The organism is Kitasatospora sp. Root107, assembly GCF_001424875.1.
GTDB lineage: Bacteria > Actinomycetota > Actinomycetes > Streptomycetales > Streptomycetaceae > Kitasatospora.
The window spans coordinates 286323-747695 of record NZ_LMCT01000001.1 but is presented as its reverse complement, the minus strand read 5'-3'; the positions used below and the strand labels follow the sequence as shown (position 1 = coordinate 747695).

408 protein-coding genes, 5 tRNA genes, 2 pseudogenes and 2 riboswitches (2 of these 417 running past the window's edge) are annotated in these 461373 nt (G+C 71.4%); of the genes and pseudogenes, 258 read left to right on the top strand and 157 right to left on the bottom strand.

Annotation, left to right across the window (positions count from 1 at the left end):
- From ASC99_RS03330 to ASC99_RS03300, 7 genes are all read left to right on the top strand, one after another.
- Window positions 1-267: the 3' portion of a hypothetical protein gene (locus tag ASC99_RS03330; protein WP_057227889.1), read on the top strand. The gene continues 81 nt to the left of window position 1, outside the view; the window shows 267 of its 348 coding nt (coding positions 82-348); the start codon falls outside the window, past its left edge; its stop codon occupies window positions 265-267.
- A 138-nt stretch (window positions 268-405) separates the two neighbouring features.
- Window positions 406-1212: a hypothetical protein gene (locus tag ASC99_RS38235; protein WP_057227886.1), complete on the top strand. Its 807-nt coding sequence runs from the start codon at window positions 406-408 to the stop codon at window positions 1210-1212.
- Entirely contained in the window at window positions 1202-2452 is a 1251-nt protein-coding gene (locus tag ASC99_RS03320) for a hypothetical protein (protein WP_057227885.1), read from the top strand. The genes ASC99_RS38235 and ASC99_RS03320 overlap by 11 nt, the downstream gene beginning before the upstream one ends.
- A 7-nt stretch (window positions 2453-2459) precedes the next feature.
- A complete protein-coding gene (locus ASC99_RS03315) occupies window positions 2460-4028 on the top strand; it encodes an SCO6880 family protein (protein WP_057227883.1) in 1569 nt (522 codons plus the stop codon).
- Window positions 4029-4046: 18 nt separating this feature from the next.
- Window positions 4047-5396 carry an ATP-binding protein gene (locus tag ASC99_RS03310; RefSeq protein WP_057227881.1) on the top strand — a complete coding sequence of 450 codons (1350 nt, stop codon included), beginning with the start codon at window positions 4047-4049 and terminating at the stop codon, window positions 5394-5396.
- Between the two features lie 162 nt (window positions 5397-5558).
- Window positions 5559-7376 (top strand): bifunctional UDP-sugar hydrolase/5'-nucleotidase, encoded by a 1818-nt coding sequence (locus ASC99_RS03305; RefSeq protein WP_057227879.1) that lies wholly within the window; start codon window positions 5559-5561, stop codon window positions 7374-7376.
- A 148-nt stretch (window positions 7377-7524) separates the two neighbouring features.
- Window positions 7525-7929, top strand: coding sequence for a nuclear transport factor 2 family protein (locus ASC99_RS03300; RefSeq protein WP_057227877.1), 405 nt, complete (start codon window positions 7525-7527; stop codon window positions 7927-7929).
- Window positions 7930-7941: 12 nt separating this feature from the next.
- Here ASC99_RS03300 and ASC99_RS03295 read toward each other — a convergent pair whose 3' ends face one another.
- From ASC99_RS03295 to ASC99_RS03275, 5 genes are all read right to left on the bottom strand, one after another.
- Window positions 7942-9405 (bottom strand): cell wall metabolism sensor histidine kinase WalK, encoded by a 1464-nt coding sequence (locus ASC99_RS03295; RefSeq protein ID WP_235502722.1) that lies wholly within the window; start codon window positions 9403-9405, stop codon window positions 7942-7944.
- Window positions 9402-10175, bottom strand: coding sequence for a response regulator transcription factor (locus ASC99_RS03290; RefSeq protein ID WP_057227872.1), 774 nt, complete (start codon window positions 10173-10175; stop codon window positions 9402-9404). The genes ASC99_RS03295 and ASC99_RS03290 overlap by 4 nt, the downstream gene beginning before the upstream one ends.
- A gap of 45 nt (window positions 10176-10220) precedes the next feature.
- Window positions 10221-11309, bottom strand: coding sequence for a S1C family serine protease (locus ASC99_RS03285; RefSeq protein WP_057227871.1), 1089 nt, complete (start codon window positions 11307-11309; stop codon window positions 10221-10223).
- Between the two features lie 88 nt (window positions 11310-11397).
- Complete coding sequence (locus tag ASC99_RS03280; protein WP_057227868.1) at window positions 11398-12441, bottom strand: LacI family DNA-binding transcriptional regulator; 1044 nt, start codon at window positions 12439-12441, stop codon at window positions 11398-11400.
- Between the two features lie 115 nt (window positions 12442-12556).
- Window positions 12557-13288, bottom strand: a complete 732-nt coding sequence (locus ASC99_RS03275) for a response regulator transcription factor (protein WP_057227866.1) — start codon at window positions 13286-13288, stop codon at window positions 12557-12559.
- A gap of 717 nt (window positions 13289-14005) precedes the next feature.
- Between ASC99_RS03275 and ASC99_RS03270 the strand changes: the two genes are divergently transcribed.
- The 6 genes from ASC99_RS03270 (at window position 14006) to ASC99_RS03250 (ending at window position 17115) form a co-directional block, all read left to right on the top strand.
- A complete protein-coding gene (locus ASC99_RS03270) occupies window positions 14006-14251 on the top strand; it encodes a MoaD/ThiS family protein (protein WP_057228086.1) in 246 nt (81 codons plus the stop codon).
- A gap of 153 nt (window positions 14252-14404) precedes the next feature.
- Window positions 14405-15142 (top strand): hypothetical protein, encoded by a 738-nt coding sequence (locus tag ASC99_RS03265; protein ID WP_157531342.1) that lies wholly within the window; start codon window positions 14405-14407, stop codon window positions 15140-15142.
- Between the two features lie 185 nt (window positions 15143-15327).
- On the top strand, window positions 15328-15408 hold the full coding sequence (locus ASC99_RS42010; RefSeq protein WP_369405619.1) for an Ms5788A family Cys-rich leader peptide: 81 nt from the start codon (window positions 15328-15330) through the stop codon (window positions 15406-15408).
- 214 nt (window positions 15409-15622) lie between these two features.
- Window positions 15623-16459 carry a sulfurtransferase gene (locus ASC99_RS03260; protein ID WP_057227862.1) on the top strand — a complete coding sequence of 279 codons (837 nt, stop codon included), beginning with the start codon at window positions 15623-15625 and terminating at the stop codon, window positions 16457-16459.
- A gap of 30 nt (window positions 16460-16489) precedes the next feature.
- Window positions 16490-16780 carry a DUF1416 domain-containing protein gene (locus ASC99_RS03255; RefSeq protein ID WP_057227860.1) on the top strand — a complete coding sequence of 97 codons (291 nt, stop codon included), beginning with the start codon at window positions 16490-16492 and terminating at the stop codon, window positions 16778-16780.
- A gap of 74 nt (window positions 16781-16854) precedes the next feature.
- Window positions 16855-17115, top strand: a complete 261-nt coding sequence (locus ASC99_RS03250; RefSeq protein ID WP_082598033.1) for a DUF3099 domain-containing protein — start codon at window positions 16855-16857, stop codon at window positions 17113-17115.
- A gap of 6 nt (window positions 17116-17121) precedes the next feature.
- On the opposite strand, the gene ASC99_RS03245 is transcribed toward ASC99_RS03250, so the two are convergent.
- Window positions 17122-17484: a DsrE family protein gene (locus tag ASC99_RS03245; RefSeq protein WP_057227858.1), complete on the bottom strand. Its 363-nt coding sequence runs from the start codon at window positions 17482-17484 to the stop codon at window positions 17122-17124.
- Window positions 17485-17752: 268 nt separating this feature from the next.
- On the opposite strand from ASC99_RS03245, the gene ASC99_RS03240 reads away from it, so the two are divergent.
- From ASC99_RS03240 to ASC99_RS03230, 3 genes are all read left to right on the top strand, one after another.
- A complete protein-coding gene (locus ASC99_RS03240) occupies window positions 17753-18337 on the top strand; it encodes an FABP family protein (protein WP_057227856.1) in 585 nt (194 codons plus the stop codon).
- A gap of 80 nt (window positions 18338-18417) precedes the next feature.
- Entirely contained in the window at window positions 18418-18867 is a 450-nt protein-coding gene (locus tag ASC99_RS03235; RefSeq protein WP_057227854.1) for a Fur family transcriptional regulator, read from the top strand.
- Between the two features lie 10 nt (window positions 18868-18877).
- A complete protein-coding gene (locus ASC99_RS03230) occupies window positions 18878-19834 on the top strand; it encodes a folate-binding protein YgfZ (RefSeq protein ID WP_057227853.1) in 957 nt (318 codons plus the stop codon).
- Here ASC99_RS03230 and dtd read toward each other — a convergent pair.
- Window positions 19831-20265 carry a D-aminoacyl-tRNA deacylase gene (gene dtd / locus ASC99_RS03225; RefSeq protein WP_057227850.1) on the bottom strand — a complete coding sequence of 145 codons (435 nt, stop codon included), beginning with the start codon at window positions 20263-20265 and terminating at the stop codon, window positions 19831-19833. The two genes, ASC99_RS03230 and dtd, sit on opposite strands and share 4 nt — an antisense overlap.
- A gap of 396 nt (window positions 20266-20661) precedes the next feature.
- Here dtd and ASC99_RS03220 point away from each other — a divergent pair, with 396 nt between their 5' ends.
- Both ASC99_RS03220 and ASC99_RS03215 read left to right on the top strand, forming a co-directional pair.
- Window positions 20662-21192 carry a hypothetical protein gene (locus ASC99_RS03220; protein WP_057227848.1) on the top strand — a complete coding sequence of 177 codons (531 nt, stop codon included), beginning with the start codon at window positions 20662-20664 and terminating at the stop codon, window positions 21190-21192.
- 61 nt (window positions 21193-21253) lie between these two features.
- Window positions 21254-21472, top strand: a complete 219-nt coding sequence (locus tag ASC99_RS03215) for a dodecin (protein WP_057227846.1) — start codon at window positions 21254-21256, stop codon at window positions 21470-21472.
- Window positions 21473-21525: 53 nt separating this feature from the next.
- Here the strand turns inward: ASC99_RS03215 and ASC99_RS03210 are convergent, their stop codons facing one another.
- The 3 genes from ASC99_RS03210 to ASC99_RS03200 are packed head-to-tail and all read right to left on the bottom strand — an operon-like array spanning window position 21526 to window position 24421.
- A complete protein-coding gene (locus ASC99_RS03210) occupies window positions 21526-22341 on the bottom strand; it encodes a heme ABC transporter ATP-binding protein (protein WP_057228081.1) in 816 nt (271 codons plus the stop codon).
- Window positions 22332-23393, bottom strand: a complete 1062-nt coding sequence (locus tag ASC99_RS03205; RefSeq protein WP_057227844.1) for an iron ABC transporter permease — start codon at window positions 23391-23393, stop codon at window positions 22332-22334. Before ASC99_RS03205 ends, ASC99_RS03210 begins: the two co-directional genes overlap by 10 nt.
- Window positions 23390-24421 (bottom strand): hemin ABC transporter substrate-binding protein, encoded by a 1032-nt coding sequence (locus ASC99_RS03200; RefSeq protein WP_057227842.1) that lies wholly within the window; start codon window positions 24419-24421, stop codon window positions 23390-23392. The genes ASC99_RS03205 and ASC99_RS03200 overlap by 4 nt, the downstream gene beginning before the upstream one ends.
- A 131-nt stretch (window positions 24422-24552) precedes the next feature.
- On the opposite strand from ASC99_RS03200, the gene ASC99_RS03195 reads away from it, so the two are divergent.
- Together ASC99_RS03195 and ASC99_RS03190 are read left to right on the top strand one after the other, a co-directional pair.
- Window positions 24553-26001: an HtaA domain-containing protein gene (locus ASC99_RS03195; protein ID WP_057227840.1), complete on the top strand. Its 1449-nt coding sequence runs from the start codon at window positions 24553-24555 to the stop codon at window positions 25999-26001.
- A gap of 41 nt (window positions 26002-26042) precedes the next feature.
- On the top strand, window positions 26043-27608 hold the full coding sequence (locus ASC99_RS03190; protein WP_057227839.1) for an HtaA domain-containing protein: 1566 nt from the start codon (window positions 26043-26045) through the stop codon (window positions 27606-27608).
- A 58-nt stretch (window positions 27609-27666) separates the two neighbouring features.
- Here ASC99_RS03190 and ASC99_RS03185 read toward each other — a convergent pair whose 3' ends face one another.
- Both ASC99_RS03185 and ASC99_RS03180 read right to left on the bottom strand, forming a co-directional pair.
- Window positions 27667-28335, bottom strand: a complete 669-nt coding sequence (locus ASC99_RS03185; RefSeq protein ID WP_057227836.1) for a heme oxygenase (biliverdin-producing) — start codon at window positions 28333-28335, stop codon at window positions 27667-27669.
- A gap of 169 nt (window positions 28336-28504) precedes the next feature.
- The gene (locus tag ASC99_RS03180; protein WP_057228079.1) at window positions 28505-28993 is read right to left on the bottom strand and encodes an inorganic diphosphatase; all 489 of its coding nucleotides are present in this window, start codon (window positions 28991-28993) and stop codon (window positions 28505-28507) included.
- Between the two features lie 112 nt (window positions 28994-29105).
- Here ASC99_RS03180 and dacB point away from each other — a divergent pair, with 112 nt between their 5' ends.
- From dacB to folE, 6 genes are all read left to right on the top strand, one after another.
- On the top strand, window positions 29106-30527 hold the full coding sequence (gene dacB / locus ASC99_RS03175; protein WP_057227834.1) for a D-alanyl-D-alanine carboxypeptidase/D-alanyl-D-alanine-endopeptidase: 1422 nt from the start codon (window positions 29106-29108) through the stop codon (window positions 30525-30527).
- 200 nt (window positions 30528-30727) lie between these two features.
- Window positions 30728-31882, top strand: coding sequence for a zinc-dependent metalloprotease (locus ASC99_RS03170; protein WP_082598032.1), 1155 nt, complete (start codon window positions 30728-30730; stop codon window positions 31880-31882).
- A gap of 212 nt (window positions 31883-32094) precedes the next feature.
- Window positions 32095-33219, top strand: coding sequence for a tRNA lysidine(34) synthetase TilS (gene tilS, locus ASC99_RS03165; protein ID WP_057227830.1), 1125 nt, complete (start codon window positions 32095-32097; stop codon window positions 33217-33219).
- Between the two features lie 67 nt (window positions 33220-33286).
- Window positions 33287-33841 carry a hypoxanthine phosphoribosyltransferase gene (gene hpt, locus ASC99_RS03160; RefSeq protein ID WP_057227828.1) on the top strand — a complete coding sequence of 185 codons (555 nt, stop codon included), beginning with the start codon at window positions 33287-33289 and terminating at the stop codon, window positions 33839-33841.
- Window positions 33842-34085: 244 nt separating this feature from the next.
- A complete protein-coding gene (gene ftsH / locus ASC99_RS03155; RefSeq protein WP_057227826.1) occupies window positions 34086-36113 on the top strand; it encodes an ATP-dependent zinc metalloprotease FtsH in 2028 nt (675 codons plus the stop codon).
- A 101-nt stretch (window positions 36114-36214) separates the two neighbouring features.
- Window positions 36215-36823 carry a GTP cyclohydrolase I FolE gene (gene folE / locus ASC99_RS03150; protein ID WP_057227824.1) on the top strand — a complete coding sequence of 203 codons (609 nt, stop codon included), beginning with the start codon at window positions 36215-36217 and terminating at the stop codon, window positions 36821-36823.
- A 175-nt stretch (window positions 36824-36998) separates the two neighbouring features.
- Here folE and ASC99_RS03145 read toward each other — a convergent pair whose 3' ends face one another.
- Window positions 36999-37751 carry a ferritin-like domain-containing protein gene (locus tag ASC99_RS03145; RefSeq protein ID WP_057227823.1) on the bottom strand — a complete coding sequence of 251 codons (753 nt, stop codon included), beginning with the start codon at window positions 37749-37751 and terminating at the stop codon, window positions 36999-37001.
- Between the two features lie 384 nt (window positions 37752-38135).
- Here ASC99_RS03145 and ASC99_RS03140 point away from each other — a divergent pair, with 384 nt between their 5' ends.
- The 7 genes from ASC99_RS03140 to ASC99_RS03110 all read left to right on the top strand — a co-directional run bounded on the left by ASC99_RS03140 (window position 38136) and on the right by ASC99_RS03110 (window position 44646).
- The gene (locus tag ASC99_RS03140; protein WP_057227821.1) at window positions 38136-39974 is read left to right on the top strand and encodes a phosphatidylglycerol lysyltransferase domain-containing protein; all 1839 of its coding nucleotides are present in this window, start codon (window positions 38136-38138) and stop codon (window positions 39972-39974) included.
- A 161-nt stretch (window positions 39975-40135) separates the two neighbouring features.
- Window positions 40136-40993: a dihydropteroate synthase gene (gene folP / locus ASC99_RS03135; RefSeq protein ID WP_057227819.1), complete on the top strand. Its 858-nt coding sequence runs from the start codon at window positions 40136-40138 to the stop codon at window positions 40991-40993.
- 44 nt (window positions 40994-41037) lie between these two features.
- A complete protein-coding gene (locus tag ASC99_RS03130) occupies window positions 41038-41532 on the top strand; it encodes a nuclear transport factor 2 family protein (RefSeq protein WP_057227816.1) in 495 nt (164 codons plus the stop codon).
- Window positions 41533-41754: 222 nt separating this feature from the next.
- Entirely contained in the window at window positions 41755-42114 is a 360-nt protein-coding gene (gene folB, locus ASC99_RS03125; protein ID WP_057228077.1) for a dihydroneopterin aldolase, read from the top strand.
- 43 nt (window positions 42115-42157) lie between these two features.
- Complete coding sequence (gene folK, locus ASC99_RS03120) at window positions 42158-42757, top strand: 2-amino-4-hydroxy-6-hydroxymethyldihydropteridine diphosphokinase (protein WP_057227814.1); 600 nt, start codon at window positions 42158-42160, stop codon at window positions 42755-42757.
- Between the two features lie 269 nt (window positions 42758-43026).
- Entirely contained in the window at window positions 43027-43515 is a 489-nt protein-coding gene (locus ASC99_RS03115) for a DUF3180 domain-containing protein (protein WP_057227812.1), read from the top strand.
- A 105-nt stretch (window positions 43516-43620) separates the two neighbouring features.
- A complete protein-coding gene (locus tag ASC99_RS03110; RefSeq protein WP_157531341.1) occupies window positions 43621-44646 on the top strand; it encodes a hypothetical protein in 1026 nt (341 codons plus the stop codon).
- 62 nt (window positions 44647-44708) lie between these two features.
- Here the strand turns inward: ASC99_RS03110 and ASC99_RS03105 are convergent, their stop codons facing one another.
- Both ASC99_RS03105 and ASC99_RS03100 read right to left on the bottom strand, forming a co-directional pair.
- Complete coding sequence (locus ASC99_RS03105; protein ID WP_057227809.1) at window positions 44709-45284, bottom strand: TerD family protein; 576 nt, start codon at window positions 45282-45284, stop codon at window positions 44709-44711.
- 103 nt (window positions 45285-45387) lie between these two features.
- Window positions 45388-45876, bottom strand: coding sequence for a hypothetical protein (locus tag ASC99_RS03100; protein WP_057228075.1), 489 nt, complete (start codon window positions 45874-45876; stop codon window positions 45388-45390).
- A 63-nt stretch (window positions 45877-45939) separates the two neighbouring features.
- Here ASC99_RS03100 and arfB point away from each other — a divergent pair, with 63 nt between their 5' ends.
- Window positions 45940-46371, top strand: a complete 432-nt coding sequence (gene arfB, locus ASC99_RS03095) for an alternative ribosome rescue aminoacyl-tRNA hydrolase ArfB (RefSeq protein WP_057227807.1) — start codon at window positions 45940-45942, stop codon at window positions 46369-46371.
- 172 nt (window positions 46372-46543) lie between these two features.
- Here the strand turns inward: arfB and ASC99_RS03090 are convergent, their stop codons facing one another.
- The gene (locus ASC99_RS03090; RefSeq protein WP_235502726.1) at window positions 46544-47074 is read right to left on the bottom strand and encodes a flavin reductase family protein; all 531 of its coding nucleotides are present in this window, start codon (window positions 47072-47074) and stop codon (window positions 46544-46546) included.
- Window positions 47075-47464: 390 nt separating this feature from the next.
- Between ASC99_RS03090 and ASC99_RS03085 the strand changes: the two genes are divergently transcribed.
- A complete protein-coding gene (locus tag ASC99_RS03085) occupies window positions 47465-49276 on the top strand; it encodes a diguanylate cyclase (protein WP_057227803.1) in 1812 nt (603 codons plus the stop codon).
- A 155-nt stretch (window positions 49277-49431) separates the two neighbouring features.
- Complete coding sequence (locus ASC99_RS38230) at window positions 49432-50340, top strand: hypothetical protein (RefSeq protein WP_057227801.1); 909 nt, start codon at window positions 49432-49434, stop codon at window positions 50338-50340.
- On the opposite strand, the gene ASC99_RS03075 is transcribed toward ASC99_RS38230, so the two are convergent.
- The 4 genes from ASC99_RS03075 to ASC99_RS03060 all read right to left on the bottom strand — a co-directional run bounded on the left by ASC99_RS03075 (window position 50309) and on the right by ASC99_RS03060 (window position 54439).
- Window positions 50309-51181, bottom strand: a complete 873-nt coding sequence (locus tag ASC99_RS03075; RefSeq protein WP_057227799.1) for a class II fructose-bisphosphate aldolase — start codon at window positions 51179-51181, stop codon at window positions 50309-50311. The genes ASC99_RS38230 and ASC99_RS03075 overlap by 32 nt on opposite strands.
- 73 nt (window positions 51182-51254) lie before the next feature.
- Complete coding sequence (gene nagA / locus ASC99_RS03070; protein WP_057227796.1) at window positions 51255-52442, bottom strand: N-acetylglucosamine-6-phosphate deacetylase; 1188 nt, start codon at window positions 52440-52442, stop codon at window positions 51255-51257.
- Window positions 52439-53371, bottom strand: a complete 933-nt coding sequence (locus ASC99_RS03065; protein WP_057227794.1) for an ROK family protein — start codon at window positions 53369-53371, stop codon at window positions 52439-52441. The genes nagA and ASC99_RS03065 overlap by 4 nt, the downstream gene beginning before the upstream one ends.
- A gap of 156 nt (window positions 53372-53527) precedes the next feature.
- A complete protein-coding gene (locus tag ASC99_RS03060; protein ID WP_057227792.1) occupies window positions 53528-54439 on the bottom strand; it encodes an SIS domain-containing protein in 912 nt (303 codons plus the stop codon).
- Window positions 54440-54599: 160 nt separating this feature from the next.
- Between ASC99_RS03060 and ASC99_RS03055 the strand changes: the two genes are divergently transcribed.
- Both ASC99_RS03055 and ASC99_RS03050 read left to right on the top strand, forming a co-directional pair.
- On the top strand, window positions 54600-55379 hold the full coding sequence (locus ASC99_RS03055; protein WP_057227790.1) for a DeoR/GlpR family DNA-binding transcription regulator: 780 nt from the start codon (window positions 54600-54602) through the stop codon (window positions 55377-55379).
- Window positions 55380-55512: 133 nt separating this feature from the next.
- Window positions 55513-56793 (top strand): extracellular solute-binding protein, encoded by a 1281-nt coding sequence (locus ASC99_RS03050; RefSeq protein ID WP_063856956.1) that lies wholly within the window; start codon window positions 55513-55515, stop codon window positions 56791-56793.
- A gap of 1 nt (window position 56794) precedes the next feature.
- Here ASC99_RS03050 and ASC99_RS03045 read toward each other — a convergent pair whose 3' ends face one another.
- Window positions 56795-57151, bottom strand: a complete 357-nt coding sequence (locus ASC99_RS03045) for a cupin domain-containing protein (RefSeq protein WP_057227787.1) — start codon at window positions 57149-57151, stop codon at window positions 56795-56797.
- 99 nt (window positions 57152-57250) lie between these two features.
- Here ASC99_RS03045 and ASC99_RS03040 point away from each other — a divergent pair, with 99 nt between their 5' ends.
- Both ASC99_RS03040 and otsB read left to right on the top strand, forming a co-directional pair.
- Window positions 57251-57478, top strand: a complete 228-nt coding sequence (locus ASC99_RS03040; RefSeq protein ID WP_057227785.1) for a DUF3263 domain-containing protein — start codon at window positions 57251-57253, stop codon at window positions 57476-57478.
- A 211-nt stretch (window positions 57479-57689) separates the two neighbouring features.
- Window positions 57690-58514 (top strand): trehalose-phosphatase, encoded by an 825-nt coding sequence (gene otsB, locus ASC99_RS03035; RefSeq protein ID WP_057227782.1) that lies wholly within the window; start codon window positions 57690-57692, stop codon window positions 58512-58514.
- On the opposite strand, the gene ASC99_RS03030 is transcribed toward otsB, so the two are convergent.
- Genes ASC99_RS03030 through ASC99_RS03010 form a run of 5 tightly spaced genes read right to left on the bottom strand, consistent with a single transcriptional unit; the run spans window position 58511 to window position 64230 of the window.
- Complete coding sequence (locus ASC99_RS03030) at window positions 58511-59506, bottom strand: LacI family DNA-binding transcriptional regulator (RefSeq protein ID WP_057227780.1); 996 nt, start codon at window positions 59504-59506, stop codon at window positions 58511-58513. The two genes, otsB and ASC99_RS03030, sit on opposite strands and share 4 nt — an antisense overlap.
- Window positions 59503-61245: a glycoside hydrolase family 36 protein gene (locus ASC99_RS03025; RefSeq protein ID WP_057227778.1), complete on the bottom strand. Its 1743-nt coding sequence runs from the start codon at window positions 61243-61245 to the stop codon at window positions 59503-59505. The genes ASC99_RS03030 and ASC99_RS03025 overlap by 4 nt, the downstream gene beginning before the upstream one ends.
- On the bottom strand, window positions 61242-62057 hold the full coding sequence (locus ASC99_RS03020) for a carbohydrate ABC transporter permease (RefSeq protein WP_057227776.1): 816 nt from the start codon (window positions 62055-62057) through the stop codon (window positions 61242-61244). The genes ASC99_RS03025 and ASC99_RS03020 overlap by 4 nt, the downstream gene beginning before the upstream one ends.
- Entirely contained in the window at window positions 62054-62896 is an 843-nt protein-coding gene (locus ASC99_RS03015; RefSeq protein WP_057227775.1) for a carbohydrate ABC transporter permease, read from the bottom strand. Before ASC99_RS03015 ends, ASC99_RS03020 begins: the two co-directional genes overlap by 4 nt.
- Window positions 62893-64230, bottom strand: coding sequence for an ABC transporter substrate-binding protein (locus tag ASC99_RS03010; RefSeq protein ID WP_057227773.1), 1338 nt, complete (start codon window positions 64228-64230; stop codon window positions 62893-62895). The genes ASC99_RS03015 and ASC99_RS03010 overlap by 4 nt, the downstream gene beginning before the upstream one ends.
- A 191-nt stretch (window positions 64231-64421) precedes the next feature.
- On the opposite strand from ASC99_RS03010, the gene ASC99_RS03005 reads away from it, so the two are divergent.
- Complete coding sequence (locus ASC99_RS03005; protein WP_057227772.1) at window positions 64422-66386, top strand: hypothetical protein; 1965 nt, start codon at window positions 64422-64424, stop codon at window positions 66384-66386.
- Window positions 66387-66489: 103 nt separating this feature from the next.
- The gene (locus ASC99_RS03000) at window positions 66490-67230 is read left to right on the top strand and encodes an SDR family NAD(P)-dependent oxidoreductase (RefSeq protein ID WP_200948263.1); all 741 of its coding nucleotides are present in this window, start codon (window positions 66490-66492) and stop codon (window positions 67228-67230) included.
- Window positions 67231-67252: 22 nt separating this feature from the next.
- Here the strand turns inward: ASC99_RS03000 and ASC99_RS02995 are convergent, their stop codons facing one another.
- A complete protein-coding gene (locus ASC99_RS02995; RefSeq protein WP_057227769.1) occupies window positions 67253-68743 on the bottom strand; it encodes a trehalose-6-phosphate synthase in 1491 nt (496 codons plus the stop codon).
- 146 nt (window positions 68744-68889) lie between these two features.
- A complete protein-coding gene (locus ASC99_RS02990) occupies window positions 68890-69918 on the bottom strand; it encodes a glucosyl-3-phosphoglycerate synthase (RefSeq protein WP_057228071.1) in 1029 nt (342 codons plus the stop codon).
- Between the two features lie 204 nt (window positions 69919-70122).
- Window positions 70123-70260: riboswitch (SAM riboswitch) on the top strand.
- 17 nt (window positions 70261-70277) lie between these two features.
- Here ASC99_RS02990 and thrC point away from each other — a divergent pair.
- The 6 genes from thrC to ASC99_RS02960 all read left to right on the top strand — a co-directional run bounded on the left by thrC (window position 70278) and on the right by ASC99_RS02960 (window position 75326).
- Window positions 70278-71558, top strand: a complete 1281-nt coding sequence (gene thrC / locus ASC99_RS02985) for a threonine synthase (RefSeq protein ID WP_057227766.1) — start codon at window positions 70278-70280, stop codon at window positions 71556-71558.
- 32 nt (window positions 71559-71590) lie between these two features.
- On the top strand, window positions 71591-71869 hold the full coding sequence (locus tag ASC99_RS02980; protein ID WP_057227764.1) for a ubiquitin-like small modifier protein 1: 279 nt from the start codon (window positions 71591-71593) through the stop codon (window positions 71867-71869).
- 580 nt (window positions 71870-72449) lie between these two features.
- The gene (locus tag ASC99_RS02975; protein ID WP_057227762.1) at window positions 72450-72656 is read left to right on the top strand and encodes a cold-shock protein; all 207 of its coding nucleotides are present in this window, start codon (window positions 72450-72452) and stop codon (window positions 72654-72656) included.
- Between the two features lie 313 nt (window positions 72657-72969).
- Complete coding sequence (gene groL / locus ASC99_RS02970) at window positions 72970-74592, top strand: chaperonin GroEL (RefSeq protein WP_057227760.1); 1623 nt, start codon at window positions 72970-72972, stop codon at window positions 74590-74592.
- Window positions 74593-74703: 111 nt separating this feature from the next.
- Window positions 74704-75060 (top strand): hypothetical protein, encoded by a 357-nt coding sequence (locus tag ASC99_RS02965; RefSeq protein ID WP_057227758.1) that lies wholly within the window; start codon window positions 74704-74706, stop codon window positions 75058-75060.
- Complete coding sequence (locus ASC99_RS02960; RefSeq protein ID WP_235502728.1) at window positions 75057-75326, top strand: DUF4031 domain-containing protein; 270 nt, start codon at window positions 75057-75059, stop codon at window positions 75324-75326. Before ASC99_RS02965 ends, ASC99_RS02960 begins: the two co-directional genes overlap by 4 nt.
- Here ASC99_RS02960 and ASC99_RS02955 read toward each other — a convergent pair.
- A complete protein-coding gene (locus ASC99_RS02955; protein ID WP_082598031.1) occupies window positions 75307-75936 on the bottom strand; it encodes a hypothetical protein in 630 nt (209 codons plus the stop codon). The genes ASC99_RS02960 and ASC99_RS02955 overlap by 20 nt on opposite strands.
- Before the next feature lie 73 nt (window positions 75937-76009).
- Between ASC99_RS02955 and ASC99_RS02950 the strand changes: the two genes are divergently transcribed.
- The 3 genes from ASC99_RS02950 to ASC99_RS02940 all read left to right on the top strand — a co-directional run bounded on the left by ASC99_RS02950 (window position 76010) and on the right by ASC99_RS02940 (window position 78056).
- Entirely contained in the window at window positions 76010-76357 is a 348-nt protein-coding gene (locus ASC99_RS02950) for a PadR family transcriptional regulator (protein WP_057227753.1), read from the top strand.
- Window positions 76354-77238, top strand: coding sequence for a hypothetical protein (locus ASC99_RS02945; RefSeq protein WP_157531339.1), 885 nt, complete (start codon window positions 76354-76356; stop codon window positions 77236-77238). The genes ASC99_RS02950 and ASC99_RS02945 overlap by 4 nt, the downstream gene beginning before the upstream one ends.
- Before the next feature lie 131 nt (window positions 77239-77369).
- The gene (locus tag ASC99_RS02940) at window positions 77370-78056 is read left to right on the top strand and encodes a copper homeostasis protein CutC (protein WP_057227749.1); all 687 of its coding nucleotides are present in this window, start codon (window positions 77370-77372) and stop codon (window positions 78054-78056) included.
- A gap of 278 nt (window positions 78057-78334) precedes the next feature.
- Here ASC99_RS02940 and ASC99_RS02935 read toward each other — a convergent pair whose 3' ends face one another.
- Window positions 78335-80404, bottom strand: a complete 2070-nt coding sequence (locus ASC99_RS02935) for an ATP-binding domain-containing protein (protein WP_057227747.1) — start codon at window positions 80402-80404, stop codon at window positions 78335-78337.
- Between the two features lie 182 nt (window positions 80405-80586).
- On the bottom strand, window positions 80587-82224 hold the full coding sequence (locus ASC99_RS02930) for a DNA repair helicase XPB (protein WP_200948262.1): 1638 nt from the start codon (window positions 82222-82224) through the stop codon (window positions 80587-80589).
- 104 nt (window positions 82225-82328) lie between these two features.
- Between ASC99_RS02930 and ASC99_RS02925 the strand changes: the two genes are divergently transcribed.
- The gene (locus tag ASC99_RS02925) at window positions 82329-82580 is read left to right on the top strand and encodes a hypothetical protein (protein ID WP_157531338.1); all 252 of its coding nucleotides are present in this window, start codon (window positions 82329-82331) and stop codon (window positions 82578-82580) included.
- Window positions 82581-82745: 165 nt separating this feature from the next.
- On the opposite strand, the gene pgeF is transcribed toward ASC99_RS02925, so the two are convergent.
- Both pgeF and ASC99_RS02915 read right to left on the bottom strand, forming a co-directional pair.
- The gene (pgeF, locus tag ASC99_RS02920) at window positions 82746-83462 is read right to left on the bottom strand and encodes a peptidoglycan editing factor PgeF (protein WP_082598030.1); all 717 of its coding nucleotides are present in this window, start codon (window positions 83460-83462) and stop codon (window positions 82746-82748) included.
- A gap of 36 nt (window positions 83463-83498) precedes the next feature.
- Window positions 83499-86033: a helicase-associated domain-containing protein gene (locus tag ASC99_RS02915; protein ID WP_057227735.1), complete on the bottom strand. Its 2535-nt coding sequence runs from the start codon at window positions 86031-86033 to the stop codon at window positions 83499-83501.
- Window positions 86034-86152: 119 nt separating this feature from the next.
- Here ASC99_RS02915 and ASC99_RS02910 point away from each other — a divergent pair, with 119 nt between their 5' ends.
- A complete protein-coding gene (locus ASC99_RS02910; protein ID WP_057227734.1) occupies window positions 86153-86716 on the top strand; it encodes a DUF4291 domain-containing protein in 564 nt (187 codons plus the stop codon).
- 7 nt (window positions 86717-86723) lie between these two features.
- Here ASC99_RS02910 and ASC99_RS02905 read toward each other — a convergent pair whose 3' ends face one another.
- Window positions 86724-87164, bottom strand: coding sequence for a hypothetical protein (locus ASC99_RS02905; protein ID WP_057227731.1), 441 nt, complete (start codon window positions 87162-87164; stop codon window positions 86724-86726).
- 174 nt (window positions 87165-87338) lie between these two features.
- Between ASC99_RS02905 and ASC99_RS02900 the strand changes: the two genes are divergently transcribed.
- Complete coding sequence (locus ASC99_RS02900) at window positions 87339-88034, top strand: hypothetical protein (protein WP_057227729.1); 696 nt, start codon at window positions 87339-87341, stop codon at window positions 88032-88034.
- Between the two features lie 2 nt (window positions 88035-88036).
- Here ASC99_RS02900 and ASC99_RS02895 read toward each other — a convergent pair whose 3' ends face one another.
- The 4 genes from ASC99_RS02895 to ASC99_RS02880 all read right to left on the bottom strand — a co-directional run bounded on the left by ASC99_RS02895 (window position 88037) and on the right by ASC99_RS02880 (window position 91944).
- Window positions 88037-89020 (bottom strand): iron-siderophore ABC transporter substrate-binding protein, encoded by a 984-nt coding sequence (locus tag ASC99_RS02895; protein ID WP_057241131.1) that lies wholly within the window; start codon window positions 89018-89020, stop codon window positions 88037-88039.
- Window positions 89021-89087: 67 nt separating this feature from the next.
- Window positions 89088-89876, bottom strand: a complete 789-nt coding sequence (locus tag ASC99_RS02890) for an ABC transporter ATP-binding protein (protein WP_057227727.1) — start codon at window positions 89874-89876, stop codon at window positions 89088-89090.
- Window positions 89876-90919: an iron chelate uptake ABC transporter family permease subunit gene (locus ASC99_RS02885; RefSeq protein WP_057227726.1), complete on the bottom strand. Its 1044-nt coding sequence runs from the start codon at window positions 90917-90919 to the stop codon at window positions 89876-89878. The genes ASC99_RS02890 and ASC99_RS02885 overlap by 1 nt, the downstream gene beginning before the upstream one ends.
- On the bottom strand, window positions 90916-91944 hold the full coding sequence (locus ASC99_RS02880; protein ID WP_057227725.1) for an iron ABC transporter permease: 1029 nt from the start codon (window positions 91942-91944) through the stop codon (window positions 90916-90918). The genes ASC99_RS02885 and ASC99_RS02880 overlap by 4 nt, the downstream gene beginning before the upstream one ends.
- Window positions 91945-92027: 83 nt before the next feature.
- Between ASC99_RS02880 and ASC99_RS02875 the strand changes: the two genes are divergently transcribed.
- On the top strand, window positions 92028-92633 hold the full coding sequence (locus tag ASC99_RS02875; protein ID WP_057227724.1) for an HAD family hydrolase: 606 nt from the start codon (window positions 92028-92030) through the stop codon (window positions 92631-92633).
- 31 nt (window positions 92634-92664) lie between these two features.
- Here ASC99_RS02875 and ASC99_RS02870 read toward each other — a convergent pair whose 3' ends face one another.
- On the bottom strand, window positions 92665-92889 hold the full coding sequence (locus tag ASC99_RS02870) for a hypothetical protein (protein WP_057227722.1): 225 nt from the start codon (window positions 92887-92889) through the stop codon (window positions 92665-92667).
- Between the two features lie 169 nt (window positions 92890-93058).
- Between ASC99_RS02870 and ASC99_RS02865 the strand changes: the two genes are divergently transcribed.
- Together ASC99_RS02865 and ASC99_RS41865 are read left to right on the top strand one after the other, a co-directional pair.
- A complete protein-coding gene (locus ASC99_RS02865) occupies window positions 93059-94198 on the top strand; it encodes an esterase family protein (RefSeq protein WP_057227720.1) in 1140 nt (379 codons plus the stop codon).
- Between the two features lie 382 nt (window positions 94199-94580).
- Window positions 94581-94964, top strand: a complete 384-nt coding sequence (locus ASC99_RS41865; RefSeq protein ID WP_057227717.1) for a cold-shock protein — start codon at window positions 94581-94583, stop codon at window positions 94962-94964.
- A 16-nt stretch (window positions 94965-94980) separates the two neighbouring features.
- On the opposite strand, the gene ASC99_RS02855 is transcribed toward ASC99_RS41865, so the two are convergent.
- From ASC99_RS02855 to ASC99_RS02840, 4 genes are all read right to left on the bottom strand, one after another.
- Entirely contained in the window at window positions 94981-95823 is an 843-nt protein-coding gene (locus ASC99_RS02855) for a 1,4-dihydroxy-6-naphthoate synthase (RefSeq protein WP_057227714.1), read from the bottom strand.
- Window positions 95820-96560 (bottom strand): futalosine hydrolase, encoded by a 741-nt coding sequence (locus ASC99_RS02850; RefSeq protein WP_057227713.1) that lies wholly within the window; start codon window positions 96558-96560, stop codon window positions 95820-95822. The genes ASC99_RS02855 and ASC99_RS02850 overlap by 4 nt, the downstream gene beginning before the upstream one ends.
- 2 nt (window positions 96561-96562) lie before the next feature.
- A complete protein-coding gene (locus ASC99_RS02845; RefSeq protein WP_057227711.1) occupies window positions 96563-97135 on the bottom strand; it encodes a hypothetical protein in 573 nt (190 codons plus the stop codon).
- 67 nt (window positions 97136-97202) lie between these two features.
- Entirely contained in the window at window positions 97203-98570 is a 1368-nt protein-coding gene (locus tag ASC99_RS02840) for an MFS transporter (RefSeq protein ID WP_369824301.1), read from the bottom strand.
- A 437-nt stretch (window positions 98571-99007) separates the two neighbouring features.
- On the opposite strand from ASC99_RS02840, the gene ASC99_RS02835 reads away from it, so the two are divergent.
- Window positions 99008-99889, top strand: coding sequence for a DUF3027 domain-containing protein (locus ASC99_RS02835; RefSeq protein ID WP_057227709.1), 882 nt, complete (start codon window positions 99008-99010; stop codon window positions 99887-99889).
- A gap of 252 nt (window positions 99890-100141) precedes the next feature.
- Window positions 100142-103435 (top strand): sacsin N-terminal ATP-binding-like domain-containing protein, encoded by a 3294-nt coding sequence (locus tag ASC99_RS02830; protein WP_082598029.1) that lies wholly within the window; start codon window positions 100142-100144, stop codon window positions 103433-103435.
- Between the two features lie 28 nt (window positions 103436-103463).
- Here ASC99_RS02830 and ASC99_RS02825 read toward each other — a convergent pair whose 3' ends face one another.
- Entirely contained in the window at window positions 103464-105971 is a 2508-nt protein-coding gene (locus ASC99_RS02825; RefSeq protein WP_057227707.1) for an HAD-IC family P-type ATPase, read from the bottom strand.
- A 52-nt stretch (window positions 105972-106023) separates the two neighbouring features.
- Window positions 106024-106299, bottom strand: coding sequence for a DUF2530 domain-containing protein (locus ASC99_RS02820; protein ID WP_057227705.1), 276 nt, complete (start codon window positions 106297-106299; stop codon window positions 106024-106026).
- Window positions 106300-106543: 244 nt separating this feature from the next.
- Here ASC99_RS02820 and ASC99_RS02815 point away from each other — a divergent pair, with 244 nt between their 5' ends.
- Both ASC99_RS02815 and ASC99_RS02810 read left to right on the top strand, forming a co-directional pair.
- Window positions 106544-108004 carry an NCS2 family permease gene (locus tag ASC99_RS02815; RefSeq protein WP_057227703.1) on the top strand — a complete coding sequence of 487 codons (1461 nt, stop codon included), beginning with the start codon at window positions 106544-106546 and terminating at the stop codon, window positions 108002-108004.
- A gap of 218 nt (window positions 108005-108222) precedes the next feature.
- A complete protein-coding gene (locus ASC99_RS02810) occupies window positions 108223-109920 on the top strand; it encodes a hydrogenase maturation protein (protein ID WP_057227701.1) in 1698 nt (565 codons plus the stop codon).
- A gap of 67 nt (window positions 109921-109987) precedes the next feature.
- On the opposite strand, the gene ASC99_RS02805 is transcribed toward ASC99_RS02810, so the two are convergent.
- Window positions 109988-110767 carry an MHYT domain-containing protein gene (locus tag ASC99_RS02805; RefSeq protein ID WP_057227700.1) on the bottom strand — a complete coding sequence of 260 codons (780 nt, stop codon included), beginning with the start codon at window positions 110765-110767 and terminating at the stop codon, window positions 109988-109990.
- Window positions 110768-111004: 237 nt separating this feature from the next.
- On the opposite strand from ASC99_RS02805, the gene ASC99_RS02800 reads away from it, so the two are divergent.
- Together ASC99_RS02800 and ASC99_RS02795 are read left to right on the top strand one after the other, a co-directional pair.
- The gene (locus ASC99_RS02800) at window positions 111005-111445 is read left to right on the top strand and encodes a MarR family transcriptional regulator (RefSeq protein WP_157531337.1); all 441 of its coding nucleotides are present in this window, start codon (window positions 111005-111007) and stop codon (window positions 111443-111445) included.
- Window positions 111446-111678: 233 nt separating this feature from the next.
- Window positions 111679-113094, top strand: coding sequence for an MFS transporter (locus tag ASC99_RS02795; RefSeq protein WP_369824302.1), 1416 nt, complete (start codon window positions 111679-111681; stop codon window positions 113092-113094).
- Window positions 113095-113116: 22 nt separating this feature from the next.
- On the opposite strand, the gene ASC99_RS02790 is transcribed toward ASC99_RS02795, so the two are convergent.
- The gene (locus ASC99_RS02790; protein ID WP_057227695.1) at window positions 113117-113425 is read right to left on the bottom strand and encodes a GNAT family N-acetyltransferase; all 309 of its coding nucleotides are present in this window, start codon (window positions 113423-113425) and stop codon (window positions 113117-113119) included.
- 57 nt (window positions 113426-113482) lie between these two features.
- Here ASC99_RS02790 and thpR point away from each other — a divergent pair, with 57 nt between their 5' ends.
- Window positions 113483-114073: an RNA 2',3'-cyclic phosphodiesterase gene (gene thpR, locus ASC99_RS02785; protein ID WP_057227693.1), complete on the top strand. Its 591-nt coding sequence runs from the start codon at window positions 113483-113485 to the stop codon at window positions 114071-114073.
- 122 nt (window positions 114074-114195) lie between these two features.
- Window positions 114196-115134, top strand: a complete 939-nt coding sequence (locus tag ASC99_RS02780; protein WP_057227691.1) for a LysR family transcriptional regulator — start codon at window positions 114196-114198, stop codon at window positions 115132-115134.
- Between the two features lie 42 nt (window positions 115135-115176).
- On the opposite strand, the gene fxsT is transcribed toward ASC99_RS02780, so the two are convergent.
- The 6 genes from fxsT to pdxH all read right to left on the bottom strand — a co-directional run bounded on the left by fxsT (window position 115177) and on the right by pdxH (window position 125063).
- Entirely contained in the window at window positions 115177-119181 is a 4005-nt protein-coding gene (gene fxsT, locus ASC99_RS02775) for an FxSxx-COOH system tetratricopeptide repeat protein (protein WP_082598028.1), read from the bottom strand.
- Window positions 119178-120590 (bottom strand): TIR-like protein FxsC, encoded by a 1413-nt coding sequence (locus ASC99_RS02770; RefSeq protein WP_057227689.1) that lies wholly within the window; start codon window positions 120588-120590, stop codon window positions 119178-119180. Before ASC99_RS02770 ends, fxsT begins: the two co-directional genes overlap by 4 nt.
- Before the next feature lie 117 nt (window positions 120591-120707).
- A complete protein-coding gene (locus ASC99_RS02765) occupies window positions 120708-121496 on the bottom strand; it encodes an aminoglycoside N(3)-acetyltransferase (protein WP_057227687.1) in 789 nt (262 codons plus the stop codon).
- A 90-nt stretch (window positions 121497-121586) separates the two neighbouring features.
- Window positions 121587-123947, bottom strand: a complete 2361-nt coding sequence (locus ASC99_RS02760) for an FxsB family cyclophane-forming radical SAM/SPASM peptide maturase (RefSeq protein WP_057227685.1) — start codon at window positions 123945-123947, stop codon at window positions 121587-121589.
- Window positions 123948-123978: 31 nt separating this feature from the next.
- Window positions 123979-124161 (bottom strand): FxSxx-COOH cyclophane-containing RiPP peptide, encoded by a 183-nt coding sequence (fxsA, locus tag ASC99_RS02755; RefSeq protein ID WP_057227683.1) that lies wholly within the window; start codon window positions 124159-124161, stop codon window positions 123979-123981.
- A 203-nt stretch (window positions 124162-124364) separates the two neighbouring features.
- On the bottom strand, window positions 124365-125063 hold the full coding sequence (pdxH, locus tag ASC99_RS02750; RefSeq protein WP_369824269.1) for a pyridoxamine 5'-phosphate oxidase: 699 nt from the start codon (window positions 125061-125063) through the stop codon (window positions 124365-124367).
- Window positions 125064-125392: 329 nt separating this feature from the next.
- On the opposite strand from pdxH, the gene ASC99_RS02745 reads away from it, so the two are divergent.
- Window positions 125393-126493 (top strand): citrate synthase 2, encoded by a 1101-nt coding sequence (locus ASC99_RS02745; RefSeq protein WP_057227679.1) that lies wholly within the window; start codon window positions 125393-125395, stop codon window positions 126491-126493.
- A gap of 136 nt (window positions 126494-126629) precedes the next feature.
- Entirely contained in the window at window positions 126630-127748 is a 1119-nt protein-coding gene (gene serC / locus ASC99_RS02740) for a phosphoserine transaminase (RefSeq protein WP_082598025.1), read from the top strand.
- Between the two features lie 260 nt (window positions 127749-128008).
- Here the strand turns inward: serC and ASC99_RS02735 are convergent, their stop codons facing one another.
- Window positions 128009-128923: an AraC family transcriptional regulator gene (locus ASC99_RS02735; protein ID WP_369824270.1), complete on the bottom strand. Its 915-nt coding sequence runs from the start codon at window positions 128921-128923 to the stop codon at window positions 128009-128011.
- Window positions 128924-129007: 84 nt separating this feature from the next.
- Here ASC99_RS02735 and ASC99_RS02730 point away from each other — a divergent pair, with 84 nt between their 5' ends.
- Both ASC99_RS02730 and ASC99_RS02725 read left to right on the top strand, forming a co-directional pair.
- Window positions 129008-130765, top strand: a complete 1758-nt coding sequence (locus ASC99_RS02730; RefSeq protein ID WP_057227672.1) for a beta-galactosidase family protein — start codon at window positions 129008-129010, stop codon at window positions 130763-130765.
- Window positions 130766-130779: 14 nt separating this feature from the next.
- Window positions 130780-131733, top strand: a complete 954-nt coding sequence (locus tag ASC99_RS02725; RefSeq protein ID WP_057227670.1) for a D-glycerate dehydrogenase — start codon at window positions 130780-130782, stop codon at window positions 131731-131733.
- On the opposite strand, the gene ASC99_RS02720 is transcribed toward ASC99_RS02725, so the two are convergent.
- From ASC99_RS02720 to ASC99_RS02710, 3 genes are all read right to left on the bottom strand, one after another.
- Window positions 131723-132595: an alpha/beta hydrolase gene (locus ASC99_RS02720; RefSeq protein ID WP_057228061.1), complete on the bottom strand. Its 873-nt coding sequence runs from the start codon at window positions 132593-132595 to the stop codon at window positions 131723-131725. The two genes, ASC99_RS02725 and ASC99_RS02720, sit on opposite strands and share 11 nt — an antisense overlap.
- A 43-nt stretch (window positions 132596-132638) precedes the next feature.
- Complete coding sequence (locus tag ASC99_RS02715) at window positions 132639-133601, bottom strand: DUF4231 domain-containing protein (protein ID WP_057227667.1); 963 nt, start codon at window positions 133599-133601, stop codon at window positions 132639-132641.
- Between the two features lie 175 nt (window positions 133602-133776).
- A complete protein-coding gene (locus ASC99_RS02710; protein ID WP_057227665.1) occupies window positions 133777-134526 on the bottom strand; it encodes a sugar isomerase domain-containing protein in 750 nt (249 codons plus the stop codon).
- Between the two features lie 218 nt (window positions 134527-134744).
- Between ASC99_RS02710 and ASC99_RS02705 the strand changes: the two genes are divergently transcribed.
- The gene (locus ASC99_RS02705; RefSeq protein WP_057227663.1) at window positions 134745-135443 is read left to right on the top strand and encodes a metal-dependent transcriptional regulator; all 699 of its coding nucleotides are present in this window, start codon (window positions 134745-134747) and stop codon (window positions 135441-135443) included.
- A gap of 397 nt (window positions 135444-135840) precedes the next feature.
- On the opposite strand, the gene ASC99_RS02700 is transcribed toward ASC99_RS02705, so the two are convergent.
- Window positions 135841-136536 carry a bifunctional DNA primase/polymerase gene (locus tag ASC99_RS02700; protein ID WP_057227661.1) on the bottom strand — a complete coding sequence of 232 codons (696 nt, stop codon included), beginning with the start codon at window positions 136534-136536 and terminating at the stop codon, window positions 135841-135843.
- 354 nt (window positions 136537-136890) lie between these two features.
- Between ASC99_RS02700 and ASC99_RS02695 the strand changes: the two genes are divergently transcribed.
- Complete coding sequence (locus ASC99_RS02695) at window positions 136891-138267, top strand: hypothetical protein (RefSeq protein WP_057227659.1); 1377 nt, start codon at window positions 136891-136893, stop codon at window positions 138265-138267.
- Window positions 138268-138422: 155 nt separating this feature from the next.
- A complete protein-coding gene (locus ASC99_RS41860) occupies window positions 138423-139496 on the top strand; it encodes a hypothetical protein (protein ID WP_057227658.1) in 1074 nt (357 codons plus the stop codon).
- 77 nt (window positions 139497-139573) lie between these two features.
- On the opposite strand, the gene ASC99_RS02685 is transcribed toward ASC99_RS41860, so the two are convergent.
- The gene (locus tag ASC99_RS02685) at window positions 139574-140857 is read right to left on the bottom strand and encodes an ABC transporter substrate-binding protein (protein ID WP_057227656.1); all 1284 of its coding nucleotides are present in this window, start codon (window positions 140855-140857) and stop codon (window positions 139574-139576) included.
- A 184-nt stretch (window positions 140858-141041) separates the two neighbouring features.
- On the opposite strand from ASC99_RS02685, the gene ASC99_RS02680 reads away from it, so the two are divergent.
- Window positions 141042-141560 (top strand): hypothetical protein, encoded by a 519-nt coding sequence (locus ASC99_RS02680; RefSeq protein ID WP_082598023.1) that lies wholly within the window; start codon window positions 141042-141044, stop codon window positions 141558-141560.
- A gap of 110 nt (window positions 141561-141670) precedes the next feature.
- On the top strand, window positions 141671-142537 hold the full coding sequence (gene purU / locus ASC99_RS02675) for a formyltetrahydrofolate deformylase (protein WP_057227653.1): 867 nt from the start codon (window positions 141671-141673) through the stop codon (window positions 142535-142537).
- A 173-nt stretch (window positions 142538-142710) separates the two neighbouring features.
- Here the strand turns inward: purU and ASC99_RS02670 are convergent, their stop codons facing one another.
- Both ASC99_RS02670 and ASC99_RS02665 read right to left on the bottom strand, forming a co-directional pair.
- Window positions 142711-143847 (bottom strand): zf-HC2 domain-containing protein, encoded by a 1137-nt coding sequence (locus ASC99_RS02670; RefSeq protein WP_057227651.1) that lies wholly within the window; start codon window positions 143845-143847, stop codon window positions 142711-142713.
- On the bottom strand, window positions 143844-144362 hold the full coding sequence (locus ASC99_RS02665) for an RNA polymerase sigma factor (protein ID WP_057227649.1): 519 nt from the start codon (window positions 144360-144362) through the stop codon (window positions 143844-143846). Before ASC99_RS02665 ends, ASC99_RS02670 begins: the two co-directional genes overlap by 4 nt.
- 427 nt (window positions 144363-144789) lie before the next feature.
- Between ASC99_RS02665 and ASC99_RS02660 the strand changes: the two genes are divergently transcribed.
- From ASC99_RS02660 to ASC99_RS02630, 7 genes are all read left to right on the top strand, one after another.
- A complete protein-coding gene (locus ASC99_RS02660) occupies window positions 144790-145260 on the top strand; it encodes an ATP-binding protein (RefSeq protein WP_057227647.1) in 471 nt (156 codons plus the stop codon).
- Window positions 145261-145610: 350 nt separating this feature from the next.
- Complete coding sequence (locus ASC99_RS02655; protein ID WP_235502731.1) at window positions 145611-146873, top strand: MFS transporter; 1263 nt, start codon at window positions 145611-145613, stop codon at window positions 146871-146873.
- Between the two features lie 48 nt (window positions 146874-146921).
- A complete protein-coding gene (locus ASC99_RS02650) occupies window positions 146922-148208 on the top strand; it encodes an MFS transporter (RefSeq protein ID WP_235502732.1) in 1287 nt (428 codons plus the stop codon).
- 11 nt (window positions 148209-148219) lie between these two features.
- The gene (locus ASC99_RS02645) at window positions 148220-148744 is read left to right on the top strand and encodes a GNAT family N-acetyltransferase (RefSeq protein ID WP_057228059.1); all 525 of its coding nucleotides are present in this window, start codon (window positions 148220-148222) and stop codon (window positions 148742-148744) included.
- 237 nt (window positions 148745-148981) lie between these two features.
- Window positions 148982-149305 (top strand): DUF4229 domain-containing protein, encoded by a 324-nt coding sequence (locus ASC99_RS02640; RefSeq protein WP_235502733.1) that lies wholly within the window; start codon window positions 148982-148984, stop codon window positions 149303-149305.
- Window positions 149306-149319: 14 nt separating this feature from the next.
- Window positions 149320-150357, top strand: coding sequence for a LacI family DNA-binding transcriptional regulator (locus ASC99_RS02635; protein ID WP_057227642.1), 1038 nt, complete (start codon window positions 149320-149322; stop codon window positions 150355-150357).
- Between the two features lie 77 nt (window positions 150358-150434).
- Window positions 150435-153650, top strand: coding sequence for an SdrD B-like domain-containing protein (locus ASC99_RS02630; protein WP_082598021.1), 3216 nt, complete (start codon window positions 150435-150437; stop codon window positions 153648-153650).
- A gap of 86 nt (window positions 153651-153736) precedes the next feature.
- Here ASC99_RS02630 and ASC99_RS02625 read toward each other — a convergent pair whose 3' ends face one another.
- Window positions 153737-154948 (bottom strand): MFS transporter, encoded by a 1212-nt coding sequence (locus ASC99_RS02625; protein WP_057227639.1) that lies wholly within the window; start codon window positions 154946-154948, stop codon window positions 153737-153739.
- A 380-nt stretch (window positions 154949-155328) separates the two neighbouring features.
- Here ASC99_RS02625 and ASC99_RS02620 point away from each other — a divergent pair, with 380 nt between their 5' ends.
- From ASC99_RS02620 to ASC99_RS02600, 6 genes are all read left to right on the top strand, one after another.
- The gene (locus ASC99_RS02620; RefSeq protein ID WP_057227637.1) at window positions 155329-156657 is read left to right on the top strand and encodes a dicarboxylate/amino acid:cation symporter; all 1329 of its coding nucleotides are present in this window, start codon (window positions 155329-155331) and stop codon (window positions 156655-156657) included.
- Window positions 156658-157187: 530 nt separating this feature from the next.
- Window positions 157188-158399 carry an ice-binding family protein gene (locus tag ASC99_RS02615; protein ID WP_057227634.1) on the top strand — a complete coding sequence of 404 codons (1212 nt, stop codon included), beginning with the start codon at window positions 157188-157190 and terminating at the stop codon, window positions 158397-158399.
- Between the two features lie 98 nt (window positions 158400-158497).
- On the top strand, window positions 158498-159220 hold the full coding sequence (locus tag ASC99_RS36845) for a DUF5819 family protein (RefSeq protein WP_369824271.1): 723 nt from the start codon (window positions 158498-158500) through the stop codon (window positions 159218-159220).
- A 70-nt stretch (window positions 159221-159290) separates the two neighbouring features.
- Entirely contained in the window at window positions 159291-160346 is a 1056-nt protein-coding gene (locus ASC99_RS02610; RefSeq protein WP_057227632.1) for an HTTM domain-containing protein, read from the top strand.
- 662 nt (window positions 160347-161008) lie between these two features.
- A complete protein-coding gene (locus ASC99_RS02605) occupies window positions 161009-161569 on the top strand; it encodes a Uma2 family endonuclease (RefSeq protein WP_057228057.1) in 561 nt (186 codons plus the stop codon).
- A 49-nt stretch (window positions 161570-161618) separates the two neighbouring features.
- Window positions 161619-162110: a PH domain-containing protein gene (locus ASC99_RS02600; protein WP_057227630.1), complete on the top strand. Its 492-nt coding sequence runs from the start codon at window positions 161619-161621 to the stop codon at window positions 162108-162110.
- Between the two features lie 21 nt (window positions 162111-162131).
- On the opposite strand, the gene ASC99_RS02595 is transcribed toward ASC99_RS02600, so the two are convergent.
- Both ASC99_RS02595 and ASC99_RS02590 read right to left on the bottom strand, forming a co-directional pair.
- Complete coding sequence (locus tag ASC99_RS02595) at window positions 162132-163157, bottom strand: bile acid:sodium symporter family protein (protein ID WP_235583000.1); 1026 nt, start codon at window positions 163155-163157, stop codon at window positions 162132-162134.
- Window positions 163158-163314: 157 nt separating this feature from the next.
- Window positions 163315-163518, bottom strand: a complete 204-nt coding sequence (locus ASC99_RS02590; protein ID WP_057227626.1) for a cold-shock protein — start codon at window positions 163516-163518, stop codon at window positions 163315-163317.
- Between the two features lie 350 nt (window positions 163519-163868).
- Here ASC99_RS02590 and ASC99_RS02585 point away from each other — a divergent pair, with 350 nt between their 5' ends.
- The 11 genes from ASC99_RS02585 (at window position 163869) to ASC99_RS02535 (ending at window position 173334) form a co-directional block, all read left to right on the top strand.
- On the top strand, window positions 163869-164741 hold the full coding sequence (locus ASC99_RS02585) for a menaquinone biosynthetic enzyme MqnA/MqnD family protein (protein WP_057227624.1): 873 nt from the start codon (window positions 163869-163871) through the stop codon (window positions 164739-164741).
- Between the two features lie 82 nt (window positions 164742-164823).
- The gene (gene mqnC, locus ASC99_RS02580; protein ID WP_057227622.1) at window positions 164824-166032 is read left to right on the top strand and encodes a cyclic dehypoxanthinyl futalosine synthase; all 1209 of its coding nucleotides are present in this window, start codon (window positions 164824-164826) and stop codon (window positions 166030-166032) included.
- A complete protein-coding gene (locus ASC99_RS02575) occupies window positions 166032-166631 on the top strand; it encodes a hypothetical protein (RefSeq protein ID WP_057227620.1) in 600 nt (199 codons plus the stop codon). The genes mqnC and ASC99_RS02575 overlap by 1 nt, the downstream gene beginning before the upstream one ends.
- A gap of 190 nt (window positions 166632-166821) precedes the next feature.
- Window positions 166822-167397, top strand: a complete 576-nt coding sequence (locus ASC99_RS02570; protein WP_157531335.1) for a hypothetical protein — start codon at window positions 166822-166824, stop codon at window positions 167395-167397.
- Between the two features lie 227 nt (window positions 167398-167624).
- Window positions 167625-168323, top strand: coding sequence for a demethylmenaquinone methyltransferase (locus ASC99_RS02565; RefSeq protein ID WP_057227616.1), 699 nt, complete (start codon window positions 167625-167627; stop codon window positions 168321-168323).
- Between the two features lie 69 nt (window positions 168324-168392).
- Complete coding sequence (locus ASC99_RS02560; protein ID WP_057228055.1) at window positions 168393-169676, top strand: geranylgeranyl reductase family protein; 1284 nt, start codon at window positions 168393-168395, stop codon at window positions 169674-169676.
- A gap of 218 nt (window positions 169677-169894) precedes the next feature.
- Entirely contained in the window at window positions 169895-170212 is a 318-nt protein-coding gene (locus ASC99_RS02555) for a hypothetical protein (protein WP_157531334.1), read from the top strand.
- 27 nt (window positions 170213-170239) lie between these two features.
- The gene (locus tag ASC99_RS02550) at window positions 170240-170770 is read left to right on the top strand and encodes a hypothetical protein (RefSeq protein ID WP_157531333.1); all 531 of its coding nucleotides are present in this window, start codon (window positions 170240-170242) and stop codon (window positions 170768-170770) included.
- Between the two features lie 8 nt (window positions 170771-170778).
- The gene (locus ASC99_RS02545) at window positions 170779-171615 is read left to right on the top strand and encodes a transporter substrate-binding domain-containing protein (protein ID WP_057227611.1); all 837 of its coding nucleotides are present in this window, start codon (window positions 170779-170781) and stop codon (window positions 171613-171615) included.
- A 122-nt stretch (window positions 171616-171737) separates the two neighbouring features.
- Window positions 171738-172643, top strand: a complete 906-nt coding sequence (gene sigJ, locus ASC99_RS02540) for an RNA polymerase sigma factor SigJ (protein WP_057227610.1) — start codon at window positions 171738-171740, stop codon at window positions 172641-172643.
- 22 nt (window positions 172644-172665) lie between these two features.
- Window positions 172666-173334 (top strand): NAD(P)-dependent oxidoreductase, encoded by a 669-nt coding sequence (locus ASC99_RS02535; RefSeq protein WP_057227609.1) that lies wholly within the window; start codon window positions 172666-172668, stop codon window positions 173332-173334.
- Between the two features lie 44 nt (window positions 173335-173378).
- On the opposite strand, the gene ASC99_RS02530 is transcribed toward ASC99_RS02535, so the two are convergent.
- From ASC99_RS02530 to ASC99_RS02515, 4 genes are read right to left on the bottom strand one after another with little or no spacing between them, the layout of a single operon-like run.
- Complete coding sequence (locus tag ASC99_RS02530) at window positions 173379-173774, bottom strand: hypothetical protein (protein WP_057227608.1); 396 nt, start codon at window positions 173772-173774, stop codon at window positions 173379-173381.
- Between the two features lie 11 nt (window positions 173775-173785).
- Window positions 173786-174079, bottom strand: coding sequence for a hypothetical protein (locus ASC99_RS02525; RefSeq protein ID WP_057227606.1), 294 nt, complete (start codon window positions 174077-174079; stop codon window positions 173786-173788).
- Between the two features lie 22 nt (window positions 174080-174101).
- Window positions 174102-174437 (bottom strand): MazG-like family protein, encoded by a 336-nt coding sequence (locus ASC99_RS02520; protein ID WP_057227604.1) that lies wholly within the window; start codon window positions 174435-174437, stop codon window positions 174102-174104.
- A 60-nt stretch (window positions 174438-174497) separates the two neighbouring features.
- Window positions 174498-175187 carry a peptidylprolyl isomerase gene (locus ASC99_RS02515; RefSeq protein ID WP_200948260.1) on the bottom strand — a complete coding sequence of 230 codons (690 nt, stop codon included), beginning with the start codon at window positions 175185-175187 and terminating at the stop codon, window positions 174498-174500.
- A 175-nt stretch (window positions 175188-175362) separates the two neighbouring features.
- Between ASC99_RS02515 and ASC99_RS02510 the strand changes: the two genes are divergently transcribed.
- Window positions 175363-176304, top strand: coding sequence for a DMT family transporter (locus ASC99_RS02510; protein WP_057227600.1), 942 nt, complete (start codon window positions 175363-175365; stop codon window positions 176302-176304).
- Here the strand turns inward: ASC99_RS02510 and ASC99_RS02505 are convergent.
- The gene (locus ASC99_RS02505) at window positions 176274-176804 is read right to left on the bottom strand and encodes a hypothetical protein (RefSeq protein ID WP_057227598.1); all 531 of its coding nucleotides are present in this window, start codon (window positions 176802-176804) and stop codon (window positions 176274-176276) included. The genes ASC99_RS02510 and ASC99_RS02505 overlap by 31 nt on opposite strands.
- Before the next feature lie 151 nt (window positions 176805-176955).
- Between ASC99_RS02505 and ASC99_RS02500 the strand changes: the two genes are divergently transcribed.
- The 20 genes from ASC99_RS02500 (at window position 176956) to ASC99_RS02405 (ending at window position 199945) form a co-directional block, all read left to right on the top strand.
- Window positions 176956-177996: a sensor histidine kinase gene (locus tag ASC99_RS02500; protein WP_057227597.1), complete on the top strand. Its 1041-nt coding sequence runs from the start codon at window positions 176956-176958 to the stop codon at window positions 177994-177996.
- The gene (locus ASC99_RS02495; RefSeq protein ID WP_057227595.1) at window positions 177993-178634 is read left to right on the top strand and encodes a response regulator transcription factor; all 642 of its coding nucleotides are present in this window, start codon (window positions 177993-177995) and stop codon (window positions 178632-178634) included. Before ASC99_RS02500 ends, ASC99_RS02495 begins: the two co-directional genes overlap by 4 nt.
- A 442-nt stretch (window positions 178635-179076) precedes the next feature.
- The gene (locus ASC99_RS02490) at window positions 179077-179436 is read left to right on the top strand and encodes an NADH-quinone oxidoreductase subunit A (RefSeq protein ID WP_057227592.1); all 360 of its coding nucleotides are present in this window, start codon (window positions 179077-179079) and stop codon (window positions 179434-179436) included.
- Window positions 179437-179496: 60 nt separating this feature from the next.
- Window positions 179497-180051 (top strand): NADH-quinone oxidoreductase subunit B family protein, encoded by a 555-nt coding sequence (locus tag ASC99_RS02485; protein WP_057227590.1) that lies wholly within the window; start codon window positions 179497-179499, stop codon window positions 180049-180051.
- Entirely contained in the window at window positions 180048-180752 is a 705-nt protein-coding gene (locus tag ASC99_RS02480) for an NADH-quinone oxidoreductase subunit C (protein WP_057227588.1), read from the top strand. The genes ASC99_RS02485 and ASC99_RS02480 overlap by 4 nt, the downstream gene beginning before the upstream one ends.
- Window positions 180752-182074, top strand: coding sequence for an NADH-quinone oxidoreductase subunit D (locus tag ASC99_RS02475; RefSeq protein ID WP_057227586.1), 1323 nt, complete (start codon window positions 180752-180754; stop codon window positions 182072-182074). The genes ASC99_RS02480 and ASC99_RS02475 overlap by 1 nt, the downstream gene beginning before the upstream one ends.
- A complete protein-coding gene (gene nuoE / locus ASC99_RS02470) occupies window positions 182071-182811 on the top strand; it encodes an NADH-quinone oxidoreductase subunit NuoE (RefSeq protein ID WP_235502734.1) in 741 nt (246 codons plus the stop codon). Before ASC99_RS02475 ends, nuoE begins: the two co-directional genes overlap by 4 nt.
- Entirely contained in the window at window positions 182811-184166 is a 1356-nt protein-coding gene (gene nuoF / locus ASC99_RS02465; protein ID WP_057227584.1) for an NADH-quinone oxidoreductase subunit NuoF, read from the top strand. Before nuoE ends, nuoF begins: the two co-directional genes overlap by 1 nt.
- A complete protein-coding gene (locus ASC99_RS02460; protein ID WP_057227582.1) occupies window positions 184163-186601 on the top strand; it encodes an NADH-quinone oxidoreductase subunit G in 2439 nt (812 codons plus the stop codon). The genes nuoF and ASC99_RS02460 overlap by 4 nt, the downstream gene beginning before the upstream one ends.
- Entirely contained in the window at window positions 186598-187926 is a 1329-nt protein-coding gene (nuoH, locus tag ASC99_RS02455) for an NADH-quinone oxidoreductase subunit NuoH (protein ID WP_057227579.1), read from the top strand. Before ASC99_RS02460 ends, nuoH begins: the two co-directional genes overlap by 4 nt.
- A gap of 2 nt (window positions 187927-187928) precedes the next feature.
- Window positions 187929-188510: an NADH-quinone oxidoreductase subunit NuoI gene (gene nuoI / locus ASC99_RS02450; protein WP_057227577.1), complete on the top strand. Its 582-nt coding sequence runs from the start codon at window positions 187929-187931 to the stop codon at window positions 188508-188510.
- The gene (locus ASC99_RS02445; protein WP_057227574.1) at window positions 188507-189364 is read left to right on the top strand and encodes an NADH-quinone oxidoreductase subunit J; all 858 of its coding nucleotides are present in this window, start codon (window positions 188507-188509) and stop codon (window positions 189362-189364) included. The genes nuoI and ASC99_RS02445 overlap by 4 nt, the downstream gene beginning before the upstream one ends.
- Window positions 189361-189660 carry an NADH-quinone oxidoreductase subunit NuoK gene (gene nuoK, locus ASC99_RS02440; RefSeq protein ID WP_057227572.1) on the top strand — a complete coding sequence of 100 codons (300 nt, stop codon included), beginning with the start codon at window positions 189361-189363 and terminating at the stop codon, window positions 189658-189660. The genes ASC99_RS02445 and nuoK overlap by 4 nt, the downstream gene beginning before the upstream one ends.
- A gap of 14 nt (window positions 189661-189674) precedes the next feature.
- Window positions 189675-191570, top strand: coding sequence for an NADH-quinone oxidoreductase subunit L (gene nuoL, locus ASC99_RS02435; protein WP_057227570.1), 1896 nt, complete (start codon window positions 189675-189677; stop codon window positions 191568-191570).
- 31 nt (window positions 191571-191601) lie between these two features.
- Complete coding sequence (locus tag ASC99_RS02430) at window positions 191602-193218, top strand: NADH-quinone oxidoreductase subunit M (protein ID WP_057227568.1); 1617 nt, start codon at window positions 191602-191604, stop codon at window positions 193216-193218.
- Window positions 193215-194846: an NADH-quinone oxidoreductase subunit NuoN gene (gene nuoN, locus ASC99_RS02425; RefSeq protein WP_057227566.1), complete on the top strand. Its 1632-nt coding sequence runs from the start codon at window positions 193215-193217 to the stop codon at window positions 194844-194846. The genes ASC99_RS02430 and nuoN overlap by 4 nt, the downstream gene beginning before the upstream one ends.
- 172 nt (window positions 194847-195018) lie before the next feature.
- Window positions 195019-196032 carry a polyprenyl synthetase family protein gene (locus ASC99_RS02420; RefSeq protein WP_057227564.1) on the top strand — a complete coding sequence of 338 codons (1014 nt, stop codon included), beginning with the start codon at window positions 195019-195021 and terminating at the stop codon, window positions 196030-196032.
- A 75-nt stretch (window positions 196033-196107) separates the two neighbouring features.
- A complete protein-coding gene (locus ASC99_RS02415; protein ID WP_057227562.1) occupies window positions 196108-196770 on the top strand; it encodes a response regulator transcription factor in 663 nt (220 codons plus the stop codon).
- A 281-nt stretch (window positions 196771-197051) separates the two neighbouring features.
- The gene (locus ASC99_RS02410) at window positions 197052-198914 is read left to right on the top strand and encodes a 2-oxoacid:acceptor oxidoreductase subunit alpha (RefSeq protein WP_235502765.1); all 1863 of its coding nucleotides are present in this window, start codon (window positions 197052-197054) and stop codon (window positions 198912-198914) included.
- Complete coding sequence (locus ASC99_RS02405) at window positions 198914-199945, top strand: 2-oxoacid:ferredoxin oxidoreductase subunit beta (protein ID WP_057227558.1); 1032 nt, start codon at window positions 198914-198916, stop codon at window positions 199943-199945. The genes ASC99_RS02410 and ASC99_RS02405 overlap by 1 nt, the downstream gene beginning before the upstream one ends.
- Before the next feature lie 7 nt (window positions 199946-199952).
- Here the strand turns inward: ASC99_RS02405 and ASC99_RS02400 are convergent, their stop codons facing one another.
- On the bottom strand, window positions 199953-200333 hold the full coding sequence (locus ASC99_RS02400; protein ID WP_057227556.1) for a helix-turn-helix domain-containing protein: 381 nt from the start codon (window positions 200331-200333) through the stop codon (window positions 199953-199955).
- A 93-nt stretch (window positions 200334-200426) separates the two neighbouring features.
- Between ASC99_RS02400 and ASC99_RS02395 the strand changes: the two genes are divergently transcribed.
- The 3 genes from ASC99_RS02395 (at window position 200427) to ASC99_RS02385 (ending at window position 202895) form a co-directional block, all read left to right on the top strand.
- On the top strand, window positions 200427-201278 hold the full coding sequence (locus tag ASC99_RS02395) for an SDR family oxidoreductase (RefSeq protein ID WP_057228051.1): 852 nt from the start codon (window positions 200427-200429) through the stop codon (window positions 201276-201278).
- Window positions 201279-201394: 116 nt separating this feature from the next.
- On the top strand, window positions 201395-202366 hold the full coding sequence (gene rarD / locus ASC99_RS02390; protein ID WP_057228049.1) for an EamA family transporter RarD: 972 nt from the start codon (window positions 201395-201397) through the stop codon (window positions 202364-202366).
- A 103-nt stretch (window positions 202367-202469) separates the two neighbouring features.
- Complete coding sequence (locus ASC99_RS02385; protein WP_057227554.1) at window positions 202470-202895, top strand: hypothetical protein; 426 nt, start codon at window positions 202470-202472, stop codon at window positions 202893-202895.
- A 106-nt stretch (window positions 202896-203001) separates the two neighbouring features.
- Here the strand turns inward: ASC99_RS02385 and ASC99_RS02380 are convergent, their stop codons facing one another.
- From ASC99_RS02380 to ASC99_RS02370, 3 genes are all read right to left on the bottom strand, one after another.
- On the bottom strand, window positions 203002-203823 hold the full coding sequence (locus ASC99_RS02380; RefSeq protein WP_369824273.1) for an ABC transporter permease: 822 nt from the start codon (window positions 203821-203823) through the stop codon (window positions 203002-203004).
- 25 nt (window positions 203824-203848) lie between these two features.
- Window positions 203849-204775, bottom strand: coding sequence for an ABC transporter ATP-binding protein (locus tag ASC99_RS02375; RefSeq protein WP_057228047.1), 927 nt, complete (start codon window positions 204773-204775; stop codon window positions 203849-203851).
- A 63-nt stretch (window positions 204776-204838) separates the two neighbouring features.
- Window positions 204839-205969 (bottom strand): hypothetical protein, encoded by a 1131-nt coding sequence (locus ASC99_RS02370; protein ID WP_057227550.1) that lies wholly within the window; start codon window positions 205967-205969, stop codon window positions 204839-204841.
- A 178-nt stretch (window positions 205970-206147) separates the two neighbouring features.
- Here ASC99_RS02370 and ASC99_RS02365 point away from each other — a divergent pair, with 178 nt between their 5' ends.
- Together ASC99_RS02365 and ASC99_RS02360 are read left to right on the top strand one after the other, a co-directional pair.
- Window positions 206148-208730 (top strand): bifunctional FO biosynthesis protein CofGH, encoded by a 2583-nt coding sequence (locus ASC99_RS02365; protein WP_082598016.1) that lies wholly within the window; start codon window positions 206148-206150, stop codon window positions 208728-208730.
- Window positions 208731-209258: 528 nt separating this feature from the next.
- Window positions 209259-210353, top strand: a complete 1095-nt coding sequence (locus ASC99_RS02360; protein ID WP_057227547.1) for an ADP-ribosylglycohydrolase family protein — start codon at window positions 209259-209261, stop codon at window positions 210351-210353.
- An 85-nt stretch (window positions 210354-210438) separates the two neighbouring features.
- Here the strand turns inward: ASC99_RS02360 and ASC99_RS02355 are convergent, their stop codons facing one another.
- The 3 genes from ASC99_RS02355 to ASC99_RS02345 all read right to left on the bottom strand — a co-directional run bounded on the left by ASC99_RS02355 (window position 210439) and on the right by ASC99_RS02345 (window position 212584).
- Window positions 210439-210648 (bottom strand): DUF397 domain-containing protein, encoded by a 210-nt coding sequence (locus ASC99_RS02355; RefSeq protein WP_057227545.1) that lies wholly within the window; start codon window positions 210646-210648, stop codon window positions 210439-210441.
- On the bottom strand, window positions 210645-211502 hold the full coding sequence (locus ASC99_RS02350) for a helix-turn-helix transcriptional regulator (protein ID WP_057227544.1): 858 nt from the start codon (window positions 211500-211502) through the stop codon (window positions 210645-210647). The genes ASC99_RS02355 and ASC99_RS02350 overlap by 4 nt, the downstream gene beginning before the upstream one ends.
- A 326-nt stretch (window positions 211503-211828) precedes the next feature.
- Window positions 211829-212584 carry a GPP34 family phosphoprotein gene (locus ASC99_RS02345; RefSeq protein WP_057227543.1) on the bottom strand — a complete coding sequence of 252 codons (756 nt, stop codon included), beginning with the start codon at window positions 212582-212584 and terminating at the stop codon, window positions 211829-211831.
- A 278-nt stretch (window positions 212585-212862) separates the two neighbouring features.
- On the opposite strand from ASC99_RS02345, the gene ASC99_RS02340 reads away from it, so the two are divergent.
- A complete protein-coding gene (locus tag ASC99_RS02340) occupies window positions 212863-214650 on the top strand; it encodes a D-alanyl-D-alanine carboxypeptidase (protein WP_057227540.1) in 1788 nt (595 codons plus the stop codon).
- Window positions 214651-214669: 19 nt separating this feature from the next.
- On the opposite strand, the gene ASC99_RS02335 is transcribed toward ASC99_RS02340, so the two are convergent.
- The 4 genes from ASC99_RS02335 to ASC99_RS02320 all read right to left on the bottom strand — a co-directional run bounded on the left by ASC99_RS02335 (window position 214670) and on the right by ASC99_RS02320 (window position 219444).
- Window positions 214670-215578: a YhjD/YihY/BrkB family envelope integrity protein gene (locus tag ASC99_RS02335; protein WP_082598015.1), complete on the bottom strand. Its 909-nt coding sequence runs from the start codon at window positions 215576-215578 to the stop codon at window positions 214670-214672.
- Between the two features lie 77 nt (window positions 215579-215655).
- Complete coding sequence (locus tag ASC99_RS02330; RefSeq protein ID WP_235502735.1) at window positions 215656-216420, bottom strand: polyprenol monophosphomannose synthase; 765 nt, start codon at window positions 216418-216420, stop codon at window positions 215656-215658.
- A gap of 2 nt (window positions 216421-216422) precedes the next feature.
- Complete coding sequence (locus ASC99_RS02325) at window positions 216423-217913, bottom strand: glycosyltransferase family 39 protein (protein WP_057227538.1); 1491 nt, start codon at window positions 217911-217913, stop codon at window positions 216423-216425.
- Window positions 217914-218007: 94 nt separating this feature from the next.
- Window positions 218008-219444, bottom strand: coding sequence for a carboxyl transferase domain-containing protein (locus ASC99_RS02320; RefSeq protein ID WP_057227536.1), 1437 nt, complete (start codon window positions 219442-219444; stop codon window positions 218008-218010).
- Between the two features lie 72 nt (window positions 219445-219516).
- Between ASC99_RS02320 and ASC99_RS02315 the strand changes: the two genes are divergently transcribed.
- A complete protein-coding gene (locus ASC99_RS02315; protein WP_057227535.1) occupies window positions 219517-220476 on the top strand; it encodes a phosphotransferase family protein in 960 nt (319 codons plus the stop codon).
- Window position 220477: 1 nt separating this feature from the next.
- Here ASC99_RS02315 and ASC99_RS02310 read toward each other — a convergent pair whose 3' ends face one another.
- Both ASC99_RS02310 and ASC99_RS02305 read right to left on the bottom strand, forming a co-directional pair.
- On the bottom strand, window positions 220478-221026 hold the full coding sequence (locus ASC99_RS02310) for a phosphatase PAP2 family protein (RefSeq protein ID WP_057227533.1): 549 nt from the start codon (window positions 221024-221026) through the stop codon (window positions 220478-220480).
- A gap of 56 nt (window positions 221027-221082) precedes the next feature.
- Complete coding sequence (locus tag ASC99_RS02305; RefSeq protein WP_057227531.1) at window positions 221083-222384, bottom strand: diacylglycerol kinase family protein; 1302 nt, start codon at window positions 222382-222384, stop codon at window positions 221083-221085.
- Window positions 222385-222571: 187 nt separating this feature from the next.
- On the opposite strand from ASC99_RS02305, the gene ASC99_RS02300 reads away from it, so the two are divergent.
- Window positions 222572-223060, top strand: coding sequence for a hypothetical protein (locus ASC99_RS02300; RefSeq protein ID WP_057227528.1), 489 nt, complete (start codon window positions 222572-222574; stop codon window positions 223058-223060).
- Window positions 223061-223221: 161 nt separating this feature from the next.
- Here ASC99_RS02300 and ASC99_RS02295 read toward each other — a convergent pair whose 3' ends face one another.
- Window positions 223222-224190, bottom strand: coding sequence for an LPXTG cell wall anchor domain-containing protein (locus ASC99_RS02295; RefSeq protein WP_057227526.1), 969 nt, complete (start codon window positions 224188-224190; stop codon window positions 223222-223224).
- A 245-nt stretch (window positions 224191-224435) separates the two neighbouring features.
- On the opposite strand from ASC99_RS02295, the gene ASC99_RS02290 reads away from it, so the two are divergent.
- The 6 genes from ASC99_RS02290 to ASC99_RS02265 all read left to right on the top strand — a co-directional run bounded on the left by ASC99_RS02290 (window position 224436) and on the right by ASC99_RS02265 (window position 229136).
- Window positions 224436-224858, top strand: coding sequence for a hypothetical protein (locus ASC99_RS02290; protein ID WP_157531332.1), 423 nt, complete (start codon window positions 224436-224438; stop codon window positions 224856-224858).
- Between the two features lie 180 nt (window positions 224859-225038).
- Window positions 225039-226145, top strand: a complete 1107-nt coding sequence (locus ASC99_RS02285) for a PLP-dependent cysteine synthase family protein (protein WP_057228040.1) — start codon at window positions 225039-225041, stop codon at window positions 226143-226145.
- A complete protein-coding gene (locus tag ASC99_RS02280) occupies window positions 226142-227440 on the top strand; it encodes an MFS transporter (protein WP_057227521.1) in 1299 nt (432 codons plus the stop codon). Before ASC99_RS02285 ends, ASC99_RS02280 begins: the two co-directional genes overlap by 4 nt.
- Before the next feature lie 170 nt (window positions 227441-227610).
- Window positions 227611-228429, top strand: a complete 819-nt coding sequence (locus ASC99_RS02275) for an alpha/beta fold hydrolase (RefSeq protein WP_057227519.1) — start codon at window positions 227611-227613, stop codon at window positions 228427-228429.
- A 151-nt stretch (window positions 228430-228580) separates the two neighbouring features.
- A tRNA-Arg gene (locus tag ASC99_RS02270) sits at window positions 228581-228653 on the top strand.
- 120 nt (window positions 228654-228773) lie between these two features.
- Entirely contained in the window at window positions 228774-229136 is a 363-nt protein-coding gene (locus tag ASC99_RS02265; protein ID WP_057227517.1) for a YrdB family protein, read from the top strand.
- A gap of 22 nt (window positions 229137-229158) precedes the next feature.
- On the opposite strand, the gene ASC99_RS02260 is transcribed toward ASC99_RS02265, so the two are convergent.
- The 3 genes from ASC99_RS02260 to ASC99_RS02250 form a co-directional block, all read right to left on the bottom strand.
- On the bottom strand, window positions 229159-231018 hold the full coding sequence (locus ASC99_RS02260) for an N-acetylmuramoyl-L-alanine amidase (protein WP_057228038.1): 1860 nt from the start codon (window positions 231016-231018) through the stop codon (window positions 229159-229161).
- A 162-nt stretch (window positions 231019-231180) separates the two neighbouring features.
- Window positions 231181-233139, bottom strand: coding sequence for a murein biosynthesis integral membrane protein MurJ (murJ, locus tag ASC99_RS02255; RefSeq protein ID WP_235502737.1), 1959 nt, complete (start codon window positions 233137-233139; stop codon window positions 231181-231183).
- Window positions 233140-233443: 304 nt separating this feature from the next.
- Complete coding sequence (locus tag ASC99_RS02250; protein WP_057227515.1) at window positions 233444-234334, bottom strand: phosphatase PAP2 family protein; 891 nt, start codon at window positions 234332-234334, stop codon at window positions 233444-233446.
- A 346-nt stretch (window positions 234335-234680) separates the two neighbouring features.
- On the opposite strand from ASC99_RS02250, the gene ASC99_RS02245 reads away from it, so the two are divergent.
- Both ASC99_RS02245 and ASC99_RS02240 read left to right on the top strand, forming a co-directional pair.
- On the top strand, window positions 234681-235652 hold the full coding sequence (locus tag ASC99_RS02245; RefSeq protein WP_063856954.1) for an RNA polymerase sigma factor RpoD/SigA: 972 nt from the start codon (window positions 234681-234683) through the stop codon (window positions 235650-235652).
- A 110-nt stretch (window positions 235653-235762) separates the two neighbouring features.
- Window positions 235763-235954: a hypothetical protein gene (locus ASC99_RS02240; protein ID WP_235502738.1), complete on the top strand. Its 192-nt coding sequence runs from the start codon at window positions 235763-235765 to the stop codon at window positions 235952-235954.
- 50 nt (window positions 235955-236004) lie between these two features.
- Here ASC99_RS02240 and mscL read toward each other — a convergent pair whose 3' ends face one another.
- The 5 genes from mscL to ASC99_RS02215 form a co-directional block, all read right to left on the bottom strand.
- The gene (gene mscL / locus ASC99_RS02235; RefSeq protein WP_057227509.1) at window positions 236005-236421 is read right to left on the bottom strand and encodes a large conductance mechanosensitive channel protein MscL; all 417 of its coding nucleotides are present in this window, start codon (window positions 236419-236421) and stop codon (window positions 236005-236007) included.
- A gap of 72 nt (window positions 236422-236493) precedes the next feature.
- Window positions 236494-236784 (bottom strand): hypothetical protein, encoded by a 291-nt coding sequence (locus ASC99_RS02230; RefSeq protein WP_057227507.1) that lies wholly within the window; start codon window positions 236782-236784, stop codon window positions 236494-236496.
- 207 nt (window positions 236785-236991) lie between these two features.
- Window positions 236992-237303, bottom strand: a complete 312-nt coding sequence (locus ASC99_RS36840; RefSeq protein WP_082598009.1) for an FmdB family zinc ribbon protein — start codon at window positions 237301-237303, stop codon at window positions 236992-236994.
- An 80-nt stretch (window positions 237304-237383) separates the two neighbouring features.
- Window positions 237384-238682: an MFS transporter gene (locus tag ASC99_RS02220; protein ID WP_057227504.1), complete on the bottom strand. Its 1299-nt coding sequence runs from the start codon at window positions 238680-238682 to the stop codon at window positions 237384-237386.
- Between the two features lie 297 nt (window positions 238683-238979).
- Window positions 238980-240464, bottom strand: a complete 1485-nt coding sequence (locus ASC99_RS02215; RefSeq protein WP_057227502.1) for a potassium/proton antiporter — start codon at window positions 240462-240464, stop codon at window positions 238980-238982.
- Between the two features lie 274 nt (window positions 240465-240738).
- On the opposite strand from ASC99_RS02215, the gene ASC99_RS02210 reads away from it, so the two are divergent.
- Window positions 240739-243474, top strand: a complete 2736-nt coding sequence (locus ASC99_RS02210; protein WP_057227501.1) for a penicillin acylase family protein — start codon at window positions 240739-240741, stop codon at window positions 243472-243474.
- A gap of 9 nt (window positions 243475-243483) precedes the next feature.
- On the opposite strand, the gene ASC99_RS02205 is transcribed toward ASC99_RS02210, so the two are convergent.
- Window positions 243484-244062, bottom strand: a complete 579-nt coding sequence (locus ASC99_RS02205) for a 5-formyltetrahydrofolate cyclo-ligase (RefSeq protein WP_057227498.1) — start codon at window positions 244060-244062, stop codon at window positions 243484-243486.
- Window positions 244063-244165: 103 nt separating this feature from the next.
- On the opposite strand from ASC99_RS02205, the gene ASC99_RS02200 reads away from it, so the two are divergent.
- The 10 genes from ASC99_RS02200 to ASC99_RS02155 all read left to right on the top strand — a co-directional run bounded on the left by ASC99_RS02200 (window position 244166) and on the right by ASC99_RS02155 (window position 255818).
- Window positions 244166-245056 (top strand): GGDEF domain-containing protein, encoded by an 891-nt coding sequence (locus ASC99_RS02200; protein WP_057227495.1) that lies wholly within the window; start codon window positions 244166-244168, stop codon window positions 245054-245056.
- 72 nt (window positions 245057-245128) lie between these two features.
- Window positions 245129-246049: a UTP--glucose-1-phosphate uridylyltransferase GalU gene (gene galU, locus ASC99_RS02195; protein WP_057227494.1), complete on the top strand. Its 921-nt coding sequence runs from the start codon at window positions 245129-245131 to the stop codon at window positions 246047-246049.
- 20 nt (window positions 246050-246069) lie between these two features.
- Complete coding sequence (gene glp / locus ASC99_RS02190) at window positions 246070-247377, top strand: gephyrin-like molybdotransferase Glp (protein ID WP_057227492.1); 1308 nt, start codon at window positions 246070-246072, stop codon at window positions 247375-247377.
- Window positions 247378-247484: 107 nt separating this feature from the next.
- The gene (gene moaC, locus ASC99_RS02185) at window positions 247485-247931 is read left to right on the top strand and encodes a cyclic pyranopterin monophosphate synthase MoaC (RefSeq protein ID WP_235502766.1); all 447 of its coding nucleotides are present in this window, start codon (window positions 247485-247487) and stop codon (window positions 247929-247931) included.
- On the top strand, window positions 247928-248443 hold the full coding sequence (locus ASC99_RS02180; protein ID WP_057227488.1) for a molybdenum cofactor biosynthesis protein B: 516 nt from the start codon (window positions 247928-247930) through the stop codon (window positions 248441-248443). Before moaC ends, ASC99_RS02180 begins: the two co-directional genes overlap by 4 nt.
- A 23-nt stretch (window positions 248444-248466) precedes the next feature.
- Entirely contained in the window at window positions 248467-249066 is a 600-nt protein-coding gene (locus ASC99_RS02175) for a GNAT family N-acetyltransferase (RefSeq protein ID WP_369824303.1), read from the top strand.
- Between the two features lie 150 nt (window positions 249067-249216).
- A complete protein-coding gene (locus ASC99_RS02170) occupies window positions 249217-250254 on the top strand; it encodes a hypothetical protein (protein ID WP_057227484.1) in 1038 nt (345 codons plus the stop codon).
- Between the two features lie 56 nt (window positions 250255-250310).
- A tRNA-Ala gene (locus ASC99_RS02165) sits at window positions 250311-250387 on the top strand.
- Window positions 250388-250953: 566 nt separating this feature from the next.
- Window positions 250954-254688 (top strand): S8 family serine peptidase, encoded by a 3735-nt coding sequence (locus ASC99_RS02160; protein ID WP_057227482.1) that lies wholly within the window; start codon window positions 250954-250956, stop codon window positions 254686-254688.
- Window positions 254689-254825: 137 nt separating this feature from the next.
- The gene (locus ASC99_RS02155; protein ID WP_057227480.1) at window positions 254826-255818 is read left to right on the top strand and encodes a helix-turn-helix domain-containing protein; all 993 of its coding nucleotides are present in this window, start codon (window positions 254826-254828) and stop codon (window positions 255816-255818) included.
- Window positions 255819-256106: 288 nt separating this feature from the next.
- Here ASC99_RS02155 and ASC99_RS02150 read toward each other — a convergent pair whose 3' ends face one another.
- From ASC99_RS02150 to ASC99_RS02130, 5 genes are all read right to left on the bottom strand, one after another.
- A complete protein-coding gene (locus ASC99_RS02150) occupies window positions 256107-256949 on the bottom strand; it encodes an MBL fold metallo-hydrolase (RefSeq protein ID WP_057227478.1) in 843 nt (280 codons plus the stop codon).
- 224 nt (window positions 256950-257173) lie between these two features.
- Window positions 257174-257704, bottom strand: a complete 531-nt coding sequence (locus ASC99_RS02145) for an RICIN domain-containing protein (RefSeq protein WP_057227476.1) — start codon at window positions 257702-257704, stop codon at window positions 257174-257176.
- Window positions 257705-257866: 162 nt separating this feature from the next.
- Window positions 257867-258721, bottom strand: a complete 855-nt coding sequence (locus ASC99_RS02140; RefSeq protein ID WP_057227474.1) for a hypothetical protein — start codon at window positions 258719-258721, stop codon at window positions 257867-257869.
- Window positions 258722-258818: 97 nt separating this feature from the next.
- Window positions 258819-259622 carry an SDR family oxidoreductase gene (locus tag ASC99_RS02135; RefSeq protein ID WP_057227472.1) on the bottom strand — a complete coding sequence of 268 codons (804 nt, stop codon included), beginning with the start codon at window positions 259620-259622 and terminating at the stop codon, window positions 258819-258821.
- 48 nt (window positions 259623-259670) lie between these two features.
- Entirely contained in the window at window positions 259671-260564 is an 894-nt protein-coding gene (locus ASC99_RS02130) for an RNA polymerase sigma-70 factor (RefSeq protein ID WP_057227470.1), read from the bottom strand.
- 65 nt (window positions 260565-260629) lie between these two features.
- Between ASC99_RS02130 and ASC99_RS02125 the strand changes: the two genes are divergently transcribed.
- On the top strand, window positions 260630-261229 hold the full coding sequence (locus tag ASC99_RS02125) for a hypothetical protein (RefSeq protein ID WP_057227468.1): 600 nt from the start codon (window positions 260630-260632) through the stop codon (window positions 261227-261229).
- Here the strand turns inward: ASC99_RS02125 and ASC99_RS02120 are convergent.
- On the bottom strand, window positions 261217-262245 hold the full coding sequence (locus ASC99_RS02120; protein WP_057227465.1) for an LpqB family beta-propeller domain-containing protein: 1029 nt from the start codon (window positions 262243-262245) through the stop codon (window positions 261217-261219). The two genes, ASC99_RS02125 and ASC99_RS02120, sit on opposite strands and share 13 nt — an antisense overlap.
- A gap of 325 nt (window positions 262246-262570) precedes the next feature.
- Here ASC99_RS02120 and ASC99_RS02115 point away from each other — a divergent pair, with 325 nt between their 5' ends.
- Window positions 262571-264112 (top strand): M28 family metallopeptidase, encoded by a 1542-nt coding sequence (locus tag ASC99_RS02115; RefSeq protein ID WP_057227463.1) that lies wholly within the window; start codon window positions 262571-262573, stop codon window positions 264110-264112.
- A 194-nt stretch (window positions 264113-264306) separates the two neighbouring features.
- Window positions 264307-265257 carry a GNAT family N-acetyltransferase gene (locus ASC99_RS02110; RefSeq protein WP_057227461.1) on the top strand — a complete coding sequence of 317 codons (951 nt, stop codon included), beginning with the start codon at window positions 264307-264309 and terminating at the stop codon, window positions 265255-265257.
- A gap of 167 nt (window positions 265258-265424) precedes the next feature.
- Here ASC99_RS02110 and ASC99_RS02105 read toward each other — a convergent pair whose 3' ends face one another.
- The 3 genes from ASC99_RS02105 to ASC99_RS02095 form a co-directional block, all read right to left on the bottom strand.
- Window positions 265425-266315 carry a hypothetical protein gene (locus ASC99_RS02105; protein WP_063856953.1) on the bottom strand — a complete coding sequence of 297 codons (891 nt, stop codon included), beginning with the start codon at window positions 266313-266315 and terminating at the stop codon, window positions 265425-265427.
- A gap of 2 nt (window positions 266316-266317) precedes the next feature.
- A complete protein-coding gene (locus ASC99_RS02100; RefSeq protein ID WP_369824274.1) occupies window positions 266318-267622 on the bottom strand; it encodes a VWA domain-containing protein in 1305 nt (434 codons plus the stop codon).
- 77 nt (window positions 267623-267699) lie between these two features.
- Window positions 267700-268398 carry a TetR/AcrR family transcriptional regulator gene (locus ASC99_RS02095; protein WP_057227456.1) on the bottom strand — a complete coding sequence of 233 codons (699 nt, stop codon included), beginning with the start codon at window positions 268396-268398 and terminating at the stop codon, window positions 267700-267702.
- 92 nt (window positions 268399-268490) lie between these two features.
- On the opposite strand from ASC99_RS02095, the gene ASC99_RS02090 reads away from it, so the two are divergent.
- The 8 genes from ASC99_RS02090 to ASC99_RS02055 all read left to right on the top strand — a co-directional run bounded on the left by ASC99_RS02090 (window position 268491) and on the right by ASC99_RS02055 (window position 279382).
- A complete protein-coding gene (locus ASC99_RS02090; protein ID WP_057227454.1) occupies window positions 268491-269678 on the top strand; it encodes an FAD-dependent monooxygenase in 1188 nt (395 codons plus the stop codon).
- Between the two features lie 113 nt (window positions 269679-269791).
- The gene (locus ASC99_RS02085) at window positions 269792-270301 is read left to right on the top strand and encodes a DUF1269 domain-containing protein (RefSeq protein WP_057227452.1); all 510 of its coding nucleotides are present in this window, start codon (window positions 269792-269794) and stop codon (window positions 270299-270301) included.
- Between the two features lie 107 nt (window positions 270302-270408).
- The gene (locus tag ASC99_RS02080) at window positions 270409-271752 is read left to right on the top strand and encodes an FtsW/RodA/SpoVE family cell cycle protein (protein WP_157531329.1); all 1344 of its coding nucleotides are present in this window, start codon (window positions 270409-270411) and stop codon (window positions 271750-271752) included.
- Window positions 271753-271862: 110 nt separating this feature from the next.
- Complete coding sequence (locus ASC99_RS02075) at window positions 271863-273269, top strand: penicillin-binding transpeptidase domain-containing protein (RefSeq protein ID WP_057228032.1); 1407 nt, start codon at window positions 271863-271865, stop codon at window positions 273267-273269.
- A gap of 160 nt (window positions 273270-273429) precedes the next feature.
- Window positions 273430-274707, top strand: a complete 1278-nt coding sequence (locus ASC99_RS02070) for a glycosyltransferase 87 family protein (RefSeq protein WP_162257847.1) — start codon at window positions 273430-273432, stop codon at window positions 274705-274707.
- A gap of 12 nt (window positions 274708-274719) precedes the next feature.
- Window positions 274720-276351 (top strand): DUF2079 domain-containing protein, encoded by a 1632-nt coding sequence (locus ASC99_RS02065; protein WP_082598006.1) that lies wholly within the window; start codon window positions 274720-274722, stop codon window positions 276349-276351.
- 157 nt (window positions 276352-276508) lie between these two features.
- Window positions 276509-277831 carry a glycosyltransferase 87 family protein gene (locus tag ASC99_RS02060; RefSeq protein WP_057227446.1) on the top strand — a complete coding sequence of 441 codons (1323 nt, stop codon included), beginning with the start codon at window positions 276509-276511 and terminating at the stop codon, window positions 277829-277831.
- Window positions 277832-277849: 18 nt separating this feature from the next.
- Window positions 277850-279382, top strand: a complete 1533-nt coding sequence (locus tag ASC99_RS02055; RefSeq protein ID WP_057227444.1) for a N,N-dimethylformamidase beta subunit family domain-containing protein — start codon at window positions 277850-277852, stop codon at window positions 279380-279382.
- A gap of 7 nt (window positions 279383-279389) precedes the next feature.
- On the opposite strand, the gene ASC99_RS02050 is transcribed toward ASC99_RS02055, so the two are convergent.
- Window positions 279390-281096, bottom strand: coding sequence for a penicillin-binding transpeptidase domain-containing protein (locus ASC99_RS02050; protein ID WP_057227443.1), 1707 nt, complete (start codon window positions 281094-281096; stop codon window positions 279390-279392).
- Window positions 281097-281215: 119 nt separating this feature from the next.
- Window positions 281216-283066 carry a dolichyl-phosphate-mannose--protein mannosyltransferase gene (locus ASC99_RS02045; protein ID WP_082598005.1) on the bottom strand — a complete coding sequence of 617 codons (1851 nt, stop codon included), beginning with the start codon at window positions 283064-283066 and terminating at the stop codon, window positions 281216-281218.
- 283 nt (window positions 283067-283349) lie between these two features.
- Between ASC99_RS02045 and rsmI the strand changes: the two genes are divergently transcribed.
- From rsmI to ASC99_RS02005, 8 genes are all read left to right on the top strand, one after another.
- Window positions 283350-284195 carry a 16S rRNA (cytidine(1402)-2'-O)-methyltransferase gene (gene rsmI / locus ASC99_RS02040; protein WP_057227441.1) on the top strand — a complete coding sequence of 282 codons (846 nt, stop codon included), beginning with the start codon at window positions 283350-283352 and terminating at the stop codon, window positions 284193-284195.
- Window positions 284196-284398: 203 nt separating this feature from the next.
- Complete coding sequence (locus ASC99_RS02035) at window positions 284399-284815, top strand: hypothetical protein (RefSeq protein WP_057227439.1); 417 nt, start codon at window positions 284399-284401, stop codon at window positions 284813-284815.
- A gap of 76 nt (window positions 284816-284891) precedes the next feature.
- Complete coding sequence (gene metG / locus ASC99_RS02030; protein ID WP_057227438.1) at window positions 284892-286511, top strand: methionine--tRNA ligase; 1620 nt, start codon at window positions 284892-284894, stop codon at window positions 286509-286511.
- Complete coding sequence (locus tag ASC99_RS02025; protein ID WP_057227436.1) at window positions 286511-287380, top strand: TatD family hydrolase; 870 nt, start codon at window positions 286511-286513, stop codon at window positions 287378-287380. Before metG ends, ASC99_RS02025 begins: the two co-directional genes overlap by 1 nt.
- 20 nt (window positions 287381-287400) lie before the next feature.
- Window positions 287401-288279, top strand: a complete 879-nt coding sequence (gene rsmA, locus ASC99_RS02020) for a 16S rRNA (adenine(1518)-N(6)/adenine(1519)-N(6))-dimethyltransferase RsmA (protein ID WP_057227434.1) — start codon at window positions 287401-287403, stop codon at window positions 288277-288279.
- 3 nt (window positions 288280-288282) lie between these two features.
- Entirely contained in the window at window positions 288283-289200 is a 918-nt protein-coding gene (locus tag ASC99_RS02015) for a 4-(cytidine 5'-diphospho)-2-C-methyl-D-erythritol kinase (protein ID WP_057227432.1), read from the top strand.
- A gap of 74 nt (window positions 289201-289274) precedes the next feature.
- Window positions 289275-290261 (top strand): aldo/keto reductase, encoded by a 987-nt coding sequence (locus ASC99_RS02010; protein WP_057227430.1) that lies wholly within the window; start codon window positions 289275-289277, stop codon window positions 290259-290261.
- 66 nt (window positions 290262-290327) lie between these two features.
- Window positions 290328-292118, top strand: a complete 1791-nt coding sequence (locus tag ASC99_RS02005; protein ID WP_057227428.1) for an ABC-F family ATP-binding cassette domain-containing protein — start codon at window positions 290328-290330, stop codon at window positions 292116-292118.
- Between the two features lie 8 nt (window positions 292119-292126).
- Here the strand turns inward: ASC99_RS02005 and ASC99_RS02000 are convergent, their stop codons facing one another.
- Window positions 292127-292315: a hypothetical protein gene (locus ASC99_RS02000; RefSeq protein WP_057227426.1), complete on the bottom strand. Its 189-nt coding sequence runs from the start codon at window positions 292313-292315 to the stop codon at window positions 292127-292129.
- A 143-nt stretch (window positions 292316-292458) separates the two neighbouring features.
- Here ASC99_RS02000 and ASC99_RS01995 point away from each other — a divergent pair, with 143 nt between their 5' ends.
- The 8 genes from ASC99_RS01995 (at window position 292459) to ASC99_RS01960 (ending at window position 300768) form a co-directional block, all read left to right on the top strand.
- Window positions 292459-293799, top strand: coding sequence for an MFS transporter (locus ASC99_RS01995; protein ID WP_057227424.1), 1341 nt, complete (start codon window positions 292459-292461; stop codon window positions 293797-293799).
- Window positions 293800-293912: 113 nt separating this feature from the next.
- A tRNA-Thr gene (locus tag ASC99_RS01990) sits at window positions 293913-293988 on the top strand.
- Between the two features lie 176 nt (window positions 293989-294164).
- Entirely contained in the window at window positions 294165-294833 is a 669-nt protein-coding gene (locus tag ASC99_RS01985) for a response regulator transcription factor (protein ID WP_057227422.1), read from the top strand.
- An 87-nt stretch (window positions 294834-294920) separates the two neighbouring features.
- Window positions 294921-296006, top strand: a complete 1086-nt coding sequence (gene galT / locus ASC99_RS01980; RefSeq protein WP_057227419.1) for a galactose-1-phosphate uridylyltransferase — start codon at window positions 294921-294923, stop codon at window positions 296004-296006.
- Window positions 296003-296965 carry a UDP-glucose 4-epimerase GalE gene (gene galE, locus ASC99_RS01975; protein WP_057227417.1) on the top strand — a complete coding sequence of 321 codons (963 nt, stop codon included), beginning with the start codon at window positions 296003-296005 and terminating at the stop codon, window positions 296963-296965. Before galT ends, galE begins: the two co-directional genes overlap by 4 nt.
- Complete coding sequence (gene galK / locus ASC99_RS01970; protein ID WP_057227415.1) at window positions 296962-298092, top strand: galactokinase; 1131 nt, start codon at window positions 296962-296964, stop codon at window positions 298090-298092. Before galE ends, galK begins: the two co-directional genes overlap by 4 nt.
- 221 nt (window positions 298093-298313) lie before the next feature.
- Window positions 298314-299177, top strand: a complete 864-nt coding sequence (locus tag ASC99_RS01965) for a response regulator transcription factor (RefSeq protein WP_057227413.1) — start codon at window positions 298314-298316, stop codon at window positions 299175-299177.
- Window positions 299178-299232: 55 nt separating this feature from the next.
- A complete protein-coding gene (locus tag ASC99_RS01960) occupies window positions 299233-300768 on the top strand; it encodes a nucleoside-diphosphate sugar epimerase/dehydratase (RefSeq protein ID WP_057227410.1) in 1536 nt (511 codons plus the stop codon).
- A gap of 156 nt (window positions 300769-300924) precedes the next feature.
- Here ASC99_RS01960 and ASC99_RS01955 read toward each other — a convergent pair whose 3' ends face one another.
- From ASC99_RS01955 to ASC99_RS01945, 3 genes are all read right to left on the bottom strand, one after another.
- The gene (locus tag ASC99_RS01955; protein WP_057228027.1) at window positions 300925-301419 is read right to left on the bottom strand and encodes a MarR family winged helix-turn-helix transcriptional regulator; all 495 of its coding nucleotides are present in this window, start codon (window positions 301417-301419) and stop codon (window positions 300925-300927) included.
- Window positions 301420-301512: 93 nt separating this feature from the next.
- Window positions 301513-302253, bottom strand: a complete 741-nt coding sequence (locus ASC99_RS01950) for a TetR/AcrR family transcriptional regulator (protein ID WP_057228025.1) — start codon at window positions 302251-302253, stop codon at window positions 301513-301515.
- Window positions 302250-303212, bottom strand: coding sequence for a fatty acid desaturase (locus ASC99_RS01945; protein ID WP_057227408.1), 963 nt, complete (start codon window positions 303210-303212; stop codon window positions 302250-302252). The genes ASC99_RS01950 and ASC99_RS01945 overlap by 4 nt, the downstream gene beginning before the upstream one ends.
- A gap of 181 nt (window positions 303213-303393) precedes the next feature.
- Here ASC99_RS01945 and ASC99_RS01940 point away from each other — a divergent pair.
- The 6 genes from ASC99_RS01940 (at window position 303394) to ASC99_RS01915 (ending at window position 308182) form a co-directional block, all read left to right on the top strand.
- Window positions 303394-303464 (top strand) — tRNA-Gln (locus tag ASC99_RS01940).
- Window positions 303465-303614: 150 nt separating this feature from the next.
- Window positions 303615-305057 (top strand): bifunctional UDP-N-acetylglucosamine diphosphorylase/glucosamine-1-phosphate N-acetyltransferase GlmU, encoded by a 1443-nt coding sequence (glmU, locus tag ASC99_RS01935; RefSeq protein ID WP_057227405.1) that lies wholly within the window; start codon window positions 303615-303617, stop codon window positions 305055-305057.
- Between the two features lie 202 nt (window positions 305058-305259).
- Window positions 305260-306234, top strand: a complete 975-nt coding sequence (locus tag ASC99_RS01930; protein WP_057227403.1) for a ribose-phosphate diphosphokinase — start codon at window positions 305260-305262, stop codon at window positions 306232-306234.
- Between the two features lie 256 nt (window positions 306235-306490).
- Window positions 306491-307075, top strand: coding sequence for a 50S ribosomal protein L25/general stress protein Ctc (locus ASC99_RS01925; RefSeq protein WP_057227401.1), 585 nt, complete (start codon window positions 306491-306493; stop codon window positions 307073-307075).
- Between the two features lie 101 nt (window positions 307076-307176).
- Entirely contained in the window at window positions 307177-307752 is a 576-nt protein-coding gene (pth, locus tag ASC99_RS01920; protein ID WP_057227399.1) for an aminoacyl-tRNA hydrolase, read from the top strand.
- A gap of 208 nt (window positions 307753-307960) precedes the next feature.
- Window positions 307961-308182, top strand: a complete 222-nt coding sequence (locus ASC99_RS01915) for a hypothetical protein (RefSeq protein ID WP_157531328.1) — start codon at window positions 307961-307963, stop codon at window positions 308180-308182.
- Window positions 308183-308249: 67 nt separating this feature from the next.
- Here the strand turns inward: ASC99_RS01915 and ppc are convergent, their stop codons facing one another.
- Entirely contained in the window at window positions 308250-311045 is a 2796-nt protein-coding gene (gene ppc / locus ASC99_RS01910) for a phosphoenolpyruvate carboxylase (protein ID WP_057227394.1), read from the bottom strand.
- A gap of 221 nt (window positions 311046-311266) precedes the next feature.
- Here ppc and ASC99_RS01905 point away from each other — a divergent pair, with 221 nt between their 5' ends.
- Complete coding sequence (locus ASC99_RS01905; protein WP_057227393.1) at window positions 311267-312541, top strand: sensor histidine kinase; 1275 nt, start codon at window positions 311267-311269, stop codon at window positions 312539-312541.
- Here ASC99_RS01905 and ASC99_RS01900 read toward each other — a convergent pair.
- The 3 genes from ASC99_RS01900 to ASC99_RS01890 all read right to left on the bottom strand — a co-directional run bounded on the left by ASC99_RS01900 (window position 312453) and on the right by ASC99_RS01890 (window position 314655).
- Complete coding sequence (locus tag ASC99_RS01900; RefSeq protein WP_057227391.1) at window positions 312453-313547, bottom strand: acyltransferase family protein; 1095 nt, start codon at window positions 313545-313547, stop codon at window positions 312453-312455. The two genes, ASC99_RS01905 and ASC99_RS01900, sit on opposite strands and share 89 nt — an antisense overlap.
- Before the next feature lie 118 nt (window positions 313548-313665).
- Window positions 313666-314166 carry an SUKH-3 domain-containing protein gene (locus ASC99_RS01895; RefSeq protein WP_057227389.1) on the bottom strand — a complete coding sequence of 167 codons (501 nt, stop codon included), beginning with the start codon at window positions 314164-314166 and terminating at the stop codon, window positions 313666-313668.
- A gap of 27 nt (window positions 314167-314193) precedes the next feature.
- Window positions 314194-314655, bottom strand: a complete 462-nt coding sequence (locus ASC99_RS01890) for a YwqJ-related putative deaminase (protein ID WP_057227386.1) — start codon at window positions 314653-314655, stop codon at window positions 314194-314196.
- A 364-nt stretch (window positions 314656-315019) separates the two neighbouring features.
- Here ASC99_RS01890 and ASC99_RS01885 point away from each other — a divergent pair, with 364 nt between their 5' ends.
- From ASC99_RS01885 to ASC99_RS01845, 8 genes are all read left to right on the top strand, one after another.
- The gene (locus ASC99_RS01885; protein WP_235502739.1) at window positions 315020-316180 is read left to right on the top strand and encodes a Gfo/Idh/MocA family protein; all 1161 of its coding nucleotides are present in this window, start codon (window positions 315020-315022) and stop codon (window positions 316178-316180) included.
- On the top strand, window positions 316177-317154 hold the full coding sequence (locus tag ASC99_RS01880; protein ID WP_057227384.1) for an NAD-dependent epimerase/dehydratase family protein: 978 nt from the start codon (window positions 316177-316179) through the stop codon (window positions 317152-317154). Before ASC99_RS01885 ends, ASC99_RS01880 begins: the two co-directional genes overlap by 4 nt.
- A gap of 53 nt (window positions 317155-317207) precedes the next feature.
- Window positions 317208-318320 carry a DegT/DnrJ/EryC1/StrS aminotransferase family protein gene (locus ASC99_RS01875; RefSeq protein WP_057228020.1) on the top strand — a complete coding sequence of 371 codons (1113 nt, stop codon included), beginning with the start codon at window positions 317208-317210 and terminating at the stop codon, window positions 318318-318320.
- Window positions 318317-319798: an MBL fold metallo-hydrolase gene (locus ASC99_RS01870; protein WP_057227381.1), complete on the top strand. Its 1482-nt coding sequence runs from the start codon at window positions 318317-318319 to the stop codon at window positions 319796-319798. The genes ASC99_RS01875 and ASC99_RS01870 overlap by 4 nt, the downstream gene beginning before the upstream one ends.
- Entirely contained in the window at window positions 319795-320895 is a 1101-nt protein-coding gene (locus ASC99_RS01865) for a DegT/DnrJ/EryC1/StrS aminotransferase family protein (protein ID WP_057227379.1), read from the top strand. Before ASC99_RS01870 ends, ASC99_RS01865 begins: the two co-directional genes overlap by 4 nt.
- A 122-nt stretch (window positions 320896-321017) precedes the next feature.
- A complete protein-coding gene (locus ASC99_RS01860) occupies window positions 321018-322046 on the top strand; it encodes an SMI1/KNR4 family protein (RefSeq protein WP_057227377.1) in 1029 nt (342 codons plus the stop codon).
- Window positions 322047-322811: 765 nt separating this feature from the next.
- Window positions 322812-324150: SUKH-4 family immunity protein (locus tag ASC99_RS40030; RefSeq protein ID WP_235582999.1), on the top strand; the 1339-nt coding region annotated here is incomplete at its 5' end.
- A 200-nt stretch (window positions 324151-324350) separates the two neighbouring features.
- Window positions 324351-325550 (top strand): hypothetical protein, encoded by a 1200-nt coding sequence (locus ASC99_RS01845; protein WP_057227374.1) that lies wholly within the window; start codon window positions 324351-324353, stop codon window positions 325548-325550.
- Window positions 325551-325557: 7 nt separating this feature from the next.
- Here the strand turns inward: ASC99_RS01845 and ASC99_RS01840 are convergent, their stop codons facing one another.
- Window positions 325558-326871 carry a nucleotide sugar dehydrogenase gene (locus ASC99_RS01840; RefSeq protein WP_057227372.1) on the bottom strand — a complete coding sequence of 438 codons (1314 nt, stop codon included), beginning with the start codon at window positions 326869-326871 and terminating at the stop codon, window positions 325558-325560.
- Between the two features lie 529 nt (window positions 326872-327400).
- On the opposite strand from ASC99_RS01840, the gene mfd reads away from it, so the two are divergent.
- A complete protein-coding gene (gene mfd / locus ASC99_RS01835; protein WP_057227369.1) occupies window positions 327401-331015 on the top strand; it encodes a transcription-repair coupling factor in 3615 nt (1204 codons plus the stop codon).
- 76 nt (window positions 331016-331091) lie between these two features.
- Here mfd and ASC99_RS01830 read toward each other — a convergent pair whose 3' ends face one another.
- Window positions 331092-331694, bottom strand: a complete 603-nt coding sequence (locus ASC99_RS01830; RefSeq protein ID WP_057227367.1) for a DUF4352 domain-containing protein — start codon at window positions 331692-331694, stop codon at window positions 331092-331094.
- A gap of 181 nt (window positions 331695-331875) precedes the next feature.
- On the opposite strand from ASC99_RS01830, the gene ASC99_RS01825 reads away from it, so the two are divergent.
- From ASC99_RS01825 to ASC99_RS01805, 5 genes are all read left to right on the top strand, one after another.
- Complete coding sequence (locus tag ASC99_RS01825; protein WP_200948259.1) at window positions 331876-333972, top strand: N-6 DNA methylase; 2097 nt, start codon at window positions 331876-331878, stop codon at window positions 333970-333972.
- Window positions 333973-334043: 71 nt separating this feature from the next.
- Window positions 334044-334550, top strand: a complete 507-nt coding sequence (locus ASC99_RS01820; protein WP_057227365.1) for a hypothetical protein — start codon at window positions 334044-334046, stop codon at window positions 334548-334550.
- Window positions 334547-335998 carry a serine/threonine-protein kinase gene (locus ASC99_RS01815; protein WP_063856952.1) on the top strand — a complete coding sequence of 484 codons (1452 nt, stop codon included), beginning with the start codon at window positions 334547-334549 and terminating at the stop codon, window positions 335996-335998. The genes ASC99_RS01820 and ASC99_RS01815 overlap by 4 nt, the downstream gene beginning before the upstream one ends.
- Window positions 335999-336137: 139 nt before the next feature.
- Window positions 336138-336779 (top strand): SurA N-terminal domain-containing protein, encoded by a 642-nt coding sequence (locus tag ASC99_RS01810; RefSeq protein WP_057227363.1) that lies wholly within the window; start codon window positions 336138-336140, stop codon window positions 336777-336779.
- A gap of 28 nt (window positions 336780-336807) precedes the next feature.
- The gene (locus ASC99_RS01805) at window positions 336808-337794 is read left to right on the top strand and encodes a MazG family protein (RefSeq protein ID WP_057227361.1); all 987 of its coding nucleotides are present in this window, start codon (window positions 336808-336810) and stop codon (window positions 337792-337794) included.
- A 159-nt stretch (window positions 337795-337953) separates the two neighbouring features.
- Here the strand turns inward: ASC99_RS01805 and ASC99_RS01800 are convergent, their stop codons facing one another.
- On the bottom strand, window positions 337954-338361 hold the full coding sequence (locus tag ASC99_RS01800; protein WP_057227359.1) for an SDR family NAD(P)-dependent oxidoreductase: 408 nt from the start codon (window positions 338359-338361) through the stop codon (window positions 337954-337956).
- A gap of 160 nt (window positions 338362-338521) precedes the next feature.
- Here ASC99_RS01800 and ASC99_RS01795 point away from each other — a divergent pair, with 160 nt between their 5' ends.
- From ASC99_RS01795 to ASC99_RS01765, 7 genes are all read left to right on the top strand, one after another.
- Window positions 338522-339781: a cytochrome P450 gene (locus ASC99_RS01795; protein WP_057228011.1), complete on the top strand. Its 1260-nt coding sequence runs from the start codon at window positions 338522-338524 to the stop codon at window positions 339779-339781.
- A gap of 211 nt (window positions 339782-339992) precedes the next feature.
- A riboswitch (cyclic di-AMP (ydaO/yuaA leader) is annotated at window positions 339993-340143 on the top strand.
- Between the two features lie 5 nt (window positions 340144-340148).
- Entirely contained in the window at window positions 340149-340862 is a 714-nt protein-coding gene (locus tag ASC99_RS01790) for a transglycosylase family protein (protein WP_057227357.1), read from the top strand.
- A 196-nt stretch (window positions 340863-341058) separates the two neighbouring features.
- A complete protein-coding gene (gene eno, locus ASC99_RS01785) occupies window positions 341059-342348 on the top strand; it encodes a phosphopyruvate hydratase (RefSeq protein ID WP_057227355.1) in 1290 nt (429 codons plus the stop codon).
- 126 nt (window positions 342349-342474) lie between these two features.
- A complete protein-coding gene (locus ASC99_RS01780; RefSeq protein WP_057227352.1) occupies window positions 342475-342897 on the top strand; it encodes a septum formation initiator family protein in 423 nt (140 codons plus the stop codon).
- Window positions 342898-342938: 41 nt separating this feature from the next.
- Entirely contained in the window at window positions 342939-343577 is a 639-nt protein-coding gene (locus ASC99_RS01775) for a DUF501 domain-containing protein (RefSeq protein WP_057227350.1), read from the top strand.
- The gene (locus tag ASC99_RS01770; RefSeq protein ID WP_057227348.1) at window positions 343574-344515 is read left to right on the top strand and encodes a Ppx/GppA phosphatase family protein; all 942 of its coding nucleotides are present in this window, start codon (window positions 343574-343576) and stop codon (window positions 344513-344515) included. Before ASC99_RS01775 ends, ASC99_RS01770 begins: the two co-directional genes overlap by 4 nt.
- 450 nt (window positions 344516-344965) lie before the next feature.
- Window positions 344966-346339: an NAD(P)/FAD-dependent oxidoreductase gene (locus tag ASC99_RS01765; protein WP_057227346.1), complete on the top strand. Its 1374-nt coding sequence runs from the start codon at window positions 344966-344968 to the stop codon at window positions 346337-346339.
- A 195-nt stretch (window positions 346340-346534) separates the two neighbouring features.
- Here the strand turns inward: ASC99_RS01765 and ASC99_RS01760 are convergent, their stop codons facing one another.
- Together ASC99_RS01760 and ASC99_RS01755 are read right to left on the bottom strand one after the other, a co-directional pair.
- Window positions 346535-349096, bottom strand: a complete 2562-nt coding sequence (locus tag ASC99_RS01760) for an ABC transporter permease (protein WP_057227344.1) — start codon at window positions 349094-349096, stop codon at window positions 346535-346537.
- A 47-nt stretch (window positions 349097-349143) separates the two neighbouring features.
- On the bottom strand, window positions 349144-349917 hold the full coding sequence (locus tag ASC99_RS01755; RefSeq protein WP_057227342.1) for an ABC transporter ATP-binding protein: 774 nt from the start codon (window positions 349915-349917) through the stop codon (window positions 349144-349146).
- A 346-nt stretch (window positions 349918-350263) separates the two neighbouring features.
- On the opposite strand from ASC99_RS01755, the gene ASC99_RS01750 reads away from it, so the two are divergent.
- The 3 genes from ASC99_RS01750 (at window position 350264) to ASC99_RS01740 (ending at window position 351791) form a co-directional block, all read left to right on the top strand.
- Window positions 350264-350348: transfer RNA gene (locus tag ASC99_RS01750), tRNA-Leu, on the top strand.
- Window positions 350349-350487: 139 nt separating this feature from the next.
- On the top strand, window positions 350488-351378 hold the full coding sequence (locus ASC99_RS01745) for a Bax inhibitor-1/YccA family protein (protein ID WP_057227340.1): 891 nt from the start codon (window positions 350488-350490) through the stop codon (window positions 351376-351378).
- Between the two features lie 95 nt (window positions 351379-351473).
- On the top strand, window positions 351474-351791 hold the full coding sequence (locus ASC99_RS01740) for a hypothetical protein (protein ID WP_057227338.1): 318 nt from the start codon (window positions 351474-351476) through the stop codon (window positions 351789-351791).
- A gap of 85 nt (window positions 351792-351876) precedes the next feature.
- Here ASC99_RS01740 and ASC99_RS01735 read toward each other — a convergent pair whose 3' ends face one another.
- From ASC99_RS01735 to ASC99_RS01725, 3 genes are all read right to left on the bottom strand, one after another.
- Window positions 351877-352860 (bottom strand): hypothetical protein, encoded by a 984-nt coding sequence (locus ASC99_RS01735; protein WP_057227336.1) that lies wholly within the window; start codon window positions 352858-352860, stop codon window positions 351877-351879.
- A gap of 280 nt (window positions 352861-353140) precedes the next feature.
- Window positions 353141-354361 carry an acetyl-CoA C-acetyltransferase gene (locus tag ASC99_RS01730; RefSeq protein WP_057227334.1) on the bottom strand — a complete coding sequence of 407 codons (1221 nt, stop codon included), beginning with the start codon at window positions 354359-354361 and terminating at the stop codon, window positions 353141-353143.
- Window positions 354362-354453: 92 nt separating this feature from the next.
- On the bottom strand, window positions 354454-355518 hold the full coding sequence (locus ASC99_RS01725) for an SGNH/GDSL hydrolase family protein (RefSeq protein ID WP_057227332.1): 1065 nt from the start codon (window positions 355516-355518) through the stop codon (window positions 354454-354456).
- Between the two features lie 230 nt (window positions 355519-355748).
- Here ASC99_RS01725 and ASC99_RS01720 point away from each other — a divergent pair, with 230 nt between their 5' ends.
- From ASC99_RS01720 to ASC99_RS01705, 4 genes are all read left to right on the top strand, one after another.
- Window positions 355749-357149 (top strand): cystathionine beta-synthase, encoded by a 1401-nt coding sequence (locus ASC99_RS01720; RefSeq protein ID WP_057227330.1) that lies wholly within the window; start codon window positions 355749-355751, stop codon window positions 357147-357149.
- Between the two features lie 435 nt (window positions 357150-357584).
- Window positions 357585-357920: a hypothetical protein gene (locus ASC99_RS01715; protein WP_057227327.1), complete on the top strand. Its 336-nt coding sequence runs from the start codon at window positions 357585-357587 to the stop codon at window positions 357918-357920.
- Window positions 357921-358097: 177 nt separating this feature from the next.
- Window positions 358098-359345, top strand: coding sequence for an Ig-like domain-containing protein (locus ASC99_RS01710; protein WP_057227325.1), 1248 nt, complete (start codon window positions 358098-358100; stop codon window positions 359343-359345).
- 200 nt (window positions 359346-359545) lie between these two features.
- Complete coding sequence (locus tag ASC99_RS01705) at window positions 359546-360811, top strand: hypothetical protein (RefSeq protein WP_057227323.1); 1266 nt, start codon at window positions 359546-359548, stop codon at window positions 360809-360811.
- Window positions 360812-360867: 56 nt separating this feature from the next.
- Here ASC99_RS01705 and msrA read toward each other — a convergent pair whose 3' ends face one another.
- The 3 genes from msrA to ASC99_RS41645 all read right to left on the bottom strand — a co-directional run bounded on the left by msrA (window position 360868) and on the right by ASC99_RS41645 (window position 364330).
- A complete protein-coding gene (gene msrA, locus ASC99_RS01700; protein ID WP_057227321.1) occupies window positions 360868-361533 on the bottom strand; it encodes a peptide-methionine (S)-S-oxide reductase MsrA in 666 nt (221 codons plus the stop codon).
- Window positions 361534-361618: 85 nt separating this feature from the next.
- Window positions 361619-362665 (bottom strand): DUF4034 domain-containing protein, encoded by a 1047-nt coding sequence (locus ASC99_RS01695; protein WP_057227319.1) that lies wholly within the window; start codon window positions 362663-362665, stop codon window positions 361619-361621.
- 18 nt (window positions 362666-362683) lie between these two features.
- Window positions 362684-364330 carry a M48 family metalloprotease gene (locus tag ASC99_RS41645; protein WP_157531326.1) on the bottom strand — a complete coding sequence of 549 codons (1647 nt, stop codon included), beginning with the start codon at window positions 364328-364330 and terminating at the stop codon, window positions 362684-362686.
- Window positions 364331-364480: 150 nt separating this feature from the next.
- Between ASC99_RS41645 and ASC99_RS01685 the strand changes: the two genes are divergently transcribed.
- The 4 genes from ASC99_RS01685 (at window position 364481) to ASC99_RS01670 (ending at window position 369181) form a co-directional block, all read left to right on the top strand.
- Window positions 364481-365635 carry a cystathionine gamma-synthase gene (locus tag ASC99_RS01685; RefSeq protein ID WP_057227315.1) on the top strand — a complete coding sequence of 385 codons (1155 nt, stop codon included), beginning with the start codon at window positions 364481-364483 and terminating at the stop codon, window positions 365633-365635.
- A 209-nt stretch (window positions 365636-365844) separates the two neighbouring features.
- Complete coding sequence (gene ilvA / locus ASC99_RS01680; protein ID WP_082597999.1) at window positions 365845-367056, top strand: threonine ammonia-lyase; 1212 nt, start codon at window positions 365845-365847, stop codon at window positions 367054-367056.
- A gap of 260 nt (window positions 367057-367316) precedes the next feature.
- Entirely contained in the window at window positions 367317-368324 is a 1008-nt protein-coding gene (locus tag ASC99_RS01675; protein ID WP_057227312.1) for an ATP-binding cassette domain-containing protein, read from the top strand.
- The gene (locus ASC99_RS01670) at window positions 368324-369181 is read left to right on the top strand and encodes an ABC transporter permease (protein ID WP_057227311.1); all 858 of its coding nucleotides are present in this window, start codon (window positions 368324-368326) and stop codon (window positions 369179-369181) included. The genes ASC99_RS01675 and ASC99_RS01670 overlap by 1 nt, the downstream gene beginning before the upstream one ends.
- 68 nt (window positions 369182-369249) lie before the next feature.
- Here the strand turns inward: ASC99_RS01670 and greA are convergent, their stop codons facing one another.
- A complete protein-coding gene (gene greA / locus ASC99_RS01665) occupies window positions 369250-369747 on the bottom strand; it encodes a transcription elongation factor GreA (protein WP_057227308.1) in 498 nt (165 codons plus the stop codon).
- 220 nt (window positions 369748-369967) lie between these two features.
- Window positions 369968-370375: a DUF4307 domain-containing protein gene (locus ASC99_RS01660; RefSeq protein WP_057227306.1), complete on the bottom strand. Its 408-nt coding sequence runs from the start codon at window positions 370373-370375 to the stop codon at window positions 369968-369970.
- A 151-nt stretch (window positions 370376-370526) separates the two neighbouring features.
- Between ASC99_RS01660 and mca the strand changes: the two genes are divergently transcribed.
- Complete coding sequence (gene mca, locus ASC99_RS01655) at window positions 370527-371411, top strand: mycothiol conjugate amidase Mca (RefSeq protein ID WP_057227304.1); 885 nt, start codon at window positions 370527-370529, stop codon at window positions 371409-371411.
- Window positions 371412-371473: 62 nt separating this feature from the next.
- On the top strand, window positions 371474-371662 hold the full coding sequence (locus ASC99_RS01650; RefSeq protein WP_369824279.1) for a hypothetical protein: 189 nt from the start codon (window positions 371474-371476) through the stop codon (window positions 371660-371662).
- Between the two features lie 6 nt (window positions 371663-371668).
- On the opposite strand, the gene ASC99_RS01645 is transcribed toward ASC99_RS01650, so the two are convergent.
- Window positions 371669-372235, bottom strand: a complete 567-nt coding sequence (locus ASC99_RS01645; protein WP_057227301.1) for a Uma2 family endonuclease — start codon at window positions 372233-372235, stop codon at window positions 371669-371671.
- Between the two features lie 107 nt (window positions 372236-372342).
- On the opposite strand from ASC99_RS01645, the gene ASC99_RS01640 reads away from it, so the two are divergent.
- From ASC99_RS01640 to ASC99_RS38225, 3 genes are read left to right on the top strand one after another with little or no spacing between them, the layout of a single operon-like run.
- Entirely contained in the window at window positions 372343-374397 is a 2055-nt protein-coding gene (locus ASC99_RS01640) for a thioredoxin domain-containing protein (RefSeq protein ID WP_057227299.1), read from the top strand.
- Window positions 374398-374424: 27 nt separating this feature from the next.
- Window positions 374425-375264, top strand: coding sequence for a GNAT family N-acetyltransferase (locus ASC99_RS01635; protein ID WP_057227296.1), 840 nt, complete (start codon window positions 374425-374427; stop codon window positions 375262-375264).
- 45 nt (window positions 375265-375309) lie between these two features.
- Window positions 375310-376236 carry a hypothetical protein gene (locus ASC99_RS38225; protein ID WP_057227294.1) on the top strand — a complete coding sequence of 309 codons (927 nt, stop codon included), beginning with the start codon at window positions 375310-375312 and terminating at the stop codon, window positions 376234-376236.
- Here the strand turns inward: ASC99_RS38225 and ASC99_RS01625 are convergent.
- Window positions 376233-377162 carry a hypothetical protein gene (locus ASC99_RS01625; RefSeq protein ID WP_057227292.1) on the bottom strand — a complete coding sequence of 310 codons (930 nt, stop codon included), beginning with the start codon at window positions 377160-377162 and terminating at the stop codon, window positions 376233-376235. The genes ASC99_RS38225 and ASC99_RS01625 overlap by 4 nt on opposite strands.
- A 251-nt stretch (window positions 377163-377413) precedes the next feature.
- Here ASC99_RS01625 and ASC99_RS01620 point away from each other — a divergent pair, with 251 nt between their 5' ends.
- The 3 genes from ASC99_RS01620 (at window position 377414) to ASC99_RS01610 (ending at window position 379351) form a co-directional block, all read left to right on the top strand.
- A complete protein-coding gene (locus ASC99_RS01620) occupies window positions 377414-378052 on the top strand; it encodes a papain-like cysteine protease family protein (RefSeq protein WP_057227290.1) in 639 nt (212 codons plus the stop codon).
- A 13-nt stretch (window positions 378053-378065) separates the two neighbouring features.
- Window positions 378066-378896, top strand: a complete 831-nt coding sequence (locus tag ASC99_RS01615) for a hypothetical protein (protein WP_235502740.1) — start codon at window positions 378066-378068, stop codon at window positions 378894-378896.
- Between the two features lie 176 nt (window positions 378897-379072).
- Window positions 379073-379351, top strand: coding sequence for a hypothetical protein (locus ASC99_RS01610; protein WP_057227289.1), 279 nt, complete (start codon window positions 379073-379075; stop codon window positions 379349-379351).
- Here the strand turns inward: ASC99_RS01610 and ASC99_RS01605 are convergent.
- Window positions 379322-379987 (bottom strand): hemolysin III family protein, encoded by a 666-nt coding sequence (locus tag ASC99_RS01605; protein WP_057227287.1) that lies wholly within the window; start codon window positions 379985-379987, stop codon window positions 379322-379324. The two genes, ASC99_RS01610 and ASC99_RS01605, sit on opposite strands and share 30 nt — an antisense overlap.
- A 268-nt stretch (window positions 379988-380255) precedes the next feature.
- Between ASC99_RS01605 and ASC99_RS01600 the strand changes: the two genes are divergently transcribed.
- Window positions 380256-382085: a phosphoenolpyruvate carboxykinase (GTP) gene (locus ASC99_RS01600; RefSeq protein ID WP_057227284.1), complete on the top strand. Its 1830-nt coding sequence runs from the start codon at window positions 380256-380258 to the stop codon at window positions 382083-382085.
- 108 nt (window positions 382086-382193) lie between these two features.
- On the opposite strand, the gene ASC99_RS01595 is transcribed toward ASC99_RS01600, so the two are convergent.
- Window positions 382194-383408: a pyridoxal phosphate-dependent aminotransferase gene (locus ASC99_RS01595; protein ID WP_057227282.1), complete on the bottom strand. Its 1215-nt coding sequence runs from the start codon at window positions 383406-383408 to the stop codon at window positions 382194-382196.
- Between the two features lie 82 nt (window positions 383409-383490).
- On the opposite strand from ASC99_RS01595, the gene ASC99_RS01590 reads away from it, so the two are divergent.
- Window positions 383491-384105 (top strand): prepilin peptidase, encoded by a 615-nt coding sequence (locus tag ASC99_RS01590; RefSeq protein ID WP_235502741.1) that lies wholly within the window; start codon window positions 383491-383493, stop codon window positions 384103-384105.
- On the opposite strand, the gene ASC99_RS01585 is transcribed toward ASC99_RS01590, so the two are convergent.
- The 3 genes from ASC99_RS01585 to ASC99_RS01575 form a co-directional block, all read right to left on the bottom strand.
- A complete protein-coding gene (locus ASC99_RS01585; protein WP_057227280.1) occupies window positions 384091-385029 on the bottom strand; it encodes a hypothetical protein in 939 nt (312 codons plus the stop codon). The genes ASC99_RS01590 and ASC99_RS01585 overlap by 15 nt on opposite strands.
- 82 nt (window positions 385030-385111) lie before the next feature.
- Window positions 385112-385519, bottom strand: coding sequence for a peptidase inhibitor family I36 protein (locus ASC99_RS01580; RefSeq protein WP_057227278.1), 408 nt, complete (start codon window positions 385517-385519; stop codon window positions 385112-385114).
- A 352-nt stretch (window positions 385520-385871) separates the two neighbouring features.
- Complete coding sequence (locus ASC99_RS01575) at window positions 385872-387482, bottom strand: chitinase (protein ID WP_057227276.1); 1611 nt, start codon at window positions 387480-387482, stop codon at window positions 385872-385874.
- Window positions 387483-387875: 393 nt separating this feature from the next.
- Here ASC99_RS01575 and ASC99_RS01570 point away from each other — a divergent pair, with 393 nt between their 5' ends.
- From ASC99_RS01570 to ASC99_RS01555, 4 genes are all read left to right on the top strand, one after another.
- Entirely contained in the window at window positions 387876-388625 is a 750-nt protein-coding gene (locus ASC99_RS01570) for an isoprenyl transferase (RefSeq protein WP_057228005.1), read from the top strand.
- Window positions 388626-388807: 182 nt separating this feature from the next.
- Window positions 388808-390142, top strand: a complete 1335-nt coding sequence (locus tag ASC99_RS01565) for a PhoH family protein (protein ID WP_057227275.1) — start codon at window positions 388808-388810, stop codon at window positions 390140-390142.
- A 419-nt stretch (window positions 390143-390561) separates the two neighbouring features.
- Complete coding sequence (locus tag ASC99_RS01560) at window positions 390562-391242, top strand: transglycosylase SLT domain-containing protein (protein ID WP_057227273.1); 681 nt, start codon at window positions 390562-390564, stop codon at window positions 391240-391242.
- Between the two features lie 385 nt (window positions 391243-391627).
- Window positions 391628-392911 (top strand): AI-2E family transporter, encoded by a 1284-nt coding sequence (locus ASC99_RS01555; protein WP_235502742.1) that lies wholly within the window; start codon window positions 391628-391630, stop codon window positions 392909-392911.
- A gap of 177 nt (window positions 392912-393088) precedes the next feature.
- Here the strand turns inward: ASC99_RS01555 and ASC99_RS01550 are convergent, their stop codons facing one another.
- Together ASC99_RS01550 and ASC99_RS01545 are read right to left on the bottom strand one after the other, a co-directional pair.
- The gene (locus ASC99_RS01550; protein ID WP_057227271.1) at window positions 393089-393631 is read right to left on the bottom strand and encodes an alkyl hydroperoxide reductase; all 543 of its coding nucleotides are present in this window, start codon (window positions 393629-393631) and stop codon (window positions 393089-393091) included.
- A gap of 3 nt (window positions 393632-393634) precedes the next feature.
- The gene (locus tag ASC99_RS01545) at window positions 393635-394186 is read right to left on the bottom strand and encodes a peroxiredoxin (RefSeq protein WP_057227269.1); all 552 of its coding nucleotides are present in this window, start codon (window positions 394184-394186) and stop codon (window positions 393635-393637) included.
- A 130-nt stretch (window positions 394187-394316) separates the two neighbouring features.
- On the opposite strand from ASC99_RS01545, the gene ASC99_RS01540 reads away from it, so the two are divergent.
- From ASC99_RS01540 to ASC99_RS01530, 3 genes are all read left to right on the top strand, one after another.
- Window positions 394317-395255 (top strand): LysR substrate-binding domain-containing protein, encoded by a 939-nt coding sequence (locus tag ASC99_RS01540; RefSeq protein ID WP_057227267.1) that lies wholly within the window; start codon window positions 394317-394319, stop codon window positions 395253-395255.
- Window positions 395256-395369: 114 nt separating this feature from the next.
- Window positions 395370-396461, top strand: coding sequence for an AAA family ATPase (locus ASC99_RS01535; RefSeq protein WP_057227265.1), 1092 nt, complete (start codon window positions 395370-395372; stop codon window positions 396459-396461).
- Window positions 396458-397171, top strand: coding sequence for an HNH endonuclease (locus tag ASC99_RS01530; protein WP_063856950.1), 714 nt, complete (start codon window positions 396458-396460; stop codon window positions 397169-397171). Before ASC99_RS01535 ends, ASC99_RS01530 begins: the two co-directional genes overlap by 4 nt.
- A 64-nt stretch (window positions 397172-397235) precedes the next feature.
- Here the strand turns inward: ASC99_RS01530 and ASC99_RS01525 are convergent, their stop codons facing one another.
- The 3 genes from ASC99_RS01525 to ASC99_RS01515 all read right to left on the bottom strand — a co-directional run bounded on the left by ASC99_RS01525 (window position 397236) and on the right by ASC99_RS01515 (window position 403309).
- A complete protein-coding gene (locus ASC99_RS01525) occupies window positions 397236-399068 on the bottom strand; it encodes an ATP-binding SpoIIE family protein phosphatase (RefSeq protein ID WP_057227263.1) in 1833 nt (610 codons plus the stop codon).
- Window positions 399069-399111: 43 nt separating this feature from the next.
- On the bottom strand, window positions 399112-399762 hold the full coding sequence (locus ASC99_RS01520; RefSeq protein WP_235502768.1) for a trans-aconitate 2-methyltransferase: 651 nt from the start codon (window positions 399760-399762) through the stop codon (window positions 399112-399114).
- A 586-nt stretch (window positions 399763-400348) separates the two neighbouring features.
- Window positions 400349-403309, bottom strand: a complete 2961-nt coding sequence (locus tag ASC99_RS01515; protein ID WP_057227260.1) for an AfsR/SARP family transcriptional regulator — start codon at window positions 403307-403309, stop codon at window positions 400349-400351.
- Between the two features lie 181 nt (window positions 403310-403490).
- Here ASC99_RS01515 and ASC99_RS01510 point away from each other — a divergent pair, with 181 nt between their 5' ends.
- Window positions 403491-403712, top strand: coding sequence for a hypothetical protein (locus ASC99_RS01510; RefSeq protein WP_057227258.1), 222 nt, complete (start codon window positions 403491-403493; stop codon window positions 403710-403712).
- A gap of 57 nt (window positions 403713-403769) precedes the next feature.
- On the opposite strand, the gene ASC99_RS01505 is transcribed toward ASC99_RS01510, so the two are convergent.
- Complete coding sequence (locus ASC99_RS01505; RefSeq protein WP_057227255.1) at window positions 403770-405437, bottom strand: fumarate hydratase; 1668 nt, start codon at window positions 405435-405437, stop codon at window positions 403770-403772.
- 179 nt (window positions 405438-405616) lie between these two features.
- Between ASC99_RS01505 and ASC99_RS01500 the strand changes: the two genes are divergently transcribed.
- Both ASC99_RS01500 and ASC99_RS01495 read left to right on the top strand, forming a co-directional pair.
- Window positions 405617-406336 carry a DUF1707 domain-containing protein gene (locus ASC99_RS01500; RefSeq protein WP_057227999.1) on the top strand — a complete coding sequence of 240 codons (720 nt, stop codon included), beginning with the start codon at window positions 405617-405619 and terminating at the stop codon, window positions 406334-406336.
- A 253-nt stretch (window positions 406337-406589) separates the two neighbouring features.
- A complete protein-coding gene (locus ASC99_RS01495; protein ID WP_082597996.1) occupies window positions 406590-406982 on the top strand; it encodes a WhiB family transcriptional regulator in 393 nt (130 codons plus the stop codon).
- 224 nt (window positions 406983-407206) lie between these two features.
- Here the strand turns inward: ASC99_RS01495 and glpX are convergent, their stop codons facing one another.
- Window positions 407207-408244: a class II fructose-bisphosphatase gene (gene glpX / locus ASC99_RS01490; protein ID WP_057227253.1), complete on the bottom strand. Its 1038-nt coding sequence runs from the start codon at window positions 408242-408244 to the stop codon at window positions 407207-407209.
- A 239-nt stretch (window positions 408245-408483) separates the two neighbouring features.
- Here glpX and ASC99_RS01485 point away from each other — a divergent pair, with 239 nt between their 5' ends.
- On the top strand, window positions 408484-408987 hold the full coding sequence (locus tag ASC99_RS01485; protein ID WP_082597995.1) for a DUF4245 domain-containing protein: 504 nt from the start codon (window positions 408484-408486) through the stop codon (window positions 408985-408987).
- Window positions 408988-409059: 72 nt separating this feature from the next.
- On the opposite strand, the gene ASC99_RS01480 is transcribed toward ASC99_RS01485, so the two are convergent.
- Together ASC99_RS01480 and ASC99_RS01475 are read right to left on the bottom strand one after the other, a co-directional pair.
- Window positions 409060-409653, bottom strand: coding sequence for a malonic semialdehyde reductase (locus tag ASC99_RS01480; RefSeq protein ID WP_057227249.1), 594 nt, complete (start codon window positions 409651-409653; stop codon window positions 409060-409062).
- Window positions 409654-409791: 138 nt separating this feature from the next.
- Entirely contained in the window at window positions 409792-410028 is a 237-nt protein-coding gene (locus ASC99_RS01475) for an exodeoxyribonuclease VII small subunit (protein WP_057227247.1), read from the bottom strand.
- A gap of 71 nt (window positions 410029-410099) precedes the next feature.
- On the opposite strand from ASC99_RS01475, the gene ASC99_RS01470 reads away from it, so the two are divergent.
- Window positions 410100-410588: a GNAT family N-acetyltransferase gene (locus tag ASC99_RS01470; protein ID WP_057227245.1), complete on the top strand. Its 489-nt coding sequence runs from the start codon at window positions 410100-410102 to the stop codon at window positions 410586-410588.
- Here the strand turns inward: ASC99_RS01470 and xseA are convergent.
- Window positions 410579-411790 carry an exodeoxyribonuclease VII large subunit gene (xseA, locus tag ASC99_RS01465; protein ID WP_057227241.1) on the bottom strand — a complete coding sequence of 404 codons (1212 nt, stop codon included), beginning with the start codon at window positions 411788-411790 and terminating at the stop codon, window positions 410579-410581. The two genes, ASC99_RS01470 and xseA, sit on opposite strands and share 10 nt — an antisense overlap.
- 119 nt (window positions 411791-411909) lie before the next feature.
- Between xseA and ASC99_RS01460 the strand changes: the two genes are divergently transcribed.
- Complete coding sequence (locus tag ASC99_RS01460) at window positions 411910-413241, top strand: TerD family protein (protein WP_057227239.1); 1332 nt, start codon at window positions 411910-411912, stop codon at window positions 413239-413241.
- A 41-nt stretch (window positions 413242-413282) separates the two neighbouring features.
- Here the strand turns inward: ASC99_RS01460 and ASC99_RS01455 are convergent, their stop codons facing one another.
- Window positions 413283-414626 (bottom strand): APC family permease, encoded by a 1344-nt coding sequence (locus ASC99_RS01455; protein ID WP_057227237.1) that lies wholly within the window; start codon window positions 414624-414626, stop codon window positions 413283-413285.
- Between the two features lie 85 nt (window positions 414627-414711).
- On the opposite strand from ASC99_RS01455, the gene ASC99_RS01450 reads away from it, so the two are divergent.
- Both ASC99_RS01450 and ppgK read left to right on the top strand, forming a co-directional pair.
- Window positions 414712-415686 carry a 4-hydroxy-3-methylbut-2-enyl diphosphate reductase gene (locus ASC99_RS01450; protein ID WP_369824280.1) on the top strand — a complete coding sequence of 325 codons (975 nt, stop codon included), beginning with the start codon at window positions 414712-414714 and terminating at the stop codon, window positions 415684-415686.
- A gap of 62 nt (window positions 415687-415748) precedes the next feature.
- Complete coding sequence (gene ppgK, locus ASC99_RS01445; RefSeq protein ID WP_057227232.1) at window positions 415749-416489, top strand: polyphosphate--glucose phosphotransferase; 741 nt, start codon at window positions 415749-415751, stop codon at window positions 416487-416489.
- Between the two features lie 42 nt (window positions 416490-416531).
- On the opposite strand, the gene ASC99_RS01440 is transcribed toward ppgK, so the two are convergent.
- Complete coding sequence (locus tag ASC99_RS01440) at window positions 416532-417008, bottom strand: DUF6542 domain-containing protein (protein ID WP_057227229.1); 477 nt, start codon at window positions 417006-417008, stop codon at window positions 416532-416534.
- Between the two features lie 347 nt (window positions 417009-417355).
- Between ASC99_RS01440 and ychF the strand changes: the two genes are divergently transcribed.
- The gene (gene ychF / locus ASC99_RS01435) at window positions 417356-418429 is read left to right on the top strand and encodes a redox-regulated ATPase YchF (RefSeq protein ID WP_057227227.1); all 1074 of its coding nucleotides are present in this window, start codon (window positions 417356-417358) and stop codon (window positions 418427-418429) included.
- Window positions 418430-418504: 75 nt separating this feature from the next.
- Here the strand turns inward: ychF and ASC99_RS01430 are convergent, their stop codons facing one another.
- The 4 genes from ASC99_RS01430 to ASC99_RS01415 form a co-directional block, all read right to left on the bottom strand.
- Window positions 418505-418765, bottom strand: coding sequence for a Txe/YoeB family addiction module toxin (locus ASC99_RS01430; RefSeq protein WP_057227225.1), 261 nt, complete (start codon window positions 418763-418765; stop codon window positions 418505-418507).
- Window positions 418762-419019: a type II toxin-antitoxin system Phd/YefM family antitoxin gene (locus ASC99_RS01425; RefSeq protein ID WP_057227223.1), complete on the bottom strand. Its 258-nt coding sequence runs from the start codon at window positions 419017-419019 to the stop codon at window positions 418762-418764. Before ASC99_RS01425 ends, ASC99_RS01430 begins: the two co-directional genes overlap by 4 nt.
- Window positions 419020-419087: 68 nt before the next feature.
- A complete protein-coding gene (gene lanL, locus ASC99_RS01420) occupies window positions 419088-421607 on the bottom strand; it encodes a class IV lanthionine synthetase LanL (protein ID WP_057227221.1) in 2520 nt (839 codons plus the stop codon).
- A gap of 2 nt (window positions 421608-421609) precedes the next feature.
- On the bottom strand, window positions 421610-421789 hold the full coding sequence (locus tag ASC99_RS01415) for an SflA family class IV lanthipeptide (protein WP_057227219.1): 180 nt from the start codon (window positions 421787-421789) through the stop codon (window positions 421610-421612).
- A gap of 334 nt (window positions 421790-422123) precedes the next feature.
- Here ASC99_RS01415 and ASC99_RS01410 point away from each other — a divergent pair, with 334 nt between their 5' ends.
- Window positions 422124-423245 (top strand): transposase domain-containing protein, encoded by a 1122-nt coding sequence (locus ASC99_RS01410; RefSeq protein ID WP_162257845.1) that lies wholly within the window; start codon window positions 422124-422126, stop codon window positions 423243-423245.
- A 17-nt stretch (window positions 423246-423262) separates the two neighbouring features.
- Here the strand turns inward: ASC99_RS01410 and ASC99_RS01405 are convergent, their stop codons facing one another.
- Complete coding sequence (locus ASC99_RS01405; RefSeq protein WP_057227216.1) at window positions 423263-424162, bottom strand: LysR family transcriptional regulator; 900 nt, start codon at window positions 424160-424162, stop codon at window positions 423263-423265.
- A 119-nt stretch (window positions 424163-424281) separates the two neighbouring features.
- On the opposite strand from ASC99_RS01405, the gene ASC99_RS01400 reads away from it, so the two are divergent.
- The 3 genes and pseudogenes from ASC99_RS01400 (at window position 424282) to ASC99_RS01385 (ending at window position 427203) form a co-directional block, all read left to right on the top strand.
- On the top strand, window positions 424282-425328 hold the full coding sequence (locus ASC99_RS01400) for an SDR family oxidoreductase (RefSeq protein WP_057227214.1): 1047 nt from the start codon (window positions 424282-424284) through the stop codon (window positions 425326-425328).
- A gap of 85 nt (window positions 425329-425413) precedes the next feature.
- Window positions 425414-426504: pseudogene (locus ASC99_RS39615) on the top strand (dihydrofolate reductase family protein).
- Window positions 426505-426549: 45 nt separating this feature from the next.
- Window positions 426550-427203 carry an HAD-IA family hydrolase gene (locus tag ASC99_RS01385; RefSeq protein ID WP_057227208.1) on the top strand — a complete coding sequence of 218 codons (654 nt, stop codon included), beginning with the start codon at window positions 426550-426552 and terminating at the stop codon, window positions 427201-427203.
- Window positions 427204-427239: 36 nt separating this feature from the next.
- Here the strand turns inward: ASC99_RS01385 and ASC99_RS01380 are convergent, their stop codons facing one another.
- Window positions 427240-427821 carry a pyridoxamine 5'-phosphate oxidase family protein gene (locus tag ASC99_RS01380; protein WP_057227206.1) on the bottom strand — a complete coding sequence of 194 codons (582 nt, stop codon included), beginning with the start codon at window positions 427819-427821 and terminating at the stop codon, window positions 427240-427242.
- Window positions 427822-427966: 145 nt separating this feature from the next.
- Here ASC99_RS01380 and ASC99_RS01375 point away from each other — a divergent pair, with 145 nt between their 5' ends.
- The 16 genes and pseudogenes from ASC99_RS01375 to ASC99_RS01300 all read left to right on the top strand — a co-directional run bounded on the left by ASC99_RS01375 (window position 427967) and on the right by ASC99_RS01300 (window position 451256).
- Window positions 427967-428779, top strand: a complete 813-nt coding sequence (locus tag ASC99_RS01375) for a methyltransferase domain-containing protein (protein ID WP_057227202.1) — start codon at window positions 427967-427969, stop codon at window positions 428777-428779.
- A 149-nt stretch (window positions 428780-428928) separates the two neighbouring features.
- The gene (locus ASC99_RS01370; protein WP_369824282.1) at window positions 428929-429459 is read left to right on the top strand and encodes an NUDIX domain-containing protein; all 531 of its coding nucleotides are present in this window, start codon (window positions 428929-428931) and stop codon (window positions 429457-429459) included.
- A gap of 518 nt (window positions 429460-429977) precedes the next feature.
- Window positions 429978-432455: a SpoIIE family protein phosphatase gene (locus tag ASC99_RS01365; RefSeq protein ID WP_063856949.1), complete on the top strand. Its 2478-nt coding sequence runs from the start codon at window positions 429978-429980 to the stop codon at window positions 432453-432455.
- A 129-nt stretch (window positions 432456-432584) separates the two neighbouring features.
- The gene (locus ASC99_RS01360; RefSeq protein ID WP_235502743.1) at window positions 432585-435167 is read left to right on the top strand and encodes a SpoIIE family protein phosphatase; all 2583 of its coding nucleotides are present in this window, start codon (window positions 432585-432587) and stop codon (window positions 435165-435167) included.
- A gap of 243 nt (window positions 435168-435410) precedes the next feature.
- A complete protein-coding gene (locus tag ASC99_RS01355; RefSeq protein WP_057227198.1) occupies window positions 435411-437138 on the top strand; it encodes an ABC transporter family substrate-binding protein in 1728 nt (575 codons plus the stop codon).
- A 231-nt stretch (window positions 437139-437369) separates the two neighbouring features.
- Window positions 437370-439238, top strand: coding sequence for a translational GTPase TypA (gene typA, locus ASC99_RS01350; RefSeq protein ID WP_057227196.1), 1869 nt, complete (start codon window positions 437370-437372; stop codon window positions 439236-439238).
- A gap of 411 nt (window positions 439239-439649) precedes the next feature.
- Window positions 439650-441272, top strand: coding sequence for an ABC transporter substrate-binding protein (locus ASC99_RS01345; protein WP_057227194.1), 1623 nt, complete (start codon window positions 439650-439652; stop codon window positions 441270-441272).
- Between the two features lie 139 nt (window positions 441273-441411).
- A complete protein-coding gene (locus tag ASC99_RS01340; protein WP_057227193.1) occupies window positions 441412-442338 on the top strand; it encodes an ABC transporter permease in 927 nt (308 codons plus the stop codon).
- Entirely contained in the window at window positions 442331-443275 is a 945-nt protein-coding gene (locus ASC99_RS01335) for an ABC transporter permease (protein WP_057227191.1), read from the top strand. The genes ASC99_RS01340 and ASC99_RS01335 overlap by 8 nt, the downstream gene beginning before the upstream one ends.
- A gap of 15 nt (window positions 443276-443290) precedes the next feature.
- Complete coding sequence (locus ASC99_RS01330) at window positions 443291-444340, top strand: ABC transporter ATP-binding protein (RefSeq protein ID WP_057227189.1); 1050 nt, start codon at window positions 443291-443293, stop codon at window positions 444338-444340.
- Window positions 444333-445380: pseudogene (locus tag ASC99_RS01325) on the top strand (ABC transporter ATP-binding protein). Before ASC99_RS01330 ends, ASC99_RS01325 begins: the two are co-directional and overlap by 8 nt.
- A gap of 152 nt (window positions 445381-445532) precedes the next feature.
- Window positions 445533-447152, top strand: a complete 1620-nt coding sequence (locus ASC99_RS01320) for an ABC transporter substrate-binding protein (protein WP_057227187.1) — start codon at window positions 445533-445535, stop codon at window positions 447150-447152.
- Between the two features lie 79 nt (window positions 447153-447231).
- Window positions 447232-448158 (top strand): ABC transporter permease, encoded by a 927-nt coding sequence (locus ASC99_RS01315; RefSeq protein ID WP_057227185.1) that lies wholly within the window; start codon window positions 447232-447234, stop codon window positions 448156-448158.
- Window positions 448151-449149, top strand: coding sequence for an ABC transporter permease (locus tag ASC99_RS01310; protein WP_082597991.1), 999 nt, complete (start codon window positions 448151-448153; stop codon window positions 449147-449149). Before ASC99_RS01315 ends, ASC99_RS01310 begins: the two co-directional genes overlap by 8 nt.
- A 12-nt stretch (window positions 449150-449161) precedes the next feature.
- Window positions 449162-450217, top strand: a complete 1056-nt coding sequence (locus ASC99_RS01305; protein WP_057227183.1) for an ABC transporter ATP-binding protein — start codon at window positions 449162-449164, stop codon at window positions 450215-450217.
- The gene (locus tag ASC99_RS01300) at window positions 450207-451256 is read left to right on the top strand and encodes an ABC transporter ATP-binding protein (RefSeq protein WP_057227180.1); all 1050 of its coding nucleotides are present in this window, start codon (window positions 450207-450209) and stop codon (window positions 451254-451256) included. The genes ASC99_RS01305 and ASC99_RS01300 overlap by 11 nt, the downstream gene beginning before the upstream one ends.
- 37 nt (window positions 451257-451293) lie before the next feature.
- Here ASC99_RS01300 and ASC99_RS01295 read toward each other — a convergent pair whose 3' ends face one another.
- The 8 genes from ASC99_RS01295 to mshB all read right to left on the bottom strand — a co-directional run.
- On the bottom strand, window positions 451294-452364 hold the full coding sequence (locus tag ASC99_RS01295; RefSeq protein ID WP_057227178.1) for an ABC transporter ATP-binding protein: 1071 nt from the start codon (window positions 452362-452364) through the stop codon (window positions 451294-451296).
- Window positions 452365-452382: 18 nt separating this feature from the next.
- Window positions 452383-453459 (bottom strand): ABC transporter ATP-binding protein, encoded by a 1077-nt coding sequence (locus tag ASC99_RS01290; RefSeq protein ID WP_057227175.1) that lies wholly within the window; start codon window positions 453457-453459, stop codon window positions 452383-452385.
- 65 nt (window positions 453460-453524) lie between these two features.
- A complete protein-coding gene (locus ASC99_RS01285) occupies window positions 453525-454502 on the bottom strand; it encodes an ABC transporter permease (protein WP_057227173.1) in 978 nt (325 codons plus the stop codon).
- A 140-nt stretch (window positions 454503-454642) separates the two neighbouring features.
- Window positions 454643-456409: an ABC transporter substrate-binding protein gene (locus tag ASC99_RS01280; RefSeq protein ID WP_063856948.1), complete on the bottom strand. Its 1767-nt coding sequence runs from the start codon at window positions 456407-456409 to the stop codon at window positions 454643-454645.
- Between the two features lie 112 nt (window positions 456410-456521).
- Window positions 456522-457547: an ABC transporter permease gene (locus tag ASC99_RS01275; protein WP_057227169.1), complete on the bottom strand. Its 1026-nt coding sequence runs from the start codon at window positions 457545-457547 to the stop codon at window positions 456522-456524.
- Between the two features lie 550 nt (window positions 457548-458097).
- Entirely contained in the window at window positions 458098-460182 is a 2085-nt protein-coding gene (locus ASC99_RS01270) for a peptidoglycan binding domain-containing protein (RefSeq protein ID WP_057227167.1), read from the bottom strand.
- Between the two features lie 260 nt (window positions 460183-460442).
- On the bottom strand, window positions 460443-460871 hold the full coding sequence (locus tag ASC99_RS01265; RefSeq protein ID WP_235582998.1) for a DUF6113 family protein: 429 nt from the start codon (window positions 460869-460871) through the stop codon (window positions 460443-460445).
- Window positions 460868-461373, bottom strand: the 3' portion of a protein-coding gene (gene mshB, locus ASC99_RS01260; RefSeq protein WP_057227166.1) for an N-acetyl-1-D-myo-inositol-2-amino-2-deoxy-alpha-D-glucopyranoside deacetylase. The gene runs 394 nt beyond the window's last position; 506 of the gene's 900 nt are visible here — the last part of the coding sequence; its start codon lies beyond the right edge, outside the window; the stop codon is at window positions 460868-460870. The genes ASC99_RS01265 and mshB overlap by 4 nt, the downstream gene beginning before the upstream one ends.

Genomic DNA, 461373 nt, shown 5'->3' with positions numbered 1-461373 from the left:
GGCGGCATCGCCCCGGACTGGGGCCCGTTCGCCAGCCTCGGTGCCGAGGCCAGGACGATGGTCCAGGTGGTGATGGCGGTCGCCATCCTGTCCTGCCTGGGCATCGCCGTCTGGGGCGCGGCCAAGCAGCGGATCGGCGCGACCGCGATGCGGGACACCTTCGGGGCCGAACAGGGCAAGGGGCTGATCGTCGCGGGTCTGACCGGCGTGTTCATCATCGGATCACTCGGCACTCTGTTCACCATTGTGTACGGCATGGCCATCTGACGATCAGACAGTCCTACACCCCGGTGGTGCGGCCAGGTGGCCGTGACCACCGGGCTGTCGCGCTTCCCACCCCGTTCGCGCAGCACAGTCAGTCCACGCTTGGGCGCCCGTCGGGCTCCCCGTACCAGGAGGGCCGCCGTGCCGGTGTCCGACGACCAGCCGCACACCCGGACGCGGCTCCCGGTCGGCGAGCAGTCCGTCTACCAGTCGACGGGCCGTCAGCCCCGGCCGCTACGTACCCTGTTGACGGTGCTGCTGGTGGTGACCCTGCTGGTGGTGGCCATCTCCATCGCGAACCGGGACAAGCCGGACCCGGCCGGTGCCGCCTCGGCCGACCAGGTGGCCGCTCCGACGGTGGCTGCCACCGCGCCGTCGGGCCAACTGCCGGTCGCCACCGCCTCGAACGGCATCGGCGTCGGCCACCCGCACACCGACCAGGGCGCGCAGTCCGCTGCCGCCAACTATGCGGTGGCGCTCGGCTCGGCGGAGATGCTCCGGGCCGAAGGACGGCGCACCGTGCTGGCCACCATCGCCGACAGCACCAGCCAGGCCGCCCTGACCGCCCGGCTGGACGCGGCGTTCAGCAAGGAGACGCTCGGCCGGCTCGGCCTGGACGAGAAGGGCAAGGCCCCCAAGGGGCAGACCTTCGTCAGTCGGACGATCCCGGTCGGCACCAGGACCAGCAACACCGCCGACACGGCCACCGTGGTCGAGGTCTGGTGCACCGGTCTGCTGGGGCTGGCGGGGAACACCTCGGTGCTGCCGGTCACCGAGAACTGGTACACCCTCACCGTCACGATGCGCTGGACGGGAGCCGACTGGAAGTTGACCGACTTCGCCCGGCGTACCGGTCCGGCCCCGCTGCCCGGCGACCAACAGGCCGCCACCGCCGAGGAGATCACCGGCGCCGTCCAGGACTTCGGAGGCTTCCGCTATGCCCGTTGACGGTCACCGGCTCCGCCGGGCAGCCGTGCTGCTCGGTTCACTCCCGGTCCTGGCCCTGCTGGCCGCCCAGCAGGCCTGGGCCGATCCGGTGGTGCCCTCGCCGACACCCAGGTGCGACGTGCCGCTGCCGGGCGCGGGCAACGTCTGCAACGCGCCCTCCGGTGCCGCGGTGGTCCCCAGTGGCGGGGTCAGCGGTGTCAGTGGCGTCGGCGGTGGCATCACCGATCCACTCGGCTCGCTGGCCAAGGGCTGCGCCCAGGCCGCCGCGTACGTGGTGCGGGCGCTGTCCGGCGCGATCGACGGCACCACCCAGGTGGACTTCACCAACGCCGCCTTCCTCCAGCAGTACGCGGTGGTGTTCGCCGCCTCCACGGTGATCACCCTGGTGCTCTGGCTGCTCGCGGTGACCAAGCGCGCGGTCCGCGGCGCCTCGCTGGCCGGGGCCATCTCGGAGGCGATCGGCTTCCTCTGGCTGACCGTCATCGCCTCGGCCTTCACCCCGCTGATCCTCTACACCCTGGTCTCCGCCACCGACGGCCTGACCGACGCGATCTCGGCGGGCACCAAGTCCGACACCGGCACCTACCTGGGCGGCTTCGCGGACACCCTGGAGAAGGGGTCGATCGGCGGCGGGCCGCTGATCCTGATCATCATCTCGCTGGTCGCGGTGCTGGCCGCGGCGGTGCTCTGGATCGAGCTGCTGATCCGGGCCGCGATGCTCTACGTCGGGGCGCTGCTCGGCACCGCCGTGTACGCCGGGCTGGTGGACAAGCAGCTCTGGAAGCACGTCCGGCGCTGGGCCGGGGTGATGCTCGCGGTCGACCTGGCCAAGCCGATCATCGTGATCATCCTCGGCCTGGCCGGGGCGGTGGCCACCGGTGCCGGGGTCACCGACGACTTCTCCAAGGTGCTCTCCGGCCTGGCCATCCTGTTCCTGTCGATCTTCGCCAGCGCCTCCGTCTACCGCTTCGTCCCCGGTTTCGGCGACGAGATGATGCAGCTGCGGAACGCCAGGGCGAGCGCCGTCTCGGCCGGCTCCGCGATGATCAACGGCCCGGCCAACCTGGTCAAGCAGGGCATCTCCACGCACGGCTCGCGCGGCGGCCCGCAGACCGCCAACGCGTCCACCGGAGCGGGCGGCGGTTCGGTCGCCCCCGGTATCGCCGCGCACGGCTCCCGCACCCCCGCCCCACCGGCCCAGGCCCCCGCTCCGACCACCAACCCAGTGAAGGGAGCGTGACCGGCCAGTGAGCAGCGAACAGTACGGCGGAGGTTCCTACACCCAGCCGTACGTGCACCAGCGCCGCACCTATCTGATCGGCAAGTCCCGCCCGAACGCGCCGATCGGGCGCAACCGGGAGTCCGGGGAGATCGTGCTGATCATCTTCGGCGCCTTCCTCGGCATGGTGTGGGGCCTGGCGATGCCGGTCCTGCCGCTGCGGATCGCCGGTCTGATCGGTCTGCCGCTGCTCGCCGTGATGGCCGTCTACGTGCCCTACCGGCGCCGGACGTTCTACAAGTGGGTGGAGATCAACCGCACCTACCGCCGCACCGCGCGGGCCGGCCGGGGCCTCTGGCGGTCCGACGTGGTGGACGCCGGGACGCGGCTGGACGGCCGGGAGATCGAGATCGGCCCGCCGCCCGGCGTCGGGCGGCTGCGCTGGCTCTCCGCGCCGTTCGGTCCGGACGAGGTCGGGGTGCTGATGCACCTGGAGCGCCGTACCGTGACGGCCGCGATCGAGATCGAGGGCCCGGGCGTCGGGCTGCGCGACTCGGAGGACCAGGAGACGCTGGTCGACCGGTTCGGCACGCTGCTCAAGCACGTCGCCAACGGGGACGGCTTCGTGACCCGGCTTCAGATCCTGGCCCGGACGCTGCCGGCCGACCCGGACGCGCACGCCAAGGACGTCGAGCGCCGGGGCAATCCGTCCTCCCCCGGCTGGCTGCAGGACAGTTACGACCAGCTCCAGTCGATGGTCTCCACCTCCTCGGAGCAGCACCGGGCCTACCTGGTGGCCTGTATGCACTACACCCGGGACCTGGCGGCCGAGGCGCACGCGATGGGCCGCACCTCCGGTGCCCGGCGGGCCAGGGACGACGAGGGTCTGGCGGCGGTGATGGCCCGTGAGCTGACCGACATCTGCGCCCGGCTGGCCGAGGCCGACATCCGGGTCCGACAGCCGCTCGGCCATGCCAGGCTGTCCTCGCTGCTGCACTCGATGTACGACCCGGACCACCCGATCGACCACATCCAGGCGATGAGCCAGCGGAACGCCTGGCCGGCCGAGCTGGACGCCACCCACCAGCTGTTCCTGCAGGCCAAGACCCGTGAGTCGGCCACCAGGGAGCCGTGGTGCCACGCCACCGCCTGGATCAAGGAGTGGCCGCTCACCCCGGTCGGCGTCAACTTCCTGGCCCCGCTGCTGGTGCACACCCCGGACGTGATCCGCACCGTCGCCGTCACGATGGACCTGGAGCCGACCGACGTCGCGATCGAGCGGATGCTGACCGAGAAGACCAACGACGAGGCGGAGGCCAGCCGGGCCGCCAAGATGAACCGCACGGTGGACCCGCGCGACCTGGCGCACACCGGCCGGGTGGACCAGCGCGGCGACGACCTGGCCTCCGGCGCGGCCGGGGTCAACCTGGTCGGGTACATCACGGTCTCCTCGCGCAGCCCCGAGGCACTGGCCCGCGACAAGCGCACCATCCGCGCCTCGGCGGGCAAGAGCTACCTCAAACTGGAGTGGTGCGACCGCGAGCACCACCGGGCCTTCGTCAACACCCTCCCGTTCGCCACGGGCATCCGCCGCTGATTCCCGGGAGGACCACTGATGGCCATCGGAAGCCTGACCGACGCTTTCACCAGCCTGATGTTCGGCAAGGTGGAGACCACCCGGCTGCCCGTACGCACCTCCACCGGCCAGGCCCAGGCGGTGTACCTGCCCACCGCCGCCCCGGGGTTGGGCGACTCCGGGGTGATCATCGGCCGCGAGGTGTACAGCGGCAAGGGCTATGTCTACGACCCGTTCCAGCTGTACGGGCAGCAGCTGCCCGCCCCGCACTGGCTGGTGCTCGGCGAGTCCGGCAACGGCAAGTCGGCGCTGGAGAAGACCTACGTGCTGCGCCAACTGCGCTTCAAGGACCGCCAGGTGGTGGTACTGGACGCGCAGGGCGAGGACGGCGTCGGCGAGTGGAACCTGATCGCCAACGCGCTGGGGATAAAGTCCATCCGGCTCGACCCGATGGCCGCCCGGGACGGCGGCGTCAAGCTCAACCCGCTCGACCCGGCGATCACCACCACGGGCCAGCTGTCGCTGCTGCGCACCATCATCGAGGTGGCGATGGGGCGCGGCCTGGAGGAGCGGGCGGGCTTCGCGCTGAAGGCCGCGCACGCCCATGTACTGGCCACCGTGACGGACCGTCAGCCGGTGCTGGACGACATCATCACCACCCTGCGCAGCCCCGAGCTGGGCTCGACCGACTCGCTCGGGGTCGAGGTCAAGGACGTCCAGTCCTGGGGTCTGGACGTGGCGCTGGTGCTGGACCGGCTGGTCGACGGCGACCTGCGCGGCATGTTCGACGGCTCCACCACCGACGGCATCGACCTGGACGCGCCGCTGATCGTCTTCGACCTCTCGCACATCGACCGGAACTCGATCGCGATGCCGATCCTGATGGCGATCGTCGGGGTCTGGCTGGAGCACACCTGGATCCGTCCCGACCGGAAGAAGCGGATCTTCCTGGTCGAGGAGGCCTGGCACATCATCAACAGCCCGTTCGTGGCCCAGCTGTTCCAGCGGCTGCTGAAGTTCGGCCGCCGGCTCGGGCTGTCCTTCGTCGCGGTGGTCCACCACCTCTCCGACGTGGTGGACGGGGCGGCGGCCAAGGAGGCCTCGGCGATCCTCAAGATGGCCTCCACCCGGACGATCTACATGCAGAAGGCCGACGAGGCGAGAGCCACCGGCCGGGTGCTGGGCCTGCCGCGCTGGGCGGTGGAGATCATCCCGACCCTCTCCCCCGGCATCGCGGTCTGGGACGTGAACGGCAACGTCCAAGTGGTCAAGCACATCATCACCGAGGCCGAGCGCCCTCTGGTGTACACCGACCGCGCGATGACCGAGGACGCGGTGGCGGAGCGGGACCGGGCCGAGCGGCATCTGGAGGCCGAGCCGCGTAGGTGACGGGTGCTCAGTCTTCGACCGCCGAGTCGGATTCGTCTCCAGGAAACGCTCTCGTTACCTCCTGGGTCCTGACAGCTACGCGCGTTGACTCTAGGCTGCATCGGGTCACACCACCCTCGGCTCCCCCCACAGCGGAGCCCCAAACGGTGCAGGGGAATCCTCATGCCCAATGTCGGCCAGCTCGGCCGCTTCCGTCGGCCCGCGTACGCCGCGGCCGCCGCCGTCGGTCTTTTCGGGACACTGCTCGCGCCGGGCGCCGCCCAGGCGAACGGCTGGGACTGGGACTGGCACAAGCCGAAGACCGAGGACCTCCAGATCCTCGCGATCAACGACCTGCACGGGAACCTGGAGCCGCCGGCCGGCTCCTCCGGCAACATCAAGGAGATCGACCCGGCGACCGGCAAGGTGGTGGACACCCCGGCCGGCGGCATGGAGTACCTGGCCACCGCGCTGCGCCAGGCCCGCGAGGGCCACTCCAACACGGTCACCGTCGCGGCCGGCGACCTGGTCGGCGCCAGCCCGCTGGTCTCCGCGCTGTTCCACGACGAGCCCACCGTCGAGGCACTCAACAAGATCGGCCTGGACGTCACCAGCGTCGGCAACCACGAGTTCGACGAGGGCTCCAAGGAGCTGCTCCGGCTGCAGAACGGCGGCTGCCACCCGACCGACGGCTGCTACGAGGAAGGCCGCGAGTTCGACGGCGCGGAATTCCAGTACCTGGCCGCCAACGTCACCAACGAGAAGACCGGCCGCCCGATACTCAAGCCGTACTGGGTGAAGAACGTCCACGGCGTCAAGGTCGGCTTCATCGGCGCGACCCTGGAGGGCACGCCGAACATCGTCACCGCCGCCGGTATCCAGGGCCTCAAGTTCGGCGACGAGATCGAGACCATCAACAAGTACGCCAAGGAGCTCAAGCACCGTGGCGTGGACTCGATCGTGGCGCTGATCCACGAGGGCGGCTACCCCGCCTCCACCACCTACAACTACGACTGCGGCGCGGCCGGCCAGGGCATCTCGGGCCCGATCGTGGACATCGCCAAGGGCCTGGACCCGGCGATCGGCGCGATCGTCACCGGTCACACCCACAACGCGTACGCCTGCGCCATCCCGGACCCGAACGGCGAGCTGCGCTCGGTCACCAGCGCTGCCTCCTTCGGCCGCCTGTACACCGAGATCAACCTCAAGCTGGACAAGCGCTCCGGCGCCATCGTCCGCCCCTCGGTCACCGCCGCCAACCACGTGGTGCGCCGCACCGTCGAGAAGGCGCCGGACATCACCTCGCTGATCAGCCAGTACAGCAAGCTGGCGGCCCCGATCGCCAACCGCTCGCTCGGCTGGATCGGTGCCGACATCAACGGCCGTGGCTCCAGCGCCTTCGAGAAGCCGCTCGGTGACGTGATCGCCGACGCCCAGCTGGCCGGGCTCGCTGCGGCCGACAAGGGCGGCGCGCAGATCGCCTTCATGAACCCCGGTGGCATCCGGTCCGACCTGGTCTACAAGGCCAGCGGCGCCGAGGGCGACGGCGTGGTGACCTACGGCGAGGCGTTCACCGTCCAGCCGTTCACCAACATGATGCAGGTCAAGACCCTGACGGGTGCCCAGGTCATCCAGCTGCTCAAGGAGCAGGTCAGCGGCGGCAACACCGTCGCCCCGAAGATCCTGCAGATCTCCAAGGGCCTGACCTACACCCTGAACCTGAACAAGACCGGTGCCGACCGGGTGCCGGCCGACTCGGTCAAGCTGAACGGCGCCCCGATCAACCTGACGGCCAACTACCGGGTCGCGGCCAACGAGTTCCTGGCCGGTGGCGGCGACGGCTTCCCGACCTTCGCGGCGGGCACCGACAAGCTGGTCGGCGTCTCCGACCTGGACCTGTTTGCGGCCTACCTCGGTGCGAACTCCACCGCCACCGCCCCGCTGGCGGTCCCGGCGCAGGACCGGATCAAGATCATCGGCGTCGGCGAGGACCTCGACTGACGTCTGCTGACGGTCTGATGCAGTGAGAGGAGCACCCCTGCGGGGGTGCTCCTTTCGTGTGGGTGGGATGACGGTGATCTGTGAGTGGCGGCTGCGACCTTGGAGGGGTGACGGGCCGTACCGAGGCCCCGGGGGTTGGGAGTTGACCATGGATCAGTCGCTGGTGGACCGGATGTGGGAGTACCTGAACGCCGGTCTTGCGATGGACGTGGAGGCGCTGGACGCGCTCTACGACCCGGAGTTCGAGAACGTCCGGTTCGACGGGGCGGGGCAGGTGGTGACCCTGGTGAAGGAGCAGTTCATGGCCCGCTTCCGGGCGGTGCGTGCCCAGGGGCAGCGGGTCGGCGAGACGCTCGACGACGTCAGCTTCCTGACCACCAGCGAGTACGGCGGCCAGGGGACGATCGTCATGCGCCGGGCCGAAGAGGGTGTGCCGGTGCTCTACACCTTCGTGTGGCGACGGGAGCAGGGACGATGGACCACCCTGGTCCGGGAGTTCACCTTCGAACAAGACCTCAGCGGCCTGCTGGCGATGGTGCGGGCAGCCGGCTGACGGCCTGTCCGTTCACTCGGGTCGGGCCGGCTGGCCGGGGAGACGGACGGTGGCCAGGGTGCCCGGGCCGTCCGGGGGTGCACCGAGAGCGACCTCGCCGCCGGAGTCGCGGACGGTCTGGGCGACGATCGAGAGCCCGAGGCCGGAGCCGGGGAGCTGGCGGGAGGACGGGGAGCGCCAGAACCGGTCGAAGACGTACTGGAGTTCGTCCTGGGGGATGCCGGGGCCGTGGTCGCGGACGGTCAACCGGCCATGGTCCAGGGTGACTTCGACGGTGCCGCCGGGCGGGGAGTACTTGACCGCGTTGTCCAGCAGGTTGATCACCGCGCGCTCCAGTGCGGCGGCGTCGCCGTGGACGTACCAGGGGTCGATGGCGAGGTCGAAGTGCAGGCCGGGGCCGCGCAGCCGGGCCCGTTCGACGGCCCGTTCGGCGATCTCGTGCAGAGCAACCACGGTGGGGTTCTGCTCGGGCCTGGGGGAGTCGGGGCGGGACAGCTGGAGCAGGTCGCCGATCAGCAGGGTGAGCTCCTGCATCTGCGCCTTCATGTTGCCGAGCAGCTTGGTCCTGGTCGCCTCGGGGAGCGGGCGACCGGTGTCGTTGGAGCGGATCAGCAGGTCGACGTTGGTCCGGAGGGAGGTGAGCGGCGTACGGAGCTCGTGCCCGGCGTCGGCGATCAGCCGGGTCTGCCGGTCACGGGAGTTGGCGAGCGCGGTGGACATCGAGTTGAAGGAGGAGGAGAGCCGGGCGATCTCGTCGTCCCCGTGCACGGGGATGGTGGAGCCGACCTCCTCGGTACGGGCGATGTGCTCCACCACGTCGGTCAGTTGGTCAACGGGCTTGAGCGCTGAGCGCGCGACCAAGCGCCCGGTAACACCCGCACCCACCACACCGAGGGCGGCGACGCCGAGCAGGATGAAGGCGAGCTGCTGGAGCGAGTTCTCCACCGAGGCAAGCGGCTCGGCGGCCAGCATGACGTAGGTCTGCCCCTCGTTGGTGAAGGTCGACGCGCGCACCATGACCGATTCCCCGTTGGTGTACGCGCTCTCGTGGAAGACGTACGTCCCGGGCGCGGTGGTGGAGTTCAGCAGTGCCAGATCGGCCGAAGTGACCTTGATCGCGTGGCTGGAGCCGATCTGGAGGCAGATCTGCTGGTCCGGGGTGATCGCCTGGAGCGGCCAGCGGGGGCCGAGGGGCTGCCCGGCCGGCAGCTTGCCGACTGCGGCGGTGGCATTGGCCAGAGCCGAGTCCGGGGTGGCACCACAGGGCCAGTAGGTGGCCCCGGGTCGAGTACCGGCGTTCGGTGAGTTCGGTGCAGCCTTGAGGTTGCTCTGCACTTGGTCGTACAGCTGCCCCCTGACGATGAACCAGCAGGCCAGTGCCGAGAGCGCGATGGCGACCGCCACCGCGGCGGCGGTGAGCATGGCGAGCCGGCTCCGGAGGGAGCGGCTGCGGAACCAGCCCGTGAGTCGCTTCACGCCGCTGTGCCGGTTGCAGACCGGAGGGCGTAGCCGACGCCGCGGACGGTCTGGATCAGGCGGGGGAGGCCGCCCTGTTCGGTCTTGCGGCGCAGGTACATCACGTAGACGTCCAGCGAGTTGGAGGAGGGCTCGAAGTCGAAGCCCCAGACGGCCTTGAGGATCTGCTCCCTGGTCAGCACCTGGCGCGGGTGCGAGAGGAACATCTCCAGCAGCATGAACTCGGTCCGGGTCAGCTCGATCGGCTTGCCCTCGCGGGTGACCTCGCGGGTGGCGGTGTTCATCCGCAGGTCGCCGAAGGCCATCACCTCGGTGTCCTCGGCCTCCACCGCCGCGCGGGCGGCGGCCTCCGAGGCGAGGGCGCTGCGGCGGAGCAACGCCCGGACCCGGGCCAGCAGTTCGTCGAGTTCGAACGGCTTGGCCAGGTAGTCGTCGGCGCCGACGTCGAGGCCGGTGACCCGGTCGCCGACCGCGTCGCGGGCGGTGAGCATCAGGACGGGGGCGGTGTCGCCCCTGGCCCGCATCCGGCGGACGGCGGTGAGGCCGTCCATCCGGGGCATCATGATGTCGAGCAGCACCAGGTCGGGGTGGTCGCGTTCGACGGCGTCCAGTGCCTCGAAGCCGTCGGTGGCGGTGGTGACCTCGTAGCCCTCGAAGGCGAGGCTGCTCTCCAGGGCGTCCCGCAGGGCGGGCTCGTCGTCGACCACGAGGAGACGGGCGGTGCCGCCCGGGGTCTCGGCAGGGGTGCGGTCGTCGGCGGGGGGTGTCATCGGGGCGGGACCTTTCCTAGTCCGGTCGTCCTGTCATTGTCCGGCTCAGAGCTGCTGGCCGGCCTGCAACTTCGGCAGCACGTTCTTGATGTCGTTGATCGGGATGGCGAAGCCGAGGCCGACGCTGCCCGCCGTGCCGGAGTCGGCGGTGGAGCTGGAGCCGCCGGCGGAGTACATCGCGGAGTTGAGGCCGATCACCTGGCCGGCGGCGTTGATCAGCGGACCGCCGGAGTTGCCGGGGTTGAGCGCGGCGTCGGTCTGCAGCGCCTTGTAGTTGGCGGTCTCACCGCCCGACGAGCCGGTGCTGCGCTGGCCGGGGAGGTTGGGGAAGCCGAAGCCGCCGTTGCCGCTGGTGGTGGACTCGTCGACCTGGACGGTGACCGGGCGGTCCTTGGCGCTGATGATGCCGGAGGTGACGGTGCCGGTCAGGCCCTCGGGGTTGCCGATGGCGACCACCGAGTCGCCGACCTGGACTGCGTCCGAGTCGCCGAGGGTGGCGGTGCGCAGGCCGCTGACGCCACTGGCGGTGATCACGGCGACGTCCAGGGCGGCGTCGGTGCCGGTCACGGTGGCGCTCTTGGTGGAGCCGTCCTTGAAGGTGACGGTGAGCTGGCCGCCGCCACTGACGGCGCCGGAGATGACGTGATAGTTCGTCAGGATCTGGCCGTTGGCGGTGAGCACCACGCCGGTGCCGGTCGCGGTGCCCGAGCCGGACTTCACGGTGATCTGGACGACGCTCGGCGAGACCGCCGAGTTGATCGCGGTGACGTCGGCGCTGCCGTCGGACTTCGAGGAGACCGGGCTGACCAGCGTGCTGGAGCTGCCGCCGCCGGAACCGTCACCGGCGGCGATCACCCCGCCGGTGACGCCGCCGAGCAGCGCGGCCACCGTGGCCACGGCGGCGACCAGGGCGAGCCGGCCCTTGAGGAAGCCCTTACGGGCGTGGCCCGGCGGGGGCGTGGGCGGGGCCGGGGGAGCGGCGAAGTCCTCGGCGTACGGGCCGTGCGGGAGCACGGTGCCCTCGATCACGTGGGCGGTCGGCGGCTCGGTCGGCGGCAGAGACGGCTGCGGCGGGGTCCAGCCCGGGTAGCCGTACGGACCCTGGTCTTCGGTGTTGCGGTGCTGGTCGCTCATGCATCCAACGTCCGCCCGATTGATGAGAGCCGGATGAGAGCGCGGTCAGAGCCACCCGAGAAGCCCGTTGACTTCTCATAAAGCCTGGTCAGGCCTCGGTGGGGGCTCCGCAGCCGCAGGAACGGCGGATGACCAGCCGGGACGGGAACTTCCGGACCCGCTCGGTGTCCGAACCCGGCACCATCAGCGAGTCGTCCAGCACCAGGTCGACGGCGGCCCGGGCCATCGCGTCCCGGTCCGAGGCGACGGTGGTCAGCGGCGGGTCGGCCAGCGCGGCCTCCGGGATGTCGTCGAAGCCGGCCACCGCCAGGTCCTCCGGCACCCGCAGGCCGACCTCGCGGGCGGCCCGGAGCACGCCGATCGCCTGGTCGTCGGTGGAGCAGAAGATCGCGGGCGGACGCTCCGGGGAGCGCAGCAGCTTCACCGCGACCTCGTACGCGCCGTAGCGGTGGAACGGGGCGTCCACCAGGTTGGGCTCGACCGGCAGACCGTGCGCGTCCATCGCCCGCTGCCAGCCCTCCACGTGGTCGATCACCGGGTCGCCGGGGGCGGGCTGCTCGACCGGGCCGCCGAAGCAGACCACGTACGGGTGCCCGTGCACCTCCAGCAGGTGGCGGACGGCGGTCTCGGCACCGCCCACGTCGTCGGTGACCACCGCGACGTCGTCGATCGCCTCGGGGCGGCGGTGCAGCAGCACCACCTTCGCCCCCTCCATCGCGGCGAACTCCTCGGCGGCCCGCTGCGAGGGGCCCTGGCTGACCAGGATCAGGCCGGAGACCCGCATGCCGAGGAAGGCGCGGACGTAGTGCACCTCGCGGTCGTCCACGTAGTCGGAGTTGCCGATCAGCACCAGCTTGCCGCGCTCGGAGGCGGCGCGTTCGACCGCGTGCGCCATCTCGGCGAAGAACGGCTGCCGGGCGTCGGGGACGACCATGCCGACCAGGTTGGTCCGCCGGGAGGCCATCGCCTGGGCGACGCTGTTCGGCCGGTAGCCGAGCTGGTCGATCGCCGCGAGCACTTTCTCCTTGGTCGCGGGCGCGACCGGGCGCGGCCCATTGTTGATGACGTAGCTGACGACCGCGGTCGAGGTCCCAGCCAGTCGGGCTACATCGTCACGCGTCACCTTGGCCACGTGGGGAGTCTACGCGGGTGGCGCAAGGGGGGTGCGGGGGATGCCCGACCCGCCCCGGACAAGCCGGGGCGTAGTCGGACAAGCCCGGTCACGACGGATCGGCCGTGACGGACCGTCAGTACTCGCGGGCGGCCGGGGAGCGCTGCTCCAGGCCGGGCCGCTCGCCCTTGTCCGGCTTCTCCGGGATCACGAAGCGGTAGCCGACGTTGCGGACGGTGCCGATCAGCTGCTCGTTCTCGACGCCGAGCTTCGCCCGCAGCCGCCGGACGTGCACGTCCACCGTCCGGGTGCCGCCGAAGTAGTCGTAGCCCCAGACCTCCTGGAGCAGCTGGGCCCGGGTGAAGACCCGGCCCGGGTGCTGGGCCAGGTACTTCAGCAGCTCGAACTCCTTGAAGGTCAGGTCGAGCACCCGCCCCTTGAGCTTGGCCGAGTAGGTGGCCTCGTCGACGACGAGGTCGCCGTTGCGGATCTCCAGCGGGCTGTCGTCGGAGATCACCTGGAGCCGGCCCATCGCCAGCCGCAGCCGGGCCTCGACCTCGGCCGGGCCCGCGGTGTCCAGCAGGACGTCGTCGATGCCCCACTCGGCGGTGACGGCGGCCAGACCGCCCTCGGTGACCACCAGGATCAGCGGGCAGCCGATCCCGGTGGAGCGGAGCAGCTGGCAGAGGCTGCGGATCTGCGGCAGGTCCCGCCGGCCGTCCACCAGGATGACGTCGGCGCTCGGGGTGTCGACCAGGGCGGAGCCCTCGGCCGGGGCCACCCTGACGGTGTGCAGCAGCAGGCCGAGGGCCGGCAGTACCTCGGCGGAAGGCTGCAGCGCGTTGGTGAGGAGGAGGAGAGAACTCATACCCGGTAGTCCCCTTTCCGGGTCGTCGCGGTCGCAGCCGGCCGGCCGGGGGGCCGGTGGACGGCTGCGGTGAAGGTGGGGGAGCGGACGTCCGAGGGGTGAGATCCGACCGGTTCGTGAGCGCGCAGCACGGGCCGGGGCGTGCACCAGGAATCCCGCAACCCCTGACGCGCCGTCTCAGTCCTGCTCATCCGCGAACCTTCCGGTCTGCTCCCGCTGTACTCCCGCCCGGCCGGGCTCCCGCACACCGTTGTGCGGCTCCGGCCGACCGGTCCTCGCCGACGGCGGTGCGGGTGGGGCACCGTCCCGGGAGGCCATTCGTACGTGGCGTCCTGAAAACACAAAAGGACCCGGGGGCGACTCTGCCCAGGTCCCTCACGCCACGAGAATAGCCGACCACTCCCCGCACGGGGAGGGGCGCGCAACCGGTGGTTGGCCACATCGGGCCACTCCGGCCGTGACTCCCACCACGTCCGCGCCGTTCACCGGGGGCCGGAACGCGCCACGCGCGACCAGGGTCGTTACGGCATCCGGGGCCGGCCGGTCCATCATGGGAGCCGCACCGGCCGCACCGTACGTGTACACCTTTGGCGTGGGTGCCCCGGCAGCAGAGCCGGCGCACCGCACCGGGCGAGGACGACGAGGAGGGCTGCCATGGCAGCGAACACTTCCACCGCACGAGCGACGGCAGCCGGGGGCGCCAGGGTGACCGGCACCATCCGGTACTGGGCCGCGGCCAAGGCCGCCGCCGGGATCCCCGAGGAGCCGTACGAGGCCGCCACCCTCGGCGAGGCGCTCGCCACAGTGCGGCAGCGCCACGCGGACAACCCCAAGCTGCTCCAGGTCCTGGCCCACTGCAGCTACCTGGTCGACGGCCACCAGGTCGGCTCCCGCGACCACACCACCGTCCCCCTCACCGCCGACGGCACCATCGAGGCCCTGCCCCCTTTCGCAGGCGGCTGATCCTCGGCACACGGTGCTCGTGGCACACGCCAGGGGCTCGGGGAACTGCGACGCCGACCTCGGAAAAGGTGACCCGTGCGTAGGTGGCCAGGCACTTTTGCCTGTGACCCGGCGCCAGATCTCCTCGCAGTTCCCCGAGCCCCTGGACCGTAAATGGCTGATCCAGATTGGAACGAGATGGTCCTGACCGCCGCCCCCGCGAAGAGCGCCACGCCGATCGTGGAGCCGGGCCTGCGGCCCGCGCTGCTCACCGCAGGTCTGTGCGCCCTGCTCGCGGCGGCCACCCTGGGCGGCCGGTACGGCCTGACGGCCGGGCTGATGGTGGCTCAGGGGCTGACCGCGGTGGGGTGGTTCAGGCTGCACGGCATGTGGCCGGCCCGGCAGGGGATCGCCGGAGTGGCGCTGGCGGGCTTCGCCGCCGACGCAGCGGTGCTGGCGGGCGGGGCCGCCGGGCTTGCGGCGGCGCTGGGTGTCGGACTGGTGGTGGTGCTGGTCTGGCAGACGTTCCGGCCGGCCGATCCGGCGGAGCGGTTCTATGCGCTGACGGTGCTCGGTTCGGGCGTGCTGCTGACCGGGCTGATGGCGTCGCTGCTGCTCGCGGCACACGTCCCGGCCGCGCTGCTGGTGGTGGCGGTCGGCACGCTGCTGGCTACGGCCCCGGTCAGCGGGGCGCTCGGCCCGGTCGCTGCGGCGCTGCTGGGCGCGACCGCCGGGGTGCTGGCGGGTGGTCCGCCGGCCCTGGCGGGGCTGGCGGTGGTCGGTGCACTGGTCGGCCGCCGGGTGGCCTCGTACGACTTCCCGTCCCGGTTCGTGCACTTCACGGCGGGTGTGGCGCTGCCGCTCGCGGTGGCCGCGCCGCTGGCCTGGCTCGGGTCGCGACTGATCGGCTGACGTCCGCACTGCGAGACGCGTTGTCCAGGATCACCGTCGCCGGGTCCGCCGGCCCGGGTGCGGGAACGGGTCGGACCCGGTGCCGCCAGGGTGGGAAACCCTCAAATCTCACTATGCGAAGCAGATCGTCTCAGCATTCGACACGCTGATGACAGCGACCCGTCCGAGTCCCTAGCATCGTCTGCATGAAGCGACAGGCGGACCTCACGAAGCGGCGGGCGGTAGACCTGTGCCGCGTGGCTGCCTGCCTCTGTCGAATGCGCTGAACGGGCGGTTCTGACCGGTACGTCCGGCCCTGCCCACTCCCTGCCGATGGCTCTGACCAGGCAGCTTTATGCCTTGGACCGCCTCGGCGCCCCTGACTCCAGCTCGACCCTGGCACCCCTGTGCCGTCTCGGTATTCGGACAGAATTCCGGACGGCCGGTGCCGGGCACCTTGCCACCCCTTCCGCAGTACCGCCCCCGGATGGAGACACCACCATGAGCCGCAGTGACGTCCTGGTCGACGCAGACTGGGTCCAGGAGAACCTGGACAACCCGAAGGTCGTCGTCGTCGAGGTGGACGAGGACACCGCCGCGTACGAGCTGAACCACATCCGCAACGCCGTCCGGATCGACTGGAAGCAGGACCTCCAGGACCCGGTCCGCCGTGACTTCGTCGACCAGGCCGGCTTCGAGGCGCTGCTCTCGAAGAAGGGCATCGGCAACGACGACATCGTGGTGCTGTACGGCGGCAACAACAACTGGTTCGCCTCGTACGCCTACTGGTACTTCAAGCTCTACGGCCACGGTGACGTCCGCCTGCTCGACGGTGGCCGCAAGAAGTGGGAGCTGGACGCCCGCGAGCTGGTCGTCGAGGTGCCCGAGCGCGCCGCGACCGACTACAAGGCGCAGGAGCAGAACACCGCGATCCGCGCCTACCGCGACGACGTGGTGAACGCGATCGGCACCCTCAACCTGGTCGACGTCCGGTCGCCCGACGAGTTCGCCGGCCGCCTGCTCGCCCCGGCCCACCTCCCGCAGGAGCAGTCGCAGCGTCCGGGCCACGTCCCGTCCGCCCGCAACATCCCGTGGGCGAAGAACGCCAACGACGACGGCACCTTCAAGTCGGACGAGGCGCTCAAGGAGCTCTACTCCGCCGAGGGCGTCGACCTGGCGAAGGACACCATCGCGTACTGCCGCATCGGCGAGCGCTCCGCGCTCACCTGGTTCGTGCTGCACGAGCTGCTCGGCCAGGAGAACGTCAAGAACTACGACGGTTCCTGGACCGAGTACGGCAGCCTGGTCGGCGTGCCGATCGCCCTCGGCGACAACTGAGCCATCGAACCGTAGGAAAGGGAAGACGACATGTGCGGTGCGAAGGCCGGTGGGCCCGATCTGGCAGGAGTTGACGTGGCCAAGGAGACGATCATCCAGGGTTCGGTGACCCGCGACGGCGAGCCCGTCAACGGTTACGTCCGACTGCTGGACGAGGGCGGCGAGTTCACGGCCGAGGTGCCCACCTCGGCGACCGGGCAGTTCCGCTTCTTCGCCCGTCCGGGCAAGTGGACGCTGCGCGCGCTGGTCCCGGGCGCGACCGTGGACCGGGTCGTGGTCGCCTCCCAGGGCGCCCAGACCGAGGTCGCGATCGCGGTCTGACGACCCGACAGCTCCTTGACATACGACCGAGGGCCCTCTGCCGCGCAGAGGGCCCTCGGTCGTACCGTGGAAGGGTGCAGCAGCGCCGGAGGCACCTCTACTACTTCGTCATGATGGGCGTCTGCCTGACGATGTTCGTCCTGGCCTGGGGAGTGGTGCGGTTCTTCTCGGTGCCCGCCGCGATCGGGATGTGCGTGGTCGCGATGGTGATCCCGCCGGCCGCCGCGATCTTCGCCAACAAGCGCGACCCCGAGGACGACTGGTGGCAGGACCCGCGCTGGGACGACCCGGAGTGGGACGAGCCGGGCCACGACAAGGACCGTCCGGATCAGTAGCCCGGATCAGTAGACGAGTGCCTGCACGTCCTCGGCCATGATCTCCTGCACGAAGAGCTGGGCCCCGGCGATCCTGGCGCCCTCGATCAGGTCCTGCTCGACGATGCCCCGGCGCACCGCGCACTGGGTGCAGACGGTGACCTGCCCGGCCGCCAGCACCGCCTCCAGCAGGTCGGGCAGCGGTGCGGCGTGCGGCAGCTCGAACTCGGCGGCCCGGCCCGGCAGCGCGAACCAGGTCGACTCGCCGGTCAGCCAGAGCGAGACCTCGACGCCGCTGGCGACCGCGACGGCGGCCACCGTGAAGGCCTGCGAACAGCGCTCCGGCGCGTCGGCTCCGGCGGTGACCTTGATGACCAGCTTCTTCGGCATAGTGACACCCTAGCCACGACGTGGCGGGGCTCACCGAGACCGGCCCATACCGGGCCGATAGACTCACCCCGTCCTGCTCTGTACCGCAACGCCGCAATGGGAGCGCCCCGTGTCCGGTCTGGAATACTTCTTCGACGGTCTGCTCATCCTGATGGCCGTGCTGATCACCTGGTTCGCCATCTTCGCCGTCATGAAGCTGTACCAGGGCCAGCGCTGATCCCTGCCGTACGGTTGAGCCAGTCCCCTACCGACGACAGCGACCAGGAACATGATCGAGATCCCTTCTGACCTCCACAAGGACGTCGTCCCGCTGGCCTTCCTCCTCGGCACCTGGGAGGGCGCGGGCGTCTTCGACTTCCCCGGCGCCGAGAAGTGCAACTTCGGCCAGGAGATCGTGTTCCGGCACGACAGCCGTCCGTTCCTGGAGTTCCGCTCCCGCAGCTGGGTGCTGAACAACGAGGGTGAGAAGGTCCGTCCGCTGGAGACCGAGCACGCGTTCTGGCGGGTCACCAGCAACCAGCACGGCACCAGCGGCGAGCGCGAGATCGAGGTCTCCTCGGTCCGCGACGACGGCACCGTGGAGATCTGGTACGGCAAGCTGCACGACGGCAAGCCGCAGATCGACCTGGCCACCGACGCGGTCGCCCGGATCGAGGGCGCAGCCCCGTACAGCGGTGGCAAGCGGCTGTACGGCATGGTCGCCGAGGAGCTGCTCTGGGTCGGCGAGAAGGCCGCCCCCGAGGTGTCGCTGCGGCCGTACATGTCGGCGCAGCTGAAGAAGGTGCTGAACCCGGCGAGGCTGATCCAGGACATCGCGGACCTGCCGGACGACGGCATCGCCTTCTTCCGCTGAGCCAGTGGTGCACCGTAGGGGCCGGCCGGGTGGCCGGTCCCTACACTTGTCGCACGACCTAGAGCTAGGGCAGGCGCACCGTGGCTGAGACCGAGACCCCCTCCGACTGGAAGGCCGACCTGCGCCAGCGTGGGTACCGGCTCACCCCGCAGCGCCAGCTGGTGCTGGAGGCCGTGGACACCTTGGACCACGCCACGCCGGACGAGCTGCTGCACGAGGTCAGGAAGACCGCCAGCGGGGTCAACATCTCCACCGTGTACCGGACCCTGGAGCTGCTGGAGGAGCTCGGGCTGGTCTCGCACGCGCACCTGGGCCACGGCGCCCCGACCTACCACCTGGCCGGGCGGCACACCCATCTGCACCTGGTCTGCCGGGACTGCGAGAGCGTCACCGAGACCGACACCGCGATCGCCGCGCCGCTGATCGACAGCCTGCGCGCGGAGCACGGCTTCGACACCGACCTCAAGCACTTCGCCATCTTCGGCCGCTGTGCGGAGTGCACCGCCAAGCTCACCGGGGCACAGTCGTAAGCTTGCGGTCATGAAGAGTCCGCTGCTTGCCCTGCCCGGTGCCGTCCCCGCCGAAGGAGCCGACGAAGGGGTGGCCGCGCACTACGGCGGTCTCTTCCCCGAGCAGCGCGAACTGGCCGCCGGGCGTGGCTTCGTGGACCTCTCGCACCGGGGTGTGCTGAAGGTCACCGGCTCGGACCGGCTGACCTGGCTGCACCTGCTGATCACCCAGCATGTCAGCGCGCTGCCGCCGCAGCAGGCCACCGACGCGCTGGTGCTCTCGCCGAACGGGCACGTCGAGCACGCGCTCTACCTGGTGGACGACGGCGAGACCACCTGGGCGCACGTCGAGCCCGGCACCCAGCAGGCGCTGATCGCCTACCTGGAGAGCATGAAGTTCTTCTACCGGGTGGAGGTCGCCGACGCGACCGCGGACTACGCCGTGGTGTACCTGCCTGCCGGGTCCGAGGTCTCCGCCGAGGGTGCCGCGGCGGTGCGTGAACTCCCGTACGGGCGGGACCTGTTCGTGCCGCGCGCGGAGCTGGCCACGCTGACTGCGGGCTACGGCCCGGCGGCCGGGGTGTGGGCGTACGAGGCGCTGCGGATCGAGGGGCACCGGCCCCGGCTGGGCTTCGAGACCGACCACCGGACCATCCCGCACGAGGTGGACTGGCTGTCCACCGCCGTGCACCTGCAGAAGGGCTGCTACCGGGGCCAGGAGACGGTGGCCCGGGTGCACAACCTGGGGAAGCCGCCGCGTCGGCTGGTGCTGCTCAACCTGGACGGCACCGAGGAGAAGCTCCCGGTGCACGGCGCCGAGGTGCTCCGTCCTGGCCAGGACCGCCCGGTGGGCTTCGTGACCTCCTCGGCCCGGCACCACGAGCTGGGGCCGATCGCACTGGCCCTGGTGAAGCGGAACGTGCCGGTGGACGAGGTGCTGCTGGCGGACGGCGTGCCGGGCAGCCAGGACGTGATCGTCCCCGCCTAGATCTCCAGCAGGATGGTGAACGGGCCGTCGTTCACCATCGACACCTTCATGTCGGCGCCGAACCGGCCGGTCTCCACCGTGGCGCCGAGCGCCCGGAGTTCGGCCACCACGGCGTCCACCAGCGGCTCGGCCAGCGGGCCGGGGGCGGCCGCGTTCCAGGTGGGACGGCGGCCCTTGCGGGCGTCGCCGTAGAGGGTGAACTGACTGATCACCAGCAGCGGGGCGTTCAGGTCGGAGCAGGACAGCTCCGTCTCCCCGTTGTCGAACAGCCGCACCGACCAGAGCTTGCGGGCGAGTTGGGCCGCCTTCTCCGGGGTGTCGTCGTGGGTCACCCCGACCAGTACGCAGAGCCCGGGCCCCTCGATCGCGCCGACCGTCTCGCCGTCCACCGTCACGGCCGCCTCGGCGACCCGCTGTACCACTGCTCGCATGGGCCTCATTGTGCCGGAGCGGTACGGCCGTTCCGCAGGTGCGTGGCGGGCAGGTGGCGGGCGTGCAGCAGGGGCGCGCACGCCGGGGGCGCATTCCGCGCGCCGTCGGACGGGTGGTGCGGCCTGCGGATTGTTCCGGTCGTATCAGCCACCCCCCTTCGCCAGGGGGCCGTTCGGGTGCACGGGCGGTGCACCGGCCGGTCCCGGATGGCACGCTGTGGGCGACGCGTGGACGAGCACCCATGCGGGGGTTTGGATTTCGGGGTCGCTCGCACGGGTGCAGTCGCTGCCCTGCGGGAACTCCGGGCGTCGGACGGGCGTCACCGGACACGGGGCGTGCGGCGGCGGACATCAGTGGGGGATTCAGTGACCGGTACAGCGGCAGGTGGTTGGTTGATGGACGCGAGCAGCACGGCCCACGAGCAGGAGTACGGCCTCACCGGGCTCGGTCTGGATCAGCTCCGGCTGCTCCGCCGGGACGCACAGGACCAGGAGGCCGACCTCTCGTACCTGCGCCGGCTGCTGCACGGGCGGCTGGACATCCTGCGGGCCGAGCTGGCGCGCCGGCGGTCCACCGGGTCCGAGCCGGGGGCCGACGGGCTGTCGGACGCCCTGCTCGACCAGCTCCCGGCGATCCTGGCCGACACACCGTCACCGGTCCGCCGCCCGGCCCGCCACCTGCGGCTGGGCCCGCCGCGCGGGGAGCGCTACCAGCGGGAGGCGGACGCCCTGATGGGCGACGTCCAACTGGCCGATCTGGAGGCCCACCAGGCCGTCGAACTGGTGGCTGCAGTCGAGCGCCTGACGGTGCACGAGCGGGAGGTCTCCGGGCGCCGGCAGGCGCTGGCGGACGACTGCAGCGCGGAGATCACCCGCCGCTACCGCGAGGGCGAGGCCAGGGTGGACGACCTGCTCACGGGCGGGTGAGCGTGCGGGAGCCGCCCGGCTGGGGCACGGTGGACCGGGGACGCATTGATGGGAGAGAGCCATGAGCGAACACGTGTACCGGGTCACCGAGATCGTCGGTTCCTCGACCGAGGGGGTGGACGCGGCGATCCGGAACGGGGTCGGGCGGGCCTCGCGGACGCTGCGCAACCTGGACTGGTTCGAGGTGACGCAGATCCGCGGGCACATCGAGGAGGGCGGGATCGCGCACTTCCAGGTGGGGCTGAAGGTCGGCTTCCGGCTGGACGACGACGAGGACTGAGAGAAGCCCGAGCCCTGAGCCCCGAGCCCCCGTAGCCGGGGCTCGGGGCTTTCTCAGCGGGTGGGCAGCACCAGCGGCGTGCCCGTGACGGGGTGCGGGAAGACCTCGACCGGGTGGGCGTAGACCTCGGTCAGCAGCGCGGCCTCGAGCACCTCGGCGACCGGTCCGTCGGCCACCGCGCGGCCGCCCGCGAGCAGCACCACACGGTCGGCGTAGGCGGCGGCCAGCGAGAGGTCGTGCAGGACCACCACGACGGCGTCGCCCGCCTGGGCGCGGTCCCTGGCCACCCGCAGGACGAGCTCCTGGTGGCGCAGGTCGAGGGCGGCGGTGGGCTCGTCGAGCAGTAGCAGGGCGGTCCGCTGGGCGAGCACCCGGGCCAGCGCGACCCTGGCCCGTTCGCCGCCGGAGAGCGCGGTGAACGGGCGGTCCACGAAGGCGGCCGACTCGGTGGCGGACAGTGCGGCGGCCACCGCCGCGTCGTCCTCGGCCTCGGCCGCCGTACCGGCCCAGGGCGCGCGGCCCATCCGGACCACCTCCCCGGCGGGGAACGGGAAGGAGAGCGCGGCGGCCTGCGGCAACAGGGCCCGGTGCAGAGCGAGTTCGGCCGGCCGGTAGCCGTCCAGCGGGCGGCCGTTCAGGGTGACCGTCCCCGAGGTCGGCGGGACGTCCCCGGCGAGCACCGAGAGCAGGGTGGACTTGCCGGCCCCGTTCGGCCCGAGCAGGGCGAGCACCTCCCCGGCCCGGACCACCAGGTCCACGCCGCCGAGCAGTTCGCGGCCGTCGACCACCAGCCGGAGGCCGGCGGCGGTGAGCAGATCGGTGCCCGGGAGCGGACGCCCGGGCACCTGGCGGCGTCGTTTCACGCCCAGCCTCCTTGCTTGGTACGGGTCCGGCGGAGCAGCCAGAAGAAGAACGGGCTGCCGATCAGGGCGGTGAGCACCCCGAGCGGCAGTTCGGCGGGCTGGGCCAGGGTGCGGGCGGCCAGGTCGCCGAGCACCAGCACCAGCGCACCGGCCAGGGCGCTGCCGGGCAGCAGGAAGCGGTGGCCCGGGCCCGCCAGCATCCGCAGCAGGTGCGGGACGACCAGGCCGACGAAGCCGATGATGCCGCTGACCGAGACGGCGGCGGCGGTCAGCAGCGCGACCACGGTGATCAGCACCAGCCGCAGCCGCTCGACGTCCACCCCGAGGTGCCCGGCCGGTCGCTCGCCGAGTGCCAGCAGGTCCAACTTCCGGGCGTGGAACGGGGCGACGGCCAGACCGAGCAGGGCGAACGGCAGGATCGCGAGCACCTTGCCCCAGGTGGCCTGGGAGAGCGAGCCGAGCTGCCAGAAGGTCACCTGGTTGATCGCGGCGCTGTCGGCGGTGAACAGGAAGATGCCGATCAGCGCGCCGCAGAAGGCGTTCACCGCGACGCCGGTGAGCACCAGGGTGACCACCTCGGTCCGGCCGCCCGAGCGGGACATCGCGTAGACCGCGAAGACCGTCAACAGGCCGGTGGCGAAGGCGAAGACGGTGACCGTCCAGCTGCCGAACGAGTCCAGGCCGAGCACGATGCAGGCGACCGCGCCGACCGCACCGCCGGAGGACACCCCGATCACGCCGGGCTCGGCCAGCGGATTGCCGAAGATGCCCTGCATCAGGGCACCGGCGCAGCCGAGCGAGCCGCCGACCAGCAGGGCCAGCACCACCCGGGGGAAGCGGACGTTCCACAGCACCGACTCGGGGACCCGGTCGAGGGCGTGGCCGCCGAGGCCGAGCCGGTGGGTGACCGAGGCGAGCAGGTCGTCGAGCGGGATGCGGTACGCGCCGACACCGGCTGCCAGCAGGGCGGCGACCAGCAGGGCGAGTGCGAGGCCGGTGGTGAGCAGGGTGGTGCGGTTGAGCCGGGGACGGGTCAACGGGAGGGTCGTGGCGGTCACTTGGCGGCCCCGTAGAGCTGTTCGGAGATCGATCTGAGCACCTCGGGGGTGCGCGGGCCGTAGCTGAGCAGGACGCCGTCCGGCACCGAGATCACCCGCCGGTCGAGGCCGGCCGGGGTCTGTGCGACGCCGGGGAGCTTGAGCATCCCGTCGATGCCGCCGACCGAATCCAGACCCTTGCTCATCACCAGCAGGGCATCGGGGGCGGCCCTGACCAGGGCCTCGCTGGTGAGCGGGGTGAATTCGCCGGTGAGCCCGGAGGCGGTGCCCGCGTCGACGCCGCCGACCGCGTCGATCAGCGAGCCGGCGCCGGAGCCGGCGCCGCCGAGCAGGAAGACCGAGGCGCTGCCGCGCAGGTAGAGGAAGGCGACCTTGGGCTTGCCGCCGGTGGGCCTGATGGCGGCCCGTACCTCCTTGGTGCGGGCGGTGGTCCGTTCGGCCAACTGCCGTCCGGCGTCCGGGACTCCGAGGGCGGCAGCCACCTTGGCGATCCGGCCGTCGAGGTCGGAGAGCTGCTTGGCGTCGTCCAGTACGACCAGCGGTACTCCGGCGGCGCGGATCTGGTCGATCGCCTCGGCCGGTCCGGTGGACCGGTCGGCCAGCACGACGGTCGGGTGCAGCGAGAGCACGCCCTCGGCGGAGACGTCGTGGGCTTGGGTGATCACGGGCAGCGCGGCGGCCTGCTCGAAGGTGGTGGAGACGTCCCGGGCCACCACCTTGTCGCCGAGGCCGAGGCTGAACACCAGCTCGGAGAGGCTTCCGCTGAGCGGGATGATCCGCTCGGCGGCGGCCACCGTGACCTGGCGGCCGTCGGCCGAGGCGACGGTGGTCGGCAGCACCGGGGTGGCCGCCGCGAGCGGTTCGACCCGGTCAGGTGCGGCCGGGGCCTTCGCCGGTGCGGCGCCGGTGCCGGCGACGTTCCCGCCGCAGGCGGCGACGGTGGCCAGCAGCAGGGCGAGGCCCAGCGCACGGGCACGGTTTCGGATGGTCCCCGTCAACTGCTGCTCCTTGGCTGGGTGCTGGCACATCCGGACCGTGAAGCAGGGGTGGACCCGGGGGTGACTCTTGACGCATATATTAGGTTAGCCTTACCTGAGTTTCGCAAGGGGGGGTTCTTTCGAGCCCGCCCTCACCCCACGCTGCCGAGGAGCGCTTCGCCATGCCCGTATCGCGACGTCTGCGCCGCCTTGTCGCCACCCTGGTCGCGGCGATCGCGGCACTGCTGCTGGTCGCGCTGCCCAGCGTCCCGGCACTGGCCGCACCCGGCACGGTCTCCGGCGGACGGCTCGACTGGGGGCTCAAGCAGTCCTTCCTCACGTACGTCACCGGGCCGATCGCCAAGGGCAGTTGGGGTCTGACCGGCGGGGCCGCCACGGTCGGCGGCAACACCTTCCGGTTCCACTCCGCGACCGGCACGTACGACCCGGCGAGCGGTGCGCTGACGGCTGCCTTCTCCGGTGGGGTGACCTTCAAGGGGCATGAGGCCAACGGCAGTTACGGCCTCGACCTGAAGCTCAGCCGGTTCGCCCTGAAGGCCGGTGGCAGTGGTGCGGGGCTGTACGCGGACGTCAGCAGCAAGGCCAAGGACACCGGGGTGGTGACCAGTGCCACCCAGGCCAAGCTGGTCGACCTCGGGCTGGACGGGATCGACCTGCGCAGTCGGTCCGGGACCCTGACGCTCTCCAACGTGCCCACCACGATGACCGCTTCGGGCGCGGTGGCGTTCGGCAACTTCTACCCCGCAGGTACGCCGCTGGATCCGCTGACCGTCTCGGTCGACGTCAAGGCGGCCGCTGCTCCGAGCCCGTCGGCTCCGCCCACCACCGTGCAGGCGACGACGCCGCCTCCGGCCGCCACCGACACGCCGTCAGCCTCGCCCGCCGCGACCCGGACCGAGTTCGCGAAGGGCGCGCTCGACTGGGGCGTCCGCCGGACCTTCCGGGACTACGTCACCGGCACCATCGCCAAGGGCGACTGGCAGCTCACTGACGGTGCCGCCGACGGTGGCGCGTTCTTCCGCTGGACCCCGGCCAAGGGCAGCTACGACCCGGCCACCGGCGAACTGACCGCCGCCTTCACCGGCGCCGTCCGGTTCCGCGGCATGAAGACCGGTGACGCGTACGGTCTCGACCTCAGCCTGACCAATCCGGTGGTGAAGGTGACCGGCGGCAAGGGCACGCTGCTGGCCGACGTCGCGGGGAAGGCCGCCGACGGTGCCGCCCAGCAGCTCCCGGCCGTCCCGCTCGGCACCTTCGATGCCGCCGCGCTCAAGCCCGAGGGCGGGCTGCTCAAGGCGGCCGAACTGCCGCTGCTGCTCACCGAGGACGGCGCCAGGGCCTTCGGCGGTCTCTACCCGGCGGGCACCGCGATGGACCCGCTGAGCTTCGCCGTCGCCCTCGACCCGGCCGCCGCCCTCCCTCCGCTGCCGGACCTCGGCAGCGCCCCGACCGCCACCCCCGCTGCCGCCCCGGTGTCCCCCGTACCGGTCGCGGTGGTCACCGGCCAGGGCTCCTCGCCCTGGCCGTGGATCGCCGGCGGCGGCGGGGTGCTGGCAGCCGGTACGGCCGTGGCCGTCACCCTGCTGGTCCGGCGCCGCCGGACCGTCTGAACTCTCTCCCCCGCCGCCGTTCCTGAAGGAGTACCAGCACCATGCCCGTCACCGCCAAGAGCGCCCGCCGCAACCGCACCCCCCTTCCGGCTCTGGCCGCCGTCGCGGTCGGGCTCGGCCTGACCGCCGTCGGCATGCCCGGGGTGGCCTTCGGTGCCGGGCCCGCCACGGTGGTCTACGACCAGGGTTCGCTGGACTGGGGCGTCAAGGAGTCCTTCCGCAAGTACCTGGAGGGCCCCGCCTCCCAGGGCGGCAAGATCGAGCTGACCGGCGGCACCATCCGCAACGCCGACGGCAGCTTCCACCTGGACGGCACCGGCGCGTACGACGGCACGGCCCACACGGTCAGCGGCGCCTTCACCGGCGGACTGCACTTCACCGGCGGACTGCACTTCACCGGCCACCAGGGCCAGTTGGACATCGCGCTGACCGACTTCAAGCTGACCACCTCGGGCAGCACCGGCACCATCACGGTGGACGCGGTGACGGCCGAGACCACCGAGGACCCGACCACCAAGGCGAAGACCACCAAGCTGGTCGAGCGCGCGGACGTCCCGCTGGTGACCTTCGCGGTCGGCCGCGACACCACCACCGGGGTGGCCACCCCGACGGTGCTGACCGAGGACGGTGCGAAGGCGTTCGGCGGGTTCTACCAGGCCGGTGCGGCGATGGACCCGGTCAAGCTGGTGCTGACCAGGTCGACGCCGAGCGCCTCGCCTTCGGCGACCGCTTCGGCGTCTGCGTCCGCGAGTGCTTCGGCCAGCGCTTCGGCTTCCGCCTCGCCCTCCGCGAGTGCCAGCGCCAGTGCTTCGGCTTCGGCTTCGGCGAGCGCCTCGGCCGGCCCCTCCACCCCGGCGCCCACCGAACTGCCCATCCTGGACGGTGCGTTGAACTGGGGCGTGAAGGAGTCCTTCCGCAAGTACCTGGCCACCCCGGCGGCGTCCGGCAAGGTGGAGTTCGGCGGCGGCGCGGCCGACTACCGGTTCGGCGGCGGCAGTGGTGCGTACAACCTGAAGACCCACGCCGTCGCGGCCGGGTTCGACGGCTCGGTCCGCTTCCTGGCGCACCCGAAGGACGGCGGCTACGAGCTCGACCTGACCTTCGCCGACCTGGGCATCCAGGTGGAGCGGGCCGGGGCGTTCCTGACCGCCGACGTGAGGTCGAAGGCGCTGGACGGCAAGGTCACCGAACTGACGGGTGCGAAGATAGCCTCGCTCGACGTCTCGAAGGCGAGCTTCGCCCCGGTCAACGGCGTGGTGACGCTCGATCAGCTCCCGGCCACCCTGGCCGAGCAGGGCGCCACCGCGTTCGGCGGCTTCTACCAGGCCGGTGCCGCGCTCGACCCGGTCAGCGCCACGCTGGCCTTCGAGAAGGGCGCCACGCTGCCCACCCTGACCCCGGCCCCGGCCCCGGCCCCGGCCACCGCCGGTACCCCGGCCCCCAGTGGCGGTGCGGTGCTGACCAGTGACAGTTCCCCCGTCGTCGCAGGCGAGTTGGCCTCCACCGGGATGGACACCCCGATCGTCCCGCTGCTGGCCACCGCGGCCGGTCTGCTGCTGCTCGGCGGCGGCACCACGGTGCTGCTACGCCGCCGCTCCGTCAAGTAGTCCGCGAACGCCGTTGCCCTCTGGTGCAGTTCACCAGAGGGCAACGGGGTTACCGCGATCAGGCGCTGAGCGGGTACCGCAGGTCCAGGTCGGTGAAGATCGCGCCGTTCAGGGTGAACGCCTTCTTGGTCTCCTCGGTCACCCGGCGGCGCTCCACCTCGTCCAGCGCCTCGCCGGCCACGTCCAGCTTGGCCCGGTAGTCGCGCTTGAAGGAGGCGGGGTTCCCGACCTGCTCGAAGACGTAGAAGTGCACCCCGGGGCCCTTCTTCTCGAAGCCCCAGGTCTTCTCGGCTATCCCACGGATGATCTGACCGCCCGACAGGTCGCCCAGGTAGCGGGTGTAGTGGTGGGCCAGGTACCCGGCCGGCCAGCTGTCGATCAGCTGCTCCAGCCGGGCCACGTACGCGGCCGTGGCGGGCGAGGCGGCCAGCCCGCTCTGCCAGTCGGCGCCGCGCAGGTGCAGCAGGTCGGCCTCCAGAGCGGCGGTGCGGAACAGCGCCGGGTCGATGAAGGGACCGATCACCGGGTGCTCGGCGAGCTCGGCGGCCCGCCCCTCCAGGGCCCGGTAGACGAACCAGAGCTGGCCCGAGAGCTCCGCGTACGCCTCCACGCCCAGCCGCCCGTTGAGCAGGTGCCCCATGAACGAGGAGGATTCGGCGGCCTCGTGCTCCGCGGCACTGGCGGTGCGCAGCACGGTGGAGAACGGGGTGGGCTCAGGGTTGGTCATGCGGACCTCCGGTCGGCGCGGACTCTGGCCCCAATTCTTATGGTTAGCCTTACCTAAGTCAACGCCATGCCGACACCGTGTCGGTAAAAGCAGACAGAAAAACGGCCGGGGCGAGCATCTCTGCTCGCCCCGGCCGGGGTGGCCCGCAGGGCCGTTCGCGGTGCCGGGCTCAGTGGCCGGAGTCCGCGAGGCGCTTGATCGAGGCCGTGATCTCGGCCTCGGCCTCGGCGCGGCCGACCCAGTCGGCGCCCTCGACGGACTTGCCGGGCTCCAGGTCCTTGTAGACCTCGAAGAAGTGCTGGATCTCCAGGCGGTCGAACTCCGACACGTGCTGGATGTCCTGCAGGTGCTCCCAGCGCGGGTCCGTCGCCGGGACGCAGAGCAGCTTGTCGTCGCCGCCGGCCTCGTCCGTCATCTTGAACATACCGATGGCACGGCACTTGATCAGGCAGCCGGGGAAGGTCGGCTCCTCCAGGATGACCAGCGCGTCCAGCGGGTCGCCGTCGTCCGCGAGGGTGCCCTCGACGTAGCCGTAGTCGGCCGGGTAGCGGGTCGAGGTGAAGAGCATCCGGTCCAGACGAAGGCGACCGGTCTCATGGTCGACCTCGTACTTGTTCCGCGAGCCCTTCGGAATCTCGATCAGGACGTCGAACTCCAACGGTTCCTCCAAGGTAGGGACTGACAGAATCCAAGTGTCTCCTACGGCAGGGTGTGCTCAGGAAAGGGGCTGGTCGGTGCAGCGAGGTGCAGGGGCGGGGCGTGGCCGGAGAATGGCGGTCGCCGGGATGCTCGGGGTGGCGCTGACAGCGGGTGCGCTGAGCCCGGCGTGGGCCGAGCCCAGCCCGGGAGCCAGCCTGGGCAAGACCGGCAGCAGTGCGCCACAGCCGCCAACCGCCGCCGGGCGCAAGGCGGTTGCCACCGGCGGGGCCGTGCTGGCCGCCAGTACGACCGGGGCGGAGGGGATGCCGACCACCGCCGGGCTCCAGCGCGACCTGGCCGCCCTGCTCCAGGACAAGGCACTCGGCACCCTCAGTCTCGCCGTCACCGACGGCGCCACCGGGCAGCTGCTGTACGGCGCGGGCGAGAACAACCCCGCCACCCCGGCCTCCACCACCAAGCTGCTCACCGCACTGGCCGCGCTCGAACTGATCCCCGGCGACACCCGGCTGGCCACCAAGGTGGTCAAGGGCGCAGCTCCGGACGAGATCGTCCTGGTCGGCGGCGGCGACCCGACCCTGTCCACCCTCCCCGCCGACCAGGTCAGGGTCGGCGGCCTGCCGGTGGACCCCGACACCGCTCCCGCGACCGTCGCCGAACTGGCGAAGCGCACCGCGGCCGCTCTCAAGGCCGCCGGGGTGAGCTCGGTCAAGCTCGGTTTCGACACCACGATGTACACCGGCCCGCTGAACCACCCGCAGCACGACGCGATGAACATCGCCTCCGTCACCGCGCTGATGGTCAACGAGGCCCGGATCGACCCGAAGTCCACTGACGAGGGCCCGGCCCGGGTCTACGACCCCGCAGGTCAGGCCGCCGAGGCCTTCGCCGCGGCGCTCGCCGCCGAGGGCGTGGCCGTCCAGGGCAAGCCCAAGGCCGGTACGGCCGCCGCCGGGGCCGAGCGGCTCGCCGCCGTCGAGTCGCCCACCGTCGCCCGGCTGATCGAACGCCTGCTCACCACGTCGGACAACACCCTCAGCGAGGCGATGGCCCGTCAGGTCGCGATCGCCGCCCAGCAGCCCGCGAGCTTCGACGGCGCCTCCGCCGCCACCCGGCAGACCCTGGAGAAGCTCGGCGTCCCGACGGCGGGCGTGGTCCTGCACGACGGCAGCGGCCTGCACACCGGCAACCAGATCTCTCCGCTGGTGCTCTCCAAGGTGCTGGCGCTCGCCGCTGCGCCCGAACATCCCCGGCTGCGGCCGGTGCTCACCGGCCTGCCGATCGCCGGGTTCACCGGGACGCTGCTCAACCGGTTCGGCACCGCGACCCGGGCGCAGAACGGGATCGGCATCGTCCGGGCCAAGACCGGCACACTGGGCGGCAGCGGCATCTACACGCTGGCGGGCACCGTGCTGGACGCGGACGGCCGGGCGCTCGCCTTCGCCCTGATGACCCGCACCACCGCTGCACCCGACGCCGCTCGGGCGGCGGTCGACCGGGTCGTGGGGCAACTGGCCAACTGCGGGTGCCACTAGCTGGGGGCACCCGCTCTCCGGGCATCAGCCATCAGGGGCTCGGGGAACTGCGACGCCGACCTCGTGCAAGGTGATCCGTACGTAAGTGGTCAGGCACTTTCGCAGTGACCCGAGCGCCAGATCTCCTCGCAGTTCCCCGAGCCCCTGGGTAGTGCAACTTAGGCGTGTGCCTCAGGGGCACGGTCCCGTACGGTGAGGGCATGACGAGCGCGCGTGGCGGGGCTGGGATGGTCGACTGGGATCTCGCGGTCGCGACGGCGATCCGGCTGGCCCGGCCGGGCCCGGTGGTGAGCCGGGGTGAGGCGCGGGCGGTGGTCTCGGAGCTGCGTCGGCACGCGCTGGAGGCGGAGGAGCACGTCCGGGCGTTCACCCGGATGGGATCGAGCAGCCTGCTGACGATGGATGCCACCCCGGTGCTGGTGGTGGACCGGCCGGGCTGGATCAGGGCCAACGTGGCGGGCTTCCGGACCGTCGTCCGGCCGCTGGTGGAGAAGCTGCAGGCCCGGCGTTCGGACTCGCCCGGTTCGGCGGCGCTGGGTTCGCTCGGCGAGAAGGCCACCGGGGTCGAGGTCGGTGCGGTGCTGGCGTTCCTGTCGGGGAAGGTGCTGGGCCAGTACGAGACCTTCGCCCCGGCCGAGTTCCCCGGTGCGCTGCCGGAGGCTCCGGACAGTCCGGCGGGCATCCTGGACACGCCGCGTCGGGCGCTCCGGCCGCTGACCCCGGGTCGGCTGTTGCTGGTGGCGCCGAACATCGTCCAGGTCGAGCGCGAACTGGACGTGCACCCGCACGACTTCCGGCTCTGGGTCTGTCTGCACGAGGAGACCCACCGGACCCAGTTCACCGCCGTGCCGTGGCTGCGCGACCACATCCAGTCCGAGGTGCAGTCCTTCCTGGCCCAGACCGACGTCGATCCGGCGGCGATGCTGGACCGGGCCAGGGAGATGCTGGCCGGGCGGGGCGAGGAGCGCCGGGGCACCCTGCTGGAGGCGGTCCAGTCCCCGCAGCAGCGGGAGACGCTGAACCGGCTGACCGCGGTGATGTCCCTGCTGGAGGGGCATGCCGACGTGGTGATGGACGGGGTCGGCCCGGCCGTGGTGCCGAGCGTGGCGGAGATCCGGGAGAAGTTCCAGCTGCGCCGGGCCGGTGGTGCGGGCCGGCTGGATCTGGTGATCCGTCGGCTGCTCGGGATGGACGCCAAGCTGCGGCAGTACCAGGACGGTGCGGTCTTCGTCCGCGGCGTGGTGAACCGGGTCGGGATGGACGGTTTCAACCGGGTCTGGACCTCGCCGAACACGCTGCCGACCCGCGAGGAGATCCACAACCCGGCCGCCTGGGTGGCCCGGGTGACTCCCTGAGCGACCCGGATCGTCCGCATGTTCGCGCCGGTTGACCCGTTGGCTGCGGATGAACGTTTCTTCATTCACTCGTACGTGGGACGGTGGTCGTACCGGTGGCGCGGGTGGCGTAGCCGGTGCCCGGATTCTGCGACCATCTGTGAGCACCCGGTGACTGTGAGCTGACGCCGCGTCACCATCCGCTCCGCCTCTCCGCCAAGGAGTGCTTACCCGTGGGACCACACCCCGCTGTCGCGGCGATACGCCTCGCCGTCCGCCGTACGCTCGCCGAGCTCGCCGCCGACCTGGGCGAGACCACCCCCGCCGCCCGGGCGCCCCGCAGCCGCCCGTCCGAGCTCGCCCTGAGTGGCGCCGCCGGTGCCACCACCCTGATCGGCAACGCCCGCCGACACCCCTCCGGCCTGCCCCGTACGCCCGCCGCGCCCGGCTCCCCGCTGGTGCTGGTCGCGGTCAGCGGTGGCGCCGACTCGATGGCGCTCGCCATCGCCACCGCCTTCGAGGCGCCCAAGCTCGGCCTGCGGGTCGGCGCGGTGACGGTGGATCACGGACTCCAGGCCGGTTCGGCCGAGCGGGCCCAGCAGGTGGCCGAGCGGCTGCGCGAGCTGGGCCTGGACCCGGTGGAGGCGGTCCCGGTGCTGGTGGGCCGTCAGGGCGGCCCGGAGAACGCCGCCCGGGAGGCCAGGTACGCCGCGCTGGACGAGGCCGCCGACCGGCTCGGCGCGGAGGCCGTACTGCTCGGCCACACCAGGGACGACCAGGCGGAGACGGTGCTGCTCGGCCTGGCCCGCGGCTCCGGCTCCCGCTCGCTGGCCGGGATGCCCGCGCAGAAGGGCCGCTACCGCCGCCCGCTGCTGGAGCTCGACCGGGCCGCCACCCGACAGGCCTGCTCCGCCCAGTCCATCCCGGTCTGGGACGACCCGCACAACAGCGACCCGGCCTACACCCGCTCCCGGGTCAGGCACGAGGTGCTGCCGGTGCTGGAGAAGCACCTCGGCGCCGGAGTGGTCGAGGCGCTGGCCAGGACCGCCCGGCTGTTCCGGGACGACGCCGACGCGCTGGACCAGTGGGCCGCGCTGGCCGAGCGCGACCTCCGGACGGCCGAAGGGGCGTTGGACGTCTCGAAGCTGGCCGAACTGCCCTGCGCCGTCCGCCGCCGGCTGCTCCGCCGGGCCGCGCTCCGGGCGGGCTGCCCGGCCGGGGATCTGTTCGCCCGTCACCTGGAAACCGTGGACCTGCTGGTGACCGGCTGGCGCGGCCAGGGGCCGTTGCACCTACCCGGTGGCGTGGAGGTCACCCGTAGGTGTGGCACGCTGGTGTTTCGGCGACAGAGCGACTGACAAGTGAACACCTGGTCGCAGGGCCGCCGCCGACACAGGACCCCGAACGTTTGAGGACGTATCCCCGGTGGATCACAACGACATGGGCGCCGACCTGGCGAAGGTGCTCATCAGCAAGGACGAGATCGACGCCAAGCTGCTGGAGCTGGCGGCGCGGATCGACCAGGACTACGCCGGACGGGATCTGCTGATCGTCGGCGTGCTCAAGGGCGCCGTGATGGTGATGGCCGACCTGGCTCGCGCGCTGCACTCGCAGGTGACGATGGACTGGATGGCGGTCTCCTCCTACGGGATGGGCACCAAGTCCTCCGGCGTGGTCCGGATCCTGAAGGACCTCGACACCGACATCGCCGGCCGTGACGTCCTGATCGTCGAGGACATCATCGACTCCGGTCTGACGCTGTCCTGGCTGCTGGGCAACCTGGGCTCGCGCGGCCCGGCCTCGCTGGAGGTCTGCACCCTGCTCCGCAAGCCCGACGCGGCCAAGGTCGAGATCGACGTCAAGTACGTCGGGTTCGACATCCCGAACGAGTTCGTGGTCGGCTACGGCCTGGACTACGCCGAGAAGCTCCGCAACCTGCCGTTCATCGGCACGCTGGCCCCGCACGTCTACGGGGGCTGACGGACCGTCGGACAACAGCTGCCCCAATCGGGCGACGGGCGGGAACAGTGCGATGTTCCCGCCCGTTGTGCGGGGGTAGGAAAATACGTCGTAGTCGTCGTGCTCCCGCCTTGGGCGGAGAGGACTGCGGTACGGTCCCATTAACCGCTCTTCTGATGAGCACATACCCGGAATGCGCCGACGGCCCACAGCCGTGCAGCGCCGTTGAGTGGCAGGAGGGACGGGGCGGCAACGCCCCGCATGGATGGACGTCAAGCGATACTTCCGTGCGCCGATCATGTGGATCGTGCTGGCCGTCCTAGCCGTCATTGTGCTGATGCAGGTCGTCTCCGACTCGAGCGGCTCCAAGACGGTGGACACCAGCCAGATCGTGGCTGCGATCAACAACAATCAGGCGAAGTCGGTGCAGATCACCACCGGCGACTCGAATCTGATCAAGGTCGAGCTGAGGGACGGTCAGAAGCTGCCGGTTGGCAGCAATGGCAAGGTTCCCTCCGGCTCCAAGTTCCAGGCCTCGTACATCGGAGACCAGGGCGCCGCTGTCGCGGCCGACCTGAGCAAGAACCCCGGCCTGGTTCCCAACGGTTACACCGTCGTCCCCGAGAAGCAGTCCACCTTCGTCAGCGTGCTGCTGTCGATGTTGCCGATCGTCATCATCGTGCTGGTGTTCCTCTTCCTGATGAACCAGATGCAGGGCGGCGGCTCGCGGGTCATGCAGTTCGGCAAGTCCAAGGCCAAGCTGCTGACCAAGGACACCCCGAAGACCACCTTCTCCGACGTCGCAGGCGCGGACGAGGCGGTCGAGGAGCTCCACGAGATCAAGGAGTTCCTGCAGGAGCCGGCCAAGTTCCAGGCGGTCGGCGCCAAGATCCCCAAGGGCGTGCTGCTGTACGGCCCGCCCGGGACGGGCAAGACCCTGCTGGCGCGTGCCGTGGCCGGCGAGGCGGGCGTCCCGTTCTACTCCATCTCCGGCTCCGACTTCGTCGAGATGTTCGTCGGTGTCGGTGCCTCCCGGGTCCGTGACCTGTTCGAGCAGGCCAAGGCGAACGCCCCGGCGATCGTCTTCGTCGACGAGATCGACGCGGTCGGCCGCCACCGCGGCGCCGGCCTCGGCGGCGGTCACGACGAGCGCGAGCAGACTCTCAACCAGCTGCTGGTCGAGATGGACGGCTTCGACGTGAAGGGCGGCGTCATCCTGATCGCCGCCACCAACCGCCCGGACATCCTGGACCCGGCGCTGCTGCGCCCCGGCCGATTCGACCGCCAGATCGCGGTCGACCGCCCGGACCTGCTGGGCCGCCTGGAGATCCTCAAGGTGCACCAGAAGGGCAAGCCGGTCGCGCCGGACGTCGACCTCAAGGCCGTCGCCAAGCGCACCCCCGGCTTCACCGGTGCCGATCTCTCCAACGTCCTGAACGAAGCCGCCCTGCTGACGGCCCGTTCGGACAAGAAGCTGATCGACAACAACATCCTGGACGAGGCCATCGACCGGGTCGTTGCCGGACCGCAGAAGCGCACTCGGATCATGTCCGAGAAGGAGAAGAAGATCACCGCGTACCACGAGGGCGGTCACGCCCTGGTCGCGGCGGCTTCCCCCAACGCGGACCCGGTGCACAAGATCACCATCCTGTCCCGCGGCCGGGCCCTGGGTTACACCATGGTGCTCCCGGACGAGGACAAGTACTCGACCACTCGTAACGAGATGCTCGACCAGCTGGCGTACATGCTGGGCGGGCGCGCGGCGGAGGAGCTGGTCTTCCACGACCCGACCACCGGCGCCTCGAACGACATCGAGAAGGCCACCGCCACCGCCCGCGCCATGGTCACCCAGTACGGGATGACCGAGCGGCTCGGGGCGATCAAGTTCGGCACGAGTGACTCCGAGCCGTTCCTGGGCCGCGAGATGGGCCACCAGCGCGACTACTCGGAAGAGGTCGCCGGGCTGGTGGACGAGGAGGTCAAGAAGCTCATCGAGAACGCGCACAACGAGGCCTGGGAGATCCTGGTCGAGAACCGCGACGTGCTCGACAACCTGGTGCTTGAGCTCCTCGAGAAGGAGACCCTGAACAAGGAGCAGATCGCCGAGATCTTCCGCTCCATCGTCAGGCGCCCGGCCCGGCCGGCCTGGACGGGCTCGTCCCGTCGTACGCCGTCCACCCGTCCGCCGGTGCAGTCCCCGAAGGAGCTGGCGCTCACCAACGCCGCTCAGCCGGAGATCGCGGCCCCGGTGGTCGACACGGTCAAGCACCCGGAGACTCCGGCCGAAAGCTGACCGACCGGTACGGAATGGATGCCGCGTCACCAGGGTTTGTACCCTGGAGGCGCGGCATTCGTGCTGCTCGGCCCTTCACCCTTGAACCAAGCGAGGCACGCATGATCGACCCGGTGACCCTGGAGCAGGACGCCGCCGCCATCGGGACGTTCGACCAGAAGCGTGCCGAGAACGCCGTCCGCGAGCTGCTCATCGCCGTCGGCGAGGACCCGGACCGCGAGGGACTGCTCGAGACCCCGGCCCGGGTGGCCCGGGCGTACCAGGAGATATTCGCCGGGCTCTGGCAGGAGCCGGAGGACGTCCTCACCACCACCTTCGACCTCGGCCACGACGAGATGGTGCTGGTCAAGGACATCGAGGTGTTCTCCACCTGCGAGCACCACCTGGTGCCGTTCCGCGGCGTCGCGCACGTCGGGTACATCCCGTCCCCCAGCGGCAAGATCACCGGCCTCTCCAAGCTGGCCAGGCTGGTCGACGTCTACGCCCGCCGCCCCCAGGTCCAGGAGCGGCTGACCAGCCAGGTCGCGGATTCGCTGATGCGGATCCTGGAGCCGCGCGGGGCCATCGTGGTGATCGAGTGCGAGCACATGTGCATGTCGATGCGCGGCATCCGCAAGGCGGGCGCCAAGACCATCACCTCGGCGGTCCGCGGCCAGCTCCGCGACCCGGCGACCCGGGCCGAAGCGATGAGCTTGATCATCGGGCGCTAGCTGTCGGCACACGCTTGCGGCAGACAGGGGCTCGGGGAACTGCGAGGAGATCTGGCGTGCGGGTCACTGCGAAAGTGCCTGACCACCTACGTACGGATCACCTTGCAAGGGTCGGCGTCGCAGTTCCCCGAGCCCCTGGGGAGTGCCTGGCTGATGTCCGGAGGGCAGAGCGGCCTCAGCCGAGGGCGTTGCGTTTGGTGGGCATGGTGAGGGAGACCATCCGGCGCCAGCCGATGGCGCGTTCGTAGAGGTAGAGCCCGTGCAGCCCGGCGGCCAGCAGGAGGCGCTGGTAGCGCGGCCAGCCGAGGATGCGCCCCATCGCGGCCATCACGGCCAGCCCGACGTCGCGGTGGGTGCGGATCTCGCCCCGGGCGATGGACTCCAGGGTGTGCCGGATGTACGGCTCGTGGCCCGCCGCCGCGAGCCGGAGGAGCTCCTCGTGGCAGTAGGCGAGGTGGTTGTCCTCGTCGGCGGAGATCATCCGCAGGGCCTTGTCGAGCTCGGGGTTGGACTCGTACGCCTTCACCAGCTGCCGCATCTGCTCCGAGGCGCGCTGTTCGGTGACCCGGCTGTGCGCCAGGTAGGTGATGATCTCCCGGTCGTCGAGCGGGGCGGTGGACTTGAGCCGGTCGTGCGAGAGGCCGATGCCCTGGCGTTCGAGCAGCATGCAGTAGTCGGTGTCGCCGGGGATCGAGACCTTGCTCAGGCCGCGCTTGTTGAGCAGCTGGGTGAAGATCCGGCCGTGCTTGCGCTCGTCCGCGCCGTGCCGGGCGATCTTGGGGGCGAGCACCGGGTCGTTGGTGAGTTCGGTGATCCGCTCGTTCTCCCAGCCGCCCTGGTCCTCGCCACCGGCGGCGACGCTGCAGAACAGCTGGTACGCCTCGTCGTCGGCATAGATCTGCTGGAAGAGTGCACGGGTACTGAGCATGGTTCTCCTACTGAACGTCCGTCAGCACGGCGGGGGTCACGGACCATCGTGCTGCGGGCGGTCGGGCCCGGGCCAGTGGGGCTGCGCCGGACGGGTAGTCACGAGGGTGCTCCGGGGCCGCAACCGAGGGCCTAGAATGCGGCGTCCACCGTGTGCGGCGCCGAGGTGCGCCCCGCGAGCTCCACCAAGCCCCACCCCGCCGTTCGGCGGGTGGGGCACACCCGTCCCCAGGGCTCTGCCGTCGTCGGGGGCTCCAGCAATTACCGTACTGGGGTTCCAACTTGACGGTCCGATTGCCAGATCAAGGATTTGTCATGAAGGTTCATCACAACTCCGCCTTCGGAGTGACAGAACGGACCGCAACAGCCTCTACGCTGACTCTCCATGAGCGTTCCAGTGCCCGTTGAGCCGTCCGCCGAGGCGCCGCAGGAACAGCCGCGCCGCCGGTTCCAGAACCTGCGTACCCAGGCTGCCGCGGTGCCCCGTGCCTGGCTGCCCGGTGCGGTCGGGTACGCCGCTCTGCTGATCGGCCTGGTCGACATCGCCTGTGCGGTGTTCCCCAAGCTGCGCAACACCAGGATGCACTGGCTGGCCGGGCAGCTCCCGGGCGGCACCACCACGCTGGCCGCGGCCGGCACCCTGATGGTCGGCCTGCTGCTGGTGATACTGGCGCACGCGCTGCGCCGCCGGAAGCGCCGGGCCTGGCGCGCGGTCTGCGTGCTGCTCCCGATCGGGGCCGGCCTGCACCTGCTGCGCTGGCACCAGGTCGGCCCGGCGGTGATCTCGATGGTGCTGTTCGCGGTGCTGCTGGTGCACCACCGCGAGTTCTACGCCAAGGCCGACCCGCGCACCCGCTGGCGGGCGGTGGTCGCGTTCGTCCTGCTGACCCTGGTCAGCGTCGGGCTCGGACTGGTGATCGTCGGGGTCAGGCACGGCTCGGAGCTCGGTGACCCGAGCCTGTTCGAGCGGCTGGAGCACGTGGCGTACGGCCTGTTCGGCTTCGAGGGCCCGATCCACTACCGCTCCGACCGGGTCGCCTGGTACGTGGGGTACTCGCTCGGCGCGCTCGGTCTGCTGACCGCGGGCACCACCGCGTACCTGGCGCTGCGGCCGGAGAAGCCCCAGCCGGAGCTGACCGCCGAGGACGAGGTCAAGGTCCGGGCGCTGCTCGACAGGCACGGCGAGCGGGACTCGCTGGGCTACTTCGCGCTGCGCCGGGACAAGAGCGTGCTGTTCTCGCCGACCGGCAAGGCGGCGATCTCGTACCGGGTGGTCTCCGGCGTGATGCTCGCCTCCGGTGACCCGGTGGGCGACTACGAGGCCTGGCCCGGTGCGATCAAGGTGTTCATGACCGAGGCCCGCGAGCGGGCCTGGGTGCCGGCCGTGATGGGCTGCAGCGAGCTGGGCGGCGAGATCTGGACCCGGGAGGCGGGCCTGGACGCGATCGAGCTCGGCGACGAGGCGATCGTCGACGCCACCACCTTCTCGCTCTCCGGGCGGGCGATGCGCAACGTCCGGCAGATGGTGAAGCGGATCGAGCGCAACGGCTACTCCTGCCAGGTCCGCCGGGTCGGCGACCTGGCCCTGGAGGAGAAGCACCGGATCGCCGACGCCGCCGCCCGCTGGCGCGGCACCGACACCGAGCGCGGCTTCTCGATGGCGCTCGGCCGGTTCGGCGACCCGGGCGACGACGACTGCGTGGTGGTCACCGCCCACAAGGCGCCCGAGGAGGGCGAGGCCGGCGACGACCTCAAGGCGGTACTGCACTTCGTGCCGTGGGGGTCTGACGGCATCTCACTGGAGCTGATGCGGCGTGACCGGGCGGCCGACCCGGGGCTGAACGAGCTGCTGATCGTGGCGGCCCTGCAGGCCGTGCCGGCGCTCGGGGTGCGGCGGGTCTCGCTCAACTTCGCGATGTTCCGCTCGGCGCTGGCGCGGGGTGAGCGGATCGGGGCCGGGCCGGTGCTGCGGGCCTGGCGGGGGCTGCTGGTGTTCTCCTCGCGGTGGTTCCAGATCGAGTCGCTGTACAAGTTCAACGCGAAGTTCCAGCCGGAGTGGGAGCCGCGGTTCCTGGTGTATCCGCAGACCAGGGACTTGCCGAGGATCGGCTTCGCCGCGATGCAGGCGGAGGCGTTCATCACCCTGGGGATGCCGCGGTTCGGGCGCAAGCGGCAGCGGCAGGGGCTGATGCCGGAGACCCCTCCGCTCACGCAGGCCGCCTAGGGAAGTTGCACCATCCAGGGGCTCGGGGAACGGCGACGGTTCGTGGCCGGCGGGCAACAGGCGAAAGTGCCTGACCCGCTACGCACGGATCACCTTTTACGAGGTCGGCGTCGCAGTTCCCCGAGCCCCTGGCTTCCGTAGCGTGTGCCGATAATGGCGGCATGAACAACCTGCCCGGGCTCTCGCGTCTTGACCGCTGCGCTGTGATGGGGGTGGTCAACGTGACCCCCGACTCGTTCTCGGACGGGGGGCTGTGGCTGGACCCGGCGGCAGCCGTGGCGCACGGGCTCGCGCTGACCGCGCGGGGGGCCGATCTGGTCGATGTCGGGGGGGAGTCGACCCGGCCCGGGGCGCAGCGGGTGACGGAGCAGGAGGAGCTGCGGCGGGTGATCCCGGTGGTCCGGGAGCTTGCGGCGGCGGGGGTGGTGGTGTCGGTGGACACCATGCGGGCGGCGGTTGCCGAGCAGGCGGTGGCGGCCGGGGCCCGGCTGGTGAACGACGTCTCGGGCGGGCTGGCCGATCCGGAGATGGCGGGGGTGGTGGCGGCCACCGGGGCGCCGTTCGTGGTGATGCACTGGCGGGGGCAGTCCGCGGACATGGACGAGCTGGCGGTCTATCAGGACGTGGTGGCCGACGTGGTGGCCGAACTGACCGGCCGGATGGCCGCGTTGACCGCGGCGGGGGTGAAGGAGGAGCAGTTGGTGCTGGACCCGGGGCTCGGCTTCGCCAAAACCTCCGAGCACAACTGGGCGCTGCTCGGCCGGCTGGGCGAGCTGACCGCGCTCGGGCGCCCCGTACTGGTGGCCGCTTCGCGCAAGCGGTTCCTGGGTACGCTGCTCGCCGACCCGGAAACCGGGGAGCCGCGCCCGGCCAGGCAGCGGGACGACGCCACCGCGGCCGTCTCGGTGCTGTCGGCCCAGGCAGGTGCGTGGGCGGTCCGGGTGCACGACGTGGCCGGCACCGCCGACGCCGTACGAGTGGTCGCGGCCTGGGAACGGGCTGCACGAAGGGGGCGGTGACGTGGGCCCCGGAGGGGACGCTGGCTTGGCACTGCGGAGGAAGCATGGCGGGTGACGGTAGGTCGATCGGTGACCGGGCGACGGCGGCGGAGTTGGACCGCGAGGCCGTCCTGGCAGCCAACCAGGCGCTCTACGAGGCGCTGGAGAACGGGAACCTGGAGGGCGTCGAGGCCGCCTGGCTGGGCCCCGGTGAGGCGGACGACAAGACCGGGGCGGTCTGTGTGCACCCCGGCTGGCCGGTGCTGCGCGGCCGGGCCCAGGTGACCCGTTCGTACATGTTGATCATGATGAACACGGAGTACATCCAGTTCTTCCTGACCGACGTGGAGTGCGAGGTGCAGGGCGATGTGGCCCTGGTCACGTGCACCGAGAACATTCTCTCCGGCGGGGAGGCCGAGGAGGAGGGCGAACTCGGTCCGCTGGTCGGTGGGAAGGTGGTCTCGACCAACCTGTTCCGCCGGACCCCGGCCGGCTGGAAGCTCTGGTCGCACCACGGTTCACCCGTGCTGACCAGCGGCGACGACGAGGACGAGGACTGATCGAGGGGCGCTGAGGCCGGGAATCCGGCCGACGGCGGGAGTGTTGCGCCAACATGCACCGGATGTTCACGTCAATGGCCGTTCCGGCGCGCGTGGCGCCGCGCGGTGCCGGGTAGGACGGTCGGGGTTCGTCCTTGCCGGCAGGTAGATTCGAAGGTCGCGGGCGACGAGGCCCGGTGCCCCGCCCTGTGCGGGGCCTGTCCACATGGGAGAAGTGAGTTGCTGGACCGCGTCACTCTGCGGGGCCTCCGCGCCCGGGGCCACCACGGCGTCTTCGAACGTGAGCGGATCGAGGGCCAGACCTTCGTGGTCGACCTGGTGCTCTATCTGGACACCCGCCCGGCGGCCTCCGGCGACGACCTGACCCGCACCGCGCACTACGGCGTGGTGGCCGAGGAGGTCACCGCGATCATCTCCGGCGAGCCGGTCGACCTGATCGAGACGCTGGCCCAGCGGATCGCCGACCAGTGCCTCGCGCACGACGCCGTCGAGGAGGTCGAGGTCACCGTGCACAAGCCGGACGCCCCGATCACCGTGCCGTTCGACGACGTCACGATCACCATCCACCGGGGCCGCGCGTGACGTCCGTGGCCCGTCCCGCCCCCGAAGCCGCAGAGGGATCTTGATGAGCACCAGCGACCCGACCGCCTCGCCGACCACGTTCGACCTGGAACGCCGGGTCGACACCGCCGACTCGACCCTGCACAACCCGCGCCGCGCCGTGGTCGCCCTCGGCAGCAACCTGGGCAACCGCCTGGAGACCCTGCAGGGCGCGGTGGACGCACTGGAGGACACCCCCGGGGTGCGGATCACCGCCGTCTCCGCGGTCTTCGAGACCGAGGCGCTGGGCGGTCCGGACGAGCAGCCCAGCTACTTCAACGCCGTGGTGGTGCTGCGCACCACGCTGCCGCCGCACTCGCTGCTGGAGCGGGCCAACGCGGTCGAGGACGCCTTCGGCCGGGTCCGCACCGTCCGCTGGGGCCCGCGCACCCTGGACGTCGACATCCTGGCGTACGAGGGCGTCACCAGCGACGAGCCCGAGCTGCTGCTGCCGCACCCCCGGGCGCACGAGCGGGCTTTCGTGCTCGCCCCCTGGCAGGACGCCGACCCGGACGGCGAGCTGCCGGGCCTGGGCCGGGTGGCCGACCTGCTCAAGGAGATCGCCGACCAGCCCGGCCAGGGCGTCAAGCGGCGCGACGACATCCAACTCCGACTGCCCGAGTGAGACCCTCCGGCAATTGGTGGGCGGCGTCGCGTCGCCGGGGCACGCACCTCGCCGGCTTCTCGTCGGTCGCCGATGCTCCGCATGGACTCCCTCCTCGGCACCGCCGAGGCACGCACCCCAACGCCGCTCCTTCCTCCGCCCCCCAATTGCCGGAGGGTCCAGGAACTTCCCGATCCTGTCGGCCGTCCGACCGGGTGAGCGCCGGTACGGTGGGCTGACCAGCCGTCAGGATCTCGCACCGCCCGTTCACCCGCCCGGGAAGGACTTCCGTGAAGCCGCTCCGCCTCCGCCTGCTGCTCGCCATCGCCGCCGTGGCGACGGCGCTCGCCTGGGCCGGCGCCCGGCTGTGGGACTCGCTGGGTCACTTGCCCGGCGTGCCCACCGCCGCCCCGATCGTGCTCGCGGCCGTCGCGGTCGTCCTGCTGGCCACCGCGATCTCGCTCCGCTCCCGGCTCAAGGCGGTCCGCGAGCGGCAGCCCGGCGCCAAGGGCGTGGACCCGCTGGGCGCCGCCAGGGCGGTGGTGCTGGCTCAGGCCAGCGCCCTGGTGTCGGCCGTGGTGACCGGCGTGTACGCGGGCACCGGTATCCACCTGCTGAGCCAGCTGGACAACCCGGCCCGCTCCTCGCAGGCGATCACGGCGGGCTTCGCCGTGCTGGCCGGGGTCGCGGTGGTCGCCGCCGCGCTCTGGCTGCAGCACGTCTGTCGGCTCCCGGAGGACCACGAAGGGCCGACCGGGTCGGCTCCCTCGCCGCGCTGACGGGGTGTCGGGCCGCCGTCACCGGCGGTGGCCGTGACGAACTGTCAAGAGCGGAAACGGGTCCCAGGCTGACAGCGCCCCAATTCGCACGCTAGTTTCTTTGGCATGTCTCGCGGACGCCACCGGCACTCCTCCGTCCTCGGCCGCTCTGTGCCGCCGATCGCCATCGGCGTACTCGTCGTCGCTTCCCTCGGTGCACTCGCGGCCAGTCCGGACACCCTCGTGGTGCGTTCGGTCGGGATCGCGGCGGTGCTCGCCGCGGTCGGTGTCGGCGTCGTGCTGCGCCAGCGCGACCGCACCTCCCGGCTGGCCGCCGAACTCGCCGCCACCCGCCGCAAGCGGTCCGAGGAGCGCTTCGAGGAGCAGCTCGCCGAGGCCGAGTACGCCGCCGAGGTGGCCGAGGAGCGGGCCACCCGGTTCGGCCGCCGGCTGACCGCCGAGAAGTCCCGGTTGGCCAAGGCCGAGACCGAGATCGCCCGGCTGCTCCGGGAGCGGGCCGTGAGCGTCGCCGAGCAGGCCCTCAAGGAGGCCGAGGCGCACCAGCGGGCCCTGGCCGCCACCCGCCCCAAGTACCCCGCCTCTCCGGCCGCGTACGTCCGCGCGGCGTCCGTGCTGCGGCAGCTGGAGCAGGCGGCCGAGCGGGCCGAGGCACGGCGGGAGAGCGATCAGCGGGCCGCCGTCGCGCTGCGCTCCGCGGCGCTGCCCGAGACCGTCCCGACGGTCCGTCAGCTCGGCGCCGCGCCGGAGCGCCCGGTGCTGGCCGCGGCGGGTGCGGCGGCCGAGTCGGTGGTGGTGGTCCGGCAGCGGGCCAGGCCCGCCTCGCGGGTGCCGAACTTCAGCTTCTTCGGCCGCAACAGTGCGGCCGGTGCCGCCGCCGTCCGGGCCGCCGCCCCGGCGCCCGCCGTGGGCAGCGTGACCGAGCTCGGCGCCCAGGGCGACCTGGCCGACGTGCTCGGCGACGAGGCACTGGCCGAGAGCGCCCGGTACGCCGCCCGGCAGCAGCCGGTCGAGCAGCCCGTGGCGGCCCCGGAGCCCGACGAGCAGCACGCCAGGCCCGAGGTGGTCGACCTGACCGCGCACGACGACACCGAGATCATCCAGGTCGCCCAGCTCCGGGCGGAGCTGAGCTGACGTCAGGCACGACTGAGGGGCGCGGGGATCACTCCCCGCGCCCCTCAGTCATGGTCGGACCGTCAGAGGCTGACGCCGAAGTCCTGCGCGATGCCCGCCAGGCCGGAGGCGTAGCCCTGGCCGATGGCGCGGAACTTCCACTCGGCGCCGTTGCGGTAGAGCTCGCCGAAGATCATGGCGGTCTCGGTGGCGGCGTCCTCGGAGAGGTCGTAGCGGGCGATCTCGGCCTCGCCCGCCTGGTTCAGCACCCGGATGTAGGCGTTCCGGACCTGGCCGAAGCTCTGGCCCCGGGTGGTGGCGTCGTAGATCGACACCGGGAAGGTGATCCGGGCCGCCTCGGCCGGCAGGCCGGCCAGGTTGACCTTGATGACCTCGTCGTCGCCGGCGCCCTCGCCGGAGCGGTTGTCGCCGGTGTGCACGACGGTGCTGTCGGGGGTGCTGGTGTTGTTGAAGAACACGAAGTGCCCGTTGGACAGCACCTTGCCCTCAGCGTTGAGCACGATGGCACTGGCATCCAGGTCGAACTCGGCACCCGTGGTGGTGCGTACGTCCCACCCGAGGCCCACGTTGACCGCGGTGAGGCCGGGGGCCTCCTTGGTCAGCGAGACGTTGCCGCCCTTGGAGAGGCTCACTGGCATGGTGTGGTGTCCCTTCGTCGCTTTTGTCGGAAGAACGCGGGCGGCGGGGCCGGTGGTTCCTGCCGCGGCCGCCAATTTCTCATGCCGGGACCCTGATGGGGACTCAGACCCGGGGAAACTTCCCCTGAACCGTCCAGATGTTCGGGTTGTCGGCCAGTCCCTCGTGCAGGTCGAACAGGTCGGCCAGGACGTCCTGCAGGAAATCCCGGGCCTCCCGCCGCAGATCGGCGTGGCGGACCACCGCGATCGGTTCGTCCGGCAGCCAGGTGGCGCTGATCTCGACCAGGCCGAAGCGGCGGGCGAACCGGAGCAGCTCGGTGTTCTGGGTGAAGTCCAGGTCGTAGGTCTGCACGGCGGCGGAACGGCTGCCGCGTGGGTCCTGGTCGAGCTGTTCGACGCTGTCGCAGAGTGCCCAGGCGAAGTCCAGCACCGGCACCCATCCCCAGCCTGTGGACAACTCCGCGCCGTCCGCATCCAGGTAGACGTCGCCGCAGAACAGGTCGTGCCGCAGGCTGCGGACCGGCGCGGTCCGGTAGTCCGTCTGCGGAGGGTCGGGGAAGCGGTTGGAGAGGGCGTAGCCGAGCTCTATCACACCGCCCATTCTCCCAGGCGTAAACCTGGTGACCTCGCCGCACCGGCGCGAGATGATGGGCCCATGCCCGAGCCCATCCGCGTCCGGGGATCGGTCGTCGTCCCCGACGCCGAGCTCGTCTGGCGCTTCTCCCGTTCCTCCGGCCCCGGTGGCCAGCACGTCAACACCTCCGACACCCAGGTCGAGCTCCGCTACGACCTGGCAGCCTCGGACGCCCTGCCCCAGGTCTGGAAGGACCGCGCCCTCGAACGGCTCGCCTCCCGCTTGGTGGACGGCCGCATCCTGGTGGTCCGCGCCTCCGAGCACCGCTCCCAGTGGCGCAACCGCGAGGTGGCCGCCGCCCGGATGGCCGCTCTGCTCGGCGAAGCCACCGCCCCGCCGCCCAAGACCCGCCGCAAGACCAAGCCCACCCGCGGCATGATCGAACGTCGGCTCTCCAACAAGCGCCACCGCTCCGACCTCAAGGCCGGCCGTGGCCGGCCCGCCGCAGACTAGGCACACGGTGCACCACCAGGGGCTCGGGGAACTGCGACGCCGACCCTTGCAAGGTGATCCGTACGTAAACGGTCAGGCACTTTCGCATGTGACCCCGGCGCCAGATCTCCTCGCCCACGCGGCGGAGCCGCAAGTCAGCAGAGCCCCGAGCCCCTGGTGGTGCAACCGTGCGTCAGGCGAGGTGGCGGTAGCTGCCGCGGTGGTAGAGCAGCGGCCGCGCCCCCGGCGAGGTGACCTCGGCGGCGAGGACGTGGCCGAGGAGCAGAACGTGGTCGCCGGCCGGGATGCGTTGGACGGTGCGGCACTCGACCGTGGCCAGCGCCCCGTCGATCAGCGGTGCCCCGGTGTGTGCCCCCCGGTGGTGCGCGGTGTCGGCGAACAGCAGCCGGTCGCTCAGCCGCCCCTTCATGGCGAAGCGTGAGGCGACCGCCCGGTGGGCCTCGCCGAGCAGCGAGACGGCCCAGAGTTCGGTACGGGTCAGCAGCTCGTCCATCCGGGAGTCCTCGCGGACCGAGACCAGCACCAGCGGCGGCTCCAGCGAGACCGAGAGGAACGAGGTCGCCGTCATGCCGGCGTCCTCCTCGTCCTCGGGGTCGTGGGCGGTGACCAGCGCGACGCCGGAGGCGAGCTGGCCGAGGGCCGCGCGGAACTCCTCGGGAGTTGCGGCCGGGCTGGTGGTGGAGGACTGCGGGGACGTCTGCACGTACCGCACGGTAGTCGGCCGACCGGTCGGGCGGCATCGGGCCGTGGTCGTAGGTCCTGCTGGGCCGAAGGGCTGAACCGGCCCACCCGGCCGGGCGCCCCTCTCACTCGCAGGGGTGACGGTGCGCGCCCTCCCGGCCCTCAGCGGCCCTCGGAGGGCTTCAGCCCGGGCCGTGGACGACCGAACAGCGAATAGTCGTGATTGTCCGGAGATGTCATCTCCAGGGCGGGTGAGCTGCGGTTTCGGTCATGTGCATTGTGTGATTTGGGTCACAAGTGGTGACCTATTGTTGACCGAGCGTGCCGAACGTTGTGCTCCCTGTGATTCAGTTCTTCTGGCAATCGGACGATAACCATCAAGAACTATCCGAAGCAGCCGGGGAGCCCCCGCATGGAAGCCGAGTCGGAGCCCTACGTCCGCCTCGCGACCCTCCGCACCTTGCACCGGGTCGTGGCGGACCTCAACGCTGCCCGCAGCCTGGCCGGGACCTTGCAGGCCGTGGTCGAGGGTGCCGTGCACGGGCTCGGCTTCGACGCTGCGGCGGTCAGTCTGGTGCGCCCGGACGGCGACCTGGTGGTGGCGGCGGTCTGGGAGCTCGAGGAGAGCGCCCTGGGCGGCCCCGCGGTGCTGCTCGGACAGGTCGGCTCGCGGGAGTCCTGGGAGCGGATGCTGAGCGTCAGCGACCACTGGGGAACGCTGCGCTTCCTGCCGTACGACCGGGGCTGGGCGATCGGCACCGACATCCCGAGCTGGACCGGGGACGGCCCGCTGCCGGTCTACACCAACGACTGGCACCCGCAGGACGTGCTGCTGGCCCCGATGTACAGCGCCGGGGGAGACCTGCTCGGCGTGCTGTCGGTGGACCGCCCGCGCAGCGGCAAGCGGCCCGGCGCGTGGACCAGGGAGGCGCTGGAGATGTTCTCGCTCCAGGCGTCGATCGCGATCGGCAACGCCCGGTTGCGCGCCGAGATGCAGCGGGCGCTGGCCCGGCTGGAGAAGGAGCAGCAGGCGCTGCGGGCCAGCGAGGAGAGCTTCCGGCAGGCGTTCGAGTACGCCCCGAGCGGGATGGCGATCACCGAGCTGCACGGGGTCGGCACCGGTCAGCTGACCCGGGTCAACGACGCCCTCTGCCGGTTGCTCGGCCGCCCCCGGGCGACCCTGCGGCAGCAGCGGTTCGCCGACCTGGTGCACCCCGACGACCTGGAGCTGCTGAACCGGACCAGCGCCGAGGGCGGCCGGGCCGAGCTGCGGCTGTCCCGGCGGGACGGCGGTTACCAGTGGGTCTGTCTGCGCAACTCGGTGGTGGCCGACGCGGCCGAGGGCCCGAGCTTCTTGCTCACCCACGTCGAGGACATCGAGGAGCGCAAGCGGCACGAGTTCCAGCTCGCCCACCGGGCCAGCCACGACGCCCTCACCGGCCTGCCGAACAGCGCCGAGCTGCGCACCCGGCTCGGCCGCCGGCTGTGCACCCAGGCGCCGGGCGCTCCCGCCGCGCACCCGGAGCAGGACCGGCACGACACAGAGCCCGCGTACGCCGGTCAGGCGGCCTCGTACGGCGCGCACGGCGCATTCGACGGCCAGGGGGGTCAGATCGCGCTGCCGCACGGCTACGGGACGCCTGACGGCTTCGATCGGCCGCCCTATCCCGACCGGGAGCAGTTCGGCCGTCCCCGGGAGTGCACCGAGGTGCCGGCCGACCACGTGCACGCGGTGATCCCGGCCGAGCTGCCCGGCGGGAGCGAGCTGTGGGGCGGCTCGGGCAGGCCCGGTGCCGCCGAGAAGGGGCTCGCGGTGCTCTTCTGCGACCTGGACGGTTTCAAGACGGTCAACGACCGGTTCGGCCACAAGGCCGGTGACGGGGTGCTGATCGAGGTGGCCAGACGGCTCCAGCAGGTGGTCCGTGAGGGTGACACGGTGGCCCGGCTCGGCGGTGACGAGTTCGTGGTGCTGGCCGACGGGATCGGCCGCGAGGAGGCCAAGGACCTGGCCGGACGGCTGCGCAACGCGATCATCCCGCCGATGCGGATCGACAACCGGACCACCCGGGTCGGGGTCAGCCTCGGCATCGGCTGGGCGGGCTGCGGGATGAGCATCGAGGAGGTGCTGCACGTGGCCGACGAGCGGATGTACGACGAGAAGCGGGCGCGCGGCGGCCCCGCCCGGGGCGCCCGGGGCGAGCGCTCGCACCGGCGCGCGGGGTGAACCGGCCGGTACGACTGCGCCATCGGTCCCGCTGACCGTCCGGGCTCCGAACCGTCTTTCCGTCGCGTCGTGCTCGGCAGGTAGGGTTCGCCTGGTACGAGCGTTCATCTGCCCGTACGGCGTTCGGCCGCCGTACGGAGTGCGGCGATGGGGAGTTGACCACCGTGACGACGGCCGGCACTAACGGAGCGCCCGAGGACGCGGCGAAGGACGACCCGTTCGCATACCTCTACCGTCCGGCGGAGGGCGAGCAGGCGGCCAGCCAGCCCCGCGACTCGTACTCCCGCCCGTTCGAGGTCGGCCGCGCGCAGTACGGCCAGCAGCCCGCACTGCCGCCGCAGCCGCCGGGCCCGGCCCGGCCGGTCACCACCCAGATGCCGCTCCCGCAGCAGCCCCGGTACGCCGAGCACTCCCGCCCGCAGCCGGGCGAGCAGCCGCCGGCCGGGCGCAGCAAGGCCGTGGTGATCGGCGCCGTCGCGGTGGTCGCCGCGATCGCGATCGGCGCGGGCGTGGCCCTCTCGAAGGGCGACGCGAACAAGTCCCCCGACAAGGCCGCCGGCAGCACCAGCGCCTCGGCCAAGCCCTCGGGGTCGGCGTCCGCCGTGCCCTCGCCGTCGGCCACCTCCTCGGTGCTCACCAATGGGACGGCGGTCGCGGACGCGGCGGCCATGACACTGGACGGCGGCCTGGTCACGGCGAAGACCGTGACCGGCGCGAAGGCCAAGGACGGCGCGTACGTGTCCGGCTTCAAGCCGGGGGCCACGCTGTCCTGGAAGATCGACGCCACCCAGGCCGCGGTCTACCGGGTGCACGTGCGATTCAACAACTCGACCGCCGACGCCCAGGCGGTGGTGAAGGTGGACGGCAAGCCCACCTACACCCCGGTCAAGCTGCGGAACTACAAGCCGGGCCTGGCCCCGGAGCAGTCCTGGTACTCCTCCTGGATAAACGCGGAGATCTCGCAGGGAGCGCACACGATAACGCTGGAGTGCGCCACCGGCCCGTGCGACTTCCTGGTCGACCAGATCGCGGTCACCCCCGACGGGGCCGACCCGGGCTGGTGACCACCGCGGCCAGCCGGGCCACGGTCGCGGTCATCGCGTCCCGGGCCGGGGCGAGGTACTTGCGTGGGTCGGTGATGGCCGGGTCCTCGGCCAGGCGCTGACGGACCACCGGGGTGAACGCGGTGTTCAGCGCCGTACCGATGTTGACCTTGACCAGGCCGGCCGCGAGGCCGGCTGACAGTTCGTCATCGGCCACCCCGGAGCTGCCGTGCAGCACCAGTGGGACGGGCACCGCCTCGGCCAGACGGCGGATCAGATCGTGGTCGAGCAGGGCCGTCCGGGTGGTCATCGCGTGCGAACTGCCGACCGCCACCGCGAGCGCGTCCACCCCGGTCTCGGCGACGTACCGGGCCGCCTCGGCCGGGTCGGTCCGGGCGCCGGGGGCGTGCGGGGAGAGCGGCGGTTCGCCGTCCTTGCCGCCGACCCGGCCGAGTTCGGCCTCCAGGTGCAGGCCGTGCCGGTGCGCCCAGTCGGCGGCCTCGGCGGTGCGCTTGACGTTCTCGGCGTGCGGCAGGGCGGAGGCGTCGTACATCGCGGAGCTGAACCCGGCGGCGGCACTGGCCCGCAGCAGGTCGAAGTCCTCGACGTGGTCGAGGTGGAGCGAGACCGGAACCTTGGCGGCGGCGGCGATCTCGGCGCAGGCCCGGGCCAGCGGGAGCAGCCGCCCCCCGTGGTAGGCGACCGCGTTCTGACTGATCTGCAGCACGACCGGGCTGCCGGCGAGTTCGGCCCCGGCGGCGATCGCCTCGGCGTGCTCCAACGTGATCACGTTGAAGGCGGGCAGGCCGCGGCCGTCGGCGACGGCGGAGGCGAGCAGGTCGGCGGTACGGGCAACGGGCATGGGTGTCCCCCAGGGAGAGGTGGTCAGCGGGGACGCAGAACCGCTGCTCACCTCTCCGGTGGGTGACCGGGGGTCAGGCCGCGTGGGCCTTGGCGAGACGGTCCGCGCCGACGATCCACTCGCCGCGGCGCATCACCGCGACGAGATCGAAGGTTTCGGAGTCGAGCACGACGAGGTCGGCGTTCTTGCCGGCCTCCAGGGAGCCGATCGAGTCGGCCAGGCCGAGCAGCCGGGCCGGGACGGTGGACAGGGAGGTGACGGCCTGGTTGAGCGAGAGGCCGTTGATGGTGACGGAGCGCTTGAAGGCGACGTCCAGGGTCAGCGTGGAGCCCGCGATCGAGCCGCCCTCGACCAGCCGCGCGACGCCGTTCTCGACCCGGACCTGGAGCGGGCCGAGCGGGTAGAGCCCGTCGCCCATGCCGGCCGCGCCCATCGCGTCGGTGATCAGCGCGACCCGCTCGGCACCGGCGGTGCCGTAGGCGAGGTCGAGCACCGAGGGGTGCAGGTGCACGCCGTCGTTGATCAGCTCGACGGTGACCCGCTCGTCCTCCAGCAGGGCGACGATCGGGCCGGGCGCGCGGTGCTGGATGCCCGGCATCGCGTTGAACAGGTGGGTGGCCACGGTGGCCCCCGCCTCGACGGCCTCCAGGGTCTTGGCGTAGTCGGAGTCGGTGTGCCCGACGGCCGCGATCACCCCGAGGTCGGCGAGCATCCGGACCGACTCCAGACCACCCGTCAGTTCCGGTGCCAGGGTGAACATCTTCGCGGTGCCGCGGGCGGCGTCCACCAGCTTGCGCACCAGCACCGGGTCCGGGTCGCGGAGCAGGTCGGGGCGGTGCGCGCCGCACCGGTTGTGCGAGATGAACGGGCCCTCGAAGTGGACGCCCGCCAGCACGCCGTCCTCGACCAGCTCGGAGAGCACGGCCGCCTGGTGGCAGAGCTCGTCGATCTCCCCGGTGACGGTGGAGGCGATCGTGGTGGTGGTGCCGTGCGCCAGGTGGGTCCGGGCGACGGTGAGGGCTTCCTCGGCGATGCCGGACGCGTAACTGGCGCCGCCGCCACCGTGTACATGGAGGTCCACGAAGCCGGGGACGACGGTGTAACCGGTCAGGTCGACGTCGCCGGGCGACCCCTCGGGAGTCGACGCAGCGGCGCCGAGGCCCGCGATCCGCGAACCCTCGATGGCCAGCCGGCCGTTCTCGACGACGCCACCCGGCAGGACCAGTCGGGCGCCGGACAGTGCAGATCGGTCCGCGGTCACGCGGTCACCTCCATGGAGAGCAGATCCCAGGCGAGCAGGCCCGCGCCCAGGGATGCGGCGGTGTCTCTGAGCATGGCCGGTACGACCTTCGGGGGCATCTGGAAGGTCAGCCGCTCGGAAACCGCTGCGCGCAATGGTGTGAAGAGCGTGTCACCGGCTTCGGCCAGCCCGCCGCCGACGATCACCGTCGAGGGGTCGAGCAGGCTCTGGGCCAGCACGATCCCGTCGGCGAGTGCCTCGACCGCGTTCTGCCAGACCGTCAGGGCGCGTTCGTCCCCGGCGTCGACGGCGGTGGCGCAGGCCGCCGCGTCGGCGTCCGGATCACCGCTCGCCTCGGCCCAGGCCCGGGAGACCGCGGAGGCCGAGGCCAGCGTCTCCAGGCAGCCGCGGGCGCCGCAGCCGCACTGCGGTCCGCCGGGGCGGACCACCACGTGGCCGATCTCGCCGCCGTAGCCGTGCGCGCCCGCCTCGATCGCCCCACCGATGCCGATGGCCCCGGCGATGCCGGTGCCGAGCGCGATGAAGAGGAAGCGGTCCACGCCCTGCCCGGCGCCGATCCGTCCCTCGGCCAGCCCGCCGGAGCGGACGTCGTGGCCGAGGGCGACCGGGATGCCGCCGAGGCGCTCGCCGAGCAGCTTGCGCATCGGGAGGTCGCGCCAGCCGAGGTTGGCGGAGAAGACCGCGATCCCGTTCTTCTCGTCGATCGTCCCCGGCACGGCGACGCCGGCGGCGAGGGGTGCGCTGCCGAAGCGGGCGCGACCCTCGTCCGCCAGTTCGGCGGCGAAGTCGAGGATGGTGGCGACGACGGCATCGGTGCCGTTCTCCCGCCCGGTCGGTCGGCGTGCCTCGAACAGCACGGAGCCGTCCTGGGCGAGCAACGCGGCCTTCATGCCGGTTCCGCCTACATCGAGTGCGATGACGTGCTTCACGGGGGACAGTTTCCCTTGACCATGTCGGAGAGGTCTAGTCCAGTTGCGTGATTGGTCTGGTCCAGCGAGGTGAGATTTGTCGCCTTAAGGGTGGCTTAAGGGTCGTTTGGGAGCGTTAGGCAATCTGGTTTCCTAATGCTGCGGAGAGGTTCGGGGCTAGTTCAGGATGACCGAACGGGTCAGCGCGCGGGGCCGGTCCGGGTCGAGACCACGGGCCTCGGCGGTGGCGACGGCGAGCTTCTGCGCCCGGATCAGGTCGGCCAGCGGATCGCTGCCGGGCTCGTGCACCAGCAGTGCGCCGGTCGTCGCGACCTGCTCGGACAGCCCGTCCGGCAGCTCGCCGAAGACCCAGACCGCCCGGCCGGGGGCGGCGATCGCGATCGGCCCGTGCCGGTACTCCATCGCCGGGTAGGACTCGGTCCAGGCGCCGGCCGCCTCGCGCATCTTCAGCCCGGCCTCCTGGGCCAGCCCGTACGTCCAGCCCCGGCCGAGGAAGGTGACCTGCTCGGCCGCGACCAGCTCGGCCGGGACCGGCCAGGCGACCGCCGCCTCGGCGTCCTCGGCCGCCTCGGCGATCCGCTTGGTGCCGGGCGGCAGGGCGCCCTCCAGCTCCAGGTGGGCCCGCAGCAGGGCGAGGGCAGTGGTGGCGAACCGGGTCTGCACCACCGAGCGCTCGTCGGCGAAGTCCAGCAGCACGGTCTGCTCGGCGGCCGCGAAGACCGGGCTGCCGGGGGTGCCGGTGAGCACGGTGCACGGCGTCTTGAGTCGCTCCAGCAGTTCGAGCACCTCAGTGGTGGTGCCCGAGCGGCTGATCGCCAGCACCCGGTCGTAGCGGCGGCCGGCCGGGAACTCGGAGGCGGCCATCGCGTCCGTCTCGCCGTGCCCGCCGCTCTCGCGCAGTACGGCGTAGGCCTGGGCCATGAACCAGGAGGTGCCGCAGCCGATCACCGCGACCCGCTCGCCGCGCTGCGGCAGGGCGGGGGCTGCGGCGGCCGCGAGGGTGGCGGCCTGCCGCCAGTTCTCGGGCTGGGTGGCGAGTTCCTCGGCGGTCAGTGAGGAGAAGGGCATGCGGGCTCCTTCGGAAGGGCTCCGGAGTAGAATGCGTGAAGCTGTTTGATTTATAGAGGTTTCGAGCATGATTGCGCAAGACCGGCTCGCTTGATGGAACTGTGGGAAGCTGGCCCCGCCGTCGTACGGCGGCTCCGGGACTGGAAGGGACGGCATCTGCGTGTCCAGGTACGAGCGGTGGAACGCGCTGCTGGAACTGCTCGCCGAACACGGCAAGTTGGAGGTCGAGGAGGCCGCCGAGGCGCTGCAGGTGTCGGCTGCGACCATCCGTCGCGACCTGGACCAGTTGGCGCGTCAGCAGATGGTCACCCGGACCAGGGGTGGGGCGGTGGCCCACAACGTGTCATACGACCTGCCGCTGCGCTACAAGACCGCGCGCAACGCCGACGCCAAACAGCGGATCGGTGCGGCGGTGGCCGAACTGGTCGCCCCCGGCGAGGTGGTCGGCCTGAACGGTGGCACCACCACCACCGAGGTGGCCCGCGCGCTGGCGGTCCGGCCGGAGCCGGAGGGGGCCGGGCAGGGCATCACCATCGTCACCAACGCGGTCAACATCGCCAACGAGTTGACGGTCCGTCCGCAGGTGAAGATCGTGCTCACCGGCGGGGTGGCCCGGCCGCAGTCGTACGAGCTGATCGGCCCGCTGGCCTCGCTGGTGCTGAACGAACTCGCCCTGGACATCACGGTGTTGGGGGTGGACGCGCTCGACGCCGAGCACGGCGCCACCGCGCACAACGAGGGCGAGGCGAGCGTCAACCGGCTGCTCGCCGACCGGGCCCGCCGGGTGGTGGTGGCGGCCGACTCGTCCAAGCTCGGACACCGCGCCTTCGCCCGGATCTGCGGGCTCGACCAGGTCTCGGTGCTGGTCACCGACACCGGCATCGGGCCCGAGCTGACCGCCGCCTTCACGGAGGCCGGCGTCCGGGTGGTCGCGGTCTGAACGGCACCCGCCGTTGCACGGGGCGCAACGGCGGCGGAGATTGGGTAACTACTCCGGGTATAGGTCTGGACCACTGGTGGTCCGCGCTGAGAGGGTGGCCGACGCTCCTCCTCCCCCCGAAGGTGGTCCCCCGTTGTTCAGCGCTACCCGGAAGCCCGTCCTTCCCCTGACGGCGCTCGCCGTCTCCACCGCGCTGTTGCTCAGCGGCTGTTCGAGCGTGCTCGGCTCCGGCGGTGACGTCACCCTGCGGCTGGTGGTGGCCGACTACGGCGACAGCCCGGCGAACAGCTCCAGCCTGTACTGGAAAGACCTGGTCAAGCGCTTCGAGGCGGCCAACCCGGACATCAAGGTCGAGCTCGAAGTGGTGATCTGGGACGACATCGACAAGCGGGTGGCCGAGCTGCTGAAGAGCGGCAAGACGCCGGACATGCTGCAGACCGGCGGCTACGCCGACCACGCCTCGGCGGGTCGGCTCTACCCGGTGAGCGAGGTGCTCACCATCGACGCCCAGGTCAACACGATCGACGCCTTCGCCAAGGCCGGTCAGGTGCTGGGCAGTCAGTACGGCATCCCGTTCATCGCCTCCTCGCGCGCCTTCTTCTACAACAAGGCCATCTTCGAGAAGGCGGGCATCGCCCAACCCCCCACCAGCTGGGACGAGTTGCGCAAGGACGCGAAGCTGATCAAGCAGAAGGTGCCCGGTGTGGTGCCGTACGGGCTGCCGCTCGGGCCCGAGGAGGCGCAGGCCGAGTCGCTGATGTGGACGATGAGCGGTGGCGGCGGTCTGGCCGACGACGCGGGCAACTACAGCATCGACAGCACGCCCAACCGGGCCACCTTCGAGTGGCTGCGGACCAACCTGGTCAAGGACGGCCTGACCTACGGCGACCCCGGCGCGGTGAACCGCAAGGCCGTCTTCGCCGACTTCGCGGCGGGCAAGGTCGCGATGCTCAACGGCCACCCATCGCTGGTCCAGAAGGCGGTCGCCGCGAAGATCGACTACGGCCTCGCGCCGATCCCGCGCAAGGACCCGCAGAGCAAGGCGGCCAGCTTCGCGGTGGCCGACTGGATGATGGCCTTCAAGGCCAACGGGCACCGCGCCGAGATCAAGAAGTTCCTCTCCTTCAGCTACCAGAAGGAGAACACCCTGAAGTTCTACGAGATGTACAACATGCTGCCGGTCACTCAGGACGCCCGCGTCCAGATGACCGGCGACACCGCCCACGCCGACCTCAAGCCGTTCCTGGACGCCCTGCCGGACGCCCGCTTCTACCCGTACGCGGAGCCGTCCTGGGGGAAGGTCAGCGACCAGCTGAAGAAGGAGATCGGCGGCGCGGTGAAGGACGGCGGCGGCGAGACGCTGGAGCGGCTCCAGAGCATGGCCGCCGAGGCGGCCGCGGAGGCCCGCAAGTAGCTCAGCCGGTCGGGCCGAGGTCGATCGCGTACGCCTTGCGGAGGGTCTCGTGGACCGTCCAGGTGGTGCGGTCGCCCTCGGCCAGCACGGCCAGGTCGCCGGGGCCGACCTCCAGTACGGTGCCGTTCTCGAACGCGATGGTGGCCCGGCCGCTGATCACCACGAAGATCTCGTCGGCCTCGGTGTCGGTCACCACGCCCGGGGTGATCTGCCAGACACCACGGATCCGGCGGCCGTCCGGCGACTCCCAGACCACCTTGCCGGAGACCTCCGGGGAGCCTTCGACGATCTGCGCCGGGTCCAGCGGGTCGGGTTCGAGGTCGGCGTCGGGGATGTGCAGAGCGAAACTGTTGGTCATGGCACCCGACGCTAACGCCCCCGCCGCGACGGCGGGGGCGGCACACTGTGTCGGCCTGACCGGGCAGAATGACACCCCGTAAGTGGAGGTGATCCGACCATGTCCGAGCTGACCGAACGCGAGCTGGCCGTGCTCGCCCTGGAGGGCCGCAGCTGGCGCACCACCGGGGCCAAGGAACGCGCCGTCCGGGAGGAGCTCGACCTCTCGGCGACCCGCTACTACCAGATCCTGAACCGCCTGCTGGACCGTCAGGAGGCGCTCGCCCACGCCCCGGTCCTGATCAACCGGCTGCGGCGGATCCGCGAGGCGAAGCGCGCCGAGCGCTGATCTTGGTCAGATGATGCACCACCAGGGGCTCGGGGAACTGCGACGCCGGCCCCTGCAAGGTGATCCGTGCGTAGGTGGTCAGGCACTTTCGCAGTGACCCGAACGCCAGATCTCCTCGCCCACGCGGCGGAGCCGCAAGTCAGCAGAGTCCCGAGCCCCTGGATAGTGCAACCGGGCGCTCTGCACATGCTCGGAGCCGTATGGTCGATGCATGGGTATTCCTGAGCCGCGTACGCCCGCCGGCCGGGCCGGGCTGGCCGCATTGCTGGCCGAGCCGCGGTCTGCGGTGGTGGCGCTGGACTTCGACGGGACGTTGGCCCCGATCGTGGCGGATCCGGACCAGGCCCGGGCCCACCCCGCCGCGGTGGCCGCGCTGGAGGCGCTGGAGCCGCTGGTCGGTGCGGTGGTCGTGGTGACGGGCCGTCCGGCGGCGGCGGCCGTGGAGTACGGCGGGTTCGCCGGGCTGGAGCGGTTCACCGTGCTCGGGCAGTACGGCGCCGAGCGCTGGGAGGCCGGCGTGCTGACCTCGCCGCCACCGCCGCCCGGGGTGGCCGCCGCCCGTGAGCGGCTCCCGTCCGTGCTGGCCGAGTCGGGTGCCCCGGCGGGGACCTGGGTCGAGGACAAGGGCCGGGCGCTGGCCGTGCACACCCGCCGTACCGCCGACCCCCAGGGTGCACTGGAGCAACTCCGCGCCCCACTGGAGCAGTTGGCGGCCGCACACGGGCTGATGGTGGAGCCAGGACGGTACGTGCTGGAGCTTCGGCCGCCGGGCGTCGACAAGGGCGGCGCCTTGACCGCCTTCCTCGCCGAACGCCCGCCAGGCCCGGTGCTCTACGCCGGCGACGACCTCGGCGACATCCCGGCCTACGCCGCACTGGAGCAGCGCAGGGCCGACGGGAACCCGGCTCTGCTGGTGTGCAGCTCGGCCACCACCGGCGAGGCCCAGGTCACCGAACTGGCCGACCGGGCCGACCTGTTGGTGCCGGGCCCGGCAGGCGTGGCCGAGCTGCTCGCGGCCGTGGCCGCCCGACTCTAGGCCGGCGGCGGCGCCGTGGTGGAGCGGATCACCAGCTCGGGGTCGAACAGCAACTCGCCCACCGGCACGGGCCGGTTGGCCACCAGCGCCAGCACGCTGCGCCCGACCTCCAGGGCCAGCCGGTCGGCCGGCTGCCGGACGGTGGTCAGCGGCGGGTCGGTGAACTCGGTGATCATCGTGCCGTCGTAGCCGACCACCGAGACGTCCTCGGGTACCGAGCGGCCCTGCCGCCGGACCCCGCGGATCGCGCCGAGCGCCATGAAGTCGCTGGCCGCGACGATCGCGGTGGCGCCACGCTGGACCAGCGCCGCCGCTGCCGCCTGGCCGCCCTCGACGGTGTAGGACTGCCGGATCACCCACTGCTCGGCGTCGGCAAGGCCGCGCCGGGTCATCGCGGTCATGAAGCCCGCCACCCGCCGGTCCGCCGGGTGGTTCCCGGCCGGTCCCGAGGCCATCCCGATCCGCCGGTGGCCGAGCCGGTAGAGGTGGTCCACTGCCAGCTCGGCGGCGAGCGCGTCGTCGGTGGAGAAGACCGGGGCCGGGTGACCGTCCTCGAACTGGCCGTTGATGCCGACGTACGGGATGCGGCGGTCCCGCAGCAGCTCGTACGTCTCGGTGTCGGCGCCCTCCAGGGTGTTGCTGGCGGAGAGGAAGACCACCGCCGCGACGCCCCGGTCGACCAGTGCGGTGACGAAGTCGCGCTCCTGGACGCCGCCGGGGAAGGCCGGGCAGAGCACCATCTTGAGCCCGTGCGGGGCGAGCGCGGACTCGATCCGCTCGGCCACGTCCGCGAAGAACGGGTTGGAGATGTGCTCGGTCACCACGGCCACCAACTGGCCGGGTGTGGAGCGTTCGTAGCCGAGTTCGGCCATCGCCTGCTCGACCGCGTCCCGGGTCTTCTTGGCGACCCCCTGCCGTCGGTTGATCACCCGGCTGACGGTCGCCTCGCTGACTCCCGCTCGAGCCGCGAGTTCGGTGATCCCGACCTTCATGCCGTCCCTTCCAAGCTGGTGAGAATGGCCAGGCCCGAGCGCGGCACCGGCAGGCTGTGCAGGCCGGGCGGCAGCGTGAGCCGACTCCGCTCGATGATACGGCCGGTGGGGCCGTGGACCGTGAGCGCGGCCGAACAGCCCGGCGCGGCCACCTCCAGAACCAGCCGGTCCGCCGCCGATCCGTTCACCAGGACCAGCTCCTGAAACCGGGTCAGCGCGACCGGTACCACCTGCTCGCCGTGCACGCTGACCAGCAGGATCCCGTCGCCGGAGGCCCGCACCACGGGGTACAGCTCGTCCGGGCGGCCCGGCTCGACCTCGCCGTCCAGCAGGGTGCCGCGCAGCCGTCGCCACTGCCCGAGCCAGAAGGCCACTGCCGCGAGGTGCTCCTCGGGCAGCCGGGACAGCCGGACGGAGACCTGCGGTACGGCGTGCAGGGCCCCGATCAACTGCCGGGCGGCGCTGTGCGCCGGGGCCTCCGGGGGCCAGAGCAGCATGTCGGAGTGGACCGCGCCGCCGACCGCCAGGAACGCGGTGTCGAGGGTGCGGACCCGGTTGGCGGTGGAGTCGGCCGGGCAGTCGAAGGAGCGCAGCAGGTTCCCGTAGGGCGCCATACCGGGCCCGACGTACGGCTGGCGCAGCTCCAGCAGCAGTCCGGGGCGGATCAGTTCCAGCTCGGCCCGCAGCTCGGCGAGCAGCACGGTCATCGCCCGGCCGACGTCCGGGCCGCCGTCCCCGGCGTGCACCATGGCCTCGTCGAGGAAGTCCAGCTTGAGCCCGTCCACCCCGAACTCCCGTACCAGGGAGGCGCAGAGCCCGATCACGTGCTGCCGGACCTCGGGCCGGCGCGGGTCCAGCACGTACGCCCCCGGCACGGTGGCCGGGACGCTCGGGGCCCACCGGCGGTACGCCTCGGAGTGCGGACCGACCAGCAGTGGGGCGGTCCAGAGCAGGTAGTGCAGACCGCCGTCGCGGACCCGGCCGACGTGCGCGGCGAGGTCGGGGAACTTGGCGGGATCGGGGCGCCAGTCGCCGCAGCCGGCGTAGCCCCGGCCGTGGCCGCCGAGCTGCCAGCCGTCGTCCAGGATCAGGGTGCCGAAGCCGAGCTGGGCGGCCAGCGCGGCCTCCTGCTCGACCGATTCGGCGTCCACCCGCTGGTTGAAGGCGTACCAGGTCGAGTAGACCGGGGTGCGGGCGCCTTCGGGGACGGGCATCGCGTCGACACCGGCGGCGTACCAGGCGCGCAGTGCCCGCATGGCGGTGGCCACGGTGGGCGAGCTGGGCACGAAGAGCAGCCGGTGCGGGTCGGTGGACGGTGGCAGCCGGAGCTGGACGACGTAGCTGTCGGTCTCCTCCGAGACGCCGAACCGGAGTTCGGCCTCGGGCACCGGGTCGGCCGCCGCGAAGGTCAGCAGGGTGGCGCCCGCGTGGTCGAACAGGCAGCCGGTGGCCAGCGCGTCCACCAGCGAGACCCGGGCCCGGCCCTCCCAGTCGGCCGGCAGCGTGCGCCGCCAGCCGCCCTGCGGGTGCCAGTACCCGGCGGCGTCGCCGAGCGGGACGGTCAGCCGGATCTCGACCGGCCCGTCACCCGCCTCGACGGCCACCAGGCGGATGCCGGACGGGAGTTCGGTGCTGGACCAGTGGCCGCCCGGTACGGCGATCGAGACCTGGTCGAGCAGCGGTTCGTACGTGGCGGGCGCCAACTCGGCCGTGGTGACGGCATCGTGATGGGAGGTCATTCCTTCACCGCCCCGGCGAGCAGCCCGGACACGAAGTGTCGCTGGAGGGCGAGGAAGAGCGCGGCCATCGGCAGCGCGGCGATCGCGGTACCGGCCAGGATCGCGCCGTAGTCGGTGTCGTCGACGCCCTGCAGTGAGGCGAGCGCGACCGGGATGGTCAGGGAGGATTCGGAACGGAGCACGATCAGCGGCCAGATGAATTCGTTCCACTGGAACAGGAAGAGGAAGATGGCGAGCGCGGCCAGCGCGGGCCGCATCGGCGGCAGCGCGACCCGGAGGAACAGCCGCAGTTCGCCGCAGCCGTCCACCCGGCCCGAGTCGAGCAGTTCGTCCGGCACTGCGGCCATCGACTGCCGCATCAGGAAGATCCCGAACGGGAGCGCCAGGTTGGGCAGCAGCACCGCCTGGTAGGTGTCCAGCCACTGGAGCTCGGCCATCAGCCGGAACAGCGGGACCAGGGTGACCTGGGCCGGGATCACCAGCCCGAGCATCAGCAGCCCGAACAGCGGCTCCCGGCCCCGGAAGCGGAACTTGGCGAAGCCGTACCCGGCCAGCGTGCAGATCGTCCCGGCGAGCAGGGTGTAGACGGTGGCGATGCCGAGCGAGTTGAGCACCACCCGGCCGAAACCCGCGTTCTCCTGAAGGCTGTTCAGGTTGTCCAGCAGATGCCCGCCGGGGAGCAGCGGCGGCGGGGTGCGGAAGATCTCCTGCGAGCTGTGGGTGGCGGCGATCACCAGCCAGTAGAACGGGACCAGGACGGCGGCCAGCGTGATGGCCAGCGACCAGGTCAGGGTGAGGCTGCGGAGCTTCACGACTTCCCTCCGAGCACCTTGAACTGGAGCAGGCCGAGCGCCCCGATCAGCAGGGCCAGCGCGTAGGCGATGGCCGAGGCGTAGCCGAAGTCGAAGTACTTGAAGGCGTTCTGGTAGAGGTACATGCCGATCGTCAGGGTCGCGTTGTCGGGCCCGCCGCCGGTCAGCACGTAGGGCTCGTCGAAGAGTTGCAGGGTGCCGATGGTGGAGAGCACGGTGGTCAGCAGCAGCGCGGGCCGCAGCCCCGGCAGCGTGACGTGCCGGAAGGCGCGCCAGGCCCCGGCGCCGTCCACCGCCGCCGCGTCGTACAGCTCGGTGGGGATGGTCTGCAGCCGGGCCAGCAGGATCACCGCGTTGTAGCCGGTGTAGTGCCAGGTGAGCGCCAGGCCGAGGGAGACCTTGGCCAGCAGCGGGTCGGTCAGCCACGGGATGTCGCTGCCGACCAGCCAGTTGACCAGCCCGTACTGCTGGTTGAGCAGCACCGAGAAGATGATCCCGTACGCCACCAGGCCGGTGATCATCGGCAGGAAGAAGCCCAGCCGGAAGAGCGAACGTCCCTTCAGCAGAGTGGAGTTGAAGGCGACCGCGAGGCCGGTGGCGAGCGCCAGCATCAGCGGGACCTGGACGACCAGGATCACCGCGCTGTTGCCGAGCGCGGTCCAGAACAGCGAGTCGTCCAGCAGCCGGGCGTAGTTGTCGAGGCCGGCGAAGGTCTCCACTCCGCCCGACTGCTTGTAGAGGCTGAGCCGGAACGAGGCGAGGATCGGGTAGAGCTTGAAGGCGGCGAACAGCAGCACCGCCGGGAGCACGAACAGGTAAGGAATGGAGCGACGGGTCATCGCACGACCTTGCGCCCGGTCTGCTGGGCCAGTTGGTCGGCAGCCTGCTTCAGCACCTCGGCCGGGTCGGCGCCCTTGAGCAGCACCTTGGTCTGGGCGTCGGTGACCACCTTGAGCGCGCGGGCGTAGTCGGCGGAGTAGTTGAAGGCGGGGGAGGGGGCCTTCAGCGCGGCGAGGAAGATCTCGCCCTTCTTCTGGCCGCTGAAGAAGGCCGACGGCTCGTGGAAGACCGAGTCCTCGTACGCGGCCATCAGCGCCGGGGCGATGCCCTTGCCCCGGTAGATCGCCACCTGCGAGGACGGCTTGGTGAGCACGTACTCGATGAAGGTCCAGGCGGCGGCCTGCTGCTTGCTGGACCCGGCGACCGCCAGGTGGGTGGAGTTGACGGTGGCGGCGGTGGCACCGCCGCGGCGGACGGCCGGGGGCAGCCGGACCTTCCACTTGCCGGCCTCCTGCGGGACCAGGCTCTCGATGATGCCGCCGAACCAGGTCGGCCAGGGCAGCACGGCGGCGGTGCCCTGCTTGATCGAGTTCTCCAGCGCGCTCCAGCCGCCGGACAGGTCGCTGACCAGGCCGGCGTCGTTCATCTTCTTGATCAGGGTGAGTGCGGTGACCGCCTCGGGGGAGTCGAGGGTGATCGCGCCGTCCAGGTCGAAGTAGAACTTGCCCTGGAGCTGGAGCAGCAGCTGGAAGAAGTTGGCGGCGTCGGGCTGTGAGGCAGGCTTGTCGATGCCGAGCAGGTGGGCGCCGGTGGCGGCCTTGAGCTTCTTGCCCGCCTCGATCACCTCGTCCCAGGTCTGCAGCGACTCGACGTCCACCCCGGCCTGCTCGAAGAGGTCGGCCCGGTAGTAGAAGCCACCCGAGTTCGCCTCCCAGGGCAGGGCGTTGACGCGGCCCTTGGGGGCGACGGTCTGCCACAGGCCCTGCGCGAAGGCGTCCTTGTGCTTGGTCGCGCCGAGCGGGCCGAGGTCGGCCAGGCCGGTCGGGAACTTCTCCACGTAGCCCGGCAGGTAGTCCACCCCGATGTGCAGCACGTCGGCCAGGCCGCTGCCGCCGGCCGCCATGCCGGTGGTGATCTTGTCCCAGATCGCCGGGTTGCCGATGTCCTGCACGGTGACCTTGATGTCCGGATACGCCTTGTTGAACTCCGGGAGCAGCGCCTTGAGTTGAGCGGCCGGGCCCTGCCAGCTCCAGACCGTGATCTCGCCCTTGCGGGAGTCGCCGGCGCCTCCGCCGTCGGTGCTGTTTCCGGTGCCCGAACAGGCGGCGAGCCCGGCACCCACGGTCAGGGCGCCGCCGAGTCTGAGGAGTCCACGTCGGTCGAGGGAGGTCATCGTGGTGCCTTTCGAGGGTGGGGTGTGACGGCTGGACGCTAGCAACGAGTGGAGCCGACTTGCAATGGATCGCTGAAAACTTTCTTCGGGATCGTGCAGGAAGGTGAGAATCCTTGCTCCGGCTCATTGAAAGGCGGCCCCGTGCGCTGTTAGCGTCGCTGCTCCCTCAACGGAGAGACCTGGAGACCCTGATGCGACGCGCCAGACTGCCGCTGCTCACCGCTCTCGCACTGCTGATACCGCTCGTCCCGCAGACCCTGGCGGTGGCCGGTGCCGCCCCCGCCGCCGCCAAGGTGCCGACGGTGCTCAACCCCGGGTTCGAACTGGGCACCAGCGGTTGGGAGTTCAGCTCCGGCGCGGGGATCGCCTCCAACCACCCGCACGGCGGCGCCAAGGCGGCCTACCTGGACGGCGGCTCCGGCTTCCGGGTCGGCCAGACCCTGACCGCCCCGACCGCCGGCCGGTACGACATCTCGGCCTGGATCGCCACCGGCGGTCCGAACGGCCGGTTCGTGGTCCGGGTGAACGGCGTCGAGGCCGGTGCGGTCACCGTGCCGAAGCGGTTCGAGTACTCCCGGCACACCGTCAGCCGGGTCGCGGTGGCCAGGGGCGACAGGCTGGAGATCGCGTTCGAGTCCGGCGACGGCTGGCTCAACGTGGACGACGTGATGATCTCCCCGGCGGCGCCGGCCGACCCCCGGATCAGCTCCTCCGACCCGGCGATCGTCGAGATGTTCGACTGGGCCAAGCGGAAGGCCAACAGCTGGGTGCTGCTGGCGGGTTCGACCGGCCCGCTGAACGTCGACGAGAACAACCGCTCCGGCACCGGCACCGCCACCTACGGCCCGTCCTACTGGGCCGGATACGCCAACCGCAGCGGCTACTACTCCCGGGACATGGCGCACCAGGTGGTCGGCGCCCAGGTGCTCGGCCTGACCGCCGAGAACCGCAGCATGCTGCACTCCTTCGCGGCCTCCGCGACCGAGGCGCACAAGTACTACCCGGTCTGGGCCCAGAACTTCGACACCGGCACCTACCTGAGCATCGACTACCGCAACCCCGACCTCTTCGTCCGCGAGGTGCCGGCCCCGTTCGAGCTGGTGGAGAAGGCGGCCCAGGCGTACCGCTGGAGCGGTGACCCGGCGTACGTCGACGACCAGGTGTTCTGGGACTTCTACCGGCACACCACCAAGGAGTTCGTCGCCCTGCACAACGCGGCCAAGGGCAACGGCGCGGTGCAGGTCGCCGAGGGCACCGGCAGGGGCATCTTCTCCGGCACCGCCAGCTACAACGAGCAGGGCGACGAGAAGCTCGCCGAGGCCGGCGACGGCATCGCGGCCCAGTACCAGGCCTACCTGGCGGTGGCCTCGCTGGCCGAGGCGAAGGGCGACACCGCGCTGGCCGCCCAGGCGGAGCAGCAGGCGGCGGCGCTCAAGCAGTACTTCAACTCGGAGTGGAGCGGCACCGGTTCGGGCGCCGACATGGTCCGGGCGTACTCGCGCGACGGCACCGCGTTCAAGGGCTGGGGCCTGGAGAACAGCTGGTTCATGCCGATGAAGCAGATCATCGAGGCCGGGCCGCGCAACGAGGCCTACCTGGACTTCATCGACCACCAGGCCTCCGGCGGCCACGGCCCGTCCAACATCGAGGCGTTCACCTACCTGCCGGACACCTTCTTCGCCAACAACCGCAACGACACCGCCTGGAAGTGGATGCAGTACGTCTACGACCAGCGCGACGTCCAGCACGTGAACGCCTCGCAGGGCCCGAACGGCGACTACCCCGAGGTCTCCTTCACCCTGGTCGGCCAGACCGTCTCCGGCCTGCTCGGCCTCGCCCCGGACGCCCCCAACCGGCGGCTGACCACCCAGTCCCGGCTGCCCGCCGGGATGGACTGGCTCCAGGTCGACGACATCCCGGTCGGCAAGGACACCGTCAGCCTGCGGCAGGACGGCGCCACCGGCTCCACCCTGACCAACCACTCGACGGCCCGCAGCTACACCTGGGAGGCGCGCTTCGTCGGCAGCCACCCGACCCTGACGGTGAACGGGGTCGCCAAGCCCGCGCTGACCAAGGTCGAGCACGGCGTCACCTACAGCTACCTCGACCTCAAGGTGACGCCGGGTCAGACCGTCCGGGTCGGCGTGGCCGGCTGAGCCGGCCGTTCCGGGGTGCGGAGGTTGTGGTGACACCGCACCCCGGAACGCGAGGTCCGAATCCCGCCGGACCGGACCGCCCGGTTCGACAATGCTCTTGCACATGAACCGACTTGAAGGACATGTGGCCCTGGTGACCGGCGGCAGCAGGGGGATCGGCGCGGCCGTGGTGCTCCGGCTGGCCGAGGAGGGCGCCGACGTGGCGCTGACGTACGAGCAGAACACCGAGCGGGCCGAGGACGTCGTGCGGCAGGTCAAGGAGCTCGGCCGCCGAGCGCTCGCGATCCGGGCCGACAGTGCGGACCCGGCGGCCGTCCGGGCCGCCGTGGACGAGACGGCCGCCACCTTCGGGCGGCTGGACATCCTGGTCAACAACGCGGCGGTGTTCCCGATGGGCCCGCTGGAGGAGCTCGAACTCGACCTGCTGGACCGCACCTTGGCGGTGAACGTGCGGGCGCCCCTGGTGGCCGCACAGGCGGCGCTGCCGCACATGACCGGCGGCGGCCGGATCATCGGCATCGGCAGCAACGTGGCCGAGCGGGTGGTGTTCCCCGGCCTCGTCCTGTACGCGGCCAGCAAGACCGCCCAGGTCGGCATGGTCAAGGGGCTGGCCAGGGAGCTCGGCCCCCGGGGCATCACCGTCAACCTGGTCCACCCCGGGCCGACGGACACCGAGGCCAACCCGGCCGAGGGCCCGTTCGCGGAGACGGTGAACGGCTTCACGGCGCTGGGCCGTTACGCCGAGCCGAACGAGATCGCGGCCACCGTGGCGTACCTGGCCGGGCCTGACGGCCGGTACGTCACCGGGGCCGCGATCAGCGTGGACGGCGGGTTCGCCGCCTGAGCCGAGGGTGGTGGTTCCCGGGCTACTCGCGGAGCGCCGTGAGCTGGTCCAGGAACCACTGCTGCGGCGGCAGCGCGGTCGAGGCGGCGGCCAACCGCTTGGTGCGGTCGGTCCGTTCGGCCGTCGGCATGGTGAGCGCCCGGTGCAGCGCCTCGGCGGTCTCGATCACGTCGTACGGGTTCACCGTGATGGCGTCCTCGCCGAGTTCGTCGTAGGCGCCCGCCTCCCGGGAGAGCACCAGGGCGCACCCGGCGTCGGAGACCACCGGCACCTCCTTGGCGACCAGGTTCATCCCGTCCCGGATCGGGTTGACCAGCGCCACGTCGGCCAGCCGGTACGCGGCCAGCGAGCGTGGGAAGTCGTCGTTCACGTGCAGGATCAGCGGCTGCCAGGCCGGGGTGCCGAACTCGTCGTTGATCTCCTGGGCGATCCGCTGCACGGCGGCGGTGTACTCCCGGTACTCCGGCAGGTCGTGCCGGGACGGGTAGGCGAACGCGATGTGCACCACCCGGTCCAGCCACTCCGGGCGGGACCGCAGCAGGTGCCGGTAGGCCAGCAGGCCGCGGACGATGTTCTTGCTCAGCTCGGTCCGGTCCACCCGGACGATCGTCCGGCGCGGTGCCTGGTCGCCGGAGCGGCCGACCGCCTCCCGCAGGGTCGCCAACCGGGCGTCCACGTCCGGCTGGTGGGACCGCTCACGGAGGAAGTCGGCGTCCGCACCGAGACCGTGCACGCCCAGCCGGGTGGTCCGGCCGGCGTGCGTGACGGTGAGTGCGGCCCGGTCCACGGTGGCGCGGAGCACCGCCTCGCAGCAGTCCGCGAAGGCCAGCGCCCAGCGGCGGGTCAGGAACGCGGCGCGGTCCGCGCCGAGGATGCCGGTCAGCACGTCGGCGGCCACGTCGTCCGGCAGCATCCGGTAGTAGTCGGGCGGGGCCCACGGGGTGTGCGAGAAGTGACCGATCTTCAAGTCCGGTCGCAGCTGCCGGAGTTGGTCCGGGGCGAGGGAGAGGTGGTAGTCCTGGATCAGCACCGCCGCACCCGGTGCGGCCTCGGCGGCCAGCGCCTCGGCGAAGGCGGTGTTGTACGTCCGGTAGGAGTCCCACTCGCGCCGGAACCGGTCGTCGAAGACCGGTGCCACCGGGGTCTCGTACAGCAGGTGGTGGACGAACCAGAGGGTGGAGTTGGCCACGCCGTTGTAGGCGCGGGCGAAGGTGCCGGGGTCGATGTCCAGCATCCGGACGGCCTGGCCGCCGACCTCGAAGCCGCCGAGGTCCAGCCGGCCGTCGGGGGAGCGGCGGGCCGCGGTCCGGTCGGCCTCCGAGAGGGCGGCGCACACCCAGACGGCGGACGGGTCGTCGATCGCGGAGAGGCCCGAGACCAGGCCGCCACCGCCTCTGCGCAGGGTCAGCGAGCCGTCGTCCTCGGCGGTGAAGGACACCGGCCCCCGGTTGGAGGCCACCAGGATGGGGGCGGCCCCGGTCAGATTCGAACGTTCGGTCGCGAGATCGGCCATGACACCAACCTTGCCTTGCACCGGGGGACCCAAACCACTCGAGCTGTGTCACAGGGGCTCGGCATCTACGGTCCAGGGGCTGGGGGAACTGCGAGGAGATCTGGCGTTCGGGTCACTGCGAAAGTGCCTGACCACCTACGTGCGGATCATCTTGCACGAGGTCGGCGTCGCAGTTCCCCGAGCCCCTGGCTCCGTAGCGGGTCGAGGTACTCCGGGACGGTGATCATCGGGGGGCGTTCGAGTGCGCCGACCGGGTGGGTGTGGGCGGTGAACTCGCGGGTGGCGGGGTCGCGGGTGAACTGGGTGAGCAGGGGGTGGACCAGGTCGGGGGTGGTCTTGAGGCGGTGGGTGCGGTCCAGGCGCTCCAGGGCGGTGCGGTAGATGGTGGCCGCCATCCGGCCGAGCGCCTGGCCGTCCTGGTGCCGGTGGTGCCTGACCCCGACGTCGACCTGGGCCAGGGCGTCAAGGCCGACCCGGTCGAGCGCGTCCACCAGCAGGCCCAGCTCGACGCCGTACCCGGTCGGAAACGGCAGCTGCTCAAGCAGTGACCGCCGGGCGGCATACTCGCCGCCCAACGGCTGGACGAATCCGGCCAGTTGGGGCCAGTGCAGGTTCAGCAGCGGCCGCGCCACCAGCTCGGTCACCCGCCCGCCCCCGGCCGGGACCACCGCGCCGTCGGTCTCCAGCGGGCGGTCGTACATCGCCTTCACCAGCTGGATCGCCGGATCGGTCAGCAGCGGCCCGACGATGCCGGAGACGAAGGCCGGGTCGAACTCCCGCAGGTCCGCGTCGATGAAGCAGACGATCTCGCCGGAGGTGACCAGCAGCGAGCGCCAGAGCACCTCGCCCTTGCCCGGGGCGGCGGGCAGCCGGGCCAGTACGTCGTCCCGGTGCACCACCCGGGCGCCGGCCGCCGCCGCGGCCGAGGCGGTGCCGTCCACCGAGCCGGAGTCGACCACCACGATCTCGTCCACCAGCGGCAACCGCTCCATCAGCTCCCGCCGGATCACCCGGACGATCTCGCCGACCGTGGACTCCTCGTCGAGCGCGGGCAGCACCACGCTGACCGTCCCGGCCGCTCCGGCGGCGCGCTTGGCGGCGAGCAGGTCGGCCGGGGGCCGGTCGGCCGTCGTCCAGGAGCGCCGGTGCAGCCAGTCGGCCACCTCCGGCAGCAGCTCCTCGGGCGGATCGGCCGGGGTCGGCTGGTCGGGCACGTCTGGTCTCCTCGGTTCGGACTCTGGGGTCGGGCTTCTCAGGACGGCGCATCTCGCGACTCGGACGGGCGGTTCTCCGCCCGGCGCCTTCGGATACAGTCTTCGTACTGCGGTCAGACCTTCGCACGTCGGGGTCGGCCGGAGAGCAGGACCACAACTTCACAGAGCTCATCCAGAGGGACTGAGGGAACGGCCCGTCGAAGTCCCGGCAACCTTCTCGTACGGCCGACCAGCAGTGGTCTTCCGGCGGGACAGGTGCCAATTCCGTCCTGTGGCGCGCCCGCGTCACGGGGAAGATGAGGAGAGAGGCCTCCGCCATCATGGCTACCGCTGTTTCTGCCGCCCCGACCGTCGACCTCGGCCCCGCTGCCGCCCTGTCCTGTCGCGAGTGTGGCACCCGATTCCCGCTCGGTCCGAGCTTCGCCTGCGTCGAGTGCTTCGGCCCGCTGGAGATCGCGTACGACTTCGGCTCCGAGTCCGCCGAGGAGCTGCGCAAGCGGATCGAGGCCGGTCCCGCCTCGATCTGGCGCTATGCGCCGCTGCTGCCGGTCCCGGCCGATGTGGCGGGCAAGCCGAACCTGAACCCGGGCTGGACCCCGCTGGTGAAGGCCGACAACCTGGGTCGCGAGCTCGGCTTCACCGCCCAGCTGCACGTCAAGGACGACTCGGGCAACCCGACCCACTCCTTCAAGGACCGGGTGGTCGCCTGCGCCATCGAGGCGGCGCGCGCCTTCAACTTCACCACCCTGTCGTGCTCTTCCACCGGCAACCTGGCCGGCGCGGTCGGTGCCGCCGCGGCCCGGGCCGGTTTCAAGTCCTGCGTCTTCATCCCGCACGACCTGGAGCAGGGCAAGGTCGTGATGGCCGGTGTCTACGGCGGCGAGCTGGTCGGCATCGAGGGCAACTACGACGACGTGAACCGGTTCTGCTCCGAGCTGATCGGCGACCCGGCCGGCGAGGGCTGGGGCTTCGTCAACGTCAACCTCCGTCCGTACTACGGCGAGGGCTCGAAGACCCTGGCGTACGAGATCTGCGAGCAGCTCGGCTGGCGGCTGCCGGAGCAGCTGGTGATCCCGATCGCCTCGGGCTCCCAGCTCACCAAGATCGACAAGGGTCTGCAGGAGCTGATCAAGCTCGGCCTGGTCGAGGACCGCCCGTACCGGATCTTCGGTGCCCAGGCCGAGGGCTGCTCCCCGGTCTCCGCCGCCTTCAAGGCGGGCCACGACGTGATCCGCCCGGTCAAGCCGAACACCATCGCCAAGTCGCTGGCGATCGGCAACCCGGCCGACGGCCCGTACGTGCTGGACATCGCCCGCCGCACCGGCGGTGCGGTCGAGGACGTGACGGACGCTCAGGTGGTCGACGCGATCAAGCTGCTGGCCAGGACCGAGGGCATCTTCGCCGAGACCGCCGGCGGGGTGACCATCGGCGTGCTGAAGAAGCTGGTCGAGACCGGTCAGCTGGACCCGTCCAAGGAGACCGTCGCGATCAACACCGGTGACGGCCTGAAGACCCTGGACGCCGTCGCCGAGGCGGGCCTGACCGCCACCATCCGGCCGACCCTGGACTCGTTCCGGGCCGCCGGTCTCGCCTCCGCCTGATCCCCCCTCACCTCCCCGCTAGGAGCCCGCGCATGAGCGCCACCGTCCGCATCCCGACCATCCTGCGCACCTACACCGGCGGCAAGGCCGAGGTCGCCGCCGAGGGCGCCACCCTGGGCGCCGTCATCGCCGACCTGGACGCCAACCACCCCGGCATCGCCGCCCGGGTGCTGGACGACGCGGGCAAGCTGCGCCGCTTCGTCAACGTGTACGTGAACGACGACGACGTGCGCTTCGCCGAGGGTCTGGAGACCGAGATCAAGGACGGCGCGGGCATCTCGATCATTCCCGCGGTGGCCGGCGGCTGCTGAGTCTCCGCACTTCACCGAATACGGCCGCGCCGCCGTCGGAACCGGAATCCCTATTTCCGGTACCGACGGCGGCGTGTCGTGTGCCGGGTGGAAATCCGGGTGTCGGGGAGAGAGTAGAGTGCGAGAAAAGTCGGTGGATCCCCGCTCTTCCCGCCGCTCTCCCCACGCACCGTCAGCCGATCGCGTACGCAAGGCCCGTCCGGCCGTTGAGACATCCGCCGGACCGCGTGAGACAGAAGATGTCAGGCAAGCGTCAGAAATCTGGCCGCATTTTGCGGTGATGAGTCCGCTATGCCCGGAGTGAATTGCCGCATTCTGCCGCCTTCCTCCCGCGATATCCCATTCGACTGCCGGTGAATTCGGCAAGGTTGGCCCTGTTGCAGAGGGCGTCTGTCCGGATACATTCAGCCGCGATCGACGCATTCACCCGTCGGCCGGGTCACCTCGCGGTGGACCGGTGGGGCGCTTGCGGCGTGCACGGCTGCGCCCAGGGGGGGTTCCCTCGGGCGTGCCTGTTCAGACCTGGGCCCGCATCCCTGCGGGCCCGCGAAGGGCCAGCACAGCACAAGGGGAGTTCGGAATGGCTCAGGGCACCGTCAAGTGGTTCAACGCGGAGAAGGGGTACGGCTTCATCGCGGTCGACGGTGGTGCGGACGTGTTCGTCCACTACAGCGCGATCCAGATGGACGGCTACCGCACCCTCGAGGAGGGCCAGCGGGTCGAGTTCGAGATCTCCCAGGGACAGAAGGGCCCGCAGGCGGACATGGTCCGTACGCCGGCGGCCTGACCTTTCCGAACCTCGGAGTCTCGGCTCGGTCACGAGCTGGCGTCACCTGCTTCGTCCACGGGTCCGTACGACATCGTCGTACGGACCCGTCGGCGTTCCCGCTGTTCGCGTGTCTCTATCACGATTGGGCTTGCACTCGATACCCGAGAGTGCTAATCATTGGCGTTAGCACTCGCAGCATGAGAGTGACAACGGACCGGGTCGGTGAGGCCCCCGGGAGCGGTAGGGGACAAGACCCCCGCACACCAGGGCCGTCCGTCGCGGGCGCCCCTCGGTCCGGTGCAGTCGACCGTGTCCTGGAGGACCACTTCCGATGGCCAAGATCATCGCGTTTGACGAGGAAGCTCGCCGCGGCCTTGAGCGTGGCATGAACCAGCTTGCCGACGCCGTCAAGGTGACGCTCGGCCCCAAGGGCCGCAACGTCGTCCTGGAGAAGAAGTGGGGCGCCCCCACGATCACGAACGACGGCGTCTCCATTGCCAAGGAGATCGAGCTCGAGGACCCGTACGAGAAGATCGGTGCCGAGCTCGTCAAGGAGGTCGCCAAGAAGACCGACGACGTCGCGGGCGACGGCACCACCACCGCCACCGTGCTGGCCCAGGCGCTCGTGCGCGAGGGTCTGCGCAACGTTGCGGCCGGCGCCAACCCGATGGCCCTGAAGCGCGGCATCGAGAAGGCCGTCAAGGCCGTCTCGGACCAGCTGCTGGCCCAGGCCAAGGATGTCGAGACCAAGGAGCAGATCGCTTCGACCGCCTCCATCTCGGCCGCCGACACCCAGATCGGCGAGCTCATCGCCGAGGCCATGGACAAGGTCGGCAAGGAAGGTGTCATCACCGTCGAGGAGAGCAACACCTTCGGTCTCGAGCTCGAGCTCACCGAGGGCATGCGCTTCGACAAGGGCTACATCTCGGCCTACTTCGCCACCGACCTGGAGCGGATGGAGGCGTCCTTCGAGGACCCGTACATCCTGATCGCCAACTCCAAGATCGGCTCGGTCAAGGACCTGCTCCCGCTGCTGGAGAAGGTCATGCAGAGCGGCAAGCCGCTCGTCATCATCGCCGAGGACGTCGAGGGCGAGGCCCTGTCGACCCTGGTCGTGAACAAGATCCGTGGCACCTTCAAGTCCGTCGCCGTCAAGGCCCCGGGCTTCGGTGACCGCCGCAAGGCCATGCTCGGCGACATCGCCATCCTCACCGGTGGCACCGTGATCTCCGAGGAGGTCGGCCTCAAGCTCGAGAACGCCGGCGTCGACCTGCTGGGCACCGCCCGCAAGGTGGTCATCACCAAGGACGAGACCACCATCGTCGACGGTGGCGGCGACAGCGACCAGGTCGCCGGCCGGGTCAACCAGATCCGCGCCGAGATCGAGAACAGCGACTCGGACTACGACCGCGAGAAGCTCCAGGAGCGCCTGGCCAAGCTCGCCGGTGGTGTCGCGGTCATCAAGGCCGGCGCCGCGACCGAGGTCGAGCTCAAGGAGCGCAAGCACCGCATCGAGGACGCCGTTCGCAACGCGAAGGCGGCCGTCGAGGAGGGCATCGTCGCCGGTGGCGGCGTTGCGCTGCTGCAGGCCGCGGTCGCGTTCGACAAGCTGGAGCTCGAGGGCGACGAGGCCACCGGTGCCAACATCGTGCGCGTCGCGCTCGAGGCCCCGATCAAGCAGATCGCGATCAACGCCGGCCTCGAGGGCGGCGTCGTCGTGGAGAAGGTCCGCAACCTGGCGCCCGGTTGGGGCCTGAACGCCGCGACCAACGAGTACGTCGACCTCATCGCCGCGGGCATCATCGACCCGGCCAAGGTCACCCGCTCCGCGCTGCAGAACGCCGCCTCCATCGCGGCGCTCTTCCTCACCACCGAGGCCGTCATCGCCGACAAGCCCGAGAAGGCCGGTGCCCCCGCGGGCGGCGGCATGCCGGGCGGCGACATGGACTTCTGATCCTCCTGAGGATCAGACGGTTCTGACCGACTCGCGAAGGCGGTCTCCCCGACGGGGGAGGCCGCCTTCGCGGCATTTCCGGCTCCCGGCGGACTGCGGGAGAATGGGCGGATGAGTTCTGCTGACATCGAAGCCGCGCTGCACGCCGCGCGGGCGCTGATCCTCGCCGACCTGACCGCCCGGGACGTGGCCGACCCGCAGGTGGTGTCGCTGGTGGAGGACGCCGTGACGCACCGGCGGTGGTGGCTGGACCAGTGGCCGGACGGGACGGACTACGTGCTCGGGCTGGTGGCGCAGGACGTGCAGGACAAGCTGCTGGAGGCGTACGGGCGCTGGCCGCTGTGTGAGATCTGCGCGGCCGAGGGGGACCCGCACGCGCTGAGCGTGGAGCCGGAGCTGGGGCCCGAGCCGCACTGGGTGTGCGGCAAGGAGGCGGCCGTGGTGGCACCGGTGGGTGCGCTGTCGTGATCCTGATCGACCCGCCGGTCTGGCCGGGGCACGGGAAGCACTGGTCGCACCTGGTGAGCGACGTCTCGTACGAGGAGCTGCACGCCTTCGCCGAGCGCCTGGGTGCCCCCGCGCGCGGGTTCGAGCGCGATCACTACGACATACCCGCCGCCTGGTACGACCAGGCGGTCGGGCTCGGCGCGCAGCCGGTCGGCAGCAAGGAGCTGGTGGCCCGGCTGACCGCGGCCGGGCTGCGGCGGCGGAAGGTCAGCGCTCCAGGAGCGTGAGCTCGGTCGCCAGGTTGCGGCGGGCGGCGGCGTCGAAGCGGTTCCGGGCGGTGTCCGTCCGGTAGAGCGCGGGCAGCGCGAGGAGCTGACGCAGGATCTCGGCCCGCCCTTCGCGGAAGGCGTCCTCGGGGACGAAGCCGTACTCCTCGCGGACGGCGGCGGCGTAGGCGGCGTACTGCCCGGGGGTGCCGCCGAGCACGGCGAGGTCGGCGTCGCAGAGCACCTCGCCGTTGCGGTCGCCGGGGGCGGGGTGGTGGCTGACGGTGAGTCGGACCAGCCGGGCGACCTCCTCGACCAGGGCCTCGGCCAGTCCGGCCTCGCGCAGGGCGCGGACGGCCAGCTGGGCGCTGCGCTCCTCGTTCTCGGAGCGGTCCGGCTTGTAGACGGCGTCGTGGAACCAGGCGGCCAGCCGGACGGCGTCCGGGTCCTCGGCGTGTGCGGCGAGCGTGTCGACGTGGTCCAGTACGGCGGCCAGGTGGGCGGTGGAGTGGTAGCGCCGCTGCGGTTCGGCCCAGCGGGTGAGCAGGTCATTCCCGTACGGGCCGGGGTCGACGGTGGCTCCGGCGCGGAGCAGCAGGGCGGTCCAACGGTCCAGCAGCGCGGTGGTCATGACGGTCATTCTTCCCGACGGAGCATCAGGAATCCCTTGCCCCCATATGCCGGTGAACGGTATATGTAGTCGTATGACAGAACGCTCCATGCAGGAGCCCACGCTGCTACTGCTCACCGCGCTGGCCGACGCGCCACGCCACGGCTACGCCCTGATCCAGGAGATCGCCGAGATCTCCGACGGCCGGGTGAAGATGCGCACCGGCACGCTCTACGGTGCGCTGGACCGCCTGCTCGGCCAGGGCCTGATCGCAGTCGAGCGCGAGGAGATCGTGGACGGCCGGGCCCGCCGGACGTACGCGCTCACCGAGCCAGGCCGGGCCGCGCTGACCGCCGAGACCGTACGCCTGCGGGCGGTGCTGGCCGAGGCCGACCGCCGGCTGACCGTTGTCCGCCCGAGGGTCAGGGGGGCCTTCGCATGATGACCACTCTGTTCCGCTTCGCTCTTGCGCTCTACCCCGCCGCCTACCGCCGCGAGCGCGGTGCCGAGATGACCGCCGTCTTCGAGCAGACCACCGCCGGAGCCGGCCGCCCGGCCGCCGCCCGGGAGGTGCTCGACCTGGCGGCCTACGGGCTGCGGCTGCGCACCGGCCTGACGTTCGGTGGGCTGCCGGGTCGGGTGCTCGGTGCGGCGGCGCCGCTGGTGCTCGGCCTGCTGGCCGGGGTCACGTTGCTGAACCTGCTGGTGGACGTGGACTACTCCGTGCTGTCCCGGCCCCTCGGGTACGCGGTGACGGGCTGCTCGGTGCTGCTGCTGGTGGCCGGGCTGGCCGGCCGGTGGACGGTGACCCGGCTGGCGGCCGGCCTGACGGCGGCCGGTGTGGTGCTGCTCTTCGGGCTCCACGCATCGGCCCTGATGCTCGGCCTGCGCTGGGCGTTGGTGAGCCTGGTCTGGCTCACGCTCGCGCCGGTGCTCTCGGCGATGCTCCTCTGGCTGGTGCCGGCGGATCTGCGGCCCCGGGCCTCCTGGCGCCAGGCCGGCCTGGTCGCCGCCGGTCTGGCGCTGTCGGTGGCGCTGCACCTGTCTCGGTACCTCTACTCCTTCGGTCACACGGGCCGGGGCACGCTGCTCGTCCTCCTGCTGCTGTCGGTGCTGCTGGTCGCGGCCGGCCGCGGGGCGGTACGGACGGCGGCGGTCGCGCTGGCCGTCCTGCCGTACGTGCTGCAGGAAGCGACCTTCGACATCGTCAAGGTGGCCACTGGCGCCAACGGGCCGGCGGCTGCGGTGGGGCTGATGTGTGCGGTGTCGGGGCTCGCCTACGCCCTGCTGACGCGCAGGGGGAAGCGGGCCGTCACTGGGTGAGCCGGTGCCGGATGCGGCCCTGCCGGGTGGTGGCCATGCTGGGAGGCGTGGGTCCACCGCCCGGTGGGGCTGATCTTTTTCCCGTGCAGGGGGCTCGCCGACGGGCATCCGGATATGGCAGGGTTAGCAATATGTCTAGACCAATGTTCGAAGTGATCGCGCTGACGGCGGAGGACGCCCGGGCTGCTCAGGCGGGTGGTGCCGACCGGCTCGAACTGGTCGCGGACATGGCCGCCGACGGACTCACCCCCTCCGTCGAGGACTTCGCCGCCATCCGGGACGCGGTGAGCATCCCGCTCCGGGTGATGCTCCGGATCCGGGACGGCTTCACCCCCGGCAGCCTGGACGAGCTGCGCGCGCGGGCCGCCGCACTGCGCGCCGAGGGCGCCGAGGAGTTCGTCCTCGGCTTCCTGGACGCCGACGGCGCGGTGGACCTGGCGGCGACCGAGGCCGTCGCCGAGGCCGTCGCGGGCTGCCGCTGGACCTTCCACCGGGCGATCGACCACAGCGTCGACCGGGCTGCCGTCCGCGCCGCCGTCGGCGACCTGCCCGGCCTCGACACCTTCCTCACCTCCGGCTCCGCCGCCGGCGTGAGCGCGGGCCGGGAAGTCCTGGCCGGCGAACTCGCCAAGGCGGGCGACCCCGGCTACCGCCAGCAGATCCTGATCGGCGGCGGCCTCCGGGCCGAACACGTCCCCGGCCTCCGAGCCGCCGGCTTCGACGGCTTCCACGTCGGCGGCCCCGTTCGCACCAACGGCTGGGACACTCCGGTCTCCGCAGCCAAGGTCGCCGAGTGGCGGGCCCTGATCGACGGCTGACCTGCGCTCCGGGCTCAGCCAGGCACCACCAGGGGCTTCGGGCACTGTGCTCAGCCAGGCACCACCAGGGGCTCGGGGAACTGCGACGCTGACCTCGAAAAACGGTGATTCGTGTGTAAAGGGTCAGGCACTTTCGCAGTGACCCGAACGCCAGATCTCCTCGCCCACGCGGCGGAGCCGCAAGTCAGCAGAGCCCCGAGCCCCTGGGCCGTAGATGCCCGAGCGCCTGCCAAAAGCGCAGCCCCGAGCCCCTGGACCGTAGGCGGCTGAGCCCCTGCCTAGCGCAGTTGCTCCGGCAGGGGCTCCGCGTGCACGACCGTCAGCCCGGAGACGGCCCGGGTGAGGGCGACGTAGAGGCGGCGCAGGCCGGTCCGTTCGTCGGGCTCGCCGGCCACCACGGCGGCCGGTTCGTCGAGGACCACGTAGTCGTACTCGAGGCCCTTGGCGAGCGAGGCGGGGACCAGGGTGAGACGGGCGTCGGCGCTGGTCTCGGTGCCGGGTTCGAGGAAGGGCAGCCCGGCTGTGGTGAGCGCCGCGCCCAGCGCGGGGATCCGGGCGTCCGCGGCGATCAGACCGGTGGAACCCTCGCGCTCCAGGGCGCTGCGGCAGGCCGCGACCAGGGCCGCCTCCCGTGCCTGGTCCTCGACCTGACGGAGGCTCAGCGAACCCGGGGTGTCACGGACCGAGCTGGCCGGCGCCAGCCCGGGGGCGATCGCGGGCAGCAGCCGGGAGGCGTACGCGATCACCTCCTCGGGGACCCGGAAGCCCTTGGTCAGCTCCTCGACGTGGGCGGCGGGCTTGCCGAGGTGGTGCAGGGCCTCGGCCCAACTGCCGGTCGCCCAGGGGGTGGTGCCCTGCGCGAGGTCGCCCAGCACGGTGGCGGAGCCGGTGCTGCAGCGCCGCCCGACGGCCCGGTACTGCATCGGCGAGAGGTCCTGCGCCTCGTCCAGCACGACGTGGCCGAGCGAGGCGGTGCGCTGCACCAGGTCGGCGGTCTCGTCGACCAGGACGGCGTCTGCGGCGGTCCACGGCGCGGTCTTCGCCGAACGGCCTGGCCTGGCCCAGCGGATGGTGGCCTGCTCGTCCTCGGTCAGGATGCCGTCCGCGCAACTCGCCAGGAACTCGGCGTCGGTGAGCAGCCGGTGCACCAGCTTGGCCGGGTCGACCGGCGGCCAGCACTGCTTCACCAGGGCCTTGACCTGCGGGTTGCGGGCCATCGCGTCCTGCACCCGGTCGTCGGGGGCCTCGCCGCCCTGCTCCATCTTCAGCAGGAGCGCGTGCGACAGCCGCTGCGGCAGTGCCGCGCCCGCCGCGCCGTAGCGGATCTCCCGACCGCGCATCTCCTCGAAGATCTCGACGAGTTCGTACACCGGGAGGCGCCAGCGCCGGGAGCCGCGGACCGCCACCAGCGGCTCGGTCGGCAGACTGATGCCGGACCGGACGGCGCGCCGCAGCACCTCGGCCATCCGGGCGTCGCCCTTCAGCCTGGCTGCCTCGGACGGGTCCTCGGCGCGGATCTCGACGTGCTTGACCAGCTCCTGCACGGTCGCCTGGGCGACGTCCAACTCGCCGAGAGCGGGCAGGACTTGTTCGATGTAGTGCAGGAAGGAGCGGTTCGGTCCGACCACCAGGGTGCCGGACTTGGCGAGCCGGTCGCGGTGGGCGTAGAGCAGGTACGCGACCCGGTGCAGGCCGACGGCGGTCTTGCCGGTGCCGGGGGCGCCCTGGACGCAGATGGTGCCGCCGATCTCGGCCCGGACGATCTCGTCCTGCTCGGGCTGGATGGTGGCCACGATGTCCCGCATCGGGCCGACGCGGGGCTTCTCGATCTCGGCCGCGAGCAGGGCGGAGGCGCCTTCAACCTCCGCCGGGTCGCTCAGGTGCTCGTCCTCGTACGCGGTCAACTCGCCGCCGGTGTAGCCGAAACGGCGCCGTCGGTCGACGTCCAGCGGTTCGGTCCGGCTGGCCCGGTAGAACGGCTGCGAGACCGGTGCCCGCCAGTCGATCACCATCGGGTCGCCGGTGGCGTCGTGCACGTGCCGTCGCCCGATGTAGAACTGCTCGCCGCCACCGCCTTCGGCCTGCTCCTCGCTGATCGCGTGCTGGTAGTCCAGCCGGCCGAAGAACAGCGGGGTGTGCGCCAGGTCGGCGAGGGCGGCGATCCGGTTGGTGATCTGGTTCTGCAGCACGGCGGCGGAGACCCAGGTGCCGGTCACGTCGCGCAGGTCGAGCGACTCGACGTCCGCCCGCATCGCGCGCAGCGCGTCCCGGGAGGCGGCGAGGTGGTCGCGCTCGCGCTGGAGCAGCGGGTCGACAGGCAGCGGGTCAACAGGAGCGGGGGAGTGCACAGCGAACCTTCCCGGCCGCCCGGCGTGGGGCGGCGGTCTCGTCGTTAGCTCACGGTGAAGAAACCGCCCGGTTACCGACCGGACGGGCTCCCACGGCTGCCAGGACGGCACCACGCTTCGGGAGGGGGCAAGACCGGAAATCCTAGACCTGCCCCCACCCGCGGCGCGAATCATTTACCCCGTTACAGCACGTCGTCCGCGTCGATGATCCGGTACGCGTAGCCCTGCTCGGCCAGGAAGCGCTGCCGGTGGGCGGCGAAGTCCTGGTCCACGGTGTCCCGGGCCACCACCGAGTAGAAGTGCGCGGAGTGCCCGTCCGCCTTGGGCCGGAGCACCCGGCCCAGCCGCTGGGCCTCCTCCTGCCGGGAGCCGAAGGTGCCGGAGACCTGGATGGCCACCGTCGCCTCCGGCAGGTCGATGGAGAAGTTGGCCACCTTGGAGACCACCAGCACGCTGATCTCCTTGTTCCGGAACGCCTCGAACAGCTTCTCCCGCTGCGCGTTGCTGGTCTCGCCCTTGATCACCGGCGCGTTCAGCACCTCGCCCAGCTCGTCCAGCTGGTCGATGTACTGACCGATGATCAGGGTCTGGTCCTTCTCGTGCTTCTTGACCAGCGCCTCCACCACCCGCCGCTTGGTCGCGGTGGTGGCGCAGTACCGGTAGCGCTCCTCCGGCTCGGCGGTGGCGTAGGTGAGCCGCTCCGAGTCGGTCAGCGTGACCCGGACCTCGCAGCAGTCGGCCGGCGCGATGTAGCCCTGCGCCTCGATCTCCTTCCACGGTGCGTCGAACCGCTTGGGCCCGATCAGCGAGAAGACGTCGCCCTCCCGGCCGTCCTCGCGGACCAGCGTCGCGGTCAGCCCGAGCCGCCGCCTGGCCTGCAGGTCGGCGGTGAACTTGAACACCGGCGCGGGCAGCAGGTGCACCTCGTCGTAGACCACCAGGCCCCAGTTCCGCGCGTCGAACAGCTCCAGGTGCGCGTAGCTGCCCTTCCGCTTGGTCGTCATCACCTGGTAGGTGGCGATGGTGACCGGGCGGATCTCCTTCCTGGTCCCGCTGTACTCGCCGATCTCGTCCTCGGTCAGCGAGGTCCGCTTCACCAGCTCGTGCTTCCACTGCCGGGCCGAGACGGTGTTGGTCACCAGGATCAGCGTGGTCGACTTGGCCTCCGCCATCGCGGCCGCGCCGACCAGCGTCTTGCCTGCTCCACAGGGCAGCACCACGACACCGCTGCCGCCGTGCCAGAAGCCCTCCACGGCCTGCTGCTGGTACGGCCGGAGCGTCCAGCCGTCCTGCTCCAGCTCGATCGGGTGCGCCTCGCCGTCCACGTACCCGGCGTAGTCCTCGGCCGGCCAGCCGAGCTTGAGCAGCACCTGCTTGATCTGGCCGCGCTCCGAGGGGTGCACGATCACGGTGTCCGGGTCGAGCCGGGCGCCCACCAGCGGGGCGACCTTCCTCGACTTCAGCACCTCCTCCAGCACCGGCCGGTCGGTGGTGCTCAGCACCAGCCCGTGCACCGGGTGCTTGGACAGCTGCAGCCGCCCGTACCGGCCCATGGTGTCGGCGATGTCCACCAGCAGCGCATGCGGCACCGGGTAGCGCGAGTACGTCACCAGAGCGTCCACCACCTGCTCGGCGTCGTGCCCGGCCGCCCGGGCGTTCCACAGCCCGAGCGGGGTCACCCGATAGGTGTGGACGTGCTCGGGCGCCCGCTCCAGCTCCGCGAACGGCGCGATCGCACGGCGGCAGTCGGCTGCCTTGGGGTGGTCGATCTCCAGCAGCAGGGTCTTGTCGCTCTGGACGATCAGCGGTCCGTCGTTCACGCGGGGAGTCCTCCGGTTGTCAGGTCGCAGACTTTCCAGTGTCCCGCACTCGGGTGGTTATGGGTGACCTGCCCGGGAAGTGCTCGTTAGAGCAGGGCATGAAGATGCCGAATCGTCTGCTCGCCGCGGTCGCGCTGTCCGGTGCCGCGCTGGCCGCCGCCGCTGTGCCCGCCCATGCGGCCAAGACCGCCGGGATGCCCGACCTGAAGAACGCCGGCGGGGTGTTCGGGCTGGTCGCGTTCACCGGCACCGAACTGCTCACCGGGGTCGACCCGACGCCGCCGGACCCGGAGGTGCTGATGGAGCAGGCCAAGCAGCAGCAGGCCGAGCAGGCTGCCAAGGAGAAGAAGCAGTAGCGCTTAGACCGACCGGCGATTGGGGGGCGGCGTCGCGGCGCCGGGGCACGCACCTCGACGGCTTCTCGTCAGTCGCCGCAGCTCCGCTGCTACTCCCTCCTCGGCACCGCCGAGCCACGCACCCCACCACCGCTCCTTCACCCACCCCCCAATCGCCGGTCGGTCTTAGACCAGCCAGACGTAGGCGGCGAACCGGCCGGTGACCTGCTCCCGGCGGTGCGAGAAGAAGTTCTCGTCCTCCATGGTGCAGCGGTCGTCGTGCCGGATCTCGCCGACCCCGGCCCTGGTCAGCTGGGCGGTGATGCCGGCCCGGACGTCCAGGGCCGGGGTGCCCTGCCGGGTGGTGGCCCAGAGCTCGGGGAGCCGTTCGCAGGCTTCGGCCCGCATCTGCTCGGGCACCTCGTAGCAGCGGCCACAGGCCAGTGGGCCGACCAGGGCGACCAGGTCGGCCGGGTCGCTGCCGCGCGCGGTCAGCGCCGCGACCAGGGCGGGCGCCATCCCGGCGACCGTACCGGCCCGGCCGGAGTGCGCGGCGCCGACCAGCCGCCGGACCGGGTCGCCGATCAGGACCGGGGCGCAGTCGGCGGCCAGCGCCACCAGGCCGAGGCCGGGGCGGTCGGTGACGATGCCGTCCAGCGGCGGCGCGGTGCCCGGGTCGTACGGCTCGGTCACGTACGCGACCTCGGTGCCGTGCACCTGACGCATCATCACCACCCGGGCCGGGTCCAGGCCCAGCTCCAGCGCGGTGAGTTCGCGGTTGCGGCGGACGTTCGCCGGGTCGTCGTCCGTCCGCCCGCCGAGGTTGCGCGAGTCGAACGGGGCCTGGCTGACCCCGCCGTGGCGGTCCATGACGGCGTACCGGATACCGGCTGCGAGCTCCATACCGCCGACCATAGACCCCCCAACCGACGGGGGGTCCTACTGCGCGCTGTCCGCCAGTTCGGCGACTCCGGTGATCCGGTGCAGGGCGAAGGTGCGGACCTCGTCGCTGAGGTGGTCGTAGGCCGTGACGTAGCCGCCCTCGACCTTCACCGGGTCGATCACCCGTTGCGAGGAGAGGCCCTCGGCGTTCACGTAGCCGATCCACATCCGCTCGCCGAGCAGCACCGCGGTCTGCAGGGCGGCCAGGGTGTCCGCGGCGGCGGTGCGCGGGAGTTGGCGCAGGTCGCTGCGGGCCGGGCCGCTCTGCGGCCGGTGGGCGGCGGGGCCGGTGACGGTCTCCCGGCGGACGGCGGTGGCGGCCCGGTCGCCCGCCCGGACGGCCTTCACGGCGGCGGTCAGCAGCACCCGGTCGGGCTCCGGCGGCCCGTCGGGGACGGGCGTGGGGGCGGTCCGCGGCGGCGTGCGGCGGCTGTCGGGGTGGGTCAGCAGCACGTCCCCCTCGGCGGATTCGGCGGCCGGGGCGTACCCCATCGACCTGAGCACCGAGAGCAGCGTCTCGGGCCCGGCCTGGGAGGCCAGCACGGTCGGGGCGAGCATCCGCAGCCTCAGCTCGACCGCGCGCCGGTCGGCCAGCACCTCGGCCAGCAGCCCGGGGTCGTCGCAGCGCAGGTACGAGGAGGCCGCGCCGACCCGGAGCACCCCGTGCCGCCGTGCCACGTCGTCGATCAGGTAGCTGAGCGGCTGCGGGACGGGGGTGCGGGAGTGCTGGGCCAGGAAGGAGTGCAGGTCGGCGGCGGACCGCCCGGCGTCCAGCGCGCGGCGGATCGAGCCGGTGGTGAACCGGTAGACCGTCGCGCCGCCCTTGGACTCGATGTCCGCGCAGAGCGCCAGCGCCTGGGACAGCGGGGTGAGCAGTGGGCCCGGGGCGATCGCGGTCAGGTCCGGCTGGAGGATCACGTGGTCCAGCGGCTGCGGGAGCAGCGGGTCCAGCACGGTGGCCGGATCGGCGTGGTCGAGCAGCGCGCGGGCCGGTGCGCCGAGGGCGCCCCGGCCGGTGATGCCGAGCAGTTCGGCCTCGTGCAGGGTCCAGTCGACCAGGTGGTCGCGGAAGTCCCGGCCGTCCGCCCCCACCGGGCCGCCCCGGAGCGGGCGTTGCCAGCGGAGCAGCGGCAGCAGTGTCGCGGCATCCGCCACCCCGCCGGCCGGCAGGCCTGCCAGGGCCTCAAGTGTCGCGCGGCGTACGGACGGTGCGAGGGTGCGGTCCAGCTCGGGGCCGAGCGGGGCGCGGGTCTTGCCCTTGCCGTCCGGGGTGCCGGTCAGCCCGGCCACCCGGGTGGCGGCCAGCCAGCTGCGGGCCAGCAGCGACCAGCGGTCGGCGGTCGCCTGCTGGAGCCAGTGGTCGTACGCGGGGGTGGGCGCCCACCGTTCGTCGGTCTCCCCGTCCGGCGCCAACAGCCCTGAGGTGTAGGCGAGTTCGAGCCAGAAGGAGGCGGTCGGCTCGGTGCACTCCAGGATCAGTGCGGCTCGCTTGAGGTCCCGTACGCCCAGGCCGCCGGCCCGCAGGGTGGGCGGGGGCTGCAGGCCCCAGGCCTCCAGCAGTTCCTCGACGGTGCGGACGGCGGTGTACGCCTGTCCGGCCGCCGCGTTGTCCACAGCCTGTGGATCGCGCTCGAGGGTCGGCGTGATCGCCGGCGGGGTCGGCTCGACCGTACGGTGGCTCCGCTCGCCACGCAGGTGCAGCGCCAACTCCCTTGGAATCACTACCGATCCGGCGCTGGAGGGGAGCAGCAGTCCGCGCGCGAGCAGCCACTCGACCGGGCTGCGGGCCTCGTCCACAGTGACCGGCCTGGCCGCGTCCGGGACGGTGCCGGTCGGCGGTCCCCAGACCAGCTTCTCCAGCAGGGCGAGCGCCGGGGCGGGCGCCTCGGCCAACAGCGCGGCACAGCGCTTGCGGTCCTGCAGCAGCTTGCCGAGCGCGGCCACGGCGGTCACCGGGTCGGCGGTGGGGGGCAGCCCGGCGCCGGCGATCAGCTGCTGGATCCTGGCGGGTGACATCCCGAGGGTCGCCTCGGCCAGGGTCGGGCCGAGCCCGGTCCGACCGGGGTTGGCGGCGGTCGGGGCGAGCGCCTCGCGGACCGCGATCACCAGCCGGAGCGCCGAGTCGGGGCCCCAGAGCAGCACCTGGGAACGGAGCGTGGCGATCGCGGCGGGCAGCGCGGACGCGACGGCGGCCCGGTCGGCCGGGGTCGCGGCGGGGTGCGGCTTCACCCGGGCGGGGCCGCCCAGCAGGTTGCGCACCACGGTGTCGGCACAGCCGTCGGGCGCGGCGGCCAGCGCCTCGGCGGTCTGCAGGGTGAAGCGGTCCAGTCGCTCCAGCGCCCGGAGGGTGGACGCGCGGCTGGAGAGCCGGGCGGCCAGCTGGGTGAGATCGCTCGGCACCGGGTTGAGCAGGTCGGGGCGGGCATGCAGCAGGTCGGCCAGCGAGTGGTCGTCGCGGGCTCGGAGCTCCTCGGCGAGCGTCCGGGGTACGGCGGCGTTCGCCGGGCGGGGCTCGCTCTGCTGACTGGTCATCCGACCCAGATTACGGCACCCACGCAAACAAGCCATGGTCCCGGCAGGAGCTTCGGCGTCCACGGTCCGGGAGGGAAACCGTTGGCGACTCCGGCACGGCGGCTGACAGGGTGCGGTGCATGACGCCGCAGTATCAGATCCGCGCCGACCACGACGCCCGTACCGTCGTGGTCTACCAGGCGTACTCGTCCGCGATCGCCGACGCCGCACTGCGGGCGGGGCGCTTCGTCGCACCGTTCTCGTTCCGGCGGATGACCTGGATCAAGCCCTCGTTCCGGTGGCTGATGCACCGCAGCAACTGGGCCCGCAAGCCGGGGCAGGAGCGCGTCCTCGCCGTGCGGATGACCCGGGAAGGCTGGGAGCAGGCGCTGTCCCAGGCCGTACTGACGACCGCGAGCCCGGAGGCGGTGGCTCAGGCTGCCGTGCACCTTCAGTGGGACCCCGAGCGCTCGGTGCGTGGAGCGGCGCTGAACCACTACAGCATCCAGGTCGGCATCGGCCGCCACCTGATCCGCACGTTCGCCGAGGACTGGGTCGTCAGCCTCACCGACCTCACCCCGCAGGTCCACAAGGCCGCGACGCTGGTCCGCAACGGACGCGCCGCCGAGGCTCGGCGACTTCTGCCCGCAGAGCGCGTCTACCCGGTGAGCCGGAGCCTGGAAGAGCACCTGTCGCCGAGGTAGGTCACGGTCAGCGGCGGCCGGTGGACAGGATGACGAGGAACTGGCCGCCGCCCGCCTCGATGTCGGCGGTCACCGGCAGCCCCGGTACCAGGCGGGAGAACCGGTCCACCAGCCAGTCGGCCGCCTCCTGGGCGTCCTTCCTGGTCGGACAGCGGCCCACCATCTCGCGGCCCCCCTTGCGCTCCAGCCTCCCGGCCACGGTGATCAGCGGCGCGGGTTCGACCACGTACAGGCGGTCCGGCCAGGGGATGACCACCTTGACGGCGCCCTTGCGGGTGTTGCACCCGCGGTGCGCGAGCCGCTCGGCGATCTTGGCCTTCCGGTCGGCGGTCCGGCTGTCGACGCTGGGCCCCCGCGGGTCGTTCACCGACTCGTCGGGGTCTACCGGTTCGTCGCACACCCAGCAGCGCCAGCCATCGCGCTCGGCCACATCATCAAGGAGACTCACCCGAGCAAACTAGCCTGCCCGGCCGCCATCCCGTGCATCAGGACCTCGGCAGTGTCCTGACACCGGCCGACAGCCCTGCCTGGGCGGGGCGTGCAGCGGGGGCGTGGGGGCGTGAAGGGGGTCGTGCCGGGGGGTGGAAGTGGGTAGCGTCCGTGGTGAGGCGAGGGGTGGCGCATGGCGGACGGCGAGTGGTGGCGGGTGGACGGGCCGTGGCGGGTGCTGGGGCGGAAGTCCGAGGAGACGTCGGCCGAGGTGACGGAGTCGGTGTACGCACCGGAGACGCCGGTCGAGCGGGCCGAGGTCCCGCCGGAGGGGGCGTGGCTGATCGCCCGGGCGGCACCGAGCCGGCCGCTGACGGCCGCCGACTTCCCGGGGTGGGACAGCGTCACCTTCGACTTCCCGGTGGCCGAGTCGGAGCCCGCCGCCGGGCAGCTGCCGGAGCAGCGCACGGAGGAGGCGGTGGCGGAGCAGGCGGAGCCGCCTCCGGCCGAGCAGGACCGGTCGTTCCTGACGGGTCGTCGCCCCTCGCCGCTGGTACTGCTGGCGGTCGTGGTCCTGCTGGCGGGTGCGGGCACCGGCCAGCTGCTCGCGCTGCTGGCGGGCTGGGCGCTGGCGTACGTGTCCCGGCTGGGCGACCTGACCAGGAAGTTCGCCGTGCTGGTGGTGCCGTTGGGCACGCTGACCGGTACGGCGATCTGGCAGTGGGGCCGGGTGCAGGGCAAGTGGGGCTCCCCGGCTGGGCCGGCCGACCAGCTGGGGCGGCAGGTCTGGGACGGTGCGCCCGGTGCGCTGCGGCTGGCTGCGGTGCTCTCGGCGCTGTTCCTGCTGGCGGTGACACTGCGTCGGCGCAAGGCGGTCGCGGAGGGCTGAGGTCAGGCGCCCAGGAAGTGCTGCAGCTCGGCCAGGATCTGGTTGGCCCCGGTGTAGCCGATGCCCTCGAACCAGAGCTGGTCGTCCACCGGGAAGGCCCGGTGGGCCTGGACGGCGCCGAGCGCCTGCCAGCCGGGGCCGGCCAGCACCGCGTCGGTGCCGGCCTTGGCGGGGTCGCCGTATGTCGAGTAGAAGAGGAAGTCCCCGTCGGCCTCGGCGATCCGGTCGGGCGGCACCTCGACGGCGAACCGGTCGACGTTCTGCGGGTCGGGCCGTCCGAGCTGGAGGTCGGCCAGCAGGGTGCCGACGAAGTTCTGCTTCCCGTACAGCCGGACGGTCGGGGACCCTTCGACGAACCGGACCACGCTGATCCGCCTGCCGCCCGAACCGGCGTTGCCGATCGCCTGGGTGGCCCTGCCCACGTGCCGGTCGTACTCGGCGGCGGTGACGGCGCCCTGCGCCCGGCGGCCGAGGGCCTGGGCGTGCAGCTGGAAGTTGACCTTCCAGGGGAAGCCGGTGGTCCGGGTCAGCACGGTGGGGGCGATCGCCCGCAGGGCGTCGTAGTACGCGCCGTCCCGGGTCTGGTTGCCGAGGATCAGTTCCGGGGCGAGAGCGGCGATCCGGGCCGTGTCCGGGCTGCCGATGTCGCCGACCTGGGTGATCCGGTCCCGCCAGGCGAGCGGCCAGTAGTCCGGAAGCCCCTGGTCGGCGGGGGCCCGGGCGGCGCCGACCGGGGGGATGCCCAGGGTGATGGCGGAGTCCAGCTCGGCGGTGTCCAGCACCACCACCCGGACCGGCGCGCCGGGCACCTCGACCTCGCCCGTCGCGGCGGTCACCGTGACGCTCGGCACCGGCGCGGGGCTGGGCGTCTCGGTGCCGGTCGGCAGGTCGGGGACGGCCGGGGGAGCGGGTGCGCCGGTGCAGCCGGCCAGCAGGGCCGCCCCCAGCCCGGCCAGGGCGGTACGGCGGGAGAGTTGACGTGGCATCGGCACCCCGGACGGCTCGACAGTACGAGAGATGTCGATTATGTCCGAGTTGTCTGCTGACGTACGGTCAGCCCGCCCAGGGCGCGCCCGGGATCACCAGCGGTGTCCCGGTCACCGGGTCCGGCACGATCACCGCATCGAGGCCGAACACCTCCCGGACCAGCTCGGCCGTCACCACCTCGGCCGGCGGCCCCTGCGCCACGATCCGGCCGTCCCGCATCGCCACCAGGTGGTCGGCGTACCTGGCGGCCTGGTTGAGGTCGTGCAGCACGGCCACCACCGTCCGGCCGCGCTCCCGGTTGAGGCGGCGGACCAGGTCCAGCACCTCCACCTGGTGGGCGATGTCCAGGAAGGTGGTCGGCTCGTCCAGCAGCAGGATGTCGGTGTCCTGGGCGAGCGCCATCGCGATCCAGGCCCGCTGCCGCTGACCCCCCGACAGCTCGTCCACGCTGCGCCCGGCCAGCTCGGTGGTGGAGGTCCGCGCCATCGCCTCGGTGACCGCCTGCTCGTCCGCCGCCGACCACTGCTGCCACCAGCTCTGGTGCGGCTGGCGGCCCCGGGCCACCAGGTCGCCGACCGAGATGCCCTCCGGCGCGACCGGTGACTGCGGCAGCAGACCGATCCGCTGGGCGATCTTCCGGGTCGGGGTACCGGCCAGCTCGGCGCCGTCCAGCAGCACCTCCCCGCGCACCGGCCTCAGCAGCCGGCCGAGCGCCCGCAGCAGGGTGGACTTGCCGCAGGCGTTCGGGCCGACGATCACCGTCACGGCGCCGTCCGGCACGGTCAGGTCGAGCTCCTCGACCACCGTCCTGGACTCGTACGCGAGGGTCAGCCCGCGGGCCTCGAGACGGTGCATCAGGAACCTCCACGACGGGAACGGATCAACAGCCACATCAGGTACGGCGCACCCACCAGCGCCGTCACCACCCCCACCGGCAGCTCCACCGGCGCCAGCAGCCGCCGGGCCAGCAGGTCGGCCAGCACCACCACCACGGCGCCGGTCAGCGCCGAGCAGCACAGCGGCAGCTGCGCGCCCCGGGTCAGCCGGACCGCGATCTGCGGCGCCATCAGTGCCACGAAGTCCACCGGTCCGGCCGCACCGGTCGCGCAGGAGGCCAGCACGATGCCGAGCAGGGCCGTGCCGAGCCTGATCCGGTTCAGCCGCAGCCCGAGGCCGACCGCCGTGGAGTCGTCGAAGGAGATGCTGCGCTGCGCCCGGGCGGCCCAGAGCACGGCCGGTACGGACGCCAGCAGCACCCAGGCCAGATAGCCGGACTGGTCGAAGCCGGCGCCGTTCAGACTGCCCGTCATCCAGACCTTGGCCTGCTGCGCCTGGAGTCCGTCGCCCTTGGTCAGGAACAGCGAGGTGAGCGAGGAGAGCGCGATCGAGATGCCGATCCCGATCAGTACGAAGCGCTGCGCGTGCATCCCGCGCCGCCAGGCCAGCAGATAGACCAGCAGCCCGGCCGCCAGGCCGCCGGCCACCGCCACCCACGGCACCTGACGGGCCGTCTGCACGTACCCGAAGGCCATCAGGCCGACCACCACCGCGCTCGCGCCGTGGCTCACCCCGATCACGTCCGGGCTGGCCAGCGGGTTGCGGGCGACGGTCTGGATCAGTGCCCCGGCCAGGCCGAGCGCCAGGCCGACCAGCAGACCCACCGTCACCCGGGGCAGCCGCAGCTCGCCGACCACCAGCTGGTCCGGGCTCGGCCGCCCGAGCAGCACGTCCAGTACGGAGGCGGGCGAGACGCTCGACTCGCCGAGGCAGAGCGAGGCCACCACCGCGCCGAACAGCAGCACCAGCAGCGCCGCCGCGACCGCGACCGACCGCCGGTGCACCAGGAACGAGGCCGGGCCGAACCGGGCCACCGAGTGACCGCTCAGCGGGAGGCTCATGCCGCCACCACCTTCTTCCGGCGCACCAGCGCGACCAACACCGGTACGCCGACCAGCGCGGTCATCACGCCTGCGGGTACTTCCGAGGGCGGGAACAGCACCCGGCCCAGGGTGTCGGCGAGCAGCAGCAGCGCGGGCCCGAGCAGCGCGGACAGGGTCAGCACCCAGCGGTGGTCGGTGCCCACCAGCGCCCGGGCGGCGTGCGGCACGGCCAGGCCGACGAAGGCGATCGGCCCGGCCGCCGCCACTGCCGAACCGGTCAGCACGGTCGCGCCGAGCGCCCCCACCGCCCGGGTGGTGCCGGTCCGCGCGCCCAGGCCCTTGGCGGTGTCGTCGCCGAGTGCCAGCGCGTCCAGGCCCCGGGCCACCGCGAACACCAGGGCGGTGCCGACCAGCAGAAAGGGCATCAGCTGCCAGGCCACGTCGGCGGTCCGCCCGGCCAGCGAGCCGACGTGCCAGAACCGGAAGCGGTCCATCGTCGCGGCGTCGGTGGTCAGCACGGTGGTGATCAGCGAGGCGATGAAGGCGGTCATGGCGGAGCCGGCCAGCGCCAGCTTGACCGGCGTCGCCCCGCCCCGGCCGGTGCCCGCCAGCGCGTACACCAGCACGGCGGCGACCGCGGCCCCGGCGAAGCCGAACCAGACGTACCCGGCCAGTGAGCCGACGCCCAGCACCGAGATGGCGAACACCACGCCCGCCGCCGCACCCTGGCTGACGCCGAGGATGCCCGGTTCGGCGATCGGGTTGCGGGTGACGCCCTGCATCACCGCCCCGGCCAGGCCGAGCGCGGCACCGACGGCCAGCCCGACCACGGTGCGCGGCAGTCGCAGCTCGCGGACCACCACGGCGTTGGCGGTGTCGCCGCCGTGCAGCAGCGCCGAGACGGCCTCGCCGAACGGGACGCCACGGCTGCCGACCGTCAGGCTCAGCAGGACCGCGGCCAGCAGGACGGCCACGGCGGCGGTCAGCCAGAGTATTCGGCGGCGCAGCAGCGCGCGGCGGCCCGGCTCGGTGGTGTCAGCCATATGTCCCATTTCGCAGTCAACTGAGGCAAACCTAAGTTGGGGGCTGCGGACGGGGCAAATTCCGCCCTTCTAGGGTGGGGGTCATGTCTCTCACCGTGGGCTTCGACCTCGACATGACCCTGCTCGACACCCGGCCCGGCATCCAGGCCACCTATGACGCGCTGTCAGCTGCCACCGGTGTGCGGATCGACAGCGCGCTGGCCGTCACCCGGATCGGGCCGCCGCTCGCCCAGGAGATCGCGCAGTGGTTCCCGGCCGAGGCGGTGGCGGAGATGGCGGACCTGTATCGAACGCTCTACCGCGAGCACGCGCTGCCCGGCACGCTGGTCCTGCCGGGCGCGGTCGAGTCGCTGGCCGCCGTCCGGGCCCACGGCGGCCGGGTCGCGGTGATCACCGGCAAGTACGAGTCCAACGCCCGCCTCCAGCTCGACCACGTCGGCCTGGCCACCGACATCCTGGTCGGGGACACCTGGGCCGAATCGAAGGGCGACGCCCTGCGGCTGCACGACGCCACGGTCTACGTCGGGGACCACCTCGGCGACATCGTCGGGGCCCGGGCCGCAGCCGCGGTCGCGGTGGGCGTGACCACGGGGCCGTACGGCGCCGCCGCACTGTACGAGGCCGGTGCCGATGTGGTCCTTCCGGACCTCACGACGTTCCCCGCCTGGCTGGCCGCCCACCTCGGGTAGCTGCGCTCCGGGTATCAGCCGTCAGGGCCACCTATGCCTGGTTGGTCTTGCGGGCCGAGAGGAACAGCCCGCTCAGGGCGAGCAGGAAGCCGGCCGGCATCAGCATCGAGATCCAGTAGGCGACCGACGGCAGCGGAGTGAGGTCGAAGAAGAGCGGGACGAAGGTCACGATCGCGCCCACCGCCCCGACCAGGAAGACGATGCCACCGGCTCGGACGAGGCCGTCGCCGCGGTCGGTGGTGGTGCTGCTGCTCACGGGGACTCCTCGACGACGTGGCCCGGGACGGGTCAAGTGTGGCAGCCCGCCGCCCCCGTCGATCGGCGGGGGCGATATCGGCCCAGACGCTCAGGTCTCACAGCCGGCTCTCAGGCAACCTGGAGGGAGGCGGGTGGACCGCGCGGGCCGAGCAGGGGCGAACGAACACATGGGTCTGACGAGTCACAAGGTGCTCGCGCTGTCGGCGCTGGTCTCGGTGCTGATGGTGGCCGCGACGGTCTGGCTCTGGCCCAGGCTGGCGAAGCGGAGCTGGGCGACGGTGTTCGGCCGGCTCGGCACCATCCTCGCCACCCAGCTCGCCGTGATGTGCACCGTCGGGCTGGTCGCCAACAACTACTTCGCCTTCTACAGCAGCTGGGCCGACCTGATCGGGAGCAACGAGGACGGCCCGGTGGTGATCCAGAGTCAGCTCGCGGACGGCCGCAAGGGCGCCGTGGTCCAGACGATCTCGAACGAGAACGTCCGGGGCGCCAACACGGTCGGCCGGGAGCCCGCCGTGGTCGGCAAGCTGGAGAAGATCCGGATTCCCGGCGCGGCCACCGGTCTGGCCACCGAGGGGTACGTCTACCTGCCGCCGCAGTACTTCCAGCCGGAGTTCAAGGACCGGAAGTTCCCGGCCGCGATCGCCATCACCGGCTTTCCCGGTGACGCGAAGAACCTGATCACCAAGCTGAACTACCCCTCCACCGAGCTGTCGCTGATCAACGAGGGCAAGACCAAGCCGTACGTCCTGGTGCTGATGCGGCCGTCGCCGGCCATGCCCCGGGACACCGAGTGCGAGGACATCCCGGGCGGCCCGCAGTCCGAGACGTACTTCGCCCAGGACGTGCCGCAGACCATCAGGGACTCCTACCGGGTCGCCTCGGGCCCGGGCAGCTGGGGCGTCATCGGCAACTCCACCGGCGGGTACTGCGCGCTCAAGCTGGCCATGAAGCATCCGGACGTGTTCGCCGCCGGGGTCTCGCTGTCCGGCTACTACCGGGCCGCCGAGGACCCGACCACCGGCGACCTGTTCGGCGGCAGCCAGGACCGCCGCAACCAGGCCGACCTGGACTGGCGGCTGGCCAACCTGCCGAAGCCGGACGTCTCGCTGCTGGTCGGCGGCAGCAGGGAGGGTGACGGGGACTACTACGCGGCCACCCGGAAGTTCGCCGCGGCCGCCAAGGGCAGCGACACCAAGATCTCCTCGATCACCCTGGAGACCGGCGGCCACAACTTCAACACCTGGAGCCGGATGCTCCCGGCCTCGCTCGGCTGGCTCGGCGACAAGCTGAACACCCCCGCCTGAGCCGCACTCTCCCGACCTGCGCCGATCCGGGGGTTCGTCACAGCGCGCAGTTCCTCGGGGACGGAAAGTTTCGGCCCGCAGGTGGTCAGGGTATGCAGCCTTCGCACGGGGCCGTCCGGTTGCCCCGCCGTCCTGATCGGGGGTGTCGTCAGTGCCGAGCGCTCAGCCGCTGCCTGGCCGCGCCAGGCCCTGGTCGGGCAGTGCCAGGTGCGTCAGAACGCCGTACGAGAAACCGGCTGCGTGCCGGTGAGGCACTGACGGATCATTAGGCTGCTGACCCCGAGCCCGACCTGACGCCCCAGCGCGGTCGGCTCGTCATCCACCCCGGTGATCCCCGGCCCACGGCCGGGGTCTCCCCGCACCCACACGAGGACTTTTCGAGATGCCCACCGGCCAGGTCAAGTGGTTCAACGAGACGAAGGGCTTCGGCTTCCTGTCGCGCGACGACGGCGGCGACGTCTTCGTGCACACCAAGGCACTGCCCGCCGGGGTGACCGCGCTCCGGCCGGGGCAGCGGGTCGAGTTCGGCGTGGTGGCCGGGCACCGGGGCGACCAGGCGATGTCGGTCACGCTGCTGGAGGCGCTGCCCTCGGTGGCCGCCGCCCAGCGCAAGAGCGCGGACGACATGGCACCGATCGTGCAGGACCTGATCACCACGCTGGACGCGGTGCTCGCCGGCCTCCAGCACAACCGCTACCCGGCCAAGCCGACCGGTGAGAAGCTCGCCGCCCTGCTGCGCGGGGTGGCGGACCAGTTCGACGTCTGAGGCGGTTGACCCACCCTCAGAACTCCAGCGCACCCGGGCCGATGGCGGGCACCAGCCCCTCGGCGGCGGCCCGGGTGAGCAGGCCGCGGACGGCGGCGTAGCCGGCCTCGCCCAGGTCGGCGGTGAACTCGTTGACGTACAGGCCGATGTGCTGGTCCGCCACCGCCGGGTCCATCTCCTGCGCGTGCGCCAGCACGTACTTCCGGGATGCCTCGGGGTCGTCCCAGGCCATCCTGACCGAGCTGCGGATGGTGGCCGCCAGCTCGTCCAGCCGCTCGCGGCCGAGCGACCTGCGGGCCACGATGGCGCCGAGCGGGATCGGCAGGCCGGTCTCCTGCTCCCAGGCCTCGCCCATGTCGGCGAGCCGGTGCAGGCCGTACTGCTGGTAGGTGAAGCGGGCCTCGTGGATCACCAGCCCGGCATCCACCCGGCCGTCCCGGACGGCGGGCATGATCTCGTGGAACGGCAGCACCACGATCTTGCCGAAGCCGCCGGGCACCGCGTTCGCCGCCCAGAGCCGGAACAGCAGGTAGGCGGTGGAGCGCTCGCTCGGCACCGCGACCGTACGACCGGTCAGACCGGCGGCCTCGCCCGTCTCCCGGGTCAGCACCAGCGGGCCGCAGCCCCGGCCCAGGGCGCCGCCGCAGGGCAGCAGCGCGTACTCGTCCAGCACCCAGGGCAGCTGGCCGTAGCTGATCTTCAGCAGGTCCAGTTCCCCGCGTTCGGCGAGGCCGTTGGTGATGTCGATGTCCGCGAAGGTCACCTCGGGCGCCTCGGCGCCCGGCACCAGACCGTGTGCCCAGGCATGGAAGACGAAGGTGTCGTTCGGGCAGGGGGAGTAGGCGACCTGCAGGGTCATCGGGCGACCTCCTGGATCAGCTCCCGGTAGGGGAGTAGAACGAACGCTCGCTCCAGCGCGCCCAGCGCCTCGCCGATCCGCCAGGCCGCCCGGTCCCGGGGCCCCACCGGGTTGGAGACGGTGCGCAGCTCCAGCATCGGTACGCCGTACCGCTCCGCCGCCTGCGACACTCCGTAACCCTCCATCGCCTCCGCGACCGCGTGCGGGTGGCGGGCCGTCAGCTCGGCCGCCCGCTCGGCGCTGCCGGTCACGGTGGAGACCGTCAGTACGGTGCCGGTGGCGGCGTCCAGCGCGTCGGCGGCCAGCCGGACGGCGCCGGACGGCGGGGTGTACCTGATCCGGCCGAAGCCGAGCTCGGTCACGTCCCGGAAGCCCTCGGGGGTCTGCGCGCCCAGGTCGGCGACCACGATCTCCTCGGCCAGCACGATCGCCGCGATCGGCGCCCGGGGGACGAAGCCACCGGCGATCCCGGCCGAGATCACCAGGTCGTACGGGTGCGCCGCCAGCACGGCGGCCACCGAGACGGCGGCCGCCGTCGGGCCGACCCCGGCCACCAGGACGTCCACCTCGGTGCCCGAGGCGTGCTCACTGCGGCGCAGCTCACCGACGTCCAGCGGCACCGGCCGGGCGCCGTCCCGCAGCCCGCGCAGCACCGCTTCGGCCTCCGCCTGAACGGCAACGGCGACGAGCAGCCGGGGGGTACCCGGCCGCGCGTCGCCGCCTGGGGGCCGCGTCACCCCTACTGCTCCTGCTGCTGCTGCTGCGCGGCGGGCTGCTCGCCGACGGCGTCCTTGTTCTTGAGCTGGAAGTACCAGACGCCGATGATGTCGCCGGTCTTCTCGTTCGCCTCGACCACGGTCACCTTGGTCTTCTCGGTGGCGGCCAGCAGGCCCGAGGCCGGAAGCAGACCGGAGAAGGTCGAATCGGTACGGGTCGCGGCCAGCGTGGCGCGCTGCTGCTGCCCACCGTCGGTGAAGGCGAACCAGCCCTTCTCCGCCACCTTCGGGTCGACGCCGACGCCGACCTTGTCGGCGGTGGTCACGTCGAGGCTGGGCAGGGTGCCCTTCTCGAACGCCTCGGCGGCGCTCTTCTGGCAGGCCCCCTGGGATTCCTCACTCAGCGGCTTGCCGTCGTTGTAGCAGAACTTGCCGAACGGCTCGGAGTGGATGGAGGAGGTGCCGACCACCAGGGTGGCGAGCTTTCCCCTTGGTGCGTCCTCGCCACGGGCGATCGCAACGGAGGCGCCGACCGTGCCGGCGGCGATCACGACAACGGCGCCGACGGCGGCGATGACACGGGTGCTGAGGCTCATGGGCTAGAGGCTACCGGCCTGACCCGATCAGCAAACTCCGGGGTCGCCCGAATGCCCTACGGCCGGTCTAGGCAGTCCGGGGTGCCTGGTGCGGGCCGAGCCGGACCAGCGACCAGAGCGTCCAGACCAGCGGGATCAGGAGCAGCCCGGTCGCCGTCCACAGCCCGAGCGAGCCGTTCAGCGGCAGGGTGATCCCCAGCGCTCCGCCAGCCACCCAGCAGAGCTGGAGCAGCGTCTCGGACCGGGCGAAGGCGGAGGTCCTGACCGCCTCCGGTACGTCCCGCTGGATCAGCGCGTCCAGTGCCAGCTTCCCCAGCGAGGCCGCGGCCCCGGCCGCCGCCGCGACCAGACCCACCGTCAGCAGCCCGTACCAGAGCGCAGCCGCCCCGGCCGCGACCGTGGCGACCAGCAGGCTGGCGGTGACGATCAGCTCGGAGCTCCGGGTCCGCAGCCAGGAACCGAGGATCGAACCGAGCGCGTTGCCGCCGCCCGCGCAGGCCGCCACCACCCCGATCGTCACGGTCGGCTGCAGCCCGCCGACCGGGTCGTCCCGGAGCAGGAAGGCCAGGAACATCACCAGGAAGCCGACCAGCGCCCGCAGCGAGGCCACCGCCCGGAGGGCGAGGATCACCGAGGGGCCGACCGTCCGCAGCCGGGCCTTGTCCGGCCTGCGGCGGTGCTCCTCGCCGGTCAGGTGCTCCTCGGAGTGCAGCACGGCCCGCTGCTCGCCCTTCGCGGAGTCCACCTTGTGCGGCAGGTGAAAAGCCATCAGGGTGCCCACCACGAAGACCAGGAAGGCCCCTCGCAGCGGCCAGGCGGGCCCGATCAGATGGAGCAGGCCACCTACCCCTGCGGCCACCATTCCGGCCAGCAGACCGGCCAGCGTGACCCGGGAGTTGGCCTTCACCAGGGAGAGCCGGGGTGGCAGCAGCCGGGGCACCACGACGCTGCGCACCACCCCGTACGCCTTGGAGGCGACCAGTACCCCGAGCGCGGCGGGATAGAGCGTCAGCCCGCCGTTGATCACCGGACCGGCCATGGTCCACGCCAGGACCGCGCGGGCCAGCATCGAGATCGCTATCGCGGACCGGCGGCCCTGCGGCATCCGGTCGAGCAGCGGGCCGATCACCGGGGCGAGCAGCGCGAACGGCGCCATGGTGACCAGCAGGTAGAGCGCGACCCGTCCCCGGGCCTCGCCGGTGGGGACCGAGAAGAAGACGGTGGAGGCCAGCGCGATCGTGATCAGCATGTCGCCGAAGGAGTTCAGCGCGTGCAGTTCGATCAACTTGGCGAGGCCGGATTCACCGGCGCCCTCGGCCGCGGTGGCGCGTCGGATCCGGCGGCCGGTGCCGTGCACCACCCGGCCGGTGCGCAGACCGGCCGAGGAGGCACCGCGTACCAACAGGTTCCGGCGGGGCGGCGTCGGTCCACCCACCGGCGGCGGCCCGCTGTCGCTCGCCGAGGGGACGGGGTTGGGCTGTCGTGACACCGGTGCCGACGGGCCGGGTTGCTCCGGTCCCGCGCCTTCGGGCCGCGACGGGATCTCGTCCGCCACGTAGCCAATCCTGCCCGAGATTCGCCCATACAACGCGGGGGATCTCCATGATCACCACGACTTGACCTGACCCGCCTCCAAGCCGGACTGTCCCGGGTGGCCGACCGGCGGGTAGCCTGCACTACGCGCGTGCACTGCCCAGCGGGCGGCGCGGCCGGTCAGCGGACAGGCGCAGGTACCGCAGAATGATAAGAGAGACGGTGCCCACCGGACCGGAGCTCCTGGCAGGACCGCGCGGGTCCAGCAGCTGACGGACCGTGGGCAAATGGGCCGCAGGCTACAGAACTTGGGAGAGAATCGACGCCGTGAGTGCTGCGATGCGAAGCCGTACCCCCGACCGGCTCTGTGCCGAGGCCGTCGAGATCGCCCGTCAGGCCGCCGCCGAGGCGGTCGGCCCGGAGGCCGTAGGGGCGCACCTCGGTGTCCGCGCCGACGGCGAGCGGGTCGTCACCCATACGTTCGAGTGCCTGGACGCGGCCTACCGCGGCTGGCACTGGGCCGTGACGGTGGCCCGCGCGCCCCGGGCGAAGAACGTCACGCTGGACGAGACGGTGCTGCTGCCCGGCCCCGACGCGGTGCTCGCACCGCAGTGGGTGCCGTGGAGCCAGCGCCTGCGTCCCGGTGACATGGGCCCCGGCGACCTGCTGCCGACCGACGCGGACGACCTCCGGCTGGAGCCGGGCTGGTCCGGCGAGGACGAGCCCGCCCCGAACTCGGTGGCCGCCCTGGACGAGACCGAGGACCTGGTCGTCACCGACCCCGGCCTCCAGCCCAGCCCGGCCCGGGCCCAGATCAGCGCCGTCGCCGGGGAGCTCGGCCTCGGCCGCCCCCGGGTGCTGTCCCGGATCGGCCTGCACCTGGCCGCCGACCGCTGGGAGACCGCACACGGTCCGCAGACGCCGATGGCCCAGGCGGCCCCGGCCAACTGCGACACCTGCGGCTTCCTGATCCCGATCGGCGGCTCGCTCGGGCAGGCCTTCGGCATCTGCGGCAACGAGTTCGGCCCGGCCGACGGCCAGGTCGTCTCCTTCGCCTACGGCTGCGGCGGCCACTCCGAGGCGGCGGTCATCCCGGCCCCGCCGGCCCCGTCCGAGCTGATCCTCGACGAGCTGGAGATCGAGCCGATGCAGCTCCACCCCGACCGCACCAGCGGCTCCGTCGAACCCGACGCCCCGGCCGAGGAGCTCGGCCACTCCTAGGCACAGCTGCCCTCCGGGCATCAGCCACCAGGGGCTCGGGGAACTGCGACGCCGACCCTTGCAAGGTGATCCGTACGTAGGCGGTCAGGCACTTTTGCAGGTGACCCCGGCGCCAGATCTCCTCGCAGTTCCCCGAGCCCCTGGATAGTGCAACCGAGCGTCCTGCGAAGCCCCTGCGCGGAGTCGCGGTCCGGGCAGGGGAGAATGCCCCCGTACGGCAGGGCCAGGGTGGCGGCGGAAGGCGGCAGTGCAGTGGAGCCTCGGATCATCGGTGGCAGCAGTGACGAGCAGGTGGCCGACCCCTTCGACACGGCCGGTCTGCGCCGTCGGGTCCTGGACGCCTGGACGGCCGCCCCGGCCCGCTTCCGGGAGGACGCCAACGCCGAGGAGGAGCTCGCCCTCGGCGGCTACCGCGACCGCCTGATCGTCGAGTTGGCGCAGAACGCCGCCGACGCGGCGGCCCGCACCGGCACCGGCCCCGGCCGCCTGCGGCTGACCCTGCGGGACGGCGTGCTGGCCGCCGCCAACACCGGCGCCGCGCTGGACGAGGCGGCCGTCGAGTCGCTGGCCACGCTGCGGGCCTCCTCCAAGCGCACCGACGAGGCCCGCACCGTCGGCCGCTTCGGCGTCGGCTTCGCCGCCGTGCTCGCGGTCACCGACGAACCGGCCGTGCTCTCGGCCCACGGCGGGGTCCGCTGGTCGCTGACCGAGGCTCAGGCGCTCACCGAGGAGCGGCCCCAGCTGGCCGAGGAGCTGCGCCGCCGGGAGGGCCATGTGCCGCTGCTGCGGCTGCCGTTCCCGGCCGAGGGCGCCGCGCCGACCGGCTACGACACCGTGGTGGTGCTCCCGCTCAGGGACGCCGCCGCCGAGGACCTGACCCGCCGTCTGCTGACCGGGATCGACGACGCGCTGCTGCTCACCCTGCCGGGCCTGGCCGAGGTCACGGTCGAGACGCCCGACGGCGTCCGGACCCTGACCCGTTCGGCGGATCCGGCGCCCACCGAGGGGATCACCACGGTCACCCTCACCGACGGCGACCGCAGCACCAGTTGGCAGACCGTCACCCGGAGCGGCAGCACCGCGCCCGAGCTGCTGGCCGACCGGCCGACCGAGGAACGCGCCCGCCCGTACTGGTCGGTGACCTGGGCGGTGCCGGTCTCCGAGGACGGCACCCCGCAGCCGCTGCGCACCGACCCGGTGGTGCACGCCCCGACCCCGAGCGACGAACCGCTGGGCGTACCGGCCCTGTTGATCGCCGGGTACCCGCTGGATTCGACCCGCCGTCATGTCGCGCCGGGCCCGCTCGCCGACTTCCTGACCGAGCGCGCGGCGGACGCGTACGCCGACCTGCTGCGGGCCAGGGGCGGCGACCTCGGGTCGCTCGGCCTGGTGCCGGGGCCGCTCGGTGACGGCGCGCTGGACAACGCGCTGCGCTCGGCGATCCTGCACCGGCTGCCCGGCACGCCGTTCCTACCGCACCCGGCGCCGGTGGAGGAGGGCACCCCCGCACTCCGGCCCCGGGACGCCACGCTGCTCGAAGGCGCCGACCGGGACGTGGTGGCGGCGCTGGCGCCGATCTTCCCCGGCCTGCTGCCGGCCGGCCTGGAGCGCCGTACCGAGCTGCGGGTCCTCGCGGTCCGCCGGGTGCCGCTGGCCGAGGTGGTCGACCAACTCGGCGGCCTGGAGCGGGAGCCGGCCTGGTGGCGCAACCTGTACGCGGCGCTCATGGGCGCCGACCCGGAGTCGCTCGGCGCGCTGCCGGTGCCGCTCGCGGACGGCCGTACGGTGACCGGCCCGCGCCGGGTGCTGCTGCCCTCCGATGCGGCCGACTGGGCCGGCTTCGAGGGCTACCCCGAGTCGCTGGCCGACGCGCTCGGCCTGCTCGACCTGCGGCTGGCCCACCCGGAGGCGGCGCACCCGCTGCTGGCGAAGCTCGGCGCCGGGACCGCCACCCCCGCCGGGGTGCTGGACACCCCGGAGGTGCGGGCTGCGGTGGCCCGTTCGCTGGAGCTCGGCGAGGACGACTTCGACGCCGCCGTCGACCTGGCCGACGCGGTGCTGGGGCTGGTCAAGGCCGCCGGGGCGACCCCCGGCGAGCACCGCTGGCTGGCCCGGCTGGCACTGCCGGACGACGAGGGCGAGCTGTCCAGGGCCGGTGAGCTGATCCTGCCCGACTCCCCGCTGTCCGCGCTGGCCAGGGACGACGACGCCGGGTACGTGGACGAGGACCTGCTGGAGCGCTGGGGCCCCGAAGTCCTGGCGGCGGCCGGGGCGTTGAGCAGTTTCGTGCTGGTCCGCGCCGAGGACGTGGTGCTCGACCCGGACGACCTGGAGCGGCTCGACCCGACCGCTCCCGCCGACCGGGCGGCCGGCGGCCGCCCGACCGGTCTGCTGGACGAGGCCCCGGACGGCCTGGCCGACTGGTGCGAGGACGCGCTGGAGGCCCTGCACGCCGACGACAACGGCGAGTTGGGCGTCCCGCCGGTGGCCGCGGAGCTGCTCGCGGTGCGTGACCTGGACCTGGTGGACGAGGACGCCTGGCCCGAAGCGCTGGCCCTGCTGTCCCGGCCGCCGTACCGGGAGGCGGTGGTCAACCCGGTCCGTACCCTGCTGCCGAACGGCAGTTACGTCGACCTGCCGCCGTACACCGCCTGGTGGCTGCGCGACCACCCCGTGCTGGACGGCAAGGAGCCCGCCGGCCTGCGCGCCGCCGGGGCCGACCCGCTGCTGCGCGGCCTCTACGACGAGGCCCGCACCACCCTGGACGAGACCTTCCTGCACGCCCTCGGGGTGCGGACCACGCTGGCCGCGCTGCTCGCCGAACCGCACGGCCCGGACGAGCTGCTGGACCGGCTGACCGATCCGGCCTCGACCGTGTCGCACCGTCAGCTGCACGGCATCCACAGCGCGTTGGCGACCGTCCCGGCCGACCGGGTGGAGGCCTTGGACGTGGTCAGGGCGGTGCCGCCGATGGACCCGGAGACCGGTCGCCGCCCCGACACCACGGTGCTGGTGGACGCCGCCGACGCGGTGGTCGCGGACGCCCCCGACCTGGTCGAGCTGCTGCACCCGTACCCGCTGCTGCCGGTCGCCCCCGAGCTGGCCCCGGAGCTGGCCGAGCGACTGCACGTCTCGCTGGCCAGCGAGGTGGCCGGCGGCCGGGTGCTCTCCGAGGGCACCCTGCACCGGACCCCCTCGGTGGTACGGGAGTTGCTGCCCGGCTGCCCCGCCGTCTACGAGGAGCACGACGAGCTGCTGGTGGTCGGCCCGGACGGCGACGAGGCGGCGATCGGCTGGCGTTGGGACCGCGCCGCTGCCGCCCCGGAGTTGCCCTACGACCCGGACGGTGCCGAAGCCGCGGACGAGGACGACGAGTTCGAGATCCCGCCGGTCCACGGCCTGTTGCACGCGGCCACCCCCGAGGGCCTGGCCGCCGGGCTGGCCTGGTCGGTCGGCCAGTGGCACCGCCGGTTCGAGATCCTGGCCGCCCTGGCCGAGCCGGACCGTGCCTACGAGCTGCTGGCGGCCCGGGACTTCGAGCGCTGAAACGCATCGGACACCGGCTGAGTACGTGTCAGCCGGTGTCCCCGTTGCGGCGGACGATCACCGCCCAGACCACCTCGAGCAGCAGCCCGGCCACCAGCGCGATGGCCACCCCGGTCAACGGGTCCCGCAGGCCCTTGAGCGAGAGCTGGAAGAAGTCCGACAGCCACGGCACCGCCAGCACCAGCGTGAACGCCCCGCCCATGGTGGCGATCAGCGCGACCCGCAGCCAGTTGTACGGCCGGGCCACGATCGCCAGCACCCACATCGCCACCAGGAACAGCGTCAGCGTCGCCACACTGGTGTCCGCCTCCAGGTCGGTCGAGTGGTTCGCCCGCGCCAGCATGTACGAGGTGAAGGTGGCCGCACCCGCGATCACCCCGCCGGGGACGGCGAGCCGCAGCACCCGCCGGACGAAACCCGTCCTGGCCCGCTCGTTGTTCGGGGCCAGGGCGAGGAAGAAGGCCGGGATGCCGATGGTCAGTGAGCTGAGCACGGTCGAGTGCCGGGGCAGGAACGGGTACGGCACATGGGTGATCACCACCAGCATGGCCAGCAGCACCGAGTAGACCGTCTTCACCAGGAAGAGGTTGGCCACCCGCTCGATGTTGCCGATCACCCGGCGGCCCTCGGCCACCACCGAGGGCAGGGTGGCGAAGCTGTCGTCCAGCAGCACGATCTGGGCCACCGCCCGGGTCGCCTCGCTGCCGGAGCCCATCGCCACGCCGATGTCCGCGTCCTTGAGCGCGAGCACGTCGTTGACGCCGTCGCCGGTCATCGCCACGGTGTGCCCGCGGGACTGCATCGCGCCGACCAGGTCGCGTTTCTGCTGGGGCGACACCCGGCCGAAGACGGTGGTCCGGTCGGTGACCTCGGCCAGTTCCTCGGGGTCGGTCGGCATGGTCCGGGCGTCCAACGGCAGCTCCGCGCCCGGCAGCCCGAGGTGCGTGGCGACCGCGCCGACCGCCACCGCGCTGTCACCGGAGATCACCTTCGCCTCGACCTGCTGGCTCTCGAAGTACCGCAGGGTGTCGGCGGCGTCCTCGCGCAGCCGCTGCTGGAGCACCACCAGGGCGAGCGGTTGGAGCTCGGCCGCCGGGTCGGGGGAGTCGAGCGGCTGCGGGGTCCGGCCGAGCAGCAGGACCCGCAGGCCGCGCGAGCCGAGCTCGTCCACCTCGGCCAGCGCCGGATGACCGGTCGGCAGCAGGACGTCCGGGGCGCCGAGCAGCCAGCTGGCCTCGGTGCCCTCCGGCTCCAGCAACTGCACCCCGCTCCACTTCCGGGCGGAGGAGAACGGCATCGCCTCCAGCACCCGCCAGCGCTCGCCGTCGCCTTGCCCGTTGCCGTGGCCGTCGCCGTACGCGTCGATCACCGCCTGCATGCTCGGGTTCGGCCGGGAGTCGGCGCCGCCCATCGCGCCGAGCGCCTGCCGCAGCATCTGCTGGTCGGCGAGCACGTGGTTGGCCAACGGGGCGTCCGGCCGCAGCCGGCCGTTGGTGCCCTGGCCGTCCGACGCGGCCAGCGGGCGCAGCTCGACCAGGTCCATGCCGCCCTCGGTGAGGGTGCCGGTCTTGTCCAGGCAGACGGTGTCCACCCGGGCCAGCCCCTCGATCGCGGGCAGCTCCTGCACCAGGCACTGCTTGCGGCCGAGCCGGACCACCCCGATCGCGAAGGCCACCGAGGTGAGCAGCACCAGGCCCTCGGGCACCATCGGCACGATGCCGGCCACCATCCGGCGGACCGCCTCGCGCCAGTCGTTCCTCTCCACCGCGAGCTGACTGATGATCAGGCCGATCGCGGTCGGGATCAGCAGCCAGGTGATGAACTTCAGGATCGCGTCGATGCCGCTCCGCAGCTCCGACCTGACCAGGGTGAACCGGCTGGCCTCCTCGGCCAGCTGCGCGGCGTAGGCCGCCCGGCCGACCTTGGTGGCGGTGAACGCGCCGGCTCCGGCGACCACGAAGCTGCCGGACATCACCTGGTCACCGGGCTGCTTGAGGACCGGGTCCGGTTCGCCGGTGAGCAGCGACTCGTCGATCTCCAGACCGTCCGCATCGGTGACCCGGCCGTCCACGATCACCTTGTCGCCGATGCCGAGCAGCACGGTGTCGTCGAGCACGATGCCGGCCACCGCGACCTGCTGCGCGGTGCCGTCCCGGCGGACCTGCGGCTTGGCCTCGCCGATCAGCGCCAGACCGTCCAGGGTCTTCTTGGCGCGCAGCTCCTGGACGATGCCGATCGCCGTGTTGGCGACGATGACCAGGCCGAACAGTCCGTCCTGGAGCGGCCCGACCACCAGGATGATGCCGAACATGACGCCGATGATCGCGTTGAACCGGGTGAACACGTTGGCCCGGACGATCTCGCGAGTCGACCGGCTGGAGCGGACGGGTACGTCGTTCACCTCGCCGCGCGCCACCCGCTCGGCGACCTCGGCGGCGGTCAGCCCGCCCGGGCGTTCGCGGTCCTCCTGAGGGGAACGGCGGGCGGGCGCATCGTCGCCGGGCTCGGTCGCCGTGTTCTCCGCAGGGTGAGTCATGGGACCGACTCTAGGTGGGCGATTTGTACAGTGCGCCCTACCTTGGTCCGATTCAGTCCAGCTGAGTGGCGGGGCTCTCGGCCGCCGCCTCCTTGCTGCGGCGGATCGCGTCCCGGCGGGCCCGGCAGTACCAGAGGCCGATCAGTCCGAGTCCGGCCCCGGCCAGGCAGATCCACGGCCAGCTGCCGTGGCCGTGCTGCTCCAGGCTGCCCTTGAAGGGGAGCAGCACCAGGAAGCCGACGAACCAGAGCACCGTGCCGCCGCCGACGATCGCAACGTCGTTCGCTTCCAGCGGCGGGGGAGAGGGGCGCAGTGCGGTCTTGGCCATGGGCCCCAGCCTACGGGGCGGGGTGCTCGGGGCCGTAGTGGTGGGCCGGGTCGGATGATCGAATCTGACCGTAATGGGCTCCTTCTACGCGCGAAGATAGCGCGTGCACGATGGAGGAACTCATACTGAGAATCCGCTACGGCCCTGGTGCGATCCCCCGACTGCCCGGCCGTCGCCCGGCAGCCCCGGCCAGTGACGCTCGGGTCTCCGCCCTCCTCACCTCCCCCACATGACGAGGACGCGAATGTCTCCGCTGGCCCAGCCGACCGCAAAGTCGCCCGAGCCCTCCCCGGCCACCCTGCCGCCGTCCAGCCCGCTGGACCGGTTCTTCAAGATCTCCGAGCGCGGCTCCACGCTCGCCCGTGAGGTCCGCGGCGGTGTCGCCACCTTCTTCACGATGGCGTACATCCTGGTGCTCAACCCGATCATCCTGGCCAATGCGGTCGACATGACCGGCGCCCACCTGAGCAGCGCCCAGCTGGTCACCGCGACCGCCCTGACGGCCGGTCTGACCACGCTGCTGATGGGTGTGATCGGCAACGTGCCGATCGGTCTGGCGGCGGGCCTCGGGGTCAACACCATCGTCGCGCTCCAGCTCGCCCCCCGGATGACCTGGGCGGACGCGATGGGCATGGTGGTGCTGGCCGGTTTCGCGATCATGATCCTGGTGGCCACCGGGCTCCGCGAGCGGGTGATGAACGCGGTGCCGCTCGGCCTGCGGAAGGCCATCGCGATCGGCATCGGCCTCTTCATCGCCCTGGTCGGCCTGGTCGACGCCGGCTTCGTCAGCCGCATCCCGGACGCCGCGCACACCACCGTCCCGCTCCAGCTCGGCACCGACGGCCACCTGAACGGCTGGCCGGTGCTGGTCTTCATCCTGGGCCTGCTGCTCACCCTGGTCCTGATGATCCGTAAGGTCCCCGGCGCGATCCTGATCAGCATCGCGGCGATGACCGCCGTCGCGGTCCTGCTCGACCAGGCCGCGACCATCCCGGCGAGCTCCTGGGGCCTGACCGTGCCGGAGTGGCCGGGCAACCCGGTCTCCGCCCCCGACTTCGGTCTGGTCGGTCAGGTCAGCCTGTTCGGCGGTTTCGGCAAGGTCGGCATCCTGACCGGCTGCCTGTTCGTCTTCACCGTGCTGATGTCCTGCTTCTTCGACGCGATGGGCACCATCCTCGGCGTCGCCGACGAGGCCCACCTGCTGGACGAGAAGGGCGACCTGCCCGGCATCAACAAGATCCTGATGGTGGACGGCATCGCCACCGCCGCCGGCGGCGCGACCTCCTCCTCCGCCAACACCTGCTTCGTCGAGTCCACCGCCGGCGTCGGCGAGGGCGCTCGTACCGGCTTCGCCTCGATCGTCACCGGCGGGCTCTTCCTGGTCGCGCTCTTCCTCACCCCGCTCGCCACCATGGTCCCGGCCCAGGCCGCCACCCCGGCCCTGGTCACGGTCGGCTTCCTGATCCTGGCCAACTCGATCCGGGACATCGACTGGTCCGACTACACGATCGCCGTCCCGGCCTTCCTCACCATGGTCCTGATGCCGTTCAGCTACAGCATCACCAACGGCATCGGCTTCGGCTTCATCACCTTCTGCATCCTGCGCCTCGCCGCCGGCCGCGGCCGCACCGTCCCGGTCGCCCTCTACGCGGTCGCCGCGGTCTTCGCCTTCTACTACCTGATGCCGGCCCTCGGCCTCGGCTGACCCGACGCGTCACCGGCGAGCCCTCCCGTGCACCGCATGGGAGGGCTCGGTGCGTTCTCGGAGGGCGTTTGGGAGGGGTGTTGTAGAGGTCCCTGGGGCAGCCGTTCGAGTCGGCATGGACATGCTTGGATGAGGCTCGCGCGGGGCTCGGGGGCGGGGCTGAGCAGGGCGTGAACGGGGGGTGTTCGCGGTACTGCTGACCTGCCGTCGGAGGGCAAATGCGCATTCTGCTGATCGCCAGTGCTTTCAACAGCCTGACCCAGCGCGTCCATGTGGAGCTGCGGGAGCGCGGCCACACGCTCGGGGTCGAACTCGCGCTGGGGGACGAGGCGGTACGGGCCGGGGTGGCCCGGTTCCAGCCCGACCTGATCCTGGCGCCGATGCTGACCCGGGCGATACCCGAGGACATCTGGCAGCGGCACCCGGTGCTGATCGTGCACCCGGGGCCGAAGGGTGACCGGGGGCCGTCCTCGCTGGACTGGGCGATCCACCAGGGTGCGGCGGAGTGGGGTGTGACGGTGCTTCAGGCGGTGGCGGAGATGGATGCGGGGCCGATCTGGGCCTCGGTGCCGTTCACCGTCCGGGCCGGCGGGAAGAGCGAGTTGTACCGGAACGAGGTCGCGGACGCGGCGGTCGAGGCGGTGCTGCTGGCGGTCGAGCGGTTCGCGGGCGGCTGGTACGGGCCCGAGCCGCTGGACTACTCCCAGTGGGACGTCACCGGGCAGCTCCGCCCGTACCACGCGCAGGAGTTCCGGCGGATCGACTGGGCCGCGGACGACACCGCGACGGTGCTGCGCAAGCTGCGGGCGGCGGACAGTCAGCCGGGGGTGCTGGACACCCTGATGGGCCGGGAGTACTTCCTGCACGGCGGCTGTGCGGAGGACGAACTGCGCGGCAGGCCGGGCGACTTGATCGCCAGCCGGGACGGTGCGGTGTGCCGGGCCACGGTGGACGGGGCGGTCTGGATCCCGCAGCTGCGGCCGCGCCGGGAGGCGGGCGGTCCGCCCACCTTCAAGCTGCCCGCCGCGCGGGTGCTCGGGCCCGCGCTGGTACTGGCGGGCGTACCGGAGGTGCCGGTCACGCCCGAGCGGGCGGCCGGGCGGCAGACCTGGTCGGAGATCCGCTACCGGGAGGCGGGGGAGGTCGGGTACCTGGAGTTCGGGTTCCCCGGTGGTGCGATGAGTACGGCGCAGTGCCGTCGGCTGCTGGCGGCGTACCGGGCGGCGGTGGCGCGGCCGACGTCGGTGCTGGTGCTGGGGCCGTCGCGGGACTTCTTCTCCAACGGCATCCATCTGAACGTGATCGAGGCGGCCGGCGATCCGGCGGCGGAGTCCTGGGCGAACATCAACGCGATGGACGACCTGGTCGAGGCGATCCTGACCAGTACCGACAAGTACGTGGTGGCGGCGCCGGCCGGGAACGCGGCGGCCGGCGGCCTGATGCTGGCGCTGGCGGCCGACGAGGTGTGGTGCCGGGCCTCGGCGGTGCTCAATCCGCACTACCGGCTGATGGGGCTGTACGGCTCCGAGTACTGGACCTACACGCTGCCGCGGCGGGTCGGCGCCGAGCAGGCGGAGCGGCTGACCGCGGCCGCGTTGCCGGTCGGGCCCCGGGAGGCGCTGGCGCTCGGGTTGGTGGACCGGGTGGGTGGTGGTGACTCGACGGCGTTCCGGGGCTGGGTGCAGGAGCAGGCCGACCTGCTGGCCAGGTCGGGCGAGTTGGCGGCCCGGCTGCTGGCGAAGAAGCAGCGGCGGGTCGACGACGAGGCGGTCAAGCCGCTGGCGGCGTACCGCGCCGAGGAGTTGGCCAGGATGCGGCACAACTTCCTCGACCCGGGCGAGAGTTACCACCAGCTGCGGCGGGCCTTCGTGCACAAGAGCTGCCCGGCCGAGACCCCGGCGCACCTGCGCGGCTGACACCCGAGAGCGCTGACACGAAAGCAGGGCCCCCGCCGGGCAGCGGCGGGGGCCCTGCTGGTCCGGGTTACCGAGCCCGGACGGTGAGGGGCGCGGCCGGGCCGAGGAAGACCGAGGGACGTCCGGTCTGCTTGCTCGGGGCGACGGCGAACGCCAGTGCACTGGAGAACACGTAGGTGCCGAGGCCGACGGCGAGCGGGAAGACGAACTGCAGCCCGATCACCCCGGGCGGCGTGGTGCGGACCGCCGAGAGCTGGACGCTGATCGCGGTCATGCCGGTGTAGTGCATCGCGCAGACCGCGACCCCCATCACCGGTGCGGCGGCCAGCACGGCCGCGGTGCCCTGGATGTTCAGCGCGGCCCAGAGCGCGGCGGTCGCCGCGAAGATCGCGATGCCGACCGAGACCGCCACCGTGGTGGTGTCGTACGCGATGGTGCCGGAGACCCGCATCGCGGCCATCCCGAGGTAGTGCATGGCGGCCACCCCGAGCCCGGTGGCCACACCGCCGGCCAGCAGCGAGCCGACCGGCCGGCTGCTGTAGCCGACGGTGAAGATGCCGGCGCCGACCACCAGGATGGCGACCACCAGGCTGAGCACGGTGAGCGGGACGTTGTAGCGGATCTCGGCGCCGCGGACCGCGAAGCCGAGCATCGCGATGAAGTGCATGCTCCAGATGCCGAGGCCGAGCGATATCGAGGCGAAGGTGAGCCAGTTCCGTCTGGTCCGGCCCTCGGTGAGCAGCGCCCACCGGGTGCTGCGGAGGGCGAGCAGGGCCCCGAGGCAGGCAGCCAAGTAGGAGATCGCCGGGGTGACCCAGCCGTGGACAGCGTGGTCGATGTGACCCAAGAAGACTCCCTGGACGGGGGTGGGGTGCACTGTGCCGGCGTGCTGTGTTCCTGACAACCTGGAGGCTAACGGTGGGTCAGAATCAGGGCAACCTTGGGGGATTTGGTGAACTCCCAGGTCAGGGTGGGTCCTTCACGAGTACGCCAAGAGCTGGGCACGAAGTCCTGACGGGATGTCCAGCCTTCCTGGCGACCCGCGGATATGAGTTTTTATTAGCGAGAGTAATGAGATAGGCTAATGACTATGCCCGAGATGTCCGAGGAGGACCTCGCAGCGGTCAGCCAGCTGCGTTCGTCCGCCATGCGCCTTTCCCGCCGGTTGCGACACCAGCGGGTCGAGGAGTCGTTGAGCCCCACCGAGATCGGGGTGCTCGGCACCCTCGGCAGGTGCGGCAAGGCCACCCCTGGTGAGCTCGCCAGGAAGGAACACGTCCAGCCGCCGTCGATGACCCGGATCATCGCGATGCTGGAGGAGAAGGGCCTGGTCCGGCGCGAGCCGCACCCGGAGGACCGCCGGCAGGTGGTGGTCAGTGCCACCGAGCAGGCGGAGGCGATCCTCGCGGAGAGCCGCCGCAGGCGGAACGCCTGGCTGGCCGAACTGGCCCAGGGGCTGACCGAGGAGGAGTGGGCGGTACTCAAGGAGGCCGCACCCGTCCTCTACAAGCTGGCCCACTTCTAGGACCTTGTAGGACTCGCAGGACTCGTCGGGACCGGAAGAAGGAGTACCGCATCACCGCATCACACAACCGAGCAAGCAGCAGCGTGACCCTGGCCACCGCCGTGGTCGCGCTTCGAGGGGAGAGCACCGTGACACCGCCGGCCGCCATCAGCGCCGCCATCCGTACCGACGACTCGACGACCGATTCGGCAGCGACCACCGCTGCCCCAGCCGAGAGCCTGGCGCCGACCCCCGTGGGTCTGCCGGGCAGCGGCGACGACGACCCCGACGAACGCACCGCGGCGGCACCGACCGCCGCGTCCGCCCCGCTCCGGAAGGCACCGGAAGGGGACGGCCCCACAGGGGCCCGCTTCACCCGGCCCGGTGGGATGTTCTCCTCCCTGCGGGTCCGCAACTACCGCTACTACTTCGCCGGTCAGGTGGTCTCAAACACCGGCACCTGGATGCAGCGGATCGCCCAGGACTGGCTGGTGCTCAGCCTGACCGGCAGCCCGCTCGCGGTCGGCATCACGACGGCGATGCAGTTCCTCCCGATGCTGCTGCTCGGCCTCTGGGGCGGCGTACTGGCCGACCGGCTGCCCAAGCGGCGGCTGCTGATCGCCACCCAGGGCGCGATGGGCCTGCTGGCCGTCGGCCTCGCGGTGCTCACCATCTCCGGCGCGGTCACCGCCGGGTACGTCTACGTCTTCGCGCTGCTGCTCGGCCTGGTCACGGTGGTGGACAACCCCACCCGGCAGGCCTTCGTCAGCGAGATGGTGCCCGCCAAGGACCTGGCCAACGCGGTCAGCCTGAACGCCGCCAACTTCCAGACCGCCCGGCTGATCGGTCCGGCGGTGGCCGGTCTGCTGATCGCCGCGGTCGGCAGCGGCTGGGCCTTCGCGGTCAACGCGCTGTCGTTCGCCGCCGTGATCGGCGGCCTGCTGGCGATGCGTACGAGTGAACTGCGTCCGACCGAGCCGGTGGCCCGGCAGAGCGGTCAACTCCGGGAGGGGCTCCGGTATGTGAAGGAGCGTCCGGAGTTGCTCTGGCCGATGGTGCTGGCCGGTTTCATCGGGACCTTCGGGTTCAACTTCCCGACCCTGCTGTCGGGGTTCGCCTACGGCACCTTCCACGTGGGTGCCGGGCAGTACGGCCTGCTGAACACCGCGATGGCGGTCGGTTCGCTGGCCGGTGCGCTGCTCGCCGCCCGGCGCGGGGTGCCCCGGCTGCGCCGGCTGGTCGGCGCCGCGCTGGTCTTCGGTGCGCTGGAGGTGCTGGCCGCCTTCGCCCCCGGGTACTGGTCGTTCGCGCTGCTGCTGACCGTGATCGGGGTCTTCGGCCTGACCTTCAACACCTCGGTCAACTCGATGATCCAGCTGTCCACCGACCCCGAGATGCGCGGCCGGGTGAGCGGGCTGCTGGTGCTGGTCTTCACCGGCGGCACGCCCATCGGCGCCCCGGTGGTCGGCTGGGTGACCGACGTCTACGGGCCCCGGCTCGGCCTGCTGGCCTGCGGCGCGGTCTCCGCGCTGGCCGCCCTGGTGGTCGGCCTGGTGCTGGCCCGGGCCGCCGACCTCAAGGTCCGGGTCGACCTGCACCGGGGCTCCCGGGTGGTGGCCTTCGTGCCGCGCACCCCGGTCCGGGTCCGGGAGCTGGCCACCGCCTGCTGACGGTCGGTCGGGTGACCCGGTCTCAGAGCCTGATCTCCAGGACCTGACCGGGCCACCGGCGGCCGTCGTCCAGGGTGACCTCGAACGCCTCGGCCGGGGTGAAGCCGAGCCGCTGGTACTGCGCCACCAGCCGTCGGTCGTCGCCCGCGTAGCAGTCCACCCGCACGGCCGAAAGCCCGCGGCGGCGGGCCTCGGCCAGCGCGTCCGCGACCAGCGCCGCGCCCACGCCGGTGCCGCGGGCGGCCCGGTCGGTGACCAGCCAGACCACGGCGCCGTCGAGCAGGGCCAGGATCGCGGGGGCGTCGGCGGGGCCGCCGGTGTGGATCTGCATGTAAGCCCGACCGGCAAATGTTTCTACCAGGCGGTACCCGTGGCCGATCATGGAGGTATGAGGCTCTTCGTGGCGGTGAATCCGCCGGTGGTCGCGGTACAGGAACTGGCCGATGCGGTGGCGCCGCTGCGCGAGCTGCCGGGGGCGGAGCGGCTGCGCTGGAGCGGGGTCGACGGGTGGCACCTGACGCTGGCCTTCCTGGGCGAGCTGCCGGTGACCGAACTGCCCGGGCTGACCGGGCTGCTGGCCCGGGTGGCCGAGGAGCACGGTGCACACCGGCTGCGGCTGGCCGGGGGCGGCTGCTTCGGCGACCGGGTGCTCTGGGCCGGGGTGGACGGGGAGGTCTGGGCGCTCCGCCGACTGGCCGAGGCGGTCCGCGAGGGGGTCGGTGAACTCGGCATCGAGACCGACCAGTTCGGCTTCCATCCGCATCTGACGCTGGCCCGGGCGGGCTCCTCGCAGGGCCGTCGGCGGGCCTCCCGGCGGTCCGACGCGGGCGATCTGCAGGCGCTGGCCGGTGCGCTGGACGGCTTCCGGGGCAGTGAGTGGCGGGCCGGTGAGGTCTGTCTGATGCGTAGCGAGACGGGCATTGGCCCGTCCCGCTACACGGTGCTGGAGCGCCTGCCGCTGGCGGACTGGACCGCCTGACCCGGTGCCGGAGCGAGTCCGCCGCAGTGGCCGGGTTTCGCCCGGGTGGCCGGATGGTGCCAGCAGCGATCGCGGGCGACGGCTCCCTTGTCGGCGGGAGTCGTCGCCCGTACGTTCGTCGGATGGAGCTGGAGCTGCGCCACCTGCGGACCATCCGGGCGATCGCCGAGGCGGGCAGCCTGACCAAGGCCTCGGTCTCGCTGGGTCTGGCCCAGCCCGCGCTGAGTACCCAACTCAAGCGGATTGAGCGGCTGTTGGGCGGCACCCTGTTCGAGCGCAGTCGGGAGGGGGTGTCGCCGACCCCGCTCGGCGAGCTGGTGCTGGACCGGGCCAAGGTGCTGCTGCCCGCCGCGCGGGAGCTCCAGGAGGAGGCCGTCCGGTTCGCCAACGCGCTCGGTGGACCGCCCCGGTTCCGGCTCGGCGCCACCCACGGACCGCTGCTCGGCGCCCTGGTGGACCGGCTGATGGCCGAGTACCCGGGCGCCGCCGTGACCACCGCCACCTCCTGGTCCATCCAGCAGCTCACCGGACAAGTGGCGGGCGGGCGGCTGGACTTCGCGCTGGTCGGGGTCTGCGGGGAGAGCAAGCCGCAGGGTGACGACCGGCTGGCCTGGCGGGAGATCGGTACCGATCCGGTGTTCGCGATGCTGGCCGACGACCATCCGCTGGCCGGAGAGCCGGAACTGACCCTGTGCCAACTGGCCGACGAGCAGTGGACGATGGCGCCGGGGGAGGGCTGCTTCGGGGACTGCTTCTCGGCGGCCTGCAGCCGGGCCGGGTTCACCCCGCTGCCGATGTACGAGACCGACACCGCCTCCTGCGTGCACCTGGTGCAGGTGGGGCGGGCGGTCGGCCTCTGCCGCGCCACCTTCCCGCCCACCGCCGGGCTGGTCACCGTCCCGTTGGCGGGTTCCCCGCTGACCTGGCGCCACCTGCTCGGCTGGCACCCCGCCGCCGGCGCGGCCGGGACCGCCGACGAGGTCACCGGCTACGCCCGCACCGCGCACGCCGAGGCCGCCGGGCGCAGCCCCTCGTACGCCAGTTGGCTGGCCGCCCGGTAGACACCTGGGGGGTGCCGGCCGGGCGGTGAGCCTGACGCGAACTCAGACCGGTTGCGGCTCCAGATCGCGGTTGATCCGGCGCCAGCCCCGGGCCGAGACGGTGTTGGGGTGTTCCTCGCCGAACAGGCGGAGCAGCTCGGACAGCGCGTGCTCGCGGAGTTCGGCGGCCTGGGCGGGGCTGGACTTGCGCAGGGTGACCGCGAGGTTGGACTCGCAGGCGATCGCGTCCGGGTGGGCGGGGCCGTACCGGTTGCACAGGCCGGTGTAGGCGGCCCGCTCCAACTCCTCGGCCTTGGCGGGCAGTCCGCCGTCGCCGTACGCGTTGGCCAGGTTGATCATCGCGTTCATGGTGAACGGGTGGTCGGGGCCGAGCACCGCCCGGAGGTTCTGCACGGTGTGCGTGCCGCGCCGGATCGCCGCGTCGACGTCGCCGCTGCCGCGCAGGTAGATGCCGAGGTTGTTCTCGCAGGCCAGGGTGAACGGGTGCTCGTCACCGAACAGCCGCTGGTGCCCCTCGTAGACGGTGGTGGCCAGGTCCCGGGCGGCCTCCTTGTCGCCGGAGGCGCTGTGGTCGGCGGCCAGGTTGAGCGCGCAGGCCAGGGTGTCCGCCGCCTCCGCGCCGAACCGGTCCAGGTAGCGCTCGTAGGTCTGCATGGTGAGCTGCCTGGCCTCCCGCAGGTGGCCGTCCCGACGGAGCGACACCGCAAGGGACTTGGCGTTGCGCAGGTTCTCCGGCAGGTCGGCCTGGAGCACGTCGGCGAGCTCCTCGGTGACCTCCCGCAGCAGCTCGATCGACCCCTTGTAGTCGCCGATCTCGCGCAGGTCGCGGGCCAGGTTGGACTTGCTGGAGAGGGTGTACGGGTGCCTCGGGCCGAGCACCGCGGCCCGCCGGTCGTAGGTGTCCTGGTCCAGGTCGCGGGCGGCCTCGCTGTCGCCGACCAGGCGGTAGTCGATGGCCAGGTTGTTGGCGATCGACAGGGTGCGGGCGTTCTCCTCGCCGAACAGCTCGCGGAACTGGCCGTACGTCTCCAGGTCGAGGTCGAGCGCCTCCTGGAACCGGCCGAGTGCGCGCAGGTCGGCGCCGAGCGATCCCGCGGTCATCAGGGTGTACGGGTTGTGCTCGCCGAGCAGGGCCTTCTGCCCGGCCAGGGTGCGCTCGTCGAGGGAGCGGGCGTCGGCGAAGTTGCCCTGCGAGCGGACCACGTTGGCGAGTTGGAAGTTGAGGCTGAGCACCTGGCGCCGCAGGTGCCGGGCCTCGCCCTCGTCCTGCTCGCCGCCGAGCCGGCTGGTCCAGGTGGCGTCGAGCTGTTCGGCGAGGGTGCGGGCCTTGTCGAGGTCGGTGCGCTTCCAGAGGTAGCGGACCCGGTCGATCAGCAGTTCGCGGGTCTCGCGCTCGTCGCAGTCCTGGGCCCTGGAGGGGGCCAGGTGCGGCCAGATCTTCTCGAACCGGGGCCAGTTGGCGGGGTTGTCGGTGTCGCCGAGCGCCGGACGGGCGCCGACCAGGATGCGGTGCACCTCGTGCATCGCCGCTTCGCGGGCGTTGTCGTCCATCTCGGAGCGGACCACGGCCTGCACCAGCCGGTGCACCTGGAAGCTGTTGCTGCCGGCGTCGACCTTGGCGAGCGCGTACCGGCCGACCGCCTGGATCACCTTGCCGAGCATGAAGACGTCGCTGAGGTCCTCGTCGTACCTCACCAGCGACCTGATCATCTGGTCGCTGTAGAACAGGTCCATCGAGATCGGCTCGGGGGCGAAGAACGCGCAGAGCTGCAACAGCCGCACGGCCGCCGGGGACTGCTCGCGCAGGCGGGCGATCGAGACGTTCCAGGTGGCCCCGACCGGGGTCGGGTAGTCGGCCGGGCGGCCGACCGCGAGCGCCCGGGTGGCCTCCTGCTGGAGCTGGCGGACGTAGGTGTCGACGGGGGTGCGGGTGGTGTCCAGCCAGGCGGCCGCCACCTCGACCGCCAGCGGTAGGTCGCCGACCGCCTCGGCCACCCGGTCGGCGTCGGCCCGGGACAGGCCCCGGGTGCGCCGGGTGAGGTGCTCGACGCTCTCACCACGGGTGAAGACGTCCACCCCGAGCACCCCGGCCTGGCCGGACCAGGCCTGGTTCCGCGAGGTGACCAGGATGTGCCCGGAGCCGCCGGGGAAGAACCGGCGGATCTCGCCCGGCTCGTCGGCGTTGTCGAAGATCAGCAGCCAGCGCGAGGTCGGGTTGCCCCGGCGCAGCGCCTCCCTGGCCGCCTCGGCCGCCTCGTTGACACTGTCGCCGACCCGCAGCCCGAGCCGCGCCGCCAGGTCGGACAGCGCGGTCGGGATCAGGTCGGTCTGCTCGGCGTCGATCCACCAGACCAGGTCGTAGTGCGACATGTACCGGTGCGCGTACTCCAGTGCCAGCTGGGACTTGCCGACACCGCCGAGCCCGTACAGCGTCTGCGGGGTCGGCAGCACCACCATCGGCCCGCCGACCAGCTGTTCGCGCAGCTCCTCCAGCACCTTGGCCCGGCCGGTGAAGGAGGGGTTGCGCTGCGGCACCGACCAGTACGAGGGCCGGGTGCCGGGGAAGCGCGGGATCGGCACCTCGGCGTCGATGTCGGCGTCCGCCCGGCCGAGCGCGCGGAGCAGGATCGCGGCGGCCTGGCTCTCGTCCCGGCCGACCAGGTCGACCGGGTTGCGGCTGACGAACGGTGCGTTCAGCCGGACGTCGCTGACCCGGACCGGGACGATCTGGCGACGGCTGCCCGAGGGGTCGAAACCGCCCATCGAGTCCCACAGCGCCCGGGCCTGAGGGGCCCTCAGATAGGCGGCGGAGAGCACCGCGACGGTCCGGTTGGCGGCGTCGATGCCGCGCTCGGTCTCCTGCCGGGTGTCCGCCCCCGCCCCGATGTCCCGGGGCACCACCCGGAATCCGGCGCTCTCCAGCACGGCGGCGATCCAGTCCGCCCAGATCCGGTCCTCGGGGACGAAGGACAGGTAGAGGTCGGCGGGCACGGTCGGCCGCCGCCGGGTGTACGCCTCCACCCAGTGCAGTCGGACGTCCTCGTCCAGCGGCGGCAGCGCGGTCACCCGGCCCTTGGTCAGCACCGAGGTGAGCCGCTCGCAGGCGGCCAGCATCGAGGTCGGGGTGCCGGTCTGGTCGCCGAAGGTGGCCAGGATCTCCTCGTAGGCGTAGAACGGCCGGTACGGGATCTCCACCGAGCCCCAGTAGTGCGCGAGTTCCTCCTCGACCAGCCCCTCGGGCAGCCCGGAGAACCGCAGCCGGGCCAGCGCCCGGCCGGCGTCCGCCTTCTCCTTCTCGCCCTCGTCGATCCGCATCGGCACCGGCAGGATGCGGATCGCCCGCTCCCGGTAGCGGTCGTTGATGTGCTGGGCGATCTTCGAGGCGCCCTCGATGCTCTGGTCGCTCAGGGTGAAGCAGACCACCAGGTCGTCCGGCATCTGCACGGTGCAGATCTCGGCGATGTCGGACAGGCCGGTCCGGCTGTCGATCAGGATGTAGTCGTAGCGGCGGCTCATGTCCCGCTTCAGGGCGTCGAAGAACTGCCCGCCGTCGAACCGGTCGTAGAACAGGTCCCAGTCGAGCCGGCCGACCACCTCGGAGTAGTCCCGGTTCAGCTGCCCGGCGGAGAGGAAGTCCAGGCTGCCGCCGGGCGGGAACCCGGGCCAGGAGAGCGAGAGCGCGTGCGGGTGGACCCGGGCGAAGTCCTGGTGCCAGCCCGGCGGGTGCTCGACCTCGCGGAGCGCCTCCTCCCGGTAGTCGGTGATCAGGTCCATCATCCCGGTGGTGCCCGCCAGCGCGCCCTGGTCGAGGAAAGGCCGGAAGAACTTGGCCAGGCCCGGCGCCTCCAGGTCCCAGTCCACGGTGAGCACCCGGAAGCCGTTGGCGGCCAGGATCCAGGCGGTGTTGGCCAGCGCCATGGTGCGGCCGGTGCCGCCCTTGTAGGAGTAGAAGGTCACCACCCGGCCCTGGCGGTCCTCGTTGGCCTGTGGCTCGGCGTCCTCCACCGGGTCGGCCATCCGGAGCTTCCTGGTCGGCTTGTCGGTCATAGCTCTCCTCCCCCGAAGGCGATCCCCGGGGGAGAATCGTCCTCCTCGTGATAGCGCGGCTGGTCGCTGTCCCGGTCGTCCCGGCTCCAGGGCCGACGCGGTGGCGGCTCGTCCCCGGCACTCGGCGGCAGCTCGAAGGCCCGGCGCAGGCTCGGCCTGCTGGTGCCCGAACTACCGTTCCCTTCGGGCTGGTTGCTCTGTCCGTTCGGTGGTCTCGAACTCTCCTCGAAGGCGTACTTGGCCCGCATCACCGCCCGCGGCAGCGCGGCCTCGAACTCCTCCAGGGTGCCCAGCTCGGTCGGGGTGCCGTGGAAACTCGGCCGGCTGTCCCGGTGCTGGGAGCGCAGCGTGCGGGCGCTCAGCTCGGTCAGCGTCTCACCGTCCGCGACACAGTCCGGGTCGGTGCTGTTCCACGGCTCCAGCACGCTCACCCAGGACGGGTTGCGCCGGTCGAAGTCCACCACCGCCTCCCGCCGGGTCTCGTCCCGCAGTGCCCAGCGGTCCAGCAGCAGCAGCCCGGGAGCGGTCGGCGGGCCCTCGGCGAGGATCGCGGCCGCCTCGTCCTCGTACGCGTGCACGCTCGGCTCGAACCCCAACTGCCGTGCCACCCTGGCCGCGTGGTCGGCCAGCGGGCGGGACGAGGCGGGCTGGTACGGGCGCCAGTCGGTCGGGTGCGGGCCGTAGTAGTCCGGGTTTCGGTCCTCCGGCAGCTCGGCCTGCGGGTAGGAGAGCACCGAGATCCGGAGCTGCCGGGTGCGCGGGGTCGGGAAGGCGCTCGGCTGGGCCTGGAAGTCCAGCGGCCGGCCCGGCGGGATCACCGTGCTGGCCGCCACGTCCACGATCCGCTCGGCCAGCCGGTGCACGGCCAGCTCGTAGGCCCGGCGGAAGTAGCCGAGCCGCATCAGCGCGTACAGGCCCTCGGCCTCGTAGTCGGGGCCGAACCCCCGGTGGTTGAACTGGAGTTGCCGGGCCACCTCGGGCAGCTGGTGGTCGCTCATCGGAATCCACAGCACCGGCACGATGCCGGTCGGCCGCTCGGTGCTCTGCCGCTCCGGGAAGACCGGCCGCTGGACGAACGAGTGCCACTCCTGGCCGCAGGCCACGCTGGTGAAGTAGCGCGGCGAGTAGAGCGGCACGAAGACCCGGCAGCTGGCCAGCTCCTGGGACAGCCGCTCGGCCCACAACTGGCCCTGGTGCATGGACTGGTCCATGAAACCGACCGGTGACCCGCCGCGCAGGTCGGTCAGGTGCAGCACCTCGTCGCAGAGATCGTTGAAGAGGCGGTTCACCCACTGGTTGGGATCCCCTGCCCCGCCGGTGCGGGATCTGGGCACGTGCGCGTAGCTGAGAAAGAAGTACGGACGCTCCGTGTTCTCGTCCCACCCGCCAGGGTCGTCGTCGCCGTACACACGCGCCTCCCCCGAGACCATCCGGTGTGTTGGTGGTGCACCGTCTCAGACGTAGCCGGGGTGTGCTCAGTTCCCAGCCGCGTCTTTCCCCCACAGAGGGCCTTCAGTGTAGGAAGGTCAGGTTCTGGAATGGAATAGGGCGTTGTCCCGGAGGAACTTGTCGGCCACGTCGACCCCGTCCGCGATGTCCATCACGAAGCAGTCCGCAGCGCCCAGCCGGCCCCGGTGCAGGCTGGGCATCTCGCTCAGTACACCGGTCATCGGTTCGAAGTGCTCGTCCCGCAGGTGCACCGCGTCGAAGGACTGCCAGCGGCCGTTCGGCAGCACGCAGCTGTAGGTCTGGATCGGCGGATCGGGCTGCCGGTACTCCGCCAGATGCAGCGCCGTGCAGCACCAGACCGGTACACCGATCAGCAGGGCGCGGGCCCGGGCGGCGTACAGGCGGCCGATCGGGGAGGACTCGCCGAGGTGCGACTCGAGCGGGTGAGCGTCCGTCAGTTCGGCTGCCCGGCGGCCGATGGCGGCGAAGGAGGTCTGCGGGTGGTGGCTGCGGCGGGCGCCCGGGGTCTGCCGCAGGACTTCGGAGAAGTGGCCGAGAATGCGTGAGGTCGGGGTGGTGTCCGGGTCGAAGGGGGGGCGTGAATCCCAGTACGCCTGCTTCTGTTGGTCCGTCATCCCGTCGGTGGGGGCCAGCGAGAGGCGGGAGGTGTTCGAGTTCTCCGGGGTCGCGGTGTAGGCGACGACGGTGCCTTCGGGGCCGAGGACGTGTCGTAGTGCCGCCAGGAGGGTGGCCGGGCCGCCTTCGATCGGGCCGACGGCGCGGAGCGAGGACTGCACCAGCAGGGTTTCGCCCGGCGTGATGCCGAGGGACCGGAGGTCGCGCTCCAGTTCGTCGATGCCGGTCACGGGCGCTCTCTCCTTCAGTGGCACTACCTAGGGGCTCGGGGAACTGCGAGGAGGTCTGGCGCCGGGGTCACTGCGAAAGTGCCTGACCATTTACGCACGGATCACCTGTTCCGAGGTCGGCGTCGCAGTTCCCCGAGCCCCTGACCGTAGATGCCTGAGCGCCGTGCTCGACTGCATGCCTTCCACGAAGCGGGCGCCCAGGGGCGTCAGGGAGCCCGAGGCGGCCAGGGTTTCGACGGCGGCGGCGGTGTGGGTGTGCCAGGTGGTGTGCTGGGTGCGGGCGTGGGTGGCGGCGGGGCTGTCGAGGCCGACGTAGGCGTGGACCCGGGTGGCCCAGAACTCGGTGACGGCGAGGTGGGCGTAGGTGCCCTGGAGGAGGCCCTCCAGGGGGCGTGGGTCGGGGCGCCAGGGGGCGTGGAAGAGGCGCTCGTCGGCCGGGTCGTAGAGGTCGTGGAAGTCCAGCACGGCGCCGAGTTTGACGTGGTTGAACTCGTGCGCCAGCAGCAGCGCCAGGATCGGTGCGGTGCCTGGGCGGGCGATGCCGACCGCGCCGAAGGCCTGCCGGGCCGCCGCGCTGACGTCCCGTCCGGCGGGGCCCGGTCGGAGCGGGGTGAGGGTGCTGAGCCCGGCTCGCAGGCCGGCCGCGTGCTCGGGCAGGTCGCGGCCGAGCAGCTCCCAGGCCTCTCGCAGGCTGCCCGTCCAGGCCAGCAGCTCGCCGTCGGTCAGCCGGTCGGTGACCGGCCACTGGTGGCTGTCGCGCTGCGGGTCGGTGTCCTCCAGGGCGAGCGTCCAGCCGCCGGGCAGCGCGACCCGGCGGACGGGCTGCCAGGGGCCGGCGGCCGGGTCGTCCCAGCCCACCGTGACGTCCCGGACGGTGAACCCGTCCTTGGCGCCGCGCAGCACCGCCTCGCCCGCCCCGCCGACCTCGACCCGGCCCAGCGTCGGCAGGTGCACCGCACCGCCCCGGACCGGGACCGGCAGCTCGAACTCCCACCCGGCCCGGAGCGCGGCGGCGGCAGCCAGCTCGGCGAAGCCGCCGAGGTCGGCCCCGGGGTCACGGTCCAGGCAGCGCACCGCCCAGGCCCGGACGTACGGATGGCCGAGGGTGGCGTCCAGCGCGTCCGGCGCGGTGCTGTCCAACTCGGCCAGCAGCGCCCAGGGTTCCGGGGCGGAAGCCGAGAGGGCGGCCAGCAGCTTTCTGGTCAGCCCGAGTTGGGCCGAGGCCAGGGCTTGGACGGTGGACGCGCTGCCGTGCCCGGTGGCCAGCTCGGCCAACTGGGCCTCGGTGAGGGCCCCTTCGGACGGGCCCGGCTGGGCGGGGACGATGGCCGGGGGGGCGACCCGGTCCCGGATGGTGGTGATCAGCTTCATCAGATCCCCGCAGAAGACGGAGGGGTTGTCGAATCCATGGTCGCTCCGGTACCGGTGCGCGTACAGACCGCCGCCGCAGGAGCGGACCACGGGGCAGGCCCGGCAGTCCGCGCTCAGCCCGGCCAGACCGGACTGACGTTCCATCATGCCCGGGTGCCCGGCCACCTCGTCCAGGGTGTGCGCGAAGACGTCGAAGCCGGTCTCGGGCGCGCCGTCGTACGCCGTCTTGAGGCTGTCCGCCTGCTCCAGTGTGCCGTCGGTCTCGATCACCACCAGGTCGGCGGGGTCGAGGCCGAGCGACTCGGTGAGGCTGGAGCGGCCGCGCAGGGTGCGGTGCACCGAGTCGAAGATCCGGACCGGTACCGGGCGGCCCTGCGCCGTCCAGCGCCGGTGGATCGTCAGCAGCCAGTCGGCGTACGGGGCGGGCCCCGCACCGGAGGGACGTTTCGGCGGGTCGTCCCAGGTCGCGTGCGGGAGTAGGAAGTCGATCCGGGGCGGGGCGAGTTCGACCAGCGCGTCGTAGACGGCGACCGGGTCGTTCTCGACGTCGATGGTGCAGAGCAGCCCGGCGTACAGGTGGCGGTAAGCGGGGCGGCGGAGCAGCTCGACGGCGGCCAGCACCTTGCGGTGGCTGCTGCGGCCGTCGGCGTACCTGCGGTGCCGGTCGTTGGCGGCGCGGTCGCCGTCCAGCGAGATGCCGACCTTGATGTCCAGCTCGGCGAACAGGTCGCAGAACCGCTCGGACAGCTGGACGCCGTTGGTGTGGATGCGCAGGTCGAGCGCGCAGCCCGGGGGGAGGGCGGCGCGCAGCAGCTCGGCGGCCCGGCGCAGCACGGCGGGGCCCGCGAGCAGCGGCTCCCCGCCGTGCAGCACCACGTGGACGGCCGTCAGCCGGTGGGCCAGGGCATGCTCCGCGATGCGGTCGGCGGTCGCCGCGAGGACGCGCTCCGAGACGGTGCGCGGCTTGCCACGCCAACTGGTGTCGGCGTGCTCGTACACGTAGCAGTGATCACAGGACAGGTCACAGCGGCTGTGCACCTTGAGGACGAACTGCGAGAACGCCACGGGGGGACGGGACATGACGTGGTGTCGGCCGGCTGCGCGGGAGGCGTCAGATGGAGGAGTTGAAGGCCGCCACGGCGACCTGGCCGCTCTCCTGGCCGGGCAGGGCCCGGTGCAGCTCGGCGGTGAGGTGATCGGTGCCCAGAGCGGCGAGGGCGGCGAGCGAGGCCCGAGGTGCGGGCTGCTCGACGGAGTCGCGGTCAGCAGGCCGGATGGCGAGTGCGGTGACCATTGCAGTCTCGTTTCTGCGGTTGAAGCGCGGGGAAACGGGGTAACCCGGAGTCACTTGCACCGGCTCCGAGCCCGCCCGACTACCGCCGAGTGTCCCGGACGCGCCTACGTACCGCCCGCCAAATGGCCATAAATCCATCAGTTCGTGCGAGCGGGTACTACTGCGATTGACGTAGGGTCAGTCGCGCGCGCCCGAAACGATCTTCACGGGCAGAGCCGCTCGACCCGCCAGCCGCCGCCCTCGGCGAGGTAGCGGAGCCGGTCGTGCAGCCGGTTCTCCCGGCCCTGCCAGAACTCCACGGTCTCCGGGACCACCCGGTAGCCGCCCCAGAACGGCGGCACCGGCACGCCCTCGCCCTCCGGGTAGCGCCGCTCCAGCTCCGCGTACCGCTGCTCCAGCACCTCCCGGCTGCTCACCGGGCTGGACTGCTCACTGGCCCAGGCGCCGAGCTGGGAGCCGTGCGGGCGGGTCCGGAAGTAGGCGGCGGTCTCGTCCCGGCCGACCTTCTCGACCCGGCCGCCGACCACCACCTGCCGGGAGATCGAGATCCACGGAAAGAGCAGCGAGGCCCAGGGATTGACGGCCAGTTCGCTGCCCTTGCGGGAGCCGTAGTTGGTGAAGAACACGAAGCCGCGCCGGTCGTAGCCCTTCAGCAGCACGGTCCGCGAACTCGGCCGGCCCTGCGCGTCGGCGGTGCTCAGCACCATCGCGTTGGGCTCGGTCACCCCGGCGTCCACCGCCTGGTGGAACCACTCGGTGAACTGGGCGACCGGCTCGGCCATGAGCTGCTTCTCGGCCAGGCCCTCGTGCTGGTAATGCTTGCGCATCACGCTCGGGTCCGGGGTGGGCCGGGCCTCGGTGGGCGTGGCCGGAGGGGTCGGGTGACGATCCGCGGTAGGCACGGCAACATCATCCCGTACGACAAGCGTCGGATACCGCTACGTCCAGGCAAACCCGGGTGGGAGATAAGGTGTCTCGCCACCGCTCCACCCACCGCCAGGCAGGGGATTGCCCGGGTTCGTCCGGAACATCCCACCGGGTCCGCCAACGCCGCCGGACCGCGGACTGACCAGGCCGGGGCGGCCACCGGGAAACATCACCGTGGTGGTGTCTGGCGCAATGCACTCCGTGCCTGTCAGGCTGACACCGAGTGCCAACACACCATCGGTCACCGGCGTCGCCCGCCCCACCAGCGGCGGCCCGCCGGAATCGGAACACTGAAGGAGCCGTCATGTCCGACTTCGTACCCGGGCTCGAGGGAGTCGTCGCGTTCGAGAGCGAGATCGCCGAACCGGACCGTGAGGGCGGCGCACTGCGCTACCGCGGTGTGGACATCGACGACCTGGTCGGACACGTCTCGTTCGGGCACGTCTGGGGCCTGCTCGTGGACGGCAAGTTCAACCCGGGCCTGCCCGCCGCCGAGCCGTTCCCGATCCCGGTGCACTCCGGTGACATCCGGGTCGACGTGCAGTCCGCGCTGGCCATGCTCGCCCCGGTCTGGGGTCTCAAGCCGCTGCTCGACATCTCCGCCGAGGAGGCCCGCGACAACCTCGCCAGGGCCGCCGTCATGGCGCTCTCGTACGTTGCGCAGTCCGCCCGTGGCCAGGGCCGCCCGATGGTCCCGCAGAGCGAGATCGACAAGGCCGAGACCGTGGTCGAGCGGTTCATGATCCGCTGGCGCGGCGAGCCGGACCCGAAGCACGTCAAGGCGATCGACGCGTACTGGACCTCGGCCGCCGAGCACGGCATGAACGCCTCCACCTTCACCGCCCGGGTGATCGCCTCCACCGGCGCCGACGTGGCGGCCGCGCTCTCCGGCGCGGTCGGGGCGATGTCGGGCCCGCTGCACGGCGGCGCCCCGTCCCGGGTGCTCGGCATGATCGAGGAGATCGAGCGGACCGGCGACGCCGCCGCGTACGTCCGCAAGGCCCTCGACAACGGTGAGCGCCTGATGGGCTTCGGCCACCGGGTCTACCGCGCCGAGGACCCGCGCGCCCGCGTGCTGCGCCGCACCGCCAAGGAGCTCGGCGCCCCGCGCTTCGAGATCGCCGAGGCGCTGGAGAAGGCCGCGCTGGAGGAGCTGCACAACCGCCGCCCCGACCGCGTGCTGGCCACCAACGTGGAGTTCTGGGCCGCCATCATGCTGGACTTCGCCGAGGTCCCGGCGCACATGTTCACCTCGATGTTCACCTGCGCCCGGACGGCCGGCTGGTCCGCCCACATCCTGGAGCAGAAGCGCACCGGCCGGCTGGTCCGTCCGGCCGCCCGCTACATCGGCCCGGCCGCGCGTCGGCCGGAGGACATCGAGGGCTACGAGTCGATCGCGCACTGACGCGGCGTCACCCTTTCGGGCGGGTCCGGGGCAGCTGTCCCGGACCCGCTGCACACCTGCTCTGAGCGGGCAAGATCACATCTCAGCGGGCGGACGGGCGTTCCGAGTTCGCAATCCCGGGCAGTAGGCTGCCGCCGTGGCTAAGATCCAGATCCCCGCTGATATCAAGCCCGCAGACGGCCGTTTCGGCTGCGGCCCGTCCAAGGTGCGCCCCGAGGCACTGAGTGCCCTTGCCGCCACCGGCACCTCGCTGCTGGGCACTTCGCACCGGCAGGCCCCGGTCAAGAACGTGGTCAAGCGCGTCCGTGAGGGCGTCGCCGACCTGTTCTCGCTGCCCGAGGGCTACCAGGTGGTGCTCGGCAACGGTGGCTCCACCGCGTTCTGGGACATCGCGGCCTTCGGGCTGGTGCGCGAGAAGTCCCAGCACCTCAACTTCGGTGAGTTCTCCTCCAAGTTCGCGTCGTCGGTCAAGGCCGCGCCGTGGCTGGGCGAGCCCTCGGTGATCAAGTCGGAGCCGGGCACCCACCCGCTCCCGGTCGCCGAGGCGGGCGTGGACGTCTACGCCCTCACCCACAACGAGACCTCCACCGGTGTCGCGATGCCGATCCGCCGCCCGGCGGGCGGTGACGCCGGCTCGCTGGTGCTGGTCGACGCCACCTCGGGCGCCGGCGGCCTGCCGGTCGACATCACCGAGACGGACGTCTACTACTTCGCGCCGCAGAAGTCCTTCGCCTCGGAGGGCGGCCTCTGGCTCGCGACCTTCTCGCCCGCCGCGCTGGAGCGCGCCGCCGAGATCGCCGCCTCCGGCCGGTACATCCCGCCGTTCTTCGACCTGCCGACCGCGATCGACAACTCCTCGAAGGACCAGACCTACAACACCCCGGCGATCTCCACCCTCTTCCTGCTCGCCGAGCAGCTGGAGTGGCTGAACGGCCAGGGCGGCCTGGACTGGGCGGTCGCGCGGACCGCCGACTCCGCGTCCCGGCTGTACGGCTGGGCCGAGAAGTCCTCCTACGCCCGGCCGTTCGTGGCCAAGGCCGAGGAGCGCTCGCAGGTGGTCGGCACGATCGACTTCGACGACTCGATCGACGCCGCCGAGATCGCCAAGGCGCTGCGCGCCAACGGCATCGTGGACACCGAGCCGTACCGCAAGCTCGGCCGCAACCAGCTCCGGGTCGCGATGTTCCCGGCCGTCGAGCCGTCCGATGTCGAGGCGCTCACGGCCTGCATCGACTACGTGGTCGAGGCGCTCTAGGCACGTGCTCAGCCAGAGCTGACCAGGGGCTCGGGGAACGGCGACGAGATCTGGCGTGCGGGACACAGGCGAAAGTGCCTGACCACGCACGGACGGATCACCTTGTACGAGGTCGGCGTCGCAGTTCCCCGAGCCCCTGATGGCTGATGCCCGGAGGGCCTAGCGGCGGACCAGGGCGCTGATGATCACTACGGCCAGCAGCAGCGCCAGTGCGCCGCTCACGATTCGCATTCGGGTCTTGGGGTCCACGGTCAACGAGGTTACCCGCTGGCCCGGCCGGCTTCGGTGGTGGCCCGTTCGGGGCCGTAGAGGCCGGTGAGCTCCTCGGCCAGCTCTTCCTGGGGGACCGCGCGGAGTTGGCCGTCGCCGCGGTACTGCTGGGCGCGGAAGGCGGACGGGGCGAGGCCGACCCGGCGGGTGAAGATCCGGGTGAAGTAGGCCGGATCGTCGTAGCCGACCCGGCGGGCCACGGCGGCGACCGGGAGTTCGCTGGCGGCGAGCAGGGCCTTGGCCTCGTTCAGCCGTACGGTCAGCAGGTACTCCTTGGGGCCGACCGCCCCGACCGAGCGGACGGCGCGGCGCAGTTCGGCCACGGTCAGCCCGGCCCGGCGGGCGTGCTGGGCCACCGAGAGCGGCAGGCAGGCATCGCGGCGGAGCACTTCGAGCACCGGCTCGCCGGCGCGGTCGAGGTCGGCCCGGTGGCGGCGCAGCTCGACCAGCAGCTCGTGCACCCAGGCCGAGGACTCCAGATCCACCAACGGGCCGCCCCGGCGGCAGGCGCCGGCGATCCGGGCCACCACCCGCTGGGCCGAGTCGGCGGTGGCGAGCGGTGTCACGTCCACGTCGGGCAGTAGGCCGAGCTCGAGGTACCCGGCGATGCCGGGGCCGGTGAAGTCGACGAAGGACTCGGCCCAGCCGCTGTCGTCCGGCGCGTAGTGGTGCGGTTCGCCGGGGCGCAGCCAGAGCACGGCGGGGGCGGTCACCGGCTGGCGCACGCCGCTCGTCCCGGTGAACCAGCCGCGCCCGTTGGTCACCACCACGGCGACCCAGTGATCCAGGGTGCGCGGCCCGACGGTGGGCAGCCGGCCGCGCTGCATCCCGACGCCGAGGCAGGCCAGACCGGTGGCCAGCTGCGCCGGACCAGGCGTCAGGTAGTGCCACCACCGCTCCATCACCCACCTCCTTCCTGCCCGACAATCCAACACCCGCCGGGGCTTTGTCCATGGCACCGGCCTGCCGGGTTACCGCAGGCTGGGGGCATGCTCACCTATGACTCCACCGGCTTCCGGCTCGACGGTGGCCCGCTGCGGATCCTCTCCGGAGCCATGCACTACTTCCGCACCCGCCCCGAGCAGTGGCCCGCCCGGCTGGCCGCACTGCGCGCGATGGGCCTGAACACCGTCGAGACGTACGTCCCGTGGAATCTGCACGAACCCCGGCCCGGTGAGTTCCGGCGGCTGGACGAGCTGCCCGCCTTCCTGGACGAGGCCGCCCGGCAGGGCCTGTGGGCGATTGTCCGCCCGGGCCCGTACATCTGCGCCGAGTGGGACAACGGCGGGCTGCCCGGCTGGCTGACCGCGCGGGTGGGCCGCCGGGCCAGGACCTCGGACCCGGAGTACCTGGCCGCGGTGGACGGGTTCTTCGACCGGCTGCTGCCCTCGGTGGTGGAGCGTCAGACCACCCAGGGCGGCAACGTGCTGATGGTCCAGGTGGAGAACGAGTACGGCTCCTACGGCAGCGACCGGGCGTACCTGCGGCAGCTGGCGGACGGGCTGCTCCGCCGGGGCGTGGACGTCCCGCTGTTCACCTCGGACGGCCCGGAGGACCACATGCTGACCGGCGGCACCCTGCCCGGGGTGCTGGCCACGGTGAACTTCGGCTCGGAGCCGGAGGCCGCGTTCGAGACGCTGCGGCGGCACCGGCCGCAGGACCCGCCGTTCTGCATGGAGTACTGGAACGGCTGGTTCGACCACTGGGGCCGGCCGCACCACACCAGGGACGCGGCCGACGCCGCCGACACGCTGCGCCGGATGCTGGCGGCGGGTGGCTCGGTCAACCTGTACATGGCGCACGGGGGCAGCAACTTCGGCACCGGCGCGGGGGCCAACCACGCCGACCCGCCGTTCAACTCGACCGACTGGACCGAGTCCCCGTACCAGCCGGTGACCACGTCGTACGACTACGACGCCCCGCTGGACGAGCGCGGCGCGGTGACCGAGAAGTACGAGCTGTTCCGGGCGGTGCTGGCCGAGTTCGCGGCCGAGCATCCCGAGCAGGCCCGCTACCTGGACGACCGGACTCCCGCGCTGCCGGAGCTGCCGCCGGTGCTGGCCGCGCGCTCGGTGGCGCTGACCGGTTCGGCGCCGATCCCGTTCGGCCCGGAGTCGGAGCACCCGGTGCCGCCCACCTTCGAGGAGCTGGGGATCGAGCACGGGGTGGTCAGGTACGTCTTCCAGGTGCCGCAGGACCGGCCCGAACTCCCGCTGACCGTCGAGGGGTTGAACGACCGGGCGGTGCTGCTGGTGGACGGCGAGCGGGTGGCCGAGCTGGCCAGGGGAGTGGCCGGCGACGCCGTCACGGTGCCCGGCGGGGTGACGCTGGAGCTGCTGGTGGACTCGCTCGGCCGGGTCAACTACGGCCCCGGCACCGGGGATCGGAAGGGCATCACGGGCGGGGTCAGGCACGAGCGGCAGTATCTGCACGGCTGCCGGACGTCCGTCCTCGACCTGGGTACGGACCTGCCGCCGCTCGACTTCGCCGCCGAAGGGCCGGTGCTGCGGGGGGAGTTCACCCTGGACGCGACGGGCGACACCTTCCTGGCGGTGCCCGGCGGCCGACGTGGCCGGCTCTGGGTGAACGGCTTCCTGCTCGGCAGCTACGACGAGCGCGGTCCGCAGGTCACGCTGTTCTGCCCGCAGCCGCTGCTCCGGGCCGGGGTGAACGAGCTGGTGGTGCTCGAACTCGGCGAGGCGAACCCGCGCTCGGTGGAGCTGCGGGAGGCGGCCGACCTGGGTTGAGTAGGGTTCGGGACATGGAATCGGTACTGGTGACCCGGCGGCTGGCGCCCGGTGTGGTGGAACGGCTGGCCCCGTACGTCGAGGTGACCTCGCACGACGAGGAGCGGCCGATGACGCGGGCCGCACTGCTCGCGGCGGTGCGCGGCAAGGCCGGGGTGATCACCACACTGGACGACGTGGTGGACGCCGAGTTCCTGGCGGCGGCCGGTCCGGGGCTGCGGATCGTGGCCAACCACGCGGTCGGCACCCACAACGTCGACCGCGCGGCCTGCGCGGCCCGGGGCGTGCTGGTCAGCAACACCCCGGGCGTGCTGACCGCCGCCACCGCGGACTTCACCTGGGCGCTGCTGCTCGCCGCCACCCGCCGGCTGGGGGAGGGCGAGCGGCTGTTGCGCTCCGGCGAACCCTGGGCCTGGGCACCGACCATGCTGCTCGGCATGGAGCTGACCGGTACTCAGCTGGGCATCCTCGGCATGGGCCGGATCGGCCAGGCGGTGGCCCGGCGGGCCGTCGGTTTCGAGATGCCGGTGGCCTACCACAACCGCAACCGCCTCCCGGCGGCGGACGAGGCCGGGGCCGAATGGCTGCCGCTGGACGAACTCTTCGCCCGCTCCCAGGTGTTGGTGGTGACCTGCCCGCTCAGCGCCGCCACCCGCCACCTGGTGGACCGGCACCGGTTCGCCCAACTGCCCGCCGGGGCCGTGCTGGTGAGCGTGGTGGCCGGAGTGGTGAACGAAGAAGATCTGGCCGAATCCCTCGCCTCCGGGCACCTCGCGGCGGCCGCCGTGGACAACTTCGAGCGCGAACCGGCCGTCCCGGCGGCGCTGCTGGCCCAGCCGAACGCCGTGCTCGCCCCACACCTGGGCAGCGCCACCGTGCAGACCCGGCAGGCGATGGGCAACCTGGCGGTGGACAACCTGCTCGCGGTCCTGACGGGTGGTCAGCCACCCACTCTCGTCAGTCCGTAGCGGCCGCGGCCCAGCGCATCGCCTCGGCCATCACCTGCAGCGCGCCGAAGTGGGCGGCGCCGGGCTCCAGGTAGAGCTCGGCGCCGGGGATGTGGTCGGCCAGCCAGCGGGAGTGGTCGACCGGGGAGAACTGGTCGTCCGCGCCGTGCCAGAACCGGGTCGGCACGGCGATGTCCTCGACCTTGAAGCCCCAGTCGGTGGTGAAGGCCAGCACGTCGTCGATCCAGCCGTCGGCGCTGTTCCGGAACGCCTGCCGGTAGGTGGAGATCAGCCGTTGCCGGATGCCCGAGTCGGTCACCAGGGCCCGGTCGGTGGGCGGTAACTCGGGGACCAGGCCCTCGATCACACTGGCCGGGTCGGCCCTGATCCGGCGGGACCTGGCCTGGAACGAGGCGGCGAACCGGTGCTGCCCGCGCTCCACCTCCTGGTAGGCGTGCACGTTGGACGCGGTCATCCCGGCGTACCAGTCCAGGCCCTCGGCGTTCCGTGGCGCGAGGCTGACCAGCGCGGCCACCCGGCTGACCCGGTGCGGCAGCAGGGCGGCGCAGGCCAGCGCGTGCGGCCCGCCGCCGGAGCGGCCGAGGATGGCGATCTCGTCCAGCCCCAGCGCGTCCGAGATGGCCTCCACGTCGGCCGCCGCCGAGGCCACCCGGCGGCCGGGCAGCCGGGTGGAGTCCCCGTAGCCGGGCCGGTCGAAGGCGATCAGATGGACCCCGAGGCGGTAGAGCACGGAGGTCCGGGGGTACGGGCCGACCCGGCTGCCCGGGGTGCCGTGCAGGACGAACACCGGCCGCCCGTGCGGATCGCCGAAGGTCTCGACCGCGAGTGAGCGGGAGTCGCCCGCCTCGACCAGTTGCAACACCACGTGGCTACCTCCTGAGAAGTGGTCCGGAAGACGCGCGGCACTAGAGCGGTGCGTCGGTGGTGCGCACCTCGCGTCGGGCCTGCCAGGTGGTGTGCTCACGGGAGATCGCGTCCTCGGAGTCCCGGGCGAGCCGGGCCCAGTTCTCCTCGGCGTCCGGTGCGTCCACCGCGAGCTGGGTCAACTGGGTCTCGATCACCGCGAGTTCGGAGGCGGCGATGGAGTACGCGGCGGCCTGCGGCCGGTACTGCCGCAGCTGCGCCCAGGCGGAGACCGAGGCGGCCACCGCGGAGACTGCGCCGAGCGCGTCGAAGGTGAACTCGCCGAGGGCCCGCAGGACCGCCAGCACCAGCCCGGTGAGCGGCAGCACCACGCCCAGCAGGTCGGCCCACCGGGTCGCGTTGGTGCAGTACCTGGCCTTGTTCCGGTACCACTCCCGCTGGGTCCTGACCCGCTCGCGCAGGTAGACTTCGCGCCGGACGGTCAGTGGCTGGTCGCGCAACTGCCGCATGGTGTCGGTGATCTGGGGGTGGGTCGGCGGCCGCCCGGCCAGTGGGCCGCGCCAGGACTGCAGCTCGGCCTGCACCCGGCCGAGCTGCGGGATCGCCCGGCTGGTACCGAACTGGTTGATCACACCGCCGAGTTGGACGTCGTAGAGCCGCTCGGCGTCCGGCAGGGTCTTCGGTGGCGGCTGGTAGGCGTCGGCCCGGACCGCGTACTTCCAGGACAGCGTCTTGACCGACTCGGCGGCGGCCCGGCCCTCGTACCAGAGGCCCTGCGGGTTTTGCCGGCCGGTCACGGTGGCCAGGCCGACCGTGAGCAGGTAGGCGAGGGCCGCCGCCCAGGCCCACCAGCTGCCGTCGGCCGAACCGGCGAAGGCCGCCAGCACCAGCAGCACCAACTCCCAGCGGGACAGTGCGACCGCGCGCCGCTGGCCCTGGAGCGAGGAGGAGTCCGCCGTCCAGAACAGCTCGGGCAGCAGCTCGTCCTCGCGGACCCATCCCATCGAACGCCCGGCACCAGCCGCCACCATCTGGACCCCCGCCCCTCGCCTCTGCGTCAGCAGGTACCTACTGCCCCCGACGGAGCGGCGGTACGCTCGGTGTCCGGTCAGTATGCGTGTCAACTGGCCATGATCACAGGGGAACTGACGAGCGGTTGGGTGCCGAGCAGGCGATGGCTCAGAAGGTGTAGTAGATCCGCTCGGCGTTGTCCGCCATCACCTTGACGTTCCACTCGGTGCCGCCGTCCACGTTGCCGGAGCGGAACAGCGGGGGAGTGATGCCCCGGTCGGCCAGCCGGCCGACCGCCGAGGCGACCACCGCCTGCATCAGCGCGCTGGTGACGATGGTGGAGACCGAACCGAAGGTGGTCCCGGCGGCGGGGTGGCTCAGCTCGCCGTCACCGACCGCGATCTTGCTGTCCAGCACCACGTCGCAGTGGTCCTTGAGGTACGTCCCCGAGGAGTGCTGGGAGCTGACCTCGCCCGGGTACGCCAGCGAGGTCACGCCGATCACGGTCAGGCCGCGGGCCCTGGCGTGCTGGGCCAGCTCGACCGGCATGGTCTGGCGGCCGGAGAGCGAGATCACGAAGAGCAGGTCGCCCGCCCGGGCCGGGGTGAGGTCCAGGGTGGTGGTGGCCAGCCCGGAGACCCGCTCCAGCGCGCTGCCGAGCGGTGCGGGCATCACGTTCACCCCGGTCATGCCGGGCACGTTCAACAGGTTGATCACCACCAGGCCGCCGGCCCGGTAGACCACGTCCTGGGCGGCCAGCGAGGAGTGCCCGGCGCCGAAGGTGAAGATTCGGCTGCCGTTTGCCACCGCCTCGGCCAGCAGCTCGGCCGCCCGGTCGATCGAGCCGGCCTCTTCGGTCCTGATCCGGTGCAGGTGCTCCACCGCGGCGTCGAAGTACTGCCCGACCAGGTCGTTCATCAGATCTCCGTACCCTGAGGCGGCCCGGTGGTCCAGACCGCAGCTGTGGGAGAAAGCTACGGCCAGCACCGTGCGGCCTCGGGGTGGCCGCTGTCAACAGTGACGAAAAGCTCCCGAGCTGACGGAAAGCCCGGGGAAGAAGGGGTCGCGGGCCCACGGTTGCTTCCCCCGTACGTCAGAATTGGCGGTGAGGATACCGAGGAACGGAGCCAGCGGCGATGTCTGGGCTGATCGACACCACAGAGATGTACCTTCGCACCATCCTGGAGCTGGAGGAGGAAGGCATCGTCCCGATGCGTGCCCGGATCGCGGAGCGGCTCGAGCAGAGCGGCCCGACGGTCAGCCAGACGGTCGGTCGGATGGAGCGGGACGGCCTGCTCCAGGTGGCCGGCGACCGGCACCTGGAACTGACCGAGGAGGGCCGGCGGCTCGCCGTCCGGGTGATGCGCAAGCACCGGATCGCGGAGTGCCTGCTGGTGGACGTGATCGGCCTGGAGTGGGAGCAGGTGCACGAGGAGGCCTGTCGCTGGGAGCACGTGATGAGCGAGACGGTCGAGCGCAAGGTGCTCGCCATGCTCGGCCACCCCACCCAGTCCCCGTACGGCAACCCGATCCCCGGCCTGGAGGAGCTCGGTGACACCCGGGCCGAGGGCGAGGGTTTCGACGCCGCGCTGGCCACCCTGGACTCGGTGAAGCCGGGCGAGTCCGGGGTCAACGTGGTGGTGCGCCGGATCGGTGAGCCGATCCAGACCGACGAGGGCCTGATGCTCACGCTGCGCCGGGCCGGCATCCGCCCGGGCCACACGGTCAGGGTCAGTGCCGGCGCGGACGGTGGCGTGCTGGTCGGCTCCGGCGAGAGTGCGGCCGAGCTTCCCAAGGACATCGCCGTGCACCTGTTCGTCGCCGAGGTGCAGTAGCCCGGACCTGGTGTGGCCGAGCCCGGTGCCTCCCCTGGCACCGGGCTCCGCCGTCCCCCACCGATCCCCCTCCGGTCCCCCACCGTCCCCCGAGAGCCCCCCCGATCCGCTTCCCTCGGCTTCCCCGTCCGAGCGCCCCTCCTGCGGTCCCTCTCGGAGCAATTCCTCCCCTCGGCAGATCTTGGCAATCCTTGAGCTCTGTCACTCGTACGAGCGGCTTCCACCCCGGCCGACCGGGTACATCGGTGTCTTATCCGGGCAAACGTGTGACGGGCCCCGACTCCGGTGGGAGACAAGGCCCGTCAGTCGCGCGCGTGGTCCCGCGCGGTGCGCACCCTCACCCGATAGGTGTAGAGCGGCAGTTCGAAGGGGCGGCTGAGCCGCCGTCAACAGTGGTTCAGTGCACCGCCGCCGGCTGGTTGGCCGTCGGCCGCAGCGGCGGCGCCTCCCGGCCGCAGGCGTACGCCAGCGGGCTGATCAGGTCCTCGGCGTCCGGCAGCCAGCGGTTCAGCTCGGACGGCGGCCTGGCCCACCTGGTCGGGCCGAACTGGCCGACCCGGGAGGGCGGCGCGACGATCCAGTCGCCCTCGCCGCGGGCCACCAGGTCCAGCCGGCCGGAACCCCAGCCGAGCCGGCGGAGCATCTCGGGCAGCTTGGCCACCACCCCCGGCAGTACCAGGAAGAGCAGCCGACGCCCGGACTGACCGGACGAGGCGGGTGCGGCCACCACCGGGCCGAGCTGGAGGTTCAGCCGCTCCATCCGGGCCAGCGCCAGACAGCCCGCCACCTCCGGTACGTCCAGTACGTCGAAGAACCGGCCGGTGGGCAGCAGGATCGACGCCCCCGGGTGCTCCGACCACCAGCGGCGGACCACGCCGGGCCCGGCGCTGGCCTTGTTCCGCCACTCCGCGTGCGTGGGGTGTGCGCCGGGCAGTACACAGCGCAGGTCGCCGCACGAGCAGCGGGCCGGGCCGTCGTCGTCGAGCAGCCACGTCCCGGGCGCGACCTCCCAGTGACGGTCCTCGACGTAGCTGAGGGCCGCGCTGAGCGGCTTGGGCAGGCCCGACTCGGGGGCTTCCGGGGTGTCTTCCACGTGCTGCTCAACTACCGTCCGTGAGTGGGGTTACGGCCCGTGGCCTGGTCGGTTCCGGCCGGGCGGCATTGTCACCCGTACCGGTGACGGCGGTCGGCGCTGACGGGCAACTGCCGGACGGGTTCCGGGGTGTCGGGGGCGGGTAGGAGACGAAGGGGCCCAGACGGCGTAACAGGGGGCGCACAGGGGCATTTGGCAGGGCGCGTGGGGGGTGGGCCCGTCACCGTGGGTATCCCGCTGGTGTTGCTGATCGCTAACCTGAAGTCAGATGTCCCAACCGGTCGGCACGTCGGCAGTTCGAGCAGCAAATCGTCGCCCGCCGGTCAGGGCCGGGGGCGTGGGGAGGCGAAGCCCATGGCCGCAAGAGCACTCGTCGCACGGCAGCCCAACGAGCGTCTGCAGCAGCTGATCCAGGAGGCGAGCTGCTCCAACGCGGGGCTCGCCCGCCGGGTGAATCTCTGCGGCGCCGAGCACGGCCTCGACCTGCGCTACGACAAGACCTCGGTGGCCCGCTGGCTACGCGGCCAACAGCCGCGCGGCCAGGCCCCGGCGGTGATCGCCGAGGCGCTCGGCCGCAAACTCGGCCGTGGCGTCACGGTCGACGAGATCGGCATGGCGGACGGCAAGAATCTGAGCTCGGGCGTCGGCCTCCAGTTCGCCGCCACCCTCAGTGGTGCGCTGGACCAGGTCTGCGAGTTGTGGCGAAGCGACGTCGGCCGCCGGGAGTTCCTCTCCGGCGCCACGGTGGCGGCCTCCGCCCTGGTCGAGCCCAGCCGGGACTGGCTGATCACCCCGCCGGACCCGGTGGTGGCCCGCTCCGGCGGCCCCCGGGTCGGGCCGGCCGACGTGGCGGCGATCCGGGCCACCACCCAGATGCTGGTCGACCTGGACCACCGGTTCGGCAGCGGTCACGTCCGCCCCGTGGTGGTGCACTACCTGAACAGCGTGGTCTCCGGCCTGCTCAGCGGCGCGTACCGGGAGGAGACAGGCCGTCAACTCTTCGGTGCGGTCGCCCGGCTGACCGAGCTGGCCGGGTACATGGCGGTGGACACCGGCCAGCCCGGGCTGGCCCAGCGCTACTACATCCAGGCTCTCCGGCTGGCCCAGGCCGCCGACGACCGGGGCTACGGCGGCTATGTGCTGGCCGCCTCGATGAGCCACCTGGCGGCCGCGCTGGGCAATCCGCGCGAGATCGCCCAACTCGCCCGCGCCGCCCAGGAGGGCGCCCGCTCGGTGGCCACCCCGACGGCGATGGCGATGTTCTACGCCGCCGAGGCCCGGGGCCACGCCCTGCTCGGCGACGTCCGGTCCTGCGAGGCGGTGGCCGCCAAGGCGCTGGCCGCGATGGAGCAGCGCAACCCCGAGGACGACCCGGACTGGATCGTGCACTTCGACGAGGCCTACCTGGCCGACGAGTTGGCGCACTGCCACCGCGACCTGGAGCAGGCGGTGCAGGCCGAGAAGTACGCCCGCACCGCCCTCGAACTCCACCCGCCGACCAGGGTTCGCCGCCGCGCGGTGGACTTGGTGCTGCTGGCCACCGCCCAGCTCCAGCAGCGCGACCTGGAGCGGGCCTGCGAGACCGGCACCCAGGCGGTCCGGCTGCTGAGCGGGCTGCGGTCCAACCGGGGGGTGGAGTACCTGGACGAGTTCCGCCGCCGGCTGGAGCCGTACCGGAGCCACCGCGCGGTCCGGGAGTTCCAGGCCAGGATGGAGCTGGAGGCTGCGTAATGGACTTCCAGGGCGCGTAGTCACCTCCAGGAACGAAGGGGTAGGTTGGCCCCGATAGTCGGCGTCCCCTGCGTGGTAGAGGCAGCGAGCGCGCGGAAGAACCGAGGAAGGCCCCCGCGGTGCGGTCGTGGGCCGTGCACAGGTGAGGAACCGCTTTGAGCCAGCGCCGCTCGTACTCCAACTCAGGTGACTTCAACCTGGACGACCTCTTCAGACCTGAGCCGGACGCCAACGCGCAGCCGCCGGTCCAGCAGGGGGTGCCGACCGAGCAGTTCCAGGGCGGCGGCCCGGAGTACTTGGGAGGCCAGGGCGGCGGTTACCCCGGGGGGCCCGGCGTGCCGCAGCAGCAGCAGCCGGCGGCCGCCGAGCCCGCGCCGGCCACCCAGTTCCTGCCGCCCTACCCGACCGGTGATCCGACGGGTGGTCAGCAGCAGCCCGGTTACGGTCCGCCGCAGCCGATGGGTGGTCAGCAGTCCTTCGGCGGACAGTCGTTCGGCGGCCAGAACTTCGGCGGTCAGCAGCCTTCGTACGGGGGGCAGCAGCAGTTCCCGCCCGCGCCCCCGGCGTACCCCGCCCCGATGCCCGGGCCGGAGCCCCGGCGGGCGAACAACAACCGGCTGATCATCGGCGGTGTGGTGGCGGGCTGCGCGGCGGCGGGCATCCTGGTCGCGGTGCTGCTCAGCGGCGGCGACGACAAGCCCGAGAAGGGCGCCACCCCGGCCACCAAGACCACGGCGGCCGGGTCCGCCTCCGCCGGTGCCGGTGGCACCGCGGTCAGCCCGGAGACCAAGGCCCAGGCGCAGGCGCTCTCCACCGTGCTCGGCAACGCGAACGCCAGCCGGCAGAACGTGGTGAACGCGGTCGGCTCGGTGGGCAAGTGCGAGAAGCTCCCCGAGTCGCAGCAGGCCCTCAACGACGCGGCAGGCCAGCGCGACCAGCTGCTGGCCGGCCTGGCCGCGCTGAAGACCGACCAGCTGGCCGGCGGTGCCCAGCTCGCCGAGCAGCTCAAGAAGGCGTGGGAGGCCTCGGCCAAGGCCGACCGGGAGTACGCGCTGTGGGCCGCCGACTCGGTCGCCGCCTGCGACCCGACGAAGAAGGACAACCCGCACTACAAGCTCGGCAACACGGCCAGCGGCGAGGCCACCACGGCCAAGAAGCAGGCCAGCACCCTGTGGAACACGATCGCCGCCCAGACCGGCCTGCCGACCAAGGCCGACACCGACCTCTGACCTCCGGCCTCCGGCTTCTGAGCAGCAGTCAGGCCCGGCTCCCCCTCGGGGAAGCCGGGCCGCCGTCGTACGGGGGCTCAGCCCGCCAGGATCTTGCGGACGTCGACGAAGCCCGCCCGCTGTGCGACCAGGCGGCCGCCCTGCACCCGCTGGAAGGTCACCGAGGTGTTCACCAGCCGGGGCGAGTCCGCGCTGGGCAGCATGCTGGTGAGGCCCCAGTTGAGCGGCGGAGTGGCACCGGCGGTCTCGATCGGCTCGCCGCCGTCGAGCACCCCGCGGATCGCCTTGCTGGTGATCTGCTTGCCGTTGCCGGCCCGCTCCACCGCCTGCCGGAACACCTCGTACGCCACCCAGGTGGTCTGCACCCCGGGGTCCGAGATGTCGATCGGCGCACCGCTGCCGCCGTGCAGGCGCGCGGTGGAGCGGAGCGCGTCCCAGACCTGGGAGCCCTCCGGCGGGTACCAGCCGGTGGCCAGTGCGCCGCCGAGCGGCCCGCCGTCGCCGCCGGTGGAGTCGACCACCGACTGCTGGAAGCTGCCGATCACCGAGGCGAGCTGGGTCCGCCGGGGCTCCAGCCGCCGGTACGGGTCCAGCAGGTTGGCGGTCGGCTCGGAGCCGAGCGCGGCGGTGACGCAGTTGCCGGCCTTGTCGTCGCCGATCGCCTTCCTGGCGATCGCGGTGTAGTCGTTCGAGCGCTCGGGGGCCTTGACGTCCTTGAGCGTGATCCCGGCGGGCTTCAGCGCCCCGGCCAGGAAGCCGAGCAGGGTGTCGCCGGCCCGGGTGTCCGGGCGGATCACCGCGACGCTCTTGCAGCCGGCCTCGACCAGCTGCTGCCCGCTGCCCGCGATCAGGGCGGGGGTGCCGCCGGAGACGGGGTAGGAGAACGGGCTGCTGAACTCGGGGGTGGAGAGGCCGTACCCGCCGATGTAGGGGATACCGGCCGCCTCCAGGGCTGGCATGAAGGTCTCGCCGTACTGGCTGTACGAGCCGACCACGGCGACGGCGTGGGCCGCCACCGCCTGCTGGGCGCACTCGGAGACACCCTCGGTGGTGTTGTGCTCGTTGCAGGTGAGCACCTTGACCCGGTGGCCGGCCAGCCCGCCGCCGGCGTTCAGTTCGTGGCCGACCGCCTCGGCCAGCGCGGTCATCCCGGGCCGGTCGGTGGAGCCGGTGCCGGACGGGGCCCAGGTCATCACGGTGATCTCGTCCGGCGGGGCCGCGTCGGCGGGGCCCCCGCAGGCGGACAGCAGGGCGGGCAGCAGCAGCGCGGCGGCGACTGCTCCGGCGGTGCGGCGGCATCGGCCGGTCCGGCTCAGGTTGCCGGTCGGCTCTGCGTGCTCAGGCGATCCGCTCCGCCTCATTTTTGGTGCCCCTCTGGGTTCGGACGACTTCCGGCCTGGTCGGCCGTATTCAGCCTTGACCGGTCGGAGTGCGCCGAGAGGGACGAAAAGCGAACGACGGGCCAACGAGGGCGGAACTCCGAGTGGGGATGCCCGAGTGACGCGAGTAGAACGTGTGAAGTCGGGCCACGTAGCATCGCTCTCCATGTCCGCGAGTACAGATTCTTCGTATCGGTCTGCCCGAACCTCTTCTCGTAGCGGGCACCGCTCAAGCACGATGGGCGGCATGCCGCTCAACGACCTGCCCTGGTGGCGCTGGCGAGCCCGACTCCGCTCGGCGCTGCACATGTTGTCCGACCCCGCGTTCCAGCAGCAGACCTGGCTGACCGGCCAGGACGGCTTCGGCGACGTCACGGACGCCGTCTACCGGCTGGTCGAGGACACCTGGCTGGACCGCTGGCCGGCCGAGAAGTACGTCGGCACGATCCTGCGCGACGCCGAGGAGGCGGCCCTGGTGGATGCCACGGTGCTCCGGGTGCTCCGGGTGCTGCACGAGATCGGCGCGGACGCCCCCGCCGCCGCCTACCTGGGCCACCCCGGCTGGCCCGAGGCGGTCGACGCGGCCCGCGCCGCCCATGTCCGGCTCACCCTGGCCGACGGCGAGGACCCGGCGGTGCCGCCGCGCTCGCTGGAGACGCTGCGGATGCTGACCCGGGTCGGCTGAGGCCGGCCGTACTGCGGGCCGTCCGTACTACGGGCGGTCCGGCGGCGGGCGTCCGGTATGTGACACCCTGGGCGGTCCGCCACCAGCGCCCGCAGAACGGAACGACACCCGTGGACCAGCCGACGGCCAGCGCCCAGTACGTCCTCACGCTGTCCTGCCCGGACAAGCAGGGCATCGTGCACGCGGTCTCCAGCTACCTCTTCATGACCGGCTGCAACATCATCGACAGCCAGCAGTTCGGGGACGGCGACAGCGGACTGTTCTTCATGCGGGTGCACTTCTCGGCCGAACAGTCCGTCAGCACCGAGAAGCTCCGGGCCAGCTTCGCCGCGATCGGCGCCTCGTTCCGGATGGACTGGCGGATCACCCCGAGCGCGGAGCGGATGCGGGTCATCCTGATGGTCAGCAAGTTCGGGCACTGCCTGAACGACCTGCTGTTCCGCACCCGGATCGGAGCCCTCCCGGTGGAGATCGCGGCCGTGGTCTCCAACCACACCGACTTCCGGGAACTGACCGAGTCCTACGGCATCCCGTTCCAGCACCTCCCGGTGAACCGGGACAACAAGGCCGAGGCCGAACAGCAACTGCTCGACCTGGTCGCGGCCGAGCACGTCGACCTGGTGGTGCTGGCCCGCTACATGCAGGTGCTCTCGGACGACCTGTGCAAGGCGCTGACCGGACGCATCATCAACATCCACCACTCCTTCCTGCCGAGCTTCAAGGGCGCGAAGCCGTACCACCAGGCGCACGCCCGGGGCGTGAAGCTGATCGGCGCCACCGCCCACTACGTCACCGCCGACCTGGACGAGGGCCCGATCATCGAACAGGAAGTGGCCCGGGTGACCCACGACGTGACGCCCGACCAGCTGGTCGCGGTCGGCCGCGACGTCGAATGCCAGGCGCTGGCCCGCGCGGTCAAGTGGCACAGCGAGCACCGCGTCCTCCTCAACGGCACCCGCACGGTCGTCTTCGCCTGACCGGCCATCCGGGCATCAACCACCAGGGGCTCGGGGCCCTGCTGATGGGCGGCTCCGCCGCGGGGCGACGCCGACCTCGTACAAGGTGATCCGTGCGTAAAGGGTCAGGCACTTTCGCAGTGACCCGCACGCCAGATCTCCTCGCAGTTCCCCGAGCCCCTGGTGGTGCCCGGCTAGGGGCGTGACAGCAAAGGTGCCGCTCGGAGGACTTCGCGGATGGCGGCGCGGTCGCCGTGTTCCCCCGCCGGGATGCGGTCGGGGTCGCGGTGGGCGGCCACCAGGTTGCAGAACTCCAGTCCGTCCAGCACCAGTTCGGCCACCTGCGGGCCCCCGGTGTCGAAGCCGTCCAGGGGGATCAGCCATTCGCCGGCCGCCGGGCCCTCGATGACCAGCCGCAGGACCCGGCCGGGCCCGGCCACCGGTGGGCGGGTGGCGGCCAGCGCGACCGGGAGCATCCGGACCGCCAGGTCGACCATCAGTCGCAGGTGGCGGGGGAGCGGCGGCGGGTAGGGGTAGTCGACCGCGCGGGCGATGTCGTCGCCGTGCACCCAGCACTCGAAGGCGCGGTCCACGAAGGCGTCCCTGAGCGGCAGCCGGGCGAAGCCGAAGTCCACCGTCGCGCCGCCCTGCGGACGGAGCGCGGCGCTGCGGACCAGCGCGTGGCCCTGCCGCCGCCACTGGGCCCGGACGGTGCCCGGGGCCAGACCGGCCTGGACCGCCAGCAGCCGGGAGGTGCGCTCCAGTACGCCGGCAGCCGGACTGCCCTGGACCGGGGGCCGGGACGTGGGGCCGTGCTGCGCGGGCACCCGGGCCGGTGCGGTGACGGCGGTGCCGGGAACCGGGTCGGGCAGGCCGAGCCCGGGCGCCAGGTAGCCGTCCACGGCGGTCAGATGGCCCAGCACCTCGGCCGGACGCCACCGCTGCACCCCGCCGTACCAGGGGAGTTCGGCCACCTCCTGCCACTCCTCGGGGCCGAGGTCGCGGAGCAGCGCGTCCAGCTTGGCGGTCTCGGTCGCGTACGGTGCGGCCCAGGCGGGGACGGGCAGTTGGGGTGGGCGGCGGGCCAGGCACCAGTCCAGCACCTGCTGGCGGAGCGAGCCCGCCGGGTCCAGCGGTTCGTCGGGGGAGAGGCGGCCGGCCGCGTTCCGCAGCCGGGTGGCCTCCTCGGCGCAGTCCGGGCAGAGCGCCAGGTGCTGGGCCAGCTCGGCCGCCTCGCGGCGCGGGCAGGCGTCCAGTGCCCAGGCGCCGAGCAGGGAGCGGTACGCCTCGTGCCGGAGTTCGGCCGCCCGGTCGTCGTCCTGACGCGTCACGACTCGTCCTCCTCGTCGGCCAGTTCGGTGGCGAGCAGTTGGAGGGCGAGCCGGAGCCGCTGCTTGGCGGCCTGGTCGGTGATGCCCAGCTGACGGGCGGTCTCCTGGTAGCTGCGGCCGTCGAACCAGGCCAGCGCGATGGTCTCGCGCAGCGGGTCGGGCAGCGAGTCGACCACGTACTGGGCCCGGGCGGCACCGGCACGTCGGCGCAGCTCCCGGTCGTCGGTGTGGTCCAGCCGGAGCCGGTCCAGGGCGCGCCGCCGGGTCAGCGAGCCGAGCCAGGCGCGGAGCGAACCCTGCCGGGGGTCGAAGGACTCGGGGTGCTCCCAGAGTTGGCCGAAAACCTCACGGGTGAGCTGTTCGGCGGCGGTCTGGTCGGTCAGTATCCGGCCGGCCAGGCCGTGCACCAGGGGAGCCAGCCGGTCGTAGAGCTCGGCGAGTGCGGTCTCCTCGCCCTGGGCCAGCCGCCAGTGGATCTGCTCGTCCCAGCTCGGGACCGGTCCGGCGGTCTCCATCGCCCCTCCCCCTGCTCAACTCCACGGTAACTGGCTGGGAATCGTCGGCGCGGGGAATCGTATGAAGAAGTTTCGAATCGTCAGTTGGTGGTAGCTGTACGGACTTTCGTCGTTCGATCTGCGGTGGACAGATGTAGCAAGGGTGGTTCGCTCGTGGCGGCGGTCGGATCGGCGCTGCCGCGCGGTACGTTTCGTTACGCTCGCGCCGTCCCCTCGGAAAGCCAGGTCGGAGCGGGTGGCCGGACGATCGCCGGTGCGACGCTCGCCAGAGTGAGCGGGACAGTATGCACTGCGCTGTCCCCCGATCGCTGGAATATGCCCGAAGCGCTTGCTGTGACCGTCCTGCCGGATCATTCTGAGGCGTATTCGTGACGGAGCCATGGCCGGTCCGACCGGGCCTCGAACTGCGAGTGCGGGTGGTGGAGCGGTGCAGGTACTTCAGGTCCAGTTGGCGGTCCAGGCGGACCCGGCCGAGGTCGGCCGGGCACGCCGGTGGGTGCGCTCGCGGCTGCAGGGCCACGGGTTCGACCCGGACGCGCCGCTCGCCGAGACCCTGGTGCTGGTGGTCTCCGAACTGGTCACCAACGCGGTGGTGCACACCGGTTCGCCCGCCGTGCTCCGGCTCTCGGTGCCGCTGCCCGAGGGTGAAGGACCGTCGGCCCCGACCGTGGTCCGGGTCGAGGTGGCGGACGGCAGCTGTATCGCGCCCGCCCCCCGGTGCGCGGCCGGTGACGCGACCAACGGGCGGGGTCTGGAGCTGGTGGAGCTGCTGTGCGAGCGTTGGGGCTGGTACCCGGACGGCTCCGGCAAGCGGGTCTGGTGCGAGATCGGCGAGGGCGCGATGGTGGCCCCGGCCATGGAGCGGACCAGCGGCGCAGGGGGCGCACTGATCGCGTAGGCCCCCGCCGTACGCTCCCGTGAGTCGGTAAATGCGCCGCAACCATTCCGAATTTCCGACAACCCATTGACGTGACGTATCCAACTGATCACTCTTGGGTGCAGTTCTCCGTTGTGAGGGGACGTCGAGGGAGCACCGGTGCGGTCAGCATGGGGGTTCGCAGGCTGCCGAGCGCGTGGGTGGTTCCTTCCTCGACGAGTACGGAGCACTCGGTGCGCGGGTCAGGGGCCCCGGGCATCCCGATCGGACGGCGGCCGTCGTGCCGTGCTCGGGGCGCGCATGCCGCGCCGCCGTCCGATCGTGACCATAAACCACTGGAAATCCGAGTGGTCTACACCAAAACTGCTGGGGTGACGCTCCCCCAACTCCAGGACCAGTCCGTCGAGATCCGGTCGGCCGCAGACCGCTCGGCCGAGGCGCCGGCGATCTGGTCCCGTAACTTCCGGTACTACTTCACCGCCCGCAGCGCAGGGCTGCTCGGTGACGCGATGCTCCCGGTCGCGGTGACCGCCGGCCTGGTCAGCGCCCACCACGGCGCCAGCACCGTCGGCTTCGCCCTGGCCTTCCTGTTCGGCCCGTTCGCCGGTCTGGTCCTGTTCGGCGGTGTCCTCGCCGACCGGTTCACCGCCCGCCGGATGATGATCGGCGCCGACCTGCTCAACCTGACCACCCGGGTGCTGCTCGCGGTGCTCTTCTTCCGGGGCATCGACCAGCTCTGGCAGCTCTACCTCCTGCTCGCCCTGGCCGGGACGGCCGCCGCGATGTTCCAGCCCGGCGCGGCCTCCACCGTCCCGCTGGTGGCCCGCGACGTGCAGGGCGCCAACGGCGTGCTGCGCACTTCCGAGGCCTTCGCCGCGCTGCTCGGGCCGGCCCTGGCCGGTGCCCTGGCCGCCGTCGCCACCGGCTGGGTGATGGTGATCGCGGCTGTCACCTTCGGGATCAGCGCGATCTGCCTGTTCGCACTCCGGCTCGGCGCAGTCCCGGCCCCGCCGCCGGGCGACAGCCTCTGGCGCAACCTGGTGGTCGGCTGGCACGAGTTCCGGTCCCGCAGCTGGCTCTGGAGCGTGATCCTGATCTGGCTCTTCTTCACCGTGCTCGGCTGGGGCCCGCTGCTGCCGGTCACCTCCGGGCTGGTCATCCCCGAGTACGGCGACTCCGCCTACTTCCTGCTCAACTGCGCGTTCGGCGCGGGCACCGTGGTCGGCGGCCTGCTCGCGGTCCGCTTCAAGCCCCAACGCCCGCTCGCCGTCGGAGCGGTGGCCATGCTCGCCTTCCCGCTCTACCCCCTCGGCATCGTGCTGGGCTGGCCGGTCTGGCTGCTCGGCATCGCCCAGGTGGTGGTCGGCGCCGGCCTCACCTTCTGGAGCGTCATGTGGGCCACCAGTGTGCAGACCCAGGTCCCGGGCGAGGTGCTCAACCGGATCCACGCTTACGAGGTGGCCGGCTCGGTCTGCATGTTCCCGATCGGCAGCGCCCTCTCCGGCCCCGCCACCAATGCCTTCGGTGCCCACCGGGTGCTCGAAGTCGGCATCGTGGTCTCCTTCCTGGTGGTCGCCGCTCTCCTCCTCACCCGTCCCGTCCGCACCCTCCGCCGGGTCCCCGACCGGGGCTGAGGCAGCCCCCGCACCGAAGGACCGAGCGCCCTGCGCAAGGATCAGCACGTGAACGAGACCCTCGCCCCACCCGTCGTCAAGTCCCGCCGCCTGCACTACGCCTGGGTGGTGGCCGGGGTGACCCTGCTGGTACTGCTCGGTTCGGCCGGCTTCCGGTCGACGCCCGGGCTGATGATGGACGCGCTGCACACCGAGTTCGGCTGGTCGCACGGCACCATCTCCGGTGCCGTCTCGGTCAATCTCGCCCTCTACGGCCTGACCGCACCCTTCGCCGCCGCCCTGATGGACCGTTTCGGCGTCCGCCTGGTCGTGGTCAGCGCCCTGCTGACGATATCCACCGGCGCCGGTCTCACCATGCTGATGACCCAGAGCTGGCAACTGGTGCTCTGCTGGGGCGTCCTGGTCGGCCTCGGCTCGGGCTCGATGGCGGGGGCGTTCGCCACCACCGTCTCCGGCCGCTGGTTCGCCGCCCGGCAGGGCCTGGTCACCGGCGTGCTCACCGCCGCCGGGGCCGCCGGCAACCTGGTCTTCATGCCGCTGCTCGCCTGGCTGGTCGACGAGCACGGCTGGCGTACCGCCGTGATCGTGGTCTCGGTCTCCGCCACCGTGGTCGCCCTCCCGGTCCTGCTGCTGATGCGCGAACGCCCGGCCGACCTCGGCCTGCTCCCGTACGGGGCCACCGAGCAGCCGCCCGCGCCGAGCACCGACGGCAGCGCGATCCTGCGCAGCCTGCGGATCCTCCGCGAGGTGAGCCGCAACCGCGCCTTCTGGCTGCTGGCGGGTTCGTTCGCGATCTGCGGTGCCACCACGGCGGGTCTGGTCGGCACCCACTTCATCCCGGCCGCCCACGACCACGGCATGCCGGTCACCACGGCCGCGAGCCTGCTCGCCCTGGTCGGCGTCTTCGACGTGGTGGGCACGATCGCCAGCGGCTGGTTCACCGACCGCTTCGACTCCCGCTCCCTGCTGGTCGCCTACTACGCGCTGCGCGGCCTCTCGCTGCTCTTCCTGCCGCAGTTGTTCGCCGGTTCGCTGGAGCCGCCGATCCTGGCCTTCGTGATCTTCTACGGCCTGGACTGGGTGGCCACCGTGCCGCCGACCATCGCGCTCTGCCGCCGCCACTTCGGCGCCGACGCACCCGTGGTGTTCGGCTGGGTGCTGGCCTGTCACCAGCTCGGCGCCGCCGCCGTGGCCGGCCTGGCGGGCCTGAGCCGGGACCGGTTCGGCGACTACGACCTCGCTTGGTACGGCGCCGGCGCGCTCTGCGCGGTGGCCGTGCTGCTCTGCCTGGCGCTCGGTCGCACCGCCCCCCGGCCTGTCGTCGCCGCCGATTAGGCTTGGTGCTCATGACGCTCACCTTCGCCCTGGCCCCCGAACTGACCCCTGAGCTGCGGGCCGGGATCATCACCCTCTGGACGGCCGCGACCAACGCGGGCGGCGCCGTCGGGTTCGTCCCGCCGGTGACGGAGGATCAGGTCTGGGTGACGGCGGAGAAGCAGTTCGCAGGCCTCGGCCCCGGGCAGCCGGACATGCTGCTGGTCGGCTTCGAGCCGGGCGGACGGCTGGTGGCGGCACTGTTCTTCGAGGACATGCGGTTCGACCTGATGGACCACTGGCGGCTGCTCAAGCGGGTCATGGTGCACCCCGACGTCCAGGGCAGCGGCTACGGCGTGCAGCTGATGGCCGAGGCCGCCCGGGTCGCCCGCGAGGCCGGCTGGGCCGGCCTCCGGCTCACCCTCCGGGGCGGGCTCGGCCTGGAGCAGTTCTACGCCCGCTGCGGCTACACCGAGGTCGGCCGCGTCCCCGGCGCCATCCGGGTCGCCCCGGGCGACGACCGCGACGACGTCACCATGTGGCTCGACCTCCGCTGACCGCTCCGCTCCGGGCAGCAACCACCAGGGGCTCGGGGAACTGCGACGCCGACCCGTGCAAGGTGATCCGTCCGTAAATGGTCAGGCACTTTCGCAGTGACCCCGGCGCCAGACCTCCTCGCAGTTCCTCGAGCCCCTGGTGGTGCGTGCCTGAGCTCCTGCCGATGGTGTGGCTGTGAGGTCATGCTTCACTGGATAGCCGCGCCAGCCGTACCCCCCGCAGTGAAGGACGTCCCCGTGAGCAGCAAGAAGCACGCCACGCTCCGTTACACCTCGATGCGCCTGAGCATCTTCCTGTCGTGCCTGCTGCTCGCCATGCTGCTCGGACACTTCGGGGTCATCCCGGTCACCGGCAGCACCGGTGTGATCTTCCTGGTGCTGATCGCGGGTCTGGTCTCCGCCCCGCTCAGCTACATCCTGCTCAGCAAGCAGCGCGACGAGATGTCCGCGCAGCTGGCCGACAAGGTCGCCAACCGCCGGTCCCGTTCGGCCGAGGTCGCCGCCGAGGAGGACGCCGCCGACGATGCCGCCCGTGCGGCGGCCGCCGGGTCCCAGGGCTGAGTCGTCCCCGCGCGATGACCGAGCCCTCCGCACCGACCCCGTCCCGGCGTCCGACCGGCCGGGACGTGGCACGGCTGGCCGGGGTCTCGCAGGCGACCGTCTCGTTGGTGTTCTCCGGTACGGAGGCGGGGCAGCGGGTCTCGGAAGCGACCCGGGAGCGGGTCCGCGAGGTGGCCAGGACGCTCGGCTACCGTCCGCAGGCGGCTGGCCGCCAACTGCGGCTGGGCCGGAGCGGGATGATCCTGCTCGCGGTGCCGAACATCCTCGGTCCGTTCTTCGGCCGGGTACTGGTCGGGGTGCACGAGGAGGCGGGCAAGCACGGCCTGGCCGTGGTGGTCAGCTCGGGCTGGGGGAGTGCGACGCTCGCCGAGGCGGCGACCACCAGCCGGTTCGACGGCCTGCTGGTCTGCTCGCCGGACGACAGCCAGCTCGGCGCGCTGCCCGCCGACACCCCGGTGGTCTTCCTGGACGCCGACCCGGCGCTGGCCGATCCGGGCACCGGCCGGGCCCGCCCCACGGTGGAGCTGGACGTCGCGGGCGGCATGCGGGCCGCCGTCGAGCACCTGACCGCGCTGGGCCACCGGCGGATCGGGCATCTGCGCTCGACCCACTCCGCGTACACCTTCCGGACCCGGCAGGCCGCCTTCGAGGCGGCCACCGCCGGGCTCGAAGTGGTCGAACTGGGCGTCACCCTGAACGAGGGTCAGCGCGCCGCGCGGTCCGCCGCCCATGAGCTGCTCAGCCGCCCGGACCGCCCGCACGCGGTGGTCTGCGACGACGACGTGGTCGCCTCGGGCCTGTACCAGGCCGCCGCCGAGCTCGGGCTGCGGATTCCGGCCGACGTCTCGGTGGTCGGCATCGACAACATCCCGGTGGCCGACCTGCTGGCCCCGCCGCTGACCACCGTCGACCTGCCGGGTGAGCAGCTCGGCCGTACGGGCGTCGCGGCGCTGGCGGCGCTGCTGCGCGGTGAGCCGGTGCCGCCGGTCGCCCCACTGGCCACCGGACTGGTGCTGCGCAGCTCCACCAGGGCGGCGCCGTCGGAGATCTGACGAACCGTTGGTCCTATCGGATGACAGTTCGGTCGTGGCGGAATCGTTCGATCCGGTCATGACAGTCAAATGGGGGAATGTGGAACAAATCCCGGGTCCCCCGGCTGTTGACAGCCCTAGGGCTGCTCTCCGCCAGTTTGCTGGCCGGTACCGTCGCCGGTACCCCGTCCGCGCTGGCGGCGATCACCTTCACCAAGACGGTGGACAAGGCAAATCCGGCGCCCGGGGAGAACGTCACCTACACCCTCAGCTACACCTGCTCGCAGGACGACTGCGCGAACGGGAAGATCACCGACACCCTCCCGGCCGGCATGCAGTTCGTCGGCTGGACCCCGGACGCCACCACCGTGGACGTCGACAGCTCGACGGTGCCGGCCGCCGGGTCCTCGGGCGGCACGATGGAGATCGCGCTCAACCCGCTCACCCCGGGCACCACGGCCACCGTCAAGGTCACCCTCAAGTACCCCAACTTCAGCACCGCCAACGGCACTCAGGCGGTCAACACGGCGGTCTTCACCGCCGACGGCGAGACCCCGCAGACCGGTGCCGCCACCACCACGGCGGTGGTGGAGCCGAAGTACAAGGTGTCCAAGGGCGTCCAGACGAGCAGCCAGGACGGCCGCACGGTGACGTACCAGTTCGGCACCTGCTCCACCGACGGGGTGCCGAACGTCGACCTGGACCTCACCAAGCTGGTGGACACCCTGCCGGCCGGCGCCGTGGTGGACACCTCGCGCTCGCCGGGCTGGGCGGACGACGGGACCGGGACCAACACCTGGAAGTACGACGCGGGCCCGTTCGTCTCCGGCAACGGGCAGGCGGGCTGCCGCAACCCCGGGGTGCTGGTGGTCAACTACCCGGCCCCGACCTTCCCGACCGCCACCAACGTCACCAACTCGGTCACCCTGAACGGCGACCCGCTCGGCCCGGACGCCGCCCGGGACCTGGACACCGCGACCACCACCAGTCCGACCTTCCAGGACCCCAGCACTGGCGTGCAGGTGGCCTCCTCCAAGACCTGGGGCGGCAGTTACGTCTCCGGTGACATCGGCTCGTTCAGCCTGCACCCGGGCAACGTCTCCATCCCGATCACCAGCCTGGTGATGACCGACCCGGGCACCGGCACCACCGCCGACCTCTACAACTGGCTCGGCCCGCAGAGCATCCAGCTGGAGGCGTGGAACCCGACCGGCATCGGGATGACCCTCGAGTACCGGCTGAACGGTGACCCGCTCTGGCACACGTTCACCCCCGGCACCGCCTTCAACGGCGCGGCCGCCCGCCGAGTGACCTTCGCGGTCGGTGCCGGCGACCCGGCCAACGACGTGCTCGGCATCCCGGACGGCCGCTGGCTGCACGGCCTGCGGTTCAGCTGGGCCGGTCCGATCCCGACCGGCTGGAGCCCGGGCAACGCGGTGCAGGTGCTGGCCCAGGTGCTGTACACCGGCCACGACGGCCGCACCGCGCCCAACCCGCTGCACAACTGCGTCGACGTGGTCGGCACCGACGGCACCACCACCGACACCGCCACCGCCTGCGCGGACGCCACCGTCAGCGCCGCCACCAACCTCGGCGCCGCCAAGACCACCGTCGCCGGTGCGGTGCTCGCCCCGGGCGCGGAGGCCACCTTCCAGGTGGTCCCGTACAACCGGACCGGCTACACCCTCGACAAGCCGCTGGTGCTCTACGACCTGCTGCCGCCCGGCATGGTCTACGTGGACGGCTCGGTCCGGCCCGACCCGGTCTGGACGGACGCCAAGGGGCCGTCGGAGGTGACCGTGCTGCCGGGCAAGAACGGGCGCCAGCTGATCCGGATGACCTGGCCCGCAGGCAGCCCCGACATGATGTACCTGCACGACAACCTGGCCTACCGGGTGCTGTTCGAGGCCGAGGCGGCCGGCAGCGCCCAGCCCGGCACGCTCACCAACGACGTCTACGTCACGGCTGACGGCGCGTCACCGCCGGTCACCTGCATGTTCTACGGCACCGACAGCTCGGTGCCGGACACCGACGACTTCAACGAGAACGGCGACACCACCGAGAAGCTCTGCCACGCCTCCTCGCAGGTGGAGATCCAGGTGCCCGCCGTGCTGCGGGCCTTCAAGGAGGTCAAGGGCGACGAGGACGCCGACTACGGCAGCTCCGCCACCACCTCGCCCGGCGGCGAGATCTCGTACCGGATGACCGTCCGCAACGACTCGCCCGACGCCGTCACCGACTTCATCGCCTACGACCGGCTGCCCACCCCGGGCGACGGCTACGTGCTGCGGCCCGACACCCCGCGCGGCAGCGCCTGGACGCCCTCGCTGACCGAACCCATCGTCAGCAGCGACCCGACCGTGGTGATCGAGTACGCCACCGTTGCGAACCCGTGCCGCCCGGTCTCGCTCGGCGGGCCGGCGGGGTGTGCGCTCGCCGCCGAGTGGAGCACCACGTTCCCCGGCCCGGGGCTGGCCACCTGGTTCCGGATCTCCCGGCCCGGCACCATGCCCTCCGGTGCGGTGTTCACCCTGACCTGGCCGATGGTCGCCTCGTACGACGCCCCCGAGTCCGCCTTCGCCTGGAACAGCTTCGCCTACACCGCCACCGACAACACCGGGCAGCAGCTGCTCCCGGCCGAGCCCGCCAAGGTCGGCGTCGGTGTGCACCAGCCGGTCAAGCCGGACAACTCGATCGGCAACTTCGTCTGGAGCGACCTCGACAAGAACGGCCTCCAGGACCAGGGCGAGCCCGGCGTCGCCGGGGTCACCGCGTACCTGCTGGACGGGAAGGGCCGCACGGTCCGCGACCTCAACGGCAAGCCGGTCGGCTCCACCAGCAACGACCGGGGCCACTACCTGTTCCGGCAGCTGCCGGACGGGACCTACGCGGTCCAGTTCGACCTGTCGACCCTCCCGACCGGGGCCACCGTCACGATCAAGGACGCGGTCCGCCGGACGGCAGCCAGCGCGGAGGACTCCGACGGCGACCCGACCACCGGCATCACCGAGAACGTCGCGGTGGCCGGCGGCCAGGCCCAGCTCAACCTGGACCTCGGCCTGATCCTCCCGCCCGAGCCCACCCCGCCGCCGACCCCGACGCCCGACCCCACGCCGACCCCGACCCCGACCCCGCCGACCCCGACCGACACCCCGGTCCCGCCGAGCCCGCAGCCGACCGCCTCACCGACCGGCGGCCTGCCGGACACCGGCTCGGACTTCCCGGCGGCGTTCTTCGCGGTGCTGGCTCTGGCGCTGGCCGCAGCGGGTGCGGTGATCGGCCTGACGACTCGTCACCGGGGGCGCCACCACTAGTGAGACCTTGAGTTGCACTACCCAGGGGCTCGGGGAACAGCGATGAGATCCGGCGTGCGGGGCAAAAAGCGAAGGTGCCTGGCCATCTACGCAGGTGCAACGCTCCCGAGGCGGGCGTCGCAGTTCCCCGAGCCCCTGATGGCTGAACGTGTGCCGAACAGCAGGAGGCCGCCCAGGCCGATGCCGCCGACGGAGCAGAGCGCGACCGTGGTCAGCGACTGCGAGACCAGCGCTCCCGACACGGCGTATCCCGCTGCGTTGCCCGTCGCGAACAGCGTGATCAGCCAGGCGAAGGCCTCGGTGACCGTGCCGGTCGGCGCCAGCTCGGCGATCAGCACGAAGGCGGCGGCCAGCAGCGGCGCGAGCCCGATCCCGGAGAGCAGCGCCAGTACGGCCATCGGCAGCGGGGCCGGGACCAGCAGCAGCGGCAGGTAGGAGGCCGCCATCGCCAGCGCGATCACCCAGGTCCGGGTGGCGGTGGTGCTGCGCCACTTCACCGCGCCGTAGCCGAGGGCGCCGACCAGCCCGCCGAGTGCGGCCAGGGCGAGCAGCAGTCCGGCGCCGCCGGGCAGGTCGTCCTGGTGCTGCTCGGCGTAGGCGATGAAGAGCACGTTCTGGGCGCCGACGGTCCAGCCCGCGCCGGCCAGGCCGACCAGCAGCAGGACCAGTCCGGGCGAGCGCAGCGGGCCGAGCAGTCCGGAGGAGGCGTGCCGGGCGGGTGCTCGCCAGGCCCGGGCGGGGGCGGCGGTGGCGACCACCAGGGTGCCGGCCAGGCCGAGCCCGGCGGCCGTCCACAGCGCGGTCACCGGCGAGAACGCTGCGGCGATCCCGGCCACCGCCAACGGCCCTGCCACGTACAGGAGTTGCTGGGCTGCGGAGTCGAAGGCGTACGCGGTGTCCAGCTGCTCCTCGTCGACCACGGCGGGCCAGAGTGCGCGCAGGCAGGGCTCCAGCGGCGGCATCGCGAGCCCGGCGATCGCCGCGCCGAGCGGGGCGGCCCAGACCGAACCGGGCGCCAGCGCGAGCAGGGCGTACCCGACCCCGGCGACCACGGCGGAGGCCAGCAGTACGCGCGGCTGTCCGGTCCGGTCGACGATCCGGCCGAGCACCGGGCCGCCGATCGCGGCGGCGATCGCGTACGCGGCGGTGGCAAGACCGATCCTGCTGTACGGGGTGCCGGCCTCGCGCAGGGCGAGGGCGATCACCAGGGCGGTCATCCCGGCGGGGAGGCGGCCGAGCAGGGTGCCGAGCAGGAGACGGGTGACGTGCGGGGCGCGGAGCAGGGCGAGGTAGCCCATGGGGTTCGGTCTCCTGAGGGCAGGGGAGGGCGGCGGTAAGTCATCAAGTTATACGTATAACCGGATCGGGGTCAATCGGCCCCGGTTCGACGGTTCGTGGCCGTAGTTCAAACACGTACTTTGAACATCTCAAAGGTTTGTTGTTAGTCTGTCGCCCATGACCACCTCAGGCACGCCTCGGCAGTACGACATGGGCCCAGCGCTCATGCGCTGCGCGTGCCTGCCCGGCGCCGTGGACAGCGGCTGTCGCACCGTCAGCTGTATCCAGGCGGCACGTCGCCCCTGAGGCCCCTCGGCTGCTCCCCGCCGTGGTCGGCCCGGCCGTGTCGCCGCCCCTTGCTCCATCTCTCCCCCTCCTCCTGCCTCGGAGCTGCACCACCATGTCCACAGCGCCCGCGCCCACCTTCCTCGCGAAGGTCCGCAAGACCCCCTTCTGGGCCCAGATCGTCGGCGGCCTGGTCCTCGGCCTGGCCCTCGGCTACCTGGCCCGGGTCCAGGACATCGCCTGGCTCACCACCACCCTGGACACCATCGGCAAGACCTTCGTCCAGCTGCTCAAGCTGGCCGTCCCGCCGCTGGTCTTCACCGCGATCGTGCTCTCGGTCGCCAACCTGCGGAACGTCACCAACGCCGCCCGGCTGGCCGGCCGTACGCTGCTCTGGTTCCTGATCACCTCGCTGATCGCGGTCGGTGTCGGCCTCGGCCTCGGGTTGCTGACCAACCCGGGCGAGGGCGCCAACCTCTCCACCCAGGGCCTCAAGGCCCCGGAGAAGCCCGGCACCTGGATCGACTTCCTGACCGGCATCATCCCGACCAACATCGCGGACGCCTTCCTGAAGGTGAACGTCCTCCAGATCGTCTTCCTCGGCATCGTGGTCGGCGCCGCCGTCCTCAAGCTGGGCGAGAAGGCCGAGCCGGTCCGCAAGCTCAACGAGGCGATCCTCGACCTCACCCAGACCGCCCTGTGGTGGGTCATCCGGCTCGCCCCGCTCGGCACCCTCGGCCTGATCGGCAAGTCCGTCGCGGTCTACGGCTGGGACCTGCTCAAGCCCTTCGCCACCCTGACCATCGACGTGTACGTCGGCTGCGCGATCGTGCTGTTCGGCGTCTACTCGCTGCTGCTGCGCTTCGTCGGCGGGCTCAACCCGCTGAACTTCTTCAAGGGCGCCTGGCCCGCGATCCAGCTCGCCTTCGTCTCCCGCTCCTCGGTCGGCACCCTGCCGGTCACCCGCCGCGTCACCGAGCGCCTCGGCGTCCCGAGCGAGTACGCCTCGTTCGCCGTCCCGTTCGGCGCCACCACCAAGATGGACGGCTGCGCCGCGATCTACCCCTCGCTGGCCGCGATCTTCGTCGCCCAGGTCTACGGCATCGACCTCGGCGTCGGTGACTACCTGCTGATCGCCTTCGTCTCGGTGATCGGCTCCGCCGCCACCGCCGGTCTGACCGGCGCGATCGTGATGCTGACCCTGACCCTCTCCACCCTCGGCCTCCCGCTGGAGGGCGTCGGCCTCCTCCTCGCCATCGACCCGATCCTCGACATGATCCGCACCGCCACCAACGTGGCCGGTCAGGTGGTGACTCCGCTGATCGTGGCTGCTCGTGAGGGCATCCTCGACCGCGATGCCTACAACAACCCGACGGGTGACCTGCTGGACAACCCGGCGGTCACCATCCCGGTGCAGGCCACCGAGGTGCCTGTCCCGGCCTGACGCACAGACAGTTCGAGCCCTCCCCCGATCACCGGGCGAGGGCTCGAGCTGTTGTGGTGGCACTACCTACCTGACCGCCGGGCCCGCCCACTTCGGGACCACGATCCGGGGCATCGCTTTCACGCACCGGCCCGTGAGAGCTGGGAGGCGGTCTCAGGAGCACCTGAGACTCGCTGTAAAGGCCGCTGAAAAGAACGATCGTGTCTGTCGGTGACGATGGCGCGACGGCGTGCCACGCTGTTCTGGGTCGCAGGGTTTCGTAACCCAGGCGATCAACAACAGTCTGCGTCTCGTCAGCTCCTGTCATTCGGAGGGAATGCCGACCGATCCCGCACGGCCGCGTGCCGACTCACTCACCTGGATCGCATTCATATTTTTAATGCCGGCTGATCTGCAAGATACAACTCTTTTCCAGAGAACTGCGGGCGGGCCAAAGTCCCGCAGCTTTCAGAAAAGGGGCGTCGACGGTTGGTTTCATAGCGACGAGAGTCACAGACGTGCCCTATTTCCCCACAGGAACAGGCCTCTAGATGACACTGAACAGCTCTGGTGCGCCCCACTGGCGCACGGTTTCCACCTGGCTTGCGGCGGTCGTGTTCGTCGCCGCCGCCGCAATGACGATGTCGCTGCGGCCGGCCCATGCCGCCACGGCCGTTCCCCTCGGCGCGGCGGAAAGCTTCGCGGTGCTGGGCGGCCAGTCGGTCACCAACACGGGTCCCACCACGATCACCGGAGACGTCGGAGTGAGTCCGGGGTCGTCGATCACCGGACTCCTGCCCATCCAGGTGAACGGGGAGATCCACCGTGGGGACGATGTTGCCGCGAACGCCCAGGGCAGCCTGGTCACCGCGTACAACAACGCTGCCGGCCAGCCCACGGAATTCACCCTTGCTTCGTCCGAGCTCGGTGGTCTGACGCTCATTCCGGGCGTCTACAGTGCCGATAACGCCCCCCTGCAGCTCACGGGCCAGCTCACGCTGGATGCCCAGGGAAACCCCAATGCCGTGTGGGTGTTCAAGACCGCTTCGACTCTGATCACGGCGTCTGACAGCAGCGTGCTCCTGATCAACGGTGCGGCGCCGTGCAACGTCTACTGGCAGGTCGGAAGCTCTGCCACCCTTGGCACCGGCACCGACTTCGTGGGCAACATCCTGGCCCTGACCTCGATCGGCCTGAACACCGGCGCGACGCTCGAGGGCCGAGCACTGGCACGGAACGGCTCCGTCACGCTGGACAACAACGTAATCACGCGATCCACGTGCGCGGCCGGCGGCACCACAGGCGGGGTGATCGCCGGAGCCACCGTGGGCGGCGTGATTGCCGGCACTACCGGCGGCACCACGACCGGTGGCACCGCTACGGGTGGTACCACCGGCGGCGTGATCGCTGGGACGACCACGGGTGGCGCGACCAGTGGGGCCCTGGGTGGCCTGCTGGGCGGGGTCCTCACGACGGGTGGCGCCACGGGCGGACTCCTGGGTGGCCTGATCGCCGGTTCCACCGGCGGCACCACTACGGGCGGAACCGCTGGCGCCACCACGGGTGGCGGCAACGGCGGTGGTGAGCACGGCGGTGGTGATCACGGTGGTGAGCACGGTGATCACGGCGACCACGGCGGTGGTGATCACGGTGGTGAGCACGGTGATCACGGCGACCACGGCGGTGGTGAGCACGGTGACCACGGCGACGGTTGCGAGCACGGCGACGGTGGCGAGCACGGCGAGCACGACGCGACCGCGTAGCTGATCCGCAGAGCCAGAAGTCGGATTACGGCGCGCGGCAGACCTTCACGAATGCTGTCGCGCGCCGCCAGAAAGGCTCAGAGAAGCAGAGCCAAGGAGTGGTCAAGTTGGGACGGACCGGCCCAAGCCGTGCGTTGGATGGAACCCCCTCAGGGGATGCAAAGGGGCCGATCCGCAAACTGGCCGACGGCGCCGTCATCGCCGCAGGGCCGCCGGGTCCTCTGGTGGCAGCCCTGACCGTTGCCGTGGCTCTGTGCCTGGCGGCATCCCTCGTCCATGTGCTTCTGGTATTCATGTACGTGGCACCACCGAACCAGCTTTCCCAGGCTTACAGCAGGCAGATCAATGCGTGGATCAACCCGCTGTTCGAGCAGAACTGGCGACTCTTCGCTCCGGACCCGGAGTCCGCCACTCGACAGATTTCCGTGAGAACCGCACGAACCTCTCGAGACGGAACCCGCCAGGTCGGCGACTGGTTCGACCTGAGCGCCGTTGACGATTCCGATGTCAAACACAATGTCTTCCCCAGCCATACGACGCAGAACATGCTGCGCCGGGCCTGGGCCGCTTATCTGGAATCACACGGCAGTGACGACAAACCGCATTCGGAGCGGGCTCGGATGCTGCAAGAATACCTGCGCAATATTGCGGTTGAGCGAGTCATTGCCCACCAGGACAGTACGTTTGATGCTGTCCAAGTGCGGGTGATCACCCAGCCAATCGCTGCGCCCACCACGGCGGGCGGTCCCCGCCCGGTTTCCTCAACCTCGGTCGACACCAGGTACCTGCCTTGGTGGAAGGTGGCACCCGATGGAAACTGAGCGGACTTCCTTCCCGACACCCTCGCCGCGCCACACTGCCCGCTTGACCGCAGACGCAGGCGAACAGCGAATGCTCACCCGCATCGGCGCGCTGGGCAGCACCGTGACCGATCGGCCGGTGTACCTCCACGCGGCGGCGGTACTGCGGATCGGGTACGGCCTGCTCTACCTCGCCTTCCTGCTGAGGGAGTTCCCCCACCGCGACGAGATCTGGGGCCCCGGTTCAGCCTGGACACCGGCCCTGGCGAGCCAACTGTTCGACCAGACCGGCTGGTTCAGCATCCTCACCCTGTCCGACAGTCAGGTGTACTTCGAACTCTGCTACTCGGCGGCCCTCGTCACGTCCGCACTGTTCATGCTCGGCTGGCGAACCAGGGTGGTGTCCGTCCTGTTCGCGGTCGTGGTGGCCTCGTTCCACGCGAGGGCCATCTACATGACGGACGGGGGAGACAATCTCATTCTTCTCATGGCCGTCTACCTCCCGTTCACCGCCTGTGGCCGACGCTGGTCCCTCGACGCGCGCAGGACGCGTCTGCGCGTTCCCCGAGCCGAGGCCGGAGTTCTGGCGGCCAGCCCGGGAACGCCCACTCTCCGGCACCACCTCCGCGCCGCGTGTCGCCTCTTGATCACGGTGCTGCACAACTGCGCCATGTTCGTCATCGCGGCTCAGGTCTGCATCGTCTACGGCTCCGCAGGGCTGTACAAGGTGCAGGGCGGCTCCTGGGCCAACGGGACTGCCCTCCACTACGTCATGAACCTTGAACTGTTCAGGCCGTGGCCCGCGCTGTCTTTCATGGTGGACAGTCATCCGATGCTGGTCACGGTCGCCTGCTACCTGACTGTGCTGCTGCAAGTCGCGTTTCCGTTCGTCCTGTTCGGCAGGCTCAAGTACCCCGTCCTGACCTTGCTGCTCGGCATGCACACAGGCATCGCGGTCCTCATGGGGCTCCCCCTCTTCTCCGGGGCGATGATCATTGCTGATGCGGTATTCATTCCAGAGCGCTTCTACACGTCTGTGGGACACCTGTGGCAGCGCACCTTCAACAGGAAAGGTGCGGCGGGGACAGGAGCCTCCTCCCCGGCAGACTCCTCCTTCGTACCTCCCCAGCCCGGATCCGTCGGCTGAGGCCGACGCGACGGTGTCCGGCTCGGGATGTCGCCCTCCGCCTACGGGCCATGTAACCGTATGGTCACGAACGGTCCGTGGCGGCGGGTCCCCGCTTCATCACGGGACCGTTTGGGAGAGGGTGACGGTTGTCGGGAAGGTCAGGCGCCCACACGTCTGGCCACCTGGCGTGGCCGCCGCTTACAGTGCCGCGCACCTCTGCACGCGCGCCTGGGTGGTTGGTCGGCGGGAACTCGAGAGGCGGCCCCGGGTTTTCGGGGCCTGGCCTACTCGGCCCGTATCCGGTTGGGGGCAGCAGGCCAATGCTGCCCCCAACCGCTTCGGCCGTCGACTGACCGGCGCCGGTCAGGGCCCGATGCCCACGATGACGACGGGCGGCGGGCACTTGAGCGGATCACTGCCCCACAGCAGCCCCTCCCGACCACACGGCGCAGGGACATTCAGCCGTAGAACACGGGCGGACTCCACGGGACACGCCGAGGAACGATCTTGGTTGGCATAGTCCAGAACCCCGTCACGCGACAAGATCGCCGTCGCCGCCTGACCCCTCGTCACCCGATGGCCCGCTCCCCATCGGGGGGCGGGCCATCACCCGTTGGAGTGCACCTCGCCCACCCGGTCGGGCCACGGCGGTAGCGTGGACGAGGATGAAGGAGGAGCTGATGAGTGCCGCCCCGCAGGAGTACTCGTACCAGCAGGTCGATCCGGAGCTGGCGCTGAAGTACGCCATTCACCACATGAAGGACGACCGCGCCGAGATCATCGAAGGGGTCATCGGGCAGGTGGTACCGACCTGGGGGCACGAGCGCGCGATCACCAGCATCCGCCGCCAGCTCGACCCGCGACTGATCGAGATGGACTGCGAGCCGGGCTCCGGAAACCTCGACCTCCCGGGGTCGGCGAACTGGTACATCCCCGACCTGGCAGTGGTGCCGAGCCACCTGGTCGATGCGGACGGCGTCTTGGTGCCGGACCAGACCCTGTTGGTGGTCGAGGTGACCTCCGACTCCAACGGTGACACCGACCGGGTCGTCAAGCGCCGTCGGTACGCCGAGTACGGCGCCCCGCTCTACCTCCTGGTCGACCGTCAGGAGCGCGCCTGCACCCTCTTCTCCACCCCCGGCCCGCTGGGCTACACCCTGGTCGACGGACCACACCCGTTCGGGACGCCGGTCCGGCTCCCGGAACCCTTCGGCGTCGAGCTGGCGACCGACCGGTTCTAGGGCCTGCCGCCACCACGCAGGTGGCCGAGGCACCGCTACCATCCCGCGCATGGAAGCGATACGGATCGGGTTCGGCCCGGTGGGCATGCGCAGAACGAAGCTGCGGATGGCGGGGATGGTGTTGCTCTTCGGCGGGGTCGCCGCCCTGGTGGTCGTGGGCAACGCCGGTGGGAACGGGGCGCTGCTGGGTGGCGCCGTCGGCGTGCTGCTCCTGGTCGCTCTCACGTCGCTGGTCAACCACGGCTGGAGCAGCACCACGCTCACGTCGGTCGGGCTGGTGCTGGCCGGCCCCACGCGTCGCACGACCGTGCCCTGGGATCGGATCACCCGGATCGAGGTCCGGCGCAGGAGCGGGCGGTACGGCGTCACCTGGATGGAGGCCCGCATCCTGCTCGCGGACGCGCCCCCGGTGCGGCTGCCGGGACTGCAGGAGGCCTGGGGCGGTCACTCCAAGAAGGAGTTCCAGGACTATGTCGGCGTCCTGCTGCGGCACTGGCAGCAGGCGACCGGCCACACGGAGGCGGTGCTCGTCCGGCTGTGATGCCCGACTGTGATCCCCGGCTCACTCCTGGCCGTGGTCGGCCGCCGGATCGGGCTGGCGGCCCCAGTGTCGGGCCAGCACGGTGCAGACCATCAGCTGGAGTTGGTGGAAGAGCATCAGGGGGAGCACCGCCATCCCGACCGCTGCGGCGGGGAACAGGATGGTGGCCAGCGGGAGGCCGTTGGCGAGGCTCTTCTTGGAGCCGCAGAACTGGGCGGTGATCCGGTCGGCCCGGGAGAAGCCGAGGCGGCGGGAGACGGTGCCGGTGAAGAGCAGGACCAGGGTGAGCATGGCCAGGCAGATCGCGGCCAGCCAGAGCAGCTGACCGATCGTCACCCGGCTCCAGATGCCCTCGGTGACGCCCTCGCTGAAGGCGGTGTAGACGATCAGCAGGATGGAACCGCGGTCGACCAGGATGGTCAGCCACCGGTGCCGCCGCAGCCAGGGCGCGACCCAGCGGCGGAGCAACTGCCCGAGGGCGAACGGGACCAGCAGTTGCAGCACGATGTCCAGGATCTGCTGCCCGCTGATCTGCACCCCGGCGGCGTCGGCCAGCAGCCAGGCGGCGAGCAGCGGGGTGAGCACGATGCCGACCAGGCTGGAGAAGGTGGCGGCGCAGATCGCGGCGGCCACGTTGCCCCTGGCCATCGAGGTGAAGGCGATCGAGGACTGGACGGTGGAGGAGAGCAGGGTCAGGAACAGCACCCCGGTCGCCAACTGCGGGGCGAGCACCGCGGACGGGAGCAGCCGGGTGGCCTCGCCGAGCAGCGGGAAGAGCACGAAGGTGCTGCCCAGGATGAGCAGGTGCAGCCGCCAGTGCCGGGCGCCGGCCAGTGCCTCCCGGGGGGAGAGCCGGGCGCCGTACAGGAAGAACAGAAGCCCGACCGCGACGCTCACCGAGTCGCTCGCCACGGACGCGGCGGTGCCCCGGGCCGGGAGCAGGGTGGCCAGGCCGACGGTGCCGAGCAGCAGGAGCAGGTAGCCGTCGATCCCGATCCGGTGCAGTTGGCGGTCGAAGGCCCGTAGCAGGTGCATGGCCTCGATCATGCCTGGCGGGGGCCGGGACAGAGGCAGGGGGCCCGCCGCGTCCGAAGACGTGGCGGGCCCCCTTGGTGGTACTCGTCATGCTCGTACCGGCGGCCGCGCGGGCCGCCGCCGGACCCGAAATGGGGTCCAGAGCGATCAGATCATCAGAGGAGATGAATCAGATAGCGGTGACGTTCTCCGCCTGCGGGCCCTTCGGGCCCTGGGTGACGTCGAACGAGACCGCCTGGTTCTCCTCCAGCGAGCGGAAACCGTTCGCGTTGATGGCGGAGTAGTGGACGAAGACGTCGGGGCCGCCGCCCTCCTGGGCGATGAAGCCGAAGCCCTTCTCAGCGTTGAACCACTTGACGGTTCCCTGAGCCATGCCGTTCTCCTTGCGAGGGACGTTTCGGTAACCACACCGTGTGGAACCGGTCCGCTGCGCTGATCGCCCCGCCTCCGGAAGGGTCCGGAGTTTTTCGATATCGCTGAAAAACTACAAAAAGCCCGCGGTTACATGCTCCGCAGGCTTCAAGTACTGCAAGGGGAATCAAACTGCAACTGGATGGAACGGTAGCACGCAGCGGCAGCCCCGACCAGGGGTGACCAAGGCCACGCTGCTCGTGTCCCGCGCGCGCGTGGCACAGATCGTCAGGGGCCCCTGACCACCCCCTCGGTGTCAACGGGCATACGCTGCGGAGAGCACACGAAACGGGCAGGTAGGAAGGACGCACGGTGACCGGTCAGGACACGAGTGGCTCGGCGGCGGTAAGGCCGAGGGTCGGACACATCCAGTTCCTCAACTGTCTTCCCTTGTACTGGGGACTGGCCAGGACCGGCAACCTGCTCGACCTCGACCTCACCAAGGACACCCCCGAGAAGCTCAGCGACCAACTGGTGCGCGGCGCCCTCGACATCGGCCCGATCACCTGTGTGGAGTACCTGCGCAACGCGGACAAGCTGGTGGTGCTCCCCGACATCGCGGTCGGCAGCGACGGCCCGGTGATGTCCTGTGTGATCGTCAGCAAGCTGCCGCTGGCCGAGCTGGACGGCCGCCGGGTCGCCCTCGGCTCCACCTCGCGCACCTCCGTCCGGCTGGCCCGGCTGCTGCTGGAGCAGCGGGAGGGCGTCCGGCCCGAGTACTTCACCGCCCCGCCGGACCTGGACGCGATGCTGGCCGAGGCCGACGCCGCCGTCCTGATCGGCGACCCGGCGCTGCGCGCCTCGCTGGAGCAGGCCCCGCAACAGGGCCTGGCGGTGCACGACCTGGGCGCGATGTGGAAGGACTGGACCGGCCTCCCGTTCGTCTTCGCGGTCTGGGCGGCCCGCCGCGACTACGCCGAGCGCAGCCCGGAGACGGTGGCTGCCGTGCACCGGGCCTTCCTGGAGTCCCGCGACCTCTCGCTGGCCGAGGCCGGCCAGGTGGCCGCGCAGGCCGCCCGCTGGGAGTCCTTCGACGCGCCCGTACTGGAGCGGTACTTCAGCCAGGCGCTGGACTTCTCGCTCGGCGAGCGGCAGCTCGCCGGGATCGCCGAGTTCGCCCGCCGGATCGGTCACGACAGCGGCTTCGCCCCGGACGTGACGGTCACTCTGCTCCAGCCGGCCTAGGCCCCGACACGCCCGAAGACGCGTGACGGGGCTGGCGTAGGCTGGTTCGGTCCGACGTCGGAAGAGAAAGAAGGCCAGCAAGGTGTCCGAGCAGACCCTTTCCGCCCACGACCTGCAGGCCGTCCTCGACCGCGCGGCCGCCGGCGGCCGGATCACCCCGGAGGAGGCGCTGGAGCTCTACCGCTCCGCGCCGCTGCACGCGCTCGGCTCCGCCGCCGACGCCGTACGCCGCCGCCGCTACGCGGGCACCGAGCACATCGCGACGTACATCATCGAACGGAACATCAACTACACCAACGTCTGTGTGACGGCCTGCAAGTTCTGCGCCTTCTACGTGGCGCCGAAGAGCGACAAGGGCTGGTCCCGCGACCTGGACGAGATCCTCCGCCGCTGCGCCGAGACGGTCGAACTGGGCGGCACCCAGGTGATGTTCCAGGGTGGCCACCACCCGGACTACGGGGTCGAGTACTACGAGACCGCGTTCGCCGCGATCAAGGGCTCGTTCCCCCAGCTGGTGATCCACTCGCTCGGCGCCTCCGAGGTCGACCACATGGCCCGGCTCTCCAAGGTCTCGGTCGAGGAGGCCATCACCCGGATCCACAAGGCGGGCCTGGACTCCTTCGCGGGCGCCGGCGCCGAGCTGCTGCCGGAGCGGCCGCGCAAGGCGATCGCGCCGCTCAAGGAGTCCGGCGAGCGCTGGCTGGAGATCATGGAGGCCGCGCACGGCCTGGGTGTCGAGTCCACCTCCACCATGCTGATGGGCACCGGCGAGACCAACGCCGAGCGGATCGAGCACCTGCGGATGATCCGCGACGTGCAGGACCGTACGGGCGGCTTCCGGGCCTTCATCCCGTACACCTACCAGCCGCAGAACAACCACCTCAAGGGCAGCACCCAGGCGACCGTGTTCGAGTACCTGCGGATGATCGCGATCGCCCGGCTGTTCCTCGACAACGTCGCGCACATCCAGGGCTCCTGGCTCACCACCGGCAAGGAGGCGGGCCAGCTCTCGCTGCACTACGGTGCGGACGACCTCGGCTCGGTGATGCTGGAGGAGAACGTGGTCTCGATGGCCGGTGCCAAGCACCGCTCCAACCTGACCGAGCTGATCCACCTGATCCGCGCGGCCGACCGCACCCCGGCCCAGCGCTCCACCACCTACCAGCACCTGCGCGTGCTGGACGACCCGGCCAACGACCCGGTCGACCCCCGGGTGGCCTCGCACATCGCCTCCACCGCGCTCGAAGGCGGCACCGCGCACCCCGAGCTGAAGATCCTCTCCACCACCTGATGCTCACTCTGCACCGGGCCACCGTCCTGGTCGCCGACCCCGCCGCCCCGTCGATTCCCGACGGGGCGGTGCTGGTCGACGGCGCGGTGGTGGCGGCGGTCGGCCCGTACGCCTCGCTGGCCGACCGTGGGGCCAGGGTGCGGGAGTGGGACGGGCTGCTGACGCCGGGTCTGCTCAACCCGTACGGGCAGTGGCTGCTGGAGACGGCGTACCACCCGGACCCCCGGGAGGAGCTCGGCACCGAGCCGTTGGAGCTTGAGGTCCCCGAGGAGCGCCGCGGCGGCAGCGCCCGGCTCGGACTGCAACGCCTGCTCGGCCACGGCGTGACCGCGCTGGCCGGCCCCTTCACGCTGCCCGCCGTACGGACCGCGGTGACCCGCTCGGGGCTCACCGCCCTGCCCGGGACCGGTGCACCGGGCGGGCTCGACCCGCTCGCGGGCGCCACGCTGGGCTCGGTCGTGCACCGACCGCTGACCGTCGGCGGCCGGGCCGACTTCGCGGTCTTCGCTGCCTCGTCGGTGGCCGAGCTCGAACGGACCGGCGCCGGCTGCTGCCTGGCCACCGTGCTGGGCGGACGGCTGCTGTACCGCCGCCGCTGAACCGGTCCGCCTGGCGGGCCGTCAGGAAGAGGTGGGTGCACTAACACCCGCTTTGTTCACACAAACTGATTGATGCTCGCCGTGACCTGAGGGGTCGCCAGCGGTTACGATCCCGGTCAGCCCTCCGTACTGCGGACGGGTGCTCTTCACCGGGTCCTCCCCAGCCCGGTCCGGCAAGCCGACAGGAACCATGCGATCCGCGACCGCTCCCCGCCCGCGCAACGCGCGCCTCGGTCGAGGTTGGTACCTCGCGGCCGTGCTCAGCGCGGTGCTCGCGCTCGGCATGTGCCTGCTCGGCTGGCGCCAGGCCGACCAGGCCGACCGGATCGGCGCCGACCCGGTCCGGGTCCAGGGCACCATCACCCAACTCCCGGCGGGCAGCGCGACCTACAGCTCCATCAGCTACCGTGCCGACGGCCGCCCGCTGACCGCCACCGACCTCTGGCTGCCCGAGTACGCCAAGGCCGGTGACCCGATCTGCCTGGAGTACGCCGCCGCCGACCCCGGCGCGGTCCGGGTCTGCGGCAACCGCTACCCGCAGCCCGCCGGCGTCGGCCTGGCCCGCACCAGCGTCCCGATCGCCCTGGTCCTGTTCGCCCTCTGCGCAGCCCGGATCTGGCGCCACCACCGCGCCCGCACCCCCGTCACCCGGGCCCGCACCACGGTCGCCTTCGCCACCGAGGCCTTCGGCAACGACATGCCCGCCCTCACCCACGGCAAGCGCTCCCGCCGCCGCAAGCCCGGCCGCCGCCGGGCGCTCCGCTGAGGCAACTGCGCAATGTGGCACACGCCAGGGGCTCGGGGCTCTGCTGATGTGCGGCTCCGCCGCGTGGGCGACGCCGACCTCGAAAAAGGTGATCCGTGCGTAGGCGGTCAGGCACTTTGCACTTTGACCCGCCAGCCACGAACCGTCGCAGTTCCCCGAGCCCCTGGGTAGTAGACGGCTGAGCACCTGCTGAGAGTTACAGCGGCACAGTGGTGAACAATGGGCACGTGACCCGAGCCTCCCTGGACAAGCAGCCGCACGAAGTCGCCGCGATGTTCGACGACGTCGCCGCCAAGTACGACCGTACGAACGACGTGCTCTCCCTCGGTCAGGCCCGCGCCTGGCGCCGTGCGGTGGCCGAGGCGGTGGCCGCCCAGCCGGGCCAGACCGTGCTCGACCTGGGCGCCGGCACCGGCACGTCCTCGCTGCCGTTCGCGGAGGCGGGCGCGGACGTCGTCCCGTGCGACTTCTCGCTCGGCATGCTGACCGAGGGCAAGAGCCGGCACCCCGAACTCGCCCTGACCGCAGGCGACGCGACCAAGCTCCCGTTCGCGGACGACAGCTTCGACGCCGTCACCATCTCCTTCGCGCTGCGCAACGTGCAGGACACCGACGCCGCGCTGCGCGAGCTGTACCGGGTCACCAAGCCCGGTGGCCGGGTGGTCATCTGCGAGTTCTCCACCCCGACCTGGACGCCGTTCCGCACGGTCTACACCGAGTACCTGATGCGCGCGCTGCCGCCGGTCGCCACCGCCGTCAGCAGCAACCCGGACGCCTACGTCTACCTCGCCGAGTCGATCCGCTCCTGGCCCGACCAGCCCGCACTGGCCGCCCGGCTGCAGCAGGCCGCCTGGTCCAAGGTCGCCTGGCGCAATCTCACCGGCGGCATCGTGGCTCTGCACCGCGGCTTCAAGCCTGCACCGTAGCTAGACTCGTCCAAGCCAGCCGACCGCATCGCAGGAGTGTGCCAAGCCGTGTCCGAGACCGCAGTTGACCTGAGCAGCGAGACCGTGGAGAGCACCGCCGACGTCATCGTGGTCGGCGCCGGACCGGCGGGGGCCACCACCGCGTACTACCTCGCCCAGGCCGGTCTGGACGTGCTCCTGCTGGAGAAGACCGAGTTCCCGCGCGAGAAGGTCTGCGGCGACGGCCTGACCCCGCGTGCCACCAAGCAGTTGGTGGACATGGGGATCGATGTCTCGACCTCGAACGGCTGGCTGCACAACAAGGGTCTGCGGATCATCGGCGGCGGCGTCCGGCTGGAGCTGGACTGGCCCGAGCTGTCGTCCTTCCCGGACTACGGACTGGTCCGCAAGCGCGCCGACTTCGACGAACTGCTGGCCCGTCAGGCCCAGAAGGCCGGCGCCCGGCTGTACGAGCGCTGCAACGTCACCGGCCCGGTGCTGGACGACCGGACCGGCCGGATCGTCGGCGTGACGGCCAAGTTGGGCGAGGAGAAGCGTCCGGTCACCTTCCGCGCCCCGCTGGTGGTCGCCGCCGACGGCAACTCCACCCGGCTCTCGCTGGCGATGGGGCTGCACCGCCGCGAGGACCGTCCGATGGGCGTCGCGTACCGGACGTACTTCACCTCGCCGCGCCACGACGACGACTACCTCGAGTCCTGGCTGGAGCTCTGGGACACCCGCGGCGGCGACCGCAAGCTACTGCCCGGCTACGGCTGGATCTTCGGGATGGGCGACGGCACCTCCAACGTCGGCCTCGGCATCCTCAACTCCTCGCCCGCGTTCGGGGAGTTGGACTGGCGCGAGGTGCTCAAGGCGTGGTGCGCCTCGATGCCCGCCGAGTGGGGCTACACCCCCGAGAACATGACCGACCCGATCCGGGGCGCCGCGCTGCCGATGGCCTTCAACCGGCAGCCGCACTACACCCGGGGCCTGCTGCTGGTCGGCGACGCGGCCGGCATGGTCAACCCGTTCAACGGTGAGGGCATCGCCTACGCGATGGAGTCAGGACAGCTGGCCGCGGGCGTCATCGTCCAGGCCCACGCCCGGATCACCGACACGGGCCGCGAGCGCGCCCTGCACGCCTACCCGGCGGTGCTCAAGGACGTCTACGGCGGTTACTACACGCTCGGCCGCGGCTTCGTGAAGCTGATCGGCAACCCCAAGGTCATGCAGCTCGCCACCCAGCGCGGCCTGACCCACCCGATCCTGATGAAGTTCGTCCTGAAGATGCTGGCCAACCTCACCGACCCGCAGGGCGGCGACGCGATGGACCGCATCATCAACGGGCTCGCCAAGGTGGCGCCCAACGCCTGACGTTGTGACGACGGAGCCCCGACCGCCTTTTCCGGCGGGGGGCTCCGTTCTGTTTTTGCTGTGCCAGTTGCCCCCACCGCAGAAGTTTGAGATCAACTTACCGGCAGCATAAGTGAGTTGGCGTAATATTTTATTACTGCGCATGGGCTGTGGATCGTGACCTAGGGGGGCACACGATGGATGTGGCACAGACGGTGGAAGCGGCAATTCCGGCGCTGATGGCGATTGCGGGACCGGTGGTGACCGGGGCCGAGGGGGCGGCCACCCAGGCCGGGGCGAGCCTGGGCAGGGCCCTCATCGAGCGGCTGTTCAGGGTGCGGTCGGGGGAGGCGGGGCAGGCTCCGGCGGAGCCGCTGTCGCCGGAGTACCAGGACCGGGTCAGGGAGGCCGTCCGGCAGGCCGTCCAGGAGGACCCGGCGTTGCTGGAGAAGCTCAGGTCGGTGGTGCCGGGCGGGAACGTGCTGAACGTCGAGCAGGGCGTGGCGATCGTCCACAACGAGGGCCCCGTCACGCTGAACTTCGGCCAGGGCAGCTGAGTGGACGAGGAGAAGACCCGTCCGAACGTGAGCACCGGGACGGGCGCTGCGATCGGGACCAGCACCGGCACGGTCCAGGTCCACTTCGGTCCCGTCACCTACCGGTCCGGCCAGTGGTTCGTGGAGTGGGGCAAGCTCCTGCTCGTGGTCTCCGTGCTCGCGGCCGTGATCGGTGGCGGCTGGGGAGGTTGGGCCTGGTGGGAGGCCAACCGGGATCTCGACGTCACCTCCCGGGCCCGGTTGGAGGGTGAGCGGCCGACACCGGACGGCGGAGCGCTCACGCTCCGGTTCGACGCCCCGGAGACTCGCAGCCGGCTGAAGCTGACCTTGACGCTGGCCGAAGGCCGGCCGAAGAGTCAACTCTGCCTGCCGCACACCTCGGTGGAGATCCGTTCGGCCACCGGGACGGGTCCGACGGTCACCGCGCTGAACGGGGTGCCGGCGATGTTCCCGCTGCCCGACGACGGGAGCGTGGCCCGGTTGCAGTTGACCGTGCGGACCGAGCGGGGATGCGTCATGGACGTCGCCGTCGCAGAGATGATCCTCACCAACGACTAGGAGATGCGGTGCAGGGGAGAGGCAAGCTGCTCCTTGCCGGTGTGCTGACCGTGCTCGTGCCACTGAGCGGGTGCTCCACCGAGCAGTCGATGTTCGATCAGAAGGTCATCCAGGTAGGGACCAAGAACAATCAGCCGGGCACCAGCGTGCAGACCCTCAACCACACCTGGGAGGGTTTCGACGTCCAAGTGGCCAACCAGGCCACCAAGGCCCTCGGGTCGACGACCCACTTCAGTGACGTGTCCTCGGACCAGCGGGAGCGGGTACTCCAGGAGCACGCCGCCGACCTGGTGGTCGCCACCTACTCGATCACCCAGGCGAGGACGGATCTGGTCGACTTCGCCGGTCCGTACGCGGTCACCTACCAGGGCTTCATGATCCGGGCGGAGAGCACCCTCAACGGGCTGGAGGACCTCAGGGGCAAGGTGGTCTGCAGTTGGGGAGGGACCACCTCGATGGACGAACTCAACGGCCAGTCGAAGAACCTGGGCCTGATTCCGGTGGAGAAGGCGGATGTGGAGGAGTGCCGCAAGGAGCTGATGGAGAATCGGGTGTTCGCCGTCTCGACGGACCAACTCCTGCTCTACGGGCTGGCCCAGGTCCACCCCGGAGTCAAGGTCGTCCCGGAGGTCACCATCGGCTCCAAGAACTACTACGGGGTGGGGATCCGCAAGGACCGACGTGAGGACTGCGGGCGGATCCGGGACTTCCTGAAGCACTACGTGGTCAGCAGCGACTGGGTGCGGGACCTGCAGACCGCGATGCCCGGAATCGCCCGGCCGGAGGACTTCCGTCCGGATCCGATGGACATCGGGCGCTTCTCCTGCGTCGACAAGATCAAATGAGCCCGACGGACCGATGACTCGGCGAGACCCGCCCGGTGTGAGCTGTGCCACGCCGGGCGGGTCGGCTGTCACACTTCCCGGCTCGTTGCACTCTCAGGGGTGTGACGCGAAGGAGGCTGCTGATGTCCGATCCCGATCCCGTTCCCGCTGAGGATGCCGCCACCGAGGTGTTCGTGGCCCACCGGGAGCTGCTGTTCTCGATGGTCTACAGCATGCTCGGGCTGGTCGCCGACACCGAGGACGTGCTGCAGGAGACCTGGCTGGCCTGGGTGGCCCGGGCCGGGGCGGGTGCCGGCGAACCGATCGAGAGCCCCCGGGCGTACCTGGTGCGGATCGCGGTGAACAAGGCGCTGGCCCGGCAGGACGCGGTCCGGCGGCGGCGGGAGACGTACGTCGGGCCCTGGCTGCCCGAGCCGCTGCTCACCACGGATGCCGAACCGGTCGATGCCGAGCGGGGCGAGGCGGTGTCGATGGCCCTGCTGGTCGTGCTGGAGACGCTCACGCCGGTGGAGCGGGCGGTCTTCGTGCTGCACGAGGTGTTCGGCTACCAGCACACCGAGACCGCCGCGATCCTCGGCCGCAGCCCGGCCGCCGTCCGTCAACTCGCCCACCGCGCGCGGGAACACGTCCAGGCCAGGCGTCCGCGCTTCCAGGCCGATCCGATGGTGCGCCGCCGGGTGACCGAGCGGTTCGCGGCGGCGGTGGGCGGTGGCGACCTCGGCGACCTGCTGCAGGTGCTCGCCCCGGACGTGGTGATGTGGGCGGACGGCGGCGGCAAGGCGACGGCTGCCGGGCGCCTGCCGGTGCACGGCCGGGACCGAGTCGCGACCGTGCTGCTGCGGGGCGGCTCGCGCAATGCCGCGCAGCTCCGGGTCGAGTTCGGCCAGGTCAACGGGGACCCCTCCGCACTGCTGTACGCCGGGGACCGTCCGTTCGCCGTGCTGGTCCTCGAACTCGCCCCCGACAGCGACCTGGTGACCGGGATCTACTTCGTCACCAACCCCGAGAAGCTCGCCCACCTCAGCTGACACTCATTCAAGGGAGCCCACGATGAAGCTCACCATCCTGGCCGCGACCGGCGCCACTGGCCGCCACCTGCTCACCCAGGCCCTGGCGGCCGGCCACCAGGTCACCGCCGTGGTCCGCAACCCCGCCAAGCTGACGGAGCCGTCGGTGCGGACGGTCACCGCCGACCTCTCGCACCCCGACCCCGAGGCGCTCGCCGCCGCCGTCGAGGGGGCCGACGCGGTGCTCTCCGCCCTTGGCGCCACGTCCAGTTCGGAGCCAGGGGTGGCCTGGCGCGGCACCGAGGCGGTCGTCGCCGCGATGCGCGCGACGGCCGTCCGACGGATCGTCACCCTCAGCGCGGCCCCGATCGGCACCGTCGCCTCACCGGCCCGCCCCAACCCGCCGAAGCACGACCCGGGCGACACCTTCCTGATGCGCCACGTCGGCGCCCCGCTCACCCGGATCTTCCTCCGCGAGCACTACGCCGACCTGGCCCGGATGGAGGACGTCCTGCGGGCCGCCCCCCTCGACTGGACCTCGGTCCGCCCGCCCCGCCTCACCAACGGCCCGCTGACCGCCGGCTACCGCACCGCCCTCGACCGCAACCTCCCCGGCGGCAGCACCGCCTCCCGCGCGGACGTGGCCCACTGCATGCTCGCCACCCTTACCCGCCCGGACACCATCGGCCACACCCTGGGCGTGGCCAAGTAGCGGACGGATCAAGGAGCTTGGCAGAGGCTCGGAGCGGCCGGGGCTCACACCCGGATGACGTCGATCACCGCCTTGGGCAGTGTGGCGGCATAGGCGGAGATGTCGTTTCCGTCGGAGGTCACGATGGCTGCACGCCCGCGCCCAGCAGCCGTGAGGACGACGAGGGCATCCACCACATCGGGTCGCTTTTTCGGCGGGAGCGTCACCGTTCCGAGCATGATGCCGATGCGCTTGTAGTCCAGGAGGCTGTACTCGGTGATTACCTGACAGTCCTGCAGGTGTCGGTTCAAGCCGAACTGGACCGCCGCACCGGCACGCCAGACCTGAGCGACCACCGGGCCCGGAACCAAGGGGATCACCCCCCGGAGAATCCGGGCGTGGTGCTGGAGAGCCAGCGGATCACGGTTGGCCAGGCCGATCAGCATGCCGGTGTCGTACACGACAGCTGGAATCACGCGGCGCCCTGCCCGGGCGTCCGGAAGAAGTCGTCCCAGACGGCGTCCACCTGCGGATCCGTTGCGATGCCTGCCATTGCCTCGTCGGTGCCGGCTGTGCCGGCCTCGACGGCTGCGATCTGACTGTCTATCTCGCGGAACACCTCGAGTTTGCGCTGCTCGCGCCGGACCGCCTCCAGAGCAGCCTTGGTCATGAAAGCGGACACGTCCTCGCCCAGCAGGGCTGCGGTGGTCCGGATCTCGGCGGCGTGCTCTTCGTCGAGGGAGATCGAGAAACGCTGCTTAGCCATGGCAGAAGCGTAACACGCCGTATTACGGCTGTCCTGAGCCGGCGTGCTGCTGGGAGCGCTGGTCGACGTAGGCCATCCGCTCCGCGAAGACCGTGCGGGCGTCCGGGGTGAGGGTGCGGAGGGCGACCATGGCGGCGAAGACCACGTCGCAGAGTTCGTGCTGGACGTCGGTCCAGGTGTGGGTGGTGCCCTTGCGGGGGTTCTGGCCGGTGGCGCCGAGGACGGCCTGGGCGACCTCGCCCGCTTCTTCGGTGACCTTGAGGATGCGGAGCAACCTCTCGTCGCTCTCGGAGAGTTGGCTCTCGCTGTCGAGCCAGGCGACCAGGCGGTCGAGGGTGTCCCAGGTGGTGGCGTCCATGGCGGTGCTCCCGTGCGGTGGTGGGGGCGGTCGGCGGGCACCACCGTACGGGAGCGGCGGTCAGCGCTTGCTGATCTTGACGCTCTTGAAGGTGGGGACGAGGTTCGGGTAGCCGTCACCGGGGTTGTTCTGGGAGTCCGAGCCTGCCGCGGCGATCTTCTGGAGCACGTCCAGACCGGCGGTGACCTGGCCGAACGGGGTGTAGGCGGGGGAGAGCTTGGTGTCCTTCCAGACGAAGAAGAACTGGCTGCCGTTGGTGTTCGGCCCAGCGTTGGCCATCGCCACGGTGCCGGCCGGGTAGGTGGCGCCGGTGAGGTTCTCGTCCGGGAAGGAGTAGCCGGGGCCGCCGCTGCCGGTGCCGGTCGGGTCGCCGCACTGGAGGACGAAGATCCGCTCGGTGGTGAGGCGGTGACAGTGGCTCTTGTCGAAGTAGTCGTGCTCGGCCAGGAAGCGGAACGAGAAGGTGGTGCACGGCGCCTGGCCGGTCAACGCCTTGAAGGTGATGGCCCCCTGGGTGGTCCTCAAGGTCGCGCTGTACGGCTGGGCGGCCTTCTTCGCGTCGAAGACCGGGATGCCCTTGAAGTTGTCGGCGGGCACGGCCGGCGTGTAGGCGCAGGTCACCGTCGCCACGGGGGCGGCGTCGGCGACGCCGATCGAGGTGGTCAGCAGAAGCGGCACAGTGGTGGCGGCGGTCAGTAACGCCCAGTGTTTGCGCAGCACTTGGGGTGCCTCCGAAGGATAGATTGACATGGACCAATCATCCATGCCCAGCCGCCCGGTCAATATGCACCGTGTCAGGTCGCCGGAAAGGTGTTGATCACAGGGGCCCGGGTGAGCGACGATGGCCCGCCGCCACCCACCGGTGGTTGTTCTCCGTCCGACGGCGTACGGGTCCGGCCTGCCCTGCCTTCGGAGGAGCACCCTCATGCGTACGTCCGCTGCTCAGACCGTCCGCGACCTGCCGGTGCTCGGGGTCGCCGTGGTCTGGGGATCCAGCTTCCTGGCGGTCAAGAACGTGGCCACGCCGGACAGTGTGGTGGCCATGCTGGTGCTCCGGTTCGGTCTGGTGCTCCCGCTGCTGGCGCTCTTCACCTGGCGGGCGCTGGTGAAGCTGACGGTCCGGGAGTGGCTCGGCGGTGCGGTGCTCGGGCTGGTGCTCGGGGCGATCTTCCTGCTGGAGACGTACGGGGCGGTGCACACCTCGGCCACCAACGCCGGGTTGATCATCAGCCTCACCATGGTGTTCACCCCGCTCGCGGAGAGTGCGCTGAGCCGGACCGCGCTGCCCCGGGTGTTCGTCGCGGCGGCCGGGCTCTCGGTGCTCGGCGTCGCGCTGCTGACCGGTGGCGGCGGCTTCCGGGTGCCCGGCCTCGGTGACCTGCTGGTGCTGGGCGCGGCCGTGGTCCGTACCGTCAACGTGCTCACCATGTCCCGGCTCCGCAGTATCAGGGGCACCGACTCCAGCGCCCTGACCTGGGTCCAACTGGCCACCGCCACCCTGGTGTTCGCCCTGGTTGCGCCGTTCGTCGGCCCCTCCCCGGTCAGCCTGGCCGCCTCCTACGGCGCCGCCGACTGGGCACTGCTGCTGCACCTCTCGCTGCTCTGCACCCTGTTCGCCTTCCTGGTGCAGACCTGGGCTGTCCGGGCCACCTCCCCGTCCCGGGTCTCCCTGCTGCTGGGCACCGAACCGCTCTGGGCCGCCGTCTTCGGCATCACCCTGGCCGGTGACCACCTCGGTCCGCTCGCCCTGTTCGGTGCACTCCTGGTGCTGCTCGGCACCGAGTGGGGCCGCCGCACCGCGGCCCCGGCTCCCGAGCCGGTCCCGGTGACGACGGGTCAGCGCGAACCGGCCCTGGAACGGCGGTAGTAGTCCACCGTGACGACCGCCAGCAGCGGGCCCCAGAGCAGCAGGGGCGCGTAGCAGAGGGTCATCACCAGGCCGGCCAGGCCGTGCGGTGCCTCCGGGTCGCCCATCGCTTCGGGGCTGTACCAGCCGCCGAGGCCGGCTGTGAGGGTGAGTGCGGTGACCGCGATCGCGCCCACGGCGGCCGGGAGGACTGCGGCGAGCGGGGGGATCCGGCGACCGCCGATCAGGGGGAGCCAACGGGGGGCCAGCCGGCCCCAGGGGCGGACCAGGCCGAGGGTGAGGAAGGCGAGGGCCTCGGCGAGGGCGCTCAGGGCGATCACGTAGACGGTTCCCCAGCCCGGCATGTGGGCGGTCATCTGCTGTTCCATCGCGCCGGAGAAGCCGACCGGGATGCCGACGCCCAGGGCGATCCGCCAGAGGCCGGACGGGACGGTGCTCAGGGCCGCAAGCTTGGCGGTGCGGACTGCCCAGGGAGCGGCAAGGGTGGTGACGGTGGTCATCGGAGGTTCCTCTCGTTCGGTGTGCCTCCAGCCTCGCGGCGGGGCCGGTACCGGCGGCAGATGCCGATCGGGAGGTCTGTGGCCGCTCCGACGCCCCGTCATGTGCCGTTCGGCACAGGCGGCATCGGGCGTCGGTGCCTAGGCTGAACGGATGATCGAGGAGTGGGGGAGCGCCGTTCCGGTGCTCGCGGTCGCGGCCGCGCTGTGGACGAGGCGGCCACGGCCGACGGTGGTGGCGGGGGCGGTGTCGCTCGGGCTGACGGCCTTCGGGGCGGCGCGGGGCGGTTTCGGTGAGGGCGGTCCGGCCGGAGCGATCGGAGTGGTCGAACTGGTCGGGCTGCTGGCCCTGGTGACGGTGACGGTGCGTACCGGCCGGGGCCGGGTGGCCACTGCGGGGCTGGCGGTGGCGCTGCTCTGCTGGCCGCTCCGGTACGCGGCCCCGGTCGAGGGCTGGCAGCAGGTCGGGCTGCTCGGGTTCGGTGCGGTCGGGGCGCTGGGAGCGGCGCTGGTCGGCGGCTACCTCTGGTCGCTGGACGGGCTCCGGCACCGTGAGGTGGCGGCCGCCCGCCGGGCCGAGCAGCTCGAACTCGCGCACGACCTGCACGACTTCGTGGCCCACGACGTGAGCGGGATGGTGGCGCTGGCCCAGGCGGGTGGCTTCCTGGCAGCCGGGCACCCGGAGCAGGCCGAGGTGTTCCGGCGGATCGAGCAGTCCGGTCAGCAGGCGCTCGCCTCGCTGGACCGGACCGTCCAGCTGCTCCGCACCGAGGAGGCGGCCCGCCGGGCCCCGCAGCCGGGGCTGGCCGAACTCCCGGCGCTGGCCGAGCGGTTCACCGCCACCGGGGCGGCAGAGGTCCGGCTCGACCTGCCGGAGCGACCGGTCGGCCGGGAGGTCGGGGCCACCGTGCACCGGATCGTGGTCGAGGCGCTGACCAACGTCCGGCGGCACGCCCCTGGGGCTCGGGTCATTCTGGTGACACTGCGTCACATCGAGGGAAATCAGCTGGTGTTGACGGTCGCCGACGACGGCGGCGCGGTCGAGCACCAGGCACGTCGGCGGGGCGGCCACGGGCTGACCGCACTGGCGGCCAGGGTCGAGGCACTGGACGGCACGCTGCACGCGGGCCGCACCGAGCAGGGCTGGCAGGTCACCGTGACGCTGCCGGCGGACGAAGCCGAGGGGCAGTCATGAGCGTCAGGATCCTGCTGGCCGACGACCACGACGACATCCGCAGCGCGTACCGGATCATCCTGGACGCCCAGCCCGATCTGACCGTGGTGGCGGAGACGGCCGACGGGGCGTCGGCGCTCGAACAGGCCCGGCTGCTCCGGCCGGACGTGGTGCTGGCGGACATCCGGATGCCGAAGCTGGACGGTCTGGAGCTGACCAGGCGGCTGGCCGGCCCCGAGGTGGCCGACCCCTTGAAGGTGGTCGTGGTGACCACCTTCGACCTGGACGAGTACGTGCACACTGCTCTCCGGAACGGGGCCACCGGCTTCCTGCTCAAGCGGTCCAGCCCGGCGCTGCTGGTGGAGGCGGTCCGGGCGGCGATGGCGGGGGACACCCTGATCAGCCCGCAGCTGACGGTCCGCCTGCTGCGCGCGCTGCCCACTCCCGAACCGGTGCCCGGCTCGGGGGAGGTGCCCCTCACCGCGCGGGAGCGCGAGCTCGCCGAGCTGGTGGCGGACGGGTCGACCAACGCCGAGATCGCCGAGCGGCTGTTCATCTCGGCGGGCACGGTCAAGAACCACCTGGCCAACATCCAGCGCAAGCTCGGCGTCCGGAACCGGGTCGGCATCGCGGCCCGGGTCTGGGGCGAACGGCGGTAGTCGGACCGGGCACTCGTGCGCTTGTGAACGAAAGGTCAAGCGCGCGTTCGGGGAGCGCCACCCGGTCGAGTGAGGCGCACTATCACGTCAACCTCGCTCCTTGAAATTTGCTCGGCATGCGCTCTGATTGATATAGGCGAAGCGCTCTGACCAGTCACTTCACAGGCGATTGCGACGGTTTGTGAGCACTTGCCTGCACTGTGTTGATTGAAGGCGACTCAGGTGCCTTGGTGGCGCTTTGCGAGGTGGCGTAGATCACAAAGATCATCCAGAACTGCGTGTCGCACGTCACAAGCCGACGGGCATAGGATGCGCTCGTTCCAGCCCTTGTGAACTGCCTCACATGAGGTGATCTCACGAGTTGGATCACGGGTCGACCACAGCGTGACCCGGCAGTTCCGATCTGCAGTCAAGGACGACCGGACGGAGGGAGCGGGGGCCCATGAATGCCTACGCGCCGATCCTCGTACTCGGTGCCATCGCGGCGGCGTTCGCGGTCGGCTCCGTCGTGATGGCCTCACTGACCGGCCCGAAGCGGTACAACCGGGCCAAGTTGGAGGCGTACGAGTGCGGTATCGAACCGACCCCGCAGCCCATGGGCGGCGGCCGGTTCCCGATCAAGTACTACCTCACGGCGATGCTCTTCATCGTCTTCGACATCGAGATCGTCTTCCTCTACCCCTGGGCGGTCAGCTTCGACTCCCTGGGGATCTTCGGGTTGGTCGAGATGCTCCTGTTCATCGCCACCGTCTTCGTCGCCTACGCCTACGTCTGGCGTCGCGGCGGTCTGGAGTGGGACTGAGCAGCCCCTTGTGAACACAAGGGCAAACCACCGGACTTGGAGAAGGCAGAGAGGGATCTGATGGGAATCGAGGAGAAGCTGCCGAGCGGCTTTCTGCTCACCAGCGTCGAGACGGCGGCGGGGTGGGTGCGCAAATCGTCGCTGTTCCCCGCCACCTTCGGGCTGGCCTGCTGCGCGATCGAGATGATGACCACCGGGGCGGGCCGCTACGACCTGGCCCGGTTCGGCATGGAGGTCTTCCGGGGTTCGCCCCGGCAGGCCGATCTGATGATCGTGGCAGGCCGGGTGAGTCAGAAGATGGCACCGGTGCTGCGCCAGGTGTACGACCAGATGGCCAACCCGAAGTGGGTCATCTCGATGGGCGTCTGCGCCTCCTCGGGCGGGATGTTCAACAACTACGCGATCGTGCAGGGCGTGGACCACATCGTCCCGGTCGACATCTACCTGCCCGGCTGTCCGCCGCGGCCGGAGATGCTGATGGACGCGATCCTCAAGCTGCACGAGAAGATCCGGAACGAGCCGCTGGGCGCGAACCGGCTCCGGGCCGAGGAGTTGGCCGAGGAGCTGGCCCTGGGCGCCACCCCGACCAGCGAGATGGGGGGGCTGCTGCGATGACCGAGCAGACACCCGTCCCCGCGACCCGGAGAGAAATCCCCGTCGAGGTGGTCGGCAAGCGCCAGGGCATGTTCGGTGCCCAGGGCAGTGGCGACACCTCCGGCTTCGGCGGCCTGGCCGCCCCGATCGCGCTGCCGCCCGCCAGCAGCCGACCGTACGGCCACGGCTTCGACGAGGTCGCGGACGAGTTCGAGGGTGCGCTGGAGGAGCAGGGGCTCGACCCGGCCGAGGTGATCGAGAAGACCGTGGTGGACCGCGGCGAGCTCACCTTCCAGATCGCCCGCGAGCACCTGCTCAGGGCGGCCCGGATCCTGCGCGACGACCCGGCGCTCCGGTACGAACTCTGCCTGGGCGTCAACGGGGTGCACTACCCGAGCGAGCCCGGGCGCGAGCTGCACGCGGTCTACCCGCTGCGCTCGATCACCCACGGCCGGCTGCTCCGGGTGGAGGTCACCGCACCGGACGCCGACCCGCGGATCCCGTCGCTGGTCAGCGTCTACCCGACCAACGACTGGCACGAGCGCGAGACCTACGACTTCTTCGGCCTGGTCTTCGAGGGACACCCGGCGCTCACCCGGATCATGATGCCGGACGACTGGACCGGCCACCCGCAGCGCAAGGACTACCCGCTCGGTGGCATCCCCGTCGAGTACAAGGGTGCCCAGATCCCGGCGCCCGACCAGCGGAGGTCGTACAGCTGATGACCACTCAATACGAAGAGGCGAGGGACACCACCGAGGGCCGCGTCTTCACCGTCACCGGTGGCGACTGGGGCGAGGTGGTGGAGGCCGTCGGCCGGGCCGACGACGAGCGGATCATCGTCAACATGGGTCCGCAACACCCCTCCACCCACGGGGTGTTGCGCCTGATCCTGGAGATCGACGGCGAGACCGTGACCGAGGCCAGGTGCGGGATCGGCTACCTGCACACCGGCATCGAGAAGAACATGGAGTACCGCAACTGGGTCCAGGGCACCACGTTCGTCACGCGGATGGACTACCTGACCCCGATGTTCAACGAGACCGCGTACTGCCTCGCGGTCGAGAAGCTGCTCGGGATCACCGACCAGATCCCGGACCGGGCCAGCGTGATCCGGGTGCTGATGATGGAGCTCAACCGGATCTCCTCGCACCTGGTCTGCCTGGCCACCGGCGGGATGGAGATCGGCTCCACGACGCTGATGATCTACGGCTTCCGGGACCGCGAACTCATCCTGGACGTCTTCGAGTTGGTCACCGGCCTGCGGATGAACCACGCCTACGTCCGCCCCGGCGGACTGGCCCAGGACCTGCCGCCCGGTGCGGTCGACCAGGTCCGGGAGGCGGTCAAGCTGCTCCGCTCCCGGATGCACGAGTACGACAAGCTGGCCACCGGCAACCCGATCTTCAAGGCCCGGCTGGTCGACGTCGGCTTCCTGGACCTGGCCGGCTGTCTGGCGCTCGGTGCCACCGGTCCGATCCTGCGGGCCACCGGCCTGCCGCACGACCTGCGCAAGACCGACCCGTACTGCGGGTACGAGGACTACGAGTTCGACGTGGCGACCGCCGACAGCGCGGACTCCTACGGGCGGTTCCTGATCCGCCTGGAGGAGATGCACCAGTCGCTGCGGATCGTCGAGCAGTGCCTGGACCGGCTGAAGCCGGGGCCGGTGATGGTGGCGGACAAGAAGATCGCCTGGCCCGCCCAACTCTCCGTCGGCCCCGACGGCATGGGCAACTCGCTGGACCACATCCGGAAGATCATGGGCACCTCGATGGAGGCCCTGATCCACCACTTCAAGCTGGTCACCGAGGGCTTCCGGGTCCCGGTCGGCCAGGCGTACACGGCGGTCGAGTCGCCCAAGGGCGAGCTCGGGGTGCACGTGGTGAGCGACGGCGGTACCCGGCCCTACCGGGTGCACTTCCGCGATCCCTCGTTCACCAACCTGCAGTCGATGGCGGCGATGTGCGAGGGCGGCCAGATCGCCGACGTGATCGTCGCGGTGGCCGGGATCGACCCGGTGATGGGAGGCGTGGACCGGTGAGTGACGTCCAACTGGGGATGCCGGCACTTCCGGCGAAGCCGTACCCGGCCGAGGTGCACGCCCGACTGGTGGCGGACGCCAAGGAGTTGATCGGCCGCTACCCCGTGGCCCGGTCCGCCCTGCTGCCGCTGCTGCACCTGGTGCAGGCCGAGGAGGGCTGCGTCACGCCGACCGGTATCCGGTTCTGCGCCGAGCAGCTGGAGCTGACCACGGCCGAGGTGACCGCGGTGGCCACCTTCTACACCATGTACCGGCGGCGCCCGGCCGGGAAGTACCACGTCGGCGTCTGCACCAACACGCTCTGCGCGGTGCTCGGCGGTGACCAGATCTTCGACGAGCTCAAGCAGCACCTGGGTGTCGAGAACAACGAGACCACCGCCGACGGCGAGATCTCGATCGAGCACATCGAGTGCAACGCGGCCTGCGACTACGCCCCCGTGGTGATGGTCAACTGGGAGTTCTTCGACAACCAGACCCCGGACAGCGCACGGCAGTTGGTCGACGACCTGCGGGCCGGGCACGACCCGCGGCCGACCCGGGGCGCCCGGCTCTGCTCGTTCAAGGAGACCTCGCGGATCCTGGCCGGCTTCCCGGACGAGCGCCCCGGCGCGGTGGACGCCTCCGGCGCGGGCGGCGCGCCCTCGCTGGCCGGGCTCCGGCTGGCCAAGGGCGAGGCACTGCCCGGCACCCCGGGCGCCAAGGTCGTGGCCCCCCGGCACGAAGGGACGGAAGCGTGATGACCTCCGTAGAGCCGGCCGAGAAGTTGCTCTCGCCCGTGCTGTCCGCCTCCTGGGACGACACCCGCCCCTGGACGCTCGACACCTACCTCCGCCACGACGGCTACCGGGGCCTGCGCAACGCGCTGGCGATGGCGCCGGACGACCTGATCGCGCTGGTCAAGGACTCCGGCCTGCGCGGCCGTGGCGGGGCCGGCTTCCCGACCGGCATGAAGTGGCAGTTCATCCCGCAGAACGACGGCAAGCCGCACTACCTGGTGGTGAACGCCGACGAGTCCGAGCCGGGCACCTGCAAGGACATCCCGCTGCTGTTCGCCAACCCGCACTCGCTGATCGAGGGCATGATCATCGCCTCGTACGCGATCCGCTGCGACCACGCCTTCATCTACCTGCGCGGTGAAGTCGTCCCGGTGCTGCGGCGGTTGCACGCGGCGGTGGCCGAGGCGTACGAGGCCGGGTACCTCGGCAAGAACATCCTCGGCTCCGGTATCGACCTGGACATCACCGTGCACGCGGGCGCCGGGGCGTACATCTGCGGCGAGGAGACCGCGCTGCTGGACTCGCTGGAGGGCCGTCGCGGCCAGCCGCGACTTCGGCCGCCGTTCCCCGCGATCGCCGGTCTGTACGCCTGCCCGACGGTGGTCAACAACGTCGAGTCGATCGCCTCGGTGCCGCCGATCCTGGCCCGGGGCAACGAGTGGTTCAAGTCGCTGGGCACCGAGAAGTCGCCCGGCTTCACGCTCTACTCGCTCTCCGGCCACGTCACCAACCCCGGCCAGTACGAGGCCCCGCTCGGCATCACGCTCCGTCAGCTGCTGGACATCAGCGGCGGCGTCCGGGCCGGGCACCGGCTCAAGTTCTGGACCCCGGGCGGCAGTTCCACCCCGATGTTCACCGACCAGCACCTCGACGTCCCGCTGGACTACGAGGGCGTCGGCGCGGCCGGCTCGATGCTCGGCACCAAGGCGCTGCAGATCTTCGACGAGACCACCTGCGTGGTCCGCGCGGTCACCCGGTGGACCGAGTTCTACGCCCACGAGTCCTGCGGCAAGTGCACCCCGTGCCGCGAAGGCACGTACTGGCTGGTGCAGTTGCTGAAGCGGATCGAGTCCGGCCAGGGCCTCGCGGGCGACCTGGAGAAGCTGCTCGACATCGCCGACAACATCAACGGCAAGTCGTTCTGCGCGCTCGGCGACGGTGCGGCCAGCCCGATCGTCTCCTCGCTCGAGCACTTCAGGGCCGAGTACGAGCAGCACCTGAGCGAGCGGCGCTGCCCGTTCGACCCGGCGGCCTCCACCGTCTGGGCCGACCGCCGCGCCCACGAGTCCACCACCGAGAGGGAGGTGCACGCATGACCGTGACCGAGCCGCAGACCAGCACCGACCTGGTCACGCTCACCATCGACGGGGTCGAGGTCAGTGTGCCCAAGGGCACCCTGGTGATCCGCGCCGCCGAGCAGATCGGCACCCAGATCCCCCGGTTCTGCGACCACCCGCTGCTCGCCCCGGCCGGGGCCTGCCGGCAGTGCATCGTGGAGGTGGAGGGCCAGCGCAAGCCGGTCGCCTCCTGCACCATCCCGGTCACCGAGGGCATGGTGGTCCGCACCCAGCTCAGCTCGCCGGTGGCCGAGAAGGCCCAGCGCGGCGTGATGGAGCTGCTGTTGATCAACCACCCGCTGGACTGCCCGGTCTGCGACAAGGGCGGCGAGTGCCCGCTGCAGAACCAGGCGATGTCCACCGGGGACACCGACTCCCGCTTCGACGGTATGAAGCGGACCTACGCCAAGCCGGTCCCGGTCAGCAGTCAGGTACTGCTCGACCGGGAGCGCTGCGTGCTCTGTGCCCGCTGCACCCGCTTCTCCCAGGAGATCGCCGGCGACCCGTTCATCGAGCTGCTGGAGCGCGGCGCGCTGCAGCAGGTCGGCATCGGCGAGGGGGACGACTTCGAGTCGTACTTCTCCGGCAACACCATCCAGATCTGCCCGGTCGGCGCGCTCACCTCGGCCGCCTACCGGTTCCGCTCCCGCCCGTTCGACCTGGTCTCCTCGCCGAGCGTGTGCGAGCACTGCTCCTCCGGTTGCGCCCAGCGCACCGACCACCGGCGCGGCAAGGTGCTCCGCCGGCTGGCGGGCGAGGACCCGGCGGTGAACGAGGAGTGGAACTGCGACAAGGGCCGGTTCGCCTTCCGTTACGGCCAGCAGCGTGACCGCCTGTCGACTCCCTTGGTCCGCAAGGACGGTGAGCTGGTCGCCACCTCCTGGCCGGAGGCGCTGGCGGCCGCCGCCGCAGGTCTGGCCGGAGCCAGGGCCGCGGTGCTGGCCGGTGGCCGGGTGACGGTCGAGGACGCGTACGGCTACGGCAAGTTCGCCCGGGTCGCGCTCGGCACCAACGACGTGGACTTCCGGGCCCGCCCGCTGAGCGGCGAGGAGGCCGAATTCCTGGCCGCCGCGGTCGCCGGTCGCGGCGTCGACCTGGACGGAACGGGCGTCTCCTACCAGGCCCTCGAGGCCGCACCCGCCGCGCTGCTGGTCGGCTTCGAGCCCGAGGAGGAGTCGCCGATCGTCTTCCTGCGGCTGCGCAAGGCCAACCGGGCCACCGGCCTCCAGGTCTTCGCGGTGGCGAGCCACCGCAGCCGGGGCCTGACCAAGCTGCACGGTGCGCTGCTGCCCGCCGCGCCCGGCACCGAGGCCGAGTGGCTGACCGCCCTGGCCGACGACACCGCGCTCGGCGACGACGCCGGGCGGGCGGGCCAACTGCTGCGCCAGGCAGGCGCGGTGATCCTGGTCGGCGAACGGCTGGCCACCGTGCCCGGCGGGCTGACCGCCGCGCTGCGGCTGGCCGCCGCGACCGGGGCCGAGCTGGCCTGGGTGCCGCGCCGGGCCGGTGAGCGCGGCGCCGTCGAGGCGGGTGCGCTGCCCGGCCTGCTGCCCGGCGGCCGTCCGGTCGCCGCCGCCGAGGCGCGGGGCGAGGCCGCCGCGATCTGGGGCGGTGCCGAACTCCCGTCCAGGAGTGGCCGGGACACCGACCAGATCCTGGCCGCCGCCGCCCACGGCGACCTGGACGCGCTGGTGATCGGCGGCCTGGGGCTGGACGACCTGGCCGACCCGGCGCTGGCCGACGAGGCGCTGGCCCGGGTCCGGTTCGTGGTCTCGCTGGAGATCCGGCCTTCCGCGGTGACCGAACGCGCCGACGTGGTGCTGCCGGTGGCCGCCGTGGCGGAGAAGGCCGGCACCTTCCTGGACTGGGAGGGCCGGGTCCGGATGTTCGAGACCGCGATCAAGCCCGACCAGCTGATGGGTCGTCACCTGCACTCGGACGTCCGGGTGCTGAGCATGCTCAGCGACGCGCTGGACCGGCCGATCGGCCTGCCCGACGTCCGCGCCGCCCGGCTGGAGCTGGACCGGTTCGCCCCCTGGACGGGTGACCGCCCGGTGGCGCCGAGCACCGGCACCGTCCCGCTGCCCCGCCCGGCCGCCGGCCAGGCGGTGCTCGGCGGCCACCGGCTGCTGCTCGACCAGGGCACGCTGCAGATCGGCGACGAGCACCTGGCCGGCACCCGGCACCCGGCGGTGGCCAGGCTCTCGCCCACCACCGCCGCCGAGATCGGCGCCACCACCGCGCTCCGGATCACCGGACCGGCCGGTTCGCTCACCCTGCCGCTGGAGCTGAACCCCGAGCAGCCCGACCGCACGGTCTGGCTGCCGCTCAACTCCACGCCGGGCGGCGCCTACCGCACCCTCGGCACCACCACCGGCCACCTGGTGACCATCGCCCCGGCGGAGGAGTCATGACACTCGCTGCTTCCGACACCCTGAGCTTCTTCGGGCACGACCCGTGGTGGCTGGTGCTGATCAAGGCGGTCTTCGTCTTCGCCTTCCTGGTCGGCACGGTGCTGATCGCGATCGTCTGGGAGCGCAAGGTCGTCGCCTGGATGCAGCTGCGGATCGGCCCGAACCGGCACGGCCCCTGGGGCATGCTGCAGTCGCTGGCCGACGGCATCAAGCTGGCGCTGAAGGAAGACCTGGTGGTCACCAACGCCGACAAGGTGGTCTACGTACTGGCCCCGATCGTCGCCGCGATCCCGGCCTTCATGGCTTTCGCGGTGATCCCGCTCGGCCCGGCCGGCAACGAGATCTCGATCTTCGGCACCCGCACCCCGATGCAGCTCACCGACCTGCCGATCGCCCTGCTCTACATCCTGGCGGTGGCCTCGGTCGGCATCTACGGGATCGTGCTGGCCGGTTGGTCCTCCGGCTCGACCTACCCGCTGCTCGGCGGGCTGCGCTCGGCGGCCCAGATGATCAGCTACGAGATCGCGATGGGCCTGTCCTTCGCGGCGGTCTTCATCTACTCGGGCTCGATGTCCACCTCGGAGATCGTCGCCTCCCAGCAGCCGACCTGGTTCGCGGTGCTACTGCCGGTCTCCTTCATCATCTACGTCATCGCGATGGTGGGCGAGACCAACCGGGCACCGTTCGACCTCCCGGAGGCCGAGGGCGAGCTGGTCGGCGGCTTCAACACCGAGTACTCCTCGCTGAAGTTCGCGATGTTCATGCTGGCCGAGTACGTCAACATGGTCACCGTCTCGGCGCTGGCGGCCACCCTGTTCCTGGGCGGCTGGCGGGCCCCGTACCCGATCTCCACCTTCTGGGAGGGCGCCAACCACGGTTGGTGGCCGCTGCTCTGGATCACCATCAAGATCCAGCTGCTGCTGTTCTTCTTCATCTGGCTGCGCGGCACGCTGCCCCGGCTCAGGTACGACCAGTTCATGAAGCTGGGCTGGAAGGTGCTGCTGCCGGTCTCGCTGGTCTGGCTGGTGATGGTGGCCAGCGTCCGCGCCCTGCGGAACGAGGGCTACGCGTTCGGTCAGCTGGTGCTGTACGTCGGGGCGCCGATCGTGGTGATCCTGCTGGCCTTCCTGATCCGGGATCTGGTCAAGCCGAAGGAGACGGACGCAGCCGGCGAGCAGGCCGAGTTCGACCCGATGGCGGACGGTTACCCGGTGCCGCCGCTGCCCGGCCAGACCCTGCCGCCGGTACCGCGCCGGCCCAGCCGGGCCCCGAAACTCCAGGACGCCCTCAACGGCGCCAACCACTCCTCGTCGGAAGGGAGCTGACCATGTCTGACGAGACCGACAAGGCGTCGTTCCTCGGCCCGGCCGCAGGCTTCGGCGTGACCTTCAAGGCCATGTTCAAGAAGCGGCTGACCGAGCAGTACCCGGAGCAGAAGAAGCCCACCGCTCCGCGCTTCCACGGCCGCCACCAGCTGAACCGGCACCCGGACGGCCTGGAGAAGTGCGTCGGCTGCGAGCTCTGCGCCTGGGCCTGCCCGGCCGACGCGATCTACGTCGAGGGCGCGGACAACACCGACGAGGAGCGCTACTCGCCCGGTGAGCGGTACGGCGCGGTCTACCAGATCAACTACGCCCGCTGCATCCTGTGCGGGCTGTGCATCGAGGCCTGCCCGACCCGGGCGCTCACCATGACCAACGAGTACGAGCTGGCGGACTCCACCCGGGCCGACCTGATCTTCACCAAGGAGCAGCTGCTGGTGGGGCTCACCGAGGGCATGGTGGACACCCCGCACGCCTACTACCCGGGTGCCGACGAGGGCGCGTACTACCGCCTCGAGATCACCCAGGCGGCACCGGGCACCGTCCAGCAGGAGCGGACCGACCGGGAGCGGGAGGTGCAGGGATGACCTCCACCGGAGAGGCGGTCCAGTTCTGGATCATCGCCGTGCTCGCGGTCGGCGGCGCGCTCGGCATGCTGCTGACGAAGAAGGCGGTGCACAGCGCACTCTGCCTGGCCGCCACCATGATGGCGCTGGCGGTCTGTTACTTCGCCCAGGGTGCGGTCTTCCTGGGCGTGGTGCAGATCGTGGTCTACACCGGCGCGATCATGATGCTGTTCCTGTTCGTGCTGATGCTGGTCGGTGTGACCAGCGCCGACTCGCTCAAGGAGCAGCTGAAGGGCCAGCGGATCGCCGCCGTGCTCTGCGGCCTCGGCTTCGGCGTACTGCTGATCGCCGGGATCGCCAACGCCAAGCTCTCCACCTTCGCCGGCCTGGCCGAGGCGAACGCCGAGGGCAACGTGCAGGGCCTGGCCCGGCTGCTGTTCACCGACTACGTCTGGGCCTTCGAGCTGACCGGTGCGCTGCTGATCACCGCGGCGATCGGCGCGATGGTGCTGACCCACCGTGAGCACGTCCGGGCCCCGCTGACCCAGCGTCAGCTGGCCGCCCAGCGGGTCAAGGACAACATCCAGCTGCCGCCGCTGCCCGCCCCCGGCGTGTACGCCCGGCACAACGCGGTGGACATCCCGGCGCTGCTGCCGGACGGCACCATCAGCGAGGACTCGGTGATGAACACGCTGCGCGAGCGCGGCCAGATCCGCGACGTCAGCCGCGACATGCTGGACCGGATGGCCGAGCTGGAGGCGAGCACCGCCGACTGGCTGGGCCGCGCGCCGTCGGCCCGTCCGCCGGTGACCGGCCCGCGCAAGGCGCTGGAGACCACGCCGAAGACCAAGCCGGAGCAGGAGGAGCAGGCGTGAATCCCGTCAACTACCTCTACCTGTCGGCCCTGTTGTTCACCATCGGTGCCTCCGGCGTGCTGATCCGGCGGAACGCGATCGTGCTCTTCATGTGCGTCGAGCTGATGCTCAACGCCTCGAACCTCGCGCTGGTCACCTTCTCCCGGCTGCACGGCAACCTGGACGGCCAGATCATCGCGTTCTTCACCATGGTGGTCGCCGCGGCCGAGGTCGTGGTCGGCCTCGCCATCATCGTGTCCATCTTCCGGTCCAGGCACTCGGCTTCGGTCGATGACAGCAACCTGATGAAGCTGTAGGCGGAGGGCCCACGGTGAACTCACTCATTCCGCTGCTCGTGGCGGCCCCGTTGCTCGGTGCCACCCTGCTGCTGCTCGGTGGTCGGCTGTTCGACCGCTACGGGCACTGGCTCGGCACCGCGCTGGCCGCCACCTCGTTCGGGCTCGGCCTGGCACTGTTCTCGGACATGCTGGGCCGGGACGCCGAGCACCGCTCGGTCTCCCAGTACCTCTACACCTGGATCGAGGTCGGCGACTTCAAGGCCGACGTCGCCTTCCAGCTGGACCAACTGTCCGTCACCTTCGTGCTGTTGATCACGGGTGTCGGCACGCTGATCCACATCTACTCGATGGGCTACATGGCGCACGACCCGCGCCGCCGTCGCTTCTTCGCCTACCTGAACCTCTTCCTGGCCGCCATGCTGCTGCTCGTGCTGGCGGACAACTACCTGCTGCTGTACGCGGGTTGGGAGGGTGTGGGGCTGGCCTCGTACCTGCTGATCGGCTTCTGGCAGCACAAGCCGAGCGCGGCGGTGGCCGCGAAGAAGGCCTTCCTGGTCAACCGGGTCGGCGACCTCGGGCTCTCGATCGCCATCATGCTGATGTTCGTCGAGTTCGGCGACTTCACCTTTAGTGGGGTCTTCGGCGCCGCCGACCAGGCGAGCGAGGGCAAGCTGACCGCGATCGCGCTGATGCTGCTGCTGGCCGCCTGCGGCAAGTCCGCCCAGGTGCCGTTGCAGTCCTGGCTCGGGGACGCGATGGAGGGCCCGACCCCGGTCTCGGCCCTGATCCACGCGGCCACCATGGTGACCGCCGGGGTCTACCTGATCACCCGGTCCAGCGTGATCTTCAACCTGGCCCCCGACGCCCAGACCGTGGTCGTGGTGGTCGGTGCGGTGACGCTGCTGTTCGGTGCCATCGTCGGTTGTGCCAAGGACGACATCAAGAAGGCGCTGGCCGGCTCGACCATGTCGCAGATCGGCTACATGGTGCTGGCGGCGGGCCTCGGCCCGATCGGCTACGCCTTCGCCATCATGCACCTGGTGACGCACGGCTTCTTCAAGGCCGGGCTGTTCCTCGGCGCCGGGTCGGTCATGCACGGCATGAACGACGAGGTGAACATGCGGCACTACGGCGGCCTGCGCAAGTACATGCCGGTCACCTTCGTCACCTTCGGCCTCGGCTACCTGGCGATCATCGGCTTCCCCGGTCTGTCCGGCTTCTTCTCCAAGGACCAGATCATCGAGGCGGCGTTCGCCAAGGGCGGCACCGAGGGCTGGATCCTCGGCGTCTGCACCCTGGTCGGTGCCGCGGTCACCGCGTTCTACATGACCCGGGTGATGCTCCTGACCTTCTTCGGCGAGAAGCGCTGGCAGACCGACGATGAAGGCCACGAGCCGCACCCGCACGAGTCCCCGGCCGTCATGACGCTGCCGATGGTCGTACTGGCCTTCGGCTCGGTCTTCGCCGGTGGGCTGTTCGCCTGGAACGAGTCCTTCGTCGACTGGCTGGAGCCGGTCACCGGACTGGCCCACGGCGACTCGCCGCTGAACGCCACCACGGTCACCCTGCTCACCTCGGTCTGCGTGCTCGCCGGTGTGCTGCTGTCCTGGCTGATGTACGGCCGCTCGTCCGTGCCGGTCGTCCCGCCGGTGGGCTCACTGCTCACCCGGGCGGCCCGCCGCGACCTGCTCCAGGACGACTTCAACCACGCCGTGCTGGTCCGCCCCGGCTCCGCCCTGGCCGCCTCGCTGGTCTACCTGGACAGCAAGGCCGTGGACGGCTTCGTGAACGGTCTGGCCGCCGCGATCGGCGGCATCTCCGGCCGGCTGCGCCGGATCCAGACCGGTTACGTCCGCACCTACGCGCTCTCGATGTTCGGCGGCACCCTGGTGCTGGTCGCCACCACTCTCCTGATGAGGTCGGTCTGATGTCTCGTCACTTCGCAAGGGAGGTACGGCGATGAGCTACCTGCTGACCGCCACCTGTGCCGTCCCCGCCGCCGGGGCGGTGCTCACCGCGGCGCTGCCGGGCGGCACCACCGAGGCCCGCCGTCGGACGGCGAAGCTCACCGCGATGGCCGTCTCGACGGCCGCCCTGGTGCTGGCCGTGCTGGTCGCCGTCCGGTACGAACCCGGCGGTGACCGCTACCAGTTGACCGAGTCGTACAGCTGGATCAGGTCCTTCGGGATCAGCTTCTCGCTCGGCGTGGACGGGATCGGCGCGGTCCTCGTGCTGCTCACCGCCGTGCTGGTGCCGATCGTGCTGCTGGCCTCCTGGCACGACGCGGAGCCGATCCAGAACCCGGACGGCACCTTCGAGAACCTGCGCCGGACCCAGGGCTTCTTCGCCCTGGTGCTGGCGGTCGAGGCGATGGTGATCGTCTCCTTCCTGGCCACCGACGTCTTCGTGTTCTACGTCTTCTTCGAAGCCATGCTGATCCCGATGTACTTCCTGATCGGCGGCTTCGGCGACCGGGCCGGCGGTCCGGACGCGAGCGCCCAGCGCTCGTACGCCGCCGTCAAGTTCCTGCTCTACAACCTGCTCGGCGGGCTGGTCATGCTGGCCGCCGTGATCGGGCTGTACGTGATCGCCGCCGGACAGGGCCTGGCCACCTTCGACCTGCCGACCCTGACGAACGCGATCGCCGACGGCAGGCTGGTGATCGACCCGACCGCCGAGAAGGCGCTCTTCCTGGGCTTCTTCTTCGCCTTCGCGGTGAAGGCCCCGCTCTGGCCGCTGCACACCTGGCTGCCGAACGCGATGGGCGAGGCCACCGCCGGAACGGCCGTCCTCATCACGGCGGTCGTCGACAAGGTCGGCACCTTCGCGATGCTGCGGTTCTGCCTCGGGCTCTTCCCGGAGGCGTCCACCACCTTCGGTCCGGTGATCCTGGTGCTGGCCCTGATCGGGATCGTCTACGGCGCGCTGCTGGCGGTCGGTCAGAAGGACATCAAGCGGCTGGTCGCGTACGCCTCGATCTCGCACTTCGGCTTCATCATCATGGGGATCTTCGCCTTCACCACCCAGGCGCAGAGCGGTGCCACCCTCTACATGGTGAACCACGGCATCTCCACCGCCGCCTGGATGCTGGTCGCGGGCTTCCTGATCTCCCGTCGGGGCTCGCGCCTGATCAGCGACTTCGGCGGCGTGCAGAAGGTCGCCCCGGTGCTCGCCGGGACCTTCCTGATCGGCGGCCTGGCCACCCTCTCGCTGCCCGGGCTCGCCCCGTTCGTCAGCGAGTTCCTGGTCCTGGTCGGCACCTTCTCCAAGTACCCGGTGATCGGGATCATCGCCACCCTTGGCATCGTGCTGGCCGCGCTGTACGCGCTGCTGCTCTACCAACGCACCATGACCGGACCGGTCAAGGAGGGCGTGGCGGGTATGGCGGACCTGAAGGTCCGTGAACTCGCCGTGGTGGCCCCGCTGGTGGCCCTGACCATCCTGCTGGGCGTCTACCCCAAGCCGCTCACCGACCTGGTCAACCCGACCGTGGACGCCACCCAGTCCCAGGTCCAGCAGACCGACCCGGCACCGGCCCACCCGGTCGCCGCCACCACCGGAGGTGAGCACAAGTGAGCGGTTGGCTCGCCGCCGCGGGCGGCAACAGCCCCAGCATCCCGGCGCCGCACATCGAGTACGGCCAGCTCTCGCCGATGCTGATCGTCTTCGGCGCCGCCCTGCTGGGCGTCCTGGCCGAGGCCTTCCTGCCGCGCCGGGCCCGGTACGGCGCCCAGCTCACCATCGCGCTGCTCGGTCTGGCCGCCTCGTTCGGCGCCGTGGTGGTGCTGGCCGCCCAGGGTCACGCCACCACCGAGGCCGGGCTGCTGGCGATGGGCGCGGTGGCCATCGACGGCCCCGCGCTGTTCCTCCAGGGCCTGATCGTGCTCTCCGCCGCGGTGGCCGTGCTCACCTACGCCGAGCGCCGGCTGGAGCCGAGGCTGAACGGCAACGCGGTGGACGCCTTCGCCCCGCAGGGCGCGGCCGTCCCCGGCAGCGAGCAGGAGCGGGAGGCCACCAGGGCCGGGTTCGCCTCCACCGAGGTCTTCCCGCTCACCCTGTTCGCGGTCGGCGGCATGCTGCTCTTCCCGGCCGCCAACGACCTGCTGACCATGTTCGTCGCGCTGGAGGTCTTCTCCCTCCCGCTCTACCTGCTGTGCGCCCTGGCCCGGCGCCGCCGGCTGCTCTCCCAGGAGGCGGCGGTCAAGTACTTCCTGCTCGGCGCCTTCGCCTCGGCCTTCTTCCTGTTCGGCACCGCGCTGCTGTACGGCTACGCGGGCACCGTCAGCCTCGGCGGGATCGCCGACGTGGTGTCCGGGGTCGCCCAGGTCACCCCCGCGCTGGCGGGCTCAACCCAGAACGACGCGCTGCTGCTGATCGGCCTGGCGATGATCTCGGTCGGCCTGCTCTTCAAGGTCGGCGCGGTGCCGTTCCACTCCTGGACCCCGGACGTCTACCAGGGCGCGCCGACCCCGGTCACCGGCTTCATGGCCGCGGCCACCAAGACGGCCGCGTTCGGCGCCTTCCTCCGGCTGTTCTACGTGGCCTTCCCCGGCCTGCGCTGGGACTGGCGGCCCGTCATGTGGGGCGTGGCGATCCTGACCATGGTGGTCGGCGCGGTGCTGGCCGTCACCCAGCAGGACGTCAAGCGGCTGCTGGCTTACTCCTCGATCGCGCACGCCGGGTTCATCCTGACCGGGGTGATCGCCTCCAACAAGCAGGGCATCGGTGCGGTGCTCTTCTACCTGGCTGCGTACTCCTTCGTCACCCTCGGCGCGTTCGCGGTGGTGACCCTGGTGCGCGACTCCAAGGGCGAGGCCACCCATCTCTCCAGCTGGGCCGGTCTGGGCCGGCGGTCGCCGCTGCTGGCAGCGGTCTTCGCGCTCTTCCTGCTGGCCTTCGCCGGTATCCCGCTGACCTCCGGCTTCACCGGCAAGTTCGCGGTGTTCCAGGCGGCGGCGGCCGGCGGCGCCACGCCGCTGGTGATCGTCGGTGTGCTCAGCTCGGCCGTCGCGGCCTTCTTCTACATCCGCGTGATCGTGCTGATGTTCTTCTCCGACCCGCGCCCGGGCGGGCCCGCCGTGGCCGTGCCCAGCGTGCTCACCCGCACCGCCATCGCGATCGGCGTGCTGGTCACCCTGGTGCTCGGGCTGGCCCCGCAGTACTTCCTCGACCTGGCCACCTCGGCCTCGGTCTTCACGCGTTGAGTCGTCGCGGCAGGGCCCGTAGCCGCAGGCTGCGGGCCCTGTTTCGTGCACACCCGTGTGCACACCCGCACGCCCGTGCAGTGATCCACTCACAACCGGATACCCTCCTTGTAGGCCAGCGGCGGCACTCAGGGACCAGGCCGCGAATCGACCAGGGACAGGAGTGGTCTGCGTGACCGTCGTGGGGCCCTTCGGACTGAGCGTGCAGGACCGCGATCTGACCAGCGACGTGCAGGCCGGCATGGATGCCGTCGAGGCGTCCCTGACCGAGACGGTCAAGAGCGACGTCCCCTTCATCACCGTCACCGCGAGCCACCTGATCGAGGCCGGCGGCAAGCGCTTCCGCCCGCTGCTGGTCATGCTGGCCGCCCAGTTCGGCGACCCGTACGCGCCCGGTGTGGTCCCCGCCGCAGTGGTGGTCGAGCTGACCCACCTGGCCACGCTGTACCACGACGACGTGATGGACGAGGCCCCCGTCCGGCGGGGCGCGCCGAGCGCCAACTCCCGCTGGGACAACTCGGTCGCGATCCTGACCGGCGACTTCCTGTTCTCCCGCGCCTCCCAGGTGCTGGCGGACCTCGGCCCGGCGGCGGTCCGCCTGCAGGCCGACGCCTTCGAGCGGCTGGTGACCGGTCAGATCCTGGAGACCGCGGGCCCGCGCCCCGAGGACGACCCGCTCCAGCACTACCTGGACGTGATCGCGGGCAAGACCGGCTCGCTGGTCGCGGTCGCCTGCCACCTCGGCGCGCTGATGGCCGGGGCCACGCCGGAGGCGGTCGAGATCCTCCGCCAGTACGGCGAGCGGATGGGCACCGCGTTCCAGCTCGCCGACGACGTGCTCGACATCGCCAGCGACGGCCACGAGTCCGGCAAGACCCCCGGCACCGACCTGCGCGAGGGCGTGCCGACGCTGCCGATCCTGCTGCTCCAGCAGATGCCGGTGGACGAGAGCGACCCCGAGGACGTCCGGCTGCGCGAGCTGCTCACCCTCGACCTGGCGGGCGACGACGAGCTGCACGCCGAGGCGCTCAAGCTGCTGCGCCGGCACCCCGCGCTGGAGCGCGCCCGCCGGGACACCCTGCGCTACGCCGAGGAGGCCCGCGCGCTGCTGGCCCCGCTGCCGGACTGCCCGGCCAAGGCGGCCCTGCAGGGTCTGTGCGACGCGGTGGCCATCCGCACGATGTGACGGGGCCCGCCGTGTGACGCGCCGTCACATGCGGGAGACTGGACGCCGTCCGGTCTCCCTGCCCGAAAGGCCGTCATGCTCCGTGTCGTCATCGCCGAGGACTCCGTACTGCTGCGTGAGGGTCTGACCAGGCTGCTCACCGACCGGGGCCTGGAGGTGGTCGCGGGCGTCGGGGACGGCGAGGCACTGGTCCGCACCGTGCAGGAGCTGGCCGCCGTCGACGCGCTGCCCGACGTGGTGGTGGCCGACGTCCGGATGCCGCCGACCCACACCGACGAGGGCATCAGGGCCTGCGTCACGCTGCGTGGCCTGTACCCGGCGGTGGGGGTGCTGGTGCTCTCCCAGTACGTCGAGGAGAAGTACGCGAGCGAGCTGCTGGCCGGCTCCACCCGGGGCGTCGGCTACCTGCTCAAGGACCGGGTCGCCGAGGTCAGGGAGTTCGTCGACGCCGTGGTCCGGGTCGCCGACGGTGGCACCGCGCTGGACCCGGAGGTGGTGCAGCAGCTGCTCAGCCGCAGCCGAAAGGGTGACGTGCTGGCCGGGCTGACCCCGCGCGAGCGGGAGGTGCTCGGGCTGATGGCCGAGGGGCGGACCAACGCCGCGGTGGCCCGGCAGCTGGTGGTCTCGGACGGTGCGGTGGAGAAGCACGTCAGCAACATCTTCCTCAAGCTGGGCCTGGGCCAGAGCCCCGAGGACCACCGGCGGGTGCTGGCCGTGCTCACCTACCTGCAGTCCTAGGGGGGCTTGATCCGGCCACCCCTGCGCAGGGCATGAAGACCCCTGACGTCAACGTTGTGTACCAGTGGAGGCCCCGCCGTTGACCCGAAGTTCCGGCCCACGCGGGGTCCGGACACCTAGGATGCGAAGCAGTGCACCACGCGGACGGGGCACACGGCTCACGCCCGCGGCTGGCGCCCACGAGGAGGTCCGCGGCAGTGACCAGTCAGGTGGATCAGGTAGAGGCAGTGGACGGTTCGGACGACGGCGAAGGCCGCTCGGGGCCGGTCCCGCCGCCGGGTGTGCGGCAGCGGCCCGCGAAGCCGATCCGGCGAGTGGACCGGGTGATCATCCGGTTCGCCGGGGACTCCGGCGACGGCATGCAGCTCACCGGCGACCGCTTCACCTCGGAGACGGCCTCGTTCGGCAACGACCTCTCGACGCTGCCGAACTTCCCGGCCGAGATCCGGGCGCCCGCCGGGACGCTGCCGGGCGTGTCGTCGTTCCAGCTGCACTTCGCCGACCACGACATCCTCACCCCGGGCGACGCGCCGAACGTACTGGTCGCGATGAACCCGGCGGCGCTCAAGGCCAATCTGGCCGACCTGCCGCGCGGTGCCGAGATCATCGCCAACACCGACGAGTTCACCAAGCGCGCGCTGGCGAAGGTCGGCTACGCCGCCGACCCGCTGGGCGACGGCTCGCTGGAGGCGTACCACGTGCACCGGGTGCCGCTGACGGCGCTCACCCTGGAGGCGCTCAAGGACTCCGGCCTGGCCCGCAAGGACGCCGAGCGGGCGAAGAACATGTTCGCGCTCGGGCTGCTGTCCTGGATGTACCACCGGCCCACGCACGGGACGGAGGCGTTCCTGCGGCAGAAGTTCGCCAAGAAGCCGGAGATCGCCGAGGCCAACATCGTGGCGTTCCGGGCGGGTTGGAACTTCGGCGAGACCACCGAGGACTTCGCGGTCTCCTACGAGGTGGCCCCGGCCAGGCTGCCGCTCGGCACCTACCGGAACATCTCCGGCAACCTCGCGCTGTCGTACGGGCTGATCGCGGCCGGGCAGCGCTCAGGCCTGCCGGTCTTCCTGGGCTCCTACCCGATCACCCCGGCCTCGGACATTCTGCACGAGCTGTCCCGGCACAAGAACTTCGGCATCCGGACCTTCCAGGCCGAGGACGAGATCGCCGGGATCGGGGCCGCGCTCGGCGCCGCCTTCGGCGGGGCGCTGGGCGTCACCACCACCTCGGGGCCCGGCGTGGCGCTGAAGTCGGAGACCATCGGGCTGGCAGTCTCGCTCGAACTCCCGCTGCTGGTGGTGGACATCCAGCGCGGTGGCCCGTCCACCGGCCTGCCGACCAAGACCGAGCAGGCCGACCTGCTGCAGGCGATGTTCGGCCGCAACGGCGAGGCGCCGGTGCCGATCGTGGCCCCCGCCACCCCGGCCGACTGCTTCGACGCCGCGCTGGAGGCCGCCCGGATCGCGGTCACCTACCGCACCCCGGTCTTCCTGCTGAGCGATGGCTACCTGGCCAACGGCTCGGAGCCCTGGCGGATCCCGCAGGTGGACGAACTCCCGCTGATCGACCCGGACTTCGCCACCGGACCGAACCACGACGGCGAGTTCTGGCCGTACCAGCGCGACCCGGCCACGCTGGCCCGCCCGTGGGCGGTGCCCGGCACGGCCGGCCTGGAGCACCGGATCGGCGGGATCGAGAAGCAGGACGGCACCGGGAACATCTCCTACGACCCGGCCAACCACGACTTCATGGTCCGCACCCGGCAGGCCAAGATCGACGGAATCGACGTACCGGACCTGGAGGTTGACGACCCGTCGGGTAGCGCCCGGGTGCTGGTGCTCGGCTGGGGCTCCACCTACGGCCCGATCACCGCGGCCGTCCGACGGGTGCGTGCGGACGGCGGCGAGGTGGCGCAGACCCACCTGCGGCACCTCAACCCCTTCCCGGCGAACCTGGGTTCGATCCTCAAGGCGTACGACAAGGTGATCGTGCCGGAGATGAACCTCGGCCAGCTCGCGCTGCTGCTGCGCGCCAAGTACCTGGTGGACGCCGAGTCCTACAACCAGGTGCGCGGCCTGCCCTTCAAGGCGGCCCAGCTGGCCGACGTGCTGTCCGCCGCCATCGGCACTCTGGAGGAGAAGTGATGGAGAGCCTTCGACTGGTCCCCAAGGCCGAGGCGCTGCAGACCGCCAAGGAGTTCAAGACCGACCAGGAGGTGCGCTGGTGCCCCGGCTGCGGGGACTACGCGATCCTGGCCGCCGTCCAGGCCTTCATGCCCGAGCTGGGCATCCGGCGGGAGAACACCGTCTTCGTCTCCGGCATCGGCTGCTCCTCCCGGTTCCCCTACTACATGAACACCTACGGGATGCACTCGATCCACGGCCGCGCCCCGGCGATCGCCACCGGCCTGGCCGCCTCCCGGCGGGACCTGTCGGTCTGGGTGGTGACGGGTGACGGCGACGCGCTGTCGATCGGCGGCAACCACCTGATCCACGCGCTGCGACGGAACGTCAACCTGAAGATCCTGCTGTTCAACAACCGGATCTACGGGCTGACCAAGGGTCAGTACTCGCCCACCAGCGAGGTCGGGAAGATCACCAAGTCCACCCCGATGGGCTCGCTGGACCACCCGTTCAACCCGATCTCGCTGGCGATCGGCGCCGAGGCCACCTTCGTCGCCCGCACCATCGACTCGGACCGCCAGCACCTTCAGTCGGTGCTCCGGGCGGCCGCCGAGCACCAGGGCACCGCGCTGGTGGAGATCTACCAGAACTGCAACATCTTCAACGACAACGCCTTCGAGGTGCTCAAGGACCCGGGGACCCGGGACGAGGCGCTGATCCGGCTCGAGCACGGGCAGCCGATCACCTTCGCCGGCCGGGGCGTCTTCCGGGACGCGCTCGGCGAGCTGCACGTCGCCCCGCTGACCGAGGACAACCAGGCGGACGTGCTGGTGCACGACGCCCACCACCCGAACCCGGCGCTGGCGTTCGCGCTGTCCCGGATCGCCGACGCGGACACCCTGCACCACACCCCGATCGGGGTGCTGCGCTCGGTCGAACGGCCGGTCTACGACGACCTGATGGGCGATCAGCTCGACCTGGCGGTCGAGCAGCAGGGCCCGGGAGACCTGGGCGCCCTGCTGACCGGCAAGGACACCTGGACGGTGGCCTGACCCGAGCTCAGCGGGTGTCGTACTCCTGGCGGGACGTCAGCACCGTGGGAGTGTGCCGCTCGACCCAGTGCGCGAGGCCGCCGACCACGTCGGCGGCCTCCGTGCCGAGCGGGGTCAGCCGGTAGTCGACCCGGGGCGGGATCACCGGGTGCGCCTCGCGGTGCACGAAGCCGTCCCGCTCCAGGGTCTGCAGGGTCTGGGCGAGCATCTTCTCGCTGACCCCGGCGACCCGGCGGCGCAGCTCGCTGAACCGGTACTCGCGCTCGGCCAGCGCGATCAGCACCAGGACGCCCCAGCGGCTGGTGACGTGCTCCAGCACGCCCCGGGACGGGCACATCCGGTCGTTGACGTCCGGCGGGTGCTGCAGCTGCTCGACACTTACCTTCATGTCAGTACCCTACTTCAAGGTGCGTACTTCCGATTGGTAAGTCCAGTACATACGGTGAGTGCTGTCAGCACAAGAGCTCACCGCAGGGAGAACATCATGATCGTCGTCGCCGGAGCCACCGGACAGCTCGGCCGCCTGGTCGTCGAGGGCCTGCTGGCCAAGGTCCCCGCCACCGAGATCGCGGTCGCCGTCCGCTCGGCCGAGAAGGCCGCCGACTGGGCCGCCCAGGGCATCGACGTCCGGGTGGTCGACTACGACCGGCCCGAGACGCTGGCGGCGGCCTTCGGGGCCGGCGACAAGGTGCTGCTGATCTCGGGCAACGCGGTCGGAGTGCGGATCCCGCAGCACACCGCCGTGGTCGAGGCGGCGAAGGCGGCCGGGGTCGCGCTGCTCGCGTACACCGGCATCCTGGGCGGCGACGACGCCAACTTCGCCCTCGCCGACGACCACAAGGGCACCGAAGCGGCCATCCTCGCCTCCGGTCTGCCCTACGTCTTCCTGCGCAACGGCTGGTACACCGAGAACTACACCGCCAACGCCGCCGTCGCCCTGGAGCACGGCGCGGTGGTCGGCAGCAACGGCGACGCCCGGATCGCCACCGCCGCCCGCCGCGACTACGCCGACGCGGCCGTCGAGGTGCTGACCGGCGAGGGGCACGCGAACCGGGTGTACGAGCTCAGCGGCGACGTGGCCTGGAGCTTCTCGGAGTACGCGGCCGTGCTGGCCGCCGCCTCGGGCAAGCCGGTGGCCTACCGCGACCTGCCGGCCGAGCAGCACAAGGGCGTCCTGCTCGGCGCGGGCCTGCCGGAGGGCTTCGCCTCGATCCTGGTCGAGGTCGACGCGGCCATCGCCCGGGGTGAGCTGGCCCGGCACCAGGGTGAGCTGAGCAAGCTGATCGGCCGTCCGACCACGCCGCTGGCGGAGACGGTCGCCGCGGCCGTCTGAGCTGTCATGGCCGGTCAGGGCCTGTCATGAGTCAAACCCTGATACGGAGATGACAGCCCGCCCTCCCTGCCGCTACCTTCGACCGGAGAGCAGCGTGCGTGGAGGGCGGCCGGTCGATGGCGGGGAAGCAAGAGGCCGGTAGCGGCAACGCGATCGGCGGCAGCGGGATCGGCTACGGCGTGGCCGCGTACGGCATCTGGGGGCTCTTCCCGCTGTTCTGGCCGCTGTTGGAGCCCAGCAGCGCGGTCGACATCCTGGCCAACCGGATGACCTGGTCGCTGGTGGCCGTCGCCCTGCTGCTGCTGGTCCAGCGGAAGTGGGCCTGGATCCGTCCGCTGCTCGCCCAGCCCCGCAGGCTCGCGCTCTCGGTGCTCGCCGCGATGACGATCTCGGTCAACTGGGGCGTCTACATCTGGGGAGTGAACTCCGGCCACGTGGTGGAGACCAGCCTCGGATACTTCATCAACCCGCTGGTCACCATCGCCTTCGGCGTCCTGCTGCTGCGCGAACGGCTGCGCACCGCCCAGTGGGTGGCGGTCGGCGTCGGGGTGGCCGCGGTCGTCGTGCTCACCGTCGGGTACGGGCGGCCGCCCTGGATCGCGCTCACCCTGGCGTTCTCCTTCGGCACGTACGGCCTGCTCAAGAAGAAGGTCGCGCTCGGCGGCCAGGAGAGCTTCGCGCTGGAGAGCGCGGTGATGTTCCCGTTCGCGGTCGGTTTCCTGATCTGGCAGGCGGTCCGGGGCGAGGGCAGCTTCGGGGTCGCCGGCTGGGGCCACTCGGGCCTGTTGATGGTCAGCGGGGTGATCACCGCGATCCCGCTGCTCTGCTTCGGCGCGGCGGCTCTGCGGGTCCCGCTCAGCACGCTCGGGCTGCTCCAGTACCTGGCGCCGGTGCTCCAGTTCCTGCTCGGGATCACCGTCTTCCACGAGCAGATGCCGCCCGCCCGCTGGGCCGGCTTCGCGCTGGTCTGGGTCGCGCTGGTGATGCTCAGCTGGGACGCACTGCGGCGGCTCCGGCAGAACCGGGCCGCCGTGCTCACGCCCCGGCCGGCCGTGGCCGACGCGCCGCAGCAAGCCCTCTCGGGCTGACGTCCCGTGATGTGAAGAACTCGTTTCCGGATCTCCTCAACCGGGCCGCACTCCTGCTAACCTCCGGTGCCACAGCTCCGTGCTGCCCCCGGGAGGAGTCGCGATGGTCCAGCTCGCCACCAAGTTGGCCCGGCCGTTCCGACGTGTGGGGGCCGTGGACGGGGCCGTCGTGCTGGCCTCCGGCGGGGCGCTGCGGGTACCTGCCGTCCGCCGTGAGACGGACGCCGCCGAGACCGGCGAACTCCTGCTCAGCTCGGCCCGTCCCGGTGGCCCCGTGACCATCCGGTGGCAGCGGCCCGGCCACCCGGCGATCACCCTGGAGTCCCCGTACCGACTGGACCGGGTCGAGCTCAAGGGGTCGCACCGGGCCCGCCTGCACGGCCTCACGGCCGGCGTCCGCCTGGTCTGCCCGGACTGGTCACCGCTCTTCCTGGTCTCCCCGACCCAACTCGCCGTCCTCGCCTGCGCAGCGGCGCTCAGCCAGGTGAGACCAGGGGCTCGGGGAACTGCGACGCCGACCTCGGAATAGGTGATCCGCACGTAGGTGGTCAGGCACTTTCGCAGTGACCCGCACGCCAGATCTCCTCGCAGTTCCCCGAGCCCCTGGTCAGCTCTGGATGAGCGCCTGCGGAAGTTCAGGCCGTGATGTCGCGAGACGTGAAGCGGGCCCAGGCGGCGGAGCCGAAGACGGCTACGTAGACCGCCTGGAGGCCGAGGTTCTGCAGGACGTTGTCCCAGTAGATCGGCTGCCGGAGCAGGTCGCCGAAGCTCAGCCAGTGGTGGGTGAAGAGGTAGGGCTGGATGGCGTGCAGCTGGGGGAAGGTGTCCAGGATCTGCACGGTGATCACCAGCACCACCGTGGTGGCCATGGCGGCGATCCCACTGCCCGTCAGGGTGGATACGAACAGGCCGATCGCGACCAGCCCGCCCAGCGAGGCGGCGACCACCAGGGCGATCAGCACCGCCCGGAACAGCGCCGTACCGGGGCCGACGGTGTCACCGGAGAGCAGGGTGACCTGGCCGAGCGGGAACAGGGCTGCGCCGGTGGCCAGGGCGGAGAGTGCCACGGCCAGGGTGGCGGCCAGGCAGAAGGTCATCCCCGCCGCGAACTTGACGGCCAGCAGCCTGGTCCGCCCGGCCGGGGCGACCAGCAGGTAGCGCAGGGTGCCGGAGGCGGCTTCACCGGCGATCGAGTCACCGGCCACCACGCCCACCGTCATCGGTAGGAAGATCGGCAGGGTGACGGCCAGCGAGGTGAAGACCAGAAACAGGCCGTTCTGGGTCACCTGGGCGATGAAGGCGGGGCCGCCACCGCCCCCGGAGCCGTCCGTCTGCGACTTGATCACCACCCCGATCAGCACCGGCAGGGCGGCCAGGATGCCGAGCAGGGTGATCGTCCTGGCCCGGCGGAAGGTCAGCCCCAGCTCGCTGCGGAACAGCGAGAGCGAAGCTCCCACGGTCACCACGGCAGCAGGCCGCGTCTCAACCAGCGACATCGAAACCCTCCCCGGTCAGTGCCACGAAGGCGTCCTCAAGTGTGCCGCGCTCGACGCCGAAGCCGTGCACCCGGACCCCGGCCTCGACCAGGGCGGCGCAGAGCTTGGGCAGCTCCTGCTCGCCCAGCGGGGTGCCGGAGACCCGGTCCTCGTCGCTGGTCAGGTCGGTGACCTGACGGTCGGTCAGCACCTCGGTGGCCAGGGCGACGTCGGGCGTACGGACCACCAGGCGGCCCGAGGCGCGGGCGGCCAGCTCGGCCACGGTGCCTTGCACCAGCAGGCGGCCCTTGGCCATCACGGCGGCGTGGGTGCAGACGTGCTCGATCTCGTCGAGCAGGTGGGAGGAGAGGAAGACGGTGGTGCCGTCGGCCGCGACCTCCCGGATCAGTGCGCGGATCTCCCGCATGCCCTGCGGGTCCAGGCCGTTGGTGGGCTCGTCCAGCACCAGCAGTTCGCGCGGGCGGAGCAGGGCCGAGGCCAGCCCGAGGCGTTGCTTCATGCCGAGTGAGTAGGCCCGGGCCTTCTTGCCCGCCGCGGCGGTCAGCCCGACCCGGTCCAGCGCCTCGTCGACCCGGCGGGAGCGGGTACGCGGGTCGGTGGTCGGGTCGGCGGCGTCGATCCGGGCCAGGTTGTCCCGGCCGGACAGGAAGCCGTACAGGGCCGGGCCCTCGATCAGGGCGCCGACCCGGGGCAGGACGGAGGACACCGCGCCGGGCATCGGCTCACCGAGCACGGTGGCCACCCCGGCGGTCGGGGCGATCAGGCCCATCAGCATCCGGATGGTGGTGGTCTTGCCGGAGCCGTTCGGGCCGAGGAAGCCGAAGACCGACCCTCGGGGCACCGTCAGATCCAGGTTGTCCACCGCGAGCTGACCGCCCCGGAAGCGCTTGGTCAGACCGCTGGTACGGATCACGTCCGCCGAAGCGGCCGGGCGGCTGGTGGCCGCCCGGCCGTCCGACTGCTCGAGAAGAGCCACTCACTTCACCCCGGCCGCGCTCTGCAGCACCTGCGGGGTGACCGCGCCGGCGAAGACCCGGCCGTCGTCGGTGATCAGGACGTTCAGCACCTTGGTGCCGAGCAGGGTGCCGCCGCCGACCGGCTTGCCGAGTGCCTTGGCGAAGGAGCTGCCCTCGCCCGCGGGCAGCTTGGCGGTGAGCACGGTGGCCCAGCCCTGGCCGACCAGGTCGAGGCCGCTCGCGTTCTGCCCCAGGGCTTCGGGCACGGTGCGCCCGGCAGCGGGAGCCTGGTCGGCCCGACGCTCCGTCACCTTCGCGCCCTTGGGGGCGGTGAAGGCGAAGGTCGAGGCGCTCGGCTTGGCGAACGAGACCTGGCTGAAGTGCACGTCCAGCACCTTGGAGCCGTCGGTCGAGCGGACCAGCACCGCCAGCGGCACGCCGTTGTCGGCGGCCACCGCGATCCGTACCTCGGCGATCGTCGAGCCGCTCTGCTTCGGCTTCACGCTCAGCTGGTACGCCTTCTGCCCGGCCACCTCGGCGGTGCCGTCGACCACCACCGAGGTGGACTCCGCACTCAGCGAGAGGAAGCGGCGGGCCGCGTCCTGCGGGGTCACCGGCAGCGGCGTCTTCGGCTGCTGGGCGGCGGCCGCCGCCGGGCCGGTCAGGTGGACCGCGTCGTTGCTCCGGCTGTCCCAGGCCCACAGCTCGCTGCCGTTGTGCACCAGCTCGTAGCCGGTCAGACCGCCGATCAGCCCGATCCGCTGGCGGTCCGGACCGTCCACCGCGACCTGCAGGGTGTGCTCCCCGCCGAGCAGCTCGAGCAGCTTGCTCTCGGGGGCGGCCTGCGAACCGCCCTGGTCGCCGCCGTGGCGGCCACCGGCACCGCCGGGCAGCGCCCCGCCGAGCAGCTGGGCCGACACCCCCAGGTCGGCCTTCACCTTCACGGTGCCGGACAGCGACTCGACGTCGGAGCCGAGCGCCTTGGCCACCACCTGCTCCGCCGTCAGGGCGGGCAGCGAGGGGCCCGAGTCACCCGCCATTGCTGGCACCAGGCCGATCCCGGCCGCGGTCAGCGCCACCACACCGACCGGGACCAGGACCCGGGCGGTGGTGCGCCGTCCGGATCGGTACGGCCGCACTTGGTCCACCATGACTTCTACCCCTGTCGTCGTCAGATGTCCTGCTCTGCACAACCATTAGAGCCCGCAGCGGGTTCCCCGGCATCGCCCCAGAGGGCCGGATGCCCGTACAACCAGGGGTGCAGCCGACCCTGAGACCGCATCAGGGTTGTGTCATCCCGATGGACCAACCCCTGGGTATCGTCGCCCTATGAACGCTACGGAGGACCAGCCGCCCGCCCCGACCGCCAACTCGATGCGGCGCGCGCTCCGCCGGGCCAGGGACGGCGTGGCGCTGGACGTCGCCGAGGCCGCGGTGCTGCTCCGGGCCAGAGGTGACGACCTGGCGGATCTCTGTGCCACCGCATCCCGGATCCGGGACGCCGGGCTGGCCGAGGCCGGGCGGCCGGGGGTCATCACGTACTCGAAGAAGGTCTTCATCCCGCTCACCCGGCTCTGCCGGGACCGCTGCCACTACTGCACCTTCGTCACCGTGCCGGGCAAGCTCCGCAAGGACGGCCACGGCCTCTACCTGTCGCCCGACGAGGTGCTGGAGATCGCCCGGCAGGGCGCGGCGCTGGGCTGCAAGGAGGCGCTGTTCACGCTCGGCGACCGCCCCGAGGACCGCTGGCCGGAGGCCCGCGAGTGGCTGGACGCGCACGGCTACGACGACACCCTCTCCTACGTCCGGGCGATGTCGATCCGGGTGCTGGAGGAGACCGGGCTGCTGCCGCACCTCAACCCCGGGGTGCTGAGCTGGACCGACTTCCAGCGGCTCAAGCCGGTCGCCCCGTCGATGGGCATGATGCTGGAGACCACCGCGACCCGGCTCTGGTCCGAGCCCGGCGGCCCGCACTTCGGATCGCCGGACAAGGAGCCGGCCGTCCGGCTGCGGGTGCTGGAGGATGCGGGCCGCAGTGCGGTGCCGTTCACCACCGGGGTGCTGATCGGCATCGGGGAGACCTACGAGGAGCGCGCCGACGCGCTGTTCGCGATCCGCCGCACCTCGCGCCGCTACCACGGCGTACAGGAGGTGATCGTGCAGAACTTCCGGGCCAAGCCGGACACCGCGATGCGGGCCATGCCCGACGCCGAACTGGAGGAGCTGGCCGCCGCGATCGCGGTCACCCGGCTGGTGCTCGGCCCGTCCGCCCGGATCCAGGCGCCGCCGAACCTGGTCGACGAGCAGTACCCGCTGATCATCGGCGCGGGCATCGACGACTGGGGCGGCGTCTCCCCGCTGACGCCCGATCACGTCAACCCCGAGCGCCCCTGGCCGCAGATCGAGGAGCTGGCGGCCCGGACGGCCGCCCAGGGCTTCGAGCTGCGCGAGCGGCTGACGGTCTATCCGGAGTACCTGCTGCGCGGCGAACCGTGGCTGGACCCGCGCATCATGCCGCACGTCCGGGCGCTGGCCGACCCCTCCAGCGGGCTGGCCCGGGAGGACGCGATGCCGGTCGGCCTGCCCTGGCAGGAGCCGGAGGACCTGCCGGTCTCCTTCGGCCGGACCGAGCTGCACGTGGAGATCGACACCGAGGGCCGGACCGGCGACCGCCGGGCCGACTTCGAGGAGGTCTACGGCGACTGGGAGGAGGTGCGGGCCCAGGCCGGCAGTTCGGCGCCCGAGCGGCTCGGCGGCGACCTGCGGGAGGCCCTGTCGGTGGCCGCAGCGGACCCGACCCGGCTGACGGATGCTCAGGCGCTGGCCCTGTTCCAGGCCGACGGCGCCGCGCTGGACGCGCTCTGCGGCATCGCCGACGCGGTCCGGCGGGACACCGTGGGCGAGGTGGTCACGTACTGCGTCACCCGGAACATCAACTTCACCAACGTCTGCTACACCGGCTGCCGGTTCTGCGCCTTCGCCCAGCGCCGGACCGACGCCGACGCGTACACCCTCTCACTGGACCAGGTCGCCGACCGGGCCGAGCAGGCCTGGGAGGTCGGGGCCACCGAGGTCTGCATGCAGGGCGGCATCCACCCGGATCTGCCGGGCGCCGCGTACTTCGACATCGCCCGCGCGGTGAAGGCCCGGGTACCCGGTATGCACGTGCACGCCTTCTCGCCGATGGAGGTGGTCAACGGGGCCACCAGGACGGGTCTTTCGATCCGGGACTGGCTCACCGAGGCCAAGGCCTCCGGGCTGGACACCATTCCCGGTACGGCGGCGGAGATCCTCGACGACGAGGTCCGCTGGGTGCTCACCAAGGGCAAGCTGCCCGCCGCCACCTGGGTCGAAGTGGTCAGCACCGCCCACGAGTTGGGCATCCGCTCGTCCTCCACCATGATGTACGGCCACGTGGACAACCCGACGCACTGGCTGGGCCACCTGCGGCTGCTCGCCGAGATCCAGCAACGGACCGGCGGCTTCACCGAGTTCGTCACGCTGCCGTTCATCCACACCAACGCCCCGGTCTACCTGGCCGGGATCGCCCGGCCAGGACCGACCATGCGGGACAACCGCGCGGTGATGGCGATGGCCCGGCTGCTGCTGCACCCGCACATCCCCAACATCCAGACCAGCTGGGTGAAGCTGGGCGCCGACGGCGCGGCCGAGATGCTCCGCTCCGGCGCCAACGACCTGGGCGGCACCCTGATGGAGGAGACCATCTCCCGGATGGCCGGCTCCGCCTACGGCAGCTACAAGTCCGTCCGCGACCTCGAAGCCATCGCCGAAGCCGCCGGCCGCCCTCACCGCCAACGCACCACCACCTACGGCGAGGTCACCCCGGAACGCAGGGCCGCCGCCCTGGCCTCGGACGGGCACCTGCCGCAGTTGCTTCCCGTCCTCGACTGACAGTTTGGGCAGACGCTGTCGGAAGACAGGGGCTCGGGGCCCTGCTGATGGGCGGCTCCGCCGCGGGGCGACGCCGACCTCGTGCAAGGTGATCCGTGCGTAGCTGGTCAGGCACTTTCGCAGTGACCCGAACGCCAGATCTCCTCGCCCGCGCGGCGGAGCCGCAAGTCAGCAGAGCCCCGAGCCCCTGGGTAGTGCAACTGAACGTCAGCCCGCGAGGAGACGGCTCCGCAGCTTGTGCACGTCCACCCCGAGGCCGTTCCTGAGGTAGCCGTCGAAGGAGCCGAACTTGGCCTGGACCTCACGGTGGCGGCGGTGAACGGGATGCGGTGGGCGGACTGCTGCGCGGACCAGGCGGGAGGGGGAGGTGGCCTCCGGATGGCGTGGTGGCAACAATGTGTTGACGAGCTGGTGTTCGCAGCCGGAGGTCCAAATCGGAGCGGTATTCGAATACAGTGCGGATGCGCTCCAGCCAGGACCACCCCGAGTGGTGCGCCCCGTACTCGAGGAAAGAGGTGCCGTCCGTTGATGCCACTGTGGTCACGCGCGCAGCAGCAGGACTTCCGCAGCAGGGTGCGGGGCTGTCTGCTCGGCGGGGCGATCGGTGACGCGCTCGGCGCCGGGATCGAGTTCGAGTCGCTGGAGAGCATCCGCGCCGCCCACGGTCCGGCCGGGGTGACGGGCTACGTCCCCGCGTACGGCAGGGCGGGCAGCGTCACCGACGACACCCAGATGACGCTCTTCACGGTGGACGGTCTGATCCGGGCTCATGTCCAACGGGACGGCGGGAGTTGGCACCCGCCGACCGACGTGCACCAGGCCTACCTCCGCTGGGCGGCGACGCAGTACGACTGGGGCCCGGACGAGCGCAGATCCGGCCTCGGCTGGCTCGGGCGGCAGGAGTGGCTGTACGCGCAGCGGGCCCCCGGGCAGGCCTGCCTCGCCGGGCTGACCGGCCCGGACGCGGAGCGCGCCGGGACGCTGGAAGCGCCGCGCAACCCGGAGTCGAAGGGGTGCGGGACGGTGATGCGGGCCGCACCGTTCGGGCTGCTGACCGCCTGGGAGCCCGGACTGGTCTTCCAACTGGCCGTCGAGTGCTCGGTGTTGACCCACGGCCACCCGACCGGCTATCTCTCCGCCGGGGCCTTCGCGGTGATCGTGCACACGGTGGCCAGGGGCGGCACGCTGGAGGAGGGCGTCCACCTGGCGCTGGCCACCCTGTCGGACCACCCGGGCCACGAGGAGACCACGGCGGCCCTGCGCAAGGCCCTGGACGCGGTACGGGCGGGGGAGCCGTCGGCCGACCGGGTCGAGGAGCTGGGCCAGGGCTGGGTCGCCGAGGAGGCGCTGGCGATCGGGGTCTACTGCGCGCTGGTCGCCCAGGACGTGAAGTCCGGCCTGCTGCTGGCGGTCAACCACTCCGGCGACAGCGACTCGACCGGGCTGGTCTGCGGGAGCCTGCTCGGCGCGCTGCACGGCGAGACGGCGCTGCCGCCCGAGCTGCTGGCCGAGCTGGAGGGCCGGGGGACGATGCTGGAGCTGGCCGACGACTTCGTGCTGGAACTGCTGCACGGGCCCGAACTGCGCGGCCCCGCCTGGTCGGAGCGCTACCCGCTGAAATAGGGCCCCGCCGGAGGGCCTGAGCCGGAAACAGCGGAGCGGGCCGCCGGCTGGTCGCCTGCGGCCCGCTCCCCGGAGCGGCAGAGTCTCAGATCTCGCCGAAGGCGCCGGTGGCGGTGGCGGTGGCGAACGCGGCCCACGCCTCCCTGGTGAAGTGCAGCTGGGGGCCCTCGGGGTCCTTGGAGTCACGGACGGCGATGGTGGCGCTGCTCGGGACGGCGATCTCGACACAGGCGCCGTTGCCACCGCTGTGGCTGCTCTTGCGCCAGGTCAGGTTGCTGGTCGACTTCGTGCTCATCTCTTGAACCCCTCTGCATAGGTGTGAATCAATGACCGGCTCTCCGCGACGCTGAGCGCTGCGGCCCGCAGGTGGTCGTACAGATTGGTATAGCGGCGGACGTCGGCCTCCTTCTCCAGGTAGAGGTCGCTCGTCACTCCTTCGAAGTAGACGACGGTCGAATCCGCCGACTCCGGAAACTCCATCAGGGAGAATGTCCCGGTCATGCCGGGATGCGCGCCGTGCTTGAACGGGATCACCTGCAGGTTGATGTTCGGCCGCTCGCTCAACTCCAGCAGCTGGAGCAGCTGATCGGCCATCACCCGCGGGCCGCCGACCACCCGGATCAGCACGGCCTCGTCTATCACCACCCAGAGACTGCCGAGCTGGTCCTCGCCGTATATCCGGCTCTGGCGCTTCAGCCGGACGTCCACCCGCCGCTTGATGGCGCTCACGTCGGTGTCCGGCTGGGTGCCCTCGACCACTGCCTCGGCGTACTCCCTGGTCTGCAGCAGGCCGGGCACGAAGGAGGACTCGTAGGCCCGGATCGAGCTGGCCTCGGCCTCCAGGCCGATGTAGACGCTGTACGGGATGTCGCCGAACTCGTGCCACCAGCCGCGCTGACGGGACTCCCTGGCCATCTCCATCAGGCCGGCCCGGATCCGCTCGTCGCTGACGTCGTAGACGTCGCAGAGATCCCGGACGTCCCGCTGGCTGATCGAGCGGCGGCCGTTCTCCAGCCGGCTGATCTTCGACTGGGAGACCATCAGGCGGCCGGCCACCTCTTCGGCGGTCATCCCCTTCAGCTCACGCAGACGCCGCAGTTCGGCGCCGAGCCTGCGCCGCCGAACTGTCGGATTGATGTTGGCGGACACGTCGACCTCCGGCCGGACTTCTGGCGCGCCGGAGGGCGGCGCGCCTCGGAAGACTGTGGAAATTGGTACCAACCCCCCTGACTTGGAGCAGCATGCCATCTTGGCTCAGTACGGCGCGGGGGAATCGCAGGAGCGCACTAGAACAGACCATCGGAAAACCACTCAATCGGGATTGCCGCCCTTGCGCCCCGGCGCCGGAACCGATAAAGGGGGACGGTACCCGGAAATGCCAACGGGGCGGTCGGGGCAAGCAGTTGACTGCCTGGCCCGACCGCCCCGAAGGGTCCTTCCGATCACCGGCGCGCACGGTCCGCCGCGCGCTCCGTTCAGCGGGCTACCGCCCGGCCGGCCATCCCGTGGCCGTTGCCGCCCGCAGTCGGCCGACTCGGCGCCGGCCGACCGGCCGGAGCAGCCGGCCTGGTCGGCCCGGCAACCGTCGCCGGACCACGGGCCTGGTTGGGCAGCCCGTTCTGAACGTCCATCACCGCGTGCGCCACCATGCCGCCCAGCGGGTCGTACCTGATCAGGTCGCGCAGTCGTGACCGCGAGGACCTGCCCTCGTTGCCCGGGTAGAGGTGCTTCCCCAGGCCGACGGCATGCGCCAGCGCGGCCAGTGCGGCCGTTCTGGGGTCCGGCGGGACGCCCGTACGGATCGCAGTGTCCAGCCGCTGCTTGATCGCGGCATTGGTGCAGTCGTCCGACGCCTGGTACCGCGTCGTCGGCAGCACACCGCACATCTGGCCCGGCACGGCGGTCACCATGCCGCACCTCTCCAGGTGCGCCAGGTAGGTCTGCCGGAGCCCCAGGCGGGGCCCGCCGATCCAGTGCGCGGCCCGCACCGGGCTGCCACGACGGCGCAGCAGTTCCAGTGCGTGGTCCAGTGTCGGGTCACCGGTCGGCCGTGGCATCACCACGGCGATCCGGTCCCCGTCCGGGACGATCCTTCCGGCCAAGGACAGCTCGACGAGCTGTGCCCCGGCGAGTCCGAGGTCGAGGGTCTGCGGCTGCGCCGTGGTGCCCGTGGTCGGGTCCAAGGCGAGCAACAGGAGTTCCTCGGGAATAGTTCTGCGGCTCTTGCCCATCCAAGCCTCCCCGCGTGGATGAATGACAGAGTGACGCCTCTCACAGCGGCTTGTCGAGTACGCCTCCGAATCGTGACCTAGCGGTGGGGCCTGGAACCGCCCCCCACGGGCCTCGCGTCCCTGGCTGCGAGTGCCTCGACGGAGGCCGGTTCGGCCGAATAGTGGCCGGTCGGGCGGGGTGTGACGGCCGTTACGGCCGTCGGTGCCGGAGACTGGACAGCTAACCGGCGAATGGAAATCGGGTTCGGCCGGTACGGCGGACGAGGAGGTTGGATCACGTGGGCGAGTCCCCCGACAAGGTGCGGCGCGACGGGGAAGGCGAGGAGGAGGTGTCGGTCGACCCGGCCGAGACCGGGGCGAGCGGCTCCACCGTCCAGCTGAGGGTCCGTGATGTGGACAGTCGGACCACCATGCTGAGGCTGCCGGTGGACAACGTGACCACCATGCTCCGGGTGCCCGAGGAGACCGTTTCCGAGGCTGTGACCAGTCCGGACAGGTCCGACGAGGAGACGGCGGAGCCGGTCGAGGAGCCCGAGGCGGTCGATCCCCGTCTCGCGGTTCGGGACGCCAAGGACGAGGCGGACGTGGCCCGGGCCGAGGCCGAACCCGAGGCCGTTGCCGAGGCCGTTCCCGAGGCGGAGGTTGAGGCGGAGGCCGAGGTTGAGGCCGAAGCGGAGGTCGTGGCCGAGGCCGAGGCGGCGGTCAGGCTCGCGAAGCCGCCGGTGCAGGTCTGGACCCTCCCCGAGCCCGCTGCCCTGCCGGTCGAGGAGCCGCCCGCGCCGCTGCCGATGCCCGAGACCACCAACGAGGCGATGGAGGTGCTGGCCGCCCTCTCCGCCCGTCCGGTCTCGCCGTTCCGGCGGGGCGCCAAGCGGGTCACCGTCTGGAGCCTGTTCCTCGCCGTGGTGGTCGGCGTGGTCGTGGTCGCCCAGCTGCTCCGCCCGCTGCCCGACCCCAAGGTGAAGCTCTCGCTGGCCGGCTCGTACACCTTCACCGGCAACCCGCTCGCCATGCCCTGGCCGGCCAAGGGCCAGGCCGCCGCCGAGGTGGTCGGGGTCGGCAGCCTCGGCAGCTCGGGCCCGGAGACCCCCGCTCCGATCGCCAGCGTCACCAAGGTGATGAACGCTCACCTGATCCTCCGGGGCCACCCGTTGAAGAAGGGCGAGCCGGGACCGGTCATCACGGTGGACAAGCAGGCCGCCGCCGAGTCCGTCAACACGGACGAGTCCAGGGCCCAGCTCACCGAGGGCCAGAAGATCTCCGAGTACGAGGCGCTCGAGCTGCTGATGCTGCCCTCGGCCAACAACGTGGCCCGGCTGCTGGCCCGCTGGGACTCCGGCTCCGAGGCGGAGTTCGTCAAGAAGATGAACGACGAGGCCAAGGCGCTCGGCATGACCAACACCACGTACGCCGACCCGGCCGGGTACAACGCCGACACCAAGAGCACCGCCAAGGACCAGCTCAAGCTGGCCGGACAGGTGATGAAGGACGACGTGTTCCGCCAGGTGGTCGCCACCCCGGACATGACCTTCAACAACCAGCGGATCTACAACACCAACGCCCTGCTCTCCGCCAGGAACGGCGTGATCGGCATCAAGACCGGCTCCAGCAGCCCCGCCGGGTCCTGCCTGATGTGGGCGGCGGTCAAGGAGGTCGGCGGCACCAAGCGGATGATCCTCGGCGTCACGATGGGGCAGCCGGCGACCACTGCCGACAGCCTGCTGAAGGCGGCCCAGACGGTCAGTCAGAAGATCATCACCGCCGCGCAGGACGGGCTGGCCGGCCAGACCCTGGCCAAGCAGGGCCAGGTCGTCGGGTACGTGGACGACGGGCTCGGCGGGCAGGTGCCGGTGGTCGCCGCCAAGGACCTGACGGTGGCGGGCTGGCCCGGGATCACCGCGCAGCTCACCATGAAGTCCGAGCAGCTCGGACACTCCGTCAAGGCCGGCACCCCGGTCGGGACCATCGCGGCCGGCGAGGGCGAGGGCAAGGTCGAGGTGCCGGTGACCCTGCAGTCGGACCTGGCGCCGCCGTCGATCCTGTCGCGGCTGCTCCGGATCACGTAGGCAGGGCACGGAGCCCCGGTCAGTCCTTGCTGCCCCAGGTGCCCGGTTCGGTGCGGGTGCCGAGGTGGCGGGCGACCGGGGGCTCCTCGGCCACCACGCGGCCCAGGGCGATCGCCAGGGTGATGGCGGTGAACATGACGATCAGCCAGGACAGCGAGGTGAACACCACCCCGTACGGGCCGAACTTGGTGATGCTGCGGGAGACCGCGCCGGGCAGGTAGATCTGGGCGGCGACGCCGAGGCCGGTCATGGCGGCGCCGGCCAGCACGGCGCCGGGGAGCAGCGGGTACCAGCGGACCCGGCTGCCGAGCAGCAGGTGCTGGGTCCACCACCAGAGGGCGGTGGCGAGCAGCAGGAAGAGCGGCAGCCCCAGCCAGGCCCCGGCGCCGAAGCCGTCGCGGACCGGGGCCTGGAAGATCAGCACGACCAGCCAGACCACCAGCCAGGCGAGCCAGCGCCAGGCGGCCACCCGGGTACCGGACTTGGGCATCTCCCAGCAGCGTTCGCAGACCCGCTGCATGGCCCGGCTGAGCGCGGTCGCGGAGAGCAGGGTGACCAGGGCGCCGATCAGCCCGAAGCTCTGCGCCACATCGTCGTGGCCGGCCGACATCAGCTGCTGGACCTGCTGCTGGGCGTCGCCCTTGATGCCCAGCTGGTCCCGGAGCGAGCCGACCACGTTCTCCCGGACGCTGCTGGGGGCGAACACGGCGACCACGAAGAGGGCGGGCAGGGCACTGAGGAAGGCCTGCGCGGCCAACCGGGTCGCGCTGTCCAGCAGGTTGACCCGGACGAGTTGCCCGACCGCCCGGCCGACGATCGGCACCCGGTCGGGCAGGCCCCGCGCCGTCGCGGCCAGGGCGGCGATCCTGCTCCTGATCCGGGCCCACCGGCCGGGCTCCTGCTGAGTCCGAGTCAGCGACTCTGTCACGCGAACCTCCGAGGTGGCCCTTGGGCCTCCATCCTCACCCGGAAGCAGCGGCCCCGCACGCGGGGTCTGACGCGCCGTTACTTCCGGCCGCGCAGCTTGTCGAGCCGGGCGCCGACGCCCCAGGCGGTGACCCGCCAGAGGGCCTCCAGCACGATGCTGCGGCTCATCTTGGAGGCACCCAGCTCGCGCTCCACGAAGGTGATCGGCACCTCCGCCACCTTGTAACCGGCCTTGACGGTCCGCCAGGCCAGGTCCACCTGGAAGCAGTAGCCGGCCGAGGCGACGTGCTCCATCCCGAGCCCCTCCAGCGTCTCCCGCCGGAACGCCCGGTACCCACCCGTCACGTCCCGGATCGGGACGTCCAGCATCAGGCGCGAGTACAGCGAACCGCCACGGGAGAGCAGCAGCCGCGAACGCGGCCAGTTCACCACCGCGCCACCGGGCACCCAGCGCGAACCCAGCACCAGGTCCGCACTCCGCAGGGCGGTCAGCAGCCGGGGGAGTTCCTCCGGCCGGTGCGAACCGTCCGCGTCCATCTCGACCAGGACCTGGTACCCGCGCTCGATCCCCCACCGGAACCCCGCCAGGTAGGCCGCCCCCAGCCCCTCCTTGCCCTTGCGGTGCAGCACGTGCACCTGGCTGTCGGCGCCCGCCAGCTTGTCGGCGATGTCCCCGGTGCCGTCCGGGCTGTTGTCGTCCGCCACCAGGACGTGGACCTCGGGCACCGCCGCCCGGACCCGGGAGATGATCCGCTCGACGTTCTCCGCCTCGTTGTAGGTCGGAATGATCACGAGCACCTCACCGAGATCGGCGAAGGGACTCTCCTGGTCGGCCGTGGTCACGTCTATGCCTTTCTCACCAGCAGTGACACCGTCAGACCCGGCAGGCGCTGGATCCGCGGCGGAACGAACGTGTGCTGCAGGGCCTCGATCTGGTCGCCCGGCAGGCCCTCGTACGGGTTCTCGCCCGTGCCGATGGTAACGACCCAGGTCCGGGGCGCGGGACCGACGCAGCGGTCGGCCACCGGGCAGGGGACGGCGTGGAGGTCGTCGGCCCGGACGGCGTCGCGCTCGACGAACATCGGGACCGGGCGGACCGAACCCGGCAGGTAGAAGGAGATCCCGGGGCCGACCATCGCCCAGGCCTGGTCGCCACCGGGCGCCACGATCCCGTCGCCCGGCCGGTAGCCCGCCGCGATCACGGCGGCCGCGCCCGCGAAGTCCCGGTGGCCGTGGGCGAGGAGGGTGCGCTGCTGGAGCTGTCGCGGCGCGCCGAGCACCAGCGGGACGGCGATCAGGGCCAGCGCGGCGGTGACGGCCGGTGGACGGGTCGTCAGGCGGCCCAGCAGAGCGGCCGCGGCGGCGACGCCGCCACCGGCCAGCCCGGCCAGCGCGGGCACCGTGAAGAGCAGGTAGCGCTCGGTGAAGTACGAGGTGGTGCCCTGCGAGGCCACCCAGACCACCAGCACCGGCAGTACGGCCAGCAGCAGCGCCTGCACCGCGCCGCGGGCGAACCGGGGGTGCAGCAGCGCGAGCAGGGCGAGTACGGCGAAGACGTACATCTCCCGGTCCGGGGAGAGCAGGGTGTGCCAGAAGTAGCGCAGGTCGTGCGCCGTGGGGGTGGGCAGCCAGCCGAGCTGACGGGCCGACTGCCGCTCGCCGTAGACGGCCACCGGCACGGCCGGGACCAGTGCGGCCAACACGGCCAGGGCGAACTGCCCGGGCAACCGGCCGGCGCCGGGCTCCCGGCGGCCGCCCCACCACCGGGCGAGTACCAGGGGCAGCTGGCCGGCCAGGCTGCTCAGCGAGACCAGGTGGAAGCAGCCGGCCACCGCCATCGCCAGCGCGTAGAGGGCCCAGCGGCCCACCCCGGGCCGGTCCAGCGCCCGGAGCAGCAGCCAGCAGGCCGCCGCCACCGCGCAGGTCACCACGGCGTAGCTGCGGGCCTCCTGGGCGAACCGGGAGACCAGTGGGACGGTGGCCGCCAGCAGTCCGGCGGCCAGCCCGGCCGCCCGGCTGTCGAAGAGCCGCTGCGCGGTGAGCGCGGTGAAGGCGGCCGCCCCGGCCATGGCCAGCACGGAGGGCATCCGGAGACTGAGCACCGAGTCGCCGAACACCTCGGTCCAGAAGTGCAGCAGGACGTAGTAGGCGCCGTTGCTGGCGTCGACGTTCGCCAGCATCCCGAGCAGCCGGCCGAGGTCGCGGTCGGCGGCGCTCCAGCTGGCGATCTCGTCCCGCCACAGCTCCGGACGGGCGATCCGGAGCAGGCCGATCAGCAGCATGGCCAGGGCAGGCCACAGCCAGACGCTGCGCAGGAGTGCTCGGACGTGACTCAAAGTCTGATAATCCATCAAAATAGGGACAAATCAGAATTCAGCCTAGCGCCCGGACGAGTCGGTCGAAGAATTCTCCGGCCCGCGGCCGGCCTGTTCAGCCGCCTCCCAGCCGTCGGTTGCGCAGCCGTCGGTCGGCGTGTCGCTGTTCGGCCGGACGGACCGTCAACTCACCCAGTGCGGCGCCGATTTCCCGGGCCACCCGGTCGGCGAAGGCCGACGGCTCCTGGGCGGCGTCCGGTCGCTCGGGCAGGACCCGGTCCACCAGGCCGGCCGTCACCAGGTCGGCGGCACCGATGCCCTGCGACCGGGCCAGCTCGGGCGCGTGCGCGCCGTCCCGGTGCATGATCGCCGAGGCGCCCTCGGGGGGCAGCGGGGCGAGCCAGCCGTGTTCGGCCGCGAGCACCAGGTCGGCGGGCAGCAGGGCCAGCGCACCGCCGCCCGAGCCCTGGCCGAGCAGCACCGAGAGCACGGGGGTACGGAGCGCCACCAGGGTGCTCAGGCAGCGGGCGATCTCCACGGCCAGACCGTCGAGTTCGGCCTGCGCGGAGAGTTCGGCCCCGGTGGTGTCCACCAGGGTGACCATCGGCAGCCCGAGCTGCTCGGCGATCCGCGCCGTCCGCCGGACCGCTCGCAGGTCGGCAGCGGTGAACGGCCGCTCCGCGCCCGGGCGTTGACCGACCAGTACGGCCGGCTGCCCGTCGAACCGGACCAGCGCCCGCACCAACGCCCGGTCCGGGGTGGCCAGTTCCAGCCGTCCCGGGTCCGCTGCCGCCAGCACCGCGTCCGTCCCCGGCCGCCCCGGCAGGCGGCTGCGACCGACCGACTCCCAGGCGTCGGCCGGTGCCGGGGAGTGGGCGGGCGCCGCCTCGGGGGCCGGTCCGGCCGGATCGGACAGCACCGCGAGTGCCCGGCCGACCGTCTCGGCCAGCCGATCGGGCGCCACCACCGCGTCGACCAGGCCGCGCTCGGCCAGCGTCTCTGCGAGCTGCACCTCGGCGGGCAACTCGACGCCGCGCAGCTCCTGGTGGGCCCGGGGCCCGAGGAAGCCGAGCCGGGCCCCCGGCTCCGCCAGCACCAGGTGGCCGAGGGTGCCCCAGGAGGCGAACACCCCGCCCATGGTCGGGTTCCGCAGGTAGGTCAGATAGGGCAGCCCGGCCTCCTGATGGGCCAGTACGGCGGCGGAGATCCGCACCATGCAGAGGAAGGCCGCCGTGCCCTCCTGCATCCGGGTGCCGCCGGAGACCGGCAGTGCCAGCAGCGGCAGCCGCTCGGCGGTGGCCCGCTCCACCGCCCTGGTGATCCGCTCGGCCGTGGCCACCCCGATCGAGCCGCCCAGGAAGCCGAACTCCGAGACCACCACCGCCACCGCACGCCCCGCCAGCAGGCCCTGACCGGTGGTCACCGCCTCGTCCAGGCCGGTCCGTGCGCTGGCCCGCTCCAGCGCCGCTCCGTACGCCGGGTCGGCCCCGTCGTAGTGGACCGGCTGGTCCCAGCAGCTGAAACTCCCCTGGTCCAGCAGGAGTTCGATCATCCGATCCGCCGTCAACTCACCCTCCCGGAAAGATCCGTCATCGGGCTAACCCTGCCCGATAGGGTCGCCGCCATGGCTGCGGAAGAGCGTGTTGACGATCACTATTGGGCCGCCACCCGGGCCTGGGTCGCATCGACCCTGGGGGCGGGGGAGCGGATCGGCGCGGCGGAGCGGCTGCGCGGGGGCTGGACCTCCGAGATGCGGCGGCTGCGGATCGACCGGCCGGAGGGCGGGCCCACCCATCTGGTGCTGCGCTCCTTCGTCCAGCCGTTCTTCCTGGAGCATGCCGAGGCGCTGCTCGGGCGGGAGGCCGAGGTGCTGACCCTGCTCGGCCCCACCGAGGTGCCCGCCGCCGCGCTGCACGCCGTGGACCCGGCGGGCCTGCACTGCGACCACCCCTCCCTGCTGATGACCCTGCTGCCGGGCCAGGTGCGGCTGGACGACGACGAGGCCGGCCCCCGGGCGGAGCTGATGGCCCGCCAGCTGGTGGCGATCCACCGCACCGCCGTCACCACCCGCCCTCGCGCCTACCAGGCCTGGACCGGTCCCGAGCGGGTCCGGGTCCCCCAGGGCACCGGCCGCCCCGAGCTGTGGGAGCAGGCGGTGCGGCTGATCGACCGTGACCCGCCGCCGTATCGGGGCACCTTCCTGCACCGGGACTTCCACCCCGGCAACGTGCTGTTCAGCGGCACCGGTGAGGACCTGCGGATCAGCGGGGTGGTCGACTGGGTGGAGACCTCCTGGGGCCCGGCCGATCTGGACGTGGCGCACTGCTCCACCGCACTGGCGCTGCTGCACGGCCCGGCCGAGGGCCTGCGGTTCGCCGCTCGCTACACGGCCGCCGGCGGCACCCTCGACCGGGACCGGGAGGCCCAGCGGTACTGGCGGCTGCTGGACGCCCTCGCCTACGCCCCCGACGCGGAGAAGGTCGCCACGCCCTGGCGTGAGCTGGGCCGCACCGACCTCACCCCGGCCCTGCTGACCGACCGCCTGGAGCACTACCTGGAGGGCCTGCTGCTCGGTCCGCAGTGAGTCAGGCCAGGGTGATCCGGACCGCCGTGGCGGAGGCCACGCCGAGGAGTGCGCCGGCCATCACGTCGCCCGGGTAGTGGACGCCGGTGTGCACCCGGGAGTACGCCACGGTCGCCGCCAGCAGGCACAACGGCACTGCGGTCCGGGGCAGTTCGGCCCCCACCGCGACGGCGAAGGCGAAGGCCGAGGCCGAGTGCCCGGACGGGAACGAGGCCGAGGTGGGCATCGGCACGTGTCGGGCTTCGGGCACCAGCGCGCCGAGCCGGTCCGGCCGCTCCCGCCGCACCAGGTTCTTGCCCAGCAGGTTGGCGGCGGCCGAGGCGACCCCGATCGCGGCCACCCCGAGCAGGGCCGCCCGCCGGGTGGGCCCGCTGCGCAGCGCCAGCAGCCCGGCCAGCGCGAAAGAGATCTTCGAGTGGTTCGCGGTGTACGAGAGCCGCCGCATCGCACCGTCCAGCGAGGGCGTCGGGGTGATCGCGATGACGCCGTACACCGCCCGGTCCAGGGCCGCCAGGTCCAGCACGATCGGTCCGATCGTCGGGCTACGCATCGATCGCCACTCCCTCTTCCGCTCCGGTTCCGTCATCCTGTCGCACCGCCGCCGGGTCAGTGGCCCAGGGCCAGCCTGCCGACCTGTCGCCAGTCCCGCAGCGGTGCGACGGCCGTGGCCCCGGGGCGGTCGCGCGGCACCAGCACCCGCAGTGCCCCCGGCCGGATCGCACACCGGACCGGCGTCGGCAGCGTGAGCGCCTCGCCGTCCACCGCCACCGGGACGGTGTCGCTGTCGGCGGTCACGGTCACCTGCCGGGCCGTCAGTACGGTCAGCCCCTGGGCCTGTTCGCCGCGCAGGGCCAGTTCGGCGGCCTGCGCCGGGCCGTCCACCCGCAGGCTCACCACCCCCAGCCTGCCCCGGTCCAGCCGGGGGCGGCTGCCCGCGCCGAGGAGGTCGCCGGTCTCGTACGGGTTGTTGCTGATCAGCAGTGCCTGAGGGTCTGTCAGCCGGGTGTCGTCCGCCTGCACGGTCAGCCGGGCGCCGGCCCGGTTGGCCAGCAGGTCGGGCAGGACACCGAGTGCGGTGGCCGCCTTGGCGTTCCGGTACTCCGGGCTCTGCACGATCTCCGCGTACGCGCCGAAGGAGACCGTGTTGACGAACGGGCGGCCGGCCACCGACCCGAGGTCGACGCTCAGCTCGACGCCGTCGGTGAGGGCGTCCAGGCAGCGGGCCGGGTCGGTCCGGTCCAGGCCGAGGTCCATCGCGAAGTGGTTCCTGGTACCGGCCGAGATCACCAGGAACGGCAGCCGGTGCTCGGCGGCGACCGCCGCCACCAGGGCCTGGGTGCCGTCGCCGCCCGCGACGCCGAGCAGGTCGGCGCCGTCCCTGACGGCCTGTCGGGCCAGCTCGGTCACGTCCTGGTCGGTCAGCAGCAGGACCCGGGCGCCGAGCGCCTCGGCCTTCGCCACCAGGCCGAACTTCTCGACCTTGCCGCCGCCGGACCTCGGATTCATGATCAGCACCGGCCGGTTGGGCCGCTCGGCCGGGGTCTCCCGGACCGTCCGCTCCTTGCGGTCCTGCCGCAGCGCCCCCGCGGCGGTCGTCATCGCGCCGGTCCAGAGCGCCACCGCCAGCAGGGAGGCCACGCCCATCCCGCTGTTCACCAGGAAGCCCAGCACCCAGACCGGCGCCGCCACCGCGAGCACCATCCCGAACACCCGGGTCGGCCCCCGGTGGGCCAGCGCCCACCAGACCCCGGCGGCCGCCACGCCCAGCCCGATCAGCCCGACGATCATCACCCCGATCCCGCGCAGCCCGACCAGGGTCACCAGCACCAGCACCGCCGCGCCGGCGCACCCGACCGCGACCCGCGCCAACCGCTGTGCCCGCATCGCGCCCTCCACCGATCGACCCATTCCCGGCTCCCTCCCGATCCTGCCCCAACCCCATCAGCCCCACCTGTCCGCCACGACGCCGGGGTGACACCTCGTCGGTTCCCGCCGCACCCTGAATGGGCCTGGCCTGTGGCATCGCCCGGACCGCTGTGTCCAGGATGGCGGGACACCTCTGCCTGAGACACCGTCACCGACCGATCGGACCGCGATGACCGACCAGCACAACGTCGTCCTGCTCGCCTTCGCCGACCCCGAGGCCTGCCGCGCCGCGCTGGAGCAGGCCAAGCACCTGCCGGGCCTGCGGCAGGCGGCGGTGCTGGAGCGCTCGGCGGACGGCCTGTTGGAGATGGGCGACAGCTTCGTCCGGGGCGCGGGTGTGCCGACGGTCGGTTCCGGCGTGGTCGGCGGGCTGATCGGGATGCTCGGCGGCCCGGTCGGCGCCTTCCTCGGCTTCGCGGCCGGGGCCGCACTCGGCAACGCCGCCGAGGAGGGGCGGGGCGCGACCGGCGGCGCCGGTCTGATCGTGCTCGGGCCGAGGGTCGAGGACGGCACCGGGCTGCTGGTCCTGGACGTCAAGGAGGAGTCCGCCGAGCCCGTCGACGGGTTCGCAGCCGAACACGGCGCGGCCGTGGAACGCATCCCGGCCGACGACTTCGCCGAGCAGGTCAAGGCGGCCGAGGAAGCCGCCGACTCCTGACGGTCCGTCGGGCCACTGGGGTGGGTGCCGTCCGGTGGCCTGGCCGCCGCCGAGGCCGTCCGGAGCAGCCGGTGTGCGAACGCCCGGCCCCAGGGTGTCCTGGGGCCGGGCGGTGGCTCGGTCGGCGGGCGAGCGTCGGCCCGCTCGCCGGAGGTGCGGTGTCAGCTGCCGTCGGCGGTCTTACGGCGGCGCAGGACGATCAGGGTGGTGGCACCGAGGGCGAGGGCCGCGGCGCCGCCGATTGCGATGGCGGTGGAGTTGTCTCCTCCGCCGGTGCTGGCCAGGCGGTCGGCGGCCTGGTCCTTGGCCTTGGTGACCGTGTCGGTGGAGGGCTTCTTGGTCGGCAGGACCGTGGGCACCGCCGTGGGCTTGGCCGAAGCGGTGGCCGAGGCCGTCGCGGAGGCACTGGCCTTTGCCGACGCCGAGCCGCTCGGCTTGACGGACGCCGAGGCGCTCGGCTTGGTGGACGCCGAAGCAGAAGCGGACGGCGAAGCGGAGGCCGAGGCGGAAGCGGACGCCGAGGGCGAGGTGGCGGGGGCGGTGATGGTGAACGCCTTCGCGGGGCCGTCGAGCAGGGCGGACTCGCTCTCCTCGTCGAGGGGGGAGACCAGGCCGAGCGGCTGCGCGGAGGCCGTTGCGGCCGTGGCGCCGACGCTCAGGCTCAGGCGCACCTGGATGCTCAGGCTGCCGTTGGCCTCGAGGAAGTAGAAGGAGTCCTCTTCGGGCCCGTCCTCGCCGAACTTGGTGAGGACGACCACGACACCGGGCCCGTCGGGGTCGTTGCTCTCGACGGAGGCGTTGTGCCAGACGCCGGTGTCGGGGTTCTTGTACTGCGCCTTGACCTGGCCGGTGGCCAGACCCGCGTCAGAGCTGAGAAGGAGCGCGGGGATCAGGAGGGCGTCGCCACCGGTGTTGGCGATCTCCTGGGTGAACGTCACCTCGGCGCCGCCGGCCGCGATCTGCGCGGGGAAGTTCTTCAGCGACAGGGTGGCGCCCGCCTGTACCGGGGCGGCCGGAGCAACTGCCGGAACCAGCGCGGGAGCGGCCAGGGCCGAGGGGGCAGCCGCGAGGGTGACCCCCGCGACGAGCGTCGTGGCAGCGGATATCGCCAGGGTGTGGCGCAGCTTCATGGAAACCTCAAAGATCTGCCGTCACACCGGGGGATGTGACGGTAAGGGGAAGGGATCCGCAGGGCCCGGGACGACCGGACCTCGGCTGACCTGTGGCGATGCACGTAGGTCGGGGCGGATCCTATCCGGATCAATAAGTTCCGGTTAAAGGCGGGTATCACCCGGGAGCGTGTGGGAATTCTGCGTGCGCATGACATCTCTGAAAGCTCCCCTGAGCCGAAACGCCCCTGCTACCGTCTCGATACATGACGGGGATTCAGGGGCGGTTGGTGGCACCGGCGTTCGCCGTTCTCGCCCTGCTCGGCCTCTGGTCCTCCATCGGGAACAACCACAGCCTCGTGCAGGCCGTCCAGGTCAGCGCCGCCGCCTATGACCACGGCGAGGCCGCGGCCGCCGGCCCCGTACACAGCATCCTGCTGCCGAACTGCCTGGCGCCTGCCGACCGGTGCCCGGAAGGGACCCACGAGTCCGATCACCACCTGGCTCACCCGGTCTCCGGCGGTGCGGGCGTGCCGGTGCCCGGTGAGCTGCTGATGCTGGGCTGTGCGCTGGTCCTCTGCGGGATCGTCAGGTCCGCGGCGCCGCCGACCGGCCGCGCTGACTCCAGCAGACCTCTCCACCCGTCCGGTCGCCTCGTCCTGTCCTTGGTCTGCGTCAGCCGGACCTGAGCCCCACCGGTGTGCCTCGCGTGTGAACGCGGTGGCACCGTGCGTCCCCATTTCCGCCCCAGGCCCCTGAGCTCCGCTGCTCCGGCATGACCTGTGGCGTGCCGTGGGGCGCACGAGATGAGCCGTTCGCCATGACAGCCATCTTCCGAGAGCGAGATCATGTACTCCCTTTCCGACCCCATGCTGCCGTCCGGTCACCAGTCCTCCCCTGTCGCGGGCCAACCCGGCGGTGACGTCTCCCAGCTGGTCGGCCGTACCCCGACCCTGTGGATTCCCGATTTGATCGCCCGGGCCGGGCGCGGGTTCTGGGCGAAGCTGGAGGGCTTCAACCCCGGCGGCATCAAGGACCGGCCCGCCCTGCACATGGTCTCCCGGGCCCGGGAGCGGGGGGATCTCGCCCCGGGCGGCACCATCATCGAGTCGACCAGCGGAACGCTCGGCCTGGGGCTGGCGCTGGCCGGCCTGGCCTTCGGCCACCGGGTGGTCCTGGTTACCGACCCCGGTCTCGAACCCTCGATGCAGCGGCTGCTGAGCGCCTACGGCGCCGAGGTCGACACGGTGAACGAACCGCACCCGCAGGGTGGTTGGCAGCAGGCACGCCGTGACCGGGTGGCCGAGCTGCTGGCGAAGTACCCCGACTCCTGGTGCCCCGACCAGTACAACAACCCGGACAACGTCGCCGCCTACACCCCGCTCGCCCTCGAGCTGGCCTCCCAACTCGGCCACGTGGACGTCCTGGTGGCCAGTGTCGGCACCGGCGGCCACTCCGCCGGCGTCTCCCGGGTGCTGCGCGGGATCTTCCCCGAACTGCGCCTGGTCGGCGTCGACACCGTGGGCTCCACCATCTTCGGCCAGCCCGCCCGCGCGCGGCTCATGCGCGGTCTGGGCAGCAGCATCTACCCCCGCAACGTCGACTACCGGTCCTTCGCCGAGGTGCACTGGGTCGCACCCCACGAAGCAGTCTGGGCGTGCCGCCAGTTGGCGTCCGCGCACTACGCCACCGGCGGCTGGAGTGTGGGCGCGGTCGCCCTGGTCGCGGACTGGCTGGCCCGTACTCTGCCCGAAGGAACCCGGATCGCGGCGATCTTCCCCGACGGCCCGCAGCGCTACCTGGAAACCGTCTACGACGACGAGTACTGCACCACGAACAACCTGCTCGAACGCCCGCCCGCCGGCCACCCGCAGACCATCGCGCGGCTGGACGAGCGGGAGGTCACCGGCTGGACCCGCTGCGCCGACGTCGTCGACCCGCTCACCCTGCGCGGTAGCCACGGGGACGCCCGGTGAAGTCGACCCTTGCGCAGGTGCGCTCCTTCGATCGGAGCGTCCGACTCCTGCTGACCAATCAGTTCACCATCAACCTCGGCTTCTACATGCTGATGCCGTACCTGGCGCAGCACCTGGCCGGCACCGTGGGTCTGGCCGGCTGGCTGGTCGGCCTCGTACTGGGCGTCCGCAACTTCAGCCAGCAGGGCATGTTTCTGCTCGGCGGCACCCTGGCGGACCGCTGGGGCTACAAGCCGCTGATCGTCGCAGGCTGCGTGCTGCGCACCCTCGGCTTCGCCGCGCTCGGCCTGGTCGACTCGCTGCCCGCGCTGCTGCTCGCCTCGGCGGCAGCCGGCCTGGCCGGCGCCCTGTTCAACCCGGCGGTACGCGCGTACCTGGCCCAGGACGCCGGTGAGCGGCGGGTGGAGGCCTTCGCGCTGTTCAACATCTTCTACCAGGCGGGCATCCTGCTCGGCCCGCTGGTGGGGATGGTGCTCACCGGCATCGACTTCCGGATCACCTGCCTCACGGCCGCAGGCATCTTCGCGGTGCTGAGCGTCATTCAGATCCGGTCACTGCCGGCCCGAACAGCCGTGGACAGCAAGGCGGCCGACCGCGAGAGCGTCCTGTCGCAATGGCGGTCGATCCTCGCCAACCGGCCGTTCCTGCTCTTCTCCGGGGCGATGATCGGCTCGTACGTCCTCGCCTTCCAGGTCTACCTCGCGCTACCCCTGGAGGTACGTCGGATCGGAGGAGAGGGCACAGTCGGCACCGCCGGAGTCGCGGCGCTCTTCGCCGTCTCCGGAATCGCCACGATCCTCGGTCAGACCCGGGTCACCCGCTGGTGCAGGCAGCGGCTCCCGTCCGGTCACGCACTCGCCGTCGGGCTGCTCGCGATGGCGGCGGCGTTCCTGCCCCTGCTCTTCGCGGCGGCAGTTCCGGTTCCCGAAGCCGGACCAGGGCGGTGGGTGCTGGCGGTCGTCCCCCCGGCGGCCTGCGCGCTGCTCCTCGCCATCGGGACCATGATCGCCTACCCGTTCGAGATGGACACCATCGTCACCCTCGCCCGCGGTCGTCTGGTCGCCACGCACTACGGCCTCTACAACACCATCTGCGGCGTCGGCATCACCGCAGGGAACCTGCTCACCGGAGCCGCACTCGACGCGTCCCGCGCGGCCGGCCTGTCGGCGATCCCCTGGATCGCACTCCTGCTCCTGGGCCTGGCGTGCGCTGCCGCACTGAACGCCCTGCGCCGCAGCGGCAGACTGACCCCGTCCCCGACCGAACCCCAGCCCGTCCCGGAGCGTTCACGTTGATCTCATTGCAACGTCAGGGGCGGCTGCCGTTGCATTTGATTCGAGGCTGCCGCAACGATTTCTTGGCTTTGGCCTGCAGTGATGCGATTTTGGCGCGGTGAACTTGTTGCCAGATCATGGAATGCAACGTAGCTTTTCACTCATTCGAAACAACGAGCCAGGAGAGCATGATGCAGAAGTTCACCGCCCCCGCCCCGACAGCCGCCTGGACCGGCATGGTGTCGATCGACGACACCGCACTGGCCGTGACCGACACCGGCGGCTCCGGCCGTCCCGTGGTCTACCTCAACGGCTCCTACGCCGACCAGTCGCACTGGCGGCGCGTCATCACCGAACTCGGCAGCGACTACCGGCACATCACCTACGACGAGCGCGCCCGCGGCAAGTCGAAGCGCGCCACGGACTACTCGTTCCAGGCGTGCCTGCGCGACCTCGACGCCGTCCTCACCGCCAGGGGAGCGGAACGGCCGATCCTGGTGGGTTGGTCCTACGGCGCCATGCTCGCCGTGCACTGGGCCGCCCAGAACCCGGACCGCGCCCTCGGCGCGGTGTCCGTGGACGGCGCCCTGCCGCACGAGTGGCTCGACGATGCCGCCCGGGAACAGATCCGCAAGCTGTTCCGCAAGATGAGCCCGCTGTTCCCGATCGCCCGCCCGCTCGGCCTGGCCGCACGGATGAGCGCCGCGCAGCACGCCGAGATCAACATCGAGGCCAACGAGCTCTGCGCGCCCACCGCCCTCAACCCGGTCTTCGACCGTCTGACCGTCCCAGCCCGGTACGTGCTCGCCACCGGCGGAAACCTGGGCGGTGACGCCAAGTTGATGGAACAGATCCGCGCCAACCTCGACCCGGTGCTCGCCCGCAACCCGAACATCCGGGTCAGCGCGAAGGTCGCGAGCAACCACTCCAAGATCCTGCGCAAGGACTTCCGAGCCGTCGCCGACGCGGTACGCGAGCTCGCCGCCACCGGCGCCCACACGGGCGTCTGATGCGAACTGAGGAGATCCCCGACAGCACGATCCGCTAGTCTGTCATCGGTCAGACGGTCATCCCGCAGTGGGAACGGTCGGCGGCGGCCTCACGGCAACCGTCCGAGTTCTCACACACCGTCTGACCTGGTGCTTGTCTCCACAGGCCCCCGCCTCATTAGCTCAGGGGATAGAGCACGGCTCTCCTAAAGCCGGTGTCGCAGGTTCGAATCCTGCATGGGGCACACCTGGCCAAGGGCCCCGAACCACTGCGGTTCGGGGCCCTTCCCCGTGCGTGGGGCGGACGCCGCAGTCGGTCCGGGCCTGTGCTCGTGCTCGTTCTTGCGACGAAGGATGGCAGCCGGATGAAGCTCCCGACCTCCCTGCACGTGGCCAACGAGGGCCTGGCCTTCGTCCTGGAAGTGGCGGCGCTTGCCGTGCTCGCCTGGTGGGGGTGGCAGTTCCCCGACTCCACGGTGCTGCGGCTGCTCCTGGCGGTGGCCGCTCCTGTGGCGGCGGCCGTGTTGTGGGGGTTGTTCGCCGCGCCGAAGGCCCGGATACCGGTGCCGCTGCCGGGAGTTCTGGCCGTGAAGGCGCTGGTGTTCGGTGCTGCGGTGGCCGCCCTGTACGGCGTGGGCCGACCCGGGTGGGCCGTTGTCTTCGCCGGCGTGGCGGTGGTGAACACCACCCTGGCGACCCTGGACCGGCGGGCCTGGATGCACCGGTGAAGCGAGCGATGACGGCAGCCGGTCAGTCCGCAGGGTAAGGGGCAGTGGCGGCGGCGGTCAGCTCGACATCGGTGGACTTCAGGAAGCCCAGCCGGTGGCCGTAGCGGACCGGGTAGTAGGTGTCCTCCCCGGTCACCACGGCCCGCACGCCGTCGACGTCGTAGAAGTTGTCGCCCCTGACCGGGGTGTCGCTGAGCAGGGTGTACTTCTGCCCGGCCGGGACGCTCATGTTCAGCGGGACTGGGCTGTGCACGGCGGCGTCGTACGTCACGCCGGGGTACCTGGCGTAGGCCGCCGGCTCCGGGAACGCCCGGCCGTACAGCGGGATGCTTGCGACACCGGCGCGCGGGGTGGCCACGTGCCGGCCGGGCCGGTTGTCGGCGGCGGCGCTCCGGCCGTCCGGGTTGGGGAACCAGCCCTGCACGCCGTCGTACCAGATCGCGGTCCAGTCGCCCTGTTGGTCGGCCACCACGTAGCTGCTCCCGGCGACGGCCTTGGCGCGGACGTCCGAGGCCGCGGTGGTGCCGCCGCTGATCAGCGGGGCCGCGTCGTCGGGGGAGGTGCGCAGGGGGACGAAGTTCTGTGGGCGCGGCCGCACTTCGGCCACCGGCGGCCGGTTGGTGGCGTCGAACGGCGGGGCGATGGTGACCACTCCACCGACCGTCGGCGAACCACCGGTGGTGGCGCGGATCGGCGCGCCGACCAGGTCCATGTAGTGCGACCAGTCCCAGAACGTGCCCGGGTCCCAGTGCATCGGCGGCACCGAGTCGACCGGCTTGGGGATCTCGTCGTGGCCGATGATGTGCTGCCGGTCCAGCGGGATGCCGTACTTCCCGGCCAGGTATTTGGTCAGCTCGGCCGAGGAGCGGTAGAGCTGCTCGGAGTACCAGGTCGGCCGCCTGTCATGGTTCCGGCCGAGTGCGTAACCCTCGTGCTCCAGGCCGATGCTGTGCATGTTGAAGGTCCGGTTGCCGGTGTGCCAGGCGGTGTTCCCGGTGCTGACCAACTGGGCGACCCGGCCGTCGCCGGCGCCGATCAGGTAGTGCGCGCTGGCCTCGGTGGCCGGGGCCTGGAAGGTCGAGACGGTGTCGTCGTACGACGCCTCGGTGTCGTGAATGACGATGTACTCGATCTTCTGACCGTCGGCCGGGCGGTCGGTGACCGCGTAGTTGGCGTCGTCGGCCCAGGCGCCCCGGCAGCTCAGGGTCGCCGGGCACTCCAGGTCGCCCGGCGTGGCGGAGCGGGCCGGCACCGGACGGTCCACGGTCAGCGCGGGGTCGGCGGGCGTGCTGACGGTCTGACCGTCCGTCGTGGTCCTGGCCACGCCCTCGCGGACGGTCTCGAAGACCTGGTCGGCGAAGACGTTGCCACCTGCAGCGGGTGCGGTCCGGCTGAACCGGACCACCGCGTTGTACCAGGTCTCCGGACCGGTACCGAGTGAACCGCCGCTCTCCTTCTGGTACTTGGCGAGCAGTGCGGCGCCACCCCGGATGCTCTGCTGCGGGTCGGTACGCAGCTGTTCGGCCGGGCGGCCGAGCAGTGCGGCCGCTTCGTCCAAGGTGTGCAGGGCCGGGCTGTCCTGACCGGGCAGGTCGACCTGGGTCAGGCCCATCACGTTGTAGTCGCCGGTGGTGCTCGGCTCGCCGTTGTGCGACTCCCAGCGGGTCTGCCGGTAGGCGAGTGCCAGCAGCACGCTCTGCGGCACCTCGAACTCGGCGGCTGCGGCGGCGAACTGGCGCTGCCGGGCGTCCGAACCGGTCACCGGGGCGGCCGAGGCGGCGATCGAGAACAGCGCGAGCCCGGTGCTCGCCGTGACCACGGCGGCGGCGAAGCGGGCCGGGCGGCCGGCGGGGCCTTGGCGCCTTCGGAGTACGACAGTCAACGGTGTCAGCAGACCCACCCCGCGTCCGATCCGGCCGCTGGACCGGTCTCGGCCGACGCTAACAGCCGGTCGGCCGTCCGCGACCGAACGAGGGGCGTGGAGGTGTCACGGGTCTGTCACAAGCCCTGCCGGCGCAGGGTTCTGACGGTGCGTCGGCTGTGGTCAGCGACGGTGCTTGCCGCCGCCGACCGCCGGCTCCGGGTAGGGGATCCGCAGTTTGCGGGCCAGCGGGGCGACCGCCGCACCCGCACCGAGCGGGCGGGCCAGCAGCAGCACCGAGACCAGCACCGCGAGCGGACCGGCCGCCAGCGCCGCCAGCGCGGCCGGCATCCCGCCGCCCAGCGCCGAGTCGAGCTTGCCGGTCAGCCAGTACGCGGCGAGCGCGCCCGGGGCGCAGGCGAGCGCCAGCGTCAGGTGCAGGGCGACCAGCCGGCCGCCGTCCAGACCGCTGCGGACCCGGGGACGATGGCCGGTGCCGAGCTCCAGGGTGGCGTCGGCGGGCAGCGGGGCCGCGGTGGCGGCGCCCTCTTTGCGCAGCCGGCGGCCGAGTGCGCGCCCGGTGATGGCCGCGCTGATCAGCACCGCGACGGTGTGTGCGCCCGCCATCCCGACGATGATCCAGCGGCTTGGCAGCACCAGGTACGCGGCCCAGGAGAGCAGCACGTTGCTGCCGGAGGTGATCGTGGTGAGCCAGAACGGGGTTTTGGCGTCGCTCATCGCGTAGAAGCCGCGGGCCAGCGCGTACTGGGCGCAGAATGCGGGCAGGCCGAGCGCGAAGGCCATCAGGATCTGGGTGACCACGTCGATGTCCGCGTCCGTCACGCCGGGCCCGTGCTGGTAGGCAAGGGCGGCGATCGGGCCGGCCAGCGACAGGAAGATCGCCGAGGCCGGGACGATCATCCCGGCCGAGCTCCGCAGGGTGTGCGCCAGCTCGCGGCCGACGTCCTCGAACCGGCCGGCGGTGACCGAGCGGGACATGCTCGGCAGGATCGCGGTGACCAGGGAGACCGTGATGATGCCCTGCGGGACGATGAAGAGCAGATAGGCGTTGTTGTACGGGGTGTAGCCCAGGCCCTGGGTCAGGCCGTCGTGCTTGGCCAGTGACGCCGCGCCGGTGGCCAGGTTGGTGATCGCCATGAAGGCCAGCTGGGTGACCACCACCAGCAGCAGCGCCCAGCCGGCCGCCCGCAGCGGGGTGGTCAGGCCGGAGCCGCGCCAGTCGAAGCGCGGGCGGTAGCGGAAGCCGGAGGCCCGCAGCGAGGGCACCAGGGCCAGCGCCTGGACCAGGATGCCGAAGGCACTGCCGAGCCCGAGCAGCATGGTCGCCCCGTCGGAGACGTCCCCGGCGTCCTTGGCGTGCACGAAGATCGCCAGGTAGAGGCTGAAGACGGCGATCACCACGACGTTGTTGAGCACCGGCGCCCACATCATCGCGCCGAACCTGTCGCGCGAGTTGAGCACCTGGCCGAGCAACCCGAAGAAGCCGTAGAACAGGATGGCCGGCAGGCAGTACCTGGCCAGCGCGATGGTCAGGTCGCGCTGGACGGTGTCGCCGGGGCCGTAGGGGGTGTAGCTGTCGACGATCAGCGGGGCGCAGAAGAAGGCCACCGCGGTGATCGTGACCAGCACGACCCCACAGACCGTCAGCAGGCGGTTGGTGTAGGCGACACCCTTGTCCGCGTGCTGCTGTGCGGCGCGCACCAGCTCGGGGACGAAGACGGAGTTGAGCACGCCGCCGATCAGCATGATGAAGATCGTGTTCGGCAGCATGGTGGCCACCGCGTAGCCGTCGGCTATGAAACCGGTGCCGAGCGCGGCGGTGATCACGCCGGCCCGGACGAAGCCGAGCGCCCGTGAGGTCAGCGAGCCGAGCGCCATGATCATGCCGTTGCGGGCGGTGGAGGCCGGCTTGGCCGCCTCGGCGGGCGGCGCCACGGCCGGGGGGACCGGGGGCGGCGGGACCGGGGCGTACGGAAGGCGGGGGCTGGGCACCTGCTGGCCGAGCTGGACGGTCGGCTGGCCCGTGCCGGGCATCACCTGGTCGTCGGATATCTGACGCAGCGGCATGGTGGGCGGGTCGTCGTACGGGCCGGAGGGCCCGTCCGTCGTGTGCATGGTCATTCGCCCCCCGTCGCTCGGTGCCTGGGCAGTGGACGTGCGGTTGCTGTGCTGCGACTGCCCGGCCCGGCCGGGTGCAGGCACACCCGGCGGCAGCAGTCTGCCTCACTGCGGCACTTGATGGGGAGATCCGTGCCGTGTGCCGGACATCTCCCGACCTGCGGGGAGGCGGGTGGCCACCCGCCCCGAACTGCCGTGCACGGGGTAGTTGGTCCCGATTTTTCCGGTACCGACCGGGACTGATTCGGTTGGTGGGCCCCTGTCCCTTCCCTCCCGGTGCGATCCTCGAACGAGGATGTGACGCTTCTCACGGACCGTCAGCTCGGCGGGCGGGCCTCCGAAGCGGCTCGGGGGCGAGGCCCGGGCCAGGGTTCGGGGCGGGGGTGAAGGCCTGGTCGAAACCGAGGTCGGGATCGAGGTCCGGGCCCGGGGCGCCGGTGGCCAGTACGCGTTGGATCCGTGGCCTGGTCCGCCAGTCGACCCGGCGGACGTCCCGGGACAGGGCGCCGGGCTGCCACAACTCGACGGCGAGCGTGACGGCGCCGACCACCAGGGCGGCGGTCAGCCAGCCGGCCAGCACGTCGCTCGGCCAGTGCACGCCGAGCGCGATCCTGGTCCAGCCGATCGCGAGCACGGCGAGCGTGGCGGCGGTGCAGGCCACCGCCCGGCCGGCCCGGTTCGCCCGGGGCCAGATCAGGATCACCAGCGCGGCGCAGGTGATGGCGGAGGCGAGGGCATGGCCGGACGGGAACGAGTACCCGCTGGCCTGGGCGACCGGGGCGGCGAAGCGCGGCCGTTCCCGGCCTACGACGTTCTTGCCGAGCCAGCTGGCCAGCCAGCCGGTCAGTATCAGGGTGGCGGCCCAGCCGCCGAGGGTGCGGGCGCCGATCGCCCAGAGCCAGACCGCCGCCAGGCCGAGCAGCACCCGCATGGTGATGGTGCTGCCGATGTCGGCGAGGGTCTGCATGGCCGCCGTCCAGATGTTGTGCTGGAGCGCGTAGCCGTGCAGTGAGTTCACCCAGCCCCGGTCGAGCCGGGCCAGCGGGCCCCAGTGGGCCGTCACCAGGGCCAGCAGGACACCGAGCAGTGCGGCGGAGCCGAACGCCAGGGCCGAGCAGATCAGCAGACGCTGCCGTCGGCGGACGGCGGGGGCGGCCGACCCGGTATCGGCGCGGGTGCCGTCGATGGGCGGGTACATGGCTGACACCTTCCCAGGGCGAGTGGTGGATCCGGCCCCGGAGCGATAGCGATTTGGCATCTTTTGCGCGGAGAAGCTGCGGATGGGTGCCGTCGTTCGTTGACGGAGTGCCGAAAGTCCGCCCAGCACTCCCGGTCGTCGCGATGTCACCAAGCGTTCATGATCGCGGGTGAAAAGTCGCAGGATACTGCATCGGAAGAAGAAACTGGGTGAGTTGGGAATGTTGTCCGAATTCTGTGCGTTGGATCGTTACGTGTGAGCCTCTCCGAGGCCCGCATCTCTTTGCCCCGGCTCACACCTGGCGGGGCGAGATCCGAAGACCGGCACCAGCAGCAAGGGAGCAAGCATGGCCACTCGTGCCGTCGTTCGCGACAGGGCCGACCGGACTCGCGCGGCCCGCCCGAACAACCTTGAGGCCGACCGCGACCTTGTCGGTATGTATCTCGACGAGATCGCCAGGACGCCGCTGCTCGACGCCGCCGAGGAGGTCGAGCTGTCGCTGCGGATCGAGGCCGGTGTCTACGCCCAGCACCTGTTGGACCAGCCGCCGCTGCCCAAAGGCACGAAGCGGGCGGAGCTGGAGGCGATAGCCGAGGACGCCGAGCGCGCCAAGGACGTCTTCATCAGGTCAAACCTCCGACTGGTGGTGGCGGTGGCCAGGCGTTACCCGCGCAGCGGTCTCCCGCTGCTCGACCTGATCCAGGAAGGGAACGCCGGCCTGGTCCGGGCGGTCGAGAAGTTCGACTACGCGAAGGGGTTCAAGTTCTCCACCTACGCGACCTGGTGGATTCGGCAGGCGATCACCCGGTCGATCGCCGACCAGTCCCGCACCATCCGGCTCCCCGTCCACCTGGTGGAGGAGCTCGGCCGGATCCGGCGGGTGCAGCGCGAGAAGGCGAAGGAGTTGGGCCGCGAGCCCGACCCGGCGGAGGTCGCCGCCGAGCTGGACACCACGGAGCAGCGCGTCAAGGACGTGCTGGACTGGGCCCGTGACCCGGTCAGTCTGAACATGGCGGTGGACGACGAGGGCGAAACCCAGTTCGGTGACCTGGTGGAGGACACCGGCGCGGTCTCGCCGGAGGACGCCGTGATGGTGATGCTCCGTCGGGAGGAGCTGGACGATCTGATCGGCCGGCTGGACGACCGGACGGCTTCGATCATCCGGTCCCGGTACGGGATGGAGGACGGCCGTGAGCGGACGCTCACCGAGGTGGGCAAGCAGCACGGGCTGACCAGGGAGCGGATCCGCCAGATCGAGAAGCACGCGCTGGCGGAGCTCAAGAAGATCGCCGACCACGCGGGCTTCGAAGCCGCCTGAGCCGGTGCGGCAGTACACGGACCCTGTCCGGGCTTCGGCCCCGGCGGGGTCCGTTGCCGTTGCGGCCTAGGCTTGGGGGAGCAGTCGGGCGAGTGAGAGGGAGTGGCGTGGTGCCGGAGCAGCAGCCCGAGCAGCAGAAGCCGGAGCAGGAACCGAAGCCGAAGCCGAAGCTGGTCTTCGAGGACCCCTTCGACCGGCAGACCAGCGACGACACCGACCAGGGCTGGGGCGGTGCCCGGGAGAGTACGGGGCGCGGGATCGACTGGTACCGGAGTCAGCGGCCGCCGCACCACGGGGGATAGCAGGACGGCGGCCGGGCGCGAGCGGAGCGGGTGGGCGGACTGCGGGTGGGTCAGCGCTGGCGGACCAGGGCGTCGCGGATCTCGGTGAGCAGCTGAACCTCCTTGGCCTCCGCCTCGGCGGCCTCCTCGAGTGGGGTCTTGCGCTTGGCCATCAGGTGCTTCATCGGGACGATGAGCACGAAGTAGACCACCGCCGCGGTGATCAGGAAGGTGAGCACGGCGCTGAGCACCGAGCCCCACAGGATGAAGATGCCGGAGGTGACCTTCCCGTCGGCGTCCACCTCGCAGGGGCCCTTCAGGCAGGACGAGTAGGACGCCAGGTCCTTGGCGCCGAACGCCCCGACCAGCGGGTTGATGACGCCGTCGACGAAAGCGTTGATGACCTTGGTGAAAGCCGCGCCGATGACGAAGGCGACGGCGAGGTCGATGACATTGCCGCGGAGCAGGAATTCCTTGAAGCCCTTCATGCCGCGCTGAACGAGGCCTGGCCGGATCGGTTACGGGTGATCTTCGCGGCGCGGAGTTGACGCTCCGTCGGTTTATGAGGGCGGAGCCGTGCCGGGGCAGCGGGGTGCGCTGACGGCCTCGGCCGCCACGGCTGGGGACGAGGCCGGGGGTGGTGAGCCGGGGCGCAGCGGGCCGGCGGCTAGGGCGGTGGCTGCGGCCAGCAGGCTGGTGGCGAGCAGGCCCGGGCGGTGGCGGACGGCCCGCTGGAGCCGGTGCCGGCCGCCGGAGCCGCGGCGGATCGGTGCGAAGACCGGGACCACCTGGCGGGGCGGGACCGATGAGATCGTGCTGGGCACCGTGGCGCGGGCGTGCAGGGTGGTCATGGGGCACCGCCTCCGATCGGGACGCGTCGTCGAGGGAACGTCGCGGGATCAGCGTGCGGCCGGGCCGGAGGCGGTGGCAGAACGAGGCGCAACCCTGTGGACAACCCGGGGCTGTGGACAGCGCAGGTCACCCGTCCGGCTGTGGAAAAGCCGGACGGCCCGGCCCCGCACCGAAGTGCGGGACCGGGCCGTCCGGAAAGACGCGGGTCAGCTGGTCGAAGCCGAGGCCGAGCTCGATGCCGAGGACGACGACGAGGAGCCGGCCGAGGCCGCCGGAGCGGGCGTCGAGGCGGCCGGGGCCGAGGACGCCGACGTCGAGGAGCTCACCGAGCTGCTGGACGAGGAGCGGCTGTCGGTGCGGTAGAAGCCCGAACCCTTGAAGACCACACCCACGGCGGAGAAGACCTTGCGGAGCCGCCCCTGGCACTCGGGGCACGTGGTCAGCGCGTCGTCGGTGAACTTCTGCACCGCCTCCATGCCGGTCCCGCACTCGGTGCACTGGTACTGGTACGTGGGCACTTGGCTTCCTCCTGCAGTTCCCCCTGGCACTCTCGCCTGATGAGTGCTAACGATCCTCAATGATGCGGCATTCCGTGGGATCAGTCCAGCGCCGCAGGTGTGAGAACGGACGCCTGCCCACCGCCGACGGTTCCGCCCCGGGCCACGGTGCGGCTCGGAGCGCTCGGCGCGACCAGCAGTCGACGCAGTGTCAGCAGGGCGACCAGGCCGAGCCCGGAGCCCACCACCGGCACCACGAATCCGCCCGAGGCGCCGTAGCTGTCGATCAGCATCCCGGCCACCGTGGAGCCCGCCGCCAGGCCAAGGCCGATGGCGCCGGTGAGCCAGGTGAAGGCCTCGGTCTTGGCGCCGTCCGCGACCAGGGTCTCGACCAGCGTGTAGCCGGTGATCAGGGTGGGAGCGATGGCCAGGCCGCAGAACAGCCCGGCGATCGCCAGCGAGGTCAGGTTGGGCATCGCCCACAGGGTGGAGCAGCCGAGCACCAGCAGGGCGTAGCAGCCGAGCATCCGCTGCCGGGCCGAGTGCCGCCAGTTGACCAGCCCGTACAGCACACCGGCCAGCATCGAGCCGCCGGCGAAGACGCCGTAGACGATGCCGCTCAGGTCCTCCTGGCCGCCGGCCTTGGCGAAGGCGGTGATCGAGACCTGCATGGCGCCGAAGATGGTGCCCACGCCCAGGAAGGAGCCCGCCAGCAGCCGGACGCCCGGGGAGGCGAGGGCCGAGGCGCGCTTGACCCCGGCGGTGCGGGGGTGCCGGGCCGGTGCGGTGGAGCGCTGGGCGGCGAAGGCCAGGCCGCCGGCCACGGTGAGGGCGGCCTCGGCGATCAGTCCGGCCGAGGGGTTGATCCCGGTCGCGATCAGGCCGGCCAGCACCGGGCCGATCACGAAGGTGAACTCGTCGGTGACCGACTCGAAGGCGAAGGCCGTGTTCAACGTGGCCGGGGAGTCGGAGAGCCGGGAGACCCAGCGGGCCCGGACCATCGCGCCGATCTGCGGGACGCTGGCCCCGGCGGGCGCGGCGGCCAGGAAGAGCGTCCAGACCGGTGCGTGGCCCACAGCCAGCGCGATCAGCGCGCCGACCGAGAGGGCGTGCACCAGGACGCTCGGCAGCAGTACGGCGGACTGCCCGTACCGGTCGGCCAGCCGGCCGGTCTGCGGGCCGATCAGGGCCTGGGCGACCGCGGCGACCGCCGCGACCAGCCCGGCGGTGCCGTAGGAGCCGTGAGTGTCCAGCACCAGCAGCACGATGCCCAGACTGAGCATGGCGTACGGGAGCCGGGCCGCGAATGCGGGTGCCAGGAACGTCCAGGCACCGGGGGTGCGGAGCAGCGCTCCGTACCCGACGCGGGTGGGGTTGTCGACCGTTCGGCGGGCCGTCACGGTTGGTTTCCTTCTGCTGCCTGGTAGCGCGGAAGGGGTTGGGAGACCCCGACGGCGCCGAGAGTCGTCCTCTCGCGCGTCGACCGGGGTGATACCGGGTCCGGCTGGCCGTCGTGGAAGCGGGGGCCAGAGGGCAGGAACTGCTGCGGACCGCGGCCGCCGAGCGGTCGCGCCAACTCTGCTTCAGGCAGATGTTGCGGATGTGTCAGTTGATACCAAAGCTTTATCCGTCATCTTACGGGTTGGACGGCGACTCGCCCAGCGAACCGAAGGTGAACGTCGCGCAAAACACATGAACTACCGCCCGCGCAGCCACCCCGCCAGCTTTCCGCCCTGGTCGACCGCGCGCAGTCGGCGCTCGGCGGCCTCGCTGACCTCCTCGGTGGTGACCACCAGCAGTTCGTCGAGCGGGCGGAGCACGGTGGTGCGGTCGGGGACGAAGCTGCTGCCGTCGCGGACCACCAGGGTGACGGCGGCCCCGGCGGGCAGCCGGAGTTCGCTGATCTCCACCCCGGCCATCCGGGAGCCGGCCGAGAGCGAGACCGAGAGCAGCTGGCCGTGCAGGCGCTCCAGCGGGGCGGACTCGATCCCGAGGTCCTGGCCGAGCGCGCCCTCCGAGATCCGCAGCCACTTGGCGACCAGCGGCAGGGTGGGGCCCTGGAGCAGGGTGAAGACCACCACCAGGATGAAGACGATGTTGAACACCTCGCGGGCCAGCGGGGCCTGCGCGACCAGCGGGATGGTGGCCAGCACGATGGGCACCGCGCCGCGCAGCCCGGCCCAGCTGAGCAGTGCCTGCTCGCGCCAGGGCAGCCGGAACGGCGTCATGGTCATCAGCACCGAGGCGGGCCGGGCCAGGAAGACCAGCACGGTGCCCAGCACCAGCGCGGGGATGATCGCACTGCCCATGCTGGCGGGCGTGCAGAGCAGGCCGAGCACCACGAACATGCCGATCTGCCCGATCCAGGCCAGCCCGTCCGCGAAGCCGCGCACCGCCGGGCCGTGCGGGAGCTTGGAGTTCCCGAGCACCAGCGAGGCGACGTAGACCGCGAGGAAGCCGGAGCCGTGCAGCAGCGCGCCGCCCGCGTACGCGCCGACCGCCAGCGACATCACGGCGATCGGGTAGAGGCCGGAGGACGGCAGCGCCATGTGCCGGACGGCGTACGCGCCGAGCTTGCCGATCGCCAGGCCGACCGCGGCACCGATCGCCAGCTCGGCGATGATCGTGCCGACCAGCACGTACCAGGAGTCCAGCGGGCCGCTGGTGGCGAAGGCCAGCACCAGGATCACCACGGGGGCGTCGTTGAAGCCGGACTCGGCCTCCAGCAGTCCGTTCAGCCGGGACGGCAGCGGGACGGTGCGCAGCACCGAGAAGACCGCGGCGGCGTCGGTGGAGGAGACGATCGCGCCGAGCAGCAGTGAGGTGCGCCAGTCGAAGTCGGCCAGGTAGTGCGCGCCGGCCGCGGTGACCGCGACGCTGACCGCGACGCCCGCGGTGGCCAGCACGGTGGCGGCCGGCATCACGGGTTTGATGGACCGCCAGCTGGTCTTCAGGCCGCCCTCGGCGAGGATCACGACCAGCGCCGTGTAGCCGAGCACCTGGGTCAGCTCGGCGTTGTTGAACTCGATGCCCAGGCCGTTCTGGCCGAGCGCCACTCCGATCCCGAGGTAGATCAGCAGGCTGGGGAGGCCGGAGCGGGTCGAGATGCGCACCGCGACCACCGCGACCAGCAGGACCACGGCGGCTTCGAGCAGAAAGCGGTTCAGGTCGTCGACAGTCACGCAGTGGCACCTCGGCGCAGTGAGGGGGCGGGCTGATGGGGCGTCTGAAGGCAGCGTCCGGCAGGGGACCTGACGGTCCGTCGGCTGCAAGTCGTTACCGAGTCTAACATTTTACCTGTTCTTTTACATCCGGCCGACCAGCTCCCGTCCAGCTTGGCCCGGTAGGGTCCACCTGATCCGGCCTGGACGCCCCCGGGTGCGGCTCCCTCGGCCGGTGCGCCCTAATGTGGTGGTCTGTCACGGCCGCCCGTCTCCCAGCCAAGGACTCAACCAGATGCCCCGCTCGAAGAGGTTCCGGCGCGCTCGTCTGTTCGTGCTCGTGCTGGTCGTGCTGTTGATCGCGGGCACCGCGGGCGCCGGGTTCTTCGCCGTGCAGACCGTCCGGTCGTCGTTCCCGGTGGTCGAGGGCAGCGTCAAGGTGGCCGGGATGACCGCGCCGGTGGACGTCAAGCGCGACGGCAACGGGATTCCGCAGCTCTACGCCGACAGCTCCGAGGACCTGTTCCGGGCCCAGGGCTACGTGCAGGCCCAGGACCGGTTCTGGGAGATGGACGTCCGACGGCACATCACCGCCGGGCGGCTGTCCGAGATGTTCGGCTCCGGCCAGGTCGAGACCGACTCCTTCCTGCGCACCATGGGCTGGCGCCGGGTGGCCCAGCAGGAGTACGACCAGCTGCTCGCCCCGGACACCAAGAAGTACCTGCAGGCGTACAGCGAGGGCGTGAACGCCTGGCTGCGCGAGCACCCCGGCGGCAGCTCGGCCTCGCTCGAGTACTCGCTGCTCGGCGCGGTGAACGGCGACTACAAGCCCGAGGCCTGGGACCCGGTGGACTCGGTCTCCTGGCTCAAGGCGATGGCCTGGAACCTCTCCGGCAACATGCAGGAGGAGATCGACCGCTCGCTGCTGGCCCAGGACTTCAGCCCGGAGAAGATCGACCAGCTCTACCCCGCCTACCCGTACGACCGCAACGGCACCATCGTGAAGACCGGCAAGGTCGTCGACGGCGTCTACCAGCCGGCCGACGGTACGGCCCCTGCGGCGCCCGCGACGGCCACCACCCAGGGCCGGGCCGGCAGCGAGGCGCTGCTCAAGGACGTGGCCGACCGGATGGCCACGCTGCCGCAGCTGCTGGGGCGGCCCGGCCAGGGCATCGGCTCCAACTCCTGGGTGGTCCGCGGCCAGTTCACCACCACCGGCAAGCCGTTGATGGCCAACGACCCGCACCTCGGCCCGGCCATGCCGTCGGTCTGGTACCAGATGGGCCTGCACTGCCGCAGCGTCGGTCCGGCCTGCGGGTTCGACGCCGCGGGTTACACCTTCGCCGGGATGCCGGGCGTGGTGATCGGCCACAACCAGAACATCTCCTGGGGCTTCACCAACCTGGGCGCCGACGTGACCGACCTCTACCTGCAGAAGGTCACCAGCCCGGAGACCTACCTGGTGGACGGCAAGCAGAAGTCCTTCGAGACCCGCAAGGAGACCATCAAGGTGGCCGGCGGTGAGGACCGCACCATCGTGGTGCGCAGCACCGACCGCGGCCCGCTGATCTCCGACAAGAGCACCGAGCAGCAGAACGTCGGCAAGTACGCCCCCGCCGACAACGCCCCCGACCGGGCCGCCGGTTACGGCGTCGCCCTGCAGTGGACGGCGCTGGTCCCGGGGAAGACCATGGACGCGGTCTTCAAGCTGGACCTGGCGGGCAACTGGGACACGTTCCGCACCGCCGCGGCCGACTTCTCGGTCCCCGCGCAGAACCTGATCTACGCCGACACCAAGAACAACATCGGCTACCAGGCACCCGGCCTGATCCCGCAGCGCACCAAGGGCGACGGCCGCTACCCCGCGCCGGGCTGGGACTCCTCGTACGGCTGGAAGACCGACTCCGCCGGGAAGGTCGAGCCGATCCCGTTCAGGTCGCTGCCCTACAGCTTCAACCCGACGGCCGGCTACATCGTCACCGCAAACCAGGCCGTGGTGGACCAGAAGTACAGCTACCTGCTGACCAAGGACTGGGAGTACGGCACTCGGGCCAAGGAGATCACCGATCAGATCGCCGACCGGCTGAAGAACGACGGCAAGATCTCCCCGGACGACATGCGGCTCATGCAGCTGGACAACACCAGCGTGATGGCCAAGACCCTGGTGCCGCTGCTGCTCAAGGTCCGGATCGACGACCCGTACGTGCGCGAGGCCCAGGACCTGCTGAAGGACTGGAACTTCCACCAGGACGCCGACTCGGCCGCCGCCGCCTACTACAACGCGGTCTGGCGTCAGCTGCTCACGCTCGCCTTCGGCCAGAAGTTCCCGGCCGGGCTGCGGGTCGAGGGCGACTGCCTGCTGGTCCGTCAGAAGCGCGACTCCACGCTGCCGGACGACGACCTCAACCCGGCACCGCCGGTCACCGTCTGCGGCACCCGTGACCCGGGCCAGGCCCAGCCGGACGGCGGGGACCGCTGGACCGAGGTGGTGCGCACCCTGCTCGACCAGCCGGACAGCCCGTGGTGGGAGTACAAGGACGTCAACCACCAGTCCCAGCAGGGCCTCGGCAAGCTGCTCGCCGAGTCGCTCAAGAACGCCAGGCAGGAGCTGACCGCCAAGCTCACCAAGGACATCTCCACCTGGAGCTGGGGCCGGCTGCACACCCTGACGCTCACCGAGCAGACCCTCGGCAAGGACGACTCCTCGGCCGCCTCCGGGCTCGTGCACAAGCTGCTGAACCGGGGCCCGTACCAGCTCTCCGGCGGCACCGCGGCGGTCAACGCGGCGGGCTGGAACGCGGCGGCGGGCTACCAGGTGGACTGGGTGCCCTCGATGCGGATGGTGGTCGACCTGAGCAACTTCGACGCCTCGCACTGGATCAACGTCGGCGGCGCCTCCGGGCACGCCTTCCACGACAACTACAACGACCAGACCGAGCTCTGGATCAAGGGCGAACTGCTGCCCTGGGCCTGGTCCCCGGAGCAGGTCGAGCAGGCCACCAAGCACAAGCTGGTGCTCACCAGCGGCTGAGCCGGCCGCTCAGCCGGCCAGCCGGTGCACGCCGGACGGGGTGACCACGGCGTGCACCGGCAGGTCGTGCGGCTCGGCCGGGACGGTGTCCAGCAGCTCGGTGTCGTACAGCAGGGTGGCCAGCACCGGGTCGGCCTGACGGCGGGTCAGCCGGGCCAGCACCCGGTCGTAGGAGCCGCCGCCGCGGCCCAGCCGGATGCCGCGGCGGTCCACCGCGAGGCCGGGCAGCAGGACCAGCTCGGCCGCGCAGACCGCGTCCGGGCCGAGCCGTGGACCGGTCGGCTCCAGCAGGCCGCGACCGGCCGGGGCGAGTGACTCCGGGCCCTGGTACTCGGCCCAGTCCAGGTCGTTGTCGGGCAGCAGGACGGGCAGCAGCACCCGGACCCCGTCCGCCCGCAGCGCGTCCAGCAGCGGCCGGGTGCCGGGCTCGCCACCGACCGAGACGTACGCCGCGACGGTCTGGCCCGCCCGCGCGAGCGACCCGGCGTGCGCGGCCAGCCGTGCGGCGGCGTGCTCCCGCCGTTCGGGGGACAGTTCACGCCGTTCTGCGAGCAGGCGTGACCTCAGACCGGCTTTGTCGTTGTGCACTGGATACTCCTTGGTCCCGCTCCGGCCGGGTGGCCCGCCCGCACTCCCTCTCGGCGAGCGGCGGCTTCCCGGTGCACAGAGCCTGACATGCGGAAGGCACCGGATGTCCACCCCGTTCCTGGTCCAGGCGCTGGCCGTGCTCAGCGCCCCGGCGCTGGGCGCCGTCGCCCTGACGGGCCTTCGGCTGCGCCGACGGGCCGCCGACGCCGAGAGTCGGGAGGCCGCGCTCCGGCTCCTGGTCGACGAGCTGACCGCCGAGCGGGACGTGCTCCAGCGCACCGCGTCCTGCGACCCGCTCACCGGGGTGTGGAACTACCGGCACCTCCAGCTCACCCTGGACCGTGAGGTGGAGCGCGCCCGCCGAGTCGACCCGGGTGCCGTGCCACGGCCGTTGGCCCTGCTGATGGTGGAGATCGCGGGCTTCGAGGCGGTGGTCGCCGAGCACGGCCGGGCCCGGGGCAACGCGATACTGCGCGACCTCGCGCAGCGGCTGAGCGTGGAGATCCGCCGCTCGGACACCCTCGGTCGGTACGGCGGCGAGGAGTTCCTGGTGGTGCTGCCGGACACCGGCCTGGACGGCGCGGTGCAGGTGGCCGAGCGGCTCTGCTGGACGGTCCGCAGGCACCAGTTGCTCGACTGGTCCCCGGCCGGTGCGGAGCCGGGCCGGGTGTCGGGGCGGAACGGTCTGACCGCGGCGGTCGGGATCGCGGTGCTCCCGGAGGACGGGGCGCACGCCGCGCTGCTGCTGCGCGCCGCCGACCGCGCGCTCGGGGTGGCGCGCGCCGGGGGCGGCGACTGCTGGCGCGGGGCGGCCGAGCTGGCCGGGCTGGGCGGGGTGGCGGAGGCTGCCGAGCTGATCGGGGTGGACGGCGTGGCGGAGGCGGCCGAAATCACCGGTAATCTGTCGCCCGGTACGGAGAAGGCCTCCCTCACCTCCGCCGGCACCGCCCACTCGACGGCCGCTGTGGCTGCTGGACACGACACGGGCCCCTGACCAGCCGTTGGTTCATCGCTGGTTAACCCTGCTCTCAGCCCGGTGGAACCCCGCCTTAGTAAGGTCTGACGCATGACGACGACGAACACCCGCCTCCCTGTCACCAAGGCCGTGGTGCCTGCCGCCGGGCTGGGGACCCGGTTCCTCCCCGCGACCAAGGCCACCCCGAAGGAGATGCTGCCGGTCGTCGACAAGCCCGCGATCCAGTACGTCGTCGAGGAGGCCGCCGCAGCCGGCCTCTCCGACATACTGATGGTCACGGGCCGCAACAAGCGCGCTCTCGAGGACCACTTCGACCGGGCCTACGAGCTCGAGGAGCTGCTCGCTCGTAAGGGTGACAAGGACAAGCTCCGCCGGGTCCAGGAGTCGGTGCAGCTGGCCAACATGCACTACGTCCGTCAGGGCGACCCGAAGGGCCTCGGCCACGCGGTCTCGGTTGCCGAGCAGCACGTGGCGGGCCAGCCGTTCGCGGTCCTGCTCGGTGACGACCTGATCGACCCGCGCGACCCGCTGCTGTCCCGGATGATCGAGGTCCAGCAGGAGCTCGGCGGCTCGGTGGTGGCGCTGATGGAGGTCGAGCCGGAGCAGATCCACCTGTACGGCTGCGCCGCGGTCAAGCCCAACGGCTTCGGCGAGGACGTCTTCCGGATCACGGACCTGGTGGAGAAGCCCGACACGGCCGACGCCCCGTCGAACTACGCGGTGATCGGCCGCTACGTCCTCGACCCGGCCGTCTTCGACGTGCTGCGCGAGACCGAGCCCGGCCGGGGCGGCGAGATCCAGCTGACCGACGCGCTGCGCGAGTTGGCGACCCGCGACGAGACCGGCGGCGGCCCGGTGCACGGGGTGCTCTTCAAGGGCCGCCGGTACGACACCGGCGACCGCGCGGACTACCTTCGCGCTATCGTCCGTCTGGCGTGCGAACGTGATGACCTCGGCCCGGAGTTCCGGTCCTGGCTCAAGGAGTTCGTCGCCACGGAGATGCAGGGCTGACCAGAAGGCGAGTGTGAGCGATGACCGGGACGACTTCGGATTCCTGCTGCGAAGAGACCCCGGCGCCGCCGCGCATGTGGAGCGTGGACGAGCATCTGGCGGACGTACTGTCAGATGTCGTCCCGCTCCCGCCGATCGAGCTCCAGCTGCTCGACGCCCAGGGCTGCCGGCTGGCCGAGGACGTCTCCTCGGAGGTCGACCTGCCGCCCTTCGACAACAGCTCGATGGACGGCTACGCGGTCCGCACCACCGACACCGCAGGGGCCACCGAGCAGTACCCCTCGGTGCTCACCGTGGTCGGCGAGATTGCGGCCGGTGCGGGTGAACTCCCCAAGGTCGGCCCCGGCCAGACCGCCCGGATCATGACCGGCGCGCCCGTGCCGCCCGGCGCGGAGGCGGTCGCCCCGGTCGAGTGGACCGACGGCGGCAGCGGCACCGGCCGGGCCGCCGACGCGATGACCGCCGCGCCCGCGGACCGTTCGGACGAGGTCCGGGTGCTCCGCCCGGTCACCGAGGGCGCGCACATCCGCCGCCGGGGCAGCGACCTGTCGGCAGGGGAGCGGGTGCTGGAGGCGGGCGCCCTGCTCGGCCCCACCCAGCTCGGCCTGCTGGCCGCGATCGGCCGCGGCACCGTCCGGGTCCGCCCCCGCCCGCGCGTGGTGGTGCTCTCCACCGGCAGCGAACTCGTCCAGCCCGGTGACCCGGTGGGCCCCGGCCAGATCTCCGACTCCAACAGCTTCACGCTGACCGCCGCCGCCCAGGACGCCGGGGCGATCGCGTACCGGGTCGGCGGCGTTCCTGACGACGCGTCCGTTCTCCGGGCCGTCCTGGAGGACCAGCTCGGCCGGGCCGACCTGATCGTCACCAGCGGCGGGGTGAGCGTCGGCGCGTACGACGTGGTCAAGGAGGTCTTCGCCGAGTACGGCGAGATGGACTTCCGGCGGCTGCGGATGCAGCCCGGCAAGCCGCAGGGCTTCGGCCGGATCCAGGGCACCCCGCTGCTCGCCCTGCCGGGCAACCCGGTCAGCTCGTACATCTCCTTCGAGCTGTTCGTCCGCCCGGTGATCCGCACCATGATGGGCGCGCCCGACATCCACCGGCCGGTGGTCCGCGCGGTCTGCACCGCCGACCTGCGCTCCCCGGCCGGTCGGCGGCAGTTCCTGCGCGGCTGGTACTCGCCCGAGGACGGCGAGGTGGCGCCGGTCGGCGGCGAGGGTTCGCACCTGGTCGGCGCGCTGGCCCGGGCCAACTGTCTGATCGCCGTGCCCGAGGACGAGACCTCGGTGGCGGCGGGACGCACCGTTGATGTGGTCCTTCTCACGGGCTGACCGGGGCGGGGTTGTACGGTAGCGCGGTACTTGACCCGTGCCACCGTGGAGTCCCCTTGTCCGAAACACCGCGCCTCACCCACGTCGACGAGACCGGCGCCGCCCGGATGGTCGACGTCTCCGAGAAGGCCACCACCGTCCGGACGGCCGTCGCCGCCGGACGGGTCCGGGTGGCCGCCCGGGTGATCGAGCTGCTGCGTGGCGAGGGCGTCCCCAAGGGCGACGCCCTCGCGGTGGCCCGGATCGCCGGGATCATGGGTGCCAAGAAGACCCCTGAGCTGATCCCGCTCTGCCACCCGATCGCGATCTCCGGCGTCACCGTCGAGCTCACCGTGGCCGACGACGCCGTCGAGATCACCGCCACCGTGCGGACCGCCGACCGGACCGGCGTCGAGATGGAGGCCCTGACCGCCGTCGCGGTGGCCGGGCTGACCGTGATCGACATGGTCAAGGCGGTCGACAAGGGCGCCACCATCGAGCACGTCCGGGTGCTCAGCAAGACCGGCGGCAAGAGCGGCGACTGGACGGCCTCCGGCTCGGCGGTGTCGGAGTGAGGGCGCTCGCCGTCACCGTCTCCAACCGGGCCTCGGCCGGGGTGTACGAGGACAGGGGCGGCCCGCTGGTCGCCGAGGGCCTGCGGGCGATGGGCTTCGCCGTGGACGGGCCGCAGGTGGTCCCGGACGGCGAGCCGGTGGAGGCCGCACTGCGGGCCGCCGTGGCCGCCGGGTACGACGCGGTGGTGACCACCGGCGGTACCGGCATCTCGCCGATGGACCTCACCCCGGAGATGACCGCCCGGGTGATCGACCGTCAGATCCCCGGCATCGCCGAGGCGATCCGGGCCTACGGCCGGGAGAAGGTGCCCACCTCGGCACTGTCCAGGGGCCTGGCCGGCCTGGCCGGACGCACCCTGATCGTCAACCTGCCGGGCTCCACCGGAGGCGTGAAGGACGGCCTGGCCGTGCTGGCACCGCTGCTCCCGCACGCCGTGGACCAGCTCGGTGGTGGCGACCACCCCCGTCCTGTTGCCACCGGCTCCGGCTCCGATGAGGGGAGCGCGCCCTGAACGCCTCCTGGCAGGTCGAACTCCTGGAGGGGGACGTCGCGCTGCGTCCGATCCGGGTCCGCGACCAGCGGTCCTGGCAGGAGGTCAGCCAGCGCAACCGGGACTGGCTGCGCCGCTGGGAGGCCACCGTCCCGCCCGCCGGTCCCGGCCGGGCCGGGGTGCCCCGGCCGACCTTCCGGCAGATGGCCCGCTACCTGCGGCACGAGGCGGCGGCGGGCCGGATGGTGCCCTTCGTGGTGCTGCACCGCGGCCGACTGGTCGGGCAGCTGACGGTCGGTGGGATGACCTGGGGCTCGATGTGTTCGGCCAACATCGGCTACTGGGTGGACGAGTCGGTGGCCGGTCGCGGCATCATGCCGACCGCCGTCGCGCTGGCCGTCGACCACTGCTTCGGCACTCTCGGCCTGCACCGGATCGAGGTCTGCATTCGGCCGGAGAACTGGCCGAGCCGCCGGGTGGCCGAAAAGCTCGGCTTCCGCGAGGAGGGAATGCGGCCACGCTATCTGCACATCGACGGCGACTGGCGGGACCACCTGGTGTACGCGCTGACCACCGAGGAGGTGCCGGAGGGCATGCTGAACCGCTGGCGGTCGATCAGAAGCCAGGACCGGCGCGATAATTGAATAAGTGTTCGAAATAGATATCGATATGGCATCGTCGCCCGGCCGAGTGGTCACAAATACCGGCAAAATAGTCGGAGAATCAGCTTGATCACACGACACGCCGCGCCAAATTGCTGCCGGGCCTTCCCCCGCGCCCGTACCGTGTGAAACATGCGCAGTAGCGGCCTTATCTACGCGGTCATCGTAGGGGCCTGGGCTGCCTATCTGGTGCCGATGTGGCTCCGCAGGCAGGACGAGCTCAACGAGGCGCGTCCGACGGAACGCTTCAGTACCGCGATCCGCCTGCTGGCCGGACGGTCGGCCATGGAGCGGCGGGCGACCCGGGTACTTGGCGACGACGAGACCAGTCCTGAATCGGACCCCGCCCCGGTGGCGGACGCCGATCCCCGAGCCGTGGCTCCGGCCACCTCGCCCTCCGAGCCGGCTGCTCCGGCTGCGGCTTCCGAGGCGGCTGCTTCGGCTTTGGCCGCGGCTTCGCGTGGCTCGGTCGAGCGCCGGGCCCGGCTGCTGGCCCGGCGGCGCCGGATGGTCACCACGCTCTTCCTGGCCTTCGCCGCCGGTGCGGTGGTCGCGGCCGTGTTCGGCGTCGCCTTCCTCTGGGTACCCGCCGTGCCCGGCCTGCTGCTCACCCTCTACATCGGCCACCTGCGCCGACTGGAGCGGCAGCGGTACGAGGTCAAGATCGACCGCACCCGGGCCGCCCGGGACGCCGAGAGGCTGCGCGACCGCGAACGCACCCGGGCCGCCGCAGCCCGCCCGGCCGACCGACCCCGGCAGGCCGAGCGGTCCCGTCCGACGGAGCGTCAGCAGCCCGCCCGGACGCCTGCCGCCGCCCCGGCCCCGGCCTCGGCCCCGGCACCCGCCCCCGCCGACGGGCGGCCGCATCTGCGGCTGGCCACCACCGACTCCGCCCTGGTCGAGGCGACCGACCACGAGGAGTGGGTCGACGGCATGCGCGAACGCGCCGCCGCCGGCCCCGACTCCTGGGAGCCCGTCCCGGTTCCCCTCCCCACCTACGTCACCGCCCCGGTGGCCCCCCGCTCCACCCGCGGCCTCGACCCCCGGTCCACCTGGGACGCCGGCCGCACCACCGAGGCACGCAACACCCCGCTCTTCGACCAGTACGCCGAACCCACCCCCGGCACCGACGCGGACTGCCCCTCCCGACCCCGCGCCGCCAACGAGTAGCCAGGTGAGGGCTGGTCACGAGCTCCCGCGAAGAGGTGCTAGAGTTTCTTCTCGTTGGGGCTGTGGCGCAGTCCGGTAGCGCACCTCGTTCGCATCGAGGGGGTCAGGGGTTCGAATCCCCTCAGCTCCACCAACCCGACCACTCACGAGTCTGACTCGTGAGTGGTCACGAAATCCCGTCCGATCCTTGTGATCGGGCGGGATTTCTGCTTTCCAAGGGCTTGTGCGAGGTGCTGTGCGATCTCGGCGGGCCTTCGCGAGTGTGCTCCAGGGTTCTGCGGCGGTGGTTCGGGGGTGGTCCGGGGTTGGGCTCTTCGGGGTGCGAGCGAACCGTTCGTCAGTCGACGGGCGGGGGAAGCCCGTTGGCAGTGAGCGACATCGCGGTGAGGCCCTCGTTGTGCGCCCGAATCGGTCTGTGGACGTCGCGCCACTCCGGCGTTCGATCAGCCCGGAGGCCACACCTGCCCCGAACCGACAGCATTGATCACGCTCCAGACGGGGCCTGGTGGAGTCAAGTCCGTCACTGGGCGGCGAGCGGTTGCCAAGGGCTTCTCGCTGCAACCGCTGACTCATATACCCACGTACGAAAGCGTGACTTGCCCGGATTTGCGAGGTTCAAGGCTGACAAGTCCGTGCCATGGCAAGGACTTGCCTTCATCAGGCATTCACGTCGGCGTTACTGGCCGATAGACCCATCGCATGTTCTCCCCTTCACTATCTTCCGCCTTCCGCCGCAGGCGCTGGCAGCTGATCTCGGCCGCCACCGTGGTGCCGCTGCTGGCGTCGGGACTCGCAGTTCCGCAAACGCCCGCACAAGCCGCTCCGAGCAAGCCCACCGCTCCCGCCAAGCCCTCGGCGACCCACAAGGTCACCCTGGTCACCGGCGACGTCGTCACGGTCACCACGATGGCCGACGGCAAGCAGAGCGCCGACGTCGACCGGCCGGACAGCGCCGTCGGCGGCGTAAAGATCCAGGAGGTCAAGGGTGACCTGTTCGTCATCCCGGACGAGGTGGTGCCGCTGCTGGGCACGGACAAGCTGGACCGGCGGCTGTTCAACGTCACCGACCTGATCGAGATGGGCTACGACGACGCGAAGTCGGCCGAGGTGCCGCTGATCGCGACGTACGCCCAGCCGCAGTCCCGCTCGGCTGCCCCGCCGACGGCCCTCCCTGGCAGCAAACTGACCCGCGACCTCAAGAGCATCCGCGGTGCCGCGCTCAGCACCGAGAAGCGGCAGGCCCGCACCTTCTGGACCAACGTCGCGCCGCAGGGCAGCGCGACGTTGGGCGCGGGGGTCGCGAAGCTGTGGCTCGACGGTCGGGTGAAGGCCGACCTGAAGGAGAGTGTGCCGCTGATCGGCGCGCCCGAGGCCTGGGCGGCCGGGTACACCGGCAAGGGCGTCAAGGTCGCGCTGCTCGACACCGGCATCGACGTCAATCACCCGGATTTCGCCGGGCTGATAGACGGCACGGTCAGCTTCGTGCCGGGTGAGGCCGTCACCGACGTCAACGGGCACGGCACACATGTGGCCAGCACGATCGTCGGCTCGGGCGCCGCATCCGGAGGCGACAACAAGGGCGTCGCCCCCGGCGCCGACCTGTTCGTCGGCAAGGTGCTCGGCGGCGCGGAGGGCTACGGCCAGGACTCCTGGGTCATGGCCGGCATGCAGTGGGCCGCCGAGTCCGGTGCGGACGTCGTCAACATGAGCCTCGGCGACTCCTACCCGACGGACGGCAGCGACCCGATGTCGCAGACGGTCGACGCGCTGTCCGCGCAGTACGGCACGCTGTTCGTCATCGCCGCCGGCAACGCCGGCCCGGAGAGCATCTCCGCCCCGGGCGCGGCCGCCTCGGCGCTGACCGTGGCCGCCACGGACAAGCAGGACCAGCTCGCGTCCTTCTCCAGCACCGGCCCGCTGGCCTACTCCGGCGGCATGAAGCCGGACATCGCGGCCCCCGGCGTGGACATCACCGCGGCCCGCTCGCAGGAGATGACCGACGGCGGCCAGGGCCTCTACCGCACCATCAGCGGCACCTCGATGGCCACCCCGCACGTGGTCGGCGCGGCGGCGATCCTGGCCCAGCAGCACCCGGACTGGACCGGCGCGCTGCTCAAGGAACACCTGATGAGCACCGCGAAGGGCCTGGACGGCGGGTACTCGCCGTACGAGGTCGGCACCGGCCGTCTCGACGTGGCCGCCGCCGTGCGCACCACGGTCCGCGGCACCGGATCGCTCTTCTTCGGCGACTACACATGGCCGCACGAGCCGGGCGACGTCGCCGTCACCAAGGACCTGACCTTCACCAACTCCGGTTCCAGCGACATCACGCTGAACCTGACCCTGACCAACGACGACGGCTCGTTCACGCTGGGAGCCACCACCGTGACCGTCCCGGCGGGCACCGCCGCCGCCGTCCCGGTGACCGGTGACCCGCGAAACGCCTCGGCAGGCCGGCACGTCGGCTACGTCATAGCCGCCGACGCAGCCACGGGGAAGCCGGTGACCCGCACCTCCGTGGCGCTGCTCAAGGAGGAGGAGCGCTACGACCTGAACATCAAGCTGGTCGGCCGGGACGGCAAGCCCGCAGCCGGGCAGGTCACGATCAACCTGGCCGGCGACTTCTGGCCGTGGTCGGTCTACGTCGACGGCTCGACCACCATGCGGATGGCACCCGGCCTGTACACCGTCGCGGCGTACCTCGACGTGGCAGGCGAGCAGGCGGACCACTCGGGTCTGGCCGTGCTGGTCGACCCGGAGACCGTGATCAAGGACGGCACCGCGGACGTGGTGCTCGACGCGAGCAAGGCACGCCTGCTGCAGACCGAGGCGCCGCAGCGCACCGAGGACCGCCAGCGCAAGGTCGACTTCAACGTCCACTACAAGGGCCTCGACCCGTTCATGGACTACCGCAGCGCGTACGTGCTGCCGCCGTCGTACGACGACATCTACGTCGCGCCGACGGAGCCGATGACGCAGGGCGAGTTCATGCTGATCACCCGCTGGCGCAAGGGCGAGCCGCCGCTCAGTCTGAGCACGCCGGGCGACCGGCGCCGCTTCGAGACGCTGGTGCAGGCGGGCAGCGCCCTGGGCACCGCCACGGACACGCTGAACGCCGTCTACGCGGGCAACGGCGCGGCGGCCGAGTACGAGAAGGCCAAGGCCAAGGGCAAGGTCGTCGTCATCGAGCGCAGCGACGAGGTCTCGCCGCAGGAGCGCACCGAGGCCGCGGTCGCGGCCGGTGCGAAAGCGCTGATCGTGGTCAACGACGCTGTCGGTGCCCTGATGGAGTACGTCGGCGAGTCGACCATCCCGGTCGCCACCGTGCACCGCGACGCGGGCAAGAGCCTCATCGCGATGGCCAAGGCCGGCAACCTCATGCTGAACGCGAAGCAGACCGAGTACACGCCCTTCGTCTACGACCTGACCCGGGACTACCCCGGCCGGGTGCCGGACCGGGCCCTGGTCTACAAGCCGACCGAGGGTGACCTCGCCCGGATCGATGCCCGCTACTACTCGGCCACCCACGGCGGGTTGGCGGAAGGTTACCGGTCCGACTTCACCCTCAGCCCGTCGTTCAACTTCCCCGAGCTCGAGTGGCACCCGGGCACCCGTACCGAATGGGTGACCCCGGGCCAGGTCTGGCGGGAGTTCCACGCGCAGGGCGTCGATGGGAACTCGCCGTGGGTGATGGTGTCGGGCGACAACACGTATGCCAAGGGCAGCGCCACCCGTCTGGACTGGTTCGCTCCGGCGATCCGGCCCGGCCAGGGCGAGTCCTTCGGCGTGTACAACTCCCGCTGGCAGAACTACATGACCTGGAACGTGCAGGCATGGGCCTCCGCCAGCGACAACATGCGGCTGGGCGGCTTCCTGCAATGGGGTGAGACGCCGACCCACCTGCAGGTCTTCCAGGGCGACACGCTGATCCACGACAACCCGAACAGCACGGACATGCAGTGGATCGAGGTGCCGGCGGGCAACCTGCCCTACCGAGCCGTCCTCGACGCGGAACGGCCCGGTGAAGTCTTCCGGTTGTCGACGCGCACGCACACCGAATGGACGTTCATGTCCGACACCGTCGACTCGGACTTCTTCGAGCGGTTCTCGGTGCTGAACCTGGACTACAAGCTGGAGTCGGACCTGCACGGCGACGTCAAGGCCAACACGACCCAGGAGATCGCGCTCAAGCCGGTGTCGATGGACTCCGGCACCGTGCCGGGCAACGTCACCACGGTGAAGCTGGACGTCTCCTACGACGACGGCGCCACCTGGCAGGAGGTCACCCTGGCCAAGGGTGCCGACGGCTACTGGACGGGTTCGTTCAGGACGGCGAAGAAGCCCGGCGGATTCATCTCGCTCCGCGCGAGCGCCGGGACGGACAGCGGCTTCAGCGTCAAGAACCAGATCATCCGGGCGTACGGCCTGCGATGAACCACACTGTCGGGCTCCGGGGAGGCGACTCCCCGGGGCCCTTCCCGTCACGCCTGCTCCCAGCAGGGACTATTCAGGGTCTGCCGCCATGGCGCATACTCTCCCCGCTGCGGCAAGCGGAAGAGAGTCGGTCGCCGATGCTGGATGTTCTGGGCCTCGAACCCGATGACGAGCGCGTCTACCGGGCGCTGCTCGGACGGCCGAACTCCACCGCGATGCCGCTGTCGGATCTGCTCGTTCTCTCACAAGCCCACGTCGACAAGGCACTGACCCGACTGGTCGGATGGGGACTGGTGACCAGGTCGGCGGAAGAGCGGTTCACCGCCGCGCCGCCGGCGATGGCGCTCGGCGCTCTCATCGGCCAGCGCCGAGACGGACTGCGCATGGCCGAGCATGCACTGGTGACCTTCGCCGAGGAACACCGGGCGGCGATGACCGGGAGCAGCATCAGCGATCTGATCGAGGTGGTCACGGGCGTCGACGCCATCCGCCATCGCTTCCTCCAGGTCCAGCAGGCAGCCCGCACGCAGGTCCGCAGCTTCATCACCGCACCGTTCGTCGCCCTGCCGCCTGACGAGAACACGGCCGAGCCCATGGCCATCGGCCGCGGCGTGCACTTCCGGGCGGTACTGGACCGGGCCGTGCTGGCGGAGCCGGGCATCATCGACGATGCGATCGATTCACTGCGCAACGGCGTGCAGTTGCGTGTCGCCGACCAGCTGCCGATGAAGCTCGTACTGGCCGACGCCGACCTCGGCCTGGTCCCGCTCGCGGTCACACCAGACGGAGAGCCCGGCGCCGTGCTGCTGCACCGCAGCGGCCTGTTGGACGCGTTGGACGCGCTGTTCGAGACGGTATGGCACACCGCCCACCCGCTGGAGCTGTCGGGCACCGGCGCAGAAGCCGAAACCACCGTCGAGCTCGGTGCGGAAGGCCCGACCGACCTCGACCGAAAGATCCTCGCGCTCCTGCTGGCCGGCCTGACCGACCCGACGGCCGCGACACAGCTCGGTCTTTCACCGCGCACGCTGCACCGACGCCTGCGCTACCTCATGGACATAGCCGGAGTTCGGACCCGGATGCAGCTTGGCGGATACGCCATCCGACACGGCTGGGTGAAGCCAGACTGAGCACAGGCTCCGGCAGGAAGCCTCGCGTGGGAAACGATCTTGATCCTCCCGGGAAGAGATCTTCAGTGACCTTCGCCGCTTCTGGTCAGACCCACTCGTGAACAGCCCACCAACCCGACTGTTCACGAGTCCGACTCGTGAATGGTCACGAAATCCCGTCCGATCCATGTGATCGGGCGGGATTTCTGCGTTGTGCAGGCCAGTTCGAGGTGCGGTGGGCATGCAGGGATCACCGCTGGAGTGGGGACCAACGGGGGTCGTGGGCTGGTGAGTGCCCGTCAGCCGGTGTCAGGACGCCACCGGCCTCGCCGTCGCCGCGATGACTCCCTCCAGGAAGTCCTGTCCCGGCTCCTCCCAGTAGGGCATCTCCGGGATCTTGCGAAGGATGTCGAACGCCTCGTCCATCATCGCGCGGTGGATCGCCGGGCCGTGGCAGGACGCGGCGGTGTCGATGTCGAGCTGCTGGACACGGTCCACGTGGCTGTTGAACTTGTCCTGGTCCAGCCACACGTGCCAGGGGCTGATCAGCCGGTTGCCCAGCAGCATGCCCTCGCGCCAGGTGTCGCGGTCCACGTCGGCGGCATCCTCCGCCGGATGAGGAAGAGCCGTGGCGAAGGTGTCGGCGGCCCAGTAGACCCCCGTCGTGGTGTCGAGCAGTCCACGCGTCACCGGGTTGTCGAAGAACGGCGGCCTGACCGCGAGGAGCGTCCGGTCCCCGGCCGTGAAGCTCTCGCCGTCCCGCACCCAGCGGGAGCGGTTGAACGGCATCCAGAACTCCTCGGTGTCGATGGCATAGCGCGCCATCGAGAACCAGGTCGTGACCAGCGTGGCATTGGGACAGGCAGCCATCACCTCCCGGACGTTGCCCGCGTGGTCGTGGTCGTCGTGGCTCAGGAAGACCCAGCGCACGTCGGCCGGGTCGACGAGGCTCCACGCGTGGTTCAGCCACTGCTGGCGGTTGGACGGTGCACCGGTGTCCACGAGCACGGGCTCGCTGCCGGTGATGACCATGGAGTTGACGTAGAACATGCCGACCGGCGGTGCCTCCAGCAGTTGCGGGATGACGTACGTCTCGGGCGCGACCTTGTACGGCTCGACCTTCGGCTCGAAGATCCCTTCAGCGGTGGTCATGGGGCGCCTCCTCGAGGATGGATGCGGCGGATCAGTACCGTCCGAGCTCGCTCGGCGGTGACGATGCTCCCTCTCCATCGTGGGCACGCCCCACAGGCGCTGACTACCGTCTGACGGCCGTAATCATCTGTTCGGGAGGCGTCACCCAACGCGTTCGCGGGCGCGACTCGCGACGTACGCGGCGGTGGGAAGCCGACGGCACGTGGGGCCGCCGGCTTCCGGGGTCAGTGGTTCGGTGAGAGGGGGTACCAGATTTGGTTGATCCCGTTCCAGCAGTCCCACTGCTGACCGAGAGCGCCGTTGCCGTAAACCCGCCCGTCGATCTCCAGACACTTGCCACTGTGAGTGTTGCGCAGGACGTATCCGGTGCCGGGGACATGCGTCCAGGACCACTGCTGGCTGGCGCCACCGGTGCAGCCCCACTGACGGGCGGGAGCGCCGTTGTCGGTGCGCCAGTCTGCGATCTCCAGGCACTTGCCGCTGTGGACGTTTACCAGCGACCCGGCAGGGCCAGCCGTCAGGCTCCACTGCTGGCTGGCCCCGTAGAAACAGTCCCACTGGCGCGCCGGGGCGCCGTTGTCGGTACGCCAGTCTGCGATCTCCAGGCAGTGTGGGCTGCCGGCGTTCCCCAGAACGACGACCTTCGGCACACCGGCCGGTACGGACTGGGTAGCGGCGCCGGCGGTAGGTACGCCAACGCCGATGGTGAGGCCGACGCCCAGCAGGGCGGCGGCTATCCGGTTCTTGAGGGCCATGATTGATACCCCGTCAGGAAGAAGTGCGAATGGACTGGGCGGATGCCCGCGGCATGATCACCGGGCAGTCCGAGGCCACACCCTAGTGGTCGTCACGCGGGCGGACGACGACGTTTAATGGCCACAGCAGGGACAAGGCCGACGAGCTTCACCAGGCCCTGGTCAGCGCTGGTTTTCGTAGTCCGCGACCTTGCCGGAGACGCTCTTGAGGAGTGGTTCGAGGCGGTCGACCAGCTTCTGGAAGTCGGCTGTCCGTCCGTCGGACCACTGGCCGAGGCCGACCACCATCGCTCGGCCCTGGCCGGTGAAGGCCTGGACCATGCCGCTGTCCGGCGGGAGGGTGGCCAGCCCTGAGCCGGGCGGCGGGGCCTGGGCGCCGACTTCGTAGGAGTCGAAGGCGATGGTCAGTTCGGTGACCAGGTGGACTGTGTCGAGCGGGTCCTTCATGGTGAAGACCGCCAGGTTGAACTGGTTGTTCTGAGCGTCCTTGTAGAGCGCCACCAGCTCGCCGACGCAGCCCTTGCTTTCGTTGATCATGGATATCAGCCGGGGGCCGACCGAGTCGGGCTCCGTGCAGTTCGTCAGTGTGGCGGCCCCGACCTTGGTGTACACCGCGCCGGAGGCGTCCTTGACCTCGGCGGGGAATGCCTCGGTGAGCGCGATCATCGGGCGGGCGGACAGCGGTACGGCGGAGCCGGAGGGCACGCTGGTCGTCCTGCTCGCGGCCGGAGTGCTCGTCAGGGCGGCCGGTGACGAGGATGCCGGAGCAGCGGCCCTGTCCTCCTGACGGTCCGACGGCCCGAGGGCCTTGAGCGCGAGGAAGGCCAGGGCGGCGGCGGCCAGAGCGGCAGCGGCGTTGCGGGGCCACACCGGCCTGGGTCGCTTCGGGGCGGGCGGCGTGAGGCTGTGGCCCTCCTTGAAGGTCGCCGCTCGGATGAAGTCCTCGTCGAGCGGCACGTTCCACGCCTCATCGCCCGGCCGGTCGGAGCCGGGCGGGGTCTTGTCACTGTTCGGCACCCGCCAACCCTAGTGATCACCGCTGCCCGGCAGGTCACGTCCTGATCACTGTTCGCCGTGCCGGTGCGGGCCTGGTGCTCTGAGCACTGACCGTCCGTCAGCGGGCGACGTTCTCGGCCAGGTACTCCTCCCAGGTCCGCTTGCCCACCGCCCGGTCGGGTGCGGTCAGGGCGCCGGAACGGAAGCCGGCCCCGATCTTCCCCGGGATGAAGACCGGCAGGACCCGACGGCGCTTCCCGGCCGCTCGCAGCCAGTCCTCGGCCAGCCGTTCGGCGGGGTACACGGTGGGCCCGGCCAGGTCCGGCACCCGCCCCCAGCCGCCGGCCGGGGGTGCCCCCTGGCCCGGTTCGCCCACGGCCAACTCGACCAGCCGGTCGGCCACATCGCCCTGGCTCACCGGCTGGCAGTCGGTGCCGGCCGGCACGATGACCACCGGCAGCTTCGACAGGACCCCGAAGGCCATGTTCAGCAGCTCGGGGAACTGGGTGGCGCGCAGATTGGTCCACCCGATCCCCGAGGCCGCCAGCAGCCGCTCGCCCTCCAGCTTGATCCGGTAGTAGGGGTACGGGATCCGGTCGATGCCGACGATCGAGATGTTGACGATGTGTTCGACCCCGGAGCGCCTGGCCGCCTCCAGCAGGTGCTCGAAGGCCGGGATGTCGTTCTTGAAGTGCCGGATGTCGGTCGCGCAGTGGATGATCGTGCCGACCCCGGCGAACGCCTCGTCCAACCCGGCACCGGTGACCAGGTCACCGGTGAACCAGGTCACCCCGGGGTCGTCCGGCAGCGCGGTCCTGCGGGTGAGGGCCCGTACGGGCAACCCGGTGCGGCGCGCCCGGTCCAGCACCTCGCGGCCGAGCACACCCGTCGCACCGGTCACCATGATCGCGTCGTTCTTCATCAGCCACAGCCCTTCTCGTGTTGCCGTCACCGAGGAAGAACCGACGACTCACGAGTTATGTGACAACCCAGGCAGCTGATTCGCCAGAAAGGCCAGTTTGTCCGGGTTCCGGACCAGCCGGATGCCGGTGACCCCGGCCTCGCCGATCTCCAGCGCACCGAACGAGGTCAGCTCGCCGTCCTCCCAACCGAGCACCACCGGACCGCCGTTCGCCTCGACGATCTCGATCCGCACCCCGTTCACCCACCGGGCGAACAGGCCCGCCAGGAAGCGGGCCACCATCTCCCGGCCGACCACCGGCCGCAGGGCCGCACCCACCTTGCCGCCGCCGTCCGACCACGCCACCACATGGTCGGCGAGCAGTGCTTCCAACTGCTGCATCGCCCCCTGCGCCGCCGCCTCCAGGAACCGGGCCAGCAGTTCGCTGCTCAACCCCTGCGAGGAGACGAACCTCGGCCGGTCGTCGGCCAGATGCTGCTTGGCCCTGCGGTACAGCTGACGGGCGTTCGCCTCCGAGCAGTCGAGCACACCCGCGATGTCCCGATGGCTGTAGTCGAAGGCGTCGCGAAGCACCACGGTCGCCCGCTCGGGCGGCGTCAACCGCTCCATCATCACCAGCACCGCCAGCGACACCGCGTCCCGCTGCTCCGCCGTCTCCATCGGCCCGAGCGCCCCGCCGTCGGTCCGCACCGGCTCCGGCAGCCACGGCCCGACGTACTCCTCGCGCTGGGCCCGCGCCGAGGTCAGCCGGTTCAGACACAGATTGGTGAGCACCTTGGCCAACCACGGCGCAGGCGCCACGACCTGGCCCGGCTCGGTCCCGTGCCACCGCAGGTAGGCGTCCTGGACGGCGTCCTCCGCCTCGGTCGCCGACCCGAGCATCCGGTACGCCAGCGAGAACAGCCGAGGCCGGTGTGCCTCGAACTCCCGTGCCTTGTCCATGGGGCCACACGCTAGACGAGTCGTGACGATCTCGAACCCGGCCGGTGGGATGGTATGGATGGGGGATGCGCTTCGATGCCGTCCCGATGCCGTCCTCCGTCGCGGCCAGGCCCCAGGACAGTCGCGGGTACCCGGTGCCCGCCATCACGCCGTGGGAGGGGGAGGAACCGCAGTTCGCGCTGACCGACCACGGGTTCAGTGCGGCGTGCGCGCGGGAGCGGCTCTGCTCGGTGTGTGGCCGGGTGATGCCGGCCGGCACGGTCTGGCGGGTGGTCGGGGCGACCGAGAGTGCGGCGATCGGCGAGGCGCTGGCGGCCGGCCGCCCCTATCGCAACCTGGCCCCGACCCTGGAAGGGCCGGGGCACCGTGCGTGCATGTTGTACGCCTCGATGGTCTGCCCGTACCTGGCCCGGCCGAACGCCCGGCGCGGGCTGTCGGCCCAGCAGCCCGACGAACTGACGGGGCATCTGGTCCGCGGGACGGTCCGGGGCGGTACGGGTGCGGTCGTGGGTTTCGCCGACTACGAGTACGCGATCACCCCGAGCCAGGTGCTGTTCCGTTTCCTCGCGCCGGTCGAGTTCCTGCCGCACACGCAGTCGGAGGAGCACCTGGGGCTGCTGCGGGCCGAACTCGACCGGGCGGCGGGGCCGGTTCAGCCGCGGTAGGCGGGCAGGCCGGCCACCGAGGAGACCAGCTCGGGTGCGGCGGATCCGTCGGCGGGCAGGGTGGCGACGCCGTTGGGGGTGCGCACCGCGATGGTCTTGCCGTCGCGGGACCAGGCGGGCTCGGTGTAGTCGGTGGTGGCGTTGGGGGTGAGGTCCTTGGGCGCCTGGCCCTGCCGAGCTTGGGTGCCCTGGGTGAAGATGTGGTCGTGGCCGTCGACCGAGCGGACGAAGACCACGGACTCGCCGTCGGTGGAGAGGGCCGGCTGGGAGCCCTTGGTCAGGACCTTGCCCTGCTGGCGCAGGTAGTCGTCGCGGATGTAGACGTCGCCCTCGGCGGTGTTGGCGTAGACGGTGGTGCCCTGCCGGTCCGAACCGTTGATCCAGGTGTTGCCGGCGGTGGGCAGCACGGGGGCGTCATTGTCGGAGTAGGAGCCCAGGCGCAGGTCGGTGGGGACGCTGCCGGCGGTGTCGGCGGGCACGGTCGCCAGGTGGGTGGTGCCGCTCGCGGCGATGGTGAAGAAGATGTTGTTGTTCGCCGGGAGCCCGTCGTGCGGGCCGACGACCTGCCAGGTGGGGTGGGACCAGGTCTGGCCACCGGGGTTCTTCGCGACCACGGAGCTCGCGCTGCCGTCGGGACGGCTGACGACCAGGTTGCCGCTGCCGTCCACGAACGCGGCGCGGGAACCGTCAGGGGACCAGGCGAGGTCGCGCACGACGGTGTGGAAGTCGACGGTGTCGCCGTTCACCACCACCAGGTTGGTGCCGTTGCTGATGGTCAGTCCGGTGTTCGCGGTCTTGTTCACCGGCGAGACCGACGCGGAGACGGCCGGGGCGCTCGGCGCGGCCGAAGGCGTGGTGGCCGCCGTGCTCGGAGCGGCCGAGGACGGGGCGGGCGAGGACGGGGCGGGCGCGGCGGTGGTGCCGGCCGTGTCGCAGGCGGTGAGCAGCAGGGCGCTGCCGGCGGTGAGCGCGCAGACCAGCGAGATGGCGGCGTGGCGGCGGGTGCGAACGGACATGGTGACTTCCCCCGGGAACGACAAGCGTGGATGTGAGTTCCTGCCGTGAGACGCTCATCGGTCGTTCGGCCCGTTGTCACCAGGCGACCGGCTGCTGCTCCGTGCGATGAGGGAACTGTGTCAGCCACACGTCCGCGAACTGTTGAGCGAGTGTCACCGCAGGGCAACAGCCGCCGAGTCGGTCGAACCGGCCGGCCGTCCCGCTGGAGCCAGCTGCCGGACGGAGGGCCACCGGTTCCGGGTTTTCGATGTGCATGGGGCGAAGTCCGGCTACGGTCTCTCCACGCTCCTCATTGGTTATTGACGGATTGTCGGAGGAATCGCCTTGAACTCTCGTACCCGTCGTTCCCTCGGTTCCGCGCTCGCGGTGGCCGCGCTGACCACGCCGGTGCTGTTCGCCGGTGCCGCCGGTGCGGCTGCGAACGGCCACGGACCCGAGCCGGCCAGGAAGGCCGCCCAGCTGGCGGCCAAGCTGGTCGAGCAGAGCAGCGGCAAGGACGCCTGGACCACGCTTGAGCGGCTGCAGAGCATCGCCGACCGCAACGGCGGTACCCGGGTGGCGGGTTCCGCCGGGCACGCCGAGTCGGCCGACTACGTGGCGGCCAAGGCCAGGGAGGCCGGGTTGAAGGTCTCCCGGCAGGAGTTCGACTACGTCTTCAACGAGACCCTGGCCGAACGGCTCGCGGTGGTGTCGCCGCAGGCCGAGCAGCTCGCGGTGCTCGCGATGACCTACTCGGCGAGCGGCCCCGACGGCGGGCTGGTGGCCCCGCTCGCGGTGGTGCCGGTGGATGCCACCTCCGGCTGCGAGCCGACGGATTACCAGGCCGGAGCGGTGACCGGGAGGATCGCGCTGATCCAGCGCGGCGGCTGCTCGTTCGGGGTCAAGCAGACCGTCGCGGCGGCGGCCGGGGCGGCCGGCGTGCTGATCTACAACAACGTGGACGGGCCACTGGCCGGGACGCTCGGCGACCCGGCGGTGGCCAAGGTGCCGACCGGCGGCCTGAGCCGGGCGGACGGTGAGGCGCTGGCGGCCAAGGCGGCGGCCGGTCCGGTCACGCTGAACCTGGACATCAGGACCTTTGTGGAGACCCGGAAGACCTGGAACGTGCTGGCCGAGACCCAGGGCGGGGACGAGAACAACACCGTGATGGTCGGCGCCCACCTGGACTCGGTACTGGCCGGCCCCGGCATCAACGACAACGGCTCGGGTTCGGCGGGCATCCTGGAGGTGGCCCGCAGCCTGGCGGACCGTCAGGTGAAGAACAAGGTCAGGTTCGCCTGGTGGTCGGCCGAGGAGTTCGGCCTGGTCGGCTCGAAGGCGTACGTCGCCGCGTTGCCGGCGGCCGAGCAGCAGAAGATCAAGCTGTACCTGAACTTCGACATGATCGCCTCGCCCAACTCGGTCCAGTTCGTCTACGACGGCGACAACTCCGACCAGGTCGGATCCGGCCCGGGGCCGGAGGGTTCGGCGCAGATCGAGCGGCTGCTCAACGGCTACCTGGACGGCAACCGGAAGCCGCACGAGGGCGCCGACTTCACCGGACGCTCGGACTACGGCCCGTTCATCGCGGCGGGCATTCCGGCCGGCGGCACCGCGACCGGGGCCGAGGGCATCAAGTCCGAGGCCCAGGCGGCGAAGTACGGCGGCACGGCGGGCGTGGCCTTCGACAAGTGCTACCACCAGGCCTGCGACACGCTGGCCAACTTCGACCACCGGGCCTTCGACCTGAACATCGACGTGATCGCCAACGCGGTCGGCACCTACGCCTGGGACCTCTCCTCGCTCGCCGTCCCGGTCGCGCCGGAACAGACCACCGGCGGCTCGGCGGACGGTGGTCTGCACGAGGACCACGTGGTCGCCGAATAGCCGAAAAAACTGCTGGACCGTCAGACCTGGTGCCGGGTATCGTCCCGGTCGATGGCGCATCCGGCGCCAGGTCCGCCTCGGGCGGAGGAAGGAGGCCCTGCGATGTACACCCACATCCTCTCGGCGCTTCCTTCCCGCACGGCCCGCAAGAGCTGACTGCACGGAAGCGCCTGCCGACTGTCTTCGGAGGCAGCGTGTTCTTCCGTCCCACCTTCCGTCCCAGCGTCGAGGCCGACCTGGACCTGGTGCTCTCCTGCACCACCGACGAGCCCGTCAGCTGGGCCGACCCCGACCGCTACCGCCGCATGCTCGGCAACGGCGGCTACCGTCCCGCCCACACCTGGATCGCCCAGGACGACGACGGCCGGCTGCTCGCCCGCGCCGTCTGGTGGGCCTTCCCGGAGAGCGACCGGCCGCTGGCGCTGGACTGCGTCTGGGTGGCCCCCGAAGTTCCCGACCGGGTCGGGTTCGCGGCCCGGCTGCTCGGCGCGGCCCACGACGCCTTCCGGGCGGCCGGCTGGGCCGAACTGCCCGAGTGGCACCTCTTCCTGGACCCCGGTTGGCGGGACGACCCGGCGGTCGCCGCCGCTCTTGAGTGGCGGCTCGCGGCCGCCGAACGCAGCGGTCTGACCGGCCGGTTGGAGCGGCTGCGGTACGAGTGGACCCCCGAGCTGCCGGTGCCCGAGGCCAGTGGCCGGCTGGTCTTCCGGGCCGAACCGGACGACGAGATCTTCGTGGAGCTGTTCCGGCAGACCGCCGAGGGCAGCCTGGACGACGACACCCGGCGGAACCTGGAACGGCTCGGCGCGGACGGGCAGGCCAGGGAGACGCTGGACTCCTGCCTGCAGATGCCGGGCGAGCGGTCCTGGTGGCTGCTGGCGTACACACCCGAGGGCGAGTTGGTCGGCTTCACACTGCCGTCCGCCAACCAGGGCGGTCCGGTGGTCGGGTACCTCGGGGTGGTGCCGAAGATGCGCGGCCGGGGGTACGCGGACGAGCTGCTCGGTGAGATCACCCGGTTCCACGCGGCCCGGGGTGCGGAGCGGATCGGCGCCGACACCGACCGGGACAACCGGCCGATGGCGGCCTGCTTCGACCGGGCGGGGTACCGCAACTTCGGGGTGCGGCTGGTGCTGACGCAGTAACAGGAGGCTTCGCTCCGGGCATCAGCCATCAGGGGCTCGGGGAACTGCGACGCCGACCTCGGAACAGGTGATCCGTGCGTACATGGTCAGGCACTTTCGCAGTGACCCGCACGCCAGGCCTCCTCGCAGTTCCCCGAGCCCCTTGGTAGTGCAACCTCAGCGCCTGCCTACAGCGCAGCGTTGGGCCCGGGCCCGGGCCCGGGGTTGGCCGGGCCGCGGCGCGGGGCGCCGCCGCGGGGGTGGCGGGTCAGGCGGTAGCCGAGCACACCGGCCAGGGCGGCCAGGATGCCGCCGCCGACGGTCCAGAACCAGCGGGTGTTGCGGCCCTGGAAGGGGGCGGAGTACCAGTGCGTCTCCTCCTCCTCGGGGGCCACCGCGCGGTCGGCCGGAGCCGTCGAGGTCGCCGAGGCGGTCGGGGCGGCCGCCGCGGCGGGGGAGCCGGCGTTGACCGGCGGGACCAGCGGCGCCCGCAGCTCACCGCCCTCGGGCTGGGCGTTGCCCGCCCCGCCCTTGCTGGTCAGCCGCAGCTTCACCTGGGCCGCCAGGCCGAGGTCGTTCTGCGGTACCTGACCCGCGGTCAGCCGGACGTAGTAGGTGCCCGGCAGCGGGTCGCCCGACCAGGGCTCGGCCCAGGAGCGGATCTGCCGCAGGGTGCAGCGCAGCGCCAGGGTGCCGGCCGCGGTCTCGGCGGTGGCGTCCTGCGGCCCTGAGGTGCAGGACTGACGGCGCCGCAGGCCGTCGAAGAGCTCGACCGACCAGCTCTGCGGGCCGTGCCGCTCGGCGCTCGGCGGCAGCGTGACGGTCACGTCGACGGTGGTGGTCTGGCCCTCGGCGGCGCCGAACGCCCAGTACAGGTAGTCACCGGTGGAGGCGGCCACGTCGGCGCCCTGACCGGTGCCGAGCGCGATCGCGGTGAGGAAGCTGGTGCCCGCGTCGGTCACCGGCTTGGCGGTGCCCGAGACGGACGGGCTGGGGGACGGGGACGGGGAAGGGGAGGCCGCGATCAGCAGCGGCAGCCCGGCGGCGAGCAGTGCGGCCCGCAGTGCAGTGGTACGCATCGTCAGTTCTCCCGCCAGACAGCGATTCGCCAGCGTGCCAGCCAGCCGAAGACCAGCCCGGTCAGCAGTCCGGCCAGGGTGAGCACCAGCAGCAGCACCCAGCCCCGGCCGAGTCCGGCGGACCAGCCGTCGGGGGCGGGGGAGGCGGCTGCCACGTCGAGGGTCAGCTCCAGGGGCAGGCCGGGTTCGGCGCCGACGCCGGGGGCCGGGGCGAAGGAGTTGCTGACCACCAGACAGACCATGTCCTCCGCCTTCGCGGTGGAGGAGCTGGGTGAGGCGGAGGCCTGGCCGGCCGAGGACCAGCGCACGCCGGTGGAGGCCACGTCGGTCCGCCCGCTGCCCGCGTCGGTGCCGCGGACCAGTTCCTGGCCGCGCGGGTCGGTGGCCTTCAACAGGACGCCGTAGTCCCGGGCGAGGGCCCGGTCGAGCGAGATGCTGACCGAGGCCCGCAGCTCCTGGCCGGGCCGGACGTTCACCCGGTAGACCCGGTGCTCGGCGAACTTCTCCCGGTCGCTGTAGACCCCGGGGGTCAGCATCGGTGCGGTGTCGCACTGTTCGGTGCCGGTCGCCTTGGTCGGCGCGACCCGGTTGGTGGTGCCCGCGCGGTTGACCAACTGCTTGACCTTCTCGGTCAGTTGCTGCTGGCTCTGGACGTCGGTGAAGGTGCCGCCGGTGGCGTTGGCGATGCACAGCAGCTGCTGCCGGGTCTTGTCGTCGTGCGCCAGCCCGAGCGTGTCGACCACCAGATGGGTGCCGAGCGCGGCCAGTTCACGGGCCACCTCGCACGGGTCCGGCGGGGCGCAGGAGTCCTCCCCGTCGGTGATCAGCACGATCCGCCGGGTGGTCGACCCGGTGCCCAGGTCCTGGGCGGCGCCGCGCAGCGCCAGACCGATCGGGGTCCAGCCGGTCGGCCGCAGGGTGGCAACGGCGGTCTTCGCCTCGGTCTTGTCGGTCTTCCCGACCGGATAGAGCTGCTTGGTGTCCTTGCAGCCCTCGGTCTTGTCGTTGCCGGGGTAGGTGGCGCCGAGTGTCCTGATGCCGAAGTGGGTCTCGGCCGGCAGCGCGTCGATCACCTCGGTCAGCGACTGCTGGGCCACCGCCATCCGGCTCTTGCCCTGGATGTCGGTGGCGCGCATCGAGCCGCTCACGTCCAGGACCAGGTCGACCCGGGGCGGCTCGGTGGCCGCCGCCCCGGCGGTGGTCTCGTCGGCGTACGCGGGTATCCCGTGCAGGATGGCCCCGGCGGATATCGCCAGGGCGGCCAGTAGCCCGAGTGGGCGGGCCGGCAGTCGTCGTCGTGTGGTCACGGCCCGCATCCTATGGATCATCAGTTGGGATGACCAAAGCCGACCGAGGCGTCCTAACTCGCCTGCCGGACAAGGAGCTAGGCGATCCGCACCCCGAGTCCGTCCAGGAAGCAGCGCAGCCCGAACTCCAGCGCCTGGTCCTGGCCGTCCGACTGGGCGGCCTCGGCCATCGCGGCGGCGGTGGCCGGGTAGCTGTCCTGATGAGTGGCGATCAGGGTGCCGAGGGTGGCGAGTAGTTGCTGCTCAGGGCTGCCCTCCGGGCCGGCCGCGCGGGACTGCTGGGAGATCGCGCGGACGTGGCCGGCCAGCACGGCGACCACGTCGAGGCGTTCCGCGCCGGTCAGCGGGGTGTCGGCCAGGGCGGCCACGGCCCGTTCCATCCAGCTGAGTTCGGCCGGGCCGACCAGTCGGGGGCCGACGGTGGCGTCCAGTAGCCAGGGGTGCAGCCGGAAGACGGCGGCCAGCTGCCGGGACCAGTCGGCGAGCGGGTCGCGCCAGCCGGTGCCGGTGACCGGCGGGGCAGCGCCGACCGCCGCGTCGACCATCAGGGCGACCAGCTCGGCCTTGCCGGGCACGTACCGGTAGAGCGCCATCTTGGTGACGTCGAGCAGCCCGGCGACCCGCTGCATGGAGAGCGCGCCCAGCCCCTCCGCGTCGGCGATGTCGATGCCCGCGCGGGCGATCCGGTCCAGGGTCAGTGAGGCCTTCGGGCCCCGGCCGGCCTTCGGTGGCGGGCCCCAGAGCAGCCGTGCGGCCGGGGCCAGTTCCTCGTTCATTCCAGCTCCCCTTGCGTCGGCATCGAAACTGCGTCTACTGTACACAGTATCGAAAGTGTCCGACGGACACAGTTTCTGACGGGGGTCTCATCATGGGTAAGAACGTGCTGATCTCGGGTGCGAGCATTGCCGGTCCTGCGCTGGCCTACTGGCTCGGCCGGTACGGCTTCAACCCGACCGTGGTCGAGCTGGCCCCGGCCCTGCGGGAGGGCGGCCAGGCGGTCGACTTCCGCGGTGAGACCCACCTGACGGTGCTGGAGCGGATGGGCGTGCTGGAGCAGCTGCGCCGACTGGAGACCGGCGGCCGGACCACCTCCTTCGTCGACCCGAAGGGGCGTCAGCGGCTGCAGCTGCCCGCCGAGTTCACCGGCGGTGACATCGAGGTGCTGCGCGGCGACCTGTCCCGGGTGCTGTACGAGGCGAGCCTGCCGTACACCGAGTACGTCTTCGGCGACTCGGTCACCGGCCTGACCGAGACCGCCGACGGGGTGCAGGTCACCTTCCGGCACGGCGCCCCGCGCGAGTTCGACCTGGTGATCGGCGCCGACGGACTGCACTCGAACGTCCGCCGGCTCGCCTTCGGCCCGGAGCAGGACTACGTCACCCACCTCGGCTACTACGCCGCGACCTGGAAGCTGCCCAACCACCTCGGCCTCGGCCGGGAGACGATCGGTTGCAACACCCCCGGCCGGCTGGCCCAGCTCGGCGGCGGCCACCACGACCCCGAGGTGGCGGACGCCTTCGTGGTCTTCGCCTCCCCCGAACTGAGCTACGACCGGCACGACCTGACGGCGCAGAAGACGCTGATCGCCGAGCACTTCGCCGGGATCGGCTGGCACGTGCCCGGGATGCTGGAGTCGCTCCGGGCCGCCCCCGAGCTGTACTTCGACTCGATCAGCCGGGCCGACGTGCCGGTCTGGTCCCAGGGTCGGATCGCGCTGGTCGGTGACGCCGCCTGCGGCGCGACCATCGGCGGAATGGGCACCGGTACCGGCGTGGTCGCCGCGTACGTGCTGGCCGGCGAGCTGGCCAGGGCAGCCGGGGACCACCGCGCCGGGTTCACCGCGTACGAGGGGCGGCTGCGGGAGTACGCCCAGGGCTGCCAGAAGGGCGGCGACCGGACCGGGAAGTTCCTCGCCCCCGGCCGGATCGGCGGCCGGCTGCGGGATGCGATGCTGAACCGGCCCGCACTGATGACCTGGATGCTCAACGAAGGCAGGAAGGTCAGCACCGTCGAACTGCCGGACTACCCCGCGGAGCTCGGGGCAATGACCAGGTGAGCCGCGATGGCCGGGTGAATATCGGACACACCGGCATCAACAGTCATAAATATGGCTAATCCTCGTTAGGGTGCCGCTGAAGCCGTGCCCGTCGAGTTGGAAGGACCCATCCCGTGAGCAACCTGTTCGCGATCGCCTACCCCGACCTCGCCACCGCCGAGCAGGTCCGGAGCACCGTGGTCGGACTGCAGAAGCAGAAGCTGATCGACCTCGAGGACGCCGTCGTCGTCGAGCGCAGGCAGGACGGCAAGATCAAGCTGCACCAGGCCATCTCGACCACCGGGGCCGGTGCCGCCTCCGGTGCGCTCTGGGGCGGCGTGATCGGCCTGCTGTTCTTCATGCCGTTCCTCGGCGCGGCCGTCGGCGGTGCGACCGGTGCCGCCGTCGGCGCCTCGACCGACGTGGGTGTGGACGACAACTTCATGCGCCAGGTCGGCGAGCACCTGACCCCGGGCAGCGCCGCCGTCTTCCTGCTGGTCCGCAAGGCGACCGCCGACAAGGTGATCCCGGCGGTCGCCCAGTACGGCGGCCAGATCATCCAGACCTCGCTGAGCGCGGAGGCCGAGGCCGAGCTGCGGGCCACTGTGGCGGCCGCCCGGGGCGAGGCACCCGCCACCGTCTGACACCACTTCAGGAGGGGGTGGGCGGAGCCTGACGGCCCGTCCGCCCCTGCCGTGCTACCTCCGACAGGACGCCCGTGGCCTCTCCCTCCGCCGTAGCCAGGGCCGGCGTGCCAGGCCGACGCCTGGTCAAGAGCCGTCGCAACACCGAACTGGTGCTGGTGCTCGCGGCGGTGCTGATCGCCGTCTTCGGGTACGTCGAGGTCGGCGTCAACATCGACGGCGAGGTCCCGTCCGGCGCCGCCGGGTACGGCGCGGCGCTCGGCGTGCTGGCCCTGTTGGCGCACGGGGTGATCCGCTGGAAGGCCCCGTACGCCGACCCGCTGCTGCTGCCGATCGCGGTCCTGCTGAACGGGATCGGACTGGTCGTCATCTACCGGCTGGACCGGGCCACCCCCGGCAGCGAGGCGGCACCCACCCAGCTGCTCTGGTCCACCCTCGGGGTGGCGCTTTTCATCGGCGTGCTGGTGCTGGTGCGCGACCATCGGGTCCTCCAGCGGTACGCCTACATCGGCGCGTTGGTGGCGCTGGTGCTGCTGATCCTGCCGATCTTCTTCCCGCCGGTCTACGGCTCCCGGATCTGGATCGTGATCGGCCCGATGTCCTTCCAGCCGGGCGAGTTCGCCAAGATCCTGCTGGCGATCTTCTTCGCCGCCTACCTGGCCGTGCACCGGGACGCGCTGGCGCTGACCGGCAAGAAGGTGTGGAAGTTCCAGTTCCCGCGCGGCCGCGACCTCGGCCCGGTGCTGCTGATCTGGGCCGCCTTCGTCGGGGTGCTGGTGCTGGAGACCGACCTCGGCACCTCGCTGCTGTTCTTCGGCCTGTTCGTGGTGATGCTGTACGTGGCCACCGCGCGCAGCGGCTGGATCGCCATCGGCCTGTTCCTGGCGGCGGTCGGCGCGGTCGCGGTCGGCTGGCTCTCCCCGCACGTGCACAGCCGGGTCACCGACTGGCTGGACCCGCTGGGCTCGATCGCGGCGGGCCAGGGCGCCAACCAGATCGCCCAGTCGCTGTTCGCCTTCGCCTGGGGCGCGGTGCTCGGCACCGGCCTGGGACTCGGCCACTCGATCCTGATCGGCTTCGCCGCGAAGTCCGACTTCATCCTGGCCACCATCGGCGAGGAGCTCGGCCTGACCGGCCTGTTCGCGATCTTCCTGCTCTACGCGCTGCTGATCTCACGGGGTTTCAGGACCGGGATCGCCCTCCGGGACCCGTTCGGCCGGCTGCTGGCGATCGGCCTGGCCGCGATCGTCGGCATCCAGCTGTTCGTGGTCGCGGGCGGGGTGCTCGACCTGATCCCGCTGACCGGGATGACGCTGCCGTTCATCGCCCAGGGCGGCTCCTCGGTGGTGACCAACTGGATCATCGTGGCGCTGCTGGTCCGGATGAGCGACCAGGCCCGCCGACCCGCCCCCGCCCCCGAGCCCGTAGCCGACCCGCTGGAGCACCCGTGAAGTCGCGAGGACCCGAGGCCCGCTCCACCGGCGGCCCGCAGGGACTGCCCGGCATCTCCACCACCGGTCGCCGGGCCGGCACCTTCTGCCTGGTCCTGGTGCTCGCGCTGATGGGCCAGGCCACCTACGTCCAGGTGTTCCGGGCCGATTCGCTGGACGACAACCCGGCCAACCAGCGGGAGACCATCCAGCGCTACGCCCAGCCGCGCGGCAACATCCTGGTCGGCGCCGACCCGGTGACCGGCTCGGCCCCGACCGGCGGGCGGTACGCCTACAAGCGCACCTACACCGACGGCCCGATGTGGGCTGCGGTCACCGGCTACTCCTCGCAGACGTACGGGAACACCCAGATCGAGGGCGTCGAGGACGACCTGCTCTCCGGCACCGACTCCCGGCTGGCCAGTTGGGCCCTGTGGGACGAGATCACCCGCAAGCAGAATCCGGGCGGCGACGTGTACACCACGCTGAACAACGCCGCCCAGCAGGCCGCGATGAAGGGCCTCGGCAACCAGACCGGGGCGGTCGCCGCGATCGAGCCCGCCACCGGCCGGATCCTCGCGCTGGCCTCCACCCCGAGTTACGACCCGGGCAGCTTCGCCGGCTCCTCGACCGCCGACCAGGACGCCTGGAACAAGCTGCAGGCCGACAAGAACCAGCCGATGCTGAACCGGGCGCTCCGTCAGATCTACCCGCCCGGCTCCACCTTCAAGGTGGTCACCGCCGCCGCCGCGCTGGCCAACGGCGTGGTCACCGACATCGACGCGCCGACCAGCGCGCCGTACCCCTTCGTGATGCCGGGCACCACCACCGCGCTGGTCAACGACACCAGCGCCTGCGACACCCCCGGCCAGTCGCTGGACCAGGCGATGGTCAACTCCTGCAACAGCGTGATGGGGTACCTCGGCACCCAGGTCGGACTGGACAAGATGGTCGCGATGGCACAGAACTTCGGCTTCAACGACGCCAAGCTGGACACCCCGGTCCGGGCCGCGCGGTCCAACTTCGACACCGCGATGAACGCCTCGCAGGTCGCGCTCTCCTCGATCGGCCAGTACGACACCGCCGCCACCCCGCTGGTGATGGCGATGGTCGCGGCGGGCGTCGCCAACAACGGCACCGTGATGTATCCACAGCTTGTGGACAAGCTGACCAAGAGCGACGGCAGTTCGGTCCAGGTCATGCAGCCCGCCGGGTACCGCCAGGCGATGAGCCCCACCGTGGCCGGCCAGGTGCAGCAGCTGATGACCGACGTGGTGGAGACCGGCACCGGCCGCAGCGCCCGGATCAGCGGCGCCACCGTCGGCGGCAAGACCGGTACCGCCCAGCAGGGCATCGACAACTCCGGCATCCCGTACGCCTGGTTCATCTCCTGGGCCAAGCCCAGCGGCTCGAACCAGGTCCCGCCGGTGGCCGTCGCCGTGGTGATCGCGGACAGCAACGCCACCGACGTCACCGGCGGCGGGCTGGCGGCCCCGATCGCCAGGTCGGTCATGCAGGCCGTCCTGAAAGGAAACTGACGGACTTGCAGCCGCACTGTGACAAGGGATGTGGCGGGAGTCACGGCCCGCTTCGCCGGGCTCGGCTAGCGTGGACGGCTTCGAGCCGCGCCGTAGGGGGAAACCGTCATGCCTTCACACCGTCGAAGTCAGCCTGCCCGCTCGACGGTGGCGAGCCGTCATGCCTGACCGGCTCAGAGCGTTGATGCGGACCAGGGCGCTGATGCGGACCAGCACGGCCAGCACGGCGCTGGTCGCGCTCGCGCTGCTCTCGGTCTTCGCGGTGGTGCGGCACTTCCACGGCTTCAACATGGTCGACATGCTGGTCTACCGGGCCGAGGGCGCGGCCGTCGCCAACAGCCAGGACCTGTACGCGATGCGGCTCCCCGGCTGGGACCTGGCCGCCACCTACCCGCCGTTCGCCGCAGTGCTCTTCGTGCCGGGCACCTGGTTCGACGTCTCGCTGCTGCGGGTGCTGGTGACGCTGGGGAACGTCGCCCTGCTGGCGCTGCTGGCGCACCTCTCGTTCCGCCTGGTCGGCTGGCCCAAGCGCGGGAACACCGGTCCGGCGATCCTGCTCGCCGTCGGCCTCGGGGTCTTCCTGGAGCCCGTCTACACCACCTTCCAGTACGGCCAGATCAACCTGCTGATCGCCTGTCTGGTGCTCTGGGACCTCACCCGGTCGGACGCCAACCGCCTCAAGGGCGTGGGCATCGGCCTGGCCATCGGCATCAAGCTCACCCCCGGGGTGTTCACCGTCTACCTGCTGCTGACCGGCCGGATCCGGGCCGCCGGGGTGTCGGTGGTGGTCTTCGTGACCACCGTGCTGCTCGGCGCCGTGGTGGTGCCGGGCGACAGTTACGGCTTCTGGACCGAGCACCTCTGGGACTCCCGCCGGGTCGGCGTCATCGAGCTGGTCGACAACCAGTCCGTCCGGGGGATGGTGGCCCGACTGCTCTCCACCAACGACCCCGGCCTGTTCGCCAGTGCGCTGACGGGCCTGGTCGGCCTGCTCGGCTTCGCGGTCGCGGCGCTCGCCGCCCGGTCCCGGCTGCGCCGGGCCGAGGCCTGGGCCGTGGTCACCGTGGCGCTGACCGGCGTGCTGGTCTCGCCGATCAGCTGGAGTCACCACTGGGTCTGGTGCGTGCCGCTGCTGATCCTGCTCTGCGCCGAGGCCGCCCAGGAGATCCGGGTCCGGGGCCGGTACGGCCGCTCCTGGCAGGACCGTCGCTGGCGTGTCCTGCTGGCGATGACCGTCCTGGTCTTCGGTACCCATCTACTCTGGACCGTGCCCAAACGGGCCGGCCTCGGTATCGAGCCGTACTGGCAGCCCGTCAGTTCGCTCTACCCCCTGGTCGGCCTTGCGGTGCTCGGACTGACCGCAGTCCGGCTGCGGCGCAGCGCCCGCCGGGTGATCCCGGTACGGACGGTGTCCACCGAATCCGTACTGGCCAAGTAGATATGACGTGATGTGACGCTCCAGCCTGTCGACCGGCCGCGCCTTCGGGCTGCCCGGCTGCTGCCCGTGCCCGGCCGGGGGACCGGTCTCTCCGCCACCCACCGGACCCTGCTGTCGACGGCGGTCTGCCTGCTGGTCTGCCTGGCGATCGGGTTCCAGCAGTGGTCGGCCCTCCAGCTGGGCGGCTTCGACGTGGGGATCTTCGACCAGGGGGTGCGCGGGTACGCGCACCTCGGGCTGCCGGTCTCCTCGCTGAAGTCCTTCCACCACGAGTTCCCGCCGGGCTTCTCGCTGCTGGGGGACCACTTCTCGCCGGTGCTGGCGCTGCTCGCCCCGCTGTACTGGGTCTGGGACGACCCGCGCTCGCTGATCGTCGGTCAGGCCCTGCTGTTCGCCGCCGGTGTGCCGCTGGCCCGGCGGATCGCCGCCCGGTGCTTCGCGACGGCGGACCGCCGCACCGCCCGCTGGGCGGTCGACCTGGCCGGGCTCGCGTACGGCCTCGGCTGGCCGCTGCTGGTCGCCTCGCGCGGGGGTTTCCACGAGGTGGCGTTCGCCGCACCCCTGACACTGCTGATGTTCGAGCGCGGTCAGGTCCGCCGGTACGGGGGAGTGGTGCTGGCGGCGGTGCTGCTCTGCGGCACCAAGGAGGACCTCGGCCTGCTGGTCGGCGCCTACGGGCTGGTGCTGATCCTGCGGGCCCGCCCGGCCCGCCCGGCCGCTGCGAGCTGGGACCGTCGGCAGTTCGGCTACGGCCTCGGTCTGCTGGTCGGGGGACCGCTGGCGGCAGCCGTGGCGATCACCTGGCTGATCCCGGCGATGGGCGGCCAGCCCGGCTATTACTGGAACTACGCGGCGCTCGGCGCCGACGGCGGCGACGCCCTGCGCAACGTGCTGGCCGACCCGCTGCTGCTGGTGCGGGCCGCCTTCGACGCCCCGCTCAAGCCGCTGCTGCTGCTCTGGCTGCTCGGCACCACGCTCGCGCTGCCGCTGCGCTCGGCCACCGTGCTCTGTGCGCTCCCGCTGCTGGCCGAGCGGATCCTCTCCAGCAATCCCAACCACTGGTCGATCGCCCGGCACTACGACGTCTTCCTCTGGCCGGTGCTGCTGACCGCCACCCTGGAGGTGCTCGGACGGCTCTGCGCGGACGGCCGCCCCCGGGCGGTCCTGGCGCGCCGGGCCGGTCTGGCGGCGGCGGGCGTGACGCTGGTGGCCGCCGTCCCGTTCGGTCTGGCCGGGCTGGCGATCCCGTCCCACTGGGCGCCGAACACCAGCCTGGCCGCCCTGCTCCGGGGCGCCACGCTGATCCCTGACGGTGCGTCGGTGGAGGCGGACAACCAGGTGGCGGTGCGACTCACCGCCCGCACCGACGTGGTGCTGGTGGACGGCACGCCGCGCGGCCGCGACTACGTACTGATCAGGTCGGACAAGCGCTCCTTCCCGTTCGCCACCGACACCGAGCAGGCCGAGCGGATCAGCCTGCTGCTCGCGCACGGCTACACCCGGATCTGGTCGGAGGGCGGTGCGGTGCTGCTGAAGCGGACCTCCGACCAGCCGATTCCGGGCGAGGCCGTCCCGGGCCCGGACAGTGCACCGGTGCAGGACGTGGTCCCGTCCGACGTCGGCCGGAACCTGTTCCGGGGCTGATCCGTCGGCCACCGCCTGACGATCCGTACAGCGCCGGCTCCGGGGTGCTCCGTTTGCGTGACTTGTGGCTCGCGGCGAAGCGCTGCGCCTAAGAGCTCCACATAACAGTTGCCGCTCCTTCCTCGGAACAGCACAACTCAGCCCCTACCCTTCCAGCATGGCGACCACCCGAACCCCCGGAGCACCCGAGCAGGCGGTCTGCACCCTGCACGAGGCACCCCGGTCGGGGGTGGCCGTCGCCCGGATACCGGATCAGCGCACGGCCGTCAGGTCCGCGCACCCGGCCCGGCTCAGGCTGACCCAGCGTCGGGTCGTCCAGGTGCTGGGCTGTTTGGTCGCGGCCGGCTGGGCGGTCGCGTTCCCGCTGGTCTCCGACCTGCCGAACCAGATCTTCTGGGGCTCCGTGGCGGCTCCCGCCTACGGTCTGGCCGGCCTGCTCTGCCTTACCCTGCCGCGCCGGTACTCCGCGCGGGCGGCGGCCGGGGCCGCCGTGCTCGGCGCGGTGCTGCTGCCGCTGGTCCTGCTGGTACTTCAGGGCCGGCACCAGTCCGAGGTGATGGTGGTCGAACGCTCGGCCGCCCTGTTGCTGCACACCGGGAGCCCGTACCTGCCGGACCCGGCCCGGGTCACCGACTACGACCCCTACCTGCCGGCCATGGCGGTGTTCGGGCTGCCCCGGGCGCTGCTCGGCAGCGGCAACCCGGTGACCACGGTGCTCGGGGACGCCCGGATCTGGTTCGCCGTCACCTTCCTGGCCTGCCTGCTGGCCTGCTGGCGGCTGCTCAGGCCGCAGCACTCCGCCTCCCCGCTGCTGCCGCTGGCCACCCTGACCGCCTCCCCGCTGATCGCCCTCGCGCTCGTCGTCGGCGGGGTCGACCTGCCGCTGATCGGGGTCTGCTGTCTGGCGATGGCGCTGGCCGCCAAGGGCCGGGCGATCCCCGCCGGGCTGGTGCTGGTCCTCGCCTGCACCCTCAAGTGGACCGCCTGGCCCGCGCTCCCGGTGGCGGCGCTGCTGCTCTGGCGGCTGTACGGCCGTCGCCCGGCCGCCCGCGCCACCGTGACCGCGGTGGTCGGCAGCAGCGCGTTGGTGCTGCCGTACCTGCTGACCCAGGGTCAGGTGCTGCGCGAACAGGTGGTGAGCTTCCCGCTCGGGCTGACGGCCGTGCACACCCCGGCGGGCAGTCCGCTGCCGGGCAAGGTGCTGGCGGGCTTCGGGCCGACCGGGCACACCATCTCGCTCACCCTGCTCTGCCTTGGCGCACTCGGGGTGGCGATCTGGCTGCTGGCCTACCCGCCGACCTCCGCCGTGGCCGCCTGTGACCTGCTGGCGGTCGGCCTGACCGTCGCCTTCACGCTCGCCCCGGCGGGCCGGTTCGGCTATCTGGCACTCCCGGCGGTGCTGGTGATCTGGCCCCGGCTGGCGGCCAACCCCCGCCCCCGGGACCGGCTCACCACGATTCTCACGGGTGTTCAGCTCTGATCATGGGACGATGCGGACATGGCGCAACATAACGGGCGGCGGCACTTCCTCGGACTGGCCGCGGCGGCAGCCGGTCTGACGGCCTGTGGGAGCGCCGTGGCCCCGGCGGAGCAGCCGCCCGCCGTCGCCCCACCGACCCCGAGCCCCACCCAGGCCCAGGCCCAGGCCGAGAACGACCGGCCGGGCAACGCCGACTGGAAGGTCACCGCGCCGGGCCCGCCGGACGCGATCGAGGGCTTCACCGACCGGGTCAGCGTGCTCCCCGGCGAGCCGCTCGGGCTGCACGTGTCGACCACCGCCCCCGGCTTCACCGTCTCCGCCTACCGGATGGGCTGGTACGGCGGGGCCAGGGCCCGGTTGGTCTGGAAGTCGGACCGGCTGCCCGGCGTGGCCCGGCCCGGTCCCACCGTGGCCGCCGGGACCAGGACCGTGCGGGCCGACTGGCCGAGGAGCACCACGATCGACACCACCGGCTGGCCGGAAGGCAGTTACCTGCTCCGGCTGGACGCGCTCGACGCGCCGGGCCAGCGCTTCGCGCCGGTCACCGTCCGATCCCGGGAGACCGCCGGGCGGACCGTCCTGGTGAACGCCGTGGCCACCTGGCAGGCGTACAACGAGTGGGGCGGCTACAGCCTCTACAACGGCCCGGCCGGCGGCTACGGCACCCGCGCGACGGAGGTCAGCTTCGACCGGCCGTACCGCTACGACGACGGTGCCGGGCTGTTCCTGGTCTACGAGGCCCCGCTGATCGCGCTGGCCGAACGGCTCGGGCTGCCGCTCGGCTACGCCACCGGGATCGACCTGGCCCACGAGCCCGAACTCCTGCGCGGCGCAACGGCGGTGGTCTCGCCCGGCCACGACGAGTACTGGTCGAACGAGCAGCGGCAGCACGTCGCCGCCGCCCGCGACGCCGGCACCAACCTGGCCTTCCTGGGCGCCAACTGCTGCTACCGCAGGGTCCGTTACGAACCTTCGGGGCTCGGCCGGGACCGGACCGTGGTGTGCTGGAAGTCCGACTACCGCGACGACCCCGGCTTCCGGGCGGGGAAACCCGCCACCACCGACTTCCGGTCCGGACCGGGCGCCGACCCGGAGAGCAGCCTGCTCGGAGTGAGCTACGACGGCTACCCGGTGGACGCGCCGTACGTGGTCAGCAACCCCGGCCACTGGCTGCTCGCCGGTACGGGGGCCAAGGAGGGCGACAGCTTCCCGCACCTGGTCGGGGTCGAGTACGACCTGGTGCCCACCGATGGAGCGGCTGCGGGCCCGATCGAGATCGTCTCCCGCTCACCGGTGGTCTGCGACGGCCGCCGCAGCCGGGCCGAGTCGGCGTACGGCACGGTGGCCAGTGGGGCCGGGGTGTTCGCCACCGGGACCATGCGCTGGGTGGAGGCGCTGGACGCCGACGGCCCCGGCGGCAGCCGGGCCGACCACGGGATGGGCCACCGGGCCGGGGCGTTCACCCGGCAGGTCACCGAGAACCTGCTGCGGGCCTTCGCCACCGGCCCGGCGGGCCGTCAGTACCCCGTGCGGCACCCGATGGGCGCCTGAGCCTCCGTCAGCCGTTGCCGACCTTGAGCACCAGCGCCGCCGCCGGCCCGGCGGCCGCGCTGCCGTGCCCGCCGCCGCCGACCTCGGCGGCCACCGCGAGGTTGCCCCGGTAGGCGGTGAACCAACTGTTGTCGTCGGCCTGGCCGTTGACCTGGGCGGTACCGGTCTTGGCGCCCGCCCCGGCGGTGATACCGCTCATCGGCACGGCGGCGGTGCCGCTGGTGGCGGTCAGGTTCATCATCGCGCGCAGGCCCTGCAGGGTGGCCGGGGAGAGCGTCCGGTCGGCCTTCTGCTGTTCGGCACCGGGCACCAGGATCGGCTGCCGGAAGGTGCCGCTCTGCACGGTCGCGGAGATCGAGGCCATGGTGAGGGCGTTCATGGTGATGCTGCCCTGGCCGATCAGCTGGGCGGCGCGCTGGTTCTCCCCGGACGGTGCGGGGGCCTTGGCGGGGGCCAGCAGCATGCCGGTCTTCCAGGTCGGGCCGATGCCGAAGGCGTCCTTGGCGAGGGCTTCCATGTCGCCGCTCTTGAGCACCTCCAGACCCTTCTTGATCATGGCGGTGTTGCAGGACTGGGCGAGATCCTGGGAGAACTTCCAGTCCTCGTGCGGTTCGGGGAAGTCGTTCTTGAAGGGCTGTCCCGCCACGTTCAGGGTGGCCGGGCAGGGCATGACGTCGTCCGGCTTGACCCCGGCCTCCAGCAGCGCGGCCGCCGTGATCACCTTCATGGTGGAGCCCGGTGCGATCGCGGCCAGGAAGGCCCGGTTCTGCCCGCCGGCCGGGGCGTTGGCGAAGGCCAGCACGTTCCCGGTGCTGGGCTCGATCGCGACCAGCGAGGCCGGGAGGGTGCCGCCCTTGGACGCGGCCGCCACCGCCTTCTCGGCCTCCGCCTGGAGCTTGCCGTCCAGGGTCAGCTTCAGCGAGGGCGCGGGCTTCGGGTCGGTGATCGTGAACAGCTTGTCCGCCGTGCCGCTGCCGTCGTCCTTGGTGATCACCACACCGGTCCCGGCGTCCTCCGGGGCACCGGAGGCGTTCTGCTTGAACCTGGCCATCAGGGCGGGGGTCAGCGAGGCGTAGTTCAGCGGCTTCCCGTTGCGGTCCAGCACCATCGCGGGCTCGGCGAAGACCGGCTTCACCGCGATGCTCTCGCCGCTGTCCAGCTTGGGGTTGATCACGCCCGGGGTCCAGTGCACGGCGGCCTTGCCGTCGCTCATCTTGACCAGGCCGAGCCGCCCGTCGTAGTTCCACACGTTGGTGGTCCCGGCGAACTCCACCCGGGCCTTGAAGCTCAGCGGCACCTCGGTGCCGGTCTGGGCGGTTGCGCTCGCACTGGCACTCGCACTCGTCGAGGGGCTGGCCTTCGCGGAGGCGGACGGGCTGGCGGAGGCGGCCGGCGCACCACCGGGGGTGAGGGTGACGGCGCTCGGCTTCACGTTGTCCTGGAAGGCCCGCAGGGTGGCGATCGCGGTGTCCGGCTTGTCGGTCAGCGCCCCGGCCGCCTCCAGGTCACCCTTGGCCCAGGCCTCCAGGAACGCCTTCGCCCCGGCCGCGGCGAGGTCGGCGCTGGGCGCCTCGGCCACCACGGTCCTGACCTTCGGGTTCTTGGCGGAGTCGTCCCCGGCCAGTGAGTCGTAGACGTTGTACGCACCGAATCCGGCACCGCCGACCAGCGCGGTGCAGACGATGGCGATGCCTATCTTGGCGCCCTTGTTCATGGTGCGGAATTCCCCCGATGGTCAGGTCAGATCCAACCCACAGTACGGGGGGGAACTCCGTGTACCCGCCATCGCCGGGTCTCTTGTGACGCATCTGGTACAGAGGGGCGAACGGTGCGTCAGATCCAGCTGTTGAACCACATCCGGGCCCGCCAGTCGTCCATCGGGATGGTCTGCCCGGTGTAGATCGGCAGGAAGTAGAGGAAGTTCCACATCACCAGCAGGACCAGCAGTCCGGCCGCCGTGCCGCCGATCATCCGCCGGTCCCGGGAGGCCGTCACCGGACCGATCAGCGCCCCGAGCATCATGGTCACCGCGAGCACCAGGAACGGCACGAAGATCACCGCGTAGAACAGGAAGATCGTGCGCTGCTGGTACATGAACCAGGGCAGGTACCCGGCGGCGAGCCCGCACAGGATCGCGCCCGCCCGCCAGTCCCGCCGCAGCACCCAGCGGTACAGGCAGTACAGCAGCGCGACCAGGCCCGTCCACCAGAGCAGCGGCGTACCGATCCCGAGCACCTCGGCCGCGCACTCGTTCACCTTGCAGCCGGACTGGCCCATCTTGGGCGACTCGTAGAAGAACGAGACCGGGCGGCCGACCAGCAGCCAGCTCCACGGGTTGGACTGGTAGGTGTGCGCGCTGGTCAGGCCGACGTGGAAGTCCCACATCGTCGCGTGGTAGTGCCAGAGGCTGCGCAGCGCGTCCGGCACCCAGGTCAGGTCGACCTGGAACGGCATCCTGATGCCGCTGACGTACTCGGGCGAGAGCCCCTCCCGGTGCAGGGCCCAGTCGCGACCGTATCCGCCCTTGCCGGGCTCGGTGCTGGACATGAACCAGCCGGTCCAGGAGGCCACGTAGACCACGATCGCGACCGGCACCAGCAGGAACCCCGCCAACAGGCAGTCCGAGATCGCGTACAGCAGCGGGAACCTGATCCCGGCCAGCCGTCGCGTCCCGAAGTCCCAGCAGACGCTGAGCAGGATGAACGCGCCCAGGATGTACGCCCCGCTCCACTTGGTCGCCAGGGTCAGCCCGATGCACACCACCGCCGCCAGCCGGTACGGACGCCAGCCCAGGACCAGCCACCAGCCGCCGTTCGGTTCCCCCTGCTCCAGCCGACGGGCGACCAGCCCCCTGGTCCGGTCCCGGTCGAGCAGCAGGAAGCCGAACGCCGCCAGGCACCAGAACATCACCACCAGGTCGAGCAGCGCCGACCGGCTCATCACGAAGTGCAGCCCGTCCACCGCCAGCAGCAGCCCGGCCACCGAGCCCAGCAGGGTGGAGCGGAACAGCCGGCGGCCGATCCGGGCGATCATCAGCACCGAGAGGGTGCCGAGCACCGCGACCGCGAACCGCCAGCCGAACGGGTTCATCCCGAACCACTGCTCGCCCAGGCCGATCATCCACTTCCCGACCGGCGGATGGACGATGTACGACGGGTCGGGCCGGAACGGGATGGACTGCTCGGGGGAGAGGATCCTGCCGTTGGAGTCGTCCGGCCAGTTGGTCTCGTAGCCGACCTGCCAGAGCGAGTAGGCGTCCTTGGCGTAGTACGTCTCGTCGAAGATCATCGAGTGCGGGCCGCCCAGACCGCTGAACCGCAGCGCTCCGGCGAACAGCGCCACCGCGAGCGGGCCGAGCCAGCCGGCCCAGCGGCACAGCCAGGACCACAGCGCGTCCGGCAGCCGCAGGCCGAGACGGAGCAGCACCGGCGACGGCGGCACCCGACGGGGCGTCACACCGGGGCCGTCCGGCATCGGCGGCACCAGCCGCTCCGCCGTCCCGGCCCGCTCGGGCATCCGGTAGCCGAACCGTTCCAGCCCACCCCGCCGGCTCGGCCGCTCGGGCTCTGCGGGACGGGGCCCCGGCACGGGGGCAGCCTCGTCCGGCAGGACGGCTCCGCCCCGCTCCGAGTGGTCTACGCCAACCGGCCCCTCAAGGCCCTTTTCGCCGCTCACCCGCCACATCGTAGGGGTGGCTTCTGAGCAGGCAATGGATCGCTGTGATCCTGCCCCTTTCGTCACCAATTCTGCTGTGCCTTCTGCAGCTGCCCAGCCGTTTACGGTCAGGGGCTCGGGGCCCTGCTGATGGGCGGCTCCGCCGTGGGGCGACGCCGACCTCGGAACAGGTGATCCGTACGTAGGTGGTCAGGCACTTTCGCAGTGACCCGAACGCCAGATCTCCTCGCAGTTCCCCGAGCCCCTGACTGTAGATGGCCGAGTAGTTGCCAAGAGCTGGGAGGATGGTCGGGTGACAGGCGTACTCGTGCTCGCAGGAACTCCCATCGGTGACGTCTCGGACGCGCCGCCCCGACTGCTCACCGAGCTGGCCACGGCGGACGTGATCGCGGCGGAGGACACCCGCCGCCTCCGCCGGCTGACCCAGGCGCTCGGGGTGACCCCGACCGGCCGGGTGCTGTCGTACTTCGAGGGCAACGAGGTCGGCCGGACCCCGGAGCTGGTCGAGGCGCTGCTGAACGGCTCCCGGGTGCTGCTGGTCACCGACGCCGGGATGCCGTCGGTCTCCGACCCGGGCTACCGGCTGGTGGACGCCGCCGTGGCCGTCGGGATCAAGGTCACCGCCGTGCCGGGGCCGTCCGCCGTGCTCACCGCGCTGGCGCTGTCCGGCCTGCCGGTGGACCGGTTCACCTTCGAGGGCTTCCTGCCCCGGAAGAGCGGCGACCGGGCCCGGACGCTGGGCGAGCTCAAGGCCGAACCGCGCACGATGGTGTTCTTCGAGGCCCCGCACCGGATCGCCGAGTCGCTGGCCGCGATGGCGGACGCCTTCGGGGCCGACCGCCCCGCCGCCGTCTGCCGCGAGCTGACGAAGACCTACGAGGAGATCAAGCGCGGCGGTCTGGCCGACCTGGCCGCCTGGGCCGCCGACGGTGTCCGGGGCGAGATCACCGTGGTGGTGGCGGGCGCCCCGCCGGCCGTCCCGCAGGAGCACACCCCGGCCGAGCTGGCCCGGCTGGTCACTCTGCGGGAGCAGGAGGCGGGCGAGCGTCGCAAGGAGGCGATCGCCTCGGTCGCCGCCGAGCTGGGCCTGCCCAAGCGGGAGGTTTTCGACGCCCTGGTGGCCGCAAAACACGGCTAGTGGCTGCTCCGGCACGCGCGTACCTTGGAGGAAGCACTCCGTAAAGCCATGGCTTGTTGAAGCTTTGGCCCGGTTGTCGTACAGGCCTTCCCAATTCGGAGCCAAGCTTCGGAAAGCCGGTTGGCGGAGAGCGAGCCCCGGGCATTCCCTGGGATGGAAAGACCCGAGCCGGGCGAACGCCCGGCGGGCGCTGGGAGACGGTCATGAGCGACACGATCGGCAGTCCGACGACCTCGAGCAACACGCCGAGCACGACCAGCCCGCACACGCCGGTGGAGAGCGTCCGTGAGGCGTACTCGTTCGCCTGCCTGAGCTGCGGCTACGGGTGGGAGCAGGGCTACCGGATCGAGCACCACGTGGCCCGGGACGGGCACACCGTGATCGAGTACTACGCCAACGGCGTCCGGGTGCCCTCGCCGCTGCTCAAGCCGACCTGCCCGGGCTGCGGCGGGCACACCGTACGGATCATGCGGGAGGGCCGGGTCGCCTCGGCCGAGCACTCCTGGCACCACGCGCCGGGCTACGCCGGCCGCGCCGAGCCGGAGCACCCGCTGCCCACCCGGCTGCCGCACCGCTCCTTCGGCACCTGGCTGCGCTCGCTGATCGGCCGCGCGGCCTGACCTTCTCCCCCGGAGGAGCCACCCCCGAACTAATCGAGTCGAGGGTGGTTCCTTCGCGCCGCTAAGATTTCCGACCATGGCGGCCACTGCAGACCACAGCACCACCGAGGCATCGAACTCGGCCTACTACGTCTCCACCCCGATCTACTACGTGAACGATCGCCCGCACCTGGGCCACGCGTACACCACCGTTGCCGGGGACGTCCTCACGCGTTGGCACCGCCAGCGCGGGGAGAAGGTGTGGTACCTGACCGGTACCGACGAGCACGGCCAGAAGATCATGCGGACGGCGGACACTCACGGGGTCACCCCGCAGCAGTGGTGCGACAAGCTGGTCGAGGAGGAGTGGAAGCCGCTCTGGCAGCACCTCAACGTGGCCAACGACGACTTCATCCGGACCACCCAGCAGCGGCACACCGACCGCGTGCAGGAGTTCGTCCAGGGGCTCTTCGACAAGGGCGAGATCTACAAGGGCGGTTACGAGGGCCCGTACTGCGTCGGCTGTGAGGAGTACAAGATCCCGGGCGAGCTGCTGCCCGGCGCCACCGCGGACGAGAAGCTCTGCCCGGTACACAAGAAGCCGGTCGAGTGGCTGGAGGAGGAGAACTACTTCTTCCGGCTCTCCGCGTACGGCCCGAAGCTGCTGGAGTTCTACGCCCAGAACCCCGACTTCATCGCGCCCGCGTCGGCCCGCAACGAGGTGCTGCGCTTCGTCGAGCAGGACCTCAAGGACCTCTCGATCTCTCGCTCCACCTTCAACTGGGGCATTCCGCTGCCCTGGGACGAGAAGCACGTCCTCTACGTCTGGGTGGACGCGCTGCTGAACTACATCACCGCCGCCGGGTACGGCGCCGACCCGGAGCGGTTCGCCGAGCTGTGGCCGGCCTCGGTGCACCTGGTCGGCAAGGACATCCTGCGGTTCCACGCGGTGATCTGGCCGGCCATGCTGATGGCCGCCGGGCTGCCGCTGCCCAAGCGGGTGGTCGCCAACGGCTGGCTGATGGTCGGCGGCGAGAAGATGAGCAAGTCCAACCTGACCGGCATCTCGCCGCAGCAGCTCACCTCGCACTTCGGGGTGGACGCGTACCGCTACTACTTCCTGCGGGCGATCCCGTTCGGCACCGACGGCTCGTTCTCCTGGGAGGACTTCTCCGCCCGGTACACCTCCGAGCTGGCCAACGACTTCGGCAACCTGGCCTCCCGGGTGGCGGCCATGGTCGGCAAGTACTACGAGGGTTCGCTGCCCGCTGCCACGGCGTCCGGTGTGGCCGAACAGGCCATCGCCGACGGGCTGGTGACGGCCGCTCAGGTCGCCGACCGGAAGATCGGCGAGGAGCTGGACTTCGCGGGTGGCATCGCGGCGGTCTTCGAGTTCATCAAGCAGGTCAACGGCTACCTCACCGAGCAGGAGCCGTGGAAGGTCGCGAAGGACGAGTCGGCCGAGGGGCAGGCGCGCCTCGCCACCATCCTGTACACCGCCGCCGAGGCGCTGCGGGCGACCGCCGTGCTGCTCAACCCGCTGATGCCGGCCACCGCCGAGAAGCTCTGGGAGTCGCTCGGTGCGGAGCCGGAGCTCGGCCCGCTGGCCGCGCAGACCATCGCCACCGTCGCCGACTGGGGCCGCCTGCCGGTGGGCGCCACGGTGACCAAGGGCGAGATCCTGTTCCCCCGCCTGGAAGAGAAGCCCGCCGCCTGATGGCCGACGACCGCTCGACCCCGCCGCCGCTGCCCGTGCCCCTCGGGGTGCCGGTCGCCGACTCGCACACCCATCTGGACATGCAGTCCGGCACCCCCGCCGAGAGCCTGGCCAAGGCCGCCTCGGTGGGGGTGACCACCGTGGTCCAGGTGGGCTGCGACGTGGCCGGCTCCCGCTGGGCGGCCGAGCTGGCGGCGGAGTTCGAGCAGGTCCACGCGGCCGTCGCGCTGCACCCCAACGAGGCGCCCCGGCTGGTGCTCGGCGACCCCGACGGCTGGTCGGGGCAGCGCAGGGAGCCCGGTGGCTCGCCCGCGCTGGAGGCGGCCCTGGCCGAGATAGACCGCCTCGCCGCGCTGCCCCAGGTGCTCGCGGTCGGCGAGACCGGTCTGGACTACTTCAGGACCGGGCCCGAGGGCGTGGACATCCAGAAGGAGTCGTTCCGCCGGCACATCGAGATCGCCAAGCGGCACGGCAAGGCGCTGGTGATCCACGACCGGGAGGCGCACCAGGACGTGATCGACGTCCTGCTGGCCGAGGGCGCCCCCGAGCGCACGGTCTTCCACTGCTACTCCGGCGACGCCGAGATGGCCAAGGTCTGCGCCGAGCACGGCTGGTACCTGTCCTTCGCCGGGCCGGTCACCTTCAAGGCCAACCAGCCGCTCCGGGACGCGCTGCTGGCCACCCCGCTGGACCGGGTGCTGATCGAGACCGACGCGCCGTTCCTCACCCCGCACCCGTACCGCGGCCGCCCCAACGCGCCGTACCTGATCCCGATCACCCTGCGCTCGATGGCGGCCACACTGGGCCTCTCCGACGACGGCCTGGCCACCGCGATCGCCGCCAACACGGCCCGCGCCTTCGGGTACTGAGCGGCTCGTATCCTTGGGGGGTGAACAGCGACCCCACCCCCACGGCCGACAGCTTCCTGCTCGGCGCCTCCGACATCCGTGAGCTGGCCGCCACGCTCGGGGTGAAGCCCACCAAGCAGCGCGGGCAGAACTTCGTCATCGACGGCAACACCGTGCGCCGGATCGTCCGCGCGGGCGGGGTGACGGCCGAGGACGTGGTGGTCGAGGTCGGGCCCGGGCTCGGGTCGCTGACGCTGGCGCTGCTGGACGTGGCGAAGCACGTCACGGCGGTGGAGATCGACCCGCTGCTGGCGCGGCACCTGCCGACCACGGTCGCCGCCCGGCTGCCCGCGCGGGTCAAGGACTTCGACCTGGTGCTCCGTGACGCGATGGAGGTCACCGAGCTGCCAGGACCGCCGCCCACCGCGCTGGTCGCCAACCTGCCGTACAACGTGGCCGTACCGGTGCTGCTGCACATGCTGGCCACCTTCCCGACCATCGAGCGCACGCTGGTGATGGTGCAGAGCGAGGTTGCCGACCGGCTCGCCGCCAAGCCGGGCAACAAGGTGTACGGGGTGCCCTCGGTCAAGGCCAACTGGTACGCCGAGGTGAAGCGGGCCGGGGCGATCGGCCGGAACGTCTTCTGGCCCGCACCGAACGTGGACTCCGGCCTGGTCTCGCTGATCCGCCGTCAGCCGCCGCAGACCACCGCCACCCGCAAGGAGGTGTTCGCGGTGGTGGACGCCGCCTTCGCGCAGCGCCGGAAGACCCTGCGGGCCGCACTGTCCGGCTGGGCCGGCTCCCCGGCCGCCGCCGAGCAGGCGCTGGCCGCCGCCGGGATCGACCACAAGCTGCGCGGTGAGATGCTCACGGTCGAGCAGTTCGCCGCGATCGCCGAGCACAAGCCGAAGCCGGAGTAAGACGTGATCACCGTACGGGTGCCCGCCAAGGTCAATGCGCAGCTCGGGGTCGGCGGCCTGCGGGTCGACGGCTTCCACGACCTGGCCAACGTGTTCTTCGCGGTCGCGCTCGGCGACGAGGTGACGGCCCGTCACGGCGAGGGTGTCACCCTCACCTGCACCGGGCCCGACGCCGCCTCGGTCCCGCTGGACGACACCAACCTGGCCGTCCGCGCGGCCCGGCTGCTCGCCGCCCACCACGGCATCGAGCCGCACGTCGCCCTGCACATCGACAAGTCGATCCCGGTCGCCGGCGGGATGGCGGGCGGCAGCGCCGACGGGGCGGCCGCGCTGGTCGCCTGCGACGCGCTGTGGGGCCTGGACACCCCGGCCGGGGTGCTGCACGAGCTGGCCGCCGAGCTGGGCTCGGACGTGCCGTTCGCGCTGCTCGGCGGGGTCGCGCTGGGCCGGGGGCGGGGCGAGATCCTGGAGCCGCTGCCGGTCACCGGTACGTTCCACTGGGTCTTCGCGGTGGCCGACGGCGGGCTCTCCACCCCGGCGGTGTTCCGCGAGTGCGACCGCCTGCGGGTCGAGGCGGGCACCGGCTGCACCGAGGCCGAGGTGACCACCCCGGACGCCGACCCGGCGCTGCTGGCCGCACTGGCCGTCGGTGACCCGGTGATGCTGGCCAAGGCGCTGACCAACGACCTGCAGGCCGCCGCCGTCTCGCTCCGCCCCTCGCTCGCCGACACCCTGCGGGCGGGCACCGAGGCGGGCGCGCTGGCCGCGCTGGTCTCCGGCTCGGGGCCGACCACCGCCTTCCTGGTCAAGGACGCCGAGTCGGCCGAGACGGTCGCCCGGGCGCTGCTGGCCTCCGGCACCTGCCGGGCGGCGCACGCCACGTACGGCCCGGTTCGCGGGGCGGCGGTCCAGACCGGTTGACCTGGAGTGCACTCCAGAATCCAGACTCCTGGTCAGCGCCCGAAGTTGACGGGCCGTGAGACGGGGAGACTGGCATGCAGTACCGCACGATCGGCACCGACCCGAAGACCCGCCGCGAGGTCAGCGTGCTCAGCCTGGGCGCGATGCTGATGGGCACGCTGACCGACGAGGCCACCTCGTTCGCCGTGCTGGACCGCTACGTCGAGGCGGGCGGCACCTTCATCGACACCTCCAACAACTACGCCTACTGGATCGACGGCAGCCAGGGCGACGCCAGCGAGCTGCTGGTCGGCCGCTGGCGGCGCAGCCGGGGTGTCACCGACGAGGTGGTGATCGCCACCAAGCTCGGCGCCCGCCCGCTGGCCCCTGGCACCGGCTACGTGGAGAACGGCGCGGGCCTGTCCGCCCGGGCGATCCGGGAGCAGGCCGAGCAGAGCCGCGAGCGGCTCGGGGTCGACAAGCTGGACCTGCTGTACGCGCACGTCGAGGACACCAAGGTGCCGCTGGCGGAGACCGTCGAGGTGTTCGGTGCGCTGGTGGGCGAGGGCACGGTGGGCCTGCTGGGCGTCAGCAACCACTGGTCCTGGCGGGTCGAGCGGGCGCGCAACCTGGCGGCGCGGGCCGGGCTGCCGGGGTACGAGGTGCTCCAGTACAGCCACAGCTACTTCCGCCGCCGGGCCGACCTGCCGGGCGCGCTCACGGTCGACGGTGACCAGGGCGTGGTCAACGGTGACCTGCTCAGCTACGTGCGGGAGGACCCGGCGCTCACCCTGGTGGCGTACTCGCCGCTGCTCGGCGGCGGCTACACCCGGCCGGACAAGCCCCTCGGCCCGGTCTTCGACCACGCGGGCACCCGGGCCCGCCGGACCGTCCTGGACCAGGTCGCGGCCGAGACCGGAGCCACCGTCAACCAGGTGGTGCTGGCCTGGCTGATCGGCGGCGAGGTCCAGGTGGTCCCACTGGTCGGCGCCTCCTCGGTCGCCCAGCTGGACGAGAGCCTGGCCGCGCTCGACCTGGAGCTGTCGGCCGAGCAGCGCGACCGGCTGGACAGCGCCGGCTGAGCACCCCACTAGGCTGGAGGCCCCGGGACGTCTCCCGGCCTCTCTAGTTCCAGGAGCGCAGCTGCAGTGGCCGTCAATCTCGCCACCATCGAGTCCGTCAGCAAGGTCTACGGCACCCGGGCCCTGCTCGACGGGGTCACCCTGGGCGTCAGCGAGGGGGACCGGATCGGCGTGGTCGGGCGGAACGGCGACGGCAAGACCACGCTGATCCGGATGCTGGCCAAGCTGGAGGAGCCGGACAGCGGCCGGATCACCCACTCCGGCGGCCTCCAGCTCGCGGTGCTCACGCAGCACGACTCGCTGGACCCGAAGGCGACCATCCGGCAGGAGGTCATCGGCGGGCGGGCCGACCACGAGTGGCTCGGCGACTCCCGGATCCGCGACATCATCCAGGGCCTGTTCGGCGGCCTCGACCTGCCCGGCTTCCCCCAGGGCCTGGACACCGTGATCGGCCCGCTCTCCGGTGGCGAGCGCCGCCGGATCGCGCTGGCCCAGCTGCTGCTCGGCGAGCACGACCTGGTCGTGCTGGACGAGCCCACCAACCACCTCGACGTCGAGGGCATCGCCTGGCTGGCCAAGCACCTGCAGAACCGCCGCTCCGGCCTGGTCTGCGTGACCCACGACCGGTGGTTCCTGGACCAGGTCTGCACCCGGATGTGGGACGTCCAGCGCGGCGAGGTCCGCGAGTACGAGGGCGGCTACTCCGACTACGTCTTCGCCCGCGCCGAGCGGACCAGGGCCGAGGCCACCGAGGAGCAGAAGCGGCAGAACCTGGCCCGCAAGGAGCTGGCCTGGCTGCGCCGCGGTGCCCCCGCCCGGACCGCGAAGCCGCGCTACCGGATCGAGGCCGCCAACGCCCTGATCGCCGACGTGCCGGAGCCCCGGGACAAGAGCGAGCTGATGAAGTTCGCCAACGCCCGGCTCGGCCGTACGGTCTTCGAGCTGGAGGACGTCACCGTCAAGGCCGGCCCCAAGCTGCTGCTGGAGAACCTGACCTGGAACCTCGGCCCCGGCGACCGGATCGGCCTGCTCGGCGTCAACGGCGCGGGCAAGACCTCGCTGCTGCGCGCCATGCAGGCCGCCCACGCGACCCAGGGCGACGTGCAGCCCGCGTCCGGTGTGATCAAGGTCGGCAAGACCGTCCGGCTGGCCTACCTCTCCCAGGAGATCGCCGAGCTCGACCCGGCGACCCGGGTGCTCCAGGCCGTCGAGCAGATCCGCGGCCGGGTCGACCTCGGCAAGGGCCGGGAGATGAGTGCCGGTCAGCTCTGCGAGCAGTTCGGCTTCACCAAGGACAAGCAGTGGACGCCGGTCGGCGACCTCTCGGGTGGTGAGCGGCGTCGGCTCCAGCTGCTCCGGCTGCTGATGGACGAGCCCAACGTGCTCTTCCTCGACGAGCCCACCAACGACCTGGACATCGAGACGCTCAACCAGCTGGAGGACCTGCTCGACGGCTGGCCGGGCTCGATGGTGGTCATCAGCCACGACCGGTTCTTCATCGAGCGGACCACCGACACCGTGCACGCGCTGCTCGGTGACAAGCGGCTGCGGATGCTCCCGAAGGGCGTCGACGAGTACCTGGAGCGGCGGGCCAAGATGGTCGAGCAGGCCGTCCCGGCGTCGCTCGCCGCCCCGGCCAGGCCGGTCGGCGACAGTCGGGCGGTGAAGAAGGAGATGCAGAAGCTGGAGCGCCAGATCGTCAAGCTGGACGCCCAGGAGGTCAAGCTGCACGCCCAACTCGCCGAGCACGCAGCCGACTTCGCGAAGATCTCCGAGCTGGACGCCCAGCTTCGCAAGGTCCGCGAGGACAAGGAGGAGCTGGAGCTCGCCTGGATGGAACTCGCCGAGCAGGAGTAGGCGTCGGCTCAGCGGAAGCTGCGCACCGTCAGTCCGAGCGAACACGCGGCGACGACCGCGCCGGGTATCGGCCAGCCGATCGAGCCGCCGTCGTGACAGAGGGTCAGGCCCCGGTCCAGCAGGAAGAATCCGAGTGCCAGGCCGAGTACCGGGAGGACTCGGAAGAGGACGCCACGATTGCTGAACAGCTCCTGCATGTCCGGTCCTTTCCTGCCAGGAGCGCACACCATACCGCCAGGTACCGGGACATGCACCACCCCGGCGGGCACTCGGGACCGCGCTCCGGGATCACCCGGCTGACCGCTGTCCCGGCAGGTGGGGCCGCCGCCAGGGTGGGGTCATGACTTCCTCCCCTCCGGCGGCCCCGGCCGCCCGGTCCGACGGGCCGGCCCCGGCGCTCCGCCGGGTGGCGGCGGCCGCACTGGTCGGCACCACGATCGAGTTCTACGACTTCTTCATCTACGGGACGGCGGCCGCGCTGGTCTTCGGCAAGGTGTTCTTCCCCGGCCTCGGCGCGGCCGGCGGGCTGCTGGCCGCCTTCTCGGTGTACGCGGTGGCGTTCCTGGCCCGGCCGGTCGGCGCGGTGCTGTTCGGTCACTACGGCGACCGGCTCGGCCGGAAGACCACCCTGGTCGGCTCGTTGCTGCTGATGGGGGTCTCCACCGCGCTGGTCGGGCTGCTGCCCGGGTACGGGGCCTGGGGGATCTGGGCGCCGGTGCTGCTGGTGTTCCTGAGGTTCTGTCAGGGCATCGGCCTGGGTGGCGAGTGGGGCGGTGCGGCGCTGCTGCTGGCCGAGCACGCCCCGCCGGAGCGGCGCGGGCGGTACGGCGGGTACCTCCAGCTCGGTCCGTGTGCCGGCTTCTTCCTGGCCAACGCGGTCTTCCTGGCGCTCTCCGAGGGGCTGAGCCGGTCGGCGTTCCTCAGCTGGGGCTGGCGGGTGCCGTTCCTGGCCTCGGCCGCGCTGGTGGCGTTCGGGCTGTTCGTCCGGCTGCGGGTCGCCGAGTCGCCGATGTTCCGGGAGCAGCCGGAGCGGGCCCGGGTGCCGGTGGTCGAGCTGCTCCGGGAGCACGGGCGGACGGTGCTGCTCGGCGGCCTCTCGATCACCGTCGGGTACACGCTGTTCTACCTGACCACCACCTACGCACTGGCGTACGCGACCGGCGAACTGGGCCTGGCCAGCGGTCTGGTGCTCGGTCTGCTGCTGACCGGGGCGCTGGTCATGGCGGGCACGGTCTGGTTCAGCGCGGGGCAGGGCGACCGCTGGGGCCGTCGGCGGACGCTGGTCGCCACGACCTCGCTGGCCACCGGCTGGGCGCTGGTGCTCTTCCCACTGCTGGAGACGGCCAGGCCGGTCCTGGTCGGGGTGGCGCTGATCGGCGCGATGGCCGTGCTCGGGCTGCACTTCGGACCGGTCGCCGGGTATCTGCCGGAGCTGTTCCCGACCCGGCTGCGGTACACCGGCGTGGCGCTCGGCTACAACCTCGGCGGGGTGGTCGGCGGGGCCACCGCACCGCTGGTCGCCACCCGGCTGAACAGCGCCTACGGCACCGCCGTCCCGATCGGCTGGTACGCGGCCGGGGTGGGCGTGGTCTCGCTGCTCAGCCTGCTGGCGCTGCCCGAGACCCGGGGGCGCGACCTGGCCGCCGTACGCCGTCCGGGGCTGGTGGCCGAACCCGGCTGACGGGCCGCTGACGGGCCGTCGGGCGGGGAGTGGGCGGGTGGCGGAGGCGGAGCGGGGACGGATTTCCCGTACCGGCCGATCACCGTGTAATGTCTTCCTCGTTCGACCGGTTCGCCCCTATAGCTCAGTCGGTAGAGCGTCTCCATGGTAAGGAGAAGGTCTGCGGTTCGATTCCGCATGGGGGCTCCAGTCACAGAAGGCTCCCGCCACTTCGGCGGGGGCCTTCGGTGTTTCCTGAGGGCGTGGCTCGACCTGCCCGCGCTCTGGCGGGCAGGGGCCGAATGCGCTCTGATGGTGCGTCACGGCGGCCCGCCGGGTACGGACGGGGTGCGGAGGGCGCGGCCGGACGGGGAGTGGAGGGCGCCATGGGCGTTCGGCTCGTGGTGGTGGACGACCACAGACTGCTCGCGGAGACGCTGGCCGCCGCGTTGGTGCTGCGCGGGCACCGGGTGCTCGCGATCGGCTCGCCGGCCCGGGCGGTGGCCGAGTCGGTGGCCGGACGGCGGCCCGAGGTCTGCCTGTTGGGGGTGTCGGGGCCGGGGGCGCCGGACGCCTTCGAGCCGCTGCGGCGGCTGCGCCGGGAGCGCCCGGAGATCGCCGTGGTGGTGCTCGGCCCGGTCGGCGAGCCGGGCCGGGTGGCGGCGGCGTTCGCGGCCGGTGCGGCGGGGTACGTCCGCAGCGACGAGCGGATCGAGGTGGTCGAGCGGGCGATCGCGCGGGTCAGGGCGGGGGAGGCGGCGGTCGCGGTCGAGGTGCTGCAGGGAGCCTTCGAGCGGGTGCTCCGCCCGATGGCCGAGCCGGACGACGACGCGGTCCGGCTGCTCCGGGCGCTGACCCGGCGGGAGGTCCAGGTGCTGATCCGGATCACCGAGGGTCAGGACACCACCGCCATCGCGGCCGGAATGGGCATCGCCCCGAGCACCGCCCGCACCCACGTCCAGCGCGTCCTGATGAAGCTCGGCGCCCGTACCCGCCTGGAAGCGACCGCCCTCGCGGTCCGCACCGGCCTCCTGGAGCGCATCACGCGGAACTGAGGACGGCGGCCCCTCACCCGTGGACTGTTGACTGATGTGTGTTTCTGTTTGATTATGTGAGCGCAGAGCACATCGGAAGGCGGAGCCGTGCAGAAGACCACGACCAAGCTCGCGGACGGTCGCGAGCTCATCTACTTCGACGCGGAGGAGACCGCCGACCGGGCCTTCACCGACCTGCGTCCGCTGGAGGCCACCGCCGCCCTGTCGGAGGTCCGCCGCGACCCGGTCACCGGCGACCACGTCACGGTCGCGGCGCACCGCCAGGGCCGGATCTACCACCCCCCGGCCGACGAGTGCCCGCTCTGCCCGTCCAGGGACGGCCGCCTCAGCGAGATCCCGGCGCCGGACTACGAGGTGGTGGTCTTCGAGAACCGATTCCCCTCGCTCGCCCTCGGTGCCGCCGTCGAGGTGGAGCCGGACGCCACACCGCTGCGCGAGCTGACGCCGGGCGTCGGCCGCTGCGAGGTGGTCTGCTTCACCGCCGACCACCAGGCCTCGTTCGCCGACCTCAGCGAGCCCCAGGCCCGCCTGGTGCTGGACGCCTGGACGGACAGGACGGCCGAACTCTCCGCGCTGCCGGGCGTCGAACAGGTCTACTGCTTCGAGAACCGGGGCGCCGAGATCGGCGTGACACTGGCCCACTCGCACGGCCAGATCTACGCCTTCCCGTTCGTCACCCCACGCACCGTCAGGATGCTCGCCCGGGCCGACGAGCACCGCGCCGCCACCGGCCGCAACCTGTCCGAGGACCTGCTCGCGGCCGAACTGGCCGATCCCGTACGAGTGGTGCTCCGGGGCGAGTACTGGACGGCGTTCGTCCCGTTCGCCGCCCGCTGGCCGTACGAGGTGCACCTGTACCCGAACCGCCGGGTGGCCGACCTGACCGGGCTGACCGAGCCGGAGCGGGCCGAGTTCCCGGGGATCTACCTCGAACTGCTGCGCCGCTTCGACCGGTTGTTCGACGGTAGTGCGCCGACCCCGTACATCGCGGCCTGGCACCAGGCGCCCGCCCGGCACCGCACCGAGCTGGCACTGCATCTGGAGCTGTTCACGATCCGTCGTACGGTAGGCAAGCTCAAGTTCCTGGCCGGCGTCGAATCCGGCATGGACGCATTCATCAACGATGTGTCGCCGGAGTCGGCGGCCCATCGCCTGCGGGAGGTCGCAACATGAGTAAGTACCTGGTCACCGGTGGCGCCGGCTACGTCGGCAGTGTGGTCACCGCGCACCTGCTGGAGGCGGGCCACCAGGTCACCGTGCTCGACGACCTCTCCACCGGTTTCCGCGAGGGTGTGCCGGCCGGGGCCGAGTTCGTCCGGGGCCGGATCCAGGACGCGGCCGAGGTGCTCGACTCCTCCTTCGACGGTGTGCTGCACTTCGCCGCCTGCTCGCAGGTCGGCGAGTCGGTCGCCGACCCGGAGAAGTACTGGCGCAACAACGTGGCCGGCTCGCTGGAGCTGATCAGCGCGATGCGCAAGGCCGGCGTCGGCAGGCTGGTCTTCTCCTCCACCGCCGCCGTCTACGGCGAGCCGGAGGAGGTCCCGATCGCCGAGACCGCCCGCACCTCGCCGACCAACACCTACGGCGCCACCAAGCTCGCGGTGGACCACCTGATCACCAGTGAGGCGGTCGCGCACGGCCTGGCCGCGGTCTCGCTGCGCTACTTCAACGTGGCCGGGGCGTACGGCGCCTATGGCGAGCGGCACGACCCGGAGTCGCACCTGATCCCGCTGGTCTTCCAGGCCGCCCTGGGCGAGCGCCCGCACATCGCGGTCTACGGCGAGGACTACCCGACCCCGGACGGCACCTGCATCCGCGACTACATCCACGTCGCCGACCTGGCCGACGCCCACCTGCTGGCGCTGGACGCCGCCAAGCCCGGTGAGCACCTGATCTGCAACCTCGGCAACGGCAGCGGCTTCTCGGTCCGCGAGGTGATCGAGTCGGTGAAGCGGGTGACGGGCCGGGAGATCCCGGTCGTGGTCGCGGACCGCCGCCCCGGCGACCCGGCCGTCCTGGTCGCCTCCGCCGCCCGCGCCCACCAGGCGCTGGGCTGGACCCCCCGTCGTGCCGACCTGGACGAGATCGTCAAGGACGCCTGGCAGTTCACCCTGGAGAAGAAGAACGCATGACCGACTTCCAGTCCGTCCACGGCGCCGCCCCGACCGGGGTCTGGGCGGCGCCCGGCCGAGTCAACCTGATCGGCGAGCACACCGACTACAACGACGGGTTCGTGCTCCCGATCGCCCTGCCGCACACCACCAGGGCGGCCGTCCGGCTGCGCACCGACGGCCTGCTGAGGCTGTGGAGCGAGCAGGGCGACGGCAGGGTGACCGAGCTGGACGTCGCCGGGCTGACCCCCGGTTCCGTGGACGGCTGGGCCAAGTACCCCGCCGCAGTGGTCTGGGCGCTCCGCGAGGCCGGGCACCAGGTCGGCGGCGCGGACTTCTGGTTCGACAGCGACGTGCCGACCGGCGCGGGCCTGTCCTCCTCCGCCTCGCTGGAGTGCGTGGTCGCCACCGCCTACCGCGACCTGTACGAACTGGACCTCGACGCGGCCGCGTTGGCGCTCCTCGCGCAGCGGGCCGAGAACGCCTTCGTCGGCGTCCCGTGCGGTGTGATGGACCAGATGGCCTCGATGTGCTGCGCCGAGGGCGGCGCGCTCTTCCTGGACACCCGGGACCTGGCGCAGCGTCAGGTCCCGCTCGACCTGGCGGGCCGGGGCCTGCGCCTGCTGGTGATCGACACCCGGGTCAAGCACGACCTGGCCGACGGTGCGTACGCCGCCCTGCGGGCCGGCTGCGAGCGGGCCGCCGGGCTGCTCGGGCTGCCCGCCCTGCGCGACCTCGACCAGGCCGGACTGCCCGCCGCACTGGCCGTGCTGCCCGCTGAACTCCGGCCGCTGGTCCGGCACGTGGTGACCGAGGACGCCCGGGTCGAGCAGGCGATCGCGCTGCTGGACGCGGGCGACCTGACCGGGCTCGGCCCGGTGCTGACCGCCGGGCACGCCTCGCTCCGGGACGACTACGGGGTCTCCTGCCCGGAGACCGACCTCGCGGTCGCGGCGGCGGTCGAGGCCGGTGCGCTCGGCGCCCGGATGACCGGCGGCGGCTTCGGCGGCTCGGTGATCGCCCTGGTCGACGCCGAACGGCTGGACGGCATCGCGGCCGCCGTGACCGGCGCCTTCAAGGCCGCCGGGTACGCCGACCCGCGCACCTTCACCGCCACCCCGGCCGCCGGAGCGCGTCGGCTGAGCTGACTCCCAGTACCTCGCCCCGGACCGACCTTGCGTCGGCCCGGGGCGCTGTCATGTCCGGACAACTACGGGGTGAATGACGAAACTTCACCAAATCCCCACCGATTCACTGCCCGCTTCCGTACGCTGAGTCCCGCAGGGAACCGGGGGGCAGAAGTGGGCGAGCCCGCCGCAGTGCGCCCGGCAGCCGGTGGGGGCCGGCACCCGAGCAGGGGGGAACGACGATGGGACGGGTTCGCGTCCTGGTGGTCGACGACCACCGGATCTTTGCCGAGGCGCTGGCGGCCACCCTGGCCGCCGAGGCGGACGTCGAGGTCGGCGTGGCCGGGAGCGCGGCCGGAGCCGAGCACGCCCTGGAGCGGGCCGCCGCCGAAGGGCGGGCCTTCGACGTGATCCTGATCGACGCCGACCTGGGCCCCGCGGGCACCGCCGTCCTCCGTCGGCCCCGTCAACCAGCCGAGCCGGAAGGGCAGTTCGGCCGCGCACCGGCACCCAGGAGGCCGCCCGTACTACTGCCCGCAGGTCCGCTCAGGCCACCGGCGGGGCCGGTCGCCGACGGCCTGCCACTGCTGGCCAGGGCCTGCCGGACCTATCCAGAACTGCGCGCCGTGGTGCTGGCCCGCGAGGACGACCCGCGCCGGGCCGTCCGGGCCCTGCAGGCCGGCGCCTGCGGCTGGGTCGCCAAGGACAGCTCGCTGCCGCGCCTGATGGCCGTGATCCGCGGCGTCCTGCGCGACGAGACCCACCTGCCACCCGCCCTGCTCACCGGAGTGGTACGAGAGTTGACCGCCGCCCGGCGCGACCGGACGGAGAGCGAACGGCTGGTGGAGAGCCTCACCCCCCGGGAGGAGGAGGTGCTCCGCTGCATGGTCGCCGGGCTCGGCCGGCAGGCCGTGGCAGAGCGGCTCTACCTCTCCCCGCACACCGTCCGCACCCATATGCAGAACGTGCTCGGCAAGTTGGGGGTGCACTCCACCCTCGCCGCCGTCGCGGTGGCCCGGCGGGCGGGCGTCAGCCCCTCCGAACAGGCCGCCCCACCCACCCCGCGCACCACCCCAACCGTCGCCACGGGCCCCGGCGCCGGCTGACCAGCCCCCCAAGCCCAGGTACCGACATCGTCAGGTCAGGGAATTCGGAGGACACATGTCGCCGTACAACAATGCCGCACGCCTGAATCCGGCCAACCATCCACTCCAGGAGGGCGGTTCGGGTCTGCGGACGATCGTGGTCGGAGCCGGTTCGGCCGGCACCGCACTGGTCCGCGACCTCGATCGGACGCCCGACTTCGGGCTGCTCCCGGTCGGACTGCTGGACGACGATCCGCTGAAGGCCGGTCAGCTGGTCAGCGGCGCACCGGTGCTCGGCACGCTCGCCGAACTGACCGAACTCGCCGTCCGGCACCGGGCCCAGGTGGTGGTGCTGGCCATCCCCGGACTGGCCCACCAGCGGGTCCGCCAGCTCGCCACCGCCGCGGCGGCGGCCGGTGCCTCGGTCCGCTACCTGCCGTCCTTCCTGTCCGCGCTCCGCCGCGAGGTGGTCGGCTCCGACCTGCGCAGCCTGGACGTCAACCGACTGATCGGCCGGCACGAGGTGCATGTGGTCTCCTCGGACGTCCGGGCCGTGATCGAGGGCCGCCGGGTGCTGGTCACCGGCGCGGGCGGTTCGATCGGCAGCGAGCTCTGCCGCCAGCTGCACGCCTTCGGCCCGGCCGAGCTGTACATGCTCGACCACGACGAGTCCAACCTGCACCGGCTCCAACTGGACATCTGGGGCGAGGCGTTGCTCACCGACGACTCGCTGGTGATCGCCGACATCCGGGACCGGCCGAGAATCCAGCAGATCTTCCGCGACCTCAAGCCCGAGGTGGTCTTCCACGCCGCCGCCCACAAGCACCTCCCGCTGCTGGAGCGCCACCCCTCCGAGGCGGTGAAGTCCAACGTGCTTGGCACCGACAACCTGGTCGAGGCGGCGCTGGCCACCGGCGTCGAGCGGTTCGTGCTGATCTCCACCGACAAGGCGGCCGACCCGACCTCGGTGCTCGGTGCCAGCAAGCGGCTGGCCGAGCTGATCGTGCAGGCCAACGCCCGGGACGCCCGCAACCTCGGCACCGGGGTCTTCTCGGCGGTCCGGTTCGGCAACGTGCTCGGCTCGCGGGGCTCGCTGCTGTCCGTACTGGCCGAACAGCTGCGCAGCGGAAGCCCGGTGACGGTCACTCACCCCGATGTGACCCGGTTCTTCATGACCATCGAGGAGGCGGTCGGCCTGGTGCTGGAGGCCGGGCGGATGGCGCACGGCGGGGAGGTCTTCGTGCTGGACATGGGCGAGCCGGTGCGGATCGTCGACCTGGTGCACAACTTCGCCCGGCAGGTGCAGCTGGAGGCGGAGGAGGTGGAGATCCGGTACACCGGCCTGCGCGCGGGGGAGAAGCTCAACGAGGCCCTGTTCTCCGAGGGCGAGGTACGTCTCCCCACCGCACACGCCCGGATCTACGCCACCGTCGCCGACCACTCGGCCGGCCCCGAGGACCTGGCCGGCGGCCTGACCGGCCTCTACCAGGCCGCAGCGGGCAACTCCGACGCCGAAGTCCGCCGCCGCCTCGCCGAACTCCTCCCGGGCTACCGCACCCCCGAAGCCCAACCCGTCCCGGCCCTCAGCAGCCCCTACCCGGACGGCTTCTAGGCAACCGGCATCAGCCATCAGGGGCTCGGGGAACTGCGACGGTTCGTGGCTGGTGGGGCACAGTGCGAAAGTGCCTGACCCGGTACGTACGTTGAACGCTCCTGAGGTCGGCGTCGCAGTTCCCCGAGCCCCTGATGGCTGATGCCCGGCGCTGAGCTAACCGGCGCGGTCGAACGGTGTGACCAACTGGCGGAGCAGACTCGCGAGTTCGGTCTGCTGGTGGCCCGTCAGCTCGGCGAGCAGGGCCCGTTCGTGGGCCAGCAGGCCGGCCAGTGCCTCGTCGGCGCGGTCGCGGCCGTCCTCGGTCAGCCGGACCAGGACCCCGCGCCGGTCGTCGGGGTCGGGCAGCCGCTTGACCAGGCCCTTGCCGGTGAGCCGGTCGATCCGGTTGGTCATGGTGCCCGAGGTGACCAGGGTCTGGGTGAGGAGCTGGCCGGGGGAGAGCTGGTACGGGGAGCCGGCCCGCCGCAGGGCGGTCAGCACGTCGAACTCCCACGGCTCCAGGCCGTGCTCGGCGAAGGCGGTGCGGCGGGCCCGGTCCAGGTGCCGGGCGAGCCGGCTGACCCGGCTGAGCACCTCGAGCGGGGACACGTCGAGGTCGGGGCGCTCACGGCGCCATGCAGCGACCAGCCGGTCGACCTCGTCCTCCATGTGGATCAGTGTAGCCACGGGTGTGTCGATATGAAGCCTCTTGACGTCAAGACTTCCTCGGTGAACACCGCGGGCACAGCCGCCACTACGGAATCAGAGCTGCCGGTCGCCGACCAGCTTGGGGTGCCGCTCCATCCCCTCCAGGCCGTGCCAGGCCAGGTTCACCAGGTGGGCGGCCACCTCGGCCTTGCCGGGCCGGCGGACCTCCAGCCACCACTGGCCGGTGAGCGCGACCATGCCGACCAGCATCTGCGAGTACATCGGCGCCAGCCGGGCGTCGAAGCCGCGGGACTTGAACTCCAGGCCGAGGATGTCCTCGACCTGAGTGGCGATGTCGCTGATCAGCGAGGCGAAGCTGCCGGTGGACTGGGCCACCGGGGAGTCCCGGACCAGGATCTTGAAGCCGTCGGTCGAGGTGTCGATGTAGTCCATCAGCGCGAAGGCGGCCTGCTCCAGCAGCTCGCGGGAGTGCCCGCCGGTGAGCGCGCCGGTGACCATGTCGAGGAGGAGCTGCATCTCCCGGTCGACCACGACCGCGTACAGCCCCTCCTTGCCCCCGAAGTGCTCGTAGACCACCGGCTTGGAGACGCCCGCCCGTTCGGCGATCTCCTCCACCGAGGTGCCGTCGTAACCACGCTCGGCGAACACCGTCCGGCCGATGTCCAGCAGCTGCTCGCGACGCTGCTTGCCGGTCATCCTGACCCGGCCGGGCTTGGTGGGGCGGGCGGGAGCAGCGGACCGGGTACGGGCGGTCTCCGCTCGTGTGGTCCGGCCGTCCGTGGTGTCTCCGTTGCTCCCGTTCACCCTTACATCATGCTGCAGGCGTCGGGTCATGCGGTGCGGCGGGCGGCGATCCGCTCCGCGTCCGGCCACCGCACATCCTTCGCCCAGCCCGCCTGTTCGAACCAGCGGATCAGCCGGGCCGAGGAGTCGATCTGGCCGCGCAGCACGCCGTGCCGGGCCGAGGTGGGGTCGGCGTGGTGCAGGTTGTGCCAGGACTCGCCGCAGGAAAGCACCGCCAGCCACCAGACGTTGCCGGACTTGTCACGGGACTTGAACGGCCGGGAGCCGATCGCGTGGCAGATCGAGTTGATCGACCAGGTGACGTGGTGCAGCAGCGCGACGCGGACCAGTGAGCCCCAGAAGAAGGCGGTCAGCGCGCCCTGCCAGGACATCGAGACCAGACCGCCGACCAGCGGCGGGATCAGCATCGAGACCAGGGTCCAGAGCCAGAACAGCCGGGAGACCATCCTTATGGTCGGGTCGTTCACCAGGTCGGGCGCGTACTTGAGCTGCGGGGTCTGCTCCTCGTCGAAGAGCCAGCCGAGGTGGGCCCACCAGAGGCCCTTCAGCAGTGCGGGCACCGACTCGCCGTAGCGCCACGGCGAGTGCGGGTCGCCGTCCTTGTCGCTGAACTGGTGGTGCTTGCGGTGGTCGGCCACCCAGCGCACCACCGGGCCCTCGATCGCCAGGCTGCCGGCGATCGCCATCGCGATCACCAGCGGGCGCTTGGCCTTGAACGAGCCGTGCGTGAAGTAGCGGTGGAAGCCGACGGTGATGCCGTGACAGGCGACGAAGTACATCACCGTGGCGATCGCCAGGTCGGTCCAGCCGAGGCCCCAGCCCCAGACCACCGGCACGACGGCCAGCAGGGCCAGGAAGGGCACCCCGATGAAGAGGCCGAGCGTGATCCGCTCGGCGAGGCCCTGCTTCTCGCCACCTCGGGTGGCGGAGAGCTGGGTGGCGGCGATGGCATCGGCCTCGGGAGGCGCTTCGCTGGCCTGGATCGTCATGGGGGTCCTTGAGGGAAGGGGCTACCTACGTAGCCGTAACTTACGGCATCGTAAGTTCTGCCGCCCCGGTTGGGAAGACGTGTCGTGAGCCGCTAGGGGCCCCTCAAGGTGGTGGATGTACGGGCCCTTACCCCGTAGGCTGTGGACCGCATTGCCGGGCGACCGGCATACGGCAGCTCCTTCCCGGATCGTCTAAGGGCAGGACAGCTGGTTTTGGTCCAGCTTATGGGGGTTCGAATCCTCCTCCGGGAGCATCCACGACAGCCCCCGGACCGCAGTAGCGGTCCGGGGGCTGCTCGCTGTCCGGGCTAAGCTCTGGGCAGCCCGGGAGGACGGCCGTGCGGAGTGCCGACGACCTCGGGCACACCCCTCTTCCTGCGCCGAACCCGAGGAGCCTCCCGCGTGAGTGCCAACAACCCTGCTGCCGTGATCGTGCTCGCCGCCGGCGGCGGGACTCGGATGAAGTCCAAGAGCCTGCCCAAGGTGCTGCACCCGATCTGCGGTCGCACCCTGGTGGGCCACGCGGTGGCCGCCGCCCAGGAGTTGACGCCGGATCGGCTGCTGGTGGTGGTCGGCCACCAGCGTGAGCTGGTGCAGGCCCATCTGGCGGAGTACTACCCCGGCGTGCGGACGGCCGTGCAGCTGGAGCAGAAGGGCACCGGCCACGCGGTGCGCACCGCGCTGGCGGCGCTGGCCGCCGAGGGCGAGGAGCCGAACGGCACCGTGGTGATCACCACCGGCGACGCCCCGCTGCTGACCGGCGGCACGCTGGCCGCGCTGGTCGCCTCGCACGCCGGGCAGGGCAACGGCGTCACCGTGCTGACCGCCGTGGTGCCGGACTCCACCGGCTACGGCCGGATCCTGCGGGACGGCGCGGACGCGGTCGCGGCGATCGTCGAGGAGAAGGACGCCACCGCCGAGCAGCGCGCGATCACCGAGATCAACTCCGGGGTCTTCGCCTTCGACGCCAAGCTGCTGGCCGAGGCGCTGGCAAAGGTCACCACCGACAACTCGCAGGGCGAGGAGTACCTGACCGACACCCTCGGCATCCTCCGGACCGCGGGCCACCGGGTGGGCGCCGTGGTGGCCGCCGACTACCGGGACATCCTGGGCATCAACGACCGGGTCCAGCTGGCCGAGGCCCGCCGGATCCTGAACTCCCGGCTGACCGAGCGGGCCATGCGCGAGGGCGTCACCGTGGTCGACCCCGCCACCACCTGGATCGACGTCCAGGTCACCTACGAGCCGGACGCGGTGCTGCTGCCGAACACCCAGCTGCACGGCGCCACCCACTTGGGCGAGGGCTGCCAGGTCGGTCCGAACTCGACCCTGACCGACACCCTGGTCGGCGCGGGCGCCACTGTGAGCAACACCACGGCGATCGGCGCCGAGATCGGCGAGCAGGCCGGTGTCGGCCCGTACGCCTACCTGCGGCCGGGCGCCAAGCTGGCCCGCAAGGCCAAGGTCGGCACGTACGTGGAGATCAAGAACTCCGAGCTCGGCGAGGGCGCCAAGGTGCCGCACCTCTCGTACATCGGGGACGCCACCATCGGTGAGCACACCAACATCGGCGCGGCCTCCGTGACGGTCAACTACGACGGTGTGAACAAGTACCGGACCACCATCGGGGCCCACTGCCGCACGGGTTCGGACAACATGTTCATCGCCCCGGTGACGGTCGGGGACGGCGCCTACACGGCGGCCGGTTCGGTGATCATCAGCGATGTGCCGGCCGGTGCGCTCGGGGTCGCCCGGGCCCAGCAGCGCAACATCCAGGGCTGGGTGGAGCGCAAGCGCCCCGGCACCGACTCGGCGCGTGCGGCGGCCGAGGCGAACGAGGTCTGAGTGGCCCCGTGGGGATCTTGGGGAGTGGGCCCGGGGCGGACGCTTCACGGCCCAGCGCGTAACCTGGAGTACATACGTGCGCCACTGGGCTCCCTGGCCCGTGTCTGGGCGTACCCCCCATCCCCGTTGACCACCGATCCCGGCCGAGCCGGGGTGCGGCGCGGCGGGTTCATGTACGTCAGGAACATGAGGAGACGGTGCAGTGAGCATCACGACGTCGGGTGAGAAGAAGCTCAAACTCTTCTCCGGCCGGGCCCACCCCGAGCTGGCGACCGAGGTGGCCGCGGCGCTCGGGACGGAGCTGGTGCCCACCAAGGCGCTGGACTTCGCCAACGGTGAGATCTACGTCCGGTTCCTGGACTCCGCCCGTGGCGCGGACTGCTTCGTGATGCAGAGCCACACGGCTCCGATCAACCAGTGGATCATGGAACAGCTCATCATGATCGACGCGTTGAAGCGGGCCTCGGCTCGCAGCATCACGGCGATCCTGCCGTTCTACGGCTACGCCCGCCAGGACAAGAAGCACCTGGGTCGCGAGCCCATCTCGGCCCGGCTGGTGGCCGACCTGCTGGCCGCGGCCGGCGCCGACCGGATCATGGCGGTGGATCTGCACACCGCGCAGATCCAGGGCTTCTTCTCCGGCCCGGTGGACCACCTGTTCGCGCTGCCGCTGCTGGCGGACTACGTGGGCCGCAAGGTCGACCGGTCGAAGCTGACCATCGTCTCGCCGGACGCCGGCCGGGTGAAGGTCGCCGACCAGTGGTCGGACCGCCTCGGTGCGCCGCTGGCGATCATCCACAAGCGCCGGGACATGACCCAGGCGAACACCATCCTGTCCGCCGAGGTGGTCGGTGACGTCAAGGGCCGGGTCTGCGTCCTGGTCGACGACATGATCGACACGGCCGGCACCATCTGCGCCGCCGCCGACGCGCTGTTCGACAACGGTGCCGCCGACGTCATCGTGGCCGCCACCCACGGTGTGCTGTCCGGCCCGGCCGCCGACCGGCTGAAGAACTCCCGGGTCAGCGAGTTCGTGTTCACCAACACCCTGCCGACCCCGCAGGAGCTCCAGCTGGACAAGGTGACCACGCTCTCGATCGCCCCGTCGATCGCCGCCGCGATCCGCGAGGTCTTCGAGGACGGCTCGGTCACCAGCCTCTTCGAGGGTGTGCACTGACCCCGCGTCAGTCTTGAACCGGCCCCGGTGCTCTGCTGAGCACCGGGGCCGATTTCGTGGTTGACGAGGCGTGCGGTTAGACTCGTGAGACTGCTCGGCGAGGGATGCTGTGCGCCCATTCGGTGCCGTCTCCGTGATCGACGCGCTGCTGAGATTCATTCAGCCGTCGTCTGCCGTCGAGCGAACCCCCAGGTATTTGAGGGTGTGGCTTCGGCGGTTTTCGCTTGTCTGCACCCGTTCTCTCAGAGGAGCAGACGTGTCCGAGATCCGCCTTGCCGCCGAGTCCCGCACCGAGTTCGGCAAGGGTGCCGCCCGTCGCGCCCGCCGCGCCGGCCTTGTTCCCGGCGTCGTCTACGGCCACGGCCTCGCCCCGGTTCACCTGAACCTGCCGAGCCACGCGCTGATGATGGCGCTCAAGACCCCGAACGCCCTGCTGGTCGTTCCGATCGAGGGCAAGGACGAGTACGTCCTGCCGAAGGCCATCCAGCGTGAGGCCATCAAGCGCACCATCGAGCACGTCGACCTGCTGCTGGTGAAGCGCGGCGAGAAGGTCACCGTCGAGATCCCGATCCTCACCGAGGGCGAGCTCGCCGCCGGCGGCAACCTGCTCGAGCACGTGCTGAACTCCCTCCCGGTCGAGGCCGAGGCCACCCACCTGCCCGAGTCGGTCACCGTCTCGGTCCAGGGCCTGGAGGCCGGTGCCTCCGTCCTCGCCGGCGACATCACCCTGCCGGCCGGCACCACGCTGGCCGTCGACGCCGACACCGTCGTGCTCCAGGTCATCGGCGCCCAGGCCTCGCAGGCCGACGCCGACGCCGAGGCCGCCGCCGCCGAGGCCTGAGCCTCACCCGCTGCCTGACCGCTGCCCCGGCCGCTCCGTTCGGAGTGACCGGGGCAGCGGTGTGTCCGGGATGATGGCTGTATCCGAAGAAGGAGCGGTACATGAACGACTACGACGGTCCGTGGCTGGTCGTCGGCCTCGGCAACCCGGGCGACGAGTACGCCCGGAACCGGCACAACATCGGCTTCATGGTGGTGGACCTGCTGGCCCAGCGGATCGGTGCCAGGTTCAAGACCCACAAGAGCCGGTCCCAGATCGCCGAGGGCCGGATCGGCGGGCAGCGGGTCGTGCTGGCCAAGCCGATGACCTTCATGAACCTCTCCGGCGGCCCGACCACCGCGCTGCGCGACTTCTACAAGGCGCCCACCTCGGCGATCGTCGCCGTGCACGACGAGCTGGACATCGACTACGCGGCCCTGCGGCTCAAGCTCGGCGGCGGCGACAACGGCCACAACGGCCTGAAGTCGATCACCAAGTCGCTCGGCCCGGACTACCACCGGCTGCGCTGCGGGATCGGCCGCCCGCCCGGCCGGATGGACGTCGCGGACTTCGTGCTCAAGGACTTCTCCTCGACCGAGCGCAAGGAGCTCGACTGGTTCGTGGACCGCTCGGCCGACGCGGTGGAGGCGCTGCTCGCGGAAGGTCTGGAGCGGGCCCAGGGCACGTACAACTCCTGACGGTCCGTCAAGATGCCGCGCTGGGTTTGCACAACGGTCGTACAACGCTTGCTTGATCGTTCCTCAATCCGTGTGGGAACGACCGGTCGGATCGGATACCGTCAGCCCGTAACGCAGGGTTGAGGGGTTGGATCTGGGGGTAGGGACCGTGATTCGGTCACAGCGCGTCCGTGTCGGACGTGTGCTGGGTGGTACGACGCTGATGCTCATGGTCTCGGCGTTCGGGGTGACGGCCGCGCAGGCGGCCGACCCGACGGTGCGGCCCGCCGTGACGCCGGAGCCGGCGGCCGCGCAGTTCCCCGCCCCGGTGGCCGGTGAGCTGGGCACCTCGTCCGGGCTGTACGCCGTGGGCGGCGGCCTGGTGGTGGTCGCGGGCGGGGCGGCGATGTGGCTGCGCCGCCGGAAGTCCGGCCGGGTGACGGTGCACTGAGCAGGCGTCAGCAGATGTGCAGGAGGGGCGGTCCGTGACGGACCGCCCCTCCTGACGTTTTCGCGGGTCAGCCGGTGTTGCGCAGGCCGGCCGCGATGCCGTTGACGGTCAGCAGCAGGGCCCGGGCCCGCAGCGGGTCCTCGGCGCCGCCCTGGGCGAGCTGCTCGCGCTGGCGGCGGAGCAGGGCGACCTGGAGGTAGGAGATCGGGTCGAGGTAGGCGTCGCGGACCGTGAAGGTCTGCTTCAACACCTCGTTGTGCTCCAGGAGTTCGCTCTCGCCGGTGAGCCGGAGCACCTCCTTCAGGGTCAGGTCGTGCTCGGCCACGATCTGGTCGAAGACGTGGTGCAGCTCGGCCGGGACCAGCTGCTCGACGTAGTGCCGGGCGATCCGCAGGTCGGTCTTGGCCAGCGTCATCGCGACGTTGGAGAGGAAGTTCTGGAAGAAGTGCCACTGGCCGTGCATCTCGGCCAGCACGTCACCCAGACCGGCCTCGCGGGCCGCCGCCAGGCCGGAGCCGACGCCGTACCAGCCGGGCACGATCTGCCGGGACTGGGTCCAGCCGAAGACCCACGGGATGGCCCGCAGGCCGTCCAGGCCGGCGCCGGAGTCCGGGCGGCGGGACGGGCGGGAGCCCAGGTGCAGCGAGGCCAGCTGGTCGACCGGGGTGGCCGCGAAGAAGTACTTCGGCAGGTCCTCCTGCTCGACCAGTGCGCGGTAGGAGGTGTGCGCGGCCTCGGAGACCTGGTCCATCACCTGGTCCCAGCGGGCCAGCTCCTCGGGCGCCTGGCGCGGGGCGGTGTGCAGGGCGGAGGCGGCCAGCGTGGCCGACAGGGTCAGCTCCAGGTTCTCCCGGGCCAGCGAGGGGAGCAGGTACTTGTCCGAGATCACCTCGCCCTGCTCGGTGACCTTGATCTCGCCCTCCAGGGTGCCCCAGGGCTGGGCCAGGATCGCCTCGTGCGAGGGGCCGCCGCCGCGGCCGACGGTGCCGCCGCGGCCGTGGAACAGCCGCAGCCGGATGCCGTACCGGTGGGCCACGTCGCGCAGTCGGCGCTGGGCCCGGTGGATCTCCCACTGCGAGGTGGTGATGCCGCCGAACTTGGACGAGTCCGAGTAGCCGAGCATCACCTCCTGGATGTCGCCGCGGAGCGAGACCAGCAGGCGGTAGGACGGGTCGGAGAGCATCTCGTCCAGGATGCGGTCCGCTTCCTGGAGTTCGTCGGTGGTCTCCAGGAGGGGGACGATGCCGATGGTGGCGATCCCGGCGTGCAGGTCGATCAGACCGGCCTCGCGGGCCAGCACGGTGGCCGCGAAGACGTCGTCCGCGCCCTGGCACATCGAGATGATGTAGCTCTCGACGATCTCGTCGCCGAACCGGTCGAAGCCCTCCCGGATGGTGTTGAAGACACCGAGCGTCTTGGTGCCCGCCGCGTCCAGCGGGGCCGGGGTGGGCGCCAGCGGGCGGCGCGAGCGCAGCTCCTTGGCGAGCAGCTTCTGCCGGTACTCGCGCGGCATGTCCGCGTAGCGCCAGGCCTCCTCGCCGAGCCGGTCGAAGAGCTGGCCGAGCGCGTGGTGGTGCGCCTCGGCGTGCTCGCGGACGTCCATGGTGGCGAGCTGGAGGCCGAACGCCTCCACGGTGCGGATCGCCCGGGCCAGCCGGCCGTCGGCGATCAGCTCGCCCCGGTGGGCGCGCAGCGAGTCCTGAATGAGCTTCAGATCGGCGACCAGCTCGCGGGTGCCCAGGTAGTCCCGGCCGGGGACGTGCGGGGTGCCGGCGGCGAGCCGCTCGCGGGTGTTCTCCAGCTTGAGCCGGACGCAGGTGGCCTTGAGCCGGTACGGCTCCTCGGCGTTCATCCGCTTGTAGCGCGGGCTCAGCTCGGGCAGCAGCCGGAGATCGGCGTCCAGCGAGGCGAGCAGCTCCTCCGAGGCACCGGCCAGGCGGACCGAGGTGGAGAGCGAGTTGCGCAGGTCGTCGACGGCGGCCAGGGCGTCCTTGATGCCGTACTCGTGCTGCAGGTTGAGCACGTCCCAGGTGACCTGCGGGGTGACGTTCGGGTTGCCGTCCCGGTCGCCGCCGATCCAGGTGCCGAAGGTCAGCGGGCGGACGCCCTCGGGCAGGCTCAGCCCGACCCGGGCCAGCTCCTCGTGCAGCTCCTCCAGCACCTCCGGGACGGCCTCGCGGTACAGCTCGTCCAGGTAGTAGACGGCGTTGCGGGCCTCGTCGGTGGGCTCCGGACGGGCGATCCGCAGCTCGTCGGTCTGCCAGAGCAGGTCGATCACCTCGGCGAGGCGGCGGTCGGCCTGACGCTTCGCCGAGGAGTGCCGGACCGGGTCGGTGGTGGAGAGGCCGGAGGCGGCGTGCTCGCGGTGGATGCGTTCGAGCAGCTCGCCGATCCGGCGCAGCTTGTTGAGGACGCTGCGGCGGGCGGCCTCGGTCGGGTGCGCGGTGAAGACCGGACGGACCGCCAGATGCGCCAGCGTGTCGGCCAGGTGCTTCGGGTCGGCGTCGGCCAGCTGGTCGGCGGTCTGCGCCAGCAGCGAGCCCTCCTTGGCCCGGCGGGTGGCGAACTCGCGGCCGCGGTGCACCTGCTCGGTGACGTTCGCCAGGTGGAAGTAGGTGGAGAAGGCCCGGACCAGCTTGGCCGCCGTCTCCAGGTCGATCCCGGAGAGCAGCTCGGCGGTCGCCTCGCCGTCGGTGCGGCTCAGCAGACGGACCTGCTCGACCAGGCCGAGCAGCTCGGCGCCCTCCTGGCGGACCAGGGTCTCGCCGAGCAGGTCGCCGAGACGGCGGATGTCCGCGCGGAGCGCGGCGTTGTCGGCGATCGGCGTGGGGCTCTCCGCCGGAGTGGGGACCGGAGCGGTCACGGCTGGCTCCCTGTGGTGGTGGGGTTCGGCAACGGCTCTCGCCGCCTGGGTGAAGGCGGTGTGTGCGGACCGCGCTGTCCGTCGCGAACAGCATAGGTGGCACCCGGTGCCGTCTCGGCGAGGTAACCGCATGGCGGACACACTTGGCACCCCTGTCTTCTGACGCGGCTGCCGACAGCGGAGCGGGTTATCCGGTTGCCCGCTCGCATAGGCTGGCCGACATGAGCAACTCGCCGGAGGGGGGCGGGCCGGGCCGATCACTGTGGTGGTGGGGGCGGCGCCGCAGCGTGGTGCTGGATGTCGGACTGGCCGGGCTGGCCGGGCTGGAGTGTGCCCTGGGGGCGTTCTCGACGGCCCGGGTGCAGTTGGACTGGTCGCTGCCGGTCGCCGTGACGGCTGCGGTGCTGGGGGCGCTCTCGGGCGCGAGCCTGGTGGTGCGTCGCAGGTGGCCCGCCGTACCGGTGGTGGTGGCGCTGGTCTTCGTACCGGGGTCGTTCGGCGTGGTGCTGCTGATGGTGTCGCTGTACACCCTGGCGGCGACCTGGGAGTGGCCGACCAGACGGTGGCGGGTGGTGGCGCTCTCGGCGCTGGCGTTCGTCGAGACCTTGGCGGTGGTGCTGCTCTACATGTTCCTGCCGGACGGCGGGACGGTCGAGCAGCAGCAGCCGCCGGCCTGGGTGTTCGTGGTGATGGCGGTGCTGATCTCGATCGGGCTGACGGTCCCGCCGGTGGTGACCGGGCTGTATCTGGGGGCCCGCCGTCGGCTGGTGGAGAGCTTGAAGGACCGGGCGCACGGCCTGGAGACCGAGCTCGACCTGCTGGCCGAGCAGGCCCAGGAGCGGGCCCGCCGGGCCCGGCTGGAGGAGCGCACCCGGATCGCCCGGGAGATGCACGACGTGGTGGCGCACCGGGTGAGCCTGATGGTGGTGCACGCGGGGGCGCTGGAGCGGGTGATCCCGAAGGACCCGGCGAAGGCGCAGGAGAGCGCCAAGCTGATGGGCGAGGTGGGCCGGCAGGCGCTGAACGAGCTGCGCGAGATCCTCGGGGTGCTGCGGATGTCCGAGGAGGCGATGGCGCCCCCGGCCGGGCTGGCCGAGCTGACCCGCCTGGTGCAGCAGTCGGAGGCGGCCGGGATGCTGGTCACCCTGACGGTCAGCGGTGCCCGGCAGCAGTACGTGCCGGAGGCGGAGCAGACCGCGTACCGGGTGGTGCAGGAGGGGCTGACGAATGCTCACAAGCACGCCGGCGGGGCCCGGGTCTCGGTGCTGCTGGCCTTTGTGCCGAACGGGGTCCGGGTCGCGGTGCTGAACGACTGCCCGGGCGGTGGCGAGCGTGAGGTGGGTCTGCCCAGCGGGGGCAACGGGCTGCTCGGGATGCGCGAGCGGGTGCTTGCGCTGGGCGGCAGCTTCAGTGCCGGGCCGGAGCCGGACGGGGGGTTCCGGGTGGTGGCGGTACTGCCGTCCCGGCTCGCGGTGCGGGACAGTCGGCTGGCGTAGGCACCGGCGGCTTGCGGAGCAGCTTGCCGACCGGTGGCTGCACCAGCGGGCCGAACAGCCGGACGCTGACCGGCAGGCTGAGCAGCACCGCCAGGGCGAGCGCGAACCCGCCGTAGACCGGCAGCGCCGTCCAGGCGTGCTGCAGCGAGCGGGCGTGGTAGACGCCGCCGGCCTGCAGCACCTTGAGCGGCAGGCCGTGCAGCAGGTAGACGTACAGCGAGGCGGCGCCGAGCGAGGTCCAGCGCAGCCGACGGGCCGGGAGCAGGGCGAGGAACGAGGCGGCGGCGACCAGCGAGAGCAGGCCGAGGGCGGCCTTGACGGCCAGCCAGACCGGGTAGCCGACGCCGAGCTGGGTGGCGGTCTCGGTGTACTCGAGCCAGGCGGAGTTCAGCAGCTTGGGGTAGGCCAGCCAGGTGGCGGCGAACGCGGCGAGCAGGCCGAGCGGGGCCAGTGCGCGGACCGTCCGGTGGTGCAGCAGTTCGAAGTGCTGCGGCCGGAGCACCAGGCCGAGCACGAACCAGGGCAGGAAGCCGAAGGTCCGGTCGAGCGCGAGTTCGGGCGGGTAGGCGTGCAGCGCGCCGGAGCCGGCCGCGACCAGCACGGCGACCGGCAGCGGGTGCCGCAGTGCGGTCCAGAGCGGCACGCTGAGGCGCCAGATCAGCAGCGACAGCAGGAACCAGGTGAGCCAGCGCGGCTCCAGCAGGCGGATCGGCTGGAGCTCCTGCTCCAGGGCCATCCCGACCAGGTTGTACAGGAGTTGGAAGACCAGGTAGGGCACCACGAGCTGGCCGATCAGCCGGCCGCCGTCGACCTGGGGACGTCCTGGCCTGGGGCGGGCGAAGTAGCCGCAGAGCACGATGAAGACCGGCATCGAGAAGGCCGCGATGGTCAGCACCACCACGCCGACCGTGCGGTTCTTCTCCAGCAGCGGCATCCAGGTGTGGGCGCAGACCACCAGTGCGACCGCGGCGAACTTGGCGTTGTCGAAGAGCGGTTGGCGTTCCAACGCGAATCCTCCTGCTGTTCCCCGCGAAAGCTCCACAATCGGGCTGGGGGTCAGTGTGGACTCAACGGGCGTTCAGCGGCGGTGAATCGGCGAAAGTGTCACGTGCCGCAGGGTCCTGTCATACCGTCAGCGCGCTCAGCCGTTCGGGCTGCAGGCCGAGCACCAGGGCGGCCACCGCCTGGTCGACCGAACGGCCCAGGTACCACTCGCCGGTGTGGTCCAGGCTGTACACCCGGCCTTCCTCGTCGACGGCCAGCAGTGCCTGGCCGTACGCCTCCTCGCCGAGCGGCGCGACCCGGCTGCCCAGCGCCCGGCCCAGGTCGGCCAGGGTGCGCGGCTGGTGCAGCCCGCAGAGCGGGTCGAGCAGGAACGGCGTCCGGGCGATCTCCCGGCCGGCTCCGGCCAGTTCGACGGCCAGCCCGCCGAACTCGGCCCAGGCCTCGATCGCGGCCGGGAAGACGGCGTGCTGGACCCCGTCCGGGGAGCCGTGCGCGACCAGCGCGTCGGCCCACTCCTCGGCCTGCCGGATCTGCCAGCGGCCCGGGTGCCAGCCGGCCTGCTTGAGCGCGGCGGCGACGTCGGCGGGGAAGCGCGGCTGGGTGCGGAGAGCGGAGTTCAGTGCGGGCTCCAGTCGTACGGGGCGGGGTCAGGACGCGGTGGGGCCGACTGCGACGCTGGCCACCTGGAGGTGGCCGAGCAGCGGCTCGCAGGAGCGGCAGGGCGGCGCGTGGGTGCCGTGCGCCGGGTCGCCCTCCTCGCGGATCCGGACGGTGGTCAGCCGCGAGCCCTTCAGCGCCTTGCGGGCGTCGTGCAGGGTGAGCGGCTTGCGGGCGGACCGCTTGGACCGGGTGGTGTCCACCTCGGCCAGGAACCGGGACAGCAGCTCCGCCTCAGGGCAGCGGCCGACGAACCGCTCGCGCTGCTCGGTCGGCAGCCCGGTCAGGAACTCGGCGACCAGCGGGTGCAGCTCGGGCAGCAGATCGGGCTTGTGCCCGGCCAGCGTGTGCACGGTGCCGTTCTTCAGCGAGAGTGCGGCCGCCACGGCAGGGAGCAGGCTGTCCCGGAGGTGGCGCAGCGCCGGGGCGTGCGACGGCTCGGTCTGCTCCATGGGCGGCTGCTCCTCACCGGGGTCTTGACGGTCCGGACCGGGGATTCGACGGTCCGGCGGACGGGTGGTGTCCGACAGTAGGGGTCAAGCCTGCCAAACGCCGCCGACATTGCCGACGTCGGGGGCCGATCGGGTGACTGACCCGCCGTCCGTTGACCGGGCTTCACCATTCCCCCACGTTTTCCCGATTCGGCCCCCGCACGCTGACGGCAGCAGATAGCGTTCCGGCAGCAGGGCCGGGTCGACCGTGGGGGAAACGGACGGCGCCGGCCGACTGCGGGGGCAGCCGACGGCGAAGGGGCCGCCGGTACCGAGCAAGGGGGGTCTTGCGATGACGTCGTCCGGAGCAGTGTCATCCGGAGCAGTGTCGGCCGACGCGGTGGCGCACGAGGCGCCCGGCGAGCACGTGCCCACGCCCGGGGTGCCCGAGCCCGTGGTCGCCGAGCGGATCGGCATGGCCGTGGTCGGCGCCGGGTACTGGGGGCCGAATCTGGTCCGGAACGCACAGCAGACGGCCGCCCTGCGGCTGCACTGGCTCTGCGACCTGGACGAGGCCAAGTCCCGCCGGGTGCTGGGGGAGTACAGCACCGTCAGGTCCACCACCTCGTTCGAGGAGGTGCTCGCGGACCCGCGGGTGCGGGCGGTCGCGATCGCCACCCCGGCGGCCGCGCACTACAAGCTGGTGCGGGCCGCGCTGGAGGCCGGCAAGCACGTGCTGGTGGAGAAGCCGATCACCACCTCCGCCGAGGAGGCCGCCGAGCTCTGCGAGCTGGCCGAGGCCCGCGGGCTGGTGCTGATGTGCGATCACACCTTCTGCTACACCCCGGTGGTGCGCCGGATCAGGGAGCTGGTGCACGGCGGCGAGCTGGGCGACATCCAGTTCTTCGACTCGGTGCGGATCAACCTCGGGCTGGTCCAGCCCGACGTGGACGTGCTCTGGGACCTCGCCCCGCACGACCTGTCGATCCTGGACTTCGTGCTGCCGCCGGGCGTCGAGCCGGTCGGCGTGAGCGCCCAGGGCGCCGATCCGATCGGTGCCGGGCGGGCCTGCGTGGCGTACCTGACGGTGCGGCTGAGCAACGGCGCGCTGGCGCACTGCCACGTCAACTGGCTCTCGCCCACCAAGGTCCGCACCACCATGATCGGCGGCTCCCGCCGGACCCTGGTCTGGGACGACCTCAACCCGCAGGCCCGGCTGGCCGTGCACGACCGGGGGGTGGACCTCACCCCGCCGGACGAGCTGACCGACGCGATCCGGCACCAGGCGCTGATCTCCTACCGGGTCGGCGAGATGGTCGCCCCCGCGCTGGTCGAGCAGGAGGCGCTGCGCAACGTGATGGCGGAGTTCGCCGCCGCCATCACCGAGGGCCGGGCCCCGCTCACCGACGGCCGGTCCGGACTGCGGGTGCTGCGGCTGCTGCACGCCGCCTCGCGCAGCCTCGAACTCGGCGGTGCCACCGTGCCGGTGGAGCCGACCGGCGACGTAGAACTGATCACTGCTCAGGAGAGGGCCACCGCCCGATGAACGCTGTCCCGATCGAGGGATCCCGCTGTCTGGTCACCGGTGGGGCCGGGACCATCGGCTCCACCGTGGTCGACCAACTGCTCGTGGGCGGTGCCCGCGAGGTGGTCGTGCTCGACAACTTCGTCCGGGGCCGGATGGCCAACCTGGCGCACGCCGAGTCGATCGCCGCCCCGGGGCAACTCCGGGTGGTGGACGGCGACATCAGGGACCGGGCACTGCTGCGCGAGCTGCTCGGCGAGGACACCGACCTGCTGTTCCACCTGGCCGCGATCCGGATCACCCAGTGCGCCGCCGAACCCCGGCTGGCGCTGGAGATCATGGTGGACGGCACCTTCGACGTGGTCGAGGCCGCCGCCGAGTGCGGGGTGAAGAAGGTGATCGCCTCCTCCACCGCCTCGGTCTACGGCCTGGCCGACACCTTCCCGACGCCGGAGACCCAGCACCCGTACAACAACGACACGCTGTACGGCGCGGCCAAGGTCTTCAACGAGGGCCTGCTGCGCAGCTTCCACGCGATGTTTGGTCTCGACTACGTGGCGCTGCGCTACTTCAACGTCTACGGCCCCCGGATGGACGTGCACGGCCGCTACACCGAGGTGTTCATCCGCTGGATGGAGCGGATCAACGGCGGGGAGCCGCCGCTGATCTTCGGCGACGGTGCGCAGACCATGGACTTCGTGCACACCGAGGACATCGCGCGGGCCAACCTGCTGGCCGCCGCCGCCCCGGTCACCGACCGGGTCTACAACATCGCCAGCTCCACCGAGGTCTCGCTGCGCGGTCTGGCCGACGCGCTGCTGCGCGCGATGGACTCCGAGCTGGACGTCGAGCACGGCCCGGCCCGGGGCACCGCCGGTGGCGTGGTCCGCCGGCTGGCCGACATCTCGGCCGCCGAGCGCGAGCTCGGCTGGAAGCCGGAGCTGGGCCTGGACGAGGGCCTGCGCCAGCTGGTCGCCTGGTGGCGCGAGCAGTAACTGTCCGTCCCTGCAAGGTAGTTCGGAGCAGCCCTGTGTCCACCATTCCCGTCATGATTCCTTGGCTCGGCGAGCAGGAGGCCCTGGCCGCCGCCGAGGCCGTCCGCTCCGGCTGGGTGGCCCAGGGCCCCCGGGTCGCCGAGTTCGAGCGGGCCTTCGCCGACCACCTCGGCGTGCCGCACGCCGTCGCGGTCTCCTCCTGCACCACCGCGCTGCACCTGGCGCTGATCGGCGCGGGGGTCGGCCCCGGGGACGAGGTGGTGGTGCCCTCGCTCTCCTTCGTCGCCACCGCCAACGCGGTCACCTACGTCGGCGCCGTCCCGGTCTTCGCGGACGTGGAGCTCGCCACCGGCAACCTGACCGCCGAGACCGTCGCGCCGCTGCTCACCGAGCGCACCAGAGCGGTGATCGCGGTGGACCAGGGCGGCGTACCGGTCGACCTGACCGCGCTCGAGGCGCTGGCCGGGCCGCGTGGCATCACCGTGATCGAGGACGCCGCCTGCGGGGCCGGGTCGCTGCTGCGCGGGCGCCCGGTGGGCAGCGGGGCCGCGATCGCCGCGTACTCGTTCCACCCGCGCAAGCTGCTGACCACCGGCGAGGGCGGCATGGTGACCTGTCAGGACGGCGAACTCGCCGCCCGGCTGCGGCGGTTGCGCGAGCACGGGATGAGTGTCTCGGCCGCCGACCGGCACGCCGCGAGCGGCGGGGCCGGGGTGGTCGAGACCTACGACGAGATCGGCTACAACTACCGGATGACCGACATCCAGGCCGCGATCGGCCTGGTGCAGCTCGGCAAGCTGCCCGCGATGGTCGCCCGGAGGCGCGAACTGGCCGCCCGCTACCGGTCGTTGCTCGGCCCGCTGGGCGAGCGGCTGGTGGCCGACCCGGCGCACGGCACCGGCAACTTCCAGGCCTGCTGGCTGCTGCTGCCCGAGGACGCGCCGGACCGCACCGAGGTGCTGACCCGGCTGGCCGGGGCCGGGGTGTCCGCCCGCCGCGGCATCATGGCGGCCCACCTGGAGGCCCCGTACAAGGACGCTGCCCGAGAGCCGCTGCCCAACACCGAGCTGCTGACCGGGCGTTCGCTGATCCTGCCGCTCTTCCACACGCTCACCGAGCAGCAGCAGGACACCGTGGTCGGCGCGCTCCGGGCGATCCTCGGTTGACCGAGATCAGGCACCTCGGCCACGCGGGATTCGTGGTCGGGCACGCCGGTCTGCGCATCCTGATCGACCCCTGGTTCCACCCCGCCTTCCTGGACGCCTGGTTCCCCTACCCCGACAACCGGGCGCTGCTGCCCGAGGTGGTCGAAGGACGCTACGACTTCCTGTACGTCTCGCACACCCACGAGGACCACTTCGACGAGCGGCTGCTCGGGCAGCTCTCCCGGGACGTCACGGTGCTGGTGCCCAGGTTCCGTTCGCACGGGCTGCGCAAGCGCCTGAACCGGCTCGGCTTCGGCCGGCAGGTGCTGCTCGGCCACCGGGAGACGTACCGGCTCGGGCCCGACGCGACCGCCACCATGCTGCTGGACACCAGCCACAAGGAGGACAGCGGGCTGCTGCTCGACCTGGGCGGCTACCGCTTCCTGGACCTGAACGACTGCAACACCCCGATGTCCGAACTCCCGGACGGCATCGACCTACTGGCCGCGCAGTACTCCGGCGCGATGTGGTACCCGAACGCCTACGACTACCCGCCCGAGGCGATGGCCGCCAAGACCGCCGCGGTCCGGGCCGACCTGCTGGACACCTTGGTCCGCAAGGTGAAGCTGACCGGCGCGCGGGCCTACCTGCCCTCGGCCGGTCCCGCCTGCTTCCTCGACCCGGAGCTGGACCGCTTCAACGACCGGGCGGCCACCATCTTCCCGCAGTGGGAGGACGTCGCCGCGACCTTCGCGGACGCCTGCCCCGGCACCGAGGTGCTCCGCACCGGCCCCGGCGACCTGGTCGACTCCCCGTCCGAGCCCGGCAGTTGGGCCACCGACCCGGCGGGCTACCTGGCGGCGTACCGGGAGCGCCGCCGGGACGAGTGGGAGGGCTACCACCGGGGCCAGGACCCGACCGTGGACCCCGCCGAGGTGGCCGAGCACTTCGCCCGGCTCCAGCGGCTGAACCGGCCGCTGCTCGCCGACTACCGGCGCGACCTGCGGCTGGAGACCGACGGCACGGTCTGCGCCCTGCCGCTCGGCGAGCTGGCGCTGCGGGTCGAGCTCGAGGACGAACCGGTGGACCCCGCCTACACCATCCGGGTCCCGGCCCGGGCGCTGCGCGCGGTGCTGGACGGCCGGGCCGGCTGGGAGGAGGCGCTGCTCTCGATGCGGCTCAGCCTGCACCGCGACCCGGACGTCTTCGACCTCACCCTGCTCAGCCTGCTCCGGTACGGCCACCAGCCCGCCCAGACCCGCCAGTTGGTCCGGGAGCGGACCGCCGCCGCCGGACAGCTGGTTGAGCGGGAGGGCCTCCGGTTCCAGCGCTACTGCCCGCACGCGGGCGAGGACCTGGGCCATGCCGTGATCGCGGACGGCGTGATCGAGTGCCCCCGGCACCACTGGAAGTGGGATGCCAGGACCGGCCGCTGTCTCTCCGGCGGCTCCCTGCCCCTGCTCGTCGAACACCTCTCCCTGGAAGGGCCCGTCGGATGAACCCGATCCCGCTCGTCGACCTGCAAGCCGCCCACGCCGAGGTCGCCGAGGAGGTCAGGGCCGGTTTCGACCGGGTGCTCACCTCCGGCGCCTACATCAAGGGCCCGGACGTGACCGCCTTCGAGGCCGAGTACGCGGCCTTCTCCGGCGTCTCCCACGCGGTCGGCACCGCCAACGGCACCGACGCGATCGAGATGGCCCTGCGCGCCCTCGAACTCCCCGCCGGGGCCCGGGTGGTGCTGCCCGCCAACACCTTCGTCGCCACCGCCGAGGCGGTGGTCAGGGCCGGTCTCTACCCCGTGCTGGTGGACGTCGACCCCTACGCGCTGCTGATCGACCCGGCGCGGGCCGCCGAGGCCGCCGCCGACGCGTACCTGCCGGTGCACCTGAACGGCCAGCTCGCGCCGATGGAGCAGATCCTGGAGCTCGCCGAAGGCCGTCCGGTGATCGAGGACGGCGCCCAGTCGCAGGGTGCCACCCGGCACGGCCGCCCCTCCGGCTCCTGGGGCCTGCTCGCCGCGACCAGCTTCTACCCGGGCAAGAACCTCGGCGCCTACGGCGACGCGGGTGCCGTGGTCACCGACTCCGCCGAACTCGCCGCCCTGGTAAGGGAGATCGGCGACCACGGGTCCAGCGAGAAGTACATCCACGAGCGTTTCGGCTTCAACTCCCGGCTGGACACCCTGCAGGCCGTGGTGCTGCGCGCCAAGCTCCGCCACCTGCCCGGCTGGAACGTCGCCCGCCGGGCCGCCGCCGTCCGCTACCACCAGCTGCTGGCCGGCCTGCCCGGCCTCACCCTCCCGGTCACCCTGCCCGGCAACGAACACGTCTGGCACCTGTACGCGGTCCGGGTGCCCCGCGGCCGCGACGAGGTGCTCGCCGCCCTGCACGCGGCCGGCATCGGCGCGGGCATCCACTACCCCGTCCCGGTCCACCTCCAGCCCGCCTTCCAGTACCTGGGCCACCCCGAGGGCAGCTTCCCGGTCACCGAACGCGCCGCCCGGGAGATCCTGACCCTCCCGCTGCACCCGCACCTGACCGCGGACCAGCAGATCTTCATTGCTGAGACCCTGGCGAAGGCGCTGGCCAGGATCTGACGGAGCGGCAGTGGCGCGCAGGTGGTCCGCGTCCGGACAACCCGGGCCACTGCCGCTCGGGCCTCGCCGCACCCCCTAGGCTGTCTGCAGCAATCGTCGCAGCAGCCAGTGGGGGCACCCAGATGACGACAGGTCGGCCCGGTACTGCCGCCGCGCCCAACGGGGCGTACGCGGGGCAGGTGGTGCAGTTTCCCGATCCGGTCCGGGCGGGGAGGTACCCGGCCGGGGTGCGGGTGGACGAGGCGGGGCTGCCGGACTTCGGTCCTTACGCCGTGGCGGTGGCCGAGGTGGCCGATCCGCCGGACGGCTTCGGGGTGGACGAGCTGCGGCTGACCGACTACGTGTCGGCGAACGCCGCGCTCTACACCGAGGGGCACGAGCTCTGGGCCGACCAGGGCACCGCCGTGGCCACGCCGCCCGGCTGGACCTGGCACCACGTCAGCGGCCGGGCCGCGCCCGGCTGGCGGCGGATGGAGCTGGTCCCGGTCGAGGTCAAGGCGCTGCTGCGGCACCACGGCGGGCTGGCCCACTCCGGGGCCGACCACGGCCGCCGGGGGACCAGGCCGCTGCAGGAGCACCGCCCCGCGCACTTCCCGCTGGCGCTGGACGGCGGCGACCCGCTGGCCGTCACCGAGGACCTGGTCCAGCGCGCGGAGCAGCGACTCGGCCACCCGCTGCCGCCCGCCTACCGGGACTTCCTCAAGCTCGCGGGCGGCCGGGCCCCGGTCGGCGTCGCGCTGGACACCGAGCTCGGGCTGCTCATCGACCAGCCGTTCCTGACGCTCAGTGAGGAGTACGGCGTCCACGACCTGGTGTACGCCAACAAGTGCCTGCGCGACCACCTCACCAAGGACTACCTGGGCATCGCGTACGTCCAGGGCGGCCTGCTGGCGCTGAAGGTGCGCGGTGCGGACACCGGTTCGGTCTGGCTCAGCCTGTACGACGACGCCCGGGACGCGGGCGACCCGGCGGAGACCCCGGAGCAGCGGGTGGCCAGGCTGCTGCTGCCGTGCGGGGCGGACTTCGACCAGTTCCTGCTCCGACTGGCGGGCAGTCCGCAGGAGTTGGAGACGGTGGCGGCGATGATGGTGGACGGCGGCTTCGTCCGCGCCGTCCCGGTGAACGGGGACGGGGTGCAGCGGGCGTGGTGACGTACGCGCAGGCGCAGGAGCTGGCCGAGGACTGGATCAACGCCGGGGTGCCGCGCTCGCAGCAACGCGAGGTCCGGGTAAGGGAGTTCGACCTGGGCTTCGTCTGCTGGGCGGAGCGGCGGACGGACGCGCCGTCGGCCGATCCCGGTTCGGCGCCGGGCCCCCGGCTGGTGATCGCCCGGGACAGCGGGGCCAGCACGCTCTGGCCGGCCCTGCCGGTCAACGAGGTGGTCAGCCGCTACGAGGCGGTCTACGGCAGCCCGACCGAACCCAACCCGGCCGGGGCGGCCAAGCCCGTGCAGGGCGCGGTGGAGGCGACCTCCTTCCTGCTCAGTCCGCCGCAGTGGCTCAAGGACGCGGGCGAGGCGGCGATCGCGGCCGAGCACGCCAGGCTCGGCGAGCCCGGCTCCGCCGACGGCCCGACCCTGACGAAGCAGCCCCGGCCGGAGCCCGTGGCCCCGACCCCGCCGCTGCCCGAGCCGGCCCCGCCGCTGCCCGAGCCGGCCGGGGCGACGCCGGTCGCGCCGATGGCGTACCTGCCGGAGCCGGGAGCGGCTGACGGTCCGTCGACTCCGCCGCCGACGCCTGCGGTGTTCACCGCGCCCGCGGCCTCCGGCCGTCCGGCCGGTGACGCCCCGACCATGCTCGCCCCGCCGCCGCCCGGGATGCAGGCCCCGTACGGTGGCGCGCCGGTGCCACCGGCCGGCCCCCCGCCCGGTGCCCCGTACGCGCCGACCCTGCTGGCGGCCGACGGTGTGCCGGGGNGGGGCTGCACGGCCTGCCCGGCGCGCCGCCGGTCGGCCCGCCCACCGTGCCCGTTCCGCCGCCGGGTCACCCCGTCGCGCCGCCGCCCCCGCCGCCGGTGGAGCTGCGCGGCCCGGCGACCCCGCCGCCCGCCTCGCCCCCGCCCGGTGCGGGCCGGGGCCCGAGCGCGCCGCCGCCGCCCCCGCCCGCCGAGCTGCGCTCCCCGCTCGCCCAGCCCGCCCCCGGCTCCGTACCGGTCCCCGGTGCGCCGCCGGTCGGCTACGGCTACCCGGACGCCGCCTCGCTGGGTGCCCCGGCCCCGGCCGCCCCCCCGGCGCCGATGCCCGTACCGCCTCCGCCGCCGGTGAACACGGGCCTGCCGTCGATCGGCCCCGGCAGCAGCGCGGTGGTCCGCTACCGGGGTCCGGACGGCTCCGAGCAGACCCTGATCCAGCGCAGCGAGCCCGGCACCCCGCACCCGGAGTGGAAGGCGCTCCAGGAGCTGCGCCGTCTCAACGTCCCGCCGGACCAGGTGCTCGAACTGCACACCGACCTGGAGTGCTGTGACCTGCCCGGCGGCTACTGCCTGCGGATGGTCCGGGCGGCCTGGCCGAACGTCCGGCTCAGCCACACCGCCCCGTACGGCCGCGACCAGCAGGCCAGGCAGGCCGGGATGGCGGTGCTGTTGGACCACGTGGACCAGCTGCACCAGCTCGCGGCCGCACCGCAGCGCCCCCGTCCGGTCCGCGCGCCGCTGCCGCAGCCCGGTGCGCTCTCCGGTGCGCCGGTACCGCTGCCGCCGGCCGGACCGCAGCAGCTGGCGGCCGAGCTCGGTCAGGTGTTCGGTCCCGGCGTGTTCCGGTTCGAGCAGCGCGCGGTCTCCCGGCAGGGCGTGCCCGAGCCGGTCGCGCAGACCCTGATGTGGGCCGGGCTGCCGCGCGACTTCGCGCCGTTCTTCTGGGCCCAGGCCCAGGAGGGCCGCCCGATCCCGACGCTGGCCGAGCTGGCTGCCGAGCGCGGCCTGCCCGCCGGGCCGGACTTCGGTGGCTACCTGGTGCTGGGCAACGACTACGGCCGTCAGCTCTGTGTCCAGTACGGCACCGCGGCCGTGGTGGCGGTGGACCTGGAGAACGGCGGCGAGGTCCCGCGCTTCGTCAACACCGGCGTCCCGGAGTTCGTCCGCTCGCTGGCCCTGCTGGGCCGGATGTGGCGGCTGCGCTACGGGCTGACGCCCGATCAGGCGGGCCGCTGGACCACCGATTTCCAGGCCCAGCTGCTGGCCGTCGACCCGGCCGCCCTGCAGTCGCCGGAGACCTGGTGGGCGGTCCTGCTCGAGCAGTTCTGGGACGGGCTGTTCTGATCCGAACCGAGTCACGGCCGAGGTGAGCTGAGTCACCCGGAGCCGGGGTAGGGCCATGTCGGATGGCCTTACCCCGGCTCTGCCTTGTTTGGGTTTCGATCCCATCTGCGCAAAATAGGTCAAGAGGAACGTCGTACCGGCGCTCCTCCATCACGTCCGCCACCGGGGCTCCGTAGCCCGCGAGCACGAGGGGAAGAGCCATGAGCGACGCAGTCTCCCAGCACGGCTTCACCGCTGCCCGACGGGGCTATGCGCCCGAGCAGGTCGACGCGGCGCTGGCCGCGTTCACGGTCGATCGGGACCGAGCGTGGGAGCAGCTCAGCGTGCTCGGCGCGGGTGCCCGCGAGATGGAGAAGCGGCTCGCCGAGGTCGTCAAGGCCGCCGAGGACGCACCCGACCCGGACTACGCGGCGCTCAGCGAGCAGGCCGTCAAGCTGATGGCCATCGCCCAGGCCGAGGCGCTGGCCGTCCGGGAGCTCGCCGAGCGCGCCGCCGAGGATGCCAGGGACGACGCGTACGAGGCCGGGCAGGCGGCCGCCACCGCCGCCAAGGAGTTCGCCGCCACCACCCGGAGCGACGCCGACCAGGCCGCCCGCCGCACCGAGGAGCGGACCAGGGCCGAGGCGGAGAAGCTCCGCGCGGCCGCCGACGCGGAGGCCAGGGCGATCCGGGACGGCGCGACCGCTGCCGCCGCCAAGGTCCGGGTCGCCGCGGCCGAGGCCGAGGAACTGTCCGAGGACAAGCTGGCCGAGCGGCGCCGCCGGGCCGACGAGACCTTCGCCGCCGCCGAGGCCAAGGCCGACGCCGAGGAGGCCGAGATCTCGGCGACCGCCGAGAGCCGCCTCAAGGAGGCCGAGCAGCACCGCGAGTCGGTGCTCGCCCAGATCAAGCAGGCCGACGCCCAGGCGAACGCCAAGGCCGAGGGGCTGATCGCGAAGGCCCGGCGCGAGGCGGAGAAGATCCAGTCCGCGAGCGAGCGCGAGCAGCGTGAGTTCGCCGCCGAGCTGGAGCAGGTGCAGCAGCACCTCGACCACATCAAGCAGACCCTGGCCGCCCTCACCGGCGCGGTGGTCGGCCAGATCGAGAAGCCGCCGCAGGCCGAGGCCGAGCCTCAGGACGCACCGACGGACGTACTGACGGACACGCCTCAGGACACGCCTCAGGACACGCCTCAGGACACGCCTCAGGACACGCCGAAGGGCGCGCCGAAGGACCGGCCCGTCGACGCACCCACCGCCGTCATCCCGGTGATCCCGGCCGTCCCGGCGAAGCCCCCGGCCCCGCCGGCGCCGCCCGCCCCCGCGCCGAAGGCCGGCGATGCGGAGACCCGGGTCATCCCCAGGATCGTGATCGTGGACGACGGCCACGAGTACCCCAGCGAGGTGATCCGCCGAGGCTGACGACCCGTCAGAGCACCTCGACTGCCGCCCCGGTGAGCCGGCGGCGGCAGTCCAGGATGTAGCGGGCGTGCGTGGTGACGGCCTCGTAGTCGAAGTCGTCGTGGTCGGCGAGCAGGACGACGGCGTCGGCGGCGGCCAGCTCCTCGGGGGTGGCCTCGACCCGGCGGACGGCGGCGAACGGGTCGCCGTGGCTGTCCGGTTCGGCGGCCCGCTGGCCGGGGATCACCGGGTCGGGCATGTGGACGCCGACCACCACGTGCGGGTCGGCGGCGTGCACCTCGGCCCCCATCCGGACCAGCAGCTCGGCCACCCGGGCGGCCGGGGTCTCCCTGGCGTCGCCGGTGTTCTTCTTGTACGCCAGGCCGAGCAGCAGCACCCGGGAGCCCTTGACCGACCGCTGACGGTCGTTCAGCGCCTCGGTCAGCCGGCGCACCACGTAGTCGGGCATGTGGCTGTTCACGTCGTTGGCCAGCTCGACGAACCGGAACGACTGGCCGAGCGCCCGCTCCACCCGCCAGGACAGGTAGGACGGGTCGATCGGCAGGCAGTGCCCGCCGACGCCCGGGCCCGGGGTGAAGCGCAGATAGCCGAACGGCTTGGTGGAGGCGGCGTCGATCGCCTCCCAGACGTCGATGCCGAGGTCGTGCGCGAACATCGCCAGCTCGTTCACCAGCGCGATGTTGACGTGCCGGAAGGTGTTCTCCAGCAGCTTGGTCAGCTCGGCCTCCTTGGTGGAGGAGACCGGTACGGTGCGCTCGACCAGCTGGGCGTAGAAGCCGTCCACCGCCGCCAGCCCGGCCGGCGAGGTGCCGGAGACCACCTTGGGGGTGTTCTCCAGCTTCCAGGTCGGGTTGCCCGGGTCGATCCGCTCCGGGCTGTAGCCGAGGTGGAAGTCCTGACCGGCCGTCAGCCCCGAGCCCTGCTCCAGGATCGGGGCGAGCAGCTCCTCGGTGGTACCCGGGTAGGTGGTGGACTCCAGCACCACGGTGGCCCCCGGGCGCAGGTGCTGCGCCAGCAGCCGGGCCGAGGACTCGATGTACGAGAGGTCCGGCACCCCGTCCCGGAGCGGCGTCGGCACGGTGATCACGGCGATGTCGAAGCCCGCCACCTCGGCCGGGTCGGCGGTCGGCTGGTACGCCCCGCTCTCCAGCAGCGGCCGCAGCCGCGCCGCCGGGATGTCCTCGACGTACGACTCGCCGAGGGCCAGCCGCTTGATCCGCCGCTCGTCCACGTCGTACCCGACCACCTGGTGCCCGACCTCGGCGGCCCGGACCGCCAGTGGCAGCCCCACATACCCCTGGCCTGCGATGACGACGCGCATGACGAAGTACCCCCTCCATCGCGATTCACGGTGTCCCCACACCGTCTTCACACGAGAGAGTACGGAGCCCGGCCGGGCCGCGTGGGCCTTCGGGCAAAGTGGCGGGAACGGTGTTGTCCCGGAAAAAGCAGGTGCCGTGGTGCCCTTCAGGAAAGGGCACCACGGCTCCCGCGAATGGGCGCGGGCGCCCCCACCCAGGGCCGCCCGGCCACGCACTCCGACCCCCATCGGGGTGCGTCCGCGCCGCCGCAGCCATCCCCCACGGTTGGGTGCGGCGGGCACGAACACCATCCTGCGCGATCACCATGGACGGGCAGTGACAGCAATATGTCGAGTTCGTGATCTGTGGGGTGCCGGGTCTTCGGGGAAACGCCCCGGCTTGCCCTGATCTCCGCTGCGGTTGCTCACGGCGGCGGGTGCCCCGTCGGCGTAGGCTGGAGACCCCCGGGGCGCTCCGCGTTTCGGGCTGTTCGCGTTGCCCGGCCGGTCGCTCCGGCGCCTGGGCATTCCAGCCGTGGAGCCGAGAAGTATGAGCCTGTCCGGACTGCTCGATGTCGTCGTACGGGACGCCGCCCTCGCCGAGGCGATCGAGGCGGCGGCTGCCGGGCAGCGGCAGCACCTCGACCTGGTGGGACCGCCCGCCGCCCGCCCGTTCGCGATCGCCGCGCTGGCCCGGTCGCTGGCCGGGAAGGCGGGGGAGCGCGGCCGCCCGGTGCTGGCGGTGACCGCCACCGGCCGGGAGGCGGAGGACCTGGCGGCCAGCCTGCGTTCGCTGCTGCCGCCGGACGCGGTCGCGGAGTTCCCCGCGTGGGAGACGCTGCCGCACGAGCGGCTGTCACCGCGCTCGGACACCGTCGGCCGCCGCCTCGCGGTGCTGCGCCGGATCGTTCACCCGCGCGCCGACGACCCGGCGGCCGGGCCGGTGCAGGTGATCGTGGCCCCCGTCCGCTCGGTGCTGCAGCCGCAGGTGAAGGGGCTGGCCGAGCTGGAGCCGGTGGCGCTGCTGCGAGGTGAGCAGCACGACCTGGAGCAGGTGGCCAGGAAGCTCGCGGCCGCTGCCTACTCCCGGGTCGAACTGGTCGAGAAGCGCGGCGAGTTCGCCGTCCGCGGCGGCATCCTGGACGTCTTCCCGCCGACCGAGGAGCACCCGCTCCGGGTGGAGTTCTGGGGCGACGACGTCGAGGAGATCCGGTTCTTCAAGATCGCCGACCAGCGCTCGCTGGAGATCGCCGAACACGGCCTCTGGGCGCCGCCCTGCCGTGAGCTGCTGCTCACCGACGAGGTGCGGGCCAAGGCCGCCGAGCTGGCGGCGCGTCACCCGGAGCTGGCCGAGATCCTGGACAAGATCGCCCAGGGGATCGCGGTCGAGGGCATGGAGTCGCTGGCGCCGGTCCTGGTGGACGAGATGGAGCTGCTGCTCGACGTGCTGCCGAGCGGCTCGGTCGCGGTGGTCTGCGACCCGGAGCGGGTCCGGACCCGGGCGGCCGACCTGGTGGCGACCAGTCAGGAGTTCCTGCACGCCTCCTGGGTGGCGGCCGCGAGTGGCGGTGACCGGCCGATCGACATCGAGATGATCGACGTGTCGGCGGCCTCGCTCTGGTCGCTCGCGGACGTCCGGGAGCACGCGGCCGAGGTCGGGCTGCCCTGGTGGTCCGTCAGTCCCTTTGCCACCAGCGACTCGAGCGTGACGGAGATCCTGGAGTTCGACGCGAACACCCTCACCCTCGGCATGCACGCCGTCGAGGCGTACCGGGGCGACACCGCCCGCGCCATCGCGGACGCCAAGGAGCGGCTGAACGCCGACTGGCGGGTCGTCATGGTGACCGAGGGCCACGGACCGGCCTCCCGGCTGGCCGAGGTGCTGGCCGGCGAGGGCATCGCGGCCCGGCTGGTCGCCGACCTGGCCGAGGCCCCGACCCGGGACGTCGTGTACGTCTCCTGCGGCTCGATCGAGCACGGTTTCGTGGACGAGCAGCTCAAGCTGACCGTGATCACCGAGACCGACCTGTCCGGCCAGAAGTCCTCCACCAAGGACATGCGCCGGATGCCCTCCCGGCGCCGGAACGCGATCGACCCGCTCGCCCTGGCGGCCGGCGACTACGTGGTGCACGAGGCGCACGGCGTCGGCCGGTACGTGGAGATGGTGCAGCGCACCGTGCAGGGCGCCACCCGCGAGTACCTGGTGCTGGAGTACGCGCCCGCGAAGCGCGGCCACCCCGGCGACCGGCTGTTCGTGCCGACCGACCAGCTGGACCAGGTGACCAAGTACGTCGGCGGCGAGGCCCCGACCCTGCACCGGCTCGGCGGGGCGGACTGGGCGAAGACCAAGCAGCGGGCCAAGAAGGCCGTGCGCGAGATCGCCGGGGACCTGATCAAGCTGTACTCGGCCCGGATGGCGGCGCCAGGTCACACCTTCGGCCCGGACACCCCCTGGCAGCGCGAGCTGGAGGACGCGTTCCCGTACGCGGAGACGCCCGACCAGCTGACCACCATCGCCGAGGTCAAGTCGGACATGGAGAAGTCGGTCCCGATGGACCGGCTGATCTGCGGCGACGTCGGCTACGGCAAGACCGAGATCGCGGTCCGGGCGGCGTTCAAGGCGGTGCAGGACGGCAAGCAGGTGGCCGTGCTGGTGCCGACCACGCTGCTGGTGCAGCAGCACTTCTCCACCTTCGCCGAGCGGTACGCCAACTTCCCGGTGGTGGTGAAGGCACTCTCCCGGTTCCAGAGCGACAGCGAGGCGAAGGCCGTCCTTGAGGGCCTGTTCGAGGGCTCGGTGGACGTGGTGATCGGCACCCACCGGCTGTTCTCCTCCGAGACGAAGTTCAAGGACCTCGGCCTGGTCATCGTCGACGAGGAGCAGCGCTTCGGCGTCGAGCACAAGGAGCAGCTGAAGAAGCTGCGGGCCAACGTGGACGTGCTGACCATGTCGGCCACCCCGATCCCGCGCACCCTGGAGATGGCGGTCACCGGCATCCGGGAGATGTCCACCATCACCACGCCGCCGGAGGAGCGGCACCCGGTGCTGACCTTCGTCGGCCCGTACGACGAGAAGCAGATCTCGGCCGCGATCCGGCGTGAACTCCTGCGCGAGGGCCAGGTGTTCTACATCCACAACCGGGTCGAGTCGATCGACAAGGCGGCCGCCCGGCTGAAGGAGCTGGTGCCCGAGGCGCGGGTCGCCACCGCGCACGGGCAGATGGGGGAGAACCTGCTGGAGAAGGTGGTGGTCGACTTCTGGGAGAAGGAGTTCGACGTGCTGGTCTCCACCACCATCGTGGAGTCGGGCATCGACATCTCGAACGCCAACACCCTGATCGTGGAGCGCGGTGACACCTTCGGCCTGTCCCAGCTGCACCAGCTGCGGGGCCGGGTGGGCCGTGGCCGCGAGCGCGGCTACGCCTACATGCTGTACCCGCCGGAGAAGCCGCTCACCGAGACCGCGCACGAGCGCCTGGCCACCATCGCCCAGCACACCGAGATGGGTGCGGGTATGTACGTGGCGATGAAGGACCTGGAGATCCGCGGGGCGGGCAACCTGCTCGGCGGCGAGCAGTCCGGGCACATCGCGGGCGTCGGCTTCGACCTCTACATGCGGATGGTCGGCGAGGCGGTCGCGGAGTTCCGTGACTCGCTGGCCAGTGGCGGTGCGGAGCCGGAGGAGGAGCCGCTGGAGGTGAAGATCGAGCTGCCGGTGGACGCCCACGTGCCGCACGACTACGCCCCCGGCGAGCGGCTGCGCCTGCAGGCGTACCGCTCGATCGCGGCGGTCAACTCCGAGGAGGACATCGTCCAGGTCCGCGAGGAGCTGACGGACCGTTACGGCAAGCTGCCGGAAGCGGTGGAGAACCTGCTGCTGGTCGCGGCCCTGCGGCTGTACGCCCGGCGCTGCGGGATCGGTGACATCACGCTGGCCGGGCCGAACGTCCGGTTCGGGCCGGTGGAGCTGCGCGAGTCGCAGCAGCTGCGGCTGAACCGGATCTACCCGCGCAGCCAGGTCAAGGCCACCGCCCGGCAGCTGCTGGTGCCCCGGCCGGCCACCGGCCGGATCGGCGGCAAGCCGCTGGTCGGGCGTGAACTGCTGGACTGGTGCCGGGAGTTCCTGACCACGATGTTCGACGACCTGGCGGGCGCGAAGAAGTAGCTGTCTGCAGTGGTGCGCCGCGTCGGCGGTCTCGGGCCGGGTGCCCGAGGCCGCCGTGGTGTTTCCGGGCGGGCTGTCAGCCGAGCTTCCACTGACCGGTCTGCGGGGCGAAGCCGCTGTCCAGGGTGAACTGGACCTTGTCGAGCTTGGCGTCGGCGGGCACCTCGAAGGTGAGGAAGCCGAGGCCGCTCTCGCCTGCGGCGATGGTGGTGCCGGCCGCGAAGGACGGGCCCGCCTTGGTGTCGTCCAGGCTGGTGTTGAAGGCCTGGCCCTGGGCGTCGATCAGCTTGGCGCTGTTGGACGGCGAGTCGTTGTAGCCCTTGCCGGTGGCCTTGATCCGGAACTGGATGGCGACGAAGCGCTTGCCGTCGGCCGGCTTGCTGAACTCGTCGACGCCCTCGGCGTTGTCGACCAGCTTCACCGCGGTGACGTCGGCGGTGGTGTCCGCGAGGTTGCCCTTGAGGGCGATGGTGTCGCCGAGCTTGGCGGCAGCCTTCGCGCCCTCCGCGCTCTTGCCCGGGTCGGCGGCCTTGCTGCCGTCGGCCGAGGCGGTGGCGGCCGGCTTCGCCTCGGTGGAGACCGAGGGCTTGGTGTCGGTGCAGGCGGTGGCGCCGAGGACGACCAGACCGGCGGTGAGCAGCAGGGCGGCGCGGCGGCGGGTGGTGGTGGCGATGGCCATGTCGAACTCCCAGGGTCTCGGGCTGCTTCGCGGCGACTGCCGCTTGCGATGGGTAGATCACATCATCTGCTGTGAACGATGTCAACACTGATTCACGAAAGCTCTCTGTTCACGCGTGAACGCGACGTCAGGGGGTCGATCGCTATGCTGTGTGGTCACACCCCGCCCCGAAGGAGCCCAGATGCCGGACCGCCCCGAGGTGACCGCCGTCGAGATCGCCAGGCTGGCGGGGGTCGGCCGAGCCGCCGTCAGCAACTGGCGCCGCCGCCACCCCGACTTCCCGCGCCCGGTCGGTGGCAGCGACAGCAGCCCCACCTTCCGGCTCGACCAGGTCGAACGGTGGCTGCAGGGGCAGGGCAAGATCGCCGAGCTGCCGCTGATCGAGCAGACCTGGCGTCAGCTGGAGACCCTGCGCGATCCGGCCGGTCACCCGGCCGGCGCCGTCCCGGCCGCCGGGGCCTTCCTGCTGCTGCTGCACCGCGCCCCGGCCGCCTGGCCCGCGCTGGCCGGCGAACCCGACACCGCGCTGGCCACCGCGCTGCCCCGGGAGCTGCGCCGACTGACCGTCAGCACCCTCGGCCCGGACGCCCCCGGCCTGCTCGACCTGCCCACCCTGGCCGGGGCCACCTACCTCGACCTGGCCAGGATGCTGGCCCGGCTGGCCGGACAGCACGGCCCGGTGGCCGCGTACGAGCAACTGCTGGCCCGGCACGCCGAGGCGAACAGCCGTCAGCTCAGCCCCACCCCGCCGGAGGCCGCAGCGCTGCTCGGCGCGCTGGCCGGGCAGCCCGCCTCGGTGCTCGATCCGGCCTGCGGCCTCGGTGCCCTGCTGCTCGCGGTGCCCGGCGCGGCCCACCGGTCGGGCCAGGAGGCCGACCCGGTGCTCGGGGCGCTGGCCCTGCTCCGGCTGGCGCTGCACACCCCCGCCGACACCCCAAGCCCGCTCGGCCTGGACCTGCGCCCGGGCAGCGCCCTGCGGGCCGACGCCCACCCCGGCGGGCTCGCCGACGCGGTGCTCTGCCAGCCCCCGTACAACGAGCGCGACTGGGGTCACGACGAGCTCCAGTACGACAGCCGCTGGCTGGCCGGGGTGGTCCCGCCGCGCGGTGAGTCCGAACTCGCCTGGGTGCTGCACTGCCTGGCGCACACCGCACCGGGCGGCCTGGCCGCCCTGCTGCTGCCGCCGACCGTGGCCTCCCGCCGGGCGGGCCGCCGGGTCCGGGCCGAACTGCTGCGCAGCGGCGCACTGCGCGCGGTGGTCGCGCTGCCCGCCGGAGCCGCCCCGCCGTACGGCGTGCCGCTGCACCTGTGGGTGCTGCGCAGGCCCGCGCCCGGCGACGACTTCCGCCAGGTGCTGCTGCTGGACGCCGTCCAGGCCGCCCCGGGCGAGGGTGGCCGGGACCGGATCGACTGGCCGCAGCTGCACCGCACCGTGCTGGACGCCTGGCGCGGCTTCGACGCGGCCGCCACGGCCGGTACCGTACTGCCCGCCGACCGGCCCGGCGTGCACCGGGCGGTGCCCGCGATCGACCTGCTCGACGACGAGACCGACCTGTCCCCGGCCCGCCACCTCCCGCCGGCCGCGCCGGCCGGGGACGCCGACGGGCTGACCCACCTTCAACTCCGGCTGGCCGAACGGTTCGCCGCGCTGGCCGAGCCGGACGCCCTGCTGCCCCGGGTCAGCCCGGTGACCGGGGCCGGGACGGTCCCGACCGTCACGGTCGGCGAACTCGCCAGGTCCGGCGCCCTGGAGGTGTACCCGGCGGGCCAGGGCGCTCCGGCCCGCACGCCGCTCGGCTCAGGGGAGACCGCGCTGCTCACCGACCACGACCTGATCAACGGCCACCCGCCGACCGCCGCCTCGGCCGCCGAAGGGCCGGTGCCGACCGCTCGCCCCGGGGACGTCCTGGTGCCCGCGCTGGCCACCGCCGCCGCCCGGGTGGTCCGGCCGGGCGACCCGTACGACGGCGCCGCGCTCGGCGCCCGGGTGCACCTGCTGCGCCCCGACCCGGCGCAGCTCGACCCCGACCACCTGGCCGGTCTGCTGCGGGCCACCGACGCCACCCGGCGGGCCAGCAGCTACGCGTCCGGCACCACCCGGCTGGACATCCGCCGGTTCGAGCTGCCCCGGCTCCCGGTCGAGCGACAGCGCGAACTCGGCGCCGCCTTCCGCCGGATCGCCGACTTCGAGGCCGCCCTCCAGCAGGCCACCGGGCTGGCCAGGACGCTCACCCAGGGCCTGACCGACGGGCTGGCGGCGGGCACCCTGGAACCCTGAGACCGTCCGGCAGTTGGGGGTGGCGGAGGGTACCGTGTGCGGGAACGTTCAGTCCTCGTACGGGAGTCCGCATGGCAGGTCAGCAGTTCGGCGCGCCGGGTCCGTTCCGGGTCGGGCCGAAGATCCTGTTCTGTCTCGTTCCGCTGCTCAGCCTCGGGCTGCTCGGCCTGGTGCCCTCGCTGGTGCTGGCGCTGCGCCGCAGGCGGGCGGTGGACGTGCTCGGCGCGGTCGTGTTCGTGCTGCTCCAACTCACCCTGTACGTCAGCGTCGGACTCTCGAAGCCGGACGGCCAGGACGTCTTCAGCCTGATCGGCGGCCTCGCCCTGCTGGCGCTCTGGCTCGGCGCGCCGGTGCACTTCCTGGTGCTCGACTCCCGGTCCGGCTGGGGCACGCCGAAGACCGTCCCGCCGGTGCAGACCGCCGCCTGGTACCCGGCGCCGCAGTACCCGGCCGCCCCGCCGGCCCCGCCGCTACCAGCACCGGCGCAGCCCGCACCGCAGGCGTCCGCGCCGACCCAGGACGACCTGCAGCAGCTCGGTGAACTGTTGCGCCGTCAGGCCCAGGACGGCAGCCGGTGACCGTCTCCCGGTTGATCGCCGACCGCTACCGGCTGGCGGAGAAGATCGGCCACGGTGGCATGGGCCAGGTCTGGGCCGGGCACGACGAGCGGCTCGGCCGCCGGGTCGCGGTCAAGCTGCTCCGCACCGACCTGCTCAACTCCACCGACGGCACCGGGGCCGACGCCACCGCCAGCCGCAGCGACGAGCTGCGCCGCCGGTTCCTGCGCGAGTGCCGGGTCACCGCCGCGCTCGACCACCCCGGCCTGGTCACGGTCTTCGACGCGGGGGAGGACGGCGGCGAGCTCTACCTGGTCATGCAGCGCGTGCCCGGCCTCAGCCTGGCCGATCTGATCGCCGAGCAGGAGCCGTTCCCGATTGTCTGGGCGGTCGCCGTGGCCGCCCAACTGTGCACTGCGCTGGCCGCCGTGCACGCCGTCCCCGTGGTGCACCGCGACCTCAAGCCGAGCAATGTGATGGTCCGTGAGGACGGCCGGGTGGTGCTGCTCGACCTCGGCATCGCCACCGCCCTGGACACCGACGCGACCCGGCTGACCCTGACCGGCGTACCGATCGGCAGCCCCGCCTACATGGCCCCCGAGCAGGCGCTGGCCGGCACCGCCGACCCGCGCAGCGACCTCTACGCGCTCGGCTGCCTGCTGCACGAGATGCTCGCGGGGGAGGCCCCGTTCCGGGCCCCGACCGCCCTCGGGGTGCTCCGGCGGCACGTGGACGAGCCGCCCGCCGCCCTTCGCACCCTCCGCCCCGAGGTGCCCGCCGTGCTGGAGACGCTGGTCCTCGACCTGCTCGCCAAGCGCCCCGAGGACCGCCCGGCCGACGCCGGCCAGGTGTACGCCCGGCTGCTGCCGCTGCTCCCGGCCGCCGGGGCCGAACTCCAGCCCCCAGTCGGCCCGTTGCCTGACCCGACCCGGCCGTACCGGTACCCGCACCAGCCCCATCAGTCCCACCGGCCGCAGTCCGCCGCAGTCCCGGCACCCGCCGCTCCGGTGGACGATCTCACCGGTGCCTTCGCCGAACTCTCCGACCTGGTCGCCGCCCGGCGGTACGCCGAGGTGACCGAACTGGCCGGCCGGCTGCTGCCCCGGGCCCGGGTCCAACTCGGCGACGCCGCACCGCTGGTGCAGACCGTCCGGACCATCTACGCCCGCACCCTGCGCGAGCAGCGGCGCTACCGGGAGGCGCTGGCGGAGTACCGGCAGCTGCTCGCCGACGCCGGGGCCGACCCCGAGCGCAGCTTCGAACTCCGGGAGCAGATCGGCCTGTTGCGCGTCCAGCTGGGTGACCGCGAGGGCGCCTGGCAGTGGCTGCTGGAACTGCTGCTGGAGCGCGAACGGAGCCATGGCCCGCACCACCCGGACGTCCTCCGGCTGCGCACCCATCTGAACGGTCTCGGCTCGGCCACCCCGCCGCCCACCCCGGTCCGGGGCAACCCGTACGCCAACAGCTGAGCGCGGCCACCTTGGTCCGGAATCGACCGAAGTAAAGCCGTTTGGCCCGTGCCGATGCTCTTGGCCAAACGTCCCGGAGCTTGGAGACTGTGCACCGTCAGGAGAACCACGCGCACCCCACAACTCCCGGGAGCCCCACGTGATCCGCACCCGCACCGCGCTCCGCCACGGCCGAACCGCCGTCGGCGTCCTGCTCGCCGGGGCCGCCCTGGCCGCCTGTGGCAGTGGGGCACCCCACCAGGGGTCGGCAGCCGTGGTCGGCGGCGAACAGATCTCCATCGCGGCGGTCGAGTCCCGGGTGACTGGGGTGCGGGATGCCATGGCGGCCGAGTCGGGCGGTGGGCGGACCACCGAGCGGTCCCAGTTGGTGCGGCGTACGGTTGCCGACCTGGTGCTCAACGAGGTGGTGGCCAAGGCCCTGGCGGACCGTCAACTCACGGTGACCGACGGGGAGATCGACGAGGCCAGGGAGAGCGAGGCCAAGATGCTCGGCGGCATGGCCGAGCTCCAGCGCGACCTGCTGTTCAAGCAGAGCGTCCGGGCTGGTGACGTCACCGCCTTCTACCGCCAGCAGGTGGGCATCAAGAAGCTCGCCGCCGCTCAGGGCAAGGACGCCCGCAGCGCCGAGGGTGACGCGGCCATCCGGGCCGCCCTCACCGACGCCGGGGCCAAGCTGAAGATCGAGGTCAACCCGCGCTACGGCCAGTGGGACGTCCGGCAGATCGGCCTCACCAACACCGTCTCCGACTGGCTCCGGCAGCCCGCGGCCACCGCTGCCTGACCCCGGCCGGGCCAGGTAGGTTCGGAGGGTGGACACTCCGAAGCTGATCCTGCTCACCACCACCCACCGGGTCGCCCCCGGCCTGCTCTCCTGGCCCGCCTGGCAGGCACTGCACGGGGCGGCCCGGGTCCTCGCCGCGGACCCGGACCACCCGCAACTGCCCGCCGTACGCCAGGCCGGCGTCGAGGTGGAACTCGTCGAGCGCGGCACCGCCCCGGCGCTGGCCCGGCTGCTCACCGGCACCGAGGGCACCGTGGTCTGGCTCGGCAGCATCGACGGCGACCCCGGGCTGACCGACGCCCTCGCCCGGATCGCGGTCGAGGAGGCCGGCCAGGTCCCCGAGATCGAGGTGCTGCCCGGCTCCTACGACCTGCCCGGTGCCCGACTGCTCGACCTGGCCTCGGTGATGGACCGGCTCCGCTCGCCCGGCGGCTGCCCCTGGGACGCCGAGCAGACCCACGAGTCGTTGGTGAAGTACCTGGTCGAGGAGACCTTCGAACTGGTCGAGGCGATCGAGGAGGGCGACCGCGAGACCTTCCGCGAGGAGCTCGGCGACGTCCTGCTGCAGGTCTTCTTCCACTCCCGGATCGCCGAGGAGGACACCGAGGAGCCGTTCTCCATCGACGACGTCGCGGGCGACATCGTGGAGAAGCTGATGTACCGCCACCCGCACGTCTTCGGTGACGTCGAGGCCACCGGGTCCGCCCAGGTCGAGGCCAACTGGGAGCAGCTCAAGGCCGCGGAGAAGCAGCGCGACTCCATCCTGGACGGCGTCCCCGCCGGGCTGCCCGCACTCGCCTATGCGGCCAAGCTGGTCTCCCGAGTCCGCCGCGCACGCTTCACCGCCGTCCCCGACGCCCCGTACACCCTCCCGGCCGAGCTCACCCCGGAGTCGGCGGGCCGCCTGCTCCTCGCGGTCGCCCAACGCGCCTACGACGCCGACGTGGACATCGACGCAGCCCTCCGCACGGCGGCTCGCGCCTACCGCGACGACGTCCGCTCAGCCGAGAAGTAGGCACCACCAGGGGCTCGGGGAACTGCGACGCCGACCTCGTGCAAGGTGATCCGTGCGTGAATGGTCAGGCACTTTCGCATTTTGACCCGCACGCCAGATCTCCTCGCAGTTCCCCGAGCCCCTGGATAGTGCAACCTCGGGAGCTGCAAGAAGTCGAGCTCAGTGGGAGACCTGGACGCCCCGCTGGCGGGGGATGACCTCGCTGATGGCGTCGCCGATCTGGGCCAGGAGTTCGGCCAGCGGGTCGAGGTGGTCGGGGAGTTCGGCCAGCGCGAGGATGCGTTCGCCGTCGGGGCCGGCCACGCAGAACAGGTCGATCGGGCCGAGGTGCTTCGCGGCGGTGGCCACCAGCGCGGCCACGTCGCTGGGCTGCCGGGCGTCGCCGCTGACGCCGACCACGGGGCAGCCGGGCCGGTCGAGTTCGGTGGCGAGGTCCTCGGCGACCCCGGGGCGTTGGTCGGCGATCAGCATGCCGGCGGCGCCGGCCGCCGCGAACCGACGGGCCAGGCCGATGCCTGAACCGCCTTCGAGCACCGCGATGACCACCACTGCCCCGGCTACCCGCATGGCCTGCTCCTCCCTGAGAGCTACGCCCGGTGGAGCACGCCGCACCGGCGTCCACCGAGACCGTATCGGAGGATCGTAAGCACGCCACGATCCTCCGCAAGAGCAATTACCCGCCAGGTGACCCAGCTCACTCCTCCTCTGGCAGGTTACGGTGCACGACATGCCGGAAACGTACCGAAACCCCCAGCCGGAACTCTTCACCTGGGAGTTCGCCGCCGACCCCTACCCCGCGTACGCGTGGCTGCGCGAGCACGCGCCGGTGCACCGCACCACGCTGCCCAGCGGAGTGGAGGCGTGGCTGGTCACCCGGTACGCGGACGCCCGGCAGGCGTTGGCGGACGGGAGGTTGTCGAAGAACCCGGCGCACCACAGCGGGCAGGCGCACAAGACCGGCCGGGTCGGCATCCCGGGCGAGCGGCAGGCGGATCTGATGACGCATCTGCTGAACATCGACCCGCCGGACCACACCCGGCTGCGGCGGCTGGTGTCGAAGGCGTTCACGCCGCGCAGGGTCGCGGAGTTCGAGCCCAGGGTGCAGCAGTTGACGGACCGGCTGATCGACGACTTCGCGGCCCGTGGCTCGGCCGACCTGATCCACGAGTTCGCCTTCCCGCTCCCCATCTACGCGATCTGCGACCTGCTCGGCGTGCCGCCGGAGGACCAGGACGACCTGCGGGACTGGGCGGGCGCGATGATCCGTCACCACGGCGGACAGCGCGGCGGGGTGGGGCGGGCGGTGAAGAAGATCCGGACCTATCTGCTGGAGCTGATCCACCGCAAGCGGGCCGACCTGGGCGACGATCTGATCTCCGGTCTGATCAGGGCGAGTGACCACGGTGAGCACCTGACCGAGAACGAGGCCGCGGCGATGGCCTTCATCCTCCTGTTCGCCGGCTTCGAGACCACCATCAACCTGATCGGCAACGGCACCTACGCGTTGCTCCGCAACCCGGCCCAACGTGCGTTGCTGCAGGAGTCGGTGCAGCGCGGCGAGACGGCGCTGCTGGCCACGGCGGTGGAGGAACTGCTGCGCTACGACGGCCCGGTGGAGCTTGCCACCTGGCGGTTCGCCACCGAGCCGCTGACCGTCGGCGGCGTGGACATCCCGGTCGGCGACCCGGTGTTGGTGGTGCTGGCGGCAGCCGACCGGGATCCGGCCAGGTTCGCCGGCGAGAACACCCTGGACCTCGCCCGCAAGGACAATCCGCACCTCGGGTTCGGCCACGGCATCCACTACTGCATCGGCGCCCCGCTGGCCCGGCTTGAGGGTCAATTCGCCCTGGCCGCACTGCTGACCAGGCTGCCCGACCTCCAACTGGCCGCCGACCCCGAGGAGCTGCGCTGGCGGGGCGGTCTGATCATGCGCGGGCTGCGGGAGTTGCCGGTGTCGTTCACGCCGGAGAGCGCCGACGCGCGCTGACGGCGTGTCGGTCAGATCTGATCGGGTGTGATCTGAGTACGCATCAATCCGGACATACCAGTACGGTTTGTGGACGATCGACAGTCTGGCGTGATTTCCGTGTGATGTGTTCGACATAAGCTTGTGATCCATCGGGTCATCTGCTTACTCTCCCTGGTGTTCGCAGCTGCGAACCCCGTGCGCGGAACGCCGAATCCTGCCCGCCGCGCTGCCGGGACACCGACCAGACCCTTGGGCAGGGGCGGGGGACCCAGGTAAGTCGCCGTCCCCCACGGCTTGGGGTGAAGCCGCCAGCAGTGGCGGCCGGGCCACCTCCCGGTCCGAACCCGACAGCTCACCTCGCAGGCGTGCGGAGAGGGACTTCTTCATGCTCTTCATCGGTTCGGGCCGTCATCGTCGTCGTACGCAGGCCGAGAAGGTCATCGCCGTCGCGGGTATCGCGGGCGTCGGCATCGCACTCCCGCTGTTGACCGCCACCGGCGCGCACGCCGCCCCGGTCGACATCTGGGACAAGGTCGCCCAGTGCGAGAGCGGCGGCAACTGGAGCATCAACACCGGGAACGGCTTCTACGGCGGACTCCAGTTCACCCCGAGCACCTGGAAGGCGTTCGGCGGTCAGCAGTACGCCGGGCAGGCCAACCAGGCCAGCAAGGGCCAGCAGATCGCCGTCGCCGAGAAGGTGCTCGCCTCCCAGGGCCCGGGCGCCTGGCCGGTCTGCTCGGTCAAGGCCGGTCTGTCCAAGGGTGGTTCGGCCGCCGCGGTGGACACCTCAGGCGGTAAGGCCTCCCGCTCGGAGACCCGCGCCCCGGCGCCGCAAGCCTCGAAGCAGACCACGCCGAAGGTGGCGGCCGCTCCGAAGCCCGCGACCCCGAAGTCGGCCGCGCCGACGGTGACCGCGCCGAAGCACGCCGCGCCGACGGCGCCGGCCGCCGGCGGATACACCGTCAAGTCGGGTGACACCCTCTCCGGCATCGCTGCCGCCAACGGTCTGAACTGGCACCAGGTGTATCAGGCCAACCAGTCCGTCATCGGCGGTGACCCGGACCTGATCCTGCCGGGTCAGGTCCTCAAGCTGGGCTGACGCCGACACACCGTCAGCGCGGGGTCGTACCAACTTGTTCCGGTACGACCCCGTTTACGGTCATTCAGGTGAACTACCGATGAGTAGCCGGGCCACACGGTGAGACGGGACCGAGGTCAGCGTGGCCCCGGGCTCCGGTGCGGTTAGGCTCTGGTCGTAACGACAACAGATCCCGCTTCCGTCAAGGAGATGCCTCGTGCCGTCCATTGATGTCGTCGTAGCCCGTGAGATTCTCGACTCCCGTGGCAACCCCACGGTCGAGGTCGAGGTCGGTCTGGACGACGGCAGCACCGGCCGTGCCGCCGTCCCGTCGGGTGCTTCCACCGGTGCCTTCGAGGCTCTTGAGCTGCGCGACGGCGACAAGAACCGCTACTTCGGCAAGGGTGTCGAGAAGGCCGTGCTGGCCGTCATCGAGCAGATCGGCCCGGAGCTGGTCGGCTACGACGCCACCGAGCAGCGGCTGATCGACCAGGCCATGCTCGACCTGGACGCCACCCCGGACAAGTCCTCGCTCGGCGCCAACGCGATCCTCGGCGTCTCGCTCGCCGTGGCGCACGCCGCCTCCGAGGCCAGCGACCTGCCGCTGTTCCGCTACCTCGGTGGCCCGAACGCGCACGTGCTGCCCGTCCCGATGATGAACATCCTCAACGGTGGGTCGCACGCCGACTCCAACGTCGACATCCAGGAGTTCATGATCGCGCCGATCGGCGCGGAGTCCTTCTCCGAGGCCGTCCGCTGGGGCGTCGAGGTCTACCACACGCTCAAGGGCGTGCTGAAGGAGCGCGGCCTCTCCACCGGTCTGGGCGACGAGGGCGGCTTCGCGCCGAACCTCGACTCCAACCGCGAGGCCCTCGACCTCATCGTCGAGGCCATCAAGAAGGCCGGCTACACCCCGGGCAAGGACGTCGCGCTCGCCCTGGACGTCGCCGCCTCCGAGTTCTTCAAGGACGGCGCCTACCAGTTCGAGGGCAAGGCGCTCTCCTCCGCCGAGCTGATCGCGTACTACGCCGAGCTGGTCGCCGCGTACCCGCTGGTCTCGATCGAGGACCCGCTGGACGAGCAGGACTGGGACGGCTGGAAGGCCATGACGGACGAGCTGGGCGACAAGGTCCAGCTGGTCGGTGACGACCTGTTCGTCACCAACCCGGTCCGCCTGGCCCGTGGCATCGAGACCGGCACCGCCAACGCGATGCTGGTGAAGGTCAACCAGATCGGTTCGCTGACCGAGACCCTGGACGCCGTCGAGCTGGCCCAGCGCAACGGCTACCGCTGCATGATGTCGCACCGCTCCGGCGAGACCGAGGACGTCACCATCGCCGACCTCGCCGTCGCCACCAACTGCGGCCAGATCAAGACCGGCGCCCCGGCCCGCTCCGAGCGCGTCGCCAAGTACAACCAGCTGCTGCGCATCGAGGAGATCCTCGACGACGCCGCGGAGTACGCCGGCCGTGGCGCGTTCCCGCGGTTCCGCTCTGCGGACAAGTAGGCACAGCAAGTACGAGGCCTGAGACACCGGGGGCTGACACCCCAGGCGTCTGCACCGGTGCCCCGGCTCCCACCCCGTAGGGTGGAGGGCCGGGGCACCGGCATGTGATCAGGAGGGGTACCAGCGATGTGGAAGATTCCGGGCTTGGCGGCGCGACCGCGCTTCACCAGCCGGGCCACCGTCCTGGTACTGGTGCTCTGTTCGCTGGTGGCGATCCTCGCCTACCCGACCCGGCAGTTCATCTCGCAGCGCTCGGAGATCTCCGACCAGCGGGCCAAGGCCGAGCACGCCAGGCAACAGGTCGAGCAGCTCCGCCGGGAGCGCGCCCGCTGGCAGGACCCGGAGTTCGTCAAGGCGCAGGGCCGGGAGCGGCTGCACTACGCGATGCCCGGCGAGACCCCCTTCATCTCGGTGGACCCGAACCCGCCGAGCCCCAAGTCCTCCTCGGCCGACGCGGGGGCAGCCCCGCAGGCCAAGGCCGCCCAGCCCTGGTATGCCAGTGTCTGGGACTCGGTCGACCAGGCCGACTCCACCCCCGCACCCCGCTAGATCCCGCACCCCGCCAGATACCGCCAGAGGCAGCACACCCCATGACTGAGAACCCGACCGTCCCGGACCAGGACGTCGCCGCGATCGCGGCCCAGCTCGGCCGCGTCCCGCGCGGCCTGCGCGGGGTGGCGCACCGCTGCCCGTGCGGCAACCCCGACGTGGTGGAGACCGCGCCCCGGCTGCCGGACGGCACGCCGTTCCCCACCCTGTACTACCTGACCTGCCCCAAGGCCGCCTCGCTGATCGGCACCCTGGAGGCGGACGGGGTGATGAAGGATCAGACCGCCCGGCTGGCCGAGGATCCGGAGCTGGCGGCGGCGTACCAGAAGGCGCACGAGGACTACATCGCGCGCCGGGACGCCATCGAGGTGCTGGAGGGCTTCCCGAGCGCGGGCGGCATGCCGGACCGGGTGAAGTGCCTGCACGTCCTGGTCGGCCACTCGCTGGCGGCGGGCCCGGGGGTCAACCCGCTCGGCGACGAGGCGATCGGGATGCTGGAGGACTGGTGGGCCAAGGGCCCCTGCGTCTCGCCGGAGGAGGTCGAGGCGGCCGGTGGCCGGGTGGCCAGGAACCGGGCCAAGAACCAGGACCACGCGGCCGTGATCGCCGCCAAGGAGCAGCTGGCCGCCGAGCGCGCGGCCAAGCGCGCCGAGGCCGAGCAGGACGAGGAGTCCGAGTGAGCACCAGCAGGGTCGGCGCGATCGACTGCGGCACCAACTCGATCCGGCTGTTGGTCGCCGACCTCGACCCCGAGACCGGCGAGATCACCGACCTGGACCGCCGGATGGTGATCAACCGGCTCGGCCAGGACGTGGACCGGACCGGCCGGCTGGCGCCCGAGGCGCTGGAGCGCACCTTCGCGGCCTGCCGTGAGTACGCCGCCGTGCTGGCCGAGTACGGGGTCGGCCCCGACCGGCTGCGGTTCGTCGCCACCAGTGCCTCCCGGGACGCGGAGAACAGCGCCGAGTACGTCGCCGGGGTGCGCGAGATCCTCGGTGTCGAGCCGACCGTGGTGAGCGGTGACGAGGAGGCCCGGCTGTCCTTCACCGGCGCCACCAAGGAGCTGACCGGTGGTCAGTTCCCGGCCCCGTACCTGGTGTTCGACCTGGGCGGCGGCTCGACCGAGTTCGTGCTCGGCGGGCAGGACGTCGAGGCGGCCCGCTCGGTGGACATCGGCTGCGTCCGGCTGACCGAGCGGCACTTCGCCGGTTCGGAGCTGCCCGAGCTGGGTCAGATCTCCCGCGCCAAGGCCGATGTCCGGGCCGCGCTGGACGTGGCGGCCGAGGTGGTCCCGCTGACCGCCGCCGCCACTCTGGTCGGCCTGGCGGGCACCGTCACCACGGTGGCGGGCATCGCGCTGGAGCTGCCCGCGTACGACTCCGAGGCCATCCACCACGCCCGCCTGACGGTGGACCAGGTCCGCGAGGTGGCCGGCCGGCTGCTGACCATGACGCACGAGCAGCGTGCCGCGATCCCGGTGATGCACCCCGGCCGGGTGGACGTGATCGGTGCGGGCGCCCTGGTGCTGCTGGAGATCATGGAGCGGACCGGTGCCGCCGAGCTGGTGGTGAGCGAGCACGACATCCTCGACGGGATCGCCTGGAGCCTGGTCTCCTGACCCCGCGCAGACCCCGCGAAGACCTCTGCCGGACCCCGTCCGGACGGCCCCGGGACGCCGCTTCGGCACCCGGGGCCGGGTGCTGTCCGGCGTGCCGCGAGAAACTTCGTGAATTTCTTCACATGGCGATCCAGTCATTCGTCGCACTCCGATGCCCCCTCCGTCCGGAATGCGGGACCGAAGGTCGACTCCGGCGGGTGTCCATCGGATCGCAGGCAGGTACCGGGGCCGGTGATGGAATCGAAACACCAGTGCGGGAACCCGCTCACGGTGGGGATCGTTGCTGCTCAGAGCCGCCCCGTCGGCCGGGCGCCGCACAGGGACCGCCCCGGCGGTGTGAGGTGACACCCTCGCCGGGAAAGTGTGGCCGGGCAGTGTAGCAGGTGCTGTCCAGGGGCTTGTGACGGGCCTCACGAAGGTGCCCCCAACCGGGGGTGGATACTTTCGGATATGAGCACCACGGAGCGTCCTCGCATCCTCGTAGTCGGCGGTGGTTACGTCGGCCTGTATGCCGCGATGCGCATCCTCAAGAAGATGCGCTACGGCGAAGCGACCGTCACGGTCGTCGACCCGCGGTCGTACATGACGTACCTGCCCTTCCTCCCCGAGGCGGCCGGCGGCAACGTCGCGCCTCGCAACCTCGTTGCCCCGCTGCGCAGCGCCCTCAAGAAGGCGGAGGTGCTCACCGGTCACGTGACCGATGTGGACCACGCCCGCAAGGTCGCCACCATCCACCCCGCCGCGGGCGACTCGTACGAGCTGTCCTTCGACTACCTCGTCGTGGCCACCGGCTCGGTCTCCCGCACCTTCCCGATTCCCGGCCTGGCCGAGCACGGCATCGGCATGAAGACGGTCGAGGAGGCGATCAGCCTCCGCAACCACGTCATGGCGCAGCTGGACAAGGCCGAGTCCACCACGGACGAGGCGATCCGCCGCAAGGCCCTGACCTTCGTGGTGATCGGCGGCGGCTTCGCCGGCGTCGAGACCATCGCCGAGGTCGAGGACATGGCGCGGGACGCGGCGAAGATCTACAAGACCGTCAGCCGCGACGACATGCGCTTCATCCTGGTGGAGGCGGCCAACCGCATCCTCCCGGAGATGGGCCCGGACCTCGGTCTGTGGACCAAGGAGAAGCTCGAAGAGCGCAACATCGAGATCTACATCGAGACCTCGATGGACTCCTGCGTCGACCAGCACGTGGTGCTGAAGAACGGTGTCGAGGCCGATGCCTCCACCATCGTGTGGACGGCGGGCGTCAAGCCCAACCCGATCCTCAACCGCTTCGGTCTGCCGCTCGGCCCGCGCGGTCACGTGGACACCGCCCCGACCCTCCAGGTCCAGGGCTTCGACTACGTCTGGGCGGCCGGCGACAACGCCCAGGTCCCCGACCTCGCCGTCGGCGACGGCGCCTGGTGCCCGCCGAACGCGCAGCACGCGGTCCGGCAGGCCATCGTGCTCGCCGACAACGTGATCTCGGGCATGCGGGGCTTCCCGCAGGCCGAGTACAAGCACAAGAACCTCGGTGCGGTGGCCGGTCTCGGTCTGCACAAGGGCGTGGCGATCCTCTTCGGCAAGTACAAGCTGAAGGGCCGTCCGGCCTGGTGGTTCCACCGCCTGTACCACGGCAGCCGGGTGCCGACCATGAACCGCAAGGTCCGGGTCTTCACCGACTGGACGCTGGCGATGTTCCTCAAGCGCGAGACCGTGGGTCTGGCCGAGATGGAGAACCCGTTCGTGGCGTTCCAGGAGGCTGCGGCCCCCGCGCCGAAGCCGGTGGCTGCCGTTGCCGCCGAGCCGGTGAAGGAGCTCGCGAGCAGCAAGTAGGACGACTGGCCCCGGGACGACCCGGGGTACGAGTCGGAGGCTCTCCGCCCGGCAGCGTCGCCGGACCACGACCTCCGTGGTGCTCAGCCGGCCGTGCGACCGGGCGGAGTACAGCAGTTCAGAGCCAAGCAGGCAGCAGAAGGCCCCCGCCGGAACCCTCCCCGGCAGGGGCCTTCTGCGTGTTCGGACGGACCGTCAGTCGGTCTTGATGCTCTCCAGGATGTCCAGCTTGGACGCCCGGCGGGCGGGCCAGAGCGCGGCCACCAGGCCGACCAGCCCGGCCATCAGCAGGAAGAGCAGCAGCTGACCGTACGGCAGCTCGGTGACCAGGCCCGGGATGCTGGAGCCCAGGGTGCCGTTCACCGCCCAGGCTAGGAAGACGCCGAGCAGCACGCCGATGGTCGCGCCGAACAGTGAGATCACCACCGACTCGAGCCGGACCATCCGCTTGATGCCGCTCCGGTCCAGACCGATCGCGCGCAGCATTCCGATCTCCCTCTTCCGCTCGAAGACCGACATGGCCAGGGTGTTGATCACGCCGAGCACGGCGACCAGGACCGACATGGCCAGCAGGCCGTACATCATGTTCAGGGCGAAGGAGATGATCTTGCTGAACTCCTCCTTCATGTCCTCCTGGCTCTTCACCTCGATCACCGGGTTCTTGCCGGTGGCGTCCTTGATGGACTGCTGAAGGGCCGCGGTGGCACCGTCGGTGCCGCGCACCAGGACGTCCCGGATGTCGACGTCGTCCTTGGCGTGCTTGGCGATCTCGGCGTTGGACATCACCGTGTTGGAGAGCAGGTCGATCGACTGGAAGACGCCGCCGACGGTGACCGTGCCGGTGGTGCCGTCGCCGTAGCCGATCTGCACGGCGCTGCCGACCGCGAGGTTGTCGCGCTTCGCCCGCTCGCTGCTGACCAGCACCTGACCCTGGCTCAGGGAGTTGGCCGAGCCGCTGTCCATGGTGAGGTCGAGCAGCTTGTCCAGGCTCTTGGCGTCGACCCCGCTGATCGCGGAGATCCGGCCGTTCAGCTCCCAGTAGACGTTGGTCAGCGGGCTGGAGGCGGCCACGCCGGGGGCCTTGGCCACGTCGGCGGCCAGCTCGGGCGACATGCTCATCCGGTTGGCGGTGGTCACGTTGTAGTCCGCGACCATGCCCTTGGTGACGATCCGGTCCACCGCGCCGCCGACCGAGGCGCCGAGCACGGTCATGGCGGAGACCAGGGTCAGGCCGATGGTCAGCGCGGCGGCGGTGGTGGCCGTCCGGCGCGGGTTGCGGACCGCGTTGCGGCGGGCCAGCTTGCCGGGCGTGCCGAACAGCCGGGCCAGCAGCGGGCCGACCAGGGCGATCATCGGGCGGGACAGCAGCGGCAGCAGGATGAAGATGCCGATCAGTGCGAACGGGGCGCCGCCGGCGATCAGGTACCGGCCGTTCTCCCCGCCGGCCGAGGCGCCGCCGAAGATCAGCGCGAAGCCGCCGGCGGTGATCACCGAACCGATGATGTTCCGGATCAGCAGGCTCTTCTGGGTGCTGGGCTGGTCACCGCTGCTCATCGCGGCCACCGGGGCGACCCGGGAGGCCCGGATCGCGGGCAGCACGGCGGACAGCACGGTCACCAGCACGCCGACCACCAAGGCCACCGCGATGGTCACCGGGGCGACCACCAGCGGTCCGGTGGGCATGCCGGCCGAGAACACCTTCATCAGCGACTGCATCCCGGCGCCGATCCCGATACCGGCCAGCAGCCCGGCCACCGAGGCGGTCAGGCCGATCACCAGCGCCTCGACCAGCACTGACTTGGTGACCTGCCAGCGCCCGGCACCGACCGCTCGGAGCAGGGCCAGCTCCTTGGTGCGCTGGGCGACCAGCATGGTGAAGGTGTTGGCGATGATGAAGATGCCGACGAACAGCGAGATCCCGGCGAAGGCGAGCAGCATGGTCTTCATGCCGGACATGCCGGCGGAGATCTGCTTGGTCTCGTCGGCCGTCAGCTGCTCACCGGTCTGGACGATGAACTGGGTGCCCTGCGGCAGCGCGGTCTGCACCTCGGTCTGCAGCGCGCTCTGCGTCACGCCGGGCTTGGCCTGCACGGTGATGGTGCTGAACTGACCCGGGGTCAGCAGGAACTGCTGCGCGCTCGCGGTGTCCATCAGGGTGAGCGAGCCGCCGGAGCTGACCTGCGGGTCGTCGGTGGTGAAGATGCCGGTCAGCTTGGCGTCCACGGCCGGGCCGTTGCCGGCGATCCGGACGGTGTCGCCGACGTGGTAGCCACCGCTGCTCGCGGCCTCCCGGTCCAGTGCGATCTCGCCGGACTTCTGCGGGCCGCGGCCCTGGGCCATCGGGTAGCGGCTGTCCTGACCGGTGGCGTCCGGGTTGAAGTTCGCGCCGCGGGCCTGCCAGGCCTGGCCGATCAGGACGCCCTTCCGGTCGGCCACGCCGGTGAAGCCGCCCACCACGCCCTGGGCCTTGGCGGTGCCGGGCAGCGCGGCGATCTTGTCGACCGTCGCCTTGGTCAGCTCGGCCCCGGTGGCGTCGCTCCGGTCGCGGGCGGTGGCGCCCGAACCTGCGGAGTTGTCGGTGACCAGGACGGAGATGTCCGAGTAGCTCTTGGAGTAGCTGTTCTTCATGGCCTGGCCGAGCGTGTCGGAGAAGACCATGGTGCCGGCCACGAAGGCCGTGCCGAGCATGACGGCCAGCGCCGTCATGAGGAGTCGGCCCTTGTGGGCCAGCACATTGCGCAGTGCGGTGCGGAACATGGGGTGTCCTGGGGGGAGTTGGGTTCGGGCCGGTGGGTGGCGGAGCGTCAGCTCGTGCGGCCCTTGGCGTCGAAGCGGCGCATCCGGTCCAGGACGCTGTCGGCGGTGGGGTTGGTCAACTCGTCGACGACGCGGCCGTCGGCGAGGAAGATCACGCGGTCCGCGTAGGAGGCGGCGACCGGGTCGTGGGTGACCATCACGACGGTCTGGCCGAGCTCGCGGACCGAGTTGCGCAGGAAGGAGAGGATCTCCGCGCCGGAGCGGGAGTCCAGGTTGCCGGTGGGCTCGTCGGCGAAGACGATGTCCGGCCTGGAGGCCAGCGCGCGGGCGCAGGCGACGCGCTGCTGCTGGCCGCCGGAGAGCTGCGAGGGACGGTGTGAGAGCCGGCCGGAGAGGCCGACCGTGTCGACCACCCGGTCGAGCCAGACCTTGTCGACCTTGCGGCCGGCGATGTCCATCGGCAGCGTGATGTTCTCCAGCGCGGTCAGTGTGGGCAGCAGGTTGAAGGCCTGGAAGACGAAGCCGATGTGGTCGCGGCGGAGCTTGGTGAGCTGCTTGTCGCGCAGCCCGACCAGCTCGGTGTCGCCGATCATCGAGGAGCCGGAGGAGACCGTGTCGAGGCCCGCCATGCAGTGCATGAGGGTCGACTTGCCCGAACCGGACGGGCCCATGATCGCGGTGAACTGCCCCTGCGGGAACGCCACGCTGACGTTGTCCAGCGCGACCACCTTGGTCTCGCCCTCTCCGTAGACCTTGTTCAGGCCGGTGGCTCGGGCGGCCGCCTGGCCGGTCTGGACGGCGGATGCGGTCGTGGTGGTCACGGGGGACTCCTTGCGGACGGGGCGTGCGGAAGTGGTGAGGACGGTTGGTGCGCAGGGCACCGACCGCTACTCCATACTCCGCTGGACGATCATGGAATCCGTCGCTCCCGGGGACGGTTGGCAGCACCGCCGCTGGGCGTACGCGGGGTCCGGCTTTCTCCTCCTGCGGTATGACACAACCCCTGAGAGTGGCGCCGTGGCCGATTCCGGATCGGGGTTGGCCGAATCACCGACGATTCGTCAGATGGCAAGGAAACATGACAAATTAGCTGGCGGAGAGTGTGCGAAAGGGCGCACCGGGCGACTAGTCTCGGGGGTAGCCCGCACAGGGGCGGATGGGGTTCCCGCCCGGGTGGTGGAACGCAGACACGGGCAGCTTAAAACTGCTTGGCCGCGAGGCCGTGCCGGTTCGAGTCCGGCCCCGGGCACCACTCCGCGCCAGGTCGTCCGACCGCGAAATCCGCGCAATGACGGTCCGAGAGATCATCCTCGCGGCGTAGACTGCTTCCTTTGCCAAGGCATTACCCTGGAGCGGTGCGGGCGGCACGATGCCGCCCCGGAGGGAATGACATGAGAAGCAGCAACCCGGTCTTCTCGCGGGAGGGCTCCTTCACCCGCGAGAACGGCAACGGCTACGCGGGGTTCAACACGGGCCAGCCGCAGGCCGGGGCCCCGAATGCGGGCAACCCGTACGGCAACAACCCGTACGGCAACAACCCCTACGCACAGCCGCAGGGCGGCGGGCTGACGGACGACCAGCTGGTCGAGATGTACCAGGCGCCGTCGGCCGGCCCGCTGCAGACCGGCCGGATGACCATGGACGACGTGGTCGCCCGGACCGCGCTCACCCTGCTCACGCTGGTGGCGTCGGGCGCGGTCGCCTGGTTCGCGCTGCCGGCCGCCAACTTCGGCCCGGCCATGGTCGCCGCCTTCGCGGCCTTCGTGGTCGCCATGGTGATCACCTTCAAGCAGAGCGTCAGCGCCCCGCTGATCGTCACCTACGCGGCGCTGGAGGGCTTCTTCCTCGGCGCGATCAGCCACGCCTTCAACGAGATCTGGCCGGGTATCGCGATCCAGGCGGTGCTGGGTACGGCGGCGGTCTTCGCGGCGATGCTGATCGCCTACAAGTCCGGCCGGATCCGGGTCACCCCGCGCTACACCAGGATCGGCATCGCGATCGCGATGGGCTTCGTGCTGCTGATGCTGATCAACCTGGTGGCCTCGATGTTCGGCGCCGACATGGGCCTGCGCTCGGGCCCGCTCGGCATCCTGGTCGGCATCGTCGGCATCGCGCTCGGCGCCTTCTTCCTCTCGCTGGACTTCGCCGAGATCGAGGCGGGCATCCAGGGCGGCGCCCCGCAGCAGGAGTCCTGGCGGGCGGCCTTCGGGCTGACCCTCTCGCTGGTCTGGATCTACATGGAGATGCTCCGGCTGATCGCGATCCTGCGCGGCGACGACTAATCACCACCAGCACTCCCGGAGGCGCGGCGGACCACTCGGTCCGGCCGCGCCTCCGGCGTTTCCGGGGCCGGTCCGGCAGGCCCTAGGCTCGCGGCATGGCAGATGCGCAGACCTTGCTGGCCGCCGTGGACCGGCTGGCCGACCGCTTCCGTTCGATGCCGCAGAGCCGGCTGCTCGGGCCGGTGCCCGGGTACCCGAGCCGGGCCGCCGCCGTGCACGCGCTGGCTTCCCGGCTGGCCGGGCGGGCGCTGGCGGCGGCGGGGCAGCCGGACCGGACCTTTCCGGACGCAGGGGCCTTCGCGGCCGGAGACCAACTCGCGGTCGCCGGGCGGGAGCTGGCGGCCGTGGCGGACGCCCCGGCGCTGGCCGAAGCGATGGCCGAGGTCCGGGGCGTCGACGAACTGACCGCGTGAAGATCTGAGAAACGCCGAAGGCCGGTCGAGTCGGTAACCCCAGGGACTCGACCGGCCTTCGGCGCGGTGGATCGGACGCGGTGGATCAGATGCTGGCGACCACCCGGTCGGCCAGGACGTAGACGGTCTCCTCGTCGGTGGAGAAGGTCAGCGAGTACGAGCCGGAGAACCGCGAGCCGCCGAGCAGCCGGACGTCCTCACCGGCCCGGACGGCGTCGATCAGCCGGTAGGCCGCCTCCCGGTCGCCGGGGGCGACGCAGAGCGTGGTGCCGTCGGCGAAGGCGTACACGTCCAGGGTGCCGAGCGGGCCGGGACGGACGTCGGTGAGCGTGACGGCCTCCTCGGCCAGCGAGGCCAGCCGGGTGTCGGTCCACTCGCGGGACGGGGCCTGGCTCGGGACGAAGTCGGGGTGCGAGGGGTGGCGGCGCGGGTCGGGTGCGGCCACCGGCTCGGCGTCCAGGGCCGGCTCGGTGTCGAGCAGTCCGGCCTCGAGGCCGGTGGCCAGCAGGTCGGCCTCGCGACGGGCCCTGGCCTCACCGGCGGTCTCGCCGCCGACTCCGGCGCCGGTCCCGGCGGGGTGGCCGGCGGCGGGGTGGCTGCCGGCGGGGTGGCCGCCGGTGGCCGGGCGGGCCGAGGTGCCGCCGTCCTCGTTGATCAGGTCCTCCAGCGCGGAGCGCAGCGCCTCGCCGAACTCCGGGTCCATCGTGCCGGAGTGGTCGGCCGCGTCCTGCGGTCCTGTCGGCCGCGGGAAGAACAGCGGCCACTCCTCACCGGGGTTGAGCCCGGCGCTGGTGAAGGGGGAGTCGAAGAGCGGGGCGTCGTCCTCGGCCGCCCTGGCCTCCTGCTCGGCCCAGAACGCCCGGGCCTCGGCTATCTCCCGCTCACGGTCGGCGGCCAGCGCCTCGTTGACCGCGCGGCGGATCACGGCTTCGTCAACCGGCGCCGGGGCGGCGGCACTTGAAGGTTCGGACGGGACGGCGAGCCGACGGGCCAGGCTGCGCAGCTGCATCAGGACAGCGGTGCAGAGGGCGATCAGGACCAGCAGCAGGGAGATGTACACGGCGCTCACGGAACGTACTCCTAGCGAGGAGTGGAACGGGGTTACGTCTCCACACTGCCGCATGGGGAGGAGTTGCTGCAGTGGCAGATGTCCGATTTGTCCGGGACTTTCGGCCTTGTCCTCAAATTGTTAGGTAGTGCCGTTCTACGCAGCGGAGTTGACCGACTTCGGGGTGTCGACAAAACGGGCTTGGAAGGGCATGCCGAGGGCCGGATCACGATCGCGATGTGATCCGGCCCTCAATCACACAGGGTCACTCCGAACGGGTGGTGCGGACCGGCCCGGTGACTCAGCTGAGTCGCTCGATCACCATCGCCATACCCTGGCCGCCGCCGACGCACATGGTCTCCAGGCCGAACTGCTTGTCGTGCCACTGGAGCGAGTTGATCAGGGTGGTGGTGAGCCGGGCGCCGGTCATGCCGAACGGGTGGCCGACCGCGATCGCGCCGCCGTTCACGTTCAGCTTCTCCAGCGGGATGCCCAAGTCCCGGTAGGACGGGATGACCTGGGCCGCAAAGGCCTCGTTGATCTCCACCAGGTCGATGTCGTCGATGGTCAGGCCGGCCCGCTTGAGCGCCTGGCGGCTGGCCTCGACCGGGCCGTAGCCCATGATCTCGGGGGAGAGGCCGCTGACCCCGGTGGAGACCACCCGGGCGAGCGGGGTCAGGCCGAGCTCGCGGGCCTTGGTGTCGGACATGATCACCAGGGCGGCGGCGCCGTCGTTGAGCGGGCAGCAGTTACCAGCGGTAACCGTGCCGTCCGGGCGGAACACCGGCTTCAGGCCGGAGACCGCGTCCAGGGTGACCCCCGCGCGCGGGCCGTCGTCGGTGCTCACCACGGTGCCGTCGGGCAGCGTGACGGGGGTGATCTCGCGGGCCCAGAAGCCGGACTTGATGGCCGCCTCGGCCAGGTTCTGCGAGCGGACTCCGAACTCGTCCTGCTCGGCCCGGGTGATGCCCTTGAGCGCGGCCAGGTTCTCGGCGGTCTGGCCCATCGCGATGTACGCGTCCGGCAGCAGGCCGTCCTCGCGCGGGTCGTGCCACTCGCCGCCGCCCTCGGCCGCACGGCGGGCGGTGCGCGCCACGGCGTCCTCGAACAGCGGGTTCTGGGTGCCGGGCATGCCGTCCGAGGTGCCGTTGATGCTGCGCGAGACGGTCTCGACGCCGGCCGAGAGGAAGATGTCGCCCTCGCCCGCCTTGATCGCGTGCAGTGCCATCCGGGTGGTCTGCAGTGAGGAGGAGCAGTACCGGGTGATGGTGGCGCCGGGCAGGTAGTCCATGCCCATCTGGACCGCGATGGTGCGGGCCAGGTTGTGGCCCTGCTCGCCGCCGGGCAGGCCGCAGCCGAGCATCAGGTCCTCGATCAGGCGCGGGTCCAGCTCGGGCACCTTGGCCAGCGCGGCGCCGATGATCTGCGCGGTCAGGTCGTCCGGCCGGATGTCCTTCAGGGAGCCCTTGAAGGCCCGGCCGATCGGCGAACGGGCGGCGCTGACGATGACGGCTTCGGGCATGACGGGCTCCTCGCTGAGTGTCTCCGGACTGCGGGGCGTACACGTCCGACCGTACTCCGGCCCAAGCGGTCAGCCCGGGAGGAAAGTTACCGCTAAGTAGCTCGGACGTCACCCGTTCCCGGGTGTGAGTTGGCCGACCCCGACCCCGCCTCCGGAATGCTCTCCGAGCTGTCCGGCAGGCCCAGTCGCAGCCGCAGTTTGACCTGCGCCCAGCGCCGGCCCAGGTCGCCGAGCCGCTCGGCGGCGGCCACCTCGGTGCCGGAGCGCCCGGCCGCGGCGGCCGCGGCCACCGCCATCGGCAGCACCTGCTCGGCCTCGATCCTGGGGCCGGACTCCTCCGGCCAGAGGTCCAGGGCGGCGCAGAGCGAGGGCAGCAGTGCCATCGCGGCGGTCGCGTAGCCCTGCGCGGAGGGGTGGTAGCGGTCGGCCGCGAACATCTCCGGCCGGGCCGCGAACTCCGGGCCGAGCAGCGAGCCGAGCGACACCGTACGGCCGCCCTGCTCCACCACCGCGATGGTCTGGGCGGCCGCCAGCTGCCGGCTGAGCCGCCGGGCCACCCAGCGCAGCGGCGGCTGCACCGGCTTGATGGTGCCCAGATCCGGGCAGGTGCCGACCACCACCTGGCAGCCGGACGCGCGCAGCGCCCGTACCGTCTCGCCGAGTTGACGGACCGCCAGGGCGGCAGGGGTGTGCTTGGTCACGTCGTTGGCGCCGATGATGATCACCGCCAGCTCCGGCCGGTGCGGCAGAGCCAGCTCCACCTGGCCGGCCAGCTCGACGGACTGGGCGCCGGACCGGGCCACGTTCACCAGCCGGACCCGGCGCTCGGCCACCGAGGCCAGTCCGGTCGCGAGCAGCGCGCCGGGGGTCTCCTCCCCTGCGGTCACGCCGAGCCCGGCCGCCGTCGAGTCACCCAGAAAGGCGAGCACCAGCGGCGGCTGGTCACTCTCCGGGTCGGCGAAGGCCGCCCCGTACACCCCGTCCGCGGGCGGAGGGTCGCCCTCCAGCAGCCCGACCGCGCGGACCGCCAGCCTGCTCTCGGTCACCAGCAGGCCGATCAGCCCGACCCCGAGCAGACCGAGACCGCCGCCCCCGTACGCGGCCGCCGTGGCGATACGCCGGGCCACCCGGGCCCGTGACACCTGTGCCGCTGCCACCCCGGCCCCCCTTCACCTGGCCCCTCCCGGGGCGCCACCTCTTGCTCTGTCCCTCTTAGGTACCCAGGGATCCGGGGGCCTATCGGGGCGGATCGCCCATCCGGTGGGTGAACGTACGGGAAGTGAAGAGGCCGAATCGGACGTCGCGGGTGTGCGCGTCCGTCCCTTGAGACGCCCTAGGCTTTGAAGTACCCATAGCTTTCGTAGCGTCCCAGACCGGGAGGACCCCCGTGCGGTACCACAATTCGATCATCGACCTGGTCGGCAACACACCCCTGGTGAAGCTCAACAAGGTCACCGAGGGGATCAGCGCCACCGTGCTGGCGAAGGTCGAGTACTTCAACCCCGGGGGGTCGATCAAGGACCGCATCGCGATGCGCATGATCGAGGCCGCCGAGGCCTCCGGCGCCCTCAAGCCGGGCGGCACGATCGTCGAGCCCACCTCGGGCAACACCGGTGTGGGCCTGGCGATCGTGGCCCAGCAGAAGGGCTACCACTGCATCTTCGTCTGTCCGGACAAGGTGTCCACCGACAAGATCAACACGCTGCGGGCCTACGGTGCCGAGGTGGTGGTCTGCCCGACCGCCGTCGCCCCCGAGCACCCGGACTCCTACTACAACGTCTCCGACCGCCTGGTCCGGGAGACCCCGAACGCCTGGAAGCCGGACCAGTACTCCAACCCGGAGAACCCGGCCTCGCACTACCACTCGACCGGTCCCGAGCTCTGGGAGCAGACCGAGGGGAAGATCACCCACCTGGTGGCGGGCGTCGGCACCGGCGGCACCATCTCCGGCACCGGCGGCTACCTCAAGGAGGCCTCCGGCGGTGCGGTCAAGGTGATCGGCGCCGACCCGGAGGGCTCGGTCTACTCCGGCGGCACCGGCCGGCCGTACCTGGTCGAGGGTGTCGGCGAGGACTTCTGGCCGACCGCCTACGACCGGAACGTGGCGGACGAGATCGTCGCGGTCTCGGACAAGGACTCGTTCCAGATGACCCGCCGCCTCGCCAAGGAGGAGGGTCTGCTGGTCGGCGGCTCCTGCGGGATGGCCGTGGTGGCCGCGCTCGAGGTGGCCAAGCGGCTCGGCCCGGACGACGTGGTCGTGGTGATCCTGCCCGACGGCGGCCGGGGCTACCTCTCGAAGATCTTCAACGACGACTGGATGGCCGACTACGGCTTCCTGCCGTCGGGCACCGACGAGGCGCACATCGGCGAGGTGCTGGCCCGCAAGGACGCGATCGAGCACGAGGGCATCCCGCAGTTCGTCCACATGCACCCGAGCGAGACGGTCGCCGAGGCCGTCCGGGTGCTGCGGGACTTCGGCGTCTCGCAGATGCCGGTGGTCTCCCCGGGCGCCGGGCACCCCGACATCATGGCGGGCGAGGTGATCGGCTCGGTGGTCGAGCGCGAGGTGCTGGAGGGCCTGTTCACCCAGCGGATCGCGCTCACCGACACGCTGGAGAGCGTGATGTCCAAGCCGCTGCCGGTGGTCGGCTCCGGCGAGACGGTGACCAGTCTGATGACCGTGCTGGAGAAGGCCGACGCCGCCGTGGTGCTGGTCGAGGGCAAGCCGCAGGGCATCGTGACCAGCCAGGACCTGCTGGCCTTCCTGGCCACCCGGGCCGGTCACTGACCTGTCGTCAGCCCGCCCGGGCCGCCGGAAGGGTGAGGATTCGTCTTCTCACGAAGTGGTACACCGGTGTCACCTCCGCGCATCACGCGGTTAACACGGCTCGGGCAATGTATGAGTCACGGCAAGACGCCGAGCATGGTGACAGCAACAGTCGGGAGCGGCTCCCCGGCACCGCCGTCACCACGGACACGTCGGTCGGCCCTGACCCGGCCTTCCGTGTCCGCCCGTAGGGGTTGCCGTCGTCCCGCCCCTGGCAGCGGTCTCGACCGAGGTCAGGGTGCGGCGGCTCCTGCGGCACCTACCGCGCCGCAAGGCGCGTCTCCGTGGCTCCCGGGTGGGGGAGTTCGACGGAGACGGAAGGGTCGGCCCCCGGTTTCCGGGGGCCGGCCCTTCCTGTTTTCCCGGGAGCGGCGCGACTCGCTTACGCTCGCACACATGACCAGCACTGACCTGCCCGAGCAGGACGCCCCGCGTTACGTACGCCTCAGCATCGAAATCATCGCCGAGATCACCGACGAGCAGGCCCTGAAGGCCGCCGCACTCGCCCAGGTCCAGAGCGACGAGTACCTGGACGACGAGGAGCGCACCCAGTCGGTGGAGGCGATCGAGGTGGACCCGTCCGGTTCGCTCGCGCACTTCATCGACCCGGTGGCGCTGCTCGGCGAGGTGCCGGGCATCGAGCTGACCTCGGCCACCTGGGAGTCCGCCCAGACCGAGTTCGACCCGACCGACGAGAACTGGGACGAGTACGCCGTCGAGGCGGCCGAGTAGTCCCCTCCCGCATCACCGATCGCCCGTCCGGACTGCTCCGGGCGGGCGATTCGTCCGTTATGGCGGCATCTTCAGTAGTCTCATACGATCTCAACCGTTTGGTGATGGAACCGCTTCGTCCTGGATTGCGTTGTTTGTATCCGTAACGCCCGCAGGTGAAGAGCAGGGAGACCGACCGTGACGTCAGCCGATGAGCAGCGCCCCACCTCCGGCAGCAGCTGGACCCGACGCGGGGTGCTGGGCGGCCTGCTGGGCGCCCCGGTCCTCCTGCTGGCGGCCTGCAGCGGCGACTCCGACAAGGGCGGCGGCGGTGGCAGCACCGGGGGTGGCGCGAGCAGCTCGCCGAAGACCTCGGTCGCCAAGATCACGGTGGTTCCGGCCGACGGTGTGACGGATGCCCCCTTCACCGAGCCGGTCAAGGTCACCGTCACCGACGGCAAGCTCAGCTCGGTCAAGCTCACCGGTGAGGACGGCAAGGAGATACCCGGGCAGCTCGCCTCGGATGGGGCGAGCTGGGCCTCCACCGGGCCGCTCATCAGCGGCACCAAGTACCGCGTGGCGGCCGTCGCGCTGGACTCGGACAAGCTGGAGGCGGACGCCAACACCAAGTTCGGCACCGCCTCGCCGGCCAACACCTTCATCGGCTACTTCACCCCGGAGAACGGCTCGACCGTCGGGGTGGGCATGCCGGTCTCGATCAACTTCAACAAGCCGGTCACCAACCGGAAGGCCGTCCAGCAGGCGATCACGGTGACCGCGCAGCCGGGCGTCGAGATCGTCGGCCACTGGTTCTCCAGCACCCGGCTGGACTTCCGGCCGCAGCAGTACTGGGCGAAGGGCACCAGGGTCACCCTGAAGCTCCGGCTGAAGGACGTGGAGGGCGCCAAGGGCGTCTACGGCACCCAGTCCAAGGACGTGAACTTCACCGTCGGCCGCAGCCAGACCAGCGTGGCCGACCTCTCCGCCGACACCCTCACGGTGACCACCGACGGTCAGGTCACCGCGACCTACCCGATCATCGGCGGCGCCCCGGAGCACAAGACCTGGGCCGGCAAGCTGGTCATCTCCGAGCAGTACCAGCAGACCAAGATGGACTCCGCCACGGTCGGCCTCGGCGACGAGTACAACATCCCGGACGTGCCGCACGCGCAGCGGCTGACCACCTCGGGCACCTTCATCCACGGCAACTACTGGTCGCCCGCCTCGCAGTTCGGCAGCGCCAACACCAGTCACGGCTGCATCGCCCTCAAGGACGCCAAGGGTGCTTCGGACCCGAACACCAACGGGGCCAAGTTCTACGCGAGTTCGATGGTGGGTGACGTGGTCGAGGTGATCAACTCCGGTGACCGGACGGTCGATCCGTCGAACGGCCTGAACGGCTGGAACATGGACTGGGCGACCTGGCAGGCGGGCAGCGCAGTCTGACCCCCGCGGTCGGACTGTCGTAAGAACCGGATAAGTTATGGGGCACGTCCCGATTCCGCCACGACCGGCGAAATCGGGGTGCCCCGGCGGGTGAAAGCTGCTTGTCTGGGCACCGTATCCAGCAGCAGTCAAACCTTTCCGCCCGGCTGTCCACACCGCCTGGGCGCAGCCTTACGGGGGAGAGTTCCATCAACACCACCATGCGCCGCACGGTCCGGGGGGCCGTCGCCGCGACCGCCTGCACCGTTGTCCTTGCCACCGGCCTGGCCGCCTGTGGCACCGTCAAGCAGCTGACCGCCGCCGAGAAGGTCTCCGACGCCTTCGGCAACATCACGGACAGCAAGACCTTCAAGGCCGAGCTCTCCTTCGGGGCGACGGCCGACGAGATCCTCGCGTTCGACAAGCTCGCCAGCGACAAGGGCGAGCAGATGGACCGCAAGACCGCCGAGCTGATGGCCGAGCTGAAGATCTCGCTCGCGGTCAGCGCGGACAAGCCGCTCAAGGACCTCGACTCCTTCAAGAACGCCCAGTCCGGCGCCGACCCGCTCAACTCGCTCGGCCAGGACCCCGGCTACGACGTCGCGTACGCGCTGTCCGGCAAGAGCGGCAAGAGCTACGCCGAGCTGCGCCTGGTCGACGGCAACATCTACGTGAAGGCCGATGTCGACGGCATCGCCCAGCTGGCCGGCGAGGACGCCGGTGAGCTCAAGGACGCGGGCGCGATGTTCCCGAAGGTGATCCAGGACGCCCTCGCCGGCAAGTGGATCTCCATCGAGGGCAAGACCCTCAAGGAGTTCGCCGAGCAGGCGACCAAGGCGGCCGGCAGCAAGTCCGGCGGCGCCTCGGCCGCTCCCTCGGTCGACCCGAAGGTCGCCTCCGGCCTGGTGAACACCGTCAAGGACGTCCTCTCCCGCAACGTCACCTTCGAGGACAAGGGCAAGCAGGACGGCGCCGAGCACATCTACGTCGCCGCTCCGGCCAAGGCCCTCGCGGACGACCTGCTGAAGAGCATCAAGCCGGTGCTCAAGGACATCCCGGGGATGGAGAAGCTGCCCGGCGCCGCCCCGACCGACATCCCGGACAAGAAGATCGGCCTGGACGTCTTCATCAAGGACGGCTCGGTCTCCGCGATCTCCTTCGACCTGGCCCAGATCGACCCCAAGCTGCCGGCCGAGGCGCACCTGCCGGTCAAGGTGACCTTCAGCAAGGACGCCGGGGAGGCCCCGAAGGCGCCGGACGGCGCCACCAAGTTCGCGATGTCCGACTTCGAGGAGATCGTCACCTCGATGATGGGCTCGGCCGGCAGCAAGGCCAAGGCCGGCGGCAAGACCGCCGCGGCCCCGCTGACGGCGGCTCAGATCAAGGAGCTGACGGCCACGGGCATCACCGAGGCGCAGGTCAAGCTGATGAACCAGAGCGGCATGACCTTCGAGCAGATCAAGAAGCTGCTCGGCGCCACCAGCTGACACCCCGTACGTGACGAAGGCCCCGCCGGTTCTCCGGCGGGGCCTTCGTCATGTGCTCAGCCCTCGGTGCGGGCCACGCCGATCGGGCAGCTGGCGCCGGTGCCGCCGAGGCCGCAGTAGCCGTTCGGGTTCTTGGCGTCGGACAGGTACTGCTGGTGGTAGGGCTCGGCCGGGTAGAACGGGCCGGCCGGGCCGGTCTCGGTGGTGATCGGGCCGAGGCCGATCGCGGTCAGCGCGGGCTGGAAGGCCTCCCGCGAGGCGGCCAGGGTGGCCGCCTGCTCCGGGGTGTGGGTGTACGCGGCGGAGCGGTACTGGGTGCCCTGGTCGTTGCCCTGGCGGAAGCCCTGGGTCGGGTCGTGCGCCTCCCAGAAGGTCTTCAGCAGCGTCTCGTACGAGACCAGCGCCGGGTCGTAGACCACCCGGACCGCCTCGGTGTGCCCGGTCAGACCGCTGCACACCTCCTCGTACGTCGGGTTCGGGGTGTGCCCGCCCTGGTAGCCGACCAGGGTGGTCCACACGCCGTCCAGCTCCCAGAACTTCCGCTCCGCGCCCCAGAAGCAGCCCATCGCGAAGTCGGCCCTCTCAAGACCGGCGGGGTAGGGGCCGGTCAGCGGGGTGCCGAGCACGGTGTGCGGCTCGGTCAGTGCGAACTGCGGGGCCGCCCGGCCGGGCAGGGCCTGCTCGGCGGTGACCAGCTCGCTCTTGTGACGGTTGAACAGCACGGCTGCTCCCAGTGATCGGGGGACGGTGCCCTGTTCAACACCCGGCGGCCGCCCCGGATTCCGCCGGGCGGCCGCCGGGCGGCGGTCAGCGGGAGAGGGCGACCACGGTCCTGGCCCGGAGCTCGACGAACTCGTCCGGGTCGCCCAGGAACGGGGCGGGGATCACCGGGCCGAGCGCCTGGAACTGGGTCAGCGCCTCGGCGTGCCGGCCCTGGCCGGCCAGGAAGCGGACGGCCCGGCCGCGGGCGGCGGGCAGCTCGGGGTGGTCCGGCCGGGCGGCCGCGATGTCGGCCAGCACGGCGTCCACGGCGGCCCGCAGCGCGGGGGACGTCCGGGTCTCGGCGTCGTCGAACTGCTCGCCGTAGGCGTCCAGCTTGAGGGTGCTGAACAGGCTGCCGGCCGGGGCGGCGGCGATCGCCTCGTCCACGAAGGCGTGCATCAGCTCGTTGCTGCCGTGCCACTTGCGGCACCAGTACTGCATCGCCTGCCAGTGCGCGTCCCGGTTCAGCGGGGCCCGCTTGACCGCCTTGGCCCAGAACATCTCGAAGTGGTCGTTCGACCAGTTGTCACCCCGGGCCAGCGCGAGCTGGGCCAGGTACGGGCTCGGGTCGGCGGCCGGGGCCAGCCGGACCGCCTCGGCGGCGGCCTCGGTGGCCTGCTGGAGCTTCTGCCGGAACCCGGCCCACATCTCGTCGGTGACGGTGTTGGAGTAGCCGGAGCCCCGGATCGCCCAGCCCGCGTGCACCAGGGCCACCACGTGCAGCGAAGCGGCGTCGGAGTTGTCCGGCTGCTCCATCCGCCAGGTGTTCAGCCAACTGTCGTCGTTGCAGGCCGGGTTGACGAAGAGTTCGGTCCGCTCCCAGCGCTCGTCCCAGTCGGTGCCCGCCGCGTCGATGTACGCGGCGGCCTCCCGCCAGCTGCCGTCCCGGACGGCGGACAGTGCGATCCGGGCGTCGTCGTCGACCGTGGTGCGGCCGAGCACCAGCCCCTGGTTGGGCACCAGCCCGAACTGGGAGGCGCGGGCCGGGTCGGACAGCACCTCGGCGTGGCTCACGGCGGCGGCCCGCTTGGCCTTCAGCGATTTGAACAGCGTGAACAGCAGCGCGCCGACGGCGATGGTGAGGAACAGCATGAAGGTGACTCCGGTGGTTCAGTGAGCGGCCGGGGTGAGCCCGGCGTTGGTGAGCAGGGTGCGCAGCGGGGTGGTGTCCGGGGCGTCCGCGACGGCGGCGTCCAGGGCGGCGGTGAAGGTGTCGTCCCAGCCGTCCGGCAGGTGTAGGACGGCGGTGGTGGACCAGGAGAACTCCCAGTGCGCCAGGCCCGATTCGGCCAGCGCCAGCACGGTGAGCCCGGCCAGGCTGGCCCGGAAGACCGGGCGGGCGATCTCGCGGGCGGACCGGCCGGTCGCGGCCGTGGCCTGCTCGCTGCGGGGCAGCCGGCCGGCCAGCTCCCAGGTGCGGCCGGCGTCGATCGCGTCCAGCAGCGCCTCGACCGTGCCGGGCAGCCTGGCGGAGATGAGCGCGGTCAGGATCGGCTGGCTGTCCTCGCGGCAGTCGGCCAGGCAGACGGTCTGCACCAGCTCCGGCCACTCGACCCGGCGCTTGGTCGCCGCCTCGGGCACCAGCGAGACCGACTCCAGCTCGGCCAGCGTCCGTTCGGCCTCGCGCAGCAGCCCGAGCGCGGAGCCGGAACCCTCGGCGGCCCGGCCGTCGTCGGGCAGCGCCTCGATCGCGGCGACCCGCTGGGAGATCGGCGGGTGCGAGTCGTACGGGTCGGCCTCGTCCTGGTCCGCCTCCAGCGCCAGCTCGGCCAGCTCCTGCCGGCGCTTCGGGTCGGCGAGCAGCTCGGCCAGACCGCCGTACACCTGACCCGGCATCGGCAGCAGTCCGGCGGACCAGCCGATGGTGGCGTACCGGTTGAGGTAGAAGTCCTCGGCGGCGGCCAGCAGCGGCAGCCGGCGCAGCGCGGCGGCGGTGGCGTCCCGTCCGGCGATCGCGGCGGCGGACCGGTCGGCGGCGTACTCCTGACGGCGGCTCACCGACTCGGAGACCCGGAAGTACAGCTTGGCGTACTGGGTGAAGAGCTTGGCCAGTGCCCGGTCGACGCCGCCGCCGGCCTTCTGGTCGGAGACCTTCTTGCCCTTGGCCAGCCGCTTCGCGGCCTTCGCCCTGAGCTCGGCCTCCTGCTGGGCCTGGTGGCCGTCGGCGCGGGCGTGCAGGCCGTGGATGGTGTGCAGGATCGCGGTCCGCCCGGCCACCGTGACCCCGGCCAGCCGGACGTCGCGGTTGCTGTAGTGGCCGAACTCGTGGGCCAGCACCGAGTCCAGCTCGGCCTCGGTCAGGCCGATCAGCAGCGGCGCGCCGATCACCAGGTGCCGCTTGCCGGGGATCAGCCCGAGCAGCTTGGTCTCCTCCCGGACACCCGCGTTCACCTCGGGGACCAACCGGATCTCGGCCGGGCCGCGGACGCCGGTCCGCTCGGCGATCCGGTCCACCCTGGCCCACAGCTCCGGCTGCTGATCCCGGGTCACCGGCAGACCGTACGCCTCGCCCTGCTCGCGCGGCCTGCGGGTCAGGAAGACCACCCGGAGTACGGGGTAGGCGACGGCCAGGCTGAGCAGGATCAGCTTGCCGATCGCCGGGTTCAGCCGCCCGGTCTCCACCACCAGGGCGACATCGGCGCCCAGTACGCCGAGGACCAGGCCGGCCGCGAGCAGGTAGAAACCGACCAGCATGGCGACCGCGAGTGCGGCCCGCCCCGCGGTGCTCATTCCGGTGGGTCGCGCGGGCGTGCCCATGCGGTCCTCCCTCTGACGTTCCGTCCGCAGCCTGAACATGTGTGCGGAAAGTGCAGATCGTAGCCGCCCGGCAGGTCGCACTTGACGGGTGGTCGGCAACGCGGGCGCTCTGCCCGCCCTCGGCCCGGTTCGCCCACTAGGCTCGGGACCATGACCGAGCACCAGCTTCCCCAGGGCTTCGAGACTCTCGCCATCCACGCGGGTCAGGAAGCAGACCCCCAGACCGGGGCCGTCGTCACGCCGATCTACCAGGTGTCCACCTACAAGCAGGACGGCGTCGGCGGCCTCCGGAACGGCTACGAGTACAGCCGTTCCGCCAACCCCACCCGGACCGCCCTCGAGGAGTGCCTCGCCGCGATCGAGGGCGGCGCCCGCGGCCTCGCCTTCGCCTCCGGCCTGGCCGCCGAGGACACCCTGCTGCGCACCGTGCTGAAGCCGGGCGACCACATCGTCATCCCGAACGACGCCTACGGCGGCACCTTCCGGCTGTTCGCCAAGGTGCTCACCCGCTGGGGCGTCGAGTTCTCCGTCGCGGACACCCAGAACCTGGCCGCCGTCCGGGACGCGCTGCGCCCCAGCACGCGTGCGGTCTGGGTGGAGACCCCCTCCAACCCGCTGCTCGGCATCTCCGACATCGCCGGTCTTGCCGAGGTGGCCCACCAGGCCGGTGCGCTGCTGGTGGTGGACAACACCTTCGCCAGCCCGTACCTGCAGCAGCCGATCTCGTTCGGCGCCGATGTGGTGGTGCACTCGACCACCAAGTACATGGGCGGCCACTCCGACGTGGTCGGCGGCGCCCTGGTGGCGGCCGAGGCGGGTCTCGGCGAGGAGCTGGCGTACCACCAGAACGCGATGGGCGCGGTGGCCGGGCCGTTCGACTCCTGGCTGGTGCTGCGCGGCATCAAGACCCTCGGGGTCCGGATGGACCGGCACAGCTCCAACGCCGGGAAGGTCGCCGAGCTGCTCTCCGGGCACCCCAAGGTCAGCCAGGTGATCTACCCCGGTCTGGAGTCGCACCCCGGGCACGACATCGCCGCCAAGCAGATGAAGGCCTTCGGCGGGATGGTCTCGTTCCGGGTCAACGGCGGCGAGCAGGCCGCGGTGGACGTCTGCAACCGGGCCGAGCTGTTCACCCTCGGCGAGTCGCTGGGCGGCGTCGAGTCGCTGATCGAGCACCCGGGGCGGATGACGCACGCCTCGGTGGCGGGCTCGGCGCTGGAGGTGCCGGCCGACCTGGTCCGGGTCTCGGTCGGCATCGAGTCGATCGACGACCTGCTCGCGGACCTCACCCGCGCCCTGGGCTGACGCCCGCACCTTAGGCAGGGGCTCAGCCGGTTACGGTCCAGGGGCTCGGGGAACTGCGAGGAGATCTGGCGTTCGGGTCACTGCGAAAGTGCCTGACCACCCACGCAACGGTGACCTTTTCCGAGGTCGGCGTCGCAGTTCCCCGAGCCCCTGATGGCTGATGCCCGGAGCGCAGCAGAGCCCTGGCTTCCGATCCGTCCGAGGGACACATGCACAACTGGCCGATCACCCTGGACGACGTCCGCGGTGCACACAAGATGCTCGCCGGGGTCGCCCGGGTTACCCCGATGGAGAGCAGCCGGTATCTGGCGGGGCTGATCGGTGCGCCCGTGCACCTCAAGTGCGAGAACCTGCAGCGCACCGGTTCGTTCAAGCTGCGCGGCGCGTACGTCCGGATCGCCGGGCTTTCGCCGGTGGAGCGGGCCGGTGGTGTGGTGGCGGCGAGTGCGGGCAACCACGCGCAGGGGGTGGCACTGGCCGCTTCGCTGCTGGGGGTGCGGTCCACCGTCTTCATGCCGCTGGCGGCCCCGCTGCCCAAGGTGGCCGCGACCCGGGACTACGGCGCCGAGGTCCGGCTGCACGGCAGCACCGTGGACGAGGCCCTGCAGGCGGCCCAGCACTACGCGGACGCGACCGGTGCGGTGTTCATCCACCCGTTCGACCACTGGGACATCATCACCGGTCAGGCCACCGTCGGCCTGGAGATCTTGGAGCAGTGCCCGGAGGTCCGCACCATCCTGGTCGGGGTGGGCGGCGGCGGGCTGCTGGCCGGGATCGCGGCGGCGGTCAAGCCGCTCCGCCCCGACGTCCAGGTGATCGGGGTGCAGGCCGCCAACGCGGCCGCGTACCCGCCCTCGCTGGCGGCGGGCCGGCCGGTCTCGTTGGAGCGCTTCGCGACCATGGCGGACGGGATCATGGTCGGCCGTCCGGGTGACATCCCGTTCGAGGTGGTGAACACCCTGGCCGACGGCGTCAGGACGGTCTCGGAGGAGGGCCTGTCCCGAGCCCTGCTGCTCAGCCTGGAGCGGCTCAAGCTGGTGGTCGAACCGGCCGGGGCGAGCCCGCTGGCCGCGCTGCTGGAGCATCCGGAGAGCTTCCGGGGCCCGGTGGTGGCGGTGCTCTCGGGCGGCAACATCGACCCGCAGCTGATGCAACGGGTGCTGCGGCACGGCCTGGTGGCCGCGGGCCGCTACCTGTCGATCCGGGTCCGGCTGGCCGACAGGCCGGGCGCGCTGGCCGATCTGCTGGCGGTGCTCACCCGGGCGGACGCCAACGTGCTGGACATCGCGCACGTCCGGATCGACCCCCGGCTCGGCCTGACCGAGGTCGAGGTGGATCTGCACCTGGAGACCAAGGGCCCCGAGCACTGCGCCGTGGTGATGGGCGATCTCCGGGACGCGGGCTACGTGGTCACCCAGTAGCGCCCGAAGACTCCAGCAGCCGGAAAACCAGGGGCGGTTGTCAGTCCCAGCTGAGAGGGTGTCAGCGCGGATCGGCTCCGCGCTGTCCTTGCTGCGCCATGAGCCCGATCCTTGACGCGATATATCGCGAGCTGTCATTCTCGCGATGCATCGCGTTTCTCCGATGTCCCTCCCCGGCATGGAATCCGGTCCGACCGGGTATTGCCACCGGGTCAGAGTGGACATATCAGTCATATCGTCAGAGGAGATGAGGCAGGCTCATGGCGCCAGCCATCCAAGCCGAGAACCTGGTCAAGACCTTCGGTGACGTACGTGCCCTCGACGGCGTCAGCCTCGACGTTCCGGAGGGCACGGTACTCGGACTGCTCGGCCCGAACGGCGCCGGCAAGACCACCACGGTCCGCGTTCTCACCACCCTGCTCCGCCCCGACTCCGGCCACGCCGTGGTCGCCGGGGTGGACGTGCTCAAGCACCCGAACAAGGTGCGCAGCCTGATCGGCCTCTCCGGCCAGTACGCCGCCGTGGACGAGTACCTGACGGGCCGTGAGAACCTGCAGATGGTCGGCGAGCTCTACCAGATGAGCGTGCGGGACGCGAAGGCCCGCGCCCGCGAGCTGCTGGAGTGGTTCAACCTCGACGAGGCCGCCGACCGCACCGCCAAGACCTACTCCGGCGGTATGCGCCGCCGGCTCGACCTGGCGGCCGCGCTGGTGGTCCGGCCCCCGGTGATGTTCCTGGACGAGCCGACCACGGGTCTGGACCCGCGCAACCGGCTCGCGCTCTGGGAGGTCATCGAGACCCTGGTCGAGCAGGGCACCACCCTGCTGCTGACCACCCAGTACCTGGAGGAGGCGGACCGCCTCGCCCACGACATCGCGGTGGTCGACCACGGCAAGGTGATCGCCCGCGGCACCGCCGACGAGCTCAAGGCCCAGATCGGTGGCGAGCGGGTCGAGGTGGTGGTGCACGAGCGGGACGACGTGACCGAGGCGCTGGCCGCGCTGGCCCCGTACGCCAAGGGCGACCCGACGCTGGAGAAGAACACCCGCAGGATCACCATCCCGGTCAGCGGTGGCGCCAAGGTGCTCGCCGACGTGATCCGCGAGCTGGACTCGCGCTCGATCGTGATCGACGACATCGGCCTGCGCCGCCCGACCCTGGACGACGTGTTCCTCTCGCTGACCGGCCACGCCACGGCCGCGGAGGTCGAGGAAGAGGACGAGTCGCAGCCCGCCAAGGGCCGCAAGGGCCATGGGAAGGACGCCTGATGACCACTGCCACCGAACACGCGATCGGCGGCGCCGTCCCCCAGCAGCGGCACGGCATTCCCGCGATGCTGCACGACTCCTGGGTGATCGCCAAGCGCAATTTGCGTCGGATGACTCGGATTCCCGAAATTGTCGTTTTTGGTCTGATGCAGCCGGTTATGTTCGTGCTGCTGTTCTCGTACGTGATGGGCGGGGCGATCCAGATCCCCGGCACCAGCGCGAGTGCCAGCACGTACACCCAGTTCCTGATGGCGGGCATCTTCGCCCAGACCGTCACCTTCGCGGTGGCCGGCGCCTCGGCCGGTATCGCGGAGGACATGACCAAGGGGCTGGTGGACCGGTTCCGCTCGCTCCCGATGACCCGCTCAGCAGTGCTGGTCGGCCGCACGCTGGCCGACCTGGTGCAGACCGCCTTCACCCTGGTGGTCCTGATGATCGTCGCGGTGCTGGTCGGCTGGCGGATCCACGAGGGCTTCCTGAAGGCGCTCGCCGCGTTCGGGCTGCTGCTCCTGCTGGGCTACGCCTTCTCCTGGATCGGCGCGCTGATCGGTCTGTCGGTGCGCAGTCCGGAGGCGGCCACCTCGGCCGGTCTGATCTGGCTGTTCCCGCTGACCTTCATCTCGAACGCCTTCGTGCCGGTCAGCTCGATGCCGGGCTGGCTGCAGCCGATCGCCTACTGGAACCCGTTCAGCGCGACGGTGCAGGCCTGCCGCGACCTGTTCGGCAACCAGGTCGGCCCGGTGACGGGCGGCTGGCCGATGGAGAACGCGATCCTGCTGTCGGTCATCTGGTCCGTGGTGATCACAGCGGGGTTCTCCTGGCTCTCGGTCCGGAAGTACCGCTCCGCGGTCGGCTGAACCCGGGTACGCCGAACGGCGGCCGTCCCCCTGCACGGGGACGGCCGCCGTTCGCGTGTCGGTCGGGCTCAGGCGTGCGGCGTGGCCGCGATCACCTTGACCATCGCCTTCTTGCCGTTCGGCAGCTCGTAGTGCGCCTCGTCGCCGATCTTCTTGCCGTCGATGGCCGAGCCGAGCGGGGACTGCGGGGAGTACACCTCCACCTCGGACGCGCCCGCCATCTCGCGGGAGCCGAGCAGGAAGACCATGGTGTCGTCCTCGTCGCCGTCGAAGGCGATCGTCACGACCATGCCGGGGGCCACCACGCCGGAGTCCGCCGGGGCCTCGCCGACCTTGGCCCGCTCCAGCAGCTGGGTGAGCTGACGGATCCGCAGCTCGCCCTTGCCCTGGTCGTCACGGGCCGCGTGGTAGCCGGCGTTCTCCTTGAGGTCGCCTTCCTCACGGGCCGCCTCGATCTTCTTGACGATCTCGGCGCGCCACGGGCCGGTCATGTAGTCCAGCTCGGCCTTGAGCTGGTCATAGCCGGACTGAGTGAGCCAGGTCACGTTCTCGCTGGTCTGGGTCACAGGTGCTCCTCGTAGGTGCTGGGCTGCGCTGAGGGTTGGTGTCAGCCGGGAACGGTCGTACTACAAAGCAACGCCCGCTCTCGTGCCATCCGGCCGGAGAGGGGCGAAACCACGAGCCTAACAATTTCCGGACCGGAGCGGGAGGGGCCACGAGCGGCTCCGACCCGGCGATTCCCGGTACGGATGCCCGGTCGGGGCGTCGAATATGCGCCCGAACGGATTACTTGCCGGGGACACAACCGAGCAGCTCGGCGGCGGTGGCCCGGGCCGTGGTGCGCAGCGTGACCACCTCGTCGTAGCGGGTGCCGGCGGCCGGGATCGGGAAGTCGTGCAGCCCCACCACGCCACCGTCCTCGGACTGCGCGCGGACGGTGCAGACCCCCGCCGTGCCGTCCTCCTTGAGCACCGAGAGCTGCACCTGGATCTCCGCGGCGGAGACCACCTGGAAGCCCGGCAGCAGACCGTTCATGACCGAGCCCTTGGAGACGTAGCTGACACCCAGCCAGCCGACCAGCGCCAGGCCGAGCGCACCGCAGACCAGGCCGGTGATCCGCAGCCGACGGTCCGCCTCGCGGTCACCGAGCTTGCCGTAGCGGGCGGGGGCGATGGTCGTACGTCCGGAGTCCATGGGCGGCTCAGTCCTTTCGACGAGGGGCCGAGGGTCCACCGGGGGAATGGATCGGCCCTCCGGTCAGTCACTATAGGAGGGCAGCATCCGCGCCGGACGCGGCGGGGGACCGGCCCGACGAACCGGATGATTCCCGGAAGGAAACCAGGCGTTGACTGAGCAGTTGCGACTGATGGCGGTACACGCGCACCCGGACGACGAGTCCAGCAAGGGCGCCGCCACCATGGCCATGTACGTCTCACAGGGGGTGGACGTGCTGGTCGCCACCTGCACCGGCGGTGAGCGTGGCTCGATTCTCAACCCCAAGCTCCAGGGCGACCCGTGGGTCGAGGAGAACATCCACGAGGTGCGGCGGAAGGAAATGGACGCCGCCCGCGAGATCCTCGGCGTCAAGCAGGCCTGGCTCGGCTTCGTCGACTCCGGCCTGCCGGAGGGCGACCCGCTGCCGCCGCTGCCCGAGGGCTGCTTCGCGCTGCAGGAGGTGGCCGACGCGGCCGCCCCGCTGGTGAAGCTGATCCGGGAGTTCCGGCCGCACGTGATCACCACGTACGACGAGAACGGCGGCTACCCGCACCCCGACCACATCATGACCCACAAGATCACCATGGCCGCCTTCGATGCCGCCGGTGACCCGGACGCCTACCCCGAGGCCGGCGCGCCCTGGCAGCCGTCCAAGGTCTACTACAACCACGGCTTCCCGATGGGCCGGATCCGGGCGATGCACGGCTACCTGGTGGAGAACGGCCTCGAGTCGCCGTACGGCGAGTGGATCGAGGGGTGGGAGAAGAGCGGCCGCGAGGAGCGCGAGATCACCACCCGGGTGGTCTGCGACGACTGGTTCGAGACCCGGGACCGCGCGCTGATCGCGCACGCCACCCAGATCGACCCGGACGGACCGTGGTTCCGGATCCCGCTGGAGGTCCAGAAGAAGGTCTGGCCGACCGAGGACTACGAGCTGGTCCGCTCGCAGGTGGACACCGACCTCCCCGAGGACGACCTGTTCGCCGGCCTGCGCGCCCGGGTCACCACCGCCTGACACCCCGACACGCACCCACCCCGGTGACCCGGTCCGTGTAGGGCCGGGTCACCATGGGAGACATGAGCACCCCGATGCACCTCACCACCCTCGCCGCCGAGACCTTCGACAAGGCCAAGGTGACGCCCGGCCTGCTGGGCTTCGTGGTCTTCGCCGCCCTCGGCGTGGCCACCTGGTTCCTGGTCAAGTCGATGAACAAGCAGTTCGGCCGGGTGACCTTCGTCGAGGAGCCCGAGCAGCCCAAGGACTGACGTCCGTCACAGGGCGCCAAGGTCGATCTCGACGGCGAACGGCGCGGCAGCCCTGACCATGCCGGTGAACACCTCGCCATCCCGGTAGGCCCGGCTCGCCGGGTCGAGGACGTACGTGTAGACGAGCGGTACGCCAGTGGCAGCCTGCTCGATCCGCCAGTAGAAGGCGATCCCGGCCTTCGCGTACTGGTCGACCTTGACGATCCGGTCGGTGGTCTCCGAGCCCGGTGAGACGACCTCGACCACCAGCAGCACGTGCTCCGGCCGGGTGGGCGCGATGTCGATGCTGTCCGCCCGGTAGACCACCACGTCCGGGCGGCGGTTGGTCAGCGGGACGTCCTGCAACCGGACGTCGAAGTCCGTGTCGGCGTTCCACTCCGGACCTGCGGCGGCCTCCAGAGCGTTCGCGAGCAGTCGGGCCAACCGGTTGTGCCGCTTGGACGCGCTCGGGCTCACGACGACCATCCCGTCCACGATCTCGATCCCCGCGCACTGCTCCGCCGACCAGGAGTCGTACTGGTCCGCGGTGATCTGACGGTGCATCCAGGCCGGAGCGATCATCTCGGCGGTCATGACCAACCTCCCCTGAGCCTGCTCGACGGGCTCGGCGCCGCTGAAATCTCAGCGTACTGCCCCGGGCCTGACCCCGTGGCGGCGTGCTGATGCGCAAGGATGGGGGTATGCCGAACCGTCTCGCGGACGCGACCTCGCCGTACCTGCAGCAGCATGCCGACAACCCGGTGGACTGGTGGCCCTGGGGGCCGGAGGCCTTCGAGGAGGCCGGGCGGCGCGGGGTGCCGGTGCTGCTGTCGGTCGGGTACGCGGCCTGTCACTGGTGTCATGTGATGGCCCATGAGTCCTTCGAGGACGAGGCGATCGCCCAGTACGCCAACGAGCACTTCGTCGCCGTCAAGGTGGACCGCGAGGAGCGGCCCGACGTGGACGCGGTGTACATGGAGGCGGTGCAGGCGGCCACCGGGCAGGGTGGGTGGCCGATGACGGTCTTCCTGACGCCCGAGAAGGACCCGTTCTACTTCGGGACGTACTTCCCGCCCGCCCCCCGGCACGGCATGCCCGGCTTCCGGCAGGTGCTGGAGGGGGTCAGCGCCGCCTGGCGGGACCGCCGGGACGAGGTCGGCGAGGTGGCCGAGCGGATCAGGGCCGACCTGGCCGAGCGGGCCTCGGTGTACGGGGTCGGCAGCGGGGTCCACCAGGTGCCCGGCGCCGAGGAGTTGGCCAAGGCGGCGGCCGAGCTCGGCCGGAGTTACGACGACAAGCGCGGCGGCTTCGGCGGCGCGCCCAAGTTCCCGCCGTCGATGGCGGTGGAGTTCCTGCTCAGGCACCACGCGAGCACCGGCTCGGCCGAGGCGCTGGAGATGGCCAGGCACACCTGCGAGGCGATGGCCAGGGGCGGGATCTACGACCAGCTCGGCGGTGGCTTCGCCCGGTACGCGGTGGACGCCGACTGGGTGGTGCCGCACTTCGAGAAGATGCTCTACGACAACGCCCTGCTGCTCCGGGTCTACCTGCACCTGTGGCGGGCCACCGGCGACGAGCTGCCGCGCCGGATCGCGCTGGAGACCGCCGACTTCCTGCTCGCCGAACTCCGCACCCCCGAAGGCGGGTTCGCCTCCGCGCTGGACGCGGACAGCCTGGACGCGGCCACCGGCAAGTCCGCCGAGGGCGTGTACTACGCCTGGACCCCGGAGCAGCTGGGCGAGGTGCTGGGCGCCGAGGACGGTGCGCTGGCCACCGTGCTGTTCGAGGTCACCGGCACCTTCGAGCACGGCTCCTCGGTGCTCCAGCTGCTCTCCGACCCGGTGGATGACGTGGCCTACCAGCGGATCAGGGACCGGCTGCTGACGGCACGGGGGACACGGCCCGCCCCCGCCAGGGACGACAAGGTGGTGGCGGCCTGGAACGGTCTGGCGATCGCCGCGCTGGCCGAGACCGGCGCGCTGCTGGAGCGGCCGGACCTGGTGGAGGCCGCCGTCCGGGCCGCCGACCTGCTGCTCGCCGTCCACCTGACCGAGGACGGCCGCCTGCTGCGCACCTCCCGGGACGGCCGGGCCGGGGCCAACGCCGGTGTGCTGGAGGACTACGCGGACACCGCCGAGGGCTTCCTCGCGCTGTACGCGGTGACCGGCGACGCGGAGTGGCTCGGGCTGGCCGGCGGGCTACTCGACACTGTGCTGGGTCACTTTGTCGACACTGCGTCAGGTGCCCTGTACGACACGGCGGACGACGCCGAGGAGCTGATCCGCCGCCCGCAGGACCCGACCGACAACGCCACCCCCTCGGGCTGGACCGCCGCCGCGCAGGCCCTGCTCACGTACGCCGCCTACACCGGCTCCGAGCGCCACCGGACCGCCGCCGAGCGGGCGTTGGGGATCGTCGGCGCACTGGGCAGCCGGGCGCCCCGGTTCATCGGCTGGGGTCTGGCCGCCGCCGAGGCGCTGGCCGCCGGGCCGCGCGAGGTCGCCGTGATCGGCCGGGCCGAGGTCGCCGAGACCGCGCTGCTGCACCGGACCGCCCTGCTCGGCACCGCACCGGGCGCCGTGGTCGCGGTCGGCGAACCGGGCTCGACCGAGGTACCGCTGCTGGCGGACCGGCCGCTGCTGGACGGCCAATCGGCCGCGTACGTCTGCCACCACTTCAGCTGCGACGCCCCGACGGCGGACCCGGCGGAGCTGGCCGCGAAGCTGGGCGTACGGGTCGGAAATCTTGGTGCATGAGCGTCCGGTGCTCGGACACAATGCCCCATGACCTGGACTCTCAGCTCCTCCCCGGACGACTTCCGCGCACAGGCCGGTGACTTCCTGGCCGCCCACCCGGCCGAGAACACCGTGCTGCTCACCCTGCTGCACAACCTCACCGAAGGCGGCCCGCACGTCTACGGCCCGGCGGATCCGCAGTTCGGCTGGTGGCGGCCCGGGCCGGACGCCCCGGTGGTCGGCGCCTTCGCGCGGACGCCGCCGTACCCGCTCCGGCTCAGCCTGATGCCGGAGCGGGCGGCCGCCGAGCTGGCCGATGTGCTGGCCGGGGTGGAGGTGCCCGCGGTGGGCGGCGGGGTGGTCCCGGCGACCGCCTTCGCGGCGGCGCGGCCGCAGGAGTCCACCGTCACCTCCAACGAACGGCTGTACCGGCTGGGTGAGTTGGTCGATCCCTCGCCACTGCCCGCCGGGACGGTCCGGCTGGCCACGGCGGCCGACGTGGAGCTGCTGGTGGAGTGGTTCGGCGCCTTCGTCGCCGAAGCGGAGCTGGCCATCCCCAACGAGAACCACCGGCCCACGGTCGAACGGCGGACCGCCGGCGGGCACCTGCACATCTGGGAGCACCAGGGCACCCCGGTCTCGTTCGCCGCCGTCAGCCCGGTGATCGCCGGGATGTCGCGGATCGGCCCGGTGTACACGCCGCCGGAGCACCGGGGGCGGGGGTACGCGAGCGGGGTGGTCGCGGCGGGGTCGGCGCACGCGCTCGCGGCCGGGGCCGAAGAGGTGCTGCTCTACACGGACCTGGCCAATCCGACCAGCAACTCGATCTACCAGAAGCTCGGATACCGGGCGGTGGAGGACTGCGTCAACCTGAGTTTCGAGGGCTGACCCGAGTGGGGGGCCGCGGGGCGGGCACCACTAGGATCCGGGGCCATGACGAGACGTGGCCTGGCGCTGGCCTTCGCGATACCCCTCTCCGTGCTGCCGGGTGCCGGTGTGGCGCACGCGGAGGTCTGCACGTCGATGGCCACCGGTACCTACCGGACCGACGGCGTGTACGGCCAGATCCCCCAGGTGCGGATGGGCGGCTCGCGGACGGTCGACAACGTGCTGACCCTGGACGCCCCGGACCAGGGATCGGCCGTGTTCCAGCTGCAGATCGTCTCCGCGGACCAGCAGACCCCCGGACCGGCGCCGTCCGCCCGGCTGAGTGTGGACGGCGGCCCGGCGCACGGCTTCTCGTTCACCTGGCAGCCGCCCCGGATGGCCGGGACCATGGGCAGCTGGGTCTCCAACCAGGTCCAGTTCGGCGGCCTGTCGCGGGGTCGGCACGTGCTGCACGAGACCCTGTCGATGCCCGTCGGCAGCCCGAACGGGGTGTACGAGCTCGGTGCGATGGTGGCCCTCGGGCCGTGCTCCATGATCACCGTCAGCAAGCTGGGCGGGGTGAGCTTCTCCTTCACCGGCGGCAGCCCGGCCCAGGCGGCCATCCCGGCCCCCGGCGGCACGACCCGGAAGCCGACCCCCCAGGTCACGCCGACCGCCAAGCCGGCGTCGAGTTCGCAGGCGACGGCGAGCCCGACCCCGGTGCCGAGCCCGACCACTGAGGCACCGTCACCCACGCCGACGCCGACGCCGAGCGCGACCCCGGTGCCGAGCCCCACACCGACGGTCACGCCGAGCCCGAGCCCGAGCCCGAGCCCGGTCACCCTGGCGGTCACCCCCGCCGGCCACAGCGGTTCCGGGCTGCCGTGGGCACTGGGCGCCCTGGTCGCGGTGGCCGGGCTCGGCGCGGGCGGGCTGTTCGTGGTTCGGCGCCGACGCGACGCGGCGGCGGGCGGTCCGCAGGACGGCTTTTAGTCCCAGTCCCAGCGGATGCCCAGCAGGCACGGGGTCAGGGCACTCGCCACCAGGTGCACGCAGTGGTGCCCGTCCAGGGTCAACTCCTCGGTCTCGTACGGGTCCTCGCCCGGGGTCCGGGAGGCGAAGCGGTGGCAGCGCACGGGCAGTGCGTCGGGATGAAAGGTGACCTGGAGGACGTACTGCCCGGCACCGGAGTTGAAGCCGCGGATGTACTCGCAGCTCGGCCCGGCGGCGGGCGCGTCGTCGAAGCCGTAGCCGAGCAGATGGGTGTCGCCGGTGCGCAACCGGCGGTCCAACAGCAGTTCGGCGACCAGCATTTCGGCACCGGGGTCGCGGCGGATCCGGCCGGGGCGGCAGTTCTCCTCGGCCCGGACCGCGACCCGGGCGATGTCGCAGCCGGGGTCGCCCTGATAGAGCGCCAGATAGCGGTCGATGCCGTCGCGGTGGGCCCGCAGGGCGTGTTGGGAGTCGCGGCGGACCATCTGCCGGTCGGCGCCGATCCGGACCCGTTCGATGTGCGTGACGGTGTGCAGGCCGGTGTCGGGCGGGCCCGCGATGGTGGCGAGCAGACCGTCCACCGCGGCGGCGGGGGCGATCAGGTCGCGGTAGGGGCGGGTGGCCGGTGAGGCCGGTCCGGTGGGGGCCTGGCGGGGGCCGAGCAGCCGGGTGAGGGAGTGTTCGGGGAGCTCCAGTACCTCCTCCAACACCCGTACCGCGCGCAGGGATTCAGCCCGTTCGGGGCGTCTTCGGCCCTGCTGCCAGTAGCTCAGACTGGTGACGCCGACCTGGACGCCGCGTTGGGCGAGGTGCTGCCGGAGCCGGTTCAGGGCGAGTCCGCGCGCGCTGATGGCGGCGCGCAGCGCGAGGTGGAAGGGCCCGGTACGGAGTACCGCCGCCAGCTCGGGCTGGACGGTCTGCTGCATGGCCGGCTCCCGTCTGCCTGTTTGACCGTGAATATTCACACGGACGCGGCGAGTTGTCACCAGTCAGGACGGATTCCCGGCCCCCGAACGGGAGTTCCGTTCACACCGCACGCGGGCCCGTTCACACCCGGCCTGGGCGGCCGACCAGGTCCGTTGACCGGGACACGGCACGGGCCGATGCTCTGTCCACCGCGTCCGGACGCGGTCCCCCACATCCCCTCTCCTGCGGATTCGCAAGGAGGAGAAATCCCATGCCAACTTCTCGGATACGTCTGCGTCGGGCGGTCGCCGCCCTCGCGCTCGGCATCCTCGCCCCGGCCCTCACGGTGGTCACCGCCGCCCCGGCGCCCGCCGCCTCGATCCCGCACGTCCAGCCGGCCTCGGTCACCCCGGGCGCCGTCTCGGCACTGGCGGCGCGCAAGCTCAACATCACCATGCAGTCGCAGCAGCAGACCAACTGGTGCTGGGCGGCGAGCGGCAACACCATCGCCACCTACTACGGCTACACCTACAGCCAGAACCAGTTCTGCAACGTGGCCTTCAACCGGTCGGTGAACTCGACCTGCCCCAACAACCAGGCCTCGCTGGGCAATGTGCAGACCGCGCTGAGCTGGATCGGCATCAACCCCGGCTCGTACGTCAACGGTTACCTGCGCTACACCACCGTGCAGACCGAGATCGACGCCAGCCGCCCGATCGAGACCCGCATCCAGTGGTCCTCGGGCGGCGGCCACATGCACGTGATCTACGGCTACGACACCGCCAACAACTGGGTGTACTGGGGCGACCCGTGGCCCTCCAGCTACCGCTACAACTGGGCCGACTACTCGTACTACGTGAGCAACAGCTCGTTCTCCTGGACCCACTCCCTCTACCGGATCGGTGCGTGAGGAGATGACCGACATGCGTAGGTACACCCACCGCCTCGCGGCCGTCACCGCGCTGGCCGCCACCCTCGGCCTGGCCCTCGCACTCCCCGCCCAGGCGGCGGAGGGCGGCGCCCCGGCCCCGGTCGCCGCCGCCGAGCTCTCGGCGGCCCGCAGTACGGCCGAATCCCCGGCCGTGCTGGCACAGTTGGGCCGGTTCTTCGCCCGGAAGGGCGTGCCGCCGACCACATCGCTCGACCTCAGCCCGGCCGACGAGGCCCGGGCCGCCGCAGCGGCCGCACCCCGGCTGAGCGGTGCCACCGTGCCGGTCTACACCCTGGACCCGGCGTTCGTGGCGGGCACCTCCGGAGCGGCCGTGGCCAAGGCCGAGTTCGTGGCCAGCAAGGTGGTCGCGGCCGACGGGCAGACCGCCTCGGTCTGGACCGTCAAGCAGGACAGCAGCTGGCGGGTCGTCAACATCGCCACCGGTGGCGACGAGACCGACTACGCGGCGCAGGCTGCGGGCACCGGCGGCGGCACGGTCTTCCGGGAGCCGCAGCTGAACGCCTGGTACGTGCTGCGGGACGGCCGGGTGCTGCCGCTGGACGAGGACGCGGTGCGGTCGGTCGGCCAGGCCGGCGTCACCCTGACCGCCTACCAGCAGCTGGTGCACCAGCGGTACGGCGACAAGCTGCCCGGTTCGGCGTACGACCGGGCGGGCAAGGGCGGTGGTTACGAGACGGCCGGCCCGGCTGCGGAGCCGGACGGCCTGCCGCCGCTGACGGCGGGGGTGGCGGGCGCGGCCCTGGTGGCCACCGCCCTGACCGGGATCGGCCTGGCGGTCCGCCGCCACCGGCAGGACGGCTGATCCGACGGACGACGAGGGCGGCGCGGGGATCCCCGCGCCGCCCTCGGTCGTGTGCCTCCGGTGTGCGCCCACCCGTTGATTTGACGAACCGTTGACCCCTCGTTCGCCTGGCCGCCCGACCGGTCTGTCACCGTGTGTGGTGTTGAGTACCCGGCGGGTGGCTGAAGGGGGAGCAGATGGCGGCGCGGGGGGTGCGGGTCGAGGGCGCGCTGGTGGGCGTGGCCGCCGCGCTGGCGGTGGTGCTGGCGTACGTGTTCGGTGGCCCGCAGCTGGTCTGGATCGTCGCGGCGGCCGAGGTCGCCCTGGTGATGCTGGACGTGGCCCGCCGGTTCCGGGTGCGCGGCCACGAGCAGCCGAGCGCGGAGGGACCGGAGGGGGCGCACTGCGAGCGCTGCCGGCGGGCCAGGGAGCGACTCGACGGCGGCTCAGTTGGCGACGCTGTAGGCCACCAGTGAGATACCGACGTACTGCGCGATGAACGCGCCGAGGGTGAAGGCGTGGAAGACCTCGTGGAAGCCGAACCAGCGCGGTGACGGGTTCGGCTTCTTCAGTCCGTAGACCACCCCGCCCAGGCTGTAGAGCACACCGCCGACGATCAGCAGGGTGACCACCGCCGCGCCGCCCGCCTGCAGGAACTCGGGCAGGAAGAACACCGCGGCCCAGCCGAGCGCCAGGTAGCAGGGCGTGTAGAGCCAGCGCGGCGCCCCGACCCAGAACACCCGGAACGCGACCCCGGCCAGCGCTCCGCCCCAGACCAGCCAGAGCAGCAGCTGCCGCTGGCCGCCCTCCAGCAGCAGGATGGTGAACGGGGTGTACGAGCCCGCGATGATCAGGAAGATGTTCGCGTGGTCGAGCCGGCGCAGGATCGCGTCGCCGCGCGGACCCCAGGTGAAGCGGTGGTACACCGCGCTCACCCCGAACAGCAGCCAGGCGCTGACCGAGTAGACCGCGCAGGCGATCCGGGCCTCGGTGGAGTCCGCCAGACAGATCAACACGATTCCGGCGGCCAGCGCCGCCGGAAACATCCCCGCGTGCAGCCACCCACGCCATTTGGGCTTGATCTCGACCGATGCGTCCGTCATGGCCAACATGCTACCTACGGTTCCGTAGGTTACTGGCACGTAGGTAGTGACGGTCACCACTTTTGGACGTTATGGAGTATTGGATCGAGGTCACCCGAGGGTCCGGGTCGGACGGTGGAGCCTTGTTACTCACCAGTACTTGGCCAAGATGGCGCAAAACTTCGGTAGAAATTGCCATCTTGCCGTGTTGGGGCCTTGAGGCCGGAGCTACGGTGTAACCACCCTCAACCCCCCGCGACGCCGTCTCCTAGCCGAGATGGCGTGAAACGGAGCGATCGTGTCGTACGAGAACTCTGCTCTCAGCGCATCCGCGCCCACCCGCCACAAGCGTCTGCTGGCCTGGGTGAGCGAGATCGCGGAGCTGACCCAGCCGGACCGCGTCGAGTGGTGTGACGGCTCGGAGGAGGAGTACCAGCGCCTCGCCGATCTGCTGGTCGCCCAAGGCACCTTCAAGAAGCTCAACCCGGAGAAGCGCGCCAACTCCTACCTCGCCACCTCCGACCCCTCGGACGTGGCCCGGGTCGAGGACCGCACCTACATCTGCTCCGAGCTGGAGAAGGACGCGGGCCCGACCAACAACTGGAAGGCCCCCGCCGAGATGCGGGAGATCTTCACCGGTACGGACGGCCTGTTCAAGGGCGCGATGAAGGGCCGCACGATGTACGTCGTGCCGTTCTCGATGGGCCCGGTCGGCTCCCCGCTGGCGGCGTACGGCGTGGAGATCACCGACTCCGCCTACGTCGCGGTGTCGATGCGCGTGATGACCCGGATGGGTCAGGCCGTGCTCGACCAGCTCGGTGAGGACGGCGAGTTCGTCAAGGCCGTGCACACCGTCGGCGCCCCGCTGGCCGAGGGCGAGGCCGACGTGCCGTGGCCCTGCAGCAGCACCAAGTACATCTCGCACTACCCGGAGACCCGGGAGATCTGGTCCTTCGGCTCCGGCTACGGCGGCAACGCCCTGCTCGGCAAGAAGTGCTACGCGCTGCGGATCGCCTCCACGATGGCCCGCGACGAGGGCTGGCTGGCCGAGCACATGCTCATCCTCAAGCTGACCCCGCCGACCGGCGGCGCGGCCAAGTACGTCACCGCGGCGTTCCCGTCCGCCTGCGGCAAGACCAACCTGGCGATGCTCCAGCCGACCATCCCGGGCTGGAAGGTCGAGACCATCGGCGACGACATCGCCTGGATGCGGTTCGGCGCCGACGGGCAGCTCTACGCGATCAACCCGGAGGCCGGCTTCTTCGGCGTCGCCCCGGGCACCGGCGTGGACACCAACGCCAACGCGATCGACACCCTGCACAGCAACACCGTCTTCACCAACGTCGCGCTGACCGACGACGGTGACGTCTGGTGGGAGGGCCTCACCGAGGAGGCCCCGGCGCACCTGATCGACTGGCGCGGCAACGACTGGACCCCCGAGTCCGGCACCCCCGCCGCCCACCCGAACGCGCGGTTCGCCGTCCCGGCCGCGCAGTGCCCGACCATCGCTCCCGAGTGGGAGGACCCGGCGGGTGTGCCGATCTCGGCCATCCTGTTCGGCGGCCGCCGGGCCACCGCGGTCCCGCTGGTGACCGAGTCCTTCGACTGGCAGCACGGTGTCTTCCTGGGCGCGAACATCGCCTCCGAGAAGACCGCCGCCGCCGAGGGCACCGTGGGCGAGCTGCGCCGCGACCCGTTCGCGATGCTGCCGTTCTGCGGCTACAACATGGGCGACTACTTCGGCCACTGGCTGAAGCTGGGCGCGCAGGCCGACGCCTCGAAGCTCCCGAAGATCTACTACGTGAACTGGTTCCGCAAGAACAACGCGGGCAAGTTCGTCTGGCCGGGCTACGGCGAGAACAGCCGGGTGCTGAAGTGGATCGTCGAGCGCCTGGAGGGCATCGGCGCCGGTGTCGAGACCCCGATCGGCGTGCTGCCGACCGTCGAGGGCTTCGACCTCAAGGGCCTGGACATCCCGCAGCAGGACCTCGACCTGCTGTTCTCGGTGGACGCCGACATCTGGCGCCAGGAGGCCGCCCTGGTGCCGGCCCACCTGGAGCTGTTCGGCGAGCACACCCCCAAGGCACTCTGGGACGAGTACGAGGCGCTGGTGCAGCGCCTCGGCTGACGCGGCAGAGACAGCTACGGCCGGAGCCTCGGCCGGACGATCCTCCCCCGACCAAGAGGGGATCGTCCGGATCGGGACTCCGGCCGTAGCTGTTTTTCGCAGTGGTGCTCAGGGCTGGACGTAGCCGGACAGGAAGTCGCCGATCCGGGTGACGGCGTCGGTGATCTCCTCCGCCCGGGGCAGCGTGACCAGCCGGAAGTGGTCCGGCTCGGGCCAGTTGAAGCCGGTGCCCTGGACGATCAGGATGCGCTGGGCCCGCAGCAGGTCCAGCACCATCTGGGCGTCGTCCTTGATCTTGTAGACCTGCGGGTCCAGCCTCGGGAAGGCGTACAGCGCGCCCTTCGGCTTCACGCAGCTCACACCCGGGATGTCGTTCAGCAGCTTGTAGGCCGCGTCCCTGGACTCCAGCAGCCGGCCGCCGGGCAGGATCAGCTCCTTGATGGACTGCCGGCCGCCGAGCGCCGCCGCCACCGCGTGCTGGGCGGGCATGTTGGCGCAGAGCCGCATGCTGGCCAGCACGGTCAGGCCCTCGATGTAGCTGCGGGCCCGGTTCCGGTCACCGGAGAGCACCATCCAGCCGGAGCGGAAGCCCGCCACCCGGTACGACTTGGACATGCCGTTGAAGGTGACGCAGAACAGGTCGGGCGCCAGGGTGGCGAGCGGGATGTGCACCGCGTCGTCGTAGAGGATCTTGTCGTAGATCTCGTCCGCGTAGATCACCAGCTTGTGGCGGCGGGCGATCTCGACGATGCCCTCCAGGATCTCCAGCGGGTAGACCGCCCCGGTCGGGTTGTTCGGGTTGATCACCACGATCGCCCGGGTCCGGTCGGTGACCTTGGCCTCGATGTCCGCCAGATCCGGGTACCACTCCGACTGCTCGTCGCAGCGGTAGTGCACCGCGGTACCGCCGGACAGGCTGACCGAGGCCGTCCACAGCGGGTAGTCCGGCGCCGGGACGAGCACCTCGTCGCCGTCGTCCAGCAGCGCGGTCATCGCCAGCTGGATCAGTTCGGAGACCCCGTTGCCGAGGAAGACGTCCTCGACCGTGAGGCCGTGCAGGCCGCGCTCCTCGTAGTGCATCACCACCGCTCGGCGCGCGGACAGCAGACCCTTGGAGTCGCCGTAGCCGTGCGCGGAGGAGAGGTTCTTCAGGATGTCCTGGAGGATCTCGGGAGGCGCGTCGAAGCCGAAGACGGCGGGATTGCCGGTGTTCAGCTTGAGGATGCGATGCCCCTGGTCCTCCAGTCGCATCGCCTCATCGAGCACCGGGCCGCGGATGTCGTAACAGACATTGGCAAGCTTGCTGGACTGGATGACCTGCATGCCGGACAACTTTACGGCGGGCTGCCCCCGAACCCCACGTGCGTTTGCACACAACATCAGGTCGGTCTGGGAAGCTTCCGCCGTGAACATACTGTTGGTCGGGGCGCTGGTGGGGCTCGGCGTGGCCCCGGAACTGCGGTGGCTGGCGCTCCGGTACGCCGTGCCGCACGAGGGCGAGCCACCCGCACGGAAGCTGGAACCGCTGCTGGTCGCGGCGGTGTCCGCCGCGATCGGGGCGGCGGTCGCCTCGGCCTACGGCACGTCCGGGTGGGCGGTACTGGTCTGGGTGGCGCTGCTCGGCCTGGTGCTGGGGCTGGTCGACGCCTCGGTGCACCGGCTGCCCGACGTCCTGACCGGAGCGCTGGCACTCGGGACCGCCGTCCTGCTGGTGCTGACCGAACGTCAGTCGCTGCTCCGCTGCCTGCTGGCCGCCGCCGCGCTAGGACTCGGCTTCGCCCTGCTGGCACTGCTCGCCCCGATCGGCCTCGGCGACGCCAAACTGGCCCCTAGTCTGGGTGCGCTGCTCGCCGTCACCGGTTGGGGCACCGTCCTGGCGGGGCTGATGTACGCCTTCCTGCTGGCCGGGCTCTGGGCCGTCGCCCTGCTGCTCACCCGCCGGGCCGGGCGGCAGGACGCGTTGGCCTTCGGCCCGTTCCTGCTGCTCGGCGCCCTGGTCGCGGTGCTAGCTGTTCAGTAGCTGTTCGGCCTTGGCCAGCGCCTGCCGCCAACGCTCGAGCGTCTGGCGCAGGCTGGGCTCCCGTTCCTTGATCAGTGCCTGCTGCTGCTCGATCTCCACGGTCTGCCAGACCGTCAGGTAGCCGGTCTCCCGCTTGCAGTCGAGGTCCTTCTTCGCCACCGCCAGCTCCCGGGCGTCCGGGGAGGCCGGGACTCCCTCCGCTCCCGGCCGCCAGGCCGGGTCGCCAGCCGCCTTGTGCGGGTCGGGGTAGTCGAAGCCGGCCGTCCGCATGCAGCTGCTCCACGCGGCGTCGGCCGCCTTTGCCCGCGGGTCCGCCACGGTCCGCTGCCAACCGGTCTGCATTGCCTCCTCGACCGGATCCGCGTTGTCCGCCAGGTCGTCGGGCAGTCCGAGCCGCTGGGTCGCCTCGCCCCGGCAGCCGCCCCGGCCCGCCTCCTGCGGGGTGGTCGCCCCGGCCTTCTCGCCGGTGTAGGCGGCGATCGCGGTGTCGCTCATGGCGGCTTTCCGGGCGTCCAACCGCTTCTTGTACTCGGCCAGTTGATCGCCCGTCACGCCGGAGGGCGGCGGCAGTCGGTAGCCGATCGCCGCTACGGTCCGGGCGTCGCTGACGCCGTACCGGCGCTCGTTGCCGTCGTGGTCCTGTCCTGCCTGTAGTGGCCGGGCCGGCCAGTCCAGACCCTTGGTGCGCATGCACTCCGTCGCCAACCGGTCGGCGGCCTGCTGGAGCCGCTCCTGCTGATCCGCCGTCAGCCGATAGCCGTCCAGTGGCAGGACGGGCACCACGGCTCCGGCGATCGTCCGGGTCGGCAGAGCGGAGGAGAAGGCGCTCGGCGCTGCCGGGGTGCCCTGGCCGGACCCGCAGCCGGTCAGTGCGAACAGCAGGGCGGCAGCGGCAAGCCGACGGAGACGTACGGGACCCGGCACGGTGATTCCTCGCATTTCCGAATTCGTTGGCGGAAAATCCGGAGGGGTGCCCCCGAGGATATCGGGGGCACCCCGGAACTACTTACGGGCAGCCGGCATTCGAGGTGAAGCAGTGCGAGCTGAATGCGTTGGCGAATCCCGTGCCGAGCGTGTTGTATTTCCCGCCGCCACCGACGACCAGGAGGCTGCCCGTGTAGTTGGCGCCGGTGTAGAGCTTCAGCGACGTGTCGGGGTCGCGGTTCCAGACCGCACCGACGGTGTCGTTGATCGGAGTCTCGGTGCCGTAGTAGGTGCCGGTGTAGGACGTCTTGCTGTACAGGGTGTCGTACACCCAGCCGCTGTAGTCGTACTGGTAGTACAGGCAGGCTTCGCCACCGCCGCTGCTCTCGCAGACGCCGTTGTAGCTGCCGGCCGAGGCCGTTCCGACCATGCCCATGGTCAGTGCGGCAGCGCCGGCCAGACCGATGACGGCCTTCTTGAAAGCTCGCATTCCTACTCCTCGAGAAAAGGACGAAAGGTTGCCGAACTTCATTGCGGGAGACGGAATTCATCTGCTCGCAACAATTCGATCCTATGCGTGCTCACGGTTTCTCCTAGTACTGCAACCGGCCAACACATGATCCTGTCATGTCGAAGTCGAATTCCCGATAGTCGGAGATGGTCATCCGCTCAGCGGAGTAAGGCCGGGCATATGCCCCGCTGGGGCAGGTGAAACGTGAAGCGCACCACAGTTGCCGGAGTGACGGGTGTGGCGAAAAACCGAGGCCCGCCGCACCTGGTGGGTACGGCGGGCCTCGGTGGTACGCGGCCCCACCCTCATAGGGCGGCGCACCGGGGAGGTGTTACGGCATGGCGTGGACGAACGGGCCCACGGTGTTGGAGAAGGCGTTGCCGTTGTTGGCGTCCCAGTTGGTCGACCAGGTCATCGCGCCGCGGATGGTCGGCCACTTGGCCGGCGGGACGAAGCTGCCGCAGTTGGCGCCGGTGGCGAGGCAGCTGAGCGCGTTGTTGACCACGCTCGGGGCCACGTAGCCGCCGCCCGCCGCCTTGCTGGAGGCCGGGACGCCGATGCCGACCTGGTCCGGGCGCAGGCCGCCCTGGATCTGGGTGCAGACCTGGGCGGTGATGAAGTCGATGGTGCCCTGGTTGTAGACCTTGCCGTCGCAGCCGTTCATGCCACCCGAGTTGTAGAACTGAGTGTTCATCACGGTCAGGACGGACTTGGTCTTGAGCGCGAGCTTGAAGTACGCGCCGTCGGTGCTGTAGACGCCGATGGTCTCGGGCGCCATGGTCAGGACGAACTTCGAGCCGATCTTCGCCTGCAGGTTGAGCAGGGCGTTGCCCAGGTGCTCCGGGTTGAGGCCGTTCTCCAGGTCGACGTCGATGCCGTCGAAGCCGTAGTCCTTCAGCACCGCGTAGGCGCTGTCGGTGAAGGCGGCCGCGGCGGTGGCGTCGCCGACCGAGATGGCGCCGTTCTGGCCGCCGATGGAGAGGATGACCTTCTTGCCGGCCGCCTGCTTGGCCTTCACGTCGGCCCGGAACTGGGCGTCGGTGTAGCCGCCGAGCTTGGTGGACAGACCCGGGTCGAGCAGGAAGGTGATCGCCCCGGCCTTGGTCGGGACGGAGTCCGCGAAGGAGACCGCGATGATGTCGTACGCGCTCTGCACCTCGCTCAGCTTCTGGACGGTCGCACCGTTGTCGAAGTTGTGCCAGTAACCGGTGACCACGTGCTTGGGCAGGTCGGTGACCGGGCCGGTGGGCGTCACGGTCGGGCTGGCGCTGGCCGACGGCGAGGCCGAGGCGCTCGCGGAGGCACTCGGGGAGGCGGAGGCCGACGGCGAGGCGGACGCGCTGGGGGAGGCGGAGGTGCTCGCGCTCGGCGAAGCCGACGCGGAGGCGGACGGGGAGGCGGTGCCGCCCGGGCCGGTCAGCGTGATGTCGTCCGCGTTGTAGGCACCCTGGCCGTACCAGCCGTGCACGTAGAGCGTGACGCTGTTGACGCCCGCGCCGGTGGTGAAGGTGGAGGAGAGCTGGTTCCAGCTGGACTGGCTCGACCAGGTGGAAGGATCGGTGCCGCCGGTGCCGCGCACGCCGAGGTAGGTGTACGGGCCCTGCACCCATCCGGCCAGCGCGTAGCTGGTGTTGGGCAGCACGCTGACGGTCTGTCGGCACTCGGCGGTGTCCGAGGCGCTGGGCGCCGCGTTCAGCGCGTACGAGCCGGAGTGGGCCGGGGTGCCGACGACGCTCGCGCCGCCGGTGCAGGTCCAGCCGTTGAGGTTCCCTCCCTCGAAGCCGCCGTTGCTCACCAGGTTGCCCACGGCGGCGTTGGCGCCGCCGGCGAACAGGGCGAGACCGGTGGCGGCCAGCGCGAGCGCGGTGGTCCCGGCCGCGAGGGCGGCGGGGAGGGGGCTGCGCCGGCGCCGGTGGGACGGCTGCGGCAGCGTTCGGGCCATGGGGACGCTCCTGTGGGGGAGGGGAGGAGCCGCCGCGGTGGGGGGCGCGGCGGCTCCGTGTGGGGGAGGGGAGTTCCGACAGCAGGGTTGGAGAGGGCGGCGACCTGTGGGGTGGTTGCTGCCCTCGGTCAAAAGCTGGACTAGACCATTGGCAAGCGTCAAGAAGTCGGCGTCGGCTTACGGGACATTTAAGGAACCGGAGACCGTTCCGTGTCCGGCGTCACATCGCCGATTTCGGGCCGTGACACCTTCGGTACCTGCGGCTTTACCGTGCGGACCGGTCCGGGAGTAGGCTGCGCGAGGGTATTTGCCGTACCCGAGGGGACCGAGCACGGAGGGGCCGAACACATGGGTCTGCGGGACGTGGTGGAGCGCACGCCGGGTCTCCGAACCATGCTGGACAACGCCTACCGGCTCTACGGCCGCCGGGTCGAGGTCCACCTCGCCAACACCCCGCACCACATCGGCGTGATCCTGGACGGCAACCGCCGCTGGGCCCGCGCCACCGGCGGCACCACGGCCGACGGACACCAGCGCGGTGCGGACAAGATCAGCGAGTTCCTGGGCTGGTGCGACGAGACGCACGTCCAGGTGGTCACGCTCTGGATGCTCTCCACCGACAACCTCTCCCGCCCGGCCGACGAGTTGGTGCCGCTGCTCGGGATCATCGAGGACACCGTCCGGCGGCTCGCCGCCGACGGGCGCTGGAAGGTCCACCCGGTCGGCGCGCTCGACCTGCTCCCGTCCCGGACCTCCGACGTGCTCAAGGAGGCCGCCGAGGCCACCTCCGGCATCGACGGCATCACCGTCAACGTCGCCGTCGGGTACGGCGGCCGGCACGAGATCGCCGACGCGGTCCGCTCGCTGCTCCAGGAGCACGCGGGCCGGGGCACCTCGATCGAGGAGCTCGCCGAGATCCTCGACGTCGAGCACATCGCCGAACACCTCTACACCAAGGGCCAGCCCGACCCCGACCTGGTGATCCGCACCTCGGGCGAGCAGCGGCTGTCCGGCTTCCTGCTCTGGCAGAGCGCACACAGCGAGTTCTACTTCTGCGAGGCCTACTGGCCGGCCTTCCGCAAGGTCGACTTCCTCCGGGCCCTGCGCGACTTCCAGCTGAGGAACCGTCGCCTCGGTCTCTGAGGCGTAGGGCCCTGGCCTGGGCTTCGAGCTGACGCACCGAAAGTTAACCAACGATGATCCGCCGTTGGGTTCGCGGCGCGGTTCGCCTGGGAATACCCCTGTCAGACCGGTACTCCGGCCAACCGGGGTCGCGGGGACCGGCATGCCGCGGGTGACGCAGGGTCATCCGCTCTGGAGGCCTAGTGGTCAGTACAAAGAGCCGCCGGACACCAGACCGGCGCACGTACGTTCTCGACACCAGCGTGCTCCTGGCGGACCCACTCGCCATGACCCGTTTCGAGGAGCACGAGGTCGTCCTCCCCGTGGTCGTGGTCACGGAGTTGGAGGCCAAGCGGCACCATCCGGAGCTGGGCTACTTCGCCCGCCAGGCGCTCAGGCTGCTGGACGACTTCCGGGTCCGCTTCGGGCGCCTGGACGAGCCGATTCCGGTCGGCGAGCTCGGTGGCAGCATCCGGGTGGAGCTCAACCACTCGGACACCTCGGTGCTCCCGGCCGGCTACCGGCTCGGCGGCGGTGAGGCGGACACCAGAATCCTCGCCGTCGCGCGCAACCTGCAGGCCGAGGGGTACGACGTCACTGTCGTCTCCAAGGATCTGCCGATGCGGATCAAGGCCAGTGCGGTCGGCCTGCTCGCCGAGGAGTACCGCGCCGAGCTGGCGATCACCTCCGGTTGGACCGGAATGTCCGAACTGCAGGTCTCCGGCGACCAGGTGGACGCGCTGTTCGGCGCGGGCCACGACCTCGCGGTGGACGTGCAGGGCGCGGAGGAGCTCCCGGTGCACACCGGGCTGGTGCTCACCTCGGAGCGCGGCCGGGCCCTCGGCCGGGTCACCCAGGACGGCCGGGTCCGGCTGGTCCGGGGCGACCGGGAGGTGTTCGGGCTGCGCGGCCGGAGCGCCGAGCAGCGGGTCGCCCTCGATCTGCTGCTCGACCAGGAGGTGGGGATCGTCTCGATGGGCGGCCGGGCGGGTACCGGCAAGTCCGCGTTGGCGCTGTGCGCCGGCCTGGAGGCGGTGCTGGAGCGGCAGCAGCACCGGAAGGTGATGGTCTTCCGGCCGCTCTACGCGGTCGGTGGGCAGGAGTTGGGCTATCTGCCCGGTTCCGAGTCGGAGAAGATGAGCCCCTGGGCGCAGGCGGTCTTCGACACCCTCTCGGCCGTCACCACCCCGGCCGTGATCGAGGAGGTGATCTCCCGCGGGATGCTGGAGGTCCTCCCACTCACCCATATCCGGGGCCGGTCGCTGCACGACGCCTTCGTGATCGTGGACGAGGCGCAGTCGCTGGAGCGGAACGTCCTGCTCACCGTGCTGTCCCGGATCGGCCAGGGCTCGCGGGTGGTGCTCACCCACGACGTCGCCCAGCGCGACAACCTCAGGGTGGGCCGGTACGACGGAGTGGTCGCGGTGGTGGAGAAGCTGAAGGGGCACCCGTTGTTCGCCCACATCACGCTGACCCGCTCGGAGCGCTCGCCGATCGCGGCGCTGGTGACGGAGCTGCTGGAGGACGTGAACCCCTAGGCCAACCCTGGTCATAACGGGGCAGAACCGGACAGCGGGACCTGGTACGAAGTATCAGGTCCCGCTGCTGTCACCACATCTGACGGACCTTCGCCGAGCTCTCGGGCAAACGTGCTGGTCGCGAAGTCTGTGAGATGCGCCACGCAACCGGGAATTGCGTTGACCCGTCCCCGTGCGGCATGGTGAGGGTTCTGTCAGGCCCCGCGTACGGCACATATCACCCGACAACTCCGGTTATCGGGTGGACAACTGAACAAGGATGAGCCGTACGCCGCCCGAACGAAACGCCGATCCGGCACTTGCCGGTCCGGTGCCGGGCCCGTGTCTCCCGTGACCAGCACCATCATGGAGACCAGCGATCAGGGGCATGTTGCGCCCCCAGCGGTCACGTGTACGGGGCGACGCCGGAAGGAAACCATGTGACTCGGATCTCGGTCCGGGGAGTTGCTGTCGCCTCAGCCACCGCCGTCACCGCTGTCGGTGCCGTCGTGGGTGTGGCCTCGGGCAGCGAGGGCACGCAGACCCAGACGGTCGACGTCGCCGGAGCCACCCTGCTCCAGGACGTCCCGATCGGTGCCCAGGCGCAGGCCGTCAGCGACCACTTCACCGCTCAGGCGAACGCTCAGCAGGCGTCCGCCGACGCCGCGGCCAAGAAGGCTGCCGAGGAGGCCGCGCGCCTGAAGGCCGCTGCCGACGCGCAGGCCAAGGCCGACGCCGAGAAGGCCGCCAAGGCCGCCGAGGCGAAGCGCAAGGCCGACGAGGAGGCCGCGAACCGCGCCAAGGCGCGCTCCGTGATGACCCCCGTCAGCCCGGGCTCGGTCCAGGAGATGGCACTCCAGATCGTCGGCGACCAGACCCAGTTCCAGTGCTTCAGCCAGATCGTGAAGCGCGAGAGCGGCTGGGACTACACCGCCAGCAACCCCAGCTCCGGTGCCTACGGCCTGGTCCAGGCGCTGCCCGGCACCAAGATGGCCTCGGCCGGCGCCGACTGGCGGACCAACCCCGCGACCCAGATCAAGTGGGGCCTGAACTACATGAACAGCCGCTACGGCTCGCCCTGCGGCGCGTGGTCGTTCTGGCAGTCGCACCACTGGTACTAGACACACCGTCAGACCACACGTACGGCCCCGATCCCGCTGGGATCGGGGCCGTCGTCGTCTCCGGGTGCCCGCAGAGCCAACGCCCGCAGAGGCGGGCCGCGCCGCCCGGGCCGGCTGACCAGCGCGCCTCGGGCGGTGCGGTCCTGGGTGCGGTACGCGACGCCCCGGAGTGGGTCCTGGTTGCTCCGGAGCGGCCGGTCCGCGGACGGTTGGTCCGTGCAAAGGGGCCCTTCCCCGCATTCAGGGGGATCGAAACCTGGTGATGTGTGACGGTTTGTCGGATCGCTACCGCCGAACTCCCGGGTGCTGCCCCCTCTCCGCCCGGTACCGTCGTCCCGGACGGCCGTGGCGGGACCCACGGCGCGAACGGGGAGCGGTGGTCTGGGTGGCACAGGGCTGGTGGATATCGCGGGCGGCGGTCCGGCTGGGCAGCGAGCTCCAGCAGCGGGCTGCGGTGGCGGCCGCACGCAACGAGCAGCAACCGGAGGAGCCGCTCCCGGCACCCCGTGAACCCGAGCCGGTGGTGGTAGAGATCAAGCCCGAGCCGGTCCGCGAGTACCACGCACCACGCCCGGCCACCCCGGCCGAGGCGGTGCCCTGGAGCCTGCGGGTGGCGGCCGAGTCGACCTGGCGGTTGCTGCTGCTGGCCGCTGCGCTCTACCTGCTCTTCGAAGTGGTCGACATGCTCCGGCTGGTCGCCTTCGCGGTGCTGGCCGCCCTGCTGATCTCCGCCCTGCTGGAGCCGACCGTCTCCTGGCTGCGCCGGCACGGCGTACCGCGCTCGGTGGCGGCGGCAGGAACGTTCCTGAGCGGGGTGGCCGGGATCGGCCTGGTCGGCTGGTTCGTGGTGTGGCAGGTGACCACCAACCTGCACTCGGTCACCGACCAGGTCCAGGAGGGCGTCGAACGGATCCGGGACTGGCTGGTCACCGGACCGCTGCACCTGACGGAGCAGCAGATCACCGACTTCGCCAAGCAGATCTCCACCGCGATCGGCACCAACTCCGAGCAGATCACCTCCGCCGGGTTCACCGGCGTGACCATCGCGGTCGAGGTGCTGACCGGCGTGGTGCTCACCGCCTTCACCACGTTCTTCCTGCTCTACGACGGCGCCAAGATCTGGGGCTGGGCCATCGGCATGCTGCCCCGGCAGTCCCGCTACGCGATGGCGGGCGCGGGCCCGAAGGCCTGGGCCACCCTGACCGCGTACGTGCGCGGCACCGTCTGCGTGGCCTTCATCGACGCGCTCTGCATCGGGATCGGCATCCAGCTGCTCGGCGTCCAACTGGCGCTGCCGCTGGCCGTGATCGTCTTCCTCGGGGCCTTCGTGCCGCTGGTCGGCGCACTCGTCACCGGGACCATCGCGGTGCTGATCGCGCTGGTGACCCAGGGGCCGTTCACCGCGCTGATGGTGATGGTGGTGCTGGTCGCGGTGCAGCAGATCGAGGGGCACCTGCTCCAGCCGCTGATCCTCGGCCGCGCGGTCCGGGTCCACCCGCTGGCCGTGGTCCTCGGAGTCGCGGCCGGCACCATCGTCGGCGGCATCGGCGGCGCGATCGTCTCCGTCCCCCTGATCGCCGTCACCAACGCCGTGGTGGTCCACCTCCGCCGCCGCGCCGCGGCGGGCCAACAGGTCTTCGAAGCCCTCGAAGCAGCACGCTCCCACTGAGGGGACGGGGCAACAGACCAGGGGCTCGGGGCCCTGCTGATGTGCGGCTCCGCCGCGTGGGCGACGCCGACCTCGAAACAGGTCACACGTACGTAGGTGGTCAGGCACTTTGGATGTGATCCAAGCGCCAGTCCTCCTCGCAGTTCCCCGAGCCCCTGGGGGTGGTGCAACTGACCGTCAGATCAGTGCGGCAGCCAGCACAGCCTCGGAGTCGAGGGTGGCCGCCACGGCCTGGAGCACCGCCGCGATCTTGATCGAGGCCTGGATGACCTCGCGGTCGACGCCCGCCTTGCGGAGCACGCCCTCGTGCGAGTCGAGGCACTGACCGCAGCCGTTGATCGCGGAGACCGCGAAGCACCACAGCTCGAAGTCGGCCTTCTCCACGCCCGGCGTGCCGATGATGTTCATCCGCAGCCCGGCCCGCATCCCGCTGTACTCCTTGTCGGAGAGCAGGTGGGTGGTCCGGTAGTAGACGTTGTTCATGCCCATGACGGCGGCCGCACCCTTGGCGGCGTTGTACGCCGCCGGGCTCAGCTCGGCCTTGGCGACGGGCTCCAGCTCACGGAGCACCGCCGGCGAGCGGGTCGCCATGGCGCAGGAGAGCACGGTGCCCCAGAGCTGCTGTGCGGGCAGATCCGAGTTGCCTATGACCGCGCTCAGGTTGAGCTTGAGGTCCTTGGCGTAGTCCGGCAGGGCGGCCTTGAGCTCGTCCAGTGCCATCGGTCAGCCCGCCAGCAGGGTCTGGGCGTCAAGGGTGTCCTCGCCCTTGGTCCAGTTGCACGGGCAGAGCTCGTCGGTCTGCAGGGCGTCGAGGACCCGCAGGACCTCCTTCGGGTTACGGCCGACGGAACCGGCGGTCACCATGACGAACTGGATCTCGTTGTTCGGGTCCACGATGAAGACCGCGCGCTGGGCGGTGCCGTCCGCACCCTCGACGCCGCAGGCCCGCATCAGGTCGTGCTTGACGTCGGCCAGCATCGGGAAGGGCAGGTCGCGGAGGTCCTTGTGGTCCTTGCGCCAGGCGTGGTGCACGAACTCGGAGTCGCCGGAGACACCGAGGATCTGGGCGTCACGGTCGGCGAACTCCTCGTTCAGCTTGCCGAACGCCGCGATCTCGGTCGGGCAGACGAAGGTGAAGTCCATCGGCCAGAAGAAGACGATCTTCCACTTGCCCTCGTACGACTTGTGGTTGATCTCGGCGAAGGCGTTCGCGGCGTCGAGGTCGACACAGGCGTTGAGTTCGAACTCCGGGAACTTGTCACCGATCGTCAGCACGTTTGCTTCTCCAGGCTTGGAAACTGAGGGAAAGTGTCCGCAATGCGGACAACATCCACAGTCGCACACGGCTACTGATAGCGGAAATCGTTAGACTCGTTCCAACTGATCGGAGAGGGTTATCAGTACCGTGAGCCCCAAGCCCCGTACCCCCACCGTCGCCCAGCTGAAGGCCTTCCTGGCGGTCGCCGAACACCGGCACTTCCGCGAGGCCGCCGCAGCGGGCGGCACCAGCCAGCCCGCACTGTCCGGCGCGGTCGCCGCGCTCGAGGAGACGCTCGGCGCGCAGCTGGTCGAGCGTACGACGCGGAAGGTCATCATCACTCCCCTGGGGGAGCGGGTCGCCGATCACGCGCGCCGGGTGCTGTCGGCTCTGCACGCCCTGACGGAGGAGGTCGAGGCGGCCCGCCGGCCGTTCACCGGGCCGCTGCACCTCGGGGTGATCCCGACCGTGGCGCCGTACCTGCTGCCGACCGTGCTCCGGCTGGTCCGGGGCAGCTACCCCGAGCTCGAACTGCATGTACACGAGGAGCGCACCCCCGCGCTGCTGGACGGCCTGGCCGCCGGGCGGCTCGATGTGCTGCTGCTCGCGCTGCCCTCCGGCGGCTCCTCGCCGACCCGGGACATTCCGCTGTTCGACGAGGACTTCGTGCTGGTGACCCCGCCCGAGCACGAGCTGGCCGGCCGGGTCGACGTGCCCCGGGACGTACTGCTCGACCTGGACGTGCTGTTGCTGGAGGAGGGGCACTGCCTGCGCGACCAGGCCCTCGACCTCTGCCGGGAGATCGGCGCGGACGGCTCCGGCGGTTCGACCCGGGCGGCCGGGCTCTCCACCCTGGTCCAGCTGGTGGCCGGTGGGCTCGGGGTGACCCTGCTGCCGGCCACCGCCCTGGACGTCGAGGCGGGCCGGACCGACCGGCTGGCCGCCGTCCGGTTCGCCGATCCGGCGCCCGGCCGCCGGATCGGCCTGGCCACCCGCCCGGGCTCGGCCCGCACCCCGGAGTACGAACGGTTCGCCGCCGCGCTGCGTGAGGTGCTGGTCGAGCTGCCGGTGCGGATCATCCCGTGATGCGCGGTTTGCCGCCCCGCCGCCGGAGGTTCTCCGCGAGTTGCCGGTCAGGACCGTGCTGTGACGGGTAATCACTACCTAGGCTGACCGCAGTGATCGGGGAGGGGTGGGCGGATGTACGTCTCCAGGCTCGAAGTGGAGAACCTGCGCGGCTTCCGGGGTGTCAGGAACGTCGATCTCGACCTCACCAGGCCGGACGGCTCGCACGCCGGCTGGACGGTGCTGGCCGGGCCGAACGGTGCGGGCAAGACCACCCTGCTGGCGGCCCTCGCGGCCGCCCTGGGTGAGGAGACCGACCCGGCGGGCTGGTTGGCGCCGGGCGAGGACGAGGGCGGCATCCGGCTGGACGGCGCGCACTGGCGGGTCAGCCGGACGGAGGACGGCATCACCGCCCGGCGCAACGGCGTGCTCGGCTTCTGGGCCGGTTACCCCGCTCGGCGTGAACTCACCGAGGGCATCGGCTGGTTGGCCGGCCAGCAACTGCAGGCCCTGGAGCGTCAGCCCGGCGCGGTCGAGCTGGTGGCCGGGGTCCGTGCGCTGCTCGACGACGGGCTGCTGCCCTCCGGGTACCGGATCGGCCGGATCGACAGCGACGGGCTCCAGGTCGACTGCGGCGGGACGGAGCACCCGCTCGGCGGCGGCCTGGCGGCGGCCGTCGGTCTGGTGCTCGACCTGCTGGCCCGGATCCACCAGGCGCACCCGGAGCAGGAGTTGGTGATCGACGGCACGCCGCCGACGGTGCCGGTGCCCGGCGTGGTGCTGATCGACGAGGTCGAGGCGCACCTCCACCTGGACTGGCAGCAGCGCCTGGGGGAGTGGCTGGTCGGACACTTCCCCGGCCTCCAGTTCATCGTCAGCACCCACAGCCCGTACGTCTGCCAGTCGGCCGACCCGGGCGGGCTGGTCCGACTGCCCGGCCCCGGCGAGGAGTCGGCGCCGTACGTGCTGGACGAGGACCTGCATCAGCGGATCGTCTACGGCAGCGGGGACGACACCGCGCTGACCGAACTGTTCGGGCTGCCGAGCGTCTACTCCCCGCAGGCCGAGGCCGAGCGGCGGCTGCTGATCGCGCTGGAGCGCAAGCTGTACGCGGGGCACGCCTCCAGCGCCGAGGTGGCCGAGTACCGGGAGCTGGGGGCCCGGCTGAACGCCTCGCTGGCGGCCCGGGTGGACGAGGCCAGGGACAGGCTGGGCGGTGCCCGATGATCCCGCTGCAACGGCCGCCGCTGACCGATCAGTTGGAGGCCGAGCTGGCCCGCCGCACCGAGGCGATCCGGAAGGCCGGGCCGACCACCGCGACCGGCCGGGCGGCCTGGCGGACGGCCCGCGAGCCCAAGGCCAGGCTGCGTACCCTGCTGCACCGGATGACCCCCGGCCTGCTGCGCTGCATGTACTGCGGCGACAACCTGGGCACCGACATCGACCACTTCGAGCCGATCGCCCGGGCCCCGCTGCGCACCTTCGACTGGCACAACCACCTGCTGGCCTGCGCCTACTGCAACTCCAACCAGAAGCGCGACCGCTTCCCGACCGACCCGGCCAGCGGTACCCCGCTGCTGATAGACCCGGCCACCGAGGACCCGGCCGACCACCTGCTGCTCTACCTGGAGTCCGGCGCCTACCAGGGCCTGACCGCCAAGGGCCACGCGACCATCGACGTCTTCGCCCTCAACTCCCGCGCCGAGCTGGTCCGGGGCCGCCGCCTGGCCTTCACCGTGGTCAAGGCCCTGCTCCGGGACTGGCACACCCGCACCACCGCCGGCGACCACGCCACCGCCGCCGAGATCGCCGACGCCCTCGACCTGCTCTGGCAGGCCGACGTGGTCCGCGCGGTCTACCGCCTGACCGACAACCGCCCACTGGCCGAGGTCGTCCTCGGGCCCGAGGCCTTCACGGCTCTGACTGCGCTCACCTGAGCCCCGTCAGGGGCTCGGGGAACTGCGACGCCGACCCCGGAAAGCGTCACCTGTAGGTAAATGGTCAGGAACTTTCGCTTTTCGGCAACCGCTGCTCGAACCACACCACCTTCCCCGCTCCGAGCCGGGTCGCGCCCCAGCGCTCCGCACACCGCGCCACTATCTGCAGCCCCCGCCCCCGCTCGTCCTCCGGCCCCGCCCGCTGCGCCCGAGGCAACAACGCGCTGTCGTCACCGACCTCGCACCGCAGCACCGACGTCCGCACCAGCCGCAGCGTCACCGGCCGGGTGGCGTGCTGGATCGCGTTGGTGACCAGCTCACTCACCATCAGCTCGGTGTTCTCCGCCAGCGTCTCCAGGCCCCAACGTCGCAGTGCATGGCCGACCAACCGCCGTGCCCGGCCCGGGGTTTCGTGCCGGGGCTGGAGGTACCAGTACGCCACGTCCTCGGCCGGGATGCCGTCGAAGGCGGCGGCCAGCAGGGCGACGTCGTCGGCCCGGTCGCCGGGCGGCAGGATCCGCAGCGCCTCCTGGCAGAGGTGCTCGGGGGAGTGCCGGTGCGCGCCTTCCAGCCGGGCCCTGAGCAGCTCCAGGCCGGTGGTGAGCGACCGCCGCCGGGACTCCACCAGGCCGTCGGTGAACAGCACCAGCGCCGAACCGGGCGGTGCGGGCAGTTCGACCGAGGTGAAGTCCACCCCGCCGACCCCGATCGGCGCCCCGGGCGGCAGCTCCAGCAACTCGGCCCGCCCGTCCGGGCCGACCAGCACCGGCGGTACGTGGCCCGCGTTGGCGAGCACCACCCGGTTCGCGATCGGGTCGTAGACCGCGTACACGCAGGTGGCCAAGTGCTGCTCCCGGCCCAGGCGTTGGGCCTGCTCGTCGAGGTGGTAGAGCACCTCGTGCGGGGGCAGGTCGAGGGCGGCCAGGGTCTGCGCGCTGGTGCGCAGCTGGCCCATGATGGCGGCCGAGGTGAGCGAGTGGCCCATCACGTCGCCGACGATCAGGGCGACCCGGTTGCCGGGCAGCGGGACGGAGTCGTACCAGTCCCCGCCGACCTGGGTGCCGCGCTCGCAGGGCAGGTAACGGTGCGCCAGTCGGACCCCGTGCCGCTGCGGCAGGTGGGTGGGCAGCATGCTGCGCTGCAGCTCGTCGGCGATCTCCCACTCGCGGGTGTAGCGCAGCGCGGTGTCCACCGCGAGCCCGCCCTGGGTGGCCAGGTGGGCGGCGGTCGCGGTGTCGGTGGCGTCGAAGGCCAGCGCGGCGTCGTACGCAGAGGTCAGCTCGAAGGTGTCCGGCGACTGCGGGGTGCCGCCGAACGGCGTCGGCCGGGGAACGGCCGGGGTGCTCTTGCCGGGCCGTCGGATCAGCAGCAGCAGGCCGAGCACCGTTTTGCGGCCGCGCAGCGGCAGCGCCAGCAGTGCCGTGCCACTGGCGAGTCGGCCCAGCGTACGGGCGCCGTAGAGCTCCTCCAGCAGCGGCCGGAGCCGGGCGGCGGAGGGGGTGCCGAGGACCACCGGGCCGGTCGGGAACTGCTGGTTGAGCGCCCGGGACACCGGCCCGCCGGGCCGCAGCCGGCGTGTCCCGGAGCGGCGGCCGAGCCGGGTGCCGTGCCGGTGATGGATGGTCAGCGCGGTCGGGCTGCCCGGGTCGCGCTCCAGGTCGGGCAGCGGCTCGCGGAGGTGCACCACGGCCGCGTCGGCCAGCGCCGGGACCAGCACCTTGCCGAGGTTGCGCAGCGTGGCGGCCAGGTCGAGCGAGGTGTTGATCCGTCGGGTCGCACTGTCCAGGTACGCCAGCCGCTCGGCCGTGCGCGGCCGCCCGCCCGGCAGCGGCGGCGGGCGACGCTGGGGCGGGACGGCGGGAGGCTGCCCGGTCAGGGGCTCGGGGAGGTCGCGCACAGGCTGCCGTTCTGCGAGAGGAGAGCTGGGGACCAACAGTCGATCAGCCGACCCGTCGACAGCGGAGGAAGAGCTGCTCCTCCGGCGGCAGGGTGGTGCTCGCGGGGGCGTACGGGTGGCCGGAGTGCGCCTCGACCGAGAACCCGGCCCGGTGCAGCGTCTGCTCCAGCTCCTCCCGCAGGTAGCCGCTGATTCTTATCTCGTGGCCGAGGAACGGCAGCGGGGCGTCGTCCAGATCCGCCTCGACCATGCCGAGCGCGAGCAGGCCGCCCGGCCGGAGCAGGGTCCGGATCCGTCCCAGCACCTCGGGGATCTCCGCCTGCGGCAGCAGGATGAGCGAGAAGAACGCGGTGGCCGCGGCGTACCGCCCGGCCGCTGCCGGGCCCAACTCCGGTGCGCCCCAAGCCCGTACGGCGCGCTCGGTGGCCAGGTCGTACATGTCGATCCGGTGGTACTCGGCACCCGGCACGCCCTGCCTGGCCAGCCGCAGCATCCCGTCCGAGAGGTCGACCCCGGTCACCCGCAGGCCGCCGTCGGTCAGCTGGCGGACCGTCGGATCGCCGGTGCCGCAGCCGACGTCCAGCACCGGGGCACCCGGCTCCAGCGCGTCGAGCAGCCACTCACCGCAGGCCAGCTGGCCGGCCTTGTCCGGAAACGCCTCGGCATAGCGGGCGCCGATGGTGTCGAAGGCCACCGCCTGGAGCGCGCGCTCGGTGCGACGACGGCACTGGGGGTCGGCATGGAAGGGCCCGTGGCCCTGGGCGGGATCGGATATCTGTCCGGTCGTCACGATTGAGAGGCACCTTTCCACCCTGGCCGCCACCCGCCGGTGCCCGGGCTGCCGCCGGTCGGCGCCGTCCACCGCACGTGACGGTCCGTCACGCTCCCGCGTCACTCTGTGCTGCGTCGCCGCCCGGCCTGTCGCTCCGCTCCACTTGCCGGCCCGCCGTCAATACGTCGCTGGCCTCCGAGAATAGGCGCGATCAACCGACCATAGGGTCCATTTCCGGCCAACTCGTGGGTGTTGGGATGAATTTGGCCGGGATGGCCGGAGCGTTCCGGAGCGGTCGGGGGTGGTGCGAAACCCCACCTCGCGCCGCGTGGCGCGACGGGGTGGCCCGCCCGAGCTGTATCGATGCGGGCCGTTCCGGCGTTTATCGGATGTCAATCGGCAGGTGCCAGAGTAGGGACCAGCGCCGGGGAAGCGTCGAGGTGCTCCCGCAGCCGGGGGGCTGCGGGAGTACTGACACGTCGAGGGGGGCCTGTCGGGGGGCAGGTGGTCACGGTGCGGGGGGTGCGGCGGGCTCGGTGTGCTGTTGCTGCTCGATGAGGTCCTGCACGGGGAGGACTTCGGGCACACCGAGCCGCGTGAACACGGCGAGCGCCTCCTGAAGACAGGCCAGCCCACGCGCTGGCTGACCCAGTTTCAGGAGCGCTTCGCCGAGCGCCGCGTTGGCCAGACCCTGGCAGTACGCGGCATCCAGCTCCTGGGCGATCGCGAGCGACTCGTCCGCTGCCTCGGCCGCCTCGGCGTACTGGCCGTCGGCGAGCAGGCAGGGCGCGAGGCGGGCGAGGGAGTAACCCTCCCAGATCCGGCGCTGCTCGGACTGGTAGAGCTGGTGCGCCTCGCGCAGGTGCGGGGCGGCCTCGCCGGGGGAGCCGGTGGAGCGGAGCACGACGCCGAGTTGGTAGAGCGTGTCGGCGAGGCAGGGGATGTTCCCCGAGGCCCGTGCGGCAGCGACCGCCGCCCGCGCGGAACGAGCGGCGTCGTCCTGCTGATGGAGGTCCAGGTGGGCCCGTGCGATATTGCCGAGCAGTCGGGCCTCGCTGATGGGGGCGCCCAGGCTGCGGCTGATCGCCCGGGCGTGCTCGAAGAACGGCAGAGCCTCGGCCGGTCGGTCGGCGAGACTGAGCACCACCGCGAGAAGATTGGCCGTGTTCGCCCGGAGATGGGTGCAGTCGTCCGCCCCTTGGAGTTCCAGGCTCTGCCGGAACGAAAGCTCCGCCTCGTGGTACTCGCCGGCCACATGCTGAAGGAAGCCCAGGGCGAGCCGCACCCTGGCGAGGGTGGGATTGTCTGCGTGCGGCTGTGCGGCCTTGTGCAGGGCAATCCTGATCCGCTGGCCGTGGGTGGGGTCCTCCACCAGGCTGTTCAGCACGGTCAGTAGGTCCACTGCCGGGCGCAGCAGTTCCAACGGTTCCTCGACGGCGGCCTCTATGGTGCTCAGGACCAGGGTGAGTTCGGAGCGGAGCCACGCCTGGGCGGCCGCGTTGTCCACCATGTGCAGGCCGGAGGAGACCGGCTGGTGGAGCGTCTCGGGGAGCACGTCGTCCGGCTCCAGCGCCCGTGAGGCGTTCTGCATGGTGGCGAGCAGACAGTCCAGCAACCGCAGCAGGGCGGCCTGCTGCTCCCCGGTGTCCTTGAGTTTCTCGTTCTGCCGCTGAGCGAAGAGTCGCAACAGGTCGTGGTACCGATACCGGCCAGGCGTGAAGCACTCCAGCATGTTGGCCTCGACCAGGGCCTCGGCAAGTGCCTCCGCCTCGTCCTCGTCGGCATCGAGCAGCGCAGCGACCGCCTCCAACGGGAGATCGGGAGAGTCCACCAAGGAGAGCAGTCGGAAGGCCCGGGCCTCCTCCGGCCGGAGTTGCCCGTAGCCGAGACCGATGGTGGTCTCCACCGCCAGGTTCCCGAGTTGCAGCTCGTGCAGCCGACGCCGCTGGTCCGCTAAGCGTCTGGCGAGGTCCGACACGCTCCAACGCGGGCGACTGGCCAGCCGGGCGGCGGCGATCCGGACCGCGAGCGGCAGGAATCCACAGGCCTTCACCACCGCAAGAGCAGCTGCCGGCTCGGCGGCGACCCGTTGTTCGCCAACGATGGCCGAGAACAGCGCCAGCGCTTCCTCAGGCGTCAGCTCCTCCACGTCCACCAGGTGTGCGCCGGGCAGTTCAGCCAGCCGGGAGCGGCTGGTGATCAGCACTGTGCTGCCGGAGACACCCGGGATGAGCGGCTGCAACTGGCGGGCATCCTTGGCGTTGTCGAGCAGAATGAGCATCCGCCGGTCCGCCAGTAGGGAGCGGTACAGCGCGGCGCGCTGCTCCAGGGCATCAGGTGTCTCGGGTGCGCCCAGTGCGTACAGGAAGTCGCCGAGCACCACAGCGGGATCGGCAGGGGAGGCGCTGGGCCCGCGGAGGTCTACGTACAGCTGTCCGTCCGGGAACTCGGAACGGACGCTGTGCGCGAGGTGTACCGCCAGCGTGGTCTTGCCGACTCCTCCGATGCCGGCCAGAGACGTAACCACCACGGCCTGGCCGGACCCACTGCGCAGCACGTCCCGCAGTTCGCTCACGAGCTCGACCCGGCCACTGAAGTCCGATACGTCTGCCGGGAGTTGGGCGGGTGGGACGAAGGTTGCCAGCTCTTCCGGGTCGGCCACCTTGACTGCCGTCGGTGAGGGCATCAGGGAGGGGTCGGCGGCCAGGATCCTGGAGTGCATGGTGGCGAGCCCGGCGCCGGGCTCGACACCCAGTTCCTCGATCAGCAGCTTCCTGGTGTCGCTGTAGACACCGAGTGCCTCGGCCTGGCGGCCACCCCGGTAGAGCGCCAGCATCAGCAGCTCTCGCAGGCGCTCCCGCAGTGGGTGCTCAGCGGCCAACGAGCTCAGCTCGGCCACGGTCTCGGAGTGCAGGCCGATCTCCAGCGCAGCGGAGCAGCGCTCCTCGCCGGCCGCGATCTGACGCTCGGCCAGTCGCAGCCGGTGGGCTTCGGCGTACGGGCCTGGGATGCCGGCCAGGGGGCGTCCACTCCACAGCGCCAGCGCGGAGGCGAGCAGGCGGTGGGTCTTCCGGAAGTCGCCGTCGGATTTGGCCGTCGCGGCGTGGGTGAACTCGCGCTCGAACACGGAGAGGTCGAGCGACTCCGGTGGGATGCGCAGTGCGTACCCGTCGCTGACCGAGACCAGCAGTTCGGCAGGTGCCCGCATTTCCCGGTTGGGCTCGATCAGCGCGCGTAGCCGGGAGACGTACGTACGCAGCGCGGCCACCGCCTGTGGCGGTGGGCGGTCGCCCCAGAGGCCGTCGACCAGGTCCTGGGTGGTGACCGGGCGGCCGTGACTGAGCAACAGAGCGACCAGTACGGCCTGCTGCTGTGGTGAACCGAGTGAGAGGTGCTGCTCCCCGCGCCAGGCCTGCACGGGGCCGAGCACCTGGAAGCGCAGCGCGTGCGGCTGCCCCTGAAGCTCCATGGAGATCCCCCGATGATGGCCAAGGTGAGGCGTCAGCTTATGAGGAGACTGGCAAACGTTGGAGAAGTGGACGAGCCTCGTGATGTTTATAAGACATTTAGCGAGGCCTACGATACTGGGCCAGCGCCCTGACCCGTCCGTCCGGGCTGACACACAATCTCATTACCCGAAAGGCGGCGTCATGGCTGACACCGAGACCACCACCGAGACCCCGGCCGAGCTCCAGCCGGTGGCCGAGGCCGCACCCGCCGAGCAGAACCTCACCGCCGTGGACCCGGAGGCCCAGCTCCTGGAGGTCCTGGAAGTCCTGGCCACCGACGAGCCGGAGACCGCGCCGGAGGCCGACGAGCCCAAGAAGGACGGCGGCTACGAGCCGCTGGGGAACATCATCAACCGCCCCTGAGCAAAAACGGAATGCAGTGCCCCACTCCACCACCCAGGCGGAGCGGGGCACTTGTCGCTATTCCGCCGACCGCACCCGCAGGCTGGTGATCAGCGGTCCGTCGGTGACCTCCGCGAAGAAGTCGTTGCCCTTGTCGTCGACCACGATGAAGGCCGGGAAGTCCTCGACCTCGATCCGCCAGACCGCCTCCATGCCCAGCTCGGCGTACTCCAGCACCTCGACCTTGCGGATGCAGTCCTGCGCCAGCCGCGCGGCGGGCCCACCGATCGAGCCGAGGTAGAAGCCGCCGTGCTCGGCGCACGCCTTGGTGACCTGCTTCGAGCGGTTGCCCTTGGCGAGCATCACCATCGAGCCGCCCGCCGCCTGGAACTGGTCGACGTAACTGTCCATCCGCCCAGCGGTGGTGGGGCCGAACGAACCCGAGGCGAAGCCCTCCGGGGTCTTGGCCGGGCCGGCGTAGTAGACCGGGTGGTCCTTCAGGTACTGCGGCATGCCCTCGCCCGCGTCCAGCCGCTCCTTGATCTTCGCGTGTGCGATGTCGCGGGCGACCACCAGCGTGCCGGTGAGCGAAAGCCGGGTCTTCACCGGGTACTTGGCGAGTTCGGCGCGGATGTCGGACATCGGCTGGTTCAGGTCGATCCGGACCACGTCGTCGTCAAGGTGCTCGTCCGTGGTGTCCGGCAGGTACTTCGCCGGGTCGGTCTCGAGCTGCTCCAGGAAGATGCCGTCCGCCGTGATCTTGCCCAGCGCCTGGCGGTCGGCCGAGCAGGAGACGGCCATCGCGACCGGCAGCGAGGCGCCGTGCCGGGGCAGCCGGATCACCCGGACGTCGTGGCAGAAGTACTTGCCGCCGAACTGGGCGCCGATGCCGATCTTCTGGGTCAGCTCGGTGACCTTGGCCTCCAGCTCCAGGTCGCGGAAGCCGTGCCCGGTGGCCGCGTCGCCGCTGGTCGGCAGCTCGTCCAGGTAGTGCGCCGAGGCGTACTTGGCGGTCTTCAGGGCGAACTCGGCACTCGTACCGCCGACCACGATCGCCAGGTGGTACGGCGGGCAGGCCGCCGTGCCGAGCGAACGGATCTTCTGCTCGAGGAAGTTGAGCATCGAGTCCTCGTTCAGGATGGCCTTGGTCTCCTGGTAGAGGTACGACTTGTTGGCGCTGCCGCCGCCCTTGGCCATGAACAGGAACTTGTACGCGTCGCCGTCCGCCGCGTACAGCTCGATCTGGGCCGGCAGGTTGTTGCCGGTGTTCTTCTCGTCCCACATCGTCACCGGCGCCATCTGCGAGTAGCGCAGGTTCAGCTTGGTGTACGCGTCGAAAACGCCGCGGGCGATGGCGGCCTCGTCGCGGCCCTCGGTCAGCACGTTCTGGCCGCGCTTGCCCATCACGATCGCGGTGCCGGTGTCCTGGCACATCGGCAGGATGCCGCCGGCCGAGATGTTGACGTTCTTCAGCAGGTCCAGCGCGACGAAACGGTCGTTCGGGCTGGCCTCCGGGTCGTCCAGGATCCGGCGGAGCTGGGCCAGGTGGGCCGGGCGAAGGTAGTGCGAGATGTCGTGCATCGCCTCGGCGGTGAGCAGCCGCAGGGCCTCGGGCTCGACCTGGAGGAAGCGGCGGCCGCCGGCCTCGACGACGCTGACGCCCTCGGAGGTCAGCTTGCGGTACGGGGTGGGATCCGCACCTAGGGGGAGGAGGTCGGAGTACGCGAACTCTGGCGTGGGAGCCATGGGTGGAGGTCCTTAACTGATCCGGCTGCGTCGACGAAGCACCTTCAAGACTAGGTGCCGCCCGAGCGGCCGGTGCGCGCAGGTGAACCTGCGTGACCGGGGTCACGCCGACTGCCGCCGAACTCTCGTTCGGGAGGGGGTCCGGTGGCTAGGCTGGCCCCGTGGACAACTCGCCGTCGATGGACGACCAGCCGGGCCAGTCGCCCGTACCGATGACCAAGTCCGAGGCCAAGCCGGACCTGACCAAGAAGCCCTTCGACGCGGCTCCGGTGGCGGAGGCCGAGCTGCGCGCCTCGGACGCCGACCGGGAGCGGATCGCCGAGCTGCTGCGGGACGCGTACGCCGAGGGCCGGCTCACCGTCGAGGAGCACTCCGAGCGGATCGAGGCGGCCTACAACGCCCGCACGCTGGGCGAGTTGGTGCCGCTGACCAGGGACCTGCCCGCGCACCGGCCGCTCTCCGCCGAGCAGCCGCAGAGCACGGCCCAGCGCGCACCGCAGCCGCAGCTGCCGGCCCGGAGCGAGTCGCCGACCATGGTGGCGGTCTTCGGGGGCAGCAGCCGGAAGGGCCGCTGGCGGGTGGGCTCGCACCTGCGCGCGGTGGCGGTGTTCGGCGGGGTGGAGATCGACCTCAGCGACGCCGTGTTCGAGTCGCCCGAGGTGGAGATCGAGGTCTGGGCGGTCTTCGGCGGCGTCGACATCAAGGTGCCGGAGAACGTCTCGCTGCACGGCAGCGGGGTCGGGATCTTCGGCGGCTTCGACGTCCGGGAGCAGACCTCGGCCGATCCGTACGCGCCGGTGGTCCGGGTGAAGGGCGCGGCGGTCTTCGGCGGCTGCGAGGCCAGGCCCCGGCGCGGCAAGAAGCTCCGGGAGTGGGTGCGCAAGCAGCTCGACGGCTGACCGTTCGTGACCTCACGGGCCGTCAACTTCGGGGCGGGCACTCGATCCTGGGTCGAGTGCAGCCTGTAGTCGGCCGCATGCGGTGTGCATGAATCAGGCGGCGGCGGGGTAGTTCCAGACGCATATCGTTTCTTGTACGGCTGTGACCCCGGGGGCAGTTGAAACCTACGGATGCCGCGAGCGGGGTCGGTAACGGGGCAGCCGGGCAGGGAGCCTTCCCCCCGAGTTCTCTTGAGCCCGTCAGGAGTTAGCCGTGCTGCATCCCATCGAGTCCAGCGCCCGTGTCGCCCCTCAACCGGCGGCCCGTAGTACCACCGCTCCGGCGGCGGTGGCGGCGCAGCGGCTCGACCAACGGGAGGACAATCCCTGGCACACCGGGGCGGCCTGCCGACGGGACGAGGCCGGGCTGTTCTTCGCCCCGTCGAAGGAGCCCACGGCGGCCCGGCTGTCCCGGGAGGAGCACGCCAAGCAGGTCTGCGCGCGCTGCCCGGTCCTGCTGGAGTGCCGGGAGCACGCCCTGGCCCAGCCCGAGCCGTACGGCGTCTGGGGCGGCCTCACGGCGGCCGAGCGCCGGGTGGTGCTGGCCCGGCGGCGGCGCCGGGAGGCCGAGCTGCGGATACCGGCGGCCCGCCGGATAGCCGGCTGAACCGAGCCCAGCCGTCGAGGGCTGCGCTTTGGGCAGGTGCTCAGCCGTTGACTACCCAGGGGCTCGGGGAACTGCGAGGAGATCTGGCGCCGGGGTCACAGGCGAAAGTGCCTGACCACCTACGCACGGATCACCTTGTCCGAGGTCGGCGTCGCAGTTCCCCGAGCCCCTGGGCCGTAGACGGCTGATGCGCAGAGCGCAGGTGCCCGAGCCCCCAGGGTGCCTCAGTTGGCGCGGTCGAAGTCGATCGCGCTGTAGGCCCGCAGCTTGGAGAGCTTGTGGGTGGAGTCGATCTGACGGATCGTCCCGCTCTTCGAGCGCATCACCAGCGAGCTGGTGGTGGCGGTGGCCTGGCGGTAGTGGACGCCGCGGAGCAGCTCGCCGTCGGTGATGCCGGTGGCGACGAAGAACACGTTCTCGCCGCTGACCAGGTCGTCGGTGGTGAGCACCCGGTCCAGGTCGTGCCCGGCGTCCAGCGCCTTCTGCCGCTCGGCGTCGTCCTTCGGCCACAGCTTGCCCTGGATCACGCCACCCATGCACTTCATGGCACAGGCCGCGATGATCCCCTCGGGGGTGCCGCCGATGCCCATCAGCAGGTCGACGCCGGTGCCCGCGCGGGCGGTCATGATGGCGCCCGCCACGTCGCCGTCGGTGATGAACTTGATCCGGGCGCCGGCCTCGCGGATCTCCTTGACCAGACCCGCGTGGCGCGGCCGGTCGAGCACCATCACGGTGACGTCCTCGACCGAGCTGCCCTTGGCCTTGGCGACCCGGCGGATGTTCACGGCGGCGGGGGCGGTGATGTCGACGTAGTCGGCGGCCTCGGGGCCGCAGACCAGCTTGTCCATGTAGAAGACCGCGCTCGGGTCGAACATGGTGCCGCGGTCGGCGACGGCCAGCACCGCGACGGCGTTGGCCATGCCCTTGGCGGTGAGCGTGGTGCCGTCCACCGGGTCCACCGCGACGTCGCACTCGGCGCCGGTGCCGTCGCCGACCCGCTCGCCGTTGTAGAGCATCGGGGCTTCGTCCTTCTCGCCCTCACCGATGACGACCACGCCGTTCATCGACACGGTGGACACCAGGGTGCGCATGGCCTTCACGGCCGCGCCGTCGGCGCCGTTCTTGTCGCCCCTGCCGACCCACCGGCCGGCCGCCATGGCGGCGGCCTCGGTGACCCGGACGAGTTCGAGGGCGAGGTTCCGATCGGGGGCCTCCGGGGCCACGATCAGGGAGCTGGGGAAGTTGCTGTGCTGGGCGGTCATCGTCGATACCTCTCTGTACGCGACGGCCAGAGCGCCCGACAAGTGCCAGGTCGAACGCCGTGATGAGGGTCCTGCGATCGTATCTGCCCACCTCATGGCTGTCTGTGGCGCACCCCCGGCTGGCCTCGTACTGCGTCCACTGGCCGTTCCCCGGCCGGATTCACCCGTCCGGGAGGACCCCGGTGGTAGGGGCGGGGAAGGGGATGGTTCACGATGAGGGGGTGGCAGGGAAAAGCAGCATGAGAGGCCGGCAGACGGTACGGGACATGATCCTGTCGATGCTGGCGATCGGTGGCGTGGTCTTCGTCGGGTACCTCTTCATCCCGCACTCCGAGGGCTCGGGGCTGAAGGCGGTCGACTACCGCTCCTCGGCGGCCTCGGCCAAGCGCGCCGCGCCGTACCCGGTGCTGGCCCCGGAGGGCCTGTCCGACCGGTGGAAGGCCACCTCGGTCGAGTACAACCAGGACAAGAAGCGGCCGAAGGCCTGGCACCTGGGCTTCCTCACGCCGGGCGGCCAGTACGCGGCGGTCGAGCAGAGCCTGGAGGCCCGCGACAAGGCGGTCGCCGACGCGGTGGAGGGCGCGAAGCCGGACGGTACCGCGACGATCGGCGGCCAGGAGTGGCAGCGCTACCAGGGCAAGTCCTACCGCGCCCTGGTGGTCCAGAGCGGCAGCGCCACCACCGTGGTCGTCGGCAGCGCAGGCTGGGAGGAACTCACCGAGTTCGCCCAGTCGCTGCGGTAGCACCCGGACCCGGAACGCACCGAAGCCCCCGGCCGTGTGGCCGGGGGCTTCGTCGTAGCTGCGGGGTCACCGTCAGACGGTGGTGACGACCTCGTCGTACGCCAGGCGCGGGGAGCGCGGGTACCAGGCGTCCTCGCCCGGCTTGCCGATGTTGACCACGGCCAGCACCGAGTGCTCGCCGTCGGCGAAGAACTCCTTGTTGATGCCCGCGGCGTTGTAGCCGGTCATCGGGCCGGCGGCCAGGCCGGCGGCGCGGACGCCGAGGATGAAGTAGCCGGCCTGCAGCGCGCCGTTGAAGTGGGCGGACGCCTCACGGACCGGGCGCTCGGTGAAGAACAGCTCGGCGGCCTGCGGGAAGGACGGGAGCTGGGCCGGCAGCTCCTCGTGGAACTCGTTGTCGGCGGCCAGGATCGCGACCAGCGGGGCGGTGGCGGTCTTGGGCTTGTTGCCGTCGGCCATGTGCTGCAGCAGGCGCTCGCGGCCCTCGGGGGAGCGGACCAGGATCACGCGCAGCGGCTGCTGGTTGAACGCGGTCGGGGCGAACTTGACCAGGTCGTAGATGGCCTGGACCTGCTCGTCGCTGACCGGCTCGTCGGTGAACGTGTTGGCGGTGCGGGCCTCACGGAAGAGCAGGTCCTGGGCGGCGGCGTCGAGAGCCAGGGTCATTACGGGTCCACCTCTACGGGATATACGTCTGCATCACGGAGCAGCGGTTTGCGCGCCGTTCGGTACGGTCCAACGTTAGGTGAAACTTAAACCATTCCGCAACTGCCCTGTGAACCACGTCACATGGTGAGACGCGAGCTACTCGCCGCCGGTCTCCCCGCCCTCGGCGGCCAGCGCCGCGTCCAGCCGGGCCCGGGCGCCGTCCAGCCAGCGCTGGCAGACCTTGGCCAGCTGCTCACCGCGCTCCCAGAGGGCCAGCGACTCCTCCAGGGGGACGCCGCCCGCCTCCAGCTGCCGGACCACGTCGAGCAGCGCATCCCGCGCCTGCTCGTAACCGAGACTGTCGTCCGCGTTATTCCCCTGCTGCTCTGTCATTCCGTCAGGGTAGGCGGTGCGGCGGACAATTCGGGTGTGTCCCGGTGCCGTCGCTGGCTACCCTCGGCGCCATGACGCCCCAGGTGAGACCCGCCACCCCCGAGGACGCAGCCGAACTGGTCCGGCTGCGCGGCCTGATGTTCGAAGCGATGTCGGGGAAGCCCGACCCGGGCGGCTGGCAGCCGGCCGCCGAACAGGTACTGCGCGAGCGGCTGGCCGATCCCGATGACCGGCGCACCATGGCCGCCTTCGTGGTCGACGACCCGGACCTGCCCGGCCGGCTGGCCGCCTGCGCGGTCGGCACCCTGGAGCGACGGCTGCCCGCACCGGGGCATCCCGACGGGCTGTTCGGCTTCGTCTTCAACATCTGCACCGACCCCGCCCACCGCCGCCGGGGCTACGGCCGGGCCTGCACCGAGGCCCTGCTGGCCTGGTTCGACGCCCGCCGGGTCACCAGGATCGACCTGCACGCCACGGAGGGCGGCGAGGCGCTGTACCGCAGCCTCGGCTTCCACGAGCACTCCGTACCGCTCTCCCGCCAGCGGCTGATTCAATCCTGACGGGCGGTCACCTCGAAGGCGCCCTCGGCGACCCGGGCGTGCAGCAGCTCACCGGGCGTCAGGTCGGCCGGATCGCTGACCACCCGGCCGTCGGCGTGCTGGAGCACCGCGTAGCCGCGCTGCAGGGTGGCCAGCGGGGAGAGCGCGACCACCCGGGCCAGGGTGTGGCCGAGGTCGGACTCGGCGGCGTCCAGCCGATGGCCGAGGACCCGCCGGGAGCGCTCCAGCAGAGCCGCGACCTGCTCGGCCGGACCGTCCACCAGCCGGTGCGGGGAGGCCAGCACCGGACGGCTGCGCAGACCGGCCAGGCCCGCCTGCTCGCGCTCCACCCGGTGGGTGATGTGCCGCCTGGCCCGGTCCCTGAGCTGGTGCACCCGGCTCAGCTCCTCATTCACGTCCGGCACCACCCGCTTGGCGGCGTCGGTCGGGGTGGAGGCCCGCAGGTCGGCGACGAAGTCCAGCAGCGGCTGGTCCGGCTCGTGCCCGATCGCGCTGACCACCGGCGTACGGGCGGCGGCCACCGCCCGGAGCAGGCCCTCGTCGGAGAACGGCAGCAGGTCCTCCACGCTGCCGCCGCCCCGAGCCACGATGATCACGTCCACCTCGGAGTGCTCGTCCAACTCCCGTACGGCGGCGGTCACCTGGGCTACGGCGGCGTTGCCCTGCACCGGGACGTTCCGGACCTCGAAGCGGACGGCGGGCCAGCGGCGCCGCGCGTTCTCCAGTACGTCGCGCTCGGCGGCCGAGCCTCGGCCGGTGACCAGGCCGACGCAGTGCGGCAGGAACGGCAGCCGCCGCTTGCGCTCGGCGGCGAACAGGCCCTCGGCGGCCAGCTTCCGCTTCAGGTGCTCCAGCCGGGCGAGCAGCTCGCCCAGGCCGACCAGCCGGATCTCGGTGGCCCGCAGTGAGAGGGTGCCCCGGGCGACGTACCACTCGGGTTTGGCGAAGACCAGCACCCGGGAGCCTTCCTGGACGTCCTCGGCGACCTGGTCGAAGACCTGCCGGAAGCAGGTGACGGTCAGTGAGACGTCCCGGTCCGGGTCACGCAGCGTCAGAAACACCACGCCCGCCCCCGGTCGCCGGCTGATCTGGGTGATCTGCCCCTCCACCCAGACCGCCCCGAGCCGTTCCACCCAGCCGCCGATGAGCGCGGAAACCTTGCCGACCGGGATCGGCGCCTCGGGAGAGCTGCTGTTGGCCATACCGACGAGGCTAACCCCGCGCACCGACGCACTCCCGTCAGGCCCGCGCGCTGCCTGGGCGCCCCTTCGGCTCTAGGGTGGAGCCCGAGCAGGCGTCAACTTCGGGGAGCGACGGGCTGATGGTGATTTCCAAGGGTGCGAACGTGCCGGTGGCGGCGGCCGAGGTGCTGGTCGAGCTGGGCTGGTCGACCGGCCCCGGCGTACCGGATGCCGACGCGTCCGCGCTGCTGCTGGCGGGTGGCCGGGTCAGGTCCGACGCGGACTTCGTCTTCTACAACCAGCCGCAGGACGTCTCCGGCGCCGTCCGGCACACCGGGAAGCGGTCCGCCCCGGGTTCGGTGGTGGACACCTTGACCGTCCGGCTGGCCGGGCTCGACCCGGCGGTGGAGACGGTGGTGCTGGCCGCCTCCAGCGACGGCGGCCGGTTCGGCGCGCTGCCCGGGCTGTACCTGCGGGTGCTGGACGCGGCCTCCGGGACGGAGCTGGTCCGGTTCGAGGACACCGGGGCGGACACCGAGACGGCCTTCGTGCTCGGCGAGCTGTACCGGCGCGGCGAGGGCTGGAAGTTCCGCGCGGTGGGCCAGGGGTACGCCTCCGGGCTGGCCGGGCTGGCCACCGACTACGGCATCCAGGTCGACTCGGAGCCCGCCCCGGCCCCGGTGACCACCCCGGCTGCTGCTCCTGCTCCGCCGGTCGCGCCGGTCGCTCCGCCCGCGCCGTACGCCGCTCCGCCGATGCCCGTGTCCGCCCCGGCGGCCGCGCCCGCTGCGGCACCGCTGAGCTTCACCAAGATCACGCTGACCAAGGAGGCCCCCCGCCTGTCGCTGCGCAAGCATGGTGCGGTCGGCGGCCTGCTCCGGGTCAACCTCAACTGGGCCGCTGCCGCCGGTGCGCCGCAGAAGCAGCAGTCCGGCGGCGGCGGCGCCGCCGGCTGGCTGGCTAAGCGGATGCGGGCGGCGGGCCCGTCCCCGATGGCGGGCCGGGACCTGGACCTGGCCTGCCTGTGGCAGCTCCGGGACGGCAGCTCCGGGATCGTGCAGGCGATCGGGCAGCGGTTCGGCGGACTGTACGAGCCGCCGTTCATCCAGCTGGCCAACGACGACCGGACCGGTGCGGTGACCACCGGCGAGGACCTGTGGATCAACCTGGACCACGCCGACCTGATCCAGCGTCTGGTGGTCTTCGCGTTCGCCTTCGATAACCAGCCGCTGACCGGCCTGAACGGCCTGGCCACCCTCTACCCCGCCACCGGCGCACCGGTCGAACTGCCGCTGGACGGCTGCGACTTCCCGGCCACCAGCTGCGTGGTCGCACTGCTGGAGAACGACGGCGACGGGCTGGTGGTGAACCGCGAGGGCCGGTACTTCCAGGCGGTCGAGGGCCGGTCGAACCACCAGCAGATCGACGAGGCGTACGGCTGGGGCCTGAACTGGAGTGCGGGCCGCAAGTGACGACCGGCCGCAGGTGATGCCGGGCCGCAGGTGACGAAGGGTCAGCGCCCGCGCCGGACGGCCGGGCTCTGCACCACCAGCACAAGCAGTCCGACGGCCAGCCAGGTCGCGCCGACCCACTGGGCGGTGTGGGAGGCCTCGACCAGTACCCAGGCGATCACCGCCATGCCCAGCAGCGGGATCAGCAGGTGCCGGATCCAGTCCCGGGAGTCGCCCTTGACGGTGTACCAGCCGATCACCGAGGCGTGCAGCAGCCCGAACGCGAACAGCGCGCCGACGTTCACCACCGAGGTCAGCTGGTCGAGCCCGTCGTCCCGGCGGGCCGCCCAGACCGCCGCCACCAGGGTGACCAGGGCGGCGGTCAGCAGCGCCCGCCGGGGCACCGCCGTCCGGGCGTCCACCGCCGACAGCGCCCGGGGCAGCCGCCCCTCTCTGGCCATCGCGAACAGCAGCCGCCCGGCCGCCGCCTGCCCGGCCAGGGCGGCGAAGGCGGCGCCGATCGCCTTGCTGACCGCCACCAGGGTCTGCAGCCAGTGCCCGATCGAGGCGTCCACGGTGTCGTAGAAGGCCGACCCCTGCGCGGCCGGGTCGGCCGCCAGCTGTTGTGGCGTCACCGGCGTGAGCAGCGCGGCCAGGTAGGTCTGGGTCACGAACAGCACACCGGCCAGCGCCAGGCACCAGAGCACAGCCTTGGCCACCGCCGCCGAGGAGCCGATCGCCTCCTCGACGAACGAGGCGATCGCGTCGAAGCCCAAGTAGGAGAGCACCGCCACCGAGACCGCCGAGACCACGGCGGTCAGCGAGAAGCCGCCGACCCCGGTCAGCGGCGAGAGCCAGCCCCGCTCGGCGCCGTCCCTGGCCAGCACCACCACGGCCGAGACCACGAAGACCGCCAGCACCACGATCTCCAGCGCCAGCACCGCGAAGCCGACCGCCGCCGCCGTCCGGACCCCGGCCAGGTTGAGCGCGGTGGTCACCAGCACCGCCAGCACCGTCCAGACCCAGCGGGAGACGTCCGGCACCAGCGAGTTGAGCGCGATCCCGGAGAACAGGTACGCCACCGCCGGGATCAGCAGGTAGTCGAGCATCGCCATCCAGCCGGCCACGAACCCCCAGCTCTCGCCGAGCCCGGCCCGGGCGTACGCGAAGACCGACCCGGTCTGCGGCACCGCCCGCACCATCTGGGCGTAGCTGTAGGCGGTGAACCCCATCGCGACGGTGGCGGCCAGGTAGACCGCCGCGACCGCGCCGTGGCTCTTGGCGTCCAGCACGCCGAACACGCCGACCGGTGCCATCGGGGCGATGAACAGCAGCCCGTAGACCATCAGATCGCGTACGCCCAGGACCCGGCGCAGGTCGCCCGGCCCTTCAGTCTGCTCAGCCATGCTCAAATTTGATCACTTCTGTCCCGTTGCGTCCGGTAGCAGGTACCCGTCGGCGCGGCCCGGGCCCGCCCGTACCATGGGAGCCATGTCCAACTCTGCGCAGCGCCGTGTCCTGCTCGCCGCCCCCCGGGGCTACTGCGCGGGTGTCGACCGCGCCGTCATCGCCGTGGAGAAGGCCCTGGAGCAGTACGGGGCCCCGATCTACGTCCGCAAGGAGATCGTCCACAACAAGTTCGTGGTGCAGACCCTGGAGAAGCAGGGCGCGATCTTCGTCGACGAGACGGAGGAGGTGCCGGAGGGCTCGATCGTGGTCTTCTCCGCGCACGGTGTCGCCCCGTCCGTGCACGACGAGGCGAAGATCGGCAAGCTCGCCACCATCGACGCCACCTGCCCCCTGGTCACCAAGGTGCACAAGGAGGCCGTCCGGTTCGCGGACGAGGACTACGACATCCTGCTGGTCGGCCACGAGGGCCACGAGGAGGTCGTCGGCACGATGGGTGAGGCGCCCGACCGGATCCACCTGGTGGACGGTGCCGAGGACGTCGCCAACGTGCAGGTCCGCGACGAGTCCAAGGTGGTCTGGCTGTCCCAGACCACGCTCTCGGTGGACGAGACGATGGCCACCGTCGGCGAGCTGAAGAAGCGCTTCCCGCTGCTGGTCAGCCCGCCCAGCGACGACATCTGCTACGCCACCCAGAACCGCCAGGTGGTGGTCAAGCAGATCGCCCCCGAGACCGACCTGCTGATCGTGGTCGGCTCCAAGAACTCCTCCAACTCGGTCCGCCTGGTCGAGGTCGGCCTGGAGTACGGCGCCAAGGCCGCCCACCTGGTGGACTTCGCCGACGAGATCGACGAGTCCTGGCTGGAGGGCGTCACCACGGTCGGCCTGACCAGCGGCGCCTCCGTCCCGGAGATCCTGGTCGAGGGCGTGCTCGCCTACCTGGCCGAGCGCGGCTACGGCGACGTGCAGACGGTCAAGACCGCCGAGGAGCACCTGATCTTCTCGCTGCCCAAGGAGCTCCGCCGCGACCTGCGGGCCGAGGCGGCCGGCAAGCTGTAGGGCGGTTCCGCCTGACGGCCCGTAGGTTTGTCCACAGGTCTGTGGATGAGCGGAGGTACGCGGTGACGGCTGTGTTCGGTGTGGACATCGGTGGTTCGGGCATCAAGGGTGCCCCGGTCGATCTCGAGCGGGGCACCCTGGCCGAAGAGCGGCACAAGGTCCTGACGCCCCGTCCGGCCTCGCCGTCGGCAGTGGTCGAGGCGGTCCGTGAGGTGGTCGCGAACTTTGACCACCGGGGGTCGGTCGGGCTGACCTTCCCCGGTGTGGTGGTCGGCGGCCGGATCCACACCGCCGCCAACGTGGCCGGGGACTGGATCGGGCTGGACGCCGCAGGTCTGTTCCGGGAGACCCTGGACCTGCCCGTCACCGTGGTCAACGACGCCGACGCGGCCGGCCTGGCCGAGGTCCGGTACGGCGCGGGGCAGGGCCGGGACGGCGTGGTGCTGATGCTCACCTTCGGCACCGGCATCGGCAGCGCCCTGTTCACCGACGGCGCGCTGGTGCCCAACACCGAGCTGGGCCACCTCGAACTGCGCGGCAAGGACGCCGAACGCCGTGCCTCCTCGGCCGCCCGTGAGCGGCACGGGCTGAGCTGGCCCGAGTGGGCGGAGCGGGTGGACGAGTACCTGGACCTGGTGGAGATGCTGTTCTCGCCGCAGCTGATCATCGTCGGTGGTGGAGTGAGCCGGAAGCACGACAAGTTCCTGCCGCTGCTCAAGGAGCGCCCGGCCGAGATCGTCCCGGCGCTGCTGCGCAACGACGCGGGCATCGTCGGTGCCGCGATGGCCGCCGCGAGCGGCTGAGCCACCGTCAGCTCCTGGCCCGGATTTTCGGCCCAGCTCGGCTCAGGAGGCCCGGCTGCGCCGGATCCGCCGCTGTGCCAGGAACCGGGCGGCCACGACCACCGCGGCCAGACCGGTGCCGGTGAACAGCCAGCCCGCCCGCAGGGCAAGACCGCTGGCCAGCGCCACCACCTGACCGGTCACCCCGGACGCCGCACCCGGCGCGAAGCAGACCAGCGCCAGCGCGAACGCGATCGGCCCGCTGATCGGCGCGGCCGGCAGGTCCGCCAGGCGTACCCGGACGGCCAGTTGGAAGCAGACCACCAGGTAGCCGAGCCCGAACAGCACCCCGAGATCGCCGAACAGCAGCCGGTCCACCGCCGCCGCCGCCAGCGTCGCGGCCAGCGCCAGCACGCCGGTGCCGACCGCCGTCAGCCGGGCCGGCGGGCCGCTGCGGGCCTTCGTCCGGGACCGCATCGGCTGCGGCAGCCGAAGCGGCAGCCGCAGCTTCGGTACCGCCGCCCGGGCGTCGGGGGGCATGGCAGGCCCCGGTACGGCGGCCTCGCCGGCGCCGGCTGGCGGTCGGCGTCTGGGCCCTGGCGGCTGGGTACGGATGCTCTGCTCCACCCGTCCAACGTACGGTCCGATCATCGCCACACGGTGTAATGGCGCGTTCGCCTCATTCCGTGTCCCCGGCCGGCGTAACGTCCGGGGACGAACGATCAACCGGGGGACGGCCGGTCGGAGTTCGGCTTCGCCCGCTTGCCCCCGAGTGGACCGCTCGTCCGCACAGCCGACGGCGCGGTGTGACCGGGGCCGTAGACTTGGCGATCGGCTCGGGGCACCCGCGCCGCTCCACGCCCTCCAAGCCCACGGGACTGCGCCACATGTCGCTCACGATCGGAATCGTCGGCCTGCCGAACGTCGGCAAGTCGACCCTGTTCAACGCCCTGACCAAGAACGACGTGCTGGCGGCCAACTACCCGTTCGCCACCATCGAGCCCAACGTGGGCGTCGTCGGCGTGCCGGACGCCCGGCTGGCCGTGCTGGCCGGCATCTTCGGTTCCCAGCGGCTCCTCCCGGCGACGGTCGACTTCGTCGACATCGCGGGCATCGTCCGCGGCGCCTCGGTCGGTGAGGGCCTGGGCAACAAGTTCCTGGCGAACATCCGCGAGTCGGACGCGATCTGCCAGGTCATCCGCGCCTTCGTCGACCCCGACGTGGTGCACGTGGACGGCAAGGTCTCGCCCAAGGACGACATCGAGACCATCAACACCGAGCTGATCCTCGCCGACCTCCAGTCGATCGAGAAGGTCCTGCCGCGGCTCCAGAAGGAGTCCCGGCTGAAGAAGGAGAGCGCGGCCACCCTGGCCGCCGCCGAGGCCGCCCAGAAGATCCTGGAGTCCGGCAAGACCCTGTTCGAGGTCGGCTTCGACGCCTCCTCGGTCCGGGAGCTGCACCTGCTCACCACCAAGCCCTTCCTCTACGTCTTCAACGTGGACGAGGAGGAGCTCACCAACGAGGAGTTCAAGGCCGAGCAGCGGGCCCTGGTCGCCCCCGCCGAGGCGATCTTCCTCAACGCCAAGATCGAGTCCGAGCTGATCGGCATGGACGAGGACGAGGCCCTCGAACTCCTCCAGTCCATGGGCCAGGAGGAGACCGGCATGTCCACCCTCGGCCGGGTCGGCTTCGAGACCCTCGGCCTGCAGACCTACCTCACGGCCGGCCCGAAGGAGGTCCGCGCCTGGACCATCAAGAAGGGCGCGACCGCCCCCGAGGCGGCCGGTGTGATCCACACCGACTTCCAGAAGGGCTTCATCAAGGCCGAGATCGTCTCCTTCGACGACCTGGTCGAGTGCGGCTCCATCCCCGACGCCCGCTCCAAGGGCAAGGCCCGGATCGAGGGCAAGGAGTACGTCATGCAGGACGGCGATGTGGTGGAGTTCCGCTTCAACGTGTGACGAACCATCGGAAACGGTGCCCGGCCTGCTGGTGAGCGGGCCGGGCACCGTTTCTGTTCGCCGAACGGCGAGGGGTCAGCTCTCGTAGTGGTAGCGGCACTGGGCGATCAGTACGGAGTCGTCGGTGACCTTGTAGACCAAGCGGTGCTCGTCGTTGATCCGCCGCGACCAGTAGCCGTGGAATCCGTGCTTGAGTGGTTCCGGCTTGCCGATGCCCTCGTTGCCGTTGCGTGCCACGTCGGCAATGAGGGTGTTGATCCGCTTGAGAATCTTGCGGTCCTGGATCTGCCACCACAGATAGTCCTCCCACGCTTGGGAGGCGAAGGTGACCTTCACTCCGGGTCCGCCAACTCCCGTACTGTCCCGCCGCCGGTCTCCAGTTCGTCGATCGAGGCCAGGAGGCGGCGGGCGTTGGCAGGGCTGCGCAGTAGGTAGGCGGTCTCCTTGAGCGACTGGTAGTCCTCCAGCGAGACGATGACCACCGGCTCGTGTCCGGCACGGGTGATCACTATCTCCTCGCGGTCGTCCGTGACCGCGTTGAGTACCTCGGCGTACCGTGCTCGGGACTCTGAGTAGGTCATCGTCTTCACGGCATGGCTCCTCTACTGGGCGTACAGAAAACTGTACGCCCGAGAGATTGTGTCGACAAGGCAAATGGTCAGCCGATCAGGCCGAGGCGGGGGCCGCGGTGGTCGTGCAGGCGACGGAGGAAGGCGAGGACGCCGGCTGAGCCGCCGGCCCAGGTGGCGGAGGAGGCGGCCAGGTCGGCGTCGGGGAAGACGGGGCGGGGCCAGGTGCCGCCGCTGCGGGTCAGGATGATCTCTGCGATGGTGCGGGCGGCGTCCCGGAACTCCTCGGAGTCGGAGGCCGCTGCGACGTCCACCATCAGGTCGCCGACTCCGGACAGCCCGCAGCACTGGGTGACCAGCGGCATGCGCGGTGCCAGCGCGGCGCAGGTGCGGGCGGTCTGCTGGGCCAGGAGAAGGCATTCCGGCTCGTTGAGGCGGTCGGCGGCCCGGACGAGGACAGCCCCGATGCCGGCCAGGCCGCGGCACCACGAGCCGTACCGGCGGGTCGCTCCGGGCCTGGTGGCGGCCGCGATGATGCCTGGCGTGAGGGCGGCGAGGCGCGCGCAGGCCGCCCGGGCGCGGTCGACTGCGGCGGGGTCTCCGGTCGCGGCGGCGTATTCGAGCAGGAAGTACGCGACCCCGGCCTCGCCGTGGGCGAGACCTTCGCGCAGTGCGGCGCTGCCGACGGTGTCGGCGCCCATGGGCGTCAGCCGGGCGTCACCGGACGCCAGCATCCGCGCGCACTCGGCGGCGATGCCGAGGTGGTGGTCGGTCAGGTGGGGGTCGTCAGCTCGCCGGGCCAGCAGCAGCCGGCCGAGGCCGATACCGGCTACGCCTTCGATCAGGTCCGCCTCCGGCGGGCCGCCGTCCGGCCCTTCGGTCGGCAGGGGCGGGTGGTCGAAGGGGTCGGCTGTCCGTGCCGAGGCGAGGAAGAGTTCGACTCCGGTACGTCCCGAGTAGAAGCCCGATGACAGGATCCTGGACTGTTCGGCGGTCCACCGCGCCAGCTCGTCGACCGTCTCGCGCACTCCGGGCCGGTGCGTGTGGTGGAGAAGTTCCAGTCCCAGCCCGGAAGTTCCGCCGTAGACGTCGATCGGTGCCGGGACGGCCGTGCGGTCGGCGAGCACCGGGTCCACGATCCGGCGCGCCTCGTCGACGCAGAACGCGGTCGCGTGCTCGACGATCTCCTCGAGCAGGCCGTCGTCGAGCCGGGGCGGGCGAGGTCGCCGGGACGTTCCGGGCAGGCCGGGTGCCCCGGTGCGAAGCCGAGCGGCACCGGCGATTCGTACGGCCGGATCAAGGCTCGTCAGATCGGTGATCGACGCCCCGATCTCCCGGTGGTCGCGGCCAGGGAGCGCCCAGGCCAGGCCGAGGAGGGTCCGGTCCCGGTTGACTCCGGCGTCGGCGTCGACGATCACCGGGTCCATGCCGGTGGCGGCGAAGAACAGGGTCGCACCCAGGGCGTAGTAGTCGTCGGCGGCCTCGGCCGGACCGCTCTCGCGGGCAACCGGCTTGCTGTAGCCGGGAGTTGCGCCCGCCGGGCCGGCGCCGTCGCGTGTGCTGATCCCGAAGTCGATCACCCGGCATCGTCCGGCGTGGTCGAGCACCACGTTGTCGGGCTTGAGATCACGGACGACCACGCCGTGGCGGTGGATGTCGTCCAGTACGCACAGGAGTTGGGCGGCGAGGCCGGAGAGCGTACGGGCCGGCCGGGCGTCACCGTCCTGGTAGGGGCCGTGCTCCTGGACCTCCCGGCGCAGGTTCCGGTCGCCGCAACTGCTCATCACCAGGTACTCGTCGGACCGGTGCCGGAAGTAGTCCAGCACCCGGGGCACGCCCGCGACGGAGCCGAGGGTGGCAAGGACTGCGCGCTCGTTGCGCAGCCGGTCCCGGGTGTCGGCGCCGGATTCGTCCTCGGCCACGAAGGCCCGGGCCTGTTTGACCACCACCGGTTGCCCGGAGTCCCGGTCGACCGCGCGGTAGACGTTGCCCTGCGGTTTGCGCACGATGCCGGCGGTGACCCGGTAGCGGCCGCCGCCGAATTCGGCCGCAGCCGGCTTCGGGGTGCGCCCCGGTTCGCCGACGAAGGGATCCTCGGCCCACGGTGGACAGCGGTAGGAACCGGTGGCGAGGCCGTCGAAGACCCGGCCGTCCGGTCCGGTCATGACCGATTCGAGCCGCCCGCTCCGTCCGGTCCGGTAGCTGCCGGTGAAAGGCCCGTACCGGTAGTAGACGGGGGCGTCCGGATCGACCCGCCGGTCGCTGACGATCTGCGGACCCTCCCGGCCGCGCAGCACGGCGACGAGTTCCTCGGCGATCCCGACGATGGTGCCGGCCAGGGGATAGACCGTGATCGCCTTGCCGACGGCACCGGCGCTCGGCACGCCCGAGTTGATCGCGCGCAGGGTCTCCGGATCCTTGGCGAACTTCGCGTGGCAGACGTGCCGTTGCAGCACCGGCAGGACGAGGCCGGTCACGGCCTCCAGATCACCGGGACGAGCCGAGACGTGCAGCTTCCAACCGTGCTCCATCGCCGGCATCCGCGGGTCGTTCAGGTACGACCAGACGTCGTCGGACCGTCCGCTGCGGCCGGCGATGGGCCCGGCCACTGTTAGAAGTCGTCGCAGCCGTAGCGGGTGGTGGCGGTCACCCAGGGGTCGGCGAGACAGGCCGTGTGCTCGAGGTCGCTGCGGTCGTCGTCCTCGAACACGATGACCTCGTCGTCGAGTTCGAGCGGTCCTGCGTCGCGGAAGTCGGCGGTCTTCAGGAGTTCCAGCACGGCAGTGGGCATGTGACGCCTCCGGGTCTCGTCGCGCATTCGATGATGGCGCGGGGTCACGGCCGGTGCAGACCGGTAGGTCTGCTGGGCCAAGGTCCTGATCCACGAAGGTAGATAGCGTCGATCGACCTGACAAGAGGTCAGAAACCGTTAACTTAACGGCTGTTCACCGCTCTCCGGGCTGCGGGGAGACGGGGCTGAACGATCGGATCATCCGCGAATCCCTCACGGGTTCTCCATGGTTTGCGCCACGAAAGCTTCCATCGAACACATGACCGTGATTGCATGGCATGCGGAGCGAATGATCCATCGCGGGGTCGAACATCCGGGCGGGGGGTTCGAAACCATGGCGCGTACCGGGCAGTTGGCGCCCTCGCCGGGGGAGCGATTAGCGGACCTCCTCGGCGTCTGCGCGCTGACCTCGGCGCTGCCGGAAGTCCTGGTGGACGGGGCCGTCGAGGCCGCCGGCCGCAGCGAGCAGCGCAACCGCGCGCTGCCGGCGCGGACGGTCGTGTACTTCACGCTGGCGATGTGGCTCTACCCGGCCAGCGGGTACGGCGAGGTGATGCGGCTGCTGTTGGCCGGCCTGGCCCGCAAGCACCGCTGGGCCCGGCGGCTGTCGGTGCCCTCCGCGGCGGCGATCACCAAAGCCCGGCAGCGGTTGGGCCCGGGGCCGCTGCGACTGCTGTTCGAGAAGGTGGCCGGCCCGGCCGCCCTGCCGGGGACGGACGGCGCGTCCCCCTGGCAGTGGCGCCTGATGTCACTCGACGTGGCCCTGCTGGACGTACCGGACTCACCCGACAACCGGCTGGCGTACGGCGGCCCTGACGGCCCGTCGGACGGGCGGCCGCTCCCGCAGGTGAAGGTGCTGGCCCTCGCCGAGAGCGCCAGCCACGCGGTCCGCGCGGCAGCGCTCGGGGCCCCCGGCCCGGCAGGTGCCGAGCCGGCCCGCGAGGTGCTCGCCGCGCTGCAGCCGGGACAGCTCGTCGTGGCGGCAAGCGGCGCGCTGTCCTACGACCTGTGGACGTGGGCCCGTGGACGCGGCGCGGATCTGCTCTGGGAGGCGAAGCCCTCCCTGGACCTGCCACCCCTGCGGCTCCTCGCCGACGGTTCCTACCTCTCCCGGCTGGCGGGCCCCACGGCCGCCGACCGCCTCGTTCCGGTGCGGGTGGTCGACTGCGCCCTCCCCGCCCTCGACCGGTCCGGCCGGCGTACGGGCCTGCGGGCCGGGCGCCTGGTCTGCTCGATCCTGGAACCGTCCGGGGCCTCCGCAGCGGAACTGGCCGGGCTGTACGCCGCGCGCTGGCGCCTCGACACCCTGATCGACGAACTGGGCGTCCGGCAGGGCCGGTCCCGCCCGGTGCTCCGCTCGAAGTCCCCGGCCATGGTCGAGCAGGAGGTCTGGGCGATGCTCCTCACCCACCACGCGATCCGGGCCCTCGTGGTGGGTGAGACCGAAGGCGGGTGAGGGGCCCGAGGCCACCGTCAAGCCTCGGACGGGAGACCGGAGTTGAGGTGGGCGGCTGCCTCCCGGGTGAGGACGGTGCGGAAGGCGGCGGTCAGGGGGTCGGGGTCGGTGCGGGTCCAGACGGCGAGTCGGCGGCGGATGGGTGGGTCGGGGCGGAGCAGCCGGCCGTCGAAGCCGGGTGGGAGGACGTGCGCGGCGGCGAGGGTGGGGCCGAGGCCGGCGGCGGCGAGGAGGGGAGCGGCGGCGGTCTGCTCGGTGCGGACCGCGGTCCGGGACTGGAAGCCGGCGGCAGCGCAGGCCTGGTCGAGGAGTTCGGCGAGGCCGTTGCCGGGGGCGTAGTGCACCCACGCGCGGTCGGCGAGCGAAGAGAGCCGAAAGGGGACGGTGGCAGCCGGGTCGTCGGCCGCGACCACCACCACGAACTCCTCCTCGCCGATCGGGTGGACGGGCCCTGCCCAGTCGGGCGGAGGTGGGCCGAGCGCCAGGTCGGCCTGGCCGGCGGCCATGGCATCGCGCAGTTCGTCGGCGTGCCGGTGCTCGAACAGACGGACGCCGATGTCGGGGCGGACCCGCCGCCAGGCCCGCAGGACGGTCGGCAGCAGGCCGAGGCTGTAGCCGTAGAGGGTGGCGAGTTCCACCTCGCCGCTCACGCTGCCCGCGGTCCGGCGGGCGGCCTGTTCGGCGCGTCGGGTTTCGGCGAGGGCGGCGCGGGCGTGCGGGAGCATCGCGCGGCCGGCCGGGGTGAGGCGGATCAGGCGGGGCAGCCGTTCCAGCAAGGGGCCGCCCAACTGCCGTTCCAGTACCCGGATCTGGTGCGACAGGGCGGGTTGGGTGACGTGCAGGAGTTCGGCGGCGCGGGTGAACGAGCCCTGGTCCACGATCGCCACCAGGTACTCCAACTGCCGCAAGGTCACCATGAGCTGATGTTATGACAGGTAGTAGGAACAGAACCTGGACTCATCCGTCCAGCTCAGCGGATGATCGAAGCCGGCCCGCAGCGAGCGGAGCCACCGTCCAGCACCGGGAGCGTCGGGCCATGAAGACCGCACTTGTCGTCGGAGCGAACGGCGTGATCGGCCGCAACCTGGTCGACCACTTGGTGGCCACCGGCGACTGGGACGTGATCGGGCTGTCCCGCCGGGGCGGCGAACCGGCCGACCGGCTGCGCTACCTGAGCGTGGACCTGCTCGACCCGGTCGAGACCAAGGCGAAGCTGGCCGGGCTCACCGAGGTCACCCACGTCTTCTACGCCGCGTACCAGGACCGGCCGAGCTGGGCCGAGCTGGTGCCGCCGAACCTGGCCATGCTGACCAACGTGATGGAGGCCGTCGAGCCGGTCGCGACCGGGCTGCGGCACGTCAGCCTGATGCAGGGGTACAAGGTGTACGGCGCGCATCTGGGCCCGTTCAAGACCCCGGCCCGGGAGAGCGACCCGTACTTCATGCCGCCCGAGTTCATGCACGACCAGCAGGCCTTCCTGACGGCCCGGCAGCTCGGCAAGGACTGGACCTGGTCGGCCATCCGGCCCTCGGTGGTGACCGGTTTCGCGCTCGGCAACCCGATGAACCTGGCGATGGTGATCGCGGTCTATGCCGCGATGTCCAAGCAGTTGGGGCTGCCGCTGCGGTTCCCGGGGAAGCCGGGTGCCTACGACGCCCTGCTGGAGGTCACCGACGCCGGGCTGCTGGCCCGGGCCACGGTCTGGGCGGCGACCGACGAGCGGTGCGCCAACCAGGCGTTCAACATCAACAACGGCGACCTGTTCCGCTGGAGCGAGCTCTGGCCGAAGATCGCCGGGTTCTTCGAGCTGGACGTCGCCCCCGGCCTGCCGCTCGCGCTCGGCACGGTGATGGCCGACAAGGAAGCACTGTGGGACGCCATGGTCGCCGAGCACGACCTGGCGCCCCACAGCTACCAGGAGGTCTCCTCCTGGGGGTTCGGCGACTTCGTCTTCTCCTGGGACTACGACATGTTCGCGGACGGCTCGAAGGCGCGGCGGTTCGGCTTCCACGAGTACGTCGACACGGGGGCGATGTTCCTGGAGATCTTCGAGGACTTCCGCCGCCGTCGGATCATCCCGTAGCAGGCCCCTGTCGTACCGTGGCGGGATCACTAGAGAACGGACCGGCCCCGTGGTTTCTCGCCCGTACGTCCTGCTGAGCGCCGCGATGTCGATCGACGGGTACCTGGACGACGCCTCGCCCGAACGCCTGCTGCTGTCCGGGCCGGCCGACTTCGACCGGGTGGACGAGCTGCGGGCGGCCAGCGACGCGATCCTGGTCGGCGGCAACACGCTGCGCCGGGACAACCCCCGACTGCTCGTCAACTCGCCTGCCCGGCGGGCCGAGCGGGTCAGGGCCGGGAGGCCCGAGTACCCCGTCAAGGTGACCCTGAGCGGCAGCGGTGACCTGCCGAGCGAGCTCAACTTCTGGCACACCGGCGGCGAGCGGATCGTGTACACCGGCGCCGCCGCGCGCGACCGGCTGGCTGCCGAACTGGCCGGGCTGGCCGAGGTGGTGGGCACCGGCGAGCGGGTCGAGCTGGGCGCGGTGCTGGACGACCTGGGCGCGCGCGGGGTGCGGCGGCTGATGGTGGAGGGCGGCAGCAGCGTGCACACCCAGTTCCTGGCCGAGGGGCTGGCGGACGAACTCCAGCTGGCGGTGGCGCCGCTGCTGGTCGGGCAGCCGGACGCGCCGAGGTTCGTCGGCCCGGCCGACTTCCCGGGCGGGCCGACCCGACGGATGCGGCTGCTGGAGACCCGTACGGTGGGTGACGTCGTGCTGCTCCGCTACGCCCTGAAGGAGACCGCCTCGTGAAGACCGACGCCGACTGGCTGGCCCGGGCCGTCGAACTGTCCCGGCGCTGCCCGTTCTCCGAGACCGCCTTCTCGGTCGGGGCGGTGATCGTCGGAGCGGACGGTGAGCTGCTCAGCGAGGGGTACAGCCGGGAGACCGACGCGAAGGTGCACGCCGAGGAGTCCGCGCTCGCCAAACTGCCCGCCGGTGACCCGAGGCTGCGGACCGCCACCGTGTACAGCTCGCTGGAGCCGTGTGGGGAGCGGGCCTCCCGGCCGCGCACCTGCGCGCAGCTGATCATCGCGGCGGAGGTGCCCCGGGTGGTACTGGCCTGGCGGGAGCCCGACCTGTTCGTGACCGGGTGTCAGGGGACGGCGCTGCTCACCGCGGCGGGCGTCGAGGTGGTCGAGCTGCCCGAGCTGGCGGAGGCGGCCCGCGAGGTCAATGCGCACCTGATCGGCTGAGTTTTGTAGCCTGGTATGACAAACCCTGCTCGGAGGAGTCTGCCCATGTCTGTCACCCTGCCTGCCCGCGCCCTGCTGCTCGACATGGACGGCACCCTGGTGAACTCCGAGGCGGCGGTGGAGCGTTGCTGGCGGCGCTGGGCGGCCGAGCACGGTATCGACGGCGACGAGGCGATGCGGGTGGTGCACGGCCGGCAGGGGCACCTGAGCATGGCGATCCTGCTGCCGGAGCGCCCGATGGAGCAGAACCTGGCGGACAACCGGCGGATGCTGGCCGAGGAGGTCGCCGACCTGGACGGTGTGGTGGAGGTGCCGGGCGCGGCCGTCTTCCTGGCCGCACTGGAGCGGCTGCCGCACGCGCTGGTCACCTCGGCGGACGAGACGCTGGCCACGGCCCGGATGACGGCGGCCGGGCTGCGGCTGCCCGCCCTGCGGGTGACCGCCGAGTCGGTGGGCGCCAGCAAGCCGGATCCGGAGGGCTTCCTGAAGGGCGCGGCGGGCCTGGGCGTGGACCCGGCGGACTGCGTGGTCTTCGAGGACTCCGAGGCGGGCATCATGGCGGGCCTGGCGGCCGGCATGCGGGTGGTGGGCGTCGGCCCGCGCGCGGCGGCCTTCGGCCCGACCGTGCAGGTGGACACCCTGGAGCAGGTCAGGGTGGTCCCGGCCGCCGACGGGGGCCTGGTGCTGCAGATCGGCTGAGCATCCACCGGGCCCCGAACGGCTGGGTCCGGCCGTTCAGGGCCGGGGCGGCAGCGGCAGCGGCAGGGCGGGCAGGCCGTCCACGCTGACCGGGATGTACGGCTTGCCCTCGCAGTAGACGGCGAACTCCTCGTCGGTCTTGCGGTCGAAGAACTCCGCGTGCATCGAGCGGTCCTCCTGATAGTCCATCAGCGGCACCGCGAAGCCGCAGGAGTCGCTGACCCGGGTGGCGTGCACCAGCACGATGCAGCGCAGCGCGCTGCCGTCGGCGGTGGGGTCGAAGCGGCCGACCAGCTCGGCGAAGCGCGGATCGTCCCGGAACACCAGCTCGCCGCGCCCGTGCACCCGGACCACGGTGGGCGGGCCGGTGAAGGCGCACCACATCAGCGTGATCCGGCCGTTCTCCCGCACGTGCGCCAGGGTCTCGGCGGTGCTGCCGCCGAAGTCCAGGAAGGCCAGCGTGAGTTCGTCCAGCACGACCAGGGTGCCGGACCGGCCCTTGGGGGACAGGTTGACGTGCCCGTCCTCGGACAGCGGTGCGGTGGCGGTGAAGAAGATCGGCTGGCTCTCGATGAACTTCCGCAGCCGGCCGTCGATCCGTTCGTAAGTCTTTCCCATGGCCCGATTATGGCGAACTTCGCCCGCCCGGACGACGTACCGCACGAGCCGTCTTGTTATCCGAGACGGATATTCTCAACCTGCGAGACGTCGGCGTACGCTCGAAAGGACGGCGAACGGGTCGTCAGGACGAGGGGAGCCCACCGTGAACGATCGTCAGGCCGTCTACACCCACGGCCACCAGGAGTCGGTGTTGCGCTCGCACCGGTCCCGTACGGCAGCCAACTCGGCGGCCTGCCTGCTGCCCGAGCTGCGGGCCGGCCAGGCCCTGCTGGACGTCGGCTGCGGCCCCGGCACGATCACCGCGGACCTGGCCGAACTGGTCGGCCCGACCGGGCGGGTGGTCGCGGTGGACCGCTCGGCCGAGGTGCTGGCCCAGGCGGCGGAGTACGTGGCGGGGCGGGGGATCGGCAACGTGACCTTCGAGCGTGCCGACGCCTACCGACTGCCGTATGCCGACGGTGAGTTCGACGTGGTGCACGCCCACCAGGTGCTGCAGCACGTGGCCGAACCGGTGCTGGTGCTGCGCGAGCTGCGCCGGGTGACCGCGCCCGGCGGGGTGGTCGCGGTCCGGGACGCCGACTACGCCGCGATGGCCTGGTACCCCGAACTGCCGGAGCTGGCCGCGTGGATGGCGCTGTACCAGCAGGTGGCCCGGGCCAACGAGGGCGAGCCGAACGCGGGGCGCCGGCTGGCGGCCTGGGCCAGGGCGGCCGGCTTCGAGAAGATCGAGTGCTCCTCGTCCAACTGGACGTACGCCACCGCCGCGCAGCGCGACTGGTGGGGCGACAGTTGGGCGGACCGGGTGGTCGACTCGGACTTCGCGAACGTGGCGTCAGGGGGCTTCGCCACCGAGAGGGAACTGGAGTGGATCGCCGCAGGCTGGCGGCGCTGGGCAGCCGACCCGGACGGCTGGTTCGCCGTGCCGAGCGGTGAAGTGCTGGCCCGGGTCGGGTAGTTCAGGCCGACGTCCGGCCCTGGCTCAGCGCTTACCTCCCGTTAACCGTGGCCGTACCCGGCGGTAGCAGAGCGGTCGTAGCTTTCGGGGAGCACCAGGCCCGGCCCGCCCCCCACCGGGCCGGGCTGCTGCAGCCCTAGGGTGTGGCCATGGGGACGTACCGGGTGATGCGGCAGGACGACAACGGCAACCGCTTTCTGGTGGCCAAGGACCTGGCCCGGCCGGCGGCCGAGGCGCTGGCCGCCGAGTTCGAAGCCCGGGGGCACAAGCAGCTGTACTGGGTGGAGCCCACGCCGAACCGGATCGTCGTGGGCGGCGCACTCATCCACCAGGGCCGGGTGCTGGCCGCCCGGCGCAGCGCCCCGCCCGAGGTGGCGGGCAGCTGGGAGTTCCCGGGCGGCAAGGCCGAACCCGGGGAGACCGAAGAGCAGGCCCTGGAGCGGGAGCTCCTGGAGGAGCTCGGGGTACGGGCCCGCGCGCTGCACCGCCTGCCCGGCAGCTGGCTGGTCCGGCCCGGTCTCGAGCTCCGGATCTGGGCCGCCGAACTGATCACCGGCGAACCCCAGCCCCTCCAGGACCACGACCGACTCCGCTGGCTCGGCCCCACCGAACTGACCACGGTCGACTGGCTGGCCCACGACCGCGAGGTGCTCCCGCACGTCGCTGCACTGCTCCGCTGAGCTCAGCCAGAGCTGACCAGGGGCTCGGGGAACTGCGACGCCGACCTCGTGCAAGGTGATCCGTGCGTAGGTGGTCAGGCACTTTTGCAAGTGGCCCCAAGACCGTTGAGCGCCCGCCTGCGGTGCAGCCCCGGGTTGGGCCAGGTAGGTCAATCAGAAAAGCCGACCCGTTCGCCGGGGTAGCCTGGCGTTCTGTTGGGTATGTCACTTTTCGGCAGTATTCGTCACCATAGGTGAGGCGGTCGGTGTCGAGCACGGGTAACGACGGCGGAGAGCAGCCGTCCGCGGACGGAGCCTCCCGGCGGGGGCCGCGACCGGCGGTGGCCGGAGCGGGTGCGACCCCACGGCCCAGGACGGTCGGCAGCGCCTCGGCCCGGGCCCGCCTACGTCGGCTGACACCGAAACCACCCGCCGCCCATCCCGCTGCAGCCCAGGCCCCCCGCCCGCCCGCCGAACCCCGGACGGGGAGCGCCAGGGGCGGCCCGACCGCGCCGTACCCGGGGCTGGACAGCTCCCCGGTGGAGGCGCTCGGCGAGCGCGCCGAGGGCAGCCTGTTCGACGTGGTGAAGGTGGCCATCGCGATCCTGGACACCTCGGGCCGGGTGGTGCTCTGGAGCCCGGCCGCCGAGGAGCTGCTCGGCTGGCCGAGCGAGCTGCTGGTCGGCCGCCGGATCGACGAGCTGATGGCAGATCAGGAGTTGATCGGCCGGGTCAGGGCGGCGATCCAGGCGACCCTGCGCAACGGCCACTGGCAGGGCTTCACCTCGCTGCGGCACCGGGACGACGACGAGGTCGGGGTGGAGGCCAGGATCTCGCTGCTGGTGGACGGCGACGGCACCCCGTTCCTGCAGGTGGCGCTGGCGGAGGCCAGTGCGCTGCGGGCGGTGGAGCGCGATCTCGCGGTCCGGGACGCGCTGTTCGAGCAGTCCCCGCTGGGCATCGCGATCCTGGACACCGAGCTGCGCTACACGGCCGTCAACCACACGCTGGCCGAGATGAACGGCGTCCCGGCCGAGGAGCACGTCGGCCGGACCACCGGGGAGACGCTGCCCGAGCGGGCGGCCGACGAGATCACCGCGATCCAGCGGCAGGTGCTGGCCACCGGCGAGCCGGTGATCGACGTCACGCTGGCCTCGCCGGTGACCGCGCGGTCCGGCTTCCGGTCGATCTCGTACAGCCGGATGACCGACCGGGCGGGCCGGGTGCTCGGGATCTCCGGCACCGTGATGGACGTGACCGAGCGGTACCGGGCGGTGGCCAAGGTCGAGCATGCCCGGCGCAGGCTCTCGCTGCTCAACGAGTTCGGCTCCCGGGTCGGCGACCTGCTGGACGCCGCCCGGATCGCCCAGGAGCTGGCCGGTGCGGTGGTGCCCAGGCTGGCCGACTACGCGGCGGTGATCCTGTTGCAGGCGGTCGCGCACGGCGACGACCTGCCCCGGCACGGCCACGACCGCAGGACCTCGCTGCTCCAGCTCGGCACCGCCTCGGTGCAGGACGCCCCCGAGGTCGAGGTGATGCTCCGTCGGGGGGCCAGGATCACCTTCGCCGACGACTCCGCCTTCGGCCGGGCGCTCCGTACCGGCATCCCCGAACTGCTCTCCGGCCCGGAGGAGTTGAGCGATCTGACCTACCCCGGTGACCCCAAGGTGCAGGCCGCCCACGACCTCGGCGTGCACTCCCGTCTGGTGGTCCCGCTGCGGGCCAGGGGGATCGTGATCGGTCTGCTGGTGATCAGCCGGGCCGGGTACCGGGAGGGTTTCGACCGGGACGACCTGGCCTTCAGCGTCGAACTCGCGGACCGCGCGGGCAGCTCACTGGACAACGCCCGGTTGTACGCCCGGGAGCGCACGGCCGCGCTCACGCTCCAGCGCACCCTGCTGCCGCAGCAGGTCCCGCAGCCCGCCGGGATCGAGGTCGCCTACCGGTACGTACCCGGCAGCAGCGGCACCGAGGTCGGCGGCGACTGGTTCGACGTCATCCCGCTGCCGGACGGCCGCACCGCGCTGGTGGTCGGCGACGTGATGGGCCACGGCCTGCGGGCCGCCGCCACGATGGGGCGGCTGCGCACCGCCGTGCGCACCCTGGCCGGTCTCGACCTGGCGCCCGAGGTGCTGCTGCGGCACGTCCACGAACTGACCGACGACCTGGCCCAGGGGCCGGACGAAGCACTGCTCGCCACCTGCGTGTACGCGGTCTTCGACCCGTCCACCCAGCGGCTGACCGCGACCAAGGCGGGCCACATCCCGCCGATCCTGATCGTGCCCAAGGAACCGGTGGAGGAGCCGTCCAGGATCGGCAGCGCGCTGACCGGCGGGGTCGGCCAGATCCTCGACCTGCCGTCCGGGGCCCCGCTCGGCGTCGGCGGCGTCCCGTTCGAGTCGATCGAACTGGAGATCCCCGAGGGCAGTCTGCTGGTGCTCTGCACCGACGGCCTGGTGGAGTCCAGGGACAAGGACCTGGACGTCGGCCTCGGGCGGCTGCTCACCGTGCTGGAGCAGCCGTACGCCTCGATCCAGCAGGCCTGTGAGGCCGTCCTGGACACCATGGAGCAGGGCCGCGAACCCGACGACGTGGCGCTACTGCTGGCCCGGCTCGGCCGGGGGCGGGCGGGCATCCCGACGGCCGGCTGGACGCTGCCCGCCGAGCCCACCGCGGTCTCCCGGGCCCGGCGGCTGGTCCGCGGCACGCTGGCCGAGTGGGAGGTCGAACACCTCACCGACACCGCCGAGTTGCTGGTCAGCGAGCTGGTCACGAACTCGGTCCGGTACGCCAGCGCCCCGATCGGCGTCCGGCTCACCCTCGGCGAGACGCTGCTGGTGGAGATCTCCGACCCGCTGCCCGACCCGCCGCGGGAGCGGCACGCCGCCGAGGCGGACGAGGGCGGCCGGGGCCTGGAGCTGGTCCGCCGGCTGGCGCTGCGCTGGGGGGCCAGGGCCGAGGGCATGGGCAAGGTGGTCTGGTTCGAGCTGGACCCCGAGGACGACCACCTCGAGTAGCGACGCGCGCCGACCAGCGATCTTGTGGCCCGCCGGTGGTTCGAACAGCCGCCTCCGGGTAAGGAGGAGCAGGGAAGTGGAGTCCTGAGTCGATGTTGTGATGTTGGGGGCGTGTGCGCCTGCCCTCCGATGATGAATACTCGGTGTTCTCGACATCCGGATGGGCGCGGGTTGGAGGGGATCGGACCGTTGAACAGCATCCCGGCGTGGAAAGCGTCGAGCGGCAGCGGCCATGTCGCCGTGCCCGGGCAGCCGAGCGGTCCTGATCTCCGGGCGGCCGTGGCCGCCGACTGGGGTGACTACGACAAGTCCGGGACGATCTACGACTACATCCGGGTCGCCACTTTCGCGATCGGCCCGGACGGCCGGATCACCCAGTGGAGCGCCCGCGCGGCCGAGTTCTTCGGGGTCCCCGCCGAGGAGGCGGTCGGTACCGATCCGGTGACCACCTTCGTTCCCCGCGAGCTCTGGCAGCGCGGCCGGGCCCGGCTGGAGACCATCCTCGCGGGCGAGGAGTGGGTCGGCACCGCCCCGTACCGGGACGCCACCGGCGCCGAGGGCCTGGCCGAGCTGTACGTGATGCCGGACAGCGGCACCCCGGGCGCCACCTGCCTCGCCGTCGACCTCGGGCGGCTGCGCCGGATCGAGACCGACCTGGCCGCCTCCGAGGCGGTCTTCGGGCAGACCCCGACCGGCTTCTTCCTCTTCGACCCCGAGCTGCGCCTGCAGCGGGTGAACCAGGCCTTCGCCACCGCCGTCGGCCTGCCCACCCACGAGCTCCCCGGGCTCAACCCGTACGACCTGTTCCTGCCCGGCGAGGCGGACCGGCTGATGGTCGCGCTGCGCAAGGTGCTGGCGGGCGGCGGCCCGGTGCTCGACCTGCGCTTCACCGGGGCCGTCCCGCGCACCGCCACCGTGCCGACCCGGGACGGCAGCCGCCGCTGGGCGATCTCGCTGTACCGGCTGAACAGCGCCAACGGCCGCCCGATGGGCGTGGCCGGCCAGGTGCTCGACGTGACGAGTCGTCATGTCGCCGAGCGCGAGGCGGCCGGGGTCCGGCGCAGCCTGGCGCTGCTGAACGAGGCCAGCACCCACATCGGCTCCACCCTCGACCTGGAGACCACCGCCAAGGAACTGCTCGACGTGATCGTCCCGCAGTTCTGCGACCTGGCCAGCGTCGACCTCTACACCGCCCTGCTGTCCGGCGAGTCCGGCCCGGTCTCCGGTCAGGCCGGCGCCTCGGACGGCTCCGGCGAGCTGCGCCGGGTGGCCGTCTCCAGCGTGGTCGGCGGCGCCTCCAGCGTGCTCGGCGCCGAGGGCGCAGTCCCGGTCGCCGAGGCCGGCGGCTCGCTCTGTTACCCCCGCCGCTCCCCGCACGCCCGCGCGCTGCGCACCGGCCGCAGCGTGGTCCCGCAGCCGGGCCCCGATCCGCTGCTGCGCTCCACCCTGGTGGTGCCGCTGGTCGCCCGCGACCAGGTGCTCGGCCTGGTCCAGCTCTCCCGCGCGATCGGCAGCGAACCCTTCGACGCCCGGGACGTGGCGATCGCCGAGGAGCTGGTCGCCCGCGCCGCCGTCTGCGTCGACAACGCCCGGCTCTACCGCCGCGAGCACGAGCGCGCACTGATCCTCCAGCGCAGCCTGCTCCCCCCGGGCAACCCGGCCGCCACCGGCCTGGAGATCGCCCGCCGCTACCTCCCGAGCAACAACAACACCGAGGTCGGCGGCGACTGGTTCGACGTCATCCCGCTGCCCGGCAGCCGGACCGCCCTGGTGATCGGCGACGTGATGGGCCGCGGCCTGCGCGCCGCCGTCGCGATGGGCCAACTCCGCACCGCCGTCCGCACCCTGGCCCTGCTCGAACTCGACCCGGCCGAGGTGCTCACCGCCCTGGACGAGATCGCCCGCGGCCTCGGCGGCGACACCACCGCCCCCGGCGAGGAGGCCGAGGTCTACCTCGCCACCTGCGTCTACGCGGTCTACGACGCGGTCAAGCAGCGCTGCATCTTCGCCAACGCCGGCCACCTGCCACCCGTCCTGCTCAGCCCCGGTGAGCCCGCCCTGATGCTCGAGGTCCCGCCCGGACTCCCGCTCGGCGTCGGCGGCGAGCCCTTCGAGGAGGTCACCGTCACGCTGCCGGACGGCGCCGTGCTCGGCCTGTACACCGACGGCCTGGTGGAGTCCCGCAAGCACCAGCTGGACGAGGGCCTGCGGGCCTTCCGGACCGCCCTCACCGGTGGCTCCCGCGAGCTGGAGAGCCTCTGCGACGAGGTGCTGCACGAGCTGATCCCGCATCACGGCGAGGACGACATCGCCCTCCTGATGGCCAAGGTCCAGCCCCTCCCCGAGGACGCGGTCGGCGACTGGAAGCTCCCCTCCGAGCCCACCTCGGTCGGCAAGGCCCGCGAGCGCGCCTGCTCCTGGCTGCTGGCCCGCGGCCTGGACGAGCTGGTCGACACCACCGAACTGCTGGTCAGCGAACTGGTCACGAACGCCCTCCGGCACGGCCGCGGCGACATCCGCCTGCGGCTGCTCCGGGACCGTACGGTGGTCTGCGAGGTCTGGGACGACGGCTACGCCCAGCCCCGCCAACGCCGCGCCCAGGAGACCGACGAAGGCGGCCGCGGCCTCCAGCTGGTCAGCCTGCTCGCCGAACGCTGGGGCAGCCGCCGGACCCCGAACGGCAAGATCGTCTGGTTCGAGCTGACCCTTTAAGTGCCCTCCGGGCGTCAGCCACCAGGGGCTCGGGGCCCTGCTGATGAGCGGCTCCGCCGCGGGGCGACGCCGACCTCGGAAAAGGTCACCCGTGCGTAAATGGTCAGGCACTTTCGTATGTGAACCCGGCGCCAGATCTCCTCGCAGTTCCCCGAGCCCCTTGCATGTGCCAACCGGGTGCTTCTGGAGCAGTTGACGTCGTGTCAGGCCGGGCAGACCGGTGGTGACCGGTTCAGTGGGTGGATGCGTGCCCGTCAGCTTCTCGCCGTTGCCGTTCTGACCGTGTCGCTCGCCGGTTGCTCCGAGGACCGCCCGGCCCAGCCGGCTGCGTCCGACGTCACCGCCGTCGACCGTGACCAGGTCCGGGACGGTGGGACGGTGCGGTGGGCGGTGGAGGCGGTCCCGGCGACGCTCAACGTGTTCCAGCCGGAGGCCACCGCCGACACCGAGCTGCTCACCGAGGCGCTGCTGCCGCACCTGTTCCGACTGGACGACCACGCCCGCCCCACCGTGGACCCGGACTACCTGACCGCCGCCGAGTCCACCCCGGCCGGGCAGAGCCCGCAGACCGTCACGTACCGCCTCAACCCGCAGGCGGTCTGGACCGACGGCACCCCGATCACCGCCGCCGACTTCACCGCCCAGTGGCAGGCCCTGGGCGACGGCGCCGACCCGGCCTACCGCAGCGGGCACCCGGCGGGCTACGCCGCGATCGCCGCCGTCACCCAGGGCGCGGACGCCCGCGAGGTCAAGGTCGCCTTCAAGCAGTCGTACGCCGGCTGGCAGACGCTGTTCAGCCCGCTCTACCCGGCCGCCGCCACCGCGACCCCGGCCGCCTTCAACCAGCCGCTGACCAACGCCCCGTCGGCCGGCCCGTTCACCGTGAAGACGTACGACCGGGCCGGCGGCCGGGCCACCGTGGTCCGCAACCCGCACTGGTGGGGCGACCCCGCCAAGGCGGAGGCGATCGACTTCCTGGCCACCCCGGCCGCCGAGCGGCTGGACGCCCTCGACAAGGGCGCGCTGGACATCGCCGCGCTCACCGACGCCGTCGACCACGCCACCCCGGCCAACCCGAAGACCGGTGCGGCCCCACCCGATGCGGCCGCCGTCGCCGAGGCCTCCGCCCAGGCGCTGCGCCGGGCCGAGGCGCTGCCGGGCCTGAAGCTGCACCGGGCCGCCGCCCCGGCCTTCGCCCAGCTCACCCTGAACGGCACCCGGGGCCCGCTCACCGACCCCACCGTCCGCCAGGCGGTGGCCCGCGCGGTCGACCGGCAGCGGATCGCCGAGGCGGCGGTCAACCCGCTCGGTCTGAAGGCAGTACCGCTCGGGCACCACCTGCTGATGGCGGGTCAGGACGGTTACCAGGACAACAGCACCGCCGTCGGCGCGACCTCCGCCGCCGAACTGCTCGACCGGGCCGGCTGGCACACCGGCGGCGCGGCCCGCAGCAAGGACGGCAAGGAGCTGGTCCTCGGCCTGCTGATCCCGGAGGGTTCGGCCGGGGCCCGCCGCGCGGCCGACGCGCTGACCGCCGGCCTGGCCGAGGCGGGCATCACGCTGCGCCCGCAGGCCGTCCCGGCGGAGGGCTTCCTGCGCGACCACCTGGCCACCGGCGAGTACGACCTGGCGCTGTTCTCCTGGCCGGCCACCCCGGACGCCACCGGCGCGGCCGCCCGCTACAGCAAGCCCCGGCCGGGACCGGACGGCCTGCCGGTGGTCGGCCGCAACTACGCCAGGACCGGCAGCGAGGAGATCGACCAGCTGCTCGCCGAGGCGGACGCCGAACTCGACCCGGAGGCTCGGCAGGTGGTGCTGCAGAAGGCCGATGCCCGGATCTGGCAGCTGGCCCACTCCGTCCCGCTCTACCAGCGCCCGGACCTGGTCGCGGTCCGTACCGAGGTGGCCAACGCGGGCGCCTTCGGCTTCGCCGCGCCGCGCTTCCAGGACCTCGGCTTCCGCCGCAGCTGACGCCCCAGAACGGCGCTGAAACCCATCCGGCCTGCCCGTTTCGGTGGCGCTGGGTGGTTCCACGTACCATAGGAGGAAGCCGTGGCATGTCGTGCCCGGCGGGTGGACCGGTAGTAGCAGGCGGAACGGGCGACAGCGATCAACGGATCGCAGGTTGTCCGCGGCGAAGACGCTGATCAACGCTGAACGCAGCCGGGCGCCGTAACCCACGATCCGGGAGTTTCGCTCAGCATGCCCACGCGCAGTGACATTCGTAACGTTGCCATCGTCGCCCACGTCGACCACGGCAAGACGACCCTCGTCGACGCCATGCTGAAGCAGGCCGGTGCCTTCGCCGCCCACCAGCACCTCGACGACCGGATGATGGACTCCAACGACCTGGAGCGCGAGAAGGGCATCACCATTCTCGCGAAGAACACGGCGGTGAAGTACCACCCCAAGGAGGGTGGCGCGCCGATCACCATCAACATCATCGACACCCCCGGGCACGCCGACTTCGGTGGCGAGGTCGAGCGCGGCCTGTCCATGGTCGACGCCGTCGTGCTGCTGGTGGACGCCTCCGAGGGTCCGCTGCCGCAGACCCGCTTCGTGCTCCGCAAGGCCCTGACCGCCAAGCTTCCGGTCATCCTCTGCATCAACAAGACGGACCGCCCGGACTCCCGGATCGACGAGGTCATCAACGAGACCTACGACCTCTTCCTGGACCTGGACGCGACCGAGGACCAGATCGAGTTCCCGATCGTCTACGCCTGTGCGCGTGACGGTGTGGCCTCGATGACCAAGCCGGAGAACGGTACCGTGCCGCCGGACAGCGACTCGCTGGAGCCGTTCTTCTCCACCATCCTGGCGCACGTCCCGGCCCCGGTGTACGACGAGGCCGCCCCGCTCCAGGCGCACGTCACCAACCTGGACGCCGACAACTTCCTCGGCCGTATCGCGCTCTGCCGCGTCGAGCAGGGCGAGCTGCGCAAGGGTCAGCAGGTCGCGTGGATCAAGCGCGACGGCTCGATCCAGAACGTCAAGATCACCGAGCTGCTGATGACCGAGGCGCTCACCCGCAAGCCGGCCGAGGTGGCCGGCCCCGGCGACATCTGCGCCGTCGCGGGTATCCCGGACATCATGATCGGCGAGACCCTGGCCGACCCGGAGAACCCGATCGCGCTGCCGCTGATCACGGTCGACGAGCCGGCCATCTCGATGGTCATCGGCACCAACACCTCGCCGCTGGTCGGCAAGGGCGGCAAGGGCCACAAGGTCACCGCCCGCATGGTGAAGGACCGCCTGGACCGCGAGCTGATCGGTAACGTCTCGCTCCGCGTGCTGCCGACCGAGCGTCCGGACGCCTGGGAGGTTCAGGGCCGTGGTGAGCTGGCGCTCGCCATCCTGGTCGAGACCATGCGCCGGGAGCTGTTCGAGCTCACCGTCGGCAAGCCGCAGGTGGTCACCAAGATCGTCAACGGCAAGGTGCACGAGCCGGTCGAGCGGATGACCATCGACAGCCCCGAGGAGTACCTCGGCGCCATCACCCAGCTGATGGCGACCCGCAAGGGCCGCATGGAGACCATGACGAACCACGGCTCCGGCTGGGTCCGCATGGAGTTCATCGTCCCGGCGCGTGGCCTGATCGGCTTCCGTACCCAGTTCCTCACCGACACCCGTGGCACGGGTATCGCGCACTCCATCTTCGAGGGCCACGAGCCGTGGTTCGGCGAGCTCCGGATGCGCAACAACGGTTCGCTGGTGGCCGACCGCGCGGGTGTCGTGACGCCGTTCGCGATGATGGGCATCCAGGAGCGTGGCACGCTCTTCGTCGAGCCCACCACCGAGGTGTACGAGGGCATGATCGTCGGCGAGAACTCGCGCCAGGACGACATGGACATCAACATCACCAAGGAGAAGAAGCTCACCAACATGCGTGCCGCTTCCTCCGACACCACCGAGAACCTGGTGCCGCCGCGCAAGCTCTCGCTGGAGCAGAGCCTCGAGTTCTGCCGCGAGGACGAGTGCATCGAGGTGACCCCGGAGACCGTGCGTATCCGCAAGGTCGTCCTGGACGCCAAGGAGCGTGGCCGTACGGCCTCGCGTGCCAAGAAGAACTGACGCTGCACCACCGGCCCGGCCGGGCACCCTTCCTGGGGGTGCCCGGCCGGGCTTTTTCGTGACGCTGCGCAGTCAACGCGCGTAGCGGGTTTCTCGCGAGACTGTTCGTTAATCGGACGTGACGAGCTGTCATTCATGACAACTGTCCGTTTAGTACCTGTCTGGGTATGTCTGGTATGTCCGATTTTCGAAACTCAGCGTCCGTTCATGTGACCAAATTGAGATCAGTAATGGCCTGGTTCGTATCCGAGCGTGACGGATAGTGGGTGCATCGAGCTCGGGTCAAAGGTTTGCGCAGGGGTGCGCGCCGAACCTGAGCGAGGAAAGCACCGTCTGACCCACGGCGACGACGCCGGTCAGTCCCCCCGCGGTGCGCTCCCCGTTTGCAACAGGAATTCAGGAGGCACACCCATGCGCGGTGCCAGCCAGGCCAAGTGGGTCGTCGCAGCTGTCGCGGTCGCCCTTGCGGCCACTGCTTGCGGTAGCGGTTCTTCGTCCAGCGAGGGCGGTGCGGCCAACGCGGCCGGGACGTTCAGCTACCAGAGCACCGAGCCGCAGAACCCGCTGCAGCCCGCGAACGCCATGGAGGTCGGTGGCGGTCGCATCATCAAGACCCTGTTCAAGGGTCTGGTCGACTACGACCCCGCCAACGGGCAGCTGCGCAACCAGGTCGCCGACAAGATCGAGACGACCGACGCGCAGAACTACACCGTCACCCTGAAGTCCGGTTGGACCTTCCACGACGGCACCCCGGTGACCGCCGCGTCCTTCGTCGACGCGTGGAACTGGGCCGCCAACACCAAGAACAACCAGATCAACTCCGACTGGTTCTCCGACATCGCGGGCTACGACGCGGTGCACCCGGAGAAGGGCGACCCGGCCACGGACAAGATGTCCGGCCTGAAGGTCGTGGACGACACGCACTTCACCATCGCGCTGACCGGCCCGGTCTCGTACTTCCAGTACAAGCTCGGCTACACGGCCTTCTCGCCGCTGCCGAAGGCGTTCTTCACCGACCCGGCGGCCTACGGCCAGAAGCCGGTCGGCAACGGCCCCTACAAGTTCGTCTCGTGGGAGCACAACCAGGCCATCACCGTGGCCTCGTTCGACAAGTACGCGGGGACGGACAAGCCGAAGAACGGCGGCATCGTCTTCAAGAACTACTCGCAGGCCGAGGCCGCCTACAAGGACCTGGTCTCGGACAACCTGGACGTGCTCGACCAGGTCGACCCGGCCGACCTGGCCTCGTACAAGAACGACCTGGGCGACCGCGCGGTCGACCAGGCCCAGGGCGCCATCCAGAACATCTCGTTCGCGATGTACCAGGACGGCTGGAAGGGCGTCGACAAGGCGAAGGTCCGTCAGGGCCTCTCCATGGCGATCGACCGCGACACCATCACCAAGACGGTGCTGAACGGTTCGCGCCAGGCCGCCGACAGCTGGGTCGCCCCGGGTGCCATGGGCTACAAGGCCGGCACCTGCGGCGAGTTCTGCAAGTACGACCCGGCCAAGGCCAAGCAGCTCGTCACCGACGGCGGCGGCGTCCCGAACAACAAGGTCACCATCACGTACAACGCCGATGGCGGCCACAAGGAGTGGGTGGACGCGGTCTGCAACTCCATCCGCCAGGCCACCGGCGTGGAGTGTGTCGGTGACGCGAAGCCGGACTTCAAGACCGCTCGCGACGTCATCAAGAAGAAGCAGGTCCCGAGCATGATGCGGACCGGCTGGGTGCAGGACTACCCCCTGAACGCCAACTTCCTGCGTGACGTCTACGGCACCGGTGCCGCGGCCAACGACGCCGGCTACTCCAGCGCCGACTTCGACAAGTTCGCCGCCGAGGCGGACAAGGCGACCTCGGTCGAGAAGACCGCCGAGCTGTACCAGCAGGCCGAGGCCCAGCTGGCCAAGGACATGCCGGCTATCCCGCTCTGGTACTACAAGACGACCGCTGGCTTCTCGAAGAAGGTCCAGAACGTCAAGTACGACTCGTTCGGCGACCCGGTGTTCACCCAGGTCGAGGTCAAGAAGTAAGTCAAGCCCGCACCGCACGGCTTGAACCGACACGGCCGGTGCCCTGACCGCCTCACGAGGGCGGATCGGCACCGGCCGTTGTCACGCCGAACCTCTGACATCGGGATGACGGCCCGTCAGAGCACTAATTGGAGGCACGATGGGGCGCTTTGTCGCGAGGCGACTGCTCCAAATGATCCCGGTCTTCCTGGGGACGACCTTCCTGATCTTCATGATGGTCCGAATCCTCCCAGGAGACCCGGTCGCCGCGATGTGGGGCGACAAGGCGCCGGACCCGGCCCAGCTCGCTGCCTTCACGCACAAGCTGGGACTCGATCTGCCCTGGTACGAGCAGTACTTCGACTACATGGGCAAGCTCTTCACCGGGAACTTCGGCGAGACCATGGCGGGCCGTCAGGTCATCGACGTGATCAGTGAGGCCCTCCCGGTCACCATCCGGCTGGCGCTGATGGCCTTCGCCATCGAGATCGTCTTCGGCGTCGGCATCGGCCTGCTGGCCGGCCTCAGGCGCGGGAAGTTCGCCGACAAGAGCACCCTGGTCTTCACGCTGATCCTGATCTCGATCCCGGTGCCGGTGCTCGGCTACCTGTTCCAGACGTTCTTCGCGGACCAGCTCAAGTGGGTCACGCCGACCGTCCAGGACTCCATGAACCTGGGTCAACTCCTGCTGCCCGCCGTGGTGCTGGGCTCGCTCTCGCTGGCGTACGTGGCCCGGCTGAGCCGCACCTCGATCGTGGAGAACATCCGCGCCGACTACATCCGCACCGCGACGGCCAAGGGCCTGCCGCGTCGGAAGATCATCGGCACCCACCTGCTGCGCAACTCGATGATCCCGGTCGTCACCTTCCTCGGCACCGACCTCGGCGCCCTGATGGGCGGCGCGATCGTCACCGAGGGCATCTTCAACGTCAAGGGTGTCGGCAACGCGCTGTTCCGCGCGATCGGCCAGAAGGAAGGCGCGACGGTCGTCGGCTTCGTGGTCGTGCTGGTCATCGTCTACCTCGTCGCCAGCCTGATCGTCGACCTGCTCTACGCGGTCCTGGACCCGAGGATTCGGTATGCCTGACCTGATCGAGAAGAAGACCGCCGCCAAGATCCCGGCGCAGAGCGGTAGTTCGGCCCCCGCGCCGAAGCCGGAGAAGGCCCGCAGCCTCGGCTCGGACGCCTGGGAGGAGCTGCGCCGCCGTCCGATCTTCCTGATCTCGGCCGCGCTGATCCTGGTGCTGATCGTGATGACCCTGGTCCCCGGCCTGTTCACGTCGGTGGACCCGCGCGCCGGCGACCTGCGCAACCACTACCTGAGCCCGCCGAACTACAGCCACCTGTTCCAGGCCGACTGGTTCGGCTACGACGGCCAGGGCCGCTCGATCTACTCCCGCGTGGTGCACGGCGCCCGCGCGTCGATCATCGTCGGTATCTGCGTGACTGCTGCGGTGACTCTGACCGGTGGCTTCATCGGCATGCTGGCCGGCTACTTCGGCGGTTGGATGGACACCATCCTGTCCCGGGTGACCGACGTCTTCTTCGGCATCCCGCTGCTGCTCGGCTGCCTGGTGGTGCTGAACTCCTTCACCGAGCGCACCGTCTGGTCCGTGGTCTTCGCGCTCACCGCGCTCGGCTGGACCCAGATGGCCCGCGTGATGCGCGGTTCGGTGATCACCGTCAAGCAGGCCGACTACGTCACCGCCGCCAAGGCGCTCGGTGCCAGTACCGGCCGGATCATGCTCAAGCACATCCTGCCGAACGCGATCGCCCCGGTGATCGTCGTCGCGACCATCGCGCTGGGCGGCTACATCGCCACCGAGGCGACGCTGAGCTTCCTGGGCATCGGTCTGCAGGACCCGACCATCTCCTGGGGCATCGACATCAACTCGGCCCAGAAGGTGATCCGCACCGCCCCGTTCGCGCTGTTCTTCCCGGCCGGGATGCTCAGCCTCACGGTGCTGGCCTTCATCATGATGGGCGACGCCGTGCGTGACGCCCTCGACCCGAAGCTGCGCTGAGAGGCGGTAGGCACCATGACCACTGTGATCGAGAAGGCTCAGGCCACCGACCGCCTCGTCCCAGGCACCCCGCTGCTCGAAGTCCGGGACCTGCACGTCGAGTTCAAGACCAAGGACGGCATCGCCAAGGCCGTCAACGGCGTCAACTACAGCGTCAGTGCGGGCGAGACGCTTGCCGTGCTGGGTGAGTCCGGCTCCGGCAAGTCCGTCACCGCGCAGACCATCATGGGCATCCTGGACATGCCGCCGGGCCGGATCACCTCCGGGGAGATCCTGTTCCGCGGCCAGGACATGCTCAAGATGAGCAACGAGGAGCGCCGCAAGCTGCGCGGCCGGAAGATCGCGATGATCTTCCAGGACGCGCTCTCCTCGCTCAACCCGGTGCTCAGCGTGGGCTACCAGCTCGGCGAGATGTTCCGGGTGCACGAGGGCGCCTCCCGCAAGGAGGCCAAGGCCAAGGCCATCGAGCTGATGGACCGGGTCCGGATCCCCGCCGCCAAGCAGCGGGTGGGTGACTACCCGCACCAGTTCTCCGGCGGTATGCGTCAGCGCATCATGATCGCGATGGCACTGGCTCTCGAGCCGGACCTGATCATCGCGGACGAGCCGACCACCGCGCTGGACGTCACCGTCCAGGCGCAGGTGATGGACCTGCTGGCGGAGCTCCAGGCCGAGTACCACATGGGTCTGATCCTGATCACCCACGACCTCGGCGTGGTCGCCGACGTCGCGGACAAGATCGCCGTGATGTACGCCGGCCGGATCGTCGAGACCGCCCCCGTGCACGAGCTGTACGCCAACCCGGCGCACCCGTACACCGAGGGCCTGCTCCGCTCGATCCCGCGGCTGGACCAGAAGGGCCAGGAGCTCTACGCGATCCAGGGCCTGCCGCCCAACCTGCTGAAGGTGCCCGCCGGTTGCGCCTTCAACCCGCGCTGCGACAAGGCCACCGACCTGTGCCGCAGCGAGATCCCCGCGCTGCACCAGGTGCTCGACCGGGACGGCGCCGAGCTCGCCGGCCGGAAGAGCGCCTGCCACCTCTGGAAGGAGACCCTCCATGGCTGAGCCCATCCTGGAGGTCAAGGACCTGGTCAAGCACTACCCGCTCAGCCAGGGCATCCTCTTCAAGAAGCAGATCGGCGCGGTCAAGGCGGTCGACGGCATCTCCTTCGAGCTGATGCGCGGTGAGACCCTGGGCATCGTCGGCGAGTCGGGCTGTGGCAAGTCCACCCTGGCCAAGGTGCTGATGAACCTGGAGCGGGCCACCGCAGGCCAGGTGCTCTACAAGGGCGAGGACATCTCCAAGCTCTCGGGCGCCGCGCTGAAGGCCGTCCGCCGCAACATCCAGATGGTCTTCCGTCTTCCAGGACCCGTACACCTCGCTGAACCCCCGGATGACGGTGGGCGACATCATCGGCGAGCCGTACGAGATCCACCCGGAGGTGGCGCCGAAGGGCGACCGCCGCAAGGCGGTTCAGGACCTGCTGGACGTCGTGGGCCTCAACCCGGAGTACATCAACCGGTACCCGCACCAGTTCTCCGGCGGCCAGCGCCAGCGGATCGGCATCGCCCGTGGCCTCGCGCTCAAGCCCGAGATCATCATCTGTGACGAGCCGGTCTCCGCGCTGGACGTCTCGGTGCAGGCCCAGGTGATCAACCTGCTGGAGCAGCTCCAGACCGACTTCGAGCTGTCGTACATGTTCATCGCGCACGACCTCTCGATCGTCCGGCACATCTCCGACCGGGTCGGCGTGATGTACCTCGGCAAGATGGTCGAGATCGGCACCGACGAAGAGATCTACGAGCACGCCACCCACCCGTACACCCAGGCACTGCTCTCCGCGGTGCCGGTGCCCGACCCGACCGCGCGGGCGAACCGCGACCGGATCGTGCTGGTGGGCGACATCCCGTCGCCGGCCAACCCGCCGAGCGGCTGCCGCTTCCGCACCCGGTGCTGGAAGGCGGAGGAGCGCTGCTCCACCGAGCTCCCGCTGCTCGCGGTGCCGTCCCTGGACGGTGCGGCGGCGCACGAGTCGGCCTGCCACTTCGCTGCGGAGCGCGACAACGGGCACGGCGCTGCGGAGCGGGTGCTCAGCACGGTCTGACGCCACCTCAGTCTGACGGCCCCACAGCTTCGGCGGTGGGGCCGTCGGCGTTGTGGCCTCCACCCATCCGGCCCTACCACGGTCGCGCCGTCGGGCCGCTGCCCGTCGAATGGGGTGTGATGCGTCACAGACCTTCTGAGGAGGAGCCCTCCATGCCCGCAGCCACCAGAACCCGCTGGGCCGTTATCGGTGCGACGTCCGTGGCCCTGGTGGCCACCGGATGTGGAAGCAGTGGGGACGGCGGCGGTTCGTCCGACGCCGGCAAGACGTTCAGCTACCAGAGCAGCGAGCCGCAGAACCCGTTGCAGCCGGCGAACGCCAACGAGGTCGGCGGCGGCCGGATCATCCAGAACCTGTTCAAGGGGTTGGTCGACTACGACCCCGCCAACGGTCAGCTGCGCAACCAGGTCGCGGACAAGATCGACAGCTCCGACGCGCAGACCTTCAACGTCACGCTGAAGTCGGGCTGGACCTTCCACGACGGCACCCCGGTCAAGGCGAAGAACTTCGTGGACGCCTGGAACTGGGCGGCCACCACCACGAACAACCAGATCAACAGCTCCTGGTTCGGCGACATCCAGGGCTACGCCGACGTGCACCCGAAGAGCGGTGCCCCGGCCAAGACCACCATGTCGGGCCTGACCGTCGTGGACGACACCCACTTCACCATCAAGCTCACCAGCAAGGTGTCGTACTTCCCGTACAAGCTCGGGTACATCGCGTTCTCCCCGCTGCCGGACAGCTTCTTCGCCGACCCGACCGCAGCCGGCCAGAAGCCGGTCGGCAACGGGCCGTACCAGTTCGTCAGCTGGGACCACAACTCACAGGTCGTCACCAAGACCTTCGCCAACTACCAGGGTGTGGACAAGCCGAAGAACGGCGGCGTGGTGTTCAAGATGTACACCACCTCCGAGGCCGCCTACGCGGATCTGCAGTCCAACAACCTGGACGTGATGGACCAGGTGCCGCCGTCGGCGCTGGCCAACTACAAGAACGACCTGGGTGACCGGGCGATCGACTCCCCGCAGGGCGCCATCCAGAACATCGGCTTCACGCTGTACCAGCCCGAATGGGCCGGGGCGAACAAGGCCAAGGTCCGGCAGGGCCTGTCGATGGCGATCGACCGCAGCACCATCACCAAGACGGTGCTGCAAGGCTCCCGCATGCCCGCCAGCGCGTGGGTCGCCGAGGGCGTCGAGGGCTACAAGGCCGGTACCTGCGGCGACTTCTGCACCTTCAACGCAGACAAGGCCAAGCAGCTGATCACCGAGGGCGGCGGCGTCCCGGGCAACAAGCTGCTGATCACCTACAACGCGGACGGCGGCCACAAGGAGTGGGTGGACGCGGTCTGCAACTCGATCCGGCAGTCCACCGGTGTCGACTGCGTCGGTGACCCGAAGACCGACTTCAAGACCAGCCGCGCGGCGATCACCGGGCACACCATCAACGGCGCGTTCCGCACCGGCTGGGTGCAGGACTACCCGCTGAACGCCAACTTCCTCGCCGACGTCTACAAGACCGGCGCGGCCTCGAACGACTTCGGCTACAGCAGCCCCCAGTTCGACCAGTTGGCCAACACCGCCGACCAGGCCGACTCGATCACCGCCTCGGCCACCGGCTACCAGTCGGCGGAGGCAGTGCTCGCCCAGGACTTCCCGGCGATCCCGCTCTGGTACTACCGGACCAACTCCGGCTACTCCACCAAGGTGCAGAACGTCGAGTTCGACTCCTTCGGCAACCCGGCCTGGACCCAGGTCGAGGTCAAGGGCTGACAGCCCGCCAGCCCGGCCCCGCCCTCCCGAAACGGAGGGCGGGGCCCAGCCACTAGCCCCCCTTGCGGAAGGAGGCACGATGGGCAGCTACGTCCTACGGCGAGTGCTGCAGATGATCCCGGTGTTCTTCGGCGCGACGCTGCTGATCTTTCTGATGGTGTACACCCTGCCGGGTGACCCGATCGCCGCGATGTACGGCGACAAGGCGGCAGACCCGGCCACGGTGGCCAACCTGCGGCACAAGTTCTACCTGGACCAGCCGGTCTGGAAGCAGTACCTGCACTACATGGGCAACGTGCTGACCCTGGACTTCGGCACCAGCTTCACCGGGCGCCCGGTCTCCGAGATCATGGCGGACGCCTTCCCGGTGACCATCCGGCTGGCCCTGGTCGCCTTCTTCTTCGAGATCGTGATCGGTCTGACGCTGGGTCTGGTCTCCGGCCTCAAGCGCGGTTCGATCGGCGACACCCTGGTACTGGTGCTCACCCTGGTGGTGATCTCGATCCCGGTCTTCGTGCTCGGCTACATCGCCCAGACCGTCTTCGCGATCAACCTCGGCTGGGTCACCGCGACCGTCCAGGACTCCACGGACATCACCCAGCTGATCCTGCCAGGCCTGGTGCTGGCCTCGCTCTCGCTGGCGTACGTGGCCCGGCTGACCCGCACCTCGCTCGGCGAGAACCTGCGCGCCGACTACATCCGGACCGCGACGGCCAAGGGCCTGCCGCGTCGGACCATCGTCGGCCGCCACCTGCTGCGCAACTCGCTGATCCCGGTGGTCACCTTCCTGGGGACCGACCTGGGCGCGCTGATGGGCGGGGCGATCGTCACCGAGGGCATCTTCAACATCCAAGGTGTCGGCAACATCCTCTACAAGGCGATCAACCAGAAGGAGGGCCCGACGGTGGTCGGCGTGGTCACCATCCTGGTGATCGTCTACCTGGTCGCCAGCCTGGTGGTCGACCTGCTCTACGCCGTTCTGGACCCGAGGATCCGCTATGCCTGACGTGCACGACGAGAACGACCCCAGGCCGCTCCCGCCGCCCGGCAGCGGCCACTTCGACTACGCGGGGAACCAGGGCCTGCTGGTCGAGCAGGACACCTTACTCGAGCCCGATCCGGCCAAGCGCGAAGAGGCCCGCAGCCTCTGGGGCGACGCCTGGCGGGATCTCCGGCGGCGGCCGATCTTCCTCATCTCCGCCGCGCTGATCGTGCTCCTGTTGATCATCGCGATCTTCCCCGGCCTGTTCACCAACGCCAACCCTCGGCAGTCCGACCTGGTGCACAACTACCTGCGCAAGCCGGACTGGACCGACTTCTTCGGAGCCGGCTGGTTCGGCTACGACGGCCAGGGCCGGTCGATCTACGCCCGGGTGCTGTACGGCGCCCGAGCCTCGATCACCGTCGGCCTCACCGTCACCCTCGCGGTGACGCTGCTCGGCGGTCTGGCGGGCATGCTGGCCGGGTACTTCGGCGGCTGGGCCGACGCGGTGCTCTCCCGGATCGTCGACATCTTCTTCGGCATCCCGCTGCTGCTCGGCGCGCTGGTGCTGCTGAACGCCTTCACCGTCCGCACGGTCTGGACCGTGGCGTTCGCGCTGGCCTTCCTCGGCTGGACCCAGATCGCCCGCGTCATGCGTGGTGCGGTGCTGACGGTCAAGCAGGCCGACTACGTGGTGGCGGGCAAGGCCCTCGGCGCGGGCACCAGCCGGCTGATGCTGCGGCACATCCTGCCGAACGCGATCGCCCCGGTGATCGTGGTGGCCACCATCGCGCTGGGCGGTTACATCACCGCCGAGGCGACGCTGAGCTTCCTCGGCATCGGTCTGCAGGATCCGACCATCTCCTGGGGCGTGGACATCTCCTCGGCGCAGAAGGTGATCCGCACCGCCTCGTTCGTGCTGTTCTTCCCGGCCGCCGCGCTGTCCCTGACGGTGCTGGCCTTCATCATGCTGGGCGACGCCGTGCGTGACGCCCTCGACCCGAAGCTGCGCTGAGAGAGGGCTGTGATGAGTAGTACAGCGGTCGACACCGGCAAGCCCGCCCGGGACGCGCCCTACCAGGGTCCGCTGCTCGAAGTCCGGGACCTGCACGTCGAGTTCAAGACCCGGGACGGTCTGGTCAAGGCCGTCAACGGCGTCAACTACAGCGTCAGCGCGGGCGAGACGCTTGCCGTGCTGGGTGAGTCGGGCTCCGGAAAGTCCGTCACCGCGCAGGCGATCATGGGCATCCTGGACATGCCGCCGGCCCGGATCCCGCAGGGCGAGATCCGCTACCGGGGCCAGGACATGCTGACCATGGACAAGGAGAGCCGGCGGAAGATCCGCGGCCAGAAGATCGCGATGATCTTCCAGGACGCGCTCTCCTCGCTCAACCCGGTGCTGACGGTCGGCTTCCAGCTCGGCGAGATGTTCCGTGCCCACCACGGGACTTCGCGCAAGGAGGCCAAGGCCAAGGCGATCGAGCTGATGGACCGGGTCCGGATCCCGGCCGCCAAGGAACGGGTGGGTGACTACCCGCACCAGTTCTCCGGCGGTATGCGTCAGCGCATCATGATCGCGATGGCGCTGGCCCTGGAGCCGGACCTGATCATCGCGGACGAGCCGACCACGGCGTTGGACGTCACCGTCCAGGCGCAGGTGATGGACCTGCTGGCGGAGCTGCAGGCCGAGTACCACATGGGTCTGATCCTGATCACCCACGACCTCGGCGTGGTCGCCGACGTGGCCGACAAGATCGCCGTGATGTACGCCGGCCGGATCGTCGAGACCGCTCCCGTGCACGACCTGTACGCGCGGCCGGCGCATCCGTACACCCGAGGGCTGTTGGACTCGATTCCGCGCCTGGACCAGAAGGGCCAGGAGCTCTACGCGATCAAGGGCCTGCCGCCCAACCTGCTGCGGATCCCGCCGGGTTGCGCGTTCAACCCGCGCTGCCCCCGGGCTCAGGACATCTGCCGTCAGGAGGTGCCGAAGCTGTTCCAGGTCACCGGGCCGGACGGCGCGGAGCTGACGGGTCGGCAGAGCGCCTGCTTCTTCTGGAAGGAGACCCTCGATGACGCCTAACGGCGCGAGTGCGATCGGCACCACGGTGCCCGAGGAGGTGGCCTTCCAGCAGGAGGTGCCGAAGGGCGAGCCGATCCTGGAGGTGCGTGACCTGGTCAAGTACTTCCCGCTGACCAAGGGCATCCTGTTCCGGAAGCAGGTCGGCGCGGTCAAGGCGGTCGACGGGGTCTCCTTCGACCTGATGCAGGGTGAGACCCTGGGCATCGTCGGCGAGTCGGGCTGTGGCAAGTCCACCCTGGCCAAGGTGCTGATGAACCTGGAGGCCGCCACGGCCGGGTCGGTCCGCTACAAGGGGGAGGAGATCTCCCGGCTGGTCTTCCAGGACCCGTACACCTCGCTGAACCCCCGGATGACGGTGGGCGACATCATCGGCGAGCCGTACGAGATCCACCCGGAGGTGGCGCCGAAGGGTGAGCGGCGGAAGGCCGTGCAGGACCTGCTGGACGTGGTCGGGCTGAACCCGGAGTACATCAACCGGTACCCGCACCAGTTCTCCGGCGGCCAGCGCCAGCGGATCGGCATCGCGCGGGGTCTGGCGCTCAAGCCGGAGATCATCATCTGTGACGAGCCGGTCTCCGCGCTGGACGTCTCGGTGCAGGCCCAGGTGATCAACCTGCTGGAGCAGCTGCAGAGCGAGTTCAACCTCTCCTACATGTTCATCGCGCACGACCTCTCGATCGTCCGGCACATCTCCGACCGGGTCGGCGTGATGTACCTCGGCAAGATCGTGGAGATCGGCACCGATCTGGAGATCTACGATCACGCCACTCACCCGTACACCCAGGCACTGCTCTCCGCGGTGCCGGTGCCCGACCCGGCGGCCCGGGCCGACCGGGACCGGATCGTGCTGGTGGGTGACGTCCCGTCACCGGCCAACCCGCCGAGTGGCTGCCGGTTCCGCACCCGGTGCTGGAAGGCGCAGCCGAAGTGCGCGGAGGAGGTGCCGGCGCTGATGGCGCGGGACTGGCTGCGGGACCTCGCGGTGCACGACTCGGCGTGCCACTTCGCTGCTGAACGAGAAGTGGACCTGGAGAAATGACGAAGGGCCGCCCCAGCGGGGCGGCCCTTTCGCCTTGCTACAGCTCCTTCGCGGCCCGGGGCTCCGGCACAGCGGTGCTGCCGTCCTCCGGGAAGTGGCAGGCCGTCAGGTGGCCGTCCAGGTTGCCGGAGAGCTGCACCAGCGGCGGCTCCTCGGTCGCGCACTTGTCCTGCGCCTTCCAGCACCGGGTACGGAACCGGCAGCCGGTCGGCGGGTTGATCGGCGACGGGACGTCACCCACCAGCCGGATCCGCTCGCGGACGTCGTCCGGGTCGGCCTCGGGCACGGCGGAGAGCAGCGCGTGGGTGTACGGGTGCCGGGGGCTCTCGTACAGCGACTTGCGGTCCGCGATCTCGACGATCTTGCCCAGGTACATCACCGCGACGCGCTGCGAGAAGTGCCGGACGATCGAGAGGTCGTGCGCGATGAACAGGAAGGCGATGCCCAGGTCCTTCTGCAGCTGCTGCAGCAGGTTGACCACCTGAGCCTGGATCGAGACGTCGAGCGCGGAGACCGGCTCGTCGGCCACGATCAGCTTCGGGCTCAGCGAGAGCGCGCGGGCCACGCCGATGCGCTGGCGCTGGCCGCCGGAGAACTCGTGCGGGAAGCGGTTGTAGTGCTCCGGGTTGAGACCGACGGTCTCCAGCAGCTCCTGCACCCGGTTCTGGACGCCGCCCTTGGGGTTGATCCCGTTGATCTCCATCGGCGCACCGATGATGGCGCCGACGGTGTGCCGCGGGTTCAGCGAGGAGTACGGGTCCTGGAAGATCATCTGGATCTCGGACCGGATCGGGGCCAGCTGCTTGCGCGAGGCGTGCGTGATGTCCTGGCCCGCGTAGGTGAGCTTGCCGTCGGTCGGCTCCAGCAGGCGGGTGACCACCCGGCCGAGGGTCGACTTGCCGCAGCCGGACTCGCCGACCAGGCCGACCGACTCGTTGGCGTGCACGTCGAGGTCGATACCGTCCACCGCGTGGACGGCGCCGACCTGACGCTTGAACAGCAGGCCGTCCATCACCGGGAAGTGCTTCTTCACTCCGGAGAGCTGGAGCAGCGGCTCACCGGTGGCCGGGGTCGCGGAGGGCTTGTCGAGGGTCAGTTCGTTGCTCATGGTGTGTAACCGTCCCTCTCAGCCGAGCCGCGGCTGGATCTGGTCAATGAAGATGCTCTGCTTCTGCCCGACGGACAGGTGGCAGGCGGTGGCGTGCCCGGTCTCCGGGGCGAGCGGCGGACGCTCGGTGGTGCACTTGCCGCCGACCACCTGCTCCCGGTGGTCGCAGCGCGGGTTGAACGGGCAGCCGGTGGGCAGGTTGATCAGGCTGGGCGGGGTGCCCCGGACCGGCCGGAGCGGGATGTCCACCGGGCCGGTGAGGCTGGGCATCGAGGACAGCAGGCCCCAGGTGTAGGGGTGCTGAGGGTTCTTCAGCACCTCGCGCACGGTGCCGCGCTCGACCGCCCGGCCCGCGTACATCACCATGATGTCCTGCGCCGTCTTGGCCACCACACCGAGGTCGTGGGTGATCAGGATGATCGCCGTGCCCATCTCCTGCTGGAGGTCCTTGAGCAGGTCGAGGATCTGGGCCTGGACGGTGACGTCCAGCGCGGTGGTCGGCTCGTCCGCGATCACCAGCTTGGGGTTGCAGACCAGCGACATGGCGATCATCGCCCGCTGGCGCATACCGCCGGAGAACTGGTGCGGGTAGTCGTCCACCCGGGTGGTCGGCTGCGGGATGCCGACCTTGGTGAGCATCTCGATCGCGCGGTCCCGGGCTTCCTTCTTGCTGGCCCCGGTGTGCTTGCGGTAGGTCTCGCCGATCTGCTTGCCGATGGTGTGGAACGGCGAGAGCGCGGTCAGCGGGTCCTGGAAGATCATCGCCATGGTGTTGCCGCGGAGCTTCTCCAGCTCGCGGACCGGGGCGCCCACCAGCTCCTGGCCGGCCAGCCGGATCGAGCCGGTGATCTCGGTGCTGTCCGGGTTGTGCAGACCGAGCACGGCCAGGTTGGTGACCGACTTCCCGGAGCCGGACTCACCCACGATGCCGAGCGTGGTACCCGGCTCGACCGAGAAGGACAGGTTGTCCACCGCCCGGACCACGCCGTCCTCGGTGCTGAAGCGGACCGAGAGGTCACGGACGGAGAGGAAGGGCGAGCTGCTGCTGCCGCCGCGGTCGGCGGCCGCCTCCTCGGGCTTGGCCAGGGTGGTCATGGACGGGGCTCCTCGGTGTGGTACGTGAGGTCGGGCGGGCTGGAACGGCCAGGGGGTGTCGGCCGTCAGGCCAGACGGATGCGCGGGTCGATCAGGGCGTACGCGGCGTCCACGATGATGTTGAAGACCACGATCAGGGTGGCGGCCACCAGGGTGACACCGACCAGCATCGACAGGTCGGAGTCGAAGTAGGCGCGGATCGCGAGCTCGCCGAGGCCGTGCAGACCGAAGACGGTCTCGGTGATGATCGCGCCGCCGAGCAGGGTGCCGAGGTCGATGCCGAAGACGGTGACGATGGTGCCCATCGCGCCGCGCCAGGCGAACCGGAGGAAGACCGAGCGGCCCGTCATGCCCTTGGCCCGCGCGGTCCGGACGTAGTCCTCGGACAGCTGCTCGACCATGGAGGAGCGCGTCATACGGGTGTAGTTGGCGGTCCAGATCAGCGAGAGCACGATCCAGGGGACCAGCAGGCCGCTGAACCAGGCGATCGGGTCCTCGGTGATCGGGATGTAGGCCGGCTGCTTCAGCCAGTCGGTGGCGTAGACGAACACGTACAGGGCGAGCGGGCCAGCCACGTAGATCTGCATCGAGGAGGCGATCAGCGAGGCGGAGCTGGCGATCTTGTCGGCGGGCTTGCCCTGCTTGTGGGCGGCCAGCATGCCCGTGCCGACGCCGAAGAGCAGGAAGACCACGACCGAGCCGAAGGTCAGCGACAGCGTGGTGGGGAAGCGGTCCAGCAGGACGTCGGTGATCATCTCCTGCTTGACGAAGGAGTAACCGAAGCAGGGGGCGTCGCAGTGGCCGACGGAGTAGTCACGACCGGTGAAGATCCCGCTGAACCAGTGCCAGAACTGCATGATCGTCGACTCGTCGAGCCCCATGCTGTGCCTGATCAGGGCGAGGTTCTCGGGGGTGCAGACCTTGCCGCAGGAGAGGCGGGCCGGGTCCTGCGGGATGGCGAAGAACAGCTCGAAGGTGACCATGCTGATGACCAGCAGGATGACGAGTGCGCCGAGGGAACGACGGACGAGGAAACGGAGCATGGGGTCGGGCTCTCCTGGTCGGGGCGCCGGCTGCGAGTGCGGTGGGCGGAGCAGGGCGGGTGGGGCGATGGGGCGGACCACGGGGCGCCGGTACTCGGGTGTCGAGACCGGCGCCCCATGGAACTACCGCTGGGTGCTGACTACTTGACGTAGATGTTCAGCGGGTACTGCAGGCCGAACAGGCTGTCGAACTTGACGCCGCCGAGGCCCGAGCCGTAGAGGCTGAGCGAGCGCTGGTAGACGTCCGGGATCGAGTAGGCCTTCTTCTGCAGCTCCTTGTCGATCGCGGCCCACGCCTTGCCCTGCGCGATCGGGTCGGCGATCTTGACCGCGTCGTCCATCATCTTGTTGATGGCCTCGTCGTTGGTGTGCGCGTAGTTCGACGCACCGTCAGCGATCGCGCGACCGTCCCAGACCGGCTGGAGCGAGGTGTAACCGGTCGGCCAGTCGGCGCCCCAGCCACCCCAGTACAGGTCGTACTCGTTGTTGGTGAGGCCGATGGCGTCGTAGTAGGTCTTGGCGTCGAGCGGCTTCGGGACGAACTTGAAGCCGGCCTTCTCCAGGCCGACGCGGATCGCCTCGGTGACCTTCTGCTGGGTCGGGGTGTTGTTGTACGCGTAGACGATCGTCTGACCGGTCGCGCCGGCCTCGGCGAGCAGCTTCTTGGCCGCCTCCGGGTCACCCTCGGGCTTCTTGAGGATGTCGTACATGTCGTTCGCCTCGTAGCCGAGGACGGTCGGGCTCATGTAGTTGGTCGCGTAGTCGCCGTAGCTGGTGCCGCCCTGGAGCTGACGGGTCTGCTGGTGCGGGAACGCGCGGAGCAGCGCCTCACGGACCTTCTGGTCCTTGAGACGGGTGTTGTTCATGTAGTAGTAGTCCACGTACGGGGTCAGGCCCTCGAGCGTACGGGGCTTGAGGGCCGCGTCGTTCTTCACCTTGTCGATGAAGGTCGGGTGGACCTGGTTGTGGAAGCTGAAGGTCGTCTTGTCCGCACCGTTGTCGGCGATGAAGCGCTCGGTCGACTGCTGCGACTGGACGCCGAACTCCATGTGCCACTTGTCCGGGTACGCGTTCCGGATCGGGTCGGTGGCCGGGTCCCAGTTCGGGTTGCGGACCAGGTCGAGCGACTTGTCGGTGACGTGCTCGGCGATCTGGTACGGACCGGAGGAGAACGGCTTCTTGTCGTACGCCTCCTTCGTGTCCTGGGCCTTCGGCACGACGCCGTAACCGGTCATCGCCACGGTGAAGTTGGCGTCCGGGTGGACGTCCTGGAAGGCGAAGACCACGGTCTTGGCGTCCGGGGTCTGGATCGCGTCCAGCTCCTTGCCCTCGTACGGGCCCGGGTACGCCGCGCGGTAGTCGGTGGCGGTCAGCCACTGCTGGAGGTAGGTCGGGCCGGACTTGATGAACGGCGCGAAGGTGCGCTCCACCGAGTACTTGACGTCCGCCGAGGTGATCGGGGTGCCGTCCTGCCACTTCACCCCGTCCTTCAGGGTGAACTTCCAGGTCTTGCCACCGTCGGCGGTGGTGCCGGTGTCGGTCGCGAGGTCACCGACCAGCTTGGAGGTGCCGTCGGCCTGGAGCTTGTAGCCCGTCAGCTGGCGGGTGAAGAGCAGCGAGGCCTCGCTGTTGTAGTTCAGGTAGACCTGGGCCGGGTCGAGGTGCGAGAAGTCGTCGCGGTCGATCATCGTGACCGTCCCGCCCTTCTTCGCACCGGGCTCGGCGATGGCCGGGCCGACCGAGTCGGCAGCGGTACCAACGGTGATGGCGGTGGCCGCGACCTTGGACTTCGAAGCCTCCGGCTTGGTGCCGCTGTTGCTGTTGCCGCTGGAGCACGCCGTGGTGACGGTGAGGGCCCCGACAACCATGACGGCCGCGGCAAGCTGCCGTGACTTACGAACGTTCATGTTCTTCCTGCCTGTTGAGTGCCAGATAGGTGGTGGGTTGCCCGGGGCGGGCATGCCGATCCCCCCGGAGTCTGTGGGTCTTGGTGCGCGGCTCACCGACGACGGGCGACGGTCATCGCTTCGTCTTCGGGTCGAAGGCGTCGCGGACGGAGTCCCCGAGCAGGTTGAAGGCGAGGACGAACAGCACCATCGCCAGGCCGGGGAAGAGCAGGAAGGTCACGTCGGTGCGCAGGTAGTCGGCCGCAAGCGCGATCATCCGGCCCCAGTCCGGGGTCGGCTCGCCGACGCCGACGCCGAGGTAGGACAGACCGGCCTCGGCGGTCACGAACGCGGGCAGCGCCAGGGTGGACTGCACCAGGATCGGCGTCCACAGGTTGGGCAGCAGCTCCTTGAAGATGATCCGGAGCGGCGAGGCCCCGGTCACCTTGGCGGCCTCGATGAACTCCCGCTCGCGCAGGGACAGGGTGGTCGCCCGGAGGATACGGGCCAGGCCCATCCAGCCCAGCAGCGTGAGCACGATGGTCACCGAGACGAAGGGCAGCCAGACCGGCTGGGACTCGTTGCTGGCCACCAGCAGGCTGACCACGATCGGCATGGTCGCGATCAGGAAGATCTGCGACGGGAAGGACATCAGGATGTCGATGACCCGGCCGATGAAGTAGTCGATCTTGCCGCCGAGGTAGCCGGCCGCGATGCCGATCATCACGCCCAGCGCGGTGGTCAGCACCGAGGTGAGGAAGGCGATGAACAGCGAGGTCCGCATGCCGTAGATCAGCTGCATGAACACGTCGCGCCCGAGCCCGGGCTCGACGCCGAACCAGAAGTCGGCGCTGATCCCGCCGTTGGGCCCGGTCGGCAGACCGGAGTCGGTCAGCAGGGTGACGTCCTCCTGGCCGTAGTGGGTGCCCGGGTCCTTGCCGTAGATCATCGAGATCAGCGGCGCGCAGACGGCGATCAGTATGAACAGCAGCACGATGGCGGCACTGACCACGCCGGTGCGGTCGCGCAGGAAGCGGCGCCACATCAGCTTGCCGGGCGAGAGCCCGCGGAAGACCGGAGCCGACGCGGCGTCGGTCGGCGCGAGGGTGTCGGCCGTTCCGAGTTCGTCGGCCTCGGGGGCCTTGGTGGGGTTAGTCATGGTGCTGGAGCTCCCGCCCGGGGTGTAGCGGCTGCAAAAAGGTGATCGCACGGACTCTTGCAAGTCGTTTATCGAACGTCAAGAGTTCCCCAGTTGCTGGCCGTGCATTTCTTGGTTCGTGTTGGAATGTCAACCACTTCGTAGTTCTAGACATCTTGACAAGCGTCCAGCGATACCGTCAAAACCGGACATAGTGCACCAAAGCGAGTTCACGCGTCCGTAACCCGAACGTGGCAACTCCGCTATCAGGACAGAACGTTCGCACGTTCGACAATGTGATGCGCGTAGACCCGGTGTCCGTTATGGCGGTTATAGCGGGCAATGTCCAGTGCAATTGCATGTCCGATAATCGGACGCTACCGCTTTGTTGAGCTCACCAGGGAATTTGGGGGCCATCGACCCAATTCAACCGGGGTAGTTGTCACGCACTGTTGCTGGCAATTTCACGCCACTGGCGAGTATTCGCCGCCCGGTGGGAGCGGAAAGCGCGGGGCGGGNNNGGTCGGGACCGTGGTGGTCCCGACCCGCGCCGTGTGGAGCCGAAGATGCGTCAGTTGAACTTGAAGGCCCTGGTGCCGGTCTTCTCCAGCACGGAGGCGATGCCGTCCGCGACGTCCTGGGTGGTGATCGGGACGAGGGTGGCGCCCTTCTTCGTCTTGCTCTTGGCGAAGGCGCCGTCCAGCTCGGCGGTCAGCTTGTCCAGGTCCCAGGTCAGCACGATCTTGCCGGAGGCGTCCGGGGCCAGCGTGAGCACCTTGGCGGCGATCGCCTTGGTGAAGTCCCAGCGCTTGGTGCCGGCGGTGACCGAGACCGGCCCGCTGGTGACCTGCTTGCCGAGCGACTCCGCGGCGGCCTTCAACGCCTCCTCGGAGACCTTCGGCTGAGCCGCCGTCACCGGGACGGCCAGCACCGCGTCCGGCTGCCCGGTGGCCCGGGCCCGGAAGGCCTGCTCGACCTGGTCCATCGCGGCGGCGGCATCCACCCGCTGCCCGGCCCGACCCGGCACCACCTCGGCCTTGCCGTCCGGGGTGAAGCGGACGAAGCCCTCCTGCAGGCCCGTGCTGGACTTGGCGCTCAGACCCTCCAGCGCGGCCTTCAGCTTGTCCCGGTCGACCCGTACCTCGGGGGCCACCGCCTTGCTGCCGCCGGCCAGCGAACCGATCACCTCGACCGGGTTGTAACTGTGCTGCGTCAGCCCGTCCACCGTCGCGGTGGTGTCGAAGCCGAGCCCGGCGGCGGTCGGGTCGAGGTCCACGGTCTGGTCGCCGAGCTTGAGCTTGAGCGGCTGCTGACCGGTCTTGGCCACCGTGCCGTCCAGCACGGTGACCGCCTGGTCCCGGGTGTCGCCGCCGATGTCGGTGCCGAGCACCGTGGTGCCCTTGGGGATGTCGGCCTGATTGAGCATCAGACCGGTGCCGTACGCGGCCGCGCCGGCGAACAGCAGGCCGACCACGGCGTACGTGACCAGCTTGCGGCCCTTGCCGCGGCGCGCGGGGGCGGCCGCCGCCGGAGCCTTGGCGGCGGGCTTGGGGTCGGCCTTGGGCGCGGGCTGCTCGGCCTCGGCGGCCGGCTTGGGCGCGGTGGTGCCGAACGGGTCGGCTGCGGCAGCGAACGGGTCAGCCACGGGCGGGCGGTTGCCGGCCGGGCGGGTGCCGGGGAACGGCTCGGCCGGCTCGTACGACACGTCCGCGAACCGGCCGGGCGTGGGGGACGGGCCGGTGCCGAACGGGTCGCTCGGCGGCTGCGGAGCGGAGCCGAACATCGCGGCACCGCCAGGTATGGCACCGGGTCGGGCGGAGCGGTCCTCGTAGTCGTCCTGGATCGGGTCGAAGCCGCCGATCTGGGTGTCCTCCGGCTCACCGGGGCGCCCGACCGCGAACGGGTCGGCCACCGGCGGGGCCTGACGGACCGGCTCCTCGCGGAACGGGTCCGCTCCGTACGGGGACGCCGCGTAGGGATCGTTGGCGAACGGGTCGTTGGCGGCCGACGGCCTGTGATCGGCGTACGGGTCGTCGGAACGGCCGTTGGCCACCGGCGGCCCCGAGGGCGCGAACGGCGAGGCCGGGGCCCCGGAGGGGAGCGGCCCCGGCGGCATCCCGGGCCCACCGGGCCGGGGCTGCTTGGCGGCCGCCTCGGCCCGCGGCGCACCGGCGGTCACCGGGGCCTGCGGGCCCTTCTGGCGGGGGCGGAACCACTCGCCGGTGGACTCGCCCTCGGCCGGTGCCGCCGGGCTCTCCTGCTGCCACTCCGGCGGCAGGTTCGCCGGGGTGCTGGTCGGGGCGGTCGCGTCGACCACGCCGAGCACCGGGGAGGAGGGGGCGGCCGAGCGGTGCCGGGGCCCGGCGGGCTCGGCCGGTTCGGCGCTCTTCACCGTGCTGCGCATGACCACCGGCGGGATCGGCCGGGAGCCGGGGATGTTGATCCGGACCCGGGTGGTCAGGGTGGTCTCGGTCTTCGGGACCCCGTCGGCCTCGGCCGGCTGGGCGGCCGCTGGCTGACCGGCCGTCGGGCCGAACGGGTCGGCACCGGAGCCGTTCGGGATGCCCGTGCCGTACGGCGGGGTGCCCGACGGGTAGGCATCCGGCCCGGTACGTCGGGACGACGGATGCGCGTTGTCAGATTCGCGGCTGCTCAATGCTGCTCTGCTCCGGGTTCGCGGCCGCGCCGTGGGACGGCGGTCGCGGGTTGTGGGATGGCGGTCTGTTCGGCGGTGGCTGCTCCACCGGCGGACGGGACCGAACACCCCTCCGACACCAGCTCTTCACATAGCTTCGGCAGGCCAGCGGGCCTGTCGCGGCACCACCTTACTGGGCAAACGTGAGCGGCGAACTGGTTCGGATAGAACCCGTTACGTCCGGTTCCTCCGGGAAAGGTGGGGCGATCGCGCCGGATCCGTCAGCGCGTCAGAGTGCCGTAGCCGAAGCCGGACCTGGTCGGCAGGGTGGCGCAGATCACCCCGCCGACCGCGCCCAGGAACAGGTAGGCGTACGAGGTGAACCCGGCCGCCAGCACGAAGTCACCCTCCGGGCGCGGGGCCATCAGGACCAGCAGCAACAGGAACCAGCCGGCCAGCGGCACCCCGGCGCCGAGCTTGGTGCCGGTCACCCGCAGGCCGCCGTAGAACACCGCGACGCTCGCGCCCAGGGCCAGCAGCAGGCCGACCGGCGGCCAGAGCGACTGGACGAAACAGCCGCAGAGCGAGACCAGGGCGCCCAGCACGAACAGCAGCGGGTAGGCCACCAGCCGTCCGGTGCGGGACGGCTGACGCTCCGCCAGCCGCTCCTCGCGGCTGCCGAGTACCCGGGCGGGCAGGGTGCGGATCATCGGTGCGCCTCCAGCCCGAGACCGGCGAACAGGTCGGTCTCCGGCAGCTCGGGCCCGGGCTCGCCCCGGACCAGCTGGTAGTACTCGGTGGCCACCAGCGGCTGCCCGAGGTCGTTGCTCAGCGCGAAGTACTCGCCGGACACGGTGATCTGGGTGGCGTGCGCCGCCATCGCGGCCGCCTTCACCCCGGCGTACGCCGCGCCGTCCAGCACGGTGGTGACCAGCTCGTCGGGCACCACCCCCGGCACGTCGGCCGGTGCCGCGACCCCCGGGAAGGGCGCGGCGGCGGCGGTCGCGGCCAGGCCGGCCTCGATCACCGAGCGCGGCATCCGGTTCCAGTACACCTTGGCGATCCGCCAGGCCGGGCCGAGCTCAGGACGCCAGACCGGGTCGGCGGCCAGTTCGTGGGCCCGCATGGCGACCTGATGGGCCTTCACGTGGTCCGGGTGCCCGTAGCCGCCCTGCTCGTCGTAGCTGACCAGCACCTGCGGTCTCAGCTCGC

Coding starts and splice junctions, on each gene's coding strand:
- ASC99_RS01340 (WP_057227193.1), top strand. CDS start 441,412: ATGGGGCGCTTTGTCGCGAGGCGACTGCTCCAAATGATCCCGGTCTTC.
- ASC99_RS02745 (WP_057227679.1), top strand. CDS start 125,393: ATGTCCGACTTCGTACCCGGGCTCGAGGGAGTCGTCGCGTTCGAGAGC.
- ASC99_RS03285 (WP_057227871.1), bottom strand. CDS start 11,309: ATGAGCGACCAGCACCGCAACACCGAAGACCAGGGTCCGTACGGCTAC.
- ASC99_RS02400 (WP_057227556.1), bottom strand. CDS start 200,333: ATGAAGGTAAGTGTCGAGCAGCTGCAGCACCCGCCGGACGTCAACGAC.
- ASC99_RS02310 (WP_057227533.1), bottom strand. CDS start 221,026: ATGCGTAGCCCGACGATCGGACCGATCGTGCTGGACCTGGCGGCCCTG.
- typA (WP_057227196.1), top strand. CDS start 437,370: ATGCCCACGCGCAGTGACATTCGTAACGTTGCCATCGTCGCCCACGTC.
- thrC (WP_057227766.1), top strand. CDS start 70,278: ATGGCTACCGCTGTTTCTGCCGCCCCGACCGTCGACCTCGGCCCCGCT.
- ASC99_RS02150 (WP_057227478.1), bottom strand. CDS start 256,949: ATGACCACCGCTGAAGGGATCTTCGAGCCGAAGGTCGAGCCGTACAAG.
- ASC99_RS02880 (WP_057227725.1), bottom strand. CDS start 91,944: ATGGCTGACACCACCGAGCCGGGCCGCCGCGCGCTGCTGCGCCGCCGA.
- ASC99_RS03025 (WP_057227778.1), bottom strand. CDS start 61,245: ATGACCTCCCATCACGATGCCGTCACCACGGCCGAGTTGGCGCCCGCC.
- ASC99_RS02045 (WP_082598005.1), bottom strand. CDS start 283,066: ATGTGGCGGGTGAGCGGCGAAAAGGGCCTTGAGGGGCCGGTTGGCGTA.
- ASC99_RS01335 (WP_057227191.1), top strand. CDS start 442,331: ATGCCTGACCTGATCGAGAAGAAGACCGCCGCCAAGATCCCGGCGCAG.
- metG (WP_057227438.1), top strand. CDS start 284,892: ATGGCGGCCACTGCAGACCACAGCACCACCGAGGCATCGAACTCGGCC.
- mscL (WP_057227509.1), bottom strand. CDS start 236,421: ATGAAGGGCTTCAAGGAATTCCTGCTCCGCGGCAATGTCATCGACCTC.
- ASC99_RS01380 (WP_057227206.1), bottom strand. CDS start 427,821: ATGGGAAAGACTTACGAACGGATCGACGGCCGGCTGCGGAAGTTCATC.
- ASC99_RS01580 (WP_057227278.1), bottom strand. CDS start 385,519: ATGCGAGCTTTCAAGAAGGCCGTCATCGGTCTGGCCGGCGCTGCCGCA.
- ASC99_RS02525 (WP_057227606.1), bottom strand. CDS start 174,079: ATGGCTAAGCAGCGTTTCTCGATCTCCCTCGACGAAGAGCACGCCGCC.
- ASC99_RS01650 (WP_369824279.1), top strand. CDS start 371,474: ATGAGCACCCCGATGCACCTCACCACCCTCGCCGCCGAGACCTTCGAC.
- ASC99_RS02615 (WP_057227634.1), top strand. CDS start 157,188: ATGACACTGAACAGCTCTGGTGCGCCCCACTGGCGCACGGTTTCCACC.
- ASC99_RS01865 (WP_057227379.1), top strand. CDS start 319,795: ATGAACCCGATCCCGCTCGTCGACCTGCAAGCCGCCCACGCCGAGGTC.
- ASC99_RS01775 (WP_057227350.1), top strand. CDS start 342,939: ATGACTGAGAACCCGACCGTCCCGGACCAGGACGTCGCCGCGATCGCG.
- mfd (WP_057227369.1), top strand. CDS start 327,401: ATGAGCCTGTCCGGACTGCTCGATGTCGTCGTACGGGACGCCGCCCTC.
- ASC99_RS03255 (WP_057227860.1), top strand. CDS start 16,490: ATGTGCGGTGCGAAGGCCGGTGGGCCCGATCTGGCAGGAGTTGACGTG.
- ASC99_RS03320 (WP_057227885.1), top strand. CDS start 1,202: ATGCCCGTTGACGGTCACCGGCTCCGCCGGGCAGCCGTGCTGCTCGGT.
- murJ (WP_235502737.1), bottom strand. CDS start 233,139: ATGACCATGCACACGACGGACGGGCCCTCCGGCCCGTACGACGACCCG.
- rarD (WP_057228049.1), top strand. CDS start 201,395: ATGGCGGGGAAGCAAGAGGCCGGTAGCGGCAACGCGATCGGCGGCAGC.
- galK (WP_057227415.1), top strand. CDS start 296,962: ATGACCGACTTCCAGTCCGTCCACGGCGCCGCCCCGACCGGGGTCTGG.
- ASC99_RS01965 (WP_057227413.1), top strand. CDS start 298,314: ATGGGACGGGTTCGCGTCCTGGTGGTCGACGACCACCGGATCTTTGCC.
- ASC99_RS03000 (WP_200948263.1), top strand. CDS start 66,490: ATGAACCGACTTGAAGGACATGTGGCCCTGGTGACCGGCGGCAGCAGG.
- ASC99_RS02790 (WP_057227695.1), bottom strand. CDS start 113,425: ATGCAGATCCACACCGGCGGCCCCGCCGACGCCCCCGCGATCCTGGCC.
- glp (WP_057227492.1), top strand. CDS start 246,070: ATGACCGGGACGACTTCGGATTCCTGCTGCGAAGAGACCCCGGCGCCG.
- ASC99_RS01915 (WP_157531328.1), top strand. CDS start 307,961: ATGGTCTCGGCGTTCGGGGTGACGGCCGCGCAGGCGGCCGACCCGACG.
- ASC99_RS01550 (WP_057227271.1), bottom strand. CDS start 393,631: ATGGCACTGGACGAGCTCAAGGCCGCCCTGCCGGACTACGCCAAGGAC.
- ASC99_RS02505 (WP_057227598.1), bottom strand. CDS start 176,804: ATGACCACCGTCACCACCCTTGCCGCTCCCTGGGCAGTCCGCACCGCC.
- ASC99_RS02885 (WP_057227726.1), bottom strand. CDS start 90,919: ATGAGCCTCCCGCTGAGCGGTCACTCGGTGGCCCGGTTCGGCCCGGCC.
- ASC99_RS03085 (WP_057227803.1), top strand. CDS start 47,465: ATGGAAGCCGAGTCGGAGCCCTACGTCCGCCTCGCGACCCTCCGCACC.
- ASC99_RS01890 (WP_057227386.1), bottom strand. CDS start 314,655: ATGGAGCAGACCGAGCCGTCGCACGCCCCGGCGCTGCGCCACCTCCGG.
- ASC99_RS02835 (WP_057227709.1), top strand. CDS start 99,008: ATGCGAAGCCGTACCCCCGACCGGCTCTGTGCCGAGGCCGTCGAGATC.
- ASC99_RS01840 (WP_057227372.1), bottom strand. CDS start 326,871: ATGCGCGTCGTCATCGCAGGCCAGGGGTATGTGGGGCTGCCACTGGCG.
- ASC99_RS02130 (WP_057227470.1), bottom strand. CDS start 260,564: ATGGACAAGGCACGGGAGTTCGAGGCACACCGGCCTCGGCTGTTCTCG.
- ASC99_RS02925 (WP_157531338.1), top strand. CDS start 82,329: ATGCCGAATCGTCTGCTCGCCGCGGTCGCGCTGTCCGGTGCCGCGCTG.
- ASC99_RS02170 (WP_057227484.1), top strand. CDS start 249,217: ATGCGCAGTAGCGGCCTTATCTACGCGGTCATCGTAGGGGCCTGGGCT.
- ASC99_RS02515 (WP_200948260.1), bottom strand. CDS start 175,187: ATGTCAATCTATCCTTCGGAGGCACCCCAAGTGCTGCGCAAACACTGG.
- ASC99_RS01985 (WP_057227422.1), top strand. CDS start 294,165: ATGGGCGTTCGGCTCGTGGTGGTGGACGACCACAGACTGCTCGCGGAG.
- ASC99_RS02780 (WP_057227691.1), top strand. CDS start 114,196: ATGGAGCTGGAGCTGCGCCACCTGCGGACCATCCGGGCGATCGCCGAG.
- ASC99_RS01950 (WP_057228025.1), bottom strand. CDS start 302,253: ATGACCCGACGCCTGCAGCATGATGTAAGGGTGAACGGGAGCAACGGA.
- ASC99_RS01280 (WP_063856948.1), bottom strand. CDS start 456,409: ATGAACGTTCGTAAGTCACGGCAGCTTGCCGCGGCCGTCATGGTTGTC.
- ASC99_RS01670 (WP_057227311.1), top strand. CDS start 368,324: ATGACCACTGCCACCGAACACGCGATCGGCGGCGCCGTCCCCCAGCAG.
- ASC99_RS02855 (WP_057227714.1), bottom strand. CDS start 95,823: ATGACCCTGCAGGTCGCCTACTCCCCCTGCCCGAACGACACCTTCGTC.
- ASC99_RS01410 (WP_162257845.1), top strand. CDS start 422,124: ATGGCGCGTACCGGGCAGTTGGCGCCCTCGCCGGGGGAGCGATTAGCG.
- ASC99_RS02910 (WP_057227734.1), top strand. CDS start 86,153: ATGACGCCGCAGTATCAGATCCGCGCCGACCACGACGCCCGTACCGTC.
- ASC99_RS02800 (WP_157531337.1), top strand. CDS start 111,005: ATGACTATGCCCGAGATGTCCGAGGAGGACCTCGCAGCGGTCAGCCAG.
- ASC99_RS01825 (WP_200948259.1), top strand. CDS start 331,876: ATGCCGGACCGCCCCGAGGTGACCGCCGTCGAGATCGCCAGGCTGGCG.
- ASC99_RS02730 (WP_057227672.1), top strand. CDS start 129,008: ATGCTCACCTATGACTCCACCGGCTTCCGGCTCGACGGTGGCCCGCTG.
- fxsA (WP_057227683.1), bottom strand. CDS start 124,161: ATGGTCACCGCACTCGCCATCCGGCCTGCTGACCGCGACTCCGTCGAG.
- ASC99_RS03140 (WP_057227821.1), top strand. CDS start 38,136: ATGAGCGTTCCAGTGCCCGTTGAGCCGTCCGCCGAGGCGCCGCAGGAA.
- ASC99_RS01625 (WP_057227292.1), bottom strand. CDS start 377,162: ATGCAGCAGACCGTCCAGCCCGAGCTGGCGGCGGTACTCCGTACCGGG.
- ASC99_RS03105 (WP_057227809.1), bottom strand. CDS start 45,284: ATGCCAGTGAGCCTCTCCAAGGGCGGCAACGTCTCGCTGACCAAGGAG.
- ASC99_RS01800 (WP_057227359.1), bottom strand. CDS start 338,361: ATGCGGGTAGCCGGGGCAGTGGTGGTCATCGCGGTGCTCGAAGGCGGT.
- ASC99_RS02290 (WP_157531332.1), top strand. CDS start 224,436: ATGACGGGGATTCAGGGGCGGTTGGTGGCACCGGCGTTCGCCGTTCTC.
- ASC99_RS02820 (WP_057227705.1), bottom strand. CDS start 106,299: ATGGCCAAGACCGCACTGCGCCCCTCTCCCCCGCCGCTGGAAGCGAAC.
- ASC99_RS01510 (WP_057227258.1), top strand. CDS start 403,491: ATGGCTGACACCGAGACCACCACCGAGACCCCGGCCGAGCTCCAGCCG.
- ASC99_RS03040 (WP_057227785.1), top strand. CDS start 57,251: ATGTCCGAGCTGACCGAACGCGAGCTGGCCGTGCTCGCCCTGGAGGGC.
- ASC99_RS02815 (WP_057227703.1), top strand. CDS start 106,544: ATGTCTCCGCTGGCCCAGCCGACCGCAAAGTCGCCCGAGCCCTCCCCG.
- ASC99_RS02625 (WP_057227639.1), bottom strand. CDS start 154,948: ATGGGCTACCTCGCCCTGCTCCGCGCCCCGCACGTCACCCGTCTCCTG.
- ASC99_RS03200 (WP_057227842.1), bottom strand. CDS start 24,421: ATGTGCCAGCACCCAGCCAAGGAGCAGCAGTTGACGGGGACCATCCGA.
- ASC99_RS01360 (WP_235502743.1), top strand. CDS start 432,585: ATGATGAATACTCGGTGTTCTCGACATCCGGATGGGCGCGGGTTGGAG.
- ASC99_RS01760 (WP_057227344.1), bottom strand. CDS start 349,096: ATGTTCCGCACCGCACTGCGCAATGTGCTGGCCCACAAGGGCCGACTC.
- ASC99_RS02160 (WP_057227482.1), top strand. CDS start 250,954: ATGTTCTCCCCTTCACTATCTTCCGCCTTCCGCCGCAGGCGCTGGCAG.
- ASC99_RS02945 (WP_157531339.1), top strand. CDS start 76,354: ATGATGACCACTCTGTTCCGCTTCGCTCTTGCGCTCTACCCCGCCGCC.
- ASC99_RS01315 (WP_057227185.1), top strand. CDS start 447,232: ATGGGCAGCTACGTCCTACGGCGAGTGCTGCAGATGATCCCGGTGTTC.
- ASC99_RS02275 (WP_057227519.1), top strand. CDS start 227,611: ATGCAGAAGTTCACCGCCCCCGCCCCGACAGCCGCCTGGACCGGCATG.
- ASC99_RS03170 (WP_082598032.1), top strand. CDS start 30,728: ATGACGAGCGCGCGTGGCGGGGCTGGGATGGTCGACTGGGATCTCGCG.
- ASC99_RS02620 (WP_057227637.1), top strand. CDS start 155,329: ATGTCCACAGCGCCCGCGCCCACCTTCCTCGCGAAGGTCCGCAAGACC.
- ASC99_RS01695 (WP_057227319.1), bottom strand. CDS start 362,665: ATGCTGTTCCTCACCATCGCCGTCGGCGCGCTGCTGTTCACGCTGTTC.
- ASC99_RS01535 (WP_057227265.1), top strand. CDS start 395,370: ATGTACGTCTCCAGGCTCGAAGTGGAGAACCTGCGCGGCTTCCGGGGT.
- ASC99_RS03060 (WP_057227792.1), bottom strand. CDS start 54,439: ATGCCCTTCTCCTCACTGACCGCCGAGGAACTCGCCACCCAGCCCGAG.
- ASC99_RS03230 (WP_057227853.1), top strand. CDS start 18,878: ATGAAGAGTCCGCTGCTTGCCCTGCCCGGTGCCGTCCCCGCCGAAGGA.
- ASC99_RS01355 (WP_057227198.1), top strand. CDS start 435,411: ATGCGTGCCCGTCAGCTTCTCGCCGTTGCCGTTCTGACCGTGTCGCTC.
- sigJ (WP_057227610.1), top strand. CDS start 171,738: ATGTCCGATCCCGATCCCGTTCCCGCTGAGGATGCCGCCACCGAGGTG.
- ASC99_RS02060 (WP_057227446.1), top strand. CDS start 276,509: ATGGCGACCACCCGAACCCCCGGAGCACCCGAGCAGGCGGTCTGCACC.
- ASC99_RS01795 (WP_057228011.1), top strand. CDS start 338,522: ATGCCGGAAACGTACCGAAACCCCCAGCCGGAACTCTTCACCTGGGAG.
- ASC99_RS02600 (WP_057227630.1), top strand. CDS start 161,619: ATGGAAGCGATACGGATCGGGTTCGGCCCGGTGGGCATGCGCAGAACG.
- ychF (WP_057227227.1), top strand. CDS start 417,356: ATGTCGCTCACGATCGGAATCGTCGGCCTGCCGAACGTCGGCAAGTCG.
- ASC99_RS02915 (WP_057227735.1), bottom strand. CDS start 86,033: ATGACCAGTCAGCAGAGCGAGCCCCGCCCGGCGAACGCCGCCGTACCC.
- moaC (WP_235502766.1), top strand. CDS start 247,485: ATGGTCGACGTCTCCGAGAAGGCCACCACCGTCCGGACGGCCGTCGCC.
- ASC99_RS01310 (WP_082597991.1), top strand. CDS start 448,151: ATGCCTGACGTGCACGACGAGAACGACCCCAGGCCGCTCCCGCCGCCC.
- ASC99_RS01645 (WP_057227301.1), bottom strand. CDS start 372,235: ATGACCGCCGAGATGATCGCTCCGGCCTGGATGCACCGTCAGATCACC.
- ASC99_RS02360 (WP_057227547.1), top strand. CDS start 209,259: ATGCCACTGTGGTCACGCGCGCAGCAGCAGGACTTCCGCAGCAGGGTG.
- ASC99_RS01345 (WP_057227194.1), top strand. CDS start 439,650: ATGCGCGGTGCCAGCCAGGCCAAGTGGGTCGTCGCAGCTGTCGCGGTC.
- ASC99_RS01290 (WP_057227175.1), bottom strand. CDS start 453,459: ATGACCACCCTGGCCAAGCCCGAGGAGGCGGCCGCCGACCGCGGCGGC.
- ASC99_RS01660 (WP_057227306.1), bottom strand. CDS start 370,375: ATGGACTCCGGACGTACGACCATCGCCCCCGCCCGCTACGGCAAGCTC.
- ASC99_RS01955 (WP_057228027.1), bottom strand. CDS start 301,419: ATGGAGGACGAGGTCGACCGGCTGGTCGCTGCATGGCGCCGTGAGCGC.
- ASC99_RS01860 (WP_057227377.1), top strand. CDS start 321,018: ATGACGACAGGTCGGCCCGGTACTGCCGCCGCGCCCAACGGGGCGTAC.
- ASC99_RS02685 (WP_057227656.1), bottom strand. CDS start 140,857: ATGAGGCGGAGCGGATCGCCTGAGCACGCAGAGCCGACCGGCAACCTG.
- ASC99_RS02715 (WP_057227667.1), bottom strand. CDS start 133,601: ATGGGATGGGTCCGCGAGGACGAGCTGCTGCCCGAGCTGTTCTGGACG.
- ASC99_RS02875 (WP_057227724.1), top strand. CDS start 92,028: ATGTCTCTCACCGTGGGCTTCGACCTCGACATGACCCTGCTCGACACC.
- ASC99_RS01450 (WP_369824280.1), top strand. CDS start 414,712: ATGTCCAACTCTGCGCAGCGCCGTGTCCTGCTCGCCGCCCCCCGGGGC.
- ASC99_RS01405 (WP_057227216.1), bottom strand. CDS start 424,162: ATGGTGACCTTGCGGCAGTTGGAGTACCTGGTGGCGATCGTGGACCAG.
- xseA (WP_057227241.1), bottom strand. CDS start 411,790: ATGGCCAACAGCAGCTCTCCCGAGGCGCCGATCCCGGTCGGCAAGGTT.
- ASC99_RS01300 (WP_057227180.1), top strand. CDS start 450,207: ATGACGCCTAACGGCGCGAGTGCGATCGGCACCACGGTGCCCGAGGAG.
- ASC99_RS02385 (WP_057227554.1), top strand. CDS start 202,470: ATGGTCCAGCTCGCCACCAAGTTGGCCCGGCCGTTCCGACGTGTGGGG.
- ASC99_RS02555 (WP_157531334.1), top strand. CDS start 169,895: ATGGCGATTGCGGGACCGGTGGTGACCGGGGCCGAGGGGGCGGCCACC.
- ASC99_RS01295 (WP_057227178.1), bottom strand. CDS start 452,364: ATGAGCAACGAACTGACCCTCGACAAGCCCTCCGCGACCCCGGCCACC.
- ASC99_RS01820 (WP_057227365.1), top strand. CDS start 334,044: ATGGCAGGTCAGCAGTTCGGCGCGCCGGGTCCGTTCCGGGTCGGGCCG.
- ASC99_RS01685 (WP_057227315.1), top strand. CDS start 364,481: ATGACCGAGCACCAGCTTCCCCAGGGCTTCGAGACTCTCGCCATCCAC.
- folK (WP_057227814.1), top strand. CDS start 42,158: ATGAGCACCAGCGACCCGACCGCCTCGCCGACCACGTTCGACCTGGAA.
- ASC99_RS02010 (WP_057227430.1), top strand. CDS start 289,275: ATGCAGTACCGCACGATCGGCACCGACCCGAAGACCCGCCGCGAGGTC.
- ASC99_RS02415 (WP_057227562.1), top strand. CDS start 196,108: ATGCTCCGTGTCGTCATCGCCGAGGACTCCGTACTGCTGCGTGAGGGT.
- ASC99_RS02485 (WP_057227590.1), top strand. CDS start 179,497: ATGGGAATCGAGGAGAAGCTGCCGAGCGGCTTTCTGCTCACCAGCGTC.
- ASC99_RS01615 (WP_235502740.1), top strand. CDS start 378,066: ATGCGTAGGTACACCCACCGCCTCGCGGCCGTCACCGCGCTGGCCGCC.
- ASC99_RS01595 (WP_057227282.1), bottom strand. CDS start 383,408: ATGCAGGTCATCCAGTCCAGCAAGCTTGCCAATGTCTGTTACGACATC.
- folP (WP_057227819.1), top strand. CDS start 40,136: ATGAACAACCTGCCCGGGCTCTCGCGTCTTGACCGCTGCGCTGTGATG.
- ASC99_RS01515 (WP_057227260.1), bottom strand. CDS start 403,309: ATGGAGCTTCAGGGGCAGCCGCACGCGCTGCGCTTCCAGGTGCTCGGC.
- ASC99_RS02155 (WP_057227480.1), top strand. CDS start 254,826: ATGCTGGATGTTCTGGGCCTCGAACCCGATGACGAGCGCGTCTACCGG.
- ASC99_RS01475 (WP_057227247.1), bottom strand. CDS start 410,028: ATGACAGAGCAGCAGGGGAATAACGCGGACGACAGTCTCGGTTACGAG.
- ASC99_RS03075 (WP_057227799.1), bottom strand. CDS start 51,181: ATGCCCGTTGCCCGTACCGCCGACCTGCTCGCCTCCGCCGTCGCCGAC.
- ASC99_RS01715 (WP_057227327.1), top strand. CDS start 357,585: ATGACCAGCACTGACCTGCCCGAGCAGGACGCCCCGCGTTACGTACGC.
- ASC99_RS02710 (WP_057227665.1), bottom strand. CDS start 134,526: ATGAACGACCTGGTCGGGCAGTACTTCGACGCCGCGGTGGAGCACCTG.
- ASC99_RS01745 (WP_057227340.1), top strand. CDS start 350,488: ATGAGAAGCAGCAACCCGGTCTTCTCGCGGGAGGGCTCCTTCACCCGC.
- ASC99_RS01830 (WP_057227367.1), bottom strand. CDS start 331,694: ATGGCCATCGCCACCACCACCCGCCGCCGCGCCGCCCTGCTGCTCACC.
- ASC99_RS03245 (WP_057227858.1), bottom strand. CDS start 17,484: ATGCCGAAGAAGCTGGTCATCAAGGTCACCGCCGGAGCCGACGCGCCG.
- ASC99_RS02070 (WP_162257847.1), top strand. CDS start 273,430: ATGCCTGACCGGCTCAGAGCGTTGATGCGGACCAGGGCGCTGATGCGG.
- ASC99_RS02975 (WP_057227762.1), top strand. CDS start 72,450: ATGGCTCAGGGCACCGTCAAGTGGTTCAACGCGGAGAAGGGGTACGGC.
- ASC99_RS02025 (WP_057227436.1), top strand. CDS start 286,511: ATGGCCGACGACCGCTCGACCCCGCCGCCGCTGCCCGTGCCCCTCGGG.
- ASC99_RS03145 (WP_057227823.1), bottom strand. CDS start 37,751: ATGCTCAGTACCCGTGCACTCTTCCAGCAGATCTATGCCGACGACGAG.
- ASC99_RS02230 (WP_057227507.1), bottom strand. CDS start 236,784: ATGACCACCCTGCACGCCCGCGCCACGGTGCCCAGCACGATCTCATCG.
- ASC99_RS02355 (WP_057227545.1), bottom strand. CDS start 210,648: ATGAGCACGAAGTCGACCAGCAACCTGACCTGGCGCAAGAGCAGCCAC.
- ASC99_RS02980 (WP_057227764.1), top strand. CDS start 71,591: ATGAGCGCCACCGTCCGCATCCCGACCATCCTGCGCACCTACACCGGC.
- ASC99_RS01330 (WP_057227189.1), top strand. CDS start 443,291: ATGACCACTGTGATCGAGAAGGCTCAGGCCACCGACCGCCTCGTCCCA.
- ASC99_RS01385 (WP_057227208.1), top strand. CDS start 426,550: ATGTCTGTCACCCTGCCTGCCCGCGCCCTGCTGCTCGACATGGACGGC.
- arfB (WP_057227807.1), top strand. CDS start 45,940: ATGCCCGAGCCCATCCGCGTCCGGGGATCGGTCGTCGTCCCCGACGCC.
- ASC99_RS01400 (WP_057227214.1), top strand. CDS start 424,282: ATGAAGACCGCACTTGTCGTCGGAGCGAACGGCGTGATCGGCCGCAAC.
- ASC99_RS01370 (WP_369824282.1), top strand. CDS start 428,929: ATGGGGACGTACCGGGTGATGCGGCAGGACGACAACGGCAACCGCTTT.
- ASC99_RS03005 (WP_057227772.1), top strand. CDS start 64,422: ATGCGACGCGCCAGACTGCCGCTGCTCACCGCTCTCGCACTGCTGATA.
- nuoF (WP_057227584.1), top strand. CDS start 182,811: ATGACCTCCGTAGAGCCGGCCGAGAAGTTGCTCTCGCCCGTGCTGTCC.
- nuoI (WP_057227577.1), top strand. CDS start 187,929: ATGTCTGACGAGACCGACAAGGCGTCGTTCCTCGGCCCGGCCGCAGGC.
- ASC99_RS02725 (WP_057227670.1), top strand. CDS start 130,780: ATGGAATCGGTACTGGTGACCCGGCGGCTGGCGCCCGGTGTGGTGGAA.
- thpR (WP_057227693.1), top strand. CDS start 113,483: ATGAGGCTCTTCGTGGCGGTGAATCCGCCGGTGGTCGCGGTACAGGAA.
- ASC99_RS01790 (WP_057227357.1), top strand. CDS start 340,149: ATGCTCTTCATCGGTTCGGGCCGTCATCGTCGTCGTACGCAGGCCGAG.
- ASC99_RS01455 (WP_057227237.1), bottom strand. CDS start 414,626: ATGGCTGAGCAGACTGAAGGGCCGGGCGACCTGCGCCGGGTCCTGGGC.
- ASC99_RS01780 (WP_057227352.1), top strand. CDS start 342,475: ATGTGGAAGATTCCGGGCTTGGCGGCGCGACCGCGCTTCACCAGCCGG.
- dtd (WP_057227850.1), bottom strand. CDS start 20,265: ATGCGAGCAGTGGTACAGCGGGTCGCCGAGGCGGCCGTGACGGTGGAC.
- ASC99_RS02965 (WP_057227758.1), top strand. CDS start 74,704: ATGAGTTCTGCTGACATCGAAGCCGCGCTGCACGCCGCGCGGGCGCTG.
- ASC99_RS02090 (WP_057227454.1), top strand. CDS start 268,491: ATGGGTAAGAACGTGCTGATCTCGGGTGCGAGCATTGCCGGTCCTGCG.
- ASC99_RS02250 (WP_057227515.1), bottom strand. CDS start 234,334: ATGTACCCGCCCATCGACGGCACCCGCGCCGATACCGGGTCGGCCGCC.
- ilvA (WP_082597999.1), top strand. CDS start 365,845: ATGCACAACTGGCCGATCACCCTGGACGACGTCCGCGGTGCACACAAG.
- ASC99_RS42010 (WP_369405619.1), top strand. CDS start 15,328: ATGAAGCGACAGGCGGACCTCACGAAGCGGCGGGCGGTAGACCTGTGC.
- ASC99_RS03240 (WP_057227856.1), top strand. CDS start 17,753: ATGATCGAGATCCCTTCTGACCTCCACAAGGACGTCGTCCCGCTGGCC.
- ASC99_RS03010 (WP_057227773.1), bottom strand. CDS start 64,230: ATGACCTCCCTCGACCGACGTGGACTCCTCAGACTCGGCGGCGCCCTG.
- ASC99_RS01730 (WP_057227334.1), bottom strand. CDS start 354,361: ATGCCCGAAGCCGTCATCGTCAGCGCCGCCCGTTCGCCGATCGGCCGG.
- ASC99_RS01945 (WP_057227408.1), bottom strand. CDS start 303,212: ATGACGATCCAGGCCAGCGAAGCGCCTCCCGAGGCCGATGCCATCGCC.
- ASC99_RS01265 (WP_235582998.1), bottom strand. CDS start 460,871: ATGATCCGCACCCTGCCCGCCCGGGTACTCGGCAGCCGCGAGGAGCGG.
- ASC99_RS01605 (WP_057227287.1), bottom strand. CDS start 379,987: ATGTTGGCCATGACGGACGCATCGGTCGAGATCAAGCCCAAATGGCGT.
- ASC99_RS01905 (WP_057227393.1), top strand. CDS start 311,267: ATGAGCAACTCGCCGGAGGGGGGCGGGCCGGGCCGATCACTGTGGTGG.
- ASC99_RS01845 (WP_057227374.1), top strand. CDS start 324,351: ATGAGCGACGCAGTCTCCCAGCACGGCTTCACCGCTGCCCGACGGGGC.
- ASC99_RS01305 (WP_057227183.1), top strand. CDS start 449,162: ATGAGTAGTACAGCGGTCGACACCGGCAAGCCCGCCCGGGACGCGCCC.
- ASC99_RS02595 (WP_235583000.1), bottom strand. CDS start 163,157: ATGATCGAGGCCATGCACCTGCTACGGGCCTTCGACCGCCAACTGCAC.
- folE (WP_057227824.1), top strand. CDS start 36,215: ATGATCGACCCGGTGACCCTGGAGCAGGACGCCGCCGCCATCGGGACG.
- ASC99_RS02610 (WP_057227632.1), top strand. CDS start 159,291: ATGCTCACCCGCATCGGCGCGCTGGGCAGCACCGTGACCGATCGGCCG.
- ASC99_RS03265 (WP_157531342.1), top strand. CDS start 14,405: ATGGCTGATCCAGATTGGAACGAGATGGTCCTGACCGCCGCCCCCGCG.
- ASC99_RS02445 (WP_057227574.1), top strand. CDS start 188,507: ATGACCTCCACCGGAGAGGCGGTCCAGTTCTGGATCATCGCCGTGCTC.
- ASC99_RS02630 (WP_082598021.1), top strand. CDS start 150,435: ATGTGGAACAAATCCCGGGTCCCCCGGCTGTTGACAGCCCTAGGGCTG.
- ASC99_RS38225 (WP_057227294.1), top strand. CDS start 375,310: ATGACGAGACGTGGCCTGGCGCTGGCCTTCGCGATACCCCTCTCCGTG.
- ASC99_RS02475 (WP_057227586.1), top strand. CDS start 180,752: ATGACCACTCAATACGAAGAGGCGAGGGACACCACCGAGGGCCGCGTC.
- ASC99_RS02845 (WP_057227711.1), bottom strand. CDS start 97,135: ATGAGCCTCAGCACCCGTGTCATCGCCGCCGTCGGCGCCGTTGTCGTG.
- ASC99_RS02495 (WP_057227595.1), top strand. CDS start 177,993: ATGAGCGTCAGGATCCTGCTGGCCGACGACCACGACGACATCCGCAGC.
- ASC99_RS03195 (WP_057227840.1), top strand. CDS start 24,553: ATGCCCGTATCGCGACGTCTGCGCCGCCTTGTCGCCACCCTGGTCGCG.
- ASC99_RS03110 (WP_157531341.1), top strand. CDS start 43,621: ATGTCTCGCGGACGCCACCGGCACTCCTCCGTCCTCGGCCGCTCTGTG.
- ASC99_RS02430 (WP_057227568.1), top strand. CDS start 191,602: ATGAGCTACCTGCTGACCGCCACCTGTGCCGTCCCCGCCGCCGGGGCG.
- ASC99_RS02405 (WP_057227558.1), top strand. CDS start 198,914: ATGGAGAGCCTTCGACTGGTCCCCAAGGCCGAGGCGCTGCAGACCGCC.
- ASC99_RS02490 (WP_057227592.1), top strand. CDS start 179,077: ATGAATGCCTACGCGCCGATCCTCGTACTCGGTGCCATCGCGGCGGCG.
- ASC99_RS03260 (WP_057227862.1), top strand. CDS start 15,623: ATGAGCCGCAGTGACGTCCTGGTCGACGCAGACTGGGTCCAGGAGAAC.
- ASC99_RS02825 (WP_057227707.1), bottom strand. CDS start 105,971: ATGACTCACCCTGCGGAGAACACGGCGACCGAGCCCGGCGACGATGCG.
- ASC99_RS02575 (WP_057227620.1), top strand. CDS start 166,032: ATGCTCACTCTGCACCGGGCCACCGTCCTGGTCGCCGACCCCGCCGCC.
- ASC99_RS02120 (WP_057227465.1), bottom strand. CDS start 262,245: ATGTCCGTTCGCACCCGCCGCCACGCCGCCATCTCGCTGGTCTGCGCG.
- ASC99_RS02635 (WP_057227642.1), top strand. CDS start 149,320: ATGACCGAGCCCTCCGCACCGACCCCGTCCCGGCGTCCGACCGGCCGG.
- ASC99_RS02570 (WP_157531335.1), top strand. CDS start 166,822: ATGCGATCCGCGACCGCTCCCCGCCCGCGCAACGCGCGCCTCGGTCGA.
- ASC99_RS01675 (WP_057227312.1), top strand. CDS start 367,317: ATGGCGCCAGCCATCCAAGCCGAGAACCTGGTCAAGACCTTCGGTGAC.
- ASC99_RS02480 (WP_057227588.1), top strand. CDS start 180,048: ATGACCGAGCAGACACCCGTCCCCGCGACCCGGAGAGAAATCCCCGTC.
- ASC99_RS02295 (WP_057227526.1), bottom strand. CDS start 224,190: ATGAAGCTGCGCCACACCCTGGCGATATCCGCTGCCACGACGCTCGTC.
- ASC99_RS02365 (WP_082598016.1), top strand. CDS start 206,148: ATGAACGCTACGGAGGACCAGCCGCCCGCCCCGACCGCCAACTCGATG.
- ASC99_RS01620 (WP_057227290.1), top strand. CDS start 377,414: ATGCCAACTTCTCGGATACGTCTGCGTCGGGCGGTCGCCGCCCTCGCG.
- ASC99_RS01880 (WP_057227384.1), top strand. CDS start 316,177: ATGAACGCTGTCCCGATCGAGGGATCCCGCTGTCTGGTCACCGGTGGG.
- ASC99_RS02890 (WP_057227727.1), bottom strand. CDS start 89,876: ATGCACCGTCTCGAGGCCCGCGGGCTGACCCTCGCGTACGAGTCCAGG.
- ASC99_RS01765 (WP_057227346.1), top strand. CDS start 344,966: ATGAGCACCACGGAGCGTCCTCGCATCCTCGTAGTCGGCGGTGGTTAC.
- ASC99_RS01570 (WP_057228005.1), top strand. CDS start 387,876: ATGCTGGACAACGCCTACCGGCTCTACGGCCGCCGGGTCGAGGTCCAC.
- ASC99_RS01960 (WP_057227410.1), top strand. CDS start 299,233: ATGTCGCCGTACAACAATGCCGCACGCCTGAATCCGGCCAACCATCCA.
- ASC99_RS02695 (WP_057227659.1), top strand. CDS start 136,891: ATGGCCGCAAGAGCACTCGTCGCACGGCAGCCCAACGAGCGTCTGCAG.
- ASC99_RS02950 (WP_057227753.1), top strand. CDS start 76,010: ATGACAGAACGCTCCATGCAGGAGCCCACGCTGCTACTGCTCACCGCG.
- ASC99_RS01275 (WP_057227169.1), bottom strand. CDS start 457,547: ATGACTAACCCCACCAAGGCCCCCGAGGCCGACGAACTCGGAACGGCC.
- glpX (WP_057227253.1), bottom strand. CDS start 408,244: ATGACCGCCCAGCACAGCAACTTCCCCAGCTCCCTGATCGTGGCCCCG.
- ASC99_RS02500 (WP_057227597.1), top strand. CDS start 176,956: ATGATCGAGGAGTGGGGGAGCGCCGTTCCGGTGCTCGCGGTCGCGGCC.
- ASC99_RS02000 (WP_057227426.1), bottom strand. CDS start 292,315: ATGCAGGAGCTGTTCAGCAATCGTGGCGTCCTCTTCCGAGTCCTCCCG.
- ASC99_RS02145 (WP_057227476.1), bottom strand. CDS start 257,704: ATGGCCCTCAAGAACCGGATAGCCGCCGCCCTGCTGGGCGTCGGCCTC.
- ASC99_RS02900 (WP_057227729.1), top strand. CDS start 87,339: ATGGCGGACGGCGAGTGGTGGCGGGTGGACGGGCCGTGGCGGGTGCTG.
- ASC99_RS02285 (WP_057228040.1), top strand. CDS start 225,039: ATGCTGCCGTCCGGTCACCAGTCCTCCCCTGTCGCGGGCCAACCCGGC.
- ASC99_RS02075 (WP_057228032.1), top strand. CDS start 271,863: ATGGGCCAGGCCACCTACGTCCAGGTGTTCCGGGCCGATTCGCTGGAC.
- ASC99_RS02105 (WP_063856953.1), bottom strand. CDS start 266,315: ATGCGTACCACTGCACTGCGGGCCGCACTGCTCGCCGCCGGGCTGCCG.
- ASC99_RS01440 (WP_057227229.1), bottom strand. CDS start 417,008: ATGCCCCCCGACGCCCGGGCGGCGGTACCGAAGCTGCGGCTGCCGCTT.
- ASC99_RS02895 (WP_057241131.1), bottom strand. CDS start 89,020: ATGCCACGTCAACTCTCCCGCCGTACCGCCCTGGCCGGGCTGGGGGCG.
- pgeF (WP_082598030.1), bottom strand. CDS start 83,462: ATGGAGCTCGCAGCCGGTATCCGGTACGCCGTCATGGACCGCCACGGC.
- ASC99_RS01740 (WP_057227338.1), top strand. CDS start 351,474: ATGGCAGATGCGCAGACCTTGCTGGCCGCCGTGGACCGGCTGGCCGAC.
- ASC99_RS02590 (WP_057227626.1), bottom strand. CDS start 163,518: ATGGCTCAGGGAACCGTCAAGTGGTTCAACGCTGAGAAGGGCTTCGGC.
- fxsT (WP_082598028.1), bottom strand. CDS start 119,181: ATGACCGACAAGCCGACCAGGAAGCTCCGGATGGCCGACCCGGTGGAG.
- galE (WP_057227417.1), top strand. CDS start 296,003: ATGAGTAAGTACCTGGTCACCGGTGGCGCCGGCTACGTCGGCAGTGTG.
- ASC99_RS02810 (WP_057227701.1), top strand. CDS start 108,223: ATGCGCATTCTGCTGATCGCCAGTGCTTTCAACAGCCTGACCCAGCGC.
- ASC99_RS02265 (WP_057227517.1), top strand. CDS start 228,774: ATGAAGCTCCCGACCTCCCTGCACGTGGCCAACGAGGGCCTGGCCTTC.
- ftsH (WP_057227826.1), top strand. CDS start 34,086: ATGGACGTCAAGCGATACTTCCGTGCGCCGATCATGTGGATCGTGCTG.
- ASC99_RS03190 (WP_057227839.1), top strand. CDS start 26,043: ATGCCCGTCACCGCCAAGAGCGCCCGCCGCAACCGCACCCCCCTTCCG.
- ASC99_RS01530 (WP_063856950.1), top strand. CDS start 396,458: ATGATCCCGCTGCAACGGCCGCCGCTGACCGATCAGTTGGAGGCCGAG.
- ASC99_RS02055 (WP_057227444.1), top strand. CDS start 277,850: ATGGCGCAACATAACGGGCGGCGGCACTTCCTCGGACTGGCCGCGGCG.
- ASC99_RS02210 (WP_057227501.1), top strand. CDS start 240,739: ATGCCCCGCTCGAAGAGGTTCCGGCGCGCTCGTCTGTTCGTGCTCGTG.
- ASC99_RS01460 (WP_057227239.1), top strand. CDS start 411,910: ATGGTGATTTCCAAGGGTGCGAACGTGCCGGTGGCGGCGGCCGAGGTG.
- ASC99_RS03305 (WP_057227879.1), top strand. CDS start 5,559: ATGCCCAATGTCGGCCAGCTCGGCCGCTTCCGTCGGCCCGCGTACGCC.
- ASC99_RS02865 (WP_057227720.1), top strand. CDS start 93,059: ATGGGTCTGACGAGTCACAAGGTGCTCGCGCTGTCGGCGCTGGTCTCG.
- ASC99_RS02315 (WP_057227535.1), top strand. CDS start 219,517: ATGGCTGCGGAAGAGCGTGTTGACGATCACTATTGGGCCGCCACCCGG.
- ASC99_RS03185 (WP_057227836.1), bottom strand. CDS start 28,335: ATGACCAACCCTGAGCCCACCCCGTTCTCCACCGTGCTGCGCACCGCC.
- ASC99_RS01470 (WP_057227245.1), top strand. CDS start 410,100: ATGACGCCCCAGGTGAGACCCGCCACCCCCGAGGACGCAGCCGAACTG.
- ASC99_RS02510 (WP_057227600.1), top strand. CDS start 175,363: ATGCGTACGTCCGCTGCTCAGACCGTCCGCGACCTGCCGGTGCTCGGG.
- nuoH (WP_057227579.1), top strand. CDS start 186,598: ATGACACTCGCTGCTTCCGACACCCTGAGCTTCTTCGGGCACGACCCG.
- ASC99_RS01575 (WP_057227276.1), bottom strand. CDS start 387,482: ATGGCCCGAACGCTGCCGCAGCCGTCCCACCGGCGCCGGCGCAGCCCC.
- ASC99_RS03215 (WP_057227846.1), top strand. CDS start 21,254: ATGAGCGAACACGTGTACCGGGTCACCGAGATCGTCGGTTCCTCGACC.
- ASC99_RS03290 (WP_057227872.1), bottom strand. CDS start 10,175: ATGACACCCCCCGCCGACGACCGCACCCCTGCCGAGACCCCGGGCGGC.
- ASC99_RS03300 (WP_057227877.1), top strand. CDS start 7,525: ATGGATCAGTCGCTGGTGGACCGGATGTGGGAGTACCTGAACGCCGGT.
- ASC99_RS02995 (WP_057227769.1), bottom strand. CDS start 68,743: ATGGCCGATCTCGCGACCGAACGTTCGAATCTGACCGGGGCCGCCCCC.
- ASC99_RS03045 (WP_057227787.1), bottom strand. CDS start 57,151: ATGACCAACAGTTTCGCTCTGCACATCCCCGACGCCGACCTCGAACCC.
- ASC99_RS03015 (WP_057227775.1), bottom strand. CDS start 62,896: ATGACCCGTCGCTCCATTCCTTACCTGTTCGTGCTCCCGGCGGTGCTG.
- ASC99_RS03310 (WP_057227881.1), top strand. CDS start 4,047: ATGGCCATCGGAAGCCTGACCGACGCTTTCACCAGCCTGATGTTCGGC.
- ASC99_RS02940 (WP_057227749.1), top strand. CDS start 77,370: ATGTCTAGACCAATGTTCGAAGTGATCGCGCTGACGGCGGAGGACGCC.
- ASC99_RS01285 (WP_057227173.1), bottom strand. CDS start 454,502: ATGCTCCGTTTCCTCGTCCGTCGTTCCCTCGGCGCACTCGTCATCCTG.
- ASC99_RS41645 (WP_157531326.1), bottom strand. CDS start 364,330: ATGGGCACGCCCGCGCGACCCACCGGAATGAGCACCGCGGGGCGGGCC.
- ASC99_RS01500 (WP_057227999.1), top strand. CDS start 405,617: ATGGACGACCAGCCGGGCCAGTCGCCCGTACCGATGACCAAGTCCGAG.
- ASC99_RS01415 (WP_057227219.1), bottom strand. CDS start 421,789: ATGCCCACTGCCGTGCTGGAACTCCTGAAGACCGCCGACTTCCGCGAC.
- ASC99_RS02125 (WP_057227468.1), top strand. CDS start 260,630: ATGCGCTTCGATGCCGTCCCGATGCCGTCCTCCGTCGCGGCCAGGCCC.
- ASC99_RS02955 (WP_082598031.1), bottom strand. CDS start 75,936: ATGACCACCGCGCTGCTGGACCGTTGGACCGCCCTGCTGCTCCGCGCC.
- ASC99_RS41865 (WP_057227717.1), top strand. CDS start 94,581: ATGCCCACCGGCCAGGTCAAGTGGTTCAACGAGACGAAGGGCTTCGGC.
- ASC99_RS02680 (WP_082598023.1), top strand. CDS start 141,042: ATGTCCGCGAGTACAGATTCTTCGTATCGGTCTGCCCGAACCTCTTCT.
- ASC99_RS02095 (WP_057227456.1), bottom strand. CDS start 268,398: ATGAACGAGGAACTGGCCCCGGCCGCACGGCTGCTCTGGGGCCCGCCA.
- ASC99_RS02370 (WP_057227550.1), bottom strand. CDS start 205,969: ATGGTGGACCAAGTGCGGCCGTACCGATCCGGACGGCGCACCACCGCC.
- ASC99_RS02050 (WP_057227443.1), bottom strand. CDS start 281,096: ATGAACAAGGGCGCCAAGATAGGCATCGCCATCGTCTGCACCGCGCTG.
- ASC99_RS02135 (WP_057227472.1), bottom strand. CDS start 259,622: ATGAAGAACGACGCGATCATGGTGACCGGTGCGACGGGTGTGCTCGGC.
- ASC99_RS01320 (WP_057227187.1), top strand. CDS start 445,533: ATGCCCGCAGCCACCAGAACCCGCTGGGCCGTTATCGGTGCGACGTCC.
- ASC99_RS02605 (WP_057228057.1), top strand. CDS start 161,009: ATGAGTGCCGCCCCGCAGGAGTACTCGTACCAGCAGGTCGATCCGGAG.
- ASC99_RS03220 (WP_057227848.1), top strand. CDS start 20,662: ATGGACGCGAGCAGCACGGCCCACGAGCAGGAGTACGGCCTCACCGGG.
- ASC99_RS02345 (WP_057227543.1), bottom strand. CDS start 212,584: ATGGGCAAGAGCCGCAGAACTATTCCCGAGGAACTCCTGTTGCTCGCC.
- ASC99_RS01505 (WP_057227255.1), bottom strand. CDS start 405,437: ATGGCTCCCACGCCAGAGTTCGCGTACTCCGACCTCCTCCCCCTAGGT.
- ASC99_RS02300 (WP_057227528.1), top strand. CDS start 222,572: ATGACCGACCAGCACAACGTCGTCCTGCTCGCCTTCGCCGACCCCGAG.
- ASC99_RS01635 (WP_057227296.1), top strand. CDS start 374,425: ATGACCTGGACTCTCAGCTCCTCCCCGGACGACTTCCGCGCACAGGCC.
- ASC99_RS01640 (WP_057227299.1), top strand. CDS start 372,343: ATGCCGAACCGTCTCGCGGACGCGACCTCGCCGTACCTGCAGCAGCAT.
- ASC99_RS02460 (WP_057227582.1), top strand. CDS start 184,163: ATGACCGTGACCGAGCCGCAGACCAGCACCGACCTGGTCACGCTCACC.
- ASC99_RS03275 (WP_057227866.1), bottom strand. CDS start 13,288: ATGAGTTCTCTCCTCCTCCTCACCAACGCGCTGCAGCCTTCCGCCGAG.
- pth (WP_057227399.1), top strand. CDS start 307,177: ATGAACGACTACGACGGTCCGTGGCTGGTCGTCGGCCTCGGCAACCCG.
- dacB (WP_057227834.1), top strand. CDS start 29,106: ATGGCGGTCGCCGGGATGCTCGGGGTGGCGCTGACAGCGGGTGCGCTG.
- ASC99_RS02520 (WP_057227604.1), bottom strand. CDS start 174,437: ATGGACGCCACCACCTGGGACACCCTCGACCGCCTGGTCGCCTGGCTC.
- ASC99_RS02705 (WP_057227663.1), top strand. CDS start 134,745: ATGTCTGGGCTGATCGACACCACAGAGATGTACCTTCGCACCATCCTG.
- ASC99_RS01995 (WP_057227424.1), top strand. CDS start 292,459: ATGACTTCCTCCCCTCCGGCGGCCCCGGCCGCCCGGTCCGACGGGCCG.
- ASC99_RS01485 (WP_082597995.1), top strand. CDS start 408,484: ATGAGAGGCCGGCAGACGGTACGGGACATGATCCTGTCGATGCTGGCG.
- ASC99_RS02200 (WP_057227495.1), top strand. CDS start 244,166: ATGTCCACCCCGTTCCTGGTCCAGGCGCTGGCCGTGCTCAGCGCCCCG.
- ASC99_RS03030 (WP_057227780.1), bottom strand. CDS start 59,506: ATGAAGGTCGGGATCACCGAACTCGCGGCTCGAGCGGGAGTCAGCGAG.
- groL (WP_057227760.1), top strand. CDS start 72,970: ATGGCCAAGATCATCGCGTTTGACGAGGAAGCTCGCCGCGGCCTTGAG.
- ASC99_RS02245 (WP_063856954.1), top strand. CDS start 234,681: ATGGCCACTCGTGCCGTCGTTCGCGACAGGGCCGACCGGACTCGCGCG.
- ASC99_RS02305 (WP_057227531.1), bottom strand. CDS start 222,384: ATGGGTCGATCGGTGGAGGGCGCGATGCGGGCACAGCGGTTGGCGCGG.
- ASC99_RS01610 (WP_057227289.1), top strand. CDS start 379,073: ATGGCGGCGCGGGGGGTGCGGGTCGAGGGCGCGCTGGTGGGCGTGGCC.
- ASC99_RS01480 (WP_057227249.1), bottom strand. CDS start 409,653: ATGACCCTGGCTCTCGACGCCGCCGCCCAGGACCTGCTCTTCCGTGAG.
- ASC99_RS02320 (WP_057227536.1), bottom strand. CDS start 219,444: ATGATCGAACTCCTGCTGGACCAGGGGAGTTTCAGCTGCTGGGACCAG.
- ASC99_RS02760 (WP_057227685.1), bottom strand. CDS start 123,947: ATGTCCCGTCCCCCCGTGGCGTTCTCGCAGTTCGTCCTCAAGGTGCAC.
- ASC99_RS01875 (WP_057228020.1), top strand. CDS start 317,208: ATGATTCCTTGGCTCGGCGAGCAGGAGGCCCTGGCCGCCGCCGAGGCC.
- galU (WP_057227494.1), top strand. CDS start 245,129: ATGACGACGACGAACACCCGCCTCCCTGTCACCAAGGCCGTGGTGCCT.
- ASC99_RS02535 (WP_057227609.1), top strand. CDS start 172,666: ATGAAGCTCACCATCCTGGCCGCGACCGGCGCCACTGGCCGCCACCTG.
- ASC99_RS01705 (WP_057227323.1), top strand. CDS start 359,546: ATGCGCCGCACGGTCCGGGGGGCCGTCGCCGCGACCGCCTGCACCGTT.
- ASC99_RS03130 (WP_057227816.1), top strand. CDS start 41,038: ATGGCGGGTGACGGTAGGTCGATCGGTGACCGGGCGACGGCGGCGGAG.
- ASC99_RS02665 (WP_057227649.1), bottom strand. CDS start 144,362: ATGGAGACCGCCGGACCGGTCCCGAGCTGGGACGAGCAGATCCACTGG.
- ASC99_RS02035 (WP_057227439.1), top strand. CDS start 284,399: ATGAGCGACACGATCGGCAGTCCGACGACCTCGAGCAACACGCCGAGC.
- ASC99_RS02645 (WP_057228059.1), top strand. CDS start 148,220: ATGACGCTCACCTTCGCCCTGGCCCCCGAACTGACCCCTGAGCTGCGG.
- otsB (WP_057227782.1), top strand. CDS start 57,690: ATGGGTATTCCTGAGCCGCGTACGCCCGCCGGCCGGGCCGGGCTGGCC.